Origin of the sequence: Hydrogenobaculum sp. 3684 (assembly GCF_000213785.1) — a bacterium.
Classification (GTDB): domain Bacteria; phylum Aquificota; class Aquificia; order Aquificales; family Aquificaceae; genus Hydrogenobaculum.
The window spans coordinates 512,264-973,636 of sequence record NC_015557.1 but is presented as its reverse complement, the minus strand read 5'-3'; the positions used below and the strand labels follow the sequence as shown (position 1 = coordinate 973,636).

Annotated in this window: 464 protein-coding genes, 15 tRNA genes, 3 rRNA genes, 1 other RNA gene, 3 pseudogenes, 3 CRISPR repeat arrays and 1 riboswitch (2 of these 490 only partly in view); of the genes and pseudogenes, 211 read left to right on the top strand and 275 right to left on the bottom strand. The window is 34.7% G+C overall.

Features of this window, described 5'->3' with window-relative positions; genetic code table 11:
- Nucleotides 1-966, top strand: partial view of a short chain amide porin gene (locus HYD3684_RS05260; protein ID WP_015419640.1) — the 3' portion only. The gene continues 435 nt to the left of window position 1, outside the view; 966 of the gene's 1,401 nt are visible here — the last part of the coding sequence; the start codon falls outside the window, past its left edge; its stop codon occupies nt 964-966.
- A gap of 101 nt (nt 967-1,067) precedes the next feature.
- On the top strand, nt 1,068-1,526 hold the full coding sequence (locus tag HYD3684_RS05255) for an MGMT family protein (protein WP_237698582.1): 459 nt from the start codon (nt 1,068-1,070) through the stop codon (nt 1,524-1,526).
- Here HYD3684_RS05255 and rsmA read toward each other — a convergent pair.
- The 6 genes from rsmA to ispH form a co-directional block, all read right to left on the bottom strand.
- A complete protein-coding gene (gene rsmA / locus HYD3684_RS05250) occupies nt 1,469-2,260 on the bottom strand; it encodes a 16S rRNA (adenine(1518)-N(6)/adenine(1519)-N(6))-dimethyltransferase RsmA (protein ID WP_237698581.1) in 792 nt (263 codons plus the stop codon). The genes HYD3684_RS05255 and rsmA overlap by 58 nt on opposite strands.
- Nucleotides 2,211-2,663 carry a hypothetical protein gene (locus tag HYD3684_RS05245; protein WP_015419637.1) on the bottom strand — a complete coding sequence of 151 codons (453 nt, stop codon included), beginning with the start codon at nt 2,661-2,663 and terminating at the stop codon, nt 2,211-2,213. Before HYD3684_RS05245 ends, rsmA begins: the two co-directional genes overlap by 50 nt.
- Nucleotides 2,664-2,721: 58 nt before the next feature.
- Complete coding sequence (locus HYD3684_RS05240; RefSeq protein WP_012514093.1) at nt 2,722-2,991, bottom strand: HU family DNA-binding protein; 270 nt, start codon at nt 2,989-2,991, stop codon at nt 2,722-2,724.
- A 103-nt stretch (nt 2,992-3,094) separates the two neighbouring features.
- Complete coding sequence (gene nadC / locus HYD3684_RS05235) at nt 3,095-3,928, bottom strand: carboxylating nicotinate-nucleotide diphosphorylase (protein ID WP_015419636.1); 834 nt, start codon at nt 3,926-3,928, stop codon at nt 3,095-3,097.
- A gap of 9 nt (nt 3,929-3,937) precedes the next feature.
- Entirely contained in the window at nt 3,938-4,870 is a 933-nt protein-coding gene (gene ccsB / locus HYD3684_RS05230; protein ID WP_015419635.1) for a c-type cytochrome biogenesis protein CcsB, read from the bottom strand.
- Nucleotides 4,871-4,901: 31 nt separating this feature from the next.
- On the bottom strand, nt 4,902-5,762 hold the full coding sequence (gene ispH / locus HYD3684_RS05225; protein ID WP_015419634.1) for a 4-hydroxy-3-methylbut-2-enyl diphosphate reductase: 861 nt from the start codon (nt 5,760-5,762) through the stop codon (nt 4,902-4,904).
- 155 nt (nt 5,763-5,917) lie between these two features.
- Here ispH and HYD3684_RS05220 point away from each other — a divergent pair, with 155 nt between their 5' ends.
- The 15 genes from HYD3684_RS05220 to HYD3684_RS05150 all read left to right on the top strand — a co-directional run bounded on the left by HYD3684_RS05220 (nt 5,918) and on the right by HYD3684_RS05150 (nt 17,235).
- Complete coding sequence (locus tag HYD3684_RS05220; protein ID WP_015419633.1) at nt 5,918-7,081, top strand: TDT family transporter; 1,164 nt, start codon at nt 5,918-5,920, stop codon at nt 7,079-7,081.
- A 47-nt stretch (nt 7,082-7,128) separates the two neighbouring features.
- Nucleotides 7,129-7,533, top strand: a complete 405-nt coding sequence (rplS, locus tag HYD3684_RS05215; RefSeq protein ID WP_015419632.1) for a 50S ribosomal protein L19 — start codon at nt 7,129-7,131, stop codon at nt 7,531-7,533.
- Nucleotides 7,476-8,117, top strand: a complete 642-nt coding sequence (locus HYD3684_RS05210; RefSeq protein WP_015419631.1) for a ribonuclease HII — start codon at nt 7,476-7,478, stop codon at nt 8,115-8,117. Before rplS ends, HYD3684_RS05210 begins: the two co-directional genes overlap by 58 nt.
- A 15-nt stretch (nt 8,118-8,132) precedes the next feature.
- A complete protein-coding gene (gene rplT, locus HYD3684_RS05205; protein ID WP_015419630.1) occupies nt 8,133-8,483 on the top strand; it encodes a 50S ribosomal protein L20 in 351 nt (116 codons plus the stop codon).
- Nucleotides 8,473-9,495 carry a phenylalanine--tRNA ligase subunit alpha gene (pheS, locus tag HYD3684_RS05200; RefSeq protein ID WP_015419629.1) on the top strand — a complete coding sequence of 341 codons (1,023 nt, stop codon included), beginning with the start codon at nt 8,473-8,475 and terminating at the stop codon, nt 9,493-9,495. Before rplT ends, pheS begins: the two co-directional genes overlap by 11 nt.
- A gap of 29 nt (nt 9,496-9,524) precedes the next feature.
- Nucleotides 9,525-10,139 (top strand): SPOR domain-containing protein, encoded by a 615-nt coding sequence (locus HYD3684_RS05195; protein WP_015419628.1) that lies wholly within the window; start codon nt 9,525-9,527, stop codon nt 10,137-10,139.
- Nucleotides 10,140-10,162: 23 nt separating this feature from the next.
- Nucleotides 10,163-10,888 (top strand): sulfite exporter TauE/SafE family protein, encoded by a 726-nt coding sequence (locus tag HYD3684_RS05190; protein WP_015419627.1) that lies wholly within the window; start codon nt 10,163-10,165, stop codon nt 10,886-10,888.
- Nucleotides 10,889-10,950: 62 nt separating this feature from the next.
- A complete protein-coding gene (locus tag HYD3684_RS05185; RefSeq protein ID WP_015419626.1) occupies nt 10,951-11,289 on the top strand; it encodes a hypothetical protein in 339 nt (112 codons plus the stop codon).
- On the top strand, nt 11,290-11,808 hold the full coding sequence (locus HYD3684_RS05180) for a shikimate kinase (RefSeq protein WP_015471362.1): 519 nt from the start codon (nt 11,290-11,292) through the stop codon (nt 11,806-11,808).
- On the top strand, nt 11,774-12,625 hold the full coding sequence (locus HYD3684_RS05175) for a 4-hydroxybenzoate octaprenyltransferase (RefSeq protein WP_015419624.1): 852 nt from the start codon (nt 11,774-11,776) through the stop codon (nt 12,623-12,625). Before HYD3684_RS05180 ends, HYD3684_RS05175 begins: the two co-directional genes overlap by 35 nt.
- A complete protein-coding gene (locus tag HYD3684_RS05170; RefSeq protein ID WP_015419623.1) occupies nt 12,613-13,170 on the top strand; it encodes a class II aldolase/adducin family protein in 558 nt (185 codons plus the stop codon). Before HYD3684_RS05175 ends, HYD3684_RS05170 begins: the two co-directional genes overlap by 13 nt.
- A 6-nt stretch (nt 13,171-13,176) precedes the next feature.
- Nucleotides 13,177-13,986 (top strand): inositol monophosphatase family protein, encoded by an 810-nt coding sequence (locus HYD3684_RS05165; RefSeq protein WP_015419622.1) that lies wholly within the window; start codon nt 13,177-13,179, stop codon nt 13,984-13,986.
- Entirely contained in the window at nt 13,964-14,845 is an 882-nt protein-coding gene (locus tag HYD3684_RS05160; protein ID WP_015419621.1) for a universal stress protein, read from the top strand. Before HYD3684_RS05165 ends, HYD3684_RS05160 begins: the two co-directional genes overlap by 23 nt.
- 1 nt (nt 14,846) lies before the next feature.
- Nucleotides 14,847-16,493, top strand: a complete 1,647-nt coding sequence (locus HYD3684_RS05155; protein WP_015419620.1) for a tetratricopeptide repeat protein — start codon at nt 14,847-14,849, stop codon at nt 16,491-16,493.
- A 4-nt stretch (nt 16,494-16,497) separates the two neighbouring features.
- Complete coding sequence (locus HYD3684_RS05150; protein WP_015419619.1) at nt 16,498-17,235, top strand: lytic transglycosylase domain-containing protein; 738 nt, start codon at nt 16,498-16,500, stop codon at nt 17,233-17,235.
- A 49-nt stretch (nt 17,236-17,284) separates the two neighbouring features.
- Here HYD3684_RS05150 and HYD3684_RS05145 read toward each other — a convergent pair whose 3' ends face one another.
- Both HYD3684_RS05145 and HYD3684_RS05140 read right to left on the bottom strand, forming a co-directional pair.
- The gene (locus HYD3684_RS05145; protein ID WP_015419618.1) at nt 17,285-17,716 is read right to left on the bottom strand and encodes a glycine zipper 2TM domain-containing protein; all 432 of its coding nucleotides are present in this window, start codon (nt 17,714-17,716) and stop codon (nt 17,285-17,287) included.
- Between the two features lie 103 nt (nt 17,717-17,819).
- The gene (locus HYD3684_RS05140; protein ID WP_015419617.1) at nt 17,820-18,101 is read right to left on the bottom strand and encodes a hypothetical protein; all 282 of its coding nucleotides are present in this window, start codon (nt 18,099-18,101) and stop codon (nt 17,820-17,822) included.
- 132 nt (nt 18,102-18,233) lie between these two features.
- On the opposite strand from HYD3684_RS05140, the gene HYD3684_RS05135 reads away from it, so the two are divergent.
- Genes HYD3684_RS05135 through HYD3684_RS05115 form a run of 5 tightly spaced genes read left to right on the top strand, consistent with a single transcriptional unit; the run spans nt 18,234 to nt 24,532 of the window.
- Nucleotides 18,234-19,562, top strand: a complete 1,329-nt coding sequence (locus HYD3684_RS05135; protein WP_015419616.1) for a TldD/PmbA family protein — start codon at nt 18,234-18,236, stop codon at nt 19,560-19,562.
- 1 nt (nt 19,563) lies between these two features.
- On the top strand, nt 19,564-20,157 hold the full coding sequence (locus HYD3684_RS05130; RefSeq protein ID WP_015419615.1) for a hypothetical protein: 594 nt from the start codon (nt 19,564-19,566) through the stop codon (nt 20,155-20,157).
- The gene (locus HYD3684_RS05125; RefSeq protein ID WP_015419614.1) at nt 20,154-21,314 is read left to right on the top strand and encodes a hypothetical protein; all 1,161 of its coding nucleotides are present in this window, start codon (nt 20,154-20,156) and stop codon (nt 21,312-21,314) included. Before HYD3684_RS05130 ends, HYD3684_RS05125 begins: the two co-directional genes overlap by 4 nt.
- Before the next feature lie 6 nt (nt 21,315-21,320).
- Entirely contained in the window at nt 21,321-23,594 is a 2,274-nt protein-coding gene (locus HYD3684_RS05120; protein ID WP_015419613.1) for a DNA topoisomerase, read from the top strand.
- Nucleotides 23,591-24,532: an acetyl-CoA carboxylase carboxyltransferase subunit alpha gene (locus HYD3684_RS05115; protein WP_015419612.1), complete on the top strand. Its 942-nt coding sequence runs from the start codon at nt 23,591-23,593 to the stop codon at nt 24,530-24,532. Before HYD3684_RS05120 ends, HYD3684_RS05115 begins: the two co-directional genes overlap by 4 nt.
- A gap of 3 nt (nt 24,533-24,535) precedes the next feature.
- Here HYD3684_RS05115 and HYD3684_RS05110 read toward each other — a convergent pair whose 3' ends face one another.
- From HYD3684_RS05110 to HYD3684_RS05100, 3 genes are read right to left on the bottom strand one after another with little or no spacing between them, the layout of a single operon-like run.
- Nucleotides 24,536-25,009: a BCAM0308 family protein gene (locus HYD3684_RS05110; protein WP_015419611.1), complete on the bottom strand. Its 474-nt coding sequence runs from the start codon at nt 25,007-25,009 to the stop codon at nt 24,536-24,538.
- Nucleotides 25,010-25,031: 22 nt separating this feature from the next.
- On the bottom strand, nt 25,032-25,805 hold the full coding sequence (lpxA, locus tag HYD3684_RS05105) for an acyl-ACP--UDP-N-acetylglucosamine O-acyltransferase (protein ID WP_015419610.1): 774 nt from the start codon (nt 25,803-25,805) through the stop codon (nt 25,032-25,034).
- Between the two features lie 12 nt (nt 25,806-25,817).
- Nucleotides 25,818-26,924 carry a 5-(carboxyamino)imidazole ribonucleotide synthase gene (locus HYD3684_RS05100; RefSeq protein ID WP_015419609.1) on the bottom strand — a complete coding sequence of 369 codons (1,107 nt, stop codon included), beginning with the start codon at nt 26,922-26,924 and terminating at the stop codon, nt 25,818-25,820.
- 202 nt (nt 26,925-27,126) lie between these two features.
- On the opposite strand from HYD3684_RS05100, the gene HYD3684_RS05095 reads away from it, so the two are divergent.
- From HYD3684_RS05095 to HYD3684_RS05075, 5 genes are all read left to right on the top strand, one after another.
- Nucleotides 27,127-27,909, top strand: coding sequence for a FlgO family outer membrane protein (locus HYD3684_RS05095; RefSeq protein ID WP_015419608.1), 783 nt, complete (start codon nt 27,127-27,129; stop codon nt 27,907-27,909).
- Between the two features lie 5 nt (nt 27,910-27,914).
- Nucleotides 27,915-27,987: transfer RNA gene (locus HYD3684_RS05090), tRNA-Thr, on the top strand.
- A gap of 60 nt (nt 27,988-28,047) precedes the next feature.
- Nucleotides 28,048-29,460, top strand: coding sequence for a F0F1 ATP synthase subunit beta (atpD, locus tag HYD3684_RS05085; protein ID WP_015419607.1), 1,413 nt, complete (start codon nt 28,048-28,050; stop codon nt 29,458-29,460).
- A gap of 13 nt (nt 29,461-29,473) precedes the next feature.
- A complete protein-coding gene (locus HYD3684_RS05080) occupies nt 29,474-29,731 on the top strand; it encodes a cytochrome c (protein WP_015419606.1) in 258 nt (85 codons plus the stop codon).
- Between the two features lie 6 nt (nt 29,732-29,737).
- Nucleotides 29,738-29,810: transfer RNA gene (locus tag HYD3684_RS05075), tRNA-Met, on the top strand.
- A 9-nt stretch (nt 29,811-29,819) separates the two neighbouring features.
- On the opposite strand, the gene rnr is transcribed toward HYD3684_RS05075, so the two are convergent.
- The gene (rnr, locus tag HYD3684_RS05070; protein WP_015419605.1) at nt 29,820-31,904 is read right to left on the bottom strand and encodes a ribonuclease R; all 2,085 of its coding nucleotides are present in this window, start codon (nt 31,902-31,904) and stop codon (nt 29,820-29,822) included.
- A complete protein-coding gene (gene smpB / locus HYD3684_RS05065; RefSeq protein ID WP_015419604.1) occupies nt 31,904-32,380 on the bottom strand; it encodes an SsrA-binding protein SmpB in 477 nt (158 codons plus the stop codon). Before smpB ends, rnr begins: the two co-directional genes overlap by 1 nt.
- Nucleotides 32,381-32,475: 95 nt before the next feature.
- Here smpB and HYD3684_RS05060 point away from each other — a divergent pair, with 95 nt between their 5' ends.
- From HYD3684_RS05060 to HYD3684_RS04990, 16 genes are all read left to right on the top strand, one after another.
- Nucleotides 32,476-32,904 carry an ATP synthase F0 subunit B gene (locus HYD3684_RS05060; RefSeq protein ID WP_015419603.1) on the top strand — a complete coding sequence of 143 codons (429 nt, stop codon included), beginning with the start codon at nt 32,476-32,478 and terminating at the stop codon, nt 32,902-32,904.
- 4 nt (nt 32,905-32,908) lie between these two features.
- Nucleotides 32,909-33,391 (top strand): ATP synthase F0 subunit B, encoded by a 483-nt coding sequence (locus tag HYD3684_RS05055; RefSeq protein ID WP_015419602.1) that lies wholly within the window; start codon nt 32,909-32,911, stop codon nt 33,389-33,391.
- On the top strand, nt 33,388-33,936 hold the full coding sequence (atpH, locus tag HYD3684_RS05050) for an ATP synthase F1 subunit delta (protein ID WP_015419601.1): 549 nt from the start codon (nt 33,388-33,390) through the stop codon (nt 33,934-33,936). The genes HYD3684_RS05055 and atpH overlap by 4 nt, the downstream gene beginning before the upstream one ends.
- Nucleotides 33,937-34,042: 106 nt before the next feature.
- Nucleotides 34,043-35,551, top strand: a complete 1,509-nt coding sequence (atpA, locus tag HYD3684_RS05045; RefSeq protein ID WP_015419600.1) for a F0F1 ATP synthase subunit alpha — start codon at nt 34,043-34,045, stop codon at nt 35,549-35,551.
- Between the two features lie 130 nt (nt 35,552-35,681).
- On the top strand, nt 35,682-35,858 hold the full coding sequence (locus tag HYD3684_RS08405) for a hypothetical protein (protein WP_015419599.1): 177 nt from the start codon (nt 35,682-35,684) through the stop codon (nt 35,856-35,858).
- 20 nt (nt 35,859-35,878) lie between these two features.
- A tRNA-Ala gene (locus tag HYD3684_RS05040) sits at nt 35,879-35,951 on the top strand.
- A gap of 53 nt (nt 35,952-36,004) precedes the next feature.
- The gene (gene infB, locus HYD3684_RS05035) at nt 36,005-38,533 is read left to right on the top strand and encodes a translation initiation factor IF-2 (protein ID WP_015419598.1); all 2,529 of its coding nucleotides are present in this window, start codon (nt 36,005-36,007) and stop codon (nt 38,531-38,533) included.
- Nucleotides 38,534-38,614: 81 nt separating this feature from the next.
- Nucleotides 38,615-39,862 (top strand): HAMP domain-containing sensor histidine kinase, encoded by a 1,248-nt coding sequence (locus tag HYD3684_RS05030; RefSeq protein WP_237698580.1) that lies wholly within the window; start codon nt 38,615-38,617, stop codon nt 39,860-39,862.
- Between the two features lie 15 nt (nt 39,863-39,877).
- Entirely contained in the window at nt 39,878-40,663 is a 786-nt protein-coding gene (lpxI, locus tag HYD3684_RS05025; RefSeq protein WP_015419596.1) for a UDP-2,3-diacylglucosamine diphosphatase LpxI, read from the top strand.
- The gene (locus HYD3684_RS05020; protein ID WP_015419595.1) at nt 40,656-40,961 is read left to right on the top strand and encodes a hypothetical protein; all 306 of its coding nucleotides are present in this window, start codon (nt 40,656-40,658) and stop codon (nt 40,959-40,961) included. The genes lpxI and HYD3684_RS05020 overlap by 8 nt, the downstream gene beginning before the upstream one ends.
- The gene (alr, locus tag HYD3684_RS05015) at nt 40,958-41,989 is read left to right on the top strand and encodes an alanine racemase (RefSeq protein ID WP_015419594.1); all 1,032 of its coding nucleotides are present in this window, start codon (nt 40,958-40,960) and stop codon (nt 41,987-41,989) included. The genes HYD3684_RS05020 and alr overlap by 4 nt, the downstream gene beginning before the upstream one ends.
- 518 nt (nt 41,990-42,507) lie before the next feature.
- A CRISPR array of direct repeats spans nt 42,508-42,932; the repeat unit is 29 nt; unit sequence GTTTCATCTGAACCGTGTGGGTTAAGAAG.
- 48 nt (nt 42,933-42,980) lie between these two features.
- Complete coding sequence (locus HYD3684_RS05010; protein ID WP_015419593.1) at nt 42,981-43,940, top strand: Rpn family recombination-promoting nuclease/putative transposase; 960 nt, start codon at nt 42,981-42,983, stop codon at nt 43,938-43,940.
- A 586-nt stretch (nt 43,941-44,526) separates the two neighbouring features.
- Nucleotides 44,527-45,672: a CRISPR direct-repeat array (repeat unit 29 nt; unit sequence GTTTCATCTGAACCGTGTGGGTTAAGAAG).
- 164 nt (nt 45,673-45,836) lie between these two features.
- Nucleotides 45,837-46,271: a 50S ribosomal protein L13 gene (gene rplM, locus HYD3684_RS05005; RefSeq protein ID WP_012514049.1), complete on the top strand. Its 435-nt coding sequence runs from the start codon at nt 45,837-45,839 to the stop codon at nt 46,269-46,271.
- A 12-nt stretch (nt 46,272-46,283) separates the two neighbouring features.
- On the top strand, nt 46,284-46,724 hold the full coding sequence (gene rpsI / locus HYD3684_RS05000; protein ID WP_012514048.1) for a 30S ribosomal protein S9: 441 nt from the start codon (nt 46,284-46,286) through the stop codon (nt 46,722-46,724).
- A complete protein-coding gene (gene argC / locus HYD3684_RS04995; protein WP_015419592.1) occupies nt 46,709-47,713 on the top strand; it encodes an N-acetyl-gamma-glutamyl-phosphate reductase in 1,005 nt (334 codons plus the stop codon). The genes rpsI and argC overlap by 16 nt, the downstream gene beginning before the upstream one ends.
- Nucleotides 47,710-48,210 carry a DUF4416 family protein gene (locus HYD3684_RS04990; protein WP_015419591.1) on the top strand — a complete coding sequence of 167 codons (501 nt, stop codon included), beginning with the start codon at nt 47,710-47,712 and terminating at the stop codon, nt 48,208-48,210. The genes argC and HYD3684_RS04990 overlap by 4 nt, the downstream gene beginning before the upstream one ends.
- Here the strand turns inward: HYD3684_RS04990 and HYD3684_RS04985 are convergent.
- The 27 genes from HYD3684_RS04985 to HYD3684_RS04855 form a co-directional block, all read right to left on the bottom strand.
- The gene (locus HYD3684_RS04985) at nt 48,203-49,900 is read right to left on the bottom strand and encodes an ABC transporter ATP-binding protein (protein WP_015419590.1); all 1,698 of its coding nucleotides are present in this window, start codon (nt 49,898-49,900) and stop codon (nt 48,203-48,205) included. The two genes, HYD3684_RS04990 and HYD3684_RS04985, sit on opposite strands and share 8 nt — an antisense overlap.
- Nucleotides 49,872-50,810 (bottom strand): ornithine carbamoyltransferase, encoded by a 939-nt coding sequence (gene argF / locus HYD3684_RS04980; RefSeq protein ID WP_015419589.1) that lies wholly within the window; start codon nt 50,808-50,810, stop codon nt 49,872-49,874. Before argF ends, HYD3684_RS04985 begins: the two co-directional genes overlap by 29 nt.
- Nucleotides 50,811-50,827: 17 nt before the next feature.
- Entirely contained in the window at nt 50,828-52,144 is a 1,317-nt protein-coding gene (rseP, locus tag HYD3684_RS04975) for an RIP metalloprotease RseP (RefSeq protein ID WP_015419588.1), read from the bottom strand.
- Entirely contained in the window at nt 52,141-52,542 is a 402-nt protein-coding gene (locus HYD3684_RS04970; RefSeq protein ID WP_015419587.1) for a secondary thiamine-phosphate synthase enzyme YjbQ, read from the bottom strand. Before HYD3684_RS04970 ends, rseP begins: the two co-directional genes overlap by 4 nt.
- 4 nt (nt 52,543-52,546) lie before the next feature.
- The gene (locus HYD3684_RS04965; RefSeq protein WP_015419586.1) at nt 52,547-52,990 is read right to left on the bottom strand and encodes a nucleoside deaminase; all 444 of its coding nucleotides are present in this window, start codon (nt 52,988-52,990) and stop codon (nt 52,547-52,549) included.
- Nucleotides 52,981-53,976, bottom strand: a complete 996-nt coding sequence (bioB, locus tag HYD3684_RS04960; RefSeq protein WP_015419585.1) for a biotin synthase BioB — start codon at nt 53,974-53,976, stop codon at nt 52,981-52,983. The genes HYD3684_RS04965 and bioB overlap by 10 nt, the downstream gene beginning before the upstream one ends.
- A 66-nt stretch (nt 53,977-54,042) precedes the next feature.
- Nucleotides 54,043-55,752: a lysine--tRNA ligase gene (gene lysS, locus HYD3684_RS04955; RefSeq protein ID WP_015419584.1), complete on the bottom strand. Its 1,710-nt coding sequence runs from the start codon at nt 55,750-55,752 to the stop codon at nt 54,043-54,045.
- 24 nt (nt 55,753-55,776) lie between these two features.
- Nucleotides 55,777-56,247 (bottom strand): cysteine peptidase family C39 domain-containing protein, encoded by a 471-nt coding sequence (locus tag HYD3684_RS04950; RefSeq protein ID WP_255348085.1) that lies wholly within the window; start codon nt 56,245-56,247, stop codon nt 55,777-55,779.
- Nucleotides 56,248-56,276: 29 nt separating this feature from the next.
- Complete coding sequence (locus HYD3684_RS04945; protein WP_015419582.1) at nt 56,277-56,654, bottom strand: PA2779 family protein; 378 nt, start codon at nt 56,652-56,654, stop codon at nt 56,277-56,279.
- 33 nt (nt 56,655-56,687) lie between these two features.
- Nucleotides 56,688-57,248, bottom strand: coding sequence for an RNA ligase partner protein (locus HYD3684_RS04940; protein ID WP_015419581.1), 561 nt, complete (start codon nt 57,246-57,248; stop codon nt 56,688-56,690).
- A gap of 62 nt (nt 57,249-57,310) precedes the next feature.
- Nucleotides 57,311-57,652: a hypothetical protein gene (locus HYD3684_RS08295; RefSeq protein ID WP_015419580.1), complete on the bottom strand. Its 342-nt coding sequence runs from the start codon at nt 57,650-57,652 to the stop codon at nt 57,311-57,313.
- 64 nt (nt 57,653-57,716) lie between these two features.
- Nucleotides 57,717-58,304 carry an NYN domain-containing protein gene (locus HYD3684_RS04930; RefSeq protein WP_015419579.1) on the bottom strand — a complete coding sequence of 196 codons (588 nt, stop codon included), beginning with the start codon at nt 58,302-58,304 and terminating at the stop codon, nt 57,717-57,719.
- Between the two features lie 8 nt (nt 58,305-58,312).
- Nucleotides 58,313-59,689 carry a phosphoglucomutase/phosphomannomutase family protein gene (locus HYD3684_RS04925; protein ID WP_015419578.1) on the bottom strand — a complete coding sequence of 459 codons (1,377 nt, stop codon included), beginning with the start codon at nt 59,687-59,689 and terminating at the stop codon, nt 58,313-58,315.
- On the bottom strand, nt 59,686-62,520 hold the full coding sequence (secA, locus tag HYD3684_RS04920; protein WP_015419577.1) for a preprotein translocase subunit SecA: 2,835 nt from the start codon (nt 62,518-62,520) through the stop codon (nt 59,686-59,688). Before secA ends, HYD3684_RS04925 begins: the two co-directional genes overlap by 4 nt.
- Nucleotides 62,517-62,939 carry a CoA-binding protein gene (locus HYD3684_RS04915; protein ID WP_015419576.1) on the bottom strand — a complete coding sequence of 141 codons (423 nt, stop codon included), beginning with the start codon at nt 62,937-62,939 and terminating at the stop codon, nt 62,517-62,519. Before HYD3684_RS04915 ends, secA begins: the two co-directional genes overlap by 4 nt.
- 41 nt (nt 62,940-62,980) lie before the next feature.
- The gene (locus tag HYD3684_RS04910) at nt 62,981-63,847 is read right to left on the bottom strand and encodes a helix-hairpin-helix domain-containing protein (protein ID WP_015419575.1); all 867 of its coding nucleotides are present in this window, start codon (nt 63,845-63,847) and stop codon (nt 62,981-62,983) included.
- Nucleotides 63,844-64,527 carry a hypothetical protein gene (locus tag HYD3684_RS04905; RefSeq protein WP_237698579.1) on the bottom strand — a complete coding sequence of 228 codons (684 nt, stop codon included), beginning with the start codon at nt 64,525-64,527 and terminating at the stop codon, nt 63,844-63,846. Before HYD3684_RS04905 ends, HYD3684_RS04910 begins: the two co-directional genes overlap by 4 nt.
- Before the next feature lie 53 nt (nt 64,528-64,580).
- Complete coding sequence (locus tag HYD3684_RS04900; protein WP_015419573.1) at nt 64,581-64,892, bottom strand: hypothetical protein; 312 nt, start codon at nt 64,890-64,892, stop codon at nt 64,581-64,583.
- Entirely contained in the window at nt 64,889-66,394 is a 1,506-nt protein-coding gene (locus HYD3684_RS04895) for a DHA2 family efflux MFS transporter permease subunit (RefSeq protein WP_015419572.1), read from the bottom strand. The genes HYD3684_RS04900 and HYD3684_RS04895 overlap by 4 nt, the downstream gene beginning before the upstream one ends.
- The gene (locus HYD3684_RS04890) at nt 66,391-67,128 is read right to left on the bottom strand and encodes a FliA/WhiG family RNA polymerase sigma factor (protein ID WP_015419571.1); all 738 of its coding nucleotides are present in this window, start codon (nt 67,126-67,128) and stop codon (nt 66,391-66,393) included. The genes HYD3684_RS04895 and HYD3684_RS04890 overlap by 4 nt, the downstream gene beginning before the upstream one ends.
- An 80-nt stretch (nt 67,129-67,208) precedes the next feature.
- On the bottom strand, nt 67,209-68,492 hold the full coding sequence (gene aroA, locus HYD3684_RS04885; protein ID WP_015419570.1) for a 3-phosphoshikimate 1-carboxyvinyltransferase: 1,284 nt from the start codon (nt 68,490-68,492) through the stop codon (nt 67,209-67,211).
- Complete coding sequence (locus HYD3684_RS04880) at nt 68,489-69,094, bottom strand: DUF202 domain-containing protein (protein WP_237698578.1); 606 nt, start codon at nt 69,092-69,094, stop codon at nt 68,489-68,491. The genes aroA and HYD3684_RS04880 overlap by 4 nt, the downstream gene beginning before the upstream one ends.
- A 44-nt stretch (nt 69,095-69,138) precedes the next feature.
- Nucleotides 69,139-69,231 (bottom strand): hypothetical protein, encoded by a 93-nt coding sequence (locus tag HYD3684_RS04875; protein ID WP_015419568.1) that lies wholly within the window; start codon nt 69,229-69,231, stop codon nt 69,139-69,141.
- Nucleotides 69,228-70,298, bottom strand: coding sequence for a peptide chain release factor 1 (gene prfA / locus HYD3684_RS04870; protein WP_015419567.1), 1,071 nt, complete (start codon nt 70,296-70,298; stop codon nt 69,228-69,230). Before prfA ends, HYD3684_RS04875 begins: the two co-directional genes overlap by 4 nt.
- A gap of 15 nt (nt 70,299-70,313) precedes the next feature.
- Nucleotides 70,314-70,499 (bottom strand): 50S ribosomal protein L31, encoded by a 186-nt coding sequence (rpmE, locus tag HYD3684_RS04865; RefSeq protein ID WP_012514021.1) that lies wholly within the window; start codon nt 70,497-70,499, stop codon nt 70,314-70,316.
- An 88-nt stretch (nt 70,500-70,587) separates the two neighbouring features.
- Nucleotides 70,588-72,042 (bottom strand): FAD-dependent oxidoreductase, encoded by a 1,455-nt coding sequence (locus HYD3684_RS04860; protein WP_015419566.1) that lies wholly within the window; start codon nt 72,040-72,042, stop codon nt 70,588-70,590.
- A gap of 29 nt (nt 72,043-72,071) precedes the next feature.
- Nucleotides 72,072-73,178, bottom strand: a complete 1,107-nt coding sequence (locus tag HYD3684_RS04855) for a glycosyltransferase (protein WP_015419565.1) — start codon at nt 73,176-73,178, stop codon at nt 72,072-72,074.
- A gap of 182 nt (nt 73,179-73,360) precedes the next feature.
- Here HYD3684_RS04855 and HYD3684_RS04850 point away from each other — a divergent pair, with 182 nt between their 5' ends.
- The 14 genes from HYD3684_RS04850 to radA all read left to right on the top strand — a co-directional run bounded on the left by HYD3684_RS04850 (nt 73,361) and on the right by radA (nt 86,218).
- Nucleotides 73,361-74,095 (top strand): SDR family NAD(P)-dependent oxidoreductase, encoded by a 735-nt coding sequence (locus HYD3684_RS04850; protein ID WP_015419564.1) that lies wholly within the window; start codon nt 73,361-73,363, stop codon nt 74,093-74,095.
- A complete protein-coding gene (locus HYD3684_RS04845; RefSeq protein ID WP_015419563.1) occupies nt 74,096-74,770 on the top strand; it encodes a hypothetical protein in 675 nt (224 codons plus the stop codon).
- Nucleotides 74,767-75,699 (top strand): 4-hydroxythreonine-4-phosphate dehydrogenase PdxA, encoded by a 933-nt coding sequence (gene pdxA / locus HYD3684_RS04840; protein ID WP_015419562.1) that lies wholly within the window; start codon nt 74,767-74,769, stop codon nt 75,697-75,699. Before HYD3684_RS04845 ends, pdxA begins: the two co-directional genes overlap by 4 nt.
- Nucleotides 75,689-77,287 (top strand): hypothetical protein, encoded by a 1,599-nt coding sequence (locus HYD3684_RS04835; protein ID WP_015419561.1) that lies wholly within the window; start codon nt 75,689-75,691, stop codon nt 77,285-77,287. Before pdxA ends, HYD3684_RS04835 begins: the two co-directional genes overlap by 11 nt.
- A 1-nt stretch (nt 77,288) precedes the next feature.
- Nucleotides 77,289-77,552: an EscU/YscU/HrcU family type III secretion system export apparatus switch protein gene (locus HYD3684_RS04830; RefSeq protein WP_015419560.1), complete on the top strand. Its 264-nt coding sequence runs from the start codon at nt 77,289-77,291 to the stop codon at nt 77,550-77,552.
- The gene (locus HYD3684_RS04825) at nt 77,549-78,190 is read left to right on the top strand and encodes a DNA-3-methyladenine glycosylase III (protein WP_015419559.1); all 642 of its coding nucleotides are present in this window, start codon (nt 77,549-77,551) and stop codon (nt 78,188-78,190) included. Before HYD3684_RS04830 ends, HYD3684_RS04825 begins: the two co-directional genes overlap by 4 nt.
- Nucleotides 78,191-78,280: 90 nt before the next feature.
- A complete protein-coding gene (gene ndk, locus HYD3684_RS04820; RefSeq protein WP_015419558.1) occupies nt 78,281-78,706 on the top strand; it encodes a nucleoside-diphosphate kinase in 426 nt (141 codons plus the stop codon).
- On the top strand, nt 78,703-79,827 hold the full coding sequence (locus HYD3684_RS04815; protein WP_015419557.1) for an alanine--glyoxylate aminotransferase family protein: 1,125 nt from the start codon (nt 78,703-78,705) through the stop codon (nt 79,825-79,827). The genes ndk and HYD3684_RS04815 overlap by 4 nt, the downstream gene beginning before the upstream one ends.
- The gene (locus HYD3684_RS04810; protein ID WP_015419556.1) at nt 79,815-80,453 is read left to right on the top strand and encodes a histidine phosphatase family protein; all 639 of its coding nucleotides are present in this window, start codon (nt 79,815-79,817) and stop codon (nt 80,451-80,453) included. Before HYD3684_RS04815 ends, HYD3684_RS04810 begins: the two co-directional genes overlap by 13 nt.
- Nucleotides 80,428-83,100, top strand: a complete 2,673-nt coding sequence (locus HYD3684_RS04805; RefSeq protein WP_015419555.1) for a tetratricopeptide repeat protein — start codon at nt 80,428-80,430, stop codon at nt 83,098-83,100. The genes HYD3684_RS04810 and HYD3684_RS04805 overlap by 26 nt, the downstream gene beginning before the upstream one ends.
- 1 nt (nt 83,101) lies before the next feature.
- Nucleotides 83,102-83,722 carry a MotA/TolQ/ExbB proton channel family protein gene (locus HYD3684_RS04800; RefSeq protein ID WP_015419554.1) on the top strand — a complete coding sequence of 207 codons (621 nt, stop codon included), beginning with the start codon at nt 83,102-83,104 and terminating at the stop codon, nt 83,720-83,722.
- A gap of 2 nt (nt 83,723-83,724) precedes the next feature.
- Nucleotides 83,725-84,147, top strand: coding sequence for a biopolymer transporter ExbD (locus HYD3684_RS04795; RefSeq protein WP_015419553.1), 423 nt, complete (start codon nt 83,725-83,727; stop codon nt 84,145-84,147).
- A complete protein-coding gene (locus tag HYD3684_RS04790; RefSeq protein WP_015419552.1) occupies nt 84,144-84,878 on the top strand; it encodes a YdcF family protein in 735 nt (244 codons plus the stop codon). The genes HYD3684_RS04795 and HYD3684_RS04790 overlap by 4 nt, the downstream gene beginning before the upstream one ends.
- Nucleotides 84,878-86,218: a DNA repair protein RadA gene (gene radA, locus HYD3684_RS04785; RefSeq protein WP_015419551.1), complete on the top strand. Its 1,341-nt coding sequence runs from the start codon at nt 84,878-84,880 to the stop codon at nt 86,216-86,218. The genes HYD3684_RS04790 and radA overlap by 1 nt, the downstream gene beginning before the upstream one ends.
- Nucleotides 86,219-86,221: 3 nt before the next feature.
- On the opposite strand, the pseudogene HYD3684_RS04780 reads toward radA, so the two are convergent.
- The 3 genes and pseudogenes from HYD3684_RS04780 to HYD3684_RS04770 all read right to left on the bottom strand — a co-directional run bounded on the left by HYD3684_RS04780 (nt 86,222) and on the right by HYD3684_RS04770 (nt 89,565).
- A pseudogene (locus HYD3684_RS04780) lies at nt 86,222-87,754 on the bottom strand (AAA family ATPase).
- Between the two features lie 33 nt (nt 87,755-87,787).
- Nucleotides 87,788-88,147, bottom strand: coding sequence for a hypothetical protein (locus HYD3684_RS04775; RefSeq protein ID WP_015419550.1), 360 nt, complete (start codon nt 88,145-88,147; stop codon nt 87,788-87,790).
- A gap of 50 nt (nt 88,148-88,197) precedes the next feature.
- On the bottom strand, nt 88,198-89,565 hold the full coding sequence (locus HYD3684_RS04770) for a hypothetical protein (RefSeq protein ID WP_015419549.1): 1,368 nt from the start codon (nt 89,563-89,565) through the stop codon (nt 88,198-88,200).
- 337 nt (nt 89,566-89,902) lie between these two features.
- Here HYD3684_RS04770 and HYD3684_RS04765 point away from each other — a divergent pair, with 337 nt between their 5' ends.
- Nucleotides 89,903-90,511, top strand: a complete 609-nt coding sequence (locus tag HYD3684_RS04765) for a C40 family peptidase (protein ID WP_015419548.1) — start codon at nt 89,903-89,905, stop codon at nt 90,509-90,511.
- Nucleotides 90,512-90,645: 134 nt separating this feature from the next.
- Here the strand turns inward: HYD3684_RS04765 and HYD3684_RS04760 are convergent, their stop codons facing one another.
- Nucleotides 90,646-92,172, bottom strand: coding sequence for an ATP-binding protein (locus HYD3684_RS04760; protein ID WP_015419547.1), 1,527 nt, complete (start codon nt 92,170-92,172; stop codon nt 90,646-90,648).
- Nucleotides 92,173-92,191: 19 nt separating this feature from the next.
- The gene (locus HYD3684_RS04755; protein WP_015419546.1) at nt 92,192-92,722 is read right to left on the bottom strand and encodes an RsmG family class I SAM-dependent methyltransferase; all 531 of its coding nucleotides are present in this window, start codon (nt 92,720-92,722) and stop codon (nt 92,192-92,194) included.
- A 62-nt stretch (nt 92,723-92,784) separates the two neighbouring features.
- Here HYD3684_RS04755 and HYD3684_RS04750 point away from each other — a divergent pair, with 62 nt between their 5' ends.
- The 3 genes from HYD3684_RS04750 to HYD3684_RS04740 are packed head-to-tail and all read left to right on the top strand — an operon-like array spanning nt 92,785 to nt 94,495.
- Nucleotides 92,785-93,378: a 50S ribosomal protein L25/general stress protein Ctc gene (locus HYD3684_RS04750; RefSeq protein WP_015419545.1), complete on the top strand. Its 594-nt coding sequence runs from the start codon at nt 92,785-92,787 to the stop codon at nt 93,376-93,378.
- Nucleotides 93,378-93,944, top strand: coding sequence for an aminoacyl-tRNA hydrolase (gene pth, locus HYD3684_RS04745; RefSeq protein ID WP_015419544.1), 567 nt, complete (start codon nt 93,378-93,380; stop codon nt 93,942-93,944). The genes HYD3684_RS04750 and pth overlap by 1 nt, the downstream gene beginning before the upstream one ends.
- Complete coding sequence (locus HYD3684_RS04740; protein ID WP_015419543.1) at nt 93,923-94,495, top strand: FlgO family outer membrane protein; 573 nt, start codon at nt 93,923-93,925, stop codon at nt 94,493-94,495. Before pth ends, HYD3684_RS04740 begins: the two co-directional genes overlap by 22 nt.
- Here the strand turns inward: HYD3684_RS04740 and HYD3684_RS04735 are convergent, their stop codons facing one another.
- Together HYD3684_RS04735 and carA are read right to left on the bottom strand one after the other, a co-directional pair.
- A complete protein-coding gene (locus tag HYD3684_RS04735; RefSeq protein WP_015419542.1) occupies nt 94,496-95,641 on the bottom strand; it encodes an MFS transporter in 1,146 nt (381 codons plus the stop codon). It lies immediately after the preceding gene.
- Entirely contained in the window at nt 95,642-96,703 is a 1,062-nt protein-coding gene (gene carA / locus HYD3684_RS04730; RefSeq protein WP_015419541.1) for a glutamine-hydrolyzing carbamoyl-phosphate synthase small subunit, read from the bottom strand. It abuts the gene before it with no gap.
- A gap of 173 nt (nt 96,704-96,876) precedes the next feature.
- Between carA and HYD3684_RS04725 the strand changes: the two genes are divergently transcribed.
- The 4 genes from HYD3684_RS04725 to HYD3684_RS04710 all read left to right on the top strand — a co-directional run bounded on the left by HYD3684_RS04725 (nt 96,877) and on the right by HYD3684_RS04710 (nt 99,621).
- A complete protein-coding gene (locus tag HYD3684_RS04725; RefSeq protein ID WP_015419540.1) occupies nt 96,877-97,566 on the top strand; it encodes a LysM domain-containing protein in 690 nt (229 codons plus the stop codon).
- A 62-nt stretch (nt 97,567-97,628) separates the two neighbouring features.
- On the top strand, nt 97,629-98,471 hold the full coding sequence (gene modD / locus HYD3684_RS04720; RefSeq protein ID WP_015419539.1) for a ModD protein: 843 nt from the start codon (nt 97,629-97,631) through the stop codon (nt 98,469-98,471).
- A 159-nt stretch (nt 98,472-98,630) separates the two neighbouring features.
- Nucleotides 98,631-99,266: a molybdate ABC transporter substrate-binding protein gene (gene modA, locus HYD3684_RS04715; RefSeq protein ID WP_015419538.1), complete on the top strand. Its 636-nt coding sequence runs from the start codon at nt 98,631-98,633 to the stop codon at nt 99,264-99,266.
- 121 nt (nt 99,267-99,387) lie between these two features.
- Nucleotides 99,388-99,621, top strand: a complete 234-nt coding sequence (locus HYD3684_RS04710; RefSeq protein ID WP_015419537.1) for a hypothetical protein — start codon at nt 99,388-99,390, stop codon at nt 99,619-99,621.
- A gap of 61 nt (nt 99,622-99,682) precedes the next feature.
- Here the strand turns inward: HYD3684_RS04710 and HYD3684_RS04705 are convergent, their stop codons facing one another.
- The 14 genes and pseudogenes from HYD3684_RS04705 to amrB form a co-directional block, all read right to left on the bottom strand.
- Nucleotides 99,683-100,444, bottom strand: a complete 762-nt coding sequence (locus HYD3684_RS04705) for an MBL fold metallo-hydrolase (RefSeq protein WP_015419536.1) — start codon at nt 100,442-100,444, stop codon at nt 99,683-99,685.
- An 11-nt stretch (nt 100,445-100,455) separates the two neighbouring features.
- Nucleotides 100,456-100,683: an AbrB/MazE/SpoVT family DNA-binding domain-containing protein gene (locus HYD3684_RS04700; RefSeq protein WP_015419535.1), complete on the bottom strand. Its 228-nt coding sequence runs from the start codon at nt 100,681-100,683 to the stop codon at nt 100,456-100,458.
- Nucleotides 100,646-100,819, bottom strand: a complete 174-nt coding sequence (locus HYD3684_RS04695) for a nitrogen fixation protein NifZ (RefSeq protein ID WP_015471360.1) — start codon at nt 100,817-100,819, stop codon at nt 100,646-100,648. Before HYD3684_RS04695 ends, HYD3684_RS04700 begins: the two co-directional genes overlap by 38 nt.
- Nucleotides 100,820-100,873: 54 nt before the next feature.
- Nucleotides 100,874-101,191, bottom strand: a pseudogene (locus HYD3684_RS08440) (nitrogenase-stabilizing/protective protein NifW).
- Between the two features lie 149 nt (nt 101,192-101,340).
- Nucleotides 101,341-101,970, bottom strand: a complete 630-nt coding sequence (locus HYD3684_RS04685) for an ATP-binding cassette domain-containing protein (RefSeq protein ID WP_015419534.1) — start codon at nt 101,968-101,970, stop codon at nt 101,341-101,343.
- Nucleotides 101,967-102,626: a molybdate ABC transporter permease subunit gene (modB, locus tag HYD3684_RS04680; RefSeq protein ID WP_015419533.1), complete on the bottom strand. Its 660-nt coding sequence runs from the start codon at nt 102,624-102,626 to the stop codon at nt 101,967-101,969. Before modB ends, HYD3684_RS04685 begins: the two co-directional genes overlap by 4 nt.
- Nucleotides 102,623-103,357 (bottom strand): molybdate ABC transporter substrate-binding protein, encoded by a 735-nt coding sequence (gene modA / locus HYD3684_RS04675; RefSeq protein ID WP_015419532.1) that lies wholly within the window; start codon nt 103,355-103,357, stop codon nt 102,623-102,625. Before modA (HYD3684_RS04675) ends, modB begins: the two co-directional genes overlap by 4 nt.
- An 11-nt stretch (nt 103,358-103,368) precedes the next feature.
- Nucleotides 103,369-104,160, bottom strand: coding sequence for a TOBE domain-containing protein (locus HYD3684_RS04670; RefSeq protein WP_015419531.1), 792 nt, complete (start codon nt 104,158-104,160; stop codon nt 103,369-103,371).
- A 93-nt stretch (nt 104,161-104,253) separates the two neighbouring features.
- Complete coding sequence (locus HYD3684_RS08500) at nt 104,254-104,388, bottom strand: hypothetical protein (protein ID WP_015419530.1); 135 nt, start codon at nt 104,386-104,388, stop codon at nt 104,254-104,256.
- 194 nt (nt 104,389-104,582) lie between these two features.
- Nucleotides 104,583-105,728, bottom strand: coding sequence for an outer membrane beta-barrel protein (locus HYD3684_RS04665; RefSeq protein WP_015471357.1), 1,146 nt, complete (start codon nt 105,726-105,728; stop codon nt 104,583-104,585).
- A gap of 21 nt (nt 105,729-105,749) precedes the next feature.
- Nucleotides 105,750-107,051: an ammonium transporter gene (locus HYD3684_RS04660; RefSeq protein WP_015419529.1), complete on the bottom strand. Its 1,302-nt coding sequence runs from the start codon at nt 107,049-107,051 to the stop codon at nt 105,750-105,752.
- Nucleotides 107,048-107,386, bottom strand: a complete 339-nt coding sequence (locus tag HYD3684_RS04655; RefSeq protein WP_015419528.1) for a P-II family nitrogen regulator — start codon at nt 107,384-107,386, stop codon at nt 107,048-107,050. The genes HYD3684_RS04660 and HYD3684_RS04655 overlap by 4 nt, the downstream gene beginning before the upstream one ends.
- 185 nt (nt 107,387-107,571) lie before the next feature.
- Nucleotides 107,572-108,051, bottom strand: a complete 480-nt coding sequence (locus HYD3684_RS04650) for an AAA family ATPase (RefSeq protein ID WP_015419527.1) — start codon at nt 108,049-108,051, stop codon at nt 107,572-107,574.
- Nucleotides 108,048-108,836 carry an AmmeMemoRadiSam system protein B gene (amrB, locus tag HYD3684_RS04645; RefSeq protein WP_015419526.1) on the bottom strand — a complete coding sequence of 263 codons (789 nt, stop codon included), beginning with the start codon at nt 108,834-108,836 and terminating at the stop codon, nt 108,048-108,050. The genes HYD3684_RS04650 and amrB overlap by 4 nt, the downstream gene beginning before the upstream one ends.
- 45 nt (nt 108,837-108,881) lie before the next feature.
- Between amrB and fabZ the strand changes: the two genes are divergently transcribed.
- From fabZ to HYD3684_RS04570, 15 genes are all read left to right on the top strand, one after another.
- Complete coding sequence (fabZ, locus tag HYD3684_RS04640) at nt 108,882-109,328, top strand: 3-hydroxyacyl-ACP dehydratase FabZ (protein ID WP_015419525.1); 447 nt, start codon at nt 108,882-108,884, stop codon at nt 109,326-109,328.
- Nucleotides 109,325-110,356 (top strand): biotin/lipoate A/B protein ligase family protein, encoded by a 1,032-nt coding sequence (locus tag HYD3684_RS04635; protein WP_015419524.1) that lies wholly within the window; start codon nt 109,325-109,327, stop codon nt 110,354-110,356. Before fabZ ends, HYD3684_RS04635 begins: the two co-directional genes overlap by 4 nt.
- Nucleotides 110,349-110,960 carry a class I SAM-dependent methyltransferase gene (locus HYD3684_RS04630; protein WP_015419523.1) on the top strand — a complete coding sequence of 204 codons (612 nt, stop codon included), beginning with the start codon at nt 110,349-110,351 and terminating at the stop codon, nt 110,958-110,960. The genes HYD3684_RS04635 and HYD3684_RS04630 overlap by 8 nt, the downstream gene beginning before the upstream one ends.
- Nucleotides 110,961-110,964: 4 nt before the next feature.
- Nucleotides 110,965-112,386 (top strand): Do family serine endopeptidase, encoded by a 1,422-nt coding sequence (locus HYD3684_RS04625; protein ID WP_015419522.1) that lies wholly within the window; start codon nt 110,965-110,967, stop codon nt 112,384-112,386.
- Between the two features lie 21 nt (nt 112,387-112,407).
- Nucleotides 112,408-113,343, top strand: coding sequence for an RNA polymerase sigma factor RpoD/SigA (locus HYD3684_RS04620; RefSeq protein WP_015419521.1), 936 nt, complete (start codon nt 112,408-112,410; stop codon nt 113,341-113,343).
- A complete protein-coding gene (gene truB / locus HYD3684_RS04615) occupies nt 113,344-114,168 on the top strand; it encodes a tRNA pseudouridine(55) synthase TruB (protein WP_015419520.1) in 825 nt (274 codons plus the stop codon). It abuts the gene before it with no gap.
- Between the two features lie 119 nt (nt 114,169-114,287).
- Nucleotides 114,288-114,503, top strand: a complete 216-nt coding sequence (locus HYD3684_RS04610; protein WP_012513969.1) for a cold-shock protein — start codon at nt 114,288-114,290, stop codon at nt 114,501-114,503.
- Between the two features lie 198 nt (nt 114,504-114,701).
- Complete coding sequence (gene sucC / locus HYD3684_RS04605) at nt 114,702-115,850, top strand: ADP-forming succinate--CoA ligase subunit beta (protein ID WP_015419518.1); 1,149 nt, start codon at nt 114,702-114,704, stop codon at nt 115,848-115,850.
- A gap of 12 nt (nt 115,851-115,862) precedes the next feature.
- Nucleotides 115,863-116,738, top strand: coding sequence for a succinate--CoA ligase subunit alpha (gene sucD / locus HYD3684_RS04600; RefSeq protein WP_015419517.1), 876 nt, complete (start codon nt 115,863-115,865; stop codon nt 116,736-116,738).
- A 69-nt stretch (nt 116,739-116,807) separates the two neighbouring features.
- Nucleotides 116,808-117,020, top strand: coding sequence for a ferredoxin (locus HYD3684_RS04595; RefSeq protein WP_015419516.1), 213 nt, complete (start codon nt 116,808-116,810; stop codon nt 117,018-117,020).
- A gap of 1 nt (nt 117,021) precedes the next feature.
- Nucleotides 117,022-117,798 (top strand): MBL fold metallo-hydrolase, encoded by a 777-nt coding sequence (locus HYD3684_RS04590; protein ID WP_015471356.1) that lies wholly within the window; start codon nt 117,022-117,024, stop codon nt 117,796-117,798.
- Nucleotides 117,795-117,971: a hypothetical protein gene (locus HYD3684_RS04585; RefSeq protein WP_015419514.1), complete on the top strand. Its 177-nt coding sequence runs from the start codon at nt 117,795-117,797 to the stop codon at nt 117,969-117,971. Before HYD3684_RS04590 ends, HYD3684_RS04585 begins: the two co-directional genes overlap by 4 nt.
- A gap of 11 nt (nt 117,972-117,982) precedes the next feature.
- On the top strand, nt 117,983-119,842 hold the full coding sequence (locus tag HYD3684_RS04580; RefSeq protein WP_015419513.1) for an APC family permease: 1,860 nt from the start codon (nt 117,983-117,985) through the stop codon (nt 119,840-119,842).
- The gene (locus HYD3684_RS04575; protein WP_015419512.1) at nt 119,839-120,579 is read left to right on the top strand and encodes a sulfite exporter TauE/SafE family protein; all 741 of its coding nucleotides are present in this window, start codon (nt 119,839-119,841) and stop codon (nt 120,577-120,579) included. Before HYD3684_RS04580 ends, HYD3684_RS04575 begins: the two co-directional genes overlap by 4 nt.
- Nucleotides 120,576-121,280 carry a polysaccharide deacetylase family protein gene (locus HYD3684_RS04570; protein WP_015419511.1) on the top strand — a complete coding sequence of 235 codons (705 nt, stop codon included), beginning with the start codon at nt 120,576-120,578 and terminating at the stop codon, nt 121,278-121,280. Before HYD3684_RS04575 ends, HYD3684_RS04570 begins: the two co-directional genes overlap by 4 nt.
- Nucleotides 121,281-121,311: 31 nt before the next feature.
- Here HYD3684_RS04570 and HYD3684_RS04565 read toward each other — a convergent pair whose 3' ends face one another.
- From HYD3684_RS04565 to HYD3684_RS04520, 10 genes are all read right to left on the bottom strand, one after another.
- Nucleotides 121,312-124,380, bottom strand: coding sequence for a molybdopterin-dependent oxidoreductase (locus HYD3684_RS04565; RefSeq protein ID WP_015419510.1), 3,069 nt, complete (start codon nt 124,378-124,380; stop codon nt 121,312-121,314).
- Entirely contained in the window at nt 124,377-125,561 is a 1,185-nt protein-coding gene (gene nrfD / locus HYD3684_RS04560; RefSeq protein ID WP_015419509.1) for an NrfD/PsrC family molybdoenzyme membrane anchor subunit, read from the bottom strand. Before nrfD ends, HYD3684_RS04565 begins: the two co-directional genes overlap by 4 nt.
- Nucleotides 125,551-126,390 (bottom strand): sulfate reduction electron transfer complex DsrMKJOP subunit DsrO, encoded by an 840-nt coding sequence (dsrO, locus tag HYD3684_RS04555; protein ID WP_015419508.1) that lies wholly within the window; start codon nt 126,388-126,390, stop codon nt 125,551-125,553. Before dsrO ends, nrfD begins: the two co-directional genes overlap by 11 nt.
- A 212-nt stretch (nt 126,391-126,602) precedes the next feature.
- A complete protein-coding gene (locus tag HYD3684_RS04550; protein ID WP_015419507.1) occupies nt 126,603-126,794 on the bottom strand; it encodes a DUF2892 domain-containing protein in 192 nt (63 codons plus the stop codon).
- Nucleotides 126,795-126,855: 61 nt separating this feature from the next.
- The gene (locus tag HYD3684_RS04545) at nt 126,856-128,082 is read right to left on the bottom strand and encodes a hemolysin family protein (RefSeq protein WP_015419506.1); all 1,227 of its coding nucleotides are present in this window, start codon (nt 128,080-128,082) and stop codon (nt 126,856-126,858) included.
- Complete coding sequence (locus HYD3684_RS04540; RefSeq protein WP_015419505.1) at nt 128,082-129,020, bottom strand: polyprenyl synthetase family protein; 939 nt, start codon at nt 129,018-129,020, stop codon at nt 128,082-128,084. The genes HYD3684_RS04545 and HYD3684_RS04540 overlap by 1 nt, the downstream gene beginning before the upstream one ends.
- Nucleotides 129,021-129,091: 71 nt before the next feature.
- Nucleotides 129,092-129,829, bottom strand: coding sequence for a hypothetical protein (locus HYD3684_RS04535; RefSeq protein ID WP_041112957.1), 738 nt, complete (start codon nt 129,827-129,829; stop codon nt 129,092-129,094).
- Nucleotides 129,830-129,916: 87 nt separating this feature from the next.
- Entirely contained in the window at nt 129,917-130,969 is a 1,053-nt protein-coding gene (locus HYD3684_RS08400; protein WP_015419503.1) for a hypothetical protein, read from the bottom strand.
- A 65-nt stretch (nt 130,970-131,034) separates the two neighbouring features.
- Nucleotides 131,035-134,076 (bottom strand): glycosyltransferase family 9 protein, encoded by a 3,042-nt coding sequence (locus HYD3684_RS04525; protein WP_015419502.1) that lies wholly within the window; start codon nt 134,074-134,076, stop codon nt 131,035-131,037.
- Nucleotides 134,077-134,085: 9 nt separating this feature from the next.
- On the bottom strand, nt 134,086-135,792 hold the full coding sequence (locus HYD3684_RS04520) for an ATPase, T2SS/T4P/T4SS family (RefSeq protein ID WP_015419501.1): 1,707 nt from the start codon (nt 135,790-135,792) through the stop codon (nt 134,086-134,088).
- A gap of 23 nt (nt 135,793-135,815) precedes the next feature.
- Here HYD3684_RS04520 and HYD3684_RS04515 point away from each other — a divergent pair, with 23 nt between their 5' ends.
- Both HYD3684_RS04515 and HYD3684_RS04510 read left to right on the top strand, forming a co-directional pair.
- Nucleotides 135,816-137,531, top strand: a complete 1,716-nt coding sequence (locus HYD3684_RS04515) for an ATP-binding protein (protein ID WP_015419500.1) — start codon at nt 135,816-135,818, stop codon at nt 137,529-137,531.
- Nucleotides 137,482-138,699 carry an N-acetylmuramoyl-L-alanine amidase gene (locus HYD3684_RS04510; RefSeq protein WP_015419499.1) on the top strand — a complete coding sequence of 406 codons (1,218 nt, stop codon included), beginning with the start codon at nt 137,482-137,484 and terminating at the stop codon, nt 138,697-138,699. Before HYD3684_RS04515 ends, HYD3684_RS04510 begins: the two co-directional genes overlap by 50 nt.
- On the opposite strand, the gene HYD3684_RS04505 is transcribed toward HYD3684_RS04510, so the two are convergent.
- Genes HYD3684_RS04505 through HYD3684_RS04480 form a run of 6 tightly spaced genes read right to left on the bottom strand, consistent with a single transcriptional unit; the run spans nt 138,696 to nt 141,656 of the window.
- Nucleotides 138,696-139,334, bottom strand: a complete 639-nt coding sequence (locus tag HYD3684_RS04505) for a hypothetical protein (protein WP_015419498.1) — start codon at nt 139,332-139,334, stop codon at nt 138,696-138,698. The genes HYD3684_RS04510 and HYD3684_RS04505 overlap by 4 nt on opposite strands.
- A 5-nt stretch (nt 139,335-139,339) precedes the next feature.
- A complete protein-coding gene (locus HYD3684_RS04500; RefSeq protein ID WP_015419497.1) occupies nt 139,340-139,825 on the bottom strand; it encodes a type II secretion system protein in 486 nt (161 codons plus the stop codon).
- Entirely contained in the window at nt 139,822-140,106 is a 285-nt protein-coding gene (locus HYD3684_RS04495; RefSeq protein ID WP_015419496.1) for a prepilin-type N-terminal cleavage/methylation domain-containing protein, read from the bottom strand. Before HYD3684_RS04495 ends, HYD3684_RS04500 begins: the two co-directional genes overlap by 4 nt.
- The gene (gspG, locus tag HYD3684_RS04490; RefSeq protein WP_015419495.1) at nt 140,078-140,479 is read right to left on the bottom strand and encodes a type II secretion system major pseudopilin GspG; all 402 of its coding nucleotides are present in this window, start codon (nt 140,477-140,479) and stop codon (nt 140,078-140,080) included. Before gspG ends, HYD3684_RS04495 begins: the two co-directional genes overlap by 29 nt.
- Nucleotides 140,476-141,258 carry a hypothetical protein gene (locus tag HYD3684_RS04485; protein WP_015419494.1) on the bottom strand — a complete coding sequence of 261 codons (783 nt, stop codon included), beginning with the start codon at nt 141,256-141,258 and terminating at the stop codon, nt 140,476-140,478. The genes gspG and HYD3684_RS04485 overlap by 4 nt, the downstream gene beginning before the upstream one ends.
- Entirely contained in the window at nt 141,258-141,656 is a 399-nt protein-coding gene (locus HYD3684_RS04480) for a DUF4878 domain-containing protein (RefSeq protein WP_237698577.1), read from the bottom strand. Before HYD3684_RS04480 ends, HYD3684_RS04485 begins: the two co-directional genes overlap by 1 nt.
- A 148-nt stretch (nt 141,657-141,804) precedes the next feature.
- On the opposite strand from HYD3684_RS04480, the gene HYD3684_RS04475 reads away from it, so the two are divergent.
- The 4 genes from HYD3684_RS04475 to HYD3684_RS04460 all read left to right on the top strand — a co-directional run bounded on the left by HYD3684_RS04475 (nt 141,805) and on the right by HYD3684_RS04460 (nt 144,688).
- The gene (locus HYD3684_RS04475; RefSeq protein WP_015419492.1) at nt 141,805-142,239 is read left to right on the top strand and encodes a rubrerythrin family protein; all 435 of its coding nucleotides are present in this window, start codon (nt 141,805-141,807) and stop codon (nt 142,237-142,239) included.
- Between the two features lie 78 nt (nt 142,240-142,317).
- Nucleotides 142,318-143,601: a heterodisulfide reductase-related iron-sulfur binding cluster gene (locus HYD3684_RS04470; RefSeq protein WP_015419491.1), complete on the top strand. Its 1,284-nt coding sequence runs from the start codon at nt 142,318-142,320 to the stop codon at nt 143,599-143,601.
- 2 nt (nt 143,602-143,603) lie between these two features.
- Nucleotides 143,604-144,188: a DUF3501 family protein gene (locus tag HYD3684_RS04465; RefSeq protein WP_015419490.1), complete on the top strand. Its 585-nt coding sequence runs from the start codon at nt 143,604-143,606 to the stop codon at nt 144,186-144,188.
- 44 nt (nt 144,189-144,232) lie between these two features.
- Entirely contained in the window at nt 144,233-144,688 is a 456-nt protein-coding gene (locus HYD3684_RS04460; RefSeq protein WP_237698576.1) for a DsrE family protein, read from the top strand.
- A gap of 75 nt (nt 144,689-144,763) precedes the next feature.
- Here the strand turns inward: HYD3684_RS04460 and ligA are convergent, their stop codons facing one another.
- The 4 genes from ligA to hisD are packed head-to-tail and all read right to left on the bottom strand — an operon-like array spanning nt 144,764 to nt 149,515.
- Nucleotides 144,764-146,866 (bottom strand): NAD-dependent DNA ligase LigA, encoded by a 2,103-nt coding sequence (gene ligA / locus HYD3684_RS04455; RefSeq protein ID WP_015419488.1) that lies wholly within the window; start codon nt 146,864-146,866, stop codon nt 144,764-144,766.
- Complete coding sequence (locus tag HYD3684_RS04450; RefSeq protein ID WP_015419487.1) at nt 146,863-147,699, bottom strand: bifunctional 5,10-methylenetetrahydrofolate dehydrogenase/5,10-methenyltetrahydrofolate cyclohydrolase; 837 nt, start codon at nt 147,697-147,699, stop codon at nt 146,863-146,865. The genes ligA and HYD3684_RS04450 overlap by 4 nt, the downstream gene beginning before the upstream one ends.
- Nucleotides 147,696-148,238: a hypothetical protein gene (locus tag HYD3684_RS04445; RefSeq protein ID WP_015419486.1), complete on the bottom strand. Its 543-nt coding sequence runs from the start codon at nt 148,236-148,238 to the stop codon at nt 147,696-147,698. The genes HYD3684_RS04450 and HYD3684_RS04445 overlap by 4 nt, the downstream gene beginning before the upstream one ends.
- Nucleotides 148,235-149,515: a histidinol dehydrogenase gene (hisD, locus tag HYD3684_RS04440; protein ID WP_015419485.1), complete on the bottom strand. Its 1,281-nt coding sequence runs from the start codon at nt 149,513-149,515 to the stop codon at nt 148,235-148,237. The genes HYD3684_RS04445 and hisD overlap by 4 nt, the downstream gene beginning before the upstream one ends.
- 59 nt (nt 149,516-149,574) lie before the next feature.
- On the opposite strand from hisD, the gene HYD3684_RS08285 reads away from it, so the two are divergent.
- Together HYD3684_RS08285 and HYD3684_RS04435 are read left to right on the top strand one after the other, a co-directional pair.
- Nucleotides 149,575-149,751, top strand: a complete 177-nt coding sequence (locus HYD3684_RS08285) for a DUF3311 domain-containing protein (RefSeq protein ID WP_015419484.1) — start codon at nt 149,575-149,577, stop codon at nt 149,749-149,751.
- On the top strand, nt 149,744-151,222 hold the full coding sequence (locus tag HYD3684_RS04435) for a Na+/solute symporter (RefSeq protein ID WP_015419483.1): 1,479 nt from the start codon (nt 149,744-149,746) through the stop codon (nt 151,220-151,222). The genes HYD3684_RS08285 and HYD3684_RS04435 overlap by 8 nt, the downstream gene beginning before the upstream one ends.
- Here HYD3684_RS04435 and nth read toward each other — a convergent pair.
- The 18 genes from nth to pheT form a co-directional block, all read right to left on the bottom strand.
- Entirely contained in the window at nt 151,158-151,832 is a 675-nt protein-coding gene (gene nth / locus HYD3684_RS04430) for an endonuclease III (protein ID WP_015419482.1), read from the bottom strand. The two genes, HYD3684_RS04435 and nth, sit on opposite strands and share 65 nt — an antisense overlap.
- Nucleotides 151,833-153,353, bottom strand: coding sequence for a glycosyl transferase group 1 (locus tag HYD3684_RS04425; RefSeq protein WP_015419481.1), 1,521 nt, complete (start codon nt 153,351-153,353; stop codon nt 151,833-151,835).
- Between the two features lie 11 nt (nt 153,354-153,364).
- Nucleotides 153,365-154,207, bottom strand: a complete 843-nt coding sequence (speE, locus tag HYD3684_RS04420; RefSeq protein ID WP_015419480.1) for a polyamine aminopropyltransferase — start codon at nt 154,205-154,207, stop codon at nt 153,365-153,367.
- Between the two features lie 35 nt (nt 154,208-154,242).
- Nucleotides 154,243-155,340, bottom strand: a complete 1,098-nt coding sequence (locus HYD3684_RS04415; RefSeq protein ID WP_015419479.1) for an aminotransferase class I/II-fold pyridoxal phosphate-dependent enzyme — start codon at nt 155,338-155,340, stop codon at nt 154,243-154,245.
- Nucleotides 155,333-155,992 (bottom strand): ribulose-phosphate 3-epimerase, encoded by a 660-nt coding sequence (gene rpe, locus HYD3684_RS04410; RefSeq protein ID WP_015419478.1) that lies wholly within the window; start codon nt 155,990-155,992, stop codon nt 155,333-155,335. Before rpe ends, HYD3684_RS04415 begins: the two co-directional genes overlap by 8 nt.
- Nucleotides 155,989-156,957 (bottom strand): 3-dehydroquinate synthase II, encoded by a 969-nt coding sequence (locus HYD3684_RS04405; RefSeq protein WP_015419477.1) that lies wholly within the window; start codon nt 156,955-156,957, stop codon nt 155,989-155,991. The genes rpe and HYD3684_RS04405 overlap by 4 nt, the downstream gene beginning before the upstream one ends.
- 17 nt (nt 156,958-156,974) lie before the next feature.
- Nucleotides 156,975-158,285, bottom strand: a complete 1,311-nt coding sequence (locus HYD3684_RS04400) for a SurA N-terminal domain-containing protein (protein WP_015419476.1) — start codon at nt 158,283-158,285, stop codon at nt 156,975-156,977.
- A gap of 18 nt (nt 158,286-158,303) precedes the next feature.
- Nucleotides 158,304-159,848, bottom strand: coding sequence for a membrane protein insertase YidC (gene yidC, locus HYD3684_RS04395; protein ID WP_015419475.1), 1,545 nt, complete (start codon nt 159,846-159,848; stop codon nt 158,304-158,306).
- The gene (gene yidD, locus HYD3684_RS08280; RefSeq protein ID WP_015419474.1) at nt 159,848-160,054 is read right to left on the bottom strand and encodes a membrane protein insertion efficiency factor YidD; all 207 of its coding nucleotides are present in this window, start codon (nt 160,052-160,054) and stop codon (nt 159,848-159,850) included. Before yidD ends, yidC begins: the two co-directional genes overlap by 1 nt.
- A complete protein-coding gene (gene rpmH / locus HYD3684_RS04390) occupies nt 160,051-160,191 on the bottom strand; it encodes a 50S ribosomal protein L34 (RefSeq protein WP_041112956.1) in 141 nt (46 codons plus the stop codon). The genes yidD and rpmH overlap by 4 nt, the downstream gene beginning before the upstream one ends.
- Before the next feature lie 65 nt (nt 160,192-160,256).
- A complete protein-coding gene (atpE, locus tag HYD3684_RS04385) occupies nt 160,257-160,604 on the bottom strand; it encodes an ATP synthase F0 subunit C (RefSeq protein ID WP_015419473.1) in 348 nt (115 codons plus the stop codon).
- Between the two features lie 10 nt (nt 160,605-160,614).
- Nucleotides 160,615-161,022: a hypothetical protein gene (locus tag HYD3684_RS04380; protein WP_015419472.1), complete on the bottom strand. Its 408-nt coding sequence runs from the start codon at nt 161,020-161,022 to the stop codon at nt 160,615-160,617.
- Between the two features lies 1 nt (nt 161,023).
- Nucleotides 161,024-161,677, bottom strand: a complete 654-nt coding sequence (gene atpB / locus HYD3684_RS04375) for a F0F1 ATP synthase subunit A (RefSeq protein ID WP_015419471.1) — start codon at nt 161,675-161,677, stop codon at nt 161,024-161,026.
- A gap of 57 nt (nt 161,678-161,734) precedes the next feature.
- Entirely contained in the window at nt 161,735-163,108 is a 1,374-nt protein-coding gene (gene hemN, locus HYD3684_RS04370; RefSeq protein WP_015419470.1) for an oxygen-independent coproporphyrinogen III oxidase, read from the bottom strand.
- A gap of 56 nt (nt 163,109-163,164) precedes the next feature.
- Nucleotides 163,165-164,892, bottom strand: coding sequence for a ribonuclease Y (gene rny / locus HYD3684_RS04365; protein WP_015419469.1), 1,728 nt, complete (start codon nt 164,890-164,892; stop codon nt 163,165-163,167).
- The gene (locus HYD3684_RS04360) at nt 164,874-165,431 is read right to left on the bottom strand and encodes a 5-formyltetrahydrofolate cyclo-ligase (protein ID WP_015419468.1); all 558 of its coding nucleotides are present in this window, start codon (nt 165,429-165,431) and stop codon (nt 164,874-164,876) included. Before HYD3684_RS04360 ends, rny begins: the two co-directional genes overlap by 19 nt.
- 43 nt (nt 165,432-165,474) lie before the next feature.
- A non-coding RNA gene (ssrS, locus tag HYD3684_RS08275) (6S RNA) lies at nt 165,475-165,641 on the bottom strand.
- A 7-nt stretch (nt 165,642-165,648) separates the two neighbouring features.
- Entirely contained in the window at nt 165,649-167,916 is a 2,268-nt protein-coding gene (gene pheT / locus HYD3684_RS04355) for a phenylalanine--tRNA ligase subunit beta (protein ID WP_015419467.1), read from the bottom strand.
- A gap of 16 nt (nt 167,917-167,932) precedes the next feature.
- Here pheT and HYD3684_RS04350 point away from each other — a divergent pair, with 16 nt between their 5' ends.
- Genes HYD3684_RS04350 through HYD3684_RS04330 form a run of 5 tightly spaced genes read left to right on the top strand, consistent with a single transcriptional unit; the run spans nt 167,933 to nt 170,881 of the window.
- A complete protein-coding gene (locus HYD3684_RS04350) occupies nt 167,933-168,385 on the top strand; it encodes a RusA family crossover junction endodeoxyribonuclease (protein ID WP_015419466.1) in 453 nt (150 codons plus the stop codon).
- 44 nt (nt 168,386-168,429) lie between these two features.
- Nucleotides 168,430-168,843, top strand: a complete 414-nt coding sequence (locus HYD3684_RS04345; protein ID WP_015419465.1) for a flagellar protein FlaG — start codon at nt 168,430-168,432, stop codon at nt 168,841-168,843.
- Between the two features lie 3 nt (nt 168,844-168,846).
- Nucleotides 168,847-170,232, top strand: a complete 1,386-nt coding sequence (fliD, locus tag HYD3684_RS04340) for a flagellar filament capping protein FliD (protein ID WP_015419464.1) — start codon at nt 168,847-168,849, stop codon at nt 170,230-170,232.
- A 12-nt stretch (nt 170,233-170,244) separates the two neighbouring features.
- Complete coding sequence (locus tag HYD3684_RS04335; protein WP_015419463.1) at nt 170,245-170,676, top strand: flagellar export chaperone FliS; 432 nt, start codon at nt 170,245-170,247, stop codon at nt 170,674-170,676.
- Nucleotides 170,630-170,881 carry a hypothetical protein gene (locus HYD3684_RS04330; protein ID WP_015419462.1) on the top strand — a complete coding sequence of 84 codons (252 nt, stop codon included), beginning with the start codon at nt 170,630-170,632 and terminating at the stop codon, nt 170,879-170,881. Before HYD3684_RS04335 ends, HYD3684_RS04330 begins: the two co-directional genes overlap by 47 nt.
- Before the next feature lie 6 nt (nt 170,882-170,887).
- Here the strand turns inward: HYD3684_RS04330 and rimI are convergent, their stop codons facing one another.
- Entirely contained in the window at nt 170,888-171,322 is a 435-nt protein-coding gene (gene rimI / locus HYD3684_RS04325; RefSeq protein ID WP_015419461.1) for a ribosomal protein S18-alanine N-acetyltransferase, read from the bottom strand.
- Nucleotides 171,323-171,338: 16 nt separating this feature from the next.
- Between rimI and HYD3684_RS04320 the strand changes: the two genes are divergently transcribed.
- A complete protein-coding gene (locus tag HYD3684_RS04320) occupies nt 171,339-172,247 on the top strand; it encodes an SAM-dependent methyltransferase (protein ID WP_015419460.1) in 909 nt (302 codons plus the stop codon).
- Between the two features lie 83 nt (nt 172,248-172,330).
- Here HYD3684_RS04320 and HYD3684_RS04315 read toward each other — a convergent pair whose 3' ends face one another.
- On the bottom strand, nt 172,331-172,681 hold the full coding sequence (locus HYD3684_RS04315) for an iron-sulfur cluster assembly accessory protein (RefSeq protein ID WP_015419459.1): 351 nt from the start codon (nt 172,679-172,681) through the stop codon (nt 172,331-172,333).
- Between the two features lie 53 nt (nt 172,682-172,734).
- Nucleotides 172,735-173,364: a bifunctional phosphoribosyl-AMP cyclohydrolase/phosphoribosyl-ATP diphosphatase HisIE gene (gene hisIE, locus HYD3684_RS04310; RefSeq protein WP_015419458.1), complete on the bottom strand. Its 630-nt coding sequence runs from the start codon at nt 173,362-173,364 to the stop codon at nt 172,735-172,737.
- Between the two features lie 56 nt (nt 173,365-173,420).
- Here hisIE and dgt point away from each other — a divergent pair, with 56 nt between their 5' ends.
- Both dgt and HYD3684_RS04300 read left to right on the top strand, forming a co-directional pair.
- Complete coding sequence (dgt, locus tag HYD3684_RS04305; protein ID WP_015419457.1) at nt 173,421-174,674, top strand: dGTP triphosphohydrolase; 1,254 nt, start codon at nt 173,421-173,423, stop codon at nt 174,672-174,674.
- Nucleotides 174,652-176,049 (top strand): glycosyltransferase family 39 protein, encoded by a 1,398-nt coding sequence (locus tag HYD3684_RS04300; protein WP_015419456.1) that lies wholly within the window; start codon nt 174,652-174,654, stop codon nt 176,047-176,049. Before dgt ends, HYD3684_RS04300 begins: the two co-directional genes overlap by 23 nt.
- Nucleotides 176,050-176,056: 7 nt before the next feature.
- On the opposite strand, the gene groL is transcribed toward HYD3684_RS04300, so the two are convergent.
- Entirely contained in the window at nt 176,057-177,688 is a 1,632-nt protein-coding gene (gene groL / locus HYD3684_RS04295) for a chaperonin GroEL (protein WP_015419455.1), read from the bottom strand.
- Between the two features lie 32 nt (nt 177,689-177,720).
- Nucleotides 177,721-178,011 carry a co-chaperone GroES gene (groES, locus tag HYD3684_RS04290; RefSeq protein ID WP_015419454.1) on the bottom strand — a complete coding sequence of 97 codons (291 nt, stop codon included), beginning with the start codon at nt 178,009-178,011 and terminating at the stop codon, nt 177,721-177,723.
- 171 nt (nt 178,012-178,182) lie between these two features.
- On the opposite strand from groES, the gene HYD3684_RS04285 reads away from it, so the two are divergent.
- Genes HYD3684_RS04285 through HYD3684_RS04255 form a run of 7 tightly spaced genes read left to right on the top strand, consistent with a single transcriptional unit; the run spans nt 178,183 to nt 184,159 of the window.
- Complete coding sequence (locus HYD3684_RS04285; protein WP_015419453.1) at nt 178,183-178,794, top strand: alpha/beta hydrolase; 612 nt, start codon at nt 178,183-178,185, stop codon at nt 178,792-178,794.
- Nucleotides 178,795-178,802: 8 nt separating this feature from the next.
- The gene (gene rph, locus HYD3684_RS04280; protein ID WP_015419452.1) at nt 178,803-179,570 is read left to right on the top strand and encodes a ribonuclease PH; all 768 of its coding nucleotides are present in this window, start codon (nt 178,803-178,805) and stop codon (nt 179,568-179,570) included.
- On the top strand, nt 179,567-180,496 hold the full coding sequence (locus tag HYD3684_RS04275; protein ID WP_015419451.1) for a histone deacetylase: 930 nt from the start codon (nt 179,567-179,569) through the stop codon (nt 180,494-180,496). The genes rph and HYD3684_RS04275 overlap by 4 nt, the downstream gene beginning before the upstream one ends.
- On the top strand, nt 180,489-181,379 hold the full coding sequence (rsmH, locus tag HYD3684_RS04270; protein WP_015419450.1) for a 16S rRNA (cytosine(1402)-N(4))-methyltransferase RsmH: 891 nt from the start codon (nt 180,489-180,491) through the stop codon (nt 181,377-181,379). Before HYD3684_RS04275 ends, rsmH begins: the two co-directional genes overlap by 8 nt.
- On the top strand, nt 181,360-181,602 hold the full coding sequence (locus tag HYD3684_RS04265; protein ID WP_237698573.1) for a hypothetical protein: 243 nt from the start codon (nt 181,360-181,362) through the stop codon (nt 181,600-181,602). The genes rsmH and HYD3684_RS04265 overlap by 20 nt, the downstream gene beginning before the upstream one ends.
- A complete protein-coding gene (locus tag HYD3684_RS04260; RefSeq protein ID WP_015419448.1) occupies nt 181,599-183,335 on the top strand; it encodes a penicillin-binding protein 2 in 1,737 nt (578 codons plus the stop codon). The genes HYD3684_RS04265 and HYD3684_RS04260 overlap by 4 nt, the downstream gene beginning before the upstream one ends.
- Nucleotides 183,332-184,159 carry a CinA family protein gene (locus HYD3684_RS04255; RefSeq protein ID WP_015419447.1) on the top strand — a complete coding sequence of 276 codons (828 nt, stop codon included), beginning with the start codon at nt 183,332-183,334 and terminating at the stop codon, nt 184,157-184,159. Before HYD3684_RS04260 ends, HYD3684_RS04255 begins: the two co-directional genes overlap by 4 nt.
- On the opposite strand, the gene miaB is transcribed toward HYD3684_RS04255, so the two are convergent.
- From miaB to rdgB, 10 genes are read right to left on the bottom strand one after another with little or no spacing between them, the layout of a single operon-like run.
- A complete protein-coding gene (gene miaB / locus HYD3684_RS04250) occupies nt 184,130-185,437 on the bottom strand; it encodes a tRNA (N6-isopentenyl adenosine(37)-C2)-methylthiotransferase MiaB (protein ID WP_015419446.1) in 1,308 nt (435 codons plus the stop codon). The genes HYD3684_RS04255 and miaB overlap by 30 nt on opposite strands.
- Before the next feature lie 47 nt (nt 185,438-185,484).
- Nucleotides 185,485-186,624 (bottom strand): HlyD family secretion protein, encoded by a 1,140-nt coding sequence (locus HYD3684_RS04245; RefSeq protein ID WP_015419445.1) that lies wholly within the window; start codon nt 186,622-186,624, stop codon nt 185,485-185,487.
- Entirely contained in the window at nt 186,611-187,864 is a 1,254-nt protein-coding gene (locus HYD3684_RS04240; RefSeq protein WP_015419444.1) for a TolC family protein, read from the bottom strand. Before HYD3684_RS04240 ends, HYD3684_RS04245 begins: the two co-directional genes overlap by 14 nt.
- Nucleotides 187,861-188,475 (bottom strand): TetR/AcrR family transcriptional regulator, encoded by a 615-nt coding sequence (locus HYD3684_RS04235; RefSeq protein WP_015419443.1) that lies wholly within the window; start codon nt 188,473-188,475, stop codon nt 187,861-187,863. Before HYD3684_RS04235 ends, HYD3684_RS04240 begins: the two co-directional genes overlap by 4 nt.
- Before the next feature lie 7 nt (nt 188,476-188,482).
- Nucleotides 188,483-189,103, bottom strand: coding sequence for a riboflavin synthase (locus HYD3684_RS04230; protein ID WP_015419442.1), 621 nt, complete (start codon nt 189,101-189,103; stop codon nt 188,483-188,485).
- Nucleotides 189,103-189,255 (bottom strand): EAL domain-containing protein, encoded by a 153-nt coding sequence (locus HYD3684_RS08270; RefSeq protein ID WP_083807482.1) that lies wholly within the window; start codon nt 189,253-189,255, stop codon nt 189,103-189,105. Before HYD3684_RS08270 ends, HYD3684_RS04230 begins: the two co-directional genes overlap by 1 nt.
- Nucleotides 189,256-189,280: 25 nt before the next feature.
- Nucleotides 189,281-189,424 (bottom strand): hypothetical protein, encoded by a 144-nt coding sequence (locus HYD3684_RS08395; protein WP_015471355.1) that lies wholly within the window; start codon nt 189,422-189,424, stop codon nt 189,281-189,283.
- Nucleotides 189,421-190,359 (bottom strand): FAD-dependent oxidoreductase, encoded by a 939-nt coding sequence (locus HYD3684_RS04225; RefSeq protein WP_015419441.1) that lies wholly within the window; start codon nt 190,357-190,359, stop codon nt 189,421-189,423. Before HYD3684_RS04225 ends, HYD3684_RS08395 begins: the two co-directional genes overlap by 4 nt.
- The gene (locus tag HYD3684_RS04220; RefSeq protein ID WP_015419440.1) at nt 190,352-190,531 is read right to left on the bottom strand and encodes a hypothetical protein; all 180 of its coding nucleotides are present in this window, start codon (nt 190,529-190,531) and stop codon (nt 190,352-190,354) included. Before HYD3684_RS04220 ends, HYD3684_RS04225 begins: the two co-directional genes overlap by 8 nt.
- A gap of 1 nt (nt 190,532) precedes the next feature.
- Nucleotides 190,533-191,168 carry an RdgB/HAM1 family non-canonical purine NTP pyrophosphatase gene (rdgB, locus tag HYD3684_RS04215; protein WP_015419439.1) on the bottom strand — a complete coding sequence of 212 codons (636 nt, stop codon included), beginning with the start codon at nt 191,166-191,168 and terminating at the stop codon, nt 190,533-190,535.
- Between the two features lie 94 nt (nt 191,169-191,262).
- Here rdgB and HYD3684_RS04210 point away from each other — a divergent pair, with 94 nt between their 5' ends.
- From HYD3684_RS04210 to HYD3684_RS04165, 10 genes are all read left to right on the top strand, one after another.
- Entirely contained in the window at nt 191,263-192,630 is a 1,368-nt protein-coding gene (locus HYD3684_RS04210; RefSeq protein WP_015419438.1) for a deoxyribodipyrimidine photo-lyase, read from the top strand.
- A gap of 103 nt (nt 192,631-192,733) precedes the next feature.
- Nucleotides 192,734-193,192, top strand: coding sequence for a Fur family transcriptional regulator (locus tag HYD3684_RS04205; protein WP_012513885.1), 459 nt, complete (start codon nt 192,734-192,736; stop codon nt 193,190-193,192).
- A complete protein-coding gene (locus tag HYD3684_RS04200) occupies nt 193,156-193,551 on the top strand; it encodes a thioesterase family protein (RefSeq protein WP_012513884.1) in 396 nt (131 codons plus the stop codon). Before HYD3684_RS04205 ends, HYD3684_RS04200 begins: the two co-directional genes overlap by 37 nt.
- Nucleotides 193,544-196,234, top strand: coding sequence for a glutamine-synthetase adenylyltransferase (locus HYD3684_RS04195; protein WP_015471354.1), 2,691 nt, complete (start codon nt 193,544-193,546; stop codon nt 196,232-196,234). Before HYD3684_RS04200 ends, HYD3684_RS04195 begins: the two co-directional genes overlap by 8 nt.
- 152 nt (nt 196,235-196,386) lie before the next feature.
- A 16S ribosomal RNA gene (locus HYD3684_RS04190) occupies nt 196,387-197,942 on the top strand.
- A gap of 52 nt (nt 197,943-197,994) precedes the next feature.
- Nucleotides 197,995-198,069: transfer RNA gene (locus HYD3684_RS04185), tRNA-Ile, on the top strand.
- Between the two features lie 20 nt (nt 198,070-198,089).
- Nucleotides 198,090-198,161, top strand: a tRNA-Ala gene (locus tag HYD3684_RS04180).
- A gap of 71 nt (nt 198,162-198,232) precedes the next feature.
- Nucleotides 198,233-201,159: ribosomal RNA gene (locus HYD3684_RS04175) — 23S ribosomal RNA — on the top strand.
- A gap of 57 nt (nt 201,160-201,216) precedes the next feature.
- Nucleotides 201,217-201,336, top strand: a 5S ribosomal RNA gene (gene rrf, locus HYD3684_RS04170).
- Together the 16S, 23S and 5S rRNA genes with 2 tRNA genes alongside form the textbook arrangement of a ribosomal RNA operon.
- Nucleotides 201,337-201,388: 52 nt before the next feature.
- Nucleotides 201,389-202,771, top strand: coding sequence for a hypothetical protein (locus HYD3684_RS04165; RefSeq protein ID WP_015419435.1), 1,383 nt, complete (start codon nt 201,389-201,391; stop codon nt 202,769-202,771).
- Here HYD3684_RS04165 and HYD3684_RS04160 read toward each other — a convergent pair.
- From HYD3684_RS04160 to uvrB, 4 genes are read right to left on the bottom strand one after another with little or no spacing between them, the layout of a single operon-like run.
- Entirely contained in the window at nt 202,768-204,339 is a 1,572-nt protein-coding gene (locus tag HYD3684_RS04160) for an MlaD family protein (RefSeq protein ID WP_015419434.1), read from the bottom strand. The two genes, HYD3684_RS04165 and HYD3684_RS04160, sit on opposite strands and share 4 nt — an antisense overlap.
- A 52-nt stretch (nt 204,340-204,391) precedes the next feature.
- On the bottom strand, nt 204,392-205,390 hold the full coding sequence (locus HYD3684_RS04155) for a hydroxyacid dehydrogenase (protein WP_015419433.1): 999 nt from the start codon (nt 205,388-205,390) through the stop codon (nt 204,392-204,394).
- Nucleotides 205,391-205,450: 60 nt separating this feature from the next.
- On the bottom strand, nt 205,451-205,951 hold the full coding sequence (locus HYD3684_RS04150) for an HAD-IIIA family hydrolase (RefSeq protein ID WP_015419432.1): 501 nt from the start codon (nt 205,949-205,951) through the stop codon (nt 205,451-205,453).
- 6 nt (nt 205,952-205,957) lie between these two features.
- Nucleotides 205,958-207,943 (bottom strand): excinuclease ABC subunit UvrB, encoded by a 1,986-nt coding sequence (gene uvrB / locus HYD3684_RS04145; protein WP_015419431.1) that lies wholly within the window; start codon nt 207,941-207,943, stop codon nt 205,958-205,960.
- 319 nt (nt 207,944-208,262) lie between these two features.
- On the opposite strand from uvrB, the gene HYD3684_RS04140 reads away from it, so the two are divergent.
- The 18 genes from HYD3684_RS04140 to HYD3684_RS04055 all read left to right on the top strand — a co-directional run bounded on the left by HYD3684_RS04140 (nt 208,263) and on the right by HYD3684_RS04055 (nt 228,779).
- The gene (locus HYD3684_RS04140; RefSeq protein WP_015419430.1) at nt 208,263-209,339 is read left to right on the top strand and encodes a bis-aminopropyl spermidine synthase family protein; all 1,077 of its coding nucleotides are present in this window, start codon (nt 208,263-208,265) and stop codon (nt 209,337-209,339) included.
- Nucleotides 209,340-209,348: 9 nt separating this feature from the next.
- A complete protein-coding gene (locus HYD3684_RS04135; protein ID WP_015419429.1) occupies nt 209,349-210,698 on the top strand; it encodes a mannose-1-phosphate guanylyltransferase/mannose-6-phosphate isomerase in 1,350 nt (449 codons plus the stop codon).
- Nucleotides 210,688-212,202, top strand: a complete 1,515-nt coding sequence (locus HYD3684_RS04130) for a YifB family Mg chelatase-like AAA ATPase (RefSeq protein ID WP_015419428.1) — start codon at nt 210,688-210,690, stop codon at nt 212,200-212,202. Before HYD3684_RS04135 ends, HYD3684_RS04130 begins: the two co-directional genes overlap by 11 nt.
- A complete protein-coding gene (wbaP, locus tag HYD3684_RS04125) occupies nt 212,202-213,626 on the top strand; it encodes an undecaprenyl-phosphate galactose phosphotransferase WbaP (RefSeq protein WP_015419427.1) in 1,425 nt (474 codons plus the stop codon). Before HYD3684_RS04130 ends, wbaP begins: the two co-directional genes overlap by 1 nt.
- Nucleotides 213,627-213,638: 12 nt before the next feature.
- Nucleotides 213,639-214,478 carry a pantoate--beta-alanine ligase gene (gene panC, locus HYD3684_RS04120; RefSeq protein WP_015419426.1) on the top strand — a complete coding sequence of 280 codons (840 nt, stop codon included), beginning with the start codon at nt 213,639-213,641 and terminating at the stop codon, nt 214,476-214,478.
- Between the two features lies 1 nt (nt 214,479).
- The gene (gene accD, locus HYD3684_RS04115) at nt 214,480-215,304 is read left to right on the top strand and encodes an acetyl-CoA carboxylase, carboxyltransferase subunit beta (protein ID WP_015419425.1); all 825 of its coding nucleotides are present in this window, start codon (nt 214,480-214,482) and stop codon (nt 215,302-215,304) included.
- Nucleotides 215,297-216,268 (top strand): DNA polymerase III subunit delta, encoded by a 972-nt coding sequence (holA, locus tag HYD3684_RS04110; RefSeq protein WP_015419424.1) that lies wholly within the window; start codon nt 215,297-215,299, stop codon nt 216,266-216,268. The genes accD and holA overlap by 8 nt, the downstream gene beginning before the upstream one ends.
- Entirely contained in the window at nt 216,265-216,537 is a 273-nt protein-coding gene (locus tag HYD3684_RS04105) for a hypothetical protein (RefSeq protein ID WP_015419423.1), read from the top strand. Before holA ends, HYD3684_RS04105 begins: the two co-directional genes overlap by 4 nt.
- 1 nt (nt 216,538) lies before the next feature.
- Complete coding sequence (locus tag HYD3684_RS04100; RefSeq protein ID WP_015419422.1) at nt 216,539-219,034, top strand: flagellar hook-associated protein; 2,496 nt, start codon at nt 216,539-216,541, stop codon at nt 219,032-219,034.
- Nucleotides 219,035-219,038: 4 nt separating this feature from the next.
- Nucleotides 219,039-220,832: a flagellin/flagellar hook associated protein gene (locus tag HYD3684_RS04095; RefSeq protein ID WP_015419421.1), complete on the top strand. Its 1,794-nt coding sequence runs from the start codon at nt 219,039-219,041 to the stop codon at nt 220,830-220,832.
- 208 nt (nt 220,833-221,040) lie between these two features.
- A complete protein-coding gene (locus HYD3684_RS04090; protein WP_015419420.1) occupies nt 221,041-221,931 on the top strand; it encodes a cytochrome c in 891 nt (296 codons plus the stop codon).
- A gap of 11 nt (nt 221,932-221,942) precedes the next feature.
- Nucleotides 221,943-223,361 (top strand): cbb3-type cytochrome c oxidase subunit I, encoded by a 1,419-nt coding sequence (locus HYD3684_RS04085; protein ID WP_015419419.1) that lies wholly within the window; start codon nt 221,943-221,945, stop codon nt 223,359-223,361.
- 13 nt (nt 223,362-223,374) lie between these two features.
- Entirely contained in the window at nt 223,375-224,304 is a 930-nt protein-coding gene (locus tag HYD3684_RS04080; protein ID WP_015419418.1) for a cbb3-type cytochrome c oxidase subunit II, read from the top strand.
- On the top strand, nt 224,301-224,597 hold the full coding sequence (locus HYD3684_RS04075) for a hypothetical protein (RefSeq protein WP_012513864.1): 297 nt from the start codon (nt 224,301-224,303) through the stop codon (nt 224,595-224,597). Before HYD3684_RS04080 ends, HYD3684_RS04075 begins: the two co-directional genes overlap by 4 nt.
- A 2-nt stretch (nt 224,598-224,599) precedes the next feature.
- A complete protein-coding gene (locus HYD3684_RS04070; protein ID WP_015419417.1) occupies nt 224,600-224,839 on the top strand; it encodes a hypothetical protein in 240 nt (79 codons plus the stop codon).
- A 107-nt stretch (nt 224,840-224,946) separates the two neighbouring features.
- Nucleotides 224,947-227,322: an EAL domain-containing protein gene (locus HYD3684_RS04065; protein ID WP_015419416.1), complete on the top strand. Its 2,376-nt coding sequence runs from the start codon at nt 224,947-224,949 to the stop codon at nt 227,320-227,322.
- A 15-nt stretch (nt 227,323-227,337) separates the two neighbouring features.
- Nucleotides 227,338-228,165, top strand: coding sequence for a class I tRNA ligase family protein (locus tag HYD3684_RS04060; RefSeq protein ID WP_015419415.1), 828 nt, complete (start codon nt 227,338-227,340; stop codon nt 228,163-228,165).
- Nucleotides 228,162-228,779: a LexA family transcriptional regulator gene (locus HYD3684_RS04055; protein WP_012513860.1), complete on the top strand. Its 618-nt coding sequence runs from the start codon at nt 228,162-228,164 to the stop codon at nt 228,777-228,779. The genes HYD3684_RS04060 and HYD3684_RS04055 overlap by 4 nt, the downstream gene beginning before the upstream one ends.
- Here the strand turns inward: HYD3684_RS04055 and HYD3684_RS04050 are convergent.
- Nucleotides 228,776-230,050 (bottom strand): dihydroorotase, encoded by a 1,275-nt coding sequence (locus tag HYD3684_RS04050; protein ID WP_015419414.1) that lies wholly within the window; start codon nt 230,048-230,050, stop codon nt 228,776-228,778. The genes HYD3684_RS04055 and HYD3684_RS04050 overlap by 4 nt on opposite strands.
- Before the next feature lie 61 nt (nt 230,051-230,111).
- Here HYD3684_RS04050 and fsa point away from each other — a divergent pair, with 61 nt between their 5' ends.
- The 12 genes from fsa (at nt 230,112) to HYD3684_RS03990 (ending at nt 240,359) form a co-directional block, all read left to right on the top strand.
- Nucleotides 230,112-230,765, top strand: a complete 654-nt coding sequence (gene fsa / locus HYD3684_RS04045) for a fructose-6-phosphate aldolase (protein WP_015419413.1) — start codon at nt 230,112-230,114, stop codon at nt 230,763-230,765.
- A 188-nt stretch (nt 230,766-230,953) separates the two neighbouring features.
- On the top strand, nt 230,954-231,664 hold the full coding sequence (locus HYD3684_RS04040) for a methyl-accepting chemotaxis protein (RefSeq protein ID WP_015471352.1): 711 nt from the start codon (nt 230,954-230,956) through the stop codon (nt 231,662-231,664).
- Nucleotides 231,665-231,666: 2 nt separating this feature from the next.
- On the top strand, nt 231,667-232,389 hold the full coding sequence (locus HYD3684_RS04035) for a 6-carboxyhexanoate--CoA ligase (protein WP_015419412.1): 723 nt from the start codon (nt 231,667-231,669) through the stop codon (nt 232,387-232,389).
- Between the two features lie 26 nt (nt 232,390-232,415).
- Entirely contained in the window at nt 232,416-232,718 is a 303-nt protein-coding gene (gene secG / locus HYD3684_RS04030) for a preprotein translocase subunit SecG (RefSeq protein WP_015419411.1), read from the top strand.
- Entirely contained in the window at nt 232,675-233,451 is a 777-nt protein-coding gene (locus tag HYD3684_RS04025) for a HemK/PrmC family methyltransferase (protein WP_015419410.1), read from the top strand. Before secG ends, HYD3684_RS04025 begins: the two co-directional genes overlap by 44 nt.
- Before the next feature lie 63 nt (nt 233,452-233,514).
- Nucleotides 233,515-234,609 carry an aminofutalosine synthase MqnE gene (mqnE, locus tag HYD3684_RS04020; protein ID WP_015419409.1) on the top strand — a complete coding sequence of 365 codons (1,095 nt, stop codon included), beginning with the start codon at nt 233,515-233,517 and terminating at the stop codon, nt 234,607-234,609.
- A 1-nt stretch (nt 234,610) separates the two neighbouring features.
- Nucleotides 234,611-236,416, top strand: a complete 1,806-nt coding sequence (gene glmS / locus HYD3684_RS04015) for a glutamine--fructose-6-phosphate transaminase (isomerizing) (protein ID WP_015419408.1) — start codon at nt 234,611-234,613, stop codon at nt 236,414-236,416.
- Between the two features lie 21 nt (nt 236,417-236,437).
- Nucleotides 236,438-236,737, top strand: coding sequence for an HU family DNA-binding protein (locus HYD3684_RS04010; RefSeq protein WP_012513851.1), 300 nt, complete (start codon nt 236,438-236,440; stop codon nt 236,735-236,737).
- On the top strand, nt 236,721-237,767 hold the full coding sequence (locus tag HYD3684_RS04005) for an NAD(P)/FAD-dependent oxidoreductase (RefSeq protein WP_015419407.1): 1,047 nt from the start codon (nt 236,721-236,723) through the stop codon (nt 237,765-237,767). Before HYD3684_RS04010 ends, HYD3684_RS04005 begins: the two co-directional genes overlap by 17 nt.
- A 12-nt stretch (nt 237,768-237,779) precedes the next feature.
- A complete protein-coding gene (gene yajC / locus HYD3684_RS04000) occupies nt 237,780-238,091 on the top strand; it encodes a preprotein translocase subunit YajC (protein WP_015419406.1) in 312 nt (103 codons plus the stop codon).
- Nucleotides 238,081-239,394 (top strand): ATP-dependent protease ATPase subunit HslU, encoded by a 1,314-nt coding sequence (gene hslU, locus HYD3684_RS03995; RefSeq protein ID WP_015419405.1) that lies wholly within the window; start codon nt 238,081-238,083, stop codon nt 239,392-239,394. Before yajC ends, hslU begins: the two co-directional genes overlap by 11 nt.
- On the top strand, nt 239,391-240,359 hold the full coding sequence (locus tag HYD3684_RS03990) for a HAMP domain-containing sensor histidine kinase (protein WP_015419404.1): 969 nt from the start codon (nt 239,391-239,393) through the stop codon (nt 240,357-240,359). The genes hslU and HYD3684_RS03990 overlap by 4 nt, the downstream gene beginning before the upstream one ends.
- Here the strand turns inward: HYD3684_RS03990 and HYD3684_RS03985 are convergent.
- A complete protein-coding gene (locus tag HYD3684_RS03985; protein ID WP_015419403.1) occupies nt 240,348-241,136 on the bottom strand; it encodes a hypothetical protein in 789 nt (262 codons plus the stop codon). The genes HYD3684_RS03990 and HYD3684_RS03985 overlap by 12 nt on opposite strands.
- On the bottom strand, nt 241,130-242,896 hold the full coding sequence (locus tag HYD3684_RS03980) for an alpha-amylase/4-alpha-glucanotransferase domain-containing protein (RefSeq protein ID WP_015419402.1): 1,767 nt from the start codon (nt 242,894-242,896) through the stop codon (nt 241,130-241,132). Before HYD3684_RS03980 ends, HYD3684_RS03985 begins: the two co-directional genes overlap by 7 nt.
- A 149-nt stretch (nt 242,897-243,045) precedes the next feature.
- On the opposite strand from HYD3684_RS03980, the gene hemL reads away from it, so the two are divergent.
- Together hemL and hisA are read left to right on the top strand one after the other, a co-directional pair.
- Nucleotides 243,046-244,323, top strand: a complete 1,278-nt coding sequence (hemL, locus tag HYD3684_RS03975) for a glutamate-1-semialdehyde 2,1-aminomutase (protein ID WP_015419401.1) — start codon at nt 243,046-243,048, stop codon at nt 244,321-244,323.
- Complete coding sequence (gene hisA, locus HYD3684_RS03970; protein ID WP_015419400.1) at nt 244,320-245,024, top strand: 1-(5-phosphoribosyl)-5-[(5-phosphoribosylamino)methylideneamino]imidazole-4-carboxamide isomerase; 705 nt, start codon at nt 244,320-244,322, stop codon at nt 245,022-245,024. Before hemL ends, hisA begins: the two co-directional genes overlap by 4 nt.
- A 1-nt stretch (nt 245,025) precedes the next feature.
- Here the strand turns inward: hisA and HYD3684_RS03965 are convergent.
- The 4 genes from HYD3684_RS03965 to HYD3684_RS03950 all read right to left on the bottom strand — a co-directional run bounded on the left by HYD3684_RS03965 (nt 245,026) and on the right by HYD3684_RS03950 (nt 247,480).
- Nucleotides 245,026-245,097: transfer RNA gene (locus HYD3684_RS03965), tRNA-Gly, on the bottom strand.
- Nucleotides 245,098-245,114: 17 nt separating this feature from the next.
- On the bottom strand, nt 245,115-245,876 hold the full coding sequence (locus tag HYD3684_RS03960) for a complement resistance protein TraT (protein WP_015419399.1): 762 nt from the start codon (nt 245,874-245,876) through the stop codon (nt 245,115-245,117).
- 61 nt (nt 245,877-245,937) lie between these two features.
- A complete protein-coding gene (locus HYD3684_RS03955; RefSeq protein WP_015419398.1) occupies nt 245,938-247,209 on the bottom strand; it encodes a glycosyltransferase family 39 protein in 1,272 nt (423 codons plus the stop codon).
- 4 nt (nt 247,210-247,213) lie between these two features.
- A complete protein-coding gene (locus tag HYD3684_RS03950) occupies nt 247,214-247,480 on the bottom strand; it encodes a 4a-hydroxytetrahydrobiopterin dehydratase (protein WP_015419397.1) in 267 nt (88 codons plus the stop codon).
- A gap of 64 nt (nt 247,481-247,544) precedes the next feature.
- On the opposite strand from HYD3684_RS03950, the gene HYD3684_RS03945 reads away from it, so the two are divergent.
- Complete coding sequence (locus tag HYD3684_RS03945; RefSeq protein WP_015419396.1) at nt 247,545-249,038, top strand: DHA2 family efflux MFS transporter permease subunit; 1,494 nt, start codon at nt 247,545-247,547, stop codon at nt 249,036-249,038.
- Between the two features lie 219 nt (nt 249,039-249,257).
- Complete coding sequence (locus HYD3684_RS03940) at nt 249,258-250,679, top strand: carbohydrate porin (protein WP_015419395.1); 1,422 nt, start codon at nt 249,258-249,260, stop codon at nt 250,677-250,679.
- Nucleotides 250,680-250,740: 61 nt separating this feature from the next.
- On the opposite strand, the gene HYD3684_RS03935 is transcribed toward HYD3684_RS03940, so the two are convergent.
- Genes HYD3684_RS03935 through HYD3684_RS03925 form a run of 3 tightly spaced genes read right to left on the bottom strand, consistent with a single transcriptional unit; the run spans nt 250,741 to nt 256,200 of the window.
- Nucleotides 250,741-253,824, bottom strand: coding sequence for a CusA/CzcA family heavy metal efflux RND transporter (locus tag HYD3684_RS03935; protein ID WP_015419394.1), 3,084 nt, complete (start codon nt 253,822-253,824; stop codon nt 250,741-250,743).
- 4 nt (nt 253,825-253,828) lie between these two features.
- Entirely contained in the window at nt 253,829-254,932 is a 1,104-nt protein-coding gene (locus HYD3684_RS03930) for an efflux RND transporter periplasmic adaptor subunit (protein ID WP_015419393.1), read from the bottom strand.
- The gene (locus HYD3684_RS03925) at nt 254,929-256,200 is read right to left on the bottom strand and encodes a TolC family protein (protein ID WP_015419392.1); all 1,272 of its coding nucleotides are present in this window, start codon (nt 256,198-256,200) and stop codon (nt 254,929-254,931) included. The genes HYD3684_RS03930 and HYD3684_RS03925 overlap by 4 nt, the downstream gene beginning before the upstream one ends.
- 103 nt (nt 256,201-256,303) lie before the next feature.
- Between HYD3684_RS03925 and HYD3684_RS03920 the strand changes: the two genes are divergently transcribed.
- A complete protein-coding gene (locus tag HYD3684_RS03920) occupies nt 256,304-256,609 on the top strand; it encodes a hypothetical protein (protein WP_015419391.1) in 306 nt (101 codons plus the stop codon).
- Here the strand turns inward: HYD3684_RS03920 and HYD3684_RS03915 are convergent.
- From HYD3684_RS03915 to HYD3684_RS03855, 13 genes are all read right to left on the bottom strand, one after another.
- A complete protein-coding gene (locus HYD3684_RS03915) occupies nt 256,606-257,532 on the bottom strand; it encodes a PfkB family carbohydrate kinase (protein ID WP_015419390.1) in 927 nt (308 codons plus the stop codon). The two genes, HYD3684_RS03920 and HYD3684_RS03915, sit on opposite strands and share 4 nt — an antisense overlap.
- Nucleotides 257,522-258,736, bottom strand: coding sequence for an aspartate kinase (locus HYD3684_RS03910; RefSeq protein WP_015419389.1), 1,215 nt, complete (start codon nt 258,734-258,736; stop codon nt 257,522-257,524). The genes HYD3684_RS03915 and HYD3684_RS03910 overlap by 11 nt, the downstream gene beginning before the upstream one ends.
- Nucleotides 258,733-260,316 (bottom strand): phosphoglycerate dehydrogenase, encoded by a 1,584-nt coding sequence (gene serA / locus HYD3684_RS03905; protein WP_015419388.1) that lies wholly within the window; start codon nt 260,314-260,316, stop codon nt 258,733-258,735. The genes HYD3684_RS03910 and serA overlap by 4 nt, the downstream gene beginning before the upstream one ends.
- A gap of 82 nt (nt 260,317-260,398) precedes the next feature.
- Nucleotides 260,399-262,876, bottom strand: coding sequence for an AMP-binding protein (locus HYD3684_RS03900; RefSeq protein ID WP_015419387.1), 2,478 nt, complete (start codon nt 262,874-262,876; stop codon nt 260,399-260,401).
- Nucleotides 262,867-263,679: a 50S ribosomal protein L11 methyltransferase gene (locus HYD3684_RS03895; RefSeq protein WP_015419386.1), complete on the bottom strand. Its 813-nt coding sequence runs from the start codon at nt 263,677-263,679 to the stop codon at nt 262,867-262,869. The genes HYD3684_RS03900 and HYD3684_RS03895 overlap by 10 nt, the downstream gene beginning before the upstream one ends.
- Before the next feature lie 55 nt (nt 263,680-263,734).
- Nucleotides 263,735-266,776 carry an efflux RND transporter permease subunit gene (locus HYD3684_RS03890; RefSeq protein ID WP_015419385.1) on the bottom strand — a complete coding sequence of 1,014 codons (3,042 nt, stop codon included), beginning with the start codon at nt 266,774-266,776 and terminating at the stop codon, nt 263,735-263,737.
- Complete coding sequence (locus HYD3684_RS03885) at nt 266,773-267,768, bottom strand: biotin/lipoyl-binding protein (protein WP_237698641.1); 996 nt, start codon at nt 267,766-267,768, stop codon at nt 266,773-266,775. Before HYD3684_RS03885 ends, HYD3684_RS03890 begins: the two co-directional genes overlap by 4 nt.
- Before the next feature lie 42 nt (nt 267,769-267,810).
- Nucleotides 267,811-269,355 (bottom strand): AAA family ATPase, encoded by a 1,545-nt coding sequence (locus HYD3684_RS03880; protein ID WP_015419383.1) that lies wholly within the window; start codon nt 269,353-269,355, stop codon nt 267,811-267,813.
- Entirely contained in the window at nt 269,352-270,095 is a 744-nt protein-coding gene (gene proC / locus HYD3684_RS03875) for a pyrroline-5-carboxylate reductase (protein ID WP_015419382.1), read from the bottom strand. Before proC ends, HYD3684_RS03880 begins: the two co-directional genes overlap by 4 nt.
- Nucleotides 270,092-271,519, bottom strand: a complete 1,428-nt coding sequence (gene accC, locus HYD3684_RS03870) for an acetyl-CoA carboxylase biotin carboxylase subunit (RefSeq protein ID WP_015419381.1) — start codon at nt 271,517-271,519, stop codon at nt 270,092-270,094. The genes proC and accC overlap by 4 nt, the downstream gene beginning before the upstream one ends.
- A gap of 20 nt (nt 271,520-271,539) precedes the next feature.
- On the bottom strand, nt 271,540-272,289 hold the full coding sequence (locus HYD3684_RS03865) for a hypothetical protein (protein ID WP_015419380.1): 750 nt from the start codon (nt 272,287-272,289) through the stop codon (nt 271,540-271,542).
- Entirely contained in the window at nt 272,276-273,223 is a 948-nt protein-coding gene (lpxK, locus tag HYD3684_RS03860; protein WP_015419379.1) for a tetraacyldisaccharide 4'-kinase, read from the bottom strand. The genes HYD3684_RS03865 and lpxK overlap by 14 nt, the downstream gene beginning before the upstream one ends.
- A gap of 19 nt (nt 273,224-273,242) precedes the next feature.
- Complete coding sequence (locus HYD3684_RS03855) at nt 273,243-274,466, bottom strand: glycosyltransferase (RefSeq protein ID WP_015419378.1); 1,224 nt, start codon at nt 274,464-274,466, stop codon at nt 273,243-273,245.
- A gap of 191 nt (nt 274,467-274,657) precedes the next feature.
- On the opposite strand from HYD3684_RS03855, the gene ileS reads away from it, so the two are divergent.
- The 6 genes from ileS (at nt 274,658) to HYD3684_RS03825 (ending at nt 282,499) form a co-directional block, all read left to right on the top strand.
- Nucleotides 274,658-277,420: an isoleucine--tRNA ligase gene (ileS, locus tag HYD3684_RS03850; RefSeq protein ID WP_015419377.1), complete on the top strand. Its 2,763-nt coding sequence runs from the start codon at nt 274,658-274,660 to the stop codon at nt 277,418-277,420.
- Nucleotides 277,421-277,486: 66 nt separating this feature from the next.
- Nucleotides 277,487-277,864, top strand: coding sequence for an aspartate 1-decarboxylase (gene panD / locus HYD3684_RS03845; RefSeq protein ID WP_015419376.1), 378 nt, complete (start codon nt 277,487-277,489; stop codon nt 277,862-277,864).
- The gene (locus tag HYD3684_RS03840; RefSeq protein ID WP_015419375.1) at nt 277,848-278,201 is read left to right on the top strand and encodes a rhodanese-like domain-containing protein; all 354 of its coding nucleotides are present in this window, start codon (nt 277,848-277,850) and stop codon (nt 278,199-278,201) included. Before panD ends, HYD3684_RS03840 begins: the two co-directional genes overlap by 17 nt.
- A complete protein-coding gene (locus tag HYD3684_RS03835) occupies nt 278,198-281,083 on the top strand; it encodes an SbcC/MukB-like Walker B domain-containing protein (RefSeq protein ID WP_015419374.1) in 2,886 nt (961 codons plus the stop codon). Before HYD3684_RS03840 ends, HYD3684_RS03835 begins: the two co-directional genes overlap by 4 nt.
- Nucleotides 281,080-282,237: a cation:proton antiporter gene (locus HYD3684_RS03830; protein WP_015419373.1), complete on the top strand. Its 1,158-nt coding sequence runs from the start codon at nt 281,080-281,082 to the stop codon at nt 282,235-282,237. The genes HYD3684_RS03835 and HYD3684_RS03830 overlap by 4 nt, the downstream gene beginning before the upstream one ends.
- Nucleotides 282,224-282,499: a hypothetical protein gene (locus tag HYD3684_RS03825; protein ID WP_015419372.1), complete on the top strand. Its 276-nt coding sequence runs from the start codon at nt 282,224-282,226 to the stop codon at nt 282,497-282,499. Before HYD3684_RS03830 ends, HYD3684_RS03825 begins: the two co-directional genes overlap by 14 nt.
- Here HYD3684_RS03825 and HYD3684_RS03820 read toward each other — a convergent pair.
- The 30 genes from HYD3684_RS03820 to fabD form a co-directional block, all read right to left on the bottom strand.
- Nucleotides 282,484-283,623: a hypothetical protein gene (locus HYD3684_RS03820; RefSeq protein ID WP_237698640.1), complete on the bottom strand. Its 1,140-nt coding sequence runs from the start codon at nt 283,621-283,623 to the stop codon at nt 282,484-282,486. The genes HYD3684_RS03825 and HYD3684_RS03820 overlap by 16 nt on opposite strands.
- Before the next feature lie 85 nt (nt 283,624-283,708).
- Nucleotides 283,709-285,064 (bottom strand): MBL fold metallo-hydrolase, encoded by a 1,356-nt coding sequence (locus HYD3684_RS03815; RefSeq protein ID WP_015419370.1) that lies wholly within the window; start codon nt 285,062-285,064, stop codon nt 283,709-283,711.
- Nucleotides 285,061-286,308, bottom strand: coding sequence for a pitrilysin family protein (locus tag HYD3684_RS03810; protein WP_015419369.1), 1,248 nt, complete (start codon nt 286,306-286,308; stop codon nt 285,061-285,063). Before HYD3684_RS03810 ends, HYD3684_RS03815 begins: the two co-directional genes overlap by 4 nt.
- The gene (gene rpoZ, locus HYD3684_RS03805; RefSeq protein ID WP_015419368.1) at nt 286,289-286,516 is read right to left on the bottom strand and encodes a DNA-directed RNA polymerase subunit omega; all 228 of its coding nucleotides are present in this window, start codon (nt 286,514-286,516) and stop codon (nt 286,289-286,291) included. The genes HYD3684_RS03810 and rpoZ overlap by 20 nt, the downstream gene beginning before the upstream one ends.
- A complete protein-coding gene (gene gmk / locus HYD3684_RS03800) occupies nt 286,491-287,141 on the bottom strand; it encodes a guanylate kinase (RefSeq protein WP_015419367.1) in 651 nt (216 codons plus the stop codon). Before gmk ends, rpoZ begins: the two co-directional genes overlap by 26 nt.
- Nucleotides 287,134-288,528 (bottom strand): NADH-quinone oxidoreductase subunit N, encoded by a 1,395-nt coding sequence (locus HYD3684_RS03795; RefSeq protein WP_015419366.1) that lies wholly within the window; start codon nt 288,526-288,528, stop codon nt 287,134-287,136. Before HYD3684_RS03795 ends, gmk begins: the two co-directional genes overlap by 8 nt.
- Nucleotides 288,528-290,006, bottom strand: coding sequence for a NuoM family protein (locus tag HYD3684_RS03790; protein WP_015419365.1), 1,479 nt, complete (start codon nt 290,004-290,006; stop codon nt 288,528-288,530). Before HYD3684_RS03790 ends, HYD3684_RS03795 begins: the two co-directional genes overlap by 1 nt.
- The gene (nuoL, locus tag HYD3684_RS03785) at nt 289,999-291,837 is read right to left on the bottom strand and encodes an NADH-quinone oxidoreductase subunit L (protein WP_015419364.1); all 1,839 of its coding nucleotides are present in this window, start codon (nt 291,835-291,837) and stop codon (nt 289,999-290,001) included. Before nuoL (HYD3684_RS03785) ends, HYD3684_RS03790 begins: the two co-directional genes overlap by 8 nt.
- Before the next feature lie 2 nt (nt 291,838-291,839).
- A complete protein-coding gene (nuoK, locus tag HYD3684_RS03780; protein ID WP_015419363.1) occupies nt 291,840-292,160 on the bottom strand; it encodes an NADH-quinone oxidoreductase subunit NuoK in 321 nt (106 codons plus the stop codon).
- Nucleotides 292,153-292,674, bottom strand: coding sequence for an NADH-quinone oxidoreductase subunit J (locus HYD3684_RS03775; RefSeq protein WP_015419362.1), 522 nt, complete (start codon nt 292,672-292,674; stop codon nt 292,153-292,155). Before HYD3684_RS03775 ends, nuoK (HYD3684_RS03780) begins: the two co-directional genes overlap by 8 nt.
- Nucleotides 292,667-293,293 (bottom strand): NADH-quinone oxidoreductase subunit I, encoded by a 627-nt coding sequence (locus HYD3684_RS03770; protein ID WP_015419361.1) that lies wholly within the window; start codon nt 293,291-293,293, stop codon nt 292,667-292,669. The genes HYD3684_RS03775 and HYD3684_RS03770 overlap by 8 nt, the downstream gene beginning before the upstream one ends.
- A 4-nt stretch (nt 293,294-293,297) precedes the next feature.
- Entirely contained in the window at nt 293,298-294,344 is a 1,047-nt protein-coding gene (gene nuoH, locus HYD3684_RS03765) for an NADH-quinone oxidoreductase subunit NuoH (protein ID WP_015419360.1), read from the bottom strand.
- Complete coding sequence (locus tag HYD3684_RS03760) at nt 294,341-296,056, bottom strand: NADH-quinone oxidoreductase subunit D (protein WP_015419359.1); 1,716 nt, start codon at nt 296,054-296,056, stop codon at nt 294,341-294,343. Before HYD3684_RS03760 ends, nuoH (HYD3684_RS03765) begins: the two co-directional genes overlap by 4 nt.
- Nucleotides 296,056-296,427: an NADH-quinone oxidoreductase subunit A gene (locus tag HYD3684_RS03755; protein ID WP_015419358.1), complete on the bottom strand. Its 372-nt coding sequence runs from the start codon at nt 296,425-296,427 to the stop codon at nt 296,056-296,058. The genes HYD3684_RS03760 and HYD3684_RS03755 overlap by 1 nt, the downstream gene beginning before the upstream one ends.
- A gap of 5 nt (nt 296,428-296,432) precedes the next feature.
- A complete protein-coding gene (locus HYD3684_RS03750) occupies nt 296,433-297,914 on the bottom strand; it encodes an NADH-quinone oxidoreductase subunit N (protein ID WP_015419357.1) in 1,482 nt (493 codons plus the stop codon).
- A 3-nt stretch (nt 297,915-297,917) separates the two neighbouring features.
- Nucleotides 297,918-299,423 carry an NADH-quinone oxidoreductase subunit M gene (locus tag HYD3684_RS03745; protein WP_015419356.1) on the bottom strand — a complete coding sequence of 502 codons (1,506 nt, stop codon included), beginning with the start codon at nt 299,421-299,423 and terminating at the stop codon, nt 297,918-297,920.
- Nucleotides 299,424-301,325, bottom strand: coding sequence for an NADH-quinone oxidoreductase subunit L (nuoL, locus tag HYD3684_RS03740; RefSeq protein ID WP_015419355.1), 1,902 nt, complete (start codon nt 301,323-301,325; stop codon nt 299,424-299,426). It abuts the gene before it with no gap.
- Nucleotides 301,325-301,621, bottom strand: a complete 297-nt coding sequence (gene nuoK / locus HYD3684_RS03735) for an NADH-quinone oxidoreductase subunit NuoK (protein WP_015419354.1) — start codon at nt 301,619-301,621, stop codon at nt 301,325-301,327. The genes nuoL (HYD3684_RS03740) and nuoK (HYD3684_RS03735) overlap by 1 nt, the downstream gene beginning before the upstream one ends.
- Nucleotides 301,614-302,111 (bottom strand): NADH-quinone oxidoreductase subunit J, encoded by a 498-nt coding sequence (locus HYD3684_RS03730; RefSeq protein WP_015419353.1) that lies wholly within the window; start codon nt 302,109-302,111, stop codon nt 301,614-301,616. The genes nuoK (HYD3684_RS03735) and HYD3684_RS03730 overlap by 8 nt, the downstream gene beginning before the upstream one ends.
- Nucleotides 302,099-302,707, bottom strand: a complete 609-nt coding sequence (locus HYD3684_RS03725) for an NADH-quinone oxidoreductase subunit I (protein WP_015419352.1) — start codon at nt 302,705-302,707, stop codon at nt 302,099-302,101. Before HYD3684_RS03725 ends, HYD3684_RS03730 begins: the two co-directional genes overlap by 13 nt.
- A 10-nt stretch (nt 302,708-302,717) precedes the next feature.
- Nucleotides 302,718-303,731 carry an NADH-quinone oxidoreductase subunit NuoH gene (nuoH, locus tag HYD3684_RS03720; RefSeq protein WP_012513792.1) on the bottom strand — a complete coding sequence of 338 codons (1,014 nt, stop codon included), beginning with the start codon at nt 303,729-303,731 and terminating at the stop codon, nt 302,718-302,720.
- Nucleotides 303,728-305,488, bottom strand: a complete 1,761-nt coding sequence (locus tag HYD3684_RS03715; RefSeq protein WP_015419351.1) for an NADH-quinone oxidoreductase subunit D — start codon at nt 305,486-305,488, stop codon at nt 303,728-303,730. Before HYD3684_RS03715 ends, nuoH (HYD3684_RS03720) begins: the two co-directional genes overlap by 4 nt.
- A gap of 1 nt (nt 305,489) precedes the next feature.
- A complete protein-coding gene (locus HYD3684_RS03710; protein WP_015419350.1) occupies nt 305,490-306,023 on the bottom strand; it encodes an NADH-quinone oxidoreductase subunit B in 534 nt (177 codons plus the stop codon).
- A 24-nt stretch (nt 306,024-306,047) separates the two neighbouring features.
- On the bottom strand, nt 306,048-306,395 hold the full coding sequence (locus tag HYD3684_RS03705) for an NADH-quinone oxidoreductase subunit A (protein WP_015419349.1): 348 nt from the start codon (nt 306,393-306,395) through the stop codon (nt 306,048-306,050).
- Between the two features lie 19 nt (nt 306,396-306,414).
- Nucleotides 306,415-307,614, bottom strand: coding sequence for a methionine adenosyltransferase (locus HYD3684_RS03700; protein WP_015419348.1), 1,200 nt, complete (start codon nt 307,612-307,614; stop codon nt 306,415-306,417).
- On the bottom strand, nt 307,614-307,817 hold the full coding sequence (rpsU, locus tag HYD3684_RS03695) for a 30S ribosomal protein S21 (RefSeq protein ID WP_015419347.1): 204 nt from the start codon (nt 307,815-307,817) through the stop codon (nt 307,614-307,616). The genes HYD3684_RS03700 and rpsU overlap by 1 nt, the downstream gene beginning before the upstream one ends.
- A 42-nt stretch (nt 307,818-307,859) precedes the next feature.
- Nucleotides 307,860-308,366: an HIT domain-containing protein gene (locus HYD3684_RS03690; protein ID WP_015419346.1), complete on the bottom strand. Its 507-nt coding sequence runs from the start codon at nt 308,364-308,366 to the stop codon at nt 307,860-307,862.
- On the bottom strand, nt 308,366-308,698 hold the full coding sequence (locus tag HYD3684_RS03685) for a hypothetical protein (protein WP_015419345.1): 333 nt from the start codon (nt 308,696-308,698) through the stop codon (nt 308,366-308,368). The genes HYD3684_RS03690 and HYD3684_RS03685 overlap by 1 nt, the downstream gene beginning before the upstream one ends.
- 15 nt (nt 308,699-308,713) lie before the next feature.
- Nucleotides 308,714-309,388: a 2Fe-2S iron-sulfur cluster-binding protein gene (locus tag HYD3684_RS03680; RefSeq protein WP_015419344.1), complete on the bottom strand. Its 675-nt coding sequence runs from the start codon at nt 309,386-309,388 to the stop codon at nt 308,714-308,716.
- Nucleotides 309,385-310,308, bottom strand: a complete 924-nt coding sequence (gene fabD, locus HYD3684_RS03675; RefSeq protein WP_015419343.1) for an ACP S-malonyltransferase — start codon at nt 310,306-310,308, stop codon at nt 309,385-309,387. The genes HYD3684_RS03680 and fabD overlap by 4 nt, the downstream gene beginning before the upstream one ends.
- 80 nt (nt 310,309-310,388) lie before the next feature.
- On the opposite strand from fabD, the gene HYD3684_RS03670 reads away from it, so the two are divergent.
- On the top strand, nt 310,389-311,576 hold the full coding sequence (locus HYD3684_RS03670; RefSeq protein WP_015419342.1) for a phosphoglycerate kinase: 1,188 nt from the start codon (nt 310,389-310,391) through the stop codon (nt 311,574-311,576).
- Complete coding sequence (locus HYD3684_RS03665) at nt 311,573-313,081, top strand: NAD(P)H-hydrate dehydratase (RefSeq protein WP_015419341.1); 1,509 nt, start codon at nt 311,573-311,575, stop codon at nt 313,079-313,081. Before HYD3684_RS03670 ends, HYD3684_RS03665 begins: the two co-directional genes overlap by 4 nt.
- On the opposite strand, the gene HYD3684_RS03660 is transcribed toward HYD3684_RS03665, so the two are convergent.
- From HYD3684_RS03660 to HYD3684_RS03645, 4 genes are all read right to left on the bottom strand, one after another.
- Nucleotides 313,035-313,484 (bottom strand): hypothetical protein, encoded by a 450-nt coding sequence (locus tag HYD3684_RS03660; protein WP_237698639.1) that lies wholly within the window; start codon nt 313,482-313,484, stop codon nt 313,035-313,037. The genes HYD3684_RS03665 and HYD3684_RS03660 overlap by 47 nt on opposite strands.
- A 26-nt stretch (nt 313,485-313,510) precedes the next feature.
- Nucleotides 313,511-314,146 (bottom strand): NAD(P)H-dependent oxidoreductase, encoded by a 636-nt coding sequence (locus HYD3684_RS03655; RefSeq protein WP_015419339.1) that lies wholly within the window; start codon nt 314,144-314,146, stop codon nt 313,511-313,513.
- 34 nt (nt 314,147-314,180) lie between these two features.
- Nucleotides 314,181-314,264: transfer RNA gene (locus HYD3684_RS03650), tRNA-Leu, on the bottom strand.
- Between the two features lie 85 nt (nt 314,265-314,349).
- Nucleotides 314,350-314,787, bottom strand: coding sequence for an Hsp20/alpha crystallin family protein (locus HYD3684_RS03645; RefSeq protein ID WP_015419338.1), 438 nt, complete (start codon nt 314,785-314,787; stop codon nt 314,350-314,352).
- Nucleotides 314,788-314,953: 166 nt separating this feature from the next.
- On the opposite strand from HYD3684_RS03645, the gene HYD3684_RS03640 reads away from it, so the two are divergent.
- Nucleotides 314,954-315,409: a VTT domain-containing protein gene (locus HYD3684_RS03640; protein WP_015419337.1), complete on the top strand. Its 456-nt coding sequence runs from the start codon at nt 314,954-314,956 to the stop codon at nt 315,407-315,409.
- Here HYD3684_RS03640 and HYD3684_RS03635 read toward each other — a convergent pair.
- The 11 genes from HYD3684_RS03635 to HYD3684_RS03585 form a co-directional block, all read right to left on the bottom strand.
- Nucleotides 315,406-315,651, bottom strand: a complete 246-nt coding sequence (locus HYD3684_RS03635) for a hypothetical protein (protein WP_015419336.1) — start codon at nt 315,649-315,651, stop codon at nt 315,406-315,408. The two genes, HYD3684_RS03640 and HYD3684_RS03635, sit on opposite strands and share 4 nt — an antisense overlap.
- A 4-nt stretch (nt 315,652-315,655) precedes the next feature.
- On the bottom strand, nt 315,656-316,720 hold the full coding sequence (locus tag HYD3684_RS03630; RefSeq protein WP_015419335.1) for an ATPase, T2SS/T4P/T4SS family: 1,065 nt from the start codon (nt 316,718-316,720) through the stop codon (nt 315,656-315,658).
- A 27-nt stretch (nt 316,721-316,747) separates the two neighbouring features.
- Nucleotides 316,748-317,350, bottom strand: a complete 603-nt coding sequence (locus HYD3684_RS03625; protein ID WP_237698638.1) for a hypothetical protein — start codon at nt 317,348-317,350, stop codon at nt 316,748-316,750.
- Between the two features lie 129 nt (nt 317,351-317,479).
- Nucleotides 317,480-318,625 (bottom strand): hypothetical protein, encoded by a 1,146-nt coding sequence (locus tag HYD3684_RS03620; RefSeq protein ID WP_015419333.1) that lies wholly within the window; start codon nt 318,623-318,625, stop codon nt 317,480-317,482.
- Between the two features lie 82 nt (nt 318,626-318,707).
- Nucleotides 318,708-319,541 (bottom strand): hypothetical protein, encoded by an 834-nt coding sequence (locus HYD3684_RS03615; protein WP_237698637.1) that lies wholly within the window; start codon nt 319,539-319,541, stop codon nt 318,708-318,710.
- 53 nt (nt 319,542-319,594) lie between these two features.
- On the bottom strand, nt 319,595-320,575 hold the full coding sequence (locus HYD3684_RS03610) for a hypothetical protein (protein ID WP_015419331.1): 981 nt from the start codon (nt 320,573-320,575) through the stop codon (nt 319,595-319,597).
- A gap of 1 nt (nt 320,576) precedes the next feature.
- Nucleotides 320,577-321,674: a hypothetical protein gene (locus HYD3684_RS03605; RefSeq protein ID WP_015419330.1), complete on the bottom strand. Its 1,098-nt coding sequence runs from the start codon at nt 321,672-321,674 to the stop codon at nt 320,577-320,579.
- 6 nt (nt 321,675-321,680) lie between these two features.
- Nucleotides 321,681-322,394, bottom strand: coding sequence for a hypothetical protein (locus HYD3684_RS03600; protein WP_015419329.1), 714 nt, complete (start codon nt 322,392-322,394; stop codon nt 321,681-321,683).
- Nucleotides 322,391-323,860 (bottom strand): type II secretory pathway, component PulD, encoded by a 1,470-nt coding sequence (locus HYD3684_RS03595; protein WP_015419328.1) that lies wholly within the window; start codon nt 323,858-323,860, stop codon nt 322,391-322,393. Before HYD3684_RS03595 ends, HYD3684_RS03600 begins: the two co-directional genes overlap by 4 nt.
- On the bottom strand, nt 323,857-324,432 hold the full coding sequence (locus tag HYD3684_RS03590) for a hypothetical protein (RefSeq protein WP_237698636.1): 576 nt from the start codon (nt 324,430-324,432) through the stop codon (nt 323,857-323,859). Before HYD3684_RS03590 ends, HYD3684_RS03595 begins: the two co-directional genes overlap by 4 nt.
- A 38-nt stretch (nt 324,433-324,470) precedes the next feature.
- Entirely contained in the window at nt 324,471-325,118 is a 648-nt protein-coding gene (locus HYD3684_RS03585) for a hypothetical protein (RefSeq protein ID WP_237698635.1), read from the bottom strand.
- A 247-nt stretch (nt 325,119-325,365) separates the two neighbouring features.
- On the opposite strand from HYD3684_RS03585, the gene HYD3684_RS03580 reads away from it, so the two are divergent.
- Nucleotides 325,366-325,923: a type II secretion system protein gene (locus tag HYD3684_RS03580; protein ID WP_237698634.1), complete on the top strand. Its 558-nt coding sequence runs from the start codon at nt 325,366-325,368 to the stop codon at nt 325,921-325,923.
- Nucleotides 325,924-325,925: 2 nt separating this feature from the next.
- Here the strand turns inward: HYD3684_RS03580 and HYD3684_RS03575 are convergent, their stop codons facing one another.
- From HYD3684_RS03575 to HYD3684_RS03495, 17 genes are all read right to left on the bottom strand, one after another.
- The gene (locus HYD3684_RS03575) at nt 325,926-326,249 is read right to left on the bottom strand and encodes a hypothetical protein (RefSeq protein ID WP_174256042.1); all 324 of its coding nucleotides are present in this window, start codon (nt 326,247-326,249) and stop codon (nt 325,926-325,928) included.
- A 261-nt stretch (nt 326,250-326,510) separates the two neighbouring features.
- Nucleotides 326,511-326,777 carry a potassium-transporting ATPase subunit KdpA gene (locus tag HYD3684_RS03570; RefSeq protein ID WP_041112954.1) on the bottom strand — a complete coding sequence of 89 codons (267 nt, stop codon included), beginning with the start codon at nt 326,775-326,777 and terminating at the stop codon, nt 326,511-326,513.
- A 47-nt stretch (nt 326,778-326,824) separates the two neighbouring features.
- Nucleotides 326,825-327,625: a GNAT family N-acetyltransferase gene (locus tag HYD3684_RS03565; protein ID WP_015419324.1), complete on the bottom strand. Its 801-nt coding sequence runs from the start codon at nt 327,623-327,625 to the stop codon at nt 326,825-326,827.
- Nucleotides 327,626-327,645: 20 nt separating this feature from the next.
- Nucleotides 327,646-328,506 (bottom strand): cation diffusion facilitator family transporter, encoded by an 861-nt coding sequence (locus HYD3684_RS03560; RefSeq protein ID WP_015419323.1) that lies wholly within the window; start codon nt 328,504-328,506, stop codon nt 327,646-327,648.
- Entirely contained in the window at nt 328,499-330,610 is a 2,112-nt protein-coding gene (locus HYD3684_RS03555) for a cation-translocating P-type ATPase (RefSeq protein WP_015419322.1), read from the bottom strand. The genes HYD3684_RS03560 and HYD3684_RS03555 overlap by 8 nt, the downstream gene beginning before the upstream one ends.
- Entirely contained in the window at nt 330,607-330,804 is a 198-nt protein-coding gene (locus HYD3684_RS03550) for a hypothetical protein (RefSeq protein WP_015419321.1), read from the bottom strand. Before HYD3684_RS03550 ends, HYD3684_RS03555 begins: the two co-directional genes overlap by 4 nt.
- Before the next feature lie 12 nt (nt 330,805-330,816).
- Complete coding sequence (locus HYD3684_RS03545; RefSeq protein ID WP_015419320.1) at nt 330,817-331,116, bottom strand: hypothetical protein; 300 nt, start codon at nt 331,114-331,116, stop codon at nt 330,817-330,819.
- A 10-nt stretch (nt 331,117-331,126) separates the two neighbouring features.
- Nucleotides 331,127-331,510 carry a hypothetical protein gene (locus HYD3684_RS03540; protein WP_015419319.1) on the bottom strand — a complete coding sequence of 128 codons (384 nt, stop codon included), beginning with the start codon at nt 331,508-331,510 and terminating at the stop codon, nt 331,127-331,129.
- Nucleotides 331,507-331,884 carry a hypothetical protein gene (locus tag HYD3684_RS03535; RefSeq protein WP_237698633.1) on the bottom strand — a complete coding sequence of 126 codons (378 nt, stop codon included), beginning with the start codon at nt 331,882-331,884 and terminating at the stop codon, nt 331,507-331,509. The genes HYD3684_RS03540 and HYD3684_RS03535 overlap by 4 nt, the downstream gene beginning before the upstream one ends.
- 66 nt (nt 331,885-331,950) lie before the next feature.
- Nucleotides 331,951-334,572 carry an alkaline phosphatase family protein gene (locus HYD3684_RS03530; RefSeq protein ID WP_015419317.1) on the bottom strand — a complete coding sequence of 874 codons (2,622 nt, stop codon included), beginning with the start codon at nt 334,570-334,572 and terminating at the stop codon, nt 331,951-331,953.
- A 2-nt stretch (nt 334,573-334,574) separates the two neighbouring features.
- Entirely contained in the window at nt 334,575-335,345 is a 771-nt protein-coding gene (locus tag HYD3684_RS03525) for an energy transducer TonB (RefSeq protein ID WP_015419316.1), read from the bottom strand.
- Nucleotides 335,342-335,767 (bottom strand): biopolymer transporter ExbD, encoded by a 426-nt coding sequence (locus HYD3684_RS03520; protein WP_015419315.1) that lies wholly within the window; start codon nt 335,765-335,767, stop codon nt 335,342-335,344. Before HYD3684_RS03520 ends, HYD3684_RS03525 begins: the two co-directional genes overlap by 4 nt.
- Before the next feature lies 1 nt (nt 335,768).
- Nucleotides 335,769-336,206, bottom strand: a complete 438-nt coding sequence (locus HYD3684_RS03515; protein WP_015419314.1) for a MotA/TolQ/ExbB proton channel family protein — start codon at nt 336,204-336,206, stop codon at nt 335,769-335,771.
- Between the two features lie 97 nt (nt 336,207-336,303).
- On the bottom strand, nt 336,304-338,703 hold the full coding sequence (locus HYD3684_RS03510) for a TonB-dependent receptor (protein ID WP_015419313.1): 2,400 nt from the start codon (nt 338,701-338,703) through the stop codon (nt 336,304-336,306).
- Nucleotides 338,704-338,823: 120 nt separating this feature from the next.
- Nucleotides 338,824-339,072 carry a HepT-like ribonuclease domain-containing protein gene (locus tag HYD3684_RS03505; RefSeq protein WP_237698632.1) on the bottom strand — a complete coding sequence of 83 codons (249 nt, stop codon included), beginning with the start codon at nt 339,070-339,072 and terminating at the stop codon, nt 338,824-338,826.
- A 26-nt stretch (nt 339,073-339,098) separates the two neighbouring features.
- Nucleotides 339,099-339,428: a nucleotidyltransferase domain-containing protein gene (locus HYD3684_RS03500; RefSeq protein WP_015419311.1), complete on the bottom strand. Its 330-nt coding sequence runs from the start codon at nt 339,426-339,428 to the stop codon at nt 339,099-339,101.
- Between the two features lie 100 nt (nt 339,429-339,528).
- Nucleotides 339,529-341,718: a TonB-dependent receptor gene (locus tag HYD3684_RS03495; RefSeq protein ID WP_015419310.1), complete on the bottom strand. Its 2,190-nt coding sequence runs from the start codon at nt 341,716-341,718 to the stop codon at nt 339,529-339,531.
- A 189-nt stretch (nt 341,719-341,907) separates the two neighbouring features.
- On the opposite strand from HYD3684_RS03495, the gene HYD3684_RS03490 reads away from it, so the two are divergent.
- Entirely contained in the window at nt 341,908-342,195 is a 288-nt protein-coding gene (locus HYD3684_RS03490; RefSeq protein ID WP_015419309.1) for a hypothetical protein, read from the top strand.
- Between the two features lie 95 nt (nt 342,196-342,290).
- On the opposite strand, the gene HYD3684_RS03485 is transcribed toward HYD3684_RS03490, so the two are convergent.
- From HYD3684_RS03485 to HYD3684_RS03465, 5 genes are all read right to left on the bottom strand, one after another.
- Nucleotides 342,291-343,427 (bottom strand): glycosyltransferase, encoded by a 1,137-nt coding sequence (locus tag HYD3684_RS03485; RefSeq protein ID WP_015419308.1) that lies wholly within the window; start codon nt 343,425-343,427, stop codon nt 342,291-342,293.
- Entirely contained in the window at nt 343,424-345,739 is a 2,316-nt protein-coding gene (locus HYD3684_RS03480; protein WP_015419307.1) for a glycosyltransferase, read from the bottom strand. Before HYD3684_RS03480 ends, HYD3684_RS03485 begins: the two co-directional genes overlap by 4 nt.
- A 41-nt stretch (nt 345,740-345,780) precedes the next feature.
- Nucleotides 345,781-346,515, bottom strand: coding sequence for a polysaccharide deacetylase family protein (locus HYD3684_RS03475; protein ID WP_015419306.1), 735 nt, complete (start codon nt 346,513-346,515; stop codon nt 345,781-345,783).
- Complete coding sequence (locus tag HYD3684_RS03470) at nt 346,485-347,270, bottom strand: lysophospholipid acyltransferase family protein (protein WP_015419305.1); 786 nt, start codon at nt 347,268-347,270, stop codon at nt 346,485-346,487. Before HYD3684_RS03470 ends, HYD3684_RS03475 begins: the two co-directional genes overlap by 31 nt.
- A gap of 213 nt (nt 347,271-347,483) precedes the next feature.
- Nucleotides 347,484-347,556: transfer RNA gene (locus HYD3684_RS03465), tRNA-Lys, on the bottom strand.
- A gap of 127 nt (nt 347,557-347,683) precedes the next feature.
- Here HYD3684_RS03465 and HYD3684_RS03460 point away from each other — a divergent pair.
- The 19 genes from HYD3684_RS03460 to HYD3684_RS03370 all read left to right on the top strand — a co-directional run bounded on the left by HYD3684_RS03460 (nt 347,684) and on the right by HYD3684_RS03370 (nt 366,271).
- Complete coding sequence (locus HYD3684_RS03460; RefSeq protein ID WP_015419304.1) at nt 347,684-348,100, top strand: hypothetical protein; 417 nt, start codon at nt 347,684-347,686, stop codon at nt 348,098-348,100.
- Between the two features lie 14 nt (nt 348,101-348,114).
- Nucleotides 348,115-349,371 carry a S41 family peptidase gene (locus tag HYD3684_RS03455; protein ID WP_015419303.1) on the top strand — a complete coding sequence of 419 codons (1,257 nt, stop codon included), beginning with the start codon at nt 348,115-348,117 and terminating at the stop codon, nt 349,369-349,371.
- A 3-nt stretch (nt 349,372-349,374) separates the two neighbouring features.
- The gene (tsaD, locus tag HYD3684_RS03450; RefSeq protein ID WP_015419302.1) at nt 349,375-350,394 is read left to right on the top strand and encodes a tRNA (adenosine(37)-N6)-threonylcarbamoyltransferase complex transferase subunit TsaD; all 1,020 of its coding nucleotides are present in this window, start codon (nt 349,375-349,377) and stop codon (nt 350,392-350,394) included.
- 58 nt (nt 350,395-350,452) lie between these two features.
- Nucleotides 350,453-353,431, top strand: a complete 2,979-nt coding sequence (locus HYD3684_RS03445) for a glycosyltransferase (protein ID WP_015419301.1) — start codon at nt 350,453-350,455, stop codon at nt 353,429-353,431.
- A gap of 27 nt (nt 353,432-353,458) precedes the next feature.
- Nucleotides 353,459-353,541: transfer RNA gene (locus HYD3684_RS03440), tRNA-Leu, on the top strand.
- Nucleotides 353,542-353,593: 52 nt separating this feature from the next.
- Nucleotides 353,594-355,291, top strand: coding sequence for a proline--tRNA ligase (locus tag HYD3684_RS03435; protein ID WP_015419300.1), 1,698 nt, complete (start codon nt 353,594-353,596; stop codon nt 355,289-355,291).
- Entirely contained in the window at nt 355,281-356,477 is a 1,197-nt protein-coding gene (gene hemA / locus HYD3684_RS03430; RefSeq protein WP_015419299.1) for a glutamyl-tRNA reductase, read from the top strand. Before HYD3684_RS03435 ends, hemA begins: the two co-directional genes overlap by 11 nt.
- Nucleotides 356,458-356,760 carry an Lrp/AsnC ligand binding domain-containing protein gene (locus tag HYD3684_RS03425; protein ID WP_015419298.1) on the top strand — a complete coding sequence of 101 codons (303 nt, stop codon included), beginning with the start codon at nt 356,458-356,460 and terminating at the stop codon, nt 356,758-356,760. The genes hemA and HYD3684_RS03425 overlap by 20 nt, the downstream gene beginning before the upstream one ends.
- A gap of 6 nt (nt 356,761-356,766) precedes the next feature.
- Complete coding sequence (locus HYD3684_RS03420; protein ID WP_015419297.1) at nt 356,767-357,225, top strand: GNAT family N-acetyltransferase; 459 nt, start codon at nt 356,767-356,769, stop codon at nt 357,223-357,225.
- Nucleotides 357,198-358,025, top strand: a complete 828-nt coding sequence (locus HYD3684_RS03415; RefSeq protein WP_015419296.1) for a biotin/lipoate A/B protein ligase family protein — start codon at nt 357,198-357,200, stop codon at nt 358,023-358,025. Before HYD3684_RS03420 ends, HYD3684_RS03415 begins: the two co-directional genes overlap by 28 nt.
- Nucleotides 358,026-358,135: 110 nt before the next feature.
- A complete protein-coding gene (locus HYD3684_RS03410; RefSeq protein WP_015419295.1) occupies nt 358,136-358,480 on the top strand; it encodes an iron-sulfur cluster assembly accessory protein in 345 nt (114 codons plus the stop codon).
- A 43-nt stretch (nt 358,481-358,523) separates the two neighbouring features.
- Nucleotides 358,524-358,596, top strand: a tRNA-Gln gene (locus tag HYD3684_RS03405).
- An 18-nt stretch (nt 358,597-358,614) separates the two neighbouring features.
- Nucleotides 358,615-358,687 (top strand) — tRNA-His (locus tag HYD3684_RS03400).
- A 12-nt stretch (nt 358,688-358,699) separates the two neighbouring features.
- Nucleotides 358,700-360,016 carry a tRNA uridine-5-carboxymethylaminomethyl(34) synthesis GTPase MnmE gene (gene mnmE / locus HYD3684_RS03395; protein ID WP_015419294.1) on the top strand — a complete coding sequence of 439 codons (1,317 nt, stop codon included), beginning with the start codon at nt 358,700-358,702 and terminating at the stop codon, nt 360,014-360,016.
- 82 nt (nt 360,017-360,098) lie between these two features.
- The gene (gene rho / locus HYD3684_RS03390) at nt 360,099-361,418 is read left to right on the top strand and encodes a transcription termination factor Rho (RefSeq protein ID WP_015419293.1); all 1,320 of its coding nucleotides are present in this window, start codon (nt 360,099-360,101) and stop codon (nt 361,416-361,418) included.
- Between the two features lie 10 nt (nt 361,419-361,428).
- Nucleotides 361,429-363,213 carry a translational GTPase TypA gene (gene typA, locus HYD3684_RS03385; RefSeq protein WP_015419292.1) on the top strand — a complete coding sequence of 595 codons (1,785 nt, stop codon included), beginning with the start codon at nt 361,429-361,431 and terminating at the stop codon, nt 363,211-363,213.
- Nucleotides 363,210-364,103 (top strand): dephospho-CoA kinase, encoded by an 894-nt coding sequence (coaE, locus tag HYD3684_RS03380; protein ID WP_015419291.1) that lies wholly within the window; start codon nt 363,210-363,212, stop codon nt 364,101-364,103. Before typA ends, coaE begins: the two co-directional genes overlap by 4 nt.
- A gap of 2 nt (nt 364,104-364,105) precedes the next feature.
- Nucleotides 364,106-365,203 (top strand): inositol-3-phosphate synthase, encoded by a 1,098-nt coding sequence (locus HYD3684_RS03375; protein WP_015419290.1) that lies wholly within the window; start codon nt 364,106-364,108, stop codon nt 365,201-365,203.
- Nucleotides 365,204-366,271: a glycosyltransferase N-terminal domain-containing protein gene (locus HYD3684_RS03370; protein ID WP_015419289.1), complete on the top strand. Its 1,068-nt coding sequence runs from the start codon at nt 365,204-365,206 to the stop codon at nt 366,269-366,271.
- 1 nt (nt 366,272) lies between these two features.
- Here HYD3684_RS03370 and HYD3684_RS03365 read toward each other — a convergent pair whose 3' ends face one another.
- From HYD3684_RS03365 to HYD3684_RS08435, 13 genes are all read right to left on the bottom strand, one after another.
- On the bottom strand, nt 366,273-367,598 hold the full coding sequence (locus HYD3684_RS03365; RefSeq protein WP_015419288.1) for a glutamate-5-semialdehyde dehydrogenase: 1,326 nt from the start codon (nt 367,596-367,598) through the stop codon (nt 366,273-366,275).
- A 13-nt stretch (nt 367,599-367,611) separates the two neighbouring features.
- Nucleotides 367,612-368,802 carry a peptidase U32 family protein gene (locus HYD3684_RS03360; RefSeq protein ID WP_015419287.1) on the bottom strand — a complete coding sequence of 397 codons (1,191 nt, stop codon included), beginning with the start codon at nt 368,800-368,802 and terminating at the stop codon, nt 367,612-367,614.
- Between the two features lie 57 nt (nt 368,803-368,859).
- Nucleotides 368,860-371,808 carry an ATP-dependent Clp protease ATP-binding subunit gene (locus tag HYD3684_RS03355; RefSeq protein ID WP_015419286.1) on the bottom strand — a complete coding sequence of 983 codons (2,949 nt, stop codon included), beginning with the start codon at nt 371,806-371,808 and terminating at the stop codon, nt 368,860-368,862.
- Between the two features lie 80 nt (nt 371,809-371,888).
- A complete protein-coding gene (locus tag HYD3684_RS03350; protein WP_015419285.1) occupies nt 371,889-372,668 on the bottom strand; it encodes a glutaredoxin domain-containing protein in 780 nt (259 codons plus the stop codon).
- A gap of 8 nt (nt 372,669-372,676) precedes the next feature.
- Nucleotides 372,677-373,897, bottom strand: a complete 1,221-nt coding sequence (locus HYD3684_RS03345; RefSeq protein WP_015419284.1) for an RNA-guided endonuclease TnpB family protein — start codon at nt 373,895-373,897, stop codon at nt 372,677-372,679.
- A gap of 114 nt (nt 373,898-374,011) precedes the next feature.
- Complete coding sequence (locus HYD3684_RS08390) at nt 374,012-374,170, bottom strand: hypothetical protein (RefSeq protein WP_158305777.1); 159 nt, start codon at nt 374,168-374,170, stop codon at nt 374,012-374,014.
- Between the two features lie 624 nt (nt 374,171-374,794).
- Nucleotides 374,795-377,086 carry a CRISPR-associated helicase/endonuclease Cas3 gene (locus HYD3684_RS03335; protein ID WP_015419282.1) on the bottom strand — a complete coding sequence of 764 codons (2,292 nt, stop codon included), beginning with the start codon at nt 377,084-377,086 and terminating at the stop codon, nt 374,795-374,797.
- Nucleotides 377,074-377,745: a CRISPR-associated protein Cas5 gene (cas5, locus tag HYD3684_RS03330; RefSeq protein ID WP_015419281.1), complete on the bottom strand. Its 672-nt coding sequence runs from the start codon at nt 377,743-377,745 to the stop codon at nt 377,074-377,076. The genes HYD3684_RS03335 and cas5 overlap by 13 nt, the downstream gene beginning before the upstream one ends.
- Nucleotides 377,746-377,752: 7 nt before the next feature.
- Nucleotides 377,753-378,739 (bottom strand): type I-B CRISPR-associated protein Cas7/Cst2/DevR, encoded by a 987-nt coding sequence (gene cas7i, locus HYD3684_RS03325; RefSeq protein ID WP_015419280.1) that lies wholly within the window; start codon nt 378,737-378,739, stop codon nt 377,753-377,755.
- Between the two features lie 37 nt (nt 378,740-378,776).
- Complete coding sequence (locus HYD3684_RS03320; protein ID WP_015419279.1) at nt 378,777-380,444, bottom strand: hypothetical protein; 1,668 nt, start codon at nt 380,442-380,444, stop codon at nt 378,777-378,779.
- Nucleotides 380,441-381,238: a CRISPR-associated endoribonuclease Cas6 gene (gene cas6, locus HYD3684_RS03315; RefSeq protein WP_015419278.1), complete on the bottom strand. Its 798-nt coding sequence runs from the start codon at nt 381,236-381,238 to the stop codon at nt 380,441-380,443. Before cas6 ends, HYD3684_RS03320 begins: the two co-directional genes overlap by 4 nt.
- A gap of 293 nt (nt 381,239-381,531) precedes the next feature.
- Nucleotides 381,532-382,218: a CRISPR direct-repeat array (repeat unit 28 nt; unit sequence TTTATATCCCACACGGTTCAGATGAAAC).
- A 492-nt stretch (nt 382,219-382,710) separates the two neighbouring features.
- Nucleotides 382,711-382,905, bottom strand: a complete 195-nt coding sequence (locus HYD3684_RS08265; RefSeq protein WP_237698631.1) for a transposase — start codon at nt 382,903-382,905, stop codon at nt 382,711-382,713.
- A gap of 399 nt (nt 382,906-383,304) precedes the next feature.
- Nucleotides 383,305-383,451 (bottom strand): hypothetical protein, encoded by a 147-nt coding sequence (locus HYD3684_RS08435; protein ID WP_237698630.1) that lies wholly within the window; start codon nt 383,449-383,451, stop codon nt 383,305-383,307.
- A gap of 861 nt (nt 383,452-384,312) precedes the next feature.
- On the opposite strand from HYD3684_RS08435, the gene HYD3684_RS03305 reads away from it, so the two are divergent.
- The 10 genes from HYD3684_RS03305 (at nt 384,313) to HYD3684_RS03270 (ending at nt 391,122) form a co-directional block, all read left to right on the top strand.
- On the top strand, nt 384,313-384,651 hold the full coding sequence (locus HYD3684_RS03305; RefSeq protein WP_237698629.1) for a hypothetical protein: 339 nt from the start codon (nt 384,313-384,315) through the stop codon (nt 384,649-384,651).
- 224 nt (nt 384,652-384,875) lie between these two features.
- Nucleotides 384,876-386,270 carry a glutamate--tRNA ligase gene (gene gltX, locus HYD3684_RS03300; RefSeq protein WP_015419276.1) on the top strand — a complete coding sequence of 465 codons (1,395 nt, stop codon included), beginning with the start codon at nt 384,876-384,878 and terminating at the stop codon, nt 386,268-386,270.
- Nucleotides 386,267-386,488: a MoaD/ThiS family protein gene (locus HYD3684_RS03295; RefSeq protein ID WP_015419275.1), complete on the top strand. Its 222-nt coding sequence runs from the start codon at nt 386,267-386,269 to the stop codon at nt 386,486-386,488. Before gltX ends, HYD3684_RS03295 begins: the two co-directional genes overlap by 4 nt.
- On the top strand, nt 386,481-387,395 hold the full coding sequence (locus HYD3684_RS03290) for a glycosyltransferase family 9 protein (protein WP_015419274.1): 915 nt from the start codon (nt 386,481-386,483) through the stop codon (nt 387,393-387,395). The genes HYD3684_RS03295 and HYD3684_RS03290 overlap by 8 nt, the downstream gene beginning before the upstream one ends.
- A 47-nt stretch (nt 387,396-387,442) precedes the next feature.
- Nucleotides 387,443-387,841, top strand: coding sequence for a DUF2203 domain-containing protein (locus HYD3684_RS03285; protein ID WP_015419273.1), 399 nt, complete (start codon nt 387,443-387,445; stop codon nt 387,839-387,841).
- Nucleotides 387,842-387,935: 94 nt separating this feature from the next.
- Nucleotides 387,936-388,766, top strand: coding sequence for a 4Fe-4S dicluster domain-containing protein (locus HYD3684_RS03280; protein WP_015419272.1), 831 nt, complete (start codon nt 387,936-387,938; stop codon nt 388,764-388,766).
- 37 nt (nt 388,767-388,803) lie between these two features.
- On the top strand, nt 388,804-390,162 hold the full coding sequence (locus HYD3684_RS03275) for a tetratricopeptide repeat protein (protein ID WP_015419271.1): 1,359 nt from the start codon (nt 388,804-388,806) through the stop codon (nt 390,160-390,162).
- Between the two features lie 296 nt (nt 390,163-390,458).
- Nucleotides 390,459-390,620 carry a hypothetical protein gene (locus HYD3684_RS08385; protein WP_015419269.1) on the top strand — a complete coding sequence of 54 codons (162 nt, stop codon included), beginning with the start codon at nt 390,459-390,461 and terminating at the stop codon, nt 390,618-390,620.
- Nucleotide 390,621: 1 nt separating this feature from the next.
- On the top strand, nt 390,622-390,768 hold the full coding sequence (locus HYD3684_RS08380) for a hypothetical protein (RefSeq protein ID WP_012513705.1): 147 nt from the start codon (nt 390,622-390,624) through the stop codon (nt 390,766-390,768).
- Between the two features lie 33 nt (nt 390,769-390,801).
- On the top strand, nt 390,802-391,122 hold the full coding sequence (locus tag HYD3684_RS03270; protein WP_237698628.1) for a hypothetical protein: 321 nt from the start codon (nt 390,802-390,804) through the stop codon (nt 391,120-391,122).
- Here the strand turns inward: HYD3684_RS03270 and rnhA are convergent.
- The 25 genes and pseudogenes from rnhA to tyrS form a co-directional block, all read right to left on the bottom strand.
- Nucleotides 391,094-391,555 carry a ribonuclease HI gene (rnhA, locus tag HYD3684_RS03265; protein ID WP_015419267.1) on the bottom strand — a complete coding sequence of 154 codons (462 nt, stop codon included), beginning with the start codon at nt 391,553-391,555 and terminating at the stop codon, nt 391,094-391,096. The two genes, HYD3684_RS03270 and rnhA, sit on opposite strands and share 29 nt — an antisense overlap.
- The gene (locus HYD3684_RS03260) at nt 391,555-392,193 is read right to left on the bottom strand and encodes a 7-carboxy-7-deazaguanine synthase QueE (RefSeq protein ID WP_015419266.1); all 639 of its coding nucleotides are present in this window, start codon (nt 392,191-392,193) and stop codon (nt 391,555-391,557) included. The genes rnhA and HYD3684_RS03260 overlap by 1 nt, the downstream gene beginning before the upstream one ends.
- Nucleotides 392,190-393,251 carry a flagellar biosynthesis protein FlhB gene (gene flhB / locus HYD3684_RS03255; protein ID WP_015419265.1) on the bottom strand — a complete coding sequence of 354 codons (1,062 nt, stop codon included), beginning with the start codon at nt 393,249-393,251 and terminating at the stop codon, nt 392,190-392,192. The genes HYD3684_RS03260 and flhB overlap by 4 nt, the downstream gene beginning before the upstream one ends.
- A complete protein-coding gene (locus HYD3684_RS03250; protein ID WP_015419264.1) occupies nt 393,235-394,011 on the bottom strand; it encodes a flagellar biosynthetic protein FliR in 777 nt (258 codons plus the stop codon). The genes flhB and HYD3684_RS03250 overlap by 17 nt, the downstream gene beginning before the upstream one ends.
- Before the next feature lies 1 nt (nt 394,012).
- Entirely contained in the window at nt 394,013-394,282 is a 270-nt protein-coding gene (fliQ, locus tag HYD3684_RS03245) for a flagellar biosynthesis protein FliQ (RefSeq protein ID WP_015419263.1), read from the bottom strand.
- Nucleotides 394,279-395,037: a flagellar type III secretion system pore protein FliP gene (gene fliP, locus HYD3684_RS03240; protein ID WP_015419262.1), complete on the bottom strand. Its 759-nt coding sequence runs from the start codon at nt 395,035-395,037 to the stop codon at nt 394,279-394,281. The genes fliQ and fliP overlap by 4 nt, the downstream gene beginning before the upstream one ends.
- The gene (locus HYD3684_RS03235) at nt 395,015-395,287 is read right to left on the bottom strand and encodes a hypothetical protein (protein WP_015419261.1); all 273 of its coding nucleotides are present in this window, start codon (nt 395,285-395,287) and stop codon (nt 395,015-395,017) included. The genes fliP and HYD3684_RS03235 overlap by 23 nt, the downstream gene beginning before the upstream one ends.
- Nucleotides 395,288-395,291: 4 nt before the next feature.
- Nucleotides 395,292-395,774, bottom strand: a complete 483-nt coding sequence (locus HYD3684_RS03230) for a flagellar basal body-associated protein FliL (protein ID WP_015419260.1) — start codon at nt 395,772-395,774, stop codon at nt 395,292-395,294.
- Nucleotides 395,775-395,785: 11 nt separating this feature from the next.
- Entirely contained in the window at nt 395,786-397,537 is a 1,752-nt protein-coding gene (locus HYD3684_RS03225) for a flagellar hook-basal body complex protein (RefSeq protein ID WP_015419259.1), read from the bottom strand.
- Between the two features lie 11 nt (nt 397,538-397,548).
- Nucleotides 397,549-398,253: a flagellar hook capping protein gene (locus tag HYD3684_RS03220; protein ID WP_015419258.1), complete on the bottom strand. Its 705-nt coding sequence runs from the start codon at nt 398,251-398,253 to the stop codon at nt 397,549-397,551.
- An 11-nt stretch (nt 398,254-398,264) separates the two neighbouring features.
- Nucleotides 398,265-399,927: pseudogene (locus HYD3684_RS03215) on the bottom strand (IS200/IS605 family accessory protein TnpB-related protein).
- Between the two features lie 62 nt (nt 399,928-399,989).
- Nucleotides 399,990-401,267: a FliI/YscN family ATPase gene (locus HYD3684_RS03210; protein ID WP_015419256.1), complete on the bottom strand. Its 1,278-nt coding sequence runs from the start codon at nt 401,265-401,267 to the stop codon at nt 399,990-399,992.
- Nucleotides 401,233-401,982 carry a hypothetical protein gene (locus HYD3684_RS03205; protein ID WP_015419255.1) on the bottom strand — a complete coding sequence of 250 codons (750 nt, stop codon included), beginning with the start codon at nt 401,980-401,982 and terminating at the stop codon, nt 401,233-401,235. The genes HYD3684_RS03210 and HYD3684_RS03205 overlap by 35 nt, the downstream gene beginning before the upstream one ends.
- Nucleotides 401,975-402,973 carry a flagellar motor switch protein FliG gene (fliG, locus tag HYD3684_RS03200; protein ID WP_015419254.1) on the bottom strand — a complete coding sequence of 333 codons (999 nt, stop codon included), beginning with the start codon at nt 402,971-402,973 and terminating at the stop codon, nt 401,975-401,977. The genes HYD3684_RS03205 and fliG overlap by 8 nt, the downstream gene beginning before the upstream one ends.
- 40 nt (nt 402,974-403,013) lie before the next feature.
- Nucleotides 403,014-403,454 carry a DNA polymerase ligase N-terminal domain-containing protein gene (locus tag HYD3684_RS03195; RefSeq protein ID WP_015419253.1) on the bottom strand — a complete coding sequence of 147 codons (441 nt, stop codon included), beginning with the start codon at nt 403,452-403,454 and terminating at the stop codon, nt 403,014-403,016.
- The gene (locus HYD3684_RS03190) at nt 403,451-404,173 is read right to left on the bottom strand and encodes a pyridoxine 5'-phosphate synthase (protein WP_015419252.1); all 723 of its coding nucleotides are present in this window, start codon (nt 404,171-404,173) and stop codon (nt 403,451-403,453) included. Before HYD3684_RS03190 ends, HYD3684_RS03195 begins: the two co-directional genes overlap by 4 nt.
- A gap of 4 nt (nt 404,174-404,177) precedes the next feature.
- Entirely contained in the window at nt 404,178-405,701 is a 1,524-nt protein-coding gene (gene guaA, locus HYD3684_RS03185) for a glutamine-hydrolyzing GMP synthase (protein ID WP_015419251.1), read from the bottom strand.
- A 24-nt stretch (nt 405,702-405,725) separates the two neighbouring features.
- Nucleotides 405,726-406,457 carry a Crp/Fnr family transcriptional regulator gene (locus HYD3684_RS03180; RefSeq protein WP_015419250.1) on the bottom strand — a complete coding sequence of 244 codons (732 nt, stop codon included), beginning with the start codon at nt 406,455-406,457 and terminating at the stop codon, nt 405,726-405,728.
- A gap of 52 nt (nt 406,458-406,509) precedes the next feature.
- Nucleotides 406,510-407,649: an acetoin utilization protein AcuC gene (locus tag HYD3684_RS03175; RefSeq protein WP_015419249.1), complete on the bottom strand. Its 1,140-nt coding sequence runs from the start codon at nt 407,647-407,649 to the stop codon at nt 406,510-406,512.
- A gap of 28 nt (nt 407,650-407,677) precedes the next feature.
- The gene (locus HYD3684_RS03170; RefSeq protein WP_015419248.1) at nt 407,678-408,505 is read right to left on the bottom strand and encodes a DsbC family protein; all 828 of its coding nucleotides are present in this window, start codon (nt 408,503-408,505) and stop codon (nt 407,678-407,680) included.
- A gap of 63 nt (nt 408,506-408,568) precedes the next feature.
- Nucleotides 408,569-409,444, bottom strand: coding sequence for a UDP-3-O-acyl-N-acetylglucosamine deacetylase (gene lpxC / locus HYD3684_RS03165; RefSeq protein WP_015419247.1), 876 nt, complete (start codon nt 409,442-409,444; stop codon nt 408,569-408,571).
- 19 nt (nt 409,445-409,463) lie between these two features.
- Nucleotides 409,464-410,150: a uroporphyrinogen-III synthase gene (locus HYD3684_RS03160; RefSeq protein ID WP_015419246.1), complete on the bottom strand. Its 687-nt coding sequence runs from the start codon at nt 410,148-410,150 to the stop codon at nt 409,464-409,466.
- Nucleotides 410,143-410,562, bottom strand: a complete 420-nt coding sequence (nusB, locus tag HYD3684_RS03155; RefSeq protein WP_015419245.1) for a transcription antitermination factor NusB — start codon at nt 410,560-410,562, stop codon at nt 410,143-410,145. The genes HYD3684_RS03160 and nusB overlap by 8 nt, the downstream gene beginning before the upstream one ends.
- Nucleotides 410,562-411,872, bottom strand: coding sequence for a nucleotide sugar dehydrogenase (locus HYD3684_RS03150; RefSeq protein ID WP_015419244.1), 1,311 nt, complete (start codon nt 411,870-411,872; stop codon nt 410,562-410,564). Before HYD3684_RS03150 ends, nusB begins: the two co-directional genes overlap by 1 nt.
- Nucleotides 411,869-413,047 (bottom strand): tyrosine--tRNA ligase, encoded by a 1,179-nt coding sequence (tyrS, locus tag HYD3684_RS03145; RefSeq protein ID WP_015419243.1) that lies wholly within the window; start codon nt 413,045-413,047, stop codon nt 411,869-411,871. Before tyrS ends, HYD3684_RS03150 begins: the two co-directional genes overlap by 4 nt.
- A 52-nt stretch (nt 413,048-413,099) precedes the next feature.
- On the opposite strand from tyrS, the gene HYD3684_RS03140 reads away from it, so the two are divergent.
- A tRNA-Arg gene (locus HYD3684_RS03140) sits at nt 413,100-413,173 on the top strand.
- Between the two features lie 9 nt (nt 413,174-413,182).
- Here the strand turns inward: HYD3684_RS03140 and bamA are convergent.
- From bamA to oadA, 6 genes are read right to left on the bottom strand one after another with little or no spacing between them, the layout of a single operon-like run.
- The gene (bamA, locus tag HYD3684_RS03135) at nt 413,183-415,510 is read right to left on the bottom strand and encodes an outer membrane protein assembly factor BamA (protein ID WP_015419242.1); all 2,328 of its coding nucleotides are present in this window, start codon (nt 415,508-415,510) and stop codon (nt 413,183-413,185) included.
- Nucleotides 415,510-417,210: an FAD-binding protein gene (locus HYD3684_RS03130; protein ID WP_015419241.1), complete on the bottom strand. Its 1,701-nt coding sequence runs from the start codon at nt 417,208-417,210 to the stop codon at nt 415,510-415,512. Before HYD3684_RS03130 ends, bamA begins: the two co-directional genes overlap by 1 nt.
- 29 nt (nt 417,211-417,239) lie before the next feature.
- Complete coding sequence (locus HYD3684_RS03125; RefSeq protein WP_015419240.1) at nt 417,240-418,055, bottom strand: flagellar motor protein MotB; 816 nt, start codon at nt 418,053-418,055, stop codon at nt 417,240-417,242.
- A 5-nt stretch (nt 418,056-418,060) separates the two neighbouring features.
- Nucleotides 418,061-418,795 (bottom strand): MotA/TolQ/ExbB proton channel family protein, encoded by a 735-nt coding sequence (locus tag HYD3684_RS03120; protein WP_015419239.1) that lies wholly within the window; start codon nt 418,793-418,795, stop codon nt 418,061-418,063.
- A gap of 9 nt (nt 418,796-418,804) precedes the next feature.
- Entirely contained in the window at nt 418,805-419,419 is a 615-nt protein-coding gene (gene hisG / locus HYD3684_RS03115; protein ID WP_015419238.1) for an ATP phosphoribosyltransferase, read from the bottom strand.
- A complete protein-coding gene (oadA, locus tag HYD3684_RS03110; RefSeq protein WP_015419237.1) occupies nt 419,412-421,271 on the bottom strand; it encodes a sodium-extruding oxaloacetate decarboxylase subunit alpha in 1,860 nt (619 codons plus the stop codon). The genes hisG and oadA overlap by 8 nt, the downstream gene beginning before the upstream one ends.
- A gap of 37 nt (nt 421,272-421,308) precedes the next feature.
- Here oadA and HYD3684_RS03105 point away from each other — a divergent pair, with 37 nt between their 5' ends.
- Complete coding sequence (locus HYD3684_RS03105) at nt 421,309-422,736, top strand: chloride channel protein (RefSeq protein WP_015419236.1); 1,428 nt, start codon at nt 421,309-421,311, stop codon at nt 422,734-422,736.
- Nucleotides 422,737-422,739: 3 nt separating this feature from the next.
- Here the strand turns inward: HYD3684_RS03105 and HYD3684_RS03100 are convergent.
- From HYD3684_RS03100 to HYD3684_RS03045, 12 genes are all read right to left on the bottom strand, one after another.
- Nucleotides 422,740-422,812: transfer RNA gene (locus HYD3684_RS03100), tRNA-Val, on the bottom strand.
- A 4-nt stretch (nt 422,813-422,816) separates the two neighbouring features.
- Nucleotides 422,817-423,119: a flagellar biosynthesis anti-sigma factor FlgM gene (gene flgM / locus HYD3684_RS03095; protein ID WP_015419235.1), complete on the bottom strand. Its 303-nt coding sequence runs from the start codon at nt 423,117-423,119 to the stop codon at nt 422,817-422,819.
- Nucleotides 423,120-423,160: 41 nt separating this feature from the next.
- Nucleotides 423,161-423,937 (bottom strand): YhjD/YihY/BrkB family envelope integrity protein, encoded by a 777-nt coding sequence (locus HYD3684_RS03090; protein ID WP_015471347.1) that lies wholly within the window; start codon nt 423,935-423,937, stop codon nt 423,161-423,163.
- Between the two features lie 104 nt (nt 423,938-424,041).
- Nucleotides 424,042-425,280, bottom strand: a complete 1,239-nt coding sequence (gene thrC, locus HYD3684_RS03085) for a threonine synthase (RefSeq protein WP_015419232.1) — start codon at nt 425,278-425,280, stop codon at nt 424,042-424,044.
- A 46-nt stretch (nt 425,281-425,326) separates the two neighbouring features.
- Nucleotides 425,327-426,481 carry a ribonuclease E/G gene (locus tag HYD3684_RS03080; protein ID WP_015419231.1) on the bottom strand — a complete coding sequence of 385 codons (1,155 nt, stop codon included), beginning with the start codon at nt 426,479-426,481 and terminating at the stop codon, nt 425,327-425,329.
- Nucleotides 426,462-427,280 (bottom strand): Gfo/Idh/MocA family oxidoreductase, encoded by an 819-nt coding sequence (locus HYD3684_RS03075; RefSeq protein WP_015419230.1) that lies wholly within the window; start codon nt 427,278-427,280, stop codon nt 426,462-426,464. Before HYD3684_RS03075 ends, HYD3684_RS03080 begins: the two co-directional genes overlap by 20 nt.
- A complete protein-coding gene (locus HYD3684_RS03070) occupies nt 427,277-428,260 on the bottom strand; it encodes a PilZ domain-containing protein (protein ID WP_237698627.1) in 984 nt (327 codons plus the stop codon). Before HYD3684_RS03070 ends, HYD3684_RS03075 begins: the two co-directional genes overlap by 4 nt.
- Nucleotides 428,261-428,341: 81 nt before the next feature.
- A complete protein-coding gene (gene trxB, locus HYD3684_RS03065; protein ID WP_015419228.1) occupies nt 428,342-429,280 on the bottom strand; it encodes a thioredoxin-disulfide reductase in 939 nt (312 codons plus the stop codon).
- Nucleotides 429,277-429,603, bottom strand: a complete 327-nt coding sequence (gene trxA / locus HYD3684_RS03060) for a thioredoxin (protein ID WP_015419227.1) — start codon at nt 429,601-429,603, stop codon at nt 429,277-429,279. The genes trxB and trxA overlap by 4 nt, the downstream gene beginning before the upstream one ends.
- Nucleotides 429,584-429,895, bottom strand: coding sequence for a metalloregulator ArsR/SmtB family transcription factor (locus HYD3684_RS03055; RefSeq protein ID WP_015419226.1), 312 nt, complete (start codon nt 429,893-429,895; stop codon nt 429,584-429,586). The genes trxA and HYD3684_RS03055 overlap by 20 nt, the downstream gene beginning before the upstream one ends.
- Before the next feature lie 176 nt (nt 429,896-430,071).
- Nucleotides 430,072-432,135 carry a TonB-dependent receptor gene (locus tag HYD3684_RS03050; RefSeq protein ID WP_015419225.1) on the bottom strand — a complete coding sequence of 688 codons (2,064 nt, stop codon included), beginning with the start codon at nt 432,133-432,135 and terminating at the stop codon, nt 430,072-430,074.
- A 160-nt stretch (nt 432,136-432,295) separates the two neighbouring features.
- Nucleotides 432,296-432,369 (bottom strand) — tRNA-Arg (locus tag HYD3684_RS03045).
- 107 nt (nt 432,370-432,476) lie between these two features.
- Here HYD3684_RS03045 and HYD3684_RS03040 point away from each other — a divergent pair.
- The gene (locus HYD3684_RS03040) at nt 432,477-432,896 is read left to right on the top strand and encodes a Fur family transcriptional regulator (protein WP_015419224.1); all 420 of its coding nucleotides are present in this window, start codon (nt 432,477-432,479) and stop codon (nt 432,894-432,896) included.
- 35 nt (nt 432,897-432,931) lie between these two features.
- A complete protein-coding gene (gene ftsY / locus HYD3684_RS03035) occupies nt 432,932-434,323 on the top strand; it encodes a signal recognition particle-docking protein FtsY (RefSeq protein WP_015419223.1) in 1,392 nt (463 codons plus the stop codon).
- Here ftsY and HYD3684_RS08495 read toward each other — a convergent pair.
- The 4 genes from HYD3684_RS08495 to HYD3684_RS03020 form a co-directional block, all read right to left on the bottom strand.
- Nucleotides 434,320-434,451 carry a hypothetical protein gene (locus HYD3684_RS08495; RefSeq protein ID WP_012513656.1) on the bottom strand — a complete coding sequence of 44 codons (132 nt, stop codon included), beginning with the start codon at nt 434,449-434,451 and terminating at the stop codon, nt 434,320-434,322. The genes ftsY and HYD3684_RS08495 overlap by 4 nt on opposite strands.
- A 40-nt stretch (nt 434,452-434,491) precedes the next feature.
- A complete protein-coding gene (glgB, locus tag HYD3684_RS03030) occupies nt 434,492-436,384 on the bottom strand; it encodes a 1,4-alpha-glucan branching protein GlgB (protein ID WP_015419222.1) in 1,893 nt (630 codons plus the stop codon).
- Entirely contained in the window at nt 436,374-437,249 is an 876-nt protein-coding gene (gene galU, locus HYD3684_RS03025) for a UTP--glucose-1-phosphate uridylyltransferase GalU (RefSeq protein WP_015419221.1), read from the bottom strand. The genes glgB and galU overlap by 11 nt, the downstream gene beginning before the upstream one ends.
- 23 nt (nt 437,250-437,272) lie before the next feature.
- Nucleotides 437,273-437,344, bottom strand: a tRNA-Val gene (locus tag HYD3684_RS03020).
- 111 nt (nt 437,345-437,455) lie between these two features.
- On the opposite strand from HYD3684_RS03020, the gene HYD3684_RS03015 reads away from it, so the two are divergent.
- A complete protein-coding gene (locus HYD3684_RS03015; protein ID WP_015419220.1) occupies nt 437,456-438,679 on the top strand; it encodes an MFS transporter in 1,224 nt (407 codons plus the stop codon).
- The gene (locus HYD3684_RS03010) at nt 438,676-439,023 is read left to right on the top strand and encodes a hypothetical protein (RefSeq protein ID WP_015419219.1); all 348 of its coding nucleotides are present in this window, start codon (nt 438,676-438,678) and stop codon (nt 439,021-439,023) included. Before HYD3684_RS03015 ends, HYD3684_RS03010 begins: the two co-directional genes overlap by 4 nt.
- A 4-nt stretch (nt 439,024-439,027) precedes the next feature.
- Here HYD3684_RS03010 and HYD3684_RS03005 read toward each other — a convergent pair whose 3' ends face one another.
- A complete protein-coding gene (locus HYD3684_RS03005; protein ID WP_015419218.1) occupies nt 439,028-439,555 on the bottom strand; it encodes a phosphate-starvation-inducible PsiE family protein in 528 nt (175 codons plus the stop codon).
- An 82-nt stretch (nt 439,556-439,637) separates the two neighbouring features.
- Here HYD3684_RS03005 and fbp point away from each other — a divergent pair, with 82 nt between their 5' ends.
- The 7 genes from fbp to HYD3684_RS02975 all read left to right on the top strand — a co-directional run bounded on the left by fbp (nt 439,638) and on the right by HYD3684_RS02975 (nt 446,548).
- Nucleotides 439,638-440,783 (top strand): fructose-1,6-bisphosphate aldolase/phosphatase, encoded by a 1,146-nt coding sequence (fbp, locus tag HYD3684_RS03000; RefSeq protein WP_015419217.1) that lies wholly within the window; start codon nt 439,638-439,640, stop codon nt 440,781-440,783.
- Nucleotides 440,784-440,801: 18 nt separating this feature from the next.
- The gene (locus tag HYD3684_RS02995; protein WP_015419216.1) at nt 440,802-442,769 is read left to right on the top strand and encodes an aconitate hydratase; all 1,968 of its coding nucleotides are present in this window, start codon (nt 440,802-440,804) and stop codon (nt 442,767-442,769) included.
- A gap of 2 nt (nt 442,770-442,771) precedes the next feature.
- Nucleotides 442,772-443,770 (top strand): malate dehydrogenase, encoded by a 999-nt coding sequence (locus tag HYD3684_RS02990; RefSeq protein ID WP_015419215.1) that lies wholly within the window; start codon nt 442,772-442,774, stop codon nt 443,768-443,770.
- Nucleotides 443,767-444,645, top strand: a complete 879-nt coding sequence (locus tag HYD3684_RS02985) for a site-specific integrase (RefSeq protein WP_015419214.1) — start codon at nt 443,767-443,769, stop codon at nt 444,643-444,645. Before HYD3684_RS02990 ends, HYD3684_RS02985 begins: the two co-directional genes overlap by 4 nt.
- Before the next feature lie 20 nt (nt 444,646-444,665).
- Nucleotides 444,666-445,739, top strand: a complete 1,074-nt coding sequence (locus HYD3684_RS02980; RefSeq protein WP_015419213.1) for a PilT/PilU family type 4a pilus ATPase — start codon at nt 444,666-444,668, stop codon at nt 445,737-445,739.
- Nucleotides 445,736-445,879 (top strand): hypothetical protein, encoded by a 144-nt coding sequence (locus tag HYD3684_RS08375; protein WP_015419212.1) that lies wholly within the window; start codon nt 445,736-445,738, stop codon nt 445,877-445,879. Before HYD3684_RS02980 ends, HYD3684_RS08375 begins: the two co-directional genes overlap by 4 nt.
- 66 nt (nt 445,880-445,945) lie before the next feature.
- Entirely contained in the window at nt 445,946-446,548 is a 603-nt protein-coding gene (locus HYD3684_RS02975; RefSeq protein ID WP_015419211.1) for a peroxiredoxin, read from the top strand.
- A gap of 44 nt (nt 446,549-446,592) precedes the next feature.
- Here the strand turns inward: HYD3684_RS02975 and HYD3684_RS02970 are convergent, their stop codons facing one another.
- Genes HYD3684_RS02970 through HYD3684_RS02955 form a run of 4 tightly spaced genes read right to left on the bottom strand, consistent with a single transcriptional unit; the run spans nt 446,593 to nt 449,265 of the window.
- Nucleotides 446,593-447,453 carry a DUF1641 domain-containing protein gene (locus HYD3684_RS02970; protein WP_015419210.1) on the bottom strand — a complete coding sequence of 287 codons (861 nt, stop codon included), beginning with the start codon at nt 447,451-447,453 and terminating at the stop codon, nt 446,593-446,595.
- 11 nt (nt 447,454-447,464) lie between these two features.
- Entirely contained in the window at nt 447,465-448,610 is a 1,146-nt protein-coding gene (locus HYD3684_RS02965; RefSeq protein WP_015419209.1) for an FAD/NAD(P)-binding oxidoreductase, read from the bottom strand.
- Nucleotides 448,611-448,631: 21 nt separating this feature from the next.
- Complete coding sequence (locus tag HYD3684_RS02960) at nt 448,632-448,859, bottom strand: sulfurtransferase TusA family protein (protein WP_015419208.1); 228 nt, start codon at nt 448,857-448,859, stop codon at nt 448,632-448,634.
- A gap of 10 nt (nt 448,860-448,869) precedes the next feature.
- Entirely contained in the window at nt 448,870-449,265 is a 396-nt protein-coding gene (locus tag HYD3684_RS02955; protein WP_015419207.1) for a DsrE/DsrF/DrsH-like family protein, read from the bottom strand.
- Nucleotides 449,266-449,435: 170 nt separating this feature from the next.
- Between HYD3684_RS02955 and thrB the strand changes: the two genes are divergently transcribed.
- The 8 genes from thrB (at nt 449,436) to HYD3684_RS02915 (ending at nt 457,508) form a co-directional block, all read left to right on the top strand.
- Entirely contained in the window at nt 449,436-450,317 is an 882-nt protein-coding gene (gene thrB, locus HYD3684_RS02950) for a homoserine kinase (protein WP_015419206.1), read from the top strand.
- Nucleotides 450,311-451,303, top strand: coding sequence for an S-methyl-5-thioribose-1-phosphate isomerase (mtnA, locus tag HYD3684_RS02945; RefSeq protein WP_015419205.1), 993 nt, complete (start codon nt 450,311-450,313; stop codon nt 451,301-451,303). The genes thrB and mtnA overlap by 7 nt, the downstream gene beginning before the upstream one ends.
- Nucleotides 451,300-452,274, top strand: a complete 975-nt coding sequence (locus HYD3684_RS02940; RefSeq protein ID WP_015419204.1) for a YvcK family protein — start codon at nt 451,300-451,302, stop codon at nt 452,272-452,274. The genes mtnA and HYD3684_RS02940 overlap by 4 nt, the downstream gene beginning before the upstream one ends.
- Nucleotides 452,261-453,796 carry an L-aspartate oxidase gene (gene nadB / locus HYD3684_RS02935; RefSeq protein ID WP_015419203.1) on the top strand — a complete coding sequence of 512 codons (1,536 nt, stop codon included), beginning with the start codon at nt 452,261-452,263 and terminating at the stop codon, nt 453,794-453,796. The genes HYD3684_RS02940 and nadB overlap by 14 nt, the downstream gene beginning before the upstream one ends.
- Nucleotides 453,797-453,886: 90 nt before the next feature.
- Nucleotides 453,887-455,002, top strand: a complete 1,116-nt coding sequence (locus HYD3684_RS02930; RefSeq protein WP_015419202.1) for a radical SAM protein — start codon at nt 453,887-453,889, stop codon at nt 455,000-455,002.
- Between the two features lie 63 nt (nt 455,003-455,065).
- The gene (locus HYD3684_RS02925) at nt 455,066-456,103 is read left to right on the top strand and encodes a flagellar basal body P-ring protein FlgI (protein ID WP_237698626.1); all 1,038 of its coding nucleotides are present in this window, start codon (nt 455,066-455,068) and stop codon (nt 456,101-456,103) included.
- A gap of 12 nt (nt 456,104-456,115) precedes the next feature.
- Complete coding sequence (locus HYD3684_RS02920; RefSeq protein WP_015419200.1) at nt 456,116-456,478, top strand: flagellar protein FlgJ; 363 nt, start codon at nt 456,116-456,118, stop codon at nt 456,476-456,478.
- Nucleotides 456,465-457,508, top strand: a complete 1,044-nt coding sequence (locus tag HYD3684_RS02915; RefSeq protein ID WP_015419199.1) for a DnaJ C-terminal domain-containing protein — start codon at nt 456,465-456,467, stop codon at nt 457,506-457,508. The genes HYD3684_RS02920 and HYD3684_RS02915 overlap by 14 nt, the downstream gene beginning before the upstream one ends.
- 2 nt (nt 457,509-457,510) lie before the next feature.
- Here HYD3684_RS02915 and HYD3684_RS02910 read toward each other — a convergent pair whose 3' ends face one another.
- Nucleotides 457,511-458,278, bottom strand: a complete 768-nt coding sequence (locus tag HYD3684_RS02910) for a glycosyltransferase family 2 protein (protein ID WP_015419198.1) — start codon at nt 458,276-458,278, stop codon at nt 457,511-457,513.
- Nucleotides 458,265-459,614, bottom strand: coding sequence for a UDP-N-acetylmuramate--L-alanine ligase (murC, locus tag HYD3684_RS02905; protein WP_015419197.1), 1,350 nt, complete (start codon nt 459,612-459,614; stop codon nt 458,265-458,267). Before murC ends, HYD3684_RS02910 begins: the two co-directional genes overlap by 14 nt.
- Nucleotides 459,615-459,722: 108 nt before the next feature.
- Nucleotides 459,723-459,808, top strand: a riboswitch (Fluoride riboswitch).
- 121 nt (nt 459,809-459,929) lie between these two features.
- On the opposite strand from murC, the gene HYD3684_RS02900 reads away from it, so the two are divergent.
- Both HYD3684_RS02900 and HYD3684_RS02895 read left to right on the top strand, forming a co-directional pair.
- On the top strand, nt 459,930-460,883 hold the full coding sequence (locus tag HYD3684_RS02900) for an NADH-quinone oxidoreductase subunit H (RefSeq protein ID WP_015419196.1): 954 nt from the start codon (nt 459,930-459,932) through the stop codon (nt 460,881-460,883).
- Nucleotide 460,884: 1 nt separating this feature from the next.
- Nucleotides 460,885-461,373, top strand: the 5' portion of a protein-coding gene (locus HYD3684_RS02895; protein WP_015419195.1) for a hydrogenase 4 membrane component (E). The gene runs 135 nt beyond the window's last position; the window shows 489 of its 624 coding nt (coding positions 1-489); the start codon lies at nt 460,885-460,887; its stop codon lies off the right edge, out of view.

Genomic DNA, 461,373 nt, shown 5'->3' with positions numbered 1-461,373 from the left:
GTACCCCTTGAGAACTTTAACCCAGGTATATCTGAGATAAACGTTGATGGTGGTAATCTTTTACAAGCAAACTCTGCTGTAAACTCAAATTACACTTGTAAGAATAGTGTTTGTAAGTTTAAACCTTTCATAAACCCACTTGTTCCATTTACGCTTGGTTCTGATGTGGGTAACTCTTTTCGGGATGCTGGTATAGCCCTTTGGGGTGATATAGGTAAAGATGCCATGATAAAGTACTATCTCATGGCTGGAAACGGCAGATACGATTATGAAGCAGGTCAAAACGGTAACAGCAATCTAAAATATGGTTTTAGGATAGAGTTTACACCTACGATGCTTGGATACAAAGGTACACCTGGTTATGTAGATGAAGATACGTTCCTTGGTAAACAAAACACATTGACATTTGGTTTTGCCTATCAACAACAAGAGATAGAATGTGGAACAGACGCTCTCACCGGCAAAGCATTTTGTCCTCCAGCATTTGGTGGCTATAATGGTTCTTCCACCACAGCAAGAGCATATACATTTGACGTATTGTGGGAACAAAAGTTTGGGGATTTTGTGCCAAACTTCCAAGCTGCATGGCTTGACCAAAAGGATTTGGGATATGCAGAAGACAAGAACGGTAATGTAGCTCAACCAGAAGCCAAAGGGTATTATCTACAAACACAGCTTTTATACGATAGATATGTAGGTTTAGGTAAACCAGCACTCGTGCTAAGATATGAACAAGATGAAAACGAAAATTACTATGCCAACCCCACCGGTAGTGGTTTTGTAGATGCTAAAGTATCTATGACAGATATATTCTTTAACTACTATATAGATGGTGAAAATGCAAACATATCTTTGGGTGCTCAAATAGTAAATCCAGATGGTGCTTTAAAGGCTGCTACCGCAAATGGCAATAATCAACTCAAAGACTTCACAGACTACACACTTGCTTTAAGAACCGTATTTTAAGTTTTTAATCCCCGCCACCTGATAGAGTGGGTGGGGGGATTTTATGCTTTTCATAGCTTTGTCCTTTGGCGGGTCTAAAAGCCCGCTTTGTTTTATAAATTATGTTTGTTTACAAGTATCAGAACTTTAACCTATACATATATATGAAAAACGATAAGATTTTTTATATAAAACCTTTTATATCCGATGAAAAAGAGCATATACCAAAGGATATAAAAGATATATTTGATATATACTTCATAGAAAAAAAAGATATAGAAAATAAAGATATAGAAAATAAAGATATCTTTTATATACCAGATAGATACAAAGATATTTATATGTATCTTAAAAACCACATAACCTTTGGAAACGTTGTAAGCTACAAAGAGCTTGGTGCTAAGCTAAACCTTCATCAAAGGACTATAGCCACCGCTATGAAATCAAACCCTCTTCCTATCTTTATACCTTGTCATAGGGTAGTGTTTAGCGGCTTTTATAAAGATAAAAATTATATAGGTGGTTATAACGCCGGTGTGGATGTAAAAGTGTTTTTGTTAAAGCACGAAAGCGTATTGTAAATATATTTTATATCTTCTAAAGAAAGTTCTTCTACTCTTTTTAGAGCGTATTTATCTTCGATATTTAATTTATGTTTTAGCATCTTTCTTCTGTTGGAAAATATCTTTTTTAAAAAATCCATATAATTTTGTTTTTCAAAAGAAGGAGTATCTTCTTTTTTATCAAAAACCAAAACACAAGAGGTAACCTTTGGCACAGGCTCAAAGAACCTCCCTGGCACACTAAAAGCGTAATGTATATCAAAGTAAGTGTTGGCATATGCCCAAAGCCAAGATTTGTCTTTGGAATCTGTTATAAGTCTTTCTCCCACTTCTTTTTGAAGCATGAAAACCATCTTTGAGATATGCTTTTCTTGATTTATCATATTTATAAGTATGCTTGCATACATGTTGTAAGGGAGGTTTCCTATTACCTTGAGATTTTTATAGTTTGATAGATCTACCAAAGAAGCGTCTTCGTTTAAAAGCGTAGCATTTTCATACTTCTTTTCTAAAAGCCCAAAAATATCTTTATCAAGTTCTACCAGTATAAGCTCTTTTTTTGGCTTTTGATATAAAAACTCTGTCAATGCCCCAAGCCCAGGGCCTATTTCTATGACTGTATCATCTTCTTTTGTGTCTAAAAGCTCTACTATGGAGTGTGCTATATTTTTTGATTTTAAGAAGTTTTGACCGAATGTTTTTTTAGGTTTTAACATCAAAGATTTGGCATAGATACTTAAACGGTTCTTCAAAGAGTTGGTATTCTTGATGTTTTTGATATTTTACGATGATTTCAAGGGATTTTTTTATGAGCTCATAAGGTTTGAAGTCTTTAGAAAGCAAGTTTATAGATTGAAAGCCGTTTATTGTGTGTATCACATCTTCTGTGATACCTTCCATCACCATGTCAAACTTGTTTTCTTGGTAAAACATGCTCCTTTGCATGTTGTTTTGTAGGCTTTTAGCTAAAGCTATTATTTTTAACCATGTTTTTAAGGTGTTTTCCCAGTGGTCTTTTGGTAGGTTTTGAAGTTCTATGGTTATATAGCTTATAAGGTATTTTGCCACATAATCAGCAGCTGTTCTTTCGCTTACAAAATCATTGGACTGATAAAGATCTTCACTTTTAATAAGGTTTGTTAAATCTTTCTTCACTGTTTTTGCTCTTATCCTTTATAAGGAAGCGGTGCATAAAGCACCGCCACTAATTTAGTTAACCTAATTTCTTTAGCTCTTTAGAAGGTCTCCAAACGGCGGTAGTTCTGGCTGGTATTTTTATCTCTTGGCCAGTTTTTGGGTTTCTGCCGGTTCTGGCTTTTCTGGTGCTAACTGTAAAAGTACCAAAGCCTGGTATTGTGGTTCTTTCTTTTTTCTTTAGGCTTTCTGCCAATGCAGAAAATACAGCATTAACACATTTTTCAGCCTTTGCCTTTGTTATGTCAGCTTGCTGAGCCACATAACTAACTAATTCTGTTTTTGTCATGGTAAACCTCCTTTACGTGTTTTCAAATTACTATTATATCACTAAAGATACGTATGTCAAGATATATGTAAGAAGAAAATAAAATATTTTTTATAAAAGATAATTATATTGTTATATCCATACTAGCGTTTAGCCATTTAGAGGAGTGTATGATAGCCCCAGAGGATATATAATCAGGTCTTGTTTTGGCGTACTCGTCTATATTGTCTTTGTTTATTTCACCTGATAGCTCTATCTTTATAGAAGATCTTTTCCTTATAAGCTCTATGACTTTTTTGGCATCTTCTACGCCAAAATTATCAAGCAGTATCATATCTATATCTAAGTTGAGAGCTTCTTCAAGTTGCTCAAAGTTGCTTACCTCCACTTCTACTTTGTAAGCCATAGATAAATTTTTTCTTATCTGTTGTACCGCTTTTGATATGCTACCGTATAGGTTTATATGGTTATCTTTTATGAGCACCATATCGTAAAGGGCAAACCTATGGTTAGTGCCAGCTCCTGTCCTAACGGCGTATTTTTCAAAAAACCTATACCCTGGTGTGGTTTTTCTGGTATCAAGAAGCTTAACTTCATAATCTTTTATCTTATCAAGCATAAACTTTGTTTCTGTAGCAATACCAGATAAAGACTGTATAAGGTTTAAAGCCACCCTTTCACCCATAAGAAGGGCTTTTGCGTTTCCTTGAAGCTCCATTATGATATCTTTTTTATTTACTAAATCCCCGTCTTTGGCTTTTAACGTGATATCTTTAACTCCTAAAAGCTCAAAAACCCTTTTTGCAAAAAATAAACCACTTACAACCCCAGATTCTTTTACTTTTATAAAACCTTTGGCATTTAAATTATCAGGTAGGCCTGAGGAGGTTATATCCTCCCAGCCTATATCTTCTTCTAAAAAGCTTTTTAGAGCTTCATCTATTTTAAGCCAATTCATCAAAAGGTTTTAAGATTTTGCGTAGCTGTGAAGCCCTGGGAAGTATAAGTTTATAGCAAAAAAGCATATCAATATCGCTATAAAACCTATCACTACCATCCAAGCTACTTTAGGACCCTTCCAACCCATCATATAACGAGCGTGTAAGTAAGCCCCGAAGAAAAGAAGCACTATCAAAGCCCAAACTTCTTTTGGATCCCAAGACCAATATCCACCCCAAGCCTCATCAGCCCAAGCAGCCCCAAGTATGATAGAAGCTGTCCATATGGGAAATACAATAGCTACAGATTTATAAGCTATTTCATCTAAAACATCTTCTGGCGGTAATTTTGCTTTTACATGGTTAGGTGCATAATATTTTATAAGATAAAACACAGCTGCCGCAAAAGCCACTGTAAAACCTGCATAACCTAAAAATGCCGTTAAAACGTGTATATAAAGCCAATAGCTTCTTAAAGACGGCATAAGAGGTTCTATGTTTGGATCGGCTTTTAGCATGGCAAAAAGGTATATACCGCTTATGAAAAAGCTTACTACGCTACCCATTAACTTGTAGCCGTACTTTTGCTCTATGTAAAGATAAACAACGCCCACTATAAAAGACCAAAAGGTGAGAGCTTCAAAAAGGTCTGTCCAAGGAGGGTGAAAAAGCCCCATCTTGTAGCTATCAAGCATCCTTGCTATCATGGCAGATAGATTAAGCATCACCGCTAAGCTCAAACTTCCAGTAGATAGCTTAGAAAATAAATTGTTTCTTAAAATAACAAAAGCAAAATAAACAAAAAACGATATGGCGTATCCAAAAAAAGCAAGTTTGTAAAGAAGAAGGTTGTTAAGCCCAGATAAGCCCAATATCAAAGATATGCCAACGCCCGCTAAAGCATACCATACGTAAGAGGGTATATGAAAACTCTTTGAAGATTCAAGTTTAAGTTCTCTCATAAAAGCTCCTTAAATGTAGGATAAGCTTATTTTAAAGCTTTTCTGTGAAGTTTTCATGATTTTCTAAAAAGTATCTTACATCTTCTATAATCCAATCTGGAGTTGATGCACCTGCACTTATGCCTATGGTTTCTGCACCTTCTAACCAGCTTGGGTCAATCTCGTCTTTTGTCTCTATGTGATAAGACCGTGGGTTCAAAGATTTGCTTATTTCAAAAAGCCTTTTGGTATTACCGCTGTTTTTACCACCTATTATTATCATCACATCCACCGTAGGGGCAAGCTCATATATATCTGATTGTCTCTCTTCTGTGGCGTTGCAAATGGTGTTTATTACCTTTAATTCTTTTACATTTTTTAAAAGCTTTAAAACTACATTTTCAAAAAATATTTCATTTTGGGTAGTTTGAGCTACTATTCCCACTTTATCTTCTTTTATATCTTCCAAATCTTCAAGAGAATCTATAACCTTGTATCGTCCTTTTGCTTCTTCTAAATATCCTACTGTTCCTTGAACTTCTGGATGGTCTTTCTCTCCTACTATTACTACGAAGTAACCTTCTTTTGCAAGCGATACAACAGCCTCATGAACAGCCTTAACGTAAGGGCAAGTGGCGTCTACAACCTTAGCAAACGTGTTTCTTAAAAGCCTTTCTTTTTCTGGAGATATACCGTGAGAGCGTACTATCACTGTAGCATCTTTATCTATGTTTGTATCGGTGGCGGTTTTTATACCCATGTTGGAAAGTCTGTTTACTTCTTGAGGATTGTGTATTAGAGGTCCAAGTGTGTAAACTCTATTATGCTCTTTGGCAGCTCTTTCTGCAAGCGTTATGGCTCTTTTAACCCCATAACAAAATCCTGCGTTTTTAGCAATCAAAACTTTTGGCATAACATAATGGTATTTAAAAATGTTACTATTACAATGAAATTACTCATTATAAATTATATCATATTTAAAATATAATCTTGTAAATGTAGTGTTTACTTATTGCTCTTGAGTGTGTTTGTGTTGCTTGGACATATAAAAAACATTAAAATATTTGCATGGAAACTAAGAAATTTTATAAACCTCTACAAGCATTAAGCCATCCTTTGGACATAGTGAAAAATTTCACACCTAACTGGTTTACACTTACGATGGGTACAGGTATAGTGGCCATAGACCTTCACAACTCCCCCTATCACTTTCCTTATATGATACCTATCACTAAGTTTATATGGGAGCTAAACATAGTATTTTTTGTTGTGATTTCGCTTCTTTTTATAGCAAGATGGATATTCTTTTTTGAAGGTGCTAAAAAAATGCTTCATCACCCAGTCCAATCTATGTTTATAGGTGCTATACCTATGGGCTTTGCCACCATAGTAAATGGTTTTATACTATTTGATGGCAATACTTATGCCCATTTGGCTTACTATCTTTGGTGGATAGACGCATTACTAGCTATAATAAGCGGATTTTTAGTGCCATTTTATATGTTTACATCCCATGAACACAGTTTGGACAAGATGACAGCCGTATGGCTTTTACCAATTGTTCCATCGGAGGTTACAGCTGCTTCTGGTGGTATTGTAGCTTCTCATGTTCCCCAAATATATGGTCAATATATTGTTTATACAAGCTATATACTATGGTCTTTGTCTGTGCCTCTTGCTATGAGTATACTGGTTATTTTGTTTTTTAGATTGGCAGTACATGGCTTGCCACCAAAAGATATGGCAGTTTCCATATGGCTTACTCTTGGTCCTATAGGGACCGGAGCTTTGGCAATGTTTTTGCTAGGTCAGGCATCTTCTGGTATTTTTTACGGTACTGAGTTCGAGCTTTTTTCAAGGCTTTTCTTTAGAGTAGGTTTTATGATAGGTATGCTTTTGTGGGCTTATGGGTTATGGTGGTTTGTGATGGCTATTATGACTACCTTAAAGTATCTAAAAGAAGGATTGCCCTTCAACATGGGATGGTGGGGATTTACGTTCCCATTGGGTGTGTTTACAGCAGCTACTATTCAAATATGGATTTTCACAGGTTATATATTTGTTAAAATACTGTCTGGTATAGAGATACTTATGCTCACCGTTTTTTATACGATAGTTATGATAAGGACTCTTCAGGGCGTATGGCATGGTTCACTCTTTAGAGCCCCTTGTCTTTCCACTGAGACTGGCCTACCTATAGATAAAGAAAATATGTTAAATCCAAAAATCTAATTTATGGTATAATATTGGCTTAAAACGATTTTTGGAGGTCAAAAGCCATGAATATTCAAGAGTTAGAAAAGCTCTATACCCCTAAGAAAGAGTATCCAAAGTTTAAAGTAGGTGATACCATAAGGGTAAATTACAAAATAAAAGAAGGTGATAAAGAAAGGATACAGGGCTTTGAAGGTATAGTCATAAGGATAAAAAATAAGGGCCTAAATAAGATGTTTACAGTGAGAAAAGAATCTTACGGAGTAGGTATAGAAAGAACATTCCCATACTATAGCCCCAACATAGACAGCATACAGCTAGTAAAATACGGTAAGGTGAGAAGGGCAAAGCTATACTTCTTAAGACAGCTAAAGGGTAAAACTGCAGCGCGTAAGATAAAAGAGATTAAATCATGGGAAAAAGAGGCTCACGACAAGCTCAAACAAGAAGCCAAATCCAAGAAATCCTAATATACGAACATCAATTTTTGAAAAGAGGCTTAACGTTGGCTTGTGTAGATGAAGCTGGTAGAGGTGCTTTGGCCGGCCCTTTAGTGGTGGGTGCACTGCTCGTTGATAATATAGATATATTCTATAAAGAAGAATTCACTTTTATAAAAGGTGATTCGAAGAAGTTAAGAGAAGAAGATAGGTTTTGGGCTTTTGATATCATAAAAAAATATTTTAAATACAGCGTAGGCATAGCCACCCATCAAGAGATAGACGATTTTGGTATTACAAAAGCCACAAAACTAGCTATAAAAAGAGCACTTGAGGCTTTGAAAGGTTTTGACATAGTTTTGTCAGATTTTATAAATTTAGAAGATTATGATTCTTTGGCTATTGTAAAAGGTGATGAGAAGAGTTTTGGTATAAGGCTTGCGTCTTTGGTGGCAAAAGCCACCCGTGATAAAATGATGATAGATTACGCTTCTTCTTTTAGACCTTTTAGTTTTGATAAGCACAAAGGATACGGTACAAAAGAGCATATACAAGAGATAAAGGATTTTGGACTTTCTTATATACATAGAAGAAGTTTTTGTTATAATATTTAGTTTAAGGAGGTTTTTATGAGAGTAAAAGGTCGCTCTTCCAAAAAGTTTAGGAAGAAAGTTTTAAAATTAGCAAAGGGATATAGAGGTCAAAAAAGTAGAGTTTATAGAAAAGCCAAGGAAGCTGTTATAAGAGCACTGAAATATCAATACAGGGATAGACGTCAGCGCAAAAGACAGTTTAGAGCGCTTTGGATAGCTCGTATAAACGCCGCTTGTAGAGCCAACGGCATGACCTACAGCAAGTTTATAAACGGTCTTAAAAAAGCTGGTATAAACCTAAATAGAAAATCTCTATCCCAAATAGCAATCCTTGACCCTCAGGCTTTTAAAGAGCTTATAGAAAAAGCAAAACAGCATGTTGCTTGATAAAGATGCTATACTAAGGGAGCTAAACGAAGAGTTAGCTTCCGTTTCTTCTTTACAAGACTTAGAAAAATTAAAAAGCAAGTACTTAGGTAAAACAGGTATTGTAAAAGAGCTTGCAAAGGCTATAAAAGATATTCCACCAGAAGAGAGAAAAACCTATGGAAGTCTTTTAAACGAGCTAAAAGAAACTGTAGAAGAGCTATTCTCTCAAAAGTTTTTATATTTTAAAAGCTTAGAAGAAAGAAAAAACTTATCAAAAGAATTTGTGGACCCTACGCTTCCTCCTACAAACCAAATAGGTAGTCTTCATCCTATAACGCTTACCCTAGATAGAATACTTTCTATACTAAAGTCCATGGGGTTTTTAGAACAGCAAGGGCCAGAGCTTGAAAAAGAAGAATACAACTTTGATATGCTAAGTATACCAAAATATCACCCATCTAGAGATATGCAAGATACTTTTTATGTAAATAAAGAAGGCTATGTCTTGAGAACTCATACTTCTCCGATACAGATAAGAACTATGCTTTCTAACAAGCCACCTATATATATAACAGCACCCGGTAAAGTTTATAGAAAAGATGACGATCCTACTCATTCGCCAATGTTTTTTCAAGTGGAAGGTCTGGCGGTGGATAAGCATATAAATTTAAGACACCTAAAGTATGTTTTAGATACTTTTTTGCAGTTATTTTTTAATAAAAGCCTAAAAACCAGATATAGAAGTTCTTATTTTCCCTTTACAGAACCATCTTTTGAAGTAGATATCCAATGCGTGATATGTGAAGGAAGTGGTTGTAGGGTTTGTAAACAAACTGGTTGGCTTGAGGTAATGGGATGCGGTATGGTGCATCCAAACGTCTTAAGAAACTGCAATATAGATCCATCTTTATACACAGGTTTTGCTTTCGGAATGGGTGTAGAACGACTTGCAATGCTTTATTATGGTATAGACAATATAAAACTCTTTTACGAAAACGATATAAGGTTTTTGTCTCAGTTTGAACAGTAGTTTTTGGCTTTTCATGATAAAATAAATGTATGAAGTTAAAAAGAACGGCGCTTTTATCTTTGGGAGCGTTCATAGGTTTTACGCTTTTTTATATAGGTTTAAACCAGTGGCAACATGAAAAAGAATCCACAGGCAAGATAAATATAATTACAGCCTCTTCCACACCCAATCAAAATATATCTTCTGTGGCATCAAATCCTCAAACTCAAACACCTCAAATGCCTTCTGCAAACAATCAACAACCTCAAAATCAATCTGTGCAAACCCCTCAAAACCAAGCTATTTCTCAGCCTAGCTCTCCCACTCCCAGCCCATCAGCTAAACCCCCTCAAACATCAACACCAAAACCATCTACTAAGCCCCAAAAATTAATCCAAAAACCAAAACCAAATGCTCCAAAAACTATTACACAGATAATAAGAAATAGTCAAAAAAAGGAAAATAGCGGTAATATTTTATTCCAAATTGGAGCTTTCAAATCCCCAACTGCTTTGCAAAGGGCTATATCAAAGGCAAGAGCTTTAGGCTTCGAACCGATGGTAAAACAAGAAAAAGGTTTTTATATAGTAAGAGTTATGCTAACAAATTCAAATGAAGGTATAAAGCTTTTAACAGCGTTTCCTGGTGCTTTTAGAGTCCATTGAATCTTCTTTTTATCACAAGTTTAATGATATTTGCAAGTTGGATAGTCCAAGGTATATCTGGCTTTGGCGGCGGAGTTTTTATGGTTACACTTTTAAGTCTTGTGATGAATATAAAATCCGCTGTGCTTACGTTTTCTTTTATTCAAGCTTTAGGACCTTTTAGTATTCTTTTGGTTAGTAAAAGCTATAAACCAAATATAAAGATGATATTTTACCTGATAAGTGGTTCTTTTGTTGGTATATTTTTGGGTGCCCATATTTTAAAAATCATAAGTGTTCCTTATATGGAGATCTTCAGTGGGTTGTTTTTTATGAGTATAGGAATGTTTGATGGTTTAGCCATATTTAAAAATGAGCTTTTAAACTTAACTTCAAAAATAGAGACAAAACATGGATTTTTGGTGGGAGTTGTGTCTGGGGTGTTTTCTGGTATAGTAGGGATAGGAGGGCCGCCGGCGGCTATATATTTGAGAAATATAGTAAAAGAGTTTGATGAGTATAGATATCTCATATCTATTTACTTTGTTTTGCTAGTAGGTATTAGGCTTTTTATATACTATATGCTTCATGCTTTTTCAAATGTAAGATACGACTATATACTGTACTGGGGGATTGCATCTGTGGCGGGGCTCTGGACAGGTAGATTTATAAGTAGATTTATAAACAAACGCTATCTTAACTTGAGTGTGCCGTTTTTAACAATAATATGCGGTATAATTTTGATAACAAAAGGTGTAAAGAGTTTTTAAAAATTTTAATAATTTATGCCTAATGTTATTGTTTTAAGAATTTAATATGATATAATATTTGTATGAACAAGAAATCTTCTTTGGAGCTCCAATGGTTAGAAGAATTGTCCAAGTTGGACAGCTTTGTCATCAAAACCCCAGTCCATAAACAGGAGTTTTGGACCGAGTGGCAGGAAAAATATTCCAAAGCAAGAATGGGACGTATAGCTTCTATGAGGATGTTGAGAAAAAAGGGGTTAGATGGTGATCAAATAAGGAATATAAGAGACACTATCAACTTTTACGACAGCGTCCTTGAATATTTAAATGAATTTAAGAACATAGCTCTAAACGTAAGGGGTTTTTTCTTTACCACAGATACATTTGAAATAGATGACGAAGATATAGACTTAGACTTTTAAGTGGATATTCCTATATTCTTAGTGGGTTTCATGTGTAGTGGTAAAACATCTGTAGGCAATATATTATCTTCTAGATTAAACTTTACCTTTATAGATGTAGATAATGAGATAGAAAACCGCCTTAATATGACTATAGAAGAGATTTTTAGCGAGAAAGGAGAATCTTTTTTTAGAGATTTTGAGATAAAGACATTAAAAGATGTTTCGAAGCCAAAAAGTGTAATATCTACAGGTGGTGGTCTTGGGGCCAACAAAGAGGCTATGGAGTTTATGAAGCAAAAAGGTTTTGTAGTTTTCTTGGATGTGCCTTTTGAAGAATTTTACAACCGTTGCAAAGATTTACCAAATAGACCACTGCTTAGAAAATCTTTAGAGGAGCTTAGAAGCTTGCATAATAGAAGATACGACGTTTACAGTATGGCACATCAACGTTTTGATGCTACCAAAAGCCCAGAAACCATAGCAGAGGATATAATAAAACACTATGAGCAATTTAAAAGAGATATCAGAGCTTGTTAAGTTTGAACATACGATATTTGCTCTTCCTTTTGGTATAAGTGCGTTTTTGTTGCTTGCCCATGGTTTTGACCTATGGAAGTTTACACTTATCATAATAGCTATGGTGCTTGTAAGAACGAATGCCATGACTATGAATAGATTATCAGATATTGATCTTGATAAACTTAACCCTCGCACCAAAAACTGGCCCCATGCCAAGGGTACTGTTTCGGAGTTTGAACTAAAACTTATTATTTTCATCACCTCTTATCTATTTTTAATAGTAAGCCTTATGCTAAATAAACTTGCTTTTTTGCTTTCTCCTATAGTGCTTTTATCTATTTATATATATCCAAAAGCCAAAAGGTTTACCTACATGCCACACATTTTTCTTGGTTTGGTTTATTTTCTCATACCAATAGGAGTAGATGTTGCTCTAAATAGCCACGTATCAGAAGAAGCTATAATGCTTGGTCTTGCAATGGGATTTTGGGTGAGCGGGTTTGATATGCTTTATGCTCTTCAAGATTACGAGTTTGATTTAGAGCATGGTGTAAAATCAATAGCTGTTTGGCTTGGGAAAGATAAGGCTATATATACGGCAAGGGTGTTTCATGTCATAACGTTTTTATGCCTTTTGTGGCTTCATTTTATAGATAGTAGGCTTGGAGCTCTTTATCTAATTGGTCTTGTTGGAATAGCTGGGTTTTTGGTCTATGAACACAAGCTCATAAAACCAAACGATCTATCAAAGTTAAACAAGGCATTTTTTACTGTAAACGGTTATATAAGCATCGTTTTTATGCTTTTAATAATGTTATCTTTATGGATTTCATAAAAGCTGAGATACTAAAAGTTGCAAAACTAAGTTTTAAAGAGGGTTTGGTGAATGCTTTTGCTGGGAACATAAGCTATTCGTATAAAAACTATATGTATATAACTAAAAGAGGCTCTTTTTTTGGAGATCTAACGGAAAAAGATATAATAAAAATAGATCTAAAAAAAGATAAAATATCAGAAAAAGCTTCTTCTGAAGCCTCAGTTCACAAAGCCATATATCTAAACACAGGTAAAAAAGCTATACTCCATACCCATCCAAAGTATACTGTCCTTGCATCGTTTTTATACGATAAGATTGTACCGATAGACTCCGAAGGAAAGCTTATATTTGGGCAAGTCAAGGTGTTGGATGTAGATCCACCATCTGCATCAAAAGCTTTAGAAGAAGCCCTTTCTTTTGCATTAAAAGAATACAATATAGCGATAGTAAAAACCCATGGTGTTTTTGCCGCTTCAAGAAATCTTATGGAAGCTTACGCTTATACCGGGGCTTTGGAGCATTCTTGTTTTATGCTTTTAAAAGCCAAAAACATGATAAAATGAATCAATATGGATGATATAAGTAGATTTTTAGATGTGGCAAAAAATGCAAGCCTAATAGGTGGGGAAGTATTAAAAGAGCATTTTGGTAGTGTTCAAGTATCAGATATAGAGGAAAAAGCTGAAAAAGATGTTGTTAGTTTTGTGGATAAAACCTCTGAGGCTAAGATAGTAGAGTATATAAACTCAGTGTTTAAAGACCATCAGATAGTTGGTGAAGAAGGATCCTCTATAAACAATAGTCCTTACAAGTGGTATATAGATCCTCTTGATGGTACAAAAAATTATCTTATGGGTTTTCCCATATTTGCATGTTCAGTAGGGCTTGCTTATGAAGATGAGCCTATAGCTGGAGCTGTTTATTTGCCTTACTTTGATAAACTTTACTTTGCAGCAAAAGGTTTGGGGGCTTTTAAGAACGGAAAACCTATAAAAGTTAGCAATAGACATATACTAAAGCATTGCAACGTATGTTATGGATTTCCTTCTCGCTCTAAAAGAGATCTAAACAGCTATCTTCAAGCTTCAAAAGAGCTTTTTATAGAAGTGGCTTCTATGAGGCGTCCTGGTGCTGCGGCGGTTGATATATGCTTTTTGGCAGAGGGTATATTTGATGGGCTTATGGAGTTTGAGCTTCATCCATGGGACATATCGGGGGCTTTGATAGTGCTTTTAGAAGCAGGTGGGACTTACTCTTTAACCAACGGCCTCAAAAGTTCTACAGATATAGTGGCTTCTAACGGTTTAATACACGATTGGATGCTAAGTGTTGTGCAAAAAAACGTGGGGGTTAGCTATGAAGTATCTTGTAAGCGTTGATTTTTCAGATATCACAAACTTGGTGGTAAGAAGTGCAAAAGTCTTTGCTACAAAACTAAATGCAGAGTTAGAGCTTCTTCATGTTATAGCTCCTTTTACATATTTACCATACCCAGAAGGTCTTTCTATAGATATAGTGGATATGGATATTATCAAAAAAGCCGAAGAAAACGCAAAAAATTTGGCTTTGGAAAAACTAAGCGCCTTAGCAGAGTATTTAGATCCAGTGAAAACCACTTACAAAGTACTAATAGATACTCCTTTTTCTGAGGTTATCTCTAAAGAAGCCGAAGATAACCACATGGACGGTATATTTTTGGGTGGGCATAGCAAAAACCTTATTGAAAAAATATTGGTGGGAAGCACTACGGAAGATTTAGTAAAAAACGCTAAAGTAAGCACTATTGTGATAAAAGCCAAAGAGATAGAAAAACTTGAGCATATTCTTATAGCTTATGATTTTACAAGCATTTGCGATAAGATGTTAGATTTTGTATTTGATACTTTTAAAAGCCTAAAACCAAAGATTACACTACTACACGTTGATAAAGGTATAAATATTCAGATATCTCCAGAGGTATCCCAAACATTAGAGCAAAGTATAAACGATGTAAAACTAAAAAAACTAAACGATATAAAAAATAAATTTTCTGAATTTTACAGCTTTTCATACGAGATAATAAACGATAACGATATAGCTAAAACGTTGGAAGAGTTTGCCAACAAAGTGAACCCAGATATTGTATTTGTAGCTTCAAAAAGACCTAAGCTTTTAGAAAGGATATTTGGTGGTGTGGAAACTATAAGAATATTAAGACAAAGCACTTATCCTTTGTACATATTTAAAGCAGAGGGTTAATATGTTTAGAAAAGTTTTGTTATCACTTTTGTTCGCAAGTTCTTTAGGCTTGGCAAATCCGTATTTTGACTATGCAATGTGTCATTATTATATAGATAACCCTCAAAAAGCTTATCCTTATTGTGCAAAAGCCCTTAAGGAATTTCCAACCCCAAGCGTGTTTGAAGATGTTATAAGCATGTATGTAAGAGCCCATTATTTAGAAGGCGCTATTTACGTTGCAAAGCTTTACAAAGATAAGTATCCAAATCTAAAAGAACCTTATATAGATCTATACACCCTTTATACTATGGCTGAAGACCATGGAAATGCAAAAAAGATATTGCAAGAAGCACTAAGTAAGTTTCCCCAAGACGATTTCTTTGCTCTAAATCTTATAACTACTTATATACACGATGGAGAGATTGAAAAAGCCGAAGATATTCTAAATAGGTTTTTGGCTTTTAAAAACGAAAACGAGAAAGAGATATTTTACTATATTAGAGCGCGTATAGAACTTGCACAGCAGAAAAAAGAAAAGGCAATAGAAGATCTTAAAAAGGCTATAGAGTTAAAACCAAACTTTGATGAGGCCGTAGATACTTTGGCAAGTATATACGATCAAGAAGGCAAATATCAAGATGAGGAAAAACTTTATGAGGATATACTAAAAAAAGACCCGTCTAACATAAGTGCATTGGAGCGATTAGGTAACCTATTTTTCAAATTAGGCCTTAGCTACAAAGCTTCGGATATATACAAAAAACTTGCGGAACTAAATAAGAATAATCCAAACTATCAGTATCAGTATGCATTATCTTTGCTCCAAAGCATGAGATACGAGAAGGCTCTATCGGTTTTAGCCCCTTTGTATAAGAAGCATCCAAACAATAAACCCATTGCTTACCTTTACGGACTAGCATTGGAAGCTGCTCATAAACCGGTGAAAGCCCTTGAAGTATATAAAAAGCTTCTTCAAATAGACAAGAAAAAGCCAAAGCTATACGAAAGAATAGCGAGTATTTTGATAGACGAAGGTAAGTACAACGAGGCTATACTTTATATAGAAAAGGGCTTAAAACTCAATCCCTTGAGCTCAAAACTTTACATATTTAAAGCTATAATAGCGGCTAGCCATCGTCATTACATAAGGGCAAAAGTATACGCCGATCAATCTATAAAGCTAAATCCTCATGATTATAGAAGCTATTTCATAAGAGCTATGATTGAAGATAAGCTCCATCAAATAGACAACGAAATAAAGGATTTAAAAAAAGTAGTTGAGTTAAAACCAGATGATGCAGATATGCTAAACTACTTAGGCTATACTATGCTTATCTACAATAAAGATATAAAGGAAGCGATGAAGTATGTGAAAAAAGCCGTAGAACTTTCTCCTAAAAACCCATCTTATCTCGATAGCTTAGCTTATGGATACTTTCTTTTGCATGATTATCAAAAGGCTTTAAAATACGAAGAAGAGGCTTACAAGCTAAATCCAAAAGATTCCGTGATTATACAACATCTTGGTATGATAAAACTTATGCTGGGACAACCAAAAGAAGCCAAAAAGTTGTTGCTAAAAGCCCTACACATAGTAAACAAAAAAGGAGAAGAAGAACCAGGTCAAAAGAAAAAGATTTTAGAATTTTTAAAAGAGATAAAATAATGTTATGAGGATAGAGGACTTAACAAGCTTTATAAAAGGTGGTGGGGCTAAAGAGAAAGTTCTCAAAACGATAAAAGAAGATGTGCCTTCTTTTGAAGATACGTTAAAATCAGAAAACTCTCAAGAAACCAAATCAAAGTTTATTCCCTTTACAAAAGATGGTTTTATGTCAGACAACTCCTCTTTAATAGAAATGTTTAAATTTTTTGATATGGTTAGTGCCAATCAAGACCCTCCTATTGCCGATAAAGATCCTCCCACAGACAATGAAAATTATAACAGCTTAACAAATCTCATCACAGATAACACAAAAGAAGCCATAGGATATAGCTTTGATAGTTTGCCAAAAGACCTTAGAAGTCAAATAGAGCAAGCGGTGGATAGAGCTTCTTCCAAATACCATATTCCCAAAGAACTTATATACGCTATCATAGATCAAGAATCTTCTTTTAATCCTTACTCTGTAAATCACAACAAAGATGGTACTACAGATAGGGGGCTAATGCAGGTGAACTACGATCACAATATAGATATAATGAAAGAGCTAAATATAGAAGATAAAAACCAACTGTTTGATATAGATACCAACATAGAGGCTGGTACTGCTATACTGGCTAGAGATTTTCAGAAGTATGGAAATTGGCCAACTGCTATAAAAGCTTACAACGGTATAAACGCGGATAACTGGAGCTATGTCAAATCTGTGTTGTCAAAAATTAAGAAATATCAAAACATTACATAAAAATTGTTAAAGCCATAGCGGGTAAAACCCGCTTTAAAGTTAAATTTTACTATTGACTTGGACAGATCTCTCTGGTTTCTGTTTTTACAAGTTGTCCATTTTGATAGTATTTTGTGGTTACAGTTTGACAGCCGTTTGGAGCTTGGCCTTGTGGTATAGCTTGGATTGTTTGATTGCCATTTGAATATTGGACTGGCTGATTTTGTGTAGCTGCTTGTTGAGCAGCTTCGTTTGCTATCTGACCTAAGGTTCCACCAAGTATGGCGCCCATAACACCACCTATAACTCCACCGCGCCATCTGTTGCTATTGTCTAACATCGTACCAGCAGTGGCACCTAAGATACCGCCAACGGCTGCTCCTTGCTGGCCAGCTGGAGATAAACTATATTGGCCAGTTTGTGCACAGGAAAAAAGCACAGCCGATAGACCGACAAGTATGCCACAATTTACTATACTAGCTATTCTTACAAATCTATTCATCTTTTCCTCCTTTATATAATAATATAATATGTTTAAAGCGTTTTTTTATGATGCCGCGGGTAAACCGCGGCATACTTGTTTAGCGTGGCAGACTTGTAATAATTTACTTTTGTTCCATCTTTTTCATGGGTTTATGCCACATGTGTTTATGCCACATTTTTTTATGTGGTCTGCAGGCTCTTAGCTCTTTCCAGTTTTGAGCTTTTTCTACACAAGCTTTGTGTTTTGCTAAGAAGTCCATTCTCTTGTCAATCATATGAAGAATACGAGCCTTCACATGCTCAAATTTTTCCTGAGATTTGGTCTCCTTGGAAGCTGTTGGTTGTGCCAACACAACTCCAGACAAAATGGCAACTCCTAATACTGCCTTTGATAGCTTTTTCATATCAATACCTCCTTAAGGTTGATGTTATAAATATAAAACCAAAATGATGAATTTTTGATGAAAATGTTGACTACTTAATCATATGTATAACTCTTGATTATTTTTTGATGAAAATTAGTTTATAATAAAACTATGGAAGATATAAAGGCTATTGTAAAAAATGTCATAAAAGAAGGGTTTGAGTTTGAGATATATGTAAGTCAATCTAACAAAGTAAAGATTGACATTGAGGATAAGGCTATAGATAGAGTTGAAGCCTCAAAAGAACAAGGTTTGGGTATAAGGGTTATAAAAGATGGGAAAGTTGGATTTTCTTATACTACAAAGCTTACAAAAAAAGATATAGAAGATTGTACGAAAATAGCAATGGATATAGCTATATCTCAAGAGAAAGAGGATGTTTTCGAGCTTTTAAAAGAACAAAAAGAAAATAAAAACCAAATAGAGCTCTTTGATAAAGAAGGTCTGTCTAAGGATAGACAAACAAAGATAAATAAACTCTTAGAGACAGAAGATAAGATAAAGGCTTACGATCCTCGTATAGCTTTGGTTAGAGACTTATCTTACACAGAATCCACATATTCTTATCTTATGGAAAACTCCTACGGAGTAAAAATAGAAGAAACGTTGAGCGGTTTCTTTGTGATGGGATGTGCTATAGCAAAAGATGGTGAAGATACATCTTCTGGATGCTCTTATATAGCTAGTAGATTTTATGAGGATTTGGATTTTGATTTACTTTCAAAGGAAATAGCTATAAATACGGTAAATCTTCTTAATCCTAAAAGCTTTGAAACAAAATCATTACCGGTAGTTTTCTCACCAGATAGCATGGTGTCTTTGCTAAGGGCATTTTCCAGTGTATTTTTAGGAGACTCTCTTATAAAAAATAAAACTATGCTAAAAGACAAACTACAAGAGCAAATAGCCAGCGAAGAGGTAACTATAATAGATGATGGTACCATAAATAGAGCTTTGGGAAGTTCTCGCTTTGATGCTGATGGAAATCCAACCCAAAAAAATATAGTGGTGGAAAACGGTGTTTTTAAGATGTTTTTACACAACATATACACAGCTAAAAAATCCAATCAAGAGTCTACTGCCAACAGCGTAAGAGCAGGTTATAGGTCTGTACCACAAACTGGAATTCACAACTTTTACTTGGTACCTAAAAACAATTCTTTAGAAACACTTCTTGGTGCTTATGAAGAGTGTGTATATATCACAGAGCTTATGGGTCTTCATATGGCAGACCCTATTTCTGGAAACTTTTCTTTGGGTGCTTCTGGTATTGTTTATAAAAATGCAAAACCTATGTATGCCATAAGAGCGGTAACTGTAGCCTCAAACTTTTTGGAGCTTTTAAAGAAAATAAAACTCATAGGAAATGATTTTAGATTTTTTGGACACGTGGGATCTCCTTCGGTGTTGGTGGAAAATATTACAATAGGTGGAGTATAATATGAACCTCTTTACATCGCTTTTTGCCATGTTTTGCGCAATATTTTTTATAGTGGGTAGTTTTTACATAGCCTCAGATTATTATTATTATACAAAAGAAGAGCATATATCAAAAGATATGGCAATGGCTTTATACAGCATAAAATCAAATTCAAATCAAATAGTGTTACCTTATGGTGAAGATATGGTGGTGGTTGTGAGGACTCCAAACGGTGTTATAAAATCCACAAACCTTATAAACCATCCCATAGACCAAAATCTATTTCATGGGACTACCCAGAAGATAGGAAACGATACAGTAATAGTAGGTATCAAGATAACCAGTTTTGGCGATATTATGACAGAGCTTTTTAAGACGCCTATAGCCGTTGGTATGTTTTTGATAGGGCTTGCAATAGCAACATGGATAGTATGGAGTCTTAGGAAAACTTTTGTGGATTATCTTGATGAAGAGCTGATAGAAAGGCTGAAAGCTTTAAGGCTTACCATCGCCACAGCAAAGATAATACCCCAAGAGAGCTCGGAAGAAGCAAAGCGTATAATAGACATAATACTAAGTTATGCAAAAGAACGCTCTAAGGAGAGCAAATCATGAAGATTTTGGTATCTTCTTTTGATAGGCTTTTAATAGAAAAGTTACAACATCTTCTTTCGGGAGAGAACGTTATTTTTGTGAAAAACGGCGAGGAAGCTATAAGAAATGCACCAAAAGACATAGATATAATAATTTACGATGCGGTATCTGGCCTTGTGTCTGAGAACGATTTGAACTCTTTATTTGAAAAAGCCTATAGAAACTCAAAGTATATTGTCCTGATGGATGATCTTTTTCCCATAGACCCAGACAACCTAAAAATACCTGGTAAGATCATTATATCAAGGGATAGAGAGCTACCTGTTTTACCAGAGCTTGTAAAGAAATACAAAGAGCTAATTACATCAAATAAAAATGTTTCAATAGATAAATCTGTAAACGAATATTCTTTAAAAACTCAAGGAAATTATGAATATGATAAGGAATCTCATACAGGTGTTGAAATATCTGTAATATCAAAAGACAAAGAGCTCCTAGACAACATAAAAAGTGCTTTAGAAAATATAGCATATATAAAAATATTTTCACCAGAACAAATAAATAAAGATGAGATACTTAATTCAGATATTATAATATACGATACCACAGAAGGCGTATCGGCGGCAAGAGAGCTTATAAACATGTATCAAAATGCAAATATTCCTGTTATCATCGTGTTAGACGATATGTTTCCTATAGATATAAGCCGTATACCTATTGTCAAGAAGGTGGGTATCGTAAAAACAGAAATAAAAAGTTCTTTAAAAACAATAGTCTTAAAGCTTATATCAGAATATAATATTAGTTCAAGAAAAGCTAAGAAAGGATTAGATAAGATATCGGAGGTTTTAGCTATGGATTCTTCAAAAAGCCATTTAAAAGATATTATAGTAGATGTACTAAAAGAAGAGATAAGAAACTCTGTAAGAGAGTCTTTATCTGGTATAGATTTTAAAGAGCTTGCAAAGAACGCTATACAATCTCAGATAGCCACTGAGGATATAAAATCGCTTATGTTAAACAGTGTCAACGAAATAGTGAATAACATGAGAAATGAAATTATGAATATAGCCACAAAAGAAATAGAAACAGCTATAAAAGAAGAAGATATAAAAGCTATAATAAGAGAGATCACTACTACAATATTAAAAGAGCGAATAGATAGCTTGTTGGCATAAAAAGTTATGAAAAGACTTATATTGGCTGAAAAACCATCTGTGGCAAGAGATATAGCTTCGGCTTTATGTAAAAGCCTAAACAAAGATGCTTCAAAGAAAGGGTATTTTGAATGTAAAGAAAAAAACCTATATATCACTTGGGCTTTAGGTCATTTGGTAGAAATAGACGATGAGATAGCCCCAAGAAAGTGGAGCTTAGAAACGCTTCCGATACTGCCAGAGACTTTCAAGTACAAGGTTATAGATAAAACTTCGAATCAGTTTAAAGTGATATCTAAGCTTTTAAAAGAAGTAGACGAAGTGGTAATCGCCACAGATGCTGGAAGAGAAGGTGAGTTGATAGCAAGGCTTATTTTGATGTTAAACCACTTTAAAGGCTCTGTAAAAAGATTTTGGACATCCGATGCTCTTACAAAAGAAGTGATTATAAGGGAGATGGAAAATTTAAAAGATGCTTCTTTGTTTGATAGTTTATATTATTCTGCTTTGGCTCGTTCACATGCCGATTGGATAGTAGGTATAAATCTTACAAGGCTTATGACGGTAAAAGCAGGAGGTGGTGTATGGTCTGTAGGTAGGGTACAAACTCCCACTCTTAAGCTTATAGTGGATAGATATAAAGAGTTTAAGGATTTTATACCAAAAGAATACTATGTAATAAAAGCCATATTTAGTGCTTGTGATGATTGTATAGATAAATCTTATGTAGGGCTTTTGGTATTGGACAAAGCTCAAGAAAAAACTTATAAGACGTTAAAAGACGCTTTGGAAGAAGAAGATCCAGAAAAGACTACAGGTGTTCCAAAATCCAGATATTTTACACCGCTTTTAAAAGAATCAAAAGATGAAATAATAAAAAAACTGGAAAAGGTTAAAGAAGGTATTGTAAAAGATGTAAAAATCACTAAAAGAAAGGAAAATCCGCCACTTTTACACTCTTTGACGTCTTTACAAAGAGAAGCCAACAGAATATACGGATACTCTTCTATGAGGACGTTAAATATAGCTCAAAAGCTTTACGAATCTTACAAGTGTTTATCTTATCCAAGAACGGACTCAAACTACCTCGGAGAGGATCAAGAAACCAAAAATCTTGTTAAAAACATTTTAAAAAAGTTAGTTGATAAAGATACCTACGAATTTTTATCAAAGAATATAAACAAAGTTGGTAAGAGGGTATTTGATAGTTCAAAGCTTACAGACCACCACGCTTTGATACCCTTTGGACCTATACCAGAAGATGCTTCTGTTGAAGAAAAAAATATATACAACCTCGTTTTTAGACGATTTGTAGGTGCTTTTATGGAACCTTACGAATATGCTATTATTACTATAAAAACGATATTAGAAGAATTTACTTTTATATCAAATATAAACATAGAAACGTTGACAGAAGAAGAGTATAAAAAGACTTATCTTTCTTTATATAAACCTTACAAGCTTGAAATTAAAGAATCCTTGTCTGAAGATGAGGATATAGAACCTCAAAACCACCAAGAAAAAGAGAGAAATGCTTACAACACACTAGATTTTGATTATATTAAAAGCCTAAAACCAGATGATAAAGTTTACAAGAGATCTTTAGAAGCTTTGCAAAAGTTTACCAAGCCACCCGTTCTTTACACAGAAGGTACACTTCTTAGAGTTATGGAAAAACTTGGTCTTGGTACCCCAGCCACGAGGGCTTCTATAATAGAGACGCTTTTAGAAAGAAAATACATATCAAGAGTAGATAAGTCCTTACTGCCTACGCTAAAAGGAGAAGAGCTTATAAAATCTCTAAGAGATAGCGATGTATCCAAGCCAGAGATGACCACCACATGGGAAGAAGAGCTTGAAAGAATATACAAAGAACGAAAATCAAAAGAGGGTTATATAAGGTTTATGCACAACATAAAAGAATTTGTATCAGACAACATAGATAGGCTTAAGTTTGTAGAAATGAAACGAGTGCCGATGGCTACAAAGAAAATGATAGAGTTTGCAAGATCTTTGGCAAGGTCAAAAAATATAAAACCACCTCATTCTACGGATTATGAAACTATAAAAGCTTTTATAGAAGAGCATAGTCCTAAAAAAGAGGAGAATACCGAAGAAAACACAAATGGATATACACCCCCCACAGAAAAGCAAATTGCTTTTGCCAAAGATTTGGCAAAGAAATTAAATCAAGAAATACCAGAAGACGCTTACGTTTCTACGAAAACGATGTCAGAGTGGATAAAAAACGCCATAAAACAAACCGGGTATAAAAAATTCTACAGAAGGGGCAAAAAATGACAATAAAGGATGTACAAGAACTAAAAACTAAGATAGACCAGCTTAAAATACTTTACAAACAAGGTAAAACGGATGTAGAAAAAGAGTTGAGGGCTTTTCAAAAAGAATTAAAACAAATATCAAAAGAGTTTTGCAAAAATTTAAGCCCGTGGGATAGAGTAAGCATAGCAAGACACAACGAAAGGCCTCAGACTTTAGATTATATAAAAGCTATTTTCAAGAACTTTGTAGAACTTCACGGGGATAGATGCTATGGAGATGATCCAGCTATAATATCTGGGTTTGCGAAGTTTTACAACAAGAGCGTATGTATAATAGGGCATCAAAAAGGAAGAGATACGAAGGATAAGATATATAGAAACTTTGGTATGGCTCATCCAGAGGGTTATAGAAAAGCCCAAAGGATAATGAAGTTAGCGGAGAAATTTCAAATACCCATTATAACTTTTGTAGATACAGCAGGTGCTTATCCTGGTATAGGGGCAGAAGAAAGAGGCCAAGCTCAAGCTATAGCTACAAGCATAGAGCTTATGGGTAGTCTAAAAACCCATATTATAACCATCATAATAGGGGAAGGTGGCTCTGGTGGTGCTTTGGCTTTGGCGGTGGCTGATAAAGTGCTTATGCTTGAAAACGCCTGGTATTCTGTAATATCACCAGAAGGTTGTGCAGCTATACTCTACAAAGACCAATCAAAGGTCCAAGAGGCTACAAAATCTCTTAAAATAACTGCTCAAGATTTGTATGAACTGGGTGTAATAGATTGTATAATACCAGAGCCCTACTGCGGGGCTCATATGTCTCATAGGCTTACCTTTTACAATGTAAAGTTTTTCTTAAGAAAAGCCTTAAACGAAGTATTGAAATACAGTATAGATGAAATAGTTCAAAAAAGACATGATCGCTATCTCAATATAGGCTTTTACGAAAACGCTTAATTATTAGTCTCTATGCCACTTTACCCTTAGAAAATGAGCCCCTTCTTGGTAGTGTAGCTCTAGTTTACCTTTATAAGCTTTGTGTACAGCTTCTCCTATGCGTCTTGCTATATGTTCGTAAGTGGTTTTGATTGTTATATTGTCATCGTTTTCTTCTATTAGGGCTATTCTTTCTAGGGGTCTTAGGTTTTTCTCTTTTTCTTCTTCATTTTTTATAAGATTCATTATCTCTTCTTTATGAGTTTTTAGGAAATTTCCGCTTAGTTCTACTATACCACCGTAATACTTATCTTGAATTCTTCTGCAAGCTGGGCATATCATCTTTTTTGCATTTTTTGGAGCTTCTTCCCATCTAAATGCCCCGTCCCTAAAGACAACCCCACAAACTTCGCATACAGATGGCTCTTCGTACTTTTCTTTGTTAAAGTAAGGATCGTGAATGTACTCTTCTATCATCCTGTCTTTTCTGTTGTTCATACTGTATACCTCCTTTTAAATTTCATCTTTCTTCTCTAGCTACGCCACGTTTTGAGCTTTTAATAAAATCCACAAACATAAGAGCGTATTTGTTGTCTTTGTATAAAGAAAGCACTTCTTCAATAGCATCTTTTTTTAGCTTTTGGCTTCTAAAAATTATTTTGTAAACATGCTTTATAATCTCTATATCCTCTTTGGAAAAACCTCTTCTTTCTAAACCTATTGTGTTTATGCCAAAAAGCTTAGCGTGAGGGCCAGCCGCTTTTACAAAAGGCGGAATATCCAAAGATACACCGCTTAGTCCCCCCACCATAGCGTAAGCCCCTATTTTTGTATGTTGATGAGCTGCTGAAAGCCCTCCTATAAAAGCGTACTCACCTACTTCTACGTGCCCACCAAGTGTAGCGCAGTTTGCCATAATAACACCATCTTTTACCACACAATCGTGAGCCACGTGTGTATAAGCCATTAAGAAAACGTTTGCACCGATGGTGGTTTTCTTCTTATCAAAAGTAGTTCCTCTATGTATCGTGACGTATTCTCTTATAATTGTGTTTTCACCTATCTCTACAATAGAACCCTCGCCGTTATCTTTAAGATGCTGGGGGTCTTCGCCTATTATGGCTCCGTCGTATATTTTTACGTTGTCTTTTATGATGGTGCCTTTTCTTATAAGCACTTTGTTCTTTATCTTTACGTTGTTTCCTATCTTTACATCATCTTCTATGATGCAAAATTCACCTATTTCTACATTTAAACCTATCTGAGCTTTTGGACTTATTATAGATGTCTTCATAAGTCTATAATTTTACCATATATTTAACGAGGGGTATAAAAGTTTAGATAAATTTCTAAGTTTAACCTTCACCTCTTCAACGTCTTTTCCAACAACGTTTATATGTCCTAATTTTCTCCCTTCTCTTGGTGTTTTTCTATACCAATAAAGACTAGCACCTTCTAAAGACAATATACTATCTTTTAGTTCTTTTGTAAGATTTATATTACCTATTATGTTTATCATCCCACCTTGTGTTATAAGAGAAGGGGAGTGTATTGGCATATCTAACATTGTTCTTAAAAGCAGTTCAAACTGGGAATATTCTGCATCATTCAACGTGTGATGTCCAGTATTGTGTACTCTTGGGGCAAATTCGTTTATATAAACGTCTTTGGCTTTTACGAAAAACTCCACTGCCAAAACGCCTTTTTTTATATCAAGAGCTTTTAGAAGTCTTGAAGTTATAGCTTTGGTTTTTTCTTGTACCTCGTTTGTAAAAACATCTGTATGGTTATACAGTAAGATACCGTTTTTATGTATATTTTTTGTCATTGGCATGAAGACTATTCTATCTTTTGATACACCGGCTATTAATGACATTTCAAAATCAAAATAACAAAACTCCTCTACTAAAAATGTATCTTTATAGTCTTTTAATCTATTTCTTAAAAGCTCTAAATCATCTCTAGTATGTATTACATACTGACCTTTTCCATCGTAGCCGTTTGATATTGTTTTTACCACCACTTCTTTGTTTAAACTTTCTACAACTTCAAAAAGTTCATCTGTATTTTTAGCTTCGTAAAAAGGCACCACTGGGAAGTTGTGATCCTTTAAGAATTTTTTTTCTAAAAGCCTGTTTTGTTTTAACTCTATTGGTTTTACACCAGGATAAAGCTTATCCAGTAGCTTTTCACAACCAAATATCTTTTTGTCAAAATGCTCAAACTCATAGGTTATAACGTCGCTAAAAGCTGCAAACTCTTCCACTTCGTTTTCTTTGAAAACATGTTTAGTTACGTAAGAAGCCGGGGAATCTCCCTCAAAAGATAAGACAGCAAAATCTATATCCATCATGAGCCCTTCCATTACGCTCATCATGGCAAGCTGCCCATCGCCTATTATACCAATTCTCATAACATAATATTATAGCATCATAAGGTTCTGATAAATATATCTCTTTTTGCTGGTGGATAATTCTTGTTTTTAAGCCATAGCCTACTCCACAATAAAGCCTGGCTTTTGCAGCAAGGTTTTTTTCATGCTTTTAGCTCATATATATTCACGATGTAGGGAACTTGTATAAAACTTAATACAATGTGTGTATTATAATAGTATTATGAAAAATTTTATTTTCATGTTAGGATTGGTTGGGGCTTTGTGTTTGGCTTTTGGTGGTGAGAAAGATACGCATCAAGTTATATACCAGACGATATATCAAAAGAAAGTGGTAGCTGAGCCGAAGATACCAGCGTCAAATCAACCGGCCTACATACAGCAATCTTACAGCAGAGAATATTATTATAAATCATGTATGATGGGTCATGAAAAGCCAATAACAAGTGTGGATGAGATGGCAAAGGATATAGCAAATCAGTTGGTTTGTAGTGAGCTTACGCCTATAAGAGCTCCAATAGGTGTCTCTGTGATAGTGGATCTAAATAAATTACATCAAACTACGGATTTTGGTAGGCTTTTATCTGAAGATTTGATATCTCAACTTCAAAGGAAAAATATGGCAGTTATAGATATAAGGGCTCAAACCTTCATGCTTATAAATCCAAAAGGGGAATTTTATTTATCAAGAAACATAAATAATTTAAGAAAAGAATACAAAATAGGTTATGTGTTGGTAGGTACATATTCTGTAGGTGATTACTCAACATCTGTAAATGCCAGAATAATAGATGTCTCAAATGGTTTAGTGGTGGCTACTGCACATGCTTCTATACCTACACAAATAATAAGTGATCTGCTTTACAACTCCTCCCAATCTGTGCCAGAACTACAGCTAAGAGGTTCTTCAATGGTACCTTCTTATCAAAATGTAGCTCAAGTAACGAGTGTGCCAACACAAACTACTTCAGAAGTAAAGCCTTCTTCTAAAAGCGTGAAAAAATAGTTTAAGCCGGTGTAGCTCAGTCGGCAGAGCGAGGCATTCGTAATGCCTAGGTCGTGGGTTCGAGTCCCATCGCCGGCTTTTGTTGATTTCAAAATATAAACATGCTATAATAGTAAAAACTTTTAAAAGGTGGCAAGTATGAAAGAAGGAAAGGTGGTTCAAGTAATAGGAGCGGTGTTAGACGTAGAATTTGACACAGAAGAATTGCCCCCAATAAGACACGGGCTTGTTATGGACAGAAGATTTATGGGGGACAACGACGAGTGGCTTACTGAAAAGCTTTATTTGGAAGTAGCTCAGCACATAGGAGAAAAAAGAGTAAGGGCTATAGCGATGGGATCTACAGACGGTATACAAAGAGGTGCCAAAGTTCAATATTTAGGCGGTCCTATAAAGGTACCTGTTGGAGACGGCATCCTTGGAAGGGTTTTTAACGTAGTAGGACAGCCTATCGATGAAGCTGGCGATATAAAAGCCACAGACTATTGGCCGATGTTTAGGGACCCACCACCTCTTACAGAGCAATCCACAAAGGTAGAGATACTTGAAACCGGTATAAAAGTTATAGATTTGTTAGAGCCCTACGTGAAAGGTGGTAAAGTAGGCTTGTTTGGTGGTGCTGGGGTTGGTAAAACCGTTTTAATGCAAGAGCTAATACACAACATAGCAAAATTTCACAAAGGTTATTCGGTGGTTATAGGTGTTGGTGAGCGCACCCGTGAAGGAAACGACCTATGGCATGAAATGAAAGACTCTGGTGTTTTGCCCTACACCGTTATGGTTTATGGACAGATGAACGAGCCACCAGGTGTGAGGTTTAGAGTGGCTCAAACAGGTATTACAATGGCTGAATATTTTAGGGATGTTCAAGGGCAAGATGTTTTGACATTTATAGATAACATATTTAGATTTGTGCAAGCGGGTTCTGAGGTTTCTACGCTTTTAGGAAGATTGCCTTCTGCCGTTGGATACCAACCTACATTGAATACAGACGTTGGTGAAGTGCAAGAGCGTATCACTTCTACCAAAAAAGGTTCTATTACATCTGTGCAGGCGGTTTATGTGCCTGCTGACGACATCACAGACCCTGCTCCTTACTCTATATTTGCTCATTTGGACGCCACAACGGTGTTGGCTCGTAGACTTACAGAGCTTGGTATATACCCTGCTATAGACCCACTTGAGTCCACATCCAAATACTTAGCTCCAGAATTTGTAGGCCAAGAGCATTACAATGTAGCCATGGAAGTAAAGCGTATACTGCAAAGATACAAAGAGCTTCAAGAAATCATAGCTATACTTGGTATGGAAGAGCTTTCTGATGAAGATAAGGCTATAGTAAATAGAGCTCGCCGTATACAAAAATTCTTATCTCAACGCTTTCACGTAGCAGAACAATTTACTGGTATGCCTGGTTCTTACGTAAAGCTTGAAGATACAATAAGAAGCTTTAAAGAAATACTCACCGGTAAATACGATGATCTTCCAGAAAATGCCTTCTATATGGTAGGAAGCATAGATGAAGCTATAGAAAAAGCTAAGAAAATGTAATATATTAATATATATGAGAAACTTAGCTTTGGCTTTAGGACTTTTGGTGACGGTAAGTTTTGGGGCTTTTGCCATGACCCCGCAAAAGATATTTGAAATGCACTGTATGCAGTGTCACAATGGCAAGAGAGCCCCATCTGCTAAAGAGCTTCACACAAAGTTTGCTGGCAAGAAAAAAGAACTTGTAGAAGCTATATCTCACTGTAGACCAGCTATGGCTTTGCCAGCATCAGAAAGAGAAGCTATAATAAATTGGCTTTCTTCAAAGTAATATAAAGGCGGTATAGCTCAGAGGCTAGAGCGGAGATCTCATAAGTCTTAGGTCGGAGGTTCGAATCCTCCTACCGCCATTTTTTATTTTATATAATTTCTTCTACAATCTCAAAGTCTAGTTTTCCTTTTTGTTCATCTACTTTTATGACTTTTACTTTTACACTATCTCCCAATCTATAAGTTTTATGGCTTTTGGCATCTATAAACCTGTGATTTTCTTGGTCGTAGATAAAATCACCTTCCATAAAACTTATGCTTACAAACCCTTCGGCCAATATGGTTTTTATCTGCACGAAGATACCGTTTTGTATTATACCGGTGATAATGCCTTCAAATATCTCTCCTATCTTATCTTTCATAAACCTTGCCCTTAGGAAATCTATAGCTTCGTATTCAATTTTGTCAGCCAAACGTTCTTTTTCAGACAAATGCACTGCCGCTTCTTCAAGGTAGCTCATATTAAAAGCTAAAGGTTTTTTCTTTAAGATGGATTTTATTATCCGATGTACTATGATATCTGGATACCTTCTGATGGGAGAGGTAAAGTGTGTATAATGTTTTGATGCAAGGCCAAAGTGCCCTATATCTATGGGTGAGTATTTGGCTTTTTGCATGCTTCTTAAGGTTAAAAATCTCACCAAAAACTCCTCCTCTTTTCCTTCAAAATGTTCTATAATCCGCTGAAAGAACTTTGGCTCGAAGTCATCTGGCATTGTAGTTTTGTATCCGAGCCCAGATAGTATAGTTAGAAGATTTTGGACTTTGTCTTTATTTGGTTTTTCATGAACTCTGTAAAAGCCTAAATCTGATTTCTCATTCATGAATGTTGCTATCACTTCGTTGGCAGATACCATAAATTCCTCTATTATCCTATGAGCTATATGTCTTTCGTAAGGTAGTATAGCGCTTGGTTCACCTGTTTCGTCTATTACGATCTCGGCCTCTGGTAGGTCAAAGTCTATACTTCCTAAGTCCCATCTTATCTTATGTCTTTTTCTATAAAGATTTTCCATCTCAATAAGTGTTTCTCTTATGCTTGGAAGTGGTGGCTTGATTTTGCCAGTTATTATATCTAAAGCTTGGTCGTAGGTAAGCCTTGCCTTTGAGTTTATAACGCTTTCATATATCTCGTAATGTTTTAGTTTTGCGCTTTTATCAAAAACCATTTCAACGCTAAGGCAAAATCTGTCTTCATTTGGCACAAGGCTACAAAGGTTTGAGGATAGCTCTTCCGGAAGCATATGTATAGCTTCTCCTGGAAGGTAAACTGTGGTACCTCTTTCGTATGCTTCTTTGTCAAGGGCGCTTCCAAATTTTACAAACAAAGACACATCTGCTATATGTACAAAAAGCCTGTAGTCATCACCTTCTTTTTCAAGATAAACCGCATCGTCAAAGTCTTTTGCTCTTACTGGGTCTATGGTAAAACAAGGTTGGTCTCTTAAGTCTTTTCGTCTTGATATCTCTTTTTGAAAATCAAATTTTTCTAAAAACGAGTTTAACTCTTTTATAGCTTCTTTTGGATATTGATTTTTTAAGTTGTATTTTCTTTTTAAAAGCTCCAAAGACAAGAAGCTCTCAGATGGATTTCCTATTATTTCAATTATTTTTCCTTTGGCTTTTTGAGTCTTTGTAGGATATCTTGTTATTTTTACAAGTACAAGTTGCTCTGGTTTTATATTTTTGCATTGGTTTTTAGAAAGTTCTATATCGTGAAAGTGGTTTTCATCTACTGGATTTGCAATGCATTTTTTGAAATTTGATATACTGCAAACAAACTCCTTTCTGGCTCGTTTTAGGACCCTTTCAATTCTTAGCTCTTCTTTTCCTTTGTAAAGGACCACATATCCTTCCACCTCGTCTTTATCAAACACTTTTTGCATTTCAAAAAATGGTATGTATATATCTTCAGAACCATCCTTTGGTATTAAAAATCCAAAACCTGCTGGATTTGCCTCTACGACGCCCACCACCTTTTTTATAGATTCTCTGTTTAGGCTAAAATGTCCTTTGGTGGTGATGATTTTATCTTGTTTGATTAACTCTCTTAGAACCTTCCTAAGTATCTTTTTATCCACTGGTATATGCTTGGCAAGTTCGCCGAAAGAAACAGGCTTTTTCTTAGAAGATAGAAAACTTTCTATAGCAGTAACTATCTCTTCTTTTTCCATTAGAGCTTTACTCTCCCTTTAAACTCTCTTTGTAGTTCTCTCTTTATGTCTTTTTCTTTTAGCTCTTTTCTTTTATCGTAAAGTTTTTTACCCTTGACTAGTGCTATGTCTACTTTTACTTTGCCGTTTTTAAAGTAAAGGCTAAGCGGTATTATCGTATAACCTTTTTCCTTTGATTTTCCTAAAAGCCTCAAAATTTCCCTTTTATGAAGAAGTAATTTTCTCTTTCTAAGTGGGTCTGGGGGTTTTATGGTGGCGTACTTGTAGGGAGCTATGTATAAGTTGTGTAAAAACGCTTCTCCGTTTTCTATTCTAACAAAAGCATCTTTGAAAGATACGGTTTGCTTGTTCCTTATGGATTTTATCTCTGGTCCTAAAAGCTCAATACCTGCTTGATAAGTTTCCACAATCTCATTTTCATGTAAGCCTTCTTTGTTTACATACCTTGGTGTATTATTTTGTTCTTGTTTTTTCATAATATATAATATACTATATCTACGTTAGTAAGTGTATTTAATTTGCGCAAAAGCTATGGAGCCATGTTATAATAATATTTTGATGGAGGCTTAGTATGAGTATAGGTGTTATACCCAATGAAACCTTGTTTGTGGAGATTGTCCTTTTCTTAGTTTTTGTAGCCATTGTAAATTATATGGTTTTGAAACCGTATCTTGGTATAGCTAAAGAAAGACAAGATCAAGCTGATAAAACGCTTAAAGAAGCTCAGGCTCTTGCCAAAGAACGCGAAATGCTTTTGAAAGAAGCTCAAGAGATCTTAGAAAAAGCTAAAAAAGAAGCCCAACAGATTTTGGAAGAAGCTATAAAAAAAGCAAACGATGAGAAACAAAGAATATTAAAAGAAGCAGAGGAAAAGGCTGAACTTGAATATCGTACTCAAATAGAAAAGATAAAACAAGAATTAGAAGAACAGAAAAAAGTTTTGGAAGCTTCTTTGGACTCTTTAGTAGAATCACTGGTAGAAAAGGTAATAAAGGGGTAAGTTTATGTCTAACTATGTATTTGAAAATATATGGAAAGCTGTTAACGTAATATTATTTTTTGCTTTAGTTTATAAGTTTGCCGGTAAGCAAATAAAAGATATGTTTGAGAAAGCTTACAAATCATTAGTATCTCAAGTAGAAGAACCTCTTTCTAAGCTTTTATCAAATAGAGAGGCTGTATCTTTGGCCAAAAAAGAAGTTGAAGAAGCAAGAAAGAAATATGAAAAAACTCTTGAAAATCAAAGAATACTTGCAAAAGCACAATATGATGAGATACTGTCTCATGCAAAGATAGTGGCCGAGAACATAGAGAAAATGGGTAAAGAAATGGTAGAAGTAGAAGCCAACAGGTTAAAGTCCCAACTTATATCTGGGCTAAGTTCATCTTTGATATCAAAAGCAGAGGTTAAGCTGAAAGAGGCTTTTAAAGATGAGAAGGTAGAAATTTCTTACATAAAGTCAAGGCTTGAGAGGTTAGGCAAATGAAGGTAAACAAGGAGTTGGCTAGAAAGCTGGCAAAGAAGATCATTTCTTCCGTTCCAAAAGATAAAGAATCTCTTAGCGCTGTATCTGATTTTTTAGGGCTTTTAGGAGTACTTTATAGAAAAGAACCAAAATTTAGGGATTTTGTTTTGTCTCCTTTTGTGCCAAATGAGCAAAAAAAACTTTTTATAAAAAGTCTTATACAAAAGGGTAATATACCAAAAGAAATAGAGTTTTTCGTGGATGAGCTTATTGATTTAAACCTTCTTAGAATTGTTGATGAGATTAAAAGGCTGTTTGATTATGAATCTGAAAAGATATTGTCTATTTATAAAGGTAAACTTATATTCGCTAAAGAGCCTGCAAAAGAGCTTGTAGACGAAATAATACAAAGAGTTGAAAAGGTTTTAAATAGAAAGATAGAGCCAGAAATATCTGTTAACGAAGCACTGATAGGTGGGTTTGAGTTAAGGCTTTCTGGATTGGTGCTTGATACATCTGTAAGAGGTGTTTTGCAAAATTTGTCTAATAAAGTTAAAAGCTTATAAAACAGTGTGAAGGTAAAAGCCGCCAGCTGGAATGGCCTTCACGCTAGAAAGAAGGCGGGGTAAAAATACCAGCATCAAGGGTATCCTTGATAAAAGGGTGTGAGATATGACACTTGCTTATGACGACGCTTTGGAGATACTGAAATCTCAGCTTCAAAGCTTTGAAACAGACATAAAGATGGAAGAGGTTGGCGTAGTTTATGCTGTAGGTGATGGTGTTGCAAGAGCCTACGGTCTTGATAACGTTATGGCCAACGAGCTTTTGGAATTTGATAGCGGTGAGGCTGGACTTGCTTTTAACCTTGAAGAAGACAACGTTGGTATCATAATACTTGGTTCAGAGTCTGGTATAAAAGAAGGTAGTATAGTAAAGCGTACGGGTAGAATATTGGATGCTCCTGTGGGTGAAGAGCTTGTAGGTAGAGTTATAGATCCATTAGGTAATCCACTAGATGGCAAAGGACCCATCAACGCAAAGCAAAGAAGCCCAGTAGAAAAGATAGCTCCGGGTATAGTAAAAAGAAAGTCCGTTCACGAGCCTCTTCAAACCGGTATAAAAGCTATAGACGCTATGATACCAATAGGTAGAGGGCAAAGAGAGCTTATAATAGGAGATAGGGCTACTGGTAAAACCACCGTTGCTATAGACACTATTTTAAACCAAAGAGATACCGATGTTTATTGTATATATGTGGCTATAGGCCAAAAGAAATCTACCACCGCCCGTATTATAGAGCTTCTTGAAAGAGAAGGTGCTATGAAATATACCACTGTTGTGGTGGCTTCTGCTACAGACCCAGCTCCTTTGCAATACTTGGCGCCATTTACAGGTTGTACTATAGGTGAGTATTTTAGAGACAACAGTAAGCACGCTCTTATCGTTTACGACGACCTATCAAAACATGCAGAAGCTTACAGACAACTTTCTTTGTTGGTGAGACGTCCTCCCGGAAGAGAAGCTTATCCTGGTGATGTATTTTATCTACACTCAAGACTTCTTGAAAGAGCGGCTAAGCTAAACGATGAGCTTGGCGCAGGTTCTCTGACGGCACTTCCTATAATAGAAACAAAGGCTGGCGACGTGTCAGCTTATATACCAACAAACGTTATATCTATCACCGATGGTCAAATTTATTTGGAACCAGACCTTTTTAACAAGGGTATAAGACCGGCTATAAACGTTGGTCTTTCTGTGTCAAGGGTTGGTGGTAGTGCTCAGATAAAAGCCATGAAACAAGTGGCTGGTACTTTGAGACTTGACTTAGCTCAGTTTAGAGAATTGGAAGCTTTTATGCAATTTGCTTCTGACCTAGACAAAGCTACTCAAGACACCATCAATAGAGGTTTAAGGCTTGTGGAATTGTTAAAACAAGGTCCTTACAGTCCTATACCTGTAGAAAAGCAAGTTATAGCTATATACGCAGGTACAAACGGTTACCTTGACGATATACCTGTATCATCTGTAAGAAAGTTTGAAATGGAGTTATATGGATTTTTAGATGCAAACTTTAAAGACCTCTTGGATGAGTTAAAGACCAAAAAAGCCATAGATGACTCTGTAAAAGCTAAGCTAAAAACAGCCTTAGACAAATTTAAAGCAAGCTTTATTCCATAATAATTTGGCCCCGTTTTGGGGCTTTTATTTAAATAACAACCTTCTTTTTATAATATTTATCAGTTGATCATTGCAAAATTGTTTATTTGTTATATATATAGTTGTACCATTTTTGAAAAGGAGGTTGTTTATGGCTTACGAAAGACTTATAGGTAGTCTTAAACAAGAAAGCAAAGTTTTAGTGTCTGAAGAGATCAGAAGAAGAAAAGCACTTTTAGATAAACTTAAATCTAGTCCTAAAAGTGATTTTGAAGATATATATAGGGAGCAGAAAGAAAAACTTGAAAATAAACAAAAATTGATGTAAAATATACTTAGTTTTATTTAGGGGTCGTAGCTCAGTTGGGAGAGCGCCGATATGGCATGTCGGAGGTCACGGGTTCAAGTCCCGTCGACTCCATTAAGGCTTCATAAAGTATAATAATTTTCAAGGTTTTCAGGTATAATAATAGTATGTCAAAGAAAAAAAGCGGTATAAGGTTAAAAGATTTTGTTGAAACCTATGGTCTAGAGGACAGAGTAGACGAAATAAAAAGTGTACTTAGAGAATGGCGTAGCAAAAACATATCCCAAGTTACGCAGTATATAGAAGAAGAAGACAAAGATTTTTTGATAGATTACTATGAGCTTTCAGGTGCTGTGCTTGTTGAGGAAACTCCAAAAATTGTCGCTAAGGAAGTAGAAAAAGAGCATGTTAAATCTACTAAAAGCCAAAAACCAACTTCTAAAAGACCTCAACAAAAACCAATACAAGCATCGAAAAAACAAGAACCTCCAGCAAGAAAACCAGAAATAAAACAAGAAACAAAAGATCAAGTTGTTATACCAGAGCCAAAGAAAGAAGAGCAATCATCAGCACCAGTACTCTTAGAAACTTCTAAACCTGTAGAATCAAAACCTGTGGCGGAAGAAAAACCAGAAGAAAAGATAGTAGAAGAAAAGATGGAGCAAGATAAACCTATCGAAAAACCTGAAGAGCATATGCATAAAGTTGTTGAGGAAAATATTGCTAAAGAACAACCAAAACAAGAACCTTTAACTGAAGTAAAACCTATTGAAGAAAAACAGTCAGTTCAAGAGAAGGTGAAAGAAGAGCCAATACAGGTAAAAGCCGAAAAACAAGAAAAAGTCGAAACAAAGCAAGAATCTCCAAAGGCGCCTTCTCAAAAACCTAAGAAAGAACCTCAGAAGCCGTCTCCACCAAAAGAAGAAGCAAAGAAAGAGGAAGAGATAAAGATAATAGAAATTCCTGAAGTTATATCTGTAAGAGAGTTTGCCGAGCTTTTAGGAGTGGGTCCAAATCAAATTATAAAAGAACTTTTCCAAGAAGGTATCTTGGTAACTATAAACCAAAACATAGATCCTAACTTAGCTGTTAAAATAGCCGAAAAGTTTGGATACCTAGCTGAGATAAAAAAACCGGAAGTGGTTATAGAAGAGGAAGAACCAGAAGAGGAAGACCCATCGAAGCTAAAACCACGTCCTCCGGTAGTAGTGGTGATGGGGCACGTAGACCATGGTAAAACTACATTGCTTGATACTATAAGAAAAACCAACGTTGCTGCAAGAGAAAAGGGTGGTATAACTCAACACATAGGCGCTTCCATGGTAAAGACTAAGGATGGAAGGCTTATTACATTCTTGGATACCCCAGGACACGAAGCGTTTACAAGTTTGCGTGCCAGAGGTGCTCAGGTAACAGATGTTGCTATATTGGTGGTGGCAGCTGATGATGGTGTTATGCCCCAGACTATAGAAGCTATAAATCATGCTAAAGCTTTTAACGTACCGATTGTGGTAGCAGTTAACAAAATAGATAAGCCAGGTGCTGATCCCTCTAGAGTAAGAAGAGAGTTATCGGAGGTGGGGATTATACCAGAAGAGTGGGGTGGAGATACTGTTTTTGTAGACGTGTCTGCTAAAACTGGGCAAGGAGTTGATGAGCTTCTTGATATGGTTATGCTTGTGGCAGACATGTTGGAGTTAAAGGCCAATCCAGACAAAAAGGCAAAGGGTACTATTATAGAATCGAGACTAGACAAACAAAAAGGTCCAGTGGCTACAGTACTTGTTACGGAAGGTACTTTGAAGGTGGGGGATATATTTGTAGCAGGTGCTACTTACGGTAGAGTAAGGGCTATGATGGACAGTTATGGCCATAAGGTCAAGCAAGCAACACCTTCTATGGCTGTAGAGATTATAGGTTTTGAAGAAGTGCCGGAGGCTGGAGATGTATTAAAGGTTGTGGATTCTGAAAAGCAGGCAAAAGAACTTGCTCAAATAAGAAAAACGGCCAAAGAGCAAGATAAAAACAAAGAGCTTGGTATATCTTTAGATGATATATTTAAGAAAATCAAAGAAGGTGAAGTAAAAGAGCTTAAACTTATAGTAAAAGCCGATGCCGTAGGTTCTTTGGAAGCCATTAAAAAATCTTTATCAGATATAAAAACCTCAGAAGTTAGCATAAAGGTAATCCATGAAGGCGTTGGTTCTATCACCGAAGGCGATGTAATGCTTGCAAAAGCCGCAAAGGCAATAATACTTGGTTTTAACGTAAGACCAGACGCTAAAGCAAAAGAAGCCGCTGAAAGGGAGAAAGTTGATATAAGGGTTTACGGCATCATCTATGAGCTTTTAGACGATGTGAAGAAAGCCATAAGCGGTATGCTTTCACCGGTAAAGAAAGAAATCACCCTTGGACTTGCTGAAGTAAGAGCTACTTTTAAGGTAAAGGGTGCTGGTACTGTAGCTGGTTGTTATGTATTAGAGGGTAAAATTGTTAGAAATCAACGGGCAAGACTTATAAGAAACGGTGTTGTAATATACGATGGCAAGATAGAATCTTTAAAGCGTTTCAAGGAAGATGTAAATGAGGTAGCTAGAGGTTACGAATGCGGTATAAAGCTTGAGAACTACAACGATATAAAAGTGAAAGACGAAATAGAATGCTATGAAATAAAGGAAGAGAAGCAAACCCTTTAACGTTTAATGCTATGGTTTAAAAATATATCAAGTTTTAGATTAAAACTCATAACCCTTTTTAGTGTTCTTGTAATTTTAAGTATGGGGTTTGTAGCCATTAGCACATCGTTTGTTCTTCATAAAATCCTAATAAACTATATGTATACATATCTAAACAATCAAGCAAAACCTGTTATAGAGTTCTATTCTATATATTCAAACGATCTTGCCAAAGAGGCTAAAGATATGATAGACGATATTACATCAGAAAATATAACTGCTGTTGTTTTATCTTCAAATGGTGGTGTGCTAAGTGTAGGGTCTTTTGAAGATTCTGAAAAACCCATACCTATAAACAACTATATTTTAAGCCTATTTTTAAAGAAACCAATGGGTACTTTTGAAGAGAACGGAGAAGATTACGCTTACATAGTCAAAAAGACAAAGGATGTTTATTTTGTAGTAATAGGTAGGTTAAGAGAGATAAACAAGGTTATAAAGCAATTTATTTATATGCTTACTGTCCTTACGATAGGAGTTGTTGTATTTTCTGTACTTACCATATATACGATTTTAAACAAAATATTAAAACAGCTTGATGATATTACAAGGATATCTGAAAATATATACGCTGGTAATATGGACATAGATATTCCAGATAGTAGTTCCAGCGATGAATTTGGGATAATGTTTAGGGCTTTTAAAAACATGGTAGAAAAATTAAACAATACCATAAAAATCCAGAAAAACTTTATAGCGGATGTTTCTCATGAATTTAAAACCCCAATTAGCTACATAAAAGCTCAAATTGAGTTTATTTTGACAGGGGTTTATCAAGAAGATGAGATGTTTGATGTGCTTAAGAAGGTTTATAAACAGACGGATGTACTTAGTAAGTTTACAGAAGACCTTTTGGCTTTGGCTCGCTTAGAATCAAATATACCTATATCTAAAACAGAGGTAGATGTGGTTTCGCTTCTTAATCAACTAAAAGAAGAGTTCTCAATCCAAAATAGAAATATCATTCTTGATATTAAAAGCCAAGATACTTGGATAGCAGACCCACACTATTTAAAAATAGCTGTGAAAAATCTTTTGGAAAATGCTATTAAGTATTCTGATAAAGATATTATACTTGGATATACAGGGGATTGTATCTATGTAAAAGATTTTGGCCCTGGTATTCCTGAGGAGAACTTGCCTTATATATTTGAACGTTTTTACAGGGTTTCAAAAGATAAAAGAGGACTTGGCCTAGGGCTTTCTATAGTAAAAGCGGTGGCTCAAGTGCACAATTTTAACCTAAAAGTAGAAGTAAAAGACGGTACAACTTTTTATATATGCAAATGATATAATAAATATAAAATGAAAATAGGCCTTATAGCTGGTGCTGGTGAACTACCAGAAGTGTTTAGAAAAAATGCTATCAAGAACAAAGAAGAGGTTTTTACAGTAGGCGCTAAAGATATCACCACTATAGAGGCAGATGTTTATTTACCTGTTGGTAAAATCTCTAAACTCATAGAGCTTTTAAAAGAAAAAAAAGTAAATAAGATAGTGATGCTTGGGAAATTTGAACATAAACTCAGTTTAGATCCGAGAAATTACGATATAAAGGCTGTTTCGATACTTACTTCTTTAAAAGACAAAACCCCTTCAAGTATTATAAGGGCTTTTATGGATTTTATGCAAGAAGAGGGTTTTAGCTTTTTGGATCCAAAGCCTTATTTATTTGAGCTTTTAATAGAAAAAGAAGGGCTTTTAAACGATGTAGAGTTGGATAAAAATGTTGTTGAAGATATAGAGTTTGGTGCAAAGATAGCAAAGAATATTGCAGATATGGACATAGGTCAAACGGTGGTGATAAAACAAAAAGCCGTTGTGGCTGTGGAGGCTATGGAAGGTACAGACAAAACTATTCTTAGGGCTTTTGATATAGCTGGTAAAGGTACTGTGGTGATAAAATCAGCCCGTACAAATCAAGATTTTAGGATAGATGTACCCACCGTTGGTATAGATACGTTAAATACTTTAAAAGAGGTAAAGGCAAAAGCTATTGCTATTCAAAAAGGAAAAGTTTACGTGCTTGAAAAAGAAAAGTTCATTAAAATGGCTAACCGTTTTGGTATAGGTGTATACGCTTATGAATAGAAATATGCTTATATTGTTTTTAGCAACACTTTTTCTCTTAAACCCTTCTTTTGCCCTTGATAGATGTGATGTTTATGGTTTGTTTTTAGAAACTTGTGCTAATTTTGGTCAAAAACACGATTTTAGTGCCTGTGGCGATCTCGAAAATGAACTATCAAAGATCATTAAGTCCAATTCTAAAAGCACAAAACTTTTTATAGAAGCTTGTACTACGGCTTGTAAAGGCGCTGTTTTAAACAAGGGGATTTCTAAATTTGGTGTTGAAGCTTTTGTGAAAATGTGTAAAGTAATAAAATGAGAATAGTTTTAGAGCTTTTAAAGGAAAACATTTTAAACAACATAAGCCAAATCTACAATAGTGTGAATAAACCTATAATTGCTGTGGTAAAGGCAAATGCCTATGGCATGGGAAGTGCTGAGGTTTCTAAAGTTCTTGATGATAATCCCTATGTAAAATCTTTTGCGGTGGCTTGCATAGAAGAAGCTGTAGAGTTAAGAGAAGTGGATATAAAAAAACCTATCCTTGTGCTAGGAGGTGTTCTTGATCTAAAAGATGTAGAATACCTAAAATATTATAAACTTACGCCGGTTATTTCAAGTACCTATCAGTTTGATATGATAAAGGACGCCGGTATAGACTTTCACGTAAAGTTTGACACTGGTATGGGAAGGCTTGGTTTTTTTGAACTTCAAGAGGATATAGCAAATCATCCTAATTTAAAAGGTATTATGACTCACCTTGCTTCACCGTTAGATAAAGAGTATAGCGCTTTTCAAATACAAAGGTTTAAAAATATTGTTAAAAGCTTAAAAAGAAATAGTATTGAAATACACTATCAAAGTTCTGCTGGGCTTATGTATGAAAAAGATTTTACAACGGCTATAAGAATAGGCCTTGCAATGTATGGTGAGAAACCCTATGAAGGTTTTGACATACCTATAAAGCCAATATACAAAGTAAAGGCTAAGGTTATATCACTAAAAAATTTTAAAAAAGGCGATAAAATCTCTTACGGAGGAACATATACTTTATCTAAAGATGCTACTATAGGTGTGGTTTCTATGGGGTATGCCGATGGTATTCCAAAATCTCTTGCAAACAAATGGTATTTTGATTTTAACGGTGTAAAGCTTCCAATGGTTGGTGCAGTGACTATGGACATGACGATGTTTGAACTTCCCGATGAGGTAAATATAAAAATAGGGGATTATGTTGATTTTGTAAACGAAAAGCAAACGTTTTCTATGGCTTCTAAAATCGTAAAAACAATACCTTACGAGTTGATGTGTAGGATGGGTAAAAGGGTAAAAAGAGTAGTGGTTTAATATTCTTTGATATCACACTACCTTGTTAAAATATTCCTTAAAATTTTACAAGGAGTTAAGTGTGGTGGGTACCATGAAGGGAAGTATAGGTACCAAACCGTGGCATACTTGTAGGGTGTGGCAGACTTGTAGGGTGTGGCAGACTTGTAGGGTGTGGCAGACTTGTGAATCGTGGCATACTTGTCTTTATAGGTGCTCACTCAACTTATACACCTTCGGATTAAAATATGTTATACTATCTACATTGGGGCTTATTGAGCTTCTTAAGTTTTTCTTAAGAGCTGGCCGTACTTCAATAGCTGAATATGTGTAGAGAGTTTTTACATACTTTTGATAACCCCCACGGCATTTTTAACTTTTTTAGTTAGGGGTTTTATTAGATTGTTTATACAAAAATAAGTTTTATTAGCCTTCCAGCTTATTGTCTGACAATCAATTAATTTTACCGTAAAACCGTAAAGCCGTAATTACATAAAACCGCAAAACCGTAATTACGGCAAATTTGTAAAAGGCTTGTTGTTTCATCTGAACCGTGTGGGTTAAGAAGCGCTTTATTATGTATGAAGGTCAAATAGTAGGTAAGAGTTTCATCTGAACCGTGTGGGTTAAGAAGACGGTAGTGTGGATTGCTGGAAAGAGTTATCCTCTTGTTTCATCTGAACCGTGTGGGTTAAGAAGCAATGAGGTACCACTTGTGTGGTACCTTTTTCAATTCGTTTCATCTGAACCGTTTGGGTTAAGAAGATCATATGATTGGGCATCATTATCCTACACTCTTACACAGTTTCATCTGAACCGTGTGGGTTAAGAAGTTTATCGTTCTTGTTGGCTTTATAAAACACACCAAAAGTTTCATCTGAACCGTGTGGGTTAAGAAGCATTGTACCGTATCATTTGTCAATAACTCATAATCAGTTTCATCTGAACCGTGTGGGTTAAGAAGAAGAAAACGTATCCTCTAAATACTTTTAATTTGTAGTAAAATAGATCTATGGATATACAGCCCCATGATTCATTTTTTAAGCAGATATTTTCTGACCCTAAGAGGGTAAAATTGCTTCTTGATATCTTTGCTAAAGATATAGGGCAAGAGATACACTCTATAACACCTGTTAATACAGAAAAGTTTTCTTCTAAATCTCAAAAGTTTATGCTTGATTTACTTTTTAGCTGCAAGGTAGAAGATCAAGATGCTTATATAAGGATTGTACTTGAACACAAATCTTATCTTGATAAAGAATTACCTATTCAGCTTCTATACTACAACGCCGCTATCTGGGAAGAAGCTATAAAAGAAAAAGATTATTACCCTCCTATTATCAACATTGTTTTTTATCATGGAAAAGGTGAATGGAACGTACCCACATCTTTACCTATTGTTAAAAATACCAAATTAGAAAAATACGCATCTAAGCTAAACTATATACTTATAGATTTAAATCGAATATCAGATGAAGATATTATAAGTAAGGCACATCAAGATCTTTGCACACAGTGGGCTATGCTTGCAATGAAGCATATATTTGATAGCATAAAAGGCTTTATAAAAGTACTTGAGCTTATAGCTGATTATATCAAAACCCATGATTATATAGAAAAATCTCATTGCATATTTTTAACGATTGATTATATTGTATCTGTGAAGAATAACCCTGAGGAAGTTGAAAGTATTTTAAAAGAGCTAACAGGAGGTGACGAGAAGATTATGACACTAACAGAAAAGTGGATGATGGAAGGATTAAAAAAAGGTAGGCAAGAAGGATTGCAAGAAGGATTAGAAAAAGGATCTCTTAAAACCAAAAAAGATGACATCAAGAGTGCTGTCCTTATCAAGTTTGGAGTACTACCAAAAGAACTTGAAGAAAAGATAGAAAACACAGATGATATACAGATTTTAGATGACATGTTTAAAAAGGTTATACTGGCTGGTAAGATTGAAGAGATTTTGTAAGCTAAAAACCCACCTACTTCAATCAAACGTGCAAGTTTGCTATATCTTAAACATATAAATTGTTGTATGCTTGTAATGTGTGAACTTGTCTTATAACATGTCTCTGTTAAAAAGACAGGCATATAAGACGTGCTCACTCAACTTATACACCTTCGGATTAAAATATGTTATACTATCTACATTGGGGCTTATTGAGCCTCTTAAGTTTTTCTTAAGAGCTGGCCGTACTTCAATAGCTGAATATGTGTAGAGAGTTTTTACATACTTTTGATAACCCCCACGGCATTTTTAACTTTTTTAGTTAGGGGTTTTAGTGGATTGTTTATACAAAAATAAGTTTTATTAGCCTTCCAACTTATTGTCTAACAAGCGATTAATTTTGCCGTAAAACCGTAAGTACATAAAACCATAAAACCGTAATTACGGCGAATTTGTAAAAAGCTTGTTAGACAATGATTTAAACTTGATAACGGTACACTAAACTTTGCAGAATCTGGCATTTTCGGAAAATTACCTTCATTTGCGAGGGGTACCCCCTTGACAAAACCATTGATACACTATATAATATTAGGAGTAGTGATTTCTGGTTTCATCTGAACCGTGTGGGTTAAGAAGTTGGCATCTACAAATTTAAACTGTATCTTTGGAAGGTTTCATCTGAACCGTGTGGGTTAAGAAGCCTCTATCAGGCTTGAAATCTTCATTTTTTAATATCGCGTTTCATCTGAACCGTGTGGGTTAAGAAGTTTTACAATATTGACTCTAATCTATAAAAATGATATGTTTCATCTGAACCGTGTGGGTTAAGAAGCCATATCATAAAAAAATACTCTATTTCTTGATACAAATCATAGTTTCATCTGAACCGTGTGGGTTAAGAAGTTAAATTAGGGAATGGTGTTTGAAATTCAAAACTTGGTTTCATCTGAACCGTGTGGGTTAAGAAGTCCAGAGTTTATGCTTTGGTGTAGAGTGTATAAGTGTGTTTCATCTGAACCGTGTGGGTTAAGAAGTCTTGTATATCAAATGCAAACAATCCTAATGATTCTGTTTCATCTGAACCGTGTGGGTTAAGAAGGCTTGTTCTAAGAGTTTGAAAATCCTAATCCACAGCTGTTTCATCTGAACCGTGTGGGTTAAGAAGATCATGGACGCTGCGATTGAACTACTTGCTTACAACGGTTTCATCTGAACCGTGTGGGTTAAGAAGCCTTTTAAGATTTTCTTCATTTTCTTTTCTCGCAAGTTTCATCTGAACCGTGTGGGTTAAGAAGATGGCTTGGCATATTAGACCCTGTCAAACTAAACACAGTTTCATCTGAACCGTGTGGGTTAAGAAGACACATTTTAGCGTCACAGACAATGATGGACTGAGTTTCATCTGAACCGTGTGGGTTAAGAAGTACTTCTTTTACATTGTTAATGTTCCTTTCAACAAAGTGTTTCATCTGAACCGTGTGGGTTAAGAAGAGTCAATCAAGCAGTGCAAGACTTTATAAATTGGACTGTTTCATCTGAACCGTGTGGGTTAAGAAGCTATCTACTACGCTAAATCTTTAACGTGGGATGGACAGTTTCATCTGAACCGTGTGGGTTAAGAAGCTTTACGAAAGATTGAAGCCAAAGAGAAAGAAATTTGTTTCATCTGAACCGTGTGGGTTAAGAAGTTGCTTTAAATGTGTTGTGGAAGGTGTGTAATAATAGTTTCATCTGAACCGTGTGGGTTAAGAAAAAGAAAACGTATCCTTTAAATACTGTATGAGTTCAGATAGAGTGTGAGCGCACACCTTGTTAAAAGTATGTGTTCACGATGTAGTAAACTTGTGCATTGATATTGACTTTTACTTTATATATGGTATAATAATAGGCTATTAAGTTTTATAAAATGGAGGCAATATGGATAGCGTGAAGACTATAAGGCCAAAACCACAGGATATTAAAAGAGAGTATTGGATAATAGACGCTAAGGATATGGTGTTAGGAAGACTTGCAGCTAAATGCGCCAGCATCTTAAGGGGTAAGCACAAGCCTATATATCAACCAGATGTAGATTGTGGTGATTTTGTAATAGTTATAAACTCTAAACTGGTAAAAACCACAGGTAATAAGCTAAGAGATAAAGTCTATAAGTTTCATACAAACCATCCAGGCGGTCTCAAAGAGAAGTCTCTTGGTTTCATGTTGGAAACCAATCCAAACCAAGTTATTATGTTGGCGGTAAAGAGGATGCTACCTAAAAATAGGCTTGGTCATAGGATATTGAAAAGGTTGAAAGTTTATGAAACCGATAAGCATCCTCACATAGCTCAAAACCCTAAACCTCTTAAGTAAAAGGAGTATATTATGGCAACAGTGGTTAGAAATTTTAAGGTTTTAGAAGATAACTCTTATCACGGTGTAGGTAAGAGAAAAGACAGCGTAGCTAGAGTATGGCTTGTCAAAAATGCCAATGGTTTTATAGTAAAAGCTAGAGACTCACAAAAAGAGTACGATATGAGAGAGTATCTCCAAAGAGATAGCTCTTTTGCTAAAGTGCTTTTGCCCTTTAACATTACAAATACCAACGGTAAGTTTGGCGTTTACGCTATAGTAAACGGTGGTGGCTTGTCTGCTCAAGCAGAAGCTATAATGTATGGCATAGCCGATGCACTTTTGACCTATAATCCAAATTTTAGAACTACCCTCAAAAAAGCAGGTCTACTCAAAGTGGATGCTCGTATTAAAGAACGTAAAAAATATGGTAAAATGGGTGCTCGTGCCAAATTTAGATGGAGCAAGAGATAATAAAAGTTGGTATAGCTGGATTTACTGGCTATACCGGTTTAGAACTTTTAAGGATATTATCAAAACATCCTAAAGTAAAGATAACATCTTTATCTTCTTCTACACACTACGATAAGTACCTATACGATGTTTTAGACTTTGCCAATATAGAAAACATTAAAATTACAAAAGAACTTGAAGATGTGGATGTGGTGTTTTTAGCCTTGCCACATGAAGCTTCTTTAGACCAAGTGCCTTTCTACGCTTCTAAAAATGTAAAAATTATAGATTTGTCTGGAGCTTTTAGATTAAAAGATAAAAATATCTTTAAAGAATACTACAATTTAGAGTATAAGCTTGAGCATGAGTCTATTGTTAAAGAAGTGGTTTATGGTTTACCAGAGCTTTTTAGAGAAGGTATAAGAAAAGCCAATATCGTATCAAATCCAGGATGTTATCCTACTGCTGTTATACTGGGAGTGTTACCTATTGTAAAAAATACCTCTTATAGAAAGCCTATAATAGTAAACGCTGTTTCTGGGGTTTCTGGGGCTGGTGCTAAGTTAAAACAAGAATTTCATTTTCCATACATGGAACAAAACGCTTTTTACTACGGCATAGGAAAGCATAGACATACCCCGGAGATGTCTTTGTACCTTGGTTTAGAAGTGCAGTTTAGTCCTATGGTTATTCCTGCTTCAAGGGGGATGATTGCAAACATAAAGCTTTTTGACATAGAAGAGATTGATTTTAAAGCCCTTTATGAGGATTTTTACAAAGATGAACCTTTTGTAAAACTAACAGATAAACCACCTCATACTAAATGGGTAATAGGCACAAACATGTGCTATATATATATTTATTATCATAAAAGCTTAAAAACGCTTGAAATAATAAGCGCTATAGACAACCTTGGTAAAGGAGCATCTTCTCAAGCTGTTCAAAATATGAATATCATGTTTGGTTTAGAAGAAACGCTTGGTATTGACACGTTCCCTGTGATACCTTGAAAGCTTTGCCGATATTTGCCATACTTTATAACAAAAACTACGAAGAAAATTTATACACCGTATTAGAAGAGCTTGGAGATTTTGGCAGATTTTGCATATCGGAGCATTTTTACTTTGAAAATCTTCAAAAATATTATTCAAAAGAGATGGAAAAACCTCTTTTTAAAGTTTACCTTTATGCAAAAAACCTTTTTGAAGATACAGATATTTTAAGTCTAAAGCTAAAAACAATGGAAATAGAAAAACTCTTTAGTATAAACTCTAAAAGGACTGTTAATATAGACCCCGGTTATATAAATAAACAACATCTTATTTTGGCTTCTTCCAAAGAAAGAGGTGCTAGAATTCATATAGGTAAAAATATATTCTTAGAGATGGAGTATATTTATATCTATAAAGATTTTAAGCCCTTTTACTGGACTTATCAAGATTATAGATATGAAAAAGTAAAACTATTTTTCAAAATGGCAAGAGATTATTATCTTAGTGTTATCTAGATTTTTGATATAGAGTATAAAAATTGCCTTGTTTTCTCATGAGCTCTTCAAAAGTGCCTTCTTCCAATATTCTTCCATCCTCTATGTAAAGAATTCTGTCACAATTTATTATATTTGAGAGCCTATGAGCCACTATTAGTATTGTTTTATCTTTAAAAATCTCAAAAATATTTGATATAACAGCTTGCTCTGTATGTACATCAAGAGCTGAAGTAATTTCATCTAACAAAATTATATCTGGATTTGTTAGAAAAATCCTCGCTATGGCTATTCTTTGTCTTTCGCCCCCTGATACTGTATATCCGTATTCTCCTAAAACGGTGTCAAGACCGTTTTTCAATGTAAACAAAAACTCTGCTTTTGCTAGTTTTATAGCTTTTATTAAAAGCTCTTCTGATGCGTTTGGATTTGCTATTAAAAGGTTGTTTCTAACAGTATCGTTGAATATGAAAACATGTTGAGAAGCAAAGGCTATTTTAGATCTTATCGATTTGTTTGTTATCTCTTCTAAACTTTTATCTTTTATATATACATCTCCTTTGTAGCTCACAAGCTTTGGAAGTATATCAAGAAGCGTAGATTTACCAGCACCGGTAGGTCCCACTATACCTATTTTTTCACCTGGGTTTATAGTTAGATTTATATCTTTGAGAATTTCCTTAGAATCTATTGTTACATATACATTTTTCATGACAATAGGTACCAAGAGGTTATTTATATCTATAGTGCCGTCTTTTTCTTTTTGAAGTAAGAGCATCTCTTGAACTCTTTTTACAAGCGGGATTGAGGAGCGCATATTCATAAAGCCTTTTTGAGTTTCCATGATGGGCATTTGTATGAGGAGCAATGCAGTTATATAGGATATAAAATTCCCAGCGCTAGTATAACCATGGACTATCCTATAACCTCCATATAAAAGCACCAAACCAAAAACTATATAACCAGTAGATTGATTGAATATCGAGTTCATTACTGTGTAGAATATGGTTTTTATACCTGCTTTAAATAAGTTCTTATTTGCCTGGACAAAACGTTCCAAAAATTTGTTTTCAGCTCCAAATATTTTTATGTTTTCTATGCCGCTTATGAGTTGCGTTACATGTTGATTTATAATACCTAATCTCTCTTGGTTTAGCTTTACATATTTAGCCCTTTTTGTTCCAAAGTATTTTACTGAATAAGATATGATGGGAAAAGCAAAGATTATTATAACAGTCAAATATATATCTCTATATATTAAAACACCCAAAAGCAAAAGAACTGTAATGGGTTCTTTTATAAGGGATAGCATATAGTCTATAAGTATATTTTTTATTGCGTTTATATCGTTGTTGAACCTACTTATTATATCGCCGCTTGGATGGTTTATGAAAAAATCTACCTTTGAGTAAAGGAGCGATGAAAACATCTTTTCTCTGAAATCCATAAGGAGTTTTTCTGATACCATATTCATAAGGAAATTCCTTAAGAAAAATCCAATTTGGATAATAACAGCCGCCGCTGCAAAAAGATATAGTATCATGTAAAGCTTGTTTGATTCTTTTAATATGAATACATCATCCATTATTCTTTTAACAAGGTATGTCATAAAAGACGTGCCAAGCCCTTCTAAAATGGAACCAAATATAACAAGGCTTACAAGTGCCCAATAGGGTTTTAAGTTAGATAGAAGCCATTTGATTTGTTCCATTAAACATCAAATACATCAGAGCTTTTTGTGTATGAAGTCTATTTTCTGCTTGATTGAATATAAAATCTGCATGTTCTTCAAAGACTTCTTTTGTTATCTCTTGTCCCTTTTTGGCTGGTAGACAATGCATAACTCTTACATCTTTTTTAGCGTAAGAAAGCAACTTGGCATTTACCTGATAATCCTTTAACAAATTTATTTTGTGATCTTTTGAGCCTTCATCGTTCATTGAAATCCACACATCCGTATATATTACATCTTTGTCTTTAGCAGCTTTTATAGGATCTTCTTCCAATATAATCTCTGCCCCGGTTTGTTTTGAAACTTCTAAAGCCCTTTTTAAATTCTCTTCATCTGGCCTAAGCTCTTTTGGCGTACACACAGTTAGGCTTAGTCCAAATATAGCAAAAGCTGATATTAGAGCGTTTGCCATGTTGTTGCCATCGCCTATGTAAAGCACTTTTATATTTTTTATTTTTTCTCTAAAAGCTTCAAAAAGTGTAAATATATCTGATATAGCTTGGCAAGGATGAGTATAGTCTGTAAGAGCGTTTATAACAGGTATGACAGAGTATTGAGCAAATTCTAAAAGCCACTGATGAGAGCCAGTTCTTACAACTACACCGTCTACATAGCGAGACAGCGTCCTGGCGCTATCTGAAGCATCTTCTCCTCTTGATACTTGAAGGCTTGATTCTTGCAAAAATATTGGGTTACCCCCAAGCTCTTTTATGCCTACTTCAAAAGATACCCTTGTTCTTGTAGAAGGTTTGCTAAAAAGAAGCGCTATGTTTAAGTTTTGCAAGCTTTTAGGATTGAAATTGTTGTATTTAAAATCAAAAGATAAATCTATTATACGCTTTGCTTCGTCAAAAGTGATATCCCATACGTCCAGAAAATGCGCTTTCATATATCTATTATAACAAATTATACGCCTGTGAAAAGCCTTATTATATCGCTTAGTATTGCAACGGCTGATAGAGAAACTACAAAAGCTATACCTATCTTTTGCCAATATTCTTTAAACTTTTCTGATAATGGCCTTCTTATGATAGCTTCTATTAAAAATAGCACTATAAGACCACCATCCAACATGGGTATAGGTAAGATGTTTATTATGGCAAGTTGCAAAGAAACAAAAGCCATAAACCCCAAAAATTCTCCTAAACCACCTTCTGCCGCTTGCCCTGACATTTTTGCTATGCTTATCGGTCCACTTAGGTTTAAAACAGATGCATGCATTGTGACCAAAGCTTTTATAGAATCTATGCTAAGGATTGTCAGTTCTTTTATTTTTCTTATAGCTTGAATCATGGCTTCGTTTATAGGGTATCTTTTTAATACGTATGTAGTTTCTGGGTATATTCCTATGTAGTACTCTTTTAGTTTGGCAGAATATTTTGGTATAACATCTTTTACTAATAAAGTATTTGATCTTTCTATTACAAGCGTTATTGGATTGCCTTTGTCTTTTCTCATATAATCTGTTAGCTCATACCAATTTTTTATAGGTATTGCCGTGGGCATGTCGCTCATTTTTACTGCAAGTATCTTATCGCCTTCTTTTAATCCTATTTGAGAAGCCGGTGAATTTTTTATGATACCACCTACTACAGGAGCTATCTCAGGTAATATTCCTATGGAATCTTTATTTAGAATCTTGCCTAGGGTTATAGTGGTAGTATATATATGTCCATTTCTTTCAAAAACCACTTTAGAACTTTCACCTACGGCTTTTATCTCTGCTGTATATAGATCTTTCCATGTTTTTATAGGTAGGTTGTCTATTTTTATTATGGTATCACCAGGTCTTATACCAGCTTTGTAAAATGGTGATTTTTTGGCAATATAGCCAACTTTTACAGGTTCTTCTATGTAAGCTGGCTGATGTATACCTATGTAAAAAGATAGTGTAAAACCTATAAAAGCTATAATTAGGTTAAACAACGGTCCTGCCGCTGCTATAAGAATCTTTTGCCACGGTGCTTTTGAGGAAAATGCCTTCGGGTCTTTGGAACTTGCCTCCTCTTCTTCGCCGTAGAGTTTGACATAACCTCCCATTGGTATATATGCTATTTGATATTCAGTTTCTCCTATTTTCTTTTTAAATATCGGATTTCCAAAACCCACAGAAAATACTTCTACTTTTACACCAAAGAGTTTAGCAAATATAAAATGGCCAAACTCGTGAAATACTATTAAAATGCTTATAAGTATTAAAAACGCTAAAACCGTATGTATCATGAAGACCTCACTATGCTTACAACCACTTCCCTCTCTCTTGGTCCATCAAACTCTGCTAAAAATACAGCTTCCCATTTTCCCAACATAAGCCTTCCATCTAATATAGGTATTATTCTTGAATTTCCTATGATAGAAGATTTAATGTGAGCTGCAGCATTTCCTTCCATGTGAGAATAGTCGTTTGTCCAAGGTATTAGTCTATCGAGTGTGTTTAGTATGTCTTTTACAACGTCAGGGTCCGCTCCTTCGTTAATAAAAACCGCAGCAGTAGTATGCGGTACATACACTATGCAAAGTCCGTTGTCAATAAAAGAAGCTTCTACTATCTCTCTTATCCTTTGGGTTATATTTACTACCGAGGTGTGTTTTGCTGTTTTTACTTTGATTCTCTCTATCATAGTTTTATTTTAGCACAGTTAAACGTCTTTTGTTTTTGAAATAACCTTTTAACATATTCTCAAAATCGGAATTTTTCTTGTATTCCCACTTTAGTTTAAGTTCAAAGTGATCAATTATGTTTGCGTTGCTTAAAATAGCCCCTTTTTTATCATCCAAGGAAAAGAAATACACTTTTTCTATCCTAGCTAAGCTTATGGCGTAAGTGCACATGGGGCAAGGTTCTAAGCTTACATAAATATTGCATCCATCGAGCCTCTTTGCATTTAATACATTCATTGCTTTTTCTAAAGCTATTATTTCCGCATGCTCTATGCTTTTTATACCGTTAAAAGCCCAAGATACTATCTCATCATTTTTTGTAACTACGGCACTTACTGGTATTCTATCTTGGGCTATAGCTTCTTTGCAAAGTTCCAAAAGCTTTTGTTCTATATATTCTATTTGCACACCTCTTCCGATGTAAGCCTTTCTAAATTCATATCTTCAAGCATTTTGTAATCTTTTTTGATGTCTCTTCCAGCTCTTGTTAGATATCCACCTGCCATCAGTGCGTTTGTCATAAAAGCTGCCATACCGTGAAAATCGCCTAATGTTTGTTCTCTACCGCCACAAAGCCTTAACTCTGCACTTTTGTTGGTAAATCTAAACATAGCTATTATTTTAAGAGCATCTAAGGCTCTTAAAGGTTTGTTGTTTTCTAAAGGTGTGTTTGGTATAGGCATAAGAAAGTTTAAAGGTATCGAATCTACGCCAAGTTCTTTGTAAACAAAAGCTAAATCCACTCTATCTTCGTCTGTTTCTCCAAGTCCAAATATAGCCCCGCTACAGGTGGAAAGACCAGCTTTTTGAACGTTTTTTATGGTTTCTAACCTTTCTCTCCAAGTGTGCGTAGAAACTATGTTGGGAAAGTAGTTTTCGGAAGTTTCGAGATTGTGATTTATCCTTGTTACACCAGCTTCTTTTAGCTTCAATAGACTTTCAAGCCCTATGGTTCCTGCAGATACACATACGTTTATAGGTATGTTTTGCGCTTTTATTTCTTGCACGGCCTCGCAAAGCTTTTCTACCTCTTCATCAGAAGCAGCTCTTGCGCTTAAAACCATGCAATATCTATTTGCTCCAAACTCTACGCCCCTTAGAGCGCCCTCTACCAGCTCTTCTTTATCCACTAGTTTGTATATGTTGATTGGTGTTTTATAAAATTTAGACTGAGCGCAAAATTTACAATCTTCTGAACAAGCACCACTTTTTGCATTTATGATAGAGCAAAATTCAAATTTTGTAGAATCGAAAAACTCATCCTTTAGTTTAGAAGCCAAATATACTATAAGCGGTATATACTTGTCTTCGGCTTTTAGTATAAATAAAGCCTCTTCTTTTGAAATCTCATCTTTTTTTGCCTTTTGATATATATCAAAAAAAACTTGTTCCATGCTAAACTCCTTTAAGTAGTTGTTTTAAAAACATACGATAAAATTTCATTATTTCAATGAGCTTTGTTATTCTAGCTTTCTATTGGCTGGGAAAAGTATCACATCCCTTATGGAGTCTACGTTTGCAAAGAGCATTACAAGTCTATCTATTCCTATTCCTTCGCCGGCGGTTGGTGGCATACCGTATCTAAGGGCTTCTACAAAATCATCATCGGTTTCCATAGCTTCTTCATCACCAGTGGCTTTTTGAAGCTTTTGCTCTAAAAATCTTTTGGCTTGGTCTTCGGGGTCGTTTAACTCTGAATAGGCGTTTGCTATTTCTTTCTTGTTTATATAAAGCTCAAAACGTTCTACCAGCTCATCGTCATCTCTGTGGGTTTTAGCAAGTGGAGACAGTATTTTAGGGAAATCTATGATGAAAGTAGGTTGGATAAGCTCGTCTTCTACCGTATATTCAAATACTTTTTCTATAAGCTTTGGTTTTGTTAAAGTATAAGCTTTTGGTATACCAAGCTCATGGGCAAAATTCTTTAGTTCTTCTTCATTATGTAGGAAAAAACTTTTATCTTTTGATGTTTTTTCTTCTAAAAGCTCAAAAAATTTGGCCACTTTAAAAGGCGGCTTTAAGTTTATAACACCATTTTGGGTTTCTATGCTTTTAATACCGGTAACATCTGTGAGATAATCAAAAAGCTCTTCGGTAAACTTGATGAGTTTTTTATAATCCCAGTAAGCGGCGTAAAATTCTACCATTGTAAACTCTGGGTTGTGGGTGGTGTCTACGCCCTCGTTTCTAAAGTTCTTACCAATTTCATATACCCTTGGTATACCGCCCACTATAAGCTTTTTTAAATAAAGCTCTGGCGCTATCCTAAGATAAAGCTCAGATTCAAGGTAATTATGATATGTAACAAAAGGTCTTGCGGTGGCTCCTGATGCTATTGGCTGCAAGATGGGAGTTTCTACTTCCATAAACTTGTTTTTATCAAAAAAATCTCTAAGGGCTTTTATAATCTTTGATCTTAAAGCGAAGACTTTTCTAGAGCTTTCGTTAGCTATTAAATCCAAATATCTTTGTCTATACTTTATTTCTACATCTTTTATTCCATGCCATTTTTCTGGCATGTTGTTTAGAGCTTTTGTTAAAAGTTCAATATCAAAAACTTCTACGGTGAGCTCTCCGGTATGTGTTCTGAAAAGCTTTCCTTTTACACCTATTATGTCTCCTACATCTATATAATCTTCTACGAATTTGAACTTCTCATCTCCTACTATATCTTTTTTAATATATATCTGTAATTTTCCAGTAAAATCTTGTATATGTCCAAATATGGCCTTACCCATGCTTCTTAAGGCTACAAGCCTTCCAGCTATCGATATATCTTCAAAGTTTGGATCTAAATCGTACTCTTTTTTGATATCATCTATGCTTGTGGTGGGGGCTTCTTCTGTGGGTTTTGCATCTATTAGGCTTAATTTTTCTTCTACCCTTGATAGAATACCTTCTATGTTGTAAGTTTTGTTTGGCTCGAAAGCCTCTTTTGTATAAGTAAGCATTTCAACGCCACTTTCTGAAGCTATCCTCAGCACAAATCCATATTCTACTTTTGAAACCCTTTTGATGGTGGCTTTTACAACAATTTTATCTTTTCTTGGTTCTTTTTCGTATTTCTCTCTTATATCGTGGATAAAGTAAGGACTTTCAAATTCATATTTGTAGACGTGTTTTTGGCTTTTAGCAAGCTCTTCTAACTTTTTTTCCCTAAATTCTTCCATAGTGAAATTATTTTAGCATACAACTTATTTATTTTCTTTGTAAGCCACCAACGCTACATTCCCCATGCTTTTAAATCTCTTCTTAAAATCTTTAAAACTCATAAACCTATCTTTTTTGTAACCGTCGTTCATAAAAAACCCTTTTTCATTAAAACCAGTTATCACTACGTAATGCGGTATTGATACGAGAAAATTTCCCATATCTAAAAGGGCTATAACAGGCCTACATTTTTTTATTTGATGCTTTATGGCATTGATGCTTCTTATATACTTAGTTTTAAAACCTTCTTTCTCGAAATAATCTTGTATGTCTGTTATAAGGCTTTCTTCTATAGAGGGTGTGTATACAGCTTTTACTATGTTGTTGAAAGGCTTTTTATCTTTATAAAACATGAGAATCTCTTCCACTGCTACAGGACCGCAAAGATTCTCTTTTTGCTTTATAAATGTTACGTTGAGATGGGAGCAAAACTGCCCCCCATAGGATAAAAAGATAATAAAGATTGTTGCAAAAATTATACGTTTTATCTTATAATCACCTCTTTACCGGTAAGTCTTAGTATCAATACCACTAGCAACACTATAACAAGCACCGCTATTGCAAGTCCCAATACATCACCACCAGCGTTTAACTTTTTTGAAGCGTTTGCCAGAAGTCTTAGCTGTTCTTCATTCATGGATTTCAGTTTTTCTTTAACTTCTTTAGGGTTCATGCCGTATTCTTTTAGCTTTTGGGCTACTATTTTATTCTCAAGAGCTTTTTGGATCTCTTTTATATAATCACTTTTTTGTGAGTTTTCTTGTATGGGGGCTTTTGAACTTATGAAAGAAGCCATGGCTGGTGATACGTTGTAAAACATTGTCCAAGCTGCCAAAGCAATAGCTATTTTTTTCAAATTCATATAAACCTCCTAATTATTATCTATCATTATATACTAAAAGCTTAAAAACTCTTGTATAAAAAGAGGGTTCACTGTTCTTATGCCGAATTTGTCTGCCCAGCTGTTTATCCCTTCGTCTCCAGACAATATAACTCCGTTTAGTTCTAAAGCAAGCAATATAACATCAACATCTTCTTTGCTATCTAAAGTACCTTGTCTTAGAGCCTCTTTATACTTTTCTCTTAGCTTTGATATTGTAGTTTGTATATCTTGTGTTTTATCTCTGGCAAATTCTTCGGCAATTCTTAAGCCTTTGTTTATTCTTATGCGCATATCCTCTACAAAATCAAACAACGCCAACGCGTTTATGGTAATGTTGCATCTATTTGGGGATTTTATAATGATGCTAGATTCAAACTTGCTTTTTATTGATTCTAAATCCACGACCTTGCATAGTTCTATATAAACTGTCCGAGGCATATATATTTTTTTACTGCTTTTATGGGCTAAACCAATAAAAGCTTCTATAGCGTCTATGGGTTGTCCTAAGGATATGCTTTTGTAGATATTTGGATTTGTAAATATACTTGTGTCTATTATTACATTATCTTGCATTAATATATTTTATCATAAAGTTAATCAAAAGCCCCCACTAAATTGGGGGCACTAAACCTTTGTTATTGACCGTTTGAGCCAGATGGAGCTGCTGGTGCTGGAGCTGGTGTTGAAGATGAATTTGAGCTGTTGGAGCTTGAGCTGTTTGAGTTTGATGACGAAGCATTGGCGCCATTGCTTGTAGAGCTTGAAGAACCAGATGATGGTGTAGTAGCTGATCCGTTGTTTGAAGAACTTGAAGATGAAGAACCAGCTGATGGTGTTGCTGGTGTTGGTGGTGGTGGTGCTGCGTTTTGGGTAGCTGCTGGTGCGTTTTGGCTACCACTGCTTTGTTCAGCGGATTGTTGCTTTGAGCAAGCAACAAGTGCCAAGCCTGCGGCTGCTATGATGAGTAACTTTTTCATCTTACTCCTCCTTTAAAAAAAGTATAATTATATTATAAAGTAATTTTATAAAATTTTCAAGATTTTAATTTACAATGTTTATTTTAAAAACATTTTTAATTTTGTCCCATACGGTGGGTTCTTTTGGTTTTAGTAAGAATTTGTCTAGATGATCATCAAGATATATAAATTTATCACAAAGTCTTCTCAAAGAGTATGAAGATGTCTTTTTGAATGTGGCGTTCTCTACTCGTTTACCTAAAGATTGTACCACTTCTACTGTGTATGAAAAATCGCTGTCTCCACTTACAAGTACACATGAATCGTATGCATTTTTGTAGGCCAAAGATAGCATATCTGTAGCTAACATTATATCTACTTCTTTTTCTAAGAAATTGCCATCCGGTAGCTTTCTTAACTTTGCAAGCTTTACTTTGATTCCCATAAAAGCCAAATCTTCCAAAAATTTTTTTTGTTTGGCAAAGCCTTCTTTTGATTGTTTGTCTACGTCTTTGTCGCTTGGAAGTGCAGAATAAAAATACGCTCTTACCAAATACCTATCGGCCGTTAAAAATTCTATTAGCTTTAGGTAATCTAATCTGAAGGTTTCATTTTTTAGTCCATGAAATACGTTTGAACCATCTATGAAAATAACCAGTTTCTCTTTTTCCATTTTTCATTTTACGAGACTAGTTTTTGGGCTTTTAAAAGCAAGGTATTTAACAAATCTTTTGAGGTGGCTTCTGCGTATATTCTAATAAGAGGCTCTGTGCCTGAGGCTCTAAGCAGTACCCATGAATCATCTTCAAAAATTAGTTTTAACCCATCTTTTGTGTTTACTTTTTGTACTTTTATATCTTCTAACACATCAGGTGGATTTTTAATAAGATTTTTAAGTCTATCTTTTATGTGTTCTTCTACTTTTAGATCTACTCTGTTGTAGTAGGCTTCACCGTATTTGTTAAAAATATCTTTTATAATAGCTGATAAAGATTTATCTTCTAAAAGCATCATTTCTATTATAAAAAGCCCCGATAAAAACCCATCTCTTTCTGGTAGGAAAAATGGAAATCCGTATCCACCAGATTCTTCTCCGCCAAATATTACATCTTTTTTTAGCACTATTTCGTTTATATATTTAAATCCCACAGGTGTTTCTTCTACTTCTATGCCAAAATCCTTGCATATCCTATCCACCAAAAAGCTGGTGGATACTGTTTTTACCACCACTCCTTTTTTTATGCCTTTGTTTTTAATAATATGAAGCATAAGAAGTATATAAACAAGCTGTGAGTTTATAAACTCTCCGTTCTCATCCACAAGCGCTATTCTGTCTCCATCTCCATCGTTTGCTATGCCAAGGTTGGCTTTTACAGTTTTTACTTTATCCTTTAATATGCTTAAATTTTTCTCTACAGGTTCAGGAGCTCCCTCTCCAAAAAGTGCATCTTTGTGATGTCTTATAGAGAAAAGATTTAATTTTTTATCTTTAAAAGCCTCTAAATAGTATTTAAAAGCTGGTCCATACATAGAGTCATGTACTATGTTTAGCTCTTTTTCTAAGAGAATATTTTTGCTTATGTTTGACGTCGTTTTTTCTATATATTGAGATATAATATCTACTCTTTTTATGTTGTGTTCTTTAAAATCAACATCTTTTATATTTTTAATCTCATCTTCTACTTCGTTTATAAATTCTGGTGTAGCTGCGCCCCCAAAAGACTCTTTTATCTTATATCCATTGTAATAGTAAGGGTTGTGAGAAGCTGTTATCATCACGCCTTGATTATATCCCATATACTTTACTGCAAAAGATATGTTTGGTGTACTAACAGCTTCTTTTGCTACATCAGCTTCTATACCTTCTGTTTTCATTACATTGGCAACTAATATTGCAAACCTCTCCCCTAAAAACCTATGGTCATATCCCACTATAACTTTATTTAAACCGTGCTTTTTTAACGCTTTCGCATGGGCTTTTGCAACTTTTACTATGTTGTCTTGGCTAAACTCAAAACCTATTATTGCTCTCCAGCCGTCTGTACCAAATTTTATCATGCTGTTCCTCCTTTCTTTTCTAGTTTTTTCTTACGTTCTTCCAACCTATCTTTTAATGTCCTAAACCTTGGTCTTTTCTCTTGAAACTCTTTTGCTATATTTTCTAAAGCTTCGCTTATAGCCATGCTTTTGTTTAACGTGTCTATCTCTAAGTTAAACATATTTTGTTCTTGCTGCTCCAATTCTTCTTTTGATATTTGAGCATTCATTATAGATTGAATAGCGGATATTTTGAAGTTTAGCATAAGTTCTTCAAAAAGCCTAAAAGCTTCTTTTTTAAATTCTACTAGAGGATCCCTTTGAGCGTAGCTTCTTAGGTATATCCCCTCTCTTAATTTATCTATAGTGTGAAGCTGTTCTCTCCAAAGGTTGTCTATGATATTTAGGGTAAATACTTTTTCTATTTCTCTCATGGTTTCTTCGCCTATTTCTTGTTCTTTTTGGGCGTACTTTTCCATCACAAGTCTAAATATTTCCTCTTCTAACTCTTCTCGGTCTTTTGCTTCAAATTTTTCTGGTAAGTCAACACCTATCCATTCTTTGAAAAATGTTTTTAGAGGTTCTAATTCCCATAACTCTGGTTCGTCTTCTGTTAAAAGCGTATAAACTTGGGTGTGTATTACATCTTTTATAAAATCTTTTATCTCTTCTTTTATATCATCTTGAAAGAGAATGGAACGCCTTATATCGTATACCACAGAACGTTGTATGTTTATGACCTCGTCGTACTCTAAAAGTCTTTTCCGAGATTGGAAGTTTTGAAGTTCCACCCTTTCTTGGGCACCTTCTAAAGACTTTGATACTATAGAGCTTTCTATAGGCTCTCCTTCTGGTATTTTCATAAACTCCATTAGCTTTTTAACCCTATCTCCGCCAAATATCCTAAGAAGATCATCCTCTAAAGATAGTATAAACCTGGTTTCTCCTGGATCTCCTTGCCTTCCTGCCCTACCTCTTAGCTGATTGTCTACCCTTCTTGATTCATGTCTTTCGGTACCTATCACCAAAAGACCACCAGCTTTTATAACCTCTTCTTTTTCCTTTTGGGTAATCTTTGTGGCTTCTTCATAAGCTTTTTTCCAATCTTCTTCTGTAGCTTTTTCTTCATCTATGCCTTTTTGCTTTAAAATTTCTCTTGCTAAAAACTCTGGGTTACCGCCAAGAAGTATGTCAGTACCTCTTCCTGCCATGTTTGTTGCTATTGTCACAGCACCTTTTCTTCCGGCTTGAGCTATGACCCAAGCTTCTTTTTCGTGTTGTTTGGCGTTTAAGACGTTGTGCTTTATACCTCTTTGTTCTAAAAGCTTTGAAAGTGTTTCAGAGTCTTCTATGGATACCGTACCCACTAATATAGGTCTTCCTTTGGCATGGTTTTCTTCAATTATTTTTGCTACATATTCCCATTTTTCTTTTTTAGTTTTAAATATTGCATCCGGTAGATCTTTTCTTATGTTTGGTTTGTTAGTGGGTATAACAACAACGTCTAAGTTGTATATTTCTTTGAATTCAAGAGCTTCTGTCTCAGCTGTACCTGTCATACCAGCTAATTTTTTATAAAGCTTAAAATAATTTTGAAATGAAGTGGTGGCCAATGTTTGATTTTCTTCTTGAATTTCAACGCCTTCTTTAGCCTCTATAGCTTGGTGAAGGCCTTCGCTCCATCTTCTACCTGGTAAGGCTCTTCCAGTAAACTCATCTACTATGAGTATTTCTCCGTCTTTCACCATGTAATGTACATCTTTTTTGTAAAGATTGTGAGCAATGAGGGCTTTGTTGATAGCGTGTACTAAGTCGATATGTCTAATGTCGTATAGATTTTGAATGCCAAAATATTTTTCTGCTTTTTCTATGCCTTCTTCTGTGAGCATTGCTGTCCTATTTTTTTCATCTACTGTAAAGTCTTTTTCTATTTCAAGTGTTTGTACAAATTCGTTGGCCTGTAAAACAACCTTGTTATCTAAATTTGATGGACCAGCTATTATAAGAGGGGTTCTAGCCTCATCTATCAAAATACTGTCTATTTCGTCCACTATTGCATAACCATGACCCTTTACTTGGACTATCTGATCTTTTGATACTGCTAAGTTGTCTCTTAAATAGTCAAAGCCAAATTCATTGTTGGTACCATAAGTTATGTGAGCTTCATAGGCTTTTACACGTTCTACTGGTATCGCCTTAGTAAAATAAGATGTTTTGGCGTGTACATCTATTTTAGAGTAATCTATAGCATCCCCTACCATACCTTTAGGCCACACCCTTATATCTTTTTCTATGGCTTCCATCGCCTTTTCTGGGTCTTGCCAATCTATTATATAGCTCATGCTATCTGAGTTTATAACACCTACATCAAGCCCAAGAAACCTATATATAGGGCCTATCCACGTTGCATCTCTTTTTGCCAAATAATCGTTTACAGTGACAATGTGCACTCCTATATCTGTTAGAGCTGTGAAAAACGCCGGGGCTGCCGCCACAAGGGTTTTTCCTTCACCGGTTTTCATCTCTGCAATTTTACCTTGATATAAAACTATACCACCTATTAGCTGCACGTCAAACTGTCTTAAGCCCATAGTGCGCTTTGAAGCTTCTCTTACCAGAGCAAACGCCTCTATTAGCTCTTCTACCATTTCTCCTTCTATAATAGCTTGTTTTATATGTTCGTTTTGGTTTACTCTAAAGTATAAGTCTTGGGCTTTTAAAACAATATCTTTGTTTGAAAGCTTATCTAAAGACTCTTCTAGAGCGTTTATCTTCTCTACCCATTTTCTTATTTTCTTTATTTCTCTATCGTTTTTTGTCCCTAAAATTTTTTTTAAAACATATCCTATCATAAATATCCTGCCTCAACTCCTATGCAAGCTTCATAAACAAAATGGATTTTATCTTTATATTTTTCAATGACTTCATAATTCTCAGCCCCAGGCTGAAGCCAAACCGTTTTTGCTCCAAGCTTTATAGCTTCTTGTACTATAGGCTCTACGTGGGCAGGATTTCTAAAAACGTTTACTATATCTATAGGCTCTGGTATTTCTTCCAAAGATCCATATACTTTAAGACCCATTATCTCTTGCCCTGCTAACTTTGGATTTATTGGATATATCTTGTGAAGACCCTTTTTCAAAACCCTTTCTGTAACATAGTAAGATGGCCTTTCTGGGTTATCTGAAAACCCTACTACAGCTATAACTTTAGCATCTTTAAGAGTTCCAAAAGCATCATCTTTATGTGGTGTGTTGTTGTGTTCTGCCATAGTCCTTACTCCTTTTAAAACTTTACTTAATATATTATACCTCAATATTGATAAATACCCAATATCTTATTTTGAGGGGGTGAGTAATAAACTTTTGTGGTAAGTCTTTGTGTTATACCGCCCATTTTGGTTTTTGAAATTATCTTTATGACTTCTAAACTTGATTTTGTAGATACGATGCTTTGAATTTTATAAATATCGTCTAAAGATAATCCTCTTATATTTACCAAATCCTCAATATTTTTGATAGGGTGTAAATTTATATAATCTATAATTTCTTTTGCCATAGAGTCTGTAATATCTTTGTTTAAGGCTTTTAATATAGGTATTGGTATCGTATTTATATTTAAACTTTGGTTTTTTGTATCTAAAAAATACCATATGCCTTTTTCTTGTTTTTTGCCATGGCAGTTGTTTTTGTATAAAAGGCTGCTATAAGGTGTAGCGTATATAATTTCTTCTTTTGACTGCATGTCTTTAAAAGGAGCTGTATATGTCAGTGCATCTAGATCTATGTTGTCTTTGCTTTTACCAGTTATCCAGTAATAAACGTAGTAGGGAAAATCTTTTGGCATGCAGAACTCTTCAGATAAACTTTTAAAAACGTTAAAATAAATAGGGTTTTTTATGGAATTTACGTTGAACTTGTTGTCATCTTTTATTAAAAGCTTAATACTTATATCTTCTACTTTCATACTTTCTTTGTAGTATGGATTGTATGGGTTTTCTTGATAGATTTCTTGAGCCTTTTTCAATACAATAGGTATCAAAGAATCGTTGGTAACGCTCAAGCTTTGCTTTAGGTATAACTTTAGCGTATAGTTGTAATAATTTTTTGCTTCTTTAAAAGCCTCTAAACTGTAAAATATAGCTCCTAAAGAAAAAAACAAAGCTAGTAGTACTATCATTCTATATTTATAGTAGGGTTTACAACGGTACCTCCAAAAATAATGCGCATCCTTTTAAAAGGAAGGTTTATAAGTCCCACACCAGATATTTTTGAATTTGTAAGGGTATTTTGATCTATACTAACAATGCCGTCTCCTTTGACATCAACGGGTGTGTTTAAAATATCTGCCTCGCCTTTAAATGTGAAACGGTTTTTTTTGAAGTTTAGTTTTAGGCTTTTAATATAATAACCTTTTATGTTTAACATTTTAAAATCCATAAAACCATCCACGTAGTTTGGTGTAAGAAGCATTTTCGAGTTCATTTGACCTTGAGATTTTGAAGCTTTAATACAAGAAAGTGGAAACCTTTTAGAGTTTATGTTTATATGCTTTAAAAGCATATTTTCTTTTAAATCAACGTATCCATTTTGACAAGTAAAAGAAGCGCTTAGTATAAAAGGTGGATAAAATCCAATACCTACATAGGAAAGATGAGCTAAGTATTGAAAGTTCGTTGATGGGCTCTTGGGATTTTTATAAAAGATTTTCACATTGTTTAAATCTATGCTTGTTATATATTCTTTTGCTTTTTTATAGTAGAAGTAATATCCGTTTTTTGCCATTATATATCTTGCTATTAAAAGCTTTTCACCAAATAGTATAATTCCCAAAAATACTGTAGTTATGGAAGCTACCAAATAAAGTAAATATAATGGTTTAAAAACGTTTTTTAAACTAAAAGAGCTTGAGCTCATATGATATCTAGGATAAAATCTTGAATAGAATGCCACTCTTCCTCTGTTAACTGGACGTATACTCTATCGTTGTCTTCGTAAATCTCAGGAGTTAGCTCAGAGATGTAATCTATAAAGTTTTTAGCTTTTTGTTTGCCTACACTTATGGTGTATATTTTGTTATCCCATTCACCGTTCTCATTTTTTTCTAAAGATATATCAATCCATATGTCGTTAAAATCGTAAGACAGCATAAACCCAGATGGTTCGGAAAGCTCAAGTTCTTTTGTTATCTCTTTTATAGCTTTTGCTATAATATCTTTATTCATGCTTTTACCCTTTTCCTTTCTATATACATGAGTATTAAAGTAAAAATCATAGCTATAACAAGTGTAAAAGAGCCAAACCTCAAAACAGATTGCACGGCGTAAGCTTGGGATATAAGAGTTTGAAGCCCTATTACAAGAGCTTTAGCCTTTAGAAGGCTTGTGTTTAAAATCCATTTCAATGCTTCCAATCTATAGTATATATAATGTACATGGGTATAGTTCATATTGTTTATATTATCATATACATAAGCGGTGTTTTTGGTGAATGTGTTGGTGGCTATAGAGGTTCCAGCGGCAGCCCCTATAAGTCTGGCATAATTGTATAAAGCAGAACCAAGCGGGACTAAATCTTGTCTTAAATGCCTAAGAGCCAAAGCTGTAAGAGGTGCGAAGAAAAGCCCCATACCAACACCCACAAAAAACATATAAAAAGATATGTTTAGCTTAGGTGTGAAAAAATCTACATGAGAAAGGAAAAAGTGTATGTCTATAAAAATAATGCTTTGACAAGCAAGAAGAAGTATCTTTGGATCCAACCTATCGCTTAGTTTTCCACCTATAGGAGAAAAAAGCACTATGCCTATTGCAAAAGGAAATATGTATAGCCCTGTGTCAAAGCTTCCAAGCCCCCTTACCCTCTCAAAGTAAACTGGCATTATATATAGTATTTGGAAAAAAGCAAGGCCGTATACCAGAACAAAAGTGACGACTGCATAGTCAAACTCTTTGTATTTAAATATGTCAAATCCTATTAAAGGATGCTTTGATATTAAATCTGATATTAAAAAGGCTAAAAAGCAAAGTATAGCGATACTCAAAAAAACGATAGTTTTTATAGAATAAAACCACTCCCATTTCTCTCCTCTTGATAATAAGACTATAAGGCTTGTGGATGCTGTTGCTAAAAGCCCAAAACTTATGTAGTTAAAAGGTTTTTCATGCTTTTGGGGGTTGTGAAAATCTGGTAGTAGTATCAAAGATGCAAAGAATATTGGTATAATAAAAGGTAAATTCATGTAAAAGACCCATCGCCAAGACAAGTATTCCACCAAATAACCACCTATTGTAGGACCAAGACCTGGTGCAAAAGCAACTCCCATGGCATACATTCCCATAGCTAACCCGCGCTGTTCTGGTGGAAATATCCTGAATATGATAGCCTGAGCGGCAGGTATCAAAAATCCTTCCCCTATACCTTGTATAGATCTTGCCATTATCATTGTGCCTATGTTATCTACTGTACCAGAGAGCGCGCTTCCAACTGCAAAAAATACAATACCAGCAAGATAAACTCTTTTAAGGCCGTAAAGGTTTGTAAAATGATTAAAAACCAATATCGTGATAGCTGTAGCTACAAGATAGCTTATAGAAACCCACTGTATACCGTAAATATCCGTAGAAAGAGGGGCTATCATCTTTGGCATAGCCACGTTTACGCTGGTTATACCCAACACAGCTACAAACGTACCGCTTAAAACAATAAACGTATATAACCATTTCATATAGTTTCCTCTAAATGCTTCCTTAATTTTTCTAGAGCTTGAGATTTTATCTGAGATACCCTTGATAAAGATATTCCTAAGATATCTGCTACTTCTTTTATACCAAGCTCTTCATAAAATAAAAGCTGCAAAACCAACTTTTCTCTCTCGTCAAGCTTATCAATAGCCTCTTTTAACTTCTCTGCTAAATCTGATTTTACCGCATGTTCTTCTGGGGTTTCAATGCTTGATGTTACAAAGTTGTCGTATGAACTTTCATTTTCTTCTGTTATTTTATACACCATGTCTTCTAAACTTTGTAGATAGGAAAAAGATATCTTATAAAGGCTATTTTGATACTCTTCTAAGCTCTCACCTAAAATGCTACTTATCTCTTCGTCAGTAGGATCTCGTTGATACTCGTTTTGAAAGGCTCTTATAATTTCTTTTATTTTATGCTCTTTATCTCTTATGTTTCTACTGCCAAAATCAAGACTTCTAAGGTAATCATAAATAGCCCCTTTTACTCTAATTTTTATATAAGACTCTGGATTTTTTGACTCATCTAAATGGTCTATAGCGTTTATAAGTCCTATTATGCCGTTACTAACTAAATCGTTGTAATCTACGCTTGGTGGTAAATTTCTTGACATTTTGCTGCATATCTTTTTTACAAGCGGTATATATTCTAAAATTTTCTTTTCTCGTTGTTCTTTTTTTTCTATATCAAAATCTTTGTTTATGCTTGTGGACATTTTATGTCCTCGTGTTTAATGTATAACATACATCTATTATATTTGTTGAAATCCTTTTTTTCAAGGATTTTAAAGAAAGATCAGGAATATATATCTTGAAAGAAGTTTGGATAAGATATGCTTACACATTCTGGATCGTCTAACTCTGGCTCTGTTCCAAGCACCATACCAAGTATGCTCATGCTCATGGCAATCCTATGGTCTTTAAAAGATTTTATCTCTTTTAGCTTTAGCTTGCAAGGACCTTTTATGCTAAATCCATCTTCAAACTCTTCTATGATGGCACCAGCATTTTTGAGATTTACGTAAATGGCTCTTATACGGTCGCTTTCTTTCTTTCTTAGTTCTTTTGCTCCTTTTACTAAACTAATACCTTCTGCAAAACACATCAACACAGATAAAATTGGTATTTCATCTATCAAAGAAGGTACATCTTTTTCATCTATACTTATTGCTTTTAAATTTGGTGAATATCTAACCTCTATATCTGCTATGTCTTCTCCGTTTTGATGTCTTTTGTTTATATAATTTATATTTGCTCCCATCTCTTTTGCTTTTCTGAAAAAACCATCCCTAGTTGGATTTATAAGAACATCTTTTAATAAGACGTAGCTATCTTTGGTAAGTATCGCAAGGGCTGCTATAAAAGCTGCTGAAGAAGGATCGGCTGGTACGTCTATATTTATCGGATTTAAAACTCCACCTGATTTTATCTTTATTATATGTTTACCGTTAGAAATGATGTTTATATCTGCCCCCATACTAGAAAGCATCCTTTCGGTATGATCCCTTGAGATGTAAGGTTCTATTACCTCTGTAATAGTGTTTTCTTTTGCCAAAAATCCAGCCAAAAGAATACAAGATTTTACTTGAGCAGAAGCTTCTTTGTTTTCAAAGCTACCACCTATTAAATTCCCTCCTTTTATAGCTATAGGAAGCAAAGAGGCGTCTTCTCTTCCTATTATTGTAGCTCCCATCAAAGAAAGGGGTTTTGTAACCCTTTTCATAGGTCTTTTTTTGAGGCTTTCATCCCCTGTTAAAACACTAAAAAAATTAAAACCTGCCAATATACCAGACGTTATTCTAGCGGTGGTGCCGGAGTTTTTTGCATCTAGTATATCTTCTGGTTCTTTAAAATATTCTTTACCACCCTTTATCTCTAAGGTGTTGTTTTCTCTTCTTATATCTATGCCAAGCTTCCTAAATATATCTAGCGTAGCCAAGGTATCTTCTGCCACTAGCCAATTTTTTACATAGGATGTACCGCTTGCTAAAGCTCCAAACATCACGCTTCTATGAGATATAGATTTGTCTGATGGTACTCTTAGTTCTTTTTCTATTTTCTCTACTTTCTTTATTATCATAAATTAACTCCTATAAGCATAGATGCCAATATTATCATACATACAAATATTATAAGTCCGTAAGCGATATAAAGAGCTTTATGTGTTTTGTAAGTGCCTTTGTTTATATCGTCTATAGTTTTTATAAAATTTAATCCTCCTATTACAAGCGTTGATATACCAAAAAATATAAATATAAAACCCATACCTTCAAAATGACCATTGACATTTATCTTTGTATGAAGCATTATGGATAATTGCTTTAGGAAAAAATCAAACTTTTCTACTACAAAACCAAAGGCTATAAGACCTATGGCGGTTCTTATCCAAGCTAAAAATGTTCTTTCGGCAGCCATGTATATGCGAGGATCTATTACTTCCTTTTGGCTCACCTTTTGGCCTCCTTGTATATATTTTATATCCAGATAAAACTTAACAGCTAAGAAAAGAAGAGCTAAAAGCGATGGCCAAATCAATATGGTGTGAAGTTCTCCAAAAAAGATCGCCAGCTTATAGAAACCTGTATAAAAAAAGTATATTTCAAGTCTTTTTGCCACTATTCCGCTACCAAAAGCTAGCAGTATGAATTTAAGATATGTAAGGTATGTTCTTTCTGAAGACATGTAGAGCCGTGGCTCATCTACGGAGGGCAAATTCTTAAATATTATCACTTGTTCCTTATCTCTCTAAATATAAACAAAACTACACCTATTATTGCAAGTATAAGTATAAGCGGTTCTAACAAAAAAATAAGTTTCATACGCTAGCTAACTTTTCCTCCAATTCTTTTGCTTGTAAAGCAGATATTATATCATCTAAGTCCCCGTCCAATACGTCTTGAAGCTTATGTAATGTAAGGTTTATCCTATGGTCGGTGACCCTATTTTGTGAGAAATTGTAAGTTCTTATTTTTTCGCTTCTTTCTCCGGTACCAACTTGCTCTTTTCTTTCTTTGTCGGTTTCCTCTTTTTTCTGTTTTTCATAAAAATCTTTTAATCTAGCGTAAAGTATACGCATAGCTTTTAACTTGTTTTGAAGCTGGCTTCTTTCGTCTTGACAAGATATGCTGATACCAGTGGGAATATGCGTGATTCTCACCGCTGATTCTGTGGTGTTTACGTATTGTCCACCGGCTCCAGAGGCTCTAAAAGTTTCTATTCTTAAGTCTTGAGGGTTTATAATTACCTCGGTTTCGTCGGCCTCTGGTAACACCGCTACTGTGATAGTAGATGTGTGTATTCTGCCACCAGATTCTGTTATTGGTACCCTTTGGACTCTGTGCACACCACTTTCATACTTTAGGTGAGAGTAAACATTTTTACCCTCTATCGATACAATAACCTCTTTATAGCCTCCTAAACCTGTTTTGTTGGCTTCTAATATGTTGAATTTCCAACCTTTTCTTTCAGCATACCTTTGGTACATTCTAAGAAGGTCTGCAGCAAAAAGCGCTGCTTCTTCCCCTCCGGCCCCAGCTCTTATTTCGAGTATGACGTTTTTGCTGTCGTTGGCGTCTTTTGGTGTAAGTACGTTGATAAGTTCTTTTTCTTTTTGTAAAAGCTTAATGTTTAAGTTCTCCAGTTCTTTTTCTGCTAACTCTCTTAAGTCTTTATCTTTTAAAAGTTCTTTGGTGTCTTCTATATCTTTTAGTATTTTGTTATAATCTTTGTAAAGCTCATGTATGTAAGATAATTCTTTTAAATCTTTGCTAAGAGCTTTGTAAGTATCTGCATCTTTTGTTATATCAAGGGATGCTAGCTTCTCTTCCGTTTGTAAATACTTTTGCTCTATATCTTGAATTTTCTCTAAGAAGTTTTTTGGAAGCATCACCCCTTGACCGCGTTAGTTTTTCTTATCAAGCTCCAAAAATGCCGGTCTTAGCTTTAACTTTCCAGCATAAAAAGGATGACACTGGTTGCATGTTTCCAAATACACTGTACCACCTTTTACAGAAAGAAGTGTAAACGTGTTACCACAACCACAATGAAATACAGTTTCTTTTAATTCAGGATGTATATCCTTTTTCATAAAAAACCTCCTTTTAAAATTCTAAGTCTAATATTTTATCATAGATTAGGAGGAGTTTGTATGAGTTTTACAATGAATGAAGTAGATATCAAAGATTATCAAATATACTAAAATCAACGGTGTTGGTTTTTGGTGTATATACATCCGATGTAGGAGAGTAGTCTTTTACCTTGGTGGATAGTATCATTTTGATGTCTGGTATACAAGCCCCGCAGGAGGTGCCGGCTTTGGTCATTTTTTCTATATCTTGAACTGTTTTTGCACCGTTTTCTATGGCTTTTAATATGGTACCATAAGTGACAAAATTACACCTGCATACAATATGAGATAGATCAAACTCCCTGTTTTCGGATTTTTCGATCAAATCTTCCACAAGAAAGTCTGTGTTTACACCAAGGACGCTTGTCTTGGACTGAGCTAAGTGTAAAATTTCGCTAAAACCATGGGTGTTGTAAAGTATAGCCCCTGTTATAAAACCGTTTTTTATTAGTACCTTTTTGTATATATCTTTTAGGGTATTTTTGTAAATGATTTCATCGGCGTTAGCTTCATCTTTTGTATTGCCTATTACAACTATACTTATATCAAAGGATTTTAAAATAGCGTAATCTGGTTCGTGCATAGTGTATCTTTCTTTGTTGGCATTTAGTATGTTTTTGGTGCATACTTTTACTTGATCCATTATAGGTGCCACCGAGCCGAAGGTTTTTCCTTGAAATTCTATGCAATCCCCTATTGCGTATATATCAGTTTCTGATGTCTCTAAATATTCATTTACCACTATACCCTTGTTGACATTTAGCCCAGAGTTTTTCGCAAGCTCTACATTTGGCGATACACCAGTGGCAAGGATCACAAAGTCTGTTTCTATCGCGGTGCCATCTGAAAATTCAATCTTATCAACAAGTTTATCTCCGCTGAATTTTGTGGCTTTTTTAGAAAGAAGTACATCTATATCTAATTTCTTTAGATATTTAACAAGCATATCGCTGGCTTCTTTGTCTAACCAATTTTCCATCAGGATATCAAAGATATGTATGATTGTTGTTTGAAGACCTATATCTTTTAAAGCTTTTGCCCCTTCAATACCTATAAAACCACCACCTATTACAGCAGCTTTTTTAGAATGTTTGGCGTAGTTAGAGATTTTATATATATCTTCTATGTTGTTTACAAAAAATACGTTTTCTTTGTTTACACCTTCTATCGGTGGTATTTTTGGCACACTTCCAGTAGCCAATATTAGCTTATCGTAAGAAAAGGTTTCACCTTTATCGCTAACAAAGGTTTTATCTTTAGGATAAATTTTAGTTATTTTGGTATTTAATAAAACCTCAATACCATGTTCTTTATACCAAGCTTCATCTTTTAAAAGTATCTGCTTAAAGGTCTTTTTACCGCTTAGTACATCGAGTATATATATCTTGTTGTAAGGCAAAAACTTTTCTTCCGAGAAGATATGTATATCTACATTTCCTTGTTTTACAAGCTCCTCGGTAACATTGTAAGCCCCTATACCGCCTCCTATGATACAAACTTTCATAATCACCCCCCTAAAAATTATTGTAAATATTATAGCATTTTCAAAGATATCAACGTTTTTGCATAGCTTTTACAATCGTAATCCAAAGCTCTTTTCTTAGACATAATAGAGTAATGTTTTTGTTTTTCTTTGTCCTCAAGCATTTCTATCATAGCATTTGCTAAAGCATCTACATCTTTTGGTGGTACTAAAACTCCGAATTCATTTTTTATTATCTCTTTTGGTCCGCCGGGGCACTCGTAAGATATAACGGGTAGTCCAAAGTGCATAGCCTCTATTATCACATTACCAAAACCTTCAAAAATGGAACTTAATACAAAGATTTTTGAATTTTTAAGATATTTGTAAGGGTTTGTTTGATATCCAGTGAGTATGACATCGTTTTCAAGTCCAAGCTCTTTGATTTTGTTTTCTATTGTATTTCTTAACTCTCCTTCTCCTATTATGACAAGCTTTACATCTTTAAATCTATCTTTTACTTTTTTAAAAGCCTCAATAAGATAGATTTGACCTTTTTGGTCTACCAACCTTCCTATATTTATAAAATCTCCTTTTACATCGCAATCTTCTTCCGATAGTTTATCAAGTTTTTCAAAGTCTATACAGTTTGGTATTATCTTAAACTTATCTTCTTTTATAAAAAATGTTTTTTGAAGATCTTCTTTAATAGCTTCCGATGGTACTACGATGTAATCTAAGCTTTCGTATAAAAACTTTATCAAATATCTATAAGGTATATATACATTTTTCCCGTAAGCATAATAAGCGTCGTTGTTGCGTATACTTCCTAAATAAATAGTATTTTTAGATGGGTTTATAAGCTTTGAAAGAGATAGTACAATAGTCTGGGCTTTCATAAAAGACATCACTATATCTGGTTTTTCAGCTTTTAATGTATTTGATAATCTTATGGCGTAAGGCAGTTCTCCGTTTAAAAACGTGTTTTCTTTGTAAAGGGAATATACTTTAAAATCTATATCTTCTTCTACTATAGGTTTATTTACCACAAAGAAAACCTCATGGCCCAATTTTTTGAGTGCATTTGCTATATCTATAGACACGATGGTTATAGCTGTGGCATTTTGCGAAGCTCTTCCTAAATGATTTACGTAAAGACAAACAGTGTGCTTTAGCATTTCTTACACCTCCTAAGTTTCATTGCTTGTTCTTTAGCCCCGAAATGCGATACCATCGCTCTAGTGTGCTTTAGCATTTCTCAAATCTCCTTGAGTGGCTTTGCCTATTCCTTAGCTCTGAAATGCGCTGATATCGCTCTTTCACTCTCTTATTATAACATCTTATATGCTAAAATACTATTATGAAAGCGCTTTTTATTGGGGCGAGTTCTGATTTGGCTATAGCTACAGAAGAAGAGTTTGCTAAAAACGGTTTTGAGCTTTTTTTGATAGCAAGGAATAAAGATAAGTTAGAAGAGATTGCAAATCATATAAACGTTTTATCTTCAAAAAAACCAAGCACTTATGTTTGTGATTTAACGGATTACGACAGTTTAGAAAAGATAATGGATGAGATATTTTCAGAAAATATCATAGATGTGGTTTTGATATTCCAAGGATATTTGCCAAAAGACCCATACGATAAAAAAGAGATTTTAAATACTATAGATGTAAATTACACCTCTTGTGTGATGAGTGCAAACTTTGCTGTAAAACATTTTTTAAAACAACATCACGGCATGCTTATAGGTGTTTCTTCGGTGGCAGGAGATAGGGCAAGACCATCAAATTCTTTGTATGGCTCTTCTAAGGCAGGTTTTAGCTTTTACCTTGAGGGTTTGAGATACTGCATGGCTTCAAAGAATATCCATGTGATGAGTGTAAAGCCTGGATTTATAAAAACCAAGATGACCAAAGATATATCTTTCCCAAGCTTTTTAGCCGGAGAAAAAGAGACTGTGGCAAAGGATATATACGATGCTATGCTAAAGAAAAAAGATGTTCTTTATACACCTTCTTTTTACGAGTTTATAATAAAAGCTTTAAAACTTGTGCCATCTTCTTTAATGAAAAAACTCGGTAAAAACAAATGTTAGATGTTAAAATCAGAAGGCTATATACTAAACAGATTTTATCTTTTAGAGGCTGAAGAGACCGAGGCTCTTGCAAAGATTGTACAAGTTTATTTAAAATCAAGAGGTCTTGTCACTCTTTATGTAAGAGACATATATTTAGATTCCAATCTTTTTGGTAAACTTGAGCTTTTTGATAAAGTAAACATATGGTGGGAATCTGCAAAAGATTTGGCAAATTTGGTAGATATAATAGATTATAAGAGAAATAAAAATCTATACTCTTATGAGAATTATATGGGGCTTTCTTATATTTCAAAAGCAATAAAAGAAGATATAAAACTCTACGATGAATATGTTTATAGACTTTTGGAGTTTTTTTGGAGTTATGATTTTGGTAAAAACTTTTATATTCCAGTTTTGTGGTTTTTGATAAATGTAGCAGACTATTTTGGTTTTAGACCTTTATTCTTGGATAAAGATTTTTCTAAAAGCCCAAATGTTTTGTATATAAACCTTCAGGATGGAGATATAGGGGCACCGAAATACTCTATGAAAGTAAGAAAACATGTTTTAGAGCTTTTAAAAATAATATCAAACACCGATTTAGAAAATATAGGTGATGTAAAAATGAGTATATCAGAAGCCAAAGAAGGGACTAAATTTATGATGAGGCTTTTTAGGGGTTTAAATAGATGAAGATATTTGGTATTACGATGGGTGATCCAGCGGGTATAGGGCCAGAGCTTATACTAAAGCTTCAAAAAGACATGGAAGATGAAAACGCATACGTAATATATGGAGAAGAGTATATTTTAAAACACGCTTCAAGTGTTTTGGGCCAGAATTTTTACTATGAGAAAGTAAACAATATAGACGATGTAAAAGATAAAGGCGTATACTTGATATCCTTGGGATTAAAAGGAGCTTTAGAACCATCTCCTTCTTCTGGAAAGCTTGCTATAGCTTATCTTGCAAGAGCTACAGCGGATGCTATTTCAAAAAAACTAAATGGTATTTTAACGATGCCCATAAACAAGTATTTTGCAAAAGCCTCTGGTTTTAGCTTCAACGGTCAAACGGAATATCTTGCTTTTGCAGACAACAAAAAAGATTTTGCCATGATGATGTATAGCGATGCTATAAAAGTGGTGCTTGCCACCATACATATACCTTTAAAAGATGTAGCCAGTGCAATAAATATAGAACTCATAAAACAAAAGATAAAACTTATAAAAGGTTACATACCAAAGTACTTTCGTTTTATACCGACTGTAAAGGTGCTTGGTTTAAACCCGCACGCTGGGGAAGGCGGGCTTATAGGTGATGAAGAGGCAAAGATTATAATACCAGCCATAAGAGATGAGGATGTTGTAGGACCAATTCCACCGGATACTGCTTTTATAGACATAAAAAAAGATGATATATTTCTTTGCATGTATCATGATCAAGGTCTTATACCTTTTAAGATGTTGGCTTTTGATAAAGGTTCAAATGTTACTATAGGTCTTTCATTTTTAAGAACATCACCAGACCATGGTACCGCTTACGACATAGCTTATAAGGGTTTAGCAAGGGTAGATAGTGCCAAATACTCTTTGGAGCTTTTAAAACGTTATGGATATTAAAAGACTTGAAGGTACAGCTTTAAACGAGACTATTTTAAACTCACAGCCCCTAGAGGTTTCCAAAGAGTCTGAAAACCTTGCCATAGCTATAAAAACCACCGTTTCCCAAGCTCTTCTTGGAGCTTTGAGCGATGAGCTGTCAAAACAAGGTTTTATAGAAGCCACTGTAGAAGATGTAAAACCAAACGCTTATAAACTGATACTTAACAACGGTGTTGAGATTGAAGTAAACGCCGCCACCACGCTTGATATAAAGAAAAACGATATGCTAAAACTAGTTATAAGCTCTATAAATCCCCTTGTTTTAAAAATAGCTGATTTGAAATCTCCTTCATCTTCTATAAGTATTTTAAATAAAGCCATGGATTACGAGTCTTCGGTCCTCTCTCAAAGCTTTTCTAAAACTGATATTGAAAATAGCGGTCTTTTTTATGAAAAAAAGCTTTTAGATTTTCTTTTAAAAGCCAAAGACCTTTCAACTCTAACCCAAGATAACAAATATAAGCTTCTTCAAGACATAGTAAACACCGCTAAAGATATAAAAAGTCTAGAAGCTTTTAAAAACCTAAAAGAAGATATGAAAGTAGCCATCGAAAACATAGCAAACGCCAACTTCTCAAAAGAAGATTTGGAAGCGCTTTTTAAATCACAAAGCTCACCAGAGGATATAAAAGATATGCTTAGCTTATTGCTGACCCAAGAACCTAAAGGCATTCCAAAAGATGTTTTAAACTATATACCAAAAGCTCAAAGTATATTAGCTAATATAGAAAAAAATTTTATTTTTAATGCAAAATCCCTTCCAAACTTTGTATTGGAACTTTCAAGTGTATTGAAAAATATGTCCTCCGATATAAAAGATATCTTTTTTAAAAGCCTCCAAGACATTTTAAACATAAAAAATCAAAGCGCCAAAGAACTTTTAAAATCAAACCCAGAGCTCTTTCTTGATATATTAAATACAAAAGATCCTAAGGAGCTTGTGGCAAATATACAAGACAACGCTTTAAAAGCTATTGTTAGTGATGTGATAAAAGATATAAACAGCATCAAACAGGATGTGTTAAACCAAATATCTAAAAACCCTGTAAAAGTGTTGGAATTTTCAAAACATATAAAAGAAGCCTTAAACAACTTACAAAACAACGTAAGCTTTGATGCTAAACTCAACCATCTTAAGGAAGATGCAAATACACTATACAATATTAACTTAGCCCAGCAGTTTATACTACAAAACAACGCATTTTTTATAAATTTTGAAGAGGGTTCAAAAAAAGGTTTTGGAGCTTTTAAGAAAGAAGAAAACACCTACAGAGCTTTTATAAAGCTAAACTGGGAAGACGGATTTTTAGGGAGTATTTTAGAGATGCCAAAAAACGATACAAAAAAAATTTCTATAAAATTTTACACAGATATAGAACCTCTCTCAAAGCTTTTGGAATCCTCTAAGGAAGAGCTTGATAATGTGTTAAAAGAAGAAGGTTTAAATTTAAGTACTTTGGAAGTTTTTATGCTAAAAGCCCAAGACTTTGACTTAGAAGTAGCAAGAAACATAACCCAAAATTCAAATTTAAATATTTTTACATAGTATGGATGAAAAAGAGAAAAAAGCTATAGCATTAAAATACGAAAGAGGAAAAGACAACGCCCCTCGTCTTGTAGCAAAAGGGAAAGGTTATATAGCCCAAAAGATTATAGAACTTGCTAAAGAGAATCAAGTACCTGTTATCCAAGATGAAAAACTCCTATCTGCCGCTTACAACCTAGATATTTATGAAGAGATACCGCCAGAACTTTACAAAGCTGTCGCAAAAGTCCTTGTTTTTGTAGAAAAGCTAAAAAAGAGGCTATGAATCTGCTGGAGCTTTATAAAATTTTTCTTGATAGTTATGGCTATCAAAACTGGTGGCCAGTAGATATCGATTATCATAAGACCCATAACACAGATCCAAAAGATGAGATTATAATAGGAGCAATACTTACCCAAAACACAAACTGGAAAAACGTAGAAAAGGCTTTAGAAAACCTAAAAAATTATAAACTTTTAAGCCTAAAAGCTATAAAACATGTAGATATTGAGCTTTTAAAAGAACTAATAAGACCATCTGGTTTTTTCCAAAGAAAAGCTAATATACTAAAAGATATATCAAATATAGACATAGAACCCACAAGAGGAACTCTTTTAAACATTAAAGGTATAGGGAAAGAAACCGCCGACTCGATACTTCTATATGCTTACAACAAACCTTATTTTGTGATAGATATGTATACAAAAAGGATTATAAAAAGGTTGTTTGGACTTACCTTTAAAGAATACGACGAATACGCAGATTTTATAACTTCTAATATTCCACAGGATATAGATATATATAAAGAATACCATGCACTTATCGTAGAGCATGCTAAAAGATGCTGCCAAAAAACTCCAAACTGTGATGAGTGTATACTTAAAGACGAATGTTTAAACAAAAATGTAATCTTTAGCGTATAAATCTTAATTATTTAGAATCAATCTATCGCTTGAGAGTTTAAGCTATGGTATAATATCAATTTATTAAAAGCTTTAAAAGAGGTAAATTGTATGGAAAGGACGCTTGTGATAGTAAAACCAGATGCTTTTGAGAAAGGGGCCACTGGAGCCATTATTGACATACTTTCTAAAAATGGTCTTAGGCTTTTAGCACTCAAAATGTTTAAATTTACCAAAGAAAAAGCAGAAGGCTTTTACTATGTACATAGAGAAAGAGGGTTTTTTGCTGAGCTTGTAGAGTTTATGTGCTCTGGTCCTGTGGTGGCGATGGTTTTGGAAGGTGAAAACGCCATATCAAAAGTAAGAGAGCTAATAGGACCCACCGATAGCGAAGAAGCAAGAAAGGTAGCTCCAAATTCCATAAGAGCCCTTTTTGGTACAGATAAAGGAAAAAACGCTATACATGCCTCTGATTCCAAAGAATCAGCCTTTTACGAGATACCATATATATTTTCATCTTTAGAGATATACTCATGAATTGCTATAAATCCAACGAAAAGCTTTTCACACCAGGTCCTGTAGAGATACCAGAGGAAATAAGGGCTATTTTGGGAGCCCAGATAATACACCATAGAACCCCAGAGTTTAAACAAGCGCTTATAGATACAAGAACCCTTTTTAAAAAGCTTATTTCGAGCGAAAGCGAGAATTTTGTATTTTTTGCAAGCTCTGGTACTGGAGCGATGGAAGCTGCAGTTATAAACTTCTTCAATCAAGGGGATAAAGTACTTGTTTTAAATGGTGGTAAATTTGCTGAAAGATGGCTAGAGCTTTGTAAAACCTATGGGCTTGACGTGGTAGATTTTAAGGTAGAATGGGGGGAGACTTACGATAAAGATGCACTTAAAAACGCTATTGAAAAAGAAAATGTAAAAGGAGTTTTTATCCAAATATCAGAAACCTCCACAGCCACATACCATGATCCTAAATTTATAGGTAATCTTTTGAAAGATTCAGATACTCTTTTGGTGGCTGATGCTATAACAGCTCTTGGCACCTACGATATAAAACCAGAAGAAGATGGTATAGATATAATAGTAGGTGGTTCCCAAAAATCTTTTATGCTTCCACCAGGTCTTTCTATGCTTTGGTTTTCCGAAAAAGCCAGTAAAAGGTTGAGTCCTAAAGGATATTATTTTAACATCTCAAAGGAACTAAAAAAGCAAATAGAAGGTCAAACCGCTTATACACCAGCTATACCTATCATGCTTGGTTTAAAAAAATCGTTGGAAATGATCTTAAATGAAGGGATAAAAAACATAGAAAAGAAAACCACAGCCATATCAAAAGCCACAATAAAAGCCTTTGAAAAGATGGGTTTTAAGGCTTTTAGCAAAAATCCTTCTATATCTGTAAGTGCCATAGAAACACCCAATACGGATGCGGAAGCCTTTAGAAAAGAGCTTTTAAAACTTGGAATAAGAACAGCAGGGGGGCAAGATAAGTTAAAGGGTAAGATTTTTAGAGTATCCCATATGGGCCAAATAGATGCTATATCCACTTTCTCTGTAATACAAGCCGCCTCTATTGTTACAAATACCTCTAAAGATGTGCTGGAAGAGTATATAAATACAGTAAAAGCTTTATGTGTAGATTGATTCTTGTAAGACACGCCGAAAGTCAGTGGAATCCCATAGGAAGGTATCAAGGGATTTTAGATCCAGATCTCTCACAAAGAGGTGAGCTTCAGGCAAAGGCTTTGGCCATCCATATAAAAAAAGAGTTTCCACATGTAGAGGCTATATATTCATCTCCTCTTACTAGAACAAGAAAAACCGCCCAAGCCATAGGGGATGCCATCGGTAAAGATATTATCTTAGATCAAAGGCTCATTGAGATAGACCACGGAGAATGGGCTGGTGAGCTTGTGGATGATATAGAAAAAAAATACAAAGAAGATTTTGAAACTTGGATGAAGGCTCCTCATAAGATAAGATTTCCAAAAGGGGAATCTTTAAAAGAGGTTTTTGATAGAACGGTAGATTTTATATCTTTCATAAAAGCCACATACAAGGATAAAACTATAATAGCAGTTTCTCACTCGGTACCTATGAGGGTGTTTTACTGTGCTGTGCTTGGTATTGATTTGTCTCACTTTTGGGCTTTTGGATGCGATAACGCCTCTTATTCTATTTTGAGTTTGGGAGAGCAAGATATAATTCAAAAGCTAAATATAAGCTGTCATTTAGGAGAATTATATGCTGAAGCGCATAGGGCTATTTAGCTTATTTATATTTTTTATAGTAGCGTCTTTTGCTACGGACCCCACAAAGATAAATATAAAAGAGCTAAAACAAGAACAAGCATCTTCCAATAAAACAGGAATTCCCCATCAATTAAATTTAAACGTCCAGGTGATAAGCCAATTTAACATAGACAAACCACCCTTAGAACCACCAGCTAAGCTAAGAGCCCCTTCTTTTAAAGAGCTTGATTTAAGTGGTGAGGTGCTCCAAGCCCCTGCTTATATGGAACTTACTCCAGTCCAAAAGCTAAAAAACTCCTCTTTTATAAGCTGTGGCGAGCCGGATGATGTAGCAGATTACTCAAGCATGGTATCTGATTATCTAAGCGGTGATTATAAAGGTGTTGAGAGAAATTTTCAAAGGCTTTTAAAATATACTTATTCACCTTACCTTCCAATGGGATACTACGTAATGGGTATGACAAGGCTAAAAGAAAACAACGAGCTTTCTGCAAGGGATATGTTTTATAACTCTTGTAAATACACTTCTATGTATCAGCAAAGTGCCTGTGAAGGTTATTATGCTCTTAGTTTGAAGCTCAATCAAAAACCAGTTTTTATAAATTCCCCCACTTATCATAAAAAGCTTTGGGAAACTGTGTTTGCTATAAAAAATGGTGGTAGGTACTCCACTGTAGATTGTAGTGAGTTTGTTTTTAAAAATTACTGCTCTTATATAAACGATTTTATCCAAGGTATCATAATACCTGGTTATTATCAAAATAGCCTATTTTTTAGGTCTGGTATTATAAACTACTTTTCTAAAAAATACGACATAGCAAAGCAAATTTTTGAGACCATATACACAAACTACTCTCTTCCTTACAGCCTAAGGTATAAAGCCCTTTATTACCTTGCTTTGATAGATTTGAAAAATAAAAAATACGAAAAAGCCTTAGAAAAAGCTGTAATGATAGAAAATCTTTACCCTGGTTCTGATTTGGCTTTAAACCTATATGCTCTTATAGGCGAAGAAAGTCCTAAAGGCGCAGCCGTTGCTTCTATCCTATCAAACAACAAATACAGTATCCTTACAAAGTTAGCGGCGGTCCAAGCTTACAACAACGGTGATTACAACTATGCAAAGCTTTTATTCCTAAAGATAAAAGACTATAAGGATGCAGTTTATGCTTGTGTAAAAGCCAAAGACTATAAAGATGCTATAAATATTTTACAAATGATGCCAAACCACGATGAGTTTTATTACAAATGGCTTGCAGAGAGCTATTATTATACTAAACATCTCATAGCCCTTAGAAATCTTTTAAGAAGCGAAGGTTTCAAACGCTATACTGAGCTTCACAACTACTATGAAGGATGGTATTATTTCAAGCTTGGAGACTATCAAAAAGCTTTAACTTACTTCACAAGCAGATACTATAGGGCTATAGTCTATTTTAACATGGGAGATTATAAAGACGTCATAAGGCTTTTAGAAAACCCATCTACCTATGACGAAAGGATACTTCTTGCCAAAGCTTACTTATCTATAGATGAACCCGCTAAAGCAAGGGAAGTGTTAAAACCAACCACTGCTGAAGCCAAATATCTTTATGGGCTTTCTTACTTTATACAAGATGATTATCAAGATGCTATAAGATATTTTAAAGAAATAGTTTCTTCCGAACGCTTTGGAGCGAGGGCGCTTCTTAAGCTTGGCGATGCTTACTACAATTTAGGCGATATCAACAAAGCCATTTACTATTATCAAAAGGTAGTGGAAAACTATCCAAACTCAAAAGAGGCTATGGAAGCTTCTTACGATATTATATCTTCTCGCATTAAAAATCCTTCTAAGAATTTGGAAGTGGCCATAAAGCAGTTTATAGAAAGATATAAAAATAACCCCCTTTCTGAAGATCTAAAGTATCAGCTTGCAAACATTTATATAAAGCAAGGTAAAAAAGAAGAAGCTTACAACCTCTTATCCACTATAGTTGGTGGTCCTCGCTACAGGGCTATGCTAAAAATGGCTATGTTAGAACTAGATCCTCACAAAAAAGAGGAGCTTCTTATAAACGTAATAGACAACGCTCAAGGAGAAACTAAAGAAAAGGCAAAGGAACTCTTGGCAGATTTATATTTAAAAGAAGGGCATATAAACAAAGCTGCCGCTATATATTCTACCGGTGATGAAAAAGACTTGATACACGCTTACGAGATATACATATCAAACCATATGTTAAACAAAGCAAAGGATATACTAAATAGACTTATATCCCAATACCAAGATGATAAAGTGAGGGCTTTGGCTTTAGAGGCTTTTAATACCTTCAAAGATCCAAGCCTTCTTAAGTTTGCATCAAATTCGCAAGATCCTTCCATAAGGGCTAAGGCTTTCTATGAGTTAGGAAACTATTATCTTTCTCAGGGTGATAAAAATAAGGCTTTAAAAGAATATGTTAGCGTTGTCATACTTACTCCAAACGAGCAGGATATGTATAAGGATTCTATATTAAAAGCCTCAAAGATTTTGATAAGTATGCACGCTTACGAAGATGCTTCTTGTCTTTTGGATAAGCTAAACATGAATTCTCTGTCCAATCAAGAGCTGTATTATGTAAAAAGCCTTAAACGCCGTTTACCGGCTTGTAAAAACAAAAATCTTTTAAACATTGGAGGTTAAGATGGATGATATTATGATAATAATTCAAAGGGGTGGTATAGTAATATATCCTCTTTTGGTACTTTCTATTATATCTTGGGCTATTATATTAGAAAGGGCTTTCTCTCTTAGACTAAGCAGATTTTTGCCAAAAGGATACGCTCAGATAAAAGCTCTTATACTTGGTAGAAATATAGATGCTGCTGTTAAAATGCTTGAAACTCAAGACACAAACGCTTCAAAGGCTTTTTTATCGCTTTTAAAAGCCTATCTAAAAGGAAGAAGAGACTCCTATCAGTTAAATAGAATTGCAGAAGATGCTTTTTCTTATGTAATATCGGATGCAGATAAAAATTTGGTTTTACTTTCTACAGTAGCTTCGGTATCTCCGCTTTTAGGATTATTTGGTACCATAACAGGTCTTATAAAGGTTTTTGCGGCATTCTCTACTTCTGAAACCCAATCTGCTATGTATCTTTTGGCAAACGGTATAAGCGAAGCTCTTACAGCAGCGGCTACAGGGCTTGCGGTGGCTATACCAGCTTTATTTTTTTACTGGGTTTACAAAGCCGTAGAAAATCGTATAGTATCTAAAATAGAAACAGAAGTAAAAGAGATAATAGACGCCATATCGGAGGGATAAAAATGAATTTAAGAAAAAAAGCAAAGATAGGCATGTCTATAGAAGAGAGGACGTATGTAGATGTAGTTCCTCTGGTGGATACTCTTTTGGCTGTGTTTTTATTCTTGGCAATCCTTGCTTTTCAATCTCCAATGGTATTTTTAGCGGTAAAACTTCCTCAGGCTCAAACAGGTAAAAAAACCGTTGTACAAACTATGAGGGTTGAAATATTGCCAAACGGTCAATATATACTCAACGGCCAATATGTAACTCTTACAGATATTCAAAACGCCATTCAAAACACTAAAGTAAACAACCAACCTATAAACGACCTCATCATAGAAGCCGATGAAAACACTTTAGAAAAGTACGTAGTAGCTCTTATGGATGTAGCCAAGCAAAACGGCATTAAAAACATCCTCATAGCTACTCGTATGAAAAGATGATATTTTTCCTTTTTAAAAAAATTTTAACTTCCATTCTAATACCTCCCGGTATTTTTATAATAACGTTTTTCTTTGTAAGCTTTTTTGTTAGAAATAAGAAAATAAAAATACTCTCATTTGGTATGAGTATACTTCTTTATCTTCTTTCTATAACCCCTGTAAAAGATGCTCTTATAACGCCTTTGGAGCATACCTACAGTCAACCAAAAGGCTTTTTAAACGCCAACGCGATAGTTGTACTTGGTGGTGGGTATTACAAAAACGGCAACTTATCTGGTGAAACTGTTAAAAGGCTTTTGGCAGGTGTTTATCTGTCTTATAAGACAAAAATTCCTCTCATACTCTCTGGTATTGATATAAAATACCTTCCTAAAAATACACCTATAGTAAAGCTTATAAACGCTATAGATATAGGAAATATATATGAAGATGTTAAAAGCAAAGATACTATGCAAAACGCAGCCCAAAGCTATAAGGTATGTACTCGCTACATAACACCAGATTGCGACAGTATAATACTTGTAACATCTGCCTATCATATGCCAAGAGCAAAGATGCTTTTTGATAGATTTTTTAAAAACGTAATACCTTATCCTGTAGATTACAAAGAGGACCTAAGATACAACATAAGGAGCTTTTTGCCAAATATGTCAGATTTGGAAAACTCTACGAAAGCCATTAGAGAATATCTTGGTATATTATACTATTTTATAATTTTAAAGGTAATCTGATGGCGAAGGAAAAAACCACTTACGTATGTCAAAACTGCGGTCAAACTTATATAAAATGGGTTGGTAGGTGTAGTGCTTGTGGTGAATGGAATTCTGTTGTAGAAGAAAAGCTCACCATATCAGAAAATATAGTTAAATCTTTTGAAAAGCCTACAAAACTTGTGGATATAGAAAAAGAACAACTTTTTAGGACTTCCACTGGCTATAAAACCCTTGATATGGCTTTAGGCGGTGGGATTGTAAAAGGGCAGGTGATACTTTTAAGCGGTGAGCCTGGTATTGGAAAATCTACGCTTTTATTAAAAATAGCAGATTTTATGTCAAGAGAACATGTTGTGATATACGCTTCTGGGGAAGAGTCTTCCTCTCAAATATCTATAAGAGCGAGCAGAATGGATATAAACTCATCAAATCTATATATATTAAATTCTACAAATATAGAGCATATAATATCTTGTGCAAAAGAATACAACGCCAAAGCTCTCATAATAGACTCTATACAAACAATGTATACCAACGCTTTGGAGTCTTCGCCGGGATCTGTGGCTCAAGTGAGGGAATCTACTTTTAAACTTGTGGAATTTTGTAAAAGTAGCGCTATACCCTGTTTTATAGTGGGGCATATAAATAAAGAAGGTGCTATAGCTGGACCAAAGGTATTGGAGCACATAGTGGATACCGTATGTCAATTTGAAGGAGAGCGCTTTAACCTTTACAGAGTTTTAATGATTTTAAAAAATAGATATGGAGCTACAGGTGAAATGGCTGTCTTTAAGATGGAAGATAGAGGGCTTACAGAAGTGTTAGAGCCTTCTTTGTTTTTCTTGAGTGAAAGAAAAGAAAACGCCATAGGTTCTGTAATATTTCCCCATACCGAAGGCACAAAGCCAATACTTGTAGAGATTCAAGCTCTTGTCCTAAAAGCTCTATACACCACCCCTCAGCGTAAAACTCAAGGTTTTGATGTAAATAGACTTGCCATAATTCTTGGTGTGCTTGAAAAAGAAGCGAGGATTTTTACAAGAGATTCAGATGTTTATGTAAATGTAGTTAGTGGCATTGAGATACAAGAACCAGCCTGTGATTTGGCTATCGCTATAGCTATAGCTTCTTCAAAAAAAGAAAAACCTATATCAAAAGATACAGCTATCTTTGGAGAACTCGGCTTAGGTGGTGAGATAAGAGCTGTGCATCATGTGGAAGCAAGACTAAAAGAGCTAGAGCGCTTTGGTATAAAAAAGGTTGTTTTGCCTAAAAGCTCAATAAAAGATTTACCTAAGACAGATCTTGAACTTTTTGGTGTAAGCCATATAATGGAAGCTATTGATATAGCTATTTGATGCTTAATTATACTTTTCCCACTCAAAACCCACTATGTTCTTATCCTTTTTACTAAACTCTATACCTATTAGGTATATATCATTATATTTGTCTATGTACTTCTCATAATATCTTTTTTCTTTTATCTGTTTTAAAGCAACGCCTTCCTCTTTGTCTTCTACCACCTTAAACTCTAGTATATAAACGCTGTCCTGGTTAAAGACGCTTAAATCTATCTGGCCTTTGTTTGTGTTGTCTTCTGCTATCACATTTAGCCCTGCTCCGTTAAAAAGAGCATATACGATGGATGCATAAAAACCCTCGTATGAGTCTATATCGTTTTTCCTATACCAATCATGGGGTATGCTTGCAAAGAATGTGTATATAGCATCTTTTAGTTTGTCTATATTTTTCTCTTTAAGAATTTGTTTTATATTAAGCTCTGTTTTGGTTATCTTGCTAGCATCGAAATCTAAATATATAAGAAGGGCGTTGTTTAAGCTTTTTCTTACTTCTAAGTTTGGATAAGATAGTATATACACCCCATCTTCTTCTAAAAACTCTTTTATTGTAAGATAACCAGCTTGAAACAAAAGATTTTCTACCCTTATATTATCAACATCAAGATTTGATAGAATCTCATCTCCTACTTCCAAGTTTTCAAGCTCTGGTATGTAGTATCTATTTTTCATAAACATCTTAATAAGGAATGTAGGTGTTCCTGTCTCAAACCAAAAGGCTCTAAACCTTTTTTCTGAAAAAAGAAGTAATATATCAAAAGGATTGTAAACTCTTTCTCCAAGCCAACTATAGCCGTTGTACCAGACTTTTATCTTATCTTTATCAAAATCCTTTAATCTATCTTCAAATACACTTTCAAGCTCAGATTGGGTATAACCGCATACTGTTGAAAACTCTTCATTTAAAGTAATATCCTGAAGCTGGTTTAATCCACTAAAGATTGATACCTTAGAAAACCTTGATACACCTGTAAGAAATACAAGCTTTAGATAAGGATCCATACCCTTTAACACCGAATAAAAATCTTTCAATATTTCTCTATTTTCTCTTGCTACTTCTATATTTTCTATCGCATCCAATATTGGTTTATCGTATTCATCAACAAGCACTACCACAGGCATGTTGTGTTTTTGATATATTTTTGTAATCAGTTCTTCAAATTTGATGTTTATAACTTCTTTTTCTTCTAAATTTAAATTCATAACGCTTTGCGTTGGTTTCTAATATATGATGTATATTTTTTTTGAGTAATTGAGATGAGCTCATCACCCCAGATGTAAAGTTTATAGTTATCACCGGATATCTTTTCTCCCAATTCCAATTATCGTATAAATAAAGTCCTTTAAAAAGCTCCTTGTTTCCAGAGAAAGCTTCTTTTAATGTATCAAGAAAAAGAGATTTTCCAAACCTTCTGGGGCGGGATAGAAAGTAATATTTGCTTGTTAGCTTTGGTATAAAGGGTGTTTTATCTACATAGAAAAACCACCTTCTATTATATCTCTAAATGTTTGTATACCTATTGGTAAAAGCTTCATACTTTTGATTATAACATTTTGATTATTATAAGATTAAAATGCGTTTAAAAGAAGCTTGTTGGTTTCTAAATAAGAATCTATAAAATCTCTATGCTTTCTAAATACATATTTTACAAGTCTATAATCTTCTATATAACCTAAGATAGGAAATCTTTTGCGAGGAGAGCTTATATAACAAAGGGCTTTTGCCAAGTCTTTTATAGGTTCTTCGTTTGATATATTTAGATATTTTGTAGATGTAAGTATTTTGTAAAATAAATCAGCGTAATAATAAAGATTTTTGATAAACTCTGTGGTGATAATAATTTTTGATTTTCTAAAAGCCTTATACTTTGATATAGCTTCTTCTACAGTGCAAACTTGATTTTGCAAGATATTTTCAAACTTATTCATATATTTATAAAACCCCGCCTAAGCGGGGTATGAAAGCTATATTAGCTATATTAGAACTCTGTTTGAAGAGCGAGTGTAAAGTCTGCGAAGTCTTTGAGATAGTTAGAATTACCATTAGGATTAAGATTAACATCTTCTAAGTTGCTGTTTGGATCTACGATATCAGCACCAAGAGACAACTTAGCAGCTTCGCCAGCTATGTAGTAGTTTACAAATATGCTGTATCTGTCGATTTTGGCGTCTGTAACATCAATGGGGTTTTTGCTACCGATAGGATAAGGATAATTATCTACCTTAGATTGTTCCCATCTAAAGGCTATACCTGGTTTTCCAAGACCTACCACTTGATCGTAAAGAACTGCAAGTTGGGCATAATAGCCATCAGATTTTACGTTGTCACCAACTCCGGCCATTAAATCTCTCTTTTCTGCCCAGCCAAGTTGGATTTGTGGTACAAAATCACCAAACTTTTGTTCCCAGTTGGCATCTACATCGTAGTATTCCGGTGTAAGAGAGGTGTTAGATCCGCACAGATCTTGGTCCAAAGCACTAGCGGTAGTGCTACAATCTAACTTTTGTTGTTCATAGCCAAGGCCTATTGTTAGGTTGTTGAGAGCGCCCAAGAATGTATCTTGATCTACAAAACCAGATGAGTTTTTGTATCCAAGCATTGTAGGTGTAAACTCTACTCTTGCACCATACTTTAGATTGCCTTCTGCGTTCGCGCCAGCTTGATAGTCGTAAGCGCCGTTGGCAGCAAATAGATAGTATTTGAGCATTGTATCTGCCACATTACCCCATAAAGCTATACCGGCATCTCTGTTGGCATTTTGAACATCATCACCAAGCGTAATAGGTGTGAATGGGTTTAGGAGGTTGTCAAGAGCGTAGTTAGTGCCATTGTTACCGCCCAATAGACCACTCTTATCACCAGTGATGTAACTCCACACCGTATCAAACCCATAACCAAAACCAGTGGGTATTACATAGGTATACTCATCTGTGTTGGAGAGTCTTGACACTGGGTCTCTAAATAGACCTGCCATGAGTTGAACTTCTGGCATAAATTTGAAGTTGATGAATGCATCTGACACTCTTGTGTAGCTTGTGCCTTCGTGAGCTCTTGCTGTGCCATCAGCTGGTAAACCGCTGTAGTCGTGGTCTGCGAAATCCAAATCTGCGCCAAATTGGACTATTGGGTTGATTTGACCTGAGAAGTATACCCTTGCGTTGTTGACGGAAAAGTTGTTGGAAGTTTGGTCGTTGTCGGTTACTTTTCCATTGTTTTGAGCCCAGATTTGAAGCTCAAGACCTACGTTTGCAAATTCGTTGTCGTTGGCCTTTAAAACTATAGCATTGGCTCCTTGCCAAGCAGCAGCTCCTAAGACTGCCATCGCCAAGAGAAGTTTCTTTTTCATAGCTTTGTCCTCCTTTTAAAGGTTTCTTAAAAATAATTTAATCACATTATCGTCCTTTTGTCAAGTGTTTTTAATCTAAAAATCTATATTTTTATATGATGTATATCAATATATTGCAGATAAAGACCTAACCCTTTGCGCCGATAACATATATGGGGTCTTGGGCTTCTTACTTCCAGACCAATGTAGGGGATAACCAAGGATTTGTTTTTAAAAGCTTTTGGACATACACAAATAAACCTTTATGTGGTAAACTTATTTAATAACGTTTACGAGTTAAGGGACCAAGGTATAGGGGTTTTTGGACCCCAATACCCTAAATTTTAGAGGAGGTTTTATGAAAAAGGTGCTTTTTGCTTTTGGTATATTGGCTTTTGGTGTAAGTATAAGTTTGGGAGATCCTATAAAGCGCATAATAAATGAATACAGCAACGCCACTTATAGAGTAAGAAACGACGATATTATAGGCGATTACATAAGACAAAACATAGATTACGCCAACAGGGGATTTCGCCCCGCTTCTTACACTTACAAAACCTACGGAAAGTCTTATTCTTATAAAGATATAAATAGAAACTTTATAGAGAGATTAAAAGAAGTGGCTTTTCAATATCTTGGTATACCTTATAGATTTGGTGGTAATTCAAGGTATGGTATTGACTGTTCGGCTTTTACTCAAGATGTATTTAGACAGCTTGGTATAAACTTACCACGCACTGCCAGGGAACAAGCAAGGCTTGGAAAACTCGTAAGACATCATCTAAAACCTGGAGATTTGCTGTTTTTCTCCACATACGCTCCCTATCCGTCTCATGTAGGTATATATATAGGAAACGGCAAGATGATAGAAGCCTCTTCTGTATACGGCAGGGTGATAGTGGACGATGTTGCCAACGACCCTTATCTGACGAGACATTTTTTGTTTGCTAAGAGGATATTGCCATAATTTAGTTTTTTTAAAGCTTGATTTATGTTAAAAGTCCAAAACGCAGGGGTTTTAAGCAAAGATTATTTAATCTCTTTTTTCTTGTTTTTGGCTTTTTTAATAAGCAAACTCTACCCTTGATATGGAGATAAAAATTATACCCTCTCCCATTCAAAACTAACTATATTCTTCTTCTCTTTGCTAAATTCTATCCCTATTAGATAGATCTCTTTGTACTTACCCATGTACTTCTCATAATATCTTCTTTCTTTTATCTGTTTTAGAGCTAAACCCTCTTCTTTGTCTTCTACCACCTTAAACTCTATTATATAAACGCTGTCTTGGTTAAAGACACTTAGATCTATCTGACCTTTATTTGTATTGTCTTCTGCTATCACATTTAGCCCTGCTCCGTTGAAAAGTGCATATACGATAGATGCATAAAAACCTTCGTATGAGTCTATATCGTTTTTTCTATACCAATCATGTGGGATGCTGGCAAAGAATGTGTATATAGCATCTTTTAGTTTGTCTATATTTTTCTCTTTAAGAATTTGTCTTATATTAAACTCTGTTTTTGTTATCTTACTAGCATCGAAATCTAAATAAAAAAGAAGAGCGTTGTTTAAGCTTTTTCTTACTTCTAAGTTTGGATAGGACAGTATATACACCCCGTCTTCTTCCATAAACTCTTTTATGGTAAGATAACCAGCTTGAAACAAAAGATTTTCTACCCTTATATTATCCACATCAAGGTTTGACAAAATCTCATCTCCTACTTCAAGGTTTTCAAGCTCTGGGATGTAGTATCTATTTTTCATAAACATCTTAATAAGAAATGTAGGTGTCCCTGTCTCAAACCAGTAAGGTTTAAACATTTTCTTATCAAACAAAAGCAATATATCAAAAGGATTGTAAACACTCTCTCCAAGCCAAGCGTAGCCGTTGTACCAGACTTTTATCTTTTCTTTATCAAAATCCTTTAATCTGTCTTCAAACACACTTTCAAGCTCAGATTGGGTATATCCGCAAACAGTGGCAAAGCTTGGGTCTATGGTTATATCGTTTAGCTGGTTTAAACCGCTAAAGATTGATACTTTTGAGAACCTCGATACACCTGTTAGAAAGGCAAGCTTTAGATAAGGATCGGAGGGCTTTAGTATCTCAAAAAACTTTTTTAGTATATCTCTATTTCTTCTTGCTTTTTCTATATCTTCTATTACATCAAGTATAGGTTTATCGTATTCATCTATAAGTACCACTACTTTTTGATTGTATTTTTCGTATAGTTTTTGGATGAGCTCTTTAAATCTTAGTCCCAATATCTCTTCTTCTAATGTTATTTGATGCTCTTTTGCTACAGCTTTTAGGAAAGAGTCTAATGATTTTATAAGATTTTCCTCTGTATCAGGATAAGCTTGGCTTAAATCAAGCTTTATAATAGGATACTTTTTCTCCCAATCCCAATTATCGTACAGATATAGCCCTTTAAATAGTTCTTTGTTGCCAGAAAATGCTTCTTTTAGTGTATCAAGAAAAAGAGATTTACCAAACCTTCTGGGACGTGATAGAAAATAATATTTACTCGTTAGCTTTGGTATAAAATGTGTTTTATCTACATAGTAAAAACCACCTTCTATAATATCTCTAAATGTTTGTATGCCTATTGGTAAATATTTCATAATATGATTATAACATTATTTATTTTAGGCTTTTAAAAGCCAAAAAACCCTTTGATAGCTTAATTGGTGTATAGCCTAAATGTTTTAAAGGTTTAAGGTCCTCGTTTTCTCCTAAGACAAGAAACGTATATTTGTTTGATAGTTTTTCCATCGTACTTACTATGTCAAGGGGTTTGCCAAAAGCCCTTTCTATAGTGGCTTCAAAGGTTTTTTCTAAACGAGTGGCATCTTTGCATAAAACCTCGTAATTTAGTCCAAGCTTAACTTTTATATGCTCTAAAAAAGCACATTTTTTTGCCACAACTTCTATTAGACTAACTTTTAGATCCTTATCAAGGATAGAAAACACCACACCTAAAAAACCAGCTCCAGCTCCTACATCTGCTATTTCTTTTATATCAAAATCTTTTAATTTGTAAAATATCTCTTCAGCGTCTTTTATGTGTCTTTCAAAAATCTTTGATTCATCGGCTTTTGATATAAGCTTATGTACCTTGTTCCATTTTAGGATTTCATTTATATATATTTCGTAAGCTTTATCTCTATTCATAAGTTAATTATATTATGCTATAATATATAGCTTGAAAACTTTCTATAGAAGGAGTGATTGTTATGAAAAGGGTTAGTATTGAGCTTTTAGAAAGAGAAGCTTCTACAAAAGGTGATAAAAAAAGCAAGAGAAAAGAAGGGCTTGTGCCTGTAGAGATCTACGGCAAAGGCGTCCAAAATATACACGCTTACATGAGAATAAAAGACCTAGCAGCCATGCCTCACGGTACTACGTTTTTGATAGAAGCAAAGCTTGGTAACGAAGTATTGCCTTGCCTGTTGAAAGATATTCAATACGGATGGCTTGGAGATAATCCGGTGCATGTAGATTTGTACAACATATCAAACGTTACAGAGACCGATGTAGAAGTACCCCTTGAGTTTGTTGGTACTCCAAAAGGTGTAGAGCTTGGCGGTACCCTTGAAATACACCTTCACAGCATAGAGTTAAAGGTAAATCCAAGAGAAATACCAGACAAAATTGTTGTAGATATATCAGGCGTAGGTTTAGGCGGAGTTTTGCACGTTAAAGATTTAAATATACCGGCAAATTGTAGGTTGATGGAAGATCCGGAAGAAGTGGTGCTTGTAGTGGCAGAACCAGAAGAAACTAAAGAAGGCGAAGAAGAACAAGCTCAAGAAGCTGCTACCAAATAATGATAAAAGCTTTAGTGGGGCTTGGAAACCCAGGCCCCAAATACAAAGACACCAAGCACAACATAGGTTTTAAAGTAATAGACGAAATAGCTTTTAAATTGCATTTAAAAAATCCAATAGAAAAATATATGTCTATAGTTTTTCATATAAAAGAGAAAGATGTATATCTTATAAAACCACAAACCTTTATGAACAACTCTGGTATAGCACTTAGGCAGTTTGTGGAAAAAACAAAGATAGCGCCGAGTGATATACTTGTAATATACGATGACATGGATTTACCTATAGGCACTATAAAAATTAAGCCAAACGGAGGTTCTGGAGGTCACAACGGAGTGGAGTCTATTATAAGGGAGTTAAGAACCCAAGATTTTCCTAGGCTTAGAATAGGCATAGGAAGACCAGCTTCAAAAGAAGAGGTCACAAACTACGTTTTAAGTCCTTTTGAATACAAAGATACGCCTATTGTAAAAAAGACGATAGAGAAAGCTAGCGAATGCGCTATAAGAAGCTTAGAAGAGCCTTTAGAGTATGTTATGACTTTATGCAATACAAAAAGCTCTTAAAGTTTTTACCTATTTTAATAATTTCTGCTATAAATTTAAGTTGCTCTTCTATAACCTCTACGATAAACTATGAAGCCTACAAATTTGGCATAGAAAAATCTAAAGCTCCCTTAAAATATCTTGCAGACAGGATGGCTTATCATACATGTCCAACATTCAAAGTATATAACAAAACTTATACTATACCTGTGGTGGCTGTAATGACTTATGTGGATTCAAACAACATAAACTATACGAGCGCTTTGGGTAAAACACTAACAGAGCTTTTTAAAGATGCTCTTATAAGAGAATGTCATGTGAAAATCATAGAAATAAATTTATCCAAGTATGTGACGGTAAATTCCCATGGTGATGTAGCTCTTTCTTCCAATGTAAACGATTTGAGGACAAAATTTAGAACCTCTTACATATACCAAGGGATGTATACACTTACAAGACATCAGCTCATAGTATACACGAGACTTATAAACCTAAGAACAGGCAACATAGACAAAGCTTATACGGATGAAATACCAGTTAACGACGAGATAAGAGAACTCCACGACGAATAGTCATTCTTTGTTTCCAAAGAATTTTTTATATAAAAATATATTAAAAGCCATAATAGACGAATATATAAAAAACGGTAAACCCACATATGAAAGCTCCCATAAAAAGCTCGTTAAAAACGTTCCAATCGATGAAGCTCCCAATCTTGATATTTGATTTAGGCTAAAAGCCCTCGCCATTTCGGAAGCGTCCACCATCTCACTCATCATGGATTGCTGGATTGGAAGCGCCAATACTCTAAAAGAAGGATAAAGGCTATAAAGGATCAAATCTATGTATAGGTTTTTTACAAGTGGCATAAAAAATATCATTAGAGTGCCTATGGTTCTTGTAAGTATTATACTTTTAAGATTACCAAGATGTCTATACAATATGTTGGCAAAAAGGGGTGCAAAAGAAGCCAAAACTCCGCCCACAAAAGCCCAGGAGGCCATATCTGATTTTTTTATATGATAAACTATTATAAAAAATGGAATCAAAAATGGTGTTATAAGCCCTTGGGAAAAGCCGTTTAAAAACCCTACTACCGAAAACTGACCTATGGTTTTTTTACTGGTAAGAGTATCTATCCGACCTTTTTTGTGATAGGCGTCTATAGGTATTATGAAAAGTATGCCAACAAAAGACAGCAAAGAGGCTATCAAGAAAGCATCCTTATCGTTTGGAATATATTTTACCAAATAAGCTCCAAAGGCCCCAGATATACCTGTTAGGAAAGTGAATACAGAATAGGCAAACACTCTTTTTTCTTTTGGAATTATATCTGTGGCTAAAGCGTTTACCATAGGCATCACAGCCCCACCAACCCCACCGCTCATTAAAGAACCAGTAGCAGAATATCCACCTAAAACAGCACTTAAAAAAGCAATCACGTAAGAAGCCTTAAAATAAACAAGTATCCCACTGATAGGTAAAAGCAAAGATATCAATATAACGGCGTTTTTCCTATGCCACACATCCGCTATTACACCGCCCACCACAGATAAAAGCGCTGTTGAGATGGTAGCCAAAGCGTATATAATCCCTAAGTATCCTATGCTTTTATGGAAATCTTTTAAAATAAGGTAAGGGAAAACCACCATAATAATCCCACCAGCGATACCCCTTAAAACCCTAAATATAGAAATATAAGCTATGTTTTTATACATTTAAGCCATATCTTTGAACTCTTTAAATATATAAAGAGCATCGTGAGGACCTGGTGAGGCCTCTGGGTGAAATTGCACAGAATAATAAGGTATATTTTTGTGGATCATACCCTCTATGGTGTTGTCTAAAAGGTTTATATGTGTGACTTCCATAAAATCTGGTAAATCTTCTACGGCGTAATTGTGATTTTGAGAAGTTATCATCACTCTATTGTTTCTCATATCCTTGACAGGATGATTGGCTCCGTGATGCCCAAATTTTAACTTGTAAGTTTTAGCTCCGATTGCCAAAGACATGATTTGATGACCAAGGCATATTCCAAATACAGGCTTTTTCCCAAAAAAATGTTTGGCTATGGCAATACCATTTAGTACATTTGCTGGGTCTCCGGGTCCATTTGATAAAAACACTGCATCTGGATTCATAGCTTCTATATCTTCTTTTGGTGTGTTTGCTGGTACTACTGTGCAGGTGATGTCATTTTCTACAAGATATTTTATTATACTTTGTTTTACACCAAAATCCACCAATACAAAGTGTTTTGAGCTTTTATAAGCATGAACTGTATAAATTTTATCTGTAGTGACCTCAGATACCAAATCAAGAGAAGATATATCTTTTACCATTTTCACTTTTTCGTATATAACTTTTGGCTTTAGGTCTATAGTAGATATAAATCCTCTGGTAACGCCCCTTTCTCGTAGTATTTTTACCAAAGCCCTTGTATCTATATTTGATATACCTACTATGTTGTGCTTTTCAAGATAAGAGGATAGAGTGTCTATAGACGTATGATTGCTATCTATTTTTGATATTTCCCTTACTACAAAACCTGCAACTTTTGGGGAGTCTGATTCTACATCGTTGTTGTTTACGCCGTAGTTTCCTATCTGGGGGTTTGTCATCACTACTATTTGGCCTTTGTAAGAGGGATCTGTTATAATCTCTTGATAACCTGTGATGGCTGTGTTAAATACCACTTCTCCAAAACATTCACCAGTTTTACCAAAGGATTTGCCTATAAAATATGTACCATCTTCAAGACATAAGATTGCTTTCATTAAAAGCTTATTATAACATAGTATTTTTTCTAAAAGCTTTAAAACAGTATAATATATATCATTAAATATATTTATAAAAAGTTTATACTTTTTTTATAAAATTACGATATAATATATATAGCTTGACAAAGGCAGTATTAGATGCTATACTTTAGTTAAAGGAGGAGAAAGCTATGAATAGGTTTCTTACAATGCTGGCACCAGCCATAGGACTGGGGTTCATGCTTTATGCAGCAAGCGCGCACGGAAATGAAGGAGCAGGTGTGTATTTAAACCCAGAACCAGACACCTGTAACAATGGCGCTTATTGGATTACATGTATTGACATCAACAAGATCAAAGCTCTTGGTAAAGAAGAGCACAAACCAGCCCCTCCACCACCTCCACCACCCCCACCTCCACCACCTCCACCTCCACCACCTCCACCTCCACCACCACAAACACCACCACCTCCACCACCTCCAGTAAGTAAGCCAATAGTAAAACCACACGCTATGTACGGTTATTACAGAGTAAAACCATGCGATACTCTTTCTACAATAGCTCAAAGGATTTACGGTACCCAAGTATATTGGCCATCAATCTATGACCTAAACAGAAGAGCCATAGGTAGAGACCCATGGATATTAAGGGTAGGCATGAGGCTAAGATACTTAGTACACCTCACACCAGCAGAAAAGGCAAGGGCAAGACGTGAGTTCAACTACTGGACACTCAAGTACAAAGACAGAAAACGCAACCCTCTATGTATACTCAACGGCAAACCAGTAGAAGTAAAATCTCACGCCAAACACATGGCAAAAACCGCCAAAAAAGCTCACGAAAAAGCTAAAGCTGCAGCTAAGAAAGCCAAGAAGAAATAATCGTAAGTTTTCATAAAGCCAAAGCCCTATGGCCGGTTTAACCGCCGGTCTTGGGTTTTTATATGATATATATAACAGATGAAGAAATAGATAATTTTATCAAGGATGATGTTCCTTATTGGGATATAACAACAGAACTTTTAAATATAAAATCTTCTGCCAGCATAGCTATATCCAATAGAAAAAAAGAATGTGTTCTTTGTGGTACAGAAGAAGCTGCGAGGATAGCCGAAAAGTTAAACCTACAAATAAATTTTGTTAAGCCGTCTGGTAGTGTTTTAAAATCTGAGGAAACGTTTTTTGAAGCATCAGGAGATGCAAAAGATATACATAAAGCCTGGAGAATATGTCTAAATATATTAGAGTATATGTCTGGTATAGCTACACAAACCTACGAAATGGTAAGAAAAGCTAAAAGCGTAAGAGAAGACATAGAAATAGCCACTACTAGAAAATTGATAGGCTTTAACAAAGGTTTAACTATAAAATCTATTTTGATAGGTGGAGCAATCCCTCATAGGCTTGGTTTATCTGAAAGTATATTGATTTTCGATCAACATAAGGTATTTTTTAAGACCCATGAAGATTTGGTAAAAGCCATTAAAATTTTAAAGCAAAGAGCAAAAGAACATAAAGTATGCGTAGAAGTTTCTTCCTTGGAAGAGGCTTTAGGCTTTATAGATATAGTTGATATGATACAATTTGATAAACTTAACCCTGATCTTTTAGAAAAGGCTGTAAGACACATAAAATCTATAAAACCAGAAATGGTTATTTTAGCGGCTGGCGGTATAAATATGTCAAATGTAGAGCAGTATGCTGGTACTGGTGTAGATGCACTGGTTACCTCAAGCCTATACCAAGCGCCCATGATGGATTTCAAGGCAGAAATAAGACCTTTATAATATTATCTATCTATGATATAAATCTTATGCTATAAATCTTTATATTTTAGCATATATATTGATGTTGACATTTTTCAAAAAGCGCTATATACTAAAATATAGTTCGGTTTAGATATGCTAACTTTTTATACAACAAAAGTTGTTGATAGGAGGTAAGATATGGTAAATTTAGCGTGTGCACCAAACTTAGAAGGAATAATTGATAAGATAACCGTTGCTGCAAATATTCCAACTATTGTAACAATAGGAGAAAACTGCCTAGTTTATCAACGCTCGCTCATAAGTTCAGCTGAAAAGCCTTATGATATATTTTTAGCTGCAGATATAGAATCCGCTAAAGAATTAGTTGACCTTGGCATAGGCTCTGACTTGAGGATATACGCCAGAGGAAGACTTTGTTTGTTTGCTTTTGATAAAAAACCATCTTTAGAAGATATAGAAAAAGCACATCTTATTGCTATACCAGACCCCAGTGTTGCACCTTATGGAAGAGCTACTTACGAATTTCTGAAAAATACAAACCTATTAGACGAACATAAGCTTATATTTGGTAGAAATCCAAAAGAGGTTTTGAAAATCCATAAAGATAGAAAAACTGACTTGGCGTTTTTGCCTCTTTCTTTTGTGCTGGCAAATCTAAAATCAGAAAACTATTTTGAATTGGACATTTCTTACTACAAACCAATAGAGCAGGCAGGTGTGATTGTTAACAGAACAAATGAGGCTATTTTGTTGTTTGATTTTATAACAAATAGCGAGTTTGCAAAAAATATCTTTAAGGAGTATGGGTTATGAGTATAAGAAAGCTTTCTTTTCTTTTGGTGCCGTTGATTTTGATATCTTGCTCTAAAAAACCTGAACTATCAACGCCAACAAATTCACAGGTCAAAACTTAAAATACGCCGTATTGTTTCCCATGGCTTTACCTTTTTGTTTTATGCTAAAAGCTCAAGATGGTATAGTAGGATATCCTGGAATGAATAGAAAGGCTATACCGTTTTTTGCCGGTAATCTTATCTTAAAAGAAGATCCGAATTTTATAAATAAAACTGTGGACATAGGTAATCCTCATGTTACAAATTTGGAAACCATAGAAAGCCTTAAGCCGTCGTTAGTAATAACCGCTCCTTTTGGTATATACACATTATAGCGATTTTATAATTTTGATGAAATATGGTAGAATAGTGGCTTTTAAGGATAAATGATTTAGTTTAAGCTTTTGGATATATGTCATCTAAAATATCTAAACCGCATCGAAGTTGATATAGCCAGTTTAAAAATTTGTTTACATTTTCTCCCTTAAATATCTTTCCATGCTGTGGAGCTATCATATTTACATTTCTTTTCCTTACTTGTTCTACCCATCTTCTACAGACTATATTGCTTTGCATGTATATTTTATGAAAAGATTCCATTTTTGGTAAATGTTCATCAAAATCTTCCACAAATATACCTTCTTCTTCGTTCGTGACAATAGAGGCTCCTATATCTCCACTAAACAAAATACCAGATTTTTTATCGTAAAGGGAGAAATTTCCTACACTGTGAAGGAAATGGGCTGGTATAAACTCAATTTCATTACCGCTAGGTAGGATTATACTCATACCATTATCAGGAATTTCTTTTATTTTAGTCATATCTTTTATGCCGAAGTGAGATATAAATCTTTTCCATAGTTTAGATATGTACACATCTGCTTTAGTATTTGCCATAAGCATAGTTATACCGGAAGCTAAATCGGGATCTTGGTGAGAATAAAATACAATTTTTATATCATCAGAACTAACATAATCAAGTATTGAATCGTAAACTTGGAAAAATGAATATATACTGCCTGGGTCTATTAAAACTGCATAGTTTTTCTCTACAATCATATACTCGTTGGTCCATATATAATCTCCGCTAAGTCTCATGCCTTTTAACAATATAAACTTATGATTTCCATCGTCATATAACTTTATACAATTTACCATCCTCTTATATATTATGTAAGTTTGTTTTTGTAAATATATATACCGCCCCCTTCTTCTATGTGGACCATCACTTTGTCGCCAATTTTTAATCCCCATTCTGTAACCATTTTCTTTGGTATAACGGCTGAAAGCTCTAAATTTTTGAACTTTACCATTATAGAAGCTCTAAATTCACCTACGTCTAAATCTGTTACAACACCCTTAAATAGAGTATATTTCGTTACAGGCTTCAAGCTCATGCTCCAAACACCCCACTATTTTACCATTCTCTAAAAAATTTACCACATACACCACTTGTGTTTGCAAAAATCTACCTATGTCTATCACCACTCCTTCAGCGCCTTTTGGTAGAAGTAGCTCACCCCAGGGTAACACTGGGAATGTGCCGTCATTTCTTATTTTTTCTTGGTTTTTACAATATCACCCACTTTAAACTTTGGCTCTATCATTTAAACCAACCTCAAAGACAACATTTGGTTTTACTACATCTTGATGTACTTTAAACAGCCTTTCTTTGAACGGACTATCAGTGCTTTGAAAATCCGAATAAGCTTTTACTAAGAAATCTATCATCTTCTAATAGGCTTCTTCTTCAGAGGATACAGATAAAGAATCTATATAAACTTTAAACTTTTGTAAAATATGTAGTCTAAAAGGTTTTAATATATGCTCTTCATAGGGTATCTTGAAATAATCAAAAAATTCTTCTGCGCTACTTAGCTTTTTTATATCTTCAAACAAACTCATACACTCACCTCCTTTCATATGTTATTTAGCAATTGTCATGCCATTATCAATTCTAGAAAATGCATTGCTATATAAGGTTTTTATAAGATTGTAATGAAATTTACAACCATATAACAATTGTTATAGTTATTACAATAATGTAATATTTTTTACATTAAAGAATATTCTTCAAACTCTTCTTTGGATAAAAGCTTTTGATCTTCCACTGAAAAAACTAAATCAGATAATCTTACAACATCTGTAAGATCATGAGCTACAAATATTGTATAAAACTTATGCATCTTTGAAAATTCCAATATCTTATCTTGAATAAAATGCTTTGTTTTTCTATCAAGGGCTGAAAAAGGCTCATCCATAAGTAAAACTTTTGGAGCTCTTGCTATAGCTCTTGCTATTGCCACCCTTTGACGCTCGCCACCCGATAGTTTATTTGGGCGTTTATCTTTTAGATGTTCTATGTTAAAAGCTTTTAAAATCTCTAAAGCATTTTCTTTTGAAGAGGCATAAGCTACATTCTCAAGCACGCTCATATTTGGGAAAAGTGCAAAATCTTGAAATACAAATCCTATAGAGCGCTTCTTGGGAGCTAAAGATAAATTTTTATCAAGCCATACCTCACCATCAACTACAATCTTACCCTTAGCTTCTTCTAAACCGGCTATTGCTCTTAAGGTTGTGGTTTTACCAATGCCAGAAGGGCCTACTATACCAAGTATTTGGCTTTTAGAAAGGTTGATTTCAAATTTAAAAAACTTTGTTTCAATACTTATTTCCATCATCTTTCTTGAAACCTTTTTAAAATTTGTAAAAAAATAAGTGTACTCATAGCTATTGCAAAGAGTATCAAAGCTGTGATGTTTGCTTGTTTATAGTTTAGTTCTTGTACATAATCAAATATAGCTATAGAAGCGGTCCTAGTTTTACCAGGAATATCACCCCCTACCATAAGCACAACGCCAAACTCACCGATGGTATGAGAAAATACAAGCACCAAAGCACTTATTATAGAATATTTGGAGTTTGGTATTATAACTTTTAGAAGCGTGTAAAACTTTGATTTTCCAAGTGTATAAGAGGCTTCTATGATAGATTTTGGCACAGATCTAAAGCCTGACACTACCGGAGAAACAGCGAAAGGCAAGCTGTATATGATAGAACCCAAAAGAAGACCGTTAAAGTTAAAAAGAAGATGTATACCAATGTTGTTTAACAACCTTCCCAATGGGCTTTGAAGCCCAAATATATACATGATATAAAACCCAAGCACAGTGGGAGGAAGCACCAAAGGGCTCATGATAAAAGGTTCTACGATATCTGCCAATACGCTTTTACTAAAAGCTAAAAAATAGGATATAAAAATTCCCACCACGCCGAGGACTATCGTAGTGGATATAGCCACTTCAAAGCTTATCAAAAAAGGGCTGTAATCTATCATCTTGGTATGCCGTATCCAAAAGATTTCCAGATGCCTATCGCTTCCTGGGAATATAAAAAGTTAAAAAATCTCATGGCAGCGTTTTTATCTTTTGTTGATTTTATTACAGCAGCGCCTTGTACGATAGGTTTATAGCAAGCTTGAGGTATAAGGTAAAATTTACCCTTACTATGAAGCTGTGGTGCCAAGATAAGAGAATAAGAAACAAGTCCCACATCTGCATTTTTAGAAGCTACAAACTGAGTAGTTTGGATTATATTTTCACCGAAAATTATTTTATCTTTAACCTCGTTGTACACATGATAACAATGAAGTGTAGATATACCAGCAACCCCGTAAGGGGCTACTCTTGGACTTGCTATAGCCACTTTTTGAGCTTTTAAGAAAGCAAGTTTTGGATTATCCACATCTATATTTTTTGTGGTAAAAAGAGCAAGTTTGCCTATGGCGTAAGCTCTTGGTTTGTAAGATAAACCTTGTTTATAAAGAAGCTCAGGAAAATGTGTATCCGCAGACATAAATACATCTATAGGATAACCAGCCCTTATTTGATTGTAAAAGTTACCAGAAGCTCCGTATATAAACTTTAATTTGTCTTGAGGATATTCTTTCTCATAAAGTGCTGTCAAATCTTGCAATACAAATCTAAGATCAGCAGCAGCTGCCACTGTAATTGTAGCACCAAAGACTATTTTGCTTGCTAAAAGCCCAAAAACTATAAACTTTTTCATAAAATCATCTCCTAAATTACATAAATCATTACGTTTGAGGCTTTTATTATGACATAAACCGAAGAGCCCTCTTTTATACCAAGCTCTTTCAAAGACTCTGTAGTGATTACAGAGCTAATGGTAAGCTCAGCTCCTATGTCTACTTTTACAAGGCTATTTACATCAGATTCCACTATCTGTTTGACGTCACCTTTTAAGATGTTTCTTACGCTCAATGGATATAGTTTTTCTACTTCCTCCCCTACTCCCAGTATAACATCAGAGGACTTTACAATAGCCACCACGTCTTTACCAGGTTTTAAGTCTATGGTATCTACCGCTTCTGTAGTTATTACAGACTTTATTGTGGCGCCGTTTCTTATTGAGATTACAACCTCTGAAACCGCTTGGGCTTTTTCTACAGCGCTTACTTTTCCAAGAAGCTGATTCCTTGCGGACAATTTCATATCTAATCTCCTTATAACGTATAAACTTTCTAACTCTTCTTCTTTTAAAAGCTCCAAAAACTTTTGGTATTCTTCTTGAATACGCTCATAATGCTTAAGAAGTCTTTTGCCGTATGGTGTAAGTATAGTTTGCCCACCATCTTTACCACCAGCTTTTGTATAAACAACAGGCTCTTGGGCTAAGTTATTTATAGACTGTATATGGTCCCAAGCTGCTTTATAGCTCATCTTCATCTCTTTTGCAGCTTTTGATATAGAACCGTATTTGTCTATAAGCTTTAAAAGCTTATAACGACCTTGTCCAAAGAAACCTTCACCGTCTTTGTTTATAAAGATATCACCTTTAATTTCTATCATAAGCAATATTTTATATTAAAATACCGTCCTCAAAGCCAACGTATAGTCCCAAAAAGACTACCCTTGTGGCCTCTAACCCACGTTTGCATTTCCTTACCATTGTGTAGGATATGTCTTGAATTGTGCAAACTCATCGTTTGAAGCTTTTAGCAAGATCGCATCGGCGTTATGGCTTAATATATATAACCCACTAAAAAGCAAAATACTACTACCTACTTTGTACCTCATTGTTTTTCCTCCTAAATATACTTTAAAGTACTTTAATCTTTCGTTATGTATAGTTTAACATAACGCTCTAAGAAATACAATGATATATATCATATCTTGGGTTTTAAAAGAAAAGATGGTCTGAAGGTAAGACTTAATTTCTATACCTTCAAAAAAGCCCATCTTTTACTCCCTCACTCATTCACCCATGTTTTTTAAAATACAAATCCAGCTTCTAAACCAAGCCTTATTTGAGTATTTTTTGTAGCTGTAGTATCAGATGGTGAGGTGTAATAGTAAGCTGAAGCTACGTTTGTAATATGGACATAAGATACTTCAGGTCTTATGAAAAATTGCTTATATTTGTATTCTGGTGTTATAGTGATAGAATAAACGTGAGCTCCAAGACCAAAGCCCATTATATCGGTGCCAGAGCTTCCTTCTTGATCATACTCGGTCCTCGCATTCAAAGACCATGCATCGTTTATATTGTAAGTGGCATAACCAGCTATACCAAAAGCGTGGTTTGATTGAGTATTCACCGATGGATCTGTCTCGGTAGGCACATGTACATACATAGAATCAAAGGCAAATGTAAATTTAGATAATGTATAAGAACCAGTGAGTTCATACTCTTGTTTGTTGGCAGGATTGGCTGTTGAGTTTGGTTTTGTACTTTTATCTGGATATATAAAGTTAAAGCTTATAGAGGAGTTTTGATTTGGAGCCAAACTAAAAGAGCCTTCTACAGCTAGTTTGTTCTCAGAGTAAAAACCATCGTTTAGTTCAATATTACCTGAAAAGATACCTTTTGTGTAAGTAAACCTAATACCTCTACTTACTACAGGTTGCATACCCCAAAGTATGCTTCTTTGGATATCTATGTTTTGATAGGTAAAAGCTGACTCATATCCTATCATCGTAGGAAGCTTACCAGCTTTTATAGATACGCTTGAATTTGGATCAAACTCCAAGTAAGCTATGGGCAAAGCAGAGTATAGATCTGTGTTATATCCGCTTTGGGTGGTTTTGGCCGTGGTTTCACCTACTGTAGGAAAAGCGTAAGCACCAGCTACTATAGTAAACCTTACTACACCGTCTGGTTTTGATATATTTACAAGGGCGTTTGATATATCGTAACGATTTTTCTTATCTCCATTAGGAGGAGGAGTAGAATTTGGAGGTACGTTGTTTGAGTAAAGGTAGTAGCCACTTACAGCACCGTCTATATTTAGCTTGCCAAAAGCCCCTTCATCTAGTTGGAAGGCATAAGCCCCCCCGAAGGAGAGGGGGAGAGATAGGATGGCCAAGGCCATAAAAAAGCGTTTGTAATTTTGTTTGTAAGTTTTAAAGTTTTTCATACAATAAACCTCCTTAAAATGTTAGTTGTAAGCTGTTTCACCATGAGCTACTGAGTCAAGACCTTCTACTTCGTCTTCTTCTTTTACTCTTATACCCATTAGGATATCAACCACTTTGAAGATTATAAGGCTCATTACAAATGAATATGTCATCGTAGACATAGCTGCTATTAGCTGTATTACTACTTGGTGGGGGTTTCCATACAAAAGACCTTTACCAGCAGGGTTTATAGATGGATCTGCAAACACACCCGTTAAGATAGCTCCTAAGAAACCAGCCACTCCGTGAACACCGAAAGTATCCAAAGCATCATCGTAGCCAAGTTTTGGTTTTAACCAAGATACTGCAAATACAGGCACTACACCAGCCACTATACCTATTACTATAGAACCCATGATGTTTACATAACCTGAAGCGGGAGTTATAGCTACCAAACCTGCTATAGCACCAGAAGCCATACCTAGTGTAGTGGGTTTACCGTGGAGCAACCATTCTGTTACCATCCAAGCTATAGCTGCCATAGCTGTAGCGGTGTTTGTTATAAGCCATGCGCTAGAAGCTATACCATCGGCTGCTAATTCAGAACCAGCGTTAAAACCAAACCATCCAAACCAAAGAAGACCAGCTCCAAGTATTGTATAAGCTACATTGTTTGGTATAAGCTGGGTGTTTTTACGTTTGCCAAGCACCAAAGCACCTGCAAGACCAGCTACACCAGCGTTTATGTGAACAACGGTACCACCTGCAAAATCAAGGGCTCCAAGCTTAGCTAACCATCCATTTCCCCATACCCAGTGAGCTATAGGTGCATATATGAGGGTTATCCAAAGAGGCACTATTACAAGCCATGCGCTAAACTTTAGCCTTTCTATAATAGAGCCACTAGCCAAAGCTACTGTTATAGCTGCAAACGTAAGTTGGAATCCACAATATATAAACTCAGGTACTGTAGTAGAAGGATGAAGTGTGTTTGATGTCACTCCGTTCATAAAAAGATATTGCAAATTACCGATGATACCGTGCACATCTGCACCGAAGGCAAGAGAGTAAGCGTAAAGTACCCATATGACACTTGTTATAGCATAAGCCATAAAACTAAGGGCTATGGTGTTTAAAAGATCTTTTTTCTTCGCCATACCACCGTAGAAAAACGCCAAGCCTGGTATGGTCATAAGCATAACCAAAGAGCTTGCTACCAGCATCCACGCTGTATCACCGTGGTTTAGCTTTGGTGCCGTGTCGGCAAAAGCGCTTCCTGTAAGAAGCAGAAAACCTAACCCAACTTTTTTAAGCATATCTATACCTTCTTTAAAAGTTTTCATATGGCACTTTCTCCTCTTTCACCGGTCCTTATTCTTACCGTTTCCTCTACGTTGTAGATAAAAATCTTTCCATCACCCACCTTACCAGTCTGGGCAGATTTTAGGATGGTTTCTACCACCTTTTCCACTTCGGAATCTTTGACCACCGTTTCTATCTTGATCTTTGGTAGAAAATCAATAACGTACTCGGTAGCCCTGTAGATCTCCGTTTTGCCTTTTTGCTGGCCAAAGCCCTTTACCTCGGTGATAGTCATACCACCGATGCCTATCTCCACCAGTGCATCCTTGACCTCATCAAGCTTAAAAGGCTTGATGATAGCCTCAACCTTCTTCATAAGCTACCTCCTAAAAAAGTTTTCTAAATATGGTCTAGCAAATTTTATACCATATACAAAATTGTTAATATGTCTGGGAATCGCTGAAATGCTACTTTGCACTGATTGTAAATATGTTTACAAAAATGTTAACAATTGACAAGTTATAAATATTACGAACGTATGCATTGAAAGATTTAATATATTCAAGCTTTTATTTTATTTATTAAGCTTTTTAAAAATAGGCTTATGTCTTCTTTTCCATTGTTTTCAACGCTTATTAGTCTATCTGGTGGAATCTCGTCTGGGGGTTCAAAAGAGGCTTTTTGCATAAGATAGATATTAAAATCTGCATCAGATATATCTTTTCTCGTTTGAAGCCTTTGTTTTATGATGCTTTCATCGGCTTTTATTAAAATAAAATAATACTCATCGGGGAAGTTATCTACAACGAGTTTTCTTTGCCATTTTTTAAGAAACGTTGCATCTAAAACCGCATCTTTGTGCTCTTTTGCCCTTTTTATAAGCTCTTCGTAGACTTTTTTAGTGGTTTCTTTATCGTAAAAGCTTCCAAACAAAGATTTTCTAATGGCGTCTGAGCGTAGCCAATAAAAGCCCATGCCTTCTAAAATAGATGCAATGTAGGATTTACCGCTTCCAGAAAAGCCTATGGTGGCTATTTTCATTCAAAGATAACACTAAGATATGCCACTACTTTTTCAAAATCTTTTGTGACCATACCAGAATTTGTATATTCCACTGGATATACTTTTTTAACTTTATCTTTTAGGGATTCTATGGTCACCGCTGCCGGTATAAATCCACACATTGTGATGTTGTATTGGATAGCTCTTCTGTAAAGCTCTTTAGAGTCAAGTTTTGATATAGCGTCGTAAAGAAAGCTATCTTTTTTCTGGGCCTCTTGTTGGGATATGTAGTGAGACATATCAGAGCTAACTAATATGAGGGTATCATCATCTACAAAAGACGATAAAAATTTACCAAGTTTTACTATGGTCTCATAATCTAAAAATCCCAATATCATAGGTACTATGGTAAAATCTTTAAAATACACCTGTAAAAAAGGAAGTTGTACTTCTAAAGAATGCTCTTTTATATGGGCTTTGGGTTCTATCTCTATACCAAAAGAGGCTATCTTGTCTCGTAGTTCTTTGTTTATAGGTACTTCCCCAAGGGGCGTTTTCCAGGCATCCGAGCTGTCTATTGATATTACTGGGCCTTGACCGGTGTGGTTTGGTCCCATCATTATAATGTTTTTCTTTGGTTTTAGTCTTTTATAAACACTACAAGCCGTATGCCCAGAGTATATATAACCAGCATGTGGTACTATGACACCTTTTGCATCTACATCTTGGATAACCTCATTTTCGCATACCAAGTTTATGGCTTGTAAAAGTATATCCTTATCCCCCGGATAAAAAAGTCCAGCTACAGCTTCCTCTCTAATCATAAAAATATTATATAATAAAATATCTAATTTAACTGGAGGCAAGATATGGATGTCTTAGAAATTATGAAGATAATACCACACAGATATCCGCTTTTGTTGGTGGATAAAATATTGGAGATAGAACTTGGAAAACGTATAGTTGGACTTAAAAATGTAAGTATGAACGAGCCTTTTTTTCAAGGGCATTTCCCCGGATATCCTTTGATGCCAGGTGTTTATATGCTTGAGGCTATGGCTCAAGTGGGTGGAATATTGATGATAAAAAGTCTTGGGCTTGAAATAGGAAAATATGCAGTGGTGTTTGCCGGTATAGATGAGGCGAGGTTTAAAAGGCCAGTATATCCAGGAGATCAGCTTATAATGGAACTTGAAACCATATCTCTTAAAAAAACCATATCAAAAATGAAAGGAGTAGCTAAGGTAAACAATCAAGTGGTGGCAGAGGCAATTTTGATGGCAGCTGCTAGAGAACTTGAATCTATTAAAAAATGAGGGTTTTGTATACTTTTAATAAACCTTGGTATTACCACATGGCCCTTGACGGGGTTTTACTTTCTTTAAAAGCCCAAAACAAAATACCAAATACGCTTAGATTTTTGAGTTTTGATCCAGAATGTGTACTAATAGGTTATCATCAAAATCCCTACGATGAGGTAAATTTAGAGCTTTGTAAATTTTTAAATATAGATATAGGAAGAAGAAAAACAGGAGGAGGAGCTATATACTTTAACAAAGCTCAAATAGGATGGGAAGTAGTGGCCTCTTTAAAGGATTTTAATATAAAAAACTACGAGGAGCTTTCTCAATTCATGTGTGAAAAAGTGGCAAAGGCTTTGTCAAGTTTTGGTCTAAACGCCAAGTATAGACCAAGAAACGACATCGAGATAAACTCTAAAAAAATATCTGGTACTGGCGGGGTTTTACAAGATGGGGCTTTTTTGTATCAAGGTACGATACTTATAGATTTTGATCCAGACAAAATGGCCTCTTTGCTAAAAATACCTTACGAAAAGCTTCAAGACAAAAATATATCCTCTGCCAAAGAAAGAGTAACTTCTTTAAAACAAGAACTTGGTTATGCTCCATCTTTTGAAGATATTGCAAAAGCCATAGAAAAAGAGTTTGAAGAGTTTGGTTTAGAACAAGAAGATTTAACACAAGAAGAGATTAAACTTTTGAATGAGATTTCTAACAAATTAAACTCAAAAGAATGGGTATTTGAAAATGAGATTGCAGATAAGCTTATAAGCACAAAAACCATACGCACCAGAGCAGGGACTTTTAAAATAAGTTTTAAAATAGATAAAACTAAAAGGCTTTTAGAATATATAATTATAAATGGAGATTTTTTTGCCACACCACCAAGTGCTATCAAGGATTTAGAAAGCTACCTTAAATTTTCTTACTTTGATGAGATAAAACAAAAGATAAAAACATTTTTTGGCAATACAAACCTAAAAATTTCTTTTATGACAGATGAAGAGTTGTCTGATATTATTTTAAAAGCTATAAATGAATAAAACCTTATACGAAAAATATGCCGTTGTACAAAAACAAGCGGCAAATGACCTTTTAGAAATTATAAAACATTTAGACTACGAAAATGCCCTCGATGTAGGGGCTGGTACTGGATTTTTGGCTAAACACCTCAATAAATGCGTAGCTCTTGATATTGATAAAAGCCTAAAAATTTATCATAAAAGCTTTTTGGTAGGAAGCGCTGAAGAACTACCTTTTAAAGATAAGAGTTTTGATATGGTAATTAGCAATTTTGCTTTGCATTTGTGCAACACAGAGCTATCTATAAAAGAGATGATTAGGGTATCAAAAAAATATGTAGCTTGTTCTTTGCCGGTAAGGGGGAGTTTAGAAAATTGGATATACGAATTTCCAGATGAGAATAGAGTTTTTGAGCTTTTAAAATCAAAAAATATAAAAGTATTTGAAAAAAGAGTATACTATCTTGATTTTACAAAGCTTGAGCTACTTAAGTTTATTAACAAAACCGGTAAGCCAAAGAAAAAATACAGCAATTATTTCATTAGTAAATCACAGATAAAAAATACATTATTAAAAGTAGAAAATCCTTCTTTTGTTGTGTTATCATTTTTAATAGAGGTGTGAAGACATGAAAAAGATTTTTGCAATATTATCTGTGTTTGCCCTTTTGTTTTTTGCAAGCTCTTGTGTAAAAAAAAGCAGAGTGGAAGAGCATTCTACAGGCCAAACATCATCTTCTAATTATAAGTTAAACTTAAATGTACCAGTATTGGCACAGATGCAAGATGAACTTGTGCAGATTGTAAAAAGAGTCTCTCCTTCTGTGGTAACGATATTCTCTACCCAAGAGATAAACGTACCTCTTTTCCCGCAAATACCTGGTTTTGACCTTCCAACACCTTCGATACCACAAGAAACAAAAGCTCTTGGGTCCGGTGTTATATTTGAATACAACAAGCAAAACGATACATTTTATATACTTACAAACAACCATGTTATAGCTCATAGCAAAAGCGTAGTGGTAAGTTTCGGCAACAACGAGCAACATAGAGCTACAATAGTGGGAGCTGATCCAAAAACAGATTTAGCTGTATTGAAAGTAAGCGCAAAAGGAGTAAGTGATCCAAGCTCTAGAGTAGCAACGCTTGGTAATTCAGATACACTCCAAGTGGGCCAAATCGTACTAGCCATAGGTAATCCTTATGGTCTAGATAGGACTGTGACGATGGGGGTTATATCTGCTTTACATAGGAGCATAGGTTTAACTCAATATGAAAATTACATACAAACGGACGCTGCTATAAACCCAGGCAACAGCGGTGGTCCTCTTGTGAATATACAAGGCCAGGTAATAGGTATAAACTCTGCTATGGTAGAAGGTGGTCAAGGTCTTGGCTTTGCCATCCCTATAAATTTAGCAAAATGGGTATCTTCTCAAATTATAAAACATGGTTCTGTTACAAGGGGATGGATAGGTGTAATGATACAACAAGTAACACCTAGTTTAGCAAAAGCTTTAAAAGTTCAAAACGGAGCTGTGGTAGTTCAGGTTATGCCAAACGGCCCTGCAGATAAAGCCGGTATAAAAGTAGGGGATGTTATAGTGGGTATAGACAACGAAAATATAAACACTGTGCAACAGCTTCAATTTAAAGTGATGGAGACAAAACCTGGTACTACTCTTACATTTCACATAGTAAGAAATGGAAAGCCCATGGACTTAAAAGTAACTATAGGAAAAATGCCTACAAACCCAATGTCTGTTAGTGAAACTCAAACTACGACAGATATTGGTATATCTGTAGCAAACCTAACTCCACAACAGATGCAAACTTACGGCGGTGGTGTTTATGTGGTAAGCGTAGCCCCAAATAGTCCAGCAGCTGGTTCTCTTCAACCTGGAGACGTGATACTAATGGTAAACAACCATCCTGTGAACTCTGTAAATGATTTTAAATCGCTTGTATCTCAGTATGTAAAATCTGGATATGTGCTGTTTTTGGTGGCAAGGGATGGGCAAAGGTTTTATGTAAGCATACAGACAAGGTGAAACATATATAAGGGGTTTATTATGTATTCTGATAGCGAACAAGAGATTATCAATCAATATATGAAGCGAGTCTCTAGTGTAAAGCTTTTAACGCCTCAAGAAGAAAAAGAGCTTGCTAAAAGAGCGAAAGCTGGCGATAAGGAAGCCTTAAAAGCTTTAGTAGAAGCAAATCTAAGATTTGTGGTAAGCGTAGCAAAGCAGTATATGGGATATGGCATACCCTTGTCTGAGTTAATAGCGGCTGGAAACTTGGGTCTTTTAGAAGCGGCTACAAGGTTTGATCCAGATAAAAACGTAAAATTTATATCCTATGCTGTGTGGTGGGTAAGACAAGCTATAATGCAAGCTTTGTCTCAACAAACCGGAGCGGTGAGAATACCTGTAAAGCACTCTCATCTTATAAGTGCAGTGGGTCTTGCTTATAATGAGCTTTTAAAAGAACTTGAAAGAGAACCTACTTATAAAGAAATAGCAGATTATATAAACAAGAAGAATATTATTAGAGAGTTTAAAAAAGAAACCGGTTTTGCACCTACGGAAGAGGAGTTAGAGCAATCGATGAACCAAGAGCATAAGTATACTGTAACTGAAGAGGATGTAAAAAAATGCCTTCAGATATGTAAAACGCCTCTTTCTTTGGATACGCCGGTGGGAGACAATCCAGATACTCTTTTTGTAGATCTTCTTAGCATATCTGACACAGACGAGATAGAAGAGGGTGTTATAAAAGATGTATTGGAAAAGGAGTTGCACGATATAATCAGTAAACTTCCGGAGAAAGAAAGAAAAGTCCTTGAGCTAAGGTATGGTCTCAATGGCAATGAACCTCTAACGCTAAGAGAGATAGGAGATGCTTTGGGTATTTCAAGGGAAAGGGTAAGGCAGTTAGAAACAAGGGCTATTAAAAAACTAAGAAGTTTTGCTTTAAAAAGACATTTAAAAGATTTCTTAAGCTAAATGGATGGTTTTTATATAGGCTATAAGCCAGTTGGTATATCGTCTTCGAAGTTTGTACTTGATATTTCTAAAAGCCTAAACACAAAAGCAGGACACACTGGTACCCTTGATTTAGAAGCAGAAGGTATTATGATAGTAGCTCTTGGTCAAGCCACTAAGTATACACAGTATTTCAATGTACTTCCAAAAACTTACGAGGCAAAAGGTATACTTGGTATAAAAACAGATACTCAAGATATCTCAGGAAATGTTATACAAAAAATAGAAAATGTAAATATAACCTGTGAAGAGCTAAAAAGCACCATTGAAAAATTCAAAGGCAAAATAACCCAAATACCCCCCATCTACTCCGCCAAAAAGATAAACGGTAAAAAAGCTTACAAATTGGCAAGAAAAAATCAAGTCCAAAGCATAGAGCTGAAACCTATAACGGTAAACATCTATAGTATTGAGCTTTTAGAATGCGACATACCAAAGTTTTATATAAAAGCTGTTGTTTCAACCGGCACTTACATAAGAACGCTTATAAACGATATAGGAGACACTTTAAAAGTGGGTGCTACTACGCTTATTATAAAGCGTACCGCCATAGGTAAATTTGACAATGAAAGCGTAGGTAAGGTTTATTCTATTGAAGAAGGTCTTTATTTTATACCGTCTTTGGTTTTAGATCATTCTTTTATTAAAAGCCTAAAACAAGGCAAAATACTTACATATCAATCTCAGGATGGAATGTATAAAATTTTAGGGGAAGATGGTACATTTCAAGGATTAGCGCAGATAAAAAATAATCTTTTAAAAGCTGTCAGAATGCAGAGTCAATGATGACAATCATATTGACAAAATATAAAAATATGTTATTATTAAATGCAAGAGATAAAGGTATATTTGAATATAACAATTCAAGTATTCCCGCGTCTCAAATTTTAGGAGGTTTTAGTTCCATGGGCATCACAGGCACAGTTAAGTGGTTCAGCAAAGAAAAAGGTTATGGATTCCTCACAAGGGATGATAACCAAGGCGACGTTTTCGTTCACTTCTCAGCAATCGACCCAAACAGACAAGGTTTCAAAACTTTGGTTCAGGGGCAAAGAGTTGAATTTGAGGTAGACCAAGATTCAAAAGGTCCAAGAGCAAAAAACGTTCGCGTTTTATCTTAAATGATATAAAATCCTATGCCCTTGCTTTTAGCGGGGCATATGGATCTTTTAAAATTATATAAAAAAATAAATAATTTATTCAAAATCAATATATAAAATCTATAAAAATTTTCTTTAATCAAATTAAATCAAAATTTTATCAAAATCAAAATATAACCTCTGATATAATATTAGTCTAATCTTAGCTGGAGGTTTTCTATGAAATTACATGAGCATCAATCCAAGGAATTGCTCAAGAAATATGGCTTACCTGTTCCTGAAGGGTATGCTGCTTTTAACGTTAAAGAAGCAAAAGAAGCAGCTCAGGCTCTGGGAGGTTATCCATTGGTGGTAAAAGCCCAGATTCATTGTGGCGCCAGAGGAAAAGCTGGCGGTGTAAAAATAGTAAAATCTGATGAGGAACTGGAAGCGTTTTCTGAATCTATACTTGGTAAAATCCTAAAAACGGTTCAATGTCCAAATGGAAAAGTAGTTTCAAGGCTTTTAATAGAAAGAGCTACTCCTATAGAAAAAGAGTTTTATCTTAGCATCACATTAGATAGATCAAATTCAAAAATACTTATAATGGCTTCTAAAGAAGGTGGTATGGAGATAGAGGAGTTATCTAAAGAAAAACCAGATGCCATCATAAAAGAGTATGTGGACCCAGTTCTTGGCATAATGCCTTATCAGACTAGAAAACTCTCTTTTGCACTTGGTTTAAATCCATCTTTGTTTGGTAAAATAGTTTCAAAGCTATATCAAGCTTATATGGATTTGGATGCTTCTTTGGTGGAGATAAATCCTCTTGTACTCACAAAAGATGGAGATATAGTGCTTTTGGATGCAAAAGTAGAAATAGATGATAACGCAGCTTTTAGACACAAAGATATAGAAGAGCTTGAAGATATCACTCAAATAGATCCGCTTGAAGTGGAAGCCGAAAAGTACGGTTTAAATTATATAAAGCTAGAAGGTAATATAGGATGTATGGTAAATGGAGCTGGGCTTGCCATGACTACTATGGATATTATTAAATTGGCTGGTGGGGCACCTGCAAACTTCCTTGATGTAGGAGGTGGTGCTTCTGTGGAACAAATAGCCAACGCCTTTAGGATACTTACATCCGATGAAAATGTAAAAGCTGTTTTTATAAATATATTTGGTGGGATATTGAGGTGCGATAGGCTTGCCCAAGGTTTGATAGAAGCTGCTAAAATGGTAAACATAAAAATCCCTGTGGTGGTAAGATTAGAGGGCACAAACGTAGAAGAAGGAAGAAAACTCTTAAAAGAATCCGGTTTAAACTTTGAGAGTGCTGTAGACATGTGGGACGGCGCTCAGAAAGCTATAAAACTTGCACAATAAAGGAGGTTTTGTATGTCTATATTGGTGAATAAAAATACGAAAGTGGTAGTTCAAGGTATAACTGGTAAAGAAGGTTCTTTCCATGCTATACAATGTAAAAACTATGGCACACAAGTAGTGGCTGGAGTAACCCCAGGCAAAGAGGGTATAGAGGTAGAAGGTATACCAGTTTTTAACACGGTAGAAAATGCAGTGAAAAACACCGGGGCTAATTGTTCTTTAATATTTGTACCACCACCTTTTGCAGCAGATGCTATAGTAGAAGCAGCAGATGCTGGTATTGAGCTTATAATATGTATAACAGAAGGTATTCCTGTAAAAGATATGATACCTGTAAAATACTATCTTAAGAAAAATTATCCCAATACAAAACTAATAGGTCCAAATTGTCCTGGAGCTATTACCCCGGAAGAGGCGAAAGTAGGGATTATGCCAGGGCATATATTTAAAAAAGGCAACGTTGGCATAGTCTCAAGAAGCGGGACATTAACTTATGAAGCTGCTTTTCAACTTTCAAACCTCGGTATAGGGCAATCTAGTGCCATAGGTATAGGCGGTGATCCAGTGCATGGTCTTTCTCATAAGGATGTGATAGCGCTTTTTAATGAAGACGATGAGACAAAAGCTATACTCATGATAGGTGAGATAGGGGGTACGTCCGAAGAAGAGGCAGCAGAATACATAGCCTCTAACGTTAAAAAGCCAGTTTTTGCTTATATAGCTGGTATTACAGCTCCTCCTGGCAAGAGAATGGGGCACGCTGGTGCTATTATAAGCGGTGGTAAGGGGACAGCTGAATCTAAAATGAAGGCTTTGAAAGAGGCTAATGTGACTGTGATAGAAAATCCAGCTTTTATAGGTAAAGTTATTGCTGATGCATTATCATGATTAAAAAGGTAGCAAAAATTAACAAATTGTTATATTATAATAAGACTATTTTTAAGGAGGTATTTTGTTATGGCTAAAATCGTCAAGACCATAGTTGACCCTGATTTATGCACAGCCTGTGAGGTGTGCTATGATAGGGTTCCAGAGATATATAAAAACCGCGGAGACGGTATAGCTGAAGTTGTTAAATCAGATGTACCGCCAGAGCTTCAAGATGCGGTTTTAGAAGTAACGGATGAGTGCCCAAGCGGCGCTATATCTACAGAAGTAATAGAAGAATGATATCTCGGAAAGGAGATTTTCTATAGAAATATATTTTGTAGGCACGGCCGGAGGCCGTGTTTCTACTTTTAAATATATAAGAAAATCAGGTGGTTTTATTATAAAAGCCAAAAACACAACAGCTCATATAGATCCTGGTCCTGGAGCCTTTCTAAACGTTTTATCTCTTGGTTTTAAACCTTGGGATATGGATATATTCATTCTTTCTCATATTCACTTAGACCATTCGGCAGATATAAACACTATGGTTGAGTCTGCTAAAGTAGGTACAAAAGAATCTACTAAGCAATTAGCTGTAGGTGCCCCAGAAGATGCTTTTTATGGAAACACGAAGGTTATATTGGATTTTATACTCAAGAAAACCGATAAACATTTTATCTTCAAAGAAGATGCCAGCTATGTCTGGAAAGATTTAAAGATTGATATATTGAAAAAACATACTCATCATGGTGCTATAACGTACGGTATCGTTTTTAACGAAAAAATAGCATATCATCCATGTGCAAAGTTTGAACCGCATATAGTAGAACATTATCCAAAAAGCATAGAAGCGCTTATCTTAAATACAACCTTTTATAGAAAAAGACAAAATATAGACCATCTTTGTAAAGACGATGTAATAGATATATTAAATATAGTAAAACCAAAAATGGCTATTATTACGCATTTTGCCTCTGATATGCTTGAAGCTGGTCCAGAGAATGTGGCAAAAGAAATAGAAGATAAAACAAATGTAAAAACCATAGCAGCCTTTGACGGTGCTAAAATAATATTATGAATTTTTTAAAAAAGCTTTCAAATCCAAGAGTAGTTACTATAATAGCTATAGTTTACGGGCTTTTAATAATTATATTAAAACCATACATAAGCAGCTCTCAGTTTATTTTTGGTGTTGTAACGGAGACAATACTTATAGGCTTACTAATATTTATGGATGTGTTTAAGAAATAAAGGGGGCAAATATGAGGGTATTGGCAGTATTGTTGGCAGTTTTATTTGTCAGCCTAGTCTTGTTTTTCCTTACAAGAAAAAGAGAATACCTTTATTACACTAAAAAAGGTAAATTATGGTTAGGTTTTGCTGGGGTTGCGGTTATTACCATGATGGACGAGCTCACCAGCATATTTTACGCCCCTGGTGAGGCTTTTAGGTTTATAGGCTATAAAGCTATCACTTACTTGGCCCTTACCTCACTTTTGATATTTTTATACTCTCTTACCATGACCGAAATAGCTGAGATACTTGAAAACAACAAGATAAAAGGAGGAGGTGTCTATAGTTTTTCCTATTTTGTATTTGGTGCTACAGCATCTTTTATAGCGGCGGGCTCTATTATAGTAGATTATGTAAATACAGCTGTTATATCTTCAATAAGCGCTGTAGAGAATTTAAACTTTTTTTTTCATTGGCCCCTTGTATTTAAACTTGGTTTAGAGCTTTTGATAATATGGTTGATAGCTGGTTTAAACCTTATAGGGGCAAGGGAAAATGCAAAAGTAACGTACGTTTTGTTTGGGATAACAGCTTACGTGCTTACGATTTTGGCTTTTTTAGGTATATCTCAGTTAGATCATGCTCAAGTTTATAAAGTTGTAGCATCTTATAAAACAACACTTTCACAAGATTTCTTAAATTTGGATCCTGTAAAGACTATAGAACTTATATCCATTGGATTTGGATCAACGATTTTGGCTTACTCAGGTATAGAATCTGTGCTTCAAACCCACAAATTAGTGGAAAATTGGAGAACTATACATAAAGCCTACATCATGCTTGGATTGACAGTAGGAATATTTACACCTTTAATAGGTACATTAGCTTTGGCAAGGGTAGAAAATCCATTAGATCATGTGGATGATCTTATAACTTACTATTCTAAGCTAGTGGGAACAAATATAATGGCTATAGCGGTTGTTATACTTGCTTCATTGACCCTTGCTTTTGCTGTGAATACTGCCTTGGTAGGTGCTACAGAATTAATATCTACAATGGCTGATAACCATAAAGCTTATTGGATATCCACCACCAACAAGTTTCACGCCCATTACCGCATTATAATATTTATGAGCGTATTTTTCTCATTTATAGTGCTAATCACTCAGGGAAACCAAGATATAGTTGCCGATATGTACGCTATAGGGCTTATAGCAACGTTTGTTATAAACACAGGTACTATCATACTTTATAAAATTGTAAGAGGAAGCGCGCAAACCAAAGAATACAGAACTGGTATATTTAGAAATTTAATACTATTTATAGTGTTTCTATCAACGTTTATTTATATAGTCGTTCATAAGCCTTACGGTACTCTTATGTGGACGTCTGTGGTGTTATTTTTCATCATAGCTGGAAATATTGTAACTCGTATTAAAACCACCGAAGAAGAAGAAAAGTTGGCCCAAATGGATAAATATGCTGATGTATTAGATTATATAGGTTCTTTGCCGAAAGATAAGCCAATTCATATATATTTTAGAAGACCTTCTGAAAATGTATACGAGATAGGTGAAAATATGATATATATAACATTTTTCTTTCTAAGACAAAAAAGGCCACCTAAAAAACTTTTTAAAAGCCATTTTATATTGCCAGTAAACGCTTTTTGGGGGATAGGCTATAGCTCTAAAAAACTTTTAGAGGATATAAACAATCATTATAAAGATAAAGTTTTCAATATACATTTTGGATGGCCTTTGTCTTCTTGGTTTGAACGTATATTTACAGGCGTTATGGTATACAATATATTACAATTGCCAAAACAATTTCCAAATTGGAACTTTTTTATAGAATATAGAGCCGGTACTTATAAACCGAAAAAATGATAAATTACGCTTTGGCATTTTTTTCATCTTTGTTTGCCGGTGGTATCAATGCTGTAGCAGGTGGGGGTACTTTAATAAGCTTTCCTACGCTTATAGAACTTGGCTTATCTTCAAAGCTATCAAACACAACAAACACCGTTGCTCTGTGGACTGGTTCACTGCTTGGAGCGATAGGTTATAAAAGCTATTTTAAAGATGCCTTGCCTAATATCAAAAAGCTTTTCATACCGTCTTTGATAGGTGGTGTATTGGGTGGTTTTTTGCTTTTGTATACACCTCAGAAAACTTTTAACTTCATAGTCCCCTTTCTTATATTGTTTGCTGCGATATTGTTTAGTTTTGGGCCAAAAATATCAAGATTTACTTCTCGTATAAAAGCTAGATACGTATTTTTAATACAGCTTATAACTGCTATTTACGGCGGATACTTTGGTGCTGGTATGGGTATAGTGATGCTTGGAAGTATTACAGCTATTGGCATTGATGATATACATATAGCAAATACGATAAAAAATACGTTGGCTTTTTTGATAAACTTAAGCGCTGCGCTTTTGTTTATTGCATACGGGAAAGTAGAATGGCACTATGCTATACTTATGATGATAGGTTTTGCCGTTGGTGGATTGATGTCTTCTTTGATATCTCAAAAGATAGAAAGAAAGTATATCAGGCTTTTCATAAATATAGTAGGGTATTTTTTGGCAATATATTACTTTTTAAAGATATATATTTTATGAGTATAAAAGCGTTGATGTATCACAGCGTAGGAATACCACCAAAGGAAGCTTTGCTAAAAAGCTTATATACAAACCCAAGGCTTTTTGAAAAACAAATTAAACTCTTAAAAGTTTTAGGTTTTAAAAGCATCACTTCCGATGAAATTTTAGATTTTGTAAAAGGTAAGGATTTAAAAAAAAGTGTATGTATAACCTTTGATGATGCTTACAAAGATGTTTTTGAAAACGCTTTACCTATACTTAAAAAATATGATTTTAAAGCGATTGTCTTTGTGCCGGTTGGTTTTGTAGGCGAATACAACAAGTGGGATGCAAATAGATTAAATGTCAAAAAACCGATAGCTTCTTGGGAAGATATAAGGTCTGCTCTAAAAGAGGGCTTTGAGATTGGCTCTCATACGATCACTCATATGCCTCTTACCCATCTTGACACTAAAAGCCTAAAACAAGAGGTAGAGCTCTCTAAGAGCATTTTGGAAGATAAGCTTGGCGTAGATATAAAAACTTTTTGTTATCCATATGGAGATTACGATGAAAGGGTAATGGATGCTGTGAAAGATGCTGGGTATAAGTTAGCTTTTAGCGTGGATTCTGGGCATATAAAAAAAGGAGATAACCTCTACAACCTAAAAAGACTTCACATGAGACACAACACCAACGTTTTTAGGCTTTTATTAAAGTTATCAAGTTTGTATAAATAAACCCTCCCTCCGTTTCCACATCTTTAAAACGTTAGGCTAAACTTCTTATCTTTTCTATCTTTACTGGTATGGTGTTTCTTGCGGTGGCCCCAGTGACAAAATCAGTGAGCACATGTCCTTTTGGACGTGTTGGGTCTTGAATACCAAGCATATTTATGTTGACTCCAGTTTGACGTAGAGGCATGGCTGGGAGTTTTTTGTTGTTTATGTATATAGTATCTGCACCTTCTGCCAACCTTCCGAGCCCATGTTCTATACCTATTGTACCTGGCATTATGCCCTCTTTTACTCTAACTATACCTATTATGTATTGGCCAAAGGGATTTGAAACTTTTACCAAGTCACCATACTTTATACCAAACTCCTTGGCGGTTTTAGAGTTTATATCTATGTAGGTACAAAGTTTAATATCTCTTAGCTTATCCGAAGAGGCGTTTGGTGATGATAACACGTTTGATTTATAACCAAAGGCTATAAGAGAGTATTGGTTTCTATCAACTTTTGTCCATAAGCTTGAACCATCTGCACATATTGGACCTTCTATATACTTTGGTACTCCATGATAATATTCGCCTGTTATGGCATCTTGAGTGCTACCTAGTTCTTCGTTATAAATATTTAGTATTTTCTTGTATTTATGATTTACATATATACCGTCATATGCTGTATCATAAGGGGCATATCTGCCGCCTCTACTCATGATTGTGGCTACTTTTCGCCAATTGTTGCCGTTTATGGATTTTAGAAGAGGTACCCAGTTTGTAAGACCCGCTAATTCTATATCTTCATCTGTAGCGTCTGGTACAGGTGTATCTTGCATAGCTAAGTTCTCAAAAGCTCTTAAATAGAAATCGTGAGGTCTATGTAAAGGATAAGTTTTACCGTCTTTTCCTTTTATGGCGTTGTCTCCAAAACCCGGTAGATTTAGAGCTTTACCAAGTTCTATAAAAAAGCTTTCGGCGTAAACAGCTTCACCGTTTTTAAACTTTGCATTGGGACTTTCTATAGCGGGATATCTTATGGTGGTGATTTTTGTAAGATAAGCACCCCAAGGGGCCATGGCACCCCATTCTTCGTACAATACGTTATCTGGTACAATATAATCTGCGTATGTGCTTGTTTCATTTATAAATGGATCTATTGCTATAAAAAGAGGTATCTTTTTCGGATCTTTCAGATATTCTATAACATTTGAGAAACCAGATTGAGCGTAAGCTGGATTTGAGTTTACCGTTATAAGAGCCTTTAAAGAATATGGATATCCATGGGCTGATGAGGCTATCCAATCAGATTCAATGGCATTTGAGAATGGATACCATTTGTCTTTTGCAGGATAAGGATTTAAACCTTGAGCTTTTTTATTTTTATATTCTGTGGTATCTTGATACTTAAAGCCAGCTCTATCTATTCTGACTCCGTGGGTTTTTACCTTTCCATCGTAATCAAGAAGATCGTAAACAGGACCCTTGTAAGCGTCGTAGGCCCCACCTTTTACAGCCATACCACCTTTATAGTTCATATTGCCTACCATAGCTCCAAGCATAGCCACAGCGTAAGCAGCGTACATACCAACGGTGTTCATAGCCCCGCCGTGTATATCTGTAGTGGCTTTTCTCCCATAAGAGGTAAACTCTTTAGCTATTCTTACGATGGTTTCTTTTGGTACACCGCACATTTTAGCATACTCATCTAACGAATATTCAAAAGCCGCTTCTTTTAAAAGCTGAAAAGCACTTTTTACATGATAGGTTTTTCCATTTAAACTAACTTGCTGGTCTACAAACAAAACGCCGGTTCTTACATTTTTGGCATTTTGGAGTGAGTTTGTAGCAGCATCTATGACATATGGATCACCGTTTTGATCTCTTAGGATTTTACCGTAGTCTTCTCCTTGATCTTGTATAACAAGATGTGTAGCGTTGGTATAACTTACTTCGTTGGCAGCTTTCATAGCTTCTTCGCTTGGTATAGATAGATAAGGAGCATTGTATAGGTTATTTTCAATGATATATCTAAAAAGCCCCATTACAAAAGCCAAGTCTTGACCCGGATAAATAGGTACCCATTCGTATTTTGCGCCTATTGACATATTATCGCTATTTACAGCGGTTGGGGTTACTACCACTATCTTTTTCAAAGGTCCTTCGGTTCTAGCTCTTGCTAAAAGCTTACCTTGACGTTTGAAGGGGTTTCCTGCCTGAGCTGGTGCTGTACCTATAGAAAGTATATACTCTGTGTTGTCAAAATCTGGTTTGGCGTGAGGGAGTTTTTTGAAATCACCAAAATAAGCTGCTTGACCTATTCTCATTGCAAGACCGCACATAGAAGTATGTCCAGAGAAGTTTACTGTACCAAAAGCTTTGACAAATCTATGTACTATAAAGGTTTTTCTTCCGTCGTCGTTGGTGCCAAGTATACCAAGTTGATTTGATTTTGGACCATACTCTGGATTGTTTGGATCTATGGGTGTATTTATGTCTCTGATGCTTTTGAGACCTTCTACAAAACCTTCACCGAACAAATTACCACCGTTTACAATCTCTTGAATAAGTTGTTCTGGTTCTATCTCTACCCACTTGTGAGAACCTCTTGGTCCTACTCTTTTAAGTGGTTTTGTAACCCTATATCTTGTATATAACTTATCAAATACTACATTTCCTCTGGCGCAGACCGTAGAGCGGTTTTTGAGGCCAGACTCGTCTATACCAGATACCCAAAAGATACTCTCTTTTATAGGCTTATCGTAATCAAGCCATGGGTCTGATGAAAGCAAGTTGTAAGGATTTCCAAATACCCTCACTACTTTACCAGTTTTTTTATCAACCTTAATACGTACTCCACATTGGGTAGTGCAGCCTATACAAACGGTATTGGCATAATAATAATCTTTGTTTATTACGTAATTACCATTTTCGTTTGTCGTGGCTTTGGTTTTTAGTATTTCTGGAAGGTGTACGTTTCCATATATGGGAAATCTTGGTTTTTCACCTCTTCTTCCAAACGTAAAAAGGTATTTAAATGTTTTTAAATATCCTAAAGCCATCGTACCAAGGCCAGCGGCCGATACGCCTAAAAGAAACTTTCTACGAGTAGTATTCATCCTTTAACCTCCTTGCCAAAGCCTTTGTACAGGTCGTCTGTATGTGGTAACAAAGCTATAGTTGCTGCCAAAAGCCCTATTATACCACTCCAGTTTGCTATCAAAGATTGTAAGCTGTTATGTCCAAATATTGGCATTGTATAAGTAAGAAAACCACCTATCATCTTTGGAAAGCTTTGTCCACCTATTACAAGGCTGTATTTGAAATACCAGGCTCCAAAAGCTGCCAAAGTACCAGCTATAAACATAAAGAAAGCAGATTTTTTAAATCTACTAAAAGCCAAAATCATAGGCACAAATAAGAATAACCCTAAATCAAATACTAATATGCCGATAAGGTCTTCTTTAAAGTAAGCTCTCATATAATATTTTGTAATGCCACTAAAAGCAAGACTAAAAGAGTACCAGAATAAGTCTAAAACAAGTTCACCTACTATAGCCCAAGCCATTATATTGGCTACTGCGGCTATATCGTCTCTATCTATTTCTTTACCCATAAGCTTTTGATATATAGGATAAAAAAACAATACAAACCCAGAACCAGACACTAAAGCGGATGCGAGCATAACAAGCGGCAACGCTGGAAAATGTACGAGCGGGAAAGCCACCAATATTCCTACAATATAACCTGTATAAAATTCAACACCTATACCAAACAAAAGACCTATTGCACCAAGATAAAACAATATCTTTCTATCTTTTTTGATGGCTTCTTCTGTTAACTCTAGTCTATTTAGCGTTAGAAGCTTAAAAACCAACTTCAACCTATTGTCTTCAACGCTATTGTATAAGCTTACAAAAAACGGTCTATAGTAGGCTATCAAGCTAAGCAAAGTAAGAATCGTATAAGTGGTTAACAGTATAACACCCCACTTCATGGGAGATGTTGGGAAGTGAGACCATCCGTATAAAAATACGTGGATCATTCTACCTGGTTGTTTTAGATCGTCTACTAAGTTTAAAGGGGCTATGGCTATAAATGAAAATGCTATTAAAAGACACATGCTTGCCAATCTTTTAAATTTTTCTATACCAAACACCGTGTAAAGGCTGTATATGAAAAAAGCACCTACACTTATACCACCTGTCCAAAAATAGTTTGGTATATTTACACCCCAAGGTCTTGAAGGGGTTATAGAAGATGCAAACACCAAAATTTTGTGGTAAGTATCAAGCATCATGTTTGTAATCCTCCACATTTACTATATCTTGAAGCGGCTTTAAAATCATCCACTCGGACTCTTCAGATTTTATTTTGTAATATTCTCTGGCAAGGTCATCCAAGCTTTCAAAGTTAGTAGGTGGTGTATCTTGAAGCTCTCCGTAGAGGTTTATGTAAAATACGTTTGGTATAGTGCCTTGCTCAGGTCTTAAAACGTTTACCGGATATGTTCTTATAAGCCTTGAAACTTCACTGTTTGGATCGTTTAAATCTCCAAATATTCTCGCCCCGCCTACGCACGATTCTACGCAAGCTGGTAGCATGCCGTTATCTACCCTGTGAGCGCAAAAAGTACACTTGTCTGCTACATGACTTTTTTCGTTCATGAATCTTTTGTCGTAAGGGCAAGCGTTTACACAGTATCCACAACCCCAGCATATCGTGTTGTCAACTACCACTATACCATCTTGTCTTTTGTAAGTGGCACCGGTTGGACAAACAGGAACGCAAGGAGGATTTTCGCAGTGGTTACAAAGCTGAGGTAAAAAAACTTTTCTTACGTTTGGAAAAGTGCCAACTTCATATTCAGGTACGTATGTTCTGTATTGATCTGTGGGTACATCGTTTTCTATAACACAAGCAGACGTGCAAGCTTGGCATCCTATGCATTTCCTTAAATCCATAACCATGGCAAATTTCTTGCCTTTTTGGCCTACCCACTGAGGATTGTTTTCCTCTCTTCCAGGTATTGTAAGCATAGGAGGTATTTCCATAGCTTCTGCAGCTTTTTCAGATGCTACAACGCCAATAGCGGCGCCTATGGCTTTGAAAAAACCTCTTCTATCCATATATTAAACCTCCAAAACAATTAATGCCATTATTAAAAATAATAACATATAGACGTAATATTCTTATAACAATTAGTTAAGATTACATAAAATAAGTTTATATATGAAAGATTTATTTATATTTTGAAGGTCAGACCTTGATTATTAAGAAAATCAAAAAATCCTAAATCTTATATTTAAAATTTTATAGCTTTTACAAAGTTAATAAAATATTACTCGCCTGTCTTAAAACCAAGCACAGTATAAAGTGGACAAAAGCCTATAGCGGCGGTTACTAAAAATACAAGCCCTATAAGACCAAGGATATAAAATAGTAAGCTATGATGCGTAAAAGCCAAGATTATAAACACAATACCCAATATAACTCTTCCTATTCTGTCCCAACTTGCCATATTCTTTTGCATACGTCACCTCCAAATAAAATATAAGCTAAATATAAAAATATATTAACAGTTGTCAATGATTTTACATTTCTACTATAATTTTCAATATCCTTCTTCTATCGCTATCTATAATTTTAAATTTGAATTTGCCTATGTTTACTACTTCGTTTCTTTGTGGTATCCTACCAAGATGGTAGGTTATATAACCAGACACAGTGGTATAAGGCCCACCTGTTAGGTCTATACCAAGTATTCTGGAGAACTCGCTTATTTCAAGCCTCCCATCTACAAGCCATTTATCCTTTGCTATTTCTCTTAAAAGCTGGTCTTCTTTTCTAATGTCGTCGGATATCTGTCCTACGATTTCTTTTAAAACATCTTCCAACGTGATAATGCCAAGTATAACTCCTCTTTCGTCTACCACAGCCCCTATATGTTCTTTTTTTCTTTTAAACTCATGTAATACATCTTTTAAAAATGAAAACTCTGAAAAAAGTTGTATAGGCCTTATAGATATGCCTATAGGTGTATTTGGGTCCTTGTCTATTATATCAAAAGCTCTGATATAGCCAAGTATATCGTTTACAGTATTTCTAAACACCGGCAATCTTGAATATCCACTAGACTTCATCTGATATATGGCTTGTTCTACAACCGCTCCTTCTTCTATCATGGCTACTTCATAAATAGGTCTTACTATTTCGCCGGCTCTTCTTTCTTTAAAAGATACTATATTTGATAAAATTAAAGATTCAAATTTATCTACATCAAGCTCTTTTGAGATAATTTTTAAAATCGTGTTTCTACTGACATGAGAGTGCGGTTTTGACATGAATTTGAAAAATATATGTTTTATGGCTTTTGATAGAAAAGAAGAAAAACCGAATAAAAATCTTAGCTTGTACAAAATAAATATAACAGGTAAAATTACTTTATCGGCGTACTTTTGGAATATTATTTTAGGTATTATTTCTCCAAATATTATTGTTATTAGAACAAGGGTTTCTGAAAAAAATATGTAAGCGTGTTTTAAAATAGGTACATCTTTAGATATTTCAAAAAGCATTATGGTGTAAAGGCTTGCTGCAAACACTATGCTTATGGTGTATCCAAATAGCGTAAACGTTAGAAACTCTTCTTGGTTTTTCAAAAACTTTGAAACCATATCTTTGTAAGAGTTATTGGATTTTTTGACAAAAGCCTCAAGCCTTGACTTATTTGAAGATAAGATAGCCATTTCCGAGCCTGAGAATAAGCCCTCAAGCAGTATAAAAAATATGATTCCTAATATATAGCCTATAAGCTCCATCAAAAATCTCTTTTGACGGTTTTCTCTATAAGCTCCATAAGTTTTTCTGAGATAGAATAATAAGATAGCTCTTGCTTTACCTCTTCTAAAAGCCTAAAAGCAAGTTCTTTCGTACGCATAACCCCGCCTTTTTCAATAACTGTGTCAATTACACTATCTAATTCTTCTTGAGAAGGGTTTTGAGAGATCAATATCTTTTGTAAAAGCTCTTTGTCTAATTTGTCTAACACAGATATAACTGGATATGTTACTTTACCCTCTTTTAAATCGCTTCTTGAGGGTTTTCCTAGTTTTTGGCTATCTACCTCATAATCAAGAGCATCGTCTATAAGCTGAAAAGCCCTACCAAGCTTTAAACCAATATTAAAGAATTTTTCGTACTCTTCATAGTTTGATATCAAAGCCCCAATCCCAAAACAAGCCCCTATAAGGTATGCAGTTTTACCGTCTATGATGTCAAAATATGTTTTTTCGTCTATTATAGAACCTATGCTTTTAAGCTCTAAAAGTTGTCCTTCTGCCATGTTCATAACGGCTTTTGATAAAATGTCTATCATCTTTGCGTTGCCGTAATTAGCATATAAAAATAGGGCTTTAGCGTAAAGATAATCCCCCGTTAGTACCGCCACTTCAGCACCAAAAACTTTGTTGACAGAAGGTTTACCTCTTCGGGAATCAGCTTTATCAACCACATCATCGTGAAGCAAAGAAGCTATGTGTATGTACTCTATACCGCATCCAAGAATGATGGCTTTGTCAATATCACCGCCCAAGCTTTCCACCAGATATACCAACAACAGCGGTCTAATCCTCTTGCCACCAGCTTCTATAATAGAATTACCAGCTTTTAATATGGTATCTACAGAACTATCTAAATTTTCGCTAAGAGCAAGCTCTATTCTTTTTCTAATGCTATCTAAACCACTTTGCTGAGCCATACTTTTATTAGTTTATCATATTTTTATAAAATATTATTTAAGTTAAAATCCTATAAACAATTCTTATATTTTTAGCTTTTTATACTATCAAAATTCAACAAATCCATATACTCCCATTCTCTAAAAGCCATAGCGTATATCTTGTGCTTGGTAAGATAGTTGATAATGTTATCTTGAAGCCTCAAAGAGGCAAAGATAGGTACAAGCTTGTAGTCTTTATACTCATCGAAAAGCTTTCTAAACCTTTCTATCTTGTTGTTTCTAAAATCATCTATATAATCTATCTTTGGTGTTGATTTTACCTCTATAAGAAATACAGTTTTACACTCATCGCTTACTGCTATTACGTCAAACTCATCTTGTAAACCATCTTTTATTTTTTCTCTGTTCAAAGATAAGTCTGTTATTTTGCACTTAAAGTAGCTTTCTAAAACAGGTCTTGTAGCTGGAAATATGATATCTTCTACTATAGTACCAAGTTTGTTTGACAAAGCTCCCCATTCTTTGTTAAAGCGTTTCCTATCTTCTTCTCTTTCTTTCTTAGCTTTTTCCCATTGCTCATTCCAATATTTCCTATCTTCTTCTCGCTGTTTATTGACTTTTTCCCATTGCTCATTCCAATATTTCCTATCTTCTTCTCGCTGTTTATTGACCTCATCTATGCTATCTTTTAGTTTATTTATTTCATGTCCTATTCTTTCTATTTCTTGTCCTAGCCTTTCTGTGGTATGTTCTAACCTCAGAAGGCCCATGGCAAAATCTTTTAATATATCTTTAATTTCTTCTATTTTATTTTCTAAAGTTTCCATATATTAAATATAAAATCTTGAAGCGATATGTCAACGATAACCAGCAAAACCCAAAAGGCCCGAGAATTAACCCGAGCCTATGTTGTATTACCAAGATATAATAACCTGTCCATTGCCACCATTACTTAATGGTGCTCCACCGTTGTAGGCTCCTCCAACACTACCACCACATTTTTGAACTATAGACGCACAATATCCAGATCCACCACCACCTCCACCATTAGAACCAGCTTCAGAAGAAATATATCCTGCGCCTCCTCCACCATACCAACCCCCACCGCCTCCACCACAGGCGCTACCCCCACCACCATAGCCACCACCAGGAGAACCACCTTGACCAAAAGGAGTACTACTGCCAGCGTAAGGAGCGGCGCCACCTGCTCCAAGCGTACCACTGGTACCAGCGGTAGTACAATTTCTACCGCTACCAGCTGCTCCGCCAGCCCTTAAAGTACCGCCCATTCCAGCACAACTACCACTTCCATTTTGACCATTTTGGTTACCTCCTCCACCATTCCCTCCATTTCCAGGATTATTACTTTGACTACCTCCCCCTCCTCCGCCAGCAGCTAACAACACAGTACTTTGACTACAAGTTGTACCTAAGCAAACGAATGAACCACCACCTCCACCTCCACCACCAGCAGCTTCATTACCAGTACCACCTCCACCAACAATAATAGTTAATGTATTAATAGGCAAGTTAGCTATTGGTATTACTCCAGTAGTTAAACCACCAGATCCACCATAATAACCAAAAACGCCACTACCACCACCACCAGCGCCATAAAGTGTGAAGCTTAAACTCCCACATGCTGTCATACTTGGTGTAATATAAAAATACTGTGGCGAGCCGTCATAACCGTGTTGTCCATTGTATTGATAAGTAGTGCTACTATGAACACAGCTAACGCCTCCACCTCCACCACCCCCACTTACAACACCACCACCATTTAATACACCACCAAATATAGTTATCGGTGTGGCACTAGAAGGAGGAGTGTTTGATATCACAGGAGTTGGAGTATTACTTGTATTTGAAAAAACAGCTGCATCAGAAAAGTGATAAACAGTGGTTATGCCTGTAAATGTTATTACGCTAAGACCAGCTATAAGCTCTCCAATATTAATTTTTTTCATAAAACACCTCTTTTATAATTTTATAATAAATTCATGAATTATAATCATTATAAAAATTTTAAATTTCAATGATTGAAAAGATTAGCTATTATTCTTAATAGCTCTTCTATATTTTTGGGGAGTATGATGTTTGGTATTCTCATATCTTCTAGAAATTTTTGATATTTTGTAATACATGTAATGCCAGATTTTGAAGCTTTCAAACAAAAGTAAGGAATTTTTTGGAAGTTTTCAAGACCGTCAAGATAAACGATAAGTTTAGAGTTTTTAATCATAAAATCAAAAACATCTTCTTTTGCAATTAAGATGTCTGGAAAGTATCTACTGCTTTTTAAATGCTCAGCTGCTAATTCTTTTAAAGATGTTGGTTTTAAAAAGTTTAGATTGCCTATATGAAGTATATTTTTTGTAAATTTAGAGGCTATATTTTTTATTTCTTGGGCTATAAAGTAGTTTAAACTAGCGCTGTTATTCACAATGTCTTTGTAAAAATCCAAAAATACTTTATCCTCATAGTAAACATCTTTTTTACCAAGCTTTTCTTTGATAAAATCAAGCACAGTCCTTTGAAGGTTTTTGGAAAAACCGTTTATATAAGAGCTATAAAACTCTTCTGTATCAAGTTCGTTGCTATGCTTGATATTTCTGATAAAATTTGAAGAGCTTACTATAAGGATATCTATTAATTTTTTATCTTTGGTGATTAAAGGCTCAATATCATTGAGGCTTATCTCAAAATATTTTAGGTTTTGATGCTTTTTGCCAAGAATATCGTATACACCTTTATGAGTAGTATAAAAATTTATGTTGGGGAAATCTCTTAAAAAGCTTACAAACGTATTTAGATAATTCTCGTCTAAAAACGGATTTTTGTCTATCAATATATTTAAGTATGGTCCAAAAAGCATATTTTTAAGAAAATTTAAGTCTTGTTTGAAATGCTCTATAAAATTGTCTCCTAAAAACCATATATTTTCAATATCTGTATATTTTTCTATGTATTTTTCTACAATATTTTTATCAAAAATAGGCATTTTAATTGTAAGCGTGTTTTCAAAGTAAGTCTTTATGTGATCTTTTATATATTTTGATAAACCTCTATCTAAAAAACATAACGTTTTAATGTTATCATTGGATATGTTTGTATAAACTGAATATTCGGCTTTTAGGTACGTTTTTTCAATGAAAGAGTAAAGTCTTGTAATATCCTCGTAGTTATCCTCGTGTTCTAAGTTTGATATAGCAAATATTTGGCAATAACTTTTGTAGAGATTGTCATTTTTTATTAAAAGCCTGAAAGTTTGATTGTGTGGAGATATTTCTTTAAATATAGAGTAATCTCCAAAAGTGTTTGTAAAATCCACAGGATTTATATAAATATAATTTATGTAATAATTTTTAAAATCCAATAGTTCCTTATAAGATATGTCTTTTATATAATTATCAAAAGGAGGTTGGTAGACATCTTGTCCTTTTTGCATGGTGTTTTTTAATCTGTCTTTGTTGAATATAAAAGAAAAGAAAACAGTATCTTCTTTTAGTTTTTTTGATAATTTATCAATATGCTTTTTGTAATCAAAAGGTTCTTCAGAAGATAGCGATAAATCTATCACAAGAGCTTGATGAAGTATTTGAAGAGTTTTATAGTCGAGGATATTTGAGTCTATATCAAGATAATGTAATATCTTTTTGTAGTGTTCATTTTCCACATAAATAAGATAATTCCTGTCTTTCCAAAGCTCTTTTATAAACACTGAAGCACCAATGCTTTCAAATCCTCTTACTATCAAGATCGGTGTCAAATCTTTCCAATTGAGGGATTTAACAAATAAGGAATTTATTACAAAACTCATTATATTTTTTAGGTAAGGAATACCTGAAATAAAAGGAAGTCCTTCTTCATAAAAAAAGCTAATAGCTAATGTAGATATTAGCCTAAAGATAACTTTATTAATATTTTCCTCTGTGGTTATTTTGGGCTCTATTTGTTTTAGTAAATCTTTTTTGTTTGTAGCTTTTAAAAGCTCTAAAAACTTATTTGTAAGAGAAAAAGAGTTCAAATTTGAAAAACAAGGAGAGAGGTTTGTTTGTTTTACTACGGCTTCTGGGCATTTTTGTGATACGTGAAGCTGGCATGGGCTTGAGCATACTTGACCTTTGTAGTTCATCTCAAGAGCTTTTAGATGCGGAACGCCGTAGTCATAGATATTTTTAAAACTGCCTGGTCCAAGCACTACAAGGGTAGGAGTACCTACAGCAGCGGCAATATGAGGCAATACCGTTTCTACTGATATAAGAGCATCAAGGTTTTTTACATAAGGGGGAATATACTCTATATCTTTTATATGAGAAGATATATCTATAGATTTTGGGATATATTTTGGTATTTCTTTTGCATAGTCTTGATGGGCTTTTGGATAAGAGTAAACTATTGTAAAAAACTTTGACAAAGATCCTATAGCTTCGCAAAATATATCTACAGGAGGCATTCTATGAGGGGAAGAGGCTGAAAAATGAAAACCTAAAATAGGTTTTTTGTATATATTTCTATACTCATCAAAAAGAGATTTTATATATTTGTCTTTTTCTTCATCTATATAAACATAAGGTATAAGCTTTTCTTTGGGTGGTATATTAAAACCAAATAGTTTGAAATAATAAGAGGCCACTAAATTTAAATCAAACATGGGGGAGCCCACAAGCATATGAAGGTTTAGAACGGTATCAAAGCTTTTAACGAAAGAGAGCTCCAAAGGAGAATAAACAAATTCATCCACATAGGGACAGTTTTTTAGAAGGTTAAACTCTTTTTTTGTTTCAAGGGTTATATGGATATTTTGAAAATGTTCTTTTAAAAATCTTAAAAATGGGGTGAGCATAAGCCCATCGCCCAGAGCTTGCATAGTTAGCATTAGAATTTTTTTGTTGTTAAAATCGTTAGTTTTATCAAATACTGTCTTTAGACTATCTACATACTCTATGGTATATCCAGCTTTTATATAAGATTCATAAACGTCTTTTGGTAAGACGTAAAACTTACCTGGTTCTAAAGATGCTTTTAAATCGTCTATATAAAGTTCTTTTGATACTTTTACTACAACGCTCATAAACTTTTATTATCTTAAAGCGTTTATTGTAGAAGGGCTTAAGTCAACTAAACCAATTTTTAACTTTTCCATATAAACATCCAATTTGTTTTTACCAAGGCCTTCTCTTCTTATATGATCTTCTATTTCATAAGAGGATGGTCTATCTTTTCTTATCCATTCTTTTGTGTTTACGTCTGGATACATGTATTCGTAGATAGGGGTAAGGCCACTATATCCTGTAAAGCCACATTTAGGACAACCGGCCTCATTTCTTACTTTTATAGGGAAATCTTGGTTTATAAAATCTCTAAATTCATCTTTGTTGACATATGGAAGTGTCCTTAATGTTATATCGGAGATTGTCCGTGATGCATCTTTTATGGGCATTTCTATAGCACAATGAGGACAAACGCTTTTAACTAGAGTCTGGTTTAGGCTAAGTATAAGCATTCTTATGGAGCTTTCGTAAGCTACGTGAAATATTGAACTAACAGCGTCGTAAAATACAAAAGCAGAATTTATATGAAGTGTGGTAAAAACAAGCTGACCTGCAAAAGCTAGCTCTTCTATAGCCTTTGAAAGTTCTTGTTCGTTTCTCCATTCACCTACAAAAACTATGTCTGGATCTGCTCTTTTGAAGGCTTTTGTAAAATCTACAAACGTTGATTTTAACTCTTCTACTTGAGCTTCAAATATTTGAAACTGTGTTACGTTTTTGTTTATAATCTGGTATTCCACCGGGTCTTCAACGGTAAGCACGTTCCTATCTTGCACTGTAGATAGCATGCTAGCTATAGCCATGCTTTTGCCGGAGTTTGTGATACCGCTTATTGCTATTAAACCACCTTTCCTTGACAATGCGTCTTGGAGGATTCTGATATCATCTTCCAAATAACCAAGCCTTGAAAGATTACCTTGTATCCCTCTTTTTCTTAAAAGCCTTCCTGCCACCATTTCATCTTCTAAGTTTGGCATCGGGGCAAACACAAGCCTTACATCGGTAGAAAGATCTTCATAAGACATGCGAGCATCTTGGACTTGCGAAGATATAGATGGGTTAAATGCACCTTTTGTATATCTTGAAGCTTGAGTTTTTAAGCTTCTAACAAGCTGAATACCTTGAGATTTTGGCATGGTTAGATTTGGCATCATTACAAAATCTTTATTTATCCTGAAAAATACATAGTAAAAGTTGTCTTTTGGCTTTATATGAATGTCTGAAGCATTTTTAGCAAGGGCTACTTTTACTATATCCTTAAAATCTGTAATAGTTTGCGATTCTTCGGATATAGCTGCGTAATCTCTTTTTATAGCCTCAAATTTTGATATAGAAACAAGATAATTTTTCTTGTCTTTAGTATATATTGGGATATATGTGATTATCCCCTCATCAGCTATTATTCTATCCGCTTCTACGCTTTTTATAGTAAAGTTTACATTATAGCCATCCTCTGGTTCTAAGGCATAATCTTTTGCTATCTCTATAAAAAGTTTAACCTGCTCTTGAAATGTGATGAAGCCAAGTATATTTAGTACTTTTAAATCATGCTCTCCAAGCTCTCTTCTTTTTTGTAAAAATATGTCATACTTATCTTTCAAAATAAGTTTTACCCTTTCTAAAAAATCTCTATATATAAATTTATGAAGCTGATTTCCATACTCTTCAAAGTATTTGTTTTTTGATTCTTCCGTATCTGGTAATCCCTTTGCTTCTAAATATTCTTTGTACTTCATAAAATCTATTATAATATATTCCTATGGAAGCCGATAAAAGCTTGGATAACTTGTTTAATAAACCAGTGGGAATAGTGGTGAAAACGGCTTCTCCTTTGTCTTTTGATGTGCTTTTAGACGAAAGCTCTTTTGTACAGCTTGATGATGTGTTGGTGTGCAAATCCGTTGTTAAAAAATACAACGAAAGTATAGAAGTGAAATTCTACGGGGTTGTTATTGAGCTTATAAAATATTTGGAAGGTGTTGACATACTTTACCAGGAGATAAAAGCAAAAGAAGGTGTTTTACCAGTTCATCCTGTATATCTTGCAAAAATAAACGTAAACCGCATAGAACCTCAATACTACCTACCTCCAAAACCCGGTGATGAGGTTTTTAAAGCTTTTGGTGAAGATAGAGACAAAGGTTTATTTTTTGATACTATGGAGACAAAAATTCCAGCTGGACTGTCCCAAGATGGTCTGCCTGTGTATATAAATTACAATTTTATAAATGGAAAAGATGGTGCTCACATATCTATAAGCGGGATGTCTGGAGTGGCTACAAAAACTTCTTACTCTTTGTTTTTGATAAATTCTATAATTCAAAAATCTCAAGATAAACCAAAATTTGTCATTTTTAATGTAAAAGGAAAAGATCTATTATTTTTAGACAAAGAAAATGTAAGGTTTAAAGAAGAAGATAAGAAAAAATTTGATATTATGGGCTTAGAGCCAAAGCCCTTTAAAGATGTAGCTTTTTATTGTCCTCCAGAAAAACCAGATTCTCAAAATCCAATGGGTGCTGCAAGATACGATGTAGATAAATACGGCTTTAGTATGAAAGATTTTGCTTCAGAAAGACTTTTAAAATATATGTTTGTAGAAAACGATCAAGAGATATCAAATTTAAACTTTATAATAGATAGAATTGCAAGTAAGCTTTACGAACTTTCTAAAACAAGTGATACGTTGATAGATGATAAAGCTGGAAGAGAGATTAAAGATTTAGATGATTTGCACGAGCTTCTACAAGAAGTGTATGACGACAAAGATAACGATAAGGAAAGATATTACTCATGGTTTGGTAGAAATACTAGTAGTCAGAGCATAGAAGCTTTTTTAAGAAGGTTTGCCTTTGGTAAGAAGTATATTAGAAACCTTATAAAGAAGGAAACTTCAACGCATATTAAAAATATCACAAAAGAATTTTTAGAAAATATGCATACGTTGAACGTTATTGATATAAGCGACCTTCATAGTGTAGGCAAGATGTTTGTGGTAGGTGTTATTTTGGATAAAATCTTCAAACAAAGAGAAGAAAGTGGTGTATCTGATCCTAAAATTTTTGTGCTTTTAGACGAATTAAATAAATATGCTCCAAAAGAAGAGTGGAGCCCTATAAAAGATACTTTGCTTGATATAGCGGAAAGAGGCAGAAGTCTTGGTGTGATATTAATAGGTGCTCAGCAAACAGCCAGCGAAGTAGAAAAGCGCATAGTGGCAAACAGTGCTATAAAAGTAGTAGGTAGGCTTGATACGGCGGAACTATCTGGTGAACAATACGGTTTTCTCTCTAAAAGCTTGAAACAAAGGGTAAGCATGCTGAAGAAAGGTTCAATGGTGCTTTACCAACCGGATATACCCACCCCAACAGTGGTGAGTGTACCAATGCCACCTTGGGCTACAAGAAAAGAAGAGGTGAAAGACGATGAAGAAAGTAAAAAAGTACTTGACGATTTTCGTAATATTTTTGGTTAGCTTTGTTGGTTTTTCTTGGTCTAAAATAATAGATGTAAGAAAGGGTATATATCAGGACAAAACGCGCTATGTTTTTGACGTTAAAGATGTAAACACATATAAAGTGCGTCAGGAGGGCAGAAACATTATTATAGAAATAGGCGATAGGAAGTTTATATATACCATGCCATACGTACCGACCGCAGTAAAAAGCTTTATGCTACAAAACCCAGAAAGAATAGTAATAGATATTTATAAGCCTAAGACCTCTCAAGATAGTATTTTAAATATAATATCCCCAAAGTACGCTTACCTATTAAAGGAAAAACCAAGTTTGAAAAATACGGTTTACGATAAAGATCAAGATCCTTTAAGCGTAGTAGATAAAAAGTATTTGGAAGCTATAGAAAACTATGAAAGACCTCAAAAAACTTACAAATATATACCACATCCATATGGGGTAAAAGTAGTGGTGATAGATCCAGGACACGGCGGTAAGGATTCCGGTGCTATAGGAATAGGCGGGGTAGAAGAGAAAAATATTGTATTGTCTATAGGTAAAAAGTTGGATTTTTTCTTAAAACATGACCCAAGGTTTAAAGTAATAATGACAAGGGATAAAGATGTGTTTGTACCGCTTCAAGAAAGGGCTAGGATAGCCATAGAGAATAGAGCGGATTTGTTTATAAGTATACATTGTAACATGGCACCTGGTCATATTACGTGGCCACATGGCACCAACATATATTTTCTATCTACTCCAGGTATAAACATGAAATATAACGAATTGGTAAACAACGAAGCTTTTTCCCATCTTGTGTTTGGTAATGCTTTGTACGAACCAAGCTTAAGCGCTAGGAGAGTGCTAGCTAGACTGGCTTTGGATGTGACGAAAAACCAAAGCTTTGAATTTGCTAAAGATTTAGCTTATACCTTAGACAAAGATTTGCATAAGCATGTTGATATTCACAACATACATAGAAGAAATTTTGTAGTACTTAGAACTCCTGGTATACCATCTGTTTTAGTGGAAACTGGATTTATTAGTAACCCTCACGATGTAAAAGAACTTACAAATCCTTCTTACCAATGGGAATTTGCAAAAGCTATGTACGAGGCTATAGTAGATTATTTCTTTGGCCAGCACCACGAAGTACCACAAAACAATTTAGCTTTAAAAGGTAGCTAATAAACAATCACCTTATAAAATCCGTTTTGATGGATAATTTTAGCATGTTTTCCTTCTGATTTTAATTGAATAATAAGGCTTAAAGCATCGTAAAAATGTTTAAAGGCTCCTACTTGATAAGCGCCATTTTTTAATTTTATTCCTTCTATACTGTTTTTATAGTTCTTCTGAAGCTGAAGCTTTATGCCAGAATTTGATTTTGAAAAAGATTTTTCTACATACGGTTTAGTAGGTTTCTTTATAGTAGGTTTTTTTATTGTTGGTTTTGAAATTTTGTTTCTATAAACAACAGCTTTTTTAGTTTTTAAATGTAAAGGTTTTTTGGGTATAGTTTTTTCCGAAGCTTTAGTATTAACTTTGTTTGTATCGCTTTGTTCTTTCTCCTGAGATTTTTCGGTCTTGTTTTGGTTTTTTGTTACATTTATTGTGTTGTTTGATGGTTCGACGTTTGCTTCTTTGGTAGGTTGATTGCTTATTGGCTTGTAAGTGGGAGAATTGTTTATTTTTTCTTGGAGAAGTTGTTTGTTTAAACTATTTGTAGATATATTTCTGTGCCAGGTGCTATACCAAAGGTAAAAAAGCGTTAAGCCCAAGATTATCAAAAGTACAGTTATTGCATTTTTTGTGTTAAACATAATTTTTATTTTATCAAAATAGGCACTATAAAATGTTTGTTGTTTATATTAAACTTGATTATATTGTTGTTAATAAACTCTGCTCTAAAATTTATTACAGGTATCAACTTTATGGCTTTTTTTTCATCGTAAAAAAATATGTCTCCAAACTCGTAAGGATAGGCATAAACGTACAAAGTGTTATCTTTTACAAAAAATACCTCTTTGGAAAAACCTTTATATATACCGCAGTATGTATATAAATATAATGTAGAAAAGTTTTTTGAATTGTCTATTTTTATATTTTTTGAGCATTTTATAGCATTTTCTAAATTGTATATAGCTTTTGCATATTTATAAAGATTTCTAGAGCCTTTCATGGTTTTTAGGCTTTTTTTAACTATAAAAAAATAGGACCCTATCAATGTACTGAAAAACAAAGATACGATAACGATAACCACCAATATTTCTAAAAGCGTAAAACCAAAAGCTTTTTCTTTATAACATTTCATTGGGGTAAAAATTTTACCACTTTTAGGTTATGGTACCGAATCACTTGATAGTTAAAATGATGAATATGTTTTATGGAGTTATGTTTAGAAGTATATTTTAGCTTGTTGAATAGAATAAAAGCATCTTTTGTTAGAGCTTGTTGTCTTTGGTGGAGTTTTATAGCTTGAATTAGAAGAGAATAAGCTCCTGCTATCATCACTACAAATACAATAAAAGCTGCTATAGTTTCTAAAAGCGTAAAGCCTTTTTGGTTATTTTTTGAGATGCATTGTCCATACATCTATTTTTTTACCATCTGGAGTTTTAGCAAAAAGGTCGTAAGGATGATTGGGGGCTGGTGAGATGTAGTAAAATTTGTGTCCCCAGCCGTCGGTAGGAACTTTGTCCAACTCTTGATGCCAATTGTCTGGGATTGGTGGTATCGTAGGCTTTTCTACCAAAGCTTGAAGCCCTTGTGCTGTTGTAGGGTACATGCCAGTATCTATATAATACTGCTCTAAAGCTCCTTGAAGATTTTTTAGCTGGACTTTTGTAGCTTTTATCTTTGCTTCTCCAATTCTATTTGTGATACGCGGTATTATTATGGCAGAAAGTATGCCTATTATTACTATTACTACTAAAAGCTCAATAAGAGTAAAGCCCCTTCTTCTCATCTCCAATATCTTATCATAACACTAAACATGGGAAATTGTATGATGTATATAGCTAGTACTATAAGTCCAAAAGGTGCAACGATAGCATAAAACATAAGCGGTATTATCATAACAATGACCATAGTAGAGTAAACAAACCACATGCTAATATCAAAAAAATACTGAAGATTCAGAGTTTTTTTCCAAACTCCAAAAGATATAAGATCAAATACCCTTGCAAAAGCCTCTTTAAAACTATCCGTAGTATAAACACCAGCATACACATAAGGTGCTACGTAGGATATCATAGAAAGCGTTGTTATTACAAAAATAAGAGCCAAAGCTATTGGAACTGTATAATTTATAGCAAAGATGTCATGATTTTTTGTAGCATAGTAAGCTGCTAAGAAGCCACTAAAATTTAACACTAAAGCTTCTCCTAAAAAAATTATGAAAAATACTACAGCGTTGCCAAACATCATACCTAAAGACTCTTTCCAATATTGTGTAAAGAAATCTATAGTATTCCTTTGTTTTAGGGCTTTTTCAAAGGAAATGATATCTTTGTTATCTTTTACAATATGACCGACGTTTATCAAAAAAGCGTTGGAAAGGATATTCCAAAATATAGAGGCAAAAACGCTCACAAAAACTAAATTCATAGGTAAATAGTTGTCTGCTACAACAAATATTAACAAAAGCGTTATATAAATTATAACTGGGCCAGGTTTTTTTGTTATAAATGCTTGAGTGTAATCAAATAAACTTTTAAAAATTTCCCATATACTCATAGAATTCATTATTTACCCTCCTTAAAGCTAAAAGATGGACTTATATACCAAGTGCCGTTGTTTTTGATGAGATCTATAGCATTTTTTTGGGTTTTCCCGTCTTTATATGTTATCTCTACGGTTGCATGTGCAGTGCCTCCCAAAATACTTATATCTTTTATGGTTATGCTTTTTACGTTGTAAGCGTTTAGCTTTACCCATCTTTCTGCCCATATCCCACCTCTTGAAGATACGATATCTGGATTTAGAAGTTTTACAGCATCTTTAAAATCACCATTTTCTATATCTTTGTCAAAGTTTTTTAATACAGTTTCAGGATTATTGTTGTTTATGGTTTGAGGAGAACATCCAGATAAAAATATTATTGATGCAGCCACACCGAAAATAACTGAAATTTTTTTCCTCATAACAAATATATTAACATCACAATATAAAATTTTCATATATTTATTAAAAAAATAAAATTTATGACATATAATCATTGTTTTTTGGATTTTGTATCCTATAATTAAGAATAGTTCTAAATTAAAATTTATTTTAAAGGAGGTAAGGCCTATGAGCAAGGACTTAAAAGGCACAAAGACACTTGAGTGTCTCAAACACGCATTTGCTGGGGAATCCCAAGCAAACAGAAGATATCTTTATTTTGCAAGAGAAGCCGATGTTCAAGGCTATCCAGATGTAGCCAACAACTTCAGAGAAACCGCAGAAGGCGAAACTGGACATGCGTTTGGACATCTTGATTATCTAAGAAAATACAACGGCGTAGACCCAGCTACCGATAAACCGATTTCAACTCTTGAAGAAATGTTAGAGTCTGCTGTAGCTGGTGAGGTTTACGAATATTCTGAAATGTATCCTGGCTTTGCAAAAACCGCTAGAGAAGAAGGTTTTGATGATATAGCAGCTTGGTTTGAAACATTGGCAAAAGCAGAAAAATCTCATGCTGGTAGGTTCCAAAAGGTTCTAGAAAGCGTAAAGAACGGTTAAAAACAACAAAACAGGAGGGGTCAAAGCCCTCCTTATTTTATAAGTAATAAAAATATATTTTTTTTATAAGGAGTATTTATGCCTGAAATGTCAATAGGCGGGTTAAAGGAGTTTAACTTTGATTTAGATGATCCAAGATTTTACGATGAAGAAGCTCTTTATGAAGAAGCCAAGAGAGTTTATTTAAAGTGTAAAGATTGCAGAATGTGTGTAAATTTTTGTCCTTCTTTTCCGGCGCTTTTTGATGCCGTAGATTCAAAACATGATGATATAGAAGCACTTACAAAAGAAGAGCTGGTAAAACCTTTAGAGCTTTGTTTTCATTGCAAGCAATGCTATTTTAAATGTCCTTACACACCGCCCCATGAATGGAAATTAGATTTTCCTCATTTATCTTTGAGATATAAAGCTATAAAATTTAAAAATCAAGGAGCTAAAATAACAGATAAACTAATGCTTGATACAGATTTGGTGGGTAAATTGTCTGTGCCGTTTGGAAAAGTTGTAAATAAAACAATGGATGTAAAACCAGTTAGACTTATAATGGAAAAAACCGCAGGTATTGACCAAAGGGCAAAACTACCACCTATAAACGAACATTCTTTTAGAAGCTTTTTAAAAGATAACTTAGTGCCAGTGAAAAATCCAGTTAGAAAAGCTGTTTTATTTTATACATGTTTATTAAATTACAATTTTCTTGAAAAAGGTAAAGCTCTTTTACATGTCCTATACAAAAACAACATCCACATAGAAGTACCAGAGCAAAATTGCTGTGGTATACCATTTTTTGATATAGGGGATATAGATAGCTCCATCAGAAAAGCCAAATACAACGTAGACATGATGATAGACTACGTAAGAAACGGCTACGATGTGATAGTGCCAGTGCCAACATGTGCATTGCAACTTAAACATGAGTATCCACTGCTTTTAAGAACACCTGAGGCCAAAGAGCTATCTGAAAAGGTTTATGAAATAGGAGATTATTTGTTTTCTTTAAATCAAGAAAATCTTTTTAATAAAGATTTTAAAAATCCTATGGGTAAGATAGATTATCACATAGCTTGCCATCTAAAGTCTTTAGGGGTAGGTTATAAATCTGCAGCGCTAATGAGGATGATACCAAATACAAAAGTTAGGATAGTAGAGATATGCTCTGGACACGACGGTACTTTTGGTGTTAAAAAAGATACTTTTGATATGGCCGTTAGTGTAGGAAAGCCTTTGTTTGAGAATATACTAAACCAAAAGGCAGATTTGGTGGTTTCAGACTGTCCTTTGGCAGGAAACTTTATAGAGTTAAATACTTCAAGAACTGTTAAAAGCCCAATAGAAGTATTGTCTATGGCTTATGGAGATTGATTATGAAAAAAGTAGTGTTTGAAGATATATTGAACTTGTACGAATACGAGAAGGTAAGACCTCAAAAGGTGGAAGAACTTTTAGGTATAAAGAAAAAAAGAAGCATTTTTTTAGGTGATATATTTCACTTATTTTTTGAAAATACGTTTAGCGTATGGTTTCAAATCCAGGAAATGATAAGAGCTGAGCGTATGGTAAAAGACGAAGATATAAATTTTGAAATAGAGGTTTACAACGATTTGATACCGGAACAAAACCAACTGAGCGCCACATTTTTTATAGAAATACCAGATGAGAACGAGAGAAAGCGTAAATTAAAAGAACTTGTTGGAATACACGATGGTATTTTTATATCTTTTAAAGACCAAAAGATAAAAGCAAAAGCCAACGAACAAAGTGATATGGATTATAAATTTGGTAAGGCTGCCACAATCCACTTCATAAAATTTGATTTTGACAACTATCAAAAAGAGCTCTTTAAAAATGAAAAAGCTTTCATAGAGATAAACCATAAAGATATAAATATAAAACAAGAGATACCGCAAGAAGTAAAGGAAGAGTTGGTGAAAGATCTTTATAGTGAGTAATATATATCATGGAAAAGATAGAAATTATATATAGATTATATATCATGAAAAGAGATAGTTTATACATACTAACTTTATTGGTGTTTGGAATGGCGTATTTGGGTTTGGGCTTTGGTGCTTCGGTAAAAGATTCTACTGTTAACAAGTCGGCCAATTCTGAAGAGTCTCTTAATGTGATATTGGATTTTCATAATCCTAAAAGCATTAAAATGGTAGATAATATTTTAGAGCATACTTCTAAAAACAAAAAAGCCCATGTGGTAGTGGAAGTATGGGGACCTACTATAAAGTATATGCTTAAAAACTCAAAAGAGGAAAAAGATTTTGAGAAGTTTGTTAAACAAAGCGATGGTAGAATACAATTTCATGTTTGTGAAAATACTATGCATAAATTCCACATCACGAAAGCTATGATGGGAAATTTTGTCAAACCTGTCAAAGGTGCTTTGATAGATATGTATAAGTTTCAAAAAGAAGGATATATGTACGTAAAACCTTAAACTAAATCTTTAAATTGTTTTCTTAGTAGCCCTAGTTTTCTTCTAGGGCTAAAATATCTAAAGAAATAGCTTCTTTTACTTGTTATCTTCTAAAAGCTTTAAAAACTCCTCTTCGCTTATAGTTTTGATACCTAGCATGTTTGCTTTTCTTAGTTTGGTAGCACCTGGATCTTGTCCTACCACAAGATAAGACGTATGATGAGTTACACTGTCTGATGTGGTGGCCCCAAGGGATTCTACCATTTGCTTGGCTATTTCTCTGGTACAACAAGAAAGTGTACCTGTAAAAACAAATTGCAAACCGGCAAGCTTGTTAGATACGGCTTCAGATACTTCTTTTAAAAGTACACCAGCTTCTTCTAACCTTTTTATCGTATTTATATTTTGCTCCAAACTAAAAAACTCTTTTATACTTCTTGCAACTATATCCCCTATATCTTCTATATTTCTTAAGTCTTCTTCTTTGGCTTTTGCTATACTCCATATATCCTTGTAATATGAAGCAAGTTTTTTTGCAGTGGTAAGCCCTACGTATCTTATGCCAAGACCATATAACACCCTTGCTAGGCCTCTTCTTTTTGAAGCTTCTATGGCATCTATAAGATTCTGAGCTGATTTTTTGGCAAACCTTGGAAGCCTTACCAAATCTGAAAATTTAAGGTAGTAGATATCGGCTATGTTTTTCACAAGTTTAGCATCGTATAAAAGCTGAGCCACAGCTTCCCCTAAACCTTTTATATCCATTGCATCTTTTGATGCAAAATGCCTTATTCTTAACACCACTTGAGCTGGGCAGGATATATTTATACACCTCCAAGCCACTTCGCCGGGGGCTTTTACAAGCTTAGAACCACAAGATGGGCAGTACTCTGGAAAAACGATTGGCTTGGCATCTTTGGGCCTTGCTTCTTTTACCACGCTAACCACATAAGGTATCACCTCACCAGCCCTTTCTATGATAACCGTATCTTTTATGTGTATATCTTTTTCTCTTATAAAATCTTCGTTGAATAAAGAAACGCTTGATATGGTAACCCCGCCCAAAGATACTGGTTCTAATTTTGCCACTGGTGTTATATTGCCTACTCTTCCAACGCTAAATATCACATCTAATATCACGGTAGTGGCTTGTTTTGCTTTAAATTTAAAAGCAGTGGCCCATCTTGGAGCATGCGATGTAAATCCAAGCTCATCATAAAGTGATATATCGTTTACTTTTATCACCATTCCATCTATTTCATAAGGTAGTGATTCTCTTTTTGATTCAAAGTATTTACAGTAATCTATGACCTCTTGGATATTTTTACAAAGTTTCATGTCTAAAAAAGGCGTTTTAAAACCAAGATCATGAAGCATTTTTATAGCTTCGTAGTGAGTTTTTGGCATAGCGTTTGCAGGTTCTACGTATGTTATTTGGTAGACAAGGGCTGTTAGAGGTCTTTTGGCTACTTCTTGGGGGTCTTGAAGTCTTATAGAGCCAGCCGCTAAGTTTCTTGGATTTGCGTAAGGGGGTAAGTTTTCTGCCATCCTCTCTTCGTTTATTTTTTTAAAGTCATCTTTGTTTATTATGACTTCTCCTCTTATTTCTAAAAGCCTAATACCTTGTTTTGAAAAATTTGCCCTTAGAGGGATTGTCTTGATAGTTTTTAGGTTTTTGGTAATCTCCTCACCCACTTCCCCGTCTCCTCTGGTGGCTCCTCTTACAAATATATCGTTTTCGTATAAAAGCGATATACCAGCTCCGTCGTATTTTGGTTCAACACAGTATTCTATATGTTCTTTTCCGCTTAATTCTTTTACTCTTCTATCAAAATCTCTCAAGTCATCTTCGTTGTAAGTGTTGTCCAAAGAAAGCATCGGAGCTAAGTGCTTTACTTGAGGAAATGTGCTTGATATATCGGAAGATACTCTTTGAGTAGGTGAATCTGGAGTTATGAGATCAGGATAAGTGTCTTCTATGCTTTTAAGAAATTTATAAATAGCATCGTACTCGGCATCTGATATAACGGGTTGATTTAACACATAATATCTATAATCATGATAATTTATGAGTTCTCTTAACGTGTCTATTATTTTTATGGCTTCTTCTTTGGAAAGTTTAGGTGGATGTTTGTCTGGAGAAAGGTTATAAGTTTTTAAAATCTCTTTTGTTTTGTCTATAAAGAATTTGTCATTCATATGCGTTGTTTATAAGCTTTTAATGTATTAAGAAGAAGTGTTGCTACTGTCATAGGCCCTACACCACCAGGAACAGGGGTTATAAAAGAGGCCTTTTGGGATACACTTTCAAAATCTACATCTCCAACGATTTTCCCGTTTACTTTTGAAATACCAACATCTATCACCACTGCACCCTCCTTTACCATGTAGTCTTTTATCAAAAATGGTACTCCAGTAGCCGATATAAGTATATCGGCAGTTTTTGTGTATTCTACAATATCTTTTGTGTATTTGTGGCATACGCTTACTGTGGCATCGTAATTTAGCACAAGCATAGAAAGAGGTTTACCCACTATAAAACCAGCTCCTACTATACACACGTTTTTACCTTTTAGGTCTATATTGTATTCATCCAATAAAAGCTTAATACCAAGAGGTGTACAAGGGATAAAAGCGTTTTCCAAATCCCCAGAAAAAAGCTTGCCCATATTTTGAGGATGAAAGCCGTCTACATCCTTTGATGGGTCTATGGTGTCTATTACTTTTTGCATTGATATATGTGACGGCAATGGAAGTTGTACCAATATACCATCTACATCTTCTTGCTCATTTAGGCTTTTAATATGATTTAAAAGCACATCTTCTTCTACATCTTTTTCAAACATATCAAGTTGGGAGCTAAAACCAACATCTGCACAAGCTTGGACTTTGTTTTTTACATACACCAAACTAGCTTGGTCATCTCCCACAAGCACCACTACAAGCTTTGGTTTTCTCTCAAGATGTTTGACCTCTTGTTTTATGTTGTGCTTTATCTTCTTTGCTAAGCTTTTACCATCTAGTATATTCATACGCTCTTTAAATCCTTTATATTTATATTCAAATCAAGATTATCAGCTTTTATCTCTAAGTTTTTATAATAACCAGCTTTAGATCTATCTTTAAAATATACACTAAATTCTTTGTTGTGAGCGTTATCAAGTATATCCATTTTGTAAAGTTTTCCATCTTTTACGTAAACCATTTTTTTATAGACTCCGTTTTCACTTTCATATATCGTATAACCGTCTTTGCAAAGCACTTTATCGTCTTTGGTTATCACATCACCGTAAAAAAGCTTTGATAGATCAATAGGCAGATTGATGCAACCAGATCCAAAACAAAGGTCTTTTTTAAAGTTTAAATTGCCGATAAACGTTTCCAACGTATAGTTGTCTTTGGCTTTTACCAAAGAAAAAGGATATTTTAAAATGCCGTAAGAAGCGTAACCTTCAGTGGTAAAATCTTGCGGGATAGAAACATTTTGATATTTATAGGGCTTGCACTTTGTAACAGGAGCACAAGAGTATATTAAAAACCCAAAACAAACAAGAAAAAGTATTTTTTTCATAAACCTCTTAATTCTATAGAGGATGCATGAGCGTGAAGACCTTCGGCTTTTGCAAGGTTGTGGGCATGGTGTTTTACTTTGTCAAAGCCTTTTTTTGACACGTAAAGCACCGAAGAGCGTTTTACAAAATCATAAACACCTAAAGCCGATGAAAACCTTGCACTTCTTCCAGTAGGTAGCGTATGGTTTGGACCAAGACAATAATCTCCCAAAGCTTCCACCGTATACTCTCCTAAGAATATAGCACCGGCATTTTTTATAAATCCTAAAAGCTCAAAAGGGTTTTCTGTATTTATTTCAAGATGCTCTGGGGCTATCATATTGGATAGTTCACAGGCTTTTTCTAAGTTTTTTACTATAAATATAGCTCCGTAGTTTTCTATAGATTTTGAGGCTATATCTTTTCTTTCTAACTGTGATAAGAAAACATCAATCTCTTTGGCCACTGAGTAAGCCAAATCTTCACAGTTTGTTATCAAAATAGCACTAGCTAGTTCATCATGTTCAGCTTGGGATAGCATATCCATGGCAACAAAGCTTGGATCTGCAGAAGCATCGGCTATAATAAGCACTTCCGAAGGACCAGCTATCATATCTATGCCCACTATGCCATACACCAATCTTTTTGCAGTGGCAACGTATATATTACCAGGGCCGACTATCTTTTCTACAGCTGGTATTGTCTCAGTGCCATAAGCTAATGCTGCTATACTTTGAGCTCCACCTATTCTAAATACTCTATCTATGCCACATATATAAGCAGCGGCTAAAACTTCTTTTGTGGGTTTTGGACATACCATATAAATATTAGAAACACCAGCTACTTTTGCAGGCACTGCGTTCATAATAACAGAAGATGGATAGGCGGCTTTGCCTCCTGGTACATAAAGACCTGCACTTTCTACTGGTAATACCCTTTGCCCCAACATTATACCTTCTTCTTCTGTTATGAAAGATTTCTCTTTTTGATTTTCATGGAATTTATACACCCTTTCATAAGAAAATTGAAGAGCCTTTTTGGTGTTCTCATCCAACTCTTTGTAAGCGTTTTCTATGGCTTCTTTTGGTATCTCTATGCCTTCTTTTCTAAGGTCAATGTTATCAAACTCAAGGGCGTATTTATATAAAGCCTCATCTTTGTATTTTATAACGTTTTCTATTATCTCTCTTACCTTATCTAGATACTGCTGTTCAAACACCTTAGCTCTGTTTAAAATCTTCTCTAAGATTTTTGAGCTTTTAAAATCTTTAATTGTAAAATCTTCAATAGTAATCATAGATATATTTTATCAGATTTTTTTCTAAAAGCATAAAAAATTTGTTTATAATATTTATTATGTATTATATATTTCTTGGTATTCCAGCTTTGATTTATATGCTTATATTTTTATATAACCATAAAAGCCCAGAGTTTTTAGGGATGCCATTTTTTTATTGGTTTCAGATATTTATGCTTATAATAACATCTATTTTTTACGCTTTGGCGGTGTTTTTGGGAAAAGACGATGGTTAGTCTGATAGTGTTTTTGGCACTTTTTATCGTGTTTTCTTACCTTGGTTTAAAGGGTAAAGACTTTAGGGCTGGAAATCTCGATCTGTTGCACGAATGGGCTCTTGGGGGGCAGAGATTTGGTGCTTGGCTACTTTGGTTTTTGATAGGGGCTGATCTTTTTACAGCTTATACTTTTATAGCGGTACCTTCTGGATTATTTGCCAAAGGACCTGTATTTTTCTTTGCAGTGCCTTATGTGGCTATGGGATTCGGAGTGGCTTTGGCGGTTATGCCAAAGTTTTTTGCAGTTTCAAAAGAAAAGTGTCATATAACGGCTGTGGATTTTATAAAAGATAGATATAACTCTAAAAGCTTAGCCATTATGGTGGCACTTGTTGGTATAACCGCAGAGCTTCCTTATATAGCCCTTCAAATCGTTGGTATGAAGGTAGTGTTATCTACACTTCTTATGCAGTTTAAAGGTATAAATCAAAATCTTGTAAACGAGATATCTCTTAGTTTAGCGTTTTTGATACTATCTTGGTTTACTTATAAATCAGGGCTTAGAGGAGCTACTCTTACGGCGGTGCTAAAGGATTTTCTCATACTTGGGACTGTTTTAGTGCTTAGCGTTTATATACCTTTGCATTACCATGGTTTTTATCATGCTTTTGAAATAAAAAAAGCATACTCCACGTTGAATCCAAAACTTATAAGCGCATATATAAGCTTATCTGTTATGAGCGCCTTAGCGTTATTCTTATATCCTCACGCTATAACGGGTTGTCTTAGCTCAAGCGATGTGAAAGTTTTGAAAAAATCTATAGCCTTTTTACCTATTTATGGAATCGGGCTTGCTATTTTGGCGCTTTTTGGTGTACTTATATACGAAGTTAAACCAGCTATGGATATGTTAAACCATATACCAGCCTCGGCACGGGGTTCTTTTGTGGTACCAGCATTGATAGTTTCCACAATGCCCCAGTGGTTTAGCGGTGTAGCTTTACTTGGAATATTTATAGGTGGGCTTGTGCCAGCTTCTATAATGGCTATAGCAAGCTCAAATCTTATGGTAAATATACTTAGAGAGTTAAACATCGCAAGTCCTTCAAACGAGACGAAGCTTGCAAAATGGTTTTCATTTTTGTTTAAGCTAATCCCTCTTTTCTTTGTGTTTTTGGTGCCTCCAACTTTTGCAATAGCGTTGCAGCTAATTGGTGGTATTGTTATACTTCAAACGCTTCCTTCTATATTTTTAGGGCTTTTTGTAAAGCATTTAAACAAAGAAAGCCTTACAATAGGGCTTTTAGCTGGTATCGTGTTTGGTATTTACGAGCTTGAAAAAGTAAATCATTTTGGTATCATACAAAACGTTCTAATGCCATCTTCTTTTGGTCCTATATTTATAGGTTTGCCAGCTTTGGCTATCAATCTTTTTGTGGTTTTGATCGGCTCTTTTTATCAATACATTTTCCGCAAAAGCGCTCAATAGGACATATTTCACAAAGAGGTTTTGTGGGTTTACATATACGCTGACCAAAGGATACCAAATATCTATTTATATCAATCCAATATTTTTTAGGTAGTATGTTTTTTAGCGCCTCTTCTGTTTGTTCTGGGGTTTTTGTTTTTACTAAGCACCATCTGTTGGTAATACGATGCACATGTACATCTACACAGATGGCTGGTATGCCAAATCCTTCTGCCAACACCAAGTTAGCTACTTTTAGACCTACACCAGGAAGCTCCATGAGTTTTTCTTTTTCTTTTGGTATTTTTGAATCGTATGATTGTACTATTATCTTGGCAAGCTCTTTTAGGTTTTTTGCTTTTGTGTTGTAAAATCCAACGCCGTATATAAGCTCCTTTAGCTCTTCTTCTTTGATGTTGTACAAATCCTCTATAGATTTTACCTTAACAAAAAGTCTCTCACAAACTTTTGCAGTAGTCTCATCTTTTGTTCTGGTGGAAAGAATAGCGCATACAAGCACCCTGAAAGGGTCTTTTGTGGTGTGGGCTATAAGGGTAACAACCGGTGCATGGTTTTCTTCGTAATCTTTTTTTAAAATCTTAAATATCTTAGGTATATCAGTTTTTTTCACTTATTTGTATATAAGTTCTATATACTTGGTGGTATCAGCAATTTCTGACAAAGGTGGTGGATTTTCCATGCTATAACCTGTGAGAAAATACCAATCGTCAAATATATTGTAGTCGGTGTTTTCTATAAAAAATCTCATTTTCTTTGCTAAGTCTTCTGGGTTTCCGCATTCTAATATATAGTTTGCTAATTTTTTGTTTTGGTCTTCGATGCTTTTAATATTAAAAGCCTCAAACTTCTTTCTTTCATAGTTTAAGTTTGTCTCAGAGATATAATATCTATTTACCTTTCTTAGCTTGTTGCTTAACTCTTCATCAAGAAGTTTTTTGCCAAAGATAAGCTCTTCTTGAAACTTTTCAAATATATCGGCATGTCTTGCTTTGGTCCACATTTGCATAACGCCTCTTTGGGCGGTTTCGTTAAAAGCAGTAGTAGGACCCATAGCCCATATGTGGGGGTTTATGTGAAGATGTATTTCATCGCATATAGCATCAAGCTGTGCATGGGTGTATATACCCATTACTTTCACATGGGATTTTATAAACTTATCTTTAAACAAAGATAACATAAAGTATTTGTAGTTTTGATTTATCTCTGGATTGCCGTAAAGCCTTACTTCAAACTTACCTTCCAAATCCCTAAGATAGTCTACCGCTTTTAATATGATGTGATGGCCTTTTGTTACTTGCCAGTTGGATAAGAAGGCAAAGATTGTTTTTTCTCTTGGTTTCGAGTATTTGGCTTTGGTTTTTTCTATGATATCTTTTGATCTTTTTTCATCCCTTTTGTTGGCGGCAAAACCTTGCTCTGGTAATACTAAGTTTATTATGTTATCTGGTTTTACGCCAAAATCTAATATAGCATAAGCCCCGTAACCGCCGTTTGATATATTTAGGTCTATGACATCTTCCATAAGATATTTGCCATAATCTAACCTTCTTTTCATCTCTACAGCCACTACCTTTTTCTGGGCTTCTGTTAGGTTTAGCCCCATCATAATGTTGTATTCTTCCACAAACCTTTCTGGTGTAAACTCATCTTGGGCTATACATTGAAATTTGTTTTGCTCGTATTTATAAGTAGAAAACATATGCCAAGAGGGTTCTAATAAGTACATAGAATGCATAGTATTTAGGACCTTATATCCAAGTTGCTTAGTTTTTTCTATTATAGAAAGGGGCATAATAGATTGAAAATGTATGAAGTCCCAATCGGGCTTCATAGCTAAAAATTTAAACCAAATCTGGGTTGTGGGTTCTTCGTAAACTTCTGTCATAGGAGAGTATCCGTGCTGATATATAAACCATTCTCTTCTAGTGAAAACATTGTATGTAATACCTTCGTATTGGGCGTTTAAAAGATCGTATTCATTTTGCTTTCCTATCATAAAAGGTGGTAATATGGTAAACACTTCTACATGATGGCCTAAGTTTTTTAGGTTTTTAGCAAGAATATAGATATGCTTATCTTCTCCGCTTTGTGGTTCCGAAGGCGGCGCCCATCCTACCAATAAAACTCTCATAAGCTCTCCTATCAATATTTAAAATTACCGTTTAAAATCTTTTGATAAAAGTTTGGTGGCAAAAATGCGTTTTTGTGTATTTCATCTGAGTAAAATCTCGTTTCTACATCAACTTCTCTTGATATTTCCCGTGGATTGTAAACTTTGGAACCCACTGAAAAACTCCACCAATACCCAGCGTATACTGGTATAACGGTGGTGTAAAGGTCTACTATAGGAAAGTTTTTTTTCAAAGCTTTTTGAAAACGCACAACTATATCAAGATGATAGTGCAAAGATTCAGATTGGCCAACATATATACCATCTTCTTTTAAAGCTTCAAACACATATTTAAAGAATTCTTCTGTGGTAAGTACATGTGCAAAACCAACAGGATCTGTAGAGTCTACTATGATAACGTCAAATTCATTTTTATAGTCTTGAATGTATTTAAAACCATCTTCATTTAGTATTATAGCTCTAGGATCATCCATCGAACAAGCGACGGTGGGGAAAAACTTTTTGGACACTTCTACTACGTCTTTGTCTATATCCACCAATACAGCTTTCTTTACAGACTTGTGTTTTAAAACCTCTCTTAGGATGCCACCGTCTCCTCCACCTATTATTAGCACATTTTGGGGATTTTTATGGGCAAACATTACAGGATGAGTTAGCATTTCGTGATAGAAAAACTCATTTTTTTCTGTAAATTGTACTACACCATCGAGTATCAACATTTTACCAAAGTAATGGGACTCTACTACTTGAATCTCTTGATATTTTGACTTGCCTTCGTAAAGGATTTTGCTTATGCCATAACAATGTCTTATAGGTGCATAAGGATCTCTCTCCATAAAATATACATCTTTCATAGTTTCTTCTCCTCTCTAAACAAGTTTTATTCAAATTATAGCACGTTTTTTATGCGAGATATAGCTTCTTTTAAATATGCTATATCCTTTGCAAAAGAAAATCTTACAAATCTATCGGTTTGATTGGTGCCAAAATCTATTCCAGGTGTAATTGCCACCCTTGTTTTTTCAAACAGAAAATCGCAAAATTCTTTCGATGGAATATTGTATTTTGATATATCAGCCCATACATAAAAAGCTCCTTCTGGTTTTACTGGTATATTAAATATGTCTTTTAATTCTTTATAAAAGAAGTCTCTTCTTTCTTTAAAAGTATCCCTAACGAAGTTAAGATATTCATAATCAAAAGCTCCTAAAGCAGCGTATTGGGATAAAGTAGGAGCGCTTATAAACATATTCTGAGATAGCCTTTCTACGTCCTCTATATACCGTTCTGGTACTATCATCCAACCTATTCTAAATCCTGGCATACAAAAGAACTTAGAAAAGCTATTTATTATAAAAGCGTTATCGCTAAAAGAAAGGGCAGTTTTTATGCTTTTATCGTAAGTAAGTCCATGATATATTTCATCACACACAAAGATCTTTTTATTTGCTTCACAAAATTCTATTATATCTTGTAGATTATCTTCGCTGTATACAATACCAGTGGGATTTGAAACTGAAGAGATTAAAAGTAAATCAAATTCAACGTTTTTTAAATGCTCTTTTGTGATTTGGAAGCTTGTATCCTCGAAAACAGGTATTTTTACTATATTTTTATCAAAAGCGTAAGCTATGTTTTCGTAGCAAGGATAACCTGGATCTTGTAAAGCTATGTTTTTTCCTTCTAAAAGCCCAAATATCAAAGAAAAAGCTCCTGAGGAACCAGTAGTTATGATGATTCTTTCTGGTGATATTTCTATGTTGTAGAAATTTCTGTAGTAAGTTGATATAGCATCTCTTAGGGTTTTTAAGCCTTTTGCTTCAGTATAACCAAAATAACTGCTATTTATAGCATTTTGAAGATGTTTTAAAACATTTGGGGATGGTGCTAAATCAGGTTCTCCAATTTCAAGATGTATCGCATCTTCAAAGGATGATGCTTTTTTTAGAATGTCCATTACGATAAAGGGTTTTATATGTTTAAACATTGTTTATAAAATCTTTTATTTTTCTAGTGATGGATTCTATGTCTTTTTCTTTAAATATACCAGAGCCTATAACAAATATATCGACATATTCTTTTACAAGGTGCAAATTGCTAAATTTCAATCCACCATCCATTTCTACAAGACAATTTAAACCTTTTTCTAAAATTCTTTGTTTTAGGCTTTTAGCACGAACAGTTGAACGATCTATAAAGCTCTGACCACCAAAACCTGGATTAACAGACATAAGCAGTATATAGTCTACATAGTGTATTATTTCATCAATAGCTTCTAAGGATGTACCGGGATTGATGGCAACACCTGCTTTTGCTCCCAAGCTTTTTATCAGCTCAACAGTCCTATGAATATGAGGTACATTTTCTATGTGAACAGATACCATAGACGCCCCAGCTTCTACAAACTCTTTTATATAGGCATCTGGATTGTTTATCATAAGATGAGCGTCAAAAGTAACATGAGGTATTTTTTCTTTTAAACGCTCTAAAACATAAGGTCCTACTGTGATATTTGGTACAAAAGCCCCGTCCATTACATCAAAGTGTATTATATCTGCCCCGCCTTTTAACGTAGCCTCTATATCTTTACCTAAATTCCAAAAATCAGCAGAAAGTATTGAAGGAGCAAGGTATTTCATTTTTCTGTGATGGTTTCGTCTACTTTCATACCAAAATGTCTTCCTTCTTGTTCTATATATCCTAACACACTATCGCCTTTTTTTAGTTCTACCACAGATATAAGTTCTCCATCTGGTTTTACAAGCCTTATAGTTTCTGCGTTTTGAAGCACCGCTGATAGTTTTTTGCCGTTTGAGATAGCTTCTACTAAAAGCATAGGTCTTCTTTCGATCTTTGCTCTTCCTACGTAAACTGTCCTTCCGTTGCCGTCTTTATCGTATACCATCACAGGTTTTCCAGCTTCTGCTTCACACAAGTATATAGTTTTATTGTTGGGTACTTTGGTATACATATGTACAGCACCAGCGTTCACTCTAAAAGGTCTTGAAGCAACGTAGGGGTTTTCTTCTGTTTCTGCCGCCACCAAAAGCATTCCGCCGGAAGAGTTGCCCACTAGCATACCTTCTGCTTTCTTTAATATAGAAGTTGTGTCTACACAAACTCTATCTCCCATGCCTACTGGCAATACTCTTAAAATTTCAGCTTCTACAAGGTTTAATTTTTCTTTTGGTTCTACTACGTTTGATATTTTCTTTATAAGGTTTAAATCAGGGTCTTTTAAAACAACACCCTTTACGCCTTTTTCCAATATATTTAATGCAGTTTTTGCTTCTTCTTCAGATTTTACTATAACATATACATCTTCTTTTTGAGCTATAATGTTTTCCAATGGAATTATAGTCCAATCTGTGGTTTCTACCAATACCTTTTTCGGAGATTTGGCAGCCCTTAACTCATCTTCTTTATTTAAAATCTTTATATACTCTATATCTTCTCCCAGTACCCACGTTTCTATTTTACCTAACTTACTTACGTTTTTTGCCTCTTCTTCTGATTCTACTATTATAGCTTTTACGCCAGACTCTAAAGCGGTTGTGATAGCACTTTTCTCTTTAGACCACAGTATAAATTCTTTCTCTTTCATAAGATTATTTTAGCACATTAAAGGTTGTTGTATAAACTCTTGTTTATATCTATCTTGGCATGAGCTCTTAAATCTTTTATAAGGTAATTCATTAAAACGTTTGCTTTTAGGCTTAGCAATTGAGCAAACGTCTTTTCTGGATTTTGCTGATTTTTTATGCTTCTTGAATCTACTTCTATTATTACGTAAGCACTACCGTTGGCAGATACGTAAGGGCCAAAAAACGCAGGTGTTTTTTCTGTAACCATCGGCACTATATCGGAAGATTTTATATCCACCATTGTAGATATTCTAGACAAAGGTAAGTTGTTAAATGCCACAGGCTTTATACTTACAGGTTTTTTAGCTTTTAAGCTATTGTATATATTTTTAGCAAAATCTTTTAAAGCCAATATCTTTTTTTCCATTATTAAATCTTGGATCACTTGGTTTTTTGCTTGAGAAAGCGGCATTATAGCAGTGTTTTTGGTATTTTGATACGTGAAGATGTATATGTTGTTGCCAACGTTTCCTACTATTATAGGATTTTGTGGGTTTAGGGCTTTTACTACTGCACCAAAGGTTTTTGACATTGTTTTTTCATCAAAAGCTTTGAAACCAGGAGGTATTTTACCAGATTTAAGAGCCATATATATTTCTCTTGCCTTATTTTTGTCTGTGGTTTCCCAATATATTATAGATGATGGGTTTACTACTTTAAACTCATCTTTATGTTTGTTGTAATAGTCTTCTATTTCTTGTTCTGTTGGTGTATAGTTTATGTTTACGGAGTTTGGGTCTATTATATAAGCTTTTCCAGATAGAAGTGTGTTGTTTATCGTATTAGCTGCATTTAATTCTATATCGCTAACATAGGATGCGTTTGTAATAAACAACGTATATTTTTGTATGGTAAGTTGCTTTTTTATATATGCTTCATAGGTTTCTGGTGTATATCCAGCTTCTGCCAGTACTGCTTTGTATCTTTCGAAGTTGAATTTTCCATCCACTTGGAAAGAAGGATCTTTAGATATTATATCTGCCACTTCTTTATTGGATACTAAAAAGCCTTCTTTTTTAGCTTGTTCGTATAAAAGATCATCATCTATCAAAGAATTTAAAATCTCTTGCTTTAATATGGGTGTCATTTGTTGGTTGGCTCTCATGGCTACTCTTCTAAAATCTGCTATACTTATGCAATCACCATTTACTTTTGCTATGCAGTTTTCTGATGAATGAAACAAAGATGTGATGTTACCAGCTGCAAAGTTCCATAGGAAAAAAGCTGCTGTTACTATACCTGATAATATGGCAAACGTTTCTTTGTGTTTTCTTATAAACTCAAACATATCAATATTATAACACTTTTATTTTGTTTTTTGGGGTTTTGTTGGCGGGTTTAATTTATCTTTTAATAAAACTTTTCTAATGAGGTAAGTTTGTAAAAAGCTAAGTATGTTGTTTATAGTCCAATAAATTACTAAAGCTGCTGGGAACGAAGCAAACAAGAATACAAAAAATAAAGAACTTATATACATAATAGAGTTTTGTCTTGGGTCTGGATTTGGGGTTAGTCTCAAAGACATAACCATGGTTATACCCATTAAAATGGGCAAAATATAATATGGGTCTTTTTGGGTTAGGTCGTGTATCCATAGAAAATGAGCCAGTTTTAAATCTGCCGTTATTACAATAACCTTGTAAAGGGAGAAAAATATTGGGATTTGCACAAGTATGGGTAAGCATCCTGAAGCTGGATTAAAACCCACTTCCTTATATAGTTTCATAATTTCTTCTTGCATTTTAACGGGGTCATCTTTATATTTTTCTTTGATTTTTTCCATTTTTGGAGCTACTTCTGAAAGTTTTGACATTGATAGCGTGGATTTGTAGTTTAGCGGGAAGAACAATATTCTTATTAAAAGCGTCAAAACAAAAATAGATATTATCCAGTTTCCTGTTTTTATATATATATAATATAAGAATTTAAATAAAGGTTCTACCACTATCCTAAAGTCTCCGAAATCAAGCACGTCGGTAAGACCTGCTTTCTTAAGCCAATCGTACTCTTTTGGTCCAAAAAACATAAGAGCTTTGCCATCAAAGGAGACAAGCATGAATGTAAAGTCATCTTTACCTAGTCTTTCTTTGTATATCTGTATAGAATTTATATGGCCTTTTATTCCTTGAAAGAAGAATCTACTTTCTTCGCCTGCAAAAGATATGTTACCGGTGATTACTTTGTAAGTTTTTATATCGCCATTGTCTAGTCTTTTAACATTTCCGTTTATATCAAAAACTGGTCCTTGGTGAGTATGTAAATCCTCCTCGTTTAGGTTGTTGCCAATCATTACAAAATAGGGTTTGTTATAACCTATCAAGGATACGCTTATTTTTGATATAAAACCCTCTTTATCAAAGGATATATCTTTAACAACGCTTATGTTTGGTAGCCTTAGTGTCATAACGATGTTGTTGTTAGTTGCTGAGATGTTGTAGTTGCTAAAGTTTATAGCTTCATCTATAGCGGGGTTACCAGTGTAAACTTCTAAAGGAAAAATCTTTAGTGCGTATTCTTGGGGGGTTATAAGGTTTTGTTTAAAGTTTTTGATATAATAGTATGTTATCTTACCACCGTTGTAAGCAAATTTTATATCTGCATCTTTAAAATGAAGTAAAACTCCGTTTTGTATATTCTGGGCTTGTCTTTGGTTGTTGAGAAATAAGTTTATACCGCCTTGATATTGATAAGCAAAAATTGCTTGATTAGTGGTTGTTTTTTTAGCTTTTTGCTGGGGGGTTGTTACTGTTGGGCTTTTAAAAAAGTATTCAGTTATATATTGATAAGCAAGTATAGTAATAGATACTGCAAAAAATATTGCAATTAATCTTTTTAAATCTATCCGTTCCATTATGGATAATCTACACCGCCCTTATTCCAAGGATTGCATCTTAATATGCGCCAAAAAGCTTTCATGCTACCTTTAAAAGCTCCATACTTTTCAATGGATAAAATAGCATAATGAGAACACGTAGGATAAAACCTACATGAGCTAGGGTATAAAGGCGATATGAAAATTTGCCAAAACCTAATAAATTTTATAAGCAAATATTTCAAGGGGCCAGTCTCTTTTTTCCCTTTTGTCTTCTTCTTTTTATAATATTTCTACCAGATCTTGACGACATACGAGCCAAAAATCCACTAACACGTTTTCTTTTCCTATTTGAAATATGAGGCTTTAAAGCATTTGTCATAGTTACCTCTTTTTAAATGGGTAGATATTTATAATCGCCTCTACCCAAGGCGACGCTTTAAAGTTTTAGAATCCGGCTTTTCTTGAAAATATACTAGTAAATACAAATATAATGGAGAAAAGCATTGCGTAAAGTGCAAAGGTTTCAATGAATGCCAAACCTATGAACATTATAGTTTGCAACTTACCAGCCATGTTAGGGTTTCTGGCCATACCTTCTTCGGCACCTCTAATAGCTGAACCAGAACCCACACCAGCACCCAAAGCACCAAGACCTATAGATACACCTGCAGCAACCGCCATCAAACCATAAAACAGGGCTCTTGCATGGGCATCTGAGCCACTTGAACCTGCAGTGTCAGCCATTGCTATGCTACTAGCAAGAGTTAAAAGCATGAGAGTTTTAAGCTTCATAAATATCCTCCTAATTTATTAATAAAATGGGTTTACCTGTGGATTTAGAGAACTTTGATATATCTTTGTTAAAATTGTTACAAGCTAATAAAATCATATCTGGATTTACTTCTTTATAGACTGCTTGGGCTTCTTCATCAAAATCACCTACTTTTACGTGAAAATTTACATTCATATGTTTTGGGAAAAGGTGTTTTAGTTTATATGTGGCTTGTTTTATACTATTTTCCTTCATATATGGGTCAAACGGCATACCGAAAGAAGTTGCTATATCCTCTATTTTTTTTACAGACTCTAGTACCACAAGAACATCCAAGCTTGCTTTAAAATTGTTCACAACATCCAATATCTTACCTATAAGCTTAGTGCAATCGCCATTTTCCATATCCATTATTAGAAGAATCTTATTTATATTCATATCAATATTCCTCGTGAGCCACGGCACCAGCTATATATATTGTACTTAATATCATAAATATAAAAGTTTGAAGAACAATGGCTAACACCTTTATAGCTATCACAAATACCAATATGATAGGAGAAACAGCCCAAGTAAATGGATTTCCTATTAAAACACCTATTATTGAAATAAGAAGTATAGCACCGCCTTTCATGTTGGCAAAAAGACGTAAAGATAAAGATACAACCCTTCCCAAATGAGACATGATTTCTATTATAAAGAAGAAGGGCGCTAAAGCTTTTATGGGTCCCATAAAGTGTTTTATATAACCGAGGCCATTTACTCTAAAACCTTCAAAGTGGTATAGGAAAAATACTATAAGTGTAAGTGCTAAAGTGGTGTTCATGTTGCCAGTAGGAGCATCTACAAAAGGTAAAAGCTCCATAACATTTCCAAAGAATACAAAGAGCCCTATGGAGGCTATAAGAGGTAAATAGCGTAAACCTTGCTCCCCTATATTTTCAGTGACCATAGCTTTGCAGAAATTTATATAAGATTCAATTACAAACTGCAATTTTGATGGCATGATTTTGGGTTTGCCAGCAACTAACACAACACCCAGTGCCACTACCATGGCTACTATACTAGTTATAACATGCTCATAATGTTCCATACAAAAATATTATAGCATAACAATATAAAAATTTCCCTAAATTTTTTTTTATCTTTTTTATATTGTCCTAGAAAATGTTGGTTTTTCTTTGGCTTTTGAATATATATCAAAAACTATGGCTATATTTCTTACCAATAGTCTACCTTCTGGGTTTACCTCTATCTTATCTTTATTTATGCTAACAAGACCATCACATTCTAGTTCTTCTAGTTCTAAAAGCTCTTTTTCAAAGTATTCGTCAAAGTCTATACCAAACATAGAAGATATGTTCATTTTATCTACGTAAAGATTACACATGATATCCATTATCACTTCTCTTCTTATTATGTCATCTTGGTTTAAGATATACCCTCTCATAATAGGAAAAACGCTTTTATCTAAAGCGCTATAGTAATCTCTTAAGGTTTTATGATTCTGGAAATAAGCTTTGTCTAACATGCCTATGGATGTGGCGCCAATTCCTATTAGATGATCCCCTTTTCTGGTAGTATAACCTTGGAAGTTTCTCCAAAGTTTTCTATGCTTTTGGGCTAAATAAAGATCGTCTGTTTTTTTTGCAAAGTGATCCATACCTATAAAAGCGTAATCGCTGGCTTCAAACAACTCTATCGCTAACTTTAACATGTCAAGTTTCATAGATGCTTCTGGAAGAGCTGTAGCGTCAATTTTACGTTGAAGGGGTTTTAGCCAAGGCACATATGCAAAATTAAAAACCGCCACCCTATCTGGAGAAAGTTCTATCGTTTTTTCTATGGTGCTTTTAAAAGTATCAACCGTTTGACCCGGTAATCCATACATAAGGTCTATGTTTAAGCTTTTGTAACCTAAGCTCCTTATATCGTAAATTACATTTTTTAAAAGCTCTTCATCTTGTACTCTGTTTATGCGTTCTTGCACATTTCTATCAAAGTCTTGTATCCCCATGCTAATTCTGTTGAATCCAAGCTCTTTATATAGTTTTAGTTTTTTGTAATCTATATGACGTGGATCTATTTCTATTGATACCTCAGGGTCTTCTGTAAAATCGAATCTATCTTTGATAAAGGACATCATATCGTAAAAATCTTCATTATCTAGAAAATTTGGTGTTCCCCCGCCTATATGAAACTGATCAATTTTCTTATAATCTTTTAAAACATCTTTTAGCATATCAACTTCTTTAAAGAGATAGTTAAGATATGGTTTTGCCACATCTGTTCTGTGAGAAATTATGACGTTGCAACCGCAAAACCAGCATGCATTTTCACAAAAAGGTATATGGACATATAAAGAAAGAGGTCTTTCATCGTGCAATATGTCTTCTAGCTCTTTTTTATAAATATCAGAGGATAAAGGCTTAAACTCCACCGCCGTGGGATAGCTAGTGTACCTTGGCCCTGGCTTATCGTACTTTTTTATAAGGTTAAAATCTATCTTAGTATTTTTGTACATAACACACTCCTACAGTTAAATATAAACCATTTTTTCTAAAAGCTATACAACAAAAATCATCTTGCATACTCTACAAACCTGTTTTCTCTTATAACCACAACTTTTATGTTGCCGGGATAATCCATTTCCTCCTCTATCTTCTTGGCAATTTTCTTAGACAGATCGTAAGCTTGTTCATCTGTAAGTTCAGAAGGTGATACTATAACCCTTACTTCTCTACCGGCTTGCATAGCATATACGTTTGATACACCTGGGAAACTTTTTACAATCTCTTCAAGTTTTTCTAACCTTTTAATGTAAGCCTCTAGGGATTCTCTTCTTGCTCCTGGTCTTGCTGCGGAAAGAGCATCTGCCGCACAAACTAAAGCTACCTCAGGATATTTAACGGGTTCTTCCTCGTGATGTGCTTTTATGGCGTTTAGAACATAATCAGGCTCTTTATACTTTTTGCACAACTCTATACCTATATCTGTGTGGGAACCACCCATTTCGTTTGATATGGCTTTTCCTATATCGTGCAAGAGCCCAGCTCTTTTAGCGGCTTTTTCGTTTAAGCCCAGTTCAGCGGCCATGAGCCCGGCTATCGTTGCTACCTCTTTTGAATGAAGCAATACGTTTTGTGAATAAGACGTCCTGTAGTAAAGTTTACCTATGTAATAATAAAGCCCTGGGTTCATATCGTGGATGCCTAACTCCATAACAGTTTCTTCACCTAGCTTTCTAATGTTGTTGTCCATTTCTTTTTTAACTTCTTCTACAACCTCCTCTATACGAGCTGGGTGTATTCTGCCATCAATTATAAGTTTTTCAAGGGCTTGTTTGGCTATCTCTCTTCTCATAGGATCAAAAGACGAAAGCGTAACGGTATCTGGAGTGTCGTCTATTATAATATCAACACCCGTTAGTATTTCAAAAGCCCTTATATTTCTTCCTTCCCTTCCTATGATACGTCCTTTAAATTCATTGCTTGGTAGTTCTATAGTAGACGTGCTGTAATTTATTGCTATTTCTGGGGATAGCCTTTGAATAGATGTGGTGATAATTCTTTTTGCTTCCCTTTCAGCTTCTTCTTTTGCTTTTTCCTCTATGGCTTTTGCTATCCTTATGCTTTCTATCTTAGCCTCTTCTTCAGCTTTTCTTAATATCTCTTGATAAGCCTCTTCCTTGGTTAAAGATGCTATTCTTTGGAGTTCTATAAGTTCCTTGTTTTTGAGTTCTTCTATTTCGCTTTTAATGGTTTCCACGTTTTTATACTGCTGTTCTATCTCTTTTTCTCTCTTTTGAAGAGCTTTTTCTAATTCTCTTAGCTCTCTTTCTTTTGCGTAAAGCTCCTCTTCTTTTTTCTCAAGGCTTTGTAGCTTTCTTTCTAGGTTTGTCTCTTTGGATTCTAAGCTTTTTTCCCTTTGTAAAAGAGATTGCTCTTTTGAGGAAAGCTCTTCTTGTTTTCTGGCGTAGTCTTTTTCTAGCTCTTCCTTTCTAAGCTCTAACTCTTTTTTTATAGCTTCTTTTTCTTTCTCTAGTTTTTCGTTTTCTTTCTTGATAAACTCCATATATTTGGAAGCTTCTCTTTCGGCTAGTTCTTTTGAATACTCTAGCTGTCTTTTAGCTTCTTCTAATATAGCGTCTGCTTGCCTCTTGGCCTCTTCTAAGAGTATCTTTGACTCTTCGGATGTGCTTGGCGTATTCACCACTTGTTTTTCGCTTAGCTTTTTAAAAGCTAAAAACCCAAAACCAGCTAACGCTAACACTAAGATTGATAGGATACCTATAACAACAGTTTCCATTGGTAATTACCTCCTTCTATTACATAATTTTCAGAAATGATTTTGTTAAGCTTTACATCAAAAGGGTCTTTTTCTATAGAGTCAACAATTTGAAAATCATAGCATATACCTATAGAAAAAATGTTTTTGTTTGCCGATAAAAATCTATCGTAGAAGCCCTTACCAAAACCTACGCGATAAAGATGTTTATCAAAGCAAACACCGGGTACCAAACAAAGATCTATATTAGTTTTTTGGCATTCTTCTGGTTCTAAAGTATTGTAAACAGATTTTACGAAAGGACCTTTGTAAAGGCATGGTACAAGTGTATTGTCAACAATTTTTGGTACAGAAACAATCTTTCCTTCGTATATACTCATATCCACAAGCGGATCGACTTCTTTTCTTATGGGAATATAAGCCATCACAGACTTGGCCCTTTTAAAATCTTTATCTTGTGAAAGGTTTTTTGCTATCTCTAAGGAAGCCTTGTATACGTCTTCCTCAGAGAGCATATCACGTCTTTTTAAAAAAATACTTCGTAATTCCTTTTTTGACATATACCTCCATAACTAGGAGGCAAAAGAAGAAAGACAAGAAGGGTTTATACCCACCCTACCGTCGTGCAAACATACATGCGGGCCTCCTATTTTTAGGTGGGTGCCCTGTCAGAGGGTCTACAAGGAGACGCCCCTGAACTTCCGAGCTCCCTAATAGCTCACATGTAGGCCCCAAAAATATCTTCACACTAACGAGTAGGGCAGGCTTTTATTTAAACTAAGCAAATCTAAGCTCTATACCCTCTTCTTTAAGACGTTCTAACAGTTTTTCTATTAGAACGTTTACTTCTTCATCTTCTAAACTTCTATCAAGGGCTCTTAAGCTAAGTCTCAAACCTACGCTCTTCTTATCTTCTTCTATTTGCTCTCCTTTATAAAAATCAAATACTAAAACATTTTCTAGCATGCTTCCAAAAAACTCTCTTATGAGAATAATAAGCTTTTGAACATCAAAATCAATGCTCATTATCAGTGAGATGTCTCTTACTATTGGTGGATATTTTGATATTTCTTTTATTTCACGATATTTTGCTTTATTAGGAATTTCAAACTCACAGATAATTGTATCTTGTAGTATATCGCTTTTCAAAACACCAAAAAACCCTATATCTTTATCGTCAAACTTTAGGCTTCCCTGTTGATAAGGATGAAGGAACGATAAATTAGAAAAGCCAAACATAACATCTTTGTTTATAGCTTTTATTATCTCCTTTATATGGTTTATATTCCATTTTGTTTTAGGGTATATTCTCTTGTGCCCTCTTAACAATATACATATATGTGTGGATTGGGAATCTTCTTTAAAAATATCTGATATCTCAAATATAGCAAAGTCGTATATGTGCTTTTTAACATTTTGATCTGCCAACCTTATCATAGATGGCGTTAGATATCTTCTTAAAAACCTAAAAGAAGGTAGTATGGGATTTTTGATTTCTATAGTGGGTTTTTCTAAGCCAAGAGCTTCATAGTCTTCTATTTTGTCGAAGCTTAAATTTATTACTTCCTTTAATCCGTTGGCTACCAATTTATTCTTTATTTCATATGTATAATCTTTCTTGTCGTTGGGCTTTGGTAAGAGTGTTAATGGGTCTGTTTCAAAGGTGTTAAAATCTGTTATTCTTACGATTTCTTCTATAAGGTCTATGGAAGAGTCAATATCGTAGTATCTGTGAGACGGAGCTTCAAACTCTATACCGCATCTCATAGGTTTGTTGGGAATACCTAATTTGTTAGCTATTTCTGATATTTTTTCTTTTTCAAAATTAATGGCAGTGTATCTTATATAATCGTTCATAGGTAAGAAGAACCTTTTAACAGGTAATGCTTCTCTTATTACTTCATTATAACCTATCACTTTGCCACCCGCTTCTTTCTCTATGAGTTTTAAAGCAAAAAAAGAAGCTTTTAAAGCCATATCTATATCTATACCTCTTTCAAACCTGTAAGAGGCATCTGTTGATAACTTTAGAGTCTTTGAGGCTTTTCTTACAAAAATTGGATCAAAAAGAGCAGATTCTAAAAGTATGTTTTTTGTGTCATGAGATATGGAGCTATCTAATCCACCTATAACACCAGCCAAAGCTATTGGTCCTTTGTCGTTGGCTATAACCATAATAGACTCATCAAGTTCATATTCTTTTTTATCTAAAGCTATAAGTTTCTCTTTTTGTTTTGCCTGCCTTATAACAATTTTACTGCCAATTTTGTCTTTATCAAAAGCATGAAGAGGTTGTCCTAACATCATCATAACGTAGTTTGTTATATCCACAACGTTGGAAATAGTTTTAAGACCCATCTTCCAAAGAGTTTTTTTAAGCAAAAGTGTTGAGCTTTTAACAGATACATCTTCTACAACACTTCCTACATATCTATAGCATCCTTTAGTATCAATTGATATATCTATATCTATTTTTTCTGGCAAATCTTTTTCTATGTTGAGATTAAACGGTTTGTTCGTGATGGCGCTTATCTCTCTTGCTATGCCAACTATAGAAAGTAAATCTCCTCTGTTTGGTGTAATCTCGCATTCTAACACATATTCTCCAAAATCAAGCAAAGACGCTACATCCTTGCCTACTTCAACGTTGTTATCTAGTATTAGGATACCTTCTTCTATATCATCCAAGCCAAGCTCTGAAGCTGACAAAAGCATACCTTGAGATTCGAAACCTTTAAAGGTTTTTGTATCTATGGTTTTACTACCTAAAGAGGCTCCTTTTACAGCTACCGGTACTTTAGCACCCACGTAAACATTGGAAGCACTTGTTATTACATCGATAGCGGTGTCTCCTAAAAATACTTTACATAGATTTAAGTTTTCAAGCTTTTGTATGGACAAGATTTCACCAACCTTTACATTTTTTATATCAGTACCAAATCTTTTTAACGTAGTCTCAGTGCCAGATATAGAAAGTTTATCGGCTACATATTGAGGATCTTCTATTTCCACGTATTCGCTTAGTATTGATAAAGGTGCAAACATAGTATATTATTTTATCATGGAAGATGATACGCTGTATCTATTTATTTCAGAGCCTCCAAAAGGAAAAGCAAACAGGTATATAAGGCAAAAGGGCGGAGCTGTATTTAAACCTTGGAAGGTTTTGTCTTGGGAAACAAAGGCTTCTTGGGAGATAAGTTTACAGCTAAAAAAGCTAAAGTTTAAAAAACCGTTTTCTTGCAGGGTATCTGTTGAAGCTATTATATTTTTACCAGATAAAAGAAGAAGAGATATAGACAACATGTTGAAAACCCTTTGGGACGTATTGGAAAAAAACGATGTTATAAAGAATGACAACCTAATATATGAGGTAAATACTATAAAACATGTTGAAAAAGGTATGCAGGGAATTTTTATTAAAATAAAGCCTTATGAGGAACAAACGATGAAAATAGAAGAAGCTAAAAATTTTATAAGAATTGCCGATAATAATATCATTGAAAAATTGTGAAATAGTAATATGTTATTTGTAATAAAAGCTTGGAGGTTTTTGTTATGACGCCGCTTGAACTTGGAGGTTTAGATAGTGTGTTGACAAATCAGTTAAATAATCAAACTATACAAAATACTCAAACGAGTCAACCTAGAACAGCTCCTCAATCTCAAGGCGATCAAAATACCACCAATACACAAAATCTACAGGATGAAAAAAGCATAGATTATAGCAATACAAGTATAGATAATTTAGAAAAGCAAATTCAAAAAGCAATAGAGCAACTCACTAAAAATTTATCTTATCTAAACACACATCTTAACATTACGTTGGATAAAAAAGCAGATAGCTTAGTTATAAAAATAATAGACAACAAGACTAACCAAGTAATAAAAGAGATTCCACCGGAATATATGATAAGAATAGCAGAGGCTATTAACAATTTAGTGGGTATTGTTGTAAATAAGAAGGTATAAAATATGGCTGGAATAGCTTTGTCTGGATTTTCAAATCTATTTAACAGTGGTAGTATTTTGGCCGCTGTTATGTCATCTAGTAGTTTACCGCTTTTATCACTTAGCCAACAAGCAGCTTACATGCAAAATCAAATGCAAGAGGTAAACTACATATACAATCAATCGATGTCCGTATTTTCCACTATGATGGGCTTTGTATTAAATCCTGTCACAGGCTCCATGACAGCTATAAGTTCAAGCTCTTATGTTTTAAACGCAATAGCTACGCCCAATACGGCTCCTGGTACATATAACATCACTGTTCAGCAACTGGCACAACCAGAAATATCGTTATTAGGAAGCTTTTCATCGGCAAACACACAACTTGGTCAAAGTGGTACTATAACCTTATTTTTTAGATCAGACACTTCATCTTCAGGTATCACTGACAACAATTTAAGCGCCACTACTCCAGGTGTTCAAGAATTTAACATTACGTACAACGGCACAAACACGTTACAAGACATAGTAAACGAAATAAACAATACCGCTGGTTCTGATATAACTGCCTCAATATTTTACAATGGCAATACATATAGTCTTATGCTTGCAGAAAAACAAGGGGCTTCTACTTTCACCACATCTCCTTCCACTACTCAGCATGTGATAGTGGCTCAGGATAGCTCAGGTATATTTACTCAAAACTATATACAAAATGCTCAAAACGCTGTTATAAATTTTGGTGGGGCTAGTGTTACATCAAATGTAAATCAGATTCAAAACGTAATAAGTGGAGTCACGTTAAACCTTTCTGGCACTGGGTCTGTAATTCTTAGCATATCTCAGGATACATCTCAAGTGGCAAACAACGTATCAAATCTTATAAATGAAATAAACAACATACTTACTCCTATAAACGTTTTAACGGAAAAACCTGGCACTTATCCATCTCAAAATTCCTTGACCTCCGCAAATCCCTTTATAGTTCCAGGCGATTTTATGGGCAATTTTATGCTAACAAACTTAAAAACCCAACTCCTTAGTGTAGTTCAACCACTAGAAAATTTAGGGGTTGTAAACTATAACTATCAAACAGGGCAATTGCAGTTTGATTCCAATAGCTTTCAAAATTTACTAAGCACTAGTTCTCAGACTGTCCTCAACTCCGTAACTGCTTTTGTAAGCAGTTTGAGCCAGGCTATAATGAATATCATCTCTCCAAACGGGGCTTTGATGACAGAAGAAAACAACATATCTTCAGATTATGCATATACAGAGAATCAGATATATCAAATGCAGCAATCTTTACTTTTGCAACAGCAACAACTTCAACTTCAATTCTCTCAGGTAGAGGCTATAATGGCAAGCTCTAGTGCTGAGATAACAAAACTTCAAACACTTTTAGGATAAAGGAGGTAAGTTATGTATCAAAATTTGAAGGACAGCTATGTAGAAAATATGCTTTTTAGCGCAAACCCTTTGCAACTTATTATTATAGCTTACGATAAAGCTATAGAGTTTATGGAGCTTGCTATAGAAGCTATAGATGCAGGTCTTGACAACATAGACAACCTAATAAAGAAATGTGAATACATTACCAAAGCTACCGAGGCTGTGGCTATACTTCACGATTCTTTGAACTTTGAAAAAGGTGGGCAAGTGGCTAAAGATTTATCAAACTTTTACAGAGTGATATTAGAAGGGCTTTTGATAGCAAATCAGAAAAACGATAAAGAGCTTCTTCAAAATATGATTATGATGTTATCTGGTGTGAAACAAGCTTGGGAAGAGTTAGAAAGGAGAGAATATGGATCAAAATCAGTCGCCACTGAAAAAGCTGCTCCTGCAGTGTGAGTTGTACGTTCAAACCGATGAATACGATAAAGCTAAAGCTTGTTTGGAAGAGTTGGCTAACTTAGATGTTTCCAAAGAGTCAAAAGAAGATATAGAGGAATCTTTGAGGATTTTAAACTATATAATAGAAATAGCTAACGAAAAGAGGCTTGGTTTAGCTCAAGCCATAGCAAATTTTAATAAGTTTAAAAACTATCTCTTTTGAAAGAGATTACAGCTCTTTTGACATTACGAAAGCGTTTTCTCCGTCTGAGTAAAAACTAGGACGCTCTCTTTCTATAGAAAATCCAAGCTTTTTGTACAATTTTATAGCTGGTAGGTTTGATTTTCTTACATCAAGTTCTACATAGTTTATATTTTCTTTTTTTAAAAGCTTGAAAACCTCTGTTAAGAAATTAAAAGCTATTCCTTTTGATCTATAATCTGGGTGTACTGCAAATGTCATCATAAAAGCTTCTTTATCATGACACCAAAATATTGCATAGGCTATTACTTTACCATCTTCCAATCCTACCCACTTTTTTGAATAATCTAAATTAAACTCTCTATAAAATCCCTGCTCGTTCCAAGCATCCGTGGTAAAAGATAGATTGTTTATCTCTATGACCTCATCTACATGTTCTTTTGTCATTTCTGTTATTATCATAGGTTATAATTTTAGCATGAAACGTTTTTACGATTTTTTTATACAAAAAGCCCAAGGCTATTATTCTGCAAATCCTAAAATAGGAAGAGGAGATTTTTTTACATCACCAGAACTTGATGAGGCTTTTGGAAAAAGTATAGCTTATTTTTTGAAAGACTACTTAGATACCTTTGATAAGCCTAAGATATTGGAACTTGGAGCTGGAAACGGTATTATGGCAAAAGATATATTGGATGTTTTAGACATTCCTTATATAATATATGAGACAAGCCAAAGATTAGCCAACATTCAAAAACAAATCCTCAAATGTAAAAATGTAATTTGGATAGATGATCTTGACATGTTAGAGCCTTTTGAGGGTATAGTGCTATCAAACGAATTCTTTGATGCTCTTGGTATAGCCCCCATAAAAGATAAAAAGGAGCTTTACATAGAACCACCAAAAGAAATATGGCAAGAGCCTCATGAGGATACAAAAATGCTTATTGATATTCTAAATTTAGATAACGCTTATTACGAATTGCCCATAGATAGTTTTTACATATATCAAAAAATATCAAAGCTTTTAAAAAAAGGATACATACTTAGCATAGACTACGGGTACAAAACATCGCCTTATAAAAACACGATAAGAGGTTATAAAAACTCGAAAATTGTCCAAAATATATACTCAGATGAGATATTTGACATTACGTACATGGTGGATTTTTCTATGTTAGAGAAAATAGGAGAGTATTTTGGTTTTAAAAACGTATTTTTAAAAAAGCAAAGGGAGTTCCTTATGGAAATCCCTTATTTTATGAAGACCATAGAAGAAGTATGCCAGGAGGAGGATGCATACTCCATCGAAAGGTGCTCAAGGCTTAAAAATCTTATACTTAGCATGGGAGAGAGTTTTTATGTGCTTTTACAAGAAAAGCCTTAAAATCTATAACCAAAAAAGCTAACTAACTGTTTTTATGATTAAAATAAAAACCCGCACGAAGCGGGCTGAAAAGGTATCTTAAATTAGTGTGAACCGCAACCGCCAGAACCGCAGCTACAACCGCCACCAAAGTTGTTTGGATTTTTAATGGTAAATCCACCGCCCATAAAATCTTGGACGTAATCAAGTTCTGCGCCGTTTATATAAGGTACAGAGAATTGGTCTATGATGACCTTTGTGCCATTTGATTCCAATACGATGTCTGTTTCTTCTACGCTATCATCAAATCCCATAGCGTATTGGAAACCAGAACATCCACCTGGTACAACCCTAATTCTAAGCATAGGGTTCTCAATGTTGTTCTCAGCTGCTATTTTAGCTATTTCCTGAGAAGCCAATTCTGACACTGTAAAAACTAAAGTAGTTGCTTCCATAAAAGCCTCCTTAAAATTGATAATTTTAATCTAAGTTTAAAATAGATTAGTTGCTATGATTTATGTCTTCTTATAAGTTCAAGTTCTATATCCTCAAAAGACATGTTGGAGTATTTTATACCCACCAAAATATGGTAAATTAAGTCTGCCAATTCATAAGCAATCTCTTTTTTATCTTGGTTTTTAAAAGCTATAACGCTCTCTATAGCTTCTTCGCCTACTTTTTGCACTATTCTATCAAGCCCTTCTTTTATAAGCTTAGAAGTGTATGAGTTTTCTACTGGATTTGATATTCTATCTTTTATAAGTCTTTCTAAAAATGGCAATATCTCAAAGGGCATTAAAGAAGGTTTTTCTTTATCAAAAGCCCTAAAAAAGCAATTTCTATTACCTGTATGACAGGCTATATCTTTTTGTTGTTTTATCATATATATAAGTGTGTCGTTGTCGCAGTCTATTCTTATTTCCAGTACCTCTTGTAGCTCTCCAGAGGTTTCACCTTTTTTCCATATGCTATTTCTTGAACGAGAAAAGTAATGTGCGTAGCCTGTCTCTATCGTTTTTTTTATGGCTTCTTTGTTTGCGTAAGCTAACATTCTTATCTCACCGCTAAAAGCATCTTGCGCTATTACTGGTATAAGACCTTTTTCGTCGAAAGCTATATTCTCTATATCTATATTCATAAATAAGATTATACACAATTTGTGCTTATTTAATATGCTAAGATATATAAATACCTATGATTAGCTATAACGATTTTGATAAAGAAAGAATTTTGAAAGAAGATGAGTTTGTACAGAAAAAGAAAGATACCGATGTAAGAAGCGATTTTGAGCGGGATAGAGCAAGAATTATACATTCTTCAGCTTTTAGAAGACTCCAAGGAAAAACTCAGATAATGAGCCCTGGCTACCTTGATTTTTATAGAACAAGGCTAACGCACAGTCTTGAAGTAGCCCAGATATCAAAAGGCATAGCAATAAAACATGGTATTGATAGCACTATTGTAGAGGCGATATCTTTGGCGCACGACATAGGACATCCACCGTTAGGCCATTCTGGAGAGCGTACCTTAAGAGATTTGATGAAAGATCATGGGCTTTTCGAATCAAACGCTCAAAACATAAGAATACTTACTTATCTTGAGATAAAAACCTTAAAAGACGACAAAAGTTATGGGTTAAATTTAACGAGAGCAGTTTTAGATGGTGTAATAAAGTATAAAGGCTTTTTATCAAAAGAAAATGAAAAAGGTTTATACAAAGAAAATAAAGCGGAGTTAGAATTTATAGACCCTTATTATCAGGATGCTGAAGTGCCCATAGAGACCCAAATTATGGATTGGGCAGATGATATAGCGTATTCGGTACACGATATAGAAGACGGAGTAAGGCTTTCTTTAATAAACTCCATAGTTATAGATAAAATAGGGCAAAAGATCCTAGAAGACGCAAAAAAGTCAAATATAGATAGAAATTTTGCAGAACAATCGTTGAAAAACTTTCAAGAAGAGCTTTATAAAATCCAAAAAGCTGGGGCTTTTGAGAGAAAAAAACTTTTAAAGTCTTTTACATCTTTTAGAATACATAAGTTTATAAACGCTACAAAGATAGAACAAAATGACAAAAGAAGACCTAACACTCAAAGATATGACTATAAGCTTAAAATAGATGAAGAGGCAAAGTGGGAAGTTGTTATATTGAAAAATATAAGTAAAGAGCTTTTTATAAACGATTATAGACTAGAACAGTTAAGGCATAAATTGAGTTTTGTTATTAAAGAGCTTTTTGGACTTTTATCCCAAAAAGATGCTAAGAAATATTATCCAGATGATTTTAAATATATGTGGGATATAAATAACTGCGATCATGATGAAAGAATGCGTTTCCGCCTTGCCTGTGATTATATAGCTGGAATGACCGATAATTTTGCGCTTAAGCTTTATAGGAGACTATTTAGTCCTACAAACGATGGATTATTTGATATCGCGTAAACATTATCTTTTGCTTTTTTTAGTAATAGCACTCTATTTTTTAAACCTTGGTACAAATCAGGTTTTTGCTCCTAACGAGTCTTTTTATGCAGATGCCGCTTTAAATATGCTGAAAACTGGCAACTATCTAATTCCCATTTACAACGACCATATAAGGCTTGCCAAACCACCCCTTTTATATTGGCTAATAGCCTTATCTTTTAAAATATTTGGGGTTTCTAGCTTTTCTTTGAGATTACCCTCCGCCCTTGCCGGGACTTTTTGTGTTCTATTTACTTACCTCTTCGGAGAAAATATAGCAAAAAACTTAGGCCTTTACGGTGCTATTGCCACAGGTATGGCTCTTGAATTTGTATCAAACGCCAGGTATGCTTCTCCAGAGGTGCTTTTTTGCTTTTTCATAAGTAGCTCTATATATTTTCTTTATTTTTATCTTAAAAGCCAAAAAATTTATTACCTTGTAGCATCTACAATATTGTCTTCTTTGGCGATGCTTACCAAAGGTCCTGTGGGAGTTTTGATAGTGGGTTTTGTGGGCTTTTGGTATATTGTATTTGAAAATCCTAATCTTTTAAAAGATTATAAGCTATACATGGCGTTTGTTATAGCTCTTTTTATAGGCGGGCTTTGGTATATAGAAGTCTTAAATTCACCTTACAAAGAGCTTTTTATACACAAATTTTATGTAGAAAACATAAAGAGAATAAACGGTTTAGAATCCGACCCTTGGTATTTTTACATAAAAGATACTATAGTGTCTTTTGCCCCTTTTTCTATTATACTTTATTTGTTTTTTCTTAACCTTAAAGGCTTAAAAACTATAAAACTTGCAAGTGTATGGTTTTTTTCGCTTTTTATAGTGTTTTCCTTGATAAAGATGAAGATTCCAACGTACCTCATACCAGCTTATCCAGCGATGGGTTTTATAGTGGGTATAAACGCACTGGCTAAAAAATACTTTAGATATATGTTTTGGATACTATTTTGTATTGGGCTTTTGATATACTATGCTTTGATTGTTTTTGTTTTACCATCCATAGAACCTTATAGACCATATAAAGAAATGGGATATGTTATAAGGCTTTATAAAAATAATAAACCGGTTTATTATGAAGGGTATTTCATCCATCAACTACCGTTTTATGCTGATACTACGATTAAAAAATTTGCCAAAAATTCGAAACCAGGTATTTTGATAACGGAAACCCCATGTAAAAAACCTTTATGGGAGGGTTATGTATATACAGATTCTGAGTCAAGATTTTTAGTGTTTTTAAAAGATATTTACAAATTTAAAAAAGGCGATATTAAAGATTCTAAGTTTAAAAAATTTTATATATGTAATTATAAAGGCCCCATTTTGTTGGGGCCTTGAAGATGTATTAATCAAAATCTGGTGGCATGTCAGTTGGGGTTGGTGTCTTTTCCTTCTTTTCAGGAAGTTCTGCTATAAGGGCTTCAGCGGTTAGCATTGTACCGGCTGCAGACGCTGCGTTTTGTAAAGCGGTTCTTACCACTTTGGTTGGGTCTATTATACCTGCTTTTACCATATCTTTGTACTCTCCTGTGGCAGCGTCAAAACCATAGTTCTTGTCTTGGTTTTCATACACTTTTTCAAGCACCAAAGAACCTTCGTAACCTGCGTTATAAGCTATTTGTTTGAGAGGATACTTGCAAGCGTTGTATATAATTTTTACTCCTAGCTCTCTGTCTTTGTTGGGGTTTGTATAGTTTTCTAATACTCTTGAAGCTTTTGCTAAAGCTGTACCACCACCAGCTACTATACCTTCTTCAGCAGCAGCTTTTGTGGCGTGTACCGCATCTTCTACTCTGGCCTTCTTTTCTTTTAGCTCAGATTCTGTAGCTGCTCCAACTCTTATAATGGCTACGCCACCAGAAAGCTTAGCAAGTCTTTCTTGAAGTTTTTCCCTATCGTAGTCTGAGGTGGTTTCTTTTATTTGTTTCTTTATTTGCTCTATACGTGCTTCTACTTTTTTCTTGTCGCCCTTTCCACCTACTATAGTGGTGTTTTCCTTATCCACTATCACTTTTTCGGCTTGTCCAAGCATATCAAGGGTTACAGATTCTAACTTTATACCAAGATCTTCAGTTATAGCTTGACCGCCGGTCAATATAGCTATATCTTCTAAGTAGTCTTTTCTTCTTTGGCCAAATCCAGGTGCTTTTACAGCTACAGCTCTTATTACACCTTTTAGCGTGTTTACTACTAAAGTAGCAAGAGCTTCAGCTTCTACGTCTTCAGCTATTATCACTAAAGGTCTACCAACTCTTACTACGTTTTCTAATACAGGTAAAAGTTCTTTTATATTGCTTATCTTCTTCTCAAATATTAGTATGTATGGGTTTTCTAATACAGCTTGCATCTTGTCTGCGTCGGTTATAAAGTATGGTGAGAGGTATCCTCTATCAAATTGCATACCTTGCACTGTTTCGAGTGTGGTTTCAGAGGATTTTGATTCTTCTACGGTTATTACACCATCTTTTCCTACTTTGTCCATAGCTTCGGCCAACAACTTTCCTATTACAGGGTCGTTGTTAGCGGATATTGTAGCTACTTGTTCTATTTCTTTATTGCTGGTAACAGGTATAGAGGCTTTTTTAACTTCTTCTATAACCATTGCTACAGCATCATCTATACCTCTTTTTAAATCCATTGGGTTTGCCCCAGAGGCTATAGCTTTTAAACCTTCTGTGAATATAGCTTGAGCTAAAACTGTAGCTGTAGTAGTACCATCACCTGCTACATCGGCGGTTTTGGAAGCTACTTCTTTTACAAGCTGGGCTCCTATGTTTTCAAATTGATCTTTTAACTCTATTTCTTTGGCTACCGTTACTCCGTCTTTTGTAACTACTGGTACACCCCATTTCTTTTCTATGATAACTTCTCTACCTTTAGGTCCAAGGGTGACTTTAACGGCATTAGCCAACTTATCAACACCTGCTTTTAATTTTGCCCTTGCTTCTTCTCCATAGATAACATGTTTTGCTGCCATACTTCACTTACCTCCTATAAGATTTTTTTAAATTATTCAATTATAGCCAATACTTCGTCTTCGGCCATTACAAGATATTTTTCGCCGTCCAACTCTACTTCTGTGCCGGCATATTTGTTGAAAAGAACTTTATCACCCACCTTTACAGCCAACGGTCTTATTTCACCGTTGTTTAGAACTTTTCCGCTACCCACTGCTATTACCTCACCTACTTGAGGCTTTTCTTTAGCCGTATCTGGTATTATGATACCAGACGGTGTTTTTTGTTCCTTTTCTTCCATGCGCTTTACAACAATCTTGTCGTAAATCGGTTTCAACTTCATGCTTAGTACCTCCTTCTAAGTTTTTCTATAAAAAATTATATTAACTTTTTTGTAATTTGTCAAGTGTTTTATAATACTTTCTGATAATATCTTACTCAACTTTAATTAGCATAAATATATTAAGTTATTGTAAGTTATTGTAAAAACTTAAAATTTTGATATAATAAAAATGTGAGAGTGTTTATACACGGTTGGGGTTTTGACAATAGTGTATTTAGTTGTATATCAAAAGAAGAAGATATTAACTTGGAATTGCCAGGGCATGGAAACGCTATAAATTCTCTTGAAGAAGCAGGCTCCTTTTATAGTAAGGTACTAAAGGATTATAAAAGCGTAGAGATTATAGGTTGGTCTATGGGTGCTTCTTTGGGAATTATGTTAACACAACGCTTGAAAAACGTAACAAGTCTTAGGCTTATAGGCTTTAGTCCTTATTTTAAAGAAGCCCACGATAAAATTACGATTTCGGCTTTTATAAGGACTATGAAGAAAGATTTTTACAAAGGTATAAAAGAATTTAGAAAGAACGCCTATCATTCTGAGTTTAACGGTGAGTATCCAATAAAAGATATAGCTTTAAGTATACTTGAAGAATATATAAACCTTGATTTGAGAGAAGCTGTAAAGAATCTTGATATTCCTATTAAGCTTATACAAGGAGAAAATGACATTGTGGTACCTATGCAAGAAGCTTATAAAACAAAGGAATTAAATGGGAAAATAGATATATTTTTGTATAAAGGTGGGCATTTTCCTAATATACAAGTACTAAAAGAGTTATAATATAAAGTATGAGGAAAAACAATAGAAAACTTGACGAATTAAGACCCATAAGGATTCAAAGAGACTTCAATATACATGCAGAGGGCTCTTGTTTGGTAGAGTTTGGTAATACAAGGGTGATATGTACAGCGTCTATAGCCGATAGCGTGCCACCTTTTTTAAAAGGCAAAAACCAAGGATGGATAACGGCAGAATATTCTATGTTGCCAAGGGCCACAGCCACAAGAAATATGAGAGAATCGGTGACTGGCAAAATAGGCGGAAGAACACACGAGATCCAAAGAATGATAGGAAGGGCTATGAGAGCTGTTATAGACCTTACAAAAATAGGTGAAAGAACCATATGGATAGATTGTGATGTTATACAAGCAGATGGCGGTACAAGAACCGCTTCAGTAGTGGGCGCTTTTATAGCTATGACTGATGCTATAATAAAGTTAAACGAACAGAAGCTTATAAACTCTGTGCCAATAAGAGATACAGTAGGAGCTGTATCTGTGGGAATAGTAAACAATCAACTGATGCTTGACCTTGATTTTGAAGAAGATTCAAATGCCGCTGTAGATATGACTATAGTAGCAACTGGGAGCGGTGAGATAGTGGAGATACATTCTTTGGGAGAAGAGGCTACTTACACGAGGAAGGAGTTTGAAGCTATGTTGGATCTTGGATTGGAAAGTCTGAAACAAATAGTAGAGCTTCAAAATGTTTTTTATGAAAAAATGCCCTCTATAAATCTTTGGAAGAGGAAAAGCGTTAAGGAGGCTAAGCTATGAAAACAGCTTTGTATTATGATGATATATATCTTCTTCATGATGAGCCAAAACATCCAGAAAATGCCACCAGATTGAAAGTAGCTTTAGAATATATTTATAAATCTGACATAAAAAATGTTTTATCTTTTGAAAAGCCTAGAAAAGCTACGGTGGAAGAGGTATCAAAGATACACGACACTTATTATATACAGGAGATATACGAATTTTGTAAAAAAGGTGGTGGATATTTAGATCCAGATACTTACGTTTATCAATATAGCTACGATGTGGCAATGATGGCAGCCGGTGCTATTTTAAAGGCTATAGAGGATATAAAAGACGCTAAGCAAGAAGCTGCTTTTTGCTTGGTAAGACCACCTGGTCATCACGCTGAATATGCTAAAGCGATGGGTTTTTGCATTTTTAACAACGTAGCTATAGGTGCAAGAAAAGCCCAAAACCTTGGATACAAGAAAGTTTATATAGCAGATTTTGATGTGCATCATCCAAATGGTACACAGCATATTTTTTATGAGGACGGTTCTGTGTTTTTGTTTTCTACCCATTGCTATCCTTTTTATCCAGGTACCGGCGCAGCAGATGAAAAAGGCTTTGGAGAAGGTCTTGGCACCACGTTAAATGTACCGCTAAGGGCTGGCACTGGCGATGAAACTTATATAGAGGTATACCAGACAAAATTTTCAGAAAGTTTTAGAGCTTTTAAACCAGATATACTACTAATAAGTGCCGGGTACGATTTACACGAAGATGACCCGCTTGGTCCTATGAGGGTTACTTCGCAAGGTATAAAAGAGATTACCAATATACTTATAAATGCAGCAAAGGAACTTAATGTACCAGTTGTAGCAACGTTGGAAGGAGGATACAACTACAATGCTACCGCTCAAGGAATATTAGATACGTTATTCAACATGGTAAATGCATAAAAGCGTTCTTTTAAAAGAAGTTACAGATTTTCTTTCAAATCCTTGTCCAAAGATACATATAGATGCTACTTTAGGTCTTGGTGGTCATGCAAAAGCGCTTTTAGAAGTTTGTAAGGATACGTTTTTAATAGGCATAGACAAGGACGAAAACGCCATTGAAATAGCCAAAGAGAAGCTAAAAGGTTTTAATGCGGTATTTTATCATGGTTCTTTTAAAGATTTTGATATTGTGCTAAAAGAAGAGGGCTTATTGTATTTTGACTCTATCCTTTTTGATTTTGGTGTATCGTCTTTACAGCTTGACGAGGAGGAGGGTTTTTCATTTCAAAGGGAAGATTTTCTTGATATGAGAATGGATAAAAGGCAACAAAAAACAGCTTATATTGTAATAAATACCTATAAAGAAAAAGAGTTGGCTGATATGTTTTATAAGTACGGTGAAGAAAGGCTGTCAAAAAAAATAGCAAGATCTATAGTAGAGAAAAGAAAGAAAAAACCTATAGAGACCACAAAAGAGCTGGCAGATATAGTATCATCTTGTTATCCATACAAATATAGCAAAATCAATCCCGCCACAAAAGTGTTTCAAGCTCTTAGGATAGAGGTAAACAACGAATTAGAGGATATAAAGATAGCTCTGTCAAAACTTTTAGATTTTGCAAAAGAGGGCTCTAAATTTGCTTTTATATCATTCCATTCTTTGGAAGATAGGCTTGTGAAAGAATTTATAAAAAACAACGCCGATAGACTTAAAATTTGCTCTAAAAAGCCGATAACACCTTCTTATGAGGAGTTACTTTGCAACAAAAGAGCTAGATCAGCAAAGTTACGTTGCGCAAAGTTATGCTATAATGAAAAGAAGGATGAAGCTTTTGATAGTTAGTTTTTTGCTTTTGATATTAAATATACTTTATTCTAGTTATGTAAAATACGAGCATTACAAACAGGCTAAGATGGTAGTGAAGATAAAAGATTTAAAAGCTGAAAACCTACAACTAGAAGCCTACATAACAAACAAAATCAATTATTATTCTGTTAAAGACTTTGCTGAAGGTAAAAATTACCAACCGGTTTCATGGAACGATATAACATTTCTTAACCCATGAAAGCTCAAGGTCTGACGGTAAAATCTGAGAAGAAGTTAAAACTTGTAATATTTTTAATATTTGCATTGTACTTTTTGGTATTGGCAAGAGCTTTTTATATACAGGTTATAGCTGGTGAAAACTACGTTAAAAAAGTTTTAGCAGATTTTCCAAAAGGACGTATTATAAAGATAACTTCTTATAGAGGCTCTATATTGGATAAAAACGGTCAACCTTTAGCTATAAGCTTGCCTACTATTTCTATATATGCGTTTCCAAAGTTAATACAAAACAAACAAGAACTAGCAGACAAACTTTCAAAAATATTAGGATTGCCGCAATTTCAAATATTAAATACCTTAAACTCTAAAGAAAGATTTGTATGGATAGCAAGACATGTTTCACAATCTGACAAAGGGCTAGTAGAACAAGCAATACTTGATACAAACAACTCTAAAGGCGTGGGAGTGCAGAGCGATTTTAAGAGGTTTTATCCAAATCACAACGTAGCTTCCAACCTAATAGGCTTTGTAGGATGGGACGGAAAAGGTCTTGATGGGATGGAGTACGCTTTAAACAAATATTTAGGCGGTAAACCAATAGAGGTGATGACGATATTTGCTCCAAAAGAAGGTAAGATGGTTTTAAAACCATTGTCCATTCAAGATACCGGTACCCAAAGCGATGTATATCTAACTATAGATATGGGTGTTCAATCTATAGTGGAGGATATAAAAAATCAGATAGTTAAAGAGTTTAATCCAAGGCGGGTGGCTATAGTAGTAGAAGATGTGAGGAATGGAAACATACTTGGTATGGCTACATATCCAGACTTTGATCCAAATGATTATTACAACTATCCACAAAGAGATTGGCGAAATTCTGCGGTTACAGATGTTTTTGAGCCCGGTTCTGTTATGAAGCCCTTTTTCTTAGGATATGCCATGGCAAAAGGTTATATCCACAGGGGGGAAACTTGCAATGCCAACGGTGGTAGAGGGGATTTTTACGGCCACATAGTAACAGACGTAGAACACAACGGTATACTTACGATGTCTCAAATTCTTGTTGTATCAAGCAACGTATGTGCTATGAAAGTGGCCTCTCATCTTACTAGAGAAGACGCTGAAAACGTAGTAAATCTATTTCACCTGGTAAAACCTTACAATATAATACCTGGTGAGCAAGCTGGTATATTGCCAAACTTTTATTATCCTATAAACCGTATGTTTGCCACTATAGGACAAAGTATTGCGGTAAACGCTTTGAATTTGGCAAATGGCTATGCAGCATTGGCAACTGACAATCTTCTAAAGCCACATATAATAAGAAAGATTGTGAACCCATTAGGGCAAGTAATATACCATGAGCATGTGGACGTGATCCATAAAAATATATATCCGCAGAGCACCATAGACTGGCTTCACTACGCTTTAGAGCAAGTTGTAGAAAAAGGTACTGGCACTGCTGCAAAATCAAACCATTTTACAATAGCTGGTAAAACGGGAACTTCTCAAATATTTAACTTCAAAACTGGTCATTACTCTTGGAGAAAAGTGGTAGCGGTTTTTGCAGGTTTTTTCCCAGTATCAAACCCAAGGTTTTCTGCTGTCATTGTTGCATATGACCCACATCCTAAAAATGGAGCTCTCGCTTGGGGCGGTAGTGTGTCTGCACCTTATTTTAAAGAATTAGTCGATAGAATAAGCTTTTATTACGCCATAAAACCTGATAAGGCAGAACAAAGCAAATGAATTTTATAAACGTTATCTTTGAAGATGTTGTTTGTTATGATGATTACTTTGAAAGACTTCAAAAATATCTATTTGAAAAAGGTTATATAATTTCTTCAGAAGCCAAAAACTATATAATTATAAACAAGGAAAACTACAATCCGTTAGATTGGGATAAATTGTTAAATTTGGAAGTAAGACAAAAACCGCTGGTACTTAGATTGTTTTACTTGGATAAATATTTAGAGCAGTTAAAGGATTGTTATATAAGACAAACGCCATTTGGATTTGATATTTTTACAGAAGAAAGCGAAGTATTTAGGCTTTTAAAAGAAAAATACAAAGATTATATATATACAGATATTTACGAAAGCATAGAGGAAACGGTTATAAAGACTTTGAAAGACAAATCAAAAACTCTTGTTTGTGCTGAAAGTTGCACCGCCGGTATGATAAGTTCAAGCCTTGTGAACGTGGCTGGTTCATCTTCGGTATTCTTAGGAGGCTTTGTAGTTTATTCTAACGATTTTAAAGTAAATTTTTTAAACGTAAACAAAAATCTTATAGAAAAATACGGGGCAGTTTCAGAAGAAGTGGTAAGGGCGATGGCCCTTGGAGCTCTTGAGTACTCTGATGCTGATATATCGATTGCAGTTAGTGGTATAGCTGGTCCTGGGGGTAGCGAGTTTAAACCTCAAGGCCTTACCTATATGGCTATAGGCACAGATGAAGATATACTTGTATACAACTACACGTTTAAATCTGATCGCAATACCAATAGAAGACAAACAACGGCTTTTATATTGTTTAAACTTTTAAAGGATGTTTTGAACTACACCGTCTAAACTTTGGAAGCCAGCCTTTGTGATAAGCACTTCAACCTCTTTTCCTAATAGATCTTGTGAAGATGTGATGTTGCACCATACGTTTGTGGTAGTCCTTCCTATGTATGTGTTTTCTTTTTTGTCCTCTACAAGCACTTTTTGAATAGTATTTTCATATCTTCTCATAAGCTTTGAGGTTATTGCTTTTTGAATTTCTAAGAGTCTTTTCATCCTGTCTGTTTTTATTTCATCTGTTAGATCATCTTCCATATAGTATGCAGGTGTATTTGGGCGTTTTGAATATTTAAAAGAAAACACTTGCTCAAACTCGACAGTTTGCACTACATCTAAAGTATGCTGGAAGTCCTCTTCTGTTTCTGTGGGAAAACCTATGATGACATCTGTAGAGAAAGTTATATCTTTTATTTTAGCTTTTAGTTTTTCTATCCTATTTAGATAGTAAGCCTTTGTATAGTTTCTTTTCATAAGCTCTAATATCCTATCTGAGCCTGCTTGGAACGGAAGGTGTAAATGGTTTACCATATTTGGAAGGCTTGCCATTGTCTCTATAATATCGTCTGTCATATCTATAGGATGACCTGTGGTAAATCTTATTCTTTTTACGCCTTCTATTTTTGATATGTTTTCTAAAAGCTTATAAAAAGGGTAACCGATATCTTTGCCGTAAGCGGTAACATTTTGACCTATTAGGTGTATTTCCATAACACCGCTATCTACAAGGGATTTTACCTCATCTAAAATACTTTGAGGGTTCCTGCTTCTTTCTTTACCCCTTGTAAAAGGTACCACGCAGTAAGTGCATTCTTTGTCGCAGCCTCTCATTATAGTAACATAAGCACAGTAGCTGTTATCTCTTACGGTAGGATAAGAATCTAGTATGTTTTCTAAAGGGTCTTCTTCTTCCAATATTTCTATTGCTCTGTTGCCAAGCTTCACATCTTCCAAAAGTTTGGGTATATGGTGTATGTTTTTAGTGCCAAATACCAAATCTATAAAAGGCATTTTTGAAGCTATTTCATATCCTGCTCTTTGGGCCATACATCCACAGACACCTATTTTTACATTTGGATTTTTAGATTTTAACTTTTTAATCTCTCCAAGATGAGACCAAACTTTTTGATCTGGTTTTTCCCTTATGGTGCATGTGTTTAATATAACCAAATCGGCATCTTCTTCTTTTGTAGCAGGTTCATACCCTTGTGTTTGTAAAATACCTTTTATTTTCTCAGAATCGTTTATATTCATCTGACAGCCGTAAGTTTTTATAAAGTATTTCATAGTCCAATAATTATAAGCTTAAAATCTATTTATTAAAATGAAATAAATCAATGATTGGCACATCTATCTATAGCCACTTCACCGCTATATCCTACCCTTAAAAGGTTGATATTGCCCTTTGTAATTTTGATTTTGACCGGTATTCTTTGAGCTACCTTTGTAAACTCTCCTGCTGTGATGTCTCTTGGTATGAGTGCGAATTTAGCAGCGGATGCTCTTAAAATCTCAGATACTACACCTTCGTAATGTTCGTTTGGTAAGGCATCTATGTGTATGTGTACCAAACATCCTTTCTTTATACCGTGTAGCTTTGTCTCGTCTATTATATCGAGCACATATACAGATTTTGGATCATATACAGCATATATTGGTTGGCCTGGTCTTACTATATCGCCCACACTTACAAACTTTTTTACTATATACCCCGATATAGGACTGGTAAGTTCCGTTTCGGCTATCATATCAGACACATTTTGAAGTTTTGCTTCTAGGGATTTTATCTGGTTTTCTGTGGCTTTTATTTTTTGGGTTAGTTCTTTGGCTTCTTTTTGGTTGTTTTGGGCAATAGCTACCCCTAGGTTTTGGGCTTTTGATAAAGAAGCCATGGCGTTAGCTTGATTTAACAATGCGTTTTTTTCGTTTAGAAGGTTTTTAAGCTCTGTCTCTTTTTCTTCAAAAGCATGTCTTGATATAACGCCGTCTTTATAAAGTTTGTGAAATCTATGATAGTCTTTATTCACTAAAGATATCTTTGCATCTAAAGCTTTTACTTTGTTCATAATAGATTGCATATTTTGAGTAGCTTCCATAGTTCTATACAGATTAGCTTGAGCCTCCAGTCCTGTACCTACTAAAAGCCTATCCCTTTGGATTTTATAAAGGTTTATTTCGCTCTCAAGCTCTTTAATCTGATACTTTAAAGCTTTATACTCTAATTTATAATCTGTATCGTCAATTTTCGCCAAAGGTTCGCCTTTTAGGACTTTGTCTCCCTCTTTTTTGAATAGTTTTATAATTCTTCCACTATCTCTTCTGTAAGCTACATCTGTAAAGGTGTTTGCTTCCACAAACACTGCATCGGAAACCGCATGTGTGATCCTGTAGTATATCCATTTAAAGGCAACTACTGAGAATATAACAATAAGTATTACCAATACGGCTATACCAATCTTTTTATTTCTGTCCATAAGCTACCACCTCTATGAGTTTGTATACTGATAAAGCGTAAAAATATCTACTATTTACCACATCTGTTCTTGCCTTTGTAAGATAATCTTCAGCGTCTATAACATCTGTGTTTGTGCCAAGCCCCGCTTTGTATTTTTCAGAAGCTATTTTGTAGTGCTCTTTTGCATCTTTTAATTCAGAATTTGCTAGTGCTATGTCTTTTTCTGCAGTTTTAAGTTCCTCATAAGAAGATGTAACTTGCAGCTTTACATCGTTCTCCAATTTTTTATAGTTTGTTAAAGCTTGTTTATAAGCTAAAAACGCTTGATGTACTTCATGAAATCTTTTTAAGCCACCAAACATTCTCCAATAAACTCCGGCACTCACTAAGTCTTGATAATAAGGTAATCCAGGTATCTCATCAGAATATCCATACCTTGCTTCAACGTAGGCTTTTGGAAGATATGTAGATTTCACTAAAGCTTGGTAGTCTTTGGCTTTTTTTATAAGTGTTTTACCGTATTTTAGTATGACTCTATTTTTTAAAGCTATGTCGATAAGTTGGTTTAAATTGTATTTGCCAAGCGGGTTTGATATGTAATTTATTTCCTTCAAACGATGCACTGGCCTTCCTACAAGGTTTGAGAGTTTCTGGATATATACTTTGTATTCTCCCTCGTCTTTTGCTAATTTTTCTTTTGCTTGATTTAGTTTTACCTTTGTTTGCAATATATCTTTAAAAGCTACAAGACCCTGTTTGTACATTTGCTCTACGTTGTAAAGATGCCTTTCGTAATCCTTTATTTCCTTTTTGTCCACTTCTATGAGCTTTTTCTTTATAAGTGCATTTACATATGTATCTATGACTTCTATCTTCACATCAGTTTTAACTGCCGTAAGCATATACTTTTGAGCGTTTAGATCGTCTTTTGATATTTTATATTTGTAAAAGCTAGGCATATCAAACAAAACTTGTTTTAATCCAAAATTCCATTGACTAAAATGTCCCTTTTGGAATACAAAGCTAGTGGGACCTTCTGGTATAGCTAGTTTGTTTCCTACATTTGCATTGGCGTTAAAATCTAAGCTCGGCAAAAAGTTTCCAAAGGCCTCTTTTTTCTTTTCGGAAGCTATTTTTGTGTTTAGCTTTTGGTATAAGACATCTGTGTTGTATTTTAAAGCGGAATCTATAGCTTCTTTAAGGCTTATACCAAAAGAAATCTGTGCTAAAGCCAAGATACCAAAAACAAATTTTCTCATAATATCCCAAGATTTTTAAGAGCGTCTTGCCATATTGGTTTTGGATCTTGTCCTGTGAATATGTATATTTCAAGAAGATGTTTTGAAAGTCCTATAAGCATGTGGGCTTTGTAATCTCCTTCTATACCGCATAGATTAAGAATTTTTTTCATCTTATCTAAAGAGATAAACCTACCTTCTTTGTAAAACTGCTTAAACCTATCGTCGGTGCACATTCCTTCAAACAAAAGCACTCCAAATAGCTTACTTTTCTGAATCATTTTGGAAAAACCTTCTATAAAAAACATTTTCTTTGCCTCTTCTATCTTACCTTCGCTGGCAAGCTTTATTGCTTCATCGGCATTTTCTAAAAGCTCTTTTCTAGACATCGTCAATATGCTTATAAAAAAGTCCTCTTTGGATTTAAAGTATACGTAAAAAGTGCCGTGAGCTACGTTAGCCTTTTCAGTGATGTCGGATATTTTTGTTTTTGTAAAACCCTTATCATAAAAAAGCTTTATGCCAGCTTCCACTATGGCCTGCTTTGTCTCTAAGGCTTTTCTTTTTTTTCTGTTTTTGCCTTTGCTGTTTAGCTCTTCTTCTTTCAATTTACTTACTGACTCGTCAACCATATTTTAATTATAACAAACCGTTCATGAATTTGTCAAGAGTTGATTTGTCATAATTTTCCATATATCTGGCTACATATTTACCTATTATATCTGTTTCAATGTTTACATAGTCTCCGGTTTTCTTAGCGTATAGATTCGTATTTTCCCAAGTGTGAGGTATTATGTTTATCCTTATAAAATCTTCAAAAACATAGTTGATTGTAAGGCTTATGCCGTCTACAGCTATTGATCCTTTTGGAACCACCATCAATTTATAAGAAGATGGTATATATATATCTAACTCTCTATGCTCTCCTAAATTTTTTATGCTTTTAATATTTGAGACAAAATCAACGTGTCCAAGGACAATATGACCGTCTAACCTCGAAACGCCAGCTATCATAGACCTTTCGAGATTAACTGGATCGTTGGGTTTTAGATATTTAAGATTTGTCCTAATCATAGTTTCTGGTGATACGTCAAAGCAAAAACCGTTATCTAGCTTCTTTATAACAGTAAGGCAAGCACCGTTTACAGATACGCTATCTCCTATTTTTACTTCCAAAGAGGATTTTACACAGATTCTTGTGTTTTCGGCTTTTGATATTGAAACTATAAAACCTATTTCTTCTATAAGCCCAGTAAACATCAAATTTCTCCTATAGGCTTTCCATAGTAAAAGCCTTGAACAAAATCGGGCTGTAACTTATCTATAAACTTGACGTCTTCTTCTGTTTCAACGCCTTCTATAAGTATTTTGTAGCCTGAACTTTTAAGCCCTTCAACTACCCAAGATATCATGTCTTTACCCTCTCTTAAAAAGAACCTATCTAACTTTACTATGTCTTTTGTTTTCCCTTTCGCTGTAGACTACTAATTTTCTACCTATTTCCTCCAGACATCCAACAGAGCTTATAAAAGTTTCCTTGTAAAGCGCCAATAAACTTAAAGGTAGCCTTTCTTTGTTCATATCGACGAACTTACACCATATGTAATATCGTGATAAATACTAAGAAGAGCCTTTGCCCCTTCGCCGGCAGCGGTTATTATCTGCTTTGCAAATATGTTGGTACAATCTCCTGCTGCATAAGCCCCAAGCAAAGACGTTCTATTGTTTTGATCTATGATTATCTCACCCCATTTGTTTAGCTTTATACCAGTGTTTATGAAAAGCTCGGTGTTTGGCTTTGTACCGATTTCTACAAAAACACCATCAGTTTCAAAATCGTATGTTTTGCCGTTTTTCATATCCTCTAATTTAACACCTGTTACGCCTATATTTTTATCTACGTATATCTCAAGCACTCTATGGTTTGTTAGGGCTTTTACCTTCTCATTTTTTAAAACTTTGTTTTGAATGGTTTCGTCAGCTTTAAATCTATCTGTATATTCAATTATCGTTATAGAAGATGCGTAATTTGCAAGTTGCTCTGCGGCCTCAAATCCAGAATTACCACCACCCACTACTATAACTTTTTTGTTTTTGTAAAAAGGTGCATCACAGGTATAACAATAAGATACACCTTTGCCTATCCCCTCTTGCTCACCTTTTACACCAAGCTTTTTATGATCAGCGCCGGTGCATATTAAAACGTTTTCAGCTTTTATTGTGAGCTCATTTGATAAAGATATAGAAAAATCATGTTCTTTTAAAGCTTTAAAATCAATTACCTCAGCGTACAAAGGAGATACTTCCAAATATTCAAGTTGTTCTACAAGTCTTTGTACAAAGCTAATACCGTCTATATTTTTAAAGCCCATATAATTTTCTATATCCCCAGAGGTCAATATCTGACCACCTATGTCCTTTGTAACAAGCACAAAATCCATCTTCTTTCTAGCTGCGTATATGGAAGCTGCAACACCAGATGGCCCTCCACCTATTATCACAAGCTGTTTATTCATCTTTGTCCCTCCTTATATAAGTTACAAGATTAGCCAACAAGCTGGCAAGATACGTCATATCTTTTAACCTCTTTAATAACAACAATATAGAGCTTGCTATAACAATCCAAAATATCGTAATAACCACCATACAAATAGCTATAATACCTAAAAAAAATGTATCCACACTCATATTATAACATTTTTTTTAACATAAAAAATACAGCTTCTAACGCTTTTCTTCTGTGAGATATTTTGTCTTTGTTTTCTATGTTTGCCAATGTGGTGTTATATCCTTCTGGTATAAAGATAGGATCATAACCAAAACCAAAATTTCCAAAAGGTTCTTTTGCTATATATCCTTTTAGCTCCCCTTCTCCAAATATGCCGTAGTTGTTCGATAAAACTATTGCAACAACGCTTACAAATTTTGCTTTTCTATTTTCTTCTTTTTCTAAAAGCCTTAAAACTTTGAGATTGTTTAGCTCATCTTTTGAAAGCTTAAAATCTTCTTCTTTTAGGATATGAGATCCAAAACTATCTTTGTAAAATCTCGCAGAATAAACACCTGGCCTTTCTAAATTATCACTGAAAGCATCTACCACAAGTCCAGAGTCATCTGCTAAGGCTGGTATACCAAACGCATTGTAATAGGCTTTGGCTTTCAGATGAGCGTTTGATAAAAATGTATTTGCATATTCTTCTACCTCTAGTTCTTTAGGTGGTTTTACAAATTCTAAATCTAGATTTTCATCTTTTTTTAGGGACTCTAAGATTGAGCTTATTTCTTCAAACTTTTTTTTGTTTGATGTACAAATCATTAACTTCATAATATGATTTTATAATAAAATTTTATGACCTGTACACTTTTTACTTTCTTACACAAATTGCTTTATAATAAATCTCTATAAAAAGGAGATATCAATGGAACCAGAATTCACAGGAAGAGTAAAAGCTTTAAACGACAGACAGTTTAATCAATCAGGTAAATACATAATATACTGGATGTCTCACAGTCATAGAGCAAACTTTAACCACAGTCTTGAATATGCAATCAACCTATCAAACGACTACAAAAAACCATTATTAGTCTATTTTCCAATTACAGACAAATGCAGATACTCAAATGCAAGATACTACAAATTTATGTTAGATGGAGTTTTAGAAGCCAAAAAGTCCATAGAAGAAAGAGGTATAAGATTTATCATAGAAAAATCAGATGATATCAAGCGAAGAGTCATAGAGATATCAAAGAATGCTAATGCCTTAATCACAGATAAAGCCTATTTAAAGTATTATAGAAAACTTAATAGTGATATAGCAAAGAAATTAGATATACCATTCTACGAAGTAGAGTCTGACGTTTGTGTTCCTGTAGAAATTGTATCTCAAAAGCAAGAAGTTTACGCTTTTAATATAAGAAAAAAGATTTACGATGTATTAGGATCATATCTTCTTAAATTAAAGCCAAGAGAGCCAAAGATTAAATCCATTAATCTTGATTTTGGAATGGAGGAGATAACTTTAAATAACTCTTTAAAGATTTTAGATATTCTCAACATAGATAAAAGCATTAGTTTATCACCTTTTATAGGTGGTTATAGCCAAGCAAAAAGATATTTAGAAGAATTTATTGAAAAGAAGCTGCATAAATATAAAGATTATAGGTCTCATCCGGAGCTTGACTATCAATCGAACCTTAGTCCTTATCTGCACTTTGGACAGATTTCACCGTTAGAAGTTGTTTTTGAAACCTTGTCAAAGTATAAAAGAGATGAAAACGTTGATAGCTTTTTTAACGAACTGATAGTTTGGAGAGAGCTTGCAAGGAATTTTTGCTATTATAACCCAAACTATAATCACTATGAAGGCATTCCAGACTGGGCTAAAAAAACATTAGAAGAGCACAAAAACGATAAAAGAGATTATGTTTATACATTAGAAGAGTTTGAAAATGCAAAAACGCACGATGAGTATTGGAACGCTGCACAGTTGGAGCTTTTAAAAACTGGAAAGATGCATAACTACATGAGAATGTACTGGTGTAAAAAAATTATAGAATGGACACAAGGCCCAAAACATGCCTTTGATATAGCATGCTATCTAAACGATAAATACGAGCTTGATGGAAGAGATCCAAACGGTTATGCTGGCATATCGTGGTGCTTTGGAACCCATGACAGACCATGGAAAGAAAGAAAAATCTATGGAAAAATAAGATATATGAGTGTATCAGGCTTAGAATCAAAGTTTGATATTAAAAAATATGTAGAAAAAATAAAGAGTTTATAAAAAGATATTTCATCTTAAAAGATAGTTTTGTGTATGCTATTGACAAGTCTCGATAATACAATGACGTTGCATTTTTAGTATATATTAGGTATATTATTAGTTGATGAATACAAAAAAGTTAAAGGAAGAGTTTAGGGCTTTTCTAAAAAAACATAACTACAAAATAACAAAAAATAGGCTAGATTTGATAGATGTTATAGCAAATTACAAAAAGCACTTTGAAATAGAAGAACTTGTAAACTACATCCAAAATACACAAAAATTGGCCTCTAGAGCTACAATATATAGAACTGTAAAACTTTTAATGGATTTTGGTATAATAAAAGAAATAATAAAACAAAACAACAAGACGATATACGAATTTTGCACTCAAGAAGGTCATCACGATCATCTCGTATGTGTTTCTTGTGGGCGTATCATAGAATTTTTCAACGAAGACATAGAAAATTTACAAGAAGAGATTTGTCTAAAGCACAACTTTTTACCTACTTATCATAGGCTTGAAATATTTGGATTGTGCGAGCAATGTTTGGAAAAAAAGCAACCTACACAAGAAAAGTAAACTTTTATGAAACCGATGCCCAAGGTGTAGTGCATCATTCAAACTATTTTAGGTATTTTGAAGAGGCTAGAGGTTTTTTGTTAGAAAATCTTGGATACCCTTACTACAAGATGCACAACGAAGGATTTTTTGTGGTTTTAGTAGAAGCAAACATAAGAATAAAACGTTCTATTCTTTATCAAGATGTTTTTGACATAGAAACATCGATGAATATAAAGAACGAATTTAGTCTTTACTTTGATTATAAAGTGTATGTGGATGATAAACTTTGTGCGATAGGAAATACAAAACATTGCATAGTAAAAGACGGCAAACTCACAAAAATACCAGATTTTTTAATAAGGATTGTAAATGATTGATAAAAGCTATATAGACTTTATAAAAGACAAAGTATACAATCAAGATGAGGCTCTTCAATTTTTTGAATCGCTTTTAGAAGTTCATCCCCATAAAGATACTCTTTTATCATATCTAAATCCAAGAAGATTTTTATTGCTTTTAGAATTGGGAGAAAGATCAAGCTGTATAAAAAAATTAATCTTAAGACACCCCACGATATTTGAAGAGACTATACCAGAGCTTTGGTATAAGGTAAAATCAAAAGAAACCTATCTAAAAGAGATAAACGAACTGTATAAGCACTCTGATATGAGTTTTGAGGAGTTTTTGGCTTTTTATAGAAGAAGAGAGCTCATGAGGCTTGTGGCGAAAGATATATTGAACACAGAGGATTTGGAAGATATACTGTTAGAATATTCAGCTTTAGCAGATGCACTAATAGAAAGCCTTATAAAGCATATATCAAATGACAACGCAAAGGAACTTTTAGTAATAGGTATGGGTAAACTTGGATCCAGCGAACTGAATTTTTATTCAGACATAGACGTTATGTTTTTCTCAAAAGACAACACTCAATACTATGACAACATTTGTAAGCTTTTTATGAAAAGCATAAACACAAATACAAAAGAGGGGGAAATATATATAACAGATGCGGATTTGAGGCCTTTTGGAAAATCTGGGCCCATAGTGATGAGCATAGAGGCTGCTGAAGACTATTATGAGATGTATGGAAGGTTTTGGGAAAGAATGGCTCTTGTAAGAGCAAGGGCTGTATACGATGAATCTTCGTTGTTTTCAAGTTTTTATGAGAATATTATAATACCTTTTGTATTTAAAAAATCTATAGATCAAAGAGATTTAGACAATATTTCCCTCATGAAGGAAAAAATAGAGTTAGAACAAAAAAAGAAAACCCTGTCAAAAGGTTACAATGTAAAAACTGGTGAGGGTGGCATAAGGGAAGTAGAATTTAGTCTTCAAGCTATGACCCTTCTTCTAGGAGGTAAAAAACCTCTTTTGAGGGATGGCAATACGTATAGACTTATAATGAAGTTAGAACAAAATGGTATATTATCCGAAGAAGAGGGCAATTCTTTAAAGGAGGCGTATACGTTTCTAAGAAGACTTGAGCATCTTATACAAATAAAAAATTGTGTGCAAGATCATGTTTTAAAAGACCAAGACGTAGAAAAATTTGCATTTTTTATGGGCTTTTCAAAAGATAAATTTAACAGTCTTTTGTCTTTGCACAGATCTAGAGTTAGAGAAATTTTTGATAACTTGCTTCCTAAAAGCAGAAAAAAAGTAAGTTTAAATCCATGTCAAGAAGCCGTTATATTAGAAGATGTTGAGGTATTTTCTCAATGTATACCAAATGTAAAGAATCCTAAAAACTTCTTCAACTCATTATTGGGCATATTTCAAGGTAAAGAAGGTATATATCTATCGGAAAAAGAAAGGCAGAAGTTTTTAGAGTATTTACCCACGTTTATAAAAAAAATAAACTCATCAAAAGAACCGGAGCTTATTTTAAGGAACCTTGAAAAGTTTATAATGAGTAAAACCGGTAGACGTATAATATTTGAAAAAGAAAGCATATTTGAATCCCTTTTAGACATATTTGAGGCATCAAACACAATATCTACAGAGATATCGAGATATCCAGACACCGTAGAAGATATATTGACCCTTTATCAGGATTTTCCTACTAAAGAAGAGATAAAAAGGGATTTAGATAACTATAAAGGAGTTGAATTAGATAAGTTAAATCTTTTTAGAAGATTTAAAAGAGCGTGGGAAATAAGGATAATACTTAACTATATAACAAAATCTAAAAACTTAATAAAATTGTTTGAAAGTCTATCAGAGTTGGCAGAGGTAGTTTTAGAAGGGAGTTTTGAGCTAAGAGAAGATACTCTTTTAATTGCCCTTGGTAAGCTTGGATCTAAAGAGTTAAACATAAACTCTGATTTAGACTTGTGCTTTGTTGTTAAAGATAATCAGACAAAAATCAGTTCGATAAATTACATACAAGATTTTATAAAGTTTTTGACTACTCACACAAAAGAAGGTTATCTGTATGCGGTGGATTTTAGACTAAGACCTATGGGTCAAAAAGGTGAGCTAAACCCCACTCTTGATTTTTATAAAAACTACTTTGAAAATGAGGCAAGATTTTGGGAAAGGCTAAGTTGGACAAGGTATAGAGTAATTACCGGTGATAAAGAACTAAAAAAAGAATTTGAACACATAGTAAATAAGTTTTTATTTGAGAAAGATATAACAGAAAAAGAGGCACAAGAAACATTAAATATGAAATTTGAGATAGAGAAGAACCTAAAATATTCTAAGGATAAAATAAATATAAAGCTGGCATCAGGATCTATGATGGATGCTGAATTTATTACTCAGTTATATATCTTAAAGGAAAAGCTAAGAGAGCCTTCTATGTTAAAAGCCATGGATATCCTAAAAAATACTTATCCTTTCTTTGAAAGACTAAAAGAACTTTACTTATATCTAAGAAGTTTAGAGACTTCTCTAAGATTAAAAAGAGAAGGTTCTGCATCCACTTTAAGTATTATGGATTTTGGAGAAAAAACCTTCAATGAAACTAAAGATGTAATGAAAGAGATAAGAAGCATATTTTTGGAAAACATAAATAAATCCTTTGTTACAAACCTAACCCACATCATATAACACCCTCTTGACAAAAAGAAAAAATTTCTGTATACTTAATATTCTCAATTGGTTGATAGCTTCAAAAAGTTGGCTATCAACGGTCGTACTTCAATAGCTGAATAAGAGGATAGCGTAGCAACATTATTAACATTAAAAGCCATGGATAAAATTCTTTGAAGAGTTTGATCCTGGCTCAGCGCGAACGCTGGCGGCATGCCTAACACATGCAAGTCGTACGGAGAGTGGGGCAACTCACTCTCAGTGGCAAACGGGTGAGTAACGCGTGAATAACCTGCCTTTGAGAAGGGGATAACTGTCCGAAAGGATAGCTAATACCCTATATTGCCTTTTGTCACTAAGGCAAAAGGTGAAAGCGAGGCTGTCAAAGGCTTCGGCTCAAAGAGGGGTTCGCGTCCTATCAGGTAGTTGGTGGGGTAATGGCCTACCAAGCCAATGACGGGTAGCTGGTCTTAGAGGATGATCAGCCACAGTGGGACTGAGACACGGCCCGCACCCCTACGGGGGGCAGCAGTGGGGAATCGTGGGCAATGGGCGCAAGCCTGACCCCGCAATGCCGCGTGAGGGAAGAAGCCCTTCGGGGTGTAAACCTCTGTCAGATGGGAAGATGGGACTAGGGGCTAATACCTCCTGGTCTTGACGGTACCATCAGAGGAAGGGACGGCTAACTACGTGCCAGCAGCCGCGGTAATACGTAGGTCCCGAGCGTTGCGCGATGTTACTGGGCGTAAAGCGTCCGTAGCTGGTTTCGTAAGCGGATTGTCAAAGCCCGAAGCTCAACTTCGGCAAGGCATTCCGAACTGCGTTACTTGAGTCCTGTTCAGGTAGGCGGAATTCCCGGTGTAGCGGTGAAATGCGTAGATATCGGGAGGAACACCAGTGGCGAAGGCGGCCTACTGGGACGGTACTGACGGTCATGGACGAAAGCTGGGGGAGCAAACCGGATTAGATACCCGGGTAGTCCCAGCCGTAAACGATGGATGTTAGGTGTAGTGATAACTTCGCTGCACCCCAGCTAACGCGTTAAACATCCCGCCTGGGGAGTACGGGCGCAAGCCTGAAACTCAAAGGAATTGGCGGGGGCCCGCACAACCGGTGGAGCGTCTGGTTTAATTCGATGCTAACCGAAAAACCTTACCAGGGTTTGAAATGGTAGGAAAGGCTGTCGAAAGATAGCCGTGTTTCCCTTTTGGGAGAAATCCTACCACAGGTGGTGCATGGCCGTCGTCAGCTCGTGTTGTGAGATGTTGGGTTAAGTCCCGCAACGAGCGCAACCCTTGTCCTTATTTGCTTCCTCGTATGAGGTGCTCTATAAGGAGACTGCCGGCGACAAGCCGGAGGAAGGAGGGGACGACGTCAGGTCAGTATGCCCTTTATGCCCTGGGCTACACAGGCGCTACAGTGGCAAGGACAATGAGTAGCGAGAGTGCAAGCTCAAGCTAATCTCACAAACCTTGTCGTGGTGCGAATTGAAGGTTGAAACTCACCTTCATGAAGCCGGAATCGGTAGTAATGGCGTATCAGCTATGTCGCCGTGAATACGTTCCCGGGCCTTGCACACACCGCCCGTCACGCCACGGAAGCTGGTGTTTTCGGAAGTCCTCAAGCTAACCCGCAAGGGAGGCAGAGGCCGATGAAAACATCGGTAACTGGGGCGAAGTCGTAACAAGGTAGCCGTAGGGGAACCTGCGGCTGGATCACCTCCTTTTTTAACGGATAACACTTGCTACGCTATCCTCTCATTGAGCTATTAACCCTTAGGGCCTCTAGCTCAGTTTGGTTAGAGCGTACCCCTGATAAGGGTAAGGTCACTGGTTCAAATCCAGTGAGGCCCATTATCAGGGATGCGTATTAAGGGGATGTAGCTCAGCGGGAGAGCGCCTGCTTTGCAAGCAGGATGTCGTGGGTTCAAATCCCACCATCTCCATGTGTAAAACGTGGAGAAGCTCATACTTCATAAGCTGAATAGGTTTGAGAGAAGAAGTAATTAAAGTGGGTATGCAAGTTAGTAAGGGTCCTTGGTGGATGCCTTGGCAGCTAGAGTGGATGAAGGACGTGGTAAGCTGCGATAAGCCGGGTGGAGGCGCAAACAGCCTTTGAGGCCCGGATCTCCGAATGGGGCAACCCGCTATGGGTAATACCATAGCACCCGAAAGGGGCACACACGGGACGAAGTAAAACCTTCTAGTAGTCCCAGGAAAGGAAATCGAATGAGACTCCCTAAGTAGCGGCGAGCGAACGGGGATTAGCCTAAACCTACAAAGTGCCATGGTGGCAGCCTTAGCTTTGTAGGGGTCGTGAGGCGCATCTTCAAGACTCTGCCAGGTCTTGCGGAAGTTACAAAACTTTATGCTAGCAGAAGCACTTGGAACAGTGCGCCATAGAAGGTGAAAGCCCTGTATGCGAAAGCATAAAGTCTTCCGGATGCGTCCTCGAGTACTACCGCCCCCGCGGAAGGTGGTAGGAATCTGGGGAGACCACTCTCCAAGGCTAAGTACTACTAGCTGACCGATAGCGCATAGTACCGCGAGGGAAAGGCGAAAAGAACCCCGGAAGGGGAGTGAAATAGAGCCTGAAACCAAGGATCTACAACCCAGTGGAAGAGGCTTTTGCCTCGACTGCGTGCCTTTTGCAAAATGAGCCAGGGAGTTGTCCTAAGCTGCAAGGTTAAGTCGCAAGACGAAGCCGAAGGGAAACCGAGTCCGAATAGGGCGTTAAGTAGCTTGGGGCAGACGCGAAGCGGAACGATCTACCCATGCCCAAGGTGAAGGACAGGTAATACTGTCTGGAGGCCTGAACCAGTCGGTGCTGCAAAACCGTTGGATGAGGTGTGGGTAGCGGTGAAAAGCCAATCGCGTTCCGGGATAGCTCGTTCTCTCCGAAATAGGTCGACGCCTAGCGTCATGGTAGCTTCTCTCAGGTAGAGCCACTGGAAGGGCTAGGGCCTCGAAAGGGGTACCGAACCCTACCAAACTCCGAATGGGGAGAAAGCGGTCCATGGCAGTCAGTACCCGGGGGATAAGCTCCAGGTACGAGAGGGAAAGAACCCAGACCGTCAGCTAAGGTCCCTAAACTGAGCTAAGTGGGGAAGGATGTGAAACCCCTAAAACAGCCAGGAGGTTGGCTTAGAGGCAGCCATCCTTTAAAGAGTGCGTAACAGCTCACTGGCCTATTGGGGTTTCGCGCCGAAAATTTAGCGGGGCTAAGCTCAGTACCGAAGCTACGGACAGCGTTAAGCTGTGGTAGGAGAGCGTTCCCTGTTGGCTGAAGTCAAAGCCGTAAGGCATGATGGACGACAGGGAAGTGAGGATCCTGGCATGAGTAGTAGCGAAGATAGATGAGAAATCTATCCGCCGGAAGCCCAAGGTTTTGGCGTCAATGTAAATCATACGCCAGTTAGCCGGTACCTAAGGTGAGGCCGATGAGGCGTAGCCGATGGAAAACGGGTCAACATTCCCGTGCCAGCTAAGTGGAGGTTAAGTCATGACGTAGGAAGCTAAAGGCAGCCTGCTATGGAATGCAGGTTCAAGGTAGTAGGAGGAAGGGATAGGCAAATCCGTCTCTTCATACTCCGAGAGCTGATGAAGTAATTGCCTTGACGCTACACTACCGAGAAACAATGGCGTAACCTTTGAAGCTTAGCTGACCGTACTGGAAACCGACACAGGTGGGCTGGGTTAGTAGCCTAAGGCGTCGGGGGAACTCTCCTCAAGGAACTCGGCAAATTGACCCCGTACCTTCGGAAGAAGGGGTGCCCATGGAGGTTGTAGTTTTTCGGCGAAGGCCTCCGTGGGTCGCAGAGACCAGGTGGTGCCGACTGTTTACCAAAAACACAGGACTACGCAAACTCGAAAGAGGACGTATGTGGTCTGAAACCTGGCCAGTGCTCGTAGGTTAAGAGGCGGGGTGCAAGCCCCAAATCGAAGCCCGGGTAAACGCCGGCCGTAACTATGACGGTCCTAAGGTAGCGAAATTCCTTGTCGGGTAAGTTCCGACCTGCATGAATGGTCCAACGAGTGCCACGCTGTCTCGAGGAGAGACCCGATGAAATTGTGATGCCGGTCAAGACACCGGCTACCCACGGCAGGACGGAAAGACCCCGTGAAGCTTCACTGTAACCTGACATTGGACTTTGACCTATCCTGCGCAGGATAGGTGGGAGGCTAGGAAGCCCCTCTTTCGGGAGGGGTGGAGCCACCGGTGAGATACCACCCTGGATAGGTTAGAGTTCTAACCTTAGCAAGTAAGCCTTGCAAGGGACAGTGTCAGGCGGGCAGTTTAGCTGGGGCGGCTGCCTCCTAAAGAGTAACGGAGGCGTCCAAAGGTACCCTCAGGCGAGTCGGAAATTCGCCATCGAGTACAAAGGCATAAGGGTGCCTGACTGTGAGACAGACATGTCGAGCAGACGCGAAAGCGGGGCTTAGTGACCCACATGCATTCCGAGTGGAAGGGCATGTGATCAGCGGATAAAAGCTACTCCGGGGATAACAGGCTAATTTCGCCCGAGAGCCCCTATCGACGGCGAAGTTTGGTACCTCGATGTCGGCTCCCCCCATCCTGGAGCTGAAGCAGGTTCCAAGGGTTGGGCTGTTCGCCCATTAAAGGGGGACGCGAGCTGGGTTCAGAACGTCGCGAGACAGTTCGGTCCCTATCCGCCGTGGGCGCAGGAGTTTTGAGAGGGTCTGTCCTTAGTACGAGAGGACCGGGACAGGGAAGGCTCTGGTGTATGGGTTATCACTCCAGTGGTAGCGCCCAGTAGCTATCCTTCTACGGAATAAGCGCTGAAAGCATCTAAGCGCGAAGTCCACCTCAAGATAAGAACTCCCTGAAGAGCCGTGGAAGATGACCACGTTGATAGGCCCTGTAGTGGAAGCCAAGCAATTGGTGGAGCTAAAGGGTACTAATAGCTCGTTCGACTTGCATACCCACTAACTTCTTCTTTCTCAAACCTATTGAGCTTATAAAATTAAAAATCAAGATTCTCCGCGGGCAATAGCGAAGGGGAAACACCCGGTATCCATTCCGAACCCGGCAGTTAAGCCCTTCTGCGCCGATGATACTGTGCTGGGCAAACGGCACGGGAAAGTAGGTCGCCCTCGGGGGTTTAAATTATTTATTTATAATCTTTTTATAATATTGTATTATAATACTTTTGTGGAAGAAGATATAACAAAAAAGTTACAAGAGCTGCTTGATAATCAAAAAGCTATCATAGAACGTTTAAACAATTTAGAAAACTTTGCAGTAATAAATATAACACAGTTAAAAAACGATTTGTTTTTCCAGTCTTATCAGCAGTTTCATACGTTACAGCAAGGTATATACGCTATATCAAGAAAAATTAACTCGAACAAAAAACCAAGAGTCGTGTTCTTAATACATCATTTACAGGCTTTTTATAATATAGAAGATGTTTATTTTACTTTTAAAAACTGCGAAAAAGTGGATACGGTTGTAATAGCTATAAATAACCATTTTAAAGATGCAATGATAGCAGAAGGGGCTGATGAGGTATCAAAAGAGCTAACAATAAAAGGTATAGAGCATATAACTTTTAATATGGAAAATACTTACTATGCTCTTGATATTCTTTTAGCGTTAAATCCAGATTATATTTTTATACAAAGTCCTTGGGATAACGATAGGCCATTGGCTTTAAAAGTGCCATATGTCATGTTTGCAAAAATTTTATATGTTCCTTATTATCCAATTACACTGGTGGAGCATTTTAAACCAGAGCAAGACGATCTTCACTTTAATTCCTACGTTCATAATTTAGCTTATAGAATATATGTTCAAACGGATTTGGATAAGAGTTATTTTGAAAAGTATCAGATATTAAAAGCCAAAAACGTTAAAGTTGTTGGTAGTACCAAGCTATACAAGTTAAGATATCTTAGGAAAAATAAACGAGGTGAAAAAGAGCCCTCTCAATATACTTTTACTTTGATATGGGCACCTCATCATAGCGTAGCTAAAAGATGGCTTGGCTTTGGAGTTTTTCATAAAATCTATCAAGATATGACAAGATTGGCAAAAGAAAATAGGGATATAAAAATTATTTTTAAACCACATCCATTTTTAAGAAGATCTTTGATGGAGCATAACATTATGCATAAGGAAGAATACGATAAATGGCTTGAAGAATTTAGTAATATAGAAAACGTTGAAATCTACACTGGGGGAGATTATTTTTCTATATTTTCTGAATCCGATGCTATGCTCACAGATGGACTTTCGTTTTTGGTGGAGTATCCTGTGGCCACTGGGAAACCTCTTATATTTTTTGACTCAAAAGCTCACCAGCCATTAAATCAAATAGGCGAATTAGCTTTAGAATACGCTTACAAGGTGGATAGTTTTGAAGATTTTAAGAGTATATTAGATCATTTGATTAAAAGCAAACAAAACAAAACTAAAGACAACATGTATGAAAAACGTATTGAAATACTTGAGGAAATGGAAAGGCTTTTAATACCAGATAAAAACCCAGCCGAAGCTATACTTGAGGATGTGTTAGAAGATTGGTATGGTTAAGGTATTTTTACTGCTCCAAGCAAATATTTTAAATCGTTGTCCGTAAACATTAGCCCAGCTCCTATAAAACCACCTGTAAGTTGACTGTTTAGTATATCTGTTATACCACCCCTTACAAAAAGTGGACCAAAAACTTGATATGTAGCACCTATTTGTAAATCTGGTTTTAGGTTTGGCGTGTTAGGATAATCTTTTCTACCAAAATTCCACAAATCTGAAGTGAATGTAAGCCTGTTGTTGTATATATAATCAAATCCTACTGCTCCAGTAGATTCTTTCAAACCACCCCTTACTACAAAGTAAGATTTTCCTGGCCTGAAGAATGGATCTTTAAAAATTCTGGCGTATTGCAACGTATATTCTGGCTTATACTCATATATGGTTTGAGGGTTGTTGTTTATGTATTGAGTGGTAACTCTACCCATTGAGTTACCGACGATTTCAAAAAGATAGTACTCGTGGTTGTTAGGTTGAAATTTTAAAGATAGTATACCTTTTGATTGACCAGCTCTAAAGAGTTCAAATCTGCCACCTATATAAAGGTTTGACCTATTGACAATTTTTCCAAGATGTGAGAATGTAGAAAGGGCATTGTTTGCATTTGCATATAAACTTTTATCATTTACTAGCTTACCCAATGTGCCTTGACCAGTATTTATTTTTGCAAGTATTTGGTTTAGTTCATCGGAGCTTTGTTTTAAGCTTTTAGAAAGTTCAGCAAAATTTTTAATAGATGTATGCACACCGTTTTGATTTTCCACTACCAAGTTATTCAAATTCTGAGAAAGCGTATTTAAATTTGCCATCAAAACAGGAGTTTGATCTTTTAAGGTAGAAGAAAGTGCTTTTAAATTTTCAACAAGAGTCCTTATATCTTCTTTGTTTTGCCCAGTTATTTGAGCTAAATTCTTTGCGGTTCTATCTATATCGGCTATAGTTTGAGGTAGAGTAAGGTTTAGTTGATAAGTGAGCATGTCCAAGTTAGAGATAGTTTGTTTTAATGTCTCTTGGTTTTGGGCTACCATGGTGTTTAAGTTTTTGGTAAGAGCATCCAAATTTTGGATTATGCCTTCTATCTGATCCCTATTTTGAGATATTATACTGGCTAAATTAGAGGCTACTACAGAAAAGTTTTTTGCAGTGTTGTTTAGATTTTTGATGAGAGATTCTGTATCTGATGAAACACCTATATTTTCTATCATACTGTTTGGCGGAAGTTCGCCGTATATAGAATGTCCTTCTTCTACAGATACGTATTTATCTCCCATGAGCCCAAAAGTACCTATGGACACTTCGGCATCTTTATATATGGGAATATCTTTTTTTACAGAGAAAACCACTAAAACTTTACCGTTTCTAAAGCTAATCTTTTCAACTCTACCTGCTTTTACGCCGTTTACCCTTACTTCCGCCCCAACGCTTAAACCATGTACATCGTCAAGCAGCGCCTCATATGTGTTTGATTTTTCAAAGAAATACCTTATGCTGCTAAAACTTATTGCCATGAAAGCAAAAGCTATGGCGCTTAAAAGAACAAAAAGACCTAGCTTAAAATACTTTGACTTCACAAACTATATTATACTAAAAATTGGTTTGTCGGTCATTTTAAAAATCAGGATACTATTTAACAACATTCTTAGGCTGATTTTTCAAGAAAGATTGTATATTTTCAAAGGTGGTGTTCAATATCCTATGAAGCCCTTCCTTTGTATTGTAAGCGTTGTGCGGTGTTATAATAACGTTTGGATGCTTGAGAATATAATTTATCTCTAGGGCTTTTTTGAGAGTTTCTGCAGACAGGTTTTCATTCCACAAAAGATGCTCTTCCATCACTATCTCTTCTGATTCAAAAGTGTCTATGGCAGCTCCAGCCAATATCTTTTGCTTTAAGCCATATATTACGCTTTCGGTTTCTACTACCTTACCTCTCGATGTGTTTATAAGAAAACTTCCTTTTTTGAAAAGCTTTATATTGTCCATATTGATAAGATGATGAGTTGATGGCAAATAAGGTACATGTAATGTGATAAAATCTGAAACAGATAAAAGCTCGTTAAAATCTAAATACTTTATGCCAGCATCTATAAGTGTTTGGTTTTGCCTTGCATCGTAGCAAACAACGTCCATACCAAAGCACTTCGCCAAAAGGGCTGTTCTTGCACCTATCCTACCAGTGCCAATTACACCTAAAGTTTTGCCAGCGAGCTCAATACCCCTTAAATTTGATGTTTTGTATACGCCCTTTTCTACGTTATCTATAGTTTCTCTTAGTTTTCTTGCTAAAGCTAACATAAGCATTATAGCGTATTCAGATACGCTTTCTTCACCATAGGACGGTACATTGCATACTGTTATTCCTTTGGAATTTGCATAAGCTACATCTATATGGTCAAAGCCCGTAGACCTAGTAGCTATAAGTTTTAAATTAGGTAAGCTATCTATCACGTCTTTGGTGATTTTAGAATATATGAAAACGCTTAGGATTTCTACATTATCTGGAATTTCTACTTTGTCTATCGTTTCATTTGAAAAGCATACAAGCTCCAAATTGTTTTCTTCTACAAACTTTTCTATATAAGGCATTTCCCAACCTTCTAATTCACAAAAGGCTATTTTCATAAATCCTCCTTACAACTTTATTATATAACATAAAAATTAAAATTTTATTAAAATAAGAAATTAAACATCAAAAGATTTTAGTATGTCAGCTAGCTTCCCGGTTAGATCAAGAACATGCTCTATGGCTTCTCTCAAAGCACCATCACCACCTTGTCTTTTTGTTATATATTTACAAAAGCCTTTTACGTAATCATGGGCGTTTGAGGGGGCAAAGCTTAAACCTACTCTTTTTAAAATGGGAATATCCACTATATCGTCTCCCATATAACAAATTTCTTCATCTTCTAAAGCAAAATCTTTTTTTATCTTGTTGTAGATATCAAGCTTGTTGTGATTTCCAGTATATATTATGTCTATCTTTAACTCTTTTAACCTGTTTATCAACGCTTCAGAATGCCTTCCAGATATGACACCGAATTTTATGTTGGCGCTTTGAAGAAGTTTTATACCAAGTCCGTCCAATACGTTAAAAGCTTTTATCTCCTCTCCATTTTTTGTGTAGTAAAGCTTTCCATCCGTTAAAACTCCGTCAATATCTGATAAAAACAGTTTTATATTCATAAAAGCCTAAAACAAACCGGCAACTTTTTTAAGTTCATTTATCTCATCTCTTATTTTTGCAGCTTTTTCAAATTCCCATTTTTTAGAAGCTTCCCACATCATCTTTTCAAGCTTGTTTAACCGTTCTATCAAGTCTTTTTCTGTCTTAATACCTTTTGGTATAGAATCTGGTACTTTCACATAGTCCAAGTCTTCTATGCTTAAAAGCTCTTTAACAGGTTTTATAATGGATTTTGGTGTTATGCCGTGCTCTTCGTTGTAACGTTTTTGTATTTCTCTTCTTCTGTTGGTTTCATCTATGGCTTTTTTCATAGATTCTGTGATGCGGTCAGCGTAAAGTATGGCTTTGCCATTTATATTTCTTGCTACTCTGCCTATGGTTTGTATAAGAGAGGTGGTACTTCTTAAAAATCCTTCTTTATCGGCTTCTAATATAGCCACCAAAGAAACTTCAGGCATATCGATACCTTCTCTTAGCAAGTTTACTCCAACAATAACGTCTATTGAGCCTTCTCTAAGTTCTTTTATAGCTTTTGCCCTTTCTATGGCATCTAAATCGGAGTGAAGATATTTTGCTTTTATTCTCCTTTCTGTGAGATAATCTGCTACATCTTCTGATAATCTTTTTGTGGTGGTTAAAACTATAGCTCTCTCGTTTCTGGCTTTTACTTTTAAAATCTCTTTTATCAAATCTTCCAATTGATTTGTAGTTGGTCTTAATTCTATCTCTGGATCCAATAGACCAGTGGGTCTTACTATTTGCTCTACTATGATTCCTTTTGAAAACTCTATTTCCCAATCTCCTGGTGTAGCTGACACAAATATAACTTTATTGATTTTTCTTAAAAACTCATCAAACTTAAGAGGCCTATTGTCTAAAGCGGCGGGCAATCTCCATCCATAATCCACCAGCTTTTGTTTTCTAGATATATCTCCGTTGTACATGCCTCTTACTTGTGGTATTGTGACGTGAGATTCGTCTACTATAAGCAAAAAGTCCTCTGGCATATAATCAAGCAGTGTAAAAGGAGGCTCTCCTTCCTTTCTACCGTCAAAATATCTAGAATAGTTTTCTATGCCTTTGCAATGACCAATTTCTTTTATCATCTCTATATCGTACATAGTCCTTTGCCATAATCTTTGAGCCTCTATTTCCTTGCCTTGAGATTTAAAGTATTCAACTCTTTCTTTTAGGTCTTTTTCTATCTTTTCTATAGCTTCCATAAGGGCTGGTTTTGGGGCTACATAGTGTGTGGCCGGAAATAAGACAGTGTAATCTATTTCTCTTATAATATTTCTATTTAGTAAATCAAGCTCTTTTATGGAATCTATTTCATTGTCCCAAAACTCTATACGTATGACAATGTCATCAGCATGAGAAGGCACTATTTCGATGGAATCCCCACCTCTTACAGAGAAAGTTCCTCTTTTGAAAGAGAAATCGTTTCTCTCATAGCCTATCTCTACCAATTGACGTGATAATTTTAAAGGATCTAGTTTTTGTCCTTTTAAAAGCTGAATACGCATATTTACATAATGTTCTGGAGAACCAAGGCCGTATATACAGGATACCGAGGCTACCACTATCGTATCAGCCCTTTCAATAACAGATTTTGTGGCGCTGTGACGGTATTTATCAAGTATGTCGTTTATGGAGGAATCTTTTTCTATATAAAGGTCTTTTTCTGGTATGTAAGCCTCAGGTTGATAATAATCATAGTAGGATATAAAATACTCTACGGCGTTGTCTGGAAAAAGTTCTTTAAATTCTCTATAAAGTTGTGCTGCCAACGTTTTGTTGTGGGCCAATACAAGCGTTGGTTTTTTGTATTTGGCTATAATGTTTGCTATGGTGAAAGTTTTACCAGTACCTGTAGCACCAAGAAGCACTTGGGCTTTTGCGCCGGCTTCAAAGTTGGATAGTAACTTATCAATAGCTTTTGGTTGGTCTCCGGCTGGTTTTAAATGCGTTTTTAATTGGAAAAAACTCATACATAAAAATTATAAAAAATAAGTATTTGTATCAATGATTTATATTTTAACTTAAATCTAGTTTGCACCTTATCATTTTTTACAATACATATTGTTAGATGGGTTTGAGAAAATGAATACGCTTATTCAAAATAGAGATAATATATTTATCATTTTAGGAGTAATGTCTTAGAATTTAAAACGATTTTACAGTTTTGACAAACGGTATAACTGCGTATATGTTGAATTATTACCTATAAAATAAACGCTTAAATTTATACTTAAGCATAATAGCTCGAATTGTGGTATAATATCAGCACCAATTTAAGGAGGTGATGTTTTGAGTACTGCAAACAAGCTTGTAGAATTGGCAGAGAAAGCCAAAGAGAAAGGCGGAGTAAAGTTGTATAAGAAAAATATAGAAATGGTGTTGTCTGGGCTTTTGATAACGGGAAACTTTTGGAGCATAGTAGACTATGCAGATTTACCGGTACCAGCAGCCGCAGGCATTGTGAATACGCTTTTAGAAGAAGGGTATGCGTTTGTGGATCAAAACCAGGATATAAGGCTTACTCAGAAAGGATACGATCTTATCAAAGAATATAATATACATCCAAGAAAAGAATACAGATGCCAAGCTTGTGAGGGTAGGGGAATACCGTTTTATTTAGATATAGAACTTTATAGGGCATTTTTACAAGAGACAAAGAATAGACCAAAGGCTATCCAGGACTACGATCAAGGTTCAGTAACTCCAGAAACTACGGTTAGTAGGGTGCTGTTTATAGATTCAAGGGGAGACTTGCAGGGTAAAGATATAGTTGTGATGGGAGCAGAGGATGATCTGACAGGATTGGCGATAGCCCTGTCAAGAAAGGCAAACTCTGTTACTATAATAGATATAGATAAACGCTCTATAGATTTTGACAACGAGATATTTGAAAGACTTGGCATAAAAAATGCAAAAGCGTTTGTATGGGACCTAAGAAAGCCTCTTCCAGAGGAAATGCTTGGTAAATTTGACGTATTTATCACAGATCCACCAGAAACTATAGCGGCTTTTAGTGCTTTTATAAAAAGAGGTATTTCGCTTTTAAAAGATGAGGGAGCCGTAGGTTATTTTGGACTTACGCTAAGGGATTCTTCTATATACAGATGGAGAGAATTTCAAAAAATACTTACCGGAGAAATAGGAGTGGCGATAACTGATATAATTCAAGATTTTAACAACTATATTACGTGGGATTATCATAAAGAGACAAAAGCTTACGAATTGGCACCGGTAAAAAAAGACCCGGAAGGCATATGGTATCGCTCCGCTTGGTATAGGATAGAAGCACTTCCTGGTTTTTCAAGATGGAACGGTGTTATATCCGATGAAGACTTATACTTAGATGAAGAAGGATCCACTACATAGATAAATAGTATGGATATTACCGCTGTCATACTATGCGGGGGCTCTGGTACTAGGCTTTGGCCTTTATCTAGGGCCAACTATCCAAAGCAATTTTTGAGGCTTTTCTCAGAGTATTCTTTGTTCCAAGAGGCTGTTTTAAGAGTAAAAGATATAGTAAAAGAGATACTTATAGTAACCTCTGACAGTTATTATTGGATAGTGGAAAACCATTTGGAAGAGATAAACATAAAAGCAAATATAATTATAGAGCCAGTTCCAAAAAACACAGCTCCTGCTATAGCTTTAGCCACCTATCATACAAAAGATAACGATAGTTTACTTATAATACCATCAGACCATAGAATTGAAAATAAAGAGCGTTTTCAAGAATATATAAAAAACACTTATCCATATACAAAAACTCATATAATAACCTTTGGTATAAGCCCAACGCACCCAGAAACTGGATATGGATATATAAAATTAGGAGATACACTTTCAAAAGAAAACAATATATATAAGATAGAAAAATTTGTAGAAAAACCAAGCAAAGAGTTAGCCCAAGAATATATAAATTCTGGCGAATATCTTTGGAACAGCGGGTTGTTTTTTGCCGATAAGGACCTACTGATAAACGAGTTTAAAAAGATAGATAGCGCCCTTTATGATATATCCACAAAAGGAGATCTAGAAAGCTTTAAAAAAGCAAAGGCTTTATCGTTTGACTATGCAATTATGGAGCACACTAAAAAAGGCGCATGTGCAAAGCTTGATATAAAATGGTCTGATGTTGGCTCGTGGCTTTCTGTTTATGAAGAGTTAAAAAAAGATGAAAACAACAATGCTATTTTAGGGGAAAACTATATAAGTATAAACTCTGATAACAACCTCATAATATCGAATAAAAGATTTGTAGGTGCTTTGGGACTAAAAAACTTAATAATAGTTGATACAGAAGATGCTACTTTGATAGCAGATAAAAATAACTCTCAAGATGTTAAAAAAATTGTTGATATACTAAAAGCTAAAAACGATAAAAGAGCGGAAGAATCTTTAATATCTTATAAGCCTTATGGGTATTATGTGCTTCTAGAAGAGGGAAAAAATTTCAAGATAAGAAAGCTTTTGTTAAAACCAAAAAAACATATATCTAAGCAAATGCACCATCACAGAACAGAGCATTGGATCGTCTTAAGGGGTACGGCCAAAGTCCTTATAGCCGATAAAGAATATTTTTTTCATGAAAACGAAAGCTTTTTTGTACCCAAATCCACATGGCATTATATTGAAAATCCAGGTATCATAGACCTTGAAATGTTAGAGGTGCAAAGCGGTGAATATTTGGAAGAAGATGACACTGTAAGAGAAAATGTTTTTTGAGATAATTAGCGGTGGACTTGTTGGGATAGAGGGAATAAAGGTAACAGTAGAAATAGATGTATCAAATGGATTGCCAAGCTTTAACATAGTAGGACTACCAGACGCAGCTATAAAAGAATCTAAGGAAAGGGTAAGATCAAGTCTAATAAACAAAGGTTTTGGTTTTCCTCCAAAAAGGATAACGATAAATTTATCGCCTTCTAATCTAAAAAAACAAGGTACATTTTACGATCTTCCAATAGCGGTTGGCATTCTTAGTTACCTTGACGTAATAAATAAAGAAAATGTGAAAAATTATGCTTTTTTAGGAGAGCTTTCTTTGGACGGGGTTATAAAACCGATAAACGGTGTGCTTCCTATGGCATTGACCCTTAAAGAAATAGGTATAAAAAATATAGTGGTACCTATAGAAAACGCTCAAGAGATTTCTTTTTTAGAAGATATAAACGTATATTCTCCAAAAGATATTGTAGAGCTAGTGAACTTCATAAATCAAGACATAGCTATAAGCCCTATAAAACATAAACAAGAAACTAAAGAAGAAGATTATCTTGATATGATTGATATAATAGGTCAGAGTATGGCAAAAAAAGCTTGTGCTATAGCGGCGGCTGGTTTTCACAACATGCTTTTAATAGGACCACCAGGCAGTGGAAAATCTATGCTAGCAAAAAGACTTCCAGGTATTATGCCGCCCTTGGATGAAGAGGAGTCTTTAGAAGTATCAAAAATATACAGTGTAGCTGGGCTTTTAAAAAACTCACTTATAAAACAAAGGCCTTTTGCGTCACCACATGCAAGCGCATCTGAAGCGTCATTGATAGGTGGAGGAAGCACTCCAAGGCCAGGTGCAGTATCTTTAGCTCACAAAGGTGTTTTGTTTTTGGACGAGATGCCTGAATTTAACAGAAAAGTTTTAGAAGCCCTAAGACAACCTTTAGAGGATAAAGAAGTTACCATATCAAGAGTGCACGGTAGTATAAAATTTCCCGCTTCTTTTCTTTTGGTGGGTGCTATGAATCCATGTCCTTGTGGATATTATAAAAGCAATTTAAAAGCTTGCAAATGCACACCTAATCAAATAAAGCAATATCAATCAAAGATATCTGGTCCTTTGTTGGATAGGATAGATTTGTTTGTAAGTGTAGAAGCTCTAAAAGAGCATGAACTTATAAACCGAAAGAAAGAAGTATCTTCAAAAGATTTAAAAGATATGGTTTTAAGGGCTTTTGATATTATGACAAAGCGATTTAAGAATTCAAAAACGAAGTTTAACTCAGAAATGACCGAAGAAGAGATAGATATGTATTGTATACTGGATGAGCCTGCAAAGAAAGTTTTAAGTGCCGCTATAACAAACTTAAACCTTACCGGAAGATCTTATACAAGGCTTTTAAAAGTATCTAGGACTATAGCAGATATGAATAATTCAGGATATATAAAACCAGAGCATGTAAGCTTAGCTCTTCAATTTAGACCCAACACCAGCGGTATCTTACTCTAATGAAAGGGTCATTAAGATTTTTTTTACTTATATCAATAGATGTTTTGGCTTTTTATATTGCACTTTTTTTAGCTTATATAACAAGAAAAATATTGGGGAGAATATTTATAAAAAATGTTGTTTTTTCGTTTAGTTTTGAGCATTTTTTATCTTTTTGGTGGATGCCTCTTGTGTTTATATTTTTTTTATGGTATCAAAAGCTTTATACAAGAAGATACACCTTTTGGTATGAGGTAAAAGAGGTACTAAAAGCAGTTTTTTTATCGGGTGTTTTTGCCTTTGCGGTGCTGTCTCTTAGTAAAATCTCTTTAGAGATGTCTAGGCTTACCTTGATACTTCTTTGTTTTTACGCTATTTTTACTATATCTATTTTAAGGTACATAGGGAAAAAGATATTAAACCATTTTGATATTTGGAAAAGCCCAATAGTTATAATAGGGGCTGGGTCCTCTGGAAAAAGCGTAGCAAAGGGCATTATAGATGACTGGTATCTTGGATATGAAATAAAAGGGTTTTTAGATGATTTTAAAAGTGGGTTTGTTGAAATAAAAGGTTTTAAGATACCAATAATAGGAAAAGTAGAAAAAATAAAAGAGCTAAAAGAAGAGAATATAGAAGCTGCTGTTGTTTCTATACCATCTTTGGGTAATGAAGAGCTTGCTCACCTTGTAAACACAGCCCATAGATATATTAAGCAGGTGTTTGTAGTGCCTGATTTGAAGGGTATAGGGCTTTTAAATAGTGAATTGTATCATATTTTTACGGAACAGCTTTTTTTAATAAAGATTACAAACAACCTAGATTCAAAGCTAAACCAAATAATAAAACAGACTTTTGATATCTTACTATCTTTGACTATGCTTCCTATATTGCTTTTTGTTATAAGTATCTTTGCCATATTGATAAAGATAGACAGCGAAGGACCGGTGTTTTTTGTACAAGAAAGATTGGGCAAAAACGGCAAGATATTCAAATGTATAAAGTTTAGGACAATGTATATAAATAATCAAGAGATACTAGAAAATTTTTTAAAGGAAAACCAAGACGCTCAGTTAGAATGGCAAACTTTTAAAAAATTAAAAAAGCATGACCCAAGAATTACAAGAGTAGGTAGGTTTTTACGAAAAACCTCTTTAGACGAGCTTCCTCAAATATTCAACGTTTTAAAAGGGGATATGAGCTTAGTAGGCCCAAGGCCTTACTTGCCTTCCGAGGAAAAGGATATGGGAGATTACAAAGATTATATACTTCTTACAAAACCAGGTATTACAGGCCTATGGCAAGTAAGCGGAAGAAACGAGCTTTCTTTTGAGGAAAGGCTTAAACTAGATACTTGGTATGTGTTAAATTGGTCGCTTTGGTTTGATATAGTAATAATACTTAAAACAGTTAAGGTTGTCTTCAAAAAAGAAGGGGCTTATTAGATTTATTGTATAATGAAAACTATGGATGTTTGTAAAGATATAGATTGTGTTAGGGCTTTTATTAAAAGCATAAAACAGCAATTCAAAACAATTGGTTTTGTACCTACTATGGGATATTTACACGAAGGACATATGTCTTTGGTAAAAGCTTCAAAAAATATGTGTGATATTACTGTGGTTAGTATTTTTGTAAATCCAAAACAGTTTGGTCCTAAAGAAGACTACAGCAGATATCCAAGAAACTTAGAAAGGGATTTAAAGCTTTTAGAGGAAGCTAAGATAGATATGGTTTTTATACCTGATGTAGATACGATTTATCCAGAGGGTTTTTCTACAACTATAAATATAGGGCCTTTGGCAGATATTTTAGAAGGTACTTTTAGGCCAGGGCATTTCGATGGTGTGTGTACGGTTGTTACGAAGCTTTTTAATATAATAAAACCAGATAAAGCTTTCTTTGGAGAAAAAGATTATCAACAGCTCAAAATCATCCAAAAACTTGTGAAAGATCTGAACTTAGATATAGAAATAGTACCTATTCCTACAAAAAGAGAAGAAGATGGACTTGCTATGAGCTCAAGAAATGCCTATCTAAATCAAGAGGAAAGAAGAAGGGCAAGTTCCATATATAGATTTCTACTAAAAGCCAAAGAAGCTTTCGAAAAAGGTATAAAAGATACTGATAAGATTATAGAGTACGCTAAAGCTGTGCTTGATGTGGATGTGATAGATTATATAAAAATAGTAGATAAAGAAACGCTTGAAGAAAAGACAACACCAAGCAAGTATGATAGAATATTTATAGCTGTGAGAATAGGAAGCACTAGGCTTATAGACAATGTAGAGATTTGATATGGGAATACTTGATTTTTTCAGAAAAAAAGAAAAGAAGGAAAACCTTTGGACAAAGTGTGAAGAGTGTAAAAATATACTTTTAGCTCAAGAACTGGAAACTAACTTCTACGTATGTCCCAAGTGTGGTCATCATCATCAAATGAATCCATACCTATGGGCAAGTATGCTTCTTGATTACAACTATAACGTACTTTTTGAGTACATACTACCTACGGATTTTTTGTCTTTTAAAGATACAAAAAGATACAAAGATAGGCTAAAAACTTTGAAGGAGACATCAAATACGTCAGAAGCTATGACGGTGTTTGATGGAAAATTATCTGATTACCCTGTTATTTTGAGTGTTATGGATTTTAGTTTCATAGGCGGAAGCATGGGGTCTGTGGTAGGCGAAAGGTTTAAATTGGCTTCTTTAAAGGCAGTTCAAGACAAAAAACCACATATAAGCGTAATCACATCTGGTGGTGCTAGGATGCAAGAGAGCGTAATATCGTTAATGCAGATGGCAAAAACTTCTATAGCGGTGGATATTATGCATAAAAACGGAATACCTTTTATTACTGTGCTTACAAATCCTACTACTGGAGGTGTGTCGGCATCTTTTGCGTTTTTAGGAGACGTTATCATAGCAGAGCCAAAAGCTATAATAGGATTTGCAGGTGCAAGGGTTATAGAACAAACTATAAAGCAGCAACTACCAGAAGATTTTCAGACATCGGAATTTTTACTAAAAAAAGGCATGGTGGACATGGTAGTGCATAGACATCTTATGAAACAGACATTGAAAAACTTGCTAAATTTACTATTTTATAAAAATGCTTGATGTTTTGGAGTATATAAAAAAAGATAACAATCTAGACAATTTAACTCATACTGTTGTATATGGAAAAGATATATATTTTATCCAATATTTTGAACAGCTTATAAAACAAAAATACGATACAAAAACATATTGGGCAGACGAACTTGATTATGAAAATTTAAGAAATATAATCACTTCTAGGAATATTTTTAACAAAAAAATAGTTATTATAATAAAAAATTTTACGGAACTCTTAAACAAATTAAAAAAAGAAAATTTGGATTTTATAAAAAAAACTCAAAACATACTTATATTTGAGGAGTACGAAGATCTGACAGAAAAAGACATAAAAGCTGTTCAAAACATTCTTGGAGATATAAATATATTAACATCAAAGCAAAAAAAGCCTGATTATCTTAAAAGCCTTATACAGAAAAAATTCAAAAAAGAAGGCATTGACTTAAACCAAGACATAATAAACGAATTGTTAAATATCATAGGTACAGATTCTTTAAACCTAAAAAATGAAACAGACAAGCTTCTTATATTGTCAAAATCTATGCCTATTACTAAGGAAACACTTTCAAGAGCTCTTGTAAAAGAACCAAAAGACGAAGCGTTTTCTATCGTAGATGCTTTAATAAAGCAAGATGTAAAGAAAGCGCTATCTATCTTTTACGATAGCATCAAGTTGGGTCAGCATCCGTTGGTAACTCTTGGGTTTATGCAAAAACAATTTATGAACATGTATTTGGCTTTTAAGATGAACGTAAGTTTTGATGAGGTATGTAAGATTTTAAATATAAGCCATCCGTTTCAGAAAAACATATTATCAAAACAGTTAAGTATTGTTAATAAGGATAAGCTTTTTAGCATTGTAAAGGCTCTTCAAAAAGCCGATATGAGTATAAAATATTATTTTAACGATCCAGTGGAAGTTTTAGAAAAGCTTATCATAGATATTGGGTTAATGTTAAAATCATGAATGCAAAAACCGATATAAAAAATATGGAAACGCTGATAGCTGAAATAAAGAAAGCGCTTGAAAGACCTTTTGAATATCAAAATGTATCTTCTAAACTTCAAGAACTTTTAACTATCATTGAAAAATCTCCGGAAGAATTTATACTAAAACACATGGATGATTTGTTGTTTATATCTAACGTTGTATTAGAGCTAAATACCATAATAAATGGGCTCGTATCAGAAACTGTAAATTACATTAAGTCTAAAGGATTTTCGGCTAGGGTTTGATATGGGATTTGGTTCATACGACTTGGTAACAAATGCTCTTAACATATTTAAGCAAGCTATAGACATTACCTCTCAAAATATAACAAATGCCAGTAATTCAAACTATGCACAAGAGGTCCCGATAATACAAGATACTTATCCTGTTGGTATAAGCATGCAAGATATAAAAAGAATTCAAAATCTTTACTTTTTCCAGCTTTTACAAAACAAAAGTTCAAGCCTAGACTATTTCAATACAAGATTACAATACAACAAGCAAGTACAAAATATATTTAACGTTGTTGGTCCTAACTCTTCTTCCACATCATACGACGATGCTTTTTTTAGTGCTTTTACACAGCTTTTTACTGATACATCAAATGTAGGATATCAAAATCAGGTACTTACTACGGCAAGCAATTTTGTTCAGAATTTAAATTCAAACGCCTCTACTATAAACAATTTAGCGTACCAAGTCCCAACAAATTCTTTACAATATTTAAATCAGATAAACACGCTTATAAAAAACTTAGCAAATCTTAATCAACAGATTACCGCCTCGTATGCGCTTACATATTCGAATGCTCATGACTACAAAGAACTTTTGGATCAAAGAGATGCATATATATCACAGCTTTCAAAGCTTATAAGTGTAAATGTCCAAGAAGATTCCATTGGAAGAGTGCATATCTCGATAAACGGTGGTTTTACACTGGTGGACGGCACCAATTATTGGAAGTTGGCTCTTGGTAGTTCTGGTAACTCACCCTACCAAAAAATAGAGTGGTTAAACAACAACAATCAAGCTATAGACATCACAAACTATGTGCAGGGCGGAGAGTTGAAAGCGATGATAGATTTCTCGTACGATGTAAATACGTATAAAGTAGAACAAGACAACGTAGCCGCCAATGCAATAATGAACACAAAAATTCCGGTACAAAGCGGATCAAATTATTATTTGGTGCAAAATCTTACAAGTACAGATTCACCAATAGGAAATCAAGGAGAAACATGGAGTTTTCCTCCAAATCATGTCTCATCGACGGCGGCTCCTCTTTCCTCTTTGGGTGTGTCAAACGGTAGTTTAACATTTTATACTGGTACTACGCCAAGCTATACTATATCAAATTACGGCGCTTTAAATCTTGTGCAACTTTCAAACTCAATAGATGCCAGTGGGATGTTTGAAGCAAACATATCTTTAGACCCTTCTGGGAATTATTATTTACAGATAACGCCCACTTACGGCAACACCGCAGGTTCTTTAACAAACGTTTACAACATAGTAGATTCTTCATCCAATATAGTATTTAATAGCGGAAGTGGACCTGCCGGTGTGCTTTCGTTTGTAGACAACTCTAGCTCTGGTACGTACGCAAGCTTAAATTACACAGATATGTCTTTAGATCAAATTGTAAATACAATAAACAATAGTCCAACATTGCAAGGAAAATATTATGCAAACATAGTATCTTCACCGTTTGTAGATATGCCTATTGGATTGTCGTCTTCTACAGATACAATTTCTCAAACAGGTGTGCTTACTTTTAGAAACAACACTACTGCGCTTTTTAGTATCACATATACAAACCAAAGTTTGGTGCAGATAGCCAACGAACTATCCCAAATTCCATCTGCAACACTTTTTAGCGCGAGTATAGTGAAAGAACAAGACGGGCTTTATCATCTTAGGATCCAAATAAAAAATCCAAACGAGTACAACATAGTAGATAGCGGAAGCAGTTTTACGAGTCTTTACTCTTTACATATAGCTTCTTTGGATCAATCAAAATATGGTATTCAAGATTCTAAAAACACTTATACATTTAGCAAAAATGTTACTAGCAATACAGTATCATTATCTTCTTATGGGATAGGACAAAATGCTACGCTTACATTCTACAATGGCAACGTTGCTTTATATTCTATATCAAATTACGGACAATATTCTTTAAACTCTTTGACATCCTTGATAGATTCAAACCCGGCATTGGTGGGTCTTTTTAGTGCCAGCGTTGTTTCAAATCCTGACGGTACATATTCTCTTGCTATAAGCTCTTCTAACCCGTCTAACTATACGATTACAGACTCATCTTCAAATTTTCTAATGGGTGGTGGTAATATTTATAAAAGCGAGATGGTTTTTGAAGGTATAGATGCCTCTAGTATATCTGTTAACCCAAGTCTTGGTGCAATATTGCAAAACGTGGATCCAAGTTCTGCTTCTAACTTTTCTTACTATTCCAATAGTTGGTGGGCTTCTTCCAAAAGCTTATATCAAACGCTTATAGGTTCTGTAGCATCTACAGTTAATGTTTTACAAACAAGCTATAGCAGTATGAGCTCTTTGGTAAGCTCTATAAGCTCTCAAGTTGCCCAAGTGCAGGGCGTATCTTTAGACCAGCAGTATATAACGTTGCAAAACTTACAGCAAGATTATCAAGCCTCTGCAAGTATAGTAGGCATATTAAACAACTTGATGCAAACCACGCTCAACATGGTAAACGGAGGTTGATGCTATGTCTGGAGCAATACCTGATTTAAGTCTTTACAACTTTTACAAATCTCAAGATAGTGTGGTGTTGAATAACCTTCAGGATACTATAGAAGAGGCCTCTACTGGATATAAGCTTTTAAACATAGCTCAAAATCCAGGTGACACTCAGCAGGTTATAAATTTAAAAAAAGAAATAGTACTTTTATCAACATATTCACAAAACGCCTTTTCGGCAAGCAACGTGCTTACTACCACTACTTCTGTGCTTGGCAATCTTTATGACTATCTTCAAACAGTGAATACCGATGTTGTAGCAGCTGCTAATGAAGCTACGTACAATTCTACGCAACTTATAAATATGGGCCAAAGTATTTATTCTATATTGGATCTTACGTTGTCAAAAGCTAATGAAAAATTTGGAGATAACTATTTGTTTGGTGGCTCTTCGTTGTCTATACAGCCTTTTGCCGCTGATTTTTCTTACCAAGCTTCTACTACAGATTTTTATACACAAATATCAACCTCTTATCAAGTACCTACGTATCTAAATGGTCAAAACGTTTTCGGACTTAATATACAAACCACCTCGACCTCGTACAACTCTTATACACAAAGTTTTTCTGGACCTGGCGAACTCATAATACACTATGGTACCAATGTGTATCAGATAAACTATAACAACACACCCTACGAATGGGATTGGAATGCTGGACTTTCTTCTACAAATGCACCTCTTGGAGTGTCTGGCACAATATCTCTTAGCATGGTTACAGCTTCTACTACTAATGTTTATAACATTTCTTATTCAAGCACAGATACGTTGTCAACGCTTTTAAACAAAATATCTACATCTACGGGTGGCGACTTTAAAGCATCTATTCTGCACAATTTAGACAATACTTACGGAATAGAAATATCACCGTCTACAAATAATCTATCTGCCACTTATTCCCTTTATGATAGCAACTCTTTATATAAATTAGACCAAACCCCTTCAAATTTATTAGAGCTATCAAATTATATAAACAACGTTTTTAGCGGCACTTTGCAAGCTTTTATAAGACAAAATTCAAACTCGACATTTTCATTGGAGATTGCCGGAAAAGATGTGGCAAAACCTTTAAACATAATAGATTTAAATCAATATGTATCTTCTTCTTTTAAACAAGAAAGCGTTTTTTCTGTATTAAAGCAAACGGCTGATAGACTTAGTTTGGGGCTTCCAACCATAGATAACGAACTTGGGGCAAATATGGTTATATCGTCTCAAAGCTTTAATAGTCTCACATCGCCTATCGGAGTAAATGGGACGTTGGAAATAAGAATTAGTTCAAGTACTATACCGATAGATTATACTGCAAATATGAGCCTAATAGACGTGGCAAATCTTATAAATAAAGCTTCGAACGGAGCCGCCTATGCAGATTTTGTTCAAAATCAAAACGGCACTTACAGTTTGGAGATAAGCTCAATGCTAGCTTCTCAATCGCTTACCGCTACAGATGTTGTAAATGGAGCTTTCTCCCAATTCAATAACAACCAGATACCAAACGGTAGCTATATATTCAATGTTCAAAGAGCTTTAGACCAAATATCTTATGCAAACGCTCAGGTAGGAAGCTATATCCAAAATATTCAAACCCAGGATAACGTACTGACAAACACTACTACTGTGGCTACTACAGAGCTTGCAAACTATCAGGATGCAAGTGTACCCAATGTGTTAACAGACTATTCTCAATATCAACTAGCTTACGAATCTTTGATGAATTTGATAGCAAATCAAAAGAATTTAACCATACTAAAGTATATCTAAAAAGTCTTTTAAGACTTTTTAAATAAACCTATATTATAATCTTATCAAATAGTAGTTTAAATAAACGTAAATTTATAGTTAATTTTTACATGTATACTTTTGTGAGTTGCTTACTTACACTACTATGATGACATCATATCATTGAAATGAAATAATAGTGATATTACAATAGAAGCTAAGATAGGTTTTATCCTAAAGGAGGATAGGAATGGACAAAGAGCGATCAAAAAATCGTGAAAGTCCTGGCAATAAGTCAGGCAAATGGTTTGGGTTGGCGGCGGCAGCTGCTATATCTGTAGGTTTTGCAGCTTTTATAATGTATATCAACCCAAAATCATCTCAGGCGAGAGTAGAAAGTTATCCAGTGCTGAGTAAACAAGAGATGATAAGGGTTGGTAAGCAGATTTACGATCAAAGGTGTAGTGGCTGCCACGGTATTGACGGAAAAGGCGATGGTCCCGCTGCGCAGTTTTTTAGAGTAAAACCAAGAGACTTCACCACTTGCCTTTACAAATTTAAAAGCACTCCAGGTACCTCACTGCCTACTGACAGTGACCTTTTAAGAGTATTAAAAAACGGTGTACCCTCTACGGCAATGCCAGCATTTCCTCATTATAGCGACCAAGAGCTAATGGATGTGATAGAGTATATTAAAACGTTTTGTCCTGATTGGGATAAGTTAAAAGCGCAATCTCAGCCACCTCCAGAAAATTGGGAAGCACTTAAACCACCGCCATTTTTAGGTACTCCAGACTCCATAGCGAAAGGTAAGGTACTTTTTGAGCAAAACTGCGCTGCATGTCACGGTATAAACGGACAAGGTGATGGCCCAGCCGCTCTTTCAATACATGATCCTTCTGCTGAGTGTCAGAAATGGCAAGGTAACACTTGTGTAGAAAGACCACTTGAGAGACCAGCAAACTTAACACTTGGCATACTTCCAGGCGTATACGATGTAAATGAAATATACAAAACTATTACTATGGGTGTGTTATCGGGTAGTACGGGTGGTATGCCGGCTTTTTCATCGTTGTCTAGCAACGATAGGTGGAACTTGGTATCTTATGTACTATTTTTGATGGGTAAAACCCAAAAGTAAGGAGGATAAAGATGAAGCAGCAAAAAGAGCTTGTCTATACAGATTTGGTTAAGGCTCATATGCTAATGGGTCTTATAGATTTATTGCTTGTAATGATATTTGGCTTAACTTATTCTTTGACATTTCTAAATATCCATATAGTAGACCCATACATGTCTCCAGTTAGATTAAGATTTAACCATACAAACGTTGCAGCCTATGGTTTCTTGGCAAATCTTATAACCGGAGCCTTGTATTGGGCTGTGCCACGTATGACGGGACATCCGGTATGGAACAGAGCTTACGGATGGCTTTTGTGGGCAGCTCTTCAAGTGGCTGGAATAGGTACTGTAATATCACTTCTTTTCTTTGGCGGTACGATGCTTGGTGGACCAGAACTAACCAGATGGATAGGCCCTCAATCTGTAGAGTGGTCTGAAACGCCGTTTATAATGGACGTGCCTATAACATTGTGGTTGTTTGTAGTAATACCTCAATTTTTAGTTCCTATAATAAAAGCCTCAAAAGAAAAGCCTTTGTATACTGGCTTATGGTACATAACAGCTGGTCTTATATGGACGCCTTTGGTCTATGTACTTGGTAATTATCCAAGTGTGTTCTTCTATCCTGGTGCAGCAGGTGCAGCTTTAAACGGTTCTTTCATACATGACCTTGTTGGTCTTTACGTTACACCTATGGGATGGGGTCTTATGTACTACTTTGTACCTAGAGTTCTCCAAAAGCCAATATGGTCTCATGGTTTGGGACTTCTAGGTTTCTGGGGGTTGGCGTTTTTCTATCCAGCACAAGGTGTTCACCACTACTTATGGTCACCAATACCAATGTTTGCTCAATATGCAGCCGTGTTTGCTACAATAGCTATAGAAATAGTTGTGACCACTGTGCTTGTTAACTTTATGATGACCCTAAGAGGCTCTTACGGGGCGATGAAAGAAGACATACCTTTAAGATGGTTCTATGTAGGTATGATAAACTATTGGATAACTTGTTTCCAATGCTCTATACAAGTGCTTTTGACAACTCAAAAAGTCATACACTTTACAGACTGGGTAACAGGGCATGCTCACCTTATCATGTTTGGTACGTTTGGTTTTTGGCTTTTAGGCATGTATGAGCACATAGTACCAAGAATGTACGGTCTAAAGTACACATACTCAAGACCTCTATCAGAAATGGCTTTCTGGTTTATGTTGATAGGTATAGAAGTTATGTTTGTGGACCTAGGCGTGGCTGGTATAGCTGAAGGTTTTGCATGGATAGCTCAAGTTCCATTTATAGACTCTGTAAATCTCGGTAAACCATTCTGGTGGGTACGTACAGCTTCTGGTATATTCATATTCATAGGATATATAGCTTACTTCTACAACATACTAAAGACAATGGCTGTAGGAAGAGCATATCAAGCTTCTACAAAAGTGGCTACAGCTTAAGGAGGAATGAAATATGGCATCAGGTGGAAGAGCGATACACGAAAGATGGGCTTTTATATTCTTCTTGGCCGGTATAGGATTCTTTGTCACTGGTACTTTCATACAAGGTGTCTTGCCGATAATGGTGCTTGGTGGTACTAGCAAGATGAAGACCAAGGATCAAGTGGTGGCTGAGGGCTTTTATAAAAGACAGTTTCCAGAAATTATTCAACTTTTAGCTATGTACCCTAATCTGTGGAAGAAATATTACAATGTTCCAGACCAATATTTCTATACAGCTCCCCCTGCTGTACAAAAGCAGATTATAAAAGGAGTAGCCCAGGCTATAAGCGACGGCAGATGGATATATATGGCAGAAGGTTGCTGGCAGTGCCACTCTCAATTTGTGAGACCAGTCTCAAATGAACCAGCTTACTATGGACATGTGTCTGTGCCAAGTGAATATGATAATACGTTATTCTTGCCTCACCTTTTCGGTACAGAAAGAAAAGGTCCAGACCTTATAAGAGAAGCCGGTAAAAAGGGTGTAGAATGGCACTTGGCACACTTTGTAAATCCTCAGTATACAGTGCCAGGCTCTATAATGCCGAGGTTTGCTAAATTCGTAGATTTAAAAGACGGCAAACCAGTTTTGACACCAGCAAATCCAAATGACGCTTATGCATCTTTAAACCCAGAACCAACTAAGTATGGTTTGGCTGTGATTGCTTATCTTGAATGGTTGGGTAGCTGGTATAGACCAAGGTTCTTTGATGAATGGCGTAAAGAGGTTGCAGAGGAACAACAAAACCCTCAAGCTATGCAAGCGGCTATGAGTGTTAGTTCTACAAGCAATTCTTCATCTAACGCTTCAAATTCAAACAACTCAAGCTCTTCGTCAAGTTCAAACTCCGCAAATGGCAACGCCAATAAAACTGCTTCTCCATCTGGAGCATCGCAATGAGTAAGGGAAGAAAGATATTCTTAATAACGATGGTTATTGCGGTAGTGCTAATGGCTGGCATTCCGTTCTCCTACAGGCTTATAAGCTGGGCTATAGTGGGGACTTCTGCCAGCGACGATGCCCACTCTGTGTTTATAATTATTACTACAACGTATCTATTTGGTATGTTGACCTTTGCTTCGTTTTTTATGTGGGCTTTTTTGAGAGGCGAGTTCAACAACATAGAGGCCTCTAAATTTGATATGATAGATATGGATAAAAAGTACGATAGGATTGAACATACGGAGGTGTAATTATGGCTGATGCTAAAAAAAGATATTTAACACCTGCTGAGCCGGACTATAAAGTAGGTGGATATCAGGGAAACAAGATACCTTTGATGGTTATTATCATGTGGCTTATGTTTATAGTGTTAGCCGTTACATACACTATAGTGGATGTAATACCAGATTTATCTGATTGGTTTAAAGGTTGGCCAGTGGACAAAGCTCAGTGGTATCACTTCTATAAATATTACGGAAATCAAAATCCTTAAAGATACAATTATATATTGGGGGTTTTCAACCCCCATTTTTATCTTATTAAATGACTCTAGTATCATAGCAAAAACATGAAATTTATATTATAATTCTTATATTGTTTATGAAAGTAGAGGCTTTAAAACATATAAAACATTACTTAGAAAATGTTAATAAAAAGTATGGTTTTGTCTTTTCCTGGATAGGCTTAAGAAAAAGCGATTATACGGTTTTCCCGCTAATATCATCAAAAGAGAATGAAGACTATTTAAAATATGTAAAGTTAAGATGGGATGATTCACCATACGGTAATGCACCTGTGGGAATGGCAATAAAAACGGCTAAGATTCAATATTCAAATGACATGCTAAATGACAAAAGATTTGAGCCAGTTTATGAGCTTTTAAAGAAGAAAAATTTTTTGTCAATAATTGCTATACCTTTGTTTAAAGACGACAACAAAGTGTTTGGGGTTTTTGCGGGCTACTCTGATAAAACTGAATTTTTTAACGAGAAAAATATATATGATATATCAAAAGATATAGAAAATATAAATCAAGAACTTGTTAAGATTTATAAAGATGAACTCCAAATAGAGGAAAAAATAAATGAATACCTTAATATTTTATACGACATGATAACATATATAAACAAAGGTACTGCATCAAATATAGACCCGAAATATTTAACCGTAGATGTTTTAAACGATCTAGATAAGCTTTTAAACGCAGATGGTTCTGAGTTTATAATATATAATAAAACAGACAACAAAGTTGAAATGTATGTAGAATCTGACTTATTTTTAGAAAATTTTTCTAGACCATCCTTTGACTTAGAAATGTTTGGAGGTTTGTCATCGTTTGTAAAACACTATATGGAGAAAGAACATACAGCAAACATAGACTATGAGCATGATCCTTACGCTTCAAAATGGTATATAGAAAAAGGGTTGAAATTTATAAATTCTACATCTATAAATACATATATATACAATAAAGAGACTGCTTGCATGCTTATTCTTGCAAGAAAAAATCAAATACTTATATCAGAAACAGAATTAAACATACTAAAGCTTATCAATCAAGCTTTATTCAGCATCTTTGTTACAAGAAAGTATCTTACAGATATAGATTCTTTGCATATTCATCTTGAAGAAATTGCTACAAAAGATCCATTGACAGGATTTTATAATAAGGATATGTTTGATATGTTCTTAGAAAATGAAGTAAAAAAATCAGCCGTTAGGATGATGCCAAATGCTTTTAGTTATATATTGATAGATATAGATAACTTTAAATATATAAACGATGCCTACGGTTATCAAGCTGGGGATATAGTCATAAAAGAACTGTCCAATATATTAAAATCTAGCACTAGAGCTTCAGATATATTGGCTAGGATAGGCGGAGATGAGTTTGGAATAATCGCACCGGATATAAAAGTACAATCTGCAAAGGTGATAATGGAGAGAATAAACGAGAGGCTAAGTTCTCAGCCGATAATATTAGAAGATAAAAAAATGTATATAAGTTTATCCGTAGGTATATCAACGTGCTTTGAAAAAGAAGGGCAAAGCTTGCTAATATCTGGTTTCTCAGATGATGATAACACTCAAAATAAGCGCTTATCTAAAGCGTTTTGTTCAAAAGAAGAGGTTAAGATGCTTGCCGAAGAAGCGTTAAGAAAAGCAAAGAAAAGTGGGAAGTCTAGTGTGGTCATAGCCTCTTTTCAAGATAAAGATATGGAGTATATTTCAAAATACGAACTTATAAACAATGCTATAAACGGAAATTTAATAAAACCGGCGTTTCAACCGATCTTTAATCTTGAGGATAAAAAAATAATAGGTTTTGAAGCTCTTTGTAGGATAGAGATAAATGACAATATAATATATCCAGATCAGTTTATAGAAGAGGCTGAAGATTTGGGGCTTATAAATAAGATAGATTTGCTGATGATAAGAAAAGCTTGCGAGAGAATATCAGCGTTAAATAAAAAAATTAATTCACAAAGCAGTTTAAGGCTTTTTGTAAACATAAGTGCAAAGGCTTTTAAAGATAATAGATTTTTCCAAGATGTAGTTGATATAGCAAAAGAGTACGGTATGCAAAATAAGCTATACATAGAAATTACAGAAAGGGAATCTCTTTCTAATTTAGAAAAATTTGAGGAGATAGAAGAATTTTTAAAATATTATGGTATCCATTTTGTAATAGATGATTTTGGAAGTGGATATTCTTCATTTTTATACCTAAAGTTTATAAAAACGGAGATTCTAAAAATAGATGGGGCTTTTGTTAAAAACATAGTAAAAAACGAAAGAGATAGGGCTATAGTTAACGGTATAAATATAATTGCTAAACATCTTAATACAAAAACGTTGGTAGAGTTTATAGAAGATGAGGAAACTCTTGATGAAATTGTAAAGATAGGAGTAAATTACGGTCAAGGGTATTATCTTGGTAAGCCAACTTTTGATTTGGAGAAATTCTTTCAATAATTTATAATATTTTCTATGAAGATAAAAGATTTCTTAAAAGAAAACAAGCTAAGTATTGGTGATAATGTTAGGTTTTTATTGGAAAAGCTAGGAAAGGAATCTTTGGAAAATACCATAGAATCAAAGCTTGGCGAAGCTGCTAAAATGTCCAAATCAAAAGCAAACACCATAGACCCAGCTATAGCTATAGAAAAATACGGTGCTGATACTATAAGGCTATACATACTTTTTGCGGCACCTCCAGAGCAAGATTTTGAGTGGATAGAGACTTCAATAGAAGGTGTTCATAGGTTTTTGAAAAGGGTTTTCAACTTTGTTACTTCAAACATCTCTATTTTAAAAGCCGAGTACGATACTAAAGAAAAAAACAAGGATTTATACTATGAAATAAATAAATGTATTCAAAGATACAGAAAAGATTTGGAGAAATACCAATTTAACACTATGATAGCATCAGCTATGGAGTTGTTTAACTATTTACAGGATTTTAAACCAAGTACCGATGAAGATAAGTACACTTTAAAAGAAGGCGTTTTAACGCTTTTAAAAATGTTATATCCAATGGCTCCTCATATAACAAGCGAGCTATTTGAGATGATAGGTTATGACGAAGAGATAAAACTACCAGCACTTGACGAATCTGCTCTTGTAAAAGAAAAGATAGATATCCCAGTGCAAATAAACGGTAAATTAAGAAGTACTATAACTATACCAGCTGGAGCTGATGAAAGTTTAGCTTTACAAACGGCTTTGCAAGATGATAAAATTAAAAAATATTTAGATGGTAAAGAGATAAGAAAGGTTATTTTTGTAAGAGATAAACTCCTTAATATAGTAATATGAATATTGGACAAAGATTGAAATACATCAGAGAGTCAAAGGGTATTTCAAGAAGGGAATTGGCAAAGATGATGGGAAAAGATGAAGTGTCTTTTGAACAGTATCTATACAAATTAGAATCCGGAAAAATCTTAAATCCTGGTATAGAGCTTGTAGAATCAATATCAAAAGCCCTTGGTATAAGTCCAAAAGATTTGTTGGAAAAGCAAGAGGAACACGGCGATATTGAGACTGTTTTTGCAATACCCATTGTAGATGTAAAAGCAGGAGCCGGCAATCCTCTTTATGCAGAAGAGTATATATACGTAAACGATATAATACCATCTAGATATCTAAGTGCTATAAAAATAAAAGGCGATTCTATGGAACCGATTATAAAAGACGGAGAATATGTCATAATAGACACATCTTCTAAAGACATAATAAACGGTAAAATATATGTTATATCAGATAAAGATGGTGGGCTTTTGGTAAGAAGGATATATAAATTAAACGACGGGTTTTTTAGGCTTTTACCAGAAAACGAAGCTTACAAAAGTCAAGACGTAAAAGCAAGTGATATAAGAATAATAGGTAAAGCCATAAAAGCTGTTAGCCCTTCCAGAAAATTAACCTAAGAATATCTATACACCATCTTACCTTTATATATGGTATAAAACACCTTTGAAGTAAGTACACTATTTAAAAAAGGAGAATTTGAAGACTTAGAGGGGTTTATACTTTCATCAAAAAGCCATTCGTGACTTGGGTGCCATAAAACTAGATTTGCTAAAGCTCCTTCTTTTATCGTGTTATCAAAACCAAGTATCTTAGCAGGGTTTTTAGACATAAGTGTTATCAAGCTTTTAATATCTATAACACCATCTTTTACAAGACTCATCATAATTGGTAGGGCTACTTGAAAGCCCAGCATACCAGCGGCACCTTTAATAGGGTGTAATTTTTCGTTTTTAGCGTGAGGTGCATGATCTGTGGCTATACAATCTATTATTCCTTCTTGTAGGGCTTTTATAAGAGCTTCTTGGGTTTTGTAATCTCTAATAGGTGGATTTACCTTTAAAATGGTTTTTTTCTTAAAAGCCGCAAAACTGTTTAAAGCAAGATGGTTTGGATTTACTTCACAGGTTATATTTGCACCTTTTTCTTTGAAAAATTTAACTATATCAACGCTTAAAGAAGAAGAAAGATGTTGGATGTGCAATTTACCACCTGTTTCATAAGAAAGTATACAGTCTCTTGCCACCATCACATCTTCTGCATAAGAGGGTCTAAAGGGTAGTCCGTAAACGCTTGAGAAAGCTCCCTCGTCAAAAGCGCCATTTCCAGCAAAAGCATCATCTTCACAATGGTTTGCCACAAAAGAATTTAATAAGCTAACCATTTCAAGAGCTTTTAGCATGAGTTTTTGGTCTTGCACCGGCGATCCATCATCGGTAAAACATACAGCTCCAGCTTTTTTAAGTCTATAGAAATCTGTAAGTTCTTTACCAGATCTATTTTTAGTTACGCAGGCGCTTACTTTTACATCGCATATTCCTATTTTTTGGGCTTTTAAGAGTATGTAAGATATAATACTTTCGTTGTCTATGGGAGGATTTGTATTTGGCATACAAACAATCGTGGTAAATCCACCAAACGTAGCTGCTTTCATGCCACTTTCTAAATCTTCTTTGTAAGTAAAGCCTGGATCCCTTAAATGGGCGTGTATATCCACAAAGCCAGAGCAAGCTATTAGTCCTTTGGCATCTATGATGTCACAATCTTTTTCATCAATGTGTCCTGATATTTTGTCTATCTTATCATCTTTTATAAGAATATCAACTTCTTTGTCAAAGTTTAAATTTGGTTCTATAAGTCTTGTGCTTTTTATAAGAAGATATCTACTCATTTATTACATTATATCAAAATTTGGCTTATAATAATTTATATACCAAAAGGAGGTAAAGTGTATGCAATTTTTTATAGACACGGCAAATATAGACGAGATAAAACAAGCAATAGATTGGGGAATATTGGACGGAGTTACTACAAATCCTACATTAGCAGCTAAAACTGGAAGACCATTCATGGATGTAGTAAAAGATATACTTAGTATAGTGGATGGTCCAGTGAGTTTGGAGACGGTATCGTTGGATACAGAAGGTATGGTGAAAGAGGGCAGGTTCTTAGCGGAGCTTGGCGACAACGTGGTGGTAAAGATACCTATGACAAAAGAGGGAATGAAAGCTGTAAACATACTTGAAGAAGAGGGAATACCAACGAATGTAACCCTAATATTTAGCCCTATGCAAGCTCTTATTGCTGCAAAAGCAGGAGCCAGCTATGTATCACCGTTTATAGGAAGATTAGACGATATATCTACAGACGGGTTGAATATTGTTAGAGATATAAGAATAATATTTGACAACTACGGCTATGAAACCGAGATAATAGCTGCAAGTATAAGGCATCCAATACATGTACTTGAAGCTGCAAAGGCTGGGGCTGATATAGCCACTATTCCCTTTAACGTATTAGAAGCTTTATTCAAACATCCTCTTACCGATATAGGCATAGAGAAGTTTTTAAAAGATTGGGAAAAGGTCCCAAATAAGCCGTTTTAACATTTATTTTATAAAAAAATTATTTGGCAAGGAGGGTATGGGAACAGGAGGTTGTTTTATGTTTTTAGCGGAAAAAACATCGTTGAAAGTAAAACTATTTGGACTTGGTTTGATAACCTTAATCTTGGGTATATTATATATCTATAGCAGCTATGAGACAAATTTAAGCTATATGGAACAAATGTCCAATGAAAAAAGCTATATCAATATCAAAACCACTTTTTAAACTATATATGGACTTAGAATCTGCAAGAATATACAGTAGATCTTTGGCTGGAGGAAATACAGCTGTCAGACCAGCCCTTGAAAAAGCAGTAGAAAATGTAAATAAAGATTTGGAAGAAGCGGCAAACATTAACAAAAAATATGGGAAAGACCTAAATACTACAAAAGATTTTGAGCTTATGGAAAAAACTAGGCAAGAGATAAACGTTATTGTAGAAAATATCCTGTATATAACCGAACAAACAAACTTACTAGCTTTAAACGCGGCAATAGAAGCCGCTCGTGCTGGTGAAACTGGTAGAGGATTTGCCGTAGTGGCTGATGAAGTCAAAAAACTTGCAGAAAAAACTGGCAATTTTGCTAAAAACATATCCGATATGATAACCAATATTACAAAAGGGACAGAAAATACAACCTCTGCAATAAGAGATATCTACTTATATTATAAAGAGATTGAAAATAAATCAAAAGTGGCACAAGAAGCCTCAGAAATGGTAACCACTGCTGCAGAAGAACAAAATGCCACAGTAGCCTATCTAGCACAAAATATGATTAGCATAAGGGAGTTTTCTGATAAATTATCAACAGCAACGGAAGAACTTTCTGCTACGTTTAATCAGCTAGCTAAAGTGGCAGAAGAGTTAAAACAGGAGATGAGTAAGTTTAAGTTTTGAAAATGCAGGATCTTATATCTATAAGGATGAGAGCCTCCTTTAAAAATGCTCATATTTCTGGAGCAGAAAGGATATGTAAGAAAGAAAAAGTTTCGCAAATTATAAATGAGTTTCTCAAAAGGCCGAAGTTTTATGATTTTATAAGCATAAAAACAGAAGAGGTAAAAGATGTTGAATTTATAAAGACGCCTTCTATAAGAAGTTTTGATTTTAAAAGCGTTGAAGAGGCAAGGACTTTTGCTAGAGCGCTTCTTGAAAACGCAGGTATAAAAAAGGATATAGCAAGTGTTGTGATAGAGCTTATTTCTAAAGGAGCGGCTTTCGGTAAAAATATGAGAGGTGCCATGATCATAGATATTGATACTGGTATTAGGCTTGAAGAAAACAAAGAAAAGGGCATAAGGACCATAAAAGTAGATTGGGAAGATAGAGATTTGGCAAAACAAAAACTGTTATCTTCTGGCTATAAAATAACAGACAGAGCTTTAGACGCTCTTGCCCTTGTATCGAAGAATATAAGATGCGGTATTTTAGCAGAAGTGTGTTGGAGTGACGATACTGATTATACCACTGGCTACGTGGTTGTAAACAAAACTTATCACCGCATAAATCCAATGAAACATTTTGGAGATCCTTTTGGTGGAAGGGCTTATTTTATAAAAGCTGAAAACCTAAAAGATGTAATAAATTGTTTAAGAAATAAGGCATTTTTGGTAAGGCTTTGATTTAGATTTTAGGTTAAAATAATAGTATGGGGCTTTTGTATTATATATTGGTGGTGCTTTTTATTATAATAGCTTTATTCTTGATAGTACTTGTGCTTTTACAGAAATCAAAAGGTGATATAGGTGCGGCTTTTGGAGGGGCTACTGCAAGATCTATATTTGGTGTGGGTGGTGTTGATACGATACTAACAAAGGGTACTTATTGGTTTACGGCTATTTTTATGGTGCTTGCGATAGCTATAGCAATATTAACAGATGTAAGAAACAACTCTTCTATCATGCAAAATGAACATATCAGCGCTAATCAAACAAAGCACTCTAAGCCTTAGAGATACCCTTCTTGTTCTTGAACACGTAAGCGGTTTAGATAAAAATTATATATTCTTAAATCAGGATAAGATAGAGCTAAATCAAGATGTTTTGGAGGCTTTTAAAAGCATATTATCAAAAATCCAAAACGGCATGCCCCTTCAATACGCCATTGGAAAATGGTGGTTTTTTGGAGAAGAGTTTATAATAGAACCACCTGTATTGATACCAAGACCAGAAACGGAAATTGTTGTAGAAGAGGCTATGAAGTTTGCAAGGCAGTTCAAAGTGGGTTTTGAGCCTTTTGTAGGAAGTGGTATGATAAGCATTGTACTTTTAAAGCATAGTCCCCATCTTAAGATGGTAGCAACAGATATAAACAAAAAAGCCTGTGAGTTAACGTTAAAAAATGCAAAACTTCACAAAGTAGAAGATAGGTTGTTGGTGGTCTGTTCTGATGTAGCAAAAGCTATAAAAATAGAAAAAGTTGATTTTTTAGTGGCAAATCCACCTTATATACCAACAAATGTTCTAAATACTCTTGAAAAAAGCGTATTGGAGTATGAAGATATAAAAGCTTTAGATGGTAAAGAAGAAGGTCTTTTTTTCTACAAGGAGCTTAAATCTTTAGGTATAAAGCCTATGATACTGGAAATAGGGCACGATCAAGAGCAGGCCATAAAAGATTTATTCGGGAATGTAGATATAATTTACGACTATTCAAATAATCCAAGGGTTGCCATAATAAGATGATTAGCATAGTATTTTAGCAAACTTTTATTAATATATCTTTATTCGGCTTTTAAGGAGGTTAGAATGATTGAGCTTTTAGAGGATAAAGAAGTATCTTTTCTTTTAGAAAAAGCCTTAAACAAAGAAAGATTGACAGAAGAAGAGGCTGTTTTTTTATATAAAAATGCTCCGTTAAGCGCTTTAGGGTATGTAGCAAACGAATTAAACAAAGAAAAAAATCAAGACAGAGCTTTTTTTATAGTAAACAGATATTTAAACCCTACAAACATATGTGTATACAAATGTAAGTTTTGTAGTTTCGGTGTTTCAAAATCAGACGAGAGGGCTTTTGAACTTAGCATAGACGAGGTGTTAAGAAAAATAGAAAACTCTTACAAAAACGGCATAACAGAGGTACACATAGTTGGCGGATTGCCACCGCATTGGGAAAGAGAAGATTACGTGAATATGATAAAAGCTGTAAAAGAACATTTTCCAGATATAGTTATAAAAGCTTATACAGCTGTTGAAATAGATCATATAGCAAAAATATCAAAATCTACTTACGAAGATGTGCTTCTTGAATTAAAAGAAGCTGGCTTGTCTTTGTTGCCAGGAGGTGGTGCCGAGATATTTGCCGATAGGGTAAGAAACATAATAGCACCAAACAAAGCTAACGCAGAAGAATACCTTGAAATCCATGAAACTGCCCATAGACTCGGTATTCCCTCAAACGTTACTATGCTTTACGGGCATATAGAAACCATAGAAGAAAGAGTAGATCATATGAAAAGAATAAGAGATTTGCAAGACAAAACTGGAGGTTTTCAAGTGTTTATACCTTTAGCTTATCATCCAAAAGGCACAGCGCTTGGTGGTGATAGGACATCATCTGTGGATGATCTTAAAACTATAGCGATGTCAAGGATTTTTCTAGATAACTTTGATAATATAAAAGCATATTGGATAACCTTAGGAGAAAAGTTAGCTCAGATAGCTCTAAATTTTGGCGCAAACGACATAGATGGAACTTTAGAAGAAGAACTTGTAGTCCATGCGGCTGGTTCTACAGAAACTTACGGTAAAACAATAGACAAGCTTGTAAGCATTATAAAAGGAGCTTCCAAGATTCCTGTGCAAAGAGACTCTTTTTATAATATAATAAAAGTTTATAATTAATATGTGTGGTATAGTAGGATATGTAGGAAACTCTGAAGCTTTACCTATTTTGCTAAGTTCATTAGAAAGACTTGAATACAGAGGTTATGATTCCGCTGGTATAGCCCTTATAGAAGACAACGATATATTTGTTCAAAAAGAGGTTGGTAAAATAAGGGAGTTGGTAAAAGCTCTATGGGGCAGAACTTCTAAATCAAATTGTGGTATAGGTCATACCAGATGGGCAACCCACGGTGTTCCTTCAATAGAGAACGCACATCCACACACTGATCCTACAAACTCTTTCGCTATAGTACACAATGGCATAATAGAAAACTATAAAGAGCTAAAAGAAGAGCTTATAAGAGAGGGTTATACATTTAAATCCCAAACTGATACAGAGGTTATAGTTCATTTAATAGCAAAATATTATAAAGGTGATTTGCTTGAAGCCACCAAAAGAGCCGTTGAACTTTTAAGAGGGGCTTTTGCTTTTGCGGTTATTACAAAGTATGAACCAGAGCGGATAATAGGTGTTAAACAAGGTAGTCCTCTTGTGATAGGTATTGGAGAAAATGAAAACTTTTTAGCTTCTGATATTCCAGCAATTCTTCCTTATACAAAGCAAATAATTGTTTTAGAAGATAAAGAGATAGCAGATATCTCAAAAACAGGCGTAAGCATTTACGATTTTAACGGTATAATTAAAACTAAACATCCTATATTTGTTCCCTGGGATATAGTATCAGCGGAAAAGTCTGGATACAAACACTTCATGTTAAAAGAAATATACGAACAACCAAGGGTAATATCAGATACCGTAAGGGGATTTTTATCTGAAGAGATAAATTTTCCATTCGATATAAACAGCATAAATAGAATTGTTATGAGCGCTTGCGGTAGCTCTTACAATGCATCTTTGATAGGTAAGTATCTGATAGAAAAGTATGCTAGAATACCAGTGGAAGTGGGCTATGCTTCAGAACAAAGATATGAAGATATTCCAATTGATGAGAATACACTTTTTATAGCTGTATCGCAGTCTGGAGAAACTGCTGATACAAGGTTTGCGGCTCAATACGCCAAAGAAAACGGTGCAAAAGTTTTATCGATAGTAAACGTAGTGGGTAGTTCTTTAGACAGAGAGAGCGATTATAGTATCTATACGCATGCAGGTCCAGAGATAGGTGTAGCCGCTACAAAAACATTCAGCGCTCAAATAGCTGTGTTATACGGTTTATCTGTTTTTATGGGCTATGCTAAAGGTCTATTAACTTACGAAGAGTATGCAAATAAGATCGATATGTTGGCTCATGTGCCGTCAAAGATGGAAGATTTTCTTCAAAGTGTCGATTTAAACGACAGCGTTTATAGGGAACTATCGAATGCTAAAAATGCAATATATTTAGGAAGAGGACTTTCTTTCCCAATAGCCTTAGAAGGGGCTCTGAAGTTAAAAGAGATATCTTATATACATGCAGAAGGATACGCCGCCGGTGAGATGAAGCACGGTCCTATAGCTTTAATTGATGAAAATATGCCAGTTATATTCGTAGCGCCAAAGGATAAGCTGTACGAAAAAGCGGTTTCCAATATAGAAGAGGTTTTAGCTAGAAAAGCAAAGCTTATAGTGATAGGGAACGCTTCGGATGAGCATTTAAGAAATATATCAAAGCATTTCATAGGTATACCAGATATAGAAGAGCAAGACCTGTATCCTCTTTTGACTGTGCTTCCTCTTCAGCTTATAGCATACGAAGTGGCAAACAGGCTAGGGCTTGATGTAGACCAACCAAGAAATCTAGCGAAGACTGTAACTGTAGAATAACCTATGGTATAATTTAAATCTATGAAGAAATCAGATATTATTAAACAAATAGATAAGTATACGAATTATAGCCAAAAGGATATAAAGCTTGTGATAGAGTACTTTTTAGATGCTATAATGGAAGGCCTTATACAAGATGAACGTATAGAATTAAGAAGATTAGGTATTTTTTTATTGAAGAAAAAACCTTCTAAAATGGTTATAAATCCAAGAACTGGCGTTCAAACACTGGTATCAGAACGCTACTTACCATATTTTAAAATGGGTAAATACATCAAGAAAGAATTAAACAAACATCAGGCAAATGCCAAAAAAGTTTAAAACAGAAGTTCTTATAATAGGTGGAGGACTTGCTGGTTCAAGCGCTGCTCACCAGCTTGCCAAAAAAGGTGTTGATGTAATCATTGTAGACTCAAGGAAAACTATAGGTGTGCCAGTCCAATGTGCTGAGTTTATTCCAAAACAGCTTATGCAAAAAAAGTTTGAAGACTACTTTAGAAATTCAGTAGTTCAAGAGATAGAAAATATGCTTACTATAGAACCGGACAACAGAAGAGTGTATTCAGACTCAAAAGGTGTTATGGTGGATAGAAAGGTTTTTGATGCAAATATTTTTCAAGAAGCGATAAAAAGCGGAGCAAGAGCTTTTTTAAAAACAATATTTATAGGCTTTTATGATAAAAATACCGCTATATTAAAAGCCAAAGACGATGTATATTATGTGGAGTTTGATTATCTTATAGGGGCTGATGGACCTCGCTCAATGGTGATGGAAAAGGTGTTTTCAAAAAAGCATGAGTTAGCGGTGTGTGCTCAAAGAAGATGCAGGCTAAAAGAACCGTTAAAAGACATAGTTATAGTGTTTAGAGAGTATATTAGAGGTGGTTATGGGTGGATATTTCCAAAAAATAACTATGCAAATGTAGGTATTGGTATAGATACAGCTTTTAAAGATGATCCAAAATATGTGTTGGAGCTTTTTATAAAAGATGCGGTATCTATGGGTTTTATAGAAAACGATTGCAATGAAAGTTCAGGTGGGTTTTTGCCTTTGGATGGTATAGATACTTTGGTAAGTTCTAATGTGGCTTTGTGTGGAGACGCTGGAGGATTTTGTCATCCTATAACAGGTGGTGGCATACCTCAGGCGGTTGTCTCAGGCAATATGCTTGCACAATACATATTGGAAAACGATTTGGAATCCTTTGAAGAAGAGTCAAAAGAAATATACGGTATTACCAATGAAAAAGCGTATAAAAAAAGAAAAAAATATATGAAAGAATGGAATAATATAAAATATATATTACCGTATATCTGGGTAGCTTATGAAGATTACTGGAAAAATATTTAAAGGAGAGTTTTTATGAATGGAAATCCAATGGGACCGATTTTAGCGCAGTTGGTATTTATAGGTATAATATTTGTAATATTTTACTTTCTTATTATTAAACCACAGCAGACTCAAAGAAAAAAACATCAAGAGTTTTTATCAAATCTGAAAAAAGGTGATAAAGTTATCACATCATCTGGTATATGGGGTGTTATATCTGATATAACTGATGACACCATAACGTTAAAGGTGGATACCAACACAAAGATAAAGTTTACAAAAGAAACAATAATAGCATATCAACCTTCAAAAGAAGAATCAAAAGAGAAAGAAGATGAAAAATAGGGAAGAGCTTCTTAAAAACCTAACGCCAAAAGAGATAGTAAATTATTTAGACCAGTATATAATAGGCCAGCAAGAAGCTAAAAAACAAGTGGCAATAGCTTTAAGAAATCGCTGGCGTAGGCAAAAACTCCCACCTCATATAAGAGATGAGGTATCTCCTAAGAATATTTTGATGATAGGGCCCACCGGTGTAGGTAAAACGGAGATAGCAAGGAGGTTGGCAAATCTCATAAAGGCACCTTTCTTAAAAGTAGAAGCTACAAAATATACGGAAGTAGGCTATGTAGGAAGAGACGTAGAATCTATGATAAGGGAGCTTGTGAATATCTCTTATCAGCTTGTGAAAAAAGAAAGGACCGACGGAGTTAAAGACATTGCAAGGGAAGAAGCTATAAGAAAAGTGGCTCAAAAGATATCTTCTTTGAAGAATGTAAGTATTTCTGAAGCTATATACGGTATAAAATCCGGTAAATACGACGATGAGTTGATAGAGATAGACATTCAAGAAAAACAAAGCATGCCAACTATAGAGGTAATGGGGCTTCAGGGTTTAGAAGATTTGGACAAACAAATTAGAAATCTACTCGGTGGTATTGGCGGTAGAAGAAAGAAGAAGCTAAAGGTAAAAGATGCTCTAAACATATTGGAGCAAGAAGCGGCAGAGGAGTTTATAGACAAGGAAGATTTAGAGTCTGAGGCTGTTTTTTTGGCTGAAAACTTTGGCATTGTGTTTATAGATGAGATAGACAAAATAGCTGTAAAGCATGAAGGTGTTGGACATAGTGTATCAAGAGAAGGTGTGCAAAGAGATTTACTTCCTATAGTAGAAGGAACCACTGTTAATACCAAATATGGTCCTGTAAAAACCGATCATATACTTTTCATAGCGGCTGGGGCTTTTCATATGGCAAAACCATCAGATTTGGTACCAGAGTTACAAGGTAGGTTTCCTATAAGGGTAGAGCTAAAAGCCCTTAGTATGGAAGATTTTGAGCGAATACTTAGAGAACCTCAAAATGCACTTACAAAGCAATACAAAGAGCTTCTTAAAACCGAGAACGTAGATATAGATTTTACAGATGAAGCGATAAAAGAAATAGCAAGGATAGCGGAGTATATAAATTCTAAAGATGAAAATATAGGTGCTAGAAGGTTGTACACTATAATGGAAAAACTTGTAGAAGACATATCTTTTAACGCTCCTGACATGGAAGGTCAGCATATTATAATAGACGATAAATTTGTGCTTTCAAAGTTAGAAGATATTGCCAAAGATCCTGAGATATCAAAATATATATTATGAATCTAACACAAGATATTCTTGATTTACAAGAAGATCCTATTTTTTTAATAGACAAGAAAAACTTTGTAATATTTGCAAATACTTCGGCCATAAAAAGCGGATTTGTCTTACCAGAATACAACAACAAATCTTATTATGAGGTCTTAAGACCTTTTAATTTGATATCCAGTATGGGGCTTTTAGAAGAAAACAAAACTATTAAAATAAGCTATAAAGAAAAGACGTATGTTTTGTACAAAAAATCTTTGAAAGACACCAATGTATTTTTTATGAGGGATATAACAAATTATGAGTTATATCAAAAAGCAAAGCGAGAGTTTATAGCGAATGCATCCCACGAGTTAAAAACACCCCTTAGTATTATAAAGAGTGTATTAGATATAGCTATAGAAAAAGAAAGCGATGAAGCTATGTTAAAGTTTTTAAAAAAAGCCAAAAATGCAACAGAATCCATGGAGGAGTTGATAAACGACATGCTTACACTCTCTTTTGTAGAATCCATGGAAGACAATATAAAGCTTGAAGATTATGTAGATATTAAAAGCTTAATACAGGAAAACCTAGAGATGTTTCAACCGTATATAAAAAACAAATCCATAACGATATACACAGATATAGAACCTGTTTCAATCAGAACCAATAAAAAGCTTTTAAACATAATACTAAAAAATCTTATAGATAACGCTATCAAATACAACAAAGAAAATGGATATATAAAGATAATTGTAAAAAAACAAGATAAGCTAACACTTACAATTGAAGATTCTGGTATTGGAATAGCCAAAGAGCATTTGCCTTTTATCTTTGAAAGATTTTACAGCGTGTCAAAAGATAGATCTTATAAAAGTACAGGTCTTGGCCTTGCTATAGTAAAACATGCATCAAAGCTTTTAAAAATAAATATAAACGTATCTTCTACTCCAAGCGTCGGAACTACCTTTAATCTTACATTTTTAGAGTCCTAAGGCTTGTTTTAGGGCTTTTAGTGTTATCTGTAGCTCTGCTGGTTTGCTTTTGGTGTTGTACTCTCCTACAGCTTGTATATCGTATACTGTAAAACCTTTTGGAAGCTTGTCTACAAATACATTTGAATGAATTGGTTTTTTGGTTAAAAGCTTACCGTTTTTATAAACAAGATAACCGATAGTATAGCCACTGTCTTCGTTTGGCTCCCAATATATATAAATTTTGTCTTTGTAAACCATGAAGTTGACATTTTGTGGTGTTTTTGGTGTAGGGGGTTTTTGTTGCCTAAAGCATATTTCTTCTGGAAGCGATTCTATGCCATTTTCAAGTCCTGTAATAGCATAGCAAAAAGCGGAAAAATCTGGTGGTAGCACGGCCTTTTTGCCTACCACAACACTTTCTTGAAACGGGTTAAAGGGTTTGCCGGGAATATGTTTATAAAGTCTAAAGCGTTTAAAACCGCTTAACTCAAGATGTATTCTAAACTTTCTGTATGCTTTTAATACGATAGGTCTTTTCTCTATAGCTGGTGGTACACAGTACAAAGAGGATGATTCGGCACCTTTTATTTCAAAGCAAGCTGAAGATTTGTCTTTTTTGAAAAAAATACCGTTTTCGTAAGAAAAGCCTTTGACTTTTAACTTCTCATTTCCAACAGGTTTTATGTAAATGTAGTTTCCAATACGTTTTACCAAAACTTGAGGTGGCGCTGGTGGTTTCGGTGGGGCTTTTATACCACAGGCACTAAGAGAAAAAGCCACCACAATTCCTAACATGACATCTCTACGGATAATTCACCTCCAGCTAAAAAGCTAATGCATATGCCTTGAGTTATAACATCGAAATCTTTTTCGGATTGAGACACCGTCTTTATAGGGTATACTTTTAGTTTTTGGTTTTTAGAAAAATCTATGTTAATTTTACCTATTTCAAAAGCTTCAAAAGATATATGATTAGAATCAATATCGTAGGGGTCTAAGCTTATACTATGAATGCCTAAGTTTATATCTACGTTTATTTCGTCTTTTAAGTTATATTCTAATGTAAATTTTCCTTCTTCAATCCTTATAATCTTTTTGTTGTTTTCTTTTTGAAATGTTATAGCGTTTTCTTTTACATCTACAAGGTCCCAGTCTATGCTGTCATAGCTAAAAAATCTTGGTTTATCATCGTAAGTTATCAGGTCTTTGTATTTTGATATATCTTTTTTTAATTCATGGATGGTTTTACCTTCGTTTTGATCTTTATTTTCGCTTATAAAATGATAAAATTCTTTATACCTTGATAGACATACGTTTAGGTTGCCTACCTCTTTTTTGGAAAGCTCCTTGATAATGCCTTTTTCAGATACCACCACTATAAAATCCTTATCTTTTAATTTTACCTCAAGCTCCCCATCAAAATCTATGTCCTCTTTAACAATTTCATGAGAACCGTTTTCAAAATCAGCTTTTATTATGTTGTTCCAAATCTCTCTTCTTAAGTGAGGAAAATATATGCCGCCAAATATTCCATGCCAATAAGCGTCGTTGCACTGGGCTTTTAATATGTAATCTTTTTTAGAGGATTTTCTTTTTTTAGAAGATTTTTTTGAAACCTCAAGCATTCTTTTGTGCATGTAGTTTGATTCTTGATATTTTGTGAAAAAGTTTTTCCAAATACCACCTTTTATAAACGTTTCAAACCTTTTACACTGCTCTTTGGCCTCTTGGTAAGCTATAGCATCTTTGTAATTTAGCGCCCAATGTCCCATTTCTTCATAAGAAACAGATGCTGGATAAACCAATTTTTTATGAGCGTCCTTTAGGGCTTCAGATATAGTTTTGGTCTCTATGTTTTCTTGTTTTAAAAGCTCATAAAACCTTTCTAACCATCTTTCTTCGTATACTGTTTTATATGTGTATGGCCATATGCCAAATTTTTCACCATCGTCTATTATGATGGAGGTTTTTTGGCTTTTGATAAAATCTACTACATTTTTTGGTTCATCGAAGGGAATTTTATATCTAAGCCTTTTGTCTATGGGTACAAGGTTTACTTTTTTGCCTTCATCTTCTGTAAAATAAAAGCCTTCTTCAAAAGGATAACCAGCAGAAACTATGTGGTAATCATCTATTATGATATAATCCATAGAAAGCTCTATTATGGTTTGTAAAACCGAAGTATCCCATATACGTTCTGTTAACCATATACCTTTTGGGCTTTTGCCAAGTGTATTTTCGCAAAATTTGTTTAGCTTTTCTATCTGAAGAATTCTATCTTCTTTTGATATGGATGCAAGTATAGGTTCGTAATAACCACCGCCTATTATCTCCAGTTGATTTCTTTGGACCATATCTGCCAATTTGTTCATAAAATCTTTTTTATTTTTTAAAAACCATTCAAAAAGAATCCCACTAAAATGTGCTGAAAGCTTAAAATCTTCGTGCTCGTAAAAAAAATCTATAAAAGGTTTATAAGCCTTTTCATAGGCTTCCTCAAATACGTAATCAAAGTTTCCTATAGGCTGATGGCAATGAATTCCGAATACAAGCATAATTACCTCCCCTCTTACATATGGCAAAATAAAATATTTAGCCCTATCATTACATATATTATATATTACAAGCCTTTAAAAAACAATAACACATAGAGAATAAAATTAATTTAATATTGAGATTGCTTAGATTGCTATATAATATTTGTATGACTAACAAAGAAGCTTTTGAATTGGCAAAGAAATACATGCCTGGAGGCGTATCGTCTCCGGTAAGGGCTTTTAAATCTGTAGGGGCTGAGCCTATAGTTGTAAATAGGGGTTTTGGAGCTTTTATAGAAGACATAGAAGGAAAAAGGTATGTAGATTATATGCTTTCATTTGGACCCCTCATACTTGGACATAGAAGCGAAATAGTGGTATCAAAGATAATGGAAGCCCTTGATAAGGGAAACTCTTTTGGTATCACAAACATGTATGAGATAGAACTATCAGAGCTTATAGTAAAAGCCTCAAAAGTTATAGATAAAGTGAGGTTTGTGTCCAGTGGTACAGAAGCTGTGATGTCTACTATTAGGCTTGCAAGGGGTATCACCAACAAGCCTTATATAATAAAGTTCGATGGATGTTATCATGGGTTTAGCGATAGTGTTTTGGTGGGAGCTGGTTCTGGTGTTGCTACCCTTGGAATACCTGGGACTCCCGGTATACCAAAAGAGTTTGCAGCCCTTACAATTGTGCTTGATTACAACGATGAAAACGCTTTAGAAGAGGCTTTTATAAAGTATAAAAATCAAATAGCGGCTGTATTGGTAGAGCCTGTAGCTGGTAATATGGGCGTTGTGCTTCCAAAAGAATCTTGGCTTAAAAAATTAAGAGATATCACAAAAGAAAACGATGCTCTTTTAATATTTGACGAGGTGATAACAGGGTTTAGATTGGCTTTAGGAGGAGCTGCTGAATACTTTGGTATAGAACCAGATATCGTATGCTATGGCAAAATAATAGGTGGTGGAATGCCAATAGGTGCATATGGGGCTAAAAACCACATCATGGAAAAAGTGGCTCCAGAAGGCCCAATCTATCAAGCCGGCACTCTTTCTGGAAATCCTATATCTGTAGCTTCTGGGCTTGCTATTTTAAAAACCTTGATTAAAGATATTGCCATATACGATAGACTATCAGAATTAAGAGCTTATCTTACTTATACACTTTCAAAAATGCTTTCAGAAAAAGGCATACCTCATAGAATAAATGAAATTGCTTCTATGTTTACTATATTTTTTACAGATAAAGATGTTATAGATTTTAAAAGCGCAAAAACCTCAGATACAGCGCTTTTTGGTAAGTTTTTTAGAAACGCTTTACAAGAAGGTGTCTTGATACCACCCTCTCAGTTTGAAGCATGGTTTTTATCAACCGCTCATACAAAAGACGTTGTAGATACAACGTTGGAAAAACTAAAAAAAGCCATAGATTTGCTATGAAAGATTTTATAATACCAGCTATAGACATAAAAGACGGAGCTGTAGTAAGGTTAAAAGAAGGAAAATTTGAAAATGTAAAAGTATATAGGCAAAATCCTATAGATCAGTTTAAGCTTTTTGTAGAGCTTGGATTTACACGTATTCATATAGTAGATTTAGACGGGGCTAAAGTTGGCATTCCTAAAAACCTAAAACTTTTAGAAGATATGCTAACACAAAAAAACGATGCCAAGGTGGAAATAGGTGGAGGTATTAGGAGCTTAGAAACTGCCAAAGCACTTTTTGATATAGGTGCTGATTATATCATAGTAGGTACGATGGCCGTTAAAAATAAAGAAGAGTTTATAAGGCTTTTAGAATTATACAAAAACAAGATAATCTTAAGCGTAGACGCTAAAAACGGCAAAGTAGCTATAGGAGGGTGGGAAGAGGAAAGTAGTATAAGTCCTTGCGATATGGCAAGAATATACGATAATTACCCTATAGAATCCTATCTTTATACCAATATAAATATAGATGGCACACTAACTGGAGTAGACATAAACCCTTATAAGGATTTTAAAAAATGTACAACAAAGCCTATAATAGCTTCTGGTGGTGTAGCTTCTTTAGAAGATGTAATAAAGTTAAAAACTGTAGTAAACGGGGTAGTGGTAGGAAAGGCTATATACGAAAACAAGATAGATATTTATAATTTATAAAAGCGGTAAACGGGATTCGAACCCGCAACCTGCTGCTTGGGAAGCAGCCGCTCTACCATTGAGCTATTACCGCTTTATAAAAAATTGTTTTTATGGTAATAAGTTACCTATAGAATGAGCCATTTGTTTTTTTAGAACTGGTTCAGCAGAAGCAAATTCTAAGTTAGTAGCCTCAGCCCCAGAAACTAACCTGTCTCTGTATATTTGCCATCCTTTAATAGCAGCATTATGTGTTGATATAATTGTATTTGTACCTTGGCTGGCTAGAGTAGATGTTGTTGTGTATGTTCCTGGAGCTCTCTCTTCCAATTGTATATCTACAACCATCATATATGAATCTTTTTGAATCATATGTCCTACTAATCCACCCACTAAGGAACCAAATAATCCACCTACTAAGGAGCCTTCACCACCGGAGTTCACAGCATTTCCCACCACGGCTCCTCCAAAACCTCCAGCTAAGGCTCCAGCTACGGTGTGATCTTTTGTTTCTTTACCTATATATAATACGTTTGCCATCAATATAAAATGAGCTTTTTGTGGATCGTCTGTTATGGTATAACCTTCTTTTTTTAAAACGCTTATTAAATCTTTAGTAAAATTTATGTGCCTAGCTGTTGAAGTATTTCTTACAAGCACATAGATAACTTTTTCACTTGGTGGTACTGGCTGTAAGAAAATACTAGAACTCATTCTGGTAAACACCTTAACATTACCCGCAGAAAGCCCACTTGCGCTAGTTTTGCTTGCTGCTTTAGTCTGAAATAGACCAGAACCAAAGGAAGCACAAGTATACAAGGCAAAAACCGAGCCAATTACTAATTTTGTTATGCTGAATTTTCTTTTAAACATACATCTCCTCCTAAAATTTTCTGGCTTCTATTATAAATAAGCTTTGATATTTTGTCAAGAATTATCTCTCGTAAAGATAATACTTCCCGTCAAACTCTATGCCTTTTGTTAAAAGCTTAAAAGAGGGCATTTTATCTGGAGGATTTTTTGATATTACAAAGTAGTGTTTTGGTGTGTATTTTGGTAAAGAGTCTATGCAGGTGTTTAGATAGTATACCATTGCTGATAGATGAGCGTTGTCGTAATAAACTGGTAGTTTTTGGGCTTTTAGTATAGATACAGCTTTTGGGACAAAGCGTTCTTGTTCATAGCGATAAGCAAGTATAAAAAGTATAAAAAGCAAGATGCTTGATAAAAACACGTTAAACTTTATTAGCTTTTTTGGTGCATAAATAGATATAAATATTGAAATAGGGACGTATATACTTATTATGTAATGATGGAGTTTGTTTTTGGATAAAGTAAAAAATAAGAGTACCACCAAAGACCACAATAGCATATCTGTGGCAGTTTTTGATTTATCTTTTATATATTTTTTAAAAAAGCTATAAAACCAAGGGACCCATAGGATTAGGGCTATAAGAAGCACAACTACATAATAATAAAACGGGTAAAGGTGTATATTTTTTTGCCCTGTATAGACATCTATATTGTTTCTTATGAAAAATTTGTATATATAGTAAAATCCATATCTATAAACCATATAAAAATACCAACTCCAGCCCACCAAGATATAAAGTAGTATGCTTTTTAGATCTAAGAGCTTTTTAAAATACTTAATATCTCTTTTTAGAGTAATAATAACCATAAGTACTACAGTGGTACCCACTGGTCCTTTTGTGAGTGTGGCAAGACCCATAAAAAGATAACCTAAGCTTATTTTATCTTTTAGAAAATAGTATATGGCTATTATTTCAAAAGCTGTAAGAAGCATCTCTGGCACGTATGCCCTTGATTCTATCCAAAGATGGGTGATGGTAAAAAGCACCAAAGATGCGTAAAAAGGATTTTCAAGCTTATATATATCCTTTGCTATTTTATATGTAAAAATACCTACTATAAAAGCGCTAATACCAGAAACAGCTCTTGCAAGCCAAGCATGAACTCCAAAGATTAAAAACAACAAATCACTAACCCAGTATAGCATAGGTGGTTTTTCAAATCTAAAATGACAGTTAAACATAGGCGTTAGAAAGTGCCCAGTCTGAAGCATATAAACGGCGGCGTATAGGTTTCTTCCTTCATCTGGAGAGGTGATTGAAAGTATGTTGTTGCCAAGAAAGAAAAAATAAAAAGAAAGCAGCGTATAAGTAAATAATTCTTTTTTAGACATTAGCTTATTGGGTATGTTCCATCATCCAATCATCGAGTCTTTTTGCAAATTCAAAATCTTTTTCAGAAATACCGCTTGAGCTATGCGTAGTTAAAAATATTGTGATGCTTTTGCTGGCTGTATGAAAAAGAATATCTGGGTGATGGTCAAGCTCTTTTATAAGATTTGTAATGAATATGAGAAATTCTGTAATATTATCCCAGTTTTCTAAAAAGTATGTCTTTGTTATGCTTTTGCCGTTTTTTATCCATCCGTTTTCAAGCTTTTCCATAAAACATATTATACACCATTGCTTTGATATAGAGTATTTGGTATAATAGTATGATTGGTCAGTCATGAAATGGTTTTATGTAGGTATAGTGTCTTTAGGTGTGTTTATGGTGGTGCTTGGTACCACAAGCGTCAACGTAGCAATGCCAAGGATGATAGCGCCTCTTCATACAGATTTGTTTGGTATAGAGTGGGTTTCTATAAGCTATTTAATATCTACAGCTATAACTATGTTGACTTTCAATACAATATCAGGAATGCACGGTTTTAAAAAAGTATACATATCAGGGCTTATATTTTATACGCTTGGTAGCGTGTTGGCGGGTCAGTCTCATTCTTTGTTTGAAATGATACTTTTTAGAAGCGCTCAAGGTATAGGAGAAGGGCTTATTATACCGTCTGGTCAAGCTATGATACAAATGAGCTTTTCCAAAGAAGAAAGAGGGAGGGCTATGGGTATATACGCTCTTGGTATGTCTTTTGCACCTGGGCTTGGACCAACAATAGGGGGTTATTTGGTAGAATATATATCCTGGCGCGCTATTTTTTATATAAATGTTCCAATATCCATTTTGCTTTTAGCTTTGGGTGTATCGTTTTTACCTTCTTATCATGTTAAAAGCCAAAAAACTATGTTTAATATATGGAGTTTTTTAGCGCTTTCTTGTTTTAGTGTATCATCAATTGTGCTTTTGTCAAAAGGTGAAAAATGGGGATGGTTTTCAAACATAAAATCTATATATTTTCTAACAATCTCTGTATTATCTTTTTTGATTTTCTTGCTTTTAGAAACAATATTTGAGAATAAGCTTGTGGGTATTGAAATTTTCAAAAATTTGGAATTTACGTTGGCAGTAAGCGTGTTTGTTTTAGTGCAAGGGCTTACATTTTTTCAAACAGTATATACAATACCCATATATTTTGAAAGAATTAGAGACCTCAGCACTTTTCAAACGGGACTTCATATATTCCCTTACGCTATAGGAATAGGGGTTTTCTCTCTCATAGGTGGCAAGCTGGCGGATAAAATAAATCCAGCTATACTGATATTTTCTTCAGAGGCAATTTTGATGATAACGTTGTTTTTCTTCTTATCTAACATAGACTATTATACTCCAAAACATGACATTACTTTATATATGCTTCTTGTTGGTATTGGTATGGGGCTTTTCTTTGCACCTATTTTAAAAATAGCTTTTAACTCTGTAAAACCAGAGCTTATGGGATTATCTACAGCCATTTACGGGTATATGAGGCTCATAGGGGCTTCACTTGGTACTTCTATAGCTACCAACATCATAACCTCTTATAGTGCAAAAAACTTTGATTACATAAATGATTCAAGGACTTTTAACAGTGTTGGTTTTAGGCTTTTTGAAGAAAAATTTGATTCAAAAATATTGGCAAAAGCTATTTTATATAAATTTCAAATGCTAATATCAGAAGCCTACGGCGTTACAGAGGTATTTAGATTTTCCTTTTATGCTGTTTCGTTTTCTGTAATTATCACTATCATTTTATTTTTCTATATAGAAAGTAGGAAAAGCAAAAATATCTAATATATATCATTGTCAAATAGATAAATTTGTGATAGCATAAATAGACTATGGTGTGCTTTCGAAATCATAAAGGAAATCTTTAGGATCTCTTGTTATAAACCTCCCAGTAAGATCTAAATTTTTTACTTTTTTAACAATACATTAAAAATTCGCTGTTAAACTAATTTTGTTTAGGGTTAAAAAAATTACTTTGTTTTAGAGCTCTATAGGAGGTTTATTATGAAAATTTTCAAAATGTTATTGGTAGGGTCTATTTTTTGTGAAATTGCAACAGCCCAAAACCTTCCCCCTTGGTTTCCTCAATTCTTAGGTATGAAAGCAACATTTGTGGGTCAATACTCTACAAACTTCAACTCCCCTTACGAAGGACCTATGACCTTTGGTAATCCATATAAAAACAACGGTGGTGGAAGATCCGAAGAGGTAACCCAGTCTTATGGTTTATACACAGGAGCACAGCTTACAAAAGATATCCAAGCTTATCTTGATATACAGCTTTTTAAAGGAAACGGCGTAGGTTATGGTCAAGGAATAGGTGGTTATCCAAACTTCCTTTACATAAGGGCAGGGTCATCTGATCTTGGCAAAAACCCATATATAGCAAGAGCTTATATTATATACACAAAAGCCCTATCTCAATCTTTGGAGTATGAAGGAAGAGCTCCAGATCAGCTTCCAGGGTACTATCCAAAAGAATATTTTTATATCAAGATAGGAAAGTTTTCCCTAGCAGATGATTTTGATAACAACCGATATGCTAACTCTCCAAGAACTCAGTTTTTAAACTATGATTTTAACGACAACGTAGCTTGGGATTACGGAGCAGATACAAGAGGATACACAGTAGGTGTAGAATCTGGTGTTGTTAAGAAACACTATTCTTTTAAAATAGCTTTAGGGGCAGAACCTACCATGGCAAACGGCAACACCTACGATCAGTCTGGAGCTTACAGTCTAAACACACAGCTTTCTCTAAGACCAAACGACATAGGAACTGTGATAAGGCTTCTTGGCATGCTAAACTACGGTAGGATGGGAAGCTATACTGAGGCTATGGATAATTTTAGCTATTATTATTCTCCAAATAGCCCTTGTTATTACACAAAATTTGGACCAAATGGAGCTTTGGCAGGATATGATTACCCTGTTATATGCACAGAGTCAAAAGATCACAAAAGATACAAATGGGGATTTTTCCTAAACTTAGAACAACCTATAGCAGATGATGGTAAAACAGGACTCTTTTTAAGAGCTGGTTTTAACAACGGACAAACAGAAGATTTTGCCTACACCGATGCAGATAGAGACATAGCAGGCGGTATTTCTATAAACGGCGTTCATTGGAAAAGGCCCAAAGATCAACTTGGTATAGGCCTTGCCATAAACGCCCTTTCAAACACCCACAAAAGATATTTGGAATCAGGTACCATCAACGAACCATCATCTTCATTCTTTGTAGGCTCAGGTCAAAACGGACAATTTAACTATGGCTATGAAGAAATAATGGAAGCTTACTACAAGTATCAACTAAACAAGTATATATCTATATCTCCAGATGCTCAATACATAAGACATCCAGGGTATGATAAGAATAGAGGTCCTTTGTGGGTTTATGGGCTTAGAGTAAATGCACAGTTTTAAATACTTGGATTTAGGATTATGGCGTATAAGCCATTAAAAAGTATTAGCGTAGGTTTAGGGATTAAAACTTAGCATAATCTTTTGGCGGTATTATATAAAGAAGCACTGGTATTAAAAGTAAGGTAGCAATAGTACCTATGCTCATACCACTTACTACCACTACAGCCAAAGGTTTTTGCACTTGTGTGCCTATACCTGTTCTTACAGCTGCAGGCAATAGTCCTAAAGCTGCCACCAAACCTGTCATCAATACGGGCCTAAACTTATCTTTCATAGTTTCTATGAGAGCATCGTAAACTGATAACCCGCTTTCGTAAAGCTTAATAAACTGGGTCACTATGACGGAACCATTCATTATAGAAACACCCATTATGGATATAAATCCTATGGCAGAGGAAACGCTAAAAGCCATTTTAAGGACAAGAAGCGTTACTATTGCAGTGCCTATAGCCACTATAGCACTTGAAAAAGCTACAAAAGTATATCTTAAAGATTTGAAATAAAGATACAAAATAGCCAAAGCTATGAAAACTGCCACTGGTATTATGATAGCCATTTGGTGCTGAGCTTGTATCATCTGTCTGTATTCGCCACTCCATTCAAGATGATAGCCTGGTGGTAGCTTTACAGATTTTGCTATAGCCTCTTTGGCTCTTTTGATAACACCCCCTACATTTGATGTGGTTATGCTAAATTTTATAGGTAAAAATCTTTGATAATTTTCTCTATATATAAAGAAAGCTCCTATATGATACTCTACATTTGCTACATCGCCAAGTTTAATAAGCTGTCCATTTGGGGTTAATATTGGTATAGAAGCTATGTCTTTGGCAGTTTTTCTATAATCTTTGGGAAATCTTATAACCAAATCAAATTGCTCGTCTCCTTTTAGTACTTCTGTCACTGGAGAACTACCTATTGCAGCTTGTATTATATTTAAAACATCTCCAGTATTTAAACCATATCTTGCAGCTTTTTCTCTATCTACTCTTACATCTATTTCAGGTTGTCCTAATTCTTTATACATTCCCACATCTGTCATACCTTTTACATGTTCTAGTATTGGTGTTATCTCTTTTCCTAATTTCTCTAGTTCTTTTAAATTTGGTCCATATATTTTTAAAGAGTTTTCACCCTTCACCCCAGAAAGCACCTCGTCAAAGTTGTCTTGGATATATTGAGAAAAGTTTACATCAGCACCAGGAAACATTTTTTCAAGATGCTTTCTCATTATATTTTCGAGTTTCTCCTTAGTCATTCCAGAAGGCCATTTGGAATATGGTAAAAGCTGGATAGAATACTCTGTATCATAAGGACCAACGTCATCGGTACCGTCTTCAGGTCTTCCGGCTCTACTATCTACTGAAACTACTTCTGGAAATGTCATCATATACTGTCTTACTTCATTGGCATATTTATGGGATGTAGAAAGAGCTATGCTGTATGGAAACGTAATTCTTAGGTATATATTACCTTCATCTAAGGTTGGTATAAACTCTGTTCCTAAAAACTTGAAACTTATCAGCATAATAGCTATTACGATGAAACTAACTATCGCAAAAGGTTTTGCTATTTTTAATATTTGTTTTAGGATTTTAATATAAAAATTTGTTAGCAACAAGGGAAGTTTTGGTTCTTTTTTGTTTATCTGTTTTTTGACAAGACCTATAGCAGATGGTACATAAGTAAAAGTAAGGATTATAGCTATAGCTAAAGCATATACATAGGTTCTTGCCATAGGGCTAAACAACACCCCTTGGGCTCCGCTCATCATAAAAAGTGGTATAAAAGAAGCTATTATGATAAGTATAGAAAATAACACTGGTTTTCCTATATCCATTGTAGCGTAAGCTATAACGTAATCTGCACTATGATTATCTTTTTCTTCTGATATTCTAAAGATATTTTCTGCTAAAAGTATAGCACTATCTATAATAATACCAAAATCTACGGCTCCTAAAGATATGAGGTTTGCTTCTTCACCTCTTATAGCCATAAGAGCCAGTGTGGATATGAGTGCAATTGGAACTACAGATGCAACAATAAGAGCTACTGGCACATCTCCCAAGAAGAAAATCACCATGGCAAGTATCAAGATAATACCTATTGTGGCATTTTCCTTAATCTTATTTATAACAGCGTTTAGAAGGGTTTGTCTTGTGTAATATGGTACAAGTTCTACCCCTTGAGATTTGTATTGTTCGTTTAATTCTTTAATTTTTTTGTCTAAAGCTTTCAAAGTAGGTACAGACTGGGCGTCTTTTCTCATAACAGCCGTTACTACTACCACTTGATTTCTTGAATACCATTTTCCGTTTGGTTCTCTTATGCTAAGCCCCATGTAACCTTGTACTGGTGCATGTCCTATTCTTACTTTACCGATATCTGCCACGGTGATAGGAGTACCGTTGTAGTTTGTTAAAACTATATTTTTTATATCATTTAAATTTTTTATAAGCCCAATACCACGGATTGTGTATGTTTGCTCTCCTATTTCTGTGTAATTGCCACCTACGTTTATATTGGCGTTTGCTATGGCGTTTTGTACTTGAGATAATGTAAGGTTATACTTTACAAGCTTTTGAGGGTCTACTATTACCTGATATTGCTTTTCAAAACCACCAATAGGGTTGCAATCTTCTATACCTGGTACAGTTTTAATTTGCCTACATATAGGCCAATCTGCTAAGGTTCTTAAGTACATAAGAGATTGGTGTTTTAGACCCCTTACTTGAAATCTCATTACCTCTCCCACTGGGTTTGATTGGATAACTGGTTGCACACCTGGTGGAAGATTAACTTGGGTAAGTCTATTTATAATGTGCTGTTTAGCGGCATCATAGCTTATATCGTAGCTAAATGTAACCTTCACATCAGAAAGTCCGTACAAAGAAAGTGTATTTATCTTAGTGGCGTAAGGTATTGCCGAAAGAGCACTTTCAAGAGGTATAGTCACTTGTTTTTCTACTTCTTTTGCGGAGTGTCCAGCGTATATAGCGGTAATTTCTACTACTACCGGAGAGTAATCAGGAAATGGTTCTATATCAAGCTTTTTAAGGCCAAATATAGAAAATATAAAAAGCAAAATAGTCAAAAATATAAACACTATTTTATTTTGTAAAACAAAATTTATAAACGACCTCATAGGTTTACTCTCCTCCTATAGAACCCTTTATCAAAAGACTTCCGGAGGCCACTATACTATCACCTTCGTTAAGACCACTTTTTATATACGCTGTGCCATCTTTTACTTGATATACTTTTACTTCTGTTTTTTTATACTTTCCATTTTCATACTTTAAAACATAAAATTTGTTGTTGTCAAATATTAAAGCGCTTTGAGGTATTGCTATTGCATTTACAGAATTTGGCATGATCTTTACATTTACAAACATGTTTGGTTTTAAAAGGTTATGTATGTTTTTAACCCTTATATAAACCTTGTAAGTCCTTGTGTTTGGATCTACTATATCCCCTACGTAAAATACCTTACCTTTGAAGTCTATTCCTGGATAAGAAGATGTTGTGATATCCACTTCTTGTCCAGGTTTTATAAACCTTATGTCTTTACTAAAAGCATCTGCTTCTACCATCACATGGGATGTATCTACTATTGTAGCAAGTGGCGTGTATGGATCTACGATGATTTTTTCACCGGGGTGTATGTTTAATTTTGCTACAACCCCATCGGCTGGACTTGTAATATATTTTGTCATTACGTAAGAACCACCACCTTTTAAACCTATTATACGCATTTGGGCATAGTATCCATCCATGAGGGCTTTGGAAGATTTTAGATTTGCTATAGCGTTATCAAGATCAAACTTTGACATAGAACCAATTTCGTAAAGCTTTTTAGTAAGCTCGTAAGTTTTTTTAGCAAGCTCGTATTGGGCTTTTGCTTGAAGATAATTTGAATATAGGTTAGCCACATCAGCAGATTTTACCAAGAAAAGAGGCTGTCCTATATGGACATTTTGGCCTATATTTACAAGCACCCTTTCTATGACACCGTTTACGGATGAAGTAACGTTTACGACCCCATTTGGAGAAGATTTTACAGTGCCTGGGAGTTTTATGGTTTTTGTAAAGGTAGAAACTTTTACTTTTACTATTTTTATATTGCTAATCTCTGAGGATTTCGCTTCATTTTGATTTGTAGTGTTACTTGGAGTATTTGAATTGTTGCAACTAGTAAAAGCCAAACAAACCAAACCAGATAACAAAGCACCTTTAAAAACTTTAATCTTCATAAGCTACCCCTACTATAAAGATCTAAGAGCGTTCTACTTAACATAAGTTGATACAAAGCGCTTCTGTAACTTGCCATAAAATCCTTATAAGTTCTTTCCGCATCTAACAAATCTAGTACGGATATACCTCTTAAAGCAAAAGATTTTTGAGATATATCTAATATTTTTTCAATTTCTTTCTTTTTCTCCACGTAAGCTCTAAAGGTTTTTTGTGCGCTCAAAAAGTTTTGATAAGTCTGATAAGTTTGCGTTTTAGCTGTATCTTCTAAGTTTTTTAGCATCAGTTTATCTTGTTTTATACTGTAAGCTGCGTTTAGTATACCACCTACGTTTCTATCAAATATAGGAAGTGGAAAAGTAAGCCCAGCGCCTATCATAAAAGGATATCTTCTACCTTCCGAGTCTATTCCCACCGTATCTATTTCAAAGTTAAAGGTTAAATCTGGTATATTTTGGGCTTTTTGAAATTTTAAATTGTAAAGATCTGATTGAAGTTGATATCTTGCAGCTTTTATGTCAAATCTATTTAAAGCGAGCTCTTCATATTTTTTCAAGTTAGGCTTTTGATTTAGTAAAAATGCCACTGGATAACCAGCTTTTAATCGTATAGGTTTTTTTATTCTCATTAGGGTTTTTAACTGTTTTAAATCATTTTTATATTGAGACTGGGCTTGATATACAGCGCTTTGCAGGTTTACTTTGTAAACAGATAATTTAAAATAATCAAGACTTGATATAAAACCGTAATCTCTTTGATATTTTGCAATCTTTAAAACTTTTTCATAATTATCAAGGTCATCTTTAGCTTGTCTTAAAGCTATTTTGTCTATGATCACTTGATAATATAGACTCATAAATCCAATGAGAAGGTTTCTTACATTGTCATCGTGGGTAAAAATAGAAGATTTATAAAGAGCATAGTTTAACTTCATATTTAGGCTTCTTTTGCCACCCATTCTGAAAAGCTTAGCTATACCTATGTTTGATGTGGAATCTCTACTTCTTAATTCTCCATTTCTTATTTCGTGCTGTACGCTTGACATGTATATGCTTGGATTTGTATGGGCTTTTGATTCAAGGTAGTTTGCGTAAGCTTTATCTATGTTGTATTTATCTATCAAAACGTTGTAGTTGTTGTGTATAAAAATAGAAACTGCTTGAGCTGGTGTTAGCTCTAATGGCTTTTCTTCTGAGAATGAAGTTTTTGACATTAAAAGCCCATATACCAAGAAACCAAAAACAACGCCTTTTACTTTATCTAATCTCATGCATATATTTTGCCATAAGATAGTTAAATTTTTATGAAATCTATATATTTTTATAATTGATATAAATTAGATATTTTTAAGTTTCTTTTATTACTTTTATCTTATGGCTTGTGAAAGTGTTTTGTATGAATTTAAAACAAATGCTATTACCTACTTTTATAAAGATTTGGAAAATATACTTAGATTAGACATATTTATATGGTTTCCTATGGATTATGGATTTCTTGGTATATATGAGTCTAAAGGTGTTGATGCGGAACTGATAGTAAGAAAAGATGGTAGCATAGATATAAATTTTAAAGATGGTGATAAAGCTTGCTGCTATAAAGGTATGTGTAAAAATATATCTGAGCTTTTGGAGTTTTTGGAAGAAATATCAAACTATTGGGGGTTTGGGGGTTTGTTCTAAAGATTTTCCAATATTTCTTCTTTTGTGGTAGAAGCAGCTCCTATTTTTGATACTACTATACCAGCTGCTGTGTTTGCTATCTCGCAAGCTTCGTTGGTTTTAGCACCAGCCAGAAGTGACGCTGTTAAAACCGCTATAAAAGTATCACCTGCACCAGTAACATCATAAACTTCTTTGGCTTTTGCGCTGTAAGTATGAATAGCATCATCTTCAAAAAAAGCTACACCTTTTGGTCCAAGGGTTATAGCTAAATATGTTAGGTTTAGCTCAGTTTTTAGGCTTTTACCAAGAGTTATTATATCCTCTTCATTTAACATCGTTTTGGCTTCTTTTTCGTTTGGAGTTAGTAAGGTTACATTGTGGTAAAAGTGTTTGTGGGAGGGTTTTGGATCTGCTGCTACAAAAGGATAGGTTTTTGTTAAAGCCTCTACAAGGTCTTTTGTGATAAGTCCTTTAGCATAATCAGATACTATTATACCGTCTATATCTTTTGGAAGCTTATCTAAAATTTGCTTAAAATCTAAAAAAGGAGATTTGTCTTCCCAATCTATCCTTATAAGCTGTTGATGAGAAGCTATTATTCGGGTTTTTTGGGTGGTAGGTTTATCTAAGACTATGTTTAGGTTTTCTATGTTTAGTTCTTTTAATTTTTTTGACATTATTATATTTGCGTTGTCGTTGCCCACCACACCGCATAGGTATGTGTTTACTCCCAAGTGTGATAAGTTGGAGGCCACGTTTGCAGCCCCACCTAATCTGTATTCTTCTGAAAGAACTTCTACCACTGGCACCGGCGCTTCTGGGGATATTCTTTCAACGTTGCCAAAAAGATAATGATCAAGCATCACATCACCCACTACGGCAATTTTTAAGCTTTTAAAAGCATCTAAAATTTCAGAAGCTCTTTTTTTATCAAGACTCATCTTTTTCTATGAACTCCTCATGTAGGGCTCTAACAGCTAATTCTGTATACTTTTCATCTATAAGACAAGATATCTTTATCTCGGAAGTGGATATGGCTTTTATATTTATGTTGTTTGCGGCAAGCACTTCAAACATACGTCCAGCTATACCGTAAGCACTTTTCATACCTATGCCTACTACAGATATCTTAGCTACATCATCATCTCTTAACACATCTCTTGCGTTTAGCTGTTTAGCCACTTTTTTGGTAATCTCTTCTGCTTTATGAGCATCGTTTTTGTTTACAGTAAAAGACATATCTGTAAATCCATCCACGGATACGTTTTGGACAATCATATCTACTACTATGTGAGATTCTCCTAAGCTCTTAAAAATCTCAGCAGCTATACCAGGTTTATCTGGTATGTGAGTTATTGTAATCCTTGATTCGTTGACATCGGCAGTTATAGCTCTTACAGCTTTTTTCTCCATAATTTCTTCCTCCGGTACTATCCAGGTGCCTTCTGTCTCTTCAAAAGAAGATCTAACATGTATGCGAGAGCCAAATTTTGCAGCAAACTCAACACTTTTTATCTGCATTACCTTAGCACCCAACGATGCCATCTCAAGCATCTCTTCGTAAGATATGTAATCTATCTTCTTAGCATGCTTTACTATGCGTGGATCTGTGGTATAAACGCCGTTGACGTCTGTATATATCTCGCAATCTGCTTTTAGATATGAAGCTAAAGCCACTGCGGTAGTGTCAGAACCGCCTCTTCCTAACGTGGTTATATCTCCATGCTCGTCTATACCTTGAAAACCAGCCACTACCGGTATTATATTTTTTTCTAAAAGCTCAAAAATCTTTTTTGTGTTTATATTTTTAATGTTGGCTTTAAAATGTATATCATCTGTTTCTATAGGTATTTGCCAACCGCACAGACTAACAGCGTCATATCCTTTTTTTATAAGCATAAGAGCAAAAAGGGCTATAGCTTGCTGTTCACCGGTGGATATAAGCTGATCTAATTCTCTATAGTTTGGATGCTCTTCTATAGCTTTTGCTAGCTTTATAAGTCTTTCTGTCTCGCCAGACATCGCTGAAGACACTACTACAGGCTTATAGCCTCTTTTTATAGCGTTTATAACCTTGTTGGCGGCATTTTCTATGCGCTCTATAGATCCAACAGATGTACCACCGAACTTTTGTACCAGTATCATAAAATTACCTGCTTCATAGAGATAATTTGTGGTATTCTCTTTAGTTTTTCTAACACTTCGTCGCTTACTTTAGAATCTAGGTTTAGCACTCCCAATGCCAATCCGCCTTTTTTATCTCTACCTAATCTAAAGCCAGCTATATTGACATTGGCTTGACCTAAGATAGACCCTATGGTACCTATTACACCAGGTGCGTCTTTGTTTTCAAATACAAGCATAACACCTTCTGGCTCTACATCCACATAGAATCTATCTATTTGCAAGATGCGAGGTATTTGATTTTCTATTAGACTACCACCTACAACTTTTTCTTGTACGTCTCCGTAAGCGGTTATTTTTATATAATGTTTAAAATCTTTGGACTCCTCGTTTGCTATTTCCTCTACTTCTATGCCGTAATCTTTTGCAAGATATGTAGCATTTATTATATTTACTGGATAATCCGTTATACTTTTTAAAACACCTTTTAACACAGCGGCTACTACAGGTTTTGAGTTTTGAGCCAAATCCCCTATAACTTCTACTTTTATCTTTTTTATACCGTCTGTGCTAAGCTGAGCTATAAAACTTCCCATATTTTCAGCCAAATCTAAGTGAGGTTTTATAAGAGTTATAACAGATATATCTGGGAAAGGTGCGTTTACTACGTAATCTACAGGCTGACCCTTAAGGGCTTTGGTTACTTGCTGAGCTATTATGATACCAACATTTTCTTGAGATTCATAGGTATTTGCCCCTATGTGAGCGCTCAAAGATACATTTTTACATTCTCTAAAAGCATCAACGAGCTCTTTTGGTGGTGGTTCTTTGCTAAAAACATCTATACCAGCTCCGTATAGTTTTCCGCTTTTAAGAGCTTCTATAAGATCCCACTCTACTATGATACCACCTCTTGCACAGTTTATAACAATAGCACCATCTTTCATTTTAGCTATGCGTTCTTTGTTGATCATTCCTTTTGTTTCATGGGTTAGTGGTGTATGGATGGTGACAACATCAGATATTGCCAACATTTCATCCAAATCATCGTATAGTTTTACCCCCAATCTATCACCTTTTTCTCTTGGTATATAAGGATCATAGGCAACTACCTTCATTCCAAAGGCCTTTGCCCTTATGGCCACTTGAGAGCCTATATTTCCTAGACCTATTATGCCTAATGTTTTTCCGAAAAGCTCAATACCCATAAAACTATGTCTTTCCCATCTATAGTCCATTATCGTGTTATGGGTTTTGTGTATTGTTCTTATAACATTTATCATGTGTCCTATGGTGAGCTCTGTGGCGCCTATGGTGTTTGCTCCAGGCGTATTACATACCAAAATGCCTTTTTTAGAGGCTGTTTCTATATCTACGTTGTCTACACCTACACCTGCCCTTCCTATTACTTTTAGATTCTTTGCCCTTTCTAAAAGCTCGGTAGTAATTGGAGTTCTACTTCTTGTTACTATTGCATCGTAATTTCCCACTATTTCTAATAGCTCTTCAAACTTGATTTCTGGATAATAATCCACTTCAAATTCTTTTTTAAGAATCTCTACGCCTTTTGGGGATATCGGGTCGGTGATTAAAACTTTCATAAAAACCTCCGCAACGTTAGTTAGAATATATATTATACCATATATGAGATAAAGCCTTTGCTAAAAGCCAAAAACTACATAATTAAGGTAAATTAAGAAGAGATTGCACCGCTTCTTCCAACCTTCCTATGATTTCATCGTAAGAAAACTCGTAATATAAAAGAGGCCATCCATACCTTACAACGATCTTTTTGGGTTTTGGAAATATATCACCTATCTTCATAGCCTCGTAAGACCCTTTTATGGCCGTTGGGACAATAGGTACTTTAAGTTCTTTGCTCAATATAGCAACACCTTTTTTAAAGGGAAGTAGTTTACCGTTTCTAGTTCTAGCTCCTTCTGGAAATATAACTAAATTTTTCTTGCTTTTTAAAATAGCTGCAGATTTTATAAGTGTTTCTTTGACACTTGATTGGGTATCTACTGGTATAACATGAAAATGTTTGGCAATGATATCTCCAATTTTGCCTTCAAAGTATTCTTTTGCTCCTACAAAATATGTATCTTTTATTAGTTCTTTTGGTAAGGAAGCTGCTATTAAAAACCCATCTAAATAACTAGCGTGATTTGGTGCTATAATAAATGGATTTTCTTTTGGGAGATTTGGTAAGCCTTCCACTTGAAACCTAAAATAGACTTTAAAAATTTGTCTTAGCAAATAAGAACCGTATACTAAAACTTCGTCTTTGTATTCTAAGGTTTCAGCAGGAGCGGTTTCGCTTAGTATGTCATGCCAGTTTACTTCTTTTGTTTGTTTAGCTTCTTTGTCTAATACCAAGCTCATTAGTTGCTCTACAGATAAATATTTAGAGAGTTCTTTTTCTGGTATTTGTATACCAAAGGTTTTGTCTAAAAAGCTTAAAAGCTCCACCTTATCCAAAGAATCTAAACCAAGATCTATCTCTATGTGGTCTTTAGGAGATATATCGCTTTTGTATCTTCTTAGATAATCAAGCAATATTCCTTCTTGTTCTGTCAATATACCAATAGGTTTTTTTTCTTCTTCTTCTTTATAAGTTTGCTCTTTAGCTTTTAATGGTACGTTGTCTTGGGCTTTTAACAAAAACCTTTTTATCTTTCCAAGTCTTGTTTTTGGGAGCTCTTCTTCTCTTATGCTAAAATCAGTTATATTTTTGTAAGAAGGCAATTCACGGTTTACCTTGTCAATCACTTCCCAAGTTATATATTCTCTTAGATTTAATATACCTTTTTCTTTTACCAACTCAAAATTTGGTACTATTATGGCATGTAGATGTCCATTTTGTTCTATAACAGCCACCTCTTTTACTATATCGCTTTTGGAAAGAATAAGGTTTTCAATTTCTTCTGGTATTACTTTTTTGCCGTTTTCAAGCACTATAAGTTCTTTTTTCCTACCTATTATGTAAAGATAACCATCCTCATCTAGGTAACCTATATCACCAGTATAAAACCAGCCATCTTTTATAGCTTCGTTTGTAAGGTCAGGTCTTTGCCAATAACCTTTCATAACATTTTTTCCTTTTACCAAAACCTCGCCATCTTCTGCTATTTTCACTTCTACCCCAGGAATAGGTTTTCCAACAGAGCCTATTTTTATACTGCCAGGTACATTGAAGCTTACTATAGGCGATGTCTCAGTAAGACCATACCCTTCCAATACATCAAACCCAAGCATATAAAGATCATGTGCTATATTTGGATCTAATTTAGCCCCGCCACTTATAAAATATTTGAGATTACCTCCAAAGCTTTTGTGAACTTTTTTAAAAATAATCTTACCAAGCTTTGGACTACCAACAAAATCTACAAAGGAAAACAACTTTTTTGCTACAGGAATATTGTTTATCTCTCCAAATATTTTGTCGTGTAATATTTTGTAAAGCTTTGGTACCCCAATAAGAGCAGTTACTTTGTTGGCAACGATTAAATTTACCAACGAACTAGAAGAAAGGTTTTCGCTAAATATAATTGTAGCTCCAAGATAAATTGGCACCAATAAAGATACCATGAGAGGATAAGCGTGGTGAAATGGAAGAAGAGCTATTGTAACGTCTTTTGAAGAAGCTATGTTTTCTTTAGCTATAGCCTCTATGTTAGATTGAAGGTTTCCAAATGTAAGCATAACACCTTTAGGTTGTCCGGTGGTGCCAGAGGTATAAAGAATAAGAGCTATATCTTCAGAAATGTTTGTGATGGGCTCTTTAGGATCTTGGAAAGGTATAAAATCTTCTATATCTATGACCTCTACCTTATATCTATGCCTTTTTACGGCTTTTGCAAAAGTATATTTGAGATCACTTGACACAAAAGCATAAGTTGGTCTTGCATCTTGAATAATAAACGCCACTTCATCTTCGGAAGCCATATGGTCTATGGGCACCGCTATGCCTCCTCTTCTCCATATACCAAAAAGAGCATAAGCCCATTCTGGTTTGTTCTCAGAGAATATGACAACTCTATCTCCTGGTATTATATCTATAGCTGCACTGTAAAATTCTGCTTTGTCTATTAACTCTTTGTAAGATATGTTTTTACCCTTATATATAAAAGCGGTTTTATCGTAAAATCTTAAAAACATCGTTCTACCACAAATCCATGCCAATCGTTTTTTGTAGTTTGTTTTAGGATTTTAAGATTAAGATTTTTTAGCATATATTTAATAAGATTATCCTCATCTTTGTATATGCCTGATATTATAAGATATTTTTTAAATAGCTTTGCGATGTTTGGAAGCTCTTTTTCAAAAATATGCATTTCTAAGTTGGCTAAAACTATATCATAAACTCCAATAAAATAATCGTAGAAAAACTCATCTTTTATGTATTCTTTCTTTGTCTTTTGGTCTAAAGAGCTTCTTTTTAGAATATCTAAAGGTGTGGATACTTCAAAATGAATAGCTTTTATATTGTTGTTTTTTGCATTTTCTATAGCTTCTTTTATAGCTATAGGATCTATATCTATGCCTTTTACATAAGAGTTTGTAAGATATTTGCTTGCAATTGTAAGTATACCGCTTCCACATCCTACGTCCAACACACTGTCGTATTTGCTTATAAAATCTTTCATCAAAGAAAGCATAATCTGTGTGCTCTCGTGAAGTCCTGTTCCAAAGGCCATACCTTTTTTAATTCTTATTGGTATGGCGTAAGATGGTATTATTACAAAAATATCTTCTTTTATAGGTTCTATCTCACCAAATTCGAATTCATCGTAGTTTATCTTTTTTGTCTCTATTGGTTCTAAACCATCTATCTTTTTGTCTGTGGATATTTTCCATATATTTTCTTTTTTTTCTAAAATCTCAAAACCAAAAGCCTCCTCTACAAGTAAATTCTCTAAAAGCTCTTTATCTATTTCGTATATAAAAATTTGATATTCCATATAAACATTATAAATAAAAATTTTGAAATATGAATATAAGGCTTTGATTAAATTATCATAGATTTCTTGAAAGTCTAAGGAATATACCCCTTAACGTAGTGTAAAAGATTGGAAGTACAAGAAGCGAAAGAAATATACCTATAAAAAGCCCACCCATAACAGATATTGCCATATTTTGTATTACTTCTGTTCCTCTTCCAATAGCCAAAGCTATAGGTAAAAACCCAAGTACATCTGCTACCATTGTCATAAGTATAGGTCTAAAGCGTTTTTTACAAGCGTTTAGCATGGCTTCTTTATGGGATACATTTTCTTCTATCTCTTTGTTGTAATAATCAAATATCAAGATACCGTTGTTCACAACAACGCTTAAAACCAAAAGCATACCCATAAACGATGTAACGTCTAAGGGCTTATTGGTTATCATCAGGGCTAAAAAAACCCCCACCACAGACAACGATAGCACAAAAATAACCGATAAAGCTTGTAAGAGTGAGCCAAATTGAAATATTAAAAGCGCCAAAACTATCAGTACAGAAAAAGATATCACTATAAACATCTCTTTAAAAGACTGTTGCTGTTCTTTGTAAAAACCTTCTATGGTGTAATAATATCCTTGTGGCATAACAATATTATTAAGCACTTTCTTTAAAACTTTTATTCCAAGAGCTAAATCCTCATGGTGCATTTTCACTCTGACCACAGATACATTTTGAAGGTTTCTTCTTGTAATACCTGGTACATTTTTTTCAAATCTTATATTTGCTACCAAAGAAATTGGTACATACATTTGTTTTTTTGGAGAGTAGATGTTTATATCTTTTATGGTTTCTTCGTTTGGATCAAAAGGTTCGTAAGCTCTTATAAATATCCTTTCTTGACCTTTTAGATAGTTTGTAAGTGTTATGCCCCAAAGATGAAGCTTTAATGTATTTACCACGTCATCGTAAGTTATGCCATAGTTGGAGTAAGCGTCTTTTTTCAAGGAGATATAATAATAAGGCCCGTAAAATAGCGTTTTTAAATTTACCTCTTTGAAGATAGGTTCTTTGGCTATTTTATCTCTTATCTCTTCTCCAAGTTTTACAAGGGTTTCTGGATCTGATCCATGTATTACTACAGAAAAAGGAGCATGCTGGCCTGTGATATCGCCAAGTCTATCTCTTAAAACTTGGGCCATATCAAACTCTTTCAAAACATGTATTTTTGCATCTACTTTTTGTCTTATTTCTCTCATTACTTCAAAAATAGATTTTGTCCTGTGGTCTTTTAAGGTAATAAGCATATCTCCCTTGTTGGTGGGGTTTCTTGGTTGGCCTAAAGATGCACCTATTCTTACCGAATAGTGCTTTACCTCTGGTATAGACGCCACTATCTTTTCTATGTGTTTTACTATCTGGTATGTGTTTTGAGAAGATGCACCGGAGGGTCCTGTGAAATCAAGCACAAACATACCCTCATCCCATTCTGGTAAAAATCCGGTTTTCATGCTTTTATAAAGACCAAATGTTGTTAAAACCAACAAAACCACTATTAAAATGCTTAAATTTTTTCTTTTGTAAAAGCCAAGAAAAAGTTTTTTATATATATTTGTAAGTTTTAAAAGCCAGTTAGGTTCTGGTTTTACGACTTTTGGTATAGCTATGTAAGCTATGGAAGGGGTTATCGTCATAGAAACAAACTGAGATATCAAGAGTGCCAAAATAACAGCCAAAGCTAACTCCTTAAAGAATGTACCAATGATACCAGATAAGAAAAAAAGAGGGGCAAATACGCTAACAGATGTAAGCGTTGCAAGTGTCATGGGTTTTAGGATTTCAGAAGATGCATCTATTACAGATTCAAGCTTTGGTCTTGGTTTGTTTATATTTTTCTCTATGTTTTCCATTACCACGATAGCGTGATCTACTAGTGCTCCTATAGACGCCGCCAAACCACCAAGGCTCATAAGGTTTAAGCTCCCATGCATTATATACATAAAAAGCAACGAACATAAGATGCTTACTGGTATAACTATAGCTGTTAGAAGGGAAAGCCTGACGTTGTTTAGAAAAAGAGCTATGACCACAAGCGTGATCAATGATCCTATTATGATGGCATCTATAACGCTTCTTATAGAAGAGCTTATAAAATCTGTAACATCAAACCATTTTACAATATGAGCATGGGGTGGTAGTTTCAAGGTTTTGAGGGTTTTATCCACTTCAGTTACAATTTTTATAGCGTTGGCATCGTTGGTCCTATGTATGTTAAATATAACTGTGGAAGGATATCCATCTACGTTAACGTAAGAAAGCATAGGATAATGACCTTTTACCACATAGGCAATATCACCAAGGGTTATAGTCTGGTTGTTGTAGTATATTGGAATGTTTAATATATCTTGTTCATCTTTTGGAGTTTGAATACCAAACACTAAGATAGAAAAGTTTTTCTGATTGTATTCACCTATAAAGTGATTTTGGGTGTAGCTTCTTATATCGTTTAAGATTACGCTTATAGGTATATTTAATTTCTGTATAACAGAAGGATTTAAAACTACGTCCATAGTGCTATAAGTTCCACCGACCATATCCACTTCATAAACGCCCGGTATAGACAAAAGGGCTGGTTTTATTGTATACCTTACTATGTTGCTAAGTTTGTTTATAGGTAGTTCTCTTGATACTAAAGCATAACCTGCTATAGAATATGCGCTAGGTCCCATAAGTCTTACATCAAAACTTGCCTTTACTCCCATATCCATTTGAAGTTCTGATATTTTTGACATAATCATTTGATAAGCTCTATAAGGGTTTGTATTTGGACTAAAATATACGTTTAGCATAACAAGACCTGGTCCAGTTCTTGATCTTACGTCTGTCACACCTTCTACAGATTTTATCCCTTGTTCCATTGGTATGGTGATATTTGAGAGGGTTTTTTGGATAGGTTCATAGTTGGCATTTACTGTAATAACTACCCTTGGATATACGACGTTTGGAAATATATCTTCTGGTAGTTTGAAAGATAGCATATAACCAAGTACAGATAATACGCCAAAGATTATAAAAAATGCGTATCTATTTTTTATAGCAAAGCTTACAAAGGATCTCATTTAACCTTTTCGCCATCTTTTAGAAGCTTAGCACCTTTACAAACTACACTACCCCCTATTACTCCAGAAACCACATAGTATTGCCCCATATTGCCTAGTATTTTTACAGGTATATTTTTTACTTTATCACCTTGCTTTATAAAAACGCTTGGCCTGTTGTTGTAAAGTACTAAAGCTTTTGAAGGTATTCTTTGACCTTGTATTGTTTTTACAATAAAAGCTTTTAAACTGTTTCCTGGATTTTCATAAGAAGATATGGGTAATATTACGGCTAACCTCGATTTATCGTCTTGAAAGGCGTTTATAGGATATAACTTATTCTCAAACAAAATCTTATCTGTATGTGAGATTTTCATATTAAAAGGTATAAAAAACTCCCCATAAAGCTTTTTGGCGCTTATAAAAGCGATCGGAGATCCTGGATTTACATTGCTACCGCTTGGAACTACATTTGAAACAATTCCGTCAAAAGGAGCTTTTATAATTCCATAAGATGCTTCATCTTCTAAAGATTTTTTAAGATATATGTTTTTATCAAGCTCTCCTTTAGCCAAAGCCAAATCCGTTTTTATCTGAGAATACTCTTGATAAGACATAGAACCAAGCTTATATAGTTTTTTCGCCCTCTCATAGCGAGACATGTAATATTTTAGTTTTTTCTTAGAAGCCTCTATATCTTGGGCTATTGATAGGGCTTTATCTTGAAAAACTTTTGTATCGAGCTTTGCTATAACCTGTCCTTTTTTTACAAAGTCTCCATTTTTAACGTAAACAGATTTTAATATCCCTCCAATGGGTGAACTTACATAAGTGGCGGCTTGGTTTTGTACTTCTCCGTATATTGGTGTTTTTACTTGGTAAGCTCCGTAAACTACTTTGCATAAAGCTATATTTGGTGATTTTATCCCTTTGCTTGTTTGTTTAGTTTTTGGCTTTTCACAAGAAAATAAAGACAACGTCAATACTAAAAGCCCAAAAACGTAAAATTTCATGGATAGCATGATATCAGATGTCTATGATATATTAGTGAAAAATTAGGAGAATTGTTCTATTAGCTTTTTTGCACCTTTTTTTGTATCTTCGTTTACAATACCCATAAGCCTTGAAAGCTCTTCTATCCTTTCTTCTTTGGTGAGACTTTTTATTTGTATGTCGTTTGATTGTCTTTTTACCAATATGTGGTTAGAAGAAGCGGCGGCTAGGGCTGGAGTATGGCTTATGCAAATTATTTGAGCGTTTTTTGATATGTCTTTAAGAAGTTTTGCAATAGATATAGAAGCCTCCCCACTGGTGCCAGCGTCTATTTCGTCATATACGTAGGTTTCATAATCTCCAAGCACTGATGATATAGCTAAAACTATCCTTGATGTCTCTCCCCAAGAGGCTACTTCAGCTAGTTCTTTCATGTGTTCTTTTGAATAAGAAGAAAATAAAAACGTTATATCGTCTATGCCATTTCTTGATAACTCCTTTGGTTTTATATCTATATCAAAATAAGCTTCCTTTAAGTTTAAAAGCTTTAAAACGTTGTTTACTAAAGTACTTATCTCTTTAGCCTTTGCTTTTCTTAAATTAGATAGCTCATTGGCTTTTTCTAACGTATCTTTTTTAAGATACTCTATTTCTCTAAACAGGTGCTCTATGTTTTCTTTTAAAGCTTTTAGGGAAGATATATTTTCTTTGTAAGATTTTTTTACCTCAAACATTTTTTCAAAAGGCATTTTGTATTTTCTCTCTAAGGATTGTACGTTGAATATAGTTTCGTTTAACTTATCTATTAACTCCACATCAACGTATACTTTGTAAGAAGCTATAAAAGATACTGTTTCTAAGAGTTGATCTTTCAAAGCATTTAGCTTATCTATAGCCTTTTGTAAGTCTTCTTTATAAGAAAGAGCTTGGTTTATTTGGGATATTGAGTAGTTTATCTTAGAGATTGCACTATGGTCACTGTATTCTAAGGCGTTTAGCACATTTTGAATATAGGTATTTATCTTTTCTGCATGCTGTAATTCTTCTGCTTTTAACTTTATATCGTTGTAAGTATCCTTTTCTAAGTTTAAGGCTTCTAATGACTCTATAAGTTCTTTGTTTTTCTCTATCTCTTTTTCCAAAGATTCTTTTTGGAAAAGTAAATCTTTTAAGAGCTCTTCTTTTTGTTTTAAAGCATCAAAATATTCTACAAACTCTTTCTTTTTCCTTTGAATATCTTTATCCTTGTCTAGTATCTCTAATTGATGATGTTTTTTAAAAATCTTTGATTGAGAAGATTGAGCTTGGAACATAACGCTTTGTCCAAAGGTTTCTAAAACTGTTCTTTGGTTTGATGTAATTCCATTTATGTAAAACTTAGATTTTCCTGCCTTTGTTTCTCTTCTTACTATATCCTCGTTTATTTCTATTTCTACAGAGGCATTGTCAGAAGACGATGCTAAAAGCCCAAGACAAAACTTAATAGCATCCATGAGCATTGATTTACCAGCCCCAGACTCACCGGTGATAACATTTAAACCTTCTTTAAACTCTATGTATTGGGATTTTAAAAGAAGGTAAGACTCTATCTTGATACTCTTAATCATAAGCTCTTGGATTTTTGATAAGCTCTTATAAAAGTTTCCATTAATATACCTTTAAGCCCTGTTTTCTCTATGTTGTATATGCCCTCTATCGTAGTACCTGCCGGTGAGCTAACCTTTAAAATGAGTTCTTCTTCATTGTAAGCTTTTAAAAGTTCTAAAGTCCCTTCTATGGTAGCCATAGCTAAGTCATAAGACACGTCTTTGTTTAAACCCATGTAGATACCAGAAAGTCTCATGGCTTCTACAATACTTGCAACAAAGGCTGGTCCCGAACCACCAATAGCCGTAAAAGCATCAAAGTATTTTTCTTCAAGTTCATAAACTTTTCCAAGATGCTCCAACATGCTTTTTATAACTTCTTTTTTAGCATCTTCACTATAAAACCCTATTACACCCTTTTTATAAATTACAGCTAAATTTGGCATAATTCTTGTGATATAAGCATCTTTTATATGTTCTTTCAATCTTGAAACACTTGTCCCAGCAAGCATGCTTACCAATGATTTACCGTTAAAATTTAGCTCCTTCAAAGATGCTAAGTCTTGGGGTTTTATAGATAAGATAATTAAATCTACACTGTCTAACAAAAACTCAATAGAATTTGAAAAACCAATCCCGTCTTGTAGAGCCAATTCTTTTTTTGATGTGTCTTTGTCAAAGACTATAATATCGTAGTGGTCTTTTAGACCAAGGGCAAACGCCCTACCCATATTGCCGTAGCCTATTATACCTATTCTCATAAGCCATAATAACTTGCCAATGCTGCTGATATAGCTAAAGCTAATACATCTTTTGGTTTTTCGCCTTCTATTTTATAATCGTATTGACTTAACCTATTATCAAGGAAGCTTGTATCAAAATCACCTCTTATAAAATCTTCATCTCTTATTATTTCTCTATGAAGCTGTAAATTTGTTGGTATACCCCTTATAATAAATTCGTCTAAAGCTCTTTTAGCTCTTGCCACAGCTCTTTCCCAATCAAGAGCCCATACGCAGAGTTTACTTACCAAAGAATCGTAGTAAGGTGGTATTATATAATCTTTGTAAATAGCAGAATCCATCCTTACTCCTATACCACCAGGTGAGTGATAGGCGGTAACCTGCCCTGGGGATGGTGCAAAGTTTCTTTTTGGGTCTTCGGCGTTTATCCTAAACTGTATAGCGCAGCCCCTAAAAGAGATATCGTTTTGTACAAAACTAAGCGGTTCTCCGTTTGCAATTCTTATCATCTGCTCTACAATATCTATGCCTGTAACCATCTCCGTTATGGTGTGTTCTACTTGAAGTCTTGTGTTCATCTCTATAAAATAAAACTCATTGGTGGTTTGATCTAGTATAAACTCTATGGTGCCAGCACTTTCATATCCATATTTCATCATAGCTCTTACCGACATACCAAGCATCTTGTTTCTTACGTTTTTATCAAGTTTTGGAGATGGTGTTATCTCTATTATTTTTTGATGGCGTCTTTGTATAGAACAATCCCTTTCACCAAGATGCACAACGTTTCCATACTTGTCTGCTAAAATTTGGACCTCTATGTGCTTTGGTCTTTGAATATATTTTTCTATAAAAATATCTCCTTTTCCAAAAAAAGCCAAAGACTCTTTTCTGGCAGATTCAAAGCTTTGTTTTAGATCTTCTTTTTTATAAACAACTCTCATTCCCCTACCACCACCACCGTATGCAGCTTTTAGTATGATGGGATATCCTATACATTCAGCCATATCGTAAGCATCCTCTAATTTTGTAATGGGTTCATCGCTTCCGGGGACTACAGGTATACCTAAGTTTTTCATAATTTTTTTTGCTTTTACCTTATCCCCAAAGGTTTCTATCTGTTCTGGTGTAGGACCTATAAAGATAAGACCGGCGTCTATACAGGCTTGGGCAAATTCATGATTTTCAGATAAAAATCCATAACCTGGATGTATAGCGTCAGCACCTGATTGTTTTGCTATGCTTATTATCTTGTTGTAATCAAGGTAAGCTTTTATAGGATCCATGGGAATAAGATATGCCTCATCAGCCTTTTTTATATGTAAAGAATTTATATCAGCTTCAGAATATATAGCCACAGTTTTAATGTCAAGCTCTTTGCAGGCTCTTATGATACGTACAGCTACTTCTCCTCTGTTTGCTATAAGTACTTTTTTAATCATACTTTAATTATATAAAATTTTTAGGGTATATTTATGAGAAATTGGATTTTATTTTCCATAACACTTGATGGCATAGGTGGAGCCTGTAAATTCTTTTCACAGGTGGCTGATCCTTTTTGAGTTCCTAAAAGCTTTAAACTTCCGTCTTTGTAAAGCTCAAACATCAGCACTCCTTCTCCTTTGCAGTTTTGATGTATATAGTGAAATACATTTTCCAAATAGCTAAGAAAGTCAAAATAAGAACCTAGCGTGCTTATGTTTTTAGGCTTCATTTGTGGGAGGCTTTTGGCTTTTTCCTTTGAGGGTTTGATGTTTGAAGGAGTGTTAGAAGGTTTTTTTGTTTTGGATTGATCTTTTTTTTGGTTTTCACTTTTTTTAGAAGAGCCTTCTTTAGAAGATGTTTTGGTATTTACAATGGAATGTGTTTTTGTGGTAGATGTTTCTTGTTTTGGTGTTAATGTAGCTTCTTTGGCTGTTGGTATTGTAAAATTGTAGTTTGGTGTGTAGATGCTTGTTTTTTTAATGTTTTTGGCTTTTGGTATGGGTTTTTTTATAGTTTTTTGATTTTTAGTATGTTTTTTTTCTTCCTTGGAAGTGTTTGAGATGTCTTTAGGGGTTTTTTCGTTGTTTTTTTGTTTTATGGTGCTTATGTAAATTGGTTTATTTGGTTTTTTAAAGGGTATATTTATTTTTATAAAAAAAAGTAAAAAAGATAAGTGTATTAGTATTGATAGCAAAAAGCCATATATAAAAAACTTATGTTTTCTCATATTTATTTTTTACAAAATCTATAAAACCAGGAATATCTAACGTAGTATCAACACCCAAAATAAATTGATCAAAGTCTCTAAGTTTTACAAGGTCTTTTGTGGTGCAGATATAATTTTTACCTGGCTCTAAATCTTCTTTTTTAAAAAAGTAATGATCTGGAAAAACTTTTATATCTTCTATAATAAACCCTATATCTTTTGATAGATTTTCAACGAACTTTATAAAGGGCTTTTCATCTCCTATAGCACAAACTATGCTAAAACTTTTACCTTTTACATAAGATATATCAACATCTTCAAAATTTTTATCTACAAAGGCTCTAAAAATAGCTTTTGCTCTAAAGATAGGTTTGTTTATACTGATATTAGGCATATCAAAAGACTCTAATCTTGTTATAATTAAAGCATCTGCTCTATTTATAGAACTATAAGGCTCTCTTAGGTTTCCCCAAGGAAGAAGATGGTCTTTTGTACGGTTTGCTGGCATTAGCAAAATATCTAAGTCCCTTTTTATATATCTATGAGAGAAAGCATCGTCTAATATTATTATCTTTGAACCTAATTTTTTACATATCTCAGCTCCTTCTATTCTCTTAAAAGCTACTACAACATTGGCTTTGGTTTTTAGAAATATTTCTACAGCCTCATCTCCATAGATTTTTGTATCAAAAGAGCTAACTATAAGGTTTTCCCTTGATGCTCTTTTATAACCTCTTAATAATATACAAGGGTTTAAATCTTTTAACGCTTTTGCAAGGTATATAGAAACTTGGGTTTTACCAGTTCCACCTACGCTTAGATTTCCTATAGATATTACAAAAACACCTGGGTGTTTGGCTTTTAGTATATTAAAATCAAAAAGTTTATTCCTAAGCCATATACCAGCCCCGTATAGAAAAGAAGCCGGAGCCAAAAGCCCCCTTATGAAGTTCATTTAATAAGTATATCAAGTTTTAGTTTGTAGTCTCTTGTTGGTTGTCCAAAGTGCTACCAATTGATTGCTCGTAAATTTGCTTTATTATATCTGCTACAAACTGAGCTCTTTGGGTTTCTGTAAAGCTTGACTCTACTTTAGAGCGGCCATTTTTTGCAATCTCCATAGCTTGGTCTTCGTTTTCTAAGAAAAATATTAGTTTTTCTTCTATTTCAAGCCTATCAAGAGGGGTATAAGCCACTATCTCTTGGTCTGGTATAAAAAATCCCGGTAGGGATGCTCTGTAATCTATAAAAGCACAAGAACCTTGAGATATGACTTCAATGGGTGTAAAGCCTATTCCAGAAGGTACTATCGAAGGAAAGCTAAGAAACGTTATCATGGAGTTTGCGTATATGTTTAAGACATCCTCTTGGGTTTCGGCGCTTATTACCTCTTGACCTTCTTTTAACGGTACTTGAGAATCTCCTAAAATCTTTATATCTATACCTTCCAAAAAGCTTATTACAAAGAGTCTTTTTCTTGCTGTATTGTAAAGTCCAACGTTTACCAAAAAGTTTATATAAGCTTCTGGTGATTCGTTCCTCCATTTTAAAAATTTTTCTTGTATTTCGTAGTTAAAAAATGGAAGCATATATTCTACAGCGAATATAACATCTACTTCTGGGTTTCTTCGCATGAACTCCCCAACCTCTACGAATACTGGCATTACCTCTTCTGGGAAGATTTTTGCGCTTTCTTGTACTATGATATTTGGATCCACGATAGGGCCTGGGAAAAGAACTTTTATTTCCTTTTCTTGGGTTATCGGTCTTTGTAGTAGTTCTTCAGATACAAAAGGAGCTAAAAAGTATATATTTTGATAGCCTATACTTCTTAAGAAATCAGCATGTTTCATATCTGTTATCATTTGTATAAAGTTTCTAGACTCTCTTCCATTGAAAAGAGCAGGATAATATAGCATCGGATCTTCAGTAAAAACACTTATATGTAAAAAGCCAAAAGCATCACACAAAGAAACTCTATTGCCGTTGGATTCACCGTAAACCAAAGCAGAACCATTTACATCCATTACAAAAAATGGCCTTTGCTCTTGTAAAAAGTTTACATAAGCATCTATATTGTTATAATCAATATCATAAAATATAATCTCTATACCAAATTGGTTTAGTTTTTGAGCCATGCGCTCCACATAATGAGCGTTGTAGCTAAGTCCAGGTGTTCTTACAAAAATTCCTTTCATAATAAAAACTATTATAAACTAAAATCATAAGTAGAGCTTTCTTTGTTAAAATTTTAAAATAAGGGTTTTGAGTTGTAAAGTGTGCTATCAGCCGTTTTCCGCTCTTTGACTTTCCTTAGATCTGAAACGAGTCTTTGCCTCTCTCTAGTTTCTAAAGCTTTTAATAAAAAAGTATTGTAAAATATACATCTATGGATTACAAAGACACTATCAACTTGCCGAAAACAGACTTTCCAATGAAAGCAAATTTATCGGAAAAAGAGCCGGAGATTCTTAAAAGATGGGAAGGGTTGTATGAAAAATTAAGAGCACAAAGAAAGGGGAAACAACTTTTTGTATTGCACGATGGGCCACCTTATGCCAACGGCAACATCCATATAGGACACGCTTTAAACAAAATTTTAAAAGACATAATATGTAAGGTAGCTTTGATAGAAGGTTTTGATGTAGATTATAAGCCAGGATGGGATTGTCATGGCCTTCCAATAGAACAGCAAGTGGAAAAAGAGCTAAAAGCAAAAAAAATAAATAAAGAAAGCATACCAAAGGATGAGTTTAGAAGACTCTGTAGAGAGTACGCTTCTAAGTTTGTAAGTATTCAAAAAGAGGAATTTCTTAGATTAGGTGTGTTAGGTGATTGGGAAAATCCATACCTAACCATGGACCCTAAATACGAAGCTCAAGAGGTAAGGGAAATAGGAAGATGTCTTCAAAACGGTGTGCTTTACAAAGGAAACAAACCGGTTTATTGGTGTATATACGACAAAACCGCTGAAGCAGAAGCTGAAGTAGAATACAAAGAAAAAAAAGATATATCTATATACGTGAGGTTTGAGCTTTTAAAACAATCGGAAAATGTTTTAAGACAAAAGCTAGATTTACCAGATAAACCTATTTCAATAGTAATTTGGACAACTACTCCTTGGACACTTCCTGCAAACTTAGGTGTGATGGCTTCAGAAGATATAGAGTACGTGGTTGTTGAGGAAGATAACTATCTTCTTTTGTTGGAAAAGCAAAGTCAATATGTAAAAAATAAAGAGTTTATAGCTTCTTTAAAAGGTAAAGAGCTTACAGGATTAGAATATCAGCATCCTTTTATAGAAAGAACGGGCAAGATATATCCTTCTGAATTTGTGGAAGCTGGTACTGGTACAGGCTTTGTCCACATGGCACCTGGGCACGGTATGGAAGACTATATAGTGGGATTAAGATACGGCTTAGAGCCGTTTTCACCGGTGGATGAGTCTGGTAGATTTACAGAAGAAGCTCCTGAGTTTATAAGAGGTTTAAATGTATTTGAAGCAAACAACGTTATTATAGAGCACCTAAAACAAACAGGCTTTCTTTTAAAGGAAGAGGAGATTTTGCACTCTTATCCCCACTGTTGGCGTTGTAAAAACCCGGTAATATATAGAGCTACTCCTCAGTGGTTTATAGGTGTTGATATTAAAAGCCAAAAACTTCACAATAAGAGCATAAGAGAAAAAGCTATAGAAGAAACTTACAACGTAAAATGGATACCAAAGACTGGACAAAATCGTATGCTTTCTATGCTTCAAAATAGACCTGATTGGTGCATATCAAGACAAAGATTTTGGGGAGTACCTATAACGATATTTTATTGCAAGCGCTGTGGTGAACCTCTTTTAGAATCTCATATATTTGAGTATGTGGCAAAGATATTTGAACACTCACCTTACGGAGCCGACGAATGGTTTAAAAAAGACGAAAAAGAGCTTTTGCCACCAGATACAGTATGTAAAAAATGTGGTTCCAAAGACTTTGTAAAAGAAACGGATATTTTAGATGTATGGTTTGACTCTGGTTCTTCTCATGCTTCTGTATTAAGGCCAAGAGGCATAGAAAAAGCAGATGTTTACTTAGAGGGTTCAGATCAGCACAGAGGTTGGTTCCAAGCTTCTTTGTTGGAATCCATTGCTTCTTACGGAGAAGCCCCTTTTAAATCTGTAGTTACCCATGGGTTTACCGTAGATGAAAAAGGCCACAAAATGTCAAAATCCCAAGGAAACGTTATATCACCTCTTGAGATTATAAAAGAATACGGTGCAGATATATTAAGACTTTGGGTTATATCAGAGGACTATACTGAAGATATAAAACTTGGAAAATCTATATTAAAACGCCTAGCTGAAGATTATAAGAAAATAAGAAACACGTTGAGGTATTGTCTTGGAAATTTATACGACTTTAAGTATGAGTTTTCTATAGCACCAGATAAACTACATCACTTTGATAGATACATGTATGCTTACGCTTCAAAGGTTTTTGAAGAGCTTTTTAGCTTTTATAAAAATTATCAATATCATAGGTTTTACCATAGGTTGATGGAATTTGTCAGCATAGATTTGTCGGCTTTGTATTTTGATGTACTAAAAGATAGACTTTATATGTATAAAAGTGGTTCTTTTGAAAGGTTGTCAGCTCAAACGGTGCTTTATTTCTTACTTAAAAATCTTACAATTCTTCTTTCTCCGGTACTTAGTTTCACCGCTGAGGAGACTTATTCTTATATGAAAAGCATAGAAAACCATCTGCCAGAAAGTATATTTATGAATGAATACAAAGCTTCAGATTTTACCGATGAAGAGCTTTTAAAAGACTACCAAAAACTTTTACTTCTTAGAAAAGATGTATTAAAAGCTATAGAGATGGAGCGTAAAAATGATATTATAAAACATCCTTACGAAGCAAGGGTTGTTATAAAGCCAAATGAAGAGTTTTATAAGCTTTTAGAAAAATACAAAGACTATCTTCATTCGTTTTTTACCGTAAGCCAAGTGGAAATAGCAGAAAATGATGGCGAGGAGGGTGAGTATACAAAACTCCGTATTAAGGTAGAAAAAGCCAAAGGTGAAAAATGCCCAAGGTGTTGGCTTTATGTAGAAACTATGATAAATGGCGTATGTCCAAGATGTTCTCAAAATATTTAAGATATTATATTTCATTGTATTTTTATAAGATTTTAATATAATAATATTTTACAAGGAGGTATTTCATTGAAAAGGCATATTTTAAGAGCAAAGATACATAGAGCCACTGTTACAGGAGCCAACCTCAATTACGAAGGTTCAATATCTATAGATGAAAGGCTTTTAGAGGCTGGAAAGTTTGTAGTGTTTGAGAAAGTGGATATATACAACGTAAACAACGGAAATAGGTTTTCTACCTATGTGATACCAGGAAGGCCCGGTGAGATATCCCTAAACGGTGCAGCTGCAAGGTTATGTATGCCAGGTGATATTATAATCATAGCCTCTTATGCAGAAGTGGAAGAAGAAGAGCTACCTCATTTTAGACCTTACCTTGTATATGTAGACGATAAAAACAATATATTGGAAGTAAAAAGGGATATGGAGCATGTCTTTACCTTCTGAAGAAAATATATGTTTTGATAAAGTACCTTCCGTTTCAGCAGAAGAAGCAAAAACGCTTCTGGAAAAAAACAAAGATTACGTACTGTTGGATGTAAGAACAAAAATGGAATATGATAAATGGCGTATAGAAGGGGCTAAACTTTATTCTCTTGATACCTTGATGAAAACTTACAAAGAGCTAGATAAATCAAAGAAATATCTAATTATATGTTTAAGTGGTGGTAGAAGCGCTTGCGCTACTTATGCACTAAGGCAACTTGGTTTTGAAGCTTTTAATATAAGAGGTGGAATGTTGGAATGGCCTTATGAAACAATAGGTAGCTTTGACGATTTATGAGACCTTTGGTATTGGAGTTAGAGGGTTTTTTGTCTTACAAGGAAAAAACTGTTATAGATTTTTCTGATCTTTCTTTGTTTGCCATCACTGGAATGACCGGAGCTGGCAAGACCACCATAATAGATGCTATCACATTTGCCCTTTACGGTAAATGCCCAAGATTTGAAAAAGGAGCTTCTAAAGAAGACTACATATCAAAAGGGAAAGATTTTTTTAGAGTATCCTTAACATTTTCTTTGAACGATAAAACATACACCGTGGGAAGATATTTAAAGAGCGGTAAAAATATCGTAGTTTCTTTAAAAGAAAATGGAAAAGAAATAATTACAGAAGAAAAAAATAAGCTAAGGGAAGAACGAATAAAAGAAATATTGAACATGGATTACGATACTTTTACAAAAGTGATAGTTTTGCCCCAAGGAGAATTTGCAAAGTTTATTAAACCAGAAAGCCCACAAGAAAGAAGAGAAATAATAATGAGATTAAGCAATTTAGATAAAATAGATAAAATGAGAGAGCTTGCAGCTTCTCAAAAAAAAGATTTAAAAAATGAAATAGATTCGATATTGCTAATGATAGATAACTTAAAATCTACTCAAGAAAATGTAGAAGAGCTTCAAAAGAAACTAGATTCTTTGGAGCAAGAGCTTAGTGTTAAAACTTCAGAAAAAAAAGTTTTATTAGAAAAGCTTAGTAAAGCCAAAAAAAAGCAAGAATTAAAAACCGAACTAAACAAACTAACAGCCGAATATGAAAATCTAGAAAACCAAAAAGAGAAAATGGAGCTTATCAAAAAACGTATTGAGTTTTTAAAACCAAAACTTAGCCTAAAATCAGATATAGAAAGGTATATAAAGTTAAAAAACGAATTAGAGAAAACAGCGCTTGAGTTTGATAAAAAAAATAAAGAGTATTTTTTGAAAGAACAAGAATACAACAAACTTTTGATGAATTTTGAAACAATAAAAGCCGATTACGAACAGACAAAATATCAAGAGGAGCGCGTAGAAAGAGGCTATAAAATAATATCGATATTAGAGAATGCATTATCGATAGAATCTTATATAACAAACGATGAAACTAGAATAAGGGATCTTGAACAGCAGTTGAAAATTAAAAAAGGAGAAAGATCAACATTATTAGCTGAGATAGAACACTATGAAAATCTCTCAAAAGAAGTAGATAAAGAAGCTATTGAAAAAGATATTGAAAATATTACAATGATGATGAGTCAATTGGAGTTAAAGGAAAAAGAAAAGAATAAAAAACTATTAGAACAAAAAAAGCTAATGGAAGAAGTAGATGATATAAACAAAGAGATTTTAAAATACAAAGAAGAACAAAAAGAATTAGATCAAGAGTTAAACGCCAACAAGAATAATATTGTCTTATATTATAGCAACATGTTAAAAACCCTTTTAAAAGAAAACGATACTTGTCCTGTTTGTGGTGGTGTTTATCACGAAAAAGAACATACTACAATGCTAGATATAGAAATAGAAGAAGATATCATAAAAAATATAGAAGATATTAAAAGAAAAATTGCTTTGTTAGAGGATAGACTAAAATCAAAAAAAGAAGCGTTGGAAAAACTTTCAGAAGAAATAGAAAGCCTTGAAAAGGAATTGTTGGAAAAAGAGATTTTACAATCAAGATTAAAAGAATTAAAGCAAAGAAGAGAATTTCAGGATAATATACAAAAAAATCTAGAGAAATTAACAAGCAAAAAGGATAAGTTGGAAAATGAGATTTTGCTTTTAAACAAACAAAAAGAAGCTTTAGAAAAAGATTTATACAGCAAAAAAGAATCTTTGAAAACTTTAGAAAAAGAGCTTTTATCTTACGGTGTTAAAGAAGGGCATTTGCAAAATAAAAAAAATGCTATAGATCAATATAAGAATAAGTTAGATGAGATAAAAAAAGAAATACAAGACAAAAGAAAGATATACGAAGATACCAAAGAAATGATAAATACTTATGAAAAAAGTATCATGCTTTTAAAAGAACAAGTATCTTCTTTGAGCGCCAAAAAAACTACAATAAGCGAAGAACTAAATGAACTTGAGACAAAATTGTCTTCTATAGAAGATAAAGAAAAAGTATTAGAAGAGTTAAATCGTTTAGAAAATTATGAAAGAACATACAATGAATATATATTAAAATTGTCCAATTTAAAAGAACAGATAAAATTAAAAGAAAATGAAATAGCAAACATAACGGAAGAAGCACCACCCCAAGAGTTGGAAAACATGTTGGAAGTCTTAGAAGAATATGTGAAAACGCTAAATCAAGAAATAGGTTCTATAAGCTCTAAAATAAATCAGGCAAAAGAAAACGAAAAACAGATAAAAGAGCTTGAAGAAACTATAAAAGACCTTGAAAAGAAATACAATATATATGAAAGACTGGAACAAGATTTGAAAAGCGATGCACTGCAAGCCTATATATCTCAGAAAATAATAGAAGAACTGGTAAAATACGCTAACGTATACGCTTCAAAAATGGAGTTTCTATATTCTTTTAAAGTTGAAGAAAAGTCTCGTGAAAAAGATAGCATAGTAGTAGAGGACGCTTTTGGAAATACAAGGCCTATAAAATCTTTGAGCGGTGGCGAGACTTTTATAACGTCTTTGTGCTTTGCTTTAGCACTCAGCGAAGCTGTGGGTTCTCAAAATCTTAAATCACTTTTCATAGATGAGGGGTTTGGTACACTTGATAAAGAAACCCTAGAAAAAGTAGGTAATGCTTTGGAGCTTTTGAGTCAAAATATAAATAAAATGGTAGGTATTATTACACACGTTGAAAGTTTGGCTGAAAAATTTCCAAATAGGTTGATAGTAACAAAAACAAAGGATGGTATCTCAAAAATAGAGGTTGTATGATACATCACTTACCAATAATAATAAGTATGTTGGTGGCTATTGTAAGCCCTATTGTATCTTATTACGTTAAAATTCCCCTTGTTTTAGTAGAATTTATAATAGGTATATTGTTTGGAACTATTTTAGAGAAAGATATACTAAACAAAAGCGAATTGGCTTTTATATCTTATATAGGTTTTCTTATCTTAATGTTTTTGGCTGGTTTTGAAGTGGATTTTGATTTTATGGAAGAGTTCAAGCCAAGAGAGCTGATATTTGTATTTTTATACGTATTCATGCTAATACCGTTTTCTTTCTTAAGCGCATTGTCTCTTGGCTTAGAACATTCTTATGTAGTGATTGCACCACTCATATCAGTAGGGCTTGGTTTACCGATTTTAAAAGAATCTAATATAATAAAGACCGATTTGGGACAAAAGCTTTTAATATTAGGTAGTGTAGGTGAGGTAAGCAGTATATTTTATATAAGTTTTGTGAATGCGTTGCTAAAGTTTGGTGTTGCGCAGGCTATCGTAAAAACAATAATAACCTACGTTGTTCTTATATTAGCTATTATGTTTGCAAAAGCTCTAAAGAACAAGCTAAAAGAATATAGAGTAGTTGTGAGAAACATATCTTTGGAGAACACTCATATTTTTATAAGACTTGCTCTTTTTACAACGTTTATATCAGCTTCTTTGTTCGAGATAATAGGTATGGAACCTATACTTGGTTCTATGCTAAGCGGTATGGTATTAGGGTATGTAATAAGAAAAAAAGAAGTTATAAATAAGAGCTTTTACGATATGGCCTTTGGTTTTTTTGTACCTTTGTTTTTTGTATACACGGGTTTTAGTTTAAATATAGCTTACATTAGCAAGAATATTCTTATGAGCGGTGTAGAAATAGGTATCGTTTTATTTGTTATAAGGTTTGGTATATCTTTTATTTTGCTTTTGGCTGGTTTTAGATTGGTAGAATTACCATTTGTTAGTTTGTTTATAAGTTTTCCATTTACACTTTTAATAGCTTCTATCAAGATACTTTCAGATATTAAGTATATAACACCGGCTCAAGGCGTAGCAATATTGATAGGCACTGTGTTTAGTTCGCTTATCTATCCTATAATGTTTAAAGTGTTTGCAAGGTTTTATATAAAAGATGAAAATATTTGAAGGTTTTATAGCTGGTTTTACGATGGGTTTGGTCTATTTTTTAGTATTAAAAGTAAGGACTAAGTTTATCTTTGGCAAAAAATATCTATACTATATAGGTTGGATTTTATCTTTGGTAGTGTTTTCTATAGTGTTTTTATTTTTAAATAAACGTATAGCTTTTGATATGGTATCTTTTTTGATAGGTATTTTTATAGCCCAGATATCTATAGTTAGTTTTTATTTTTTTAAAAGCCAAAAAAACGATTATATAGACCAGTAGTTTTTCACAAACAAAGCCTCTAATACAAAGTTTCCAAAGAAAAAAAGCGGCGTAAGTACACCTATAAGCCATGGTTCGTCTTCAAGCAAATAGCTTATGGCGATAAAAATAGGCACACTTATATAAGAGAGTCTCGCAAAAGCGCTTGTGTTTATAAATATACCCCCCAAAGCCCATAGATATTCAAGGAGTATAAGCGTTGCAAACAACGTATAATGTAAAGGTAACCTATCGATAGCAAAAACTATTATAAGTATATATGCTATCATAATTAGTAAATTTATAAAATGATCAAATTCGTAAACTCCAAGGGGCGTTGAGATAGGATGAGATGGTATATCGTGTGGGATTAGCATGAGTATATTTGAAATACGCTTTAACAACGAAGGCTTACCCCACCAATCTTGAGCGTGGATAAAAGCTATCGGGTCTTTAAATTTGTAAAAGCTATATAAAACAAAACCGATAAAGCCCCAGACAGATAAGACACTGTACAAAATAGCTTTTGGATAATCAGTAGTTTTTTTGCTTTTAACAATATCAAAAAAGATCACTACAGATAAAAACACCGCCAAAGGACCAAACAACGTGCCAAGCCCTGCCAAAATACTGGCTATCAGATATTCACGTTTTAGGATAAAATAAAACGCACTTATGGCAAAAAAGTTCAGGGCGGAAACTGGATATGAAGACATACCAAAAAAAGAAGATGGATAAAAGCTAAATAGTAAAAGTGTCATGTGGATGGTTTTATCGTTTATGCTTAGGGCTTTTAAAAGAAGATAAAGCATATACATAGAAGCCCCTTGGAAAATAACAGCTGGTAATATATATAAAAATGATATATCCTTTCCTACAACAATGTGTATAAATTTCATTATAAGAGGATAGCCTGGGAAAAACGCTATAGTTGGAATATGCACTGTTGAGTTTCTATAACCATACACCGCTATATGTGTATACCAAACAGCATCCCAGTGCATAAAATGATTAAAAAAAGAAGGCTCATACTTAAAATGCACTGGATAAGGTCTTCCGTAATGAGGTTTTAGAAGGTTAGTAGAAAACCAGGCCACCATCAAAGTCCAGAAAAACCAGGATATAAAAACTGCAAAAATCTGCATTTATTCTTCTTTATCTTCGCAAGAGCACTCTATCGTAGACTCTTCCCAGTGTATGCAGTCGGTATCTTCGAAATCTATATCTTCTTCAAACATCTATGACCTCCTTTCTAGAAGGAATATAAACGTTTTTATTGCCTAATTTATCTTTTAATACAAGCATTTTATCCTCTTCGCCATGTATTAGGCATATTTTTTCGGGGTTTGCGGCATTTACCCATTCTATAAGCTCAGATTGATCTGCATGAGAAGAAAAGCCGTTTACTGTGTATATTTTAGCTCTAATATTGATAGGTTCTCCCATCACAAAAACTGGGTTTTGTTTTTCTAAAATCCTTCTTCCCAGTGTACCATGCGGTTGATAACCTACAAAAACTATAGCGTTTTGTTCTTTGTAAGCGTGGTGTCTTATGTGATGAAGTATCCTACCACCGCTTAGCATACCACTACCCGCTATTATGATAGCTCCTTCTTGAATATCGTTTATTTGCTTTGATTCTTCTACATCTCTTACCATTGTAAGATAAGGAAGGCTAAAGGGGTCTTCTTTTTGCATGATATCGTAAGTTTCTTTTCTAAAATACTCTGGATTTCTTAAAAATACCTTTGTTACACCTGTAGCTAAAGGTGAATCTAAAAATATTTTACATTTTGGCAAAGAACCTTCTTCGTAAAATTCTCTTAATACATATAGTATATCTTGGGTTCTTTCTAAGGCGTAGCTTGGTATTAAAACGTTACCATGTTTTATGGTATTTTTTATAATCTCTTTAAGTTCTTCTTTTGACTGGTCAAAGCTTTTATGAAGCCTATCACCGTAGGTGCTTTCCACATAGACAACATTTGCTTTTGAAGGTAGGCTAAAATCTCTTACTATGGGTTTTCCTTTGTTGCCTAAATCTCCAGAAAAAACGATTCGTTTATCTTTATACTCTATCTCGTAAAAACAAGAACCAAGGATATGTCCAGCATCTTTAGGCGTTACTTTTGCCCCAAGTACATCATAGGTTTTATTGTAAGAAAATATAGGTTCAAAATGCTCTAAAGCCTCAAAGACATCATCCTCATCGTAAAGAGGTTCTAATGGCATTTCTTTTATACTGCCCCTTTGAAACTTTCTCATATGAGATTTATAATTTTCAAGCATTACTTTAGCAGTATCTAAAAGCATAAGCCTTGAAAGTTCATAAGTAGGATTTGTACAGTAAATTTTACCTTTAAAGCCGTTTTTTACTAGCATGGGAAGACGACCGCAGTGATCTATATGAGCGTGTGTTAAGAGCACCGCATCTACTTCTTTTGGGTCAAAACCAAGTTCTTCTGATTTTTCTTCATCCACCCCTTGAAAAAGCCCACAGTCTATAAGTATCTTCTTATCATCCAATATAAGCATATGAGCACTACCAGTTACCGTTTTAGCGGCACCGTAAGATATGACTTTCATAAACTCTCCTTAGGATGCATAATAAGTTCAACGTAAATATCATCTTTGAAATACTTATCTAAAAGTCTTAATATATCGTTCTTGTCTACGTTGTCTATGTTGCTTTTAAAATATTTAAAATAGCTTATATCCTTTACCACCGCAGAAGAAAACCCCATTAAATCAGCTTCAGATTCTGGGTTTTCCAATACAAAATCCTCTTGGTTTAATATTTTATTTTTAGCTTTTTGTATGTCCTCATCTTTTAAATGAGATATTTTTTCTAAAAGCTCAAACACCTTATTTTTAAAAGTATCTACTTTGTCGTAGTCAGTTATTGCAAAAATTGTGTAGTTGTTGTCTTGCTTGTGAGCTCCGTCCTGACAGGAAAAAGAATAAACTATACCCTTTTCTTTTATCTCGTTGTGGATAAGAGAGGTCTTGCCACCAGATAGTATCTGGTCAAATACTACAAATGGATAATACATTTTTTCACCTATGTTAGGAGCATCCCAACCTATTGCATAGTATGTTCTATCTATCATTGGATCTTCCAAAACTTCTTTTCGTGGAAACTTCTTTGGTGGTTCTGGTACATATATAGAAGGTCTAATGTTGTTTTTGGGCTTTTGAGAAAACATATCATATATAAACTTTATATCCTCCTCAGAAACGTTTCCAGAGATGCTAACTGTCATGTTTAGTGGTTGATAGTAAGAGTTGTAAAAATCAAGAAGCATTTCTTTGTTAAAGTTTGATATGGTTTCTTCGTAGCCGATTATTGGATACATATAGTTTGAAACTTTGTAAAAAAGCCTATCAAAACGTTCAAAAAATCTATTTATTGGGCTATCCATTCCTCTTTTTAGCTCTTCTATTACTATGGGTTTTTCCTTTTGGATCATATCTTCTTCTAACTTAGCCCTTAAAGTGAGACTTTCTAATATATCTACAGCCTGTCTAAGGTAGTTAGAGGATATATTTATATAGTAATATGTAAAATCTTTTGAAGTGGCAGCGTTTATTTGACCTCCCAACCCTTCTACCAAAACGTCCAATTCACCGTAATCATACCTTTCAGAGCCATTGAAAAGCATGTGTTCAAGGAAATGAGCCATTCCCTTTTCCTTATAATCTTCATAGCTAGAACCTACGCTAAACCAAACTTGGATGGATACAGATTCTACGTCTGGTCTTTTTCTTATATATACTTTTGCGCCATTTTTTAACTGTTCATAGATTATATCAGCTATGTATTTCTTCATTTTCTTCTGTTATTTTTATTTCTATATCACTGTCTGCAAGCCTATTTATAGCAAAGAACGTTTTTTTGATAAGCTCTCTTTTTCCTCTTATAAAAGAGCTGTCGTCTTCTTGCATTAGTTTTTCTGTATATTTAACAGCTGCATGTACAAGTTCGTATTTGTTGTTAACTTTTTTAAGGGCTTCATAAATCTTTGGTCTCGAAGACATCACACTTACCTCCTTCTAAAATATCTATTATATCATTTCCTACATGCTCTTTGTGCTCTAAAAAGTATTCTCTTCTTGATTTGTTGCAATAAATAATAGATTTAATCATGTTTACAGTTTCGTCCACATATCTATTTACTACAATAAAATCAAAATACTTGGCACAAGATATCTCGCTTTTTGCAGCTTCAATTCTATTTAAAGCGTTTTGGTCTTCAAAGCCCCTATTTTTAAATCTTGCATAAAGCTCTTCCAAAGAAGGAGGCATTAAAAATATCAAAAGAGAGGAAGGGAAAAGTTTTTTTATATTTTTAGCGCCTTGTACATCTATTATGAGTAAAGCATCGTATCCTTTTTCTATAAGATTTTTAACGCTTTTTATAGGAGTTCCATAGTAATAGCCGTAAACGTTTGCATATTCAATAAATTCGTTGTTTTCTATCATGCTTTTAAACTCTTGCTCAGATAAAAAGATATAATCTATACCGTCTTGTTCGTTGGCCCTTTTTGGTCTTGTGGTTGCAGTAATTACCCTTTTGAGCGTTTTAAGTTCTTCTAAAAGTTTATAGGCTATGGTGGTTTTACCAGCTCCAGATGGTGCAGACAATACTACAATGTTACCCATGAAACATATCTCTTAATATTATATCAAACAATACGTTTGGGAAAATTCCAAAGAAAAAAACAATTATAAGAAAAGCGCTAATACCTATTGTATCAAATAAATTAAGCGACAACGAAACGTTGTCATTCGTAATAGGTTCTTTAAAAAACATATAAACGATTAATTTTAAATAATAACCAGCAGCTATAATACTACCTATAACAAACAAAATAGCGAAAAACCAAGCGTTGGAATTTACAAGACCTAAAAAGATCCCTAACTTACCTATAAAAGTAGCAAAAGGCGGTATACCTATTAATGCAAACAAAAACAAAGCTAAAGCGGTCGCTAGAAATGGACTTTTTCTATAAAGGGCCCTGTAGTTGTTCATATCGTGATTCCACGATTGGTTTTTTTCTAATATTGAAAGCACCAAAAAAGCACCTGCTGTAGCAAAAGCGTAAACTATCACATAAAATATTGTGGAGCTTACCGACAGAGGATTATATCTTGAAAAACCTATAAGGAAATAACCAGCATGACCTATTGAAGAATAAGCCAACATTCTTTTGGCAGAATTTTGAGCGTAAGCTACTAAGTTTCCCCAAAACATTGATATAACACCTACAATACCTACTATATAGCTAAAATTGTTGGTTACGGGGAATATATAACTTGCCAACAAAAATATAACTGCGTAAAATCCTATTTTTGGAACTGTAGATATAAAGGCTGTGGTAGAAGTAGGAGCCCCTTCGTAAGCGTCTGGTGTCCAAAAATGAAAAGGAGCAGCCGATACTTTTAAAGCAAAAGCTACAAACAAAAACAAAGATGCCAAAGCAAAAGCACTGTTATGGTTAACAGATACACTTATAATATCAAGATGAGAAGTAGCTCCTATATAAAAGGCACTTCCAATACCAAAGAATGCAGTAGCCATGCTCCCAAGCACAAGATATTTAAAAGATGCTTCTTTGGATATGTAATCATCCCTTAACATACCAACAGATATATACATGGATATAGATGCAAGTTCTAGCCCAGCCAATATTACTGCCAGATTTTTAGAAGATACCATTATCGAAAGACCTAAAGAAATAAGAAGAAACGTATATACATTTTCTACGAAAGTTTTTTTGCTTTTGAAAAAACTTACAGAGCTAAATATCACAAAAGATGTAAGTATGTATATTACACCTTTTAAAAGCAAAGAAAAAACATTTATATCAAGTAGCCATTCGTTGAAGCGATATCCTGCCAATGAGTATTTAATAGCTAGCACGCCGCTTACAAAACTTATTGAAAACCCGAGAAAACCTATAAGGTCAAAGCTTGGTAAAAATAGTTCTAAAATTATCAGAAATATTATACCTACGGTTGTGATAATATCAGGATACAATGCCTTCATCAAAATCTCCCCAAAATAAGCTTTGATGTTTGAGAGACTATGTTAACAAAGTTATATGGCATAATTCCCATAATAAAAGCCCCAAAAAGTATTAGAACAAAAGATATTATGTGGTGAAGCTCCAAGTCCATGGTATGTTGAAGTTTTTGGATTTTAGATTCTGGTAAAGAGGCAGATTCAAGCATTACATTCTTATACATATACAAGAAATATGCTGCGCCAAGCACCATTCCTACACCAGCAACAATAGCCCACATTGGGAAATATTTGAAGGTGCCAAGTAGTATTAAAAACTCAGAGACGAAGCCAGAGAAACCAGGAAGCCCTATAGATGCCAAACCGCTTATCATAAATAAAATGGCAAAGTTTGGAAGGTATTTGGCTATACCGCCTAAATCCGACATCTCGTAAGAGTGAAATCTATCGTATATAAAACCGGCTGCATAAAATAGGGCTGCGGAGCTAAGTCCATGAGCTATCATCATATAAGAAGCCCCATTTATAGCACTCACAGAAAGGGCAAATGTTCCAAGGGTCACCATTCCCATGTGGCTTATTGAAGAATAGGCTATTAACTTCTTTATGTTTGTTTGAGATATAGCCATCATAGCAGCGTAAATAATGGCTATGATACTAAGCACAAACATTACAGGAATAAATATTTTGGAAGCTTGTGGGAAAAGTGGAAGAGAGTATCTTACAAAGCCAAAAGTACCCATTTTTAGCAAAACACCCGCTAAAACTACTGAACCAGCCGTAGGAGCTTCTACGTGAGCATCTGGAAGCCATGTGTGGACAGGCCACATAGGTACTTTCACTGCAAAACCTATACCAAAAAGCACAAAAAGTATTATTTGAAGCCAGATAGGATAAGCTATGTGTCTGTGAAAATCATATTCAAAAGATATATGACCGCTTATGAAATAACCATAAACTATCATTGTAGCTAAACCAAGCAATAAAAATAAGCTACCGAAAAATGTATATATAAAGAATTTGTTAGCAGCGTAGATTTTTCTATCATGTCCCCAAAAACCTATTATGAAGTACATAGGGACTAGCATTCCTTCCCAGAAAAGGTAAAACAAGAATAGATCAAGGGCAGAGAACGTACCAAGACAAGTGGTTTCTAGTATAAGAAAAAGAGCGTAAAAAAGCGTAGGCTTTTCCTTTACTTTTATAGCCCATATAAAAACTGTAAAAAATATAAGAGCGGTGAGAGTAAACAAAGATACGCCAAGCCCATCTAAGCCAACATCGTAATTTATGCCAAGGGATGATATCCATGGTACAGTGGTCCTATAAAGAAAATGGTGAGTATTTGGATTAAAGTTAACAAGTAGTATAACGCTTAAGGCAAAAACGACCCCTGATATTGCTATAGATACTACCTTAGTAAGCCACTCATTTCTGAAAAGAGACACTATAAAAGCGCCCACCAAAGGTAAAAATATAGCTATATTGAGAATACTAGCCATTTAGGATACCCCCTTTAAAGATTACTAAGATTAAAAGCAAAAATACAAAAACAACACCGTAAAGCATATACAAAGCGTAGTAATTTAACTTACCATTCTGAAGCCTACTAATAGGTTTACCGTAATTTGACGTAGCACTTGCCACCCCATTCACAAATCCATCTATTATTATACGATCTACTGCTTTATATACAAGCCTTGATATGACAAGATAGCCTTTTGCTATTATGTTGTGATAGATATATTCTGTGTAAAACTGGGACTTCATAAGAGTATGTATAGGTTTAAATAGTTCATAAAGGGTGTTTGGATCCACAAACTTTTTGACATACAAAAGATAAGAAAGGGATATGCCTAATATGGCCACTATGATACCGTAAATAGAATGTGCTATGAAAGAAGAAGGTGCTTCTATAGGACTATTCATATAGGAGAAATAATTCCAAAGCAAAAATCCACCCATAAGGGATAAAAAGCTTAGTATAAGCATTGGAAAGCTCATTACGGGTTCCACTTCATGAGGTTCTTCATGGTAATGTCCTTCTCCTAAGAACACCACAAAGGCTTCTCTGGTTATGTAATAAGCTGTAAGCAAGGATGCAATGAGTATTAAAGTAGCTACAAGTGTATTTTTATCCATTATTGAAGATACTATGGCATCTTTTGAAAAATAACCGGCAAATGGAGGGAAACCAGAAAGTGCCAATGCACCTATCATAAAAGCTCCAAAGGTAACAGGCATGTATTTCTTGAGTCCACCCATTTCAAATATGTTTTGGGTGTGATGATGAAGCCCTGTTATTACAGCACCAGCGGCTAAGAATAAAAGAGCTTTAAAGAAAGCGTGTGTTGTAAGATGAAACATAGCTGCTGTTGGAAATCCCATACCAAGGGCTGTAAACATGATTGCCAGCTGGCTCATGGTAGAAAAAGCTATTATCTTTTTTATATCATCGTGTACTGTAGCTACCAAGGCGGCAAAAAGCATTGTAACAACACCTGTTATTGTTATGTAGCTAAGCGTTGTTGAAGATAAAGAAAATATTGGATAAAGTCTTGCCACCATATAAACACCTGCAGCCACCATTGTAGCAGCGTGTAGAAGAGCTGATACAGGAGTTGGACCAGCCATTGCATTAGGAAGCCAAGTATGAAGAGGTATTTGCCCTGATTTACCCACAGCACCACCAAAAAGAAGAAGTGTTGCTAATGTAATACCAGGAACATAACTGGCATTCTCAAAAAGCTTTGGTAAGGATAATGTCCCAAACAACCAAAAAGTATATATGATGCCTAAAATAAAAGACCAGTCTCCTATTCTATTCATCACAAAGGCTTCTAAGCTTGCCTTTGTAGCAAACTTCTCTTCATGAAAGTATCCTATCAAAAGATAAGATGCAAGACCAACGCCTTCCCATCCAAAGAACATAAGTATAAGAGAATCTCCTAAAAGTATAAGAAGCATGGAGAACAAGAACAAGCTAAAGTATGCAAAGAATTTAAACGTCCAGTTGCCAAAAAGATATCTCATATAGCCTATTGCGTATACAAATATAACACTGGCTACGAAAGTAACCGTAACTGTAGTGCTAATAGATAGCTTATCTATATATATACCTATATCTACAGATGTATTTGATAAAGGTAAGAATTTGTAAAATACTATATCTTCAGGGCCTTTCATAGAAAGCATGGTGATAAGAGCCACTATAAAGCTCAGTATACCAGCACCAGCGTTTATTACACCTGAGGCAAAATCACCTATGCGTCTTCCAAATAGTCCTATCGTTATAAAAGATAACAGCGGGAAAAGAAGTATTAGAGATTGCATCTTTACCCCTTCAAATCTATAATTTCGTTTACGTTTTCTGCTTTTCTTAATCTAAATAAAGAAAGTATAATGCCAAGACCAACCGCTGCTTCAGCAGCTGCTAAAGCTATTGTAAAAAGGGCAAAAATCTCTCCGTCTATAAGATGATTTAGCCTATCTATGCCAACAAAGGCTATATTTACAGAGTTTAACGCTAACTCCAAAGACATTAGAATGGTAATAAGGTTTTTTCTAACCATCATGCCAAAAAGTCCGATACCAAGCAAAATAAAAGCAAGGATAAAATACTGCTCTACATGTGGGGTCAAAAGTATCTCAATCATACGTTTTCTCCTCTTTTCTACCAAGTAAAATAGCCCCTATCATACTAATAAGTAAAAGCACAGACATGAGCTCAAAAGCCCAAAAATATGTGCTAAATAGTTTAATACCAATCACCTCTGCATTTCCATAGTTTTTTGTTATAGTTTCTATAATTTTATTTTTAGTTATAGAAACACCAGATATTCCTACTATAAAAGCTTCTACATAGAGTAAGGCTATAAAAGGAAGCACTGTAACGCCTATTAGTCTATTGTGCTGTTCGTTTTTATGTAGTTTTCTCCAGGGAACTGCTGTTATTATTAGTATGTAAAAAACCGCTATAGCCACAACGTAAACCATTAGCTGAAGAGCTCCCAAAAGCTCAGCACCAGCGCTAAAAAATATTCCGCTTATTGCTATTAAAGCTCCTAAAAGCCATAAAACTACGTATATTGGATTTGAGGCACTAACGACGCCTAAACCGCATATTATGCTTATACCACCAAATATATAAAAAGCAATTTGGTTAAGCATTGTCCACCTTTTTAAGATTTAATTTGTTTTCTCTCCAGAGTTTTTCTCTTGCCTCGTCGTCTATCCATATACGGTCTGGTTCATGCTCTCTTCTGTCTTGCCAAGATTTACCTATAGCTTCAAGTTTTTCTAAGTTTAAAATAGAATCTTTTCTTGAAAAAGAAGCTGTTTCATGTATATCGCTTTGGAATAAACAATCTACTGGACAAGCATCCACACACAAACCACAAAATGTGCAAAGCATAAGGTTCATATTGAATACAGATACAACCTTTTTACCATTTTCAAGTTTTTGACCATCTATCTCAAATAAATCTGGTACCGGACAAGCTTTTTTACATAAATAGCATACAACACAACGTGATTGGCCTGGACGAGGCTCTATCTTCATTCTCTCTACCCACTCGTCAAAAGCAGGTTGCGGTTCTAAACCGTTTACCGTCTTGTGGCCAAAAAATCCCCTAAATCTTTTAGGAGGCGTCAATTTTTCGTAAGGATAATGTGTAGTTATAGTCTTTGTAAAAGCTTGCTTGATGGTGATAGACATACCCTTTATAAAATCTAAGAAAAATATTGTTTCTAAAAGGTTCAAAGGCTTCTCAAATACCTTTTTAATCATAATCCTAACCTCTCAACAAAGGTGCTATAAAAGCAGTTATAAGTATATTAAAAAGTGCCAAAGGCAACATTACTTTCCACGCTATCGTAGTAATCTGGTCTATCCTATACCTTGGCAACGTCCAATGAAGCCAAAGTACAAGTAAAAACAAAATTGTAACTTTTATTATAAACCAAATAAAACCAGACCATGGTCCCAAAAAGAAAAGAGGATCTATAAACCCTATAAAAGGTATATTTATAGGGCTCCAACCACCAAGGTAAAGCACTGTTAGTATAGAAGATAAAGAAAGCACTTCTACATACCATTCCACCAGAGGAAATAGTCCAAATTTCATACCACCGTACTCTACGGTAAAGCCAGTTACAAGCTCAGCCTCTGCTTCTTGGATATCAAAAGGTACTCTTCCGGTTTCTGCTAAAAGCGCAAAAACAAATACTACAAAAGATATAGGTTGTAAGAAAATGTACCAAACTTTCTGATGGATTTGAGCCATTACTATATCGTAGGTAGAAAGAGACTTTGCAAGCATAATAGGTCCTAACGCTGCAAATGTGATTACTACTTCATAGGATATGATAATGCCAGCTTTCCTAAGGGCACCTATTAAAGCGTATTTACTATTTGAAGCCCATCCAGAGAGGGCTACCCCGTAAACCGCCAAAGACCCAAAAGCAAACGCCATTATTATGCCTATATTTACATCTGTAAGTATAGGTTTTATATCGTAACCAAAGATATGTATTTCTGGTCCAAAAGGCACCACCGCAAACACTAAAGAGGCTGGTACCAAAGCCATAATGATAGCAAGGTTATAAAGCACTTGGTTTGCAGAAGAGGGCAATATATCTTCTTTGGTTAAAAGCTTAATACCGTCTGCCAGAGGCTGTAAAAGTCCATGCCAACCTACCACCATTGGGCCTGGGCGTCTTTGAATATGAGCTGCAACCTTTCTTTCCACTAGCGTAAGATAAGCACCTATGCCAAGGATGATGGCAAGTATAACCACTACTTTTATAGCTATTATGATAGCTAAAGCTACTATGCTCATCTGTCTACCTCTCCAACTACAGGATCAAGACTTGCCAATATAGTAACGGCATCAGCCACATACCTATTTTCCATAAGATGAGGATATACGCAAAGATTATAAAAGGAGCCAGGTCTTATTTTTACTCGGTAAGGTTTTAAACCGCCTTTTGAGTTTATATAAAACCCAAGCTCACCTCTTGGATTTTCTCCTGAGGAATAAACCTCGCCAGCTGGCACTTTCAAGCCTATGCCATCCAAAGTAAGTTTTAGTTTTTTAGGATCTTGAGATTCTGCCATAAAAGGCTCGTTTGGTGACATGGTTTTTAGCTTTTGCACACATTGTTCTATTATTCTTATGCTTTGTTTCATTTCTTCTATACGGACAAGGTATCTATCGTAACAATCGCCGTTTTCTCCCAAAGGTACATCAAATTCTACCATACTATAAGCATCGTAGGGTTCTAACTTTCTTATATCGTAAAATACACCAGAACCTCTTGCAACAGCACCTGTAAGCCCATAAAAATATATATCTTCTTTAGACAAAACGCCTACATCTTTGTTTCTTTTAACCCATATTCTGTTTCTACTAAGTATTTTCTCCCAGTCTTTTAGTTCTTTAGGGAAAAATTTAATAAAAGATTCAATGACCTCCAAGGCTCCTTCTGGTAAGTCCATTCTCACGCCACCTATTCTTGTATAAGATATGGTAAGCCTTGCCCCTGTTATACCTTCTATTATATCCATTATTTTTTCTCTTTCTTTAAAGGCGTATAAAAATATAGTTAAAGCACCCAAATCAAGAGCGTAGGTTCCAAGCCACAAAAGATGTGAGTTTATACGCTGAAGCTCGGACATCATAGTTCTTATGTATTTAGCTTTTAGCGGGACAATGTCTTCTATACCAAGAAGCCTTTCTACTGCCACTGTCCAAGCTTGATTGCTACAAAGAGCAGATATATAGTCCATTCTATCTGTATATACCAAAAATTGTTGATAAGGTTCGTGTTCTGCCAACTTCTCTACGCCTCTGTGAAGCTGGCCTAGTATAACATCTGTTTGTACTATACGCTCTCCTTCAAGGTCAAACAAGAACCACATAGTACCATGAGTACCCGGATGAAGAGGGCCCCAGTTTAGCACCACCTGAGCTTTCTTTTTTATCCTATTTTTTTCTGTATACTCCAAATCTTTAAGGGTAGGCACATATGTGTGCGTGCGTCTATAGTTCATAGTACCAGAAAGAGTGTCTCCGAAAACGGTTTCATTCAAAGATGGTAGCTCTACTGTTTCATAGCCTTGCAATGGAAAATCTTTTCTTAATGGATGATAGCTATAAGTATCCCACATGAAAGCCCTAACTAGATGTTCGTGACCCTCATAGTTTATACCAAACATGTCGTAGCATTCTCTTTCGGCCCATTTGGCTGCAAACCATAGCTTTTCTGCGCTTGGCAACGAGTGTTCAGTTCTAGTCTTTACTACTATACGTTCTTTTGTATCGACGTTGTATAGTATATAAAAAGCCTCAAAACGGTTTTGAGCTTCTAATGTGTCTACTACAGAATGGTCTATGAAAAGCTTAAAGCCAAAGTCTTCTTTTATAGCTTTTAAAGTATTGATAAGCAATTCTTTTTGTACATAAACTACAGATAATAATTTATCTTTTTTAACTTCTACATAAGGAAGCTTAGCTTTTATTTCGTTTAAAGTCCTTTCACTTGCTTGCATCACAAACTCTCCAAATCAAACTGCCAATCAAGAGCCTCTTTTTTCCAAGCGTACACCAAACCAAAGGTTAAAATCAAAAGGAACAAAAACACTTCTATAAATCCAAATATACCAAGGTAATTATAAACAACAGCCCAAGGAAATAAATAAGCCACTTCTATATCAAATAACAACAGAAGAAGTCCTAATATATAATACCCTTGATGGAACGTAGTCTGAGCAGTATCGTCGTAAAGAGGAACACCGCATTCGTACGGATAGGTTTTGTAAGGCTCTTTTTTCTTAGGCCCTAAAAGCCAATTCAACGATATAAGCACAACACTTAATCCAAGCATAACCGCCAAAAGTGATAAAAGACCTATATAAGCCATACAAATCACCTCATGTTAGCTATTTTAAATAAAAATTCTGAAATATTGCTAATACCATTCCATAGTACAAATGGAAAAATTCCAAGTATAAAAGTAAGAAAAACCAAAAGACCTATGGATACATTTTCTAATACATCATAATGTGGCTTAAAGCGAATCTCTACATCTTTCATAAACATAAGTACCACAATCCTTACATAATAACCAGTAGATATAGCTGTAGCCAATATTAAAACAAAACCAAGCCAATATATATTTTTAATAGCAAGCCCCAAAAATACCAAAGCTTTACCTACAAAGCCTACTGTTGGTGGAATTCCTAGTAATGCAAATATGAATACTGCAAAACTTATACTCAAAAAACCAGTGTTTCTATACAATCCACCTATTTTAGGAAGTTGATTGTCCCATTCCTCAGTTTGTTCTAGTACACTTAATACTAAGAAAGCACCAAGCCCCATTATACTATAAACAAATACAAAATATATCGCCGCTTTTAAACCCATACTAGAGTTAGAAGACAGTACAGATAATATGTATCCGCTATGGGCTATTGAAGAGTAAGCCAGGAGTCTTTTTAAATCGCTTTGTACTAAGGCCAAAGCATTACCAACTATCATGGTTATAGCAGCCAATATACTTACAGATATCATCCAAGAAGAATATAAATATTGATTTACGTAAGGCACTAATCTTAATAAAGGTATAAAAAACGCCAGCTTACCAGCGGAGGCCATAAAACCTGTTATAGGAGTGGGAGCTGCGGTGTAAGCGTCCGGAAGCCAAAAGTGAAAGGGTATTATGCCGATTTTTATAGCAAAAGCCAACAAAAACAAGATCATACCTACTATAAGATAAACTGAATTGGTGTCGTTGTAAGAAGACATGATGGCTCTTATGTCCAAGGATTTAGAAGCCCCGTACATGAAGGCTGCACCATAAAGAGCTATTATTATGCTTATACCACCTATTATAAGATACTTATAAGCACCTTCTTTTGATATAAAAGACCCCCTAAAAAGAGCTGTCATTATATAAAAACTGATGGATACCATCTCAAGTGATACGTATATTACAATAAGATTGTAAGAAGAAGAAAGTGTCATCATACCTAGCAAACTAAGAAAAGTTATGTAATAAACTTCGTAATAAAATGTATTTTTTTTGTTCATGTAAGTGTGTAAAAATGGTAATACCATAAGCGTGAGAACTATCTCAAAAATTTTAGAAAACATACCAAGAGCATCTATAGTATAAGTACCAGAGAAAACATCTTTAAAAAATGCATTTTTAAATGAAAAACTAAGCATCGATAAAGCCAAAAACAAAATGGATATCCATAAGAAAATCCTCTTCTTTGTTTCTGAGTTTTTCATAACAATATCTAATAAAAACAAGACAAATGCACCAATGAACACCGTTATCTCTGGAAGCAAGTATTTAAACTCGTATAAGTTTGTAGAACCCAGTAGAAGCCTTATATCCATAGACTACCTCTTAACCGTTCCAACAATATGAAGTATATTTGATATAGAAGCATCAAAGATGTTAAAAAATAAAAACGGGAAAAGCCCTATTGTAAACATCAGCACCACAAGACTAAGTATAACTGTTAGTTTTATGCCTCTTATATCTGTAAATATGAGAAAAGAACCTTCGGTTTTGCCTTCCAAGAATAAGTTTCTAAGAAAATAAAGCATATATATGGCGCTAAAGAATGCGCTAACTATAACTATCAAAGCTAAATCTAAACTATGCTCTTTTGCAGATACTATGGTTAAAAATTTACCCCAAAAAGAAGAACCACCAGGTAGTCCCATAGCAGAAAAACCTGTAAGGGCTACAAGTATTGAAAAAATAGGCATATATCTAACAGAACCAGCTATAGTCCTTGTATTAAAAGAGTGCAGTCTATTGTATATAAATCCAGCTATCATAAACAAAGATGCGCTAGAAAATCCATGAGCCACCATCTCTAACACAGATGCCCTAAAACCTTGGAAGTTTAACATGAACATAGCTGCCACTATAAAACCCATATGACTAACGGAGGAATAAGCTACAAAGCGCTTTATGTTGTTTTGAGCTATGGTCATCCAAGAGGCGTAGATTATTGTTAGAATACCTATAAACACCATCACAAGCCAAAGATCTTTTGATGCGTCGGGGAAAAGACCTATATTAAATCTCAAAAAGGCGTAAGAACCCATCTTAAGAAGTATAGCCGCCAACACCACAGACCCAGCTGTAGGAGCCTCGCCGTGTGCATCTGGAAGCCATGTGTGAAATGGTACCAGAGGTGTTTTTACTGCAAAAGCTATGAAAAACAGCCAAAACAAAAATATCTGCTGGCTAAGAGGTAAATTTAAATGTATAAGATGTGGATAAAAAGCATCAAAATGACCAGTTTGCTTAAAGCTATCGGCGGATAAAATCATTATACCAAACAACAAAAACAAACTAGAAATAAATATGTATATGAAAAATTTGTAAGCAGAATAAAGTCTTAACTTATATCCCCAAACTCCTATTACAAATATCATAGGTACTAGCGTAAGCTCATAAAATATATAAAATAATATCAAATCCCAAGCTGTAAAAACCCCTATTAGGAACGTGGTAGTTAACAAAAACATGGAATAGTATTCTTTTAATCTGTTTTTAATTTGAATATCTTTTACCGACCAAGCTATTGCTAAAAAAGATATGAATGTAGAGAGTATGTAAAATACCTCTGATAGTCCATCTACACCAACAGCATAAGAAATACCAAGTTCTTTTATTATAGGATAATTCTCATATAGATATATATTTGACAAATGAGAGAAATCAAGAAACTTAAGAGTATACAAAGAAATAAGAAATGTGATCAAAGAACCAATAAAAGCTATTGGTTTTGTAAACTTTTCAGGTAAAAACACTATTAGAATAGTAGTTGCGATAGGTACCAACATCGAAATACTTATAAGCCCAGAGCCATTGGTAATATATTCCATCTATAACCTCATGCCTTTTATGATAAGTCCTAATATTATCACAATTCCTAATAGGATGACAAATATATATTGATTTAAATACCCGCTTTGAATAATTTTTAGCTTTCTTCCAAAAGAAAAAGTCCATATGACAATTTTATGTAATATGATATCTATAAACCTTATATCTATAAATTCCCAAACAAATCTTACTAAAATCATAAATACTTTTGCCACCCCATTCACAAATCCATCTATTATTATACGATCTACTGCTTTATATACAAGCCTTGATATGACAAGATAGCCTTTTGCTATTATGTTGTGATAGATATATTCTGTGTAAAACTGGGACTTCATAAGAGTATGTATAGGTTTAAATAGTTCATAAAGGGTGTTTGGATCCACAAACTTTTTGACATACAAAAGATAAGAAAGGGATATGCCTAATATGGCCACTATGATACCGTAAATAGAATGTGCTATGAAAGAAGAAGGTGCTTCTATAGGACTATTCATATAGGAGAAATAATTCCAAAGCAAAAATCCACCCATAAGGGATAAAAAGCTTAGTATAAGCATTGGAAAGCTCATTACGGGTTCCACTTCATGAGGTTCTTCATGGTAATGTCCTTCTCCTAAGAACACCACAAAGGCTTCTCTGGTTATGTAATAAGCTGTAAGCAAGGATGCAATGAGTATTAAAGTAGCTACAAGTGTATTTTTATCCATTATTGAAGATACTATGGCATCTTTTGAAAAATAACCGGCAAATGGAGGGAAACCAGAAAGTGCCAATGCACCTATCATAAAAGCTCCAAAGGTAACAGGCATGTATTTCTTGAGTCCACCCATTTCAAATATGTTTTGGGTGTGATGATGAAGCCCTGTTATTACAGCACCAGCGGCTAAGAATAAAAGAGCTTTAAAGAAAGCGTGTGTTGTAAGATGAAACATAGCTGCTGTTGGAAATCCCATACCAAGGGCTGTAAACATGATTGCCAGCTGGCTCATGGTAGAAAAAGCTATTATCTTTTTTATATCATCGTGTACTGTAGCTACCAAGGCGGCAAAAAGCATTGTAACAACACCTGTTATTGTTATGTAGCTAAGCGTTGTTGAAGATAAAGAAAATATTGGATAAAGTCTTGCCACCATATAAACACCTGCAGCCACCATTGTAGCAGCGTGTAGAAGAGCTGATACAGGAGTTGGACCAGCCATTGCATTAGGAAGCCAAGTATGAAGAGGTATTTGCCCTGATTTACCCACAGCACCACCAAAAAGAAGAAGTGTTGCTAATGTAATACCAGGAACATAACTGGCATTCTCAAAAAGCTTTGGTAAGGATAATGTCCCAAACAACCAAAAAGTATATATGATGCCTAAAATAAAAGACCAGTCTCCTATTCTATTCATCACAAAGGCTTCTAAGCTTGCCTTTGTAGCAAACTTCTCTTCATGAAAGTATCCTATCAAAAGATAAGATGCAAGACCAACGCCTTCCCATCCAAAGAACATAAGTATAAGAGAATCTCCTAAAAGTATAAGAAGCATGGAGAACAAGAACAAGCTAAAGTATGCAAAGAATTTAAACGTCCAGTTGCCAAAAAGATATCTCATATAGCCTATTGCGTATACAAATATAACACTGGCTACGAAAGTAACCGTAACTGTAGTGCTAATAGATAGCTTATCTATATATATACCTATATCTACAGATGTATTTGATAAAGGTAAGAATTTGTAAAATACTATATCTTCAGGGCCTTTCATAGAAAGCATGGTGATAAGAGCCACTATAAAGCTCAGTATACCAGCACCAGCGTTTATTACACCTGAGGCAAAATCACCTATGCGTCTTCCAAATAGTCCTATCGTTATAAAAGATAACAGCGGGAAAAGAAGTATTAGAGATTGCATCAATCCCTCAACTCCGTTATTTCTTCAGAAGCTTCATAACCTTTTAATCTAAAAATAGATACTATCAAACCAAGACCTATAGCCACCTCTGAGGCTGCTACAGTTAAAACTATTATACTCATGACCTGAGCATCAACTTTTCCTAAAAAATGAGACACCGATACTAAAGATATGTTTACGCCGTTTAGCATAATTTCAGTGGCTACTAGCATAGTGATTAGATTTTTCCTTATTATGATACCAAAAATACCAATGAATACAAGCACTATACCAAGAAGCAAATAGTATTTATCCATTGGCTTTCTCCTTGCCAAATATTATAGCACCTATCATAGCTATTAACAAAATAAATGATGCCAATTCAAAAGGCGCTATATACTTTGTGAAAAGTACTGTTCCAAGAGCGCTTACATTGTCTTTTGGTAAAGGCTGTCTTAAATTAGAAAACCTTGAGCTTATAACAAGGTAAGTTGAAGCTCCTATCATAAATAAAAAAGCTGGTAATGCAAATACAAACTCTTTTTTATAAAAGCCTTCAAACATTTTAACCTTTTCCCAAGGTATAGTAGTTATAACTAATACGTAAAAAACCACTATAGCTACTGCGTATATGACAAGCTGCAAACCAGCGAGCAAGTCTGCTTTGAGGGCAAAAAAAGATGCCGCTACAGACAAAATAAATCCAAGAAACCATACCATAACGTGTATTGGGCTTTTAACAAGAATAGCCCCCAAGGCACTCACAATAGCTATAATGGAAATAACTACGAACACTAAAAGTTCCATTTCACCTTACCCCAAAGAGTTTCTCTTTCTTTATCGTCTCGCCATATTCTATCCGGCAAGTTTCTAACTACGGTTGCATTTGTAGCACCTATTTTTTCCATATCATCTATATGAATGACAGCTTGGGATCTTCTGTAAACAGCCATTTCATGGATATCCGACATCGTAAGACATTCCACCGGGCAAGCATCCACGCATAATCCGCAAAATAGGCAGTTTAAGAGATTCATGTCAAATCTTACCACTTTCTTTGTGCCATCTGGCATTTGCACTGCCTCTATCCTAAAAAGAGTAGGCATAGGACATGCGGTCTGACACATGTAGCAGGCTACACATCTTGATTTGCCCTTTTCAAAAGACATGAATCCTTCTATAGCTTTTAAAGAAGGTGGTTCTTGTCCATCATAAACAAAATGCCCATGCTTACCTCTAAACCTTTTTGGTGGAGTTATCTTCTCTTTTGGATATTGGGTAGTGATAGGTTTTCTTAAAAGATTTTTCATAGTTATAGTTAAACCTTTTATAAAATCTAAAAACAAAACACTTTCTAAAGGTCCTAAACTGTCATCCCTTCTTAGTCTCTTAATCTTTATCATAAAACTAACCTCATCCTTTGAAGTAAATAAAAAATGCAGTTCCTATAAGGTTTATTATAGAAATTGGTAGAAGGTACTTCCAGGCAAATTCCACCACATCTTTTGCTTGATATCTAGGCAATGTCCAGTGAACCCACAGTACGAAAAACAACAAGCCAAAGGTTTTTGCTAAAAACCAAATAAAGCCAGAGAAAGGACCAAATATGTGTGGTCCAGCCCAGCCTCCAAAATAAAGCACCGCCATTATAGCACAAAGGGCCAATACATTAAGATACCACTCAGCCAAAGGAAATATACCAAATTTCATTCCACCGTACTCTACGTTGTAACCCGTCACAAGCTCAGCTTCGGCTTCTTGGATATCAAAAGGCACCCTACCAGATTCCGCTAAAAGACAAAACAAAAACAATATAAAACTTACAGGCTGATATACTATATACCATACACCGCTTTTTATCTGAGCGTTTACTATATCAAACACATTCATGCTACCAGCAAGAAGTATTACGCTTAAAGCTGCAAAACCAAGCACCACTTCATAGCTTACTATTAGAGCAGCTTTTCTTAAAGAGCCTATGAAAGCGTATTTGCTGTTGGAAGCCCACCCCGCAAAGAGTGTACCGTAAGCAGCCATAGAACCCATAGCAAATACATATAGAATTGCTATGTTTAAATTTGCCACTATCGGTTTTACTTCGTGTCCCAGGATTTTAAAAGAAGGGCCAAAAGGTACCACTGCAAAGAGCATAATAGCTGGCACCAAAGCCATCATGATAGCCATATAGTATAGTTTTATGTCTACTCCTCTTGGGATTATTGGAGCTTTTGTCATAAGCTTAAGACCATCCGCTAAAGGCTGCAAAAGACCAAAAGGCCCCACAACGGTAGGACCTCTTCTTGCTTGCAAGTGACCTGCAAATTTTCTTTCATACCACGTAAGATAAGCCCCAAGCCCCAACGTAACGGCCAATACCACTAAAATCTTTATAGCTGTCACTATTGCTGTAAAAATAATATCATTCATCTGTCGGTCTCTCCTACTACAGGATCTATACTACCAAGAAGAGCTACGGCATCAGAAATTGTGTGTTTATATATAACTTTTGGAAATACTGACAAGTTGTAAAAAGAGCAAGACCTTATTCTAAGTCTATAAGGGGATGATTTACCTATTGAATATATATAAAATCCAAGTTCACCTCTGGGATTTTCCCCGGATGAATAAACTTCTCCTTTTGGTATATTTTCACCGTGTACCACAATCCTAAAAGATTTCACCATATCCTCTAAATCATTGAATACATCTTCTTTTGGAGGTATCACTGCTGGATGCTTTTTATTTACGTATGGTTCGTTTTCTGGCATCTTTTCTAAGGCTTCTATACATTGTTCTACTATGCGAGCGCTTTGATACATCTCTTCCATTCTTACTAAATATCTATCGTAAACATCTCCAATATCACCAACTGGTATATCAAAATCCACCAAGTCGTAAGCGGCATATGGATCTATCTTTCTTATATCGTAAGCTACTCCAGATCCTCTAGCCACTGGACCAGTAAGACCGTATTGATAAACGTCTTCTTGAGTTATAACTCCAACGTCTTTGGTACGCTTTAACCATATTCTATTTCTTGTTAAAAGCCCATGATACTCTTTTAGCTTTGAATAAAAGTCTTTTACAAAGTGCTTTGCTACTTCCAGTGTCCCTTTTGCCAAATCGTAGTGAACTCCTCCTATCCTCAAAAAGGCAGATGTTAACCTAAAACCTGCATTGCCTTCTATTATATCCATTATTTTTTCTCTTTCTCTAAAAGCGTATAAGAATACAGTTAAAGCACCAAGATCAAGAGCACCGGTACCAAGCCATAAAAGGTGTGAATTTATACGCTGAAGCTCGGCAAACATTGTTCTTATGTATTTAGCTTTTAGAGGAACCTCTATGTTAGCAAGTTTTTCTACAGCTTGTACGTAAGAAAGCTCGTTGCAGACTGCAGATAGATAATCCATTCTGTCTGTGTAAGGCAAAAATTGGAAGTAGTGAAGATTTTCTGCTATCTTTTCCATGCCCCTGTGAAGCTGTCCCAATATAACGTCAGTTTGTATGATATGCTCGCCCTCGAGGTCAAACAAAAACCACATAGTACCGTGAGTCCCTGGGTGTAATGGCCCCCAATTTAACACCAACTGACCCTTTTTTGTAATTCTTGATTTCTCTGTTTTTTCTATATCTTTTATGGTAGGTACATAAGTATGCATTATCTCATAGTCATGAGAAGGTGGAAATGTATTGCCTTCTAGAACTTCTGTTAGAGAAGGAAGCTTCTGTTCTGGTATGCCACCAAGTGGAAAATCTTTTCTTAGCGGGAAGTATTTATAATCTTCCCACATAAACATCCTTTTAACATCTTCGTGACCTTCAAATTCTACACCAAACATATCATAGGCTTCTCTTTCAGCCCATTTAGCACCAGCAAATATTTCTTTTGCAGTGGGAAGTTTATTTGATTTGAACCATACTTTTACAGCTAGTCTTTCAAACGTATAGGGATTTACAAGTACATATTGCCCTAAAAATCTATCTTTTTCTTTAGGAAAATCTATAACATGAAAATCTATAAAATATCTAAAATCTTCAACATCTTTTAAATGTTTTAATATATTTGTGATTTCCTGAGTGTCTTCTACGTTGATGCAAACAAAGTTTGGCTGAGTATCTATACTTATCTTTCTAAAAGTATGCTTTATTCTATCCAATGTCTGCGAAGAGGCCCAAGGCATGTTATACTCCGACGCCTTTTAAAAGCTCTGTTGATAAATCCTTCTTAAACTCTTCGAAAGCTTTTTCGTATCTTGTTACTTTCTTCTCTCTAATTTTTCTTTGTAATTCTAAAAGTCCGTAGATAAGTCCTTGAGGAGTAGGTGGACATCCTGGTATGTAAACATCTACTGGTATAATACGATCAACGCCCTGAAGCGTAGAATAGGTAGGGAATGGTCCTCCTGCAGAAGCGCATCCACCCATAGATATACACCATTTTGGTTCTGGCATTTGATCCCATATTAGTTTTAACATAGGAGCTACTTTATTCACAACAGTACCTGCTACTATCAAAACATCGGCTTGCCTTGGAGAGGCTCTAAATATCATTCCCAACCTATCTATATCAAACCTTGACGCAGCGGCATGCATCATTTCTATAGCACAGCAAGCCAAACCTATTGTTACAGGCCATAGGGCATTGCGTCTACCCCACGAGAGCAGCTCATCCACCGTAGTGGTAATAAAACCGTTGCCATTTATGCTAGAAGCCATACTTCACCTCACAAACAGAAGTTTTCAAATCTGCCATTTTAGAGCGCCCTTTTTAAGAGCATACAAAAACCCTATAATAAGAACGCCTAAAAACACTACAGCTTCCACTAGGCCGTAAGCGCCTATTTTTCTAAACACCACAGCCCATGGAAATAAGTAAGCCGCTTCTATATCAAACAATATCAATAAAAGCCCAAACAAATAATAACCTTGCTTTAAAATTGGTCTAGCGGATTCATCATAAAGGGGTACGCCGCATTCGTATGGATAGCTGTTGGTTTTACGCCTTTTAAAATTTAAAATCTCATTTAAAAACGTCATTACAAACGCTATAGTTAAAGATATCAAAAGAAGTGCCACCAATCCTATCATAAGCCACCCCTAAAAGTTTTTAAGCTACGGAAAACTCTTTTTCCAAGAAAAGCTTCCAAGTATTAGGCATTTTTTCGAGCTCTTCTTGGGCTATTTTTCTAACAGCTTCTTTATCGAAGCTGTTTCCTTTTTTTCTTACTTTTACATCGCAAACTTGGGGCTCGTTTATAGGTTTACCTATTTGAGATACCATATAGCAATATGCTTCTTCGACTCCTTCAACTTCTTTTACAACTCTATTGGCTATTATATTTGCTACTACGTTGTATATTTTTCCAATGTGAGAAACTGGATTTTTACCAGCAGCAGCTTCCAACGACATTGGTCTATATGGGGTTATTAAACCATTGGCTCTATTGCCTCTTCCCACTTGGCCATCATCCCCTTGTTCTGAAGATGTGCCGGTTACAGTGATATAAACAGATTCATTTTCGATATCATCTGCGGTATTTACAAATACGTTAACGTTTTTATCGGTATATTTTCTGGCATTTTCTAAAACTAAGTTGGTTATAGCTTCTTTTTGTTCTTTGTATTGGTTTATATTTTTCACGTATTTGTCTACAAAAGCTGCTGAAACAGTAATTCTTATGTTATCTTTTATTCTAACACCCATTACCTTTATATCTTCACCTACTTCTGGATGCTTATTTTTAATCTCTTCAGAGTTTAAAAGCTTTTCAGTGTAAAATACAATATTTTCAAGCTCAGAAAACGGTGCAAACCCTACCCCGAAAGAAGTGTCGTTTGAAAGAGGCACTTCACCTTTTTTTTGGAATCTATCAAAAAGTTCTACCAAATCTTTGCTTCCTGGTTTTATACGTGTTTGAAGTATAACATGTTTACTAGAATCTAAATTTCTTATATGTTTTTTAAGCCAGTTGTGAGCAACGTCTATAGCTAACTCGTCAACTGGGAATTCTTTTCCATCTATTTCTCTTAAAGCTCTTCCTACTAAGAATATCTCTATGGGAGATACAACTTCGCCACCGCCAAACTTTGAATGGGCTTTACCACCCACTAAAAGGGCTTTGTCTACGTTGTGGTGCATTATAGCACCTAACTCTTTTATATATAATTTTGAAAGCTCAACAGAAAGCTCTTCAGCTAAAGAATCGCATATCGTATCTGGGTGACCAATGCCTTTTCTTTCAACGATCTCTGCTTCTTGCAAAGAGACCTTATCAAAAGTCATTTCAGAAACTACTATGAAGTCCATTAGAGAGCCACCTTCTTTTTCTTCATCGCTTTTAAAAGCCTTTTTCTAGCTGCACGTTCTTTGCGCTTCTTTTTCTGACTCGGTTTTTCATAAAATTCACGTCTTTTTAACTCGGTCAAAATACCTTCTCTTTCCACCACCTTTTTGAATCTTTTCATAGCCTTTTCAAAAGACTCAGAATCTCCAACTATTACTGTAGCCAAGCCAATAACCTCCTTACATAAAATTTTGGTTTAAACATTATATTAGCTCACCATGCTTTTGTCAAGTAATTTGTGAAAAATTGGTGAAAGCCTAATATAAAGATCTTCTAAACTTTGGGATAGCACTTTTGTACCAAATATTGTAGGCATAAAGTTCGTATCTCCGTTCCAGCGAGGTACTATATGCTGATGTATATGGGTTTCTAATCCAGCTCCGGCGCTCCTTCCTAAATTGTATCCTATATTAAAACCATCTGGCTTTAGTAGCTCTGTTAGGGCTTTTATAGAAATTTTTGTCATATAAAACATATCTTGCACAGTTTCTTCGTCAAGGTCTTCTAAGCTGTTTGTATGAAGGAAAGGTGCTACCATAAGGTGTCCAGAGTTGTAAGGGTACTTGTTCATTATCACAAAGGTTTTTTTGCTTTTAACCAAAACAAGATTTTCTATTGAGGGTTCGGAATTTCCAGCCTCACATAAAAAGCAACTACACTCTTTGCCAAGATTTTCTACGTAAGAACCTCTCCAAGGGGCCCAAAGGAGCTTCATTATTTTATCCTCAGCATCCTGTTTATAGAAGCTTGTAGTTGTTCGTCGGTGGGTGGATTTTCATATCTGTCCATTTCCATAGTTTCTGCAAAACATAATATAGAAGGCTCTGCCCAGAGTCCAAAGTCTTGCTGAGAATCGTTTTTTGTAGTATCAAGATAGTAAAATCCTATCTTGTCTCCATAAAGTTTTATATATTTTGCAATGGCTTCGTAGAACTCCTGATTTCTAGGGTTATCGGGGGATGTTACTATGAGTATAGCTGGCGTATCAGAAGCCATAACCTTCTGGTATATGTCTTTATCCGTCACTTCAATCATGTCTTTAAACATATTTTAACCTCCATTTTAAAATCCAAAAAATAAGTCATTTTGAGGGGCTTGTATAAGCCCCTTGGATATTAGTATATCTTCTAACTTTTTTATAAGCGTTTCTGGCATAACAAACAAAGGACAAGCATAGTTGCAGTTTTTACAGTGAGTGCAATGGTTTATAGCTCCATCTACAAGTTTAACATAATCTTTGTTTGCATTTCTGTTATCTTCAAGAAAACCATAAATCCTTGCAAACACAAAGGGCCCACCAAATTTTTTGTCTATGGGCATAACAGGACATACGCTGTTGCATATAAAGCAAGCTATGCAGTTTTTAGAATTTTCTATGCTTTTAAAATCAAAATACTGATAATCTGAATTTTTAAAATCAACTTTAAGATTTTTATACATATCAAACCAGAATTGGTGTTCTACCACTAAATCCTTTACAACTACAGCGTTATCCAAAGGCTCAAGCACTATGGTGTCATCTTCAAGTTTGTTTAACCTCGTTTTACAAGCTAAAACATTTTTACCGTTCACTTTTAAAGTGCAGGTGCCACATATGCCAGCCCTACACATATGCCTGTAGCTAAGAGTTGGGTCTATCTCTTTTATTTTATGTAAAAGCTCTAAAACAGTTATATCTCTTGGCGCATCTATCTCGTAAGATTGAAACGTATCGTGCCTTTTAATACTAACTATCATAAAGCTTTTAATACATTTTCGGCATCTTGGAGTTTGTCCACATTGAAAACTCTTACCCTACTATCTATTTGAGATATAAGTTTTGATAGTACGTTTTTAGGTCCTATTTCTACGAAAGTATCTACACCTTGAGATATCATATATTCTACCGATTGATACCATTTTACTGACGAATAAATTTGTTTGTGTAGATTGTCTCTTATCTCATGCGCCATAGTGTGGGCTTTTGCATCAACGTTAGAAACAAGTGGAATAGTAATATTTTGGATAGGTGTTTGAGCAAGTTTTAATCTAAAGGCATCGGCTGCTGGTTTCATTAAAGAGCAATGAGAAGGCACAGATACCTTTAGCATTATGGCTTTACCACCCATGGATTTTGCAATTTCTATGGCTTTTTCCACAGCTTCTTTTTCTCCAGATATTACAGTTTGCTCTTTTGAGTTGTAGTTTGCTGGCTCTACTACCCCAACATCTTTAGCCTCTTTACAAACTTCTTCTACTTTTTCTGGAGGAAGCTTTAGTATGGCTGCCATAGCGCCTTTTCCTTCTGGTACAGCCTCTTGCATGTACTTTCCTCTTAAGTAAGTAAGCTTTGCAGCTTCGTAAAGATCTATACCTTTTGCAACCAAGAGAGCTGTGTATTCTCCTAAACTATGACCTGCGACAAAATCTGGATCTTTGAGACCCATCTTTTTCAAAGATGCATATATAGCATAACTACAAGCAAGCAAAGAAGGTTGTGTATTTATAGTTTTTGAAAGCTCTTCTTCTGTACCTCTAAACACTATATCTGTTATATTTTTTCTAAGAGCTTCTTCTACGCTATGAAATACGTTTGAAGCTTCGGAAAACTCTTTGTAAAAATCATAACCCATTCCAACGTATTGAGAACCTTGACCTGGAAATACGTAAGCAATCATGACAATATTATATTAAGTTTTAGGGCTTTTGTCTATAAATTTTAGTTATAATGATTATATAAAATTGTAGGAGGTGTTTTATGCCAAACAAGAAAACCATAAGGGATGTTGATCTAAAAGGTAAAAGGGTATTGGTGAGGGTAGATTTCAACGTACCCATAGATAATCAAGGTAATATAGAAGACGATGCCAGGATAAAAGCAGCTATTCCAACTATAGAATACTTGCTTGACGCTAAAGCCATCGTGATACTCATGTCTCACCTTGGAAGGCCAAAGGGTTTTGACGAAAAATATTCTCTAAAACCTGTAGCAAAGCGTCTTTCAAGGTATATACACAAAGATGTAGTGATGGCTCCAGATTGTGTAGGTAAAGAGGTAGAAAATATTGTTAAAAACGCAAAACCAGAAGACGTTATAATGCTTGAAAATTTAAGATTTCACAAAGAAGAGGAAGAGTGTGATGAGGAGTTTTCGAAAAAGCTTGCTTCCTTGGGTGAAGTTTATGTATCAGACGCCTTCGGTACTTGTCATAGAAAACATGCTTCTGTTTATTGCGTGCCAGAGATCCTAAAACCAGCGGTCATGGGCTTTTTGTTGGAAAAAGAACTTCTTTACTTTGAAAAAGCTATGGTAAATCCCCAAAGGCCAGTGGTGGCATTTTTAGGAGGCGCTAAAGTATCGTCAAAGTTAAATGTTATAAAAAACTTATTAAAAAGAGTAGATAAGATGTTTATAGGTGGTGCGATGGCTTTTACGTTTATAAAAGCTATGGGATATGATACCGGTAAATCTCTTGTAGAAAATGATCTTATAGATGTTGCAAAAGATATTATAGATATATCTAAGAAGCTTGGTGTGAAGTTTTATCTTCCTGTAGATTTTATAGTGGGTAAAGAGTTATCTGATAATACACCTATAAAGACAGTGCTTTGGCAAGAAATACCTCAAGACTATATGGGACTAGATATAGGGCCTGTTTCTATAAGTTTAGCGAAAGAGCTTATAGGCACAGCCCAAACAATAGTGTGGAACGGACCTATGGGAGCTTTTGAATATGAAAGATTTAAAGATGGTACTTTAGAAGTGGCGAGAGCTATAGCTCATTCCCAAGCTCTTTCTATAGCTGGAGGCGGAGACACAGACCATGCCATTATAAGGGCTGGAGTTATAAATGCTATAGATTTTGTATCCACCGGTGGTGGTGCATTTTTAGAGCTTTTGGAAGGAAAAGAACTACCTTGCATATCTGTCTTAGACGATAAATGATATATATACTTACACCTGAGGAGATGGCTCTTGCGGACAAATGCACCATAGAGAGTATTGGTATACCTTCTTTAGTTTTAATGGAAAATGCTGCAAGGGCTTTAGCGGATTTTGTACTTAGTTTAAAACCCCGGAGTGTTTTAGCGGTAGTAAGTACAGGCAACAATGGGGCCGATGCTTTGGCGTGTTTAAGGTGGCTTTTGCAAAAAGGTGTTAAATGTGATTTTCTAGTTGCTAAAAGCTCAAAAACCACAGAAGAGTTTAGGATTCAGCAATCTATTTTGGAAAATCTAAATATAAAAGCTCTTGAAGATTTTCCTAAAGAAAAATACGATGTTATAATAGATGGGCTATTTGGTACAGGCTTTAGGCCGCCTCTAAAAGAAGAGTTTGTACCTTATATAGATTTTATCAACAGCTCTTCATCTGTGGTGGTTTCTGTAGACATTCCATCTGGTATACCTTCTGATAAGTTTGTAAAAGCCAATTATACAATAACATTTGCTTATCCAAAAACTTACCATATTCTTTATCCCTACTCAAAATATGCAGGCGATATATATGTAAAGGATATTTCTATACCTTGTGCCTGTGTTCCAAACAAAACGAGGATTTTATTGAGCGTAAAAGATGTAAAGCCCCTTATACCAAAAAGGGAGTTGGATACCAACAAAGGTAACGAAGGCAAAGTGCTTTTAATAGGTGGAAACGGGCCATACATAGGGGCTGTTAGTATGAGCGCAAAGGCAGCTACTATGGCTGGGGCTGGACTTGTTTATGTAGGTATACCAAAAGAGCATATGACAAGCGTTTCTAACTATCTCATAGAGCAAATAAAAATACCCCTTCCATCAAAAGATTATTATATAGAGTCTATAGAAGATATAGACTTAGAGCAATTTGATACTATAGCCATTGGAATGGGCCTTGGCATTTATGAAGAGGGTTTTAAAATTATAGAGTATATACTAAACCGTTTTCATAAACACGTACTATTGGATGCGGACGCTTTAAACATTATCTCCAGATACAAAGCTTTAGAGCTTTTAAAAAATGAAAATATTGTCATTACACCTCATATAGGTGAATTCTCAAGACTAAGCAATATACCAAGAGAAAATATCATAGAAAATCAGATAGATTTATCTTATGAATTTCATGAGAAGTATGGCTGTTCTTTGATTTTAAAAGGTGCTATAACTACCATAGCTACAGAAGATAACATTTATGTATCTACAAGAGGCACTCCAGCTATGGCAAAAGGTGGCACCGGAGATGTCTTAAGTGGTATGTTAAGTGCTTTTTTATCAAAAATGCCTATATCAAAAGCTTTGAAACTAGGTGTATTCTTACATGGTGTAGCCGGTGAGATAACTGCAAAAAAATCTCATATTGAGGCTTTTAGTACGATTGATATGATAGCAAACATTAAAGAAGCTTTTAAATATATAGAAACGGCTAGAGATAACGAGGTATCTTTTCGTTTACATATTGAAAGTATGTGAGATGTCTAAGCAGTTTGTCTAAAGAGTCTAAAATAAAATCCCTTGAAAAAGTCTCTTCTAAAATAGATCTTTCTATATAGTTTGCAAGTCTTAAAATAAACTCTTGCACAGATAAGTTATCTATGTAGGTGTCCTCTATAAAGAACGGGACACCAGCTTCTAAATAAGGTATTGATAAACTAAACATAGAAAGCGCTTCGGAAGAAACGAGAAATATGTGCTCTTTGGTATATTTGTCTATGTTTTCATCTATCATGCCTATAAGCGTATAAGAAAGTCCTAGTGTATCCATGAAAAGATCGTAAACTGCATTCAAAAAATCGTAAGTGATCTTATTTTGATTTATGAGCAGAACGCTCATGGCCTTTTGTTGCTCTTTTAGATTGTGCTCTAGGCGTTCCATTATTAGAAAGATAGGAAATCTGTTTATCATCTATACTCTACCAATTGCTCTATCGGAAGTCTATATTTTTTAGATGGTGGATTTACTCTATAACCAAAAGCCACAAACATAGATATTTCATAATCTTTTGTATCAAGACCTAATATTTCCTCCACTTTATCCTTTTCAAAGCCCTCTATTGGGCATGAATCTATGCCTATCATAGCAGCTACGCTCATCATGTTTGCAGCAGCTATATAACATTGTTTAGAACTCCAACAAGCTAGGCCTCTATCATCGAATTGATTTACAAAGTTTTCATAGCGCTTAATAGCTTTCTCTCTTAATTCTACATCTGGAAAGATATCGCTTTTTCTCTCATACATTGGTCTATAGTAATCCGGATTTTTTAGAAAAGATTTTTTGGCTAGATATGCTACTAAATGGCTGCAAGTTGTTATTTGAGGTTGATTCCAGCATACTGGTCTTAGCTTTTCTTTTAGGTCTTGTGACGTTATTACTAGAAACTTCCAATGCTCCATTCCAAAAGAAGATGGTGACAATCTACCTATTTCTAGCAAGAAATCAAAATCTTCCTTAGGGATTTTCTTTTTATCGTCAAAAAGCTTGCAAGCATGTCTTTCATGAAAAGCTTTGAGTATATCCTCTTTAGAAAAGTTCATCACCATCACCTCTTTAACAGATAGTAAAATTAAATGCCGGAGGCGGGACTCGAACCCGCACCCTCTTGCGAGGACTACCCCCTCAAGATAGCGTGTCTGCCAATTTCACCACTCCGGCTATCTATATATTATATACCAAAACCGGAAAGAGTGGATAAAAATTAAAAAAGGGCCGGAAGGCCCCTTGTTTGAATATCTAAGCTTTAGCCTATGTTAATCTTTGTGCTTTGAGATTCTTCTTTTTTAGGAAATCTTATCTCTAGAATGCCGTCCTTGTATTCGGCCTTTGCCTCTTGGGTTTTTACATTTGGTGGCAAGGATATCATCCTTTCAAACTTACCGTATATGCGTTCTACTCTGTGGATAGCTTCTGTGTTTTCTTCTTTTTCTTCTTTCTTTTCACCCTTAATATAAAGGACATTGTCTTTTACACTTACTTCCAAATCCTCTTTTTTGACACCAGGTATTTCGGCTTTTATCACCACTTCTTTGTCTGTTTCATATACGTCTATTGCTGGTGCCAGAGAAACTTCGCCACCGCTGTAAACGGTAGGTAACAAGTTTTGGACAAGGTTGTCAAACTCTGCTTTTACCTTTTCCAACTCACTAAATGGATTCCAAACTGCCAAACCTCTTCTCATAGGCCTTACCTCCTTCTAAAGTTTTCTAAAAATTAATATAATACCTTTAGAAAATTTGTCAAGAGTTTTGATAATAACTTTGATATAGTTATACTCAAATATTTAATAGAGATATACTAAAATATATTTTTAGTATTAAGCTTTTAAGATAAGTATAATAAAAGATGTGGATATACAACACATAGCTATAAGTTTAGTCAAGCATTACGGATATTTTGGAGTTTTTTTGATAGGTTTTACTCAAAGCATTATACAGCCTATTCCCGTCTTACCTTTTATACTTATAAGCAACAAAATAGGCTTAAATCCATGGATGATAGGTGTTGTAGGTGTTCTATCAAATGTCTTAGGGGCTTTTGTGTCTTATTGGTTAGGATATTTTTTAGGTGATAAAATTGCTTCAAAGATAATATCTAGGAAACATTATATAAAAATAGAAGCTCTCTTCAACAAATATGGTATTTTTGCAATATTAATAGGAGAGCCTTACAAAGCTATATGCTGGATGGCTGGAATACTAAAATTCCCCTTTTATAGATTTATAATAGCTACATTTATATCAAGAACATTGCACACTATAGCCTATATATTTATAGGACATTTTTTCCAAAGAATCTTTTAAACTTCTTTATAAAGCTCTTCTATTTTTATTGGCTCTTTGAAAGCTCCGCTAAGCTCAAGTATGTATATATCTCTTAATACTTTAAACTTGTCTAAATCAGGAAAATCTTGCATAATTTCAAAAGCTTCCAACAAATCCGTCCCTTTGGTTTTTTCTTTTAGTTCTCTTAAAAGCTCAAAAAGCTCATTTTTTGAAATTTCTATAGTGGTATATTTTCCCTTTACAAAAATTTTCTCTTCCATAACATCACTCCATAGCCCTTAATCTTATATAGTTAAACTCTTCTTCGTCTATTTCTCTGTTTATAAGATATTGTTTTGCGCATTGAGTAAAAGTTATAGAAAATCCTCCTTGAATCTTTCCCTCTTGTCTAATTCTTTCTATATCGTTAAAATTTCCATCTGCTATCATAGTCCTTATAGGTTTGTTTGGTACCAATATATCGTATATAGGTAAAAATTTCTTTGCTTTTGAGCGGTATAAAAACTGTGAAATAATAGCTACTATCTGTGAACTAAACAAGCCCAAAAGCTCTTTAGAACCAAATTGATTTAGCAATGAGAATGTAGCGCTTACGCTTTTTGTGTGCAACGTGGAAAACACCAAGTGGCCACGAGCGGCCATATCAAGAAGAGATATTATTTCATCTTCAGATCTTACTTCACCGAATAGTATGATGGATGGGTCACTTCTTAACGCTATTTTAAGAGCATGTTGAAAATTCTTTACCTGCGTAGGCATATTAAACTGCTTAACAGTAGCTTTCCTATATAAAAATCTATATTCTACTGGGTTTTCAAATGTAAGTATAACAACGTTGTGAAGATCGGACAAAAAGCCAATTTCTGCAGCTATAGATGTAGATTTACCAGAGGTAGTACCTCCTGTATGTATTATCGCACCACTTCTGGCATCTTTCATAAAGTCAACAACTTCTTTTGGAAGTCTCACCATTTCAATGGAAGGGAGCTCATAGGATAGTATTCTGATAGCCATGCCAAGCCCTTCCAAAGATTCTGCTACCGATACCCTGTAAAGACCATAATTTTTAATAGCAAAAGAGTATTCAAACGTAGAATATTCGGCCATTATATCGCGCCAATTTTTCTCGTCGGATGTGAGCTCTATAATCTCTACTACGTCGTCCGTTGTAAGTCTGTGCATCCCTGGTATAACAGCATACTTTTTGGCAATTCCATATCTTGGTATGTAGTTTGCTATAAGCTGAAAGTCAGTAGCTCCAAGCTCCTTTCCCTTCTCAAATATATCCACAAGTTTTGATGGAATATTTTTTATATCCAGCGTTTTCATAATTTTAGTATAACATAAACCATAAAATTAGTTGCATTGGTTATTGTAAGTACAGCTTATAAAGCTTCCCACAGCACAAGGGTCTCCCATGCTTGTTAAGGAGTGAGTAGTATTTGTGCCGTAAGGGGTGTTGATTTTGTAAGGAAGCGGCATTGAATAAGGGATAGAGGTATTAGATGAAAGATTGTAATAGCAAGATACACATGTGTTTGATTGCAATCTTGATATAGAGTTGTATAGTACATATTCGCCAAAAGCGCTTTTTGTATTACAAGAGAAAGCGATATTTGAACCTGTGATATTATTTACATTTCCCGTTAGCGATGGCAAAAAACTCCAAGCTTGATTGAAATCATTTGGATTGTTGCAATTATTTTGTATACTAAGCCATCTTACGTTTTCACAGGCATTTATAAAAGCCTGTTCGTAAGAATCTTTGTAAAAGCTTACAATGCTTGATATCGTTGAGACGTTGTAGGTTTGGCTACAAGTCTGCCACGGAATAAGTGTAATAGTCTTGTTGGGTAAGCTTGAAATAATATGATAAGTGTTTAATTTTGGATTTTGAGGCGTGTTTATGGCGTGATACAAAGGTATTGAGCTTGAAACCATATAAAGTATGTAACTCATTATCGCTATTATAAGAAACGCTACAGTTATAAAAAGCATAAAAACCTCAAGCTAGTGTGTTCCGAGCATTTCTCAGAGCTCTTGAGTGCATTTGTCTGTTCCTTAGAATCGAAACGCGACATAGTCGCTCTACGGGTACGTAAACTGAAGATAACAATAAGGTTCGCCTGCTTGTACACAAGTAGCACTTATGTTGCTTAGTTCTATAACTCCGGCAAACGGTGGACAATTTGTACCGCTTTGACATTGAGTCATGTATGAAGAAGATGGATGTATATCGGCTAAAGTTCCTTGTAAATTTGCATAAGGCACTATCGTAATAGAGTTTCCAAAACCATCCACATAGTAAAAGCTAGAAGCTGTGGAACTATATCGTGGCATACTTGTAGACCGTGGCATACTTGTGACCAATCCTACGTTTGTAAGAAGTGTAGTTATGCTGCAGTTTTGGGATAAGCTTATGTTTGTACAAGAGTTAGAACAAACGCTTGGGTTTGGAGGGCTTTGACATAGTGAATTGGGAGAGCTAGAGCACGCTTGTAAAATCCATGGTACATAGAAATCGTAGCTTGATTCCATACCACCTGTCCAATCGGAACCATTCCATGTGCAAGAGTTTGCTATTTCGGAGGTCCTTCTTTCTAGTACATAGTTTTTCATAGCAGAAGCTATTTGTTCAAATTTTGAAAGAGACTGGTTTTGGTAATATTGGTATATGGGTGTATAATCGACTACATAAGGAGCCGACAATGGGCTTGCTGGGTTGTTTGGCTGTAATATTGTATAAAAAGTTATACTAGGCATTGTTGGTGGATTTGGGTTTACAAACGTATAAGATTCATAATTTGAATTGGAACAAAAATCTATGCTAGAAGCCGTAACACTTGGGCAAAATACCGATATGGTATTGCTATTAACAACGCTGACAGAACATCCAGCTTGATTAAAAGAGCTTTGGATAAACCGTGGTAGACTTGTAGGCGTTGCAACATTTAAGCTTTGACTTACTACATAGCTAAAACTTAACCCACCGTTTGTATAAGAAATATTGCAAGGTAAAGGCGTAGCAGGACAGACACTATACCCACCGCAGTTTTGCTCGGCGTTGGCAATATCCATATATATATTTAAAAGAGCATTTTTGAGATTTATACTTTTTACTTGAGATTTTGCTATATCTGTGCTTCTATTAAAAGCTGGGATAAGATAATAAATACCAGTCAAGACGGTAGATAAGATGGACAAGGCTAAAAGAATTTCTATTATAAACCACATTAAGATTCACTCCAGAGTGCTGACAAGCATGTTTCAAAAAAGCTTTTATTAAACAAGCGCTCAACAAGAAATGTATTATAATTCATGATTCACTCCAAGTAGGACAAAAACTCAGTACTGGTAGATTGGTATAGTAAAGCCCACTTACAGTGCTAGAGTTGGTATTTGAGCCAAAAAAACACGATGCACTTATTGTATAACAAGCACTTGCACTATCGCCCGGTGGACAAGAAACTCTGCCGGCTACTACATTGTTGGAAGACCCGGGATTTGAAAAATCGTAAGAGCAAGAAGTGGGTGCAAATACTATAAATTCAGCGTAAAGAGAGCCACCACCGCTATGGTATGTGCAAGATGGCATAAGTACAGTACCAGATGAGCCGCTAACAAACCGTCCGTTAGAATAGCTGGCCGATAGCAATATGGTTTGATATTGCATTGTTGTGTAATCTTCTATACTAAAACATTTAGAGGAATTTCCTATAGGAAAACAATAAGTACTAGAACCCATAATAGAGTTTGTGATAGATGAAAAAGCTATGGTGGAAGATGTTATATTGGCATTTCCTATGTTGGAGGATAGATTGTTTATATTTGGGTTTGCCAGTGGTGTAAAACTATAAGAAGTGGCTGAGTTTATATAAGCAGTAAGGGATTTAAAGCAATCTTTTATAATACCTTGGCCATTGTTACCAGCACCACATAAATTATCTATAAGAAGTTTGTAAGTATCGTTGGTTTGGTGCATATACATATCTATGTCAGGAGGCACCACATAAACGACAGGATAAGCATTTTTACTTATAAAGAAAATCATACCCATCCCAGATAAAAGTGCTCTCAAATTTATAATGGTCTTCATTTTTACAAATGTTTTAGGCTTTTTATAAAACCTCATATAAATAAAATATATCATAAATATGAATATATGCACTGATAAGTCTACTACAATTTATAGACATATTATATTTAACCGCCGGCATTCATAAGAAAAGATGAAACTTTGTTTATAAGCTCGAAAGCCATTTGGAAGTAAGGTATGATAAGAAGTATAAGAGGTATGACTATAAGTCCTAATGCTGCTATATTGGCGGTAGCTGCTACGCTTTCTACAAACACACCAAGCTCTCTTAGTTTTCTTTCTGCCAAGGAAAAAAGCGTGTCTCTAAATTTGCCTGTATAAAAGGCACTTTCTAAAGATGCTATTTCTGTAAGCCTCAGTATAGACCCAAGAGCTTCTAAAAATCCTTCCAAATCGGTATCCACAGAAGAAAAAGCTTTTTTTATACTTCCCTTTGAAGTTTCTTCCACATAAAGAATGATATCTTCTATTGGTATATTTGCCATATAAAAAAGCCTAGTGGTGTTTAGTATTCTAACACCTTCTAATTCCTTAAAAATGTTTTTTACAATGGGTGTGTGATCTGGTTTTATCACCACAAAGAATATAAAAAGTCCTAAAAATAAGAAGTTTATAGGTATAAAAAATTTCATAAGAAAAGGAAGATAGAGTGGTGCTTTTATAAGCTTAGTAGCCAAAAGAGTGGTGGCTATCTTGTGAAGCACGTAATCTGCTAAGATGACAGTGGCTATAAATGTAAAGATTGGCATTATTATCATTTGTGTAAGCTTTGATTTCGCCTTTTCTATAGCCTCAGATATGTTTTTTAATTCTTCTAAAATCCTATAAACTGGTAAAGATTTATCTTCGGCATTTCTAATTATAGTGATTGCTTCATAGGAAAGGTATGGTTCGTAAACTTCAGATTTCTTCATACCAGAACGTATATCTTCTATAATATCTTCTAACTCTGGCCAGTTTAGATACTTGTTTACCCTTTCATATATTTCTTCCACAGAAATATTGGCGTATCCAGATTGCACTTCTGCATCGTATATAATTTTTTCTATTTCCTTTTTCCTAAGTCTTGATTTAATTTTATCAAGCATATTATTTTCCTGATGGTATATTGTTTTTCACTAGGTATAAATCTATATCTGCATTTATATCAACATTTTTCTTTACTATATTAGGATTATTGGTTTTTTGGGACAATATATCGTTTGGGTTTGTAAGATTTAAAGACTCTAGGTAACCTTTGCAATAAAACATCGTTTGTATAAAATCATAAAAATCTTTGTAATTTTTGATATCTCCTTTAAACTCTAAATTGTCAACATCATACAAATTTAATCCATCTTTTAAAAGCTTCATACCGCAAGTCTCTTGGTCCATATAAGATACTTTTACGGGAAAATCTGGTGTCAAATCTATATTAACGGTTTTAGAGTATATTGGTACTGGTTTTGTGCTAACGAGTTTTGAGCCTTTGGCAGGATAAGCAAATCTAAACGTAATATTAAGAACGCCGCTTAATTTTTCATCCTTGCCGGGTGCAGCCTTTTCATCTTTTATAGAATAAGTTATATTAGATATATAAGCAGGGTAACCAATAGACGATACCTGTTCTATGGCATAAGCTATTTGATAAAGGGCGTCTTTTGTGAAAGATTCCATGACGGATTGTTTTTGAGCTAAACTCAAACTTTTACCAATATGTGGAACAGGTGGTGCTGGTTTGCCGACGTTTAGGTTTATCTCTTTATTTTTGTGGCTTTTAAGATAAAGAAATACAGCACCTCCAAAAATTATGATAATCCATATCGCAATAAGAGATATAATTTGGATGTCTTGATACCAAGGAGGACCGTATATTTTTTTTATTTTTTTTAGAGGTTCTTTTATTATAACTATTGGTTCTCCCAAATACTCTGTGGCTATGTAGCTTTCCGGGTCTTGATCTGTCATAAGTTCTTTTTCATTTATTTGTATTCTATCGCCAGCTATAACGTATTCATAGTATTTCTTTTTTTCTGGTACTATTCTAACGGCAAGGTTTATGCTGTTTTCTTGCATGTATATGATATCGTAAAGATAATCTTTAAGCTCTTTTTGTTCTATACAATAATACCTTGTTCTTCTTCCCTCTTTTTTTTGTATACAGGCTTTATTTTTTTCTGGTTTTCTTGAAACAGTTATGTTTGCCATAACAACTTATCGTTTTTCATCGATTTTTTCCCAATAAATCTGGTTTTGAGTCACTACAAGCCTATAATTTCCTTGCACAAAACCGTTTGTATAAACCTGGCCGTTTGAAGAAATAGCGTAACAGCTATTTGAGCATATTATCATAGATACCTGAGGTATTGGTGGAGATGTGGAAATAGATGGTAAATTGTTGCTTGTTTGATTTTTACCTATTAATGTTTTAAGAGGTGGTAAAGTTGGTGGTGGTTTTTTAACAACTATTTCCTGTTCTTGTGTTGTTTTGTATTTTTCCTCGTTAAGTTTGTTTACATAAAAACTGGCGAAAGCGTTAGAAGGTGGTAAGTTGTTTATTACACTTAAAATCTGAGCTGTAGCGAGATTTTGGGTTTTAAGATTTTGGTTTTGGGTCGTACTTGGGGGTTGGTTTGATTTTAATCTTGAAGAGAGCATCTGAAGTCTTATTTGAGCTTTTTTGTATTCTTCTTGGATCTTTTTTACCTTAAAGTACAGTATAAAACTGCTTGCTAAAGCCCCAAAAACAAATCCTACAATTACACCTAAAATTATCTTTTCAAAATTTCTTTTTCCATTTTCTTTTTGTGTGGCGATGGGCGCTTCAAATTTCTTTTTTATTTTAAAATCTTTAAAAAAAGACTTAATTTTTTCCAAATATTTTTTGTAAGGTTTTTCTGGTGGTATTTGATTTTGTTCCGTACTCATCTTTCACCCAAACCCTCGTAGGTTATTGTTATAATAAACTGCACCTTATTTGAGTATTTATCGGTGTTGCCAAAAAGGTATTTTATAATAGGTATTCTTATTAAAAACGGTATACCAGCTTCATTGTTTTTCTTAAGGTCATATACAGAGCTTATAAGGGCTATGGTTTGCCCTGGTTTTAAAACAGATGTTAAAACAGAGTTTTGAGACGAAACCTCAGGAAATTGTATAGGAACAGTTACTCCTTGACTTATTGTTATATTTTGAGTGTTTAGATTCTGAGCTGTATTTTGAGAATAGTAGACATCTACCATAAGTTTTTTGTTGTTTGCAAGCCTTGGTAGTATAGTAATGCTTGTACCTGTATTTAGATAAGAAACTATTGGTATATAAGCTGGAGTAGATACTACCCCGGCTACAGTTGGAGGAATATATATATTGTATGAACTTATATAAGATTGAGTATTGGTAGGAGCATAAACAATAGGTTGATTTGGTAACACGGTGTAGGTTTCACTATCTATGCTTTTTGTTTTACCATATTGTTCTAAAGCGTTTAAAAGAGCGCTATAATTACTCCCGCTTAGACTAGCTTTAAACAAAGAGTTTGATGAATTTGTAAGTGTTATAGGAGCGGTTAAAGACAGATTTAAGTTTTTTAAATGCTGAAATAGAGCTGAAATATTAATACCAGTAGAGTATTCGTTTAAAAGGTTTATAGCTATTATATTTATTCTTATTTTTATAGGTTCTGATAGTTCTTTGTTTAACTTATTTACTATAGATTTTACAGTTTTATAATCGTTTATAGAACCAAAGAACGTAAGAAGGCCTGTGTTTGGATCGTAAGATATCTTGGAGCGTTTGTCTTGTAGAAGTGGTGTTATAAGATTCACAATGTTTTGAGCTAAATTTTCGTTGAAATTAAAAGTTGAACTAGAGCTGTTTGTACCTGTGTTTTGTATAGGATTTATGGCAGTACCACCTAGTACACTACCGCCAGAGGAGCTATTGGTAACGCTTTGACCAAATGTCATATTGTAATTGTATGCTTTTGTGGTAGTCATTGGCACATTCAGCTGAAATACAGCGCTTATGTACCTTCTTACTATTATTTTCCCGTTTTTAACCTTGTAATATAAATTGTTATAAGCACAAAACGTATCCAAAATACTTTTCAAAGTGCCTTGTCCATAAAAACTAACCCTATCTTGTACGTTATCTTTTAGTTCTATGGGTACTTGTGTTATGCCTGAAAGATAAGATAATACTTGTGGTATTGGAGTATCTTTTACATTTAAGGTAACAGGCTTGAGTAAAAAAGCATCTTGAGGATTTACAACAAAGCCAGGTAAAGAAGGGTTATTTTGGCTTTTAGGAGGAGCTTGATAATTTCCTATAAGATGATAAGGATAAGCTATATATGCATATAGTACCATGATTAAAAAAACTAAAAACTTCTTCATTTACACTTACCTTCTTTTATAGAGCTGTTTAATATGCTGTAACCTTTGTAACCCGTTCTAAGATTTAGTATATGAAGCCAATAAAATTTATGCCTTTCAAGACCACAAGGTGTGAGACACTGCAACGTATCTCCTTTATAAGAAGCGCCTATAGCGACAGATTTTATAGATGGATATTTATGAATATAAGACACCGAGTCTACGCAAAAATATACGTTTTCAGTCCCATTTGTGATAAACTCTTTGGCTGTTTTTCTTCTTTGAGGTTTGTCAAAACCTACGGATTTTTTAGTGTTTTCATTTTCTACCACAAGACCATTTATAGAATTTTCAAGCTTTATAGCTTTTACTTCTTGTTTTAATTTTTCAAGATTTTTAGAAAGTAGTTGTTGTTGTTCTTGTAATTTTCTAACATTTTGCTCTAAGTTTCTTACCTTCTTTTTTTCTTCTTCTAGATTTTGACTTAGTTCCTTTGTTTTTTTGTTCAAATCTACCACCTTTTTTATAATACCTATTTGAGATTCTATTATATCTTTAAATGTAATTTTGTGTTGGTATTCATTTTCTGCCATAGTTAAGCAAGGGAATATAAATACCAAAAGTAAAAATATTATTTTGCCCATGACTTCGCTTGTTCTATAAGATTTTGATAATCGTATGGCACTTTTATGGTGTTTAAGTTTTCCTTTTTATATATATCTTGGGTTTCTGTTTTAGCCCCTACTTTTTCAAGACCTAAAATTACTGTAGTTATATCGTGTATGAGTGCCTTCTTGTTTACGGATGGATTTACTATGCTTTTAGCTTCATACAAAGCCATCTTCATAAAATAAAGCGTTTTGTCAAGATGCGTCTTGCCGTAGTTTAAATCAGAATTTACACATGGGTTTATGACAGCTTCCGCGGGTTTATAATCTACCCGTATAACACCTTTTACTCCATCTTTTTGAAGCAGTTCTTTTGCATGATCAGCATCTTCTTGGCTATCAAAAACTCCAAATACAACATCACCTATACCATCAAGAGGTGTAAGGCCATTTCTCATAGCTATAAACTTATAATAGCCTATTTTATATGAACTTAGATCTGATGAATCCATGTAAACCCACCATCCAGATGGAATTACATAAGATCCGCATATATTTTCTCTTTTTCTCATTTGCCATCCCAGGAAAAAGCCTTTTTTGAATATATTCCTACTTACACTATCAAGAGAGTTTATATCAAGAGAGTATGAGATGGAAGAGGCAAATATCAAACATAACAATATAAAATAATATCTCCCAAATTTCATATATTATATTATCGCACACAACAAAATTTTTTTTCAGGCTTATAATATTATTTGTATGAAAAGCTATAAACTAGGAGTTAAATCTCTCGCGAGGCCACTATCTTCTTCAGATTACATGCATCTGAATAAGCCTCTTGCGAGGCCATTATCTGGTTCAACTAAAATGCATCCTAATAAGCCTCTCGCGAGGCCACTTTTGCTTTCAAAGGATATGCATCTGAATAAGCCTTTCAGGCCACTGGCCTTTTCTATCATAGAGCTTTTGTTGGTGCTTACTATAGTTAGTATATTTTTGGGAGCAGTGTTTATAGGATATAGGACTATACACGCTACTACTAACGAGCAAAATTATGCTTACAAAGCAAGGACTTTTGTTTTAGGCTTAAAAGATTATTATGATGTATTGGGGGCATATCCGCAGATTAGTTGTACGGACGGAAACTCATGGTCAAGTTTAAACGGCGCTCAAGGCACAAGTATGCCACAGACTACATGTGATTGGAACTCACATCCTCCATCAAACCCTGCCAATTGTTGCGCTTTGCTCCATTTTATAGGACCTTGGGCTGCCACATGGTCTTATATTTCTAATAGTACATCTTTTACAATTCTTACAAGCCAAATACCAAATGAATATGTTCAAGCTGTATCAAACGCTTTTAACTCTTTAGGTCTTTTGTGCACAGTATCAAGTACTGGCGGTGATTACAGTTATCTTAGTTGTACTGTCAACAACGTACCTACTACACTAACAGCTTTAAACCAATAGTTTTACACATATTTTACTATACTGGCGGTAAATAAGTCTGCTATGGTTTCTAAGATAGATATGGTTTCATAATTTGTTTCTTTGCTTTTAGACATATCAAAAATCATTACGCCGTATACATCATCTTTATAAATGAGCGGTATGTAAAAATAAGGATCTTCGGAAAACGTTTGTGTAGAAAACCCAGCTGGTTTTTTATTTTTTATACACCATTGGACTATTGTTTTAACCCGGTCGTTTATGTCTATATTCTTTGTTAAAGCTTCCATATGTATGCTATCTTTGGCTTTTAAAAATATCGCCATATCTTCTACGAACATCTTCACGTATCTTATGGTAATAGATATACATTCTTCTTTTGAGTTTATTCTAAGCAGTTTTCTGCTAAGCTAGGTAGTTAAAATATTTATGTGTCTTAAACTTAAACACTTTATCAAATCTGCCACGCCATAGTAAAATGCGGTCCAACCGCTCTGTTGAGATTCTTGAGATAAATATCCTTGTTCAGAGAGATGTTTTAAAGAACAATAAGTGGAATAAGCCCGTTCCTACATTCAAAGGGTCCTCATATGAAGTTTTGCAAATATTCAACAGGAGATTCTGTTATGAGACACAAAATTATTGACAAGTCTCAAGGATAACAAAGCATAAAGATACTCTTTCCAGTTCATCTCTTTGGATTCATCTATACCAAGTATTTTATAGATAGTTTTTTCTACATATCTTATAGGTTTTAAAAACAGATACAAACGACCTTCATATATATCTGCCATATATTTTCCTAGAAGGGGAGAGATGATGGTTAGTATACCGAAAAACAAGATAAAGCTAAAGATATCTAAAAATATATTCATTGTTAAACCTCCACAAGATGTAGCCTAAAGCTATTTTTGTGTTTAATTTATGATTTGAATCTTCTGTTGAAAGAAATATTGAGATTGTCAGCATCAAGGAGAGTTATAAAATCAGCACACTTAAAATGCCTATCAAAAGCAGGTTCACCGCATATAACAGCACCAGCTTTCAAATAGCTTTGAATAAGAGAAGGTACAAACGTTTTTAAGCTGTTTATATCCATATTTACAGCATCAACAGTCTTTACATAGTTTTCAAAGTTTTTTATGCGAAAATCTGGCAACGGAAATACCATTTTGTTTTCAAACTGTTTTAAATATTTGTAGGCAAACACTATCTCAAATATATTTTCTGTTTGGACACTTGAACATCCAAATACATACTTAGCATCCACTAATTTAGCATAATATGCTATGCCTTTCCAAAGAAGGGCTATGATGGCACCGCTTCTATAGTCTTTATGTACGCTTGCTCTTCCTATTTCTAATTTTGTGGCTTTTAAAAGCTTTAAACTAGATATATCAAATTCGGTTTCCGAATAAAACTTGTTGCTAAAACTAGAGGATATAATCCTATAAGTACCTACAACGTCTTGGGTTTTGTTGTCTATTATGATAATGTGGTCTGCTATAAAGTCAAATTTGTCTATATCTATTCTAAAGAGTTTGCTTTTGTTTAGAAGCTCTTGATAAAATACTCTATGTCTTAACTCAAGGGCTTTTCTTAACTCTCTAGAGTTTTGGGCAGTCTTTACAGTAAAACTTCCTACTTCAAATCTAAAGCTAATTTTTGGTTTAAAAGCTTTTAAACGAAAACCATAAGTTTTTTGCGATAGTGTCCCTATCATACCAACCTCCTTTGGTGCCTTTAGTAAAGCTCTATCACCACCCTCTCAAAACCAAACTTTTCTTTTAGCTCTTTTTTCATAGTCCTTATCTTCTCTCTTATCTCTTTTAAAGGTGTATTTTCTAAAGCTTCCAAGTCTTGTTCTCTTAATCTAGCATACATTATATTTTTACCGGGCACAAGACTCCAAACGTGTATAGATTTAATCATTATCTCTGGGAAATGCTTTCTTATAAAGCTTTCTAACTCTTCTAAATTTACGTACTCTGGGGAAGATTCCATTAAAATATCTATAGATTTAGCCAATACTTTGTAGATAGGATATATAACACTAAGACCTACCAATATACTCATTATTGGGTCAAATATGTAATTTCCAGTAAGCTCTATTAAAACAGACGATGCTATAACACCCACAGAACTAAGCCCGTCCATCAATACCCTTAAAAAAGCCCCCGCTATATTAAGACTGTGTCTTGAGCCAATATAAAGTATCACTATACCAATTATGTTTACTATAAGACCCAAAATAGATATCCAGAAAACGCCTCCAGCGTTTACAGGCTCAGGATGCAAAAGCCTTTTGAACGCGTGTAGAAATATCATTATTAGGAAAAATCCCGCAGTTATGCCGTTAAATAAAGCCGATAGTATCTCAACTCTATAGTATCCAAAGGTCCTTTTGGGATTCGGAGGCTTTTTGGACAAATACATAGCAAAAATCGCCAAAGCCTGCCCCGATAGATCCATAAACATATAAACTGCATCAGAAAGAAGCGCTAAGCTGTTAAAAGCATAACCATAATAAACTTCTAAAAGAAAATCTAAAAACGTTATAGTAAAGACAAAATAAAGCCCTCTCCCAAGATTTTTTTCATCCATTTTCTATATCCGGCGTAATAGAGTATAAAGCGGATAGTATGGTAGAGCCGTTATTTATCATTACTGAGAAAGCTGGATTCCCGCTACCTAATATAGCCATAGCCATACCAAGGGTATTTACAGTAAAATTAAACTTTATGTTGTTGTCCACTACCCTCATAGTGTCTTTTGATAGTTTTATAGCTTTGTAGATGAGATTTAAATCTTCTTTCACAAGCACCACATCAGCCACATCTATGGCCACTTGAGAGCCATCTCCCATAGCAATACCAACATCCGCTGCCGATAATGCCACAGAATCGTTTACCCCATCTCCCACCATGGCTACCTTGTATCCTTCTTTCTTGAGCTTTTCAACGTATTTGGCCTTTTCTTCTGGAGATACTCTTGCTCGGAACTCTTCTATGCCTACTTCTTTAGCTATAGCTTGAGCCACTTCTTCGTTGTCTCCGGTAAGCATCATGAGTTTTATGCCGATATCTTTTAATTTTTTTATCACGTCTTTAGCTTCTTCTCTTATCATATCTTTAAAAGCTATAAGACCTATGATTTTCTTATCTTTGGCAAGGTATAAAACCGTTTTACCCTCATCGTGCTTCTGTCTTGCTATATCTTTTATGTGTTTTGTTATAGATATCTTGTGATTTGCCATATAACGAGAGGACCCAAACTTATACTCGTGTAAAGTATCTTGCCCCTGTAATAGCTTTGCAGATATACCAAGTCCTATATCGTAATCAGAATCTTCTCTTTCATAAAGCTCTAAGCTTTTCTCTTTTGCCAAATTAACTATAGCCTCAGCTATTGGGTGCTTTAGTCTTTGCTCCAATGAAGCAGCTATTCTAAGAAGCTCTTCTTGGTTTAGGCTATCTTCTAAAGGTATTAAATCTGTTATAACGGGCTCTCCTTTTGTAATAGTGCCGGTTTTATCCATAACTATATACTGAATCTTAGACATAGCCTCTAAGGATCTCCCTCCTTTTATGAGGATACCATGGGTAGAGGCTTTTGATATAGAAGAAGCTATGGCTATAGGTATAGATACTCTTAAGTTTGTGTTGTAATCTATGGTAAGTATGCTGGAGGTCTTGGCTAAGTTTCTTGTTATAAGCTGGTTTGCTAAGCCTATGCTCAATATAGGTAGTACAGTGGCATCGGCTAGTTTGTTGAACCTATCGTAGATGGCTGGTTTTTGATCCATATAGGACTCTACCATATGGGCAATTTTTGATATGACAGTATCTGCGCCTTTTTGTTCCACTCTTATATATATTTTTCCGTCTACAACGTTTGTGCCAGCATATACTTTAGCACCAACCTCTTTTAAAACAGGTTTATCTTCTCCGGTTAGCACTGATTCGTTTACAACCGCTTTGCCTTCATTCACTATGCCGTCTACTGGTATTCTACCACCAGCGTAGACAACTACTATATCTCCTATAGATATCTCTTCTATAGGCACCTCTATCTTTGTGCCATCTTTCTCTATATAAGCGGTCTCACCATCTACATTTAGTAAATCTTCTATAGAAGCTCTAGCTTTTTGATTTAATTTATCCTCAAGGTAATCTCCTAATCCTATGAAGAGATTCATTATGTTGGATGATAAAAGCATATTTCTTTGGATAGTGATTCCAAGGGCTAAAGAGTCTAAAAGCTGATATGAAAGCCTACCCTGTAGAAGATTTGTTATGGCGCTTTTAAAAGAGGGTATTGAACCAAATATGGTAATGGCTTTAACAAATGGATTTGGGAAAATTGGTGTCAAAGAAAGCAACCCTCCTACCACTCCCAATAACATTCTAAGTTTAGACGGGTTTTCTTCTTTTGGTTTTGGTTTTGTTTTGTAAGATTTTAATATACCAAGTATAACGTCAATAGGAGTGTTGTTTATAAGCTCTAAAAACTCTTCTATATATATTTTGTTTGGATCGTAAGATATCGATAGGCTACCAGTGGTTTTGTTTAACTTGGCATCTATGATCCCATCTTGGGATTTTATAAACTCTTCTATAGTTTCCTTGGATACATCAAGGTATTTTAGATAAAAAGAATTTACCCTTATTCTACCGTAAGTCTTATGCTTTACATCAAGTGTTTTCATGATTGCTGTTCTGGAGATTGCAATGTTTTTTGGTTTAACCTATTTATAAGCTCGTTTATCTCTTCTTGTACCCTTAAAAGTTCCTGATGCTCAGATATTTTATGTATCATATAAAAGCCAAATACTCCAGCAAACATCCCAAGTCCAAAAGATGTATACTTGCTGCAGACTATATCACCTAACTTTGACCACATGTCTATTCCTCCTTATAAAGATGATTTTAGCTTTTCTAAAAGCTCTTGTTGTTTTTGAAGAAGTGTAATCTTTAGCTCTATTTCTTTTTTGAGTTCTGATTTTGCCTCATGGACTATATCTTCCATAACCTCTTTTTTGGCTTCTATTGAAGCGTTTAACCACTGACCAAAGCTTATGCTTTCTTTGGTAATACCTACAAGCACAGGCTTAAACTCTTCCAAAGCCTTACCAAGTACATAAAACACGCCAATGGTGCCAAGACCCCAGGTGAAGTACCTTCTCGAGAAGCATCCGATAAGATTTTCAAACATGTATAACCTCCTATAAGAAATTTGTTATAATCCTATTAAAAATTATATTTACCCATATAAACCTTATGGCTCCTATCCTGAAACCATAATCAATAGTGTATAAAAAAAGCTTCATGACATCGGATTTTATGGTTCTTGATATAAAAGGGTGTAAATCTGTGAGGCAAACCGTTTCGCCAAGTGGTATTATCTCTTGATTTTTCAAATACTCTTGAAGTTCATCCTGGGGAAGTATCTCCTCGGATTCTATCTTGATGCTTTTGGTTTTGTAATTTAAAAATACGTTATCTTCGCCAAAAAGCTCTTTAAGCATCTTTACAAAAGCCTCGTTGTAAACAATATCGCCTTTAATTCTTATCCTATGGTTAGAAAATGAGATATCTTGTATCTTCATACGAAGTATGAAATAGCTCCTAATCCCATCCTATCTAGTACAACATCTTTGGCTACATTAAAAGCGATGCCCTCCAGTCCCCCTCCTACATTTAACATCAACTGGAAGGCAAATAAAACGTTTATGTCGTTGCCCCTTTCTTTTACATTAAATCCTTTTTCTTTTAACAAAGATGTTATAGCGCTTTTTATATCGCTTTGATTGAAGTAATCGCTTTTGCAGGTTATCGTGATGCTGTTGGTGTTTTGATTGCTGACCACACAAGCGTTTTTCAAATTGTTCTCAAGAATTTTGCACACTTCTTTTTGATATAAAAAGCTTGTTCTTAACCTAACCCTGCCGTTTCTTGCGCTCACTATCTCTACATCTTTCATATCTAACATCTTAAAGGTTTTTTGTTAAGATTCCGTTAATTTTTTTGATTTTTACTATGATATATATCATTTACTTATAAAAGCCCAGATACTTTTATTTTGTTCTTTGGCAAGGGTTTTTATATACCTAAGCATCTTTTTATAACCAGAATAGCCTTTAGTAGCAATGGCTGATTGTTTAAACTGCTCAAAACCAGACACTTTTAACAAAGATGTTGGTGTATATAGATTTTTAGAAGATGGAATATAAGAGCTATCTTTGGAATCCTTTTTCATGTGTTTTTCTAACCATTTTTTGTTTACGTAATGTCCTGTAGCGCCAGCTTCTCGTCTTAATAGCGTATAGTTGTTGCAGTATCCTGGATTGAAAGCCACATTTACATCTGGTTTTATGGCTTTTATAGGGCTAAAGTTTGGTTTATCTGTCCATATGCCAGATATAACTGGTGTAGTTTGGTCAAAAATAGACATAGGTGGTATTCCAAGTATTTTTTCTATTGTTTTTATTATGTTTATTTGAGAGTAATGCTTTGTGGATATATAACCTTGTTTTACCCATGGGCTTAAGACCACTGCAAAAGTTCTATGAGCGTCTATGTGATCTGCTCCAGATTGGGCATCGTCTTCGTTGATAAATATAGCCATATGCTTCCAGTAAGGCGTATGAGATAGATATTCTACAATTTTTGCGGTAGCATAGTCGCTGTTAGCTACGTAATACTGGGGTGTGTAATAGCATGGATGAAGCCCAGCAGTGTGATCATCTGGAAGCCATATGTAGGAAAATTTTGGCATCTTGTGGGTTTTAAACCATTTTATTGCAACGTCAGCTCTAAACGTGTCTAAGATAAAGCGGTTCCACCCAGGGAACGAGTAAGCTATATGTGGCTTCATAGCTTTTGGTATATCACCCCATCTATTTCTTGATACAAACTCTCCAAAATCTTCAAAACTTACATGATGAGCCAATAGATTGTTAAATAGATAAAGCTTGTAAGGGTAAGATATCCAAGGATTTGCCCATTTCCCAAGCTTATCTAAATCTTCGTATATAGCAAAAGGATTGTCTACACCGTTTGGCATACCAGCCCAGCCAGTAGCGTAGCCAAAGGTAAGAGCTTGTGTCCAGCCTGGATTTTCAACTAAACCCCTTCCAGAGTAATACTCTTGCCATGTTCTTTCTACAAAATCAGATACACTTGCCCCAGTAGTCCATTGGTGTGCTTGGGCTGTTACTTCGCCGTCCGCATAAAAGTTTGCCATCAAAACGTAGTGATCTGCAAAATTAAACAAATTTGGAAGCTCTTTTTTAGTGTATAAAGCTAAATTTGGATCTGCCCATTTGCCAGCTCTTTTGTAAGTACCAAGATCCTCGTCAAAGGTTTTGTTTTCTCTTAGTATAAAAACCACATACTTTATATGCTTTCTTAAAAATTTAACTAGTTTATCTTGTTTTTTGATATCGTCAAACTTATCATATGTAAACAGATCTTTTGTATAGTTTTTAATGTTTTTGTCTATATCTTTTAAAGAGATTTTTTGCAATATACCAGGCATCAAAATACCAACCCATTGATATTTTGTGTTTGGAAAAGAGCCAAGACCTTTTGCTGAGACAACGTAGATATTGTTATCTCCTACTTTCATAGCGCTTGGGTACCATCCTGTTGGTATGGCACCTATTAGTTTTTTGCTTTTAATATCAAAAATATTTATAGAGTTTGTGCCAGCGCTTGATACAAAAAGCTTACCATCTTTTTCAAACAAAGCGTTTGGATAAGAACCTGGTTCTTGATCTTTAAAAAGTTTATCTTTTAAAAAGCCCAAAACCTTGAAGTTTCTGGTATCTATGATTGCTATTTTGCCGCTATTTGCCAAGCTTACATATAGTTTATCGTTTTTATAATATAAGTTTGTAGGATGAACACCGGCAGATTCACTATATTTGCTAAGCTTTTTACCTACGTATATTTTTTTGATAAATTGAAATGTATTTCTATCTATTACAGCTATGGCATTGTCTCCCCAAAGGCTAACAAATATATATTTTGGAGATAGCGCTATATCGTATGGATAAGCACCTACGTTTAAATATTTTATTTTATCGTTTTCATCTATTCTTGCTATTGCATTTGATAAAAGCCCAGTAGCGTATATATATTTATCTCCTTTTACAACAGCGTCAGGATAAAAGTGTCTCAAATCGTATCTAAAACCTTGATATATGTATGGATATTGATTTTTAGGAAAGCTTTTGTAATGAAGGTATATCTTTTTTTCCAGTTTAAGGCTTTTAGGATAAACATTAAACACCAAGACATTGTCAGAAAATCCGCCAGCTACATAAAGCTTGTGGTCTTTGTAATACATACCTTGATAAAAACTTTGATAGGGTAAGAATAAATACCTTGGATCTTTGGATGGATTTACCTCGTCTTTCCAGGCTTTTACTTGAAAAAGTTCTTGCAGATTTTTGTTGTACATAGTAATAGTCTGATAAGAGGTAGCGCCGTTTGTCAGTACAAAAATATGGTTTTTAGACACTACTACGTTTGTAGGAAAGTTGTAGGTATAGACATATTTCCCTACTGGTTTTATCTCCCACCCCCAGGGGGTAAGATGATTTCCTACATCCTTTGCAAATCCTACACCAGCAAACAAGCTAATAGCAAGCAAAAACTTTTTCATACCTAATCTCCTTCGTTGAGTCTATAATGTACCTTTAAATCAAACGTTATAGGGCCTTTTGGTGGGGCTGGAAATTTTAAATGTTTTATTAGTTCTTTTGTATATTCATCTAATATAAAACTACCGCTGGAGTTTAATAAGCTAACATGATCTACTTTACCACTAGCTGATATATTGACTCTTATATAAACTGTGCCAGAATCTCCTCTTTCTTTTGCTAAGGAAGGATAATGCTTGTGTTCTTCTATTATTTCATAAACCTTAGAAAGATATAAAGCTATCTGATTTTTTGTAGGTTTTGTTGAAGTTGCAGCTTTTTCAGGTATTGGCTGAGGGGCTTTTGATATTTTTTTATTAGATTCATTCATATTTTGATAGGTAGTTTTTGTGGTAACTCTCTGTTTGACAGGTTTTTTTATTTGATAAGGTTGCGGTTCTGGTGGTGGTATTTTAGAAGCAATTGGTTTTTCAACATGAGGTTTTTCAACAGGTTTTGGTTTTTCTACATGTTTAACTATGTGATGTTTTATAATTTTTTTCTCTTTAGGCATTACGATTTTTTTCTCAACTGCTTTGTGCTCTATTGTTACATTTTTTTCCTTGTTTAACCGAATTGTGTTTACTAGATGTATTTTTATTTCTTTAGGCATTTTGTATTTATATATATCTATTTTAAGAAACGTTATTAGAAACATGGTTATAGAAGAAAATACAATCGCTAATATAAATGATATTATTTTATACTTTCTATCTTCAAAATAAACGCTAGTCATGATTGCTTATTTACAACAGATATATTTGAGATACCAGCCTGCTGAATGTGATCCATTACATTTACTAAGGTTTGTACATTTGCATCTTTATCTGGAACTATATATACATTTATGTCTTTAGAATCTTTGACCTGCTTCTTGATATTTTGAAGATAAGATGTTAAATCATTTAAGCTGTATGGATACTTGTTTGAACCCACGTAAACTAGATTATTTTTTGTCAGATAAATTTTTACGTTTTCTACTCTTGGTAATGGATCAGTGTATTTAGATGCTGGTACACTTAATTGCTTTCCATTTAAAGATATAGAGTTTATCGTCAAAAGCACAAAAAATGTTAGCAAAAACAACATCACATCTATCATTGGCACTATATGTATTTCTTCTTTCTCTTGATGTTCTTCTTCCCAAAGATTGGCCATGTCAATTACCTCCTGCAAAGATTAGTTTAGCCTCTTCTCTTATATTTCTTATCATATCGTTTAACATCTTATAAAACACCAAATCCCAAAGAGCTAAACATATACCAAAAGCTGTAGCCACAAGCGCAAAACCTATGGATTTGCTTATAACTACTGGATTAGAAATACCCCTTTCTGCTAAATTTGCAAAGGATTCTATAAGGGCCAATATACTACCAAGAAGCCCTAGCAAAGGTCCTGATGTAATTCCAAAATCTAATATCCACATACTATCTTTTAACTTAGTTATAAGTTTGTAAGCTTCTTTTTCTGAAGATCTGTTTATCTCTTTTTTTATTTTACTTATTTGAATAAACTTATAAACTATCACATAATTAGAAATTACAAATATCACAAACATTATAACAAATACCGCTTTATGAAACATCTCTAAGTCCATCTAAACCTCCTTTGCCACATTATACATTTTCATTGTTAATTTTCTGTTAAGAAATCCCATCCCTCTTATCCCTCATATTTGCATGAAAAAGAAGCCTTTAAAAATCTGCTTTTATAGAGCCATAAACTGTAAATGGAGCTCCTGGATAAGCTTGTATATAGCTTTCATTAACGTTGTAATATCCACCGCTTGATATGTATTCAAATTCATTGTACTTTTTGTTTGTTATGTTTAAAGCCGTTAGAGTAAGCTGAATATCTTTAAAATAAGGAATGCTTCTTGCGGTGTTTAGTATATCAAAAGATATAGAGGCATTCAAAGTATTGTAACTTGGCATTTTCTGAGTATCCGGAAGACCGGTGTTGTTGTTAAACATAGATTGAGAGCCTACGTATTGGAACCAGACAGAAGGCTTTGTTATTATGCCATGTAGATAATTTATAAGATAAGAATAGCTTACATCTAAATTAAACAATGTATGTGGTACATAAGAAACTGGTAGGTCACTAGCAGATGTAATATTACCATTAGCGTTTGTGAATGTGTAATTTGGGAATTTGGCATCCTCAAAAGTGGCGTTTGTCCATAGATAAAGATGTTTTATAGGATAATAATCTGCAAATAGATTTACACCGTTGTAAACTGATGTACCAGCACCGTCTCCTAGATAATTACCATTAGAGTCGTATATGGGAAAAAATAAATGTGAAAATATCATATGAAAATAGTTGACACCTGCAAATATTTTATTAGCATACTTTAAGTTTTGTTTTAACACCTTAAAACCTATTTGATATTCCTGTGATTTTTCTAGATGTAGTTCTGAAGCTGGTACTTTTTGATATGGGCCTCCACCACCTCCGTTTTCTGGCACTTTATATGTCTCGGCATAGTTTCCATATATTGATATACCATCAATAATTTCATAATTTGCATCAAAAGAAGGCTCTAATTTAGTAAAGTTTGTGTGAGCAGAAGGAAGTTTAGCTTCGTTTCTCTTAGGATTTAATTGGCAAGCTAAAGGAAAATCTGTGCAGGTTTCGTTGTTATAATCTGTTATAAAATCTACCCATCTTATACCAGGAGTAAATTTAAATTTGTGAAATTTTATAGTGTCTTCTGCAAAGCTTGCTATATCTGTTTGGTTCCAATAGTCACTTCTATATTTTGCATTTGGTACAGTGGCACTTCCATAAATACCTGGTGCTAGTTCTACTGAAGGATTCCAAAAAGCGTTTCTTGAGTTATAATTACTTACTAAGTAGTATCCACCAAAAGCTATATTGTTATGGTATATGTTGTTTAGTTCAAACCATAGTTTATCGCCAAATACTTTATCGTATGGATTATTATACTCATATAGATTTCCTGGATTAGAACCAAGAGGATAATCATTATAATGATTATGTCTTCTAAAGCCATATCTAAACCATATCATGTTGTGAAATTTTGTATTTTTATCGAAATTTAGGTTTAGTTTTGAATATACAAGATCTAAGCCGTTTTGGTCTAACTTGTGAAGCACTGAAAAATCAGGTGCACTATAAAAACCAGTGGTGCTTTGACTTAAAAGGGGTGTGTTTGGTGTTCCATCTGCTGTAAGACCTTGCTGTGGAGATACTGGTATCGGTGGGTTTCTCCAGTAGTAAGACTGCGCTGCGTAAGCACCTATAGAAAAATCGCCGTCTCCATCTGCAAAAACTTTTTTAGTTTTGATGTAATAAGCGTAGTTGTGAGATGGATATCTAAATCCGTCCACAGAGGTTACATAGCTGTTATCAGCTCCCCAGCCTGCTGCTACAACTGTTCTCCAACCTTTGATATCACCAGTGTTAAAAGCTACAAATAAATTCCTTGAGTTAAAGCTTCCGTACGATAAATCAAAGAAACCACCCATATATTTTGATGGTTGTAGTGGTATAAACTGTATTTGTCCCCCTAAATCGTTGTACCATCTAGATTCTGGATTACCTGGCCCATAGATAACCCTTATACCTTGGATTAAATCTAATTGCGGTATTTGATTGGATTGCCATAAGCCCGTTGAAGGGTTGACTAGTGGAACACCGTCAAAAGTGACTCCTAAAGATCCATTGTCTATACTTGTGGCGTTAGTAAAACCTCCCCATCCTTGCCTTATGCCGTTTAAAACTATGGAAAATTTCCTAGAGCCATTTTCTCCAAAACTACTTATAGTAACACCTGGTGCGTAAGATAACACCTGGGAAACGCTACCAGTAGGTCCAGCTACTTTAAGTTGGTCTTTTTTTATAACCTTTATAGTTTGCGCAGATTCGAATATCGTTTTATCTTTTAGTTTTAAGGTAGCTCTATGATATCTTTTTTCAATTTTCTTCTGTTTAGAAGATGCTTGTTGAGCTCCTACGTTGATCTGTCCTATGTTATAAACTGGAGCTGAATTAGATTGAGCAAAAGATACTCCACCGCTAAAAACAGCTAAGCTAAGCAGTATAGTTTTTAACTTTTTGGTAAGCATATTCTTCCTCCTATTCAATTTCTTACCTGCACAGATTATAATTGATTAATGTTAAAATATTATTAAGAAATGTTTAATTTTCTGTTAAGGAGTTTCTTGTGTTTAAAGTATAAAATGAGCTTAATGTTTAAACTCATCGTTTAAAACTTGCTTTATCTGCTCCATTAAATCAGGGATATCAACGGTTGCTACTTTCCACACTATATGATAATCTACATCGGCATAGTTGTGAATTAATACGTCTCTCATACCAGTCATTTTATTACATTCAATCCAATATATTATGGCTGCTTGTTTTTCTTGGTTTTTCATAAAAGCATCAAAAGAAATATTTTGTGTATGTTTTACTATAAGCTCACAGGTTTGCAAAATGTCTATTAGATAGCCTCTCTTTTTCAGAAGACATGAATTATTTCATTTTTAATGATGTTTTGCTTATAATGATTCCTCATGTGCTTTAACTGGTTGCTGGTTATTATATCTACTTTTCTTTTAAAAGCCTTTTCAAGATACTCAATTAATTCTAAATAAGCATTAAGATCTATCCTTGAGTATTCAATCTCTACATATATGTCTATATCGCTGTTTTCCTTCTCTTTTCCTTTTGCCACAGAGCCAAAAAACCCTCCATGCAATACTCCAAATTTCTCATATAATTCATCTTTATGCGTTTTTAAAAACTCAAATACTTGCTCTTTTAAATTTTGCTCTTTTATAGCTTGCATATAAAATAGTTTAAATAAAAATATTTTTATGTCAAGTATAATCGTTTTGAGTATTTTATCTTCCCTCCCCTCCCCTTAAGCCCGCATGAAAAAGAAGCCTTTAAAAGTATGCCCTCAAACCAGCAGATACTGTTATAGGTGGCGCTACATAGTAAGTACCAGAAGTATCACCAGCGCCTATATAACCTATATATGTTTTGTTGGTAAGGTTTAATACGTTTAAAAAGCCGTAAAACTTTTTACCAAATATATTAAAGTCTCTTGATACATTTAGATTTGCCACTACGTATGGGGGGATTTCTTGATTATTTATTGAATCGCCGTATCTTGGGCCTTCATATATTAGATAAGGGAATATATCAAATCCATAAATCTTGTAGTCTAAGCCGAGTTTTCCCATATACTTAGGTGTATTTGGAAGCTGGTTTCCAGCCACGTTTAGAAAGGTTTTGCCAGAATAGTATCCGTTGTCAAATTTTGCCCTATTGTAAGAAAAAGAGCTTATTAAAGTTAGGTTTTTTATAAGGTTACCTAAGACTTCCAGTTCACCGCCGTAGGCTTTTACTTTACCTACGTTTTGGGGATATGTAATATTTGGGTTGTTTGGCTCTGGAAAGTATTCGATCTTATTTTTGTAATCTACATAGTAGATGTCTGGTTTTATTATAAATTTGCCAAGTGTTATATTAACACCAGCATCGTAAGAATCAGCTTCTTCTGGTGATAAGTTGTTGATTATTTCTTGTGTAGTGGTTCCTTTTGGTGGTGAACCTTGATAACTTTCTGGAACTTGGAAGTTTTTTGCATAGTTGAAATATGGATAAAGGTATCTATTTATCTTATAACCTATGTTGATACTTGGTAAAAATTTTCTATAAGTTTTTACATAAGATTCATCTGAGATTATACTAAGAGGATAGTTGTATATATCATCGTCTGGAAGATATGGTAAGTTGTTGGTATTAAACTCTTTATAATCTCTTTTTACTTGAGCGTATTTTAAACCTAGTTCAACATCAAAACGATGAAAATCTTTTAGATCAAATATAACATAGGGTGTTTGAGTGGTGGTGTACACTTTATCTATATATCCGTAGTAGTTAAAAGTTGTGTTGTAATTGCCGTTTTGGAAGTTGTTTAGCTTAAAGTTTGTGCTAAAGTTTTCAAGATCTGCCCTTTCATACCAAAAACCAGCTGTTACTTTGAAAGGATTTTTATGGAAAACCGCTTGGGCTATAAAACCAGGTCTTTTTGTATAATTGTATGAAATACCGTAATTTATGTAGTTACCCCTGCTATTGTAATATGCAGAAGATCCTCCCCCTCTACCTCTCCAGTAATAAGGCTTTAAATCGACATAGAAATTTTTACTTACATCAAAGCTTATATCTCCTCTAAATTCATAGTTTTGATATGGGTTATGAAAAAATTTGTAATAGTATGCATCTACGGCTGGATTACCAGTGAGACTACCGTTGTAATCAAAATCTTTGTTAGCACTCAAGTTTTGGGCTTGTTGGTAGGTAAGACCTCTATAATAGTAATTTACCTGATCGTTTTCGTCCATGTAAAAATCTATATGTAGTCTATTTAAATTTGCTACCCAGCCAAAAGTTACGTGGTCTCTAAACTTAGGATTTTGACCTGGGCCTTTCCACTTGTCAGCTTGAGCATGAGAAAATGATATAAAAAACTTTGAGTTCATAAGGGGCAATAATCCGCTATCCAGTCTTACAAAAGATTTTTCAAAAGCATAAGAGCCAAATATTTGCTCTAACTCTAAGCCAAGCTTATCTTTTGGTGGTATCGTTCTTAAAGCTATTCTACCACCTAAATCTGAGTAGAGTGGGCTTGCTTTTCCAGTGCCACCTCTTGTGATAGTTTCAGCTTCTAAGTTTTCCAAATCCATATATTCATTTGGATATAGAGCGTAGTTTCCTGAGTCCATAAGTGGCATGCCGTCTATTGTCAATCCTATTTGGTTGTTGTTGAAACCTCTTATAGTTATCTCTCCTCCAGATAAACCGTAAGGATCTTGAGTTTGGAAGTTTACTGAAGGAAGAAGCTCAAGAGCTTGAAAAACGTTTCCACCACCAGAAGATGTAAGCTTGTTTATCAAAGGTCTTTCCACTTTTTCCTTGGCTTTTGTATATTTTGTAGTTTTTACTAATTTGCTTGGGGTGTTTTCTTTGGTTTTATGTGCATTGACTTCTACATTTAGAAGCGGTGTCTCTGCAAATGCAAAGCTTACCATTGCTAAACTAAAAGTACAAGCTAATCTAATCTTCATAAATCTACCTCCCTAATAATTTCATTTTATTTTCATTATGTTAATTTTTTATTAATATTTGTTAAAAAATTTTTATACCTTTATTTTGCAAAGCAAAAACAATGTTTATCGGCTCAATCACAAAATATTTTAGCCATCTTAACCAAAAATTAACTTTACCAATTTAAAATTCAAAGGAGGTGCAGTGCCATGGTTAAAAGTTTGGATGAACTTAAGCATTTGTTGGAAGAGGGTGAAGAGCTTTTGTTATCGATATTTGATAATGGGATGTACCATATGATCACTTATAATAAAAATTACAATACACTGTTTTATTTTAAAGCCGAGAAGTTTAGCAAAGACCAAAAGTACCAAAGAGCATACGAGGAAATTATTATACCTAATAGTATTAGGGAAAAGCTTTCACACATATTAGCCCCAAAAGCCATAGAGATTTTAGAGCAAACGATTGTAGATAATCGCCAGTATGCAACTTGAACAAGCCCTAGTACAAGAGTTCTCAAGAGATATCAAAAAGGTTGGCAGAGCTTAAAAAAGAGTCCAAAAAACTTCTAAAACCTGTTATAGAAGAGTCAAGCGAAGCGCTTTTGATACAAACCACTTAAGGACTTGTATATGAAAAACAGCTCCTCCATATTCTTTTCCAGAGAAAATCGCTCTTTTACAAAGTCTTTTATTTGGCTTTTATCAAGATGTTGGTATGTTTTTGATAAAATGAGTAGATTTTTTATAAACTCTTCTTTTGAAGAGGCAAGATAATTTTTATAATAAACAATCTCTGGAAACGATACATCCTTGTAAGCCACCACTGGAAGCCCGCAGGCCTGGGCTTCTATTATAGAATAACCAAAGGTATCGGATTTGGAAGCGCTGACAAATATATCAGATGCCTTGTAAAGCCCTGCCAGGGTTTTTTTATCTTTTATATAATCAAAAACCGTAAAACCCCTATCAAGGATCTTGTTTATATGCTTTTTGTCTGGTCCATCCCCTACTAAAATTAGATGAAATCTGTTATCTAAGCTATATACTGTTTTAAATATATCTAAAAGCTCTAAAAAGTTTTTATCTTTGGAAAACCTTCCCACATATATAAGCGCTATTTTACCTTTTAAAGCGTTTTGAAGGTCTTTATCTGGTGCTTGGTTTTCAAAAAACCCAACATCTATGCCATGATAAACCACCTCTACGTTGTATAAGCCCAAAGTATTTAGATAGTCTTTTACATAAAAAGAAGGAGCTATTATCAAATCCATATCGCTGTAGGCTTTGTAGATATATTTTCTGGTCATCTTTGATACTACACTATCTTCTTTGTTTAGTTTGAGAATGTTTGATAGACTTTTCTCCAAGTTAGAATGAAAAAAACCAATCATCCTAAAATTAAGCTTTTCTTTTAATTTTTTTATAAAAGATGGTAGTAAAAATAACGATCCTATTTCTACGATATCTGGTTTTTCGTATTGGATAATGTTTGCTATCTTTTGATGGTTGACAAGAAGCCTATACTGTTTCCAAACCAACATGTAAGGGGATTTGATTTGATATATCTTGCTATGGTTTATATAATTAATATTATCTTTTTTGCCAGGCACTATCAGAACATGCTCAATATCTTTGTCCTTAAAATACTCTATCTTGTTGTTTATATAGGTTTTTATACCACCGCTTTTATCTGAATAAAAATGCGTTATATCTAAAAGTTTCATGCAACGCTTTCTTCTGAAAACTCTATACTCCTTACTTTGTTAAAAGATAACAAGTTTATCATCTCCAATAAAAGCTCTCTCTCATCTAAGCTATGGGCATAATCTATAGCTCTTTGTTTTATCTCTTTGTAATAGAAATGATCTTCTAAAAGTTTTTTTACAAGGTTTGCATACTCTACTGGATTGTTTTGGTTTATTATAAAGCCGTTTTGCCCATGAGTTATATGCTCTTTGGCACCGCCTTTATCAGATACCAAAGGCACAAGCCCGCTAGCCATAGCTTCTAACACTACGTTTCCAAAGGTTTCTGTGGTGCTTGGAAACAAAAATATATCTGCGCTGGCATAGGCTTTTGATAAATCCTCCCCCTCCAAAAATCCCGTAAACATAATCCTATCTTTATAAACTTTTTCAAGTTCATACTTATATGGTCCATCTCCTACTATTGCAAACTTTAGGTTTCTCTCTTCTTTTAAAAGCTCAAAAACCTCTATAAACACGTCTAAATCTTTTTCTTTTGCAACTCTTCCTATATAGACAATTACTCTTTCTCCTCTGTAAGTGGGGTCAAAGTTTTTCCAAAAATCCTTATCTCTAAAGATGGGGTTAAATTTTTCCTTGTTTACACCTCTTTTGAAAATTACCAGCTTGTCCTCTTTTATACCGTAGTTTTTAAGCTTTTCATAGTAAGAAAAACTTGGGATCAACACTCTGTCTGACAAACCGTAGAAGGTTTTCATAAGCATTTCAGCAGCGTATTTAAAATAAGGCTCAGAGGTATATCTATAGGCGTATTCTGGAAAATCTGTATGATAAGCAGATACAAAAGGAATACCAAGGACTTTGGCTATTATAAGGGCGTAGATACCTATAACCCCTGGGGTGGCAGCATACACGATATCAAAATTTTCTGATTCTACATAATCTAAAAGCTCTAAAAGATTTGGTATATTTATGGTGATATTCTCATACTCTGGTAAAGCAAAAGAAATCATTGGTTTAAAGTTTTTAATATGACTATCTTCAATACATCTTTCGTCTGAGATTATAAACTTGATGTTTAGCTCCTCTTCTTTGGCCAAATCAAGAAGCTTTTGAGTGGTTTTAGCTACGCCGTTTATATCAAAAAATGTATCGGTAAAATATGCTACTTTGCCGTCAATGTGTTCTTCATTGAAAAATTCTTTGTAAAATCTTTTGGATATGTTTTTCTCATCGGCTCTTTGTTTGTAGACAGATAGATAAGCTATATATGGAGCCAAAAATATAACGCTTCTTCCTATGTAAGCGCTTAGCTTATCAAAATCAAAGGATTTCATAGATTTTATTTGATTTAACGTGTAAGGAAGCATGTTTGAGAAAAATTGAAAGATGTTTTCGTGAGGATTTTCCGATACCATACCTTTAAAATTGATGACGTTTTCTATGAATGTAACCACAGAACTTTTACCCAATATAGAATCCAAAAACGAATACTTAGTAGTGTCTTTTTGTTCAAAAAGTGTATCTAAAAGATAGCCAAGGTTTCCAAGGTTATACCTTTTTTTCATGCCCTCTTTTGCTATATTCATCACCATGTGTGTCAGTCTTTTTGGATTTCCATGATAGCCATCTACTTTTGTGGTGCCGTTTTCTATGGCTTTCTTGAGATCCTCTACACTGGAGCCTTCTGCTATAGTATATCCATAACCAAGATCAAGCCCACCATGGTCGTCTGATCCGCCGGTAAAAGCTATAAAATCTCTTTTTCTTTTAAAAAAGCCGTATTTGTTTGCAAGATCTTCTAAGTCCTTTTTGGTGTAAGATTTTGCTATCTTTTTTGTAATAATTGAAGAAGTCTTTGACCTTGTGCCATTTAGTACTTCCCAGTTGTCAAATAAAAGTAAAAATCTCTCTATATGAGTTTTATTTAGTTTTCCATCCATATCGTAAAGGGGGTGAGCCAGTATATGGATTATATTGTTGAACTGAAGATAATCTACGAGTTCATATATATTTCCTCTTATATGCTGTATATCGTCGTGATACTTTTGATTTATATCGATGGCTATAACGTGGACTTTGCATCTATCCTCTGGAAAATATGTAGTGATCTCTTCCGATATGAAAACACCGGGAAGATGGGCTATTTCAAGGCATCCGTCTATGGTATCGTGGTCTGTGATGGTAAATAGCGTCATCCCTCTATTTGACAAGGTCTCGTAGAGCTTTTTGGGCTTGGTGTAACTCTCGCCTATTTTTAGCTTTTCAGAAATGTAGCCACCTGGCCTGTTTGAAGCTTGAGAGTGAAGATGTAAATCTACTTTTATCATAAAACCTCCCTATAGCTATTATCTAATTTAATACACATGTGTTAATTTTTTATTAAGTTTTTTGCTTTTATGATATGATATAAACTAGTTATTTGAAAATGTTCTTTTCTTGTGTAGTCCAATACTTTTAGGAGTTTATAAATTTTAGAGGGATTTTTAATATCTACTGGATGAAGGGCTATCCTTACAACGTTCAGGGCTTTTAGCATAAAAAACATCTTATCAAAAGAAAGAATAGAAATATCTTCTACATAACCTCTACTACCAAAGGCCAAAACCGGTGAAAATATCTTTTTGTTTTCTTGAAGATTGTATATATACCTTCTATCAGTGGTAAATAAAAATCCTTTTTCTTTTAAAAGTTGTAATAATTCTTTTTTGAAAAGCCAAGCGGGTGCTATAAAACCCTTTGGTGTTATACCTAAGCTTTTCAACATCTCAATTCCTTTATCAAGCCTATAAGAAAGATTGTTTTCCAATAAAAACTCTGCTTCTTTGTAGGTAAAAATTCTGCGGTAGTCGTATTTCTTAAAATCTCTTGACATATGAGTGTATCCATGAAGTATAACCTCGGCGTTTGTTGTAATCTCCAATACCTCATTTTTAATATCTAAAAGCGTTTCTTTTTCGTGGTAAAAAGGGATAAGAAGATAAGTGATGTTGGTTATGCCGTTTTCTATTAGGAGTTTTCTTAAGCTTAAAACGTTTTCAAAGTTTGAAGGGCAAACATCGTGAATTGATATATTTAAAAACTTATAGGTTTTTCCAAATAGCAAGATCTTATATCCTCATATAGTATCTTTGTTAGTTCTTTTCTATTGAGATAAGACGTTTGATACAAAGGGTTTAAGAAGAAAAGCTCAATCTCCATACTGTCTACATTTAGCAAAAAGCTTAAAAAATGCTCAAAAAGTTCCATATCTCCATAGTAAAATACGTAATCTCTATTGGATATGGCTATTGGTTTACCGTTTATAGATTTATATTTTATACATATTGGCAATATTGGTTTTTGGGCTTTTAGCATAATCTCTACAAAACTACTTTTAAAAGGAAGCACATCATCACCGTTTGAAGTGGTGCCCTCTAAAAACACCACCACATTAAAACCCTCTTCTAAAACAGATTTAAAAAGCTCCATATCAGAAAGTATGTTTGCTTTGTTCTTTCTATCTATGAATATCGCACCACCATATTTTGCTATATGTCCAAACAAAAATGTCTCTTGCACTTCCTTTGTGGATAAAAACACCGCCTCTATAAAAGCGCTCAGAACCACTATATCAATGTAACTAAGATGGTTTGACACTATTATATAATTTTGGTCTTTTATATATATGCCGTTTTGTTTTATATTTATGTTGAAGAGTTTAATCACTAGCCTAGAAAAAAAGGAAGCATTTTTTAAGAAAGCTTTTCTCTTTTCTTTTTGGTCTTTAACAAAGATATCTATATATAGAGATTTTAAAATAAAAGCTATAAAAAGCATTAGGAAAACAAGTATTTTGTAAAAAAACTTTACATATTTCATATCTTTATATTAAACTTTTATTTTTAATTTTTGGTTAATAAAAGCCCCAAACGGGGCTATTTTATATGTTAGGTAGCAGGTGAGGGTTTTGAAATGGTCGTATCTTCTTGAGATACTTCTTCCAAAGATTTTCCTTTTGGTTTTGGAATTGCTATATAAGTAAGTAATTTAACTAGAAGTTATAATATCTTCCAAAGAATTATAAAGAAAATATGAGCCACGGGGGACTTGAACCCCCGACCCACGGATTAAAAGTCCGTTGCTCTACCTGCTGAGCTAGTGGCTCTAAATATTAATATTATATCATATCTTTAAGATTTTGCAAGAGCTTTGTACAAGTTGAATTTTTTTATAATTGGTTTATAAGCGAGTTAATACAAAAATATATTGTTATGTGATATAATTAAAATAATATGTTGAAGGCTTTTAAAAGAAGTTCAATGTTGTTGGGGGTTTTTTTAGCTTTTGGCGTAAGTTATGGTATGGGCGAAACAACGCCGATGCAGAGCGTGCCCACTGGTATTACGTGTAAGGTTATAGATAACACTGGTAAGTCACATATTTTACAAAATTGCAACTGCGATGGCAGGACATATATAGACGTAAAAGATGGTTCTTTAAGCTATTTTGTAGACTTAAACACAGTAAGGTCTATAGACGTTGAAGCTTTAAGAGCAAACAACGTTGAGGTATATTTAAAAACAAATGCAAATCCAAGCGGAGAGTTGGTGGAACTTTCTAAAGATATGACATGCTATGGTCTTGGTAGTCTTGGAAACGCAAAATTTTATATAAAAAACATAAAAAGTATTTATATTTTAAAACCATGACAGGAGAACGTTTAATGAAAAAAGTTTCTTTAGCTTTAACTATACCGATAGTTTTTGTCGGTGGATTTTTGGTGGGTGCAAAGGCAGAACAAAACAAAAAACATCAGTCTGATGCTGACTATATAAGGCTTTTTATGGATGTTTTTGAAATTACGAAGCAAAATTACGTGGTAAACCCAAGTACTAAGAAAATGATATACGGCGCTTTAAACGGCATGCTTCAATCTCTTGACCCGTTTTCTGACTTTTTTACCCCCTCTGAGTTTAAAGAGTTTACTCAAGATACCGAAGGTGAATTTGGTGGTATAGGTATAGAGATAGCAAGAAAAGATGGAAGACCTATAGTAATAGCCCCTATAGAAGGGACACCTGCTTATAGAGCTGGTATAAGGGCTGGAGATGTTATCATAAAAATAAACGGCAAAGACACTTCCAATATAAGCTTATTCAAAGTAATAAAGCTTATAAAAGGAAAGCCCGGCACTACTGTCACGCTTACTATATTTAGAAAAGGCGTAGATCATCCTCTTACTTTCAAACTAACTAGAGAGATAATAAAAGTACCTGCCGTAAAAGCCACTATGGTAGATAATCATATAGGCTATATAAAACTTGTGCAATTCCAAGAAAACGCTTACAGTGAGCTTGCTAAAGCTGTCAAAAAACTTGAATCAAAAGGTGCCAATGAGTTTATTTTTGACTTAAGAAACGATCCAGGCGGCCTTTTAACACAGGCTATAAAAGTAGCAAACGTATTTTTGCCAAAAGATAAACTAGTGGTTTATACGAAAGGTAGAGTTGTAGGAGAACATAAGTATTATACTAAGCACAATCCACTTATACCTATGCAAGATAAGGTTGTGGTCCTTGTAAACGGTGGTACTGCAAGTGCTGCTGAAATAGTCACTGGAGCTTTAAAAGATTACAAGAGAGCCACTGTTATAGGCGAGAAGACTTTCGGTAAAGGCTCTGTTCAAAACCTTATACCCTTAGAAAATGGAGCAGGTCTAAAGCTAACAATAGCCTATTGGTATACACCAGCTGGTATATGTATAAACAAAAAAGGCATTATGCCAGATATACTGATAAAATTCCCGGCCAAAGAACAAGAAGAACTTATAAAAACTATAGAGGATATGAGGCTAAAAGGCGATAAACAAAAGGTTATACTTCTTCCCAACAAAGACCCTCAACTAAAAGCTGCCATAGACTATTTAGAAGGAAAACCCGTAAAGTCTGAAAAAGAAAAGGAAGACGAAAAAGCCTCATAATGGATGAAACACGACGAAGAAAAGCTATGTCTTGGCATTGAGACCTCTTGTGACGATACTGCTTTAGCTTTGTATAGTAGTAAGAGAGGTCTTATAGATAGTCTCCTTAGCTCCCAAGTAAATGCTCATAAGATATACAACGGCATAGTCCCAGAGCTTTGCTCCAGAGAGCATACAAAAAATCTTTATATACTGTTTTATGAGCTTTTAGAAAAACATAAAATAAAACCCTCTGATATAGATTTTTTGGCAGTCACGATAGCCCCTGGGCTTATATTATCTCTTTTGGTTGGAGCTTCTTTTGCCAGTGGTTTATCTTATGCTTTGGATATACCTATAGTACCAGTCCATCATATAGAAGCTCACATATACTCGGTGTTTTTAGAATACAACGTAGAATATCCATTTTTGGCCCTTGTGGTGTCTGGAGGGCACACTGAGATTTACCTCGTAGAAGGCTTTGAACATTATGAGCTAATAGGGAAAACCCTTGACGATGCAGCCGGCGAGGCCTTTGACAAAGGGGCTGTGCTTCTTGGTCTTCAATACCCTGGCGGTCCTGCCATAGAAAAGTTTTTATCTTCATATGAAAATCCTGAAACGATAGACTTTCCAATACCTATAAAAGACGATAGGATAGCGTTTTCTTTTAGTGGTTTAAAAACGTTTTTAAGAGAAAACAAAGACAAATACCCCAAAGATGCCCTTGTTTTTTCCTACCAAGAGGCTATAGTAAACCACATTATAAGAACCTTGCAAAAAGCCATAAAAAAAACCGGTATCAACCGTCTTGTGGTGGTGGGTGGCGTAGCTGCCAACAAACGCCTAAGAGAAAAGCTAAACGCCCTTGATATAGAGTGTTATATCCCCTCAATAAAATACTGCACAGACAATGCAGCTATGGTAAGCTTGGTAGGCAACATGAGATTTTTAAAAGGAAAATATTATAAAAAATCGGATTTACATAAGTTAAATCCAGATCCCTCTTTGAGGCTTGAGGATTTTGTAAGGAGTATTTGTTAAGTAAATCAAAATGTAAGATAAGAATCTGCCTTTTTATCTTAATTTATAATATATCTTCATGAAAGCTATAAAACTGCATTCAAGAACAAATATAGATTACAAAGAAGAGTTTATCGAAATGCCAGATTATCCGGTATTGGTGCCCGATTTTCTTGCAAAGGTTTTATTTGAGATTGTAGAAGAAAAAGAGCTTTTGTCTATAAGAAAAAGCTATCTTAAGCATCTTAATCTGTCTTACTTGGATAAAAAGCCCAAAAAGGTTTTGGTGCTTGCTGATTTGGATGCTTTTAGCAGTGTATGTTTAATGCCAATACTAAAAGCTATAGAAAAAGAATCTCAGGTGGATGTTTATCCGTTTTCAAACAAAGATATATATGTGGGTTTTGGTATAAACACTTTAAAAGATATACCTTCTTTAGATGATATACTCTCTTACGATGTTTTTTATGTGCTTTTTGAAGAAGACTTGACCTCTTATGAGTTTGATACTTCAAATAGGATATCTTATTTTGAACGGTTTTTTGATGTGGAGGCTATCCCTTTAGAGCCATTTTTAGAGCATAAACCAAGTGTTTTTAGCACTTTTATAAACTCTCAAGGTTTTTATAAAGCCAATATAAAAAATACTTCGAATATAGAAAAATCTATCACCATACCTCAAAATATATTTACCAAATCCAGTTTAAATAAAATCTTTGATGCTCTTAAAAGCTCAAAAGTTATCATTACCACGCATCCAGCGGTGGCTTATATGTGCCATGTAAACAAAATCCCTTGTGTTTTTGTGGTGGGTGGGTTTGATAAAAAAGTTTTTGGTGAAATTTCTTATGTGAAGTGTATGGAGATACCCTTTGTGGGGGCTTTGTGTTCAAGTCCTTGCATGAGGATATCAGAAGGGGTTTGCGTTGAAGCAAAAGTTAGAGGTTCTAATCTAAACCCTTGCATGGATATAGAATCTATACCAGATCAAATTATACAAGATGCCATAGAAAAATCAAACAAAGAACTTGTAAAAGAAGATACTTGTAAATACTGCCTTGAAAAAGCACCTATGTACCTTTTGGATGTATTAAATGCTGATGAATATAGAGAGTGTAGCGCTTGTAAAAGCATCATCTTTTCTAAAAAAGAACCTTTTTTTGTAGAAAAAGGTTTATCGGATTGGGGTATACCGGGGTTTTTTAGCTTTTACAAAGATCCTATTGCTCTTAGTATGCTTGATAAAATGCACAATATTGATATTGCTTATATACTAAAAGCCTCAAAACTAAAGGGGAGTGTCCTCGTTTACAGGGCTTTTAACGGAGAGATATCCCATCTTTTAAACTATCTTGGTTATGAGACTGTAAATGTTGAAGAAGATAAGGAACTGAAGAAAATAGGTTTTGTGCTCTTTGGGACAAAATATTACGATGGGGCTATAGAAGATATACTTAGTGATATAGATATTGTGCTTATACCAGATATAAGAACTATCGATACAGGATTGCTAAAAATCTTCAAAGACAAACACATACTAATAGGTGCTCCAAACAAAGAAAGCATCCTAAATACGCTTGGAAGATACAAATCATCTTTTAAATCTTCTCTTACACCAAAAGCTTTTATAAACTTGTTCAAACACCTTGGAAAGGATTTGTTTTTATATAGTTCCAATGAGCTTTCTCAAAACAGCGAGTACTTTGGGGAGTTTTTCTCAAATATACTTACTTTATCAACCGGCATAAGCTTATCTCTTTTTGAGCATGAGAATTTTTATAAGCTAAAAGCCAAATACGGCACATACATATATGGAAGCTCTTTTCCCATACATCAAAACTCCCAAAGGTCAATAGACTACTCAAAGTGGAATATGTATGAAAAATCTGTGTTTAAGTTTCATATGACAAATAGGCTTTCAGAAAATGAACCTTACATAGAGATCTACGCCAAAGGTCCAAAAGGCAAGGTGCTTATCACGGATCACTGGGAGCTTATATCAAACTATCCGGAGCTTTTTGCATCAAAAGGCTATACGGTGGGGGTTTTAAGAAAAGATATACCTCTAAACCTTGATAGGCTTAAAAACGAAGTAAAGGCTTTTAATCCAGATTTTATGTTTTTTGGATTTTACGGTGATCTATTTTTCATGAGAAATGAAACCTCTTGGGATTATAAGACAAGAGATTTTTGGTTTAAAAACTTTGATGTTCCGATAATAGCTTTAAAAGTGGATACACCAAGCATAAATAGATACAGTCTAACAAGAGAAGGGCTTGAGATACTAAGAAAATACAAGCATAAGTTCGCCATAATCCATCACGATAAATTTTTAACAGAGTGCTTTAGAACCCTCGGTATAAAAGCCTATTGGTGGAACTCAAACGGCTTTATTATGAGCAATCTAAACTTATCCACCCAAGATGATGATATACCAAAAGAAAAAAAAATATTTGATGTTATCTTCCCTGGCAGTGTTCATAAACCAAATGAAGATTTTTACAAAAAATACGCTTCTTATATAGAGTGTTATAAAAAGGATGTATCTGATATAAGAAAATGTCTTGATATACCTTGTATAAAAGACGGATTTTTTAACCAAGAATTTTTTGATATATCAACGAGTGTTATGTCTTATGTGAGGGCTTATGCTACAAACGCATTGAAAGATTATTACAAGGATAGATTTTTCACAACAGATGTTGTAAAAATACCCTATTCAAGGCTAAAATATATAGTATCTTCTTCAAAGATCACATTTTATATACACTCTCAAGGTTTTAGTGCTGTGCATGATATGATATACGAACCACCAATATATCATAGCTTGCCTATTGTGGATTACAAAGAAGAAGCGATGATACTATTCAAAGAGCATTACAAAGAAATCACTTATAAAAATATCGAAGATGCCATTAAAAAGATAGATTATTATCTTTCCCATGAAGAAGAAAGAGAATCCTTGATAAAAGAACTAAGAAATATAGTATTAAACTACTACAGACAAGATTTTAGAATAGATATGATAGAGTATGTTTTAACTCAGTTAAAAGTTTAAATGTTGTGATATAATATAATTAGTCGCGGGGATGTGGCGAAATGGCAGACGCAGCGGACTTAAAATCCGCAGGGAGCAATCCCGTGAGGGTTCAAGTCCCTCCATCCCCATATAAATATAAAATATCTTCTTGTATATAGCTTTTAAGATATAATAAATAGAATGAGATGGAGTAGATATTTTTTATACACCACAAAAGAAGAACCCTCTGAAACAGAGGCAGCTTCTCATAGATTTCTTACAAAAGCAGGTTTTATAAAGCAAGTGGCTTCTGGTATATACGAGCTTACACCCATAGCCTTTAGAGTGCTTAAGAAAATAGAAAATATAGTAAGAGATGAGATGGATAAAGCTGGGGCTCAGGAGCTACTACTTACTATATTAAATCCAGCGGAGCTTTGGAAAGAAACCGGAAGATGGGATTATTACGGCAACGAACTTTTTAAGCTAAAGGATAGATCCGATAGGGATTACTGTCTTGGTCCTACCCATGAAGAGGAGATTACAGATTTGGTAAGAAAAACCGTAAGATCTTACAAACAACTTCCTTTAAACCTATATCAGATACATACAAAGTTTAGAGATGAGAAAAGACCTCGTTATGGGCTTATAAGAGGAAGAGAATTTATTATGAAAGATGCATATTCTTTTGATACAGACGAAGAAAGTGCCAAGAACTCTTACGATATCATGGTAAAAGCATACAAAAACATCTTTAAAAGACTAAATTTAAATGTATTGATGGTAAAAGCTGATGTTGGTCAAATAGGTGGAAAAAGCTCTCATGAGTTTGTGGCTATTACAAAATATGGTGAAGCGCTGATAGCTTATTGTGAAAACTGTGGCTATGCGGCCAACACCGAGATAGTGGAATTAAAAAAACCAAACGTAGAAAAAGAACCACCGTTAGTTTTAGAAGAGGTATATACTCCAAACGTTAAAACCATCGAAGAACTCTCTTTATTTTTAAATGTGCCTAAAAGCAAAATTATAAAATCTGTACTTTATATAAAAGAAAATAAACCCGTGATGGTGCTTATAAGAGGGGATAAGAAGATAGACGAGAAAAAACTTGAAAGGCTTTTTGGTACAGATGAGTTTAGATTAGCAGAAGATGAAGAGGTTTTAAAGCTTTTAAACACAGAAAAAGGTTTTATAGGTCCTTTTGTAGAAGGTAAAGATATAGAGATAATAGTGGATAACTCTTTGTACAACGCTTCAAATATGGTAGTGGCCTTCAACAAGCCTCATTATCATTATAAAAATGCAAATATCGATTTTGAAAACTTTGTAGATGTAGCCCAAGTAGAAGAAAATGATCCTTGTCCAGAATGCGGTGCTCCTTTAAAGGTAGCTCAAGGTCTTGAACTTGGACATACGTTTTTACTTGGTACCAGATACTCTTTGCCTATGAAGGCGTTTTTTACAGATAAAGACGGTACTGAAAAACCTGTTGTAATGGGATGCTATGGTATAGGTATATCAAGGCTTATAGCAGCTATTGTAGAGCAGTATCACGATGAAAAGGGTATAAAGTGGCCGTTGCCTGTGGCTCCATTTCAAGTGCTTATTAGTTGTGTAAATACTTCAGATGAGCTTCAATATAGCACATCGGAGCATCTTTACAAAAGCCTAACACAAGAGGGTATAGAAGTGCTTTTTGATGATAGGGATGTATCACCTGGGGTAAAGTTTAACGATGCAGATTTAATAGGTATACCTTATAGGATTGTAGTGGGTAAAAAGGTAAAAGATGGTCTTGTGGAAGTGGTAGATAGACATACTTTAAAAGCCGTTGATGTTCCAATAGATAAGGTATTAGATTACATAAAGGATATTTTGAATGTAAATGGCAGGTGATATATACGCTATTGGGCTTAACCACAAGACCGCTTCGGTAGAACTTAGGGAAAAATTAAGTTGCAACACTTCAGAGCTAGATTCTATTTTACATATATTAAAGGCTTCTACCAACGTTAAAGAGTTTATGCTTTTGTCTACTTGTAACAGGCTTGAGTTTTACGCTTACGCTTCTGATGAAAAACAAGTTTTTGAAGCTTTTAGAAGATACGCCGAAATAAAAAACCAGCATTTTGACAACTCTCATTTTTTCTTAAAAGCTGGAAAAGAGGCGGTGGCTCATATATTTAAAGTTGCCTCTGGTCTTGATTCTATGGTTATAGGAGAGCCTCAAATAGTAGCGCAGTTCAAAGAGGCGTTTTTTAAGGCAAAAGCTTTAGGAACCACTGGCAAAGTTATGAATAGGCTATGCCAAAACGCTCTACATGCCTCTAAAAGGGTGAGATACGAGACCGGCATAAGCAAAAGTGCGGTATCTGTTAGTTATGCTGCGGTAGAGCTTGCAAAACGTATTTTTGGTGAGCTTAAAAACCACAAGGTGCTTTTGATAGGTGCTGGAGAGATGGGGGAGCTTGCAGCTATATACCTTCAACGCTCTGGAGCTAGTATATATATATCAAATAGGACTTATGAAAGGGCGGTAAGTTTGGCAGAGAGGATAAAAGCTAATGTAATAAGATTCGATGAAATAGAACGGTTTTTATACGAGTTTGATGTAGTTTTAGTTTCTACCGGTGCTCAAGGGTACGTTATTACGAAAGATGTTGTATCAAAAGCTATGAAAAAAAGGTATTATAAGCCTATATTTTTAATAGATATATCTGTGCCAAGAAACATAGAGCCATCCTGTGCTGATTTGGACAGCGTTTTTTTATACAATGTAGATGATTTAAAAGAAGTAGTAGAAAATAACTTATCCAATAGGATTCAAGAAGCTAAAAAAGGTGAATTTATAATACTAGACGAAGCTGATAAATTTTATAAATGGCTTGAAAATCTTGAGTTAGAGCCTATAATTATAAATATGTTAGATTATACTAAAAATGGTTCAAAAGATTGTAAAAAAATAGTGTATAGAGCAATAAAACTAATTAGGGAAAACAAAGAGTATACACCTTTAGTTTTTGAGCTTTTAGGTATAAAATCTAAGGAAAAGGAGATAGATTATGGATTTATTGAACGATAAGGCGTTTCCAGTATCCATTACAGAATTGATGGAGTTAGAGTCGGAAAGCTCTATAAAAGCCTATATTATGATAAAAGCGGATCCAAAAGAGATACCTTCTATTATGATAGCACTTTCTACTTTTGACGGTATAAGAACGGCAGACGTAGTAACAGGCCCTTACGACATAATCGTATTTGCAGAGCTAAAAAATCAGGATGAGCTTGGAAGGCTTGTTATTACAAAGATTCATACGTTAGAGGGAGTGAAAGAAGCTATCACCTGTGTGGTAGTTAGAATATAACATTGAATGGAAATACATCCTTTTGATATAAAATATATAGACGAAGTAGCAAAACTATATCTTAAAAGTTACAAAAATTTAGAAGAATATTCATATACTCACGAAGAAGATGTAAAAGTCTATATAAACTGGCTTTTAAGAAGAGATGTAGCTGGACTTTTCGTAGTAAAAGACGGTGATAAAATTGTAGGTTTTATGGCTATAGATGGCAATTGGTATAGTAAAAAATACAACAAGGTAGTGGGAGCAATACACGAAATATTTGTAGACCCAGATTATTTTGGTAAGGGCGTAGGGTCTATGTTGATGGAAAAGGCTATAGAGTATTTTAAGCAAAGAAATCTTGACCTTATAGAGCTTTGGGTAGGAGACAAAAACGAAAAAGCTATGAAGTTCTATGAAAAATTTGGTTTTAGAAAAGATGGCCAATACAACTTTTGGGTAAGGATGGTAAAAGATATTTGATAGTATTTGTAGTACCGTATTTAAAAGCTACTACCTCCGTGGCTTTGTTTCATGCATTGGCAAAAAAACAGATAGAATGTATTGTTATAACAGAACCATCTGATACTTGTGTTAGCCTTGGATATTTTGACAACGCGAATCGTTTTTTAGATTTTAACTACTGCAAAACCAACAACATACCAATTATAAGAAGATATACCGGTGGCGGGACTGTGCTTCTTCATCCAGGCCAAATTTTTTATCAATTTATTTTTTCTAAAAGCAACAAAACAATTCCTTTTAAAATGGAGAATGTTTACAAGTATTTTTCAAATATCATAATAGAAGTTTACAAGTCTTTGGGTATAAACGCTTTCTACAAACCTATAGCAGATATAACCCTAAACGATAAAAAAATATCCGGTCAAGGGGCTGGGGATATTGAAAATATGCTTGTGTTTGTAGGAAACATACTTATGGATTTTGATTTTGATATGATGGCAAATATAATATCCTATGTAAAAGATAAAAAATCTTTTAAAGAGCTTTTGGAGAAAAACATCACCACGTTAAGAAAGGAGGGATTAAACCTATCCAAAGATAGCATCATCAACGCTTTCATAGATGTGCTTAAAGATAGATTTGGACACATTGAGATATCGGTATTGCCAGAATATATATGGGATCTTTCTAAAAAAATAGAGATAGAGCTTACCTCTTACGATGTTATAACAGAAGATACAGGTAAAGAACATAAGGTATTTAAAATAAAAGAAAATTATTTTATAGACCCAAAAACTCTTGAAAGAGTTATATTATGATATATAATCATATTAGTAATTTAATGTTTATTTTATAGTATTAAGATTTTATATAGAAAAAATTAGATTTATAAGTATATTAGAATAAACACCTTGAAGGAGGTAATATTATGGAAACTATGGTAGAGTTTACATTGACAGATAGAGCTATAAAGGCCATTAAAAAGCTGGCCGCTAAAAAACAACTTACAAACCCAGTTTTTAGGGTAAGTCTTATAGAAGAAGGATGTGCAGGGTATAAATATTATACCGAATTTGATAACGCTGTAAAAGACAGCGATATAGTAATAGATTACGGTGATTTTAAGCTTGCCATAGACAAGTACTCTTACGATTATCTAAAGGGTACAGAGCTAGACTATATAGAAAATCTTATGAAAACCAACAACTTTATCTTCAACAACCCAAACATAAAGCAATCTTGTAAATGTGGTTCTTCTTTTAATTTTAGATAATCCTTGATTTTTCAAATGAATTTTGCTATAATAAATATTCTCATGGGGTGTAGCTCAACTGGCAGAGCATCGGATTTTGGATCCGAGGGTTCCTGGTTCGAATCCAGGCACCCCAGTTTTACAAACTTTCTTAGGAGGATGTAGCTCAGCTGGCAGAGCGAGGGATTGTGGATCCCTATGTCGCGGGTTCGACCCCCGTCATCCTCCCTTTAGGTTTTTATGAATAATACTATTGTAGCCCCAGCAACTCCTGTTTTAAAATCGGCTATTTCCATATTGAGGTTATCTGGATTAAACTGTATAGATGTAGCCAATAGGTTTTTGCATATTGAAAATCCAAAGCCAAGGTATGCCTATCGTACATCTTTTTATATAAACGATAAAGAACTTGACGATGTTGTAGCTATATACTATAAAGCCCCACGCTCTTATACCGGGGAGGATATGCTTGAAATTTTTTTCCACGGAAATCCTATTATTGTAGAAAAAGCTATAGAAGCTTTGGTAGATTACGGGTGCTCCTTTGCTTCGCCTGGAGAGTTTACAAAAAGAGCCTTTTTAAATGGTAAAATGACATTGGATGAAGCTTCAAGTGTGGAGCTTTTAATAAACGCCAATACCGAAAAAGCCGTAGAAAACGCTTTAAACATGTTAAAAGGTAGATTTTCTTCTTTCATTGAAGAACTAAGAAAAGAGTTTATAAGGATCATTGCTAACATAGAAGCAGATATAGAGTTTGGTTATGAAGATATAGAACCCCTTGATGTAAACGAAACAAAAAAAGAAATCAATAATCTAATTTGTAGGTTGGAAGAGTTTCATAAAAAGCTAAAAGAACAGTCTTACTTATACGATGGAATAAAAATAGCTATAGTTGGCAAGCCAAATGTTGGTAAGTCTTCGTTGTTTAATACGCTTTTACAAAAAAGAAGGGCTATAGTGTCTGATATACCTGGGACTACAAGGGATTATATAGAAGATAGGTTGGAAATAAACGGTTTTCCTGTTAAACTTGTTGATACTGCCGGTATTAGGAAAACCGATGATCCAATAGAAAAAGAAGGCATAAATATAGCGATTGAACACATGAAAGAAGCCCATGTTGTGCTCTTTATGGTGGATGGTTCTAAAGAGCTCGAGGAAGAAGATTACTTTATTTATGATATTGTTAAAAACCTAAATACTTTGGTTGTTTTAAACAAAAGCGATTTGGGGATAAATAGCAAAACCCTTGATTTTTTCAAAGATAATGCTATAATTATTTCTATAAGAAACCAAGAAAATGTTGAACACTTGAAAAATAAAGTTTTACATATGTTGGATTTAGCTGAAGATGGTATTTATGTTTCAAAAAGGAATAAGTTTTTGGTAGCTAAAGCTTTAGGCTCTTTAAAAGAAGCTGTTTTGCAAGATAAAACGGAAGTTATGATGCTTTATATAAGGGAGGCTCTAGATTATCTTGAGGAAATTCTTGGACTTATTACAGATGAAAACGTTTTGGATGAGATATTTTCTACATTTTGTATTGGAAAATGATATTTCAATAGGCCATAAGCGGGAGCTGGATGGCCATAAACCCGCTATACAAATACCAGCGTTTAATTAGGTGGGATTGACTATGGAACAAGACATTACGACTAAAGAAACCAACAAAGAGCTATCGCTAGAGGAACTTAAAAAAATGACAATGTCCGAGTTACAAAAACTCGGTAAAGAGTTTGATTTAAAAAGGATCACTGGTATAAGAAAAGAAGAGCTTATAGAAAATATTCTTGAAGCTTACGGTAAAACAAAGGGTCTAAGGTTTGTAAGAGGAGTACTAGAAGTTTTGCAAGACGGGTATGGGTTTTTAAGAAGTCCAAACAACAACTATATGCCCAATCCAGACGATATATACGTATCTCCGTCTCAGATAAAAAAACTCTATTTAAGGACCGGTGATACCATAATAGGTTTTTCAAGACCCCCAAAGGACAACGAAAAATATTACGCTCTTATAAAGATAGAATCAGTAAACGGATTGCCTATAGGTTCGTTGGAACTAAGGAGTAGGCCATCTTTTGATAAGCTGGTGCCGTACCATCCTACGGAGCGCCTTAATATAGAATACGATCCATCGGACTATGCTACAAGGGTACTTAGTTTGGTTAGCCCTATTGGTAAAGGTCAAAGGGGGCTTATTGTAGCACCGCCAAAAGCTGGTAAAACTGTCATTCTTCAACGCCTGTCAAAGGCTATCCTTACCAATCATCCAGAAGTATACTTAATTATTTTGTTAATAGATGAAAGACCGGAAGAAGTTACTGAGATGAGGCGTATAGTGATGTCAAATGCAGACAATGCCGATCATGAACCAGAGGTTATAGCTTCTACCTTTGATGAACCACCAGAAAGACATATGCAAGTAGCTGAGCTTGTTATAGAAAAAGCCAAAAGACTCGTGGAGCTTGGAAATGACGTGGTAATACTTCTTGATTCTATGACAAGGTTTGCAAGAGCTTCTAATGCTGTAACACCACCAACAGGTAGGGTGCTTTCAGGTGGTATAGAAGCTACAGCTTTACAAAGACCCAAGAAATTCTTTGGAGCCGCTAGAAATATAGAAGATGGCGGAAGTCTAACCATCATAGCTACAGCGCTAATAGAAACTGGTTCTCGTATGGACGATGTTATATATGAAGAGTTTAAAGGCACTGGTAATATGGAAGTACACCTTGATAGAAGGCTAACAGAGAAACGTATATTCCCAGCTATAAACATAAGTAAATCCGGTACCAGAAAAGAGGAGCTACTTTTGTCAGATTGGGAGTTGCAGCGTATATGGGTTCTTAGGAAATTTTTCTCTTCTATGGATGATGTAGAAGCGATGGAGTTTTTACTTGATAAGCTCAAAAAGTTTAAAACGAATCAAGAGTTTTTGAAAGCGATGAACGCTTAAAGGATGATAGATGAAGATTAGAGAAGATATTAGGAATATAGCAATTATTGCTCACGTAGACCATGGTAAAACCACATTGGTGGATGCACTTCTAAAACAAAGTGGTACTTTTAGACAAAATGAGGAGGTACAAGAGCGTATTTTAGATAGCAATGCGCTTGAGAGAGAAAGAGGTATTACGATTTTAGCAAAAAACACCTCTGTGAACTATAAAGGCATAAAGATAAACATAGTGGATACTCCTGGACACGCTGATTTTGGTGGTGAAGTGGAGCGCGTTCTAAATATGGTAGATGGGGTAATACTTCTTGTGGATGCTGCCGAAGGACCTCTTCCTCAAACTAGGTTTGTGTTGAGAAAAGCTCTTGAAGCAAAGCTTGTGCCTATAGTGGTAATAAATAAAATAGACAGGCAAGATGCAAGACCGCAAGAGGTTTTAAACGAAATATACGACCTTTTTATAGACCTTGATGCTACAGAAGACCAACTGGATTTTCCAGTTTTATACGCCATAGCCAAAAAAGGTATAGCTAAGCTTTCTTTAGAAGAAGAATCATCTTCTTTAGAACCTTTGTTTGAAGCCATTATAAATACTATTCCAGCTCCAAAATACGATGAGAATCAAGTTTTACAGCTTTTAGTAGCATCTTTAGATTACGATAATTTTTTAGGAAGATTGGCCATAGGGCGTATACAAAATGGCTCATTAAGGCAAAATCAACAAGTATCCATAGTCTCACCAGAAGAGGGTGTTGTTAAAACTGGTTTCATAAAAGCCATATACACAATAGAAGGACTAAAAAGAGTGGAAACAAAAGAAGCATTTGCTGGTGATATAGTGGCTGTAGCTGGTTTTGATGATATCAACATAGGTCAAACTATTTCAGACGTGGAAAATCCTGCGCCATTACCTTCTATAAAAGTTGAAGAACCTACTATATTCATGACATTTTCTGTTAACGATTCTCCTTTTGCTGGAAGATCTGGGAAATATGTGACTTCAAGGCATCTAAGAGATAGGCTTTATAAAGAAACTTTGATGAATGTGGCTATAAAGGTAAAAGATACAGATTCTACAGATTCTTTTTTGGTTATGGGAAGAGGCGAGCTTCAAATGGCTATTTTAGTAGAAACTATGAGAAGGGAAGGCTACGAATTCCAAGTGTCAAAACCAGATGTGGTGACTATAGAAGAAAACGGTAAAAAATTAGAACCTATAGAAAAGGTTATTTTAGACATACCGGAAGAACATATAGGAATAGTATCTCAAAAGCTTGGTTCTAGGAAAGGGCGTATGGTGAATATGATAAACCATGGTTTTGGCAGAGTAAGGTTGGAATTTATTGTACCTTCCAGAGGTTTAATAGGGTATAGATCAGAGTTTAAGACAGATACAAGAGGGGAAGGTCTCATAAATACGGTTTTAGAAGGCTATGAACCTTGGCAGGGTGAAATTAAAAGCCGTATAAACGGGGCAATAGTAGCAGATAGAAAAGGTGTGGCTACTCCTTACGCTTTGCTTGGACTTGAAGATAGGGGTATATTTTTCATAGAACCAGGTACAGAAGTTTACGAAGGTATGGTGATAGGAGAGCACAACAAAGACAACGATCTTTATGTAAATATAACTAAAGAAAAAAAATTAACCAACAACAGAGCCGCTGCGGCAGAAGAGTATGTAAGACTTACCCCTCCCAGAAAAATGAACTTTGAACAAGCGATGGAGTGGATCACTCAAGATGAGCTTATAGAAGTTACACCAGATGCCATAAGGATAAGAAAGAAGAAAAAGTGATAAAAATAGCTATTACTGGAAATTTCGGTGTAGGCAAATCTTTTGTATCGTCTTTATTTAAGGACTTGGGAGTTTGTGTTTACGATGCAGATGCTATAATCCACGAGCTTTACGAAAACGATGAAAAGTTAAAGCGTGATGTCGTGAAGCTTCTGGGAGAAGATATATTGAAAAATGGAAATATAGACAGGAAAAAAGTTGCAGATATTGTTTTTAACGATAAACAAAAGCTCTTGTCTTTAGAGAAAATAGTTCACAAAGCCCTTTACGAATATCTAGATAATTTAATGAAAAATTTAGATTGTGATATGTTTGCATTAGAGGCTTCTCTTGTTGTAGAAAATGGTACTTATAAAGATTACGATATTGTAATAGTGGTTTATGCTGACAAGGAGACTTCAAAAAAAAGGCTTATTAAAAAAGGCTATACAGAGGAGCAGATAGAAAAAAGATTATCAAGACAAATGCCAATAGAAGAAAAAATAAAATACGCAGATTTTGTGATAGACAATACAGATGGCAAAGAGTTTACTATGAAACAGGTAAAAAATATATACAACAAGATCAGGTATGCTAAAATATTAGGTATGGAAAAATGGAAAGAGCATTTGGATAAGATTAAGAGGTTAGAGGAGTTTTTGAATAGCAGCTTTGATCAGGTAGAAACGATAGTAGAACTTTGTATGCCTGGGAACGATTGCTGCCCCGATTGTAAAAGGCCATTGGTTTTAATAAAATTTTGCTTAGAAGATAACAAATGTCATGAGAGAAGGATAGAACTTTTTGATCATTATTTTGACCTTCCAGACCAAGAGCTTTTTGATCAAATTACTCATTATGTAGAAGATTTCATGATGGAAATCGAACAATCAGAATACGGCGGTGGGTAACAATGATAAAGCTTGCTGTAGTTGGAGTGGGAAATTGTGCTAGCGCTCTTATACAAGGCATATTTTACTACAGGAAAAATAATTTAAAAGACGTAAGCGGACTTATGTACGATGATATCGGGGGATACAAGCCTTACGACATACAGGTTGTGGCTGCTTGGGATATAGACAAAAGAAAAGTCGGTAAAGACGTTTCAGAAGCCATTTACGCAAAGCCAAATTGCACTGCGGTTTTTGAGCCAAACGTGCCAAATCTAGGCTGCAAAGTTAGAATGGGCAAAGTCTTAGATGGTTTTGCAGACCACATGTCAAACTACCCTGAAGATCTTACCTTTGTAAAAGCCGATGAAAAAGAAGATGATATGGATACCATAATAAGCGTGTTGAAGGAAACCAATGCAGACGTGCTAATAAACTATGTACCTGTCGGCTCAGAACAAGCTGCTAGATTTTATGCCGAATGTGCTCTTAAAGCTGGTGTTGCTTTTATAAATGCTATGCCTACCTTTATAGTCTCTGATAACGAATGGGCTAAGCGTTTTAAAGAGGCTGGCATACCGGTAGTAGGGGATGATATAAAATCTCAACTCGGAGCTACTATATTCCACAGAACAATAGCACAACTATTCAAAGATAGAGGCGTAAAAATAGACAAAACATATCAGTTAAACGTAGGTGGCAACACAGACTTTTTAAATATGTTAGAAAGAAAAAGACTTGACACAAAGAAAGAGTCTAAAACAAAAGCTGTTAGCTCTCTCATAGATTACGATTTAGGATATGGTAATATACATATAGGACCTTCAGACTGGGTACCTTGGCTAAAAGATAGGAAAGTTGCTTATATAAGAATGGAGGGTAGGCTTTTTGGGGACGTGCCTATGCATGTAGAAGCAAGGCTTGACGTAGAAGACTCACCAAATAGCGCTGGTTCTGCTATAGACGCTATAAGATGTGCAAAACTTGCGAAAGACAGAGGCATATCAGGTCCACTTTATTCTATTAGTGCTTATACGATGAAGCATCCACCTATACAATATCCAGACTACAAGGCTAAAGAGCTTGTTAACAAGTTTATAGCTGGAGAAATAGACAGCTAATTGACGCTAGAGCTTTCAAAAAGGCTTTTAATAGAAGATGTAAATCTACCAAAAAATGCCGTTTGGTTTCATGCTGCAAGCGTTGGTGAGTTTAACAGCGTTAAGTTTATAATAGATTATATTAGTTCTAAATTCCCCGTATTTATAACATACTTTTCTCCAAGAGCTAAACGCTTCTTTTTGAATTTAGATTATCCTACACTACCATTGCCTTTGGATTTGCCGATAATATGGAATAAATTTATAGCCAACGCAAAGCCTTGCTGTCTTATCACTGTGGAAAAAGAGTTTTGGCCGTTTCTAATAAAATCAGATATACCAAAAATGCTTTTAAATGCAAGGGCTCCTAAAAATATGCTTGAAAGGTTTCTGATAAGATTTTTTGACAAAATTTTACCAAAAGATGAAAATAGTTTTGAGCTTTTAAATGCTATAAACAAAAATATAGTCTTATGTGGTAATCTAAAGCTCTGTATCGATGTAAACTGTGAACCTATAAAAAAGGATAGTATAGTAATAGGAAGTACCCACGAAAAAGAAGAAGAGATTTTAATAGATGCCGTAAAGTGGATAATAAAATTTACAGATTACAACGTTATATTGGCTCCAAGACATATAGATAGAGCTTCTGAAGTGTTAAAGTTGTTAAGACAAAATAGTATAGACGCCTATCTTAAAACTCAAAAAAAATACTCAAGGGTTGTGGTTTTGGATACGCTTGGTGAGCTAAAAGAATATTATAAAAGAGCCATTGTTAGTATAGTGGGAGGGTCTTTTGTAAAAGGTTATGGTGGGCATAATATAGTGGAGCCAGTTGGTTTTTGTTCTTATTCTATTTACGGAGAGCATATAGATAAAATAAAAGATGTAGCGGCTATCTTAGAAAAAATGGGTATTGGCTTTAGAGTGGATAAGAAAAATGTATTGGACACTGTAAAACTATGTTTGCAAAACCCCTTGAGCATAGATAAGCTAACAAAATTTATAGATTATACAGATTCTATCAAGGCTTGCTATTTGAAAAACGTAGAAGCTTTTGTTTTACAACATCAAAATCTTAAAAACTAAATTAATCTATTTGAAGCTTTTGTTTTAGTTCTTTTGGTATGCCTACATTTTCTCTTAGTTGTCCGTTTCCAAAGATTATAAATTTTTCTATTGTAAGTTCTCTTAAAGCCATCGGTCCTCTTGCATGGATTTTGTCTGTAGAAATACCCATTTCAGCTCCTAAGCCAAACTCGTTGCCATCCGTAAACCTTGTAGAAGCGTTTACGTAAACTGCTGCTGAATCTACTTCTTGCAAAAATCTCATAGCTTTTGTATGGTTCTCGGTGATAATGGCATCAGAATGCTTAGAGCCGTATTTTTCTATAAATTGCATTGCCTCTTCCAAAGAGTTCACCTTTTTAACAGCCAATATGAGATCTAAGAATTCTTCGTAGTAATCTTTTTCAGTTGCTTTTTTTATTTTGCTTTTAAAAGCCTCAAAATCCTTATTTTGCAATATCTCATAGCTATCTTCATCGCACCTTAGTTCAACATCGCTTTCTAAAAGCACCATAGCCATTTTGGGCCAAAAATCTTGTAAAAGATCTTTATGTATAAAAAGGTTTTCTATGGCGTTGCAAACTGATGGCCTTTGTACCTTTGCGTTGTACACGATATCGTAAGCTTTTTTAAGATCTGCTTCGTTGTCTACATATATACTGCAAACACCTTTATAATGTTTTATAACAGGTATTTTGGCAGTTTCTGATACAGCCTTTATAAGGCTTTCTCCTCCTCTTGGTATGGCTACATCTACTAAACCCTCTAGCTGTAAAAGTTCTGTAACTATTTCTCTTTCCCTTTTATCTACAAAGCAAACAGCATCTTCTAAACCCTCTACGTGCTCTTTTATAGCTTGTCTAAACAAATCTGAAAGTATTTTGTTTGTGTGAATAGCTTCTTTACCACCTCTTAGGATAACAGCATTGGAAGATTTAAAGCACAAACTAGCTGCTTCTATAGTAACGTTTGGCCTCGATTCGTATATTATAAAAATAACGCCAAGGGGAACTCTCATTCTACCTATTTTAAGGCCGTTGTCTACCGTCCACATAGAGGTTATTTCGCCCACCGGATCTTTTAGCTTTGCCACGTCCTCCAATACTTTTATCATGCTGTTTATTTGTTTTTCTCCCACTTTAAGCCTGTCTATCATTGCCTTTGAAAGATTTATGGACTTTGCAAACTCTATGTCTTTTTCGTTTTCTTTTTGTATTAGCTCTTTGTTTTCTTTTAAAAGTTGAGATACTCTTATAAGAATAGAATTTTTTACACCTGGGTTTAAACTTGAAAGTTTAGGCAATACAGCTCTTGCTTTTGTTGCTATTTCTAAAGCGTACTCTTTCATAAAAAATATTATACTATTTTTCTTTTACAATATAAACTTTATCTTTTTCTCTTACTTTTTCGTTCACTTTTAAACCTATAACTGTGCCTTTTTCTGCTTGATCTATACGGTGATTTTCTATTTCCATGGATTCTACTCTCTGTCTTACAAGGCCCGTGGTTTTTCCTATTATATGTATGGTATCGCCTACTTTTAAAGGATGTGCTACTATTTTTACCTCTGCCACAGAAGCCTTTGGATAAAATTTTAAAACATCTCCTACGTATATTTTTTCTTCTTTTGCTATAGATGAGTTTATGCCAAAGGAAGCCTCGCCGAAGTAAAAACCACCGTCCCATTCCCTATGATATACTCTTTCTAACATATCTATAAGGTCTTGATAGCCTTTTTGTGACCATTCGTTGTTTAATATACGTTCTCTGGCTTCTCTGTAAGCTTTTGTGGTCATATAAACATAATCTGGGTTTTTGTTTCTTCCTTCTATTTTCCAAGCGTCTGCCCATATAAGCTTATCCGCAAAGTTTATAGTAAGAAGATCTTTGGCTGACATAACATAATCGCTACCAAGGTAATACTCTGTGCCAGAGTTTTTCGATATTACCTTTATATCAAACTCGTGTCTACAGACTTGATAGCACTCTCCTCTGTTTCCGGATTTTTGAAAAACCTCATGACTCAAAAAACATCTACCGGATACAGCCATACACATAGATCCATGGACGAAAACCTCCACTTCTAATCCGGTATTTTGTTTTAAGCTTTTAATGGAGTTTAAATCTAGCTCCTTTGCCGGAACTATTCGTTTTACACCAAGTTCTTTATAGAATTTACCAGATATGTGGTTTGATACCGATGCCATTGTAGAGATATGTGTTTCTAAACCTCTTTTTATACTTCCAAGCACTACCGAGAAATCCCAAGCTATAACTGCATCAACTTCTATTTCTTTTAAAAAATCAAGTACATCTTCCAAATAAGGCAAATCTTCATCAAACACTATAGAATTTAGCGTTATATATTGCCTTATGCCGTGGTCTTTGGTTATAAGCCTAATTTCTTTTATATCTTCTTTTGAAAAACCGCCTTTTCCAGCTCTTTGATTTAGTTTTTCAAGTCCCATGTATACAGCATCAGCGCCGGCTTTTATTGCGGACATCAATCCTTCAAAATGACCTACTGGAGATAGTATTTCTGGCTTTTTCATTGAAGTATTATAGCAAAAAACGGCGGGTTATTCTCCCGCCGTTATCAGAAATATTTGTTAGGTAGTTTCAAACACAAACTCTCCGTCTTTTATATCTACTTTTACAGTAGAGTTTTCCTTTATCTCGCCTTTTATCATCTTGTTGGCTAAAGGTGTTTCTAACAGTTTTTGTACTGTACGTTTTAAAGGTCTTGCACCGAAAGCTGGTTCATACCCTCTTCTGGCAAGTTCTTTCTTGGCTTCTAAAGTGAGCTCTACTTTTATACCCTTATCTTTTAGACGTTTGTTTAGATCGTCTAATAACAAGTCTACTATTTGTATAAGTTGTTCCATGGTAAGAGGTTTGAATACTATTATATCATCTATTCTATTTAGAAACTCAGGTCTAAAGAAGTGTTTGAGCTCTCCTAACACCTTTTCTTTAGCTTTTTCAAACTCTTTCTTTATCTCTTCAGAATCTCCTTCCAAAGGCAACGTTAGAAGGTATGTGCTACCTATATTAGAAGTCATAATGATAACGGTGTTTCTGAAATCCACAGTTCTTCCATGAGAATCAGTCAACCTTCCGTCATCAAGCACTTGCAAGAATAAGTCAAATACCCTTGGGTGTGCTTTTTCTATTTCGTCTAGAAGTATTACGCTATAGGGTTTTCTTCTAACTGCCTCTGTCAATTTGCCACCTTCTTCATAACCTACGTATCCAGGAGGTGCACCTATAAGCTTTGATACGGTGTGCTCTTCTTTAAATTCTGACATGTCAAGTCTTATAAGGGCGTCTTCTTCTCCAAATAAAAGCTCAGCCAAGGCTTTTGATAGCTCTGTTTTACCTACACCAGTTGGTCCTAAGAACAAGAAAGAAGCTATTGGGCGTTTTGGATCTTTCAAGCCTGCTCTTGCCCTTCTTATGGCTTCTGCTACAGCTACCACAGCGTCATCTTGTCCTATAACTCTTTTGTGTAGCTCTTCTTCTAAGTGAAGGAGTTTTTCCATTTCTTCTTCTTTTAACTTGTTAAGAGGTATACCAGTCCAATCGGATACTACTTGAGCTATATCATCTGATGTTACACTTAAAGTTTTTGCTCTTTTTGACTCTAAGGCTTTTATCTCTTTTTCTGTATTTACCATCTCTATCTTAAGCGCTGCTTCCTTCTCATAGTCTCCTTTCTCAGCAACTTTTATAATCTGTTGCTCTAGTTCTTCAAGCTTTTTCTTGAGTTGGTTTATCTTCATATCTACCATATCAAGCTTATTTATAATATCTTGTTTTTGCTTTTCTAGGTTAACCTTTTGAATCTTGAGTTCTGCTTCTTTTTCATAATCCCCAGACAAGTTTGCATTTATAATCTGCTCTTCTAAAGCTCTTAGTTTTCTTTCTATTTCTTGAAGTTCTGGGGGTACGCTTACAGATGCTAGTTTTTTACGAGCACAAGCTTGATCTAGGGCATCTATTGCTTTATCTGGGAGTTTTCTAAAAGTTACATACCTGTGTGTAAGTTTTACAGCGCTATCTATTGCATCATCCTCTATCTTTACTTTATGGAAGTCTTCTAATTTTGGTCTTAAGCCGTTTAGTATCTCTATAGCTTCTTCTATAGTAGGTTCGTCTACATAAACTGGTTGAAACCTTCTTTCTAAGGCTAAGTCTTTTTCTATGTATTTTCTGTACTCATCTACGGTTGTGGCACCTATCAGCCTTATTTCACCCCTGGCTAGAGCCGGTTTTAACATGTTGCCGGCATCCAAAGATCCTTCGCCTTTTCCTGCTCCTATGACGGTATGGATTTCATCTATAAAAAGTATTGCCTCTGGTTTTTCTTTAAGCTCTTCCAAAAGCTTTTTAACCCTTTCTTCAAATTCTCCTCTATACTTAGAGCCAGCTACCAATGAACCCATGTCTATACTTATGATGCTTTTATCTTGAAGTTCTGGGGGTACTTCTTTGTTGACTATACTTTGGGCTAAACCTTCTACTATAGCTGTTTTACCAACACCGGGATCTCCTACTAAAACAGGGTTGTTTTTGCTACGTCTTAGTAATATTTCTATGGTTTGGTTTATCTCTTTTTCTCTTCCAATGACCGGATCTAACTTACCGTCCCTTGCCTTTTGGGTAAGATCTACTCCGTAGCGTTCTAGGATAGACTTTTCCTCTTCTTGGATCTCTTTTTCTGTGTCCATGCTTTTACCTCCTATGATTTGATCTAAAAGTTTTGCTGCTATAAAATCTTTTGCTTCTAAAAGCGCTGAAACAAGGTGAGCTGGTGATACTTCTGCTACACCATCTCTTACGGCTTTTTCTTGAGCCATTTCAAATACCTTTTCAAGGTTTTTAGCATATCCAAACTCTGGGGTCTTTCCTATAAATCTTTTTAATACTTTGTCTTGATATCTATCAAAAGATATTCCTATCTCTTTTAGCTGATCCTTGTAGTGGCTTTCTTTTAGAGCGGTTTTTACCAAAGCATCTATTGATATCTTGTTTTCAAGAAAATCTCTTACGGCACTTTTATCAAAAACCGTAGATAGGTTTTGTTCTACCCTTGAAAGCTCTTTTCTTAGATGTTCTTCTTCGGCGTTTAACTGTCTTAGTTCTAACTCCAATTGTCTTGCGCCCCAAAGATCGTACCTTCTTGCTTTTTCTAACTCATATTCTATGCGTCTTTTGGCTTCTCTTATCTCGGATAACTCATTTTGGATGTTTGATATATCAGATTTTAATTGAATTATCTTGCTTCTTAAGTCTATAAGATGACTGGCTTCCGATTCTGCCGCTTTGTTAAGCTGATTGTCTATACTGTTTATGTGTTCTTTTAATTTTTGGTATAGTTCTTTGACGTCTACGCCTTTTTTGGATACATATTTTGAAAGTGCTGAATCTTGATCTTTTAAAAGTGCCAAAAGAAGATGGTCCGTATCTACCTTCGTATCTCCTAAAGACCTTGCAATAGAAGACGCTTGCTCTACGTAGTCCTTCACTTTTTTGCTCCACATGTTTTCGCTATACATAATTACCTCCTAACGTGTTATGTTATTAATATAATCTTTAGTAAACTTATGTCAAGTTTTTTGATAATATCTTGCTAAATTTATTTGCTACAATTACTTCCAAATATACTATTTAACTGACATCCACCTCCTATGTTAAAGCTGTTACTATTTGAAGTAGGTGGGTTGGCTATTTGGTTTTGTAGGCTTTTTGTAGGATTTTTAAAAAACGACTCTATGCTATCTGAACCAACAAGTATTTTATAACCGTAAGGCTCTCTTACAAAAAGCACCGGTACTTCATCTATACCCATAGACATGATAAGTCCTTTGTGATGAGAAGCGTTTATCTTATCGTATTTAACGTGTATATCGTCTAAAAACTTTTCTGTATGTTCACAATGAGGACACCCTGGAAGGTATAAGAGCGTGTATTGGTGTTTTATCTCTAAAGTGGGGTTGTTGACTAAAAAAACCGTTACAAATACAAATAAAAAAGCACTAAGCCCTTTCAAGAGTATATCTTTGTTTTCCTTTACTCTTATTATAAAAAGAATAAGTATTATTAAAAATGTTACTGTGCAAAATATACAAAATGTATGAGCTACAAATATTTCAAAGCCCTGCAGATAGCCCTCAGAAGCCAAAGCTCCTATTAATATGATGTCTAATAGTTTTTCTTTCTTTTTTTCTTTTAAAATCCCCAAAACTATAAAAAGCAAAAGTCCTATTGTAAGCATTATAAATTCTGGATATCTGTTGTAAGAAGCTGCTATTGTACATCCTGAGCTTGTGCATACGCTTTTATGGAAAACCCCCATTACGAGTTCTAGCGCCACCCATACAGCACCCAAGGTTGATATTTTTGTAAATATGCTCATATTGATAATTATAACGGTGAACTACCCCACCTTATAGAAGGTGTGGCTTCCTGCTTCATCACATGATGGCTTTTTAGGTATCTTTTCGAGATACGGTCATCCACCAGAGCATGCTCCACAGGCTTGAAATCGGGTCGTTCCAACCCTACCTTGTATAAATTTATAGATGCGTTTATATCCCTATCGTGGTATGTTCCACATATAGGACATTGCCAATATCTATCAGACAGTTTTAATTCGTTGTGTTTGTATCCACAGACGTTGCAAAGCTTTGATGATGGGTAAAATCTATCCACCTTTATAAGCTGTCTACCATACCAATCTGCTTTGTATTCCAGATATCTAACAAATGTTCCAAATCCGCTGTCTGATACAGGCTTGGCAAGGTCTGTTTTTTGCATGCCTTTAACATTCAAGTCCTCCACCACTATGACTTGGTTATCGTCAATAATGGCTTTGGATAGTTTATGTAGAAAGTCATTCCTTGCATTTGAAACATATTCATACTGAATGGCTAATCTTTTTCTTGCCTTTTCAAAGTTTTTAGAGTCTTTTTGTTTTCTTGATAATGCTCTCTGTAATCTCTTTAATCTCTTTTCAGCTTTTCTTAAGTATTTTGGATGCTCTATTTTATGTATTCCTGTGTCATTTGTTATTATTGCAAAATCTTTTAATCCTAAGTCTATTCCACAAGTTTTATTTTTAGGTTCTTTTACTTTATTCTTAACATTTTCAGTTTCTACCAATATAGAAGCGTAATATGAGCCAGATGTTGTTTTTACTATGGTAACGGATTTTATTTTTCCTTCAAATTTTCTATGCAATTTTATCTTTATCCCGTTTTTGATTTTTGGAAGGTATAACAATCCATTTTCAAAATCTATTTTAATATTGTTATTTACATTATTTGTTGTATATGCTTGTTTGTTTTTCTTTTTCTTGAACTTAGGAAGTCCGAAATGTTTTGGATTTTTGAAGTAATTTTTAAATGCTTTTTCTAAGTTTAGTTGCGTGTTAGCAAGCGCTAAGCTATCTACTTCCTTTAAGAATGGATACTCTGATTTGTATTTGGCAGGTGTAACTTGTGGTATTTTTTCTTTATTGTTATATGCAGTAAGCTTCTCATTAAGCATTAGATTCCATACTAATCTAACACAGCCAAAAGTTTTAGCAAAGATTGTCTTTTGCTCTTCATTTGGATATATGCGGTATTTATATGCTTTTAGCATTTATACTTATTATACTACGAAACTGATGATCTGTCAAGTAACTGTATAAGTTCACTACATCGTGAACATATAAACCGTGGTATACTTGTCCCACAAAAAAATTATACCACATTATCATGGGACTACCTCGGAATTCTTTATACCATTGCCATTAACCGTGGCATACTTGTAAGCTACTCCAGCAGGCGTTCTATAACCTAACGAATAATGAAACCGTGGCATACTTGTAGGTCTTAGGGTCCTTGGATAGCTATAGCAAGCGTGCTTTAGCATTTCTCACATCTCCTGAGCGGCTTTGAAACCGTGGCAGACTTGTCCTGTTCTTTGGCTCTGAAATGCGCTAATAGCGCTCTGTTCTATCCCTATTTCTTGCAAGTATTTGTCAAACTCTCCCATAAATTCACTTCCATTATAGTGTGCGTAGCATTTCTTACATCGTGTGTGCCTGTTCTTTTATCAACCCACGACAAGTATGCCACGCCCCTATAGCGCTCTAGTGTGCTAAAGGCATTTCTCATAGTTTCTGAGCGACTGTTTTGTTTATTAGAATTAAAATGCGATGTTATCGCTCTGTTTAGATTCTTGAAATAATATATCCTTGTTCAGAGAGATATTTTAAAGAATAATAAGTATAGTAAACCAGTTTCTACATTTAAAAGGTTATCATATGAAGTTTTACAAATATTCAACAGGAGATTTTGTTATGAGACACAAAATTATTGACAAGTCTCTGAAGAATTTGACCGAGCTTAACCTTGTTGTAACCATTCTCCATAGTCAGTCCCCTATGAAAAAGCCAAAGCTTTCTCTTACATATAATATAATAGTTCACCTTCGTACCGTTTAGCCTAAATATTTTCAATCCTTCATAATCAAAACTCATTGCATCAATATCATTCATATAAAAATATCCTCATCGACATAGGAGTTTTGCAAAGTCTCTTTATTTATTATTATGCCTAAGTCAGAGTCATATTCAAATTCCTTACCCAATATTTTTATGCCTAATCTAGAATAATATTCGAATTTAGATTTATTCTGTGAAAGCCACCAATATAGTGGTATAGGAACCTTGTAATCGTTAATTTGTTTTAGGATACCTACTCTTTCTATCTTTCTTTTTTGTTCATCATTTATTTTCTTTGTATTATAATAATCTTTTTCCAATCCCTGTACAATTTCTTTAAACATATATGGAACAACCTCAACGGTAAATATATCTCTAAACATCTCTTGAGCTGTCTTGAATACATTTTCCCATTTAGAATTAAGGATTTCTTCAATCCTTTTCCATTTTTCAAGATATTTGCTATTTATTCTTTTCAAAAACTCTTCTGAGTATAAAGTTTCCACTATTTTCCTTTTTGAATAGGAGTTTAGATAATCTTCCTTGTCTAAATTTTCTTTTATAAGCTCTATGCTTTTATCTCTTAACACTTTTTCATATATACGAGACGTTTTCTTCTCATCAACTTCTGTATAAATATAAACGTTGTAGTCTCCCAAGTAATCATGTTTTTTGTGCCTGTGTACTCTTCCCATTCTTTGAATAAGGCTATCTGCCGGTGCAATCTCGGTAAAGAGCACATCAAAATCTATATCAAGGGACGCCTCTACCAACTGCGTAGTAACCCATATTACACCTTCATTATGTTTATAGTCTTTTTGAATTTGTTGCTCTCTTTCAATTCTGTCTTTCCATATAAATCTGCTGTGCAATAGCTTTACATTCTCATAAGAATCTCTTAACTTCTTATAAATATTTTGCGCTTCACTTACCGTATTAAGTATAACTAAAACGTGTTTATTCTCTTTAGCCTTTTTAACAATACTCTCAATATCCGAAAGTATGCTTTTCTCTACAAAACATACTTTATGCCTTTTTGTTTTATCTATGGTATCGGGATCGTCTACTACCACATTAAAGCCTAATTCTTCAAATTTTTCTTTGACTATTCCAGGAAGCGTTGCGGTCATTATAAGATATCTGGTGCCTAACTTGGTTGTTTCTTTTATTTGTTTTATAATTGGAACAATTTGTGCAGGATCAAAACCTTGAATTTCGTCTATTACTACATCAGAATAGCTTAAAGTAGCATAGATTTTCTCATAGGTAGGGTATTTAAAAACCGCTTCAAAAAGTTGATCCGCTGTATTGACTGTAATAGGCTTTGAAAGATTCTTTGTATTGTCATGATCTCTAAGTATTGTATAATCCACATCTTCTTTACTTTTCTCATAAATATAAAACATACTTGTAGAGTGTAAAAGTCCTACCTTATCTTCTCCAGCTATTTGCTTAAAAGTTTCATACATTGCATTTGTGGAAGTTCTATTTGGCAGCACATAAAACATTTTTCTCCTTGACCAGAGAAAAGCTAGACCAGTTTTCCCAAGCCCAGTATCTGCTACTAAAACTGTATTTTCACAGTCTTTAAAACGTTGTTGAAATCTTTTTAGTGAAACATTGTTATCTTTTTTAAGTTTTTTAAGATAGTTTAAGAATATCTCTTCTCTATCACCCTCTAAACAAGGTTCCTCTATTTCCATACCATCACCAGATGCAGCATGATCTATTCTTATAAGAAGCCCGCTTACTTTTATCAGAGTTTTTATAAATTCATTACCTTCATAAAGCATTTTGTTTAAGATTTCTATAGGTTTTATGTTTGTCGCTATTTCGTGAAGACAATCTTTATATCGCTCTTTTGTGTCTTTAGATAATCCTTTAAAACCTATATGTTGAAAAAACATTGAAAAACAACTCTCCATTTCCGTAAATAAACGATTTACACCATTCTCTATTTTTTCTAAATATTTATCTTGTCCCCGTTGGTGGTGATTAACAATAGAATATACTATTATAAGTAAGTCTTTGTCACTTAACTTATTTTCACGGGATATCAAAAATAAAGGGGACAAAAATTGATGCGGTACTATATCGTCGCGTCGAGTAGGTTGTTTCATTTTATCCTGAAATAGTTTATTCAACTTACCATAATCATGATATTCAATAGCTTTTTCTAACAACATTTTCTCTCTTTCATTTAATACATTTGGATATCTATCCAAAAATATCCTAAATTGATCAAGTAAGTCATTTATATGTTTTTCTAAAGTTGTTTCCCTATCGCTTTTAGCAAAATAATTTTTGAGATGTTCTTTCAAGGAATTTTCTAAATTATCCACTCGATCAAATATTCCCCATCGTAGGTCTTAGAATGTTGTTTCTTATCGTAAAATTGAGATGGAATTAAATTTTTTACACCCATATAAATTAAACTTATTTGTTTATAAGCAATTATTTCCTTGTTTTCATTTACAATGGTGTCTAAAGCCATCCTGAAGATACTACCTTCTTTTATATCTTCATTCTCATTCCATGCTTTATAAATTTTTGTAGTTTTTTGTGCTATTTTCTTTGATTTATCAAGCGGTTTTTCTTCAACTCTAAAGGCGTTAAAATCTATTATTAAATCTTCTCTTCTTCCAAGGCTTAAAATCCTTGAAGTGTTTTTAAGAGCGTTTATTATCTTGTTTTCAAACTCTTCAGAAGACTTGATATGCACTACCCAACTGCATTGGTGAAGTTTTTGTATTGGTATTATATTTGTTTTTGTTTCAGTTTTAGTTCGCAAAACAAGCCTTTCCTTTTCAAAAGAGACACCTTTGTAAGTTCCTTGAATAGAAAGTTTTGTATTTTCAAAATTTATACTTTCATAGTTTGTAATAGCTCTTAGAAAACCATAAACTGTTGAAGGAGGAGGCAAAGGATAGCTTAAAAAAGGATTACCTACAGTAGGGATCCTAAAGTGTGCACTCTCTTGACGTATTTCTAACCTAAGCATCTTTAGTCTAACCAAAAATATCTTTTACAATCTCGTTTACCACAATCCTATAGTTTTTATAATCCGCTATCTTTAGAGTTTTTTGTTCTTGTCTCGCAAGATTTTCAAGCTCTTCTTTTAGTTCGTTAAAATCCAAATACCCGCCTTCTAAAATTTTTTTGTTTATGTAGTCTTTTATCAAAAACATATACTTAGGTGACGCATATTCAAGTGAAAACACTGAAAAACATGGGCTTAAATTTCTCTCAGAGCCTTCCATCCTTCTACTAAGCTCTCCCATACCCTCCAAAAGATCTTTTAACCTTCTTTTCCTTTCTTCTTTTGTCAAAACTATCTTAGTAACCTTTTTACCTTTATCATACTCTATGCTTTCTACTATATTTACCCACTCTTTTATACGAGTATCAATATTATCAATCTTCAAAGTTTTGTCCACTTTCTTAAAAGCTTCGTACACTTTCTTTATCTTATCTTCAACGCTATCTGAATCGTTTATTTCAGTATCCAAATTTTTTATTTCTTGAACTCCTATTCTATCCACTTCTATACCAAATGGCATTATGTAAATACCGTAGAAAATTTCTTTGTTTATAATATTAGTTTCATTCTCTCCATATAGATTTGCTATAGCTGCGTTAGTCATAAACTCCATGTCTCCAAAATAGTTGTTTACAGAGATGCCATTATCTATAAGCAAAACAGACTCTCTTTCGTACTTTGGTTTTGCAATCATGGTTCCTGCAAAATCAAACTCCTCGCTGTCTATCACAGTACCCGTTCTCTGAACAACACCACCTTCCCTAGACACCATTGGTTCTTTCCAATGCTTATTTTGTTGCAGAGATCTCCAAAGAGCCCTCTTGTAAGATACAGGTGAGAAGAAAACCTTTATACCCTCGGGAGTCGTTATCTTTTTAACAGTGGCAATATTGCCTATGCCATCTCCCCTGTTCACTACACCAGTTTCAATCACAAAAACACCTGTTAGCTTCATTTTTTAACCTCCTATCAAATTACAAACTGCTCTATCTTCAAAGTGTAGTTTCAGCAACCACTCTTTCATTAGAGTTATTAGAGTTATTCACTCTTTCGTCTTTTTCTTTTCTCACAAGCAAACTCAAGGCTATAGTTGTGGCTATCTCTTTATAGTTAGTTTTGTCTAATACCTTAAGCAAGCTGTTGTCAATATCTACATCGTAACTTATTATCACCCTAGATAAAGTCTCCATAAACTGTTGAAAGTTGCCTTTTGATGCATCTAAAAATGAGTTTGACAGTTGTATTATTCTGTTGCCAAACGTGTTCCAGTCTATACTCTCCTGCTTAGTCTCGTCGTTTACTTTTGTTACTTTTTTCTTTACTTTTCCTCTTAGCAACTGCCCAAACTCCTTAGAAACTTCATAATAGTTCATACCGATACCCTCCAACTTAAAGTGCATTTCCAAAATCTTAAGCAACACATTTATATAAAACCCCTTAATTGGTGGATTTTCATCCTCCTTTTGTCTATATATCTCAGCCATTATTCCAAGTCTTGAATACCGTTGTACTAAATATATAAGCTTTTGATTTTGACTTATATATTTTATGATTTCTTTTGATAAATCTATCTTATATTCTGTGTCACCTTGTTTTATTGACCCATATAAGGCATCTCTGTGATTTTCATACAAATTTTTCAGCTGTCGTTCTATAGCAATAATATTCTCTATAGTTTTGTCCATTAGAATATAGAACTCAATGCTAGGGTTCTTACTATCAAGGTTAAATTCTATCACCTGAATTTCTTCAGGTATTAAATCTTTCTTTAATTTCATTTTCTCATATTCTATTATGTTTTCAACTACATCCCCAAAAGCAATGTTGTTTTTCTCAAGTCTCTTTTTTAAGAAAATATCGTTAAGTTGCTCTAAGTCTTTTAAGTTTGGTTTATAAATTACTATGGCGTTTTTACTATTCAAAAATGTAAATGACTCAAAAATAGCAAAGCTGCAAACAATACAATAAGGACACGCATATATACTTGGGTTATCTTCCCAGAAAGCATTAAAATGGGAAGGAGCAAAGAAAAACCTATCCCTAGCTATACTAAATGCCCCTTTTTGCCCACAAAAAGAGCAAATGCGCTCTTTGTCTGCATCTTCGCTTAGTTTTAGCTTTTGACGGGCTTTTTCTAGAACTTTCTCACCTTTGGCTCTCATATCAGCTTGAAAGTTTAAAATTATATTGTTTAAAAGACGTACCGACTTACTATACAATATATCCTTGATGTCTTCTTTTCTATAAGCAACTTTTTCACCAAGCACTTCTTGGAAAATATTAAAAATAAAATCAGAAAGATTATCTTCTTCTTCTAAGATCTTCTTCAGAGATTTTTGCTCCTTTATAAGTTTATCAAACTTCTCTTTGTATTTTCTTAGTTTATCGTCAATATATTCGTTTGATTCTTCAAATTTTTCTTTAATCTTTTTATTTTTATTTTTAGAAAATTCGTCAATTATTTTGTCCAGGAAATACTTTGGTTCATTAAGATATACAAGTCTTAATATTACTAGTTCCAGTATCTGTTCAGGATCCTTATCTAATTCTATATAAAAATTGCCATCGGTAGCATAGCGCTCTTCAAAAAAATCTAATATCTTTTTCAAACCATATATTCCCAAATCGTATTGAAAACTACCTATCAACGAGTACCTCATTTCAAGATCTCCAACATTCCAAAGCCTTGGCCTGTTCTATTGCCTATACCTATTTTATATAGCATATTCAAGTCCTCAGCATCTCCTGAAAGCTTAAAAATTCCAGTATTTCCAGTTATATACATTATAGGTTTTCCTGTTTTTTCCCTAAAATCTTTCAGGGTATGCTTTATAACCTGTTTCGACATTTTTATAGGTTCAAACTCCAAATGCCTTTTAAGACCAAAACCTCTGATAATTTGACTTCTTAATATTCTATCCATTATTTCATTTAACTCTTTTTCAAAATTATCATCTAAAAATATTATAGGTTTATCATCCTTGTCTTCTAAAACTATTGGAGACATTGTTTTAAACACAGCAAAGTTATTATTTATCACTTTTTCATTTAATACGCTAATAGATTTTACTTCAAGATTAATAGATTTCCCATCAACGAGCATGCAATCACCATAGCTAAAATCAAAACTCCCTATCTTTTTTAATCCGGTAAAAAGAGATATCATAAACCTATAATCTGATGAAGATATAAAAAGGCTTACAAACCCATCCTTTATTAAAGCTACTTTATCCTCTATTTCAAAATTTCTATTTATAATAACCTTTTTATTTACAAATTCTTTTGTTCTAGGAAACATCAAGCTAAAGGTAAAGGGTTTTGTTATCTTACCATCGTACAAAAATTCCTTATAATCCTTATCGGACCTCATAAGTGCCTCTTTAATTAAAGATATAATCCTATGCCTATATAAAAGTGGCATTTCATCTGTTTTAAGCACTATTCTTACCCTCATTTTATAGATCCCCCATTTTACTAATAGTAACGTGAATAATTTATTTGACTATAATAAAAACCATAAAAGCTAATCAAACAGTATGTATAAGTTCAGATAGACTATGAATGCAGAGTGGTTTACCACTTTTCAGATACCTATCTTTTTAACAAATACTTATCATATGACGAGCATGCCACGTTTTATAAGCAAGGTTTATGTGTTCACGATATATTGAACTTATAAAAAGCATTGTCAAGTTAATTGTGTTGTAGTATTTTAAATATAAACGCAAGTTTGGGAGGTATATATAATTTATATCCCACACGGTTCAGATGAAACCTGATCTATAAATTGCCATACATCAGATCCAAAATCCTTTATATCCCACACGGTTCAGATGAAACATGGAGATATCGCAGGAATACAAAAATCACAAAGCGACTTTATATCCCACACGGTTCAGATGAAACAAAGTTTAAAGCATCAGTAACTACACCAAAAATTGAACTTTATATCCCACACGGTTCAGATGAAACGTCAGAGAAAATTTCAAACTCTGAAGAATTACTATACTTTATATCCCACACGGTTCAGATGAAACAATTTAATTTTGAAGTAACATTGGATCCAAGAAAGCACTTTATATCCCACACGGTTCAGATGAAACCCATACTCACCACATTTGAAAAGAATCCAGGTCAATACTTTATATCCCACACGGTTCAGATGAAACCCGAAAGCAAATCCTTAGCAACCCAAACTCTGTATTCATTTATATCCCACACGGTTCAGATGAAACTGGCTTCAATCAGCTTCAAACAACAAGAGGAAGAGACTATTTATATCCCACACGGTTCAGATGAAACGTATCAGGTATAATATATTCATACGCTTCATACTTATATTTATATCCCACACGGTTCAGATGAAACCAGGGTTCGCTGGAAGCCCTATGATTCTGCTTTTGTTATTTATATCCCACACGGTTCAGATGAAACCAGAAATCACTACTCCTAAAATTATATAGTGTATCAATGGTTTCGTCAAGGGGGTACCCCTCGCAAATGAAGGTAATTTTCCGAAAATGCCAGATTCTGCAAAGTTTAGTGTACCGTTATCAAGTTTAAATCATTGTCTAACAAGCCTTTGACAAATTTGCCGTAATTACGGTTTTACGGTTTTATGTAATTACGGTTTTACGGCAAAATTAATTGCTTGTCAGACAATAAGTTGGAAGGATAATAAAACTTATTTTTGTATAAACAATTCACTAAAACCCCTAATTAAAAAAGTTAAAAATGCCGTGGGGTTATCAAAAGTATGTAAAAACTCTCTACACTTATTCAGCTATTGAAGTACGGCCAGCTCTTAAGAAAAACTTAAGAAGCTCAATAAGCCCTAATGGCTATGTAAATATTATAGCATATTTTAATCCGAATTGTATAAGTTGTACAAGTTCACTACATCGTGAACACATACATACAAAAAAATTATAACACATTATCTAGGACCACCTCGGAATTCTTTCCACTATTACCACGAACCGTGGCATATCTGTAAGCTACTTCAGCAGGTGTTCTATAACCTAACGAACAATGAGGTCTTACAAAGTTATATTTTTCTATGTACTTCTTCAAGAGGCTAGTGTGCCAAAGGCATTTCTTACATCGTTTTGCTTGTAGCATTTCTTACACTACCAGTACCTGTTCCCTTGTCAACCCACGACAAGTATGCCACGCAATAGTAAAATGCGGTCCAACCGCTCTGCTGAGATTCTTGAAATAAATATCCTTGTCCAGAGAGATATTTTAAAGAACAATAAGTGGAGTAAGCCAGTTCCTGCATTAAAAGGGTCCTCATATGAAGTTTTGCAAATGTTCAGTAGGATATTTTTTTATGAGACACAAAAAGTTATTGACAAGTCTTGTTGTTATTCAGCGTATTTGTAATATAACACTTTATTTAGTTTTTACAATGATATAAGTTAGATTAAGTGAAAAATAATCAAAAAATATTCATCAATTAGACTGACAAACTATACAAGTTGTAACAGCTATACCGCCTTTATACTACTTCGAAGAAAGTCAATTTATTATAGCTTTTCTTTCAGCTGGCGGCAAAGCCATGGCTGGTTTGCAATGATACAAAGCTTCTACAAGCTGAAGCTTCTTGCCAGCAAACTTTGTGTGAAGCTCTTTAGCAGATGGGGCTCTCTTTTGCCGTTGTGACACTGCATAGTGTGCATTTCAAATGTATTTTGTGGTGTCGCGGCAAAAGCCCCGAAACTCACCGTCATCAAAACCACTAAAGTCAATGCTAAGTTTCTCATATATAATATATTACATTTTCTTAGCTTTTTCTATAGCTTCATCTATGCTGTTTATCATATATAAAGAAACATACTTTATTATTTGCAATGATATAAATAAGATTTATTTGTTTACATGGTATGTTGATATAAATAGTGTTTTGTCAGTATTTTCTTGTATAACAATGATTTTAGAAATATTGTATAGTTTAATAATGCATACAATTAATATTAATCATATTAATCACAATAATCATAATAACTATACCAATCATATTATACATCAAATCACGTAAATTTTCTTATTTGCAATGATACAGATTGGTAAATTTTCAGCTTATTTATGATTTTTATCAGCAAAATGGCAGATTTTCTAAAATTTTTTGCCTTTCTATAAACTACTATTTTACTATCAAATCTTTAAAAAACTAAGTTTTATCAATAACTTACATAATGCAGTATTGTTTGAATTTATGAGTGCTTTTTACTTGACAAAACGCTATTTTTATGTGATAACTTGCAAACCTTGTTCATTTTTTTGTATGGGGTATATTTCAGCCATATTTCCAAAACAATTGTCATACCAGTCATACCAGTCATACTCATCATACAATATAAGTCATAAAATTATACCTATATTGACGATGTAATCATTTTCTGCTATATTATCTTTATGTGTGGAGGACAAAACATGCTGAAAAGATTAAGAAACCAAATTGATGGTGGAAACCAACAACACAGTGCTACCATCAATGAGAGTCAAGCCTTTCTTATTCATTCATTGATGGACAGAGTGCTCAAGCAAGGGGATACCATAGCAGAGATGGAAACCACGCTTGTTGATATCAAAAACAGTTTGGATGCATTCAAGTCTGTAATCCAGAAAGTAGAGACCAATACATCGTTGAGTATTCCAAACCTGTTAAAGCCAATCCAGAACCAAACAGATCAGATACCAGCCTTGAAGAAGGACATGCTTGAACTACAAAACAAGGTTGAAATACTCCAAACAAGTTTGGAACAATTCAAGATAGAGCAGTATGAGAGGATGACCAACGGTAGAGGAAAATCTACTTGTAAATCGTGGCAGACTTGTTTGTTCTTTAGCTCTAAAATACACTGATGCCCCTCTAGTGTGCTTTAGCATTTCTTACATTGTATGTGCCTGTTCTTTCATCTTGCCTCGAAGTAAAATGCGATTCTATCGCTCTAGTGTGCTGGAAGCATTTTTACATCGTGAGTAAAGTATCTTTTAAGAAGACAGACATTTGAAACATGGTAAACCACTCTGTGTTCATAGTCTATCTGAACTTATACAAATGGTTGTTTTTGCTTTATAATAATAATATGGTTAGAACAAGGTTTGCTCCAAGCCCCACAGGATACATGCATCTTGGTAACGCAAGAACTGGAATATTTAGCTATCTTTTTGCAAGACACCAAAATGGAACATTTGTGTTGAGAATTGAAGATACAGATAGGGAAAGATCTACTAAAGAGTTTGAGAATTCTATAATAGAGGATTTGAAATGGCTAGGCATAGAATGGGATGAATTTTATAGGCAATCAGAAAGATTTGATATATATAAAGAATACGCTAAAAAGCTTATAGATTCAGGCCATGCGTATTATTGCTTTTGCAAAGAAGAAGATATAGAAAAACAAAGAGAAGAAGCTTACGCTCAGGGAAAAGCATATAGGTATCCTGGTACTTGTAGACATCTCTCTAAAGAAGATGTTGAGAATAGACTAAAAAGCGGTGAATCTTACGTTATAAGGTTTAAAGTGCCAGATGGACAAATAGTTAGTTTTGAAGATATGATAAGGGGCAATATAAGTATAAACGTTGATGATTTTGGGGATTTTGTAATAGTAAGAAGCGACGGTAGTCCAGTTTATAATTTTGTAGTGGTTATAGACGATGCCCTTATGAAGATAACACACGTTATAAGAGGAGAAGACCATATATCAAATACTCCAAAGCAGATACTAATATATGAGGCCCTTGGATTTAAACCTCCAGAATTTGCTCATTTACCAGTGATTCTTGGTGAGGATAGAACAAAGCTTTCAAAAAGACACGGCGGGGTTTCGGTTAGATTTTACAAAGAAAATGGATACTGCCCTGAGGCTCTTTTTAACTATCTATGTCTTTTAGGATGGTCTAGTGAAAAAGTAGGTAAAGAAGTTATATCAAAAGAAGAAGCCATAAAATATTTTGATATAAAAGATATAAATTTATCTCCGGCTGTATTTAGCCATGATAAGCTCTATTGGTTAAATGGTGTTTATATAAGAGAAATCTTGCCAGAGGAGAGGTTGTTAGAGGATTTGCTTCCTTTCTTAGAAAAAGCTTATGGGAAAGTTGATATAGAGTATCTTAAAAAGATAGTAAAAGCCACTAGAAAAGAATACAACACATATTTAGAGGCTGTGGAAAAGCTAAGACCGTTTTTTGAAGAAAGAGAACCAGATGAAGCTGCAAAAGAAGAGCTTTCAAAAATAGATAGAAAAGTTTTTGAGCTTTTAAAACAAGAAATAGAATCTTTAGAGGAACTTAAACCAGAAAATCTTAAAGGAGTTGTGAAAAATATTCAGAAATCAACTGGCTTAAAACCAAAAGATATATGGCATGCTTTAAGAATAGCTCTAACAGGCTCTTTAGAGGGTATAGCTATAGATGTAATAGCTTCTATTTTACCTAAGGAGGAAGTGTTGAAAAGGTTGTCAAGATACATATGAAAATAGTTTATTTTTCAATATTAAAAGAAAGGATTGGTGCTTTTGAAGAGTTTGAATTCGATGGTACTGAAGAAGAGCTTAAGGCATATTTATGTAACAAATATCCGCACTTATGCGACATTATAAAATCTTCTAGGTTTGCCAAAGAAAACGAATATGTGAAAGAGTTTAAAAACTCCGACACCGTATTCGCCATCCCTCCGGTAAGCGGTGGCTAAAGTCCTCGTCCTTAGATTTTCTTCCCTTGGAGACGTAATACTTACAAGTTCTATTCTTAAGCCCCTTCACGATGCTGGTTTTGGTGTATACCTTATGACTTATAAAGGGTTTGCTTCTATATTTGAAGACTCTTCTTTTGTAAACGTTTTATCTGTTGATAAATCAAATATGTTTGATGTGGCTAAAAGCCTAACACCGGATATAGTAATAGACCTTCATAAAAATATCAAGACTTTTATATTGAAAAATATCTTAAAGGCAAAATGGTTTTCTTACGATAAAAAATCTATTCAAAGAAGATTTTGTGTTTGGTTTAAGGCTTTTAAAAACAATATATTTTATATAACAGATGAATATGCTAACGCTGTAAAACCTATTGTTGATATAAAAAATCCAAAACCTTATTTGGAAGTAAAAGATGAGAGGCTTGAAAGGTTTGTTTCTTCAAAGCCTGTTATAAGTCTAGGAGTAGGGGCAAGATACCATAAGAAAAAATATAAGTATTTCAAAGAATTATCAGAGTTGTTTTTAAATAGTGGTTTTGAAGTTAGGCTTTTAGGAGATAAAAACGATGATACCGATGCCAAAGGTGTTAGTTATATAGGAAAACTTTCTCTTATAGATACGTTAGCTTGTATAAAAAGCTCAAAACTTGTAATAGCAAACGACTCTTCTATAACTCACATGGCAAGGGCTGTTGGAGTTAAGGTGATTACGATATTTGGTGGGACACATCCGTGTTTTGGCTTTGCTCCAAAACCAGATGAGGGTATTACAATATCAAAAGATATGCCCTGTAAGCCTTGTGATTTACATGGAAAAGGAGTTTGTAAGTATGGAGATTATCCTTGTTTTGAAATAGAGCCTAAGCTTATATTTGACAAAGCGATGATGCTATTAGGCTAATATTTTTCATAGTAAAAGCATATATAGAGAATTACTTTTATAGTGTTATGAGATACTTTGATTTAGAAGAGGCTAATAAAGTTTTAGAATCTATAAAACCCCTTATATATGATTTTATAGAAAAAAGGGATGAGATAGTAGATGTCATAGAGCGTATATCTACCATAGAAGATGAGCTAGAAAAGCTATATATGGAAAGCGTCTTAGAAGAGAAAAAGCAAGAGGTAAACGAACTCATATATGAAATATCTTCTAGCGGTGCCGTTGTTAAGGGTTTAAACCCATTGCTTCTTGACTTTCTATCTAAAAAGGGAAATCAGGATATATGGCTCTGTTGGTTAGAAGGAGAAGAGGAGATAAGCCACTGGCACGGTATTGAAGAAGGATTTATGGGCCGCAAACCGGTGGAACTTTTAGAAGAGGATAAGAAGAATAGAGATATATAATTTTTCTAAAATTACGCAAAGCTTTTATGTCTTATGCTATACTAGCTTTATATATTAGTAAGATATGATTAACTTTTTAGGATAGGAGGTTGCTATGGCGCTTTTAGAACTTTTAGGGGAGTATCCCTACACTACTAAATATACCAAAGTAAGGTTTGCCTTCAACGTTATATCTGCCATTACTCTTGTTATATTTCCGGTTTTTCATCTTATAAAGATGGACTTTGCCAACGGAAACTATTATCTTTGGGGACATTATACCACAAATTGGACAAAACCAGCCATATGGGCTTTTTCGTTGTGGATTGCTCTTTATACTGTTACATTTGTAATAAACTATTTTTATGGAAGATTTTTTTGTAGTTTTATATGTACCGAAGGGTGGCTTATAAGAGGTGTAAAAGTTTTATACGATAGACTTTATAGACATGGCAAAAAATTGCAGTTTAATATCATAGTTTTCGTTTTAAATGCTATACTAACCCTAATATTGTTAAATTGGATAGTGGATTTGTCTGTTTTGTTTAAGCCATACCATCCTGCGTTTTGGTGGGTATCGTTTCTTACATATGGCCTTATTGCTCTTAATTATCTTGCTATAGGATGGTTAAGACAGAAGTGGTGTAGATATTTTTGTCCTATAGGTCTTTATTTGGAAGTTTTCAATCAAAAGATGAGATGGCGCATTACCTATGATAAAAACACATGTACAGAATGTTTGGAATGCGTAAGAGCTTGTCCTATAGCTTTGGATCCAAGAAAGTTAAAAGACGAGCTTGATACCACAAGCGGATTAAAAGCTTGCTATATGTGTGGAAAGTGTGTAGACGCTTGTATGACAGATTTTAGAAAACATGGAGAAGAAAAGCAAGCTCTACATATATCCAGAGTAGATGATGAAGGAAATGTAAAAGACTTATTTTAAATAAAAGACTTATTTTAAATTTTAAGGAGAGGAAAAAATGGACAAAAAAATTATATATTTAGGAATGGTGGTTGGCATATTAGCCCTGTCTAGTTGCGAAAGAGTTTATCAAAAGAAAGATTTTCAAGATTATTCAAACTTTATAGAATACTCTGAGAGCGTAATTCCTTTCTATCTTGATATGATACAAAAACCTATGTATTTTAACTTTCATCTTACAAGCCCTCAAAAACGTAAAGAATACGAAGACTTAGCTGCTTCTTATTGCAAGGCAAAAGGTGGTGATTTTATAAAGAACGGTCCATGGCTATATTGCAACTCTTCAAAAGACGAATACATGATACATGAGACAAATTACGGATTTGAGGTTTATGCAAAACCCACAAAGCAGATTGAAGAGATTATAAGTAAAGGCATAAACTTAATGAAGTCAGAAAGATATCAAAAAGCAAACGAAGTGTTAAAAAAAGCTTATGAGTTTGCAAAAGCGGTAAACAACAAACACCTCATTGGAGAAGCAGCTTATTATATAGCTTACAACGATTTTTTGGCTTCTAAATACTTTGATATAGATAAAGTATTTAAATATATAAGGATAGCCAAAGAAAACGGAATAAACGTATCTAGTTTTATAAGTGATATCAGAATATATACTCAGAAGATTCTTAATAGCGTGTTAAACAAGGCCAAGTCTGGTCAAAAACAACTCGCTTTAAGAGATTTGTCTAGAGCTTTTAAAATAGCAAAACTTCTAAACGACAACAACCTTTTATATACGACATATTATTATTCTGGTAATTTCTACCTTGAAACTGGAGATTACGACAAGGCTATAGAATATTTACAACAAGCCATAGCTCTTGGTCAGGATAAGCCAAATACGCTTGGGCTTTTATACAACCTTTTAGGGCAAGCCTATGAAGAAAAAGGTGATTTGCCAGATGCTGAAAAGTATTACGTAGAATCTTCTCAGATAGCTCTTAAAAACGGCGATACGGAAGGAGCTGCTATACCACTAAGACATCTTGGTGATATATATTATCAAAAAGGTAATTACCAGAAAGCTTATCAGTATCACTTGCAAGCCCTTATGATAAGGGGTTATAAGACTAGAAAAGGCGGCGCTAGGTACGGTCTTGATTTGGACCTATACAGCGTAGGTAACGACTTATATAAAATGAATCAATGCAAAGATGCAGTTGTATATCTTGATGAAGCCGTACCTTATTTAGAAAAGTTTGGCATATATGATACAATGGCAAAAGCCCTTTATGAAGATATATCTTGTTATAAAAAGCTTGGAAACAATGAAAAAGCGAAAGAGCTTTTCAACCAATACAAAAGTATCTTAGCCCAACAGAATATGCTGTCAAAATTTAAGAGTCTTGGATTTTAAGTTTTTATATTTTATATAATTAAGTGATATAATACATTAAGAGGGCTTTTATGATTTTCAGATTTATAGTGATAGGTGTTGTTGGTTTCGTTTTGCTTCTTATGTTTAGTATATTTATGTACAGTATTTTTTCTAGTAAAAAAGGGCAAAAGAGTAGAGAATAATGGGACACCACATGTATGTGCCGTTTGTCTTTAGGATATGGGACGTCATTTTCATGACTATTGTTATGATAATGATGATAATATCTTTTGGTCTTGTGCTTTATCTTTATGTTATGAAAGGAGATAAGAAAAATGGAAGAAGCAATAAGGGTAATGAATGAAGTGATGGCAAAAGCAGTTACGCCAGCAGATAGAGAATGGTTTGCTTTTTTAGCTTTTGGAGTGCTGGCTATCATGGTAGTGTCTTTTGTACTACCGATATGGAAAGGTGGCAACAAAAAAGGAGAAACTTAATATGGGTGGAATGTGGAAATACATGGATTTTTTAGCTATCACCGCCCTTGTGGTAGTGGCTACGATGTCTTACATTATAGCTTATGTAGTTGATATCACAGAACAAGAAAGAGGAGAATCACCGCTTAAAGAACAAGACGAAGACTAATACCTAATGCGCGCCGGCTTTAGGATTTTAATATTGGATAAGAACAAAATCAAAGTATCAGAAAACCTTGATATAGATAAAAACCTTGCAAGAGCCATAAAGTACATACATAAATCTCAATACATAGAGGCTTCCAAATGGTTACTTTTAGCCAATGATTCAAAAGAGAAATATTTACTTTTATCGCTTATAAACTATGCTCTAAAACAAGAAGATCAAGCTTTACATTATTTTGAAAACGCAAAAGATTTTCCCTATCTTTACGAAGAAAATTTTGATATATATATACAAAAACCAGGGGAGCCTGTAGAATACGCTGAAACTTTTATGAGGTCTCTTTTCTTACCTTCATAGCCTCTTCTTTTGCTATTTTATCACATAAATTGTTTGTGTCATGATCATCTCCTTTGTTCTTTTGATGCCCCCTTAACCACACTACTTCTATATTTTGATTTTTTAAAAGCTCATAAAGTTCTTTCCATAAATCTTCGTTTTTTACATCTTTAAAATCTTTTTTAATCCAATTCTTTAGCCATAGCTTTATGCCGTTTGCTACGTATTGGCTATCTGTGTATACGGTTATTTTTTGGTCTTTTTTACTTAAAGCTTTTAAAGCCTCTATTACAGCTTTTAGTTCCATTCGGTTGTTGGTGGTGTTTGCCTCAACACCCTTTATTATCTTTTCTTTTACTACTTTGCCGTTTTTTATAGCTTTTAATATAGCGCAATAACCACCTGGTCCTGGGTTTCCCAAACAGCTTCCGTCCGTGTATATCTTTATTTCCATTATTTTAAACCTAAAAGCTTATGCATTTGTGGTATTATTCTAGCGTTGAATTTTTCTGCTAGCTTTATTGCTTTATCAATAAACTTCACGCTTCCGTTTTCCCACAGAGGCTGTAGTACCAATAAACCTTTTTCTACAAAAGGTCTAATATACTCTCTTTCTAAAATACCTTCATTCAAATGCTCATCTACAACTATTTTTAACTCTATGTTTTTATCAAAAGCCAAAAACTTCGTATGTATGTTATAGTTTGATATGTATTTTGGTGATAACGTAATGTAAGTTTTTGCATAGGTTTTCAAAAGTGTTTCTATATCGTCTTTTAAGATTGTGGCGTTTGTTTCTATTTGTATTGTTTTATCTAGGCTTTTAAAATAAGAAAAAATATTTATAAAATCTTCGTTTAAAAGAGGTTCACCACCCGTTAGTACTATTAAAGATGGATTATGGATAGCTAGTATATCTTCTATTTCTTCTAAGGCTTCTATGTATGATTTTGCGGTTTTATCAAAATCTAAAGCGCTTTTTTCGTCACACCAAACGCATCTTAAATTGCATCCTTGAAACCTCACAAACAAAGCAGGGGTGCCTATCAAAAATCCTTCTCCTTGTATAGAATAAAAAACCTCGTTTATCATAAGAGACCACGCTGTTTTCTTTTTACTATATAAGCTATTATTTCAGCTACAGCTTTGTAGAACTCCGGTGGTATTTCTTCTTCTATATCTACCGCTTTGTAAAGTGCCCTTGCTAACTCTGGCTTTCTTACTACTGGAACATCGTTTAGCTCTGCTATTTCTATGATTTTTTTAGCCATATAATCTTGACCCTTTGCTACTACAACAGGCGCTCTATCTTGTTTTGGTATATATCTTAAAGCCACTGCAAAGTGTGTTGGGTTTGTGATTACTACGCTTGCTTTTGGGACTTCTTGCATCATTCTAGATCTTGATAATTCCATCATCCTCCTTCTTATCTTTGTTTTTACTTCTATATTTCCTTCAAACTGTTTAAACTCATCTTTTACTTCTTGCTTTGACATTTTTATACGCTTTTCGTAGTCAAATTTTTTGTAAGCGAAATCTATTCCTGCAAGTATTAGACCTATTATACCTATTGATATTAAAAGCTTAAAAATTAACCTTGCGATTTCGCTAAGCCCTTGAGATGGAGACATGTAAGAAGAAAATACAAGGGTATGAAAACTAAAATACAATATAAAAAACGATACTACTAAAAGAAGCATAACTTTTAAAGAGTTTTTGACCAGCTCAAAAAGTACGTTGAGGCTAAAGAGATTTTTAAGACCCTCTATGGGATTTAGTTTAGAAAAATTAGGTTCTAAAGGTTTAAAAGTAAATATAAAACCAAACTGTAAAACGTATCCAAATACAACTATCAAAATGGCCAATATGAAAAGAGGCGTAATGTTTGATAACAGCTTTTCAAAAGATAAACCTAAAAACTTTGTAGCATCAGAAGGCGTAAAGGAAGGGTCATCTACTTGTAAAGTACCATCTAAAATTAAATCCGAAAATAGTATAAAGATTTTATAACCTATAAAAAATAAAGCGCCGATAGAAACTAGCATCAAAAGGGCAGATACAACCTCTTGACTTTTTGCTACGTTACCTTCTGATCTTAGTTTTCCTCTTCGGTACGGTGTAGCTTTTTCTGTTTTATTTTCCGAGGCCATGATAACCCCTTGTAAACTCTAACATAAATTTAAAATAATGTTCAAATATTTGGTGCATAAGTATCCCCAATAGAGGGAAAATAAGCAACAAAAATATCATACCTATAAATGTTTGAATTGGCATGCCAACCATGAAAACGTTTATCTGAGGTATAAGCCTATTGATAGCTGCTAAAATTATATTCATCATAAGACCTATAGCTATTATAGGAAGCGCTAATTGAAAAGCGGTATAAAAGCTTTTATAAAAGATATTTAATATAAACTCGGGCCTCATGTTGTATATGTCAAAGTCTCCAAGCGGTATGCTTTTAAGGCTTTCTGATAAAATAAAATAAACATATTCAAAACCGGATGATGCTGCGAAAAGCCCCATAAAAAAATAACTAAAGTATGTGCCCAAAATTGTAGAATTTCCCATAAGCGGATTTAAGATAGTGGCGTTTGACAATCCAAGAGAACTAGATACGAATTCTCCAAAAACAAAGAAAATATCTACTAAGAATCTTAGTATCAAGGTTATAACAAAGCCTAAACTAAATTCTTTCAAAGCCATCAGTGTTAATATTATAAAGCTATCTGTATATACTGGTTTTACGGGATTGTAATAATAAAGCGATACACTAAAGGCTATCACAAAAAATATTTTAAAGCCGTTTGGCAAATCTTCGAAAATTGGTGCTAAAAATACTATAGAAGATATTCTAAGCGTTATGAGTAAGAACGTTATGAGATATGGTATAGATATACTTAGTGTCATATTATCTTATATAGTTTGGTATATTGATGATGATTTCTTTTGTATAATCTACCATATGCTTCATCATCCAACTACCAAGCAAAAATATTACGAAAAACGCCGCAAGTATTTTGGGAATGTAGCTCAATGTCATTTCTTGGATTTGGGTGGCAGATTGAAGTATACTTATCACAAGTCCCACCAAAAATGTGGTTATAAGGATAGGAGCTGAAAGAAGTACAGTCATCTTAATCATATTTTCTGTAATGGTTAAAACTTGATCCTGGCTCAATGGTAACTCCTCACCAACGATAAGATAACTAATTCCCAACCGTTCACAAGTACGAAAAGCATAATCTTAAAAGGTAATGATATGACGGTTGGCGGTATCATGATGATGCCCATTGCGAGTAATATTGCAGATACTACCATATCTATTATTAGGAATGGTAGGTAAAGTAAAAATATAATTTGAAAGGCTATTGACAGCTCACTAACCATAAAAGCTGGAATTACTACACTTAAAGGCAGGTCGTTTATGTTTTTTATATTATCTTTGTTTGGTATGTTTGAAGCTAATAAAAACGTTCTTTCGGTGCTTACTTTTGTGTTTCTTACCATAAATTCTTTGAGCGGTTCTATTGTATTTTGTATAAATTGTTTATCTGTAATTTTGTGCTGAAGATATGGCTGTAAAGCGTTCTGATTTATTTGATTTATTACAGGATACATGACATAGAACGTAAGGAAAAGCGCTAAAGACGTTATCACTTGATTGGGTGGAACATTTGGGAGACCAATAGCTTGTCTTAATACTGATAAAACAGTAACTATTCTGATAAAAGATGTCGTCATTATTATTATGGATGGCGCTAAGCTCAGTACTGTTAATATCAGGATAAGCCTTATAGCTTCAGTGAAGTTGCCGTTGTTAAACTTTACTTGTATTCCAGGTATGACATTGATAGGGTTTTCGTTTTGAGCCATTGCTAAATGTATAGATATTAAAAGCCATAGACCTATGCTAACTAACGTCTTTAGCCTCATAATCCATCTCATATATAAGTTTAGCATAATCTTTTGATACAAACACTAAAATTAGTTTGTTTTTAGCTTTTAGTATTATAAATTTAGAATGTTTATCAAGAGGTATTATTTTGTATATGCTAATTATATCGTTAGGGTTGTAAGTTGTTTGAATTATCTTTTTCCAATCAAAAGCCGTATACAGAAATGCTATAAGCGATAAGACCATACCAAGAGCGCTTAGGGTTTTTAGAAATAAGATTATTTCCACAAGTCTACATAGATTGTACTATAAATTGTGTAAAGTAAATGTTTTGTACTCCACCGGTAACCAATATTGCATTTATTCTTTTGATGAGTTCTAGCCTTAACTCTTCTTTTCCTTCAGGAGTTCTTATCTCATCGTAGGTTTTTGAGCTAAGCAAATTTATAACGGCATCTTTTATGATTGGTAATCGTTTTACAACTTCTTTTTCAACCTTTTGGTTTGATAGTTCTAATGTAATAGATACTTTTGCATAAGTATTTGCGTTTTTATCGGCTAAGTTTACTAGAAAAGAACCTAGGTTATACATCACACCAAGCTTTTGTGGTGCTACAACCATTTGTTTTGTTGATTCCTTTTTTTTATGTGTTAGGAAAAAGTAAGCGCCGGCTCCTCCTCCTATCAGGAGAAGAAGCGCCGGTATCAGTATAAAAATTAGTTTTTTCTTGCCGCCTGATTGTTTACCTTCTTCTTTTACTTGTTCCTCTGCCATACTATACTATTTTAACCTGTAACCATGTTCAGCGTCGATTGTAATACGTTGTCAGAAGATGTCACAACTTTTGCATTGGCTTGGTAAGATCTTTCAGCAGTTACAAGTTGTATGTAAGCTTGTGCTATATCTACGTTTGATTGTTCTAGCATGCCTGATTGGATAATATCGGCACTTCCTGGCAACAGTATCGTTGGTGTATATATGGACGTATATAGATTGGAACCTTTTTCTATTAGCTCGTTAGGGTCTTGGAATTGAGCAAGGGCAACTCTATAAAGAGGCGTTGATTGGCCGTTGGAATAAACCCCAACGACTGTACCATCGCTTGATAGCACGTAGACATTTACAAGGTTTCCAAGGCTATAACCATCTTGAGAAGCGGTGATAGTAAAATCAGATGCATCCTGAGTTATATATGAATTGTCGATTATCCCTGCGCTTATGCTTGTTGTGGGTTTAGATCCTATTAGTTGTCCGAAGGCTAATCCTCCTGTGGATTGAGAGCTGGCTGAGTTTAAGTTTCCTATTATGTTTCCATCTCCTAGCACAAGAGCGTTTTGAGTGCCTATAAAATATTCGTAACTTGAAGATGTAGGATAAATATATACGCCTATTGTTGAACTTGTTGTAATGTTGCCGGTGTTTGGATCAAAGTTTAATAAAGCTGTAGCTGCATATATTGTGCTACTTCCAGTATATATAGGTACTCCTATACTACTAGATAGATTGTAAGGTACGAAACCGTTGGCAGCTGCAGAGCCTATGGTGTCCCATTCTTGCGTACCGCCAGGTGGTTTTGTTGGATTTACTACGTAGCTTATAGTAGTAGAAGATGTAGTAACATCTACTACCCAATCTGTTACCATAGAGCCAGATGAATTTGTGCCAGATATCATATAGTATGGGGATACGGTAGCAGAAATAATACTTGAGCTTGCTGTATTTGGTGGGTTTGTGATATTATACCACGTCAAAGACCCACCGCTTATGGTTGTGCTTTGCCAAGTACCAGCTACGTTTCTATACAAGACTTTACCAGAAGTATCGCTGTAATATGCTGCTTTTTCATTTTCTGCATATATATAGTTCCATGTGTTTGGCCCCGTCTTCTGAAAGTATGCGTCGCCTTCTATAGTATTTCCTAAACTATCAAAGGTTGTCAATGTGTTTTGATAGTTAAAAGTAGCGGTATTTAGAGGATTAAAAGCTTGTGTTATGCTTGGGGCTGTGGAGTTTAGATTTGTAGGTTGCTGATAAGTTATTAAGTCTGTGGCTTTTGGTGGTTGCTGAGGTACTATATATATAGGCTGTAAAGAGGTGCCCACTACAGACCCAGATTGATCAACTTTATATCCTAAAAGCTTTAAACCATCAGGATTTACCATATAACCTTGTTGGCTTATAGTAAACTGTCCGTTCCTTGTATAAAAAATATTTCCAGCGTTAGCTGGGTCTTGTAAAATAAATAACCCATTACCTTGTATAGCCAAATCTGTATTGTTGCCAGTTTGCTCAAAGTTACCGAGTTGCCAATCTATTTGTGTAGAATCAACTATAACACCAGCACCGTATACTGTAGATTTTAATGTATCAGTGAGTGTGTTGATACCTACGTTTACGTTGGCTATAACGTTTTCAAATATTGGATTTATAGCTTTGTAGCCTACTGTATCGGCGTTTGCCATGTTGTTTGATACTATACTTAGATAGTTGTTAAAAGCATCAAGACCAGAAACCGCGTTGTAAAAGCTTGGTAACATAAAACACCTCCTTAAATTGTACTTGAGTTAGGTATTGCCCCAGCGTATATTATGTTTGACGCTGGTTCTGACAAACCTGACTGAAGAGTGAGTTCCAAATTTGTACCACTTAGATTAACAGATTGAACTATATCAGCTAAGCCAAGTTTTACATTTTGGTTTGGAATACCGTTTGATAATATTTGCACTCCATATTGGCCAGGTTGCAATCCAGACAGACTTAAGGGGTTTAAACCTGCTGTTAAGCTCATTGTGATTGTTTTTACAGGTGTATTACCGTTCATTATTTCAACAGTTACGCTGGACATGCTTGTGGGAGCATCAAGATAATAACTGACATTTTTTGTAGTATCTATGCCACTTGTACTAAACACAAACTCTTTTCCTATCATATTCACTGAATTGAGCATAGTCATCTGCGATAAAAGCGCCTCTAGGGCTTGGGTTTGTTGCTGGGCCATACTGTAATAACCTATTTGCTGAAGTTGTACTGTAGCGTTTATCATAGACGTTACATCGTTACCGCTTGAGGATGTCGGGTCTTGATACTTTAGTTCAGTGGTGTAAATTTCCATGTAAGCGCTTGCACTAAGATTCATGAGACTTTGCTGGGTACCAGGGGGTACAACATTTACTTTTGGAAGCCAAGATGGTGACGATATACTCTGTCCAGTTGTTAATCCACCTATCAAGTTTGAGCTATTTATCGTACTCATTATGTACCTGGTCAACCAAACTGTACAAAACTGTATTGCTCTGTACAGCTTGAGTTGGGGTATTTGTATTCCGCCATTTCAGATACTTCCAACCCCAACAGGCGGTATTTTGGAAGTATCATAGACCCTGCACCAAGTACAGGAACTAACCTGTTTGCCATCCTTACCCAATCCCTTGAAATCATTACCCTTTTCAAGGGAGAAAAGTCTCTATAACTCTCAAGGCAAGAGAAGGCAAAGGCTGTGAAAAGAACTTGCCAGTTTTTGTATCTACCTACAGGTAGACCTCTCACCTGTTCCTTCCGTCGGTTTACAGGTTGTTGAGAAGCTGACTTACTCTTTTCACTTTCTATAATAAACGACAAATGTTTTTGTAACGTTTTTAAATCCTTTTTTAATTTTACCAATTTGCTTTTTAATTTATTTCTTTTGTACTGATTTTTCTCTTCTTTTATCTCTTTCTTGAGTTTAGCGATCTTATCCTCAATACTGGCTTCACTAAACAAAAGAAAATCTTTATCATTTAATAATCCTTTGTAGTTTTTAGGTAGTTTTTCCTTATATCCTAATCCTCTTCTTGCTATTACAAATGCTGCTGCAATATCTTTGTCTATGTTAAACTGCGGTGCATATTTTAATTTGCCTATTAAAGATGTATATGCTGGATTTACTTTTCTAATTTCTATTCCATTTCTTCTTGCTGTAATCTCTATTTTATTTAATAATCTCTTGTATATCCACTTTTGCAATTTCTGTCTTAGTTTAGCAAACCCATCTCCTCTTTTACCTTTTGGTAGTTTATCTAAGTTTTCTATTGCAATAGCTTTGTTTTCCTTCTTAGCAATTTCTATTATTTGATGTGCTATTTGCCATTCTAAATATTGTCTTTTTTCTGAGCTAACATCCAATAACTCATGCAAGCTTATCGCTTGATAGTTTTCCAGATTTCCATCTTTTGACACTGTTACTAATGCTAAATGAAATGGATAAGCGTTTATATCTATGCCTATTATTCCATTATCTTTTTAATTGTAACAGGTGGTAATTTTTCTTCCACAGATATGAAAGCATATACATTACCGTTTTTACTTTTAATCTAACGCTATATGGAAACCAATCACTTGTCTGATATGCCTTTTCTAATATAAACATAAACTCTATCCATTTATCTTTTTCTCTTTTAACACTTCTAATTACCTTTGCATAGATATACTGTCTATCTCCTGTGTTTATTCTTAAATAAAGTTTATCATTTATCCACTCAAATCTTAAATTCAAATTACCTTGTTTTGTTTTATCTCCTCTTGAATATAAATTCCCTTGTCTGCTTTCTTTCCATTTTTCTTTTAGCTCTTTTCTTCTTCTGCCTGTTAAGTGATTTTTCTTTAATTGCTCAAACAATTTCCTTGAGCCAAATACAAGCTTTTTTGGATTTTGTCCTCTTTCTTTGTATGATGAGATTGTAGACTGTGCTAAAAGAATAGCATCATCTGAGTATCTTGTGTTTATGTTAAATAGTTTTGATAAATGTTTTTTTAAATCTTTTCTTTTTTCACCTTCCAATAATCTTTTGTATGCATATCTCATTGCTGATGAAAATCTACGCATCAAATCTAATACAATCTCTTTATCTTTTTCATTTTGAAACTCAAGTAAACATTGAAGTGTCAACATTTCCCGCCCATAGTTTATTATTTTACACTTTTTTACAGAAAATAGCAACTGTTGTGTACCTCCTAACTTATTTTGCTTAAAAGCTCTTTTAACTCTTGTAAGCTATTATTATAATTTATGCCAATTTTTGGATTTTGCATGAAAAAACTATCTATATCGGATTTATGCTCTAAAACTTTATCTATGGTGGGGTTGGATCCTTTCCTATAAAGTCCTACTTTTATGATATCTTCCATCGAATAATATTCAGATAGAATTTGTTTAAACTTAAGCACGTAGTTCCAATGCTCATCTGAGACTATATTTGGCATTATACGGCTTATGCTTTTAAGTGGGTCTATAGCTGGATAGATACCCGAATCCGCTATTTTTCGGGATAAAAGTATATGTCCATCCAAAAAACTCATGGCGCTATCTGCTACAGGGTCTAATGAAGTATCGTCACCTTCTACCAGTACGCTAAATATTCCAGTAATACCATAGTCTCCAACTAGCCCACATCCTTCTATTATCTTTGACATAACAAGAAATACAGAAGGTGTATAACCTTTTAGTGTAGGGGGCTCTCCTATAGAAAGCCCTATTTCTCTTTGCGCCATGGCAAGTCTTGTCAGAGAATCCATCACAAGTAACACATTGTAACCTTTGCTGGCAAAGAATCTAGCATGTACTAAAGCGCTGATGGCACCTTTGACTTTCATTATAGGCGTTTGGTCTGATGTAGATACTATCACCACCGATTTTTCAAAAGCCTCTCCCAACACATCTTCTACATACTCTCTAACTTCTCTTCCACGCTCTCCTATAAGCGCTAATACTACTATGTCAGAAGAACTATGCTTCATAATCATGCCAAGCGTAGTGGTTTTTCCAACACCGGCCCCAGCAAAAACACCTATTCTCTGTCCTACACCAATGGTTGTTAACGCGTTTATGGTCCTTACGCCGGAATCAAATATTTTTGATATTTTTTTTCTTTCCATAGGAGAGTAGTTTTCTAAACTTAAAGGTAATTTTTTTAATGATTTTACGCTTTTGGTATTAGCACTATATATTATGTTTCCGAAAGGATCTAATACTTTGCCTAAAAATTCTTCTGATACATATGTAGATACTGGTTCTTCGCTATATAGCACTTTAGTGCCCGGTTTTACATTAACATTGCTGTCAAAACACATTATGATTGCATTTTCCTTGTCAAAGCCTATGATCTCACCTCTGAAACCACCGTCTATCGTTACTTCATCCCCGACACCAGAACTATAGTTGGAAGCTTCTATGTAAACCCCACTTACCTTAGTTATTTTACCGTATATTTTGTAGGGCCTTTTCAACAACATCTTTTAATAAATCCTTGTTAAATCTTTCCAAAATAAAGTCCTCTGTTTCTATTTGAAATTCGCCGTTTTCTAGGTTTTCCTCTATAAATTTAATTTCTACGTTATCTAGATTTTTTATATATTTTTGAAAAGTTTCTATAAATGTTTTGTTGGCTTTTACTATGATGAAATGTTTAAATATACCGCTATCCTCTAAAATTTTTTTTACTATAGAGTCTAAATCTATACTACATTTTGCGTATAAACTACTTAGTATAGTTGATATCAATGTACTTATCTCTTCTATGGTTAATTGCTCGCTTTGGCTTATGGTATTTTTGATAGTTTCTAAACTTTGTAAAACGGCATTTTTATAAGCTTCTTCCTTAGCTTCGTTTTCTTTTAGTTGTTCTATGGTAGCTTTCAATTGTTCCTTTTCGGCTATTAAAGCGTTTTTTTCTTGTTCAATGTTTTCTAATTCTTTTTTAATAGTCTCTATTTCTTCTTCAGTCTTTTTGTGTTTTTCCAAAAGACTTTTAATCTCTTGGTCTTTTAACGTTATTTGTTGTTCTAATTGCTCTATAGTTTTTCTGTATTGTAGTATTTTAGTTTGTGTTTCTTTTTTTATAAGCTCTAAAACTTTGTTAAAAGATGTTTCTGGTATTTTGTTTGGTGGAGGCTCTTTGTTTTGAATTTCAAAGGCAATATTTTGTATTGCTTCAAAGTGATCATTCATAAGAAGCACCGCCTGATAGGTCTATCTTGCCTTCATCTGCCAACTTCTTGATAACGGCTATAATCTCTTTTTGAGCTTTTTCTACATCTGCGGCTCTTACAGGACCCATTGCTTCCATATCTTCTTTCATGATGGTAGCAGCTTTTTGAGACATATTTGAGAAAAACTTTTCTTTTATGGCATCGGAGGCTCCTTTTAAGGCAACCATAAGCGTGTTTTTGTCTACAGCTTTTAGTATTTCTACGATATCTCTGTTGTTTAGTTTTGCTATATCTTCAAATACAAACATTCTATCTTTTATCCTTTCTGCTAGATACTTATCCTCTTGCTCTATTTTGTTTAAGATCTTATCGGTAATTTTTTTATCGAGCAAGTTTAGTACTTCTGCCGCTAATACAAGCCCATCTGTTTTTTGAGAGAATCCGCTTAAACCTATCCCCCTTATCTCTTCTGCTAAGTTTTCTATAAGCTCTCCTAAAAACTCTGGAGATATATTTTCCAATGTTGCAAGCCTTTTTGTTACTTCTACAGCTATATTCTCTGGTAAATACTGCAATACATCGGCCGCTCTCATTGGACTTAATTGAGATAACACGACGGCTATAGTTTGAGGATGTTCCTTTGCCAATAAAGAAGCTAAAACTTTAACATCTACTTTTTCTAGTTCCTGAAAACTCTTTATAATAGTAGAACTACTTACAAATTCATATATCTTGGCAAATTTTTCTGGTGGTAAAACTTTTCTTGCAAACTCCAAGAGTTGCTCGGTATCTGGTGATACTATTGTTGTCTCTTGATAATCTTGTAAAAATTCTTTAGCTATCTCCTCTACATCCTGAAGAGTAATGCCTTGAAGAGTATTCATATTTATAAATATATCTTGGATCTCCGATTCATCTAATTCTTTCATTATTTCCACAGATACCTCTGGAGGTAAAGCCATCATAAGCACCGCAGCTTTTTGAGCTTTTGTCAATTTATCTACCGGCATAATTATTATAATAAACCATTTTTATTTATATAGCAATATATTAATCTGATTTAAAAAACAACCAAGCTTTATCACCACCTTTGGGGAATTTTATAAGATGATACTTACCTTTTAATTTGTTGCCATTTAGTATAAAATCGTATTTTTTATCCGTTCGTTCTAAAAGTTCAAATGTGCCTTTATCCCAAATTTTTACTACACCAGCACCATATTGACCTTCTGGTATCACACCTTCGAAGTTTGCATATTCCAAAGGATGGTCTTCTGTTTGTATGGCAAGTCTTTTGACACCACTTTCTACTGGTGGTTCTTTTGGTATAGCCCAGGATTTTAATACACCATCTAAAGCTAGCCTAAAGTCCCAATGTAGGTGAGAAGCGTGATGCTCTTGTACTACAAATATGGATTCATGGCTTTTTGCTATACTCCATTGAGGCTCTGGTGTTTTTGAAAAATCTCTCTTTTTAGAATAATCGCTCATGATATTATATCAAGCATTTTTTTGACTGCTTTCTCCAAGCCAAACAACACAGCATTTGATATTATAGAATGTCCTATGTTAAGCTCTTCTATAAGATCTTTTAAATCCAAAAAAAGGTTTATATTTTGATAAGTGATGCCGTGCCCTGCGTAAACATTAAGACCTAGTTCTCTTGCTAAGATTGCAGCTTTCCTTAGCCTATTTTTCTCCTCTTCTAAAAGCCTAAAATCTCTCTTATGAAAACTCTCTGCAAATCTTCCAGTGTGTAGCTCTATTGCATCTGCCCCTGCAAATTTCGATGCTTCTACTTGTTCAAGGTCTGGGTCTATAAAAAAAGATACCTCTATCTGATTTTCTTTAAAATCTTTTATATAGCTTTTCAAATAATCTATGTTTGATAATATGTCTAATCCGCCTTCAGTGGTTATCTCTTGTCTTTTTTCTGGTACAAGAGTAACTCTTTGAGGCCTTATTTCTAACGCAATAGCTTTTATCTCTTCTGTAGGAGCCATTTCAAGGTTTAGCGGAATTTCCACCAATGTCCTTACCAACCTTACATCTTCATCTTTTATGTGTCTTCTGTCTTCTCTTAGATGCATTGTAATCTGGTGAGCACCAGCTCTTCTTGCTATAAAAGCGGCTTCTAATACAGACGGTTCAAAAGTTTTCCTCGCTTCTCTAATAGTGGCTACATGATCTATGTTCACACCTAGTCTCATAACACTACTCCCACTCTATTGTGGCTGGTGGTTTTGAAGATATATCGTAAACCACTCTGTTGATACCTTTTACTTCTTGTATTATTCTCCTCATCACATGTTCTAAAAATTCATAAGGAAGCTTTGACGGTTCTGCGGTCATTCCGTCTTGGCTGTCTACCGCTCTTAAAGCTAAAACCTTTTCGTATGTTCTGTTGTCTCCCATTACGCCTACAGATTTTATTGGTAAAAGCACAACAAAAGCTTGCCACGTCTTATCGTATAAATCCCACTTTTTCAACTCTTCTATAAAAATAGCATCTGCTTCTCTTAGAATGTTTAAATCTTCTTCTTTTACATCTCCTATTATTCTTATCGCAAGCCCTGGCCCAGGAAATGGATGTCTATACACCATGTCTTTTGGAAGACCAAGTTCTAAACCTAAGGCTCTTACTTCATCTTTGAAAAGTTCTCTTAAAGGTTCCAAAAGTTTTAGATTCATTTTTTCTGGGAGCCCTCCAACGTTGTGGTGAGACTTTATTTTAGCTGACCCATGAATACCAGCGCTTTCAACAAGATCTGGATAAAGCGTGCCCTGAAGCAAAAACTCTGCGTTGTATTTTTTGGCTTCTTCTTCAAAAATCTCTATAAAAGTGTTTCCTATGATTTTTCTTTTTTGTTCTGGATCTTCAACGTTTTTAAGCTTTTCTAAAAATAAATTGCTTCTATCAAGCGCTACAATATTAAGACCAAGATTTGTAAGATTTGATATTACTTCCTTTGACTCGTTTTTTCTAAGAAGCCCATGATCTACAAAAATGCACGTTAGTTTATCACCTATAGCTTTGTGGGTTAAAACAGCAGCTACAGCAGAATCTACACCACCAGATATAGCGCATATTACCTTTTTATTGCCAACAGTTTCTTTTATCTCTTCTATTTTATGCTCTTTGAAATTTTTCATATTCCAGTTTGGCTGGCATTTTGCTATATCAAACAAGAAGTTTGACAACATCTTTTTACCGTATTCGGTATGATAAACCTCCAAATGAAACTGCACACCGTATATTGCAAGATGCTTGTGTTTTATAACAGCATTTTCTGAGTTATCCGAAAAACCTATAGACTCAAAATCCTTTGGTAAAGTATATACTTTATCCGCATGACTCATCCAAACTACGGTATGCTGTGGTATATCTTTGAAAAAGATGTTAGGTTTAAAATCTAAATATGCCTTACCATACTCGTGTTTATCTGATCTTTCCACTGTTCCACCAAAATCATAGGCTATTAACTGATGTCCGTAGCATATTCCCAATATGGGTATTCCAAGCTCATAAATCTTCTTGTCAAGCTTTGGTGCATTTTCCTCGTATACCGAATATGGACCTCCAGAAAATATCAATGCACATGGCTTTTTTGCAATTATCTCCTCAATGTCTATATCTGGTGAAACTATCTCGCTATAGACCCCTAACTCTCTTACTTTTCTAGCTATAAGCTGTACATATTGAGACCCAAAACTAACTATTAGTACGTGACCTTCCAACGTTTTACCCTTATAATATTTAGCTTATATCATGAGCCTTTCTAATTCCCTTTTCTTAAGTATCTCTATATAGCCTCTTTCCGTATGTATTATACCTTCTTTTTTCCATTTGCTCATAATACGTATGGCTGTTTCTACAGTAGTGCCTGTCATCTCTGCTATATCTTGACGAGTAATAGGTATTTCTATTGATATTTTACCACCTTCTTTTTCTTCACCTACAGACTTTGCTAGTTCTAGTAGCACTCTTGCTATGCGCTCTTCCACTCTACCAGAAGCTATGGATTTTAATATATCGTAAGCGTATAAAAGATTGTGAGTAGCATCACAAGTTACTTTTACAGCAAAAGCTGGATACTTGATAGCTAAATTTATAAAGTCTTGGTTTGAAAGGTATAAAACAGATGATTCTGTCATAGATTGAGCTGTGTATGTAGTTTTTATTTTTGACTTTATATTTGATCCACCCCACTCAATCCATCCAAAGGTATCTTTTGGAAATACGAGCCTTACTATAATTGTGCGGCCGTCCTGGGTCTCTTTTATGAGCTTGACTATACCATCCATCAATATAAAAAGCCCAGGTTCAGATTCCTCTTCAAAGAATATATATTCGTTTTTTCTATATTCTCTCATATTTAGAAGACTTGCCACTTCCTTTATCTCATCGTTAGACATATTCTCAAATATGCTAACGCTTTTAAGAAACTTTATCTTCTGATCTATGGTGCTCTTAGGCTTTTCCATTGTTTCCATACATACCTCCAAAAATAATATAAATTAGTGATATAACCATATGATTATACCATCATATACTAAATTTATGCAAATAAAATATTTTTTCAAGATATTCTTTTATGGTAACATCTCCTTCTCGTGGTTCATCTAGTATGCTGGTATATATTTGTGGCTCCATAATCTCGTCAAAATCTTCGTAATCTACAGACTCTAAAAGCGTTTTTGCTTCTTTTGTGACTTTTATAGATTTTACATCAATACCTTCTAAATAAAGCCATATCAAAGACCATGCTCTGGCAAGGCTTATTGGATTGTATCCACCACCTCCAAGCAAAATAAATTTCTTTGTATATTTTCTTATTATGTCTATTGCTTTTATATAAATGTTGTTTGATAGACTAAATTTTGATAAGTAATCTTCTTTTACAGCATCAACACCCATTTGTATCACAAAAGCATCCGGGGTAAATTTTTTTGTGGCTATTTCAATGGCTTTTTCTAAAGCATGCAAGAAATCGTTATCGTTAATCTCCTTTGGAAGAGGTATATTCATATTAAAACCAAAACCTTCACCTTCTCCTAGTTCATCTGCATATCCAACATGGAAAGGAAAAGCGTACTCTGGAGATTGATGCAAGCTTATTAAAAACACATCGGCGCTGTTATAAAAAGCTTCTTGAACACCATCTGGATGATGAGCATCTAAATCTATATACATTATCTTCTTAAAACCATGTTTTTGTAGATGCAATATGCTTATAACTGGATCGTTTAAAAAACAAAAACCGTTTGCCCGTGATTTCATTGCGTGATGCATTCCACCTGCTGGGTTAAACGCCACAAATTCATTCTCTGTTTTATGGTTTTTAATATAAAATTCTACGGCTTGGACGCTAGAGCCCGTTGCCAACAAAGATCCTTTCCACATACCCGCTGATACAGGATTTTCTATAGTTCCTATGGCATATTTTTCTCTCATATAATTGGTGGCTTTCATCATTCTATCTGCTTCTATAAGAGCCTCTATATAATCTTTTGTGTGGAAAATAAGCAACTCTTCTATAGACGCATCCCTTCCTTCTAGATAATCGACATCAAAACCAAGTGCCTTAAGGTAATTTATCATAAGGGAAACCCTAGGCACCCTCAAGGGATGGTTTTTAGGGTATCTTAACTCTTTATACTTTTCACTAGCTATTAAAATATTCACACTATAAAAAGCCTGAAAATAAAATGATTTATTTACCTAACCACTGGTCTAATTGTTTTTCACTACTTGGGGCTCCTGGATGCATTTTACCATCCATGCCTATAATAGTGGGTGTACCTTGGACTCCAAGTTTCATAGCTTCTTGCATAGAGTTTTTGATAAAAGCTTCTCCTTGAGGGCATTGAGACATAGGTGCTTTTGCGTTGTAAGCATCGTGTAGGCTGTTCCATCCTTTTTTGTTGCACCAAAGCCCTACAGCTGATTGGAAAGCTCCTGGATGTATTGGCAGTGGGAAAAGTATAACTCTTACTTCTACGCCATTTTTATCTGCCCATTTTTGTATAAGAGGTTCTGCCTCGTGGCAAAATGGACATTTAGGATCGGTAATTAGATATATGTATTTCTCTGCTGGTGGTGGATTTGTACCAAAATAAGATTTTCCTTTGTAATAACTAAAAGCTACATACTGATTTAGTCCTGATTCTTCATTTTTGCTTACTTTTAAGAACTGGCTCGCAGTTTCTTCTGTAAGATTTTGCTTTGTAATAGCGTTTAGAAGCTGACCAGCTATAAAGTAGTTTCCTTTTGGATCAGTATATATAACATTTGGTGGCCCACCGTTTATTTTTATAACCACTTCACAAAGGCCTTTTATTTGTTTTAAAGGTTTTTCTGCTACCACTTGGACCTTTGCCCCTGGTGGTGTAAAATGCTCTACGTTTGTAATTATAGTGTTGTTAGAAGGGCATTTTGTAGTTTGAAGTTTGCTACAAGCATTTAAACCAATACCAAAAATAGCTAACGCAAGCACTAAACTTGGCTTTAAAAATTTAGCTTTTTTAAATTTAATGTTCATAATTACCTCCATATAATATTTTAATAGTATATCATGAAATTTATGTGATTATCTAAAAGTGTTTTATGAAGCTGTTTTTGCTGTTTCTAATAGGTGCTCAGATATTTTGATATGTTTTATGGCTTCTTTTACAAATTCAATATTTAATTTATGTCCACCCATGTAAGAGTATATATTTGCTGAAAATCTTACACCGGTTAAATATAAATCTCCTATTAAGTCCAGGACTTTATGGCTTACAGGTTCATGAGAATGTCTTAGTCCACCTTGGTTTAATACGCCTGTATCCGTAAGCACTATGTTGTTTTCTAAAGAGCCACCTTTTCCAAGACCTAACTTTCTAAGTTTTTCTATATCTTCTATATGACAAAAAGTCCTGGCGCTTATAAGCTTTCTATCTATGTGTGGTTTTTCCAATTCGGAGTTGTAATTATAGGTTTGATGCTTTAGAAAATTTCCAAAAAATCCTTCAAACGTAATAGACAAACTTTTTTGTGGTTTTGCCATTATATATTTGTTGCTCTCTGAAACTCTTACAATATTTGAAAGATAGCCAAAATATTTAGGAGCATCTTGAGTAACTTTGTATTTTTCTAAAAGCTTGAAAAACTCACAAGCACTCCCATCCATAATAGGGGATTCATCAGAATTTACAAACTCCACTATTACATTGTCTATATCCGCTAAATATAGGGCTGCCATTATGTGCTCTATAGTTCTAAAAGTTACTATACCGTTTCCTATGGATGTTGAATTTGAAGTATCTACTACATTTTCCACATGAGCTTTTACTTTATAAGCGTTCCTCATAAAGATTATGCCTGTATTTTCTTCTGCTGGATGGAACTTTACCTTTGATATTTCACCTGAGTGTATACCAATGCCCTCTATTGTAAAAGAATCAGATATGGTATTTTGCAAAAAACATTCGTTTCTCATACATAATTATCTAGGCAAATTATGTGCCAATAGATGATATGTATTTTGCTATAGATTCTATGTTTGGTTTTTGTGGTACATAAGTCACGTTAAATCCTTCATTTTTTATAGCATCTGCCGTAGTGTTTCCTATGGCAAATATATCTTTTTCGTTTAAAATGTATTTGTAATTTTGCAAATTTTTTAAAAGCCCTAAAAAAGCTGAAGGACTAGCAAAAAATATTCCATTTATAGTATTAACAGCCTCTAATACCTTTTCTATATCGTAAACCTTATGCTTAGTTTTGTAGGCTTCCAATATGAAAATATCTTTGTTTTTTACCATATTTTTTATATCTTCTGGAAGCTCAAAGTCCGTTCTTATCCAAAGAGTTTTACCACTTATTATAGGTAGTATTTCTTTTATTGAATCTCTAGTGATTAATTTTTTTGTGTTGTAAAATTTTAAGAAAGACTCTTTAGTTTTTTCTCCCACAATATATATATTAATATTTGTATTTTTGCAAATATATAAATTTTTAAAAAATATTTCTACAGCTTTTCTGCTGCTAAAGATTATACTGTCAAAGTCAAAGCCTTTTAACTCAAACTCTTTTGGTATTGTTTCTATCATAGGTAAGCTGATAGTATTTATATTGTAAGAAGAGAATATTTTTTGAGATTCTAAGTTCTTCTCTTCTTCTCTTGTGAGAAGCAGCTTATACATTGTATATGTCTTTTGATAGTCTGGAGAGAATACCGTTTATAAAAGAAGGCGTTTTTTTATTACCATAGTTGTTTGCAATTTCTACATAATCTATTATAGCTTGTATGTTTTTTTTAGGTTTTATGTAAAGAAATTCTGTGAAAGCAGTTCTTAAAATAGCTTTTTCTATGCTGCCCAAATCATCAAGATTCCAATTTTCAAGATAAGAGGCTATTTTCTTGTCTATATTTTCTATATTTTCTTCAAACTTTTTTGTTATAAGTAGTGCATATTTTTTACTATCTTTTTTAAGTGGCGGTTCGCTCATATTTATAATTTCTTGAGCTATGCTAGATATTTCTCCACCACTTATATCCCAAGCGTAAAGGCTTCTAAATGCTATTTCTCGTGCTCTTGCTCTTATTTCTTTCATTATAAGCTCCAATAAAGAAAGCCGTTTTTTAAGAAAATATCTTTGTTGTATAAGCTTTTTATATCTATCAAAATTTTTGGGCTTTTAGTAATATTTTCGTAAAATCTTATATCGTATTCCCCAAAAGCGTTGTGTTTTACCGCTACAATTACAGCGTCGTAAGGTGCTTTTTCATAAGGGTCTTGTAGAAGTTCTATACCATATTCTTTAAACACTTCATCTTTGTATACGTATGGGTCGTATATGTATGTATTTATACCAAAATCTTTAAGTTCGTTGTATATATCTACTACTTTTGAGTTTCTTATGTCTGGAATGTTTTCTTTAAAAGAGAGCCCAAATATGATTATTTTTGAGGATTCTATCTGTTTTTTTGCTTTTATTAAAAGCTTTAAAACGTTTTGTACTACAAAGTTTGGCATATTGTCGTTTACTCTTCTACCAGAAAGAATTACCTCTGGATGGTGGCCTAACTCTTGAGCCTTGAATGTTAGATAGTAAGGGTCTACGCTGATGCAATGCCCTCCTACCAAGCCTGGTTCAAATTTGAGAAAATTCCATTTGGTAGAAGCGGCTTCTAATACATCCTTTGTATCTATACCCATTTTATGAAATATCATCGATAGTTCGTTCATAAGCGCAATGTTTATATCTCGTTGGGTGTTTTCTATAACTTTAGCGGCTTCTGCAACTTTTATAGATTTTGCTTTAAATATTCCAGCTTTTACAACCTTAGAGTAAATTTCGCTTATTATATTAAGACTATATTCACTGTCTCCAGAAACTACTTTTACTATATTTTCAAACCTGTGTATTTTATCACCAGGATTTATGCGTTCTGGTGAATAACCCACAAAAAAATCTTTTTTCCATTTAAGTTCTGATTCTTTTTCTAATATAGGTACACATTCTTCTTCCGTTAGACCAGGATATACTGTAGATTCATAAACTACTATACTGTCTTTTTGCAAATTTCTTCCAACTATAGTAGATGCACTAAATATAGGTTTTAGGTCTGGTACTTTGTGTTTATCTATAGGTGTTGGTACTGTAATAATAATAAATTTACATTTTTTTATATACTCTTCGTTGGCTGTAAAAAGTATATTGCTATTTAGAAGTTCTTCAGGAGTAGTTTCCTTTGTCCTGTCTATACCTAATTTTAATTCGTTTATCCTTATTTGGTTTATATCAAAACCTATTACGTTAAAATGTCTTGCAAACGCTACAGCCAATGGAAGCCCTACATACCCAAGCCCTACTACGCATATTGACTCTTTTTTGTTTAGAAAATCTTCTATGTTTATCATGCTTTTTTGATTATTGCAAAATGTTTTTTACCCACTTGTACTCTTAGCTCATTTTCAACAACTATTTCTTTGTTCGGATCTGTTATCTTCTCTCCGTTTATTCTTAGCCCTCCTCCAGATATTATTCTTCTTGCTTCGTTGTTTGAAGGTGCAAAACCTATCTTTACTATAAGTTCGTAAGCTTTTAAAGAATCTTTATCAGAAAAGCTAAATACTGGTGCGTCCTTCGGAAACTCTTTTTGAGAAAAAGTAGATTCAAAAAATTCCTTTGCTTCTTTGGCCTTTTCCTCTGAATGAAATCTTGATACAATGATGTATGCAAGCTGCTTTTTAGCTTCCATAGGATGCATCGCTTTTATCTTTTCTATCTCATCTGGGGTCTTATCGGTGAGTAAAGTATAATAGTCGTACATAAGTTCATCAGATATACTCATAATTTTTCCAAACATATCCTTAGGATCATCCTTTAGTGCTATATAGTTTCCATAGCTTTTTGACATCTTCTTTACACCGTCTATTCCCACTAAAAGCGGCATAGTAATACAAACTTGTTTTTCTAAGCCGTAATCCTTTTGAAGTTCCCTTCCTACAAGCAAGTTAAACTTTTGATCAGACCCTCCTATCTCTATGTCTGCTTTTAGCACCACAGAGTCGTATCCTTGAAAAAGTGGATATAAAAACTCATGAATGTGTATAGGAGAGCCTTCTTTATAGCGCTTTTGAAAATCATCGCGCTCTAACATTCTTGCTACTGTATATTTTGAAGCAAGGTTGACTATATCTTTTGTTGTCATAGTAGATAGCCACTCGCTGTTGTATAAAATTTTTGTTTTATCTTTATCTAAAATCTTAAAAACTTGCTCTTGATATGTTTTTGCATTTTCTAAAACTTCTTCTTTAGAAAGAGGGGGTCTTGTTTCGTTTCTACCGGTTGGATCTCCTATCATCGCTGTAAAATCACCTATTAAAAATATTATTTCATGCCCTAAATTTTGAAAGTCTCTTAATTTTTGAAGCAAAACCGTGTGCCCTAAATGCAAATCTTTTGCTGTAGGGTCAAAACCTGCTTTTACTACAAGGGGCTTTCCCTTTTTTAACTTTTCTATAAGCTCTTCTTTCTCTATAATTTCTACGGTTCCTTTTTGTATAATCTCCAATTGTTTCTGTATATCCATGGTTATATATTATACCTGTTTTTGGCTTTTAATATGCTATAATATGTTATTAGCCCTGGTAGCTCAATTGGATAGAGCATGGGACTACGGATCCCAAGGTTGCGGGTTCGACTCCTGCCCAGGGCGTATAATATCTTAGAAAAACGATCCAAGTACAAAAGATATCTTTTCTCTTGCGGTATCTCCTGGTACTGGTTTGGTTTTAAAAGCAAGGTCAAGTCTCACTGGTGCATAAGAGGTTATAAATCTTATACCTACACCATAGCTTCCAAGCCAATTGCTTGGTTTTAGACCAGACCAAGAATCCGCACCTCTACCAGTATCGTAAAAGGCGTCTACGTAGAAGATGTTTTTGTATAGAGGATAATCCGTTTCAAAGTTTAACACAATCTCCCTTGTAGCACCTATTGGTTCATCAGCTGAGTCAAGAGGACCAGCGTAACCGTAACTATAACCTCTTATCGTATAGTCACCACCTACGAAAAATTCATCATCCAAAGGTACAACCGAATTGGAATATGCTTGAGCCCAACCAACAGTCTCTCTCGCTGAGAATATTGTACCGGTGTAGAATATATGGTCTTTTATAAAGTTTGCGTTTGAAAGCACAATTTTCTGGAATTTTTCACTACCACCAAGCACCGGTAAAGCAATTGTGTATGTTAAAGATTGAATAGATCCCTTTGAAGGGAACAAATAGTAATCTGTGGTATTATGAGAAACCGAAAATATTAACTTTCTTGCTTGCCAAGTGCCCGCTTGAGATTGGATTACCGGCGGAGCAGAAGATGATATGTCAGAATACGTTACTTTTTGTATGCTTGTGCCTAAGCTTGCATACCAATATTCACCAAATTCTTTCGTAAAGGTTAAGTCAAAACCAACTCTTTGCACAGTGTAGTCTACATAGTAGATCTTTGTATCGTATAGTGATCCAGTTACATCTATAGGTTTGTTAAACAACCATTTGTGTGTATAGCTTATTGAGTCGTTTTGATAATTAGCACCGTATGATAAAGATACGCCAGCTATATCACCGGTACCTAGGAAATTACCTTTCCTAATGGATGCAAATCCAGCAAGACCAGTTACCTGATTGTAGCCAAGACCCACTGAGAACTGACCTGTATATCTTTCTTGGATTTTTGTATATATATCATCAAAGTTATCTGGTTTTGGCACTGGTACTATTTGTACGTTGTCGTAGTAGCCTAAGTTCATTATACGGTCCTTTGATCTACTTAGTTCGTGTCTTGTAATAAGGTCGTATTCTTGTACCCTCATTTCTCTTCTTATAACATAGTCTCTTGTTTCGTAATTTCCTCGTATATGGATTTTACCAGCGTATACTGGACCACCTTCGTAAACATGAAAAACTAAATTCACAGTTTTATTTTTAAAATCTGGTTTCTTTTTTACGCTGGTGTATTCATTGATGAAACCTATCTTGCCGTATTTATCATATATTCTTTTTTCTATAAGTTTTATTATAGATTTTTTATAATACCTTTTGCTATCTCTGTGCTGTATTATTTTATCTAAAAGTTCATCTTCAGAATACATTTTGTTTCCTTTGAAAACTATCTTACCTATTTTATACCTTGGCCCTTCGTTTATTTTGATGGTTATATTTACCCAGTGTCCATGTTTTTTAATAATGGGTTTGTTTATTTGGACTTCAAAAAAACCTTCATTTTCATAAAATTTTTTCAATCTCTTTATATCATCCATGAGTATATGTTTGTTGAAAGGGGGGTGCCATCTAAAAGCCAAGAGACTAAAGGGTTGCGTTTTCATATGGTCCAAGAGCCTACCGTCGCTAAAAGTCTTGTTACCTATAAAATGAATGTCACTCACATAGGTAGGTTTTGTTTCCTTTATATAAAACACCAGTCTTGATGCCCCTTTAACTGGTATTATCTTATAGGTTACACCCACATGAGAGTATCCAGCTTCTTCATAGGCTTTTTTGATACGGTTTATAAGCTCGTGGATTTGTTCTTCGCTTAAGACTTTTCCTAATTGGAATTGTTTTATAATTTCTATCTTCTCATTTATGCTGGAAGATGGCGTTAAACCTCTAGTAGCTTGATTTAATCCAAATTTTCCTACCTCCGTTTCTATGCCAAGTTTTCTGGCAAGGTCTTTAGAGCTCAGTCTTTTGTTGCCTTTAAATTCTATACGATATATAATTGGCAAATCTTGTACAATGTATATAAGTTTTACATGATCGTCCTTTTTTATTTCTTTTACTGCTATATTTTTGAAATATCCAGTTTCATATAACCTTTTTATATCCTCATCCAGCATAGTTTGAGAAAATTGCATACCTGGGTGCAGCTTCATAAACCCTTTAATGAGACCTGATTGTATATATTTGTTTCCAACAACTTCTATTTTTGATATAGTTTGGGAAAAGCCAAAAGATACTAACAGCAATATAAATAAAAATACTTTTTTCATTAATATTTCCTCTCCTCTGGTTTGTAAATACTTGTGTCTACCTCTTTGTAGCTTAAGTTAAGCTCACCATTTTTATATTGTACCAGCGAATGTTTTAAAAACTTCTCATCGTCTCTTTCCTTGTAATCTTCTCTCCAATGCCCACCTCTTGATTCTCTTCTGTTTAAAGCGCATAAAGCTACCGCTCTTGATAATTCAAGCATATTTCTTAACTCTAAAAGCTCAATAAGATTTGTATTAAATATTCTTGATTTGTCTGAAACTGGTATATAATACCACATATCCAATAGTTTTGTGAGTTCTTCATAAGCTTCTTTCAAAGAGCTTTCCGTCCTAAATATACCCATGTTAAACCATGTTATTTCCCCCATTTTATTTCTTACTTCGTACAGTTTAACATTTCCTTCTCTTTGCATCAAAGAGTTTATATAAGCTTCAGAGTTTATTACAGGATTTTTATTTGAAAAATCGGAATTTTTTGCATATTCACGTGCATATTCACCAGCGTATTTTCCAAACACCACAAGCTCAGTAAGGGAATTACCTCCTAACCTGTTGGCGCCGTGTACTGATACGCAAGCACACTCTCCTATAGCTAAAAGCCCTTTTACACTTGTTTGGGAGCTTTTAAAATCAACAACATCTATACCCCCCATGCAATAATGAGCTGTAGGTCTTATGGGTATCGGAGCTTTTACAGGGTCTACGCCTTCAAAATCGATGGCTAATTGCCTTACCTGAGGTAATCGTTCATTTATTTTTTCTTCTCCCAAATGTCTTAGGTCCAAATACACATATGCAGATGTTCCTTCTCCTACACCAAGACCGCTCTTTATTTCAAGTTCTATCGATCTTGATACTATATCTCTTGGGGCTAACTCCATTTTATTTGGAGAATATTTCTCCATAAACCTTTCACCCTTAACATTTAAAAGGTATCCACCTTCTCCCCTCGATGCCTCTGAAAGAAGTATACCAGTTTTGGCAAGACCCGTTGGATGAAATTGGATAAATTCCATATCTTTTAGAGCCAGACCTTTTCTTAAAGCTACCGCTTGCAAATCTCCGGTGTTACCAGAGGCGTTGGTGCTTCTATGCCAGTATATCCTTGCAAAGCCACCCCCAGCTAATATGGCTACTTTTGTTTTTACATATAAAACCGTTGAATCTTTTATATTTAAAATCTCAATACCTTGCAAAGTATCATCTTGTATGTCTAAGTCAAGCAAAAAATACTCGTTGAAGAAATCTATATTTTCTTTTGACATTGCTTGTTCAAATAGTGTATGTAGAAGTACGTGGCCTGTTCTATCCGCGGAATAAACGGTTCTTGGAAAAGAAGCTCCTCCAAAAGGCCTTTGAGCTATTTTACCGTCGCTTGTCCTTGAAAAAGGGACACCCATTCTATCTAACTCGTATATCACGTCTGGAGCATTCTTACACATAAACAAGACAGCTTGTTGGTCTGCTAAAAAATCGGCACCTTTTATTGTATCAAAAGCATGTTTTTCTGGTGAATCGTTTGGATCAGCTACTCCTATGCTAGCGTTCATACCACCTTGAGCGGCACTGGTATGAGACCTAGTTGGGAAAACTTTAGAAACAACCGCTATTTTTATGTTTTTATCTTTAGAAGCTTCTATGGCAGCCATTAATCCAGCACCACCGCCGCCTATTACAACGATATCGTACTTTAGCATATAAATATTATATATGAAAAACCAAAAATTTACCGAGATTGGTTATTGGAATTTTGAGCATTCGGGATGATGCCCCAGTTTCTTTCTATTTGTTCCCATTTGTTGTTTGGATTTTCATATTGTGCAAGCGTGGTAAGTTCACTTCCTTTTATATTAAGTATTGTTATTTCAACCCTTCTGTTCATAGCTTTATTTTCTGGTGTTGTGTTTGGTACCAATGGATGGTACTTGCCATACCCAGCGATCTTTATCTTTGATGGATCAAAACCTTTAGATATGAAGTACTTAGCAACAGAAGCCGCTCTATCGGTAGACAGTTCCCAGTTTGAGGGAAATATAGGTGTATGTATAGGAGTGTTGTCTGTGTATCCATCTATTTCTATGGGATTTGGCAAGCTCGAAATTATTTTGTATATAGAATCAAGCAATGGATAATACTTAGGTTCTATATCAGCGCTACCGCTTTTAAACAATATAGTGTCTTGAAGTATTAGCTTGATACCCTGAGGCACAAGTTTAACTTTGAACTTACCTTCTAAGCCTTGTTTTTTCAGCATTTGCTCTATTCTTTTCAACTGCATATTTATATATGTCCCTTTTTGTGTTAGTTGAACCCTTGGAAGTACTGGTTGTGGTAATATTTGAGTTGGGAGCGTTTGTTCAAATGGAAGTATCCTCATGCCCATAGCTTTTGCAAAAGCCTCTGCATATATTGGTATAGCTTTAGCTCCTCTCATTATTGCGTATAAAGCAATGAAAAGAGCTAAAAGAAGTGTTAAAAAATCAGCGTATGGTATAGCCCATCTTTCAGAAGCTTCTTCCGGACATTTTTGTTTTTTAGCCATATTTATCACGCATAAGCATTAAGCTTTTCTTCTATAAGTCTTGGGTTTTCACCTTTTGCTATAAGCCTGATACCCTCTATTGTCATATAACCAGCCATAACTATCATGTCAAGTTTTGCCTTTGATTTTCTACCCCATGGTCCAAAAATAAGATAAGAGCTAGTGATGCCATAAACGGTAGCCACAAAGGCTGTGGATATACCTTCAGCTAACTTATTTGGGTCGTTTAGCTGTGTTAAAGCGTGCATCAATCCAAAAACAGCTCCGGTTAGACCCATAGTAGGTGAAGTTTCTGAACAAGTTTTCCAATACTCTACTCCTATCTTTAGTTCTTCCTCTTCTTTTGTAAGTTCTGCTTCTAATATAGAAACTATTGATTCTTCATCCATGCCAAGTACCATGAGCTCAACGCCTCTTTTTATAAGAGGATCTTTTATTTCGTCTATACTAGACTCAAGACTCAGTATACCCTCTTTACGAGCTTTGTTAGCTATTTCCAATATCTCTTCCTTCGTTTTTTCTGGGTTTACTATGCTTCCGCTAAAGACCATTTTTAGGGCTTTTATTATATAACCTATCTTGCCAGCTGGCACGGAACCAAGCACTCCCAAAAGGGTAGATGGTACTACTATTAAGAAAGCAGGAGGCTGTATTAAAATTGCTAGATGAGCCCCATCTAAGAAAGCTCCTAACAAAAGTGTACCAAAAGCCAAAAAACCTATAATAGAGAATATATCCATACACTATACCTAAATATCGGATAATTTATCCAATATTTTAAATATATCATATTTTTTTATTCTAAAAGCTGCTTTGTTGCATATTATCTTTGCATATGAATCAAATATTTTTTCCATCACTACGAGACCATTTTCTTTTAATGTTTTCCCTGTTTGAGTTATATCAACTATATAATCGCTTAGCCCTATTATGGGAGCTATTTCTACCGAACCGTTTAATTTTATAATGTTTATAGAAACGTCTTTGTCTTCAAAGAAGCTTCTGGCTATATTTACATACTTTGTAGCTACTTTTGTAAAATGAAGTATTTTGTAATCTTCAATTTTTTCTGGTTTTCCGGCCACTACCATACTACATTTACCTATGTTTTCCAAATCTAAAATTTCATATACTTCTTTTGGTTCTTCTTTCATCACATCTAACCCTACCACTCCTATATCTGCCGCTCCTTGCTCTACGTATGTGGCTACATCTGATGGTTTTACTATTAAAAATCTGAAGTAATCTATATCAACTATTAGTTTTCTACTTTCTTCAATTTTAAAAGGTATTATATCGCTCTTAACAAGCAAATCTGAAACTTCTTCTAGCAGTCTTCCTTTTGGTATTGCTATTTTAAGCATCAAATTCTGGTTTTAATCTTATAAGCACTTCACCGGGATTTATAACTTCTCCTATTTCTACCAGAATTTCTTCTACTTGCCCATCTATTGTGCTTTTTATCTCATTTTCCATCTTCATAGCTTCTACTATTAAAAGCGTATCGCCTTCTTTTACCTTATCGCCTATGCTTACCTTTATATCCACAACCTTACCTGAGATGTTTGAAGATATATCGCCTATGTCCTGGGCTTTTGGCCTTTTTGGTTTTACAGATGTTCCTTCTGGTATATCAACACTGCTAAATTTTTGTTGGGAAACTGTTATTTCTTTTATTGGTTCAACGGTAACTTCTTCTAATTGATCGTTTATTCTTATGAAGAAGAGCTTTCTATCTTTTGACATACCTTCTCTACCAACTATTTTTATATTAAACTGCTCACCATGAACGGCTATGTTAAATTCAACAGGCACGTTTTCGTTGCAATCGCTATATGTATACTCTATTTCTTTTTGTACCAAGCCTTTTTCAAATTTTTCTCGCCATTCGAAAAACTCTTTAGCTACTACTGGTAATATGGCGTAAGAAAGTACGTCTTCTTCATTTCTTGCGCCTGCATAGTAGGCTTCTTTTCTTATTTCATCTAATTCATTTTGAAGAAGGTCGGCTGGTCTTATATCAAAATAGACTTTATCTTTTTCGTCTTTTAATATCAATTCCATAATTTCTGGTTTTATAGGGGCTGGTGGTTTTCCATATAAACCTTTCACATAATCTTTTATTTCTTTCGTGACAACCTTATATCTTTCTTTATTTACTACGTTTAGAAAAGCTTGAGACCCCACCATTTGACTTGTAGGTGTCACAAGAGGAGGGTATCCTAAGTCTTCTCTAACTCTAGCTACCTCTTTTAACACTTCTTCCAATTTATCTTCTAAGTTTTGTTCTTTGAGCTGACTTATAAAGTTACTAATCATACCACCTGGTACTTGGTGTGTTAATACGGATACGTCTGGATAAGGAGGTAGTGTGTCGTATTTTTTATACTTTTTTCTAACCTCTCTAAAAACATTGCCAGCTTCTTCATAAAGTGCTTGGTTTACATCTATTTGATAGCCAAATTCCTTAAAAACATGTATCATTGTTTCTCCAGACGGATGGGAAGTCTGAGATGCCAAGCTATAAAAAGCCGTATCAAACATAGTTGCTCCAGCTTCTAAGGCTTTAAGCTGGGCCATGTTAGCAAGTTCTGCAGTGGTTTGTGTATGTACGTGTATAGGAAGCTTAAATTCTTGTTTTAGAGCTTTTACCAAATCAAAAGCCATTTTTGGAGTTAATATGCCGGCTTGATCTTTTATAGAAATTATATCTATACCCATATCTACTAAATCTTTTGCTATTTTTACGTAGTATTCGACGGTATGGACTGGACTTGTTGTATACGATAACACTCCTTTTACTATAGCATTTAAGCTTTTGGCAGTTTCTATGGCTTTTCTCATGTTTCTAACATCGTTTAAAGCATCAAAAATTCTAAAAACTTCTATTCCATTGTCGTAAGATTTTTTAACAAAAGCCTCCACAACGTCGTCTGGATAATTCCTATAGCCTACGATATTTTGGCCTCTTAACAGCATTTCAAGTTTGGTATTTTTTGCGATGTTTTTAAATTGTTTTAAACGTTCCCATGGATCTTCTTTTAGATACCTAAGACACACATCAAATGTAGCGCCACCCCACACTTCCAAAGACCAAAATCCACATTTATCCAATATTTCTAACGTAGGAAGCATGTCTTCTGTTCGTACTCTTGTAGCTAAAAGGCTCTGGATACCGTCTCTTAGACTAACGTCGGTAAAGTATAATTTCTCCATATCACTATTATACACTAAAATGGTAAAATAATTTTTTATGGTTGAAAAGCTAAAGACCTATTGGGAAAAATTTTTGGATTTTATTACATTAAACCATGAAGTACCCATTCACATGTTGCTGTTGTCGTTTTTAACAGGGTTGTTGGGCGGTATAGGTGCTATAGTTTTTAGATCTATGATAGCATTTTTCCACAATCTTTTCTTCTATCAGAGGATAGATATTTTTTATAATGCCGATAAACATAGTTTACCAAGCCCCCTTGGATGGTTTGTGATGTTTGTACCACCTTTGGTTGGTATGGTAGTAGTTTATATAGTCCAAAACTATGCTATAGAAGCAAAAGGTTTTGGGACGCCAGAGGTTTTATATGCGATTTACTATAGAAAAGGTAAATTAAGGCCTAGGATAATAGGGGCGAGAATATTGGCTTCTTCGATATCGATTGGTTCTGGTGGATCTGTGGGTAGAGAAGGCCCTATAGTACAAATAGGTGGTGTAATAGGTTCTACGCTAGGGCAAATATTTAATTTAGAATATTGGCAGATATATACACTTATAGCTTCTGGTGCTGGCGGTGGCATAGGGGCTGCTTTCAACACTCCTTTGGCAGGCGTGGTTTATGCTTTGGAGGTTATATCCCCAGAAGCAAGCGTAAGGACCATAATTCCAGCTATAATATCTGCTGGAGTTGCAGGCTATGTGAGTAGACTTTGGTGGGGCAATAAACCTTCTTTTATAGTGGAAAATACCAAGTTTGTAATACCTTCTCTAAAGGCCATACCTTTTGAAGCTATAGCATTTTATACACTTTTGGGTATCTTGGTTGGTATAGGCGGTGCTATGTATGTATATTGGGTATATTATTCTGAAACAGTTTTTATTAAAATCTCAAAAAACCCTTACATAAGGCATTTTATAGGTATGACTATAGTGGGTTTTTGTGCTGTTATGTTTATGCATTTTACAGGGCACTACTACGTACAAGGTATAGGATATTCTACCGTTCAAGATGTGTTAAGTCAAGCTATAAAAAATGCTTGGTTTTTAATATTTTTATTCTTCATGAAGCTTCTCTTAACTGGTGTTTCTCTTGGTTCTGGTGGCTCTGGTGGTGTGTTTTCTCCTGGTATTTTTATGGGTGCTACGTTGGGTGGGGGTATTGGGCTTTTGGCTAAGCAAATAGATCCACACATTCCCATCAATATGGTATCGTCTGGTGTAGTTGGTATTGCAGCGATGCTTAGTTCTACGGTAAGCGCTCCTATTACCGCTGTAGTTATGAGTTTTGAAATGACAAGAGATTATAGAGTGGTGGTCCCGTCGATGATAGCTGCTGGTGTAGCTTTTGGTGTAAGGCGTATGATAATACATTATAGTATAGATACATTTAAACTAGAAAAACAAGGTTTTCATATACCAGAAATATATGTAAGAGTTTTACATTATCCTCATAAAGATGACTAACAATGGGCGATACAGGGCTCGAACCTGTGGCCTCCACCGTGTGAGGATGGCGCTCTCCCAGCTGAGCTAATCGCCCTTAATTAACTAAAATATTTTAATAAACCTTCTACTATCTTTTTAGTATCTATCTCATAAGAACCGTTAGCAATTTTGGCTTTTATCTCTTCAATCTTCTTTGACATATCTTTTATATTTTCGTCGGAGTTTGAATTTATATTTTTGGCTATAGATGATAGTTCTACTTTGTAAGCCTGCTCACTGTTTTCTTGTGGTGTAACCTCTTCGGCTCCAACACTAATGCTTTGTTTTTGCACTTTATCTTTCTTTGCAATAGAAGTATCTAGCCCAGCGTTTCTAGTGATATCTCCTTCTATCCTACTCATATAACACCTCTATGTAAATATCGGAATATAATTAAAATATTTTAATATAAATTGTTTGCAAGGCTTTTATGAATATAAAATAAAGCTCTGGCTCCCAAAAGCAAGGATGCCATTAACCAATCTATCCATATCAAGAAAGCTATTATTAACCAAAGCGATGCGTAAACTATGCTTTTAATAAGTAAGTGTGATATGTATACTGTTATTATATATTTTAAAAGCAACAAAGCTAAGGATTCTACAGCGGATACTGCAAGTACATAAATTTTACGAATATTCTTGCTTGGTATAAAAATGCTGTATACAGAATAAAAAAATACTGTAAAAAACAGTAAATAGCTGAGATTTTTAGTAAATTCCAAAGGTAGGTTAAGATGTTTGAACACCAAGCTTATATAAAACAAATAAACAGAACCACCAGTAAATACTACAACGAAAAACATTAGGTACAAGAAATACATAAACTCTATGCGTTTTGCCTCTTTTTTATCCCACATCAACGCTATGGCATAATCTAAATCTTTTATAAATCCAGTAGAAAAATATAGAGATACCAAAGCTCCTATAATACCTGCTTTTAACCTCTTTTGCTCTAAATAGGATATGTCTTTTATTATTTTATTTGTAAAATCTGGAAACACAGCGCTAAAGTGATATATATAATTGTCTATTTTATTTTCTAAAAACATATGTAGAAAAAAACCAGTCCCAAGTATAAGGGGCACTATCGCCATAATAAAACTAAAAGATAAAGCACCGGCATGATAGAGTATCTTTAATCTAAAAAAGTCCAATACAAAGTTTATTAGGTTTTTCACATACTTAAAATGCCGCTGTGAGTAGAACTATGATACCAGCTACAATAACTCCAAGCACTATTATTGTAGTAACAAGGTCAACAGCACTCATTCCTTTTTCCATATTAAACTCCTTTAGTCCTTTTTAAGACTACCTCTTTAAATTCCTTAAGCGTTGGATTTATATGTATTGTCTCGCTTAATTTTCCTTCCAACACTTCCATAGTCTTATAGCCATTACCAGTAATATATGCTACTACAATTTCATCTGGCTTGAATTGCCCTTGTTGAGCTAGTTTTTTCAATACAGCTATAGTGGTACCACCTGCTGTTTCTGTAAATATCCCTTCTGTTTGAGCTAAAAGCTTCATACCTTCTATTATTTCGTTGTCATCTGCTGTTTCCCAAATACCACCAGTTTTTCTTACTACATCAAGAGCATAAATACCATCTGCTGGATTTCCAATAGCTATTGATTTCGCTATGGTATTTGGTTTTACTGGTTTTACAAAATCAAGCCCTTCTTTAAAAGCTTGGGCTATCGGTGAACATCCTAAGGCTTGAGCCCCGTATACCCTAGTGTTATATTTATCTATTAGACCTACTTTGTAAAATTCCTCTATTCCCTTGTATATCTTTGTTATAAGTGAACCGCTTGCCGCTGGAGCCACTATGGCATCTGGAGCAATCCAGCCAAGCTGTTCTATTGTTTCAAAAGCAAGGGTTTTTGAGCCTTCTGCATAGTATGGTCTTATATTTATATTTACAAAAGCCCATCCTAAATCGTTGGCAATTTCTGAGCATAGCCTGTTTACATCGTCGTAGTTTCCATTTACTGCCACCACTGTAGGATTGAAAACAAGACTACCTATAATTTTTTGGGATTCAAGATTTGCTGGTATAAAAACGTAGCAATTTAGATCTGATTGAGCGCAATGAGCTGCTACAGAATTTGCCAAATTGCCGGTGGATGCGCAAGCCCCAGTATCAAAACCAAATTCTTTTGCTTTTGATAAAGCTACAGATACAACTCTATCTTTAAAAGAAAGTGTTGGATGGTTTACCGAATCATCTTTTATATATAAATTGTTAAGACCAAGTATTTTTCCAAGTTTATCAGCTTTTTTAAGAGGGGTAAAACCAGCGGTTAGGCCAACGGTTGGATTTTCTACAGGTAGTAAATCTATGTATCTCCATAAACTTTTTGGGCCTTTTGATATACTTTCTTTGCTTATTGTGCTTTTAATATAATCATAGTCATAATTTACTTCCAAAGGACCAAAACAAAACTCACAAACGTGTATTGGCTCGATGGGATACTCACGCTTGCATTCTCTACACTTTAGTCCTTTGAGTTTTGCCATTTCTTAAAAACCTCCAAAAATGTGATAAATAATTATTATAACTCTTTCATACAGCGCTTGGTATATTTTCTTGTTTAGATGCTTTTATGGTTTGGAACAAGCTTCTTCCAGTTTTTTTTCTTGCTATCTCCATAAGCCCAAGAGCCGTATATCCATAGACTGTGGTTTGGACGTTGTCTTTTGAAAAGCCATTTTTCAATACATCAAGCACCTCTTTTCTATGGGCTTGATCTTTCATAAAAATAAAATCTATCATTATGATACCACCTAAATTTCTAAGCTTTATTTGTCTTGGTATTTCTTTGGCTGCTTCCAAGTTTGTGGAGTAAGAGCTTGATTCTATACAATCACAGGTATTTTTACCGCTATTTACATCTATTGTAGTCATAGCCTCCGTTTCTTCTATTACTAAAAAACCACCGCTTTCTAACCATACATACTTGCTTAAAAGCCTGTTGATGTGCTTTTCTACTTCGTATAAGTTTTCTAACTTCTCTTTATCAATAATCATTTCGACGTTTATATTTAAATCGTTTGCCAATATGAAACTCACTATGTTGTTATAAATTTCTATATCGGATACTACAATTTTCTCTATACCACCAACATAATCTTTTATCATTGATATATAGCATGGCTCTTTAGGTTCTAATTGCATAATAGCTTTGTGAGATATGTCTCTTATGAGCTTTGCTTTTTTCCTATAAAATTCCAACTCTTGTTCTATTTTCGATATGTCTACATTTTTAGCTTGAGTCCTAATAATTACAGATTCTTTTTCTCTTAAAAGCCTATAAACTTTGTCAACGTAATCGCTTTTAAAATTCTCATCAAAAAGATGTGAGGTTTTTACAGATTTATCAGCCTCATAATATATTATGTACTTTCCTTTAAAAGAGAGTTTGGTGGTTAATTTAGCTCCTTTAAATTTGGATGGTTCTTTTTTTACTTGAACAACAACATAATCTCCTATTTTATATTCTTTATCAGCTTCTTTGAAAGGCAGATATCCATCTTTTTTTAAACCTATATCAACAAAATATCCTTCTACTCCGTTTGCGATAGATTTTATCTTACCTAAAAAAATAGATGAGCTATATTCAGGATCGTTTATGTTGTCTACTTTAATATCTAAAAGTTCGTTACTTTTAAAAAGCATTGAAAATATTAAATCATTCTTTTTATATACTACCAATTTCATCTTTTATATTATCTAACATTTTTAATATTTTAGCTGCTCTATCAAAAGATTCATCTTCTAAGCCATCTAAAAACTGCTCTAACATATCCATAAGCTTGTTGCCATCTTTTCTCGTATAGGAAGTCCCATCCTCTAAAATAATTTCTTCATCTGCAAAATTCATAAAGATGCTTCCTTTGTTGGTATGAACAGTCCAACTCCTATCTATAAAATGGTGATTCCAAGCTACTTGCAGCTGAAACGGTGTTTCATTGTTTACTTTTCCTGTTAGCTCCCAGACGTGTCCAACTCTAACGTTTTCTATTGTAACATCTCCAAACAAATACAATAGATTGTAGAGATCATGCCAAGCTAAATCCCATATAGGATTTATATAACCTCTTCCTTTGTTTAGTCTTTTGATCTCTATGTATTTTGGCTTTATGTGTTTTGGAAATTCTTTTATGCAAAGCGAGAATCTTTCAATTTCTGATATCCATATTTTATTCTTGAATTCTGATAAGCTCATAAACTCTTCATAAGATGTGGCTGGTGGTTTTTCTATAAGTATATCAGCTCCAGTTTTTAACAACATTTTTGCTATATTTACATGTTGAGTAGGGTCTGTTGCTATGATAGCCTTAGAAATAGATGAATTTAAATCACCTATATCGCATACATAGGGAAATCCTTTATCTAATATTTTATTAACATCTCTATCACAAAGTATAATATCATTGGTTAATTGCTTTAGTACGTTTAGGTATTTATTGCCCATGTTACCAACGCCTATCAATACAACGTGTTTTTTTACATTCATAACTCACCTAACTTGTAAGATTTAACTAAAAGTCTTTGTTGCTCTATTATGTAGCTTCTTATATCCTCTTCTTGCTCTTTTGTTAGACTTTCAAATTTTATACCATAACAAAAATGGTCTATAGCATCAAATTTATTTCTTATGGTACCAAATATTATCAAATCTTTATTGTATATATGGAACTTTACAAATACCTTCTGAAGATCTGGCAAAGATTTACTGGTGCAAAACCTTGTTCCTCCTATACTCAAATCCTTTATCACTCCTTCTATAAGATTATCTTCTTCTGGTTCTGGTAAAATCTTTTCTTTTTCATAAGCTTCCAGTTCTTCGGATGTAGGAATGTATATATGTGCTTTTAAACTCAACTCAATTCTTACTGCGTCCCTGATAGGTGTCCTTGTAACTTTATCTGAATGCTCTAACTTGTACAAAATTCTACCAGAATCTTGAGATATTCCAACAACTTTTGAAGTAAAAGATGTTTGAACGTAGTCTTGAGTGATAAAACTAAACGTTATAACATCTCCTATCTTGATAGGGCTTTTGTTTATGTTGTAAAGTGCTAGATAGATATATTTTTCGTCTTTATCCCATACAACAGCGTCGTATTGTCTTTCGTTAAACAAAATCTTTCCGCTTTGATATAGCTCTATGTCTTTTGTGCTAGATATAGGTAAGAACCATGGCACTTTTTCAAAACCAAGCTTATGTCTTAATTGGGTTATAATATCCGCAAGAGATGTATCGTTTTTTAAGATCTTTGATGCTATTATTTCAAAAACCTTTTTATTATTAAAAACTAAAGATATGTTCCATCTATAATCTTTAGAATATTTCCACAACAATTCAGCTTCCAACTCTGTTAGTCCATATTCTTTGGCTTTTTTGAAAAAATCTTCTTTTATTTTGTTTCTTTTTTTAATTTCTACTATCAAATATGGTATTAAAAAAAATAAAAATATAACAGTTAAAAGCATCCATAAAACTATTATTATATTTGTAGTGTTGGAACTGCTATACCATATATTTACCGCCTGTTGTAAAGTATTCATTAAATCTTATTCGGAATTTTGTAGATATCTTTCAGCGGACATTGCGGCTATGCAACCCTCTCCAGCAGCAACGACAACTTGACCTGTTTGACCACTTCTACAATCCCCAGCAGCGAATATGCCTGGTACTGAAGTTTCCATATTGTCGTTAACCTTTATATATCCATACTCATCTAACTCTACCAAATCTTTTACTATATCTGTGGCCGGTATCATACCTATAAATATAAAGACACCATCTACGGATAAGATAGAATGTTCACCGGTTTTAGTATCTTCCAACAATAAAGAATTAACAAAATCGCTACCTTGGATGGCTTTTACCACTTTGTTTGGTACAAACTCTATTTTTGGATTAGAGAAAACTCTGTCTTGAAGAAGTGGTTTTGCCCTTAGTTTATCTCTTCTGTGTATTAGGTAAACTTTTGAGGCAAAGCGTGTTAAAAAGATCGCTTCTTGCGTTGCAGAATCACCACCGCCGACAACAGCTATTGGTACATCCTCAAAAAGAGCACCATCACAAGTAGCGCAATAAGATACACCTCTATTTAAAAATTCTTTCTCGCCTGGTACGTCAAGGGTCCTCATACGGGCACCAGTGGCAATTATGACGGTTTTCGCTCTTAACTCTGATCCATTGTCAAGTTGAAGGATTTTAATATTATTATCGTCGTTTTTCACAGATATCACACCTTGCCTATGGATTTTAAGACCAAATCTTTCAGCTTGATCTTTGAATTTGCTTGTAAGTTCTTTGCCGCTTATACCTTCTGGAAACCCAGGATAGTTTTCTACTAAATCCGTTATAGCTATTTGGCCACCAAGTGTTGATTTTTCCAAAAGTATTACATCCATCTTCGCTCTAGCACAATAAAGCCCGGCTGTAAGACCGGCCGGACCTCCACCAATTATTATGCAATCGTAAATTTTATGAGTGTTTATCATAAATTGTTTTTGATCATCTTTCTTAAGCTATCTTCTGGTTGGACACCTACTCTTGTGTCTACTACTTCGCCATTTTTAAACATCATTATAGTAGGTATAGCTCTTATACCGTATCTCATGGATACACCTGGGTTATCGTCTGTGTTTAGCTTACCTACCTTTATTTGGCCAGCAAACTCACCGGCTAGTTTCTCAACGACTGGGGCTATGATTCTGCAGGGTCCACACCAAGGTGCCCAAAAATCAACCAAAACTGGAACTGAGGAGTTTATGACCTCACTTTCCCAGTTAGCGTCTGTAAGTTCAACAACATTTTGTGCCATCTTGAACCTCCTTACACAATAAATTATAAACTTCTATTGCTCTTTTGTCCTTGATAAAATAACATATTATAGCTCCTTCTCTTTTCCATCCTACAATACCTTTTGAGCGAAGTATGGCAAGGTGCTGAGATATATTTGGCTGTGGGATACCTAGCACATCTCCAAGGTTTTTTACACACTGTTTATGTTCTATCAATAATTCCACTATTTTAAGCCTAATGGGATGCCCTAAAGCTTTTAAAAACTCGGCTATATCTACCAAGGTTTCTTCTTTGTCTACTTCTATACTCATAACAAAAATATTATAAACTAATTTTGTTATACACAATGGTTTATTATAACTTGAATATATATTTTCCAAATCATATTAAAAGCTCAATAAAAGGAGGGCCTCCGGAAGGTAGTTATGGATGGACAAAGCGTTTTCCGGAGGCTGTTTTAGGAATTGACAAAAAGCGGTCATCTAGATTAGAAACTATATTGAGCATTTATATAAAACGTGCGTCCTGGTTCTGGTAAATTTACTCCTGTATTGAAAGGATTTGAGTAATAATCGTTATACATGTAATACTCTTGATTTAGAAGGTTATCAACCCCAAGCACCACCGATATGCCGTTTTTAAGATTTATCCCACCAGATACATTTACCAAACCATATCCTGGTACTTTTTTCTCGTTTAAATCTGTGTTTACTTTATCCTGAGTGCTTGCTAAGATGGTTTCTATCTTACCAAAGTATGTTTTGTTGTCGTATTTTAGCGCCAAGACTTCTCTAAGAGGTGGTATATCTGGTAGATTTGGGCTTGTGATGTGCTTAGCTTGATTTGTTATTTGATAGCCTCTAACGTACGAGGTTTCTGATGATACGCTAAGAGTATCTGTTATAAAATATTTAGCGCTTAGATTGGCACCGTTCATATAGGCGTTTGTATTCCAATATTCGTTTATCTTTCCTTTTGGGATATTTGGGTTAGAAAAGTTAGAAAATTGTGTTATGGTTATATAATCGTATATATATCTATAATAAAGATCGAGGTTCATAGAAAATTTGTTGTAATTAGAGGAAAATCCTATATCAAACTCGTTGTTTTGGGCTGGTTTTAGGTTTGGATTTCCTATCCAATAACTATTGCTGCTCATACTGCTGCCCATCCCCATGTTTACAAAATCAAAATATATGTACCTTTCTTCTGGATCTGGTACTCTTACAGTATGTCCAAAGCCAACGTAAAAATTGTTGTTTTGGTTAATGGCTTTATTAAGCTTTATATAACCACTTAGGTATGTATCTTCTTTGTCTTGTGGTGATGCTCCATAAAGTGAAGTGTATAAATTTTTCATACTTGTGTCTTTTTTCACCAAAGAACCGTCTGGTGATGATTTTGTATTGTCTATTCTAAGGCCTATGTTTATTTTTAGGCTTTTAAAAGCATTAAAATCTTTTTTAGCAAAAGCACCTATGTTTGTAATAAATACATCTGGGATTATGAAGGGAGGACTCATGCTCATTGATGTTTGATTTAATACATACCAATCCCTTCTATAAAAATCAAGCCCAAAGGTGGTATCAAATACATCTGTGGAAATAGAAGAACCGTAGGTTTTTGTGCGGGCGTAGGTGGCCATGTACATAGAACTAGCTCTATATTGGTTTGTCATAAGATGATATACGTCTGTATAGTAAGTTTTGAAGTTTATACTTTTGATATCCTTTGAGATGTTTTCTTTGTCTATGTGAAAATTAACAATATTTGATCTATCGTATATGGCATCCATAGTAAGAAATGGATACAGCACGTTGTTGGCGCTTTGCTTTATATACTCTAAACCTATATCTGTATTTGTGGTGGGTGTAAAGCCAAATTTAGTCATGTAAGAGTTTATGTTAAAATCATGGGTTGGTTTAGATTTATACTCGTTTGGTATATAATCTGTGATTTTGACACCGTGAGCGTCTTTGTAAGGTTGGGCGGTTTTGAAAGAATACCCTGCTACAAAGTAAAACTTGCCGTTGTTGTAAGAGGCCTCTACGTTTGGATTTACAAATCCGTAAGAGTTTGCATTAAACGATAAATTTGAGTGAAATCCAAGTTTTGGATATATGGTTTTGACGTCTACCAAGCCACCCATAGAACCTTGATGCGTTACATCGTAAGGACCATATACGATTTTTATCCCCTGGAGAAAGTTTAGAGGTATATGAAAAGCTGGTACATCCATCCTACTTGGACATGCTCCGTAGAGCCTCGCCCCATCTATCAAAACGTTTATATTGTCTCTGTTTAGACCATCTAAAACTATATCGTTTGCAATAGGACCTTTGGAATAGTTAAATATACCAACTTGATTGTCAAGAGCTTGTGCTAAATCCACACTGCTTTTTCTTTGGAGTGTTTTGCTGCTTTTAAAAGCCTCAAAACCTTTTGAACTACCAATTATTTCTAAAGGTTTTAGTAAGAAGATACTTGAAAAATCTTGTGCAAGACCAATAGATGAGAAAACACAAAGACTAAGAAGCGCTCTCTTTACCATTTCCTATCCTCCATTAGCTTTAAATCATATTTTATTTTATCACATATTTTTCGTGAAATCAAGTGAAATATTTGAGGTAAATTTAAAATAGATGTTATTTTTGGTTTTTAATAGTTGAAGTAATGAGGAGGATAGAAATTTTATAGCGGTAGTTTTTATACGTCTCCGGGCGGAGTCGAACCGCCGGCCTCGAGATTAGGAATCTCGCGCTCTATCCTACTGAGCTACGGAGACTAGCAATCTTAATATTATAAATGAAAATGGCTATTTTGTGTTCGTTTTCTAATATTTTAATGTTTTAAATCATTTTTAATAATAAATTTAAATTTATATTCTTTCTTATGAAGAAAGCGTTTGCAATTAGTAAGCTTAGAGAATTAGGATATAAAATAACTCCACAGAGAGAGTATGTTTTGGATTTATTTTTAAATTCAAAGGAGCATCCTAGTGCCGAGGCTCTTTATGGTATGGTAAAGGAAAGATTTCCATATATATCTTTGTCTACAGTATACAATACCCTCAATACATTGGTAGATATAGGATTAGCAAAGACTATTTACTTAGAAGATAAAACCTATTTTGACCCAAATATGGAGCCCCATTCTCATTTTGTATGTGAGCACTGTGGTAGCATCTACGATATGGAACCTGTGTCTATAGATTTAAGCAGTGTTAAAAATGATAATATAGCCAGAACTACCAGTGTAGAGGTTTTTCTCTACGGAGTATGTAAAAACTGCATAAATGTAAAAGCAAATTAGTTGATAAAGATTTTACTTTCATATAGAATATAGATATGTTTTTTTGGAAAAAGTCCGATACTGAGAAAAAGGCAGAGGAAGGGTCTAAAGAAGCTATACTAGAGCTTATAAAAAGCGGTAAAACCTCTAAAGCAGAATCTATATTAGAAAACTTTAAAGACAACGAAGAACTAAGAAAAATACTATTTGATTTATACTTAAAAAATAACGAATATTACAAAGCCTATACGCTTATAGAAAAGTATAAAGATGTGGGTACAGCTCCAGAAAGGGCTTTGGTATACGAAGAATCTGGATATATCACAAAAGCTATAGAGGAATATCTAAAAATAGGAGATTTTAACAGCCTTTATAAAATTGGGCTTTTATATAAGCACATAGGAGATTACCAGAAGGCTTTAGAATTTATCAATAGAGCTTATCAGATAGTTCCTTACGATAAGAAAAAAGAAGTAGAAGAGCTTTTGTTTGACCTCAAAAAGATATTAGGAATAGTAGATATACCAAAAGAAAGTCTCTTTGAAAAAATAAGCAAAACCCTCAAAAAAACAAAAGATATCATTTTATTAAATACTATTTTTATAAATAGAAAAATAGATGAAGAGCTTTTTGAGGAATTAGAGGAGAAGTTAATAAGAGCGGATATAAACGTTAAGCTTGTGTTAAATATTGTAGAAAACCTTAAAACGGAAGCCATAAAACGCAATTTACAGACAGCAGAACAGCTTAAACCACTTTTGAAAGAAGAGCTTTTAAGCATTATAAAAAATTGTGGTAACAAAGATTTATTTTTTGAGCTTTTAAATGAAAAAGAAAAACCGTTTGTTATATTGTTTTTAGGGGTTAATGGGTCTGGTAAAACCACTACGATCGGAAAACTGGCTAGCATATACAAGGCTCAAAATAAGAAAGTGCTTCTTGGAGCAGCGGATACCTTTAGAGCAGCTGCAATAGAGCAATTAGAAGTATGGGCTCAGAGGGCTCAAGTGGATATAGTTAAAAAACAAGAAGGCGCTGATCCTGCATCGGTGGCCTTTGAAGCTACTAAAAAAGGTTTGGAAGAAGGTTATGATGTGGTAATTATAGATACGGCAGGAAGGCTACATACGAAAGAACCACTTATAAATGAGCTTAGAAAAATTAAAAAGTCTATTCAAAAAGCTTATGAAAAAGCTCCTCAGAAAGCTTTGCTAGTTATAGATTCTACTATAGGCCAAAACTCTATATCTCAAGCAAAGATATTCAAAGAGGCTGTAGATATAAACGGTTTGGTGATAACGAAACTAGACGGTACATCCAAAGGTGGAAGCGTTATCTCTATATGTAAGGATTTAGCATTACCAATATATATGACAGCAGATGGCGAAAGAATGGAAGATTTGGATCCTTTTGATCCAGAAACGTTTGTAGACGCTCTACTTAGTTAGTCTATCTCCTCTTCTTCACCCTTATCAAGCTTATAAGATAAATAAAGAGCTCCAGCCACAGCTATTACTATAATAACCAATATAACCGCTCCTAAACCCTCAAAATGAAGAAAACCAAGATTTCCCATTGGGAATATTTTATAACATCAATATAAAATCTATATAAAATTAAGCTAATTTTAAAAATAGCGCTCCTAACGGTGGAAGCGTTAAGCTTATGGAAAAGTTAAACTTATGCCAAGGTTCAGCATGCGCTTCTATGAGTCCAGCATTTCCGACGTTAGAACCCCAATAGTAGATAGAGTCTGAATTTAATATTTCTTTATAAAAACCTGGTTTTGGAACACCTATTTTATAATCATGTCTTGGAACAGGAGTAGCGTTAAAAATACAGATTACGAAATCACCGTTTTTGGCTTTTCTTAAAAATGAAAAAATAGATTGCTCTACGTCTTGAAAATCAATCCATTCAAAACCTTCTGGATCGTGATCTAATTCATGTAAAGCTGTTTCGTTTTTGTAAATTTTATTTAAATCTCTTACCAAATTTTGTATACCTTTATGCGAATCAAACTCTAAAAGATGCCAGTCCAAGCTTTTATCGTGATTCCATTCATCAAATTGGCCAAACTCACTACCCATAAAAAGAAGCTTTTTGCCAGGACTTCCATACATATAAGACAGTAAAAGTCTTAAATTTGCAAATTTTTGCCAGTAATCACCGGGCATTTTTCCTATCAAAGAACCTTTTCCATGCACCACCTCATCGTGAGAGAGCGGTAATATGAAGTTTTCGTTAAAAGCGTAAAGCATTCTAAACGTTATATCTTGTTGATGATATTTTCTATGTATTGGGTCTTTGGAAAAATATCTCAAAGTATCATGCATCCAGCCCATATCCCATTTGAAACCAAATCCAAGCCCACCTATGTAAGTAGGTTTTGTAACCATGGGCCAAGCGGTGGATTCTTCTGCTACTGTAAATATCCCAGGATTAAAGATATATACTGTTTCATTTAGTTTCCTCAGAAAATCAATAGCTTCTAAATTTTCTTTACCACCGTAAATATTTGGTTCCCATTCGCCTTCTTTTCTTGAATAATCAAGATAAAGCATGGAGGCAACGGCATCTACTCTTATACCATCTACATGATATTTGTCAAACCAAAAGTTGGCACTACTTATTAAAAACGCTCTAACCTCATGTCTTCCATAGTTAAATATATAGCTTCCCCAATCTGGGTGATATCCTTTTCTTTTGTCCATGTGCTCGTAAAGATGAGTCCCGTCAAAGAAAGAAAGTCCATAATCGTCTGTGGCAAAATGAGATGGTACCCAATCAAGTATTACTCCTATATCGTTTTGGTGCAGAAAATCCACAAGATACATAAAATCTTTTGGCTCTCCATATCTAGATGTCGGAGCAAAGTAAGAAAGCGTTTGATATCCCCAAGACCCGTAAAAAGGATGTTCCATAATGGGTAAAAACTCTACATGGGTAAATCCCATATCTTTTACATACTCTACAAGCTGATGGGCTATATCCTTATAAGATAAAAATCCGTTTTCTAACGTCCTTCTCCAAGAGCCAAGATGTACTTCGTATATGCTTATGGGTTCTTTGTAGTGGTTTGAGTTTTTTCTTTTTAAAAGCCATGATTCATCTTTCCATTGATAGCCAGATATATCGTAAATGATGCCGGCACTTTTTGGTGGGACTTCTGTGTAAAAAGCGAATGGATCTCTTTTTTCTAGCTCGTATCCAAAGTTTGAGACTATGTAATACTTATAAAGTTCATAGCTTTTAAGATCTTCTATAAAAATTTCCCATATGCCAGAGCTTCCTTTAGGTCTTAAAGGGTATTCTTTTTTATTCCAAAAGTTAAAACTACCTTCTACATAAACTTCTTTGGCATTTGGAGCCCACACGGCAAAGTATACTCCACCTTCAAGCACATGGGCCCCAAGCTTTTCATAAAGATGATAATGTGTCCCTTCGTTGAAAAGATACAAATCTTCGTCGGTTAAAAGGCTTATATCGTAATTGTATTTATAAGCCATTATTTTTTACTATATCTTCTAAAAAGCCAAAAAACTCGTCTTTTAAATCCTCTCTTTGTAAAGCAAATTCAACTATAGTTTTTAAATAATCAAGCTTATTTCCTGTGTCATATACCCTTGCTTTAACTTTGTAAGCGTAAACTGCCTCATCTTCTAATAGCATTTTCATAGCATCTGTAAGCTGTATTTCCCCACCTTTGCCTGGTTTTGTATTTTTGAGCTTTTCAAAAATAGTGGGTGTAAAAAGATACCTTCCTAAAATAGCAAGGTTTGAAGGAGCTGTTTCTATATCTGGTTTTTCTACCATATTTTCTATTAGAAATATATCATCTTCTATTTCTTTTCCAGATACTATACCGTATTTATACACTTCTTCTCTTGGAACTTCGTAAACTGCTACTATGCTTTTTCCAAATTTTTTGTAAAGATTTTTCATTTCAGAGATAATGTTTACATCCGTTTGAATTACTATATCGCCAAGAGAGACAATGAAAGGCTCTGCACCTACTACAGGCTCAGCTGTTAAGACGGCATGTCCAAGGCCAAGTTGCTCTTTTTGTCTTATATATATTGGATTTATAAGGTGAGAAACTGTTCTTATGTTTTCAAGCAACTCTTTCTTGTTGTTTTTCTCGAGAAAAATCTCTAAATCTGTATTTACATCAAAATGGTGCTCTAAAGGTCTTTTATGTCTTCCTGTAACAAAAACAATATTTTCTATATCGCTTGCCAGAAGCTCTTCCACAATAAACTGTATAACAGGTTTGTCTATGATGGGGAACATCTCTTTTGGCATTGCTTTGGTAGCCGGTAAAAATCTTGTACCCCACCCAGCAGAAGGTATAACGGCTTTTCTCACTTCCATATGTTTCCCCTTTTTTATTAAAATAGGTGAGACAGGGGTCGAACCTGCGACCTACGCCTTGTAAGGGCGTCGCTCTCCCACTGAGCTACTCACCTTAATTAAAAATATAATAACATAAAATAAAAAAGTTTGCACAACTTTTAAAAGTAGATGATTGGTATCATTTATTATAAAATTTTTATAATTTGTTATTATAATATCCTCATATGAAAGGTTTTACTAAAGAAGAACAGAAATCGGTATTAGGGATAACGTTTGCTATAGCCGTTAGAATGTTGGGGCTTTTCTTGCTTTTACCAGTTTTATCCCCTTATGCAAAGGGCTTGCCTGGTTCTACACCTTTGCTTGTGGGATTGGCGTTTGGTACTTATGGTTTTGCCCAAGCGTTTTTACAAATTCCATTTGGTTATCTATCTGATAAATACGGTAGAAAACCCATAATAACAATAGGTATGTTAACTTATGTGCTTGGAAGCTTTTGGGCAGGTTTTGCTCATACGGCTATAGAATTAGTATTGGCTAGATTTGTCCAAGGGTTTGGAGCTGTTTCTTCGGCTTTGTCTTCTTTAGCGGCAGACCTTACCCGAGAAGAAGTAAGAACACAAGCTTTTGCTCATATAGGTGCAGCAATAGGTATGGTTTTTGCCTTTTCTATAGTAGTAGCACCTATTATGGCTCACTACATCGGCGTACCTGCTATGTTTTATATAACAGGTATTTTATCTTTTATAGCAATGGTTTATATATTGGTTTTCATAAAAGAACCAAAAGTACACGCCAAAGACAGAGAGATAAATCCATCTTTGAAAAATATCTTAACCCTTATGAAGGATAAAAATCAAATAATGTTAAATACATCAGTGACTGTAGCTCACTACTTCTTGGTTTCCGTATTTACAGTGGTTCCAATTTATTTTATAAAACATGGTTTTCCAAAATCCCACCACTGGATAGTTTATCTTCCTACTGTATTTTTAGCCTTAGTTATAATGGTGCCAGCCACCATAGTTGCAGAAAGAAAAGCTAAGATGAAGGAGGTTTTTCTAACGGCAATTTTTTCGTTGATTGTTGGTTTTACATTGTTTTTTATATTTAGAGGAGTGTTAGCTGGTGTTTTGTTGATAATGTTTTTCTTTATCGGATTTTTCTTGTTAGAACCTATTATGCCATCTCTTTTGACGAAGTTAACCCATAAAGATCTAAGAGGACTTTCTATGGGCTTTTACAATATGAATCAGTTTGTTGGTGCTTTTTTAGGAGGTGTTTTTGGTGGTATTTTTCTTACAAGCCCAAAAACTATGTCTATAGTTGATGTTGCAATAGGGGCAATTTGGCTTATATTAACTTATAAATGGTTAAGTTCAATAAAGATACCAAGAAGTTCAAAAGAATTAGAAGAGGAATTTATAGAGCCGCCTGGGCTTTATTGATAGGCTTTTCAATATTTTTATCTTCTTGCGCAAGTACTACAAATGCTTATGCTCATTATCTTTCATATAGAGTAAACTCATTAGTAGGTGCTAATTTAAGCAAGCTTATCGAAGAGTTTGGTCCGCCGTCAAGCGTTGTCAAGCTAAAAAATGGTTCTCGCATATTTAGTTATATATTTGTAAGAAGATACGTATATCCATCCACTTGCGCTGGTTATTCTTATTATTTTGGAGCTGAGGATTGTTTTCCGCCGGAAGTTGAAGAGAGAAAATTTTATGCAAATTTTTGGGTAGATAAGAATGATAAAATTTATAAGGCAGAATTCTCAAAAGGGGGATTTTAGTTTATTATCCTTCTTCCAAAGGTTCTGGTTTAATTATACAATTTTTACCTTTTTTATATACTTTAAAACGTTTATAATACCCTTTTCTCATGTCTTTAAAAAAGAAATATCTAGGCAAGTAATACATAAGCGCTAAGACTGAAAGTAGTATGCTAATGCCGATGTAATCATCTAAATGCATATAAGGAGCCCTTATCAAAAGCTCTCTTAATACAGCTATGATGGTTGTTTTTATAATAAGCGCTGTATCAAGGCGTCTTTCTTTCAAATATACTATCATAAGCCTAAAAAGCTCTGCTAGAATAAAAAGATACGTAAATTTTGGAAGTATCTTAGAAAATGAATATTTTTCATATATCATATATCGCCCGATATCTACGATGGCAAGGATGCTTAAATAAAATAGTAAAAGTGTCAGAGATACTATGATAGCATCTTCAAAGAATTCAAACAAATCTCCAAGCTTATCGTGTAGTTTGTGCGGTTCCAGCAAAGATCTGTATGCTTTATAAAGAGTTTTTAGGCTTTTCATAAAACTATTATATAAAATTTCTTATTTAAAAGCTAGAAAATTATATTAAAATATATGTAATAAACCTTTAAGGAGGAAAGCCATGAAAATAACTTTAAGCGTTATCAAAGCAGATATCGGAGGATATGTGGGCCATTCTTGCACCCATCCAGATGTGGTAAAAACCACAGAAGAATATGCTAGAAAGTTTATAGGAGATTTAATTATAGACCTAAAGGTACTTACCTGTGGTGATGATATAGCTCTTGTGATGACTCACCAACACGGTGTTGATAGTGAGAAAATACACAAATTAGCATGGGATGCTTTCAGCGCTGGCACTGAAGTTGCAAAAAAGCTTAAACTATACGGCGCAGGTCAAGATCTTTTAACAGATGCTTTTAGCGGAAATATAAAAGGCTTAGGTCCTGGTGTTGCTGAAATGGAGTTTGAGGAAAGGCCATCAGAACCAGTGATAGTATATTTCGCAGATAAAACGTCGCCTAGCGCTTGGAACTTGGCTCTTTACGAGATGTTTGCCAGTCCCATGAATACAGCTGGTCTTGTTATAGATCCAAAAATGCACGAAGGTTTTACCTTTACTGTGTTGGACGTTTATACTGGAAAAGCCGTTAAACTAAACACTCCATCAGAACTTTACGATCTTTTGGCTCTTATCAGCTCAGCATCAAAGTATGTGGTTAAAGAGGTGCATAGAAATATAGACGGTGAAATAGCTGCAGTGGCATCTATTCAAAAGTTGTCTTTAATAGCTGGTCAGTACGTAGGAAAAGATGACCCAGTAATGATTGTACGTACTCAAAGCGGTTTTCCAGCTGTGGGTGAAGCCTTAGAACCTTTTGCAAGGCCTTGGATAGTAGAGGGGTGGATGAGAGGGTCTCACAATGGACCAATTATGCCCGTTGGCTTTGAGGACGCAACACCATCAAGATTTGATGGTCCACCAAGGGTAATAGCTGCAGGTTTTCAAATAGCCAACGGTATGTTGGTAGGTCCAAGGGATATGTTTAAAGATAAAGCTTATGACTATGCTAGAAAAGTAGCTTCTGATATAGCAAACATATTAAGAAGACAAGGTATTTTTGAACCACATAGATTACCAAGCGAAGAAATGGAATATACTACTTTACCAAAAGTTATAGAAAAATTGAGTTCAAGGTTTTTTGATGTGGATAACAACGTCTCAAGCGACAAGTCAAACATGTTAGCAAAAGAAGATATGGATTAAGGAGGACTGATATAGCCCATGGCAAAAGGTACAGTAGCTTATAAAATCTTAGAAAATCATTTGGTAAGTGGGAAGCTTATACCCGGTGAAGAGATAGCTATAAAGATAGATCAAACCCTCACCCAAGATGCCACAGGTACGATGGCTTATTTGCAGTTTGAAGCTATGGGTGTAGACAGAGCAAAGACAGAATTGTCTGTTAGCTATATAGATCACAACATGCTTCAAACGGATTTTAAAAATCCAGATGACCACAAATACCTTATAAGTGTTGCCAAAAGGTATGGTCTTTATCTATCAAAACCAGGCAATGGTATATGTCACCAAGTGCATGTGGAAAGGTTTGCAAAACCTGGTAAAACTCTAATAGGCTCTGATTCTCACACTCCAACAAGCGGTGGTGTGGGGATGATAGCTATAGGTGCTGGTGGTCTTGATGTAGCAGCTGCTATAGCTGGGGAGCCATTTACTTTAAAAATGCCTAAAATAGTGGGTGTTGAACTAATAGGGTCACTGCAAGAGTGGGTAAGTGCAAAAGATATCATTTTGGAGCTTTTAAGAAGATTAACGGTAAAAGGTGGTGTTGGTAAAATCTTTGAATATTTTGGTGAGGGTGTAAAAACGTTAACAGTCCCAGAAAGAGCAACTATTACAAACATGGGAGCTGAGCTTGGAGCTACTACATCGATATTTCCGTCTGATGAGCAAACGAGGTTATTTTTAAAAGCCCAAGGAAGAGAATCAGATTTTATTGAAATACTACCGGATAAAGATGTAGAGTATGACGAGGTAATAACTATAAACCTTTCTGAGTTAGAACCATTGATAGCATGTCCTCATTCACCAGACAATGTAAAAAAAGTTAGTGAAGTAGAAGGCATTCCAGTAGATCAAGTGGCTATAGGTTCTTGTACCAACTCCTCCTTTGCTGATTTAACAAGAGCATCGCTGCTTTTAAAAGGACAAAAGGTAAACGATGATACTATATTTGCCGTTTCTCCTGGTTCAAAACAGGCTTTAGAGTATGCAGCTCAAACAGGTATATTGTTAGATTTCTTGAAGGCTGGAGCTAGAATATTAGAAAGTGGATGCGGTCCTTGTATTGGTATGGGATATGCACCACCTTCTAACGGAGTATCTGTTAGAAGTTTTAATAGAAACTTTGAAGGACGCTCTGGTACAAAGGATGCAAAAGTGTATTTGGCTTCTCCAGAAGTATGTACTGCCTCTGCCATAGCTGGTGTTATAAAAGATCCAAGGAAGTTGGCTAAGGAAAGAAATATACAGTATAAAAAAGTAGAAATGCCAGAGAGATTTCCCTATGGAGATGAAGCTATAATACCACCCCTACCAGAAGAAGAAGCAAAGAAAGTAGAGATATATAGAGGACCGAACATAAAGCCTCTTCCAGACTTTGATCCTTTTGGAGACAACGTAAAAGCTAAAGTAGCCATAAAAGTTACAGACAACATAACCACAGATCATATTATGCCTGCTGGAGCTCAAATATTACCTCTTCGTTCAAACATATACGCTATATCTGAATATGTTTATTATCTTGTGGATCCTGAATTTGTTAAACGCACAAAACAAAACAAAGAACAAGGGTACGACAGCGTTATAATAGGTGGTGAGAACTATGGACAAGGGTCTTCTAGAGAACATGCTGCTTTAGCACCTAGATTTTTAGGTGTTAGAGCTGTTATAGCCAAATCCTTTGCAAGGATACATCATGCTAATCTTGTTAATTTTGGTATAGCACCTCTGGAGTTTATTAACAAAAGCGATTATGATAAGTTTTCACTTAACGACGAGATAGAAATATTAGATATAAGAAAATCCATAGAAGAAAATAAGCCTGTGAAAGTAAGAAACCTAACTACCGGTGAAGAGATAGAAGTCACTTACAACCTAACGCCAAAACAAAAGGAAATACTTCTTGGTGGTGGGCTTTTAAGATATATAAAATCCAAAAATAGGAGATAAACATGGGGCACAAGAAAACTGTTTCCATTATAGGTGCAGGGAACGTAGGAGAGCACATAGCATCTCTTCTGGTGCTTAAAGGTGCCGTAAACATAAGGCTTTTTGATTTACCAAAGAAAGATGGAGAGAAACTTTACGCTCATGTGAAAGGCAAAGCCCTAGACATGCTACAAATGGCATGTGCTCTTGGAATAGATGCAGATATAAGTGGTTTTGTAGTAGATCAAAACGGAAACGGTTACGAAGCGTTAGAAGGCTCTGACATAGTGGTAATAACGGCCGGGTTTCCTAGAAAACCCGGCATGTCTAGGGATGATCTTCTTGGTATAAACATATCTATAATGAATACGATATCAGAGCAGATTAAAAAATACGCTAAAAATTCTATAGTGATAGTTGTTACGAATCCTGTAGATATAATGACTTATGCGGTATACAAATTGCTTGGATTCGATAGAAAAAGAGTAATAGGAATGGCTGGTGTACTAGACTCTTCAAGGTTTAGAACATTTATATCTTTAGAGTTAAACGTATCTCCAAAGGATGTACATGCTTACGTAATAGGTGGTCATGGAGACGAGATGGTACCTTTAGTAAGCGTTTCAAACGTAGGCGGCATACCTATATCAACTTTAATCGATGAAAAAAAGATAAAAGAGTTAGTAGAGAGAACTAGGTTTGGAGGCGGTGAGATAGTAGATTATATGGGTACTTCCGCCTATCATGCCCCGGCGGCTTCAGTAGTGGAGATGATAGAATCTGTGGCGTTAAACGCAAAAAGGGTTTTGACTTGTTCTGTACTTTTAGATGAAGAAACTTCTAAATATTATGAAGTTGAAAATTTGTGTGTGGGTGTACCTGTAAAGCTTGGGGAAAATGGAGTTGAGAAAATTGTGAAAGTACCAATGACAGATTTTGAAAGAGAGCTTTGGAAGAAATCTGTAGCATCGGTAAAGAAAAATATAGCCATAGCAGATGAATTTGTAAGCAAGTATATATGAGGATCATAGATGCTTGGATAAAACATTTAGAGAGAACAAGGAGCGCTTTTACAAGAAATTCTTATATAAATCATATAAAAACGTTTTCGCATGTTGTTTCTAAAAACATAGAAACCGATGAAGGTCTATCAAGTATAATATCAAATGATATATATCGGTTTGTAGACTATGCGTCTTTGTCTCCACAAACGATGTTGGCTATTTTTAGTGCTTTGAAGCACTATATCAAATTTGCTTATAGAAGAAATATTTTATCTGAGGAAAATTACAACGATATATTAAAAGCCATAGAAGAAGTTAGAGAAGATTTAAATATGAAAAAACAAAAATATCCACCTAAAGCTCTATCTGAGGACGAATTAGAGAAAATATTTAAAGCGGTAAAAGGCACTAAATACTATAAGATATATAACCTTTTTCTAAACAGTGGTATAAGGCTTATAGAATTTGAAAAATTAAGACCAGATAACTTTTTTTTAGATAAGTCAAATATTCTTTGGATAAGACTAGACGCTAATATGACGAAAAGGAACAAACCACGCATAACTCCAGTTATAAGCTTTAACAAGGATAAAACAATAGAGATTGGGCTCCAAATATACGAGTGGATAAAAAACTTTGAAGATAATTTTAGGGTTAAAAGAGGGGTTTTACAAGTTTACACAGATAGACTATCAAAAAGATTAGAGATAGATTTTAGTATTCATAGCTTTCGGCATACTTATATTACAAACCTTGTAAACTACGGATTCTCAGCAGAGATTGTAAAAGAGTTTGTTGGGCATTCTGATATTAAAACCACAATAGATACATACTATAAATTTTCACAAAAAAGGGCTCAAGAACTTGTAAATAAGCTTTTTGGCAATAATTAACGCTATGATATAATATTCATATGCTTTTAGAAATATTGTCAAAAGCCAAAGAAGCTTCGGCCTCGGATATTCACCTAAAAGTAGGTGAAAAACCGTTTTTTAGATCCCACAAAAAACTATATCAAGAGGAGTCTTTACAAGCAATCACAGAACAGGATATGCAAAATATTGTGCAGGAGCTTACAAAAAAGTACCCAGCCAAGCTAAACGAATTTCAAGAAAAAGGAGAAATAGACATATCATATGAAACAGATTTTTCAAGATATAGGGTAAACATATACAAGCAAAAAGGACATACTGCCATAGCTCTAAGGGTGTTATCAAACTTTATACCTCACCCAGAAGAGATAAACCTGCCAAAGGTAATGCAAGATGTTGTACTAAAGTATACAAAAGGTATTATACTGGTGACTGGGCCTACTGGCAGTGGTAAATCTACAACACTTGCTTCGTTAATAGATAGGATAAACGAGGTTTACGATAGAACAATTATAACCATAGAAGATCCGATAGAATACGTTTATAAAGATAAAAAATCTTTCGTAGTCCAAAGAGAAGTTGGGCTTGATACCATGTCTTTTTCCACTGGTTTAAGAGCTGCTTTAAGAGAGGACCCGGATGTAATACTTGTAGGTGAAATAAGGGACACAGAAACCGCTCTAATAGCTCTTCAAGCCGCTGAAACCGGGCACCTTGTTTTTTCTACGCTTCATACAATAGATGCAAAAGAAACTATAAATAGATTTATAGGTATGTTTCCACTGGAGATGAGAGAACAAATAAAGCTCATGTTAGCGGGCTCTCTTGTAGCTATTTTTAGCCAAAGGCTTTTGCCAAGAGTTGATAAACCTGGAGTAATTCCAGCGATAGAAATTCTTCTAAATGTAGGTGCTGTAAAAGATATATTGTTAGATCCTACAAGGTTAGATGAAATACCAGAGCTTTTAAGGCGCAACAAAGCAGCATATGGTACACAGGATTTTGATACGCATTTGTTGGAGCTATATAACAAAGGTATTATATCGAAAGAAACAGCACTTTTACATGCATCCAAACCTCAGGACATGGTATTAAAGATGCAAGGTATAACATGATACAAAATCTGTCTGGAAATTCAAAGTTGTTTCTAATAAATATTGTATGGGCTTTTTTATTGTTTTTTGGCATAATAGGCTTTGTTTTTATTAAAAGCTTAAAGAAAGAAAACGTTGAGAAAAAGGATGAATTTGATTAATATCATTGTTTTTATAATTTAAAATTATTATTATTTAATAATAAATCTTATTTAGGAGGTAAGAATATGTCAGAACATGTTCATGTTGGTATGATGGTGCCAGATTTTGAAATGGAGACCTACAATCCAAAGACCGGATCCTTCGGAAAATTTAGCTTAGCAGAGGCTAAGGCAAACAAAAAATGGACTGTGCTTTTCTTTTATCCAGCAGATTACACGTTTGTATGTCCCACAGAGCTTGCCGACCTTAAGAACATCCAAGATGAGCTGGAAAAAAGTGGTGTAGAATTGGTATCTGTTAGCACAGATACAAAGTATGTACATTTAGCTTGGGCCAGGGATGAAAAGCTTTTAGAAGGCATAAAATTCCAAATGGGAGCAGATCCTACTGGTAAGGTTTCAAGGCTTTTTGCAGTGTATGATGAAAACACCGGACTTGCATTAAGAGGTACTTTTATTATAAATCCAGATGGTAAGTTGGTAGCATCAGAGGTAAACTTCTATAACGTAGGAAGAAACGCTGATGAGCTATTAAGAAAAATAAAAGCAAATATATATCTTATGAGCCATCCAGATGAAGCATGCCCTGCAAAGTGGCAAGAAGGTGCTAAAACCTTAAAACCATCAGAAGCTTTGGTAGGTAAAGTCTACGAGGCTTTGAACTCTTAAAAACTCATATACCGTCCCTTAGAGGGACGGTGTTTAAAATATTATTAGCAAGTTTTACATCCGGTAGCTTTGGCAAGCCCTTGAGGCATATTCTTTATAAGAGCTAGCACAAACATAATGCTTTGCAGTGTTTGAGGGTCTTTTAGTTCTTTTAAGACACCAAATACGCTTGGTTTTTGTTCTTTCTGTGAAAACTCCTTGGTGGTTTGATTGATAGATTCAAGCAAATAACTACCTATACTTTGGGCTCTTAAAGAAGCAAAGTAGTCTATAGTATCCACCACAACGGATGCCACCCTTTCAAGCATAGAATCAGAGAGGGCATTTCTTACGGCAACGAGTGCTTTTGCAGTATCTATAAGAGCTTCCATGCCTCCGTCTTTAGCCAAAGTGGTCAACATTGGTATCATAGATTTTAACTCAGCCAATCTAACCTCGTCTGTGAGCTCACCCAGTTCTGCCATAAAAGAGACAAGTCTTTCTAACATAGAATCGGTAAAAGCGTTATCAATCACCGCCAAAGTATTGGAAAAGCTTATTATGGCGTCTATAGATTTATTTAGGGCATCTGCGTTTTTAGCTATTTTTTCTATAACCTCCATAAGCTGGGAATTTGATATATAATCTGTAAGCTCCACGATTTTTGACAAGCTAGCTGTAAGTCTTTCTAACATAGAATCGGTAAAAGCGTTGTTCATTGTATTTATAGCCGATAAAAGCCCAAATACAGCATCCAAAGAAGATTCTAAGGTTTCGGCGTTTTTGGATAGCTTGTCTATCGTATTGAGGAGTTTAGAAGAGGCTATTGCATCAGATAACTCTGCTATGGTGGATACACTGCTTACAAGCCTTTCCACCATTGAGTCTGTCAAAGCGTTTGTAGCTACTCCCAATACCTCTTCCATAAAATCCCTCCTTACAAGACACCTCTTGCAGTTAACCAATACATACGGTTATATCCTAACTTCAACCAGTGTATCATTTTGGATGGTGGCATAGGACTTGGTGGAGTGGTATAGTTAAAGTGTATATAAGTACCTTTATCAAAACCTGTTTCTATAAAGCACATGACTTTACCGTCGTAGTCTCTGGCTGGATGACCTTCTTTTATTTCAGCTATGAGGTTGTCAGCCACCACATCAGATTCAAAGTGAGCGGTAGAGCCTGCTTTTGAAATAGGTAAATTGGTAGTATCCCCAGCTACGTAAACGTTTTCGTAACCTTCATATTTTAGGCTGTATCTATTCGTTGGTACCCAGCCATCGTTTGAAATACCAGAATCTATAATGGCTTGGGCTCCTCTGTGGGGTGGAATTGTAATCAATAAATCGCACTCAACGGTAGAGCCCTCTGCACTATGAACGGCTATAGTACCATTATGAGCTTCCACTTTTTCCATGTTAAACAGCGTTTCATATTTTATGCCTCTTCTTTCAAACTCTGGCACACCCCACTGGGCTACTGGCTCTAATGTGTGTATTCTGCCTATAGGATAGGTGTAATATATTTCTACTTTATCCCTAATACCTTTCTTATTAAAATAATCGTCAAGCATGAACGTTACTTCAAAAGGAGCCACTGGACATTTGTGAGGTACTCCCATAGCTATTGCTATTCTACCTTTTTCAAACTTTCTGAGTTTTTCTCTTAACTCTATTGCGCTTTCTAACGTGTAAAACATATTTCCGTGTTCTTTAAGCCCTGGTATTAGTTCTGGCATAGGTCTTGAGCCTGTGGCTATCACAAGGTAGTCATACTTTAGCTTTTTGCCTTTTTCCGTATGTACTTCACAAGCTTTTGGATCTATACCTACTACAGTATCGTGGTGGAAGATGATAGAAGGAGCCAACAAGCTTCTTTGGTCTCTCATAAGCTCATCTGGTCTCATTTTATCAAAGAGCACATATAAAAACCCCGGTTGGTAAACATGCTTATCGTCTTTGCTGACCATGGTTATAACCACTTCAGCCTTTGAGAGCTCCTCTTTTAAGCCTCTTGCCAAAAGATTAGCTATTATTGTGCCAGCTACTCCACCACCTACTATTACAACGTGCTTCGCCATATGCTTTACCTCCTTTTTAGCTTACTTGGTTTTTTTTACGACGATGGACCAATATCCATCTTTTTCTTCTACACCCACAAGCTCATGCCCTACTTTTTTTACCCAATCTGGTATATCTTTTGCCGATCCCTTGTCGGTAGATAATACTTCTATAGTAGTGCCTACGGGATTTGACTTTATAGCGGCTATAAGCTCCATCAAGGGCCCCGGACAAAAACTTCCTCTGGCGTCAATCACCTTATCAGCCATTTGAACCTCCTTATACAAAAATAATTTTTGCATCTTCAGCCATATCAAAAAAAGATGTAAGGCCTATAACATCGTCAAACAAACCCTCTTCCAAATCTTCCATATGCCATCCTAAAACATCCATTGCCATAGAGCATGCGTATATTTTTACATCTCCAAGCATCTTTATTTGTTTTAATATATTTATAAAATTAGGAACGTTTTTACTCAGCATAAGTTTAGAAAATTCTCCCTCAGGTATAATTCTGTCTTTTAGCTCTTTACCTTTTTGAAAAGCCAAAACACCGTTCATGGAGACAAAAAATAAAACTTCTCCACCTACAGTAGCGTGTATTGAGGCCATCATAGCGGCCAATTGAATTTTCTCATGAACTTGAGTGGATATTACGAAAGCTAATTTTCCCATAACTTCCTCCTGTCTTTTTATTTAATTTTATAACTAAGACTTAACTATTCAATAAATGCTGTTTATTTATTGTGTAAAATATATTTATAAAAGTATATAAATATATACTAATATTAAAAATGACTGTTTATTTCATTGAATAAAAATGTTTTATATGTTAATATTTTAAGATGGAGTTTATACTAAAAGTCCCGGCTTCTATGAGCAATTTAGGGGCTGGCTTTGATACGTTTGGTCTGGCAGTCAATCTTTACAATGTTTTTCATGTTAAAAGCTCAAGAACATTTTCTATATCTTTTATAGATTTAGATATAAAACCAGAAGAAAATCTTTTTTTAAAAGTGTATAAAAGATGTATAGAAATTTTTAACGAAGAAGAAATGCCTGTTAGTATTACGATAAAAACTGAAATACCTTTTTCAAGGGGGCTTGGTAGTAGCAGTAGTGCTATAATAGGAGCGATAAAAACCTTTAGTTTGTTGTATGAGAAAGAACTTTCTTATAGAGATATTTTTAAAATAGCTTACGAATTTGAACCTCATCCTGATAATTTAGTTCCAGCTTTGGTAGGTGGGTTTAACGTATGCTTAAAAGATGAAGAACAAACATTTTTTAATACAATAGATTTTCCAGAAGAGCTAAAAATAATAGCTATTATACCAGACATAAAGATATCCACAGAAGAAGCAAGAAAGATACTTCCAGCTAAAATAGATATAAAGGACGCAATTTATAACATACAAAGATCAAATCTACTGCTTAGCTCTCTTGTTTTAAAACGTTTTGAGCTTTTAAAAGAAGCTGTGAAAGACAAGCTTCATCAACCTTATAGAAAAAGCTTGATACCATTTTACGACAATATAGAAAAAATAGCTTACGATAGAGGTGCAAAGGCAGTTTTTATAAGCGGTTCTGGTAGCACTATAGGTATCTTTGCATTAGAAAATGAAGAGATTATCGGCAAAACCTGTGTAGAGTTTTTGAAATCAAAGGGTGTTGATGGTACTTATAAAATACTTTCGGTAGATAAAGAAGGAGCAAGAGTATGTTAGAGTTAAAAAGTTTTTATTTTAAAGACGATATACTCTACATATTAGACCAAAGAAAGCTTCCCCATGAAGAAGTTTATTTTGAAGCAAAAAATGTAGAGGATGTGGCTTATGCTATAAAGGCCATGCTTGTAAGAGGGGCACCTGCTATAGGTTGTGTGGCAGCATATGGATTTTATATTGGTATAAAAGAAGGCTTAGATGTGGAAAAGGTTTACGATATATTATCAAATACAAGACCTACCGCTGTAAATTTGTTTTGGGCTTTAAAAAGAATGAAACAAGCTTATTTTGAAAACAAAGATCTTTTAGAAGAGGCAAAAAACATAGAGCAAGAAGATATACAAGCAAATAAAAGAATGTCAGAGTTTGGGGCTTCTTTGATAAAAGAAAAATCTGTTGTACTAACACACTGCAACACCGGAGCTTTAGCTACTGCTGGTGTAGGAACAGCACTTGGTGTTATAAAAGAGCTTTACAAACAGGGTAAAATAGATTATGTTTTAGTGGATGAAACAAGACCTTATTTACAGGGTTCAAGGCTTACTGCTTTTGAGCTTTTAAAATCAAATATACCTTATAAAATAATAGTGGATTCTTCAGCCCCTTTTCTTATATCAAGAGGCATAGTAAAGGCTGTTTTTGTAGGTGCAGATAGGATAGCTTCAAACGGGGATACAGCCAACAAAATAGGTACTTTTATGCTCTCTTTGGCTTGTAAAGCTTATAACATTCCCTTTTACGTAGTAGCTCCAACTTCTACAATAGATTTCAACGCAGGGTCTTTTAAAGACATACCTATAGAAGAAAGATCAAAAGAAGAAGTTTTAAAATGTAAAGATGTTTTTGTGGGTCCTATAGATTCTGAAGCTATAAACTATTCTTTTGATATAACGCCAGCTCAAAACATCAGTGCTATAATAACAGAGAAGGGGATAGCATATTATCCTTATGTTGAGAGTTTAAAAAGCTTTAAGGAGCAAATATGAATATAGTGGCCATAGGAGGAGGCACCGGATTATCAAGCCTTTTATCTGGTCTTAAGAGACTTGTAGGAAGAACTGTAGATAATTTATACGCTATAGTTACTGTAGCAGATAGTGGTGGAAGCACTGGTAAGCTAAGGAAAATATACAACATACCAGCTCCTGGGGATATAAGAAACTGTATAGTGGCTTTATCAGAGCACGAAGAGATAATGAAAAAACTTTTTCAGCATAGACTAAAAGGGGAAGGATTAGAGAATCACGCATTTGGAAATTTATTTCTTACGGCTCTTACAGAAATAACTGGTAGCTTCGTGGAGGCCATAAAGCTAACTTCAAAGATATTGGACACGAAAGGAAGTATTATACCCTCCACTACAGATAGCGTTGATCTTGTGGCAAAGTTTAGCGATGGAGTTATAGTAAAAAACGAAGAAGACATAACAAACTACGGAAAGCAGAAAAAAGCCCATATAGTAGATATCTGGATAGAACCAGAAAATCCTTTTGTACCTATAGAGGCTATAGCGGCTATAGAAAGTGCGGATTTTGTAATATTTGGGCCTGGTAGTTTGTATACCAGTATAGTGCCAAACCTTCTTATCAAAGAAATAAGAGAAAGCGTAAAAAACTCCCCAGCTAAAAAAATATTTATATGCAACGTCATGACACAACCAGGAGAAACAGATGATTATACAGCTTATGACCATATTAACATGTTTAAAAGATTTACACAAATAGAGTGCATAGATGTAGCAATAGTAAATACAAAGATGCCCCCAAACGATATTTTGAAAAAGTATATAGCTACTGGTCAAGAGCCAGTTGTACCTGATGTGGCAAAAATATCTAAAGAAAATATAGATGTATATGCAGAAGATCTAATAAGTGAAAATATATCTTTTGTAAGACACGACCCCATTAAATTAACAAATTTATTAGAACAGGTGATGGGAAAGTATGTATTATATTGACTTTGATACGGATTTTATACCAAACAAAGAAGCGGATATAATAGTAATAGGGAGTGGTATAGCTGGTCTTTTTTGTGCCATTACTCTTAAAAACTTAAAACTAGACCCAGTGATTATAACAAGAGGCATTGGAAACACCTACTACTCTCAAGGTGGAATAGCAGCCGTTGTATCCAAAGAAGATTCTACTGCTTGGCATGTTTTAGATACGCTAAGGGCTGGGAGAAACTTAGGAGATGTAAAAAATATAGAGATTTTAGCTCAAGAAGGTCCAAATCGCATAGTGGATTTAGAGCTTTACGGTGTTAATTTTGACAAGAGAGAAGATGGTAGTTTTGAAACCACAATAGAAGGCGGCCATTCTTACAAAAGAGTTTTAAAAGTAAAAGATTATACTGGCAAAGCTATATACGAAGCACTTTTTAAGAAAGCCAAAGAGTTAAATATAAGGATATTAGAAGGAGAGCTTTTAGAAATTATAACAAAAGATAACGCCTTGGTAGGTTGCATAGTAGAACAAAATGATGAGCTTGTTTTTTGGAAATCAAGGTTTTTAGTTTTAGCCACAGGCGGGGCAGCCTCTATGTATTCTCACACGTCAAACCCCCTTAAAACAAGGGCAGATGTAATAGGAATAGCCCTAAGAAGAGGATTTTTAATAGAAAATCCCGAGTTTGTTCAATTTCACCCTACCGTGTTTGAAAATACAAATCTCCTTATATCTGAAGCTGTAAGGGGAGAAGGTGCAATACTGGTAAATCAAAACAACGAAAGATTTGTAAACGAGCTAGAACCTCGTGATGTGGTGGCAAGGGCTATATATAGAGAGATGCTAAAAGGAAACAAAGTTTATCTTGATATGAGAAATCTTAAAGTAGATATAAAAACAAGATTTCCTACTATATATAATTTTCTCATAGAGCATGGATTAGATCCGTACAAAGATCTTGTTCCTATTACACCGGCAGCCCACTATTATATAGGTGGCATAAGAACGGATGAGAACGGTGAAACTACCGTAGATGGTGTTTACGCCATAGGAGAAGTAGCTAGCACAAGAGTACATGGAGCCAATAGACTAGCCTCAAACTCTCTTTTGGAAGGGGTTGTTTTTGGATACAGGGCAGCTTATTCTATAGCTTTATCAAAAAGATCTTTTAAGCTTTTAAAAGCAAAAAACCAAAGATCAACAGCAAAAGATACAGATTGCCAACAATATTTTGAAACAATAAAAAATACGATGTGGCAGTACGCTGGTCTTGAAAGAACAGAGGCGGGACTTCTTTATGCCATTAAAAAGATAAGAGAGATTATAAAGTTTTGTATAGAGGCAAAGCCCACAAAGAAAAATAAAGTCATATTTGATGTGAGTTTGTCAGCTTACGCTACTTTACAAGGGGCCTTAAAAAGAAGAGAGAGTAGAGGCTGTCATTTTAGGTCTGATTTTCCTTATGAAAAAGATGAATATAGGTATAATACGAAAATATGTTTAGAAGATTCGTTGGAGAATTTACTTGATTAACTTATTTTGCTTTTGCCATAAGAAAATCTTATATATATAAAAGCTATATACCATTATAATTATATTGTTAGACTAAGTAGGAGGTTATTTATGAACAAAGTTCTTTTAGATACGTTGACCACTCAAAAAGAAAGTCCAGAATATCTTCAGATAAGCATGGCAGCAGCCATGACGCTTGGTTTAGTGCCGGGAACATTTTATAGGAATGCAAAATTAAGTTGTATAAATACACTTCTTACTTATCCTTCTGGATGTCATGCCAACTGTGCTTACTGTGGTCTTCAAAAAGCCAGAGAAGAAGAATTTTCAAAGAGAAATTTCATAAGAGTCGAATGGCCTACCATCAAACTAGATGATATATTGGAAAAGGCCAAGCAAGTAGGACACGTAGAAAGGTTATGCATAGCTCAAATAACACATCCTCGTTCCATAAGAGATACAAAAACTGTTTTAGAAAAGGTATTGTATGAGCTTGGAGATAAAATATTTGTTTCTCTTCTTATAAATGCCACTGGTACTAGATATCAAGATATAGAGGACTATAAAAAATTAGGGGCAGATACCGTAACGGTAGCCCTAGACTGTGCTACACCAGAGCTTTTTGAAAAAATAAGGGGAAAATCTCTAAATAGTCCTCATAAATTTGACTATTTCTGGAAAGTGCTTGAATGGTCAGCTGAAGTTATGGGAGATGGGTTCGCCGGATGCCACTTAGTGGTAGGTCTAGGAGAAACAGAGCAAGAAATGATAGAACGCATACAAAAGGTAAGAGACTTAGGGGCTAGAACGCACTTGTTCTCTTTCTGGCCAGAAGAGGGTTCTTTGATGGAAAACGAAAAACCCTGTCCAGCTCCTCAATATAGAAGAGTACAAATGGCAAGATATATTATAGACAACGAATACGGTAGATATGAGGATATGAAGTTTAACGAAAAAGGCCAAGTTATAGATTTTGGTATAAAAAAGGATTTGTTTGAAGAATTGTTTGCTAGTGGTAAACCGTTTATGACAGCAGGATGCAGAGGTAAAACCACAGAAGTGGCTTGCAATAGACCTTTTGGAGACAGCTCGCCTACAAACCTAAGAAGTTTTCCTTTCCAACCAAACAAATCAGATCTATCCAACATAAGAGAGCAGATGTTTGATTACGATATGGAAAAAGCTTATCCTGATTTCTTAAACCCAAGCACTGGTAGATATTTCTAATTTTTATGTAGGAGGCTTTTGCCTCCTATTGACTTATAATATTTCTTATATAAATTTATGCTTATGAAAAGAGTTTTGTGGCTTTTGTTATTAATAAATTTATCTTTTGCAGTAAAAATAAGAGACATAGTGACATTTGAAGGAAACAGAAGCAACGTGTTAATAGGTTATGGTATAGTAAGCGGTTTAAACGGTACAGGAGACAGCAAAGCTACTATATTTACGGTAAACTCATTGGTAAATGTATTATCGAGAATGGGCATAAATTTTACGCCAGCCCAGATAAACCAAATGACCACAAAAAATGTGGCAGCGGTAATGGTTACTGCAAAAGTCCCACCGTATGCAAAAGCGGGTACTCCTTTGGACGTCACCGTCTCTTCCATAGGTGATGCCAAAAGTTTACAAGGCGGTGTACTTCTTATGACTCCACTAAAGGGACCAGATGGTAGAGTTTATGCCTTAGCCCAAGGGCAAATAATAACAGCAGGAGGTGGTGGTAACGCCACAAATCAAAATTTAAACAGCGGGTATATTCCGGATGGTGCTACCTTAGAAAGAAGTTTACCTTTTACAATGCCAAAAAAATATATAGATTTATATCTAAACTATCCAAGCTTTAATACTGCAAACGCTATACAAGATGCTATAAACAACAAGTTTGGATACGGGACAGCTGTGGCAATAGATAGCGATACAGTAAGGGTAAAATTACCCCCATACAACGCCGTTGATTTTCTATCGATGATAGGAGATTTAAACGTCCATGTTCATAATCCGTCTAAAATCATAATAGATAGCAGGACAGGTACTATAGTAATGGGAGGAGATATAAGGATATCGCCTGTGGCTGTGGCTTCTGGTAATATATCTGTAGAAGTAAGACAAGCTCCAGCTAATCCACAGCAAGCAAACAACTCAAACAATACAAACAATGCGAACAATACTAAGAAGCATAGCATATTTTTTGTAAAAGCCCCAACGTTAAGACAGCTTGTTAGTTCTTTAAACAGCGTTGGAGCAAAACCATCAGATATAATAAACATAATAGAAGCTATGGCAGCCCAAGGGGCTATTCATGCAAAAGTAGAAGTAGAGTAAAGGAGATGAAACATGACAGATTCTAAACCAAATCTTGTAAACCCAAATTATTTGCTTCCTCCTGAAAACTTTGCAAATGAGTTTTCCAATCTAAACAGCAAAGAGAAAATTAAAAAGGCCTCCGAGCAATTTGAGGCTTTTTTCTTGGAAGAGATATTAAAAGAAGCTTACAAATCTTTTGCGAGCGAAAATGATTTTCAAGCAAACACGTATCAGGATATGTTTTTTCAAAATATAGCTAAAGTATTAAGTGAAGCTGGAGGTGTTGGGTTTGGCAAGTTTATAGAAAAAGCTGTAGAACAGGAGATAAAGGATCAACATCAAACAAATTTATTAAACCAAGAAATTGGCAACAAAATAAATGGCAAAGCTTAAAGATTACTACGCTATATTGGGCGTAAAAAGAGATGCCACAGAACAAGAGATAAAAGCAGCTTACAGACAATTAGCCAAAGAGTATCACCCAGATGTTAACAAGGATTATGAAGAGCTTTTTAAGGAGATAAATGAAGCTTACAGCGTTTTAAGCGATAAAGAAAAAAGAGCTGAATACGACAGCCTTCTTATAAACCCCGACGAAAATAAAATTAGGAATTTTACAGAATATATTCAGGAGTTTATAAACTCAATATTTAACGGAGAAAAAGAGCAAAAGCCAAAAAAAGGTGAAGATATAAAGCTTAAAATTTTTTTAACGTTAGAAGAAGCCTATCTTGGTGCATCAAAAGAGGTAGAGTACGAGAAATGGATTCCATGTCCTGATTGTAATGCAAAAGGATATGTAGGTGAACCAGATAAAGTTGTATGTGAAGCTTGCGAAGGCACTGGCAAAAGGGTAAGCGGTATATTTGCATTTCCAAGACCTTGTTCAGTATGTAGAGGAAGAGGCTATATAATAAAAAATGCCTGCAGCACGTGCCTTGGAAGAAAAAGAATAGCAAGAAAATCAAAAATCATAGTACAGATCCCTCCTCAGACTAACGACGGGGATATACTGAAAGTTATTGGTAAAGGGCATGCTGGCTTTGGTAACAGAGAACCCGGTGATTTGTACTTAAGAGTTTTTATAAAAGATCATGAGATTTACAAAAAAATTGGAAACGACATACATGTAGAACTTCCTATTAGCTACGCAGATGCGGTTTTAGGAGCAAACATAAAGTTTAGATGGATAGATGGCAAAGATCTTGATGTGTTTATACAACCCGGTGCCGAATGTGGTTCTCAGAAAGTAATTCCAGGGCTTGGCTTTCAAAACGGCAACCTCATTTTTCATATTAAAATCCAAATACCAAAACAACTATCTAAAAAACAGCAAAAACTAATAGAAGAGCTAAGAAAATTAGACCAAGAAGAAAACAACAAATCTATCTTTGGCATAGTAAAAAGCGTATTTGGTAAGTAAATTTATTTCCAAAGCTCTTTTTCTTTGGATTTTTGGCATTCGTATAAAAAAGCGTATTTCATAAATACATAAAACATACCAGAAAAAGCTATGATAAAACCTTTTATACCTTCTTTGTATCCAGCTTTTAATATAAAAAATTTAAAAAAAATCCAAAAGGGGTTTAGGATAAGATTGTAGATATGAAAGGGCTTGTTGTTTTTACACATGATATCGGCACTTGTCTGAGCGTATTTTAGCGTTCTTTCAAACTGATCTTTTAGGCTTTTAAAAGAATAGTGGTTTAAATAGCCTTTTAGCTCATAATATTTGTTGTGGTTGCATATGACCTTTTCATGAAGATCACCGCTATATTTACAAACATCTTTTTTAAAAACCCTTATAAGCTTTTCATCGTTCCATATATGTTTTAAAAAATCTCCCATATAAAATGTACGTCTTGTTATTATCCCTATCTCATAATCTGATGATAAAAAATACTCCAAAGAGTTTTTAAGCTCATCCGATAGTTCTTCATCGGCATCTAAGATAAAAACAATATCGTTTTTGGCTTTTGATATACCAAAGTTTACCTGTGATGGATAGCTTATCCATTCGTTAAATATAACGTTGGCGCCGTAAGATTTTGCAATATCTATGGTTTTGTCAGTAGAACCTGAATCTATTACAAGTATCTCATCTGCTACATCTTTTATGCTTTCTATGGCTCTTTTTATGTTTTTTTCTTCGTTTTTTGTAAGAATTACAAAAGATATTTTACGTCTTTGCATACTCATGAGACCATTGGCCTATAGAACCAGCCCCCATAAATACAATGACGCTATCTTTTAGTTCATCAAGCCTATCAAAAAGCTCTTCTTTTGATGGTATATATATACACTCTTCTTTTGATACTTTGTTTATCATATCTAAAGAAGAAATACCAAACGTGTTTTCCTCAGAAGCCCCGTATATATCAAGTAAGAATACCTTATCTAAGCTTTTAAAAAGATCTACAAAATCGTCTATAAGATAGTAAGTTCTTGAATATCTATGCGGTTGGAATACCACTACTATATTTTTATCTTTATATTTTGATTTTAGTGCTTCGTAAACGCTTTTTATCTCCGTTGGATGATGTCCGTAATCATCGTAGATGAGGTTTGTGTTTTTTTCACCTACAAATTCAATCCTTCTTTTGGCGTTTTTAAAGCTTTTAAGAGCTTCTCTTATAACAGGTTGTTCTATTTCCATAAGCGTTGAAACGGCTATTGAAGCAAGTGCGTTGTAAACGTTGTGGATACCTGGGATTTGAAGCTCTATTGTGTTTAGTTTTATACCTTTGTAAAATACATCAAAACGGGTGTTGTCGCTGTTAAAAACTATATTTTTAGCTTGAAAATCCCCAGATTCTATCCCGTAAGTGATGATCTTTTTATGTATTTTTGATAATATAGATCTAACACCGGTATCGTCTATATTTACCACCGATGCCCCGTAAAAAGGTACGTTGTTTATAAAATTTACAAAGGCTTCTTTTATATCTTCGTAATCTTTGTAATATCCAATATGCTCTTTGTCTATGTTGGTAACTACGTTTATAACAGAGTTTAGTTTTAAAAAAGATCCGTCAGACTCATCGGCCTCAGATATCAAAAGCTCGCTTTTTCCAAGTACTGCGTTTGAACCAAAGGTCTGTAAGATACCACCTATTAAAACAGTAGGATCTAGTCCAGCTATATGTGATATATGAGAAATCATGGATGTGGTGGTGGTTTTGCCGTGAGATCCAGATATGGCTATCCCCTCTTTCATTCTAAACAAATCTGCCAACATATCCCCTCTTGATATCACCTGAAGTCCAAGCTCTTTGGCTTTTAAAAGCTCTTCGTTTACATTTGATATAGCAGAAGAATAAACTACTACTTCCTTTCCTATCACATTTTTAGCATCATGTCCTATGTAGACGGTGGCTCCTTTTTCTTTTAGTTCCTTTATAACATCGTTTTCTCTAACATCGGAGCCAGATACCTCATAACCCATATCAAGCAGTATCTTAGCGATACCGCTCATACCTATACCACCAATACCTATAAAATGAAACTTTCTAAATTTTTCTCTAAACATTTGTTATATTATAGCACCAACACAAAATAAACAATTTTGTATAAAAAATTTTTTATATATAATGATACCTATCATAGAAAGCATTTAGATGTTTTGTTATAATAACCTCAGGTTTAAGGAGATGGCGTTCTCCTTGATGCTCATAAAAGCATCAAAACCGCCTCACATATAAGGCTAATAACGCCTACCTACTCTATATTTTGAGGAGGTAAGGTGTATGGTTAGCCCTGTGAGAGTAAAGAAAGTTGTTCTTGGGTGGGAACGATTAAAGGTTCTTTTTATCTTTGTATCATTGTTTAATAGTTTATAAGTTTTATGCTTAATCTGTTTTTCTTAAGCATATTACAGCTTTTGTATGTTTTTGCCCTGGCTCCTTTGGCCGTTGGCATACTTCATGTGTTTGATGAGAGGCTTTCTTCAAGGCGTGGACCTTCTATATTCCAAGAGTATTACAATCTTTTTAAGTTTTTTAGAAAGCAAAGCATTTATCCAAAAACTGCTTCAGGTTTTTTCTCCTACGTTCCTTACATTACTTTTGGAATGTATTTATTTCTGACGCTGGTATTGCCTATAATAACAGCCTTTCCTTTGCTTTTTGGACCTGTGGTGGATTTTGTAGGTGGTGGGTTGGTGTTTGGTGCAGCTTCTACTTTTTTGAAGTTGGCTTCTTTAGACTCCAGAAACAGCTATTCAATATTGGGTGCTTCAAGGGCCTCAAGTATAGGTATTTTTACAGAACCCATTATCCTTCTAATATTTATAATGTTTGGTGTTATATCGGGTACCAACAATCCATATGTAATAAACAATATTTTACAAACATCTACCAGTTGGTTTTTCTCTTTGGTACACCTTTTTGTAGGCGTTGCGTTTTTCCTGGTGCTTATAATAGAAACTGGACAGCTTCCCATTGAAAGCCATACGCCCAACGAGTTTGGCTCTATCGATAGTCTTATGAGTTTAGAGTACTCTGGCAGGGAGCTGGCACTTTTAAAGTTGGGAAGCTACATAAAATCTTTTCTTCTAATGAATGTTTTTCTTAACGTATTCACATTGCCGTTTTTTGTACCTATGAAATTTAACATATTGGCTATAGTTCTCTATATGTTTATAAACTTTCTAAAGATTATTTTACTCTTGGCTATCTTTGCTATTATAAACAACATAGTCTCCAAGTACAGATTGTTTAAGATCTTTGATTATATTCTCATAGCTTTTAGCTTTGCATTGATGGCAATGGTGGTGTTCTACGTGGTAAACGGAGGCTAATATGGAAAAGGAGATATTTGCGCTGGTGGGTTTTTGGGAAATTATACTTTCTATTTTTATGCAATGGCAAGCTTATACTATAAGCAATATCAAAACATTTTCTGTGCAGTCTTGGATTTTAGGTATCTTTTTGTTGTGGGCTGGGGTTTTTCACGGTTTTACAGCCCTCATTATACTAGCTTTACTGACAATTATAACAAGAGCTATAGCAATGCCTTTGTATTTGGGTAATACTATAAGAAAGCAAATATATAGAGCAAGGGAAAATAAACATAGGATTAGCACAGGTCTTTCTATACTTATATCTTTGCTTTTGGCTGTGTTTGGATACCTTGTATATTATTTGATTTTGGCCGGATATGGTCAATCTTTGGTTTCTATCCCTATTACCCTTATGCTTCAAGGTGCTTTTTTAATAGTCTCTCGTTCTAACGCTTATTCACAATTAATTGGTTATCTTGTGATGGAAAATTCTATGTTCTTGCTTTCT

Excerpts from the sequence above, each read along its gene's own strand:
- rpsI (WP_012514048.1), top strand. The coding sequence starts at position 46,284 with ATGGCAACAGTGGTTAGAAATTTTAAGGTTTTAGAAGATAACTCTTAT.
- HYD3684_RS05080 (WP_015419606.1), top strand. The coding sequence starts at position 29,474 with ATGAGAAACTTAGCTTTGGCTTTAGGACTTTTGGTGACGGTAAGTTTT.
- HYD3684_RS03485 (WP_015419308.1), bottom strand. The coding sequence starts at position 343,427 with ATGAAACTTTTAGATATAACGCATTTTTATTCAGATAAAAGCGGTGGT.
- HYD3684_RS03305 (WP_237698629.1), top strand. The coding sequence starts at position 384,313 with ATGGACAGAGTGCTCAAGCAAGGGGATACCATAGCAGAGATGGAAACC.
- HYD3684_RS05020 (WP_015419595.1), top strand. The coding sequence starts at position 40,656 with ATGAATAGAAATATGCTTATATTGTTTTTAGCAACACTTTTTCTCTTA.
- HYD3684_RS03495 (WP_015419310.1), bottom strand. The coding sequence starts at position 341,718 with ATGAAGATTAGATTAGCTTGTACTTTTAGTTTAGCAATGGTAAGCTTT.
- HYD3684_RS04940 (WP_015419581.1), bottom strand. The coding sequence starts at position 57,248 with ATGCAAGATAATGTAATAATAGACACAAGTATATTTACAAATCCAAAT.
- HYD3684_RS03710 (WP_015419350.1), bottom strand. The coding sequence starts at position 306,023 with ATGGCTTCTAGCATAAATGGCAACGGTTTTATTACCACTACGGTGGAT.
- HYD3684_RS04805 (WP_015419555.1), top strand. The coding sequence starts at position 80,428 with ATGCTGAAGCGCATAGGGCTATTTAGCTTATTTATATTTTTTATAGTA.
- HYD3684_RS04710 (WP_015419537.1), top strand. The coding sequence starts at position 99,388 with ATGGCTTTACCTTTTTGTTTTATGCTAAAAGCTCAAGATGGTATAGTA.
- HYD3684_RS03770 (WP_015419361.1), bottom strand. The coding sequence starts at position 293,293 with ATGATTAAAAAGGTATTTGAGAAGCCTTTGAACCTTTTAGAAACAATA.
- gltX (WP_015419276.1), top strand. The coding sequence starts at position 384,876 with ATGGTTAGAACAAGGTTTGCTCCAAGCCCCACAGGATACATGCATCTT.
- mqnE (WP_015419409.1), top strand. The coding sequence starts at position 233,515 with ATGATTGAGCTTTTAGAGGATAAAGAAGTATCTTTTCTTTTAGAAAAA.
- HYD3684_RS03895 (WP_015419386.1), bottom strand. The coding sequence starts at position 263,679 with ATGGAATATCAAATTTTTATATACGAAATAGATAAAGAGCTTTTAGAG.
- HYD3684_RS05130 (WP_015419615.1), top strand. The coding sequence starts at position 19,564 with ATGAACCTCTTTACATCGCTTTTTGCCATGTTTTGCGCAATATTTTTT.
- HYD3684_RS02970 (WP_015419210.1), bottom strand. The coding sequence starts at position 447,453 with ATGGAAGAGGTATTGGGAGTAGCTACAAACGCTTTGACAGACTCAATG.
- glmS (WP_015419408.1), top strand. The coding sequence starts at position 234,611 with ATGTGTGGTATAGTAGGATATGTAGGAAACTCTGAAGCTTTACCTATT.
- HYD3684_RS04830 (WP_015419560.1), top strand. The coding sequence starts at position 77,289 with ATGGATGAAAAAGAGAAAAAAGCTATAGCATTAAAATACGAAAGAGGA.
- HYD3684_RS05160 (WP_015419621.1), top strand. The coding sequence starts at position 13,964 with ATGAAGTATCTTGTAAGCGTTGATTTTTCAGATATCACAAACTTGGTG.
- holA (WP_015419424.1), top strand. The coding sequence starts at position 215,297 with ATGCTTGATGTTTTGGAGTATATAAAAAAAGATAACAATCTAGACAAT.
- HYD3684_RS04335 (WP_015419463.1), top strand. The coding sequence starts at position 170,245 with ATGTATCAAAATTTGAAGGACAGCTATGTAGAAAATATGCTTTTTAGC.
- HYD3684_RS03615 (WP_237698637.1), bottom strand. The coding sequence starts at position 319,541 with ATGATATATTTTATTTATATGAGGTTTTATAAAAAGCCTAAAACATTT.
- HYD3684_RS08265 (WP_237698631.1), bottom strand. The coding sequence starts at position 382,905 with ATGCTACAAGCAAAACGATGTAAGAAATGCCTTTGGCACACTAGCCTC.
- serA (WP_015419388.1), bottom strand. The coding sequence starts at position 260,316 with ATGAAAGTTTTAATCACCGACCCGATATCCCCAAAAGGCGTAGAGATT.
- HYD3684_RS02940 (WP_015419204.1), top strand. The coding sequence starts at position 451,300 with ATGAATATAGTGGCCATAGGAGGAGGCACCGGATTATCAAGCCTTTTA.
- HYD3684_RS04825 (WP_015419559.1), top strand. The coding sequence starts at position 77,549 with ATGAATCTGCTGGAGCTTTATAAAATTTTTCTTGATAGTTATGGCTAT.
- bioB (WP_015419585.1), bottom strand. The coding sequence starts at position 53,976 with ATGGAACAAGTTTTTTTTGATATATATCAAAAGGCAAAAAAAGATGAG.
- HYD3684_RS05240 (WP_012514093.1), bottom strand. The coding sequence starts at position 2,991 with ATGACAAAAACAGAATTAGTTAGTTATGTGGCTCAGCAAGCTGACATA.
- HYD3684_RS04670 (WP_015419531.1), bottom strand. The coding sequence starts at position 104,160 with ATGATAGAAATTAAAGGTGATATCTTTATAAACAAAGACGGTGAAGGT.
- modA (WP_015419532.1), bottom strand. The coding sequence starts at position 103,357 with ATGAAAAAGTTTATAGTTTTTGGGCTTTTAGCAAGCAAAATAGTCTTT.
- HYD3684_RS04085 (WP_015419419.1), top strand. The coding sequence starts at position 221,943 with ATGAAGCAGCAAAAAGAGCTTGTCTATACAGATTTGGTTAAGGCTCAT.
- dsrO (WP_015419508.1), bottom strand. The coding sequence starts at position 126,390 with ATGGATAGAAGAGGTTTTTTCAAAGCCATAGGCGCCGCTATTGGCGTT.
- rimI (WP_015419461.1), bottom strand. The coding sequence starts at position 171,322 with ATGATAATAACAGAAATGACAAAAGAACATGTAGATGAGGTCATAGAG.
- lpxI (WP_015419596.1), top strand. The coding sequence starts at position 39,878 with ATGAAAATAGGCCTTATAGCTGGTGCTGGTGAACTACCAGAAGTGTTT.
- HYD3684_RS04155 (WP_015419433.1), bottom strand. The coding sequence starts at position 205,390 with ATGAAAATAGCCTTTTGTGAATTAGAAGGTTGGGAAATGCCTTATATA.
- HYD3684_RS03930 (WP_015419393.1), bottom strand. The coding sequence starts at position 254,932 with ATGAAGATTAAAGTTTTTAAAGGTGCTTTGTTATCTGGTTTGGTTTGT.
- modB (WP_015419533.1), bottom strand. The coding sequence starts at position 102,626 with ATGATAGATTACAGCCCTTTTTTGATAAGCTTTGAAGTGGCTATATCC.
- HYD3684_RS04915 (WP_015419576.1), bottom strand. The coding sequence starts at position 62,939 with ATGGCAGAACACAACAACACACCACATAAAGATGATGCTTTTGGAACT.
- HYD3684_RS04095 (WP_015419421.1), top strand. The coding sequence starts at position 219,039 with ATGTCTGGAGCAATACCTGATTTAAGTCTTTACAACTTTTACAAATCT.
- HYD3684_RS03940 (WP_015419395.1), top strand. The coding sequence starts at position 249,258 with ATGAAAATTTTCAAAATGTTATTGGTAGGGTCTATTTTTTGTGAAATT.
- HYD3684_RS04570 (WP_015419511.1), top strand. The coding sequence starts at position 120,576 with ATGAGTATAAAAGCGTTGATGTATCACAGCGTAGGAATACCACCAAAG.
- rnhA (WP_015419267.1), bottom strand. The coding sequence starts at position 391,555 with ATGGAAATAAAGATATACACGGACGGAAGCTGTTTGGGAAACCCAGGA.
- HYD3684_RS03015 (WP_015419220.1), top strand. The coding sequence starts at position 437,456 with ATGAAAGGTTTTACTAAAGAAGAACAGAAATCGGTATTAGGGATAACG.
- rny (WP_015419469.1), bottom strand. The coding sequence starts at position 164,892 with ATGGAAACTGTTGTTATAGGTATCCTATCAATCTTAGTGTTAGCGTTA.
- HYD3684_RS03365 (WP_015419288.1), bottom strand. The coding sequence starts at position 367,598 with ATGAAAGAGTACGCTTTAGAAATAGCAACAAAAGCAAGAGCTGTATTG.
- HYD3684_RS04075 (WP_012513864.1), top strand. The coding sequence starts at position 224,301 with ATGAGTAAGGGAAGAAAGATATTCTTAATAACGATGGTTATTGCGGTA.
- HYD3684_RS04520 (WP_015419501.1), bottom strand. The coding sequence starts at position 135,792 with ATGAAGTACAAAGAATATTTAGAAGCAAAGGGATTACCAGATACGGAA.
- HYD3684_RS03645 (WP_015419338.1), bottom strand. The coding sequence starts at position 314,787 with ATGAGAAGAGGTTTGGCAGTTTGGAATCCATTTAGTGAGTTGGAAAAG.
- HYD3684_RS03935 (WP_015419394.1), bottom strand. The coding sequence starts at position 253,824 with ATGAGGTCGTTTATAAATTTTGTTTTACAAAATAAAATAGTGTTTATA.
- HYD3684_RS03855 (WP_015419378.1), bottom strand. The coding sequence starts at position 274,466 with ATGAAAGGAATTTTTGTAAGAACACCTGGACTTAGCTACAACGCTCAT.
- HYD3684_RS04930 (WP_015419579.1), bottom strand. The coding sequence starts at position 58,304 with ATGGAAAAAGAGAAACTGGTTATTTTCATAGATGGTTCAAACGTATTT.
- HYD3684_RS03420 (WP_015419297.1), top strand. The coding sequence starts at position 356,767 with ATGGAAATACATCCTTTTGATATAAAATATATAGACGAAGTAGCAAAA.
- HYD3684_RS03445 (WP_015419301.1), top strand. The coding sequence starts at position 350,453 with ATGAAAGCTATAAAACTGCATTCAAGAACAAATATAGATTACAAAGAA.
- HYD3684_RS05125 (WP_015419614.1), top strand. The coding sequence starts at position 20,154 with ATGAAGATTTTGGTATCTTCTTTTGATAGGCTTTTAATAGAAAAGTTA.
- lpxK (WP_015419379.1), bottom strand. The coding sequence starts at position 273,223 with ATGAACTTCATAAGGGGGCTTTTGGCTCCGGCTTCTTTTCTATACGGG.
- HYD3684_RS05220 (WP_015419633.1), top strand. The coding sequence starts at position 5,918 with ATGGAAACTAAGAAATTTTATAAACCTCTACAAGCATTAAGCCATCCT.
- ccsB (WP_015419635.1), bottom strand. The coding sequence starts at position 4,870 with ATGAGAGAACTTAAACTTGAATCTTCAAAGAGTTTTCATATACCCTCT.
- HYD3684_RS03120 (WP_015419239.1), bottom strand. The coding sequence starts at position 418,795 with ATGGATATATTCTCTATTATAGGTTTTTTGGCTTTTGGTACACTTTTG.
- HYD3684_RS03910 (WP_015419389.1), bottom strand. The coding sequence starts at position 258,736 with ATGATACTGGTACAAAAGTTCGGTGGTACATCTGTTGGATCTATAGAG.
- HYD3684_RS04265 (WP_237698573.1), top strand. The coding sequence starts at position 181,360 with ATGAAGCTTTTGATAGTTAGTTTTTTGCTTTTGATATTAAATATACTT.
- HYD3684_RS03590 (WP_237698636.1), bottom strand. The coding sequence starts at position 324,432 with ATGGCAGAAAATGAATACCAACACAAAATTACATTTAAAGATATAATA.
- carA (WP_015419541.1), bottom strand. The coding sequence starts at position 96,703 with ATGAAAGCAATCTTATGTCTTGAAGATGGTACATATTTTATAGGCAAA.
- HYD3684_RS04235 (WP_015419443.1), bottom strand. The coding sequence starts at position 188,475 with ATGGTTGACGAGTCAGTAAGTAAATTGAAAGAAGAAGAGCTAAACAGC.
- HYD3684_RS04970 (WP_015419587.1), bottom strand. The coding sequence starts at position 52,542 with ATGATAGAGAGAATCAAAGTAAAAACAGCAAAACACACCTCGGTAGTA.
- alr (WP_015419594.1), top strand. The coding sequence starts at position 40,958 with ATGAGAATAGTTTTAGAGCTTTTAAAGGAAAACATTTTAAACAACATA.
- rdgB (WP_015419439.1), bottom strand. The coding sequence starts at position 191,168 with ATGAAGTTAATGATTTGTACATCAAACAAAAAAAAGTTTGAAGAAATA.
- nuoL (WP_015419364.1), bottom strand. The coding sequence starts at position 291,837 with ATGCAATCTCTAATACTTCTTTTCCCGCTGTTATCTTTTATAACGATA.
- HYD3684_RS02995 (WP_015419216.1), top strand. The coding sequence starts at position 440,802 with ATGGCAAAAGGTACAGTAGCTTATAAAATCTTAGAAAATCATTTGGTA.
- HYD3684_RS08400 (WP_015419503.1), bottom strand. The coding sequence starts at position 130,969 with ATGAAAAAAATTAATATTGGAGAGCTTATAGCTGGTCTTAGCGTAATA.
- HYD3684_RS04800 (WP_015419554.1), top strand. The coding sequence starts at position 83,102 with ATGGATGATATTATGATAATAATTCAAAGGGGTGGTATAGTAATATAT.
- HYD3684_RS03900 (WP_015419387.1), bottom strand. The coding sequence starts at position 262,876 with ATGTTTTTAAGATTTTACGATAAAACCGCTTTTATATATAAGGGTAAA.
- HYD3684_RS04855 (WP_015419565.1), bottom strand. The coding sequence starts at position 73,178 with ATGCTAAAGCACACTGTTTGTCTTTACGTAAATCATTTAGGAAGAGCT.
- HYD3684_RS03580 (WP_237698634.1), top strand. The coding sequence starts at position 325,366 with ATGCATCTGAATAAGCCTTTCAGGCCACTGGCCTTTTCTATCATAGAG.
- HYD3684_RS04435 (WP_015419483.1), top strand. The coding sequence starts at position 149,744 with ATGGTTAGTCTGATAGTGTTTTTGGCACTTTTTATCGTGTTTTCTTAC.
- HYD3684_RS04315 (WP_015419459.1), bottom strand. The coding sequence starts at position 172,681 with ATGGAAGCAACTACTTTAGTTTTTACAGTGTCAGAATTGGCTTCTCAG.
- HYD3684_RS03105 (WP_015419236.1), top strand. The coding sequence starts at position 421,309 with ATGGTTGAAAAGCTAAAGACCTATTGGGAAAAATTTTTGGATTTTATT.
- HYD3684_RS05195 (WP_015419628.1), top strand. The coding sequence starts at position 9,525 with ATGAAGTTAAAAAGAACGGCGCTTTTATCTTTGGGAGCGTTCATAGGT.
- HYD3684_RS03840 (WP_015419375.1), top strand. The coding sequence starts at position 277,848 with ATGTCTTTACCTTCTGAAGAAAATATATGTTTTGATAAAGTACCTTCC.
- HYD3684_RS04230 (WP_015419442.1), bottom strand. The coding sequence starts at position 189,103 with ATGTTTACTGGGCTTATAGAAGAAATAGGTTTTATAGTTTCAATATCA.
- HYD3684_RS03880 (WP_015419383.1), bottom strand. The coding sequence starts at position 269,355 with ATGATTAAGAGTATCAAGATAGAGTCTTACCTTCTTTTAAAATCCCAA.
- fliG (WP_015419254.1), bottom strand. The coding sequence starts at position 402,973 with ATGCCGGTAGATAAATTGACAAAAGCTCAAAAAGCTGCGGTGCTTATG.
- HYD3684_RS03205 (WP_015419255.1), bottom strand. The coding sequence starts at position 401,982 with ATGAATGATCACTTTGAAGCAATACAAAATATTGCCTTTGAAATTCAA.
- atpE (WP_015419473.1), bottom strand. The coding sequence starts at position 160,604 with ATGAAGCTTAAAACTCTCATGCTTTTAACTCTTGCTAGTAGCATAGCA.
- HYD3684_RS04465 (WP_015419490.1), top strand. The coding sequence starts at position 143,604 with ATGAAAAAAGTAGTGTTTGAAGATATATTGAACTTGTACGAATACGAG.
- HYD3684_RS04080 (WP_015419418.1), top strand. The coding sequence starts at position 223,375 with ATGGCATCAGGTGGAAGAGCGATACACGAAAGATGGGCTTTTATATTC.
- HYD3684_RS03515 (WP_015419314.1), bottom strand. The coding sequence starts at position 336,206 with ATGGACTTAGAGATGTTTCATAAAGCGGTATTTGTTATAATGTTTGTG.
- HYD3684_RS04580 (WP_015419513.1), top strand. The coding sequence starts at position 117,983 with ATGAGGGTATTGGCAGTATTGTTGGCAGTTTTATTTGTCAGCCTAGTC.
- HYD3684_RS04350 (WP_015419466.1), top strand. The coding sequence starts at position 167,933 with ATGGAAGATGATACGCTGTATCTATTTATTTCAGAGCCTCCAAAAGGA.
- HYD3684_RS05060 (WP_015419603.1), top strand. The coding sequence starts at position 32,476 with ATGAGTATAGGTGTTATACCCAATGAAACCTTGTTTGTGGAGATTGTC.
- HYD3684_RS04575 (WP_015419512.1), top strand. The coding sequence starts at position 119,839 with ATGATAAATTACGCTTTGGCATTTTTTTCATCTTTGTTTGCCGGTGGT.
- HYD3684_RS04100 (WP_015419422.1), top strand. The coding sequence starts at position 216,539 with ATGGGATTTGGTTCATACGACTTGGTAACAAATGCTCTTAACATATTT.
- rpmE (WP_012514021.1), bottom strand. The coding sequence starts at position 70,499 with ATGAAAAAGGATATACATCCTGAATTAAAAGAAACTGTATTTCATTGT.
- HYD3684_RS04320 (WP_015419460.1), top strand. The coding sequence starts at position 171,339 with ATGAAACGTTTTTACGATTTTTTTATACAAAAAGCCCAAGGCTATTAT.
- HYD3684_RS05095 (WP_015419608.1), top strand. The coding sequence starts at position 27,127 with ATGAAAAATTTTATTTTCATGTTAGGATTGGTTGGGGCTTTGTGTTTG.
- HYD3684_RS03760 (WP_015419359.1), bottom strand. The coding sequence starts at position 296,056 with ATGCAAGCAAGTGAAAGGACTTTAAACGAAATAAAAGCTAAGCTTCCT.
- HYD3684_RS04275 (WP_015419451.1), top strand. The coding sequence starts at position 179,567 with ATGAAAACAGCTTTGTATTATGATGATATATATCTTCTTCATGATGAG.
- HYD3684_RS05055 (WP_015419602.1), top strand. The coding sequence starts at position 32,909 with ATGTCTAACTATGTATTTGAAAATATATGGAAAGCTGTTAACGTAATA.
- HYD3684_RS04845 (WP_015419563.1), top strand. The coding sequence starts at position 74,096 with ATGTTAAAATCAGAAGGCTATATACTAAACAGATTTTATCTTTTAGAG.
- HYD3684_RS03295 (WP_015419275.1), top strand. The coding sequence starts at position 386,267 with ATGAAAATAGTTTATTTTTCAATATTAAAAGAAAGGATTGGTGCTTTT.
- HYD3684_RS03260 (WP_015419266.1), bottom strand. The coding sequence starts at position 392,193 with ATGATAAACGAGGTTTTTTATTCTATACAAGGAGAAGGATTTTTGATA.
- rpmH (WP_041112956.1), bottom strand. The coding sequence starts at position 160,191 with ATGACAAATGCTTTAAAGCCTCATATTTCAAATAGGAAAAGAAAACGT.
- rplM (WP_012514049.1), top strand. The coding sequence starts at position 45,837 with ATGGATAGCGTGAAGACTATAAGGCCAAAACCACAGGATATTAAAAGA.
- HYD3684_RS04635 (WP_015419524.1), top strand. The coding sequence starts at position 109,325 with ATGAGGGTTTTGTATACTTTTAATAAACCTTGGTATTACCACATGGCC.
- HYD3684_RS04220 (WP_015419440.1), bottom strand. The coding sequence starts at position 190,531 with ATGAGTGTGGATACATTTTTTTTAGGTATTATAGCTATTTGTATGGTG.
- HYD3684_RS04545 (WP_015419506.1), bottom strand. The coding sequence starts at position 128,082 with ATGGAGCTTATAGGCTATATATTAGGAATCATATTTTTTATACTGCTT.
- HYD3684_RS04735 (WP_015419542.1), bottom strand. The coding sequence starts at position 95,641 with ATGTATAAAAACATAGCTTATATTTCTATATTTAGGGTTTTAAGGGGT.
- rplT (WP_015419630.1), top strand. The coding sequence starts at position 8,133 with ATGAGAGTAAAAGGTCGCTCTTCCAAAAAGTTTAGGAAGAAAGTTTTA.
- HYD3684_RS03425 (WP_015419298.1), top strand. The coding sequence starts at position 356,458 with ATGGATTTATTGAACGATAAGGCGTTTCCAGTATCCATTACAGAATTG.
- HYD3684_RS03865 (WP_015419380.1), bottom strand. The coding sequence starts at position 272,289 with ATGAGAAAACATAAGTTTTTTATATATGGCTTTTTGCTATCAATACTA.
- cas7i (WP_015419280.1), bottom strand. The coding sequence starts at position 378,739 with ATGAAGCTAACAGGTGTTTTTGTGATTGAAACTGGTGTAGTGAACAGG.
- HYD3684_RS03230 (WP_015419260.1), bottom strand. The coding sequence starts at position 395,774 with ATGGCAGAGGAACAAGTAAAAGAAGAAGGTAAACAATCAGGCGGCAAG.
- HYD3684_RS04595 (WP_015419516.1), top strand. The coding sequence starts at position 116,808 with ATGGCTAAAATCGTCAAGACCATAGTTGACCCTGATTTATGCACAGCC.
- HYD3684_RS03570 (WP_041112954.1), bottom strand. The coding sequence starts at position 326,777 with ATGAATATATTTTTAGATATCTTTAGCTTTATCTTGTTTTTCGGTATA.
- HYD3684_RS04660 (WP_015419529.1), bottom strand. The coding sequence starts at position 107,051 with ATGAAAACTTTTAAAGAAGGTATAGATATGCTTAAAAAAGTTGGGTTA.
- HYD3684_RS03160 (WP_015419246.1), bottom strand. The coding sequence starts at position 410,150 with ATGTATAAGCTGCTTCTCACAAGAGAAGAAGAGAAGAACTTAGAATCT.
- HYD3684_RS04835 (WP_015419561.1), top strand. The coding sequence starts at position 75,689 with ATGGATATTAAAAGACTTGAAGGTACAGCTTTAAACGAGACTATTTTA.
- groL (WP_015419455.1), bottom strand. The coding sequence starts at position 177,688 with ATGGCAGCAAAACATGTTATCTATGGAGAAGAAGCAAGGGCAAAATTA.
- HYD3684_RS03080 (WP_015419231.1), bottom strand. The coding sequence starts at position 426,481 with ATGAAATTGGTAGTATATAAAAAGAATGATTTAATATTTTCAATGCTT.
- HYD3684_RS04205 (WP_012513885.1), top strand. The coding sequence starts at position 192,734 with ATGAATACAAAAAAGTTAAAGGAAGAGTTTAGGGCTTTTCTAAAAAAA.
- HYD3684_RS03625 (WP_237698638.1), bottom strand. The coding sequence starts at position 317,350 with ATGAGTTACATACTTTATATGGTTTCAAGCTCAATACCTTTGTATCAC.
- HYD3684_RS03810 (WP_015419369.1), bottom strand. The coding sequence starts at position 286,308 with ATGAAGAAATACATAGCTGATATAATCTATGAACAGTTAAAAAATGGC.
- thrB (WP_015419206.1), top strand. The coding sequence starts at position 449,436 with ATGGAGTTTATACTAAAAGTCCCGGCTTCTATGAGCAATTTAGGGGCT.
- groES (WP_015419454.1), bottom strand. The coding sequence starts at position 178,011 with ATGAAGTTGAAACCGATTTACGACAAGATTGTTGTAAAGCGCATGGAA.
- rpoZ (WP_015419368.1), bottom strand. The coding sequence starts at position 286,516 with ATGTCTTCGAGACCAAAGATTTATGAAGCCCTTAAAAAAGTTAACAAC.
- typA (WP_015419292.1), top strand. The coding sequence starts at position 361,429 with ATGAAGATTAGAGAAGATATTAGGAATATAGCAATTATTGCTCACGTA.
- HYD3684_RS04405 (WP_015419477.1), bottom strand. The coding sequence starts at position 156,957 with ATGAAAGAGAAAGAATTTATACTGTGGTCTAAAGAGAAAAGTGCTATC.
- HYD3684_RS03320 (WP_015419279.1), bottom strand. The coding sequence starts at position 380,444 with ATGAGGTACTCGTTGATAGGTAGTTTTCAATACGATTTGGGAATATAT.
- fabD (WP_015419343.1), bottom strand. The coding sequence starts at position 310,308 with ATGATTGCTTACGTATTTCCAGGTCAAGGTTCTCAATACGTTGGAATG.
- HYD3684_RS04770 (WP_015419549.1), bottom strand. The coding sequence starts at position 89,565 with ATGAAAAAGAAACTTCTCTTGGCGATGGCAGTCTTAGGAGCTGCTGCT.
- HYD3684_RS03280 (WP_015419272.1), top strand. The coding sequence starts at position 387,936 with ATGGCGCTTTTAGAACTTTTAGGGGAGTATCCCTACACTACTAAATAT.
- HYD3684_RS02990 (WP_015419215.1), top strand. The coding sequence starts at position 442,772 with ATGGGGCACAAGAAAACTGTTTCCATTATAGGTGCAGGGAACGTAGGA.
- HYD3684_RS08390 (WP_158305777.1), bottom strand. The coding sequence starts at position 374,170 with ATGCTAAAGCACGCTTGCTATAGCTATCCAAGGACCCTAAGACCTACA.
- nuoH (WP_012513792.1), bottom strand. The coding sequence starts at position 303,731 with ATGAATGATATTATTTTTACAGCAATAGTGACAGCTATAAAGATTTTA.
- HYD3684_RS03685 (WP_015419345.1), bottom strand. The coding sequence starts at position 308,698 with ATGTTTAAAGACATGATTGAAGTGACGGATAAAGACATATACCAGAAG.
- rplS (WP_015419632.1), top strand. The coding sequence starts at position 7,129 with ATGAATATTCAAGAGTTAGAAAAGCTCTATACCCCTAAGAAAGAGTAT.
- rsmH (WP_015419450.1), top strand. The coding sequence starts at position 180,489 with ATGCATAAAAGCGTTCTTTTAAAAGAAGTTACAGATTTTCTTTCAAAT.
- HYD3684_RS03960 (WP_015419399.1), bottom strand. The coding sequence starts at position 245,876 with ATGTTTAAAAGAAAATTCAGCATAACAAAATTAGTAATTGGCTCGGTT.
- HYD3684_RS03470 (WP_015419305.1), bottom strand. The coding sequence starts at position 347,270 with ATGAAATATGTAAAGTTTTTTTACAAAATACTTGTTTTCCTAATGCTT.
- HYD3684_RS03920 (WP_015419391.1), top strand. The coding sequence starts at position 256,304 with ATGGCTTGTGAAAGTGTTTTGTATGAATTTAAAACAAATGCTATTACC.
- nrfD (WP_015419509.1), bottom strand. The coding sequence starts at position 125,561 with ATGATGCTTGATACTTACCACAAAATTTTGGTGTTTGCATCTTCTATA.
- HYD3684_RS04510 (WP_015419499.1), top strand. The coding sequence starts at position 137,482 with ATGAAGAAAGTAAAAAAGTACTTGACGATTTTCGTAATATTTTTGGTT.
- HYD3684_RS04345 (WP_015419465.1), top strand. The coding sequence starts at position 168,430 with ATGACGCCGCTTGAACTTGGAGGTTTAGATAGTGTGTTGACAAATCAG.
- atpB (WP_015419471.1), bottom strand. The coding sequence starts at position 161,677 with ATGGAACATTATGAGCATGTTATAACTAGTATAGTAGCCATGGTAGTG.
- hemA (WP_015419299.1), top strand. The coding sequence starts at position 355,281 with ATGGCAGGTGATATATACGCTATTGGGCTTAACCACAAGACCGCTTCG.
- HYD3684_RS04055 (WP_012513860.1), top strand. The coding sequence starts at position 228,162 with ATGAATATTGGACAAAGATTGAAATACATCAGAGAGTCAAAGGGTATT.
- argC (WP_015419592.1), top strand. The coding sequence starts at position 46,709 with ATGGAGCAAGAGATAATAAAAGTTGGTATAGCTGGATTTACTGGCTAT.
- HYD3684_RS02930 (WP_015419202.1), top strand. The coding sequence starts at position 453,887 with ATGAACAAAGTTCTTTTAGATACGTTGACCACTCAAAAAGAAAGTCCA.
- HYD3684_RS05145 (WP_015419618.1), bottom strand. The coding sequence starts at position 17,716 with ATGAATAGATTTGTAAGAATAGCTAGTATAGTAAATTGTGGCATACTT.
- HYD3684_RS03605 (WP_015419330.1), bottom strand. The coding sequence starts at position 321,674 with ATGGCAAACATAACTGTTTCAAGAAAACCAGAAAAAAATAAAGCCTGT.
- HYD3684_RS04910 (WP_015419575.1), bottom strand. The coding sequence starts at position 63,847 with ATGATAGTACTACTAGCTTTGTTTTTTTCTTTAGGAGCTATATTTTAC.
- HYD3684_RS03990 (WP_015419404.1), top strand. The coding sequence starts at position 239,391 with ATGAATCTAACACAAGATATTCTTGATTTACAAGAAGATCCTATTTTT.
- HYD3684_RS05030 (WP_237698580.1), top strand. The coding sequence starts at position 38,615 with ATGGGGTTTGTAGCCATTAGCACATCGTTTGTTCTTCATAAAATCCTA.
- HYD3684_RS04070 (WP_015419417.1), top strand. The coding sequence starts at position 224,600 with ATGGCTGATGCTAAAAAAAGATATTTAACACCTGCTGAGCCGGACTAT.
- HYD3684_RS03600 (WP_015419329.1), bottom strand. The coding sequence starts at position 322,394 with ATGAGTACGGAACAAAATCAAATACCACCAGAAAAACCTTACAAAAAA.
- HYD3684_RS04065 (WP_015419416.1), top strand. The coding sequence starts at position 224,947 with ATGAAAGTAGAGGCTTTAAAACATATAAAACATTACTTAGAAAATGTT.
- HYD3684_RS03545 (WP_015419320.1), bottom strand. The coding sequence starts at position 331,116 with ATGTTTGAAAATCTTATCGGATGCTTCTCGAGAAGGTACTTCACCTGG.
- sucC (WP_015419518.1), top strand. The coding sequence starts at position 114,702 with ATGAAATTACATGAGCATCAATCCAAGGAATTGCTCAAGAAATATGGC.
- HYD3684_RS03795 (WP_015419366.1), bottom strand. The coding sequence starts at position 288,528 with ATGAAGGCATTGTATCCTGATATTATCACAACCGTAGGTATAATATTT.
- HYD3684_RS04655 (WP_015419528.1), bottom strand. The coding sequence starts at position 107,386 with ATGAAGAAGGTTGAGGCTATCATCAAGCCTTTTAAGCTTGATGAGGTC.
- secG (WP_015419411.1), top strand. The coding sequence starts at position 232,416 with ATGGGGCTTTTGTATTATATATTGGTGGTGCTTTTTATTATAATAGCT.
- accC (WP_015419381.1), bottom strand. The coding sequence starts at position 271,519 with ATGATTAAAAAAGTACTTATAGCAAACAGAGGAGAAGTAGCTGTACGT.
- HYD3684_RS03510 (WP_015419313.1), bottom strand. The coding sequence starts at position 338,703 with ATGCTTACCAAAAAGTTAAAAACTATACTGCTTAGCTTAGCTGTTTTT.
- HYD3684_RS04515 (WP_015419500.1), top strand. The coding sequence starts at position 135,816 with ATGGAAGCCGATAAAAGCTTGGATAACTTGTTTAATAAACCAGTGGGA.
- HYD3684_RS02980 (WP_015419213.1), top strand. The coding sequence starts at position 444,666 with ATGCTTTTAGAAATATTGTCAAAAGCCAAAGAAGCTTCGGCCTCGGAT.
- lysS (WP_015419584.1), bottom strand. The coding sequence starts at position 55,752 with ATGGAAGAATTTAGGGAAAAAAAGTTAGAAGAGCTTGCTAAAAGCCAA.
- HYD3684_RS04480 (WP_237698577.1), bottom strand. The coding sequence starts at position 141,656 with ATGAGGAAAAAAATTTCAGTTATTTTCGGTGTGGCTGCATCAATAATA.
- HYD3684_RS04025 (WP_015419410.1), top strand. The coding sequence starts at position 232,675 with ATGAACATATCAGCGCTAATCAAACAAAGCACTCTAAGCCTTAGAGAT.
- HYD3684_RS04880 (WP_237698578.1), bottom strand. The coding sequence starts at position 69,094 with ATGTCTTCAGAAAGAACATACCTTACATATCTTAAATTCATACTGCTA.
- HYD3684_RS03285 (WP_015419273.1), top strand. The coding sequence starts at position 387,443 with ATGAGATACTTTGATTTAGAAGAGGCTAATAAAGTTTTAGAATCTATA.
- HYD3684_RS03500 (WP_015419311.1), bottom strand. The coding sequence starts at position 339,428 with ATGCAAGCTATAAAAGAGCAAAATTTAAAAGAGCAAGTATTTGAGTTT.
- ndk (WP_015419558.1), top strand. The coding sequence starts at position 78,281 with ATGGAAAGGACGCTTGTGATAGTAAAACCAGATGCTTTTGAGAAAGGG.
- atpH (WP_015419601.1), top strand. The coding sequence starts at position 33,388 with ATGAAGGTAAACAAGGAGTTGGCTAGAAAGCTGGCAAAGAAGATCATT.
- HYD3684_RS02915 (WP_015419199.1), top strand. The coding sequence starts at position 456,465 with ATGGCAAAGCTTAAAGATTACTACGCTATATTGGGCGTAAAAAGAGAT.
- HYD3684_RS08395 (WP_015471355.1), bottom strand. The coding sequence starts at position 189,424 with ATGAACAAAGAAAGGCTACCTTTAAGTTTATTGGCGCTTTACAAGGAA.
- HYD3684_RS03745 (WP_015419356.1), bottom strand. The coding sequence starts at position 299,423 with ATGGAATATATTACCAATGGCTCTGGGCTTATAAGTATTTCGATGTTG.
- HYD3684_RS03130 (WP_015419241.1), bottom strand. The coding sequence starts at position 417,210 with ATGCTAAAGTACGATATCGTTGTAATAGGCGGCGGTGGTGCTGGATTA.
- HYD3684_RS03630 (WP_015419335.1), bottom strand. The coding sequence starts at position 316,720 with ATGAAAACGCTGGATATAAAAAATATTCCATCAAAACTTGTGGATATA.
- pdxA (WP_015419562.1), top strand. The coding sequence starts at position 74,767 with ATGAAGATATTTGGTATTACGATGGGTGATCCAGCGGGTATAGGGCCA.
- HYD3684_RS05010 (WP_015419593.1), top strand. The coding sequence starts at position 42,981 with ATGGATATACAGCCCCATGATTCATTTTTTAAGCAGATATTTTCTGAC.
- HYD3684_RS04610 (WP_012513969.1), top strand. The coding sequence starts at position 114,288 with ATGGGCATCACAGGCACAGTTAAGTGGTTCAGCAAAGAAAAAGGTTAT.
- HYD3684_RS04850 (WP_015419564.1), top strand. The coding sequence starts at position 73,361 with ATGAAAGCGCTTTTTATTGGGGCGAGTTCTGATTTGGCTATAGCTACA.
- HYD3684_RS02955 (WP_015419207.1), bottom strand. The coding sequence starts at position 449,265 with ATGGGAAAATTAGCTTTCGTAATATCCACTCAAGTTCATGAGAAAATT.
- uvrB (WP_015419431.1), bottom strand. The coding sequence starts at position 207,943 with ATGAGTTTTTTCCAATTAAAAACGCATTTAAAACCAGCCGGAGACCAA.
- HYD3684_RS04495 (WP_015419496.1), bottom strand. The coding sequence starts at position 140,106 with ATGTATGGACAATGCATCTCAAAAAATAACCAAAAAGGCTTTACGCTT.
- amrB (WP_015419526.1), bottom strand. The coding sequence starts at position 108,836 with ATGATTAGAGAGGAAGCTGTAGCTGGACTTTTTTATCCGGGGGATAAG.
- ileS (WP_015419377.1), top strand. The coding sequence starts at position 274,658 with ATGGATTACAAAGACACTATCAACTTGCCGAAAACAGACTTTCCAATG.
- HYD3684_RS04460 (WP_237698576.1), top strand. The coding sequence starts at position 144,233 with ATGAAAAGAGATAGTTTATACATACTAACTTTATTGGTGTTTGGAATG.
- HYD3684_RS03885 (WP_237698641.1), bottom strand. The coding sequence starts at position 267,768 with ATGAAATTTTACGTTTTTGGGCTTTTAGTATTGACGTTGTCTTTATTT.
- ligA (WP_015419488.1), bottom strand. The coding sequence starts at position 146,866 with ATGAATGACAAATTCTTTATAGACAAAACAAAAGAGATTTTAAAAACT.
- dgt (WP_015419457.1), top strand. The coding sequence starts at position 173,421 with ATGATTAGCTATAACGATTTTGATAAAGAAAGAATTTTGAAAGAAGAT.
- HYD3684_RS02925 (WP_237698626.1), top strand. The coding sequence starts at position 455,066 with ATGAAAAGAGTTTTGTGGCTTTTGTTATTAATAAATTTATCTTTTGCA.
- HYD3684_RS04875 (WP_015419568.1), bottom strand. The coding sequence starts at position 69,231 with ATGAAACTTATTTTTTTGTTAGAACCGCTTATACTTATACTTGCAATA.
- fabZ (WP_015419525.1), top strand. The coding sequence starts at position 108,882 with ATGGATGTCTTAGAAATTATGAAGATAATACCACACAGATATCCGCTT.
- flgM (WP_015419235.1), bottom strand. The coding sequence starts at position 423,119 with ATGAGTAGGATAGAAGGAGATATCACTAGAAACGCTGGGCTAGATACT.
- HYD3684_RS03210 (WP_015419256.1), bottom strand. The coding sequence starts at position 401,267 with ATGTTGTTGAAAAGGCCCTACAAAATATACGGTAAAATAACTAAGGTA.
- HYD3684_RS04090 (WP_015419420.1), top strand. The coding sequence starts at position 221,041 with ATGGACAAAGAGCGATCAAAAAATCGTGAAAGTCCTGGCAATAAGTCA.
- HYD3684_RS03890 (WP_015419385.1), bottom strand. The coding sequence starts at position 266,776 with ATGAGATCCTTTGTAAGCTTTGCTATAAAAAATAGATACGCATTTTTT.
- HYD3684_RS02910 (WP_015419198.1), bottom strand. The coding sequence starts at position 458,278 with ATGCAAAGACGTAAAATATCTTTTGTAATTCTTACAAAAAACGAAGAA.
- HYD3684_RS08270 (WP_083807482.1), bottom strand. The coding sequence starts at position 189,255 with ATGATATCTTGGGTAGTTGAAGGGCTTAAAAGTTCAGGCTACAAAATA.
- HYD3684_RS04470 (WP_015419491.1), top strand. The coding sequence starts at position 142,318 with ATGCCTGAAATGTCAATAGGCGGGTTAAAGGAGTTTAACTTTGATTTA.
- HYD3684_RS04245 (WP_015419445.1), bottom strand. The coding sequence starts at position 186,624 with ATGGACAGAAATAAAAAGATTGGTATAGCCGTATTGGTAATACTTATT.
- trxB (WP_015419228.1), bottom strand. The coding sequence starts at position 429,280 with ATGATAAACACTCATAAAATTTACGATTGCATAATAATTGGTGGAGGT.
- HYD3684_RS03410 (WP_015419295.1), top strand. The coding sequence starts at position 358,136 with ATGGAAACTATGGTAGAGTTTACATTGACAGATAGAGCTATAAAGGCC.
- HYD3684_RS03075 (WP_015419230.1), bottom strand. The coding sequence starts at position 427,280 with ATGAATGTAAAAAAACACGTTGTATTGATAGGCGTTGGTAACATGGGC.
- prfA (WP_015419567.1), bottom strand. The coding sequence starts at position 70,298 with ATGCTTCCAAAAAACTTCTTAGAGAAAATTCAAGATATAGAGCAAAAG.
- HYD3684_RS04035 (WP_015419412.1), top strand. The coding sequence starts at position 231,667 with ATGCAGGATCTTATATCTATAAGGATGAGAGCCTCCTTTAAAAATGCT.
- HYD3684_RS04890 (WP_015419571.1), bottom strand. The coding sequence starts at position 67,128 with ATGTCCACAAGCATAAACAAAGATTTTGATATAGAAAAAAAAGAACAA.
- HYD3684_RS05110 (WP_015419611.1), bottom strand. The coding sequence starts at position 25,009 with ATGAACAACAGAAAAGACAGGATGATAGAAGAGTACATTCACGATCCT.
- HYD3684_RS05135 (WP_015419616.1), top strand. The coding sequence starts at position 18,234 with ATGGAAGATATAAAGGCTATTGTAAAAAATGTCATAAAAGAAGGGTTT.
- cas5 (WP_015419281.1), bottom strand. The coding sequence starts at position 377,745 with ATGCTTAGGTTAGAAATACGTCAAGAGAGTGCACACTTTAGGATCCCT.
- nusB (WP_015419245.1), bottom strand. The coding sequence starts at position 410,562 with ATGAAAGAAATAAGAGCAAGAGCACGAGAAATAGCATTTAGAAGCCTT.
- HYD3684_RS02965 (WP_015419209.1), bottom strand. The coding sequence starts at position 448,610 with ATGGCGAAGCACGTTGTAATAGTAGGTGGTGGAGTAGCTGGCACAATA.
- radA (WP_015419551.1), top strand. The coding sequence starts at position 84,878 with ATGGCGAAGGAAAAAACCACTTACGTATGTCAAAACTGCGGTCAAACT.
- HYD3684_RS03980 (WP_015419402.1), bottom strand. The coding sequence starts at position 242,896 with ATGCTTGTATTCGGAATTCATTGCCATCAGCCTATAGGAAACTTTGAT.
- HYD3684_RS04775 (WP_015419550.1), bottom strand. The coding sequence starts at position 88,147 with ATGAATAAGTTTGAAAATATCTTGCAAAATCAAGTTTGCACTGTAGAA.
- atpD (WP_015419607.1), top strand. The coding sequence starts at position 28,048 with ATGAAAGAAGGAAAGGTGGTTCAAGTAATAGGAGCGGTGTTAGACGTA.
- HYD3684_RS05190 (WP_015419627.1), top strand. The coding sequence starts at position 10,163 with ATGATATTTGCAAGTTGGATAGTCCAAGGTATATCTGGCTTTGGCGGC.
- HYD3684_RS04500 (WP_015419497.1), bottom strand. The coding sequence starts at position 139,825 with ATGAAATGTTATAAAGAAAAAGCTTTTGGTTTTACGCTTTTAGAAATA.
- bamA (WP_015419242.1), bottom strand. The coding sequence starts at position 415,510 with ATGAAAAAAGTATTTTTATTTATATTGCTGTTAGTATCTTTTGGCTTT.
- HYD3684_RS03360 (WP_015419287.1), bottom strand. The coding sequence starts at position 368,802 with ATGAAAAAGCCAGAAATACTATCTCCAGTAGGTCATTTTGAAGGATTG.
- HYD3684_RS03835 (WP_015419374.1), top strand. The coding sequence starts at position 278,198 with ATGAGACCTTTGGTATTGGAGTTAGAGGGTTTTTTGTCTTACAAGGAA.
- cas6 (WP_015419278.1), bottom strand. The coding sequence starts at position 381,238 with ATGAGGGTAAGAATAGTGCTTAAAACAGATGAAATGCCACTTTTATAT.
- HYD3684_RS03610 (WP_015419331.1), bottom strand. The coding sequence starts at position 320,575 with ATGCTTGATAAAATTAAATCAAGACTTAGGAAAAAGGAAATAGAAAAA.
- HYD3684_RS03550 (WP_015419321.1), bottom strand. The coding sequence starts at position 330,804 with ATGTGGTCAAAGTTAGGTGATATAGTCTGCAGCAAGTATACATCTTTT.
- HYD3684_RS08285 (WP_015419484.1), top strand. The coding sequence starts at position 149,575 with ATGTATTATATATTTCTTGGTATTCCAGCTTTGATTTATATGCTTATA.
- HYD3684_RS03700 (WP_015419348.1), bottom strand. The coding sequence starts at position 307,614 with ATGGACTTCATAGTAGTTTCTGAAATGACTTTTGATAAGGTCTCTTTG.
- argF (WP_015419589.1), bottom strand. The coding sequence starts at position 50,810 with ATGAAAGCGCATTTTCTGGACGTATGGGATATCACTTTTGACGAAGCA.
- nadC (WP_015419636.1), bottom strand. The coding sequence starts at position 3,928 with ATGAATTGGCTTAAAATAGATGAAGCTCTAAAAAGCTTTTTAGAAGAA.
- rph (WP_015419452.1), top strand. The coding sequence starts at position 178,803 with ATGAGGAAAAACAATAGAAAACTTGACGAATTAAGACCCATAAGGATT.
- HYD3684_RS03945 (WP_015419396.1), top strand. The coding sequence starts at position 247,545 with ATGAAATGGTTTTATGTAGGTATAGTGTCTTTAGGTGTGTTTATGGTG.
- flhB (WP_015419265.1), bottom strand. The coding sequence starts at position 393,251 with ATGGCCTCGGAAAATAAAACAGAAAAAGCTACACCGTACCGAAGAGGA.
- hisIE (WP_015419458.1), bottom strand. The coding sequence starts at position 173,364 with ATGAATATAGATATAGAGAATATAGCTTTCGACGAAAAAGGTCTTATA.
- HYD3684_RS03750 (WP_015419357.1), bottom strand. The coding sequence starts at position 297,914 with ATGGATATAAGGCTTCTACTGGGTTCTACAAACTTATACGAGTTTAAA.
- HYD3684_RS04400 (WP_015419476.1), bottom strand. The coding sequence starts at position 158,285 with ATGTTTGAGTTTATAAGAAAACACAAAGAAACGTTTGCCATATTATCA.
- HYD3684_RS04795 (WP_015419553.1), top strand. The coding sequence starts at position 83,725 with ATGAATTTAAGAAAAAAAGCAAAGATAGGCATGTCTATAGAAGAGAGG.
- HYD3684_RS03250 (WP_015419264.1), bottom strand. The coding sequence starts at position 394,011 with ATGACACTAAGTATATCTATACCATATCTCATAACGTTCTTACTCATA.
- HYD3684_RS04330 (WP_015419462.1), top strand. The coding sequence starts at position 170,630 with ATGGATCAAAATCAGTCGCCACTGAAAAAGCTGCTCCTGCAGTGTGAG.
- rseP (WP_015419588.1), bottom strand. The coding sequence starts at position 52,144 with ATGATACATACGGTTTTAGCGTTTTTAATACTTATAAGCATTTTAATA.
- HYD3684_RS04665 (WP_015471357.1), bottom strand. The coding sequence starts at position 105,728 with ATGAAAAACTTTAAAACTTACAAACAAAATTACAAACGCTTTTTTATG.
- HYD3684_RS03480 (WP_015419307.1), bottom strand. The coding sequence starts at position 345,739 with ATGATAAAAGTAGATTTACATCTTCACTCTCAAGCTTCAAACAGGCCA.
- HYD3684_RS08405 (WP_015419599.1), top strand. The coding sequence starts at position 35,682 with ATGGCTTACGAAAGACTTATAGGTAGTCTTAAACAAGAAAGCAAAGTT.
- wbaP (WP_015419427.1), top strand. The coding sequence starts at position 212,202 with ATGAAAGGGTCATTAAGATTTTTTTTACTTATATCAATAGATGTTTTG.
- HYD3684_RS08380 (WP_012513705.1), top strand. The coding sequence starts at position 390,622 with ATGGGTGGAATGTGGAAATACATGGATTTTTTAGCTATCACCGCCCTT.
- HYD3684_RS03040 (WP_015419224.1), top strand. The coding sequence starts at position 432,477 with ATGAAGAAAGCGTTTGCAATTAGTAAGCTTAGAGAATTAGGATATAAA.
- HYD3684_RS08385 (WP_015419269.1), top strand. The coding sequence starts at position 390,459 with ATGGAAGAAGCAATAAGGGTAATGAATGAAGTGATGGCAAAAGCAGTT.
- HYD3684_RS03125 (WP_015419240.1), bottom strand. The coding sequence starts at position 418,055 with ATGGCTAAAAAACAAAAATGTCCGGAAGAAGCTTCTGAAAGATGGGCT.
- HYD3684_RS03275 (WP_015419271.1), top strand. The coding sequence starts at position 388,804 with ATGGACAAAAAAATTATATATTTAGGAATGGTGGTTGGCATATTAGCC.
- modD (WP_015419539.1), top strand. The coding sequence starts at position 97,629 with ATGATATATATAACAGATGAAGAAATAGATAATTTTATCAAGGATGAT.
- rho (WP_015419293.1), top strand. The coding sequence starts at position 360,099 with ATGGAACAAGACATTACGACTAAAGAAACCAACAAAGAGCTATCGCTA.
- HYD3684_RS04300 (WP_015419456.1), top strand. The coding sequence starts at position 174,652 with ATGGATTATTTGATATCGCGTAAACATTATCTTTTGCTTTTTTTAGTA.
- HYD3684_RS04415 (WP_015419479.1), bottom strand. The coding sequence starts at position 155,340 with ATGTTTAAACATATAAAACCCTTTATCGTAATGGACATTCTAAAAAAA.
- HYD3684_RS04505 (WP_015419498.1), bottom strand. The coding sequence starts at position 139,334 with ATGTTTAACACAAAAAATGCAATAACTGTACTTTTGATAATCTTGGGC.
- rpe (WP_015419478.1), bottom strand. The coding sequence starts at position 155,992 with ATGAAATACCTTGCTCCTTCAATACTTTCTGCTGATTTTTGGAATTTA.
- HYD3684_RS08495 (WP_012513656.1), bottom strand. The coding sequence starts at position 434,451 with ATGGGAAATCTTGGTTTTCTTCATTTTGAGGGTTTAGGAGCGGTTATA.
- HYD3684_RS03680 (WP_015419344.1), bottom strand. The coding sequence starts at position 309,388 with ATGATAGTTAGTATTAAAAGGCACGATACGTTTCAATCTTACGAGATA.
- HYD3684_RS02900 (WP_015419196.1), top strand. The coding sequence starts at position 459,930 with ATGCTTAATCTGTTTTTCTTAAGCATATTACAGCTTTTGTATGTTTTT.
- HYD3684_RS03665 (WP_015419341.1), top strand. The coding sequence starts at position 311,573 with ATGATATATATACTTACACCTGAGGAGATGGCTCTTGCGGACAAATGC.
- aroA (WP_015419570.1), bottom strand. The coding sequence starts at position 68,492 with ATGATAATAAAGAAAGTAGAGAAAATAGAAAAAGAACTAAGAGTACCA.
- HYD3684_RS02975 (WP_015419211.1), top strand. The coding sequence starts at position 445,946 with ATGTCAGAACATGTTCATGTTGGTATGATGGTGCCAGATTTTGAAATG.
- HYD3684_RS03915 (WP_015419390.1), bottom strand. The coding sequence starts at position 257,532 with ATGAGTCTTGATAAAAAAAGAGCTTCTGAAATTTTAGATGCTTTTAAA.
- HYD3684_RS03730 (WP_015419353.1), bottom strand. The coding sequence starts at position 302,111 with ATGGAACTTTTAGTGTTCGTAGTTATTTCCATTATAGCTATTGTGAGT.
- HYD3684_RS03435 (WP_015419300.1), top strand. The coding sequence starts at position 353,594 with ATGAGATGGAGTAGATATTTTTTATACACCACAAAAGAAGAACCCTCT.
- HYD3684_RS03775 (WP_015419362.1), bottom strand. The coding sequence starts at position 292,674 with ATGCTTAACCAAATTGCTTTTTATATATTTGGTGGTATAAGCATAATA.
- HYD3684_RS03705 (WP_015419349.1), bottom strand. The coding sequence starts at position 306,395 with ATGATAGGATTGGTGGCACTTCTTTTGATATCTTTAACTATAGCGTTT.
- HYD3684_RS03220 (WP_015419258.1), bottom strand. The coding sequence starts at position 398,253 with ATGAGTACGATAAATAGCTCAAACTTGATAGGTGGATTAACAACTGGA.
- HYD3684_RS04130 (WP_015419428.1), top strand. The coding sequence starts at position 210,688 with ATGTTTTTTGAGATAATTAGCGGTGGACTTGTTGGGATAGAGGGAATA.
- HYD3684_RS05150 (WP_015419619.1), top strand. The coding sequence starts at position 16,498 with ATGAGGATAGAGGACTTAACAAGCTTTATAAAAGGTGGTGGGGCTAAA.
- lpxC (WP_015419247.1), bottom strand. The coding sequence starts at position 409,444 with ATGAGAAACGAATGTTTTTTGCAAAATACCATATCTGATTCTTTTACA.
- galU (WP_015419221.1), bottom strand. The coding sequence starts at position 437,249 with ATGGAAGTGAGAAAAGCCGTTATACCTTCTGCTGGGTGGGGTACAAGA.
- HYD3684_RS03715 (WP_015419351.1), bottom strand. The coding sequence starts at position 305,488 with ATGCCTTGGGCCTCTTCGCAGACATTGGATAGAATAAAGCATACTTTT.
- HYD3684_RS04895 (WP_015419572.1), bottom strand. The coding sequence starts at position 66,394 with ATGAAATGGTTATATACGTTTATTGTTTTAAGCGGTACGTTTGTAGCT.
- secA (WP_015419577.1), bottom strand. The coding sequence starts at position 62,520 with ATGATAGGATATGTTTTAAAAAAAATTTTAGGGACAAAAAACGATAGA.
- panC (WP_015419426.1), top strand. The coding sequence starts at position 213,639 with ATGAAAACTATGGATGTTTGTAAAGATATAGATTGTGTTAGGGCTTTT.
- HYD3684_RS03565 (WP_015419324.1), bottom strand. The coding sequence starts at position 327,625 with ATGATAGGGACACTATCGCAAAAAACTTATGGTTTTCGTTTAAAAGCT.
- mtnA (WP_015419205.1), top strand. The coding sequence starts at position 450,311 with ATGTTAGAGTTAAAAAGTTTTTATTTTAAAGACGATATACTCTACATA.
- HYD3684_RS04525 (WP_015419502.1), bottom strand. The coding sequence starts at position 134,076 with ATGAGCGTTGTAGTAAAAGTATCAAAAGAACTTTATATAGACGATTTA.
- HYD3684_RS04750 (WP_015419545.1), top strand. The coding sequence starts at position 92,785 with ATGAAAAGGGTTAGTATTGAGCTTTTAGAAAGAGAAGCTTCTACAAAA.
- hslU (WP_015419405.1), top strand. The coding sequence starts at position 238,081 with ATGAAAAATAGGGAAGAGCTTCTTAAAAACCTAACGCCAAAAGAGATA.
- HYD3684_RS04135 (WP_015419429.1), top strand. The coding sequence starts at position 209,349 with ATGGATATTACCGCTGTCATACTATGCGGGGGCTCTGGTACTAGGCTT.
- HYD3684_RS04740 (WP_015419543.1), top strand. The coding sequence starts at position 93,923 with ATGCAATACAAAAAGCTCTTAAAGTTTTTACCTATTTTAATAATTTCT.
- HYD3684_RS04200 (WP_012513884.1), top strand. The coding sequence starts at position 193,156 with ATGTTTGGAAAAAAAGCAACCTACACAAGAAAAGTAAACTTTTATGAA.
- HYD3684_RS04380 (WP_015419472.1), bottom strand. The coding sequence starts at position 161,022 with ATGAATATAAATAAGATTCTTCTAATAATGGATATGGAAAATGGCGAT.
- HYD3684_RS04725 (WP_015419540.1), top strand. The coding sequence starts at position 96,877 with ATGAATAGGTTTCTTACAATGCTGGCACCAGCCATAGGACTGGGGTTC.
- HYD3684_RS03595 (WP_015419328.1), bottom strand. The coding sequence starts at position 323,860 with ATGAAGAAGTTTTTAGTTTTTTTAATCATGGTACTATATGCATATATA.
- HYD3684_RS04585 (WP_015419514.1), top strand. The coding sequence starts at position 117,795 with ATGAATTTTTTAAAAAAGCTTTCAAATCCAAGAGTAGTTACTATAATA.
- HYD3684_RS04540 (WP_015419505.1), bottom strand. The coding sequence starts at position 129,020 with ATGGCTCAGCAAAGTGGTTTAGATAGCATTAGAAAAAGAATAGAGCTT.
- fliD (WP_015419464.1), top strand. The coding sequence starts at position 168,847 with ATGGCTGGAATAGCTTTGTCTGGATTTTCAAATCTATTTAACAGTGGT.
- HYD3684_RS03755 (WP_015419358.1), bottom strand. The coding sequence starts at position 296,427 with ATGGCTTATATAGGTCTTTTATCACTTTTGGCGGTTATGCTTGGATTA.
- smpB (WP_015419604.1), bottom strand. The coding sequence starts at position 32,380 with ATGAAAAAACAAGAACAAAATAATACACCAAGGTATGTAAACAAAGAA.
- HYD3684_RS03825 (WP_015419372.1), top strand. The coding sequence starts at position 282,224 with ATGAAAATATTTGAAGGTTTTATAGCTGGTTTTACGATGGGTTTGGTC.
- tyrS (WP_015419243.1), bottom strand. The coding sequence starts at position 413,047 with ATGGATATACAGAAACAATTGGAGATTATACAAAAAGGAACCGTAGAA.
- modA (WP_015419538.1), top strand. The coding sequence starts at position 98,631 with ATGGTAAATTTAGCGTGTGCACCAAACTTAGAAGGAATAATTGATAAG.
- HYD3684_RS05165 (WP_015419622.1), top strand. The coding sequence starts at position 13,177 with ATGGATGATATAAGTAGATTTTTAGATGTGGCAAAAAATGCAAGCCTA.
- HYD3684_RS04810 (WP_015419556.1), top strand. The coding sequence starts at position 79,815 with ATGTGTAGATTGATTCTTGTAAGACACGCCGAAAGTCAGTGGAATCCC.
- HYD3684_RS04815 (WP_015419557.1), top strand. The coding sequence starts at position 78,703 with ATGAATTGCTATAAATCCAACGAAAAGCTTTTCACACCAGGTCCTGTA.
- HYD3684_RS04765 (WP_015419548.1), top strand. The coding sequence starts at position 89,903 with ATGAAAAAGGTGCTTTTTGCTTTTGGTATATTGGCTTTTGGTGTAAGT.
- HYD3684_RS05140 (WP_015419617.1), bottom strand. The coding sequence starts at position 18,101 with ATGAAAAAGCTATCAAAGGCAGTATTAGGAGTTGCCATTTTGTCTGGA.
- nadB (WP_015419203.1), top strand. The coding sequence starts at position 452,261 with ATGTATTATATTGACTTTGATACGGATTTTATACCAAACAAAGAAGCG.
- HYD3684_RS03350 (WP_015419285.1), bottom strand. The coding sequence starts at position 372,668 with ATGAGCATATTTACAAAAATATCAACCTTGGGTGCTGTATGGGTGGCG.
- HYD3684_RS03555 (WP_015419322.1), bottom strand. The coding sequence starts at position 330,610 with ATGAAAACACTTGATGTAAAGCATAAGACTTACGGTAGAATAAGGGTA.
- HYD3684_RS04790 (WP_015419552.1), top strand. The coding sequence starts at position 84,144 with ATGATATTTTTCCTTTTTAAAAAAATTTTAACTTCCATTCTAATACCT.
- glgB (WP_015419222.1), bottom strand. The coding sequence starts at position 436,384 with ATGGCTTATAAATACAATTACGATATAAGCCTTTTAACCGACGAAGAT.
- hisA (WP_015419400.1), top strand. The coding sequence starts at position 244,320 with ATGAAAGATTTTATAATACCAGCTATAGACATAAAAGACGGAGCTGTA.
- murC (WP_015419197.1), bottom strand. The coding sequence starts at position 459,614 with ATGTTTAGAGAAAAATTTAGAAAGTTTCATTTTATAGGTATTGGTGGT.
- HYD3684_RS03525 (WP_015419316.1), bottom strand. The coding sequence starts at position 335,345 with ATGACTAGCGTTTATTTTGAAGATAGAAAGTATAAAATAATATCATTT.
- HYD3684_RS03690 (WP_015419346.1), bottom strand. The coding sequence starts at position 308,366 with ATGAAGCTCCTTTGGGCCCCTTGGAGAGGTTCTTACGTAGAAAATCTT.
- sucD (WP_015419517.1), top strand. The coding sequence starts at position 115,863 with ATGTCTATATTGGTGAATAAAAATACGAAAGTGGTAGTTCAAGGTATA.
- HYD3684_RS05175 (WP_015419624.1), top strand. The coding sequence starts at position 11,774 with ATGAGCAATTTAAAAGAGATATCAGAGCTTGTTAAGTTTGAACATACG.
- HYD3684_RS03535 (WP_237698633.1), bottom strand. The coding sequence starts at position 331,884 with ATGAAAGATGTAGAGATAGTGAGCGCAAGAAACGGCAGGGTTAGGTTA.
- HYD3684_RS04150 (WP_015419432.1), bottom strand. The coding sequence starts at position 205,951 with ATGAATATAAAACTGTTTTTATCAGATATTGACGGAGTTTTAACGGAT.
- HYD3684_RS03540 (WP_015419319.1), bottom strand. The coding sequence starts at position 331,510 with ATGAAGATACAAGATATCTCATTTTCTAACCATAGGATAAGAATTAAA.
- HYD3684_RS04700 (WP_015419535.1), bottom strand. The coding sequence starts at position 100,683 with ATGAGCTTGAAGCCTGTAACGAAATATACTCTATTTAAGGGTGTTGTA.
- HYD3684_RS03620 (WP_015419333.1), bottom strand. The coding sequence starts at position 318,625 with ATGTGGTTTATAATAGAAATTCTTTTAGCCTTGTCCATCTTATCTACC.
- HYD3684_RS04005 (WP_015419407.1), top strand. The coding sequence starts at position 236,721 with ATGCCAAAAAAGTTTAAAACAGAAGTTCTTATAATAGGTGGAGGACTT.
- HYD3684_RS04860 (WP_015419566.1), bottom strand. The coding sequence starts at position 72,042 with ATGAAAGTTTGTATCATAGGAGGCGGTATAGGGGCTTACAATGTTACC.
- HYD3684_RS04260 (WP_015419448.1), top strand. The coding sequence starts at position 181,599 with ATGAAAGCTCAAGGTCTGACGGTAAAATCTGAGAAGAAGTTAAAACTT.
- HYD3684_RS03815 (WP_015419370.1), bottom strand. The coding sequence starts at position 285,064 with ATGAAAGTCATATCTTACGGTGCCGCTAAAACGGTAACTGGTAGTGCT.
- HYD3684_RS04630 (WP_015419523.1), top strand. The coding sequence starts at position 110,349 with ATGAATAAAACCTTATACGAAAAATATGCCGTTGTACAAAAACAAGCG.
- HYD3684_RS05120 (WP_015419613.1), top strand. The coding sequence starts at position 21,321 with ATGAAAAGACTTATATTGGCTGAAAAACCATCTGTGGCAAGAGATATA.
- HYD3684_RS03225 (WP_015419259.1), bottom strand. The coding sequence starts at position 397,537 with ATGTTACCAAGCTTTTACAACGCGGTTTCTGGTCTTGATGCTTTTAAC.
- HYD3684_RS03635 (WP_015419336.1), bottom strand. The coding sequence starts at position 315,651 with ATGGAAGAGAAAATTTTTGTAAAGGGAAAATATACCACTATAGAAATT.
- ftsY (WP_015419223.1), top strand. The coding sequence starts at position 432,932 with ATGTTTTTTTGGAAAAAGTCCGATACTGAGAAAAAGGCAGAGGAAGGG.
- HYD3684_RS03520 (WP_015419315.1), bottom strand. The coding sequence starts at position 335,767 with ATGGCCAATCTTTGGGAAGAAGAACATCAAGAGAAAGAAGAAATACAT.
- truB (WP_015419520.1), top strand. The coding sequence starts at position 113,344 with ATGGATGGTTTTTATATAGGCTATAAGCCAGTTGGTATATCGTCTTCG.
- speE (WP_015419480.1), bottom strand. The coding sequence starts at position 154,207 with ATGAAAGATGTATATTTTATGGAGAGAGATCCTTATGCACCTATAAGA.
- lpxA (WP_015419610.1), bottom strand. The coding sequence starts at position 25,805 with ATGAAGACATCTATAATAAGTCCAAAAGCTCAGATAGGTTTAAATGTA.
- HYD3684_RS03180 (WP_015419250.1), bottom strand. The coding sequence starts at position 406,457 with ATGGAAACAATGGAAAAGCCTAAGAGCACCATAGATCAGAAGATAAAG.
- HYD3684_RS04445 (WP_015419486.1), bottom strand. The coding sequence starts at position 148,238 with ATGAAAAAAATACTTTTTCTTGTTTGTTTTGGGTTTTTAATATACTCT.
- HYD3684_RS05210 (WP_015419631.1), top strand. The coding sequence starts at position 7,476 with ATGGGAAAAAGAGGCTCACGACAAGCTCAAACAAGAAGCCAAATCCAA.
- HYD3684_RS02920 (WP_015419200.1), top strand. The coding sequence starts at position 456,116 with ATGACAGATTCTAAACCAAATCTTGTAAACCCAAATTATTTGCTTCCT.
- pheT (WP_015419467.1), bottom strand. The coding sequence starts at position 167,916 with ATGTTTGCACCTTTATCAATACTAAGCGAATACGTGGAAATAGAAGAT.
- HYD3684_RS04685 (WP_015419534.1), bottom strand. The coding sequence starts at position 101,970 with ATGATGGAAATAAGTATTGAAACAAAGTTTTTTAAATTTGAAATCAAC.
- oadA (WP_015419237.1), bottom strand. The coding sequence starts at position 421,271 with ATGGAGAAATTATACTTTACCGACGTTAGTCTAAGAGACGGTATCCAG.
- HYD3684_RS04450 (WP_015419487.1), bottom strand. The coding sequence starts at position 147,699 with ATGAATATACTAGATGGTAAAAGCTTAGCAAAGAAGATAAAGCACAAC.
- HYD3684_RS03790 (WP_015419365.1), bottom strand. The coding sequence starts at position 290,006 with ATGGCTAGTATTCTCAATATAGCTATATTTTTACCTTTGGTGGGCGCT.
- infB (WP_015419598.1), top strand. The coding sequence starts at position 36,005 with ATGTCAAAGAAAAAAAGCGGTATAAGGTTAAAAGATTTTGTTGAAACC.
- hemN (WP_015419470.1), bottom strand. The coding sequence starts at position 163,108 with ATGTACAAAAATACTAAGATAGATTTTAACCTTATAAAAAAGTACGAT.
- HYD3684_RS04755 (WP_015419546.1), bottom strand. The coding sequence starts at position 92,722 with ATGAATAGAGATAAAGCTTACGAAATATATATAAATGAAATCCTAAAA.
- HYD3684_RS04945 (WP_015419582.1), bottom strand. The coding sequence starts at position 56,654 with ATGAATTTGAAAAAAATAGCTATTGCTTTGGCAGCTTGGACAATGTTT.
- HYD3684_RS05115 (WP_015419612.1), top strand. The coding sequence starts at position 23,591 with ATGACAATAAAGGATGTACAAGAACTAAAAACTAAGATAGACCAGCTT.
- HYD3684_RS03455 (WP_015419303.1), top strand. The coding sequence starts at position 348,115 with ATGAAAAAAGTTTCTTTAGCTTTAACTATACCGATAGTTTTTGTCGGT.
- HYD3684_RS04620 (WP_015419521.1), top strand. The coding sequence starts at position 112,408 with ATGTATTCTGATAGCGAACAAGAGATTATCAATCAATATATGAAGCGA.
- HYD3684_RS04225 (WP_015419441.1), bottom strand. The coding sequence starts at position 190,359 with ATGAATAAACAGCTTGTGATAATAGGTGGAGGGCCATCTGGTGTTGCA.
- hisD (WP_015419485.1), bottom strand. The coding sequence starts at position 149,515 with ATGATTACTATTGAAGATTTTACAATTAAAGATTTTAAAAGCTCAAAA.
- HYD3684_RS04010 (WP_012513851.1), top strand. The coding sequence starts at position 236,438 with ATGAAGAAATCAGATATTATTAAACAAATAGATAAGTATACGAATTAT.
- HYD3684_RS03560 (WP_015419323.1), bottom strand. The coding sequence starts at position 328,506 with ATGGATGAAAAAAATCTTGGGAGAGGGCTTTATTTTGTCTTTACTATA.
- proC (WP_015419382.1), bottom strand. The coding sequence starts at position 270,095 with ATGAGAATAGGTATAATAGGCTACGGCAATATGGGTAGGGCGTTTGCC.
- HYD3684_RS08375 (WP_015419212.1), top strand. The coding sequence starts at position 445,736 with ATGATACAAAATCTGTCTGGAAATTCAAAGTTGTTTCTAATAAATATT.
- HYD3684_RS03055 (WP_015419226.1), bottom strand. The coding sequence starts at position 429,895 with ATGAGTATAGAAGTAGACAAAGAAGAAACCTTGGTAGATATAGCCGAG.
- trxA (WP_015419227.1), bottom strand. The coding sequence starts at position 429,603 with ATGGCACAAAATGTTGTTGAACTTACAGACGCTAACTGGGAAAGTGAG.
- HYD3684_RS04705 (WP_015419536.1), bottom strand. The coding sequence starts at position 100,444 with ATGGTAAATTGTATAAAGTTATATGACGATGGAAATCATAAGTTTATA.
- HYD3684_RS03530 (WP_015419317.1), bottom strand. The coding sequence starts at position 334,572 with ATGAAAAAGTTTTTGCTTGCTATTAGCTTGTTTGCTGGTGTAGGATTT.
- HYD3684_RS08500 (WP_015419530.1), bottom strand. The coding sequence starts at position 104,388 with ATGAGGTACAAAGTAGGTAGTAGTATTTTGCTTTTTAGTGGGTTATAT.
- HYD3684_RS04485 (WP_015419494.1), bottom strand. The coding sequence starts at position 141,258 with ATGAATTCTATGAGTATATGGGAAATTTTTAAAAGTTTATTTGATTAC.
- HYD3684_RS03050 (WP_015419225.1), bottom strand. The coding sequence starts at position 432,135 with ATGGTAAAGAGAGCGCTTCTTAGTCTTTGTGTTTTCTCATCTATTGGT.
- HYD3684_RS03655 (WP_015419339.1), bottom strand. The coding sequence starts at position 314,146 with ATGAACTTTTCTAAAGAGGATATACTCAAAGCTTTTCATGAAAGACAT.
- HYD3684_RS04900 (WP_015419573.1), bottom strand. The coding sequence starts at position 64,892 with ATGAATAAAGATATTATAGCAAAAGCTATAAAAGAGATAACAAAAGAA.
- accD (WP_015419425.1), top strand. The coding sequence starts at position 214,480 with ATGGGAATACTTGATTTTTTCAGAAAAAAAGAAAAGAAGGAAAACCTT.
- HYD3684_RS03670 (WP_015419342.1), top strand. The coding sequence starts at position 310,389 with ATGCCAAACAAGAAAACCATAAGGGATGTTGATCTAAAAGGTAAAAGG.
- HYD3684_RS04985 (WP_015419590.1), bottom strand. The coding sequence starts at position 49,900 with ATGGAACAAATCAAATGGCTTCTATCTAACTTAAAACCCTATTGGGCA.
- HYD3684_RS03660 (WP_237698639.1), bottom strand. The coding sequence starts at position 313,484 with ATGGAACGCCTAGAGCACAATCTAAAAGAGCAACAAAAGGCCATGAGC.
- HYD3684_RS03950 (WP_015419397.1), bottom strand. The coding sequence starts at position 247,480 with ATGGAAAAGCTTGAAAACGGATGGATAAAAAACGGCAAAAGCATAACA.
- HYD3684_RS04040 (WP_015471352.1), top strand. The coding sequence starts at position 230,954 with ATGAAAAAAGCTATATCAATATCAAAACCACTTTTTAAACTATATATG.
- HYD3684_RS03195 (WP_015419253.1), bottom strand. The coding sequence starts at position 403,454 with ATGAGCGATTATTCTAAAAAGAGAGATTTTTCAAAAACACCAGAGCCT.
- yajC (WP_015419406.1), top strand. The coding sequence starts at position 237,780 with ATGAATGGAAATCCAATGGGACCGATTTTAGCGCAGTTGGTATTTATA.
- hisG (WP_015419238.1), bottom strand. The coding sequence starts at position 419,419 with ATGCTTAAAATAGCAATACCAAAAGGAAGACTGCTAGAAGAAGTTTCA.
- HYD3684_RS04255 (WP_015419447.1), top strand. The coding sequence starts at position 183,332 with ATGAATTTTATAAACGTTATCTTTGAAGATGTTGTTTGTTATGATGAT.
- HYD3684_RS03345 (WP_015419284.1), bottom strand. The coding sequence starts at position 373,897 with ATGCTAAAAGCATATAAATACCGCATATATCCAAATGAAGAGCAAAAG.
- HYD3684_RS04925 (WP_015419578.1), bottom strand. The coding sequence starts at position 59,689 with ATGATAAAATTTGGTACAGACGGCTGGAGAGCAATAATAGGTTTTGAG.
- atpA (WP_015419600.1), top strand. The coding sequence starts at position 34,043 with ATGACACTTGCTTATGACGACGCTTTGGAGATACTGAAATCTCAGCTT.
- pth (WP_015419544.1), top strand. The coding sequence starts at position 93,378 with ATGATAAAAGCTTTAGTGGGGCTTGGAAACCCAGGCCCCAAATACAAA.
- HYD3684_RS03490 (WP_015419309.1), top strand. The coding sequence starts at position 341,908 with ATGGTTAAAAGTTTGGATGAACTTAAGCATTTGTTGGAAGAGGGTGAA.
- HYD3684_RS04625 (WP_015419522.1), top strand. The coding sequence starts at position 110,965 with ATGAAAAAGATTTTTGCAATATTATCTGTGTTTGCCCTTTTGTTTTTT.
- HYD3684_RS05255 (WP_237698582.1), top strand. The coding sequence starts at position 1,068 with ATGTTTGTTTACAAGTATCAGAACTTTAACCTATACATATATATGAAA.
- HYD3684_RS04060 (WP_015419415.1), top strand. The coding sequence starts at position 227,338 with ATGAAGATAAAAGATTTCTTAAAAGAAAACAAGCTAAGTATTGGTGAT.
- HYD3684_RS04550 (WP_015419507.1), bottom strand. The coding sequence starts at position 126,794 with ATGCAAAAGAATATGGCAAGTTGGGACAGAATAGGAAGAGTTATATTG.
- tsaD (WP_015419302.1), top strand. The coding sequence starts at position 349,375 with ATGAAACACGACGAAGAAAAGCTATGTCTTGGCATTGAGACCTCTTGT.
- HYD3684_RS03460 (WP_015419304.1), top strand. The coding sequence starts at position 347,684 with ATGTTGAAGGCTTTTAAAAGAAGTTCAATGTTGTTGGGGGTTTTTTTA.
- HYD3684_RS03725 (WP_015419352.1), bottom strand. The coding sequence starts at position 302,707 with ATGATAAAGATTAAGAGACTAAGAAGGGATGACAGTTTAGGACCTTTA.
- HYD3684_RS03925 (WP_015419392.1), bottom strand. The coding sequence starts at position 256,200 with ATGAGATTAGATAAAGTAAAAGGCGTTGTTTTTGGTTTCTTGGTATAT.
- HYD3684_RS03985 (WP_015419403.1), bottom strand. The coding sequence starts at position 241,136 with ATGTTAGGAATTGTGGTGGCTTTTTCTCTTAGTGCCTGTGGTATAAAA.
- HYD3684_RS03070 (WP_237698627.1), bottom strand. The coding sequence starts at position 428,260 with ATGCTTTTAACTGTTATATTTTTATTTTTTTTAATACCATATTTGATA.
- HYD3684_RS05100 (WP_015419609.1), bottom strand. The coding sequence starts at position 26,924 with ATGAGAATTGGTATAATAGGCGATGGGCAGCTTGCCATGATGAGCGTA.
- mnmE (WP_015419294.1), top strand. The coding sequence starts at position 358,700 with ATGAATAATACTATTGTAGCCCCAGCAACTCCTGTTTTAAAATCGGCT.
- HYD3684_RS04760 (WP_015419547.1), bottom strand. The coding sequence starts at position 92,172 with ATGAAATATTTACCAATAGGCATACAAACATTTAGAGATATTATAGAA.
- HYD3684_RS03005 (WP_015419218.1), bottom strand. The coding sequence starts at position 439,555 with ATGAAAAGCCTAAAAACTCTTTATAAAGCATACAGATCTTTGCTGGAA.
- nuoL (WP_015419355.1), bottom strand. The coding sequence starts at position 301,325 with ATGCAATCTCTAATACTTCTTTTCCCGCTGTTATCTTTTATAACGATA.
- HYD3684_RS03830 (WP_015419373.1), top strand. The coding sequence starts at position 281,080 with ATGATACATCACTTACCAATAATAATAAGTATGTTGGTGGCTATTGTA.
- HYD3684_RS03170 (WP_015419248.1), bottom strand. The coding sequence starts at position 408,505 with ATGAACATTAAATTTAAAAAAGCTAAATTTTTAAAGCCAAGTTTAGTG.
- fbp (WP_015419217.1), top strand. The coding sequence starts at position 439,638 with ATGAAAATAACTTTAAGCGTTATCAAAGCAGATATCGGAGGATATGTG.
- HYD3684_RS04535 (WP_041112957.1), bottom strand. The coding sequence starts at position 129,829 with ATGGAAACTTTAGAAAATAAAATAGAAGAAATTAAAGATATATTAAAA.
- gmk (WP_015419367.1), bottom strand. The coding sequence starts at position 287,141 with ATGGGTAACATTGTAGTATTGTCTGCACCATCTGGAGCTGGTAAAACC.
- HYD3684_RS04650 (WP_015419527.1), bottom strand. The coding sequence starts at position 108,051 with ATGAAAATAGCCACCATAGGCTTTTCTGGAAGCGGTAAATCCTACATT.
- HYD3684_RS04240 (WP_015419444.1), bottom strand. The coding sequence starts at position 187,864 with ATGAGAAAATTTGTTTTTGGTATCTTGGCTTTAGCACAGATTTCTTTT.
- HYD3684_RS04425 (WP_015419481.1), bottom strand. The coding sequence starts at position 153,353 with ATGAGAGTTTTATTGGTAGGATGGGCGCCGCCTTCGGAACCACAAAGC.
- yidC (WP_015419475.1), bottom strand. The coding sequence starts at position 159,848 with ATGGAACGGATAGATTTAAAAAGATTAATTGCAATATTTTTTGCAGTA.
- gspG (WP_015419495.1), bottom strand. The coding sequence starts at position 140,479 with ATGAGAAGAAGGGGCTTTACTCTTATTGAGCTTTTAGTAGTAATAGTA.
- HYD3684_RS04565 (WP_015419510.1), bottom strand. The coding sequence starts at position 124,380 with ATGAATACTACTCGTAGAAAGTTTCTTTTAGGCGTATCGGCCGCTGGC.
- HYD3684_RS03150 (WP_015419244.1), bottom strand. The coding sequence starts at position 411,872 with ATGATAAACATAGAAGATTTTCTAAACAAAAAAGAGTCAATATGCGTA.
- HYD3684_RS03955 (WP_015419398.1), bottom strand. The coding sequence starts at position 247,209 with ATGTCTAAAAAAGAATTATTTACTTATACGCTGCTTTCTTTTTATTTT.
- HYD3684_RS04475 (WP_015419492.1), top strand. The coding sequence starts at position 141,805 with ATGAGCAAGGACTTAAAAGGCACAAAGACACTTGAGTGTCTCAAACAC.
- rnr (WP_015419605.1), bottom strand. The coding sequence starts at position 31,904 with ATGGAAAAAGAAGAGATAGTTACTGCTATAGAAAGTTTTCTATCTTCT.
- nuoK (WP_015419363.1), bottom strand. The coding sequence starts at position 292,160 with ATGATTGAGATACTTTTGACCCCACATGTAGAGCAGTATTTTATCCTT.
- thrC (WP_015419232.1), bottom strand. The coding sequence starts at position 425,280 with ATGGCAAAACTCAAAGGACTAAAGTGTAGAGAATGCAAGCGTGAGTAT.
- HYD3684_RS05155 (WP_015419620.1), top strand. The coding sequence starts at position 14,847 with ATGTTTAGAAAAGTTTTGTTATCACTTTTGTTCGCAAGTTCTTTAGGC.
- hemL (WP_015419401.1), top strand. The coding sequence starts at position 243,046 with ATGACTAACAAAGAAGCTTTTGAATTGGCAAAGAAATACATGCCTGGA.
- HYD3684_RS03820 (WP_237698640.1), bottom strand. The coding sequence starts at position 283,623 with ATGCAGATTTTTGCAGTTTTTATATCCTGGTTTTTCTGGACTTTGATG.
- nuoK (WP_015419354.1), bottom strand. The coding sequence starts at position 301,621 with ATGGATAAATACTATTTGCTTCTTGGTATAGTGCTTGTATTCATTGGT.
- HYD3684_RS04210 (WP_015419438.1), top strand. The coding sequence starts at position 191,263 with ATGGAACCAGAATTCACAGGAAGAGTAAAAGCTTTAAACGACAGACAG.
- HYD3684_RS04195 (WP_015471354.1), top strand. The coding sequence starts at position 193,544 with ATGATTGATAAAAGCTATATAGACTTTATAAAAGACAAAGTATACAAT.
- fliP (WP_015419262.1), bottom strand. The coding sequence starts at position 395,037 with ATGAGGCTAAAGACGTTAGTTAGCATAGGTCTATGGCTTTTAATATCT.
- pheS (WP_015419629.1), top strand. The coding sequence starts at position 8,473 with ATGTTGCTTGATAAAGATGCTATACTAAGGGAGCTAAACGAAGAGTTA.
- HYD3684_RS04050 (WP_015419414.1), bottom strand. The coding sequence starts at position 230,050 with ATGAGTAGATATCTTCTTATAAAAAGCACAAGACTTATAGAACCAAAT.
- HYD3684_RS03190 (WP_015419252.1), bottom strand. The coding sequence starts at position 404,173 with ATGAGACTAGGTGTGAACATAGATCATGTAGCCACTATTAGAGAAGCG.
- HYD3684_RS02960 (WP_015419208.1), bottom strand. The coding sequence starts at position 448,859 with ATGGCTGATAAGGTGATTGACGCCAGAGGAAGTTTTTGTCCGGGGCCC.
- ispH (WP_015419634.1), bottom strand. The coding sequence starts at position 5,762 with ATGCCAAAAGTTTTGATTGCTAAAAACGCAGGATTTTGTTATGGGGTT.
- nuoH (WP_015419360.1), bottom strand. The coding sequence starts at position 294,344 with ATGAGCATAGTAGCTTTAGCTATCATAATAGCTATAAAAGTAGTGGTT.
- miaB (WP_015419446.1), bottom strand. The coding sequence starts at position 185,437 with ATGAAATACTTTATAAAAACTTACGGCTGTCAGATGAATATAAACGAT.
- HYD3684_RS04360 (WP_015419468.1), bottom strand. The coding sequence starts at position 165,431 with ATGTCAAAAAAGGAATTACGAAGTATTTTTTTAAAAAGACGTGATATG.
- HYD3684_RS03355 (WP_015419286.1), bottom strand. The coding sequence starts at position 371,808 with ATGTATAGCGAAAACATGTGGAGCAAAAAAGTGAAGGACTACGTAGAG.
- fsa (WP_015419413.1), top strand. The coding sequence starts at position 230,112 with ATGCAATTTTTTATAGACACGGCAAATATAGACGAGATAAAACAAGCA.
- HYD3684_RS02985 (WP_015419214.1), top strand. The coding sequence starts at position 443,767 with ATGAGGATCATAGATGCTTGGATAAAACATTTAGAGAGAACAAGGAGC.
- HYD3684_RS04105 (WP_015419423.1), top strand. The coding sequence starts at position 216,265 with ATGAATGCAAAAACCGATATAAAAAATATGGAAACGCTGATAGCTGAA.
- HYD3684_RS05170 (WP_015419623.1), top strand. The coding sequence starts at position 12,613 with ATGGATTTCATAAAAGCTGAGATACTAAAAGTTGCAAAACTAAGTTTT.
- HYD3684_RS05185 (WP_015419626.1), top strand. The coding sequence starts at position 10,951 with ATGAACAAGAAATCTTCTTTGGAGCTCCAATGGTTAGAAGAATTGTCC.
- HYD3684_RS08295 (WP_015419580.1), bottom strand. The coding sequence starts at position 57,652 with ATGAAAAAGTTACTCATCATAGCAGCCGCAGGCTTGGCACTTGTTGCT.
- HYD3684_RS03375 (WP_015419290.1), top strand. The coding sequence starts at position 364,106 with ATGATAAAGCTTGCTGTAGTTGGAGTGGGAAATTGTGCTAGCGCTCTT.